General features: G+C 60.8%; 415 protein-coding genes, 10 tRNA genes, 2 rRNA genes and 6 pseudogenes (2 of these 433 running past the window's edge). 201 read left to right on the plus strand and 232 right to left on the minus strand.

The genetic code is table 11. The features are described from left to right. Positions 1-255 carry the 3' portion of a RidA family protein gene (locus tag M1D68_RS15145; RefSeq protein ID WP_420763536.1) on the plus strand. It extends 147 nt beyond the left edge of the window, so the window shows 255 of its 402 coding nt (coding positions 148-402); its start codon lies beyond the left edge, outside the window; its stop codon occupies positions 253-255. Positions 256-436: 181 nt separating this feature from the next. On the opposite strand, the gene M1D68_RS15150 is transcribed toward M1D68_RS15145, so the two are convergent. The 4 genes from M1D68_RS15150 to M1D68_RS15165 all read right to left on the minus strand — a co-directional run bounded on the left by M1D68_RS15150 (position 437) and on the right by M1D68_RS15165 (position 3,449). After that, the gene (locus M1D68_RS15150) at positions 437-916 is read right to left on the minus strand and encodes a VOC family protein (RefSeq protein ID WP_420763535.1); all 480 of its coding nucleotides are present in this window, start codon (positions 914-916) and stop codon (positions 437-439) included. A 67-nt stretch (positions 917-983) separates the two neighbouring features. Further along, positions 984-2,285, minus strand: a complete 1,302-nt coding sequence (locus M1D68_RS15155) for an Nramp family divalent metal transporter (protein ID WP_420763534.1) — start codon at positions 2,283-2,285, stop codon at positions 984-986. Positions 2,286-2,431: 146 nt separating this feature from the next. Continuing rightward, entirely contained in the window at positions 2,432-2,671 is a 240-nt protein-coding gene (locus M1D68_RS15160) for a hypothetical protein (protein ID WP_434606468.1), read from the minus strand. Beyond that, positions 2,664-3,449 (minus strand): MlaA family lipoprotein, encoded by a 786-nt coding sequence (locus tag M1D68_RS15165; protein WP_434648063.1) that lies wholly within the window; start codon positions 3,447-3,449, stop codon positions 2,664-2,666. Before M1D68_RS15165 ends, M1D68_RS15160 begins: the two co-directional genes overlap by 8 nt. Positions 3,450-3,782: 333 nt before the next feature. Here M1D68_RS15165 and M1D68_RS15170 point away from each other — a divergent pair, with 333 nt between their 5' ends. The 4 genes from M1D68_RS15170 (at position 3,783) to kefC (ending at position 8,288) form a co-directional block, all read left to right on the plus strand. Next, entirely contained in the window at positions 3,783-4,493 is a 711-nt protein-coding gene (locus M1D68_RS15170) for a response regulator (RefSeq protein ID WP_420763531.1), read from the plus strand. Beyond that, complete coding sequence (locus tag M1D68_RS15175; RefSeq protein WP_434606474.1) at positions 4,490-5,836, plus strand: sensor histidine kinase; 1,347 nt, start codon at positions 4,490-4,492, stop codon at positions 5,834-5,836. The genes M1D68_RS15170 and M1D68_RS15175 overlap by 4 nt, the downstream gene beginning before the upstream one ends. 102 nt (positions 5,837-5,938) lie before the next feature. Next, positions 5,939-6,460 carry a glutathione-regulated potassium-efflux system oxidoreductase KefF gene (kefF, locus tag M1D68_RS15180; RefSeq protein WP_434559517.1) on the plus strand — a complete coding sequence of 174 codons (522 nt, stop codon included), beginning with the start codon at positions 5,939-5,941 and terminating at the stop codon, positions 6,458-6,460. 1 nt (position 6,461) lies between these two features. Next, positions 6,462-8,288: a glutathione-regulated potassium-efflux system protein KefC gene (gene kefC / locus M1D68_RS15185; protein WP_457967465.1), complete on the plus strand. Its 1,827-nt coding sequence runs from the start codon at positions 6,462-6,464 to the stop codon at positions 8,286-8,288. Positions 8,289-8,300: 12 nt separating this feature from the next. Here kefC and M1D68_RS15190 read toward each other — a convergent pair whose 3' ends face one another. After that, positions 8,301-9,269: a GlxA family transcriptional regulator gene (locus M1D68_RS15190; RefSeq protein WP_457967467.1), complete on the minus strand. Its 969-nt coding sequence runs from the start codon at positions 9,267-9,269 to the stop codon at positions 8,301-8,303. A 92-nt stretch (positions 9,270-9,361) separates the two neighbouring features. On the opposite strand from M1D68_RS15190, the gene M1D68_RS15195 reads away from it, so the two are divergent. After that, positions 9,362-10,147: an MBL fold metallo-hydrolase gene (locus tag M1D68_RS15195; protein WP_434648072.1), complete on the plus strand. Its 786-nt coding sequence runs from the start codon at positions 9,362-9,364 to the stop codon at positions 10,145-10,147. On the opposite strand, the gene M1D68_RS15200 is transcribed toward M1D68_RS15195, so the two are convergent. Next, positions 10,117-11,382: a cytochrome P450 gene (locus M1D68_RS15200; RefSeq protein ID WP_434648075.1), complete on the minus strand. Its 1,266-nt coding sequence runs from the start codon at positions 11,380-11,382 to the stop codon at positions 10,117-10,119. The genes M1D68_RS15195 and M1D68_RS15200 overlap by 31 nt on opposite strands. A 100-nt stretch (positions 11,383-11,482) precedes the next feature. Beyond that, entirely contained in the window at positions 11,483-12,346 is an 864-nt protein-coding gene (locus tag M1D68_RS15205; RefSeq protein ID WP_457967470.1) for an aldo/keto reductase family oxidoreductase, read from the minus strand. A gap of 101 nt (positions 12,347-12,447) precedes the next feature. Between M1D68_RS15205 and M1D68_RS15210 the strand changes: the two genes are divergently transcribed. Then, positions 12,448-13,350 carry a LysR family transcriptional regulator gene (locus tag M1D68_RS15210; RefSeq protein WP_457967472.1) on the plus strand — a complete coding sequence of 301 codons (903 nt, stop codon included), beginning with the start codon at positions 12,448-12,450 and terminating at the stop codon, positions 13,348-13,350. Between the two features lie 1,358 nt (positions 13,351-14,708). On the opposite strand, the gene M1D68_RS15215 is transcribed toward M1D68_RS15210, so the two are convergent. The 4 genes from M1D68_RS15215 to M1D68_RS15230 all read right to left on the minus strand — a co-directional run bounded on the left by M1D68_RS15215 (position 14,709) and on the right by M1D68_RS15230 (position 19,968). Beyond that, on the minus strand, positions 14,709-16,475 hold the full coding sequence (locus M1D68_RS15215; RefSeq protein WP_434559533.1) for an ABC transporter ATP-binding protein: 1,767 nt from the start codon (positions 16,473-16,475) through the stop codon (positions 14,709-14,711). After that, entirely contained in the window at positions 16,472-17,581 is a 1,110-nt protein-coding gene (locus tag M1D68_RS15220; RefSeq protein WP_420765929.1) for a glycoside hydrolase family 1 protein, read from the minus strand. The genes M1D68_RS15215 and M1D68_RS15220 overlap by 4 nt, the downstream gene beginning before the upstream one ends. A 63-nt stretch (positions 17,582-17,644) precedes the next feature. Next, positions 17,645-18,826 carry a UDP-galactopyranose mutase gene (glf, locus tag M1D68_RS15225; RefSeq protein WP_434676269.1) on the minus strand — a complete coding sequence of 394 codons (1,182 nt, stop codon included), beginning with the start codon at positions 18,824-18,826 and terminating at the stop codon, positions 17,645-17,647. After that, the gene (locus tag M1D68_RS15230; protein ID WP_457967475.1) at positions 18,814-19,968 is read right to left on the minus strand and encodes a glycosyltransferase family 1 protein; all 1,155 of its coding nucleotides are present in this window, start codon (positions 19,966-19,968) and stop codon (positions 18,814-18,816) included. The genes glf and M1D68_RS15230 overlap by 13 nt, the downstream gene beginning before the upstream one ends. Before the next feature lie 330 nt (positions 19,969-20,298). Between M1D68_RS15230 and galE the strand changes: the two genes are divergently transcribed. After that, the gene (gene galE / locus M1D68_RS15235) at positions 20,299-21,345 is read left to right on the plus strand and encodes a UDP-glucose 4-epimerase GalE (RefSeq protein ID WP_420765915.1); all 1,047 of its coding nucleotides are present in this window, start codon (positions 20,299-20,301) and stop codon (positions 21,343-21,345) included. Between the two features lie 204 nt (positions 21,346-21,549). Here the strand turns inward: galE and M1D68_RS15240 are convergent, their stop codons facing one another. The 3 genes from M1D68_RS15240 to M1D68_RS15250 form a co-directional block, all read right to left on the minus strand. Then, on the minus strand, positions 21,550-21,816 hold the full coding sequence (locus M1D68_RS15240) for a hypothetical protein (RefSeq protein ID WP_420765914.1): 267 nt from the start codon (positions 21,814-21,816) through the stop codon (positions 21,550-21,552). A gap of 75 nt (positions 21,817-21,891) precedes the next feature. Continuing rightward, positions 21,892-22,617 carry a ferritin-like domain-containing protein gene (locus M1D68_RS15245; protein ID WP_420765913.1) on the minus strand — a complete coding sequence of 242 codons (726 nt, stop codon included), beginning with the start codon at positions 22,615-22,617 and terminating at the stop codon, positions 21,892-21,894. Beyond that, on the minus strand, positions 22,614-23,789 hold the full coding sequence (locus M1D68_RS15250) for a hypothetical protein (RefSeq protein WP_420765912.1): 1,176 nt from the start codon (positions 23,787-23,789) through the stop codon (positions 22,614-22,616). The genes M1D68_RS15245 and M1D68_RS15250 overlap by 4 nt, the downstream gene beginning before the upstream one ends. Positions 23,790-24,084: 295 nt before the next feature. Between M1D68_RS15250 and M1D68_RS15255 the strand changes: the two genes are divergently transcribed. From M1D68_RS15255 to M1D68_RS15270, 4 genes are all read left to right on the plus strand, one after another. After that, positions 24,085-24,768: an SOS response-associated peptidase family protein gene (locus M1D68_RS15255; protein WP_434559543.1), complete on the plus strand. Its 684-nt coding sequence runs from the start codon at positions 24,085-24,087 to the stop codon at positions 24,766-24,768. Positions 24,769-24,882: 114 nt separating this feature from the next. After that, positions 24,883-25,263 (plus strand): RidA family protein, encoded by a 381-nt coding sequence (locus tag M1D68_RS15260; protein ID WP_420765910.1) that lies wholly within the window; start codon positions 24,883-24,885, stop codon positions 25,261-25,263. Positions 25,264-25,681: 418 nt separating this feature from the next. Next, a complete protein-coding gene (locus M1D68_RS15265; RefSeq protein WP_434559545.1) occupies positions 25,682-26,017 on the plus strand; it encodes a DUF6124 family protein in 336 nt (111 codons plus the stop codon). A 219-nt stretch (positions 26,018-26,236) separates the two neighbouring features. Then, positions 26,237-28,000 carry an L-lactate permease gene (locus M1D68_RS15270; protein ID WP_434559547.1) on the plus strand — a complete coding sequence of 588 codons (1,764 nt, stop codon included), beginning with the start codon at positions 26,237-26,239 and terminating at the stop codon, positions 27,998-28,000. An 85-nt stretch (positions 28,001-28,085) separates the two neighbouring features. Here M1D68_RS15270 and M1D68_RS15275 read toward each other — a convergent pair whose 3' ends face one another. Next, entirely contained in the window at positions 28,086-28,421 is a 336-nt protein-coding gene (locus M1D68_RS15275) for a hypothetical protein (RefSeq protein WP_420765907.1), read from the minus strand. Between the two features lie 248 nt (positions 28,422-28,669). On the opposite strand from M1D68_RS15275, the gene M1D68_RS15280 reads away from it, so the two are divergent. Next, positions 28,670-29,326 carry a polysaccharide lyase family 7 protein gene (locus M1D68_RS15280; protein WP_420765906.1) on the plus strand — a complete coding sequence of 219 codons (657 nt, stop codon included), beginning with the start codon at positions 28,670-28,672 and terminating at the stop codon, positions 29,324-29,326. 18 nt (positions 29,327-29,344) lie between these two features. On the opposite strand, the gene M1D68_RS15285 is transcribed toward M1D68_RS15280, so the two are convergent. From M1D68_RS15285 to M1D68_RS15295, 3 genes are all read right to left on the minus strand, one after another. After that, a complete protein-coding gene (locus tag M1D68_RS15285; protein ID WP_445572033.1) occupies positions 29,345-30,577 on the minus strand; it encodes a nucleoside permease in 1,233 nt (410 codons plus the stop codon). 250 nt (positions 30,578-30,827) lie between these two features. Further along, complete coding sequence (locus M1D68_RS15290; RefSeq protein ID WP_457970743.1) at positions 30,828-31,844, minus strand: sugar phosphate isomerase/epimerase family protein; 1,017 nt, start codon at positions 31,842-31,844, stop codon at positions 30,828-30,830. Between the two features lie 59 nt (positions 31,845-31,903). After that, complete coding sequence (locus tag M1D68_RS15295) at positions 31,904-33,079, minus strand: Gfo/Idh/MocA family protein (protein WP_457967481.1); 1,176 nt, start codon at positions 33,077-33,079, stop codon at positions 31,904-31,906. 174 nt (positions 33,080-33,253) lie between these two features. On the opposite strand from M1D68_RS15295, the gene M1D68_RS15300 reads away from it, so the two are divergent. The 4 genes from M1D68_RS15300 (at position 33,254) to M1D68_RS15315 (ending at position 37,799) form a co-directional block, all read left to right on the plus strand. Beyond that, positions 33,254-34,264 carry a LacI family DNA-binding transcriptional regulator gene (locus M1D68_RS15300; RefSeq protein ID WP_434564122.1) on the plus strand — a complete coding sequence of 337 codons (1,011 nt, stop codon included), beginning with the start codon at positions 33,254-33,256 and terminating at the stop codon, positions 34,262-34,264. A gap of 95 nt (positions 34,265-34,359) precedes the next feature. Next, a complete protein-coding gene (locus M1D68_RS15305) occupies positions 34,360-35,313 on the plus strand; it encodes a TAXI family TRAP transporter solute-binding subunit (RefSeq protein ID WP_434559551.1) in 954 nt (317 codons plus the stop codon). Positions 35,314-35,391: 78 nt separating this feature from the next. Beyond that, positions 35,392-37,419 carry a TRAP transporter permease gene (locus M1D68_RS15310; RefSeq protein WP_457967484.1) on the plus strand — a complete coding sequence of 676 codons (2,028 nt, stop codon included), beginning with the start codon at positions 35,392-35,394 and terminating at the stop codon, positions 37,417-37,419. Continuing rightward, positions 37,416-37,799: a DUF1850 domain-containing protein gene (locus M1D68_RS15315; RefSeq protein WP_434648100.1), complete on the plus strand. Its 384-nt coding sequence runs from the start codon at positions 37,416-37,418 to the stop codon at positions 37,797-37,799. Before M1D68_RS15310 ends, M1D68_RS15315 begins: the two co-directional genes overlap by 4 nt. Positions 37,800-37,803: 4 nt before the next feature. On the opposite strand, the gene M1D68_RS15320 is transcribed toward M1D68_RS15315, so the two are convergent. Beyond that, positions 37,804-38,421 carry a TetR/AcrR family transcriptional regulator gene (locus tag M1D68_RS15320; protein WP_434606514.1) on the minus strand — a complete coding sequence of 206 codons (618 nt, stop codon included), beginning with the start codon at positions 38,419-38,421 and terminating at the stop codon, positions 37,804-37,806. Positions 38,422-38,583: 162 nt separating this feature from the next. Between M1D68_RS15320 and M1D68_RS15325 the strand changes: the two genes are divergently transcribed. Then, positions 38,584-39,024, plus strand: coding sequence for a hotdog fold domain-containing protein (locus M1D68_RS15325; RefSeq protein WP_420765898.1), 441 nt, complete (start codon positions 38,584-38,586; stop codon positions 39,022-39,024). A 134-nt stretch (positions 39,025-39,158) separates the two neighbouring features. Here M1D68_RS15325 and M1D68_RS15330 read toward each other — a convergent pair whose 3' ends face one another. Next, the gene (locus M1D68_RS15330; RefSeq protein WP_457967487.1) at positions 39,159-40,247 is read right to left on the minus strand and encodes an SMP-30/gluconolactonase/LRE family protein; all 1,089 of its coding nucleotides are present in this window, start codon (positions 40,245-40,247) and stop codon (positions 39,159-39,161) included. Between the two features lie 361 nt (positions 40,248-40,608). On the opposite strand from M1D68_RS15330, the gene M1D68_RS15335 reads away from it, so the two are divergent. Then, positions 40,609-41,496 carry an EamA family transporter gene (locus tag M1D68_RS15335; protein WP_434564123.1) on the plus strand — a complete coding sequence of 296 codons (888 nt, stop codon included), beginning with the start codon at positions 40,609-40,611 and terminating at the stop codon, positions 41,494-41,496. A gap of 106 nt (positions 41,497-41,602) precedes the next feature. Here the strand turns inward: M1D68_RS15335 and M1D68_RS15340 are convergent, their stop codons facing one another. From M1D68_RS15340 to ggt, 3 genes are all read right to left on the minus strand, one after another. Further along, on the minus strand, positions 41,603-42,241 hold the full coding sequence (locus tag M1D68_RS15340) for a Vgb family protein (protein ID WP_457967489.1): 639 nt from the start codon (positions 42,239-42,241) through the stop codon (positions 41,603-41,605). A gap of 34 nt (positions 42,242-42,275) precedes the next feature. Then, a complete protein-coding gene (locus M1D68_RS15345; RefSeq protein ID WP_457967491.1) occupies positions 42,276-43,496 on the minus strand; it encodes a helix-turn-helix domain-containing protein in 1,221 nt (406 codons plus the stop codon). A 69-nt stretch (positions 43,497-43,565) separates the two neighbouring features. Then, entirely contained in the window at positions 43,566-45,293 is a 1,728-nt protein-coding gene (gene ggt, locus M1D68_RS15350) for a gamma-glutamyltransferase (RefSeq protein WP_434559563.1), read from the minus strand. 129 nt (positions 45,294-45,422) lie between these two features. Between ggt and M1D68_RS15355 the strand changes: the two genes are divergently transcribed. Then, positions 45,423-45,854, plus strand: coding sequence for a GNAT family N-acetyltransferase (locus tag M1D68_RS15355; RefSeq protein ID WP_457967493.1), 432 nt, complete (start codon positions 45,423-45,425; stop codon positions 45,852-45,854). Positions 45,855-45,909: 55 nt separating this feature from the next. Here M1D68_RS15355 and M1D68_RS15360 read toward each other — a convergent pair whose 3' ends face one another. Continuing rightward, on the minus strand, positions 45,910-46,260 hold the full coding sequence (locus M1D68_RS15360) for a hypothetical protein (RefSeq protein WP_420765891.1): 351 nt from the start codon (positions 46,258-46,260) through the stop codon (positions 45,910-45,912). Positions 46,261-46,392: 132 nt separating this feature from the next. On the opposite strand from M1D68_RS15360, the gene M1D68_RS15365 reads away from it, so the two are divergent. The 7 genes from M1D68_RS15365 (at position 46,393) to M1D68_RS15395 (ending at position 50,273) form a co-directional block, all read left to right on the plus strand. Beyond that, positions 46,393-46,722, plus strand: coding sequence for a DUF6388 family protein (locus M1D68_RS15365; RefSeq protein ID WP_434559567.1), 330 nt, complete (start codon positions 46,393-46,395; stop codon positions 46,720-46,722). Between the two features lie 98 nt (positions 46,723-46,820). Further along, positions 46,821-47,213: a sulfurtransferase complex subunit TusD gene (tusD, locus tag M1D68_RS15370; RefSeq protein WP_420765889.1), complete on the plus strand. Its 393-nt coding sequence runs from the start codon at positions 46,821-46,823 to the stop codon at positions 47,211-47,213. Beyond that, on the plus strand, positions 47,213-47,575 hold the full coding sequence (gene tusC, locus M1D68_RS15375) for a sulfurtransferase complex subunit TusC (protein WP_457970745.1): 363 nt from the start codon (positions 47,213-47,215) through the stop codon (positions 47,573-47,575). Before tusD ends, tusC begins: the two co-directional genes overlap by 1 nt. Beyond that, a complete protein-coding gene (tusB, locus tag M1D68_RS15380) occupies positions 47,575-47,868 on the plus strand; it encodes a sulfurtransferase complex subunit TusB (protein WP_434559569.1) in 294 nt (97 codons plus the stop codon). Before tusC ends, tusB begins: the two co-directional genes overlap by 1 nt. Then, positions 47,865-48,200, plus strand: a complete 336-nt coding sequence (locus tag M1D68_RS15385; protein ID WP_457967496.1) for a TusE/DsrC/DsvC family sulfur relay protein — start codon at positions 47,865-47,867, stop codon at positions 48,198-48,200. The genes tusB and M1D68_RS15385 overlap by 4 nt, the downstream gene beginning before the upstream one ends. After that, positions 48,197-49,198, plus strand: a complete 1,002-nt coding sequence (locus tag M1D68_RS15390; RefSeq protein ID WP_457967498.1) for a glycosyl transferase family protein — start codon at positions 48,197-48,199, stop codon at positions 49,196-49,198. The genes M1D68_RS15385 and M1D68_RS15390 overlap by 4 nt, the downstream gene beginning before the upstream one ends. An 88-nt stretch (positions 49,199-49,286) precedes the next feature. Further along, positions 49,287-50,273, plus strand: coding sequence for a glutathione S-transferase family protein (locus M1D68_RS15395; protein ID WP_434559575.1), 987 nt, complete (start codon positions 49,287-49,289; stop codon positions 50,271-50,273). A gap of 153 nt (positions 50,274-50,426) precedes the next feature. Here M1D68_RS15395 and cysG read toward each other — a convergent pair whose 3' ends face one another. The 6 genes from cysG to M1D68_RS15425 form a co-directional block, all read right to left on the minus strand. Continuing rightward, entirely contained in the window at positions 50,427-51,821 is a 1,395-nt protein-coding gene (gene cysG, locus M1D68_RS15400; RefSeq protein WP_457967500.1) for a siroheme synthase CysG, read from the minus strand. Continuing rightward, the gene (gene serS, locus M1D68_RS15405; RefSeq protein WP_457967502.1) at positions 51,822-53,102 is read right to left on the minus strand and encodes a serine--tRNA ligase; all 1,281 of its coding nucleotides are present in this window, start codon (positions 53,100-53,102) and stop codon (positions 51,822-51,824) included. Positions 53,103-53,117: 15 nt separating this feature from the next. After that, positions 53,118-53,492 carry a fluoride efflux transporter CrcB gene (crcB, locus tag M1D68_RS15410; protein ID WP_207961507.1) on the minus strand — a complete coding sequence of 125 codons (375 nt, stop codon included), beginning with the start codon at positions 53,490-53,492 and terminating at the stop codon, positions 53,118-53,120. Continuing rightward, positions 53,489-54,814 (minus strand): replication-associated recombination protein A, encoded by a 1,326-nt coding sequence (locus M1D68_RS15415; RefSeq protein ID WP_434559581.1) that lies wholly within the window; start codon positions 54,812-54,814, stop codon positions 53,489-53,491. Before M1D68_RS15415 ends, crcB begins: the two co-directional genes overlap by 4 nt. A gap of 166 nt (positions 54,815-54,980) precedes the next feature. After that, positions 54,981-55,604, minus strand: a complete 624-nt coding sequence (lolA, locus tag M1D68_RS15420; protein WP_420765880.1) for an outer membrane lipoprotein chaperone LolA — start codon at positions 55,602-55,604, stop codon at positions 54,981-54,983. A gap of 57 nt (positions 55,605-55,661) precedes the next feature. Then, positions 55,662-58,070: a DNA translocase FtsK gene (locus tag M1D68_RS15425; protein ID WP_420765879.1), complete on the minus strand. Its 2,409-nt coding sequence runs from the start codon at positions 58,068-58,070 to the stop codon at positions 55,662-55,664. 319 nt (positions 58,071-58,389) lie between these two features. Here M1D68_RS15425 and trxB point away from each other — a divergent pair, with 319 nt between their 5' ends. The 4 genes from trxB (at position 58,390) to infA (ending at position 61,239) form a co-directional block, all read left to right on the plus strand. After that, a complete protein-coding gene (gene trxB / locus M1D68_RS15430; protein WP_457967506.1) occupies positions 58,390-59,349 on the plus strand; it encodes a thioredoxin-disulfide reductase in 960 nt (319 codons plus the stop codon). Positions 59,350-59,418: 69 nt separating this feature from the next. Further along, entirely contained in the window at positions 59,419-60,099 is a 681-nt protein-coding gene (aat, locus tag M1D68_RS15435) for a leucyl/phenylalanyl-tRNA--protein transferase (RefSeq protein WP_420765877.1), read from the plus strand. Positions 60,100-60,155: 56 nt separating this feature from the next. Continuing rightward, positions 60,156-60,863 carry an arginyltransferase gene (locus M1D68_RS15440; RefSeq protein ID WP_420765876.1) on the plus strand — a complete coding sequence of 236 codons (708 nt, stop codon included), beginning with the start codon at positions 60,156-60,158 and terminating at the stop codon, positions 60,861-60,863. 157 nt (positions 60,864-61,020) lie between these two features. After that, positions 61,021-61,239: a translation initiation factor IF-1 gene (gene infA / locus M1D68_RS15445; RefSeq protein ID WP_002553999.1), complete on the plus strand. Its 219-nt coding sequence runs from the start codon at positions 61,021-61,023 to the stop codon at positions 61,237-61,239. A gap of 237 nt (positions 61,240-61,476) precedes the next feature. On the opposite strand, the gene clpA is transcribed toward infA, so the two are convergent. Then, on the minus strand, positions 61,477-63,747 hold the full coding sequence (gene clpA, locus M1D68_RS15450; RefSeq protein WP_305495539.1) for an ATP-dependent Clp protease ATP-binding subunit ClpA: 2,271 nt from the start codon (positions 63,745-63,747) through the stop codon (positions 61,477-61,479). 29 nt (positions 63,748-63,776) lie between these two features. After that, positions 63,777-64,139: an ATP-dependent Clp protease adapter ClpS gene (gene clpS / locus M1D68_RS15455; RefSeq protein WP_030141336.1), complete on the minus strand. Its 363-nt coding sequence runs from the start codon at positions 64,137-64,139 to the stop codon at positions 63,777-63,779. A gap of 227 nt (positions 64,140-64,366) precedes the next feature. On the opposite strand from clpS, the gene cspD reads away from it, so the two are divergent. Then, complete coding sequence (gene cspD, locus M1D68_RS15460; RefSeq protein ID WP_434676257.1) at positions 64,367-64,681, plus strand: cold shock domain-containing protein CspD; 315 nt, start codon at positions 64,367-64,369, stop codon at positions 64,679-64,681. A 73-nt stretch (positions 64,682-64,754) separates the two neighbouring features. Here cspD and icd read toward each other — a convergent pair whose 3' ends face one another. Then, positions 64,755-66,011, minus strand: coding sequence for an NADP-dependent isocitrate dehydrogenase (gene icd / locus M1D68_RS15465; RefSeq protein ID WP_030141334.1), 1,257 nt, complete (start codon positions 66,009-66,011; stop codon positions 64,755-64,757). A 480-nt stretch (positions 66,012-66,491) separates the two neighbouring features. On the opposite strand from icd, the gene M1D68_RS15470 reads away from it, so the two are divergent. The 24 genes from M1D68_RS15470 (at position 66,492) to M1D68_RS15585 (ending at position 94,766) form a co-directional block, all read left to right on the plus strand. Beyond that, positions 66,492-68,717, plus strand: a complete 2,226-nt coding sequence (locus M1D68_RS15470) for an NADP-dependent isocitrate dehydrogenase (RefSeq protein ID WP_457967510.1) — start codon at positions 66,492-66,494, stop codon at positions 68,715-68,717. A gap of 212 nt (positions 68,718-68,929) precedes the next feature. Then, the gene (locus tag M1D68_RS15475; RefSeq protein WP_434606544.1) at positions 68,930-69,376 is read left to right on the plus strand and encodes an NUDIX hydrolase; all 447 of its coding nucleotides are present in this window, start codon (positions 68,930-68,932) and stop codon (positions 69,374-69,376) included. Between the two features lie 59 nt (positions 69,377-69,435). After that, positions 69,436-70,560: a tRNA 2-thiouridine(34) synthase MnmA gene (gene mnmA / locus M1D68_RS15480; protein WP_420765872.1), complete on the plus strand. Its 1,125-nt coding sequence runs from the start codon at positions 69,436-69,438 to the stop codon at positions 70,558-70,560. Then, a complete protein-coding gene (gene hflD / locus M1D68_RS15485; protein ID WP_039592880.1) occupies positions 70,557-71,180 on the plus strand; it encodes a high frequency lysogenization protein HflD in 624 nt (207 codons plus the stop codon). The genes mnmA and hflD overlap by 4 nt, the downstream gene beginning before the upstream one ends. 124 nt (positions 71,181-71,304) lie before the next feature. Then, positions 71,305-72,675 (plus strand): adenylosuccinate lyase, encoded by a 1,371-nt coding sequence (purB, locus tag M1D68_RS15490; protein WP_420765871.1) that lies wholly within the window; start codon positions 71,305-71,307, stop codon positions 72,673-72,675. A gap of 84 nt (positions 72,676-72,759) precedes the next feature. Next, positions 72,760-73,926: a ribosomal protein uL16 3-hydroxylase gene (locus M1D68_RS15495; protein WP_420765870.1), complete on the plus strand. Its 1,167-nt coding sequence runs from the start codon at positions 72,760-72,762 to the stop codon at positions 73,924-73,926. Next, positions 73,919-74,344 carry a GNAT family N-acetyltransferase gene (locus M1D68_RS15500; protein ID WP_420765869.1) on the plus strand — a complete coding sequence of 142 codons (426 nt, stop codon included), beginning with the start codon at positions 73,919-73,921 and terminating at the stop codon, positions 74,342-74,344. Before M1D68_RS15495 ends, M1D68_RS15500 begins: the two co-directional genes overlap by 8 nt. 240 nt (positions 74,345-74,584) lie before the next feature. Then, positions 74,585-75,346: a secretin N-terminal domain-containing protein gene (locus M1D68_RS15505; RefSeq protein WP_457967514.1), complete on the plus strand. Its 762-nt coding sequence runs from the start codon at positions 74,585-74,587 to the stop codon at positions 75,344-75,346. A gap of 456 nt (positions 75,347-75,802) precedes the next feature. Beyond that, the gene (aceA, locus tag M1D68_RS15510) at positions 75,803-77,128 is read left to right on the plus strand and encodes an isocitrate lyase (protein ID WP_018925513.1); all 1,326 of its coding nucleotides are present in this window, start codon (positions 75,803-75,805) and stop codon (positions 77,126-77,128) included. Positions 77,129-77,790: 662 nt separating this feature from the next. Then, positions 77,791-78,204, plus strand: a complete 414-nt coding sequence (locus M1D68_RS15515; protein WP_030141323.1) for an NADH-quinone oxidoreductase subunit A — start codon at positions 77,791-77,793, stop codon at positions 78,202-78,204. A gap of 10 nt (positions 78,205-78,214) precedes the next feature. Then, positions 78,215-78,889, plus strand: coding sequence for a NuoB/complex I 20 kDa subunit family protein (locus M1D68_RS15520; protein ID WP_039592874.1), 675 nt, complete (start codon positions 78,215-78,217; stop codon positions 78,887-78,889). 72 nt (positions 78,890-78,961) lie between these two features. Next, positions 78,962-80,743, plus strand: a complete 1,782-nt coding sequence (gene nuoC / locus M1D68_RS15525; protein ID WP_434559593.1) for an NADH-quinone oxidoreductase subunit C/D — start codon at positions 78,962-78,964, stop codon at positions 80,741-80,743. A 2-nt stretch (positions 80,744-80,745) separates the two neighbouring features. Next, entirely contained in the window at positions 80,746-81,243 is a 498-nt protein-coding gene (gene nuoE / locus M1D68_RS15530; RefSeq protein WP_092196990.1) for an NADH-quinone oxidoreductase subunit NuoE, read from the plus strand. After that, positions 81,240-82,598 carry an NADH-quinone oxidoreductase subunit NuoF gene (gene nuoF / locus M1D68_RS15535; RefSeq protein WP_457967518.1) on the plus strand — a complete coding sequence of 453 codons (1,359 nt, stop codon included), beginning with the start codon at positions 81,240-81,242 and terminating at the stop codon, positions 82,596-82,598. The genes nuoE and nuoF overlap by 4 nt, the downstream gene beginning before the upstream one ends. A gap of 142 nt (positions 82,599-82,740) precedes the next feature. Next, the gene (gene nuoG, locus M1D68_RS15540) at positions 82,741-85,455 is read left to right on the plus strand and encodes an NADH-quinone oxidoreductase subunit NuoG (RefSeq protein WP_457967520.1); all 2,715 of its coding nucleotides are present in this window, start codon (positions 82,741-82,743) and stop codon (positions 85,453-85,455) included. Then, on the plus strand, positions 85,452-86,459 hold the full coding sequence (nuoH, locus tag M1D68_RS15545; RefSeq protein ID WP_039592869.1) for an NADH-quinone oxidoreductase subunit NuoH: 1,008 nt from the start codon (positions 85,452-85,454) through the stop codon (positions 86,457-86,459). Before nuoG ends, nuoH begins: the two co-directional genes overlap by 4 nt. A gap of 11 nt (positions 86,460-86,470) precedes the next feature. Beyond that, positions 86,471-87,019: an NADH-quinone oxidoreductase subunit NuoI gene (gene nuoI, locus M1D68_RS15550; RefSeq protein ID WP_215005602.1), complete on the plus strand. Its 549-nt coding sequence runs from the start codon at positions 86,471-86,473 to the stop codon at positions 87,017-87,019. Positions 87,020-87,028: 9 nt separating this feature from the next. Further along, positions 87,029-87,529, plus strand: coding sequence for an NADH-quinone oxidoreductase subunit J (gene nuoJ, locus M1D68_RS15555; protein WP_186609331.1), 501 nt, complete (start codon positions 87,029-87,031; stop codon positions 87,527-87,529). Between the two features lie 4 nt (positions 87,530-87,533). Then, positions 87,534-87,842, plus strand: coding sequence for an NADH-quinone oxidoreductase subunit NuoK (gene nuoK / locus M1D68_RS15560; RefSeq protein ID WP_003180046.1), 309 nt, complete (start codon positions 87,534-87,536; stop codon positions 87,840-87,842). Next, a complete protein-coding gene (gene nuoL, locus M1D68_RS15565) occupies positions 87,839-89,692 on the plus strand; it encodes an NADH-quinone oxidoreductase subunit L (protein ID WP_420765863.1) in 1,854 nt (617 codons plus the stop codon). Before nuoK ends, nuoL begins: the two co-directional genes overlap by 4 nt. A gap of 39 nt (positions 89,693-89,731) precedes the next feature. Continuing rightward, positions 89,732-91,264 carry an NADH-quinone oxidoreductase subunit M gene (nuoM, locus tag M1D68_RS15570; protein ID WP_434559597.1) on the plus strand — a complete coding sequence of 511 codons (1,533 nt, stop codon included), beginning with the start codon at positions 89,732-89,734 and terminating at the stop codon, positions 91,262-91,264. Between the two features lie 7 nt (positions 91,265-91,271). After that, positions 91,272-92,735, plus strand: a complete 1,464-nt coding sequence (gene nuoN / locus M1D68_RS15575) for an NADH-quinone oxidoreductase subunit NuoN (RefSeq protein ID WP_186609337.1) — start codon at positions 91,272-91,274, stop codon at positions 92,733-92,735. 242 nt (positions 92,736-92,977) lie between these two features. Then, positions 92,978-94,087: an NAD(P)/FAD-dependent oxidoreductase gene (locus M1D68_RS15580; RefSeq protein WP_457967526.1), complete on the plus strand. Its 1,110-nt coding sequence runs from the start codon at positions 92,978-92,980 to the stop codon at positions 94,085-94,087. A 202-nt stretch (positions 94,088-94,289) separates the two neighbouring features. Continuing rightward, positions 94,290-94,766: a hemerythrin domain-containing protein gene (locus M1D68_RS15585; RefSeq protein WP_457967528.1), complete on the plus strand. Its 477-nt coding sequence runs from the start codon at positions 94,290-94,292 to the stop codon at positions 94,764-94,766. A 51-nt stretch (positions 94,767-94,817) separates the two neighbouring features. Here the strand turns inward: M1D68_RS15585 and M1D68_RS15590 are convergent, their stop codons facing one another. The 7 genes from M1D68_RS15590 to M1D68_RS15620 form a co-directional block, all read right to left on the minus strand. Beyond that, positions 94,818-95,696 carry a LysR family transcriptional regulator gene (locus M1D68_RS15590; protein WP_420765858.1) on the minus strand — a complete coding sequence of 293 codons (879 nt, stop codon included), beginning with the start codon at positions 95,694-95,696 and terminating at the stop codon, positions 94,818-94,820. A gap of 239 nt (positions 95,697-95,935) precedes the next feature. Beyond that, positions 95,936-96,565, minus strand: coding sequence for an isochorismate family cysteine hydrolase YcaC (gene ycaC / locus M1D68_RS15595; protein WP_014337664.1), 630 nt, complete (start codon positions 96,563-96,565; stop codon positions 95,936-95,938). Positions 96,566-96,708: 143 nt separating this feature from the next. After that, the gene (locus M1D68_RS15600) at positions 96,709-98,547 is read right to left on the minus strand and encodes an amidohydrolase (protein ID WP_457970747.1); all 1,839 of its coding nucleotides are present in this window, start codon (positions 98,545-98,547) and stop codon (positions 96,709-96,711) included. A gap of 118 nt (positions 98,548-98,665) precedes the next feature. Next, on the minus strand, positions 98,666-99,304 hold the full coding sequence (locus M1D68_RS15605; RefSeq protein WP_457967531.1) for an antibiotic biosynthesis monooxygenase: 639 nt from the start codon (positions 99,302-99,304) through the stop codon (positions 98,666-98,668). Next, the gene (locus M1D68_RS15610; RefSeq protein WP_434559603.1) at positions 99,297-99,710 is read right to left on the minus strand and encodes a DoxX family protein; all 414 of its coding nucleotides are present in this window, start codon (positions 99,708-99,710) and stop codon (positions 99,297-99,299) included. The genes M1D68_RS15605 and M1D68_RS15610 overlap by 8 nt, the downstream gene beginning before the upstream one ends. Further along, the gene (locus M1D68_RS15615) at positions 99,707-100,654 is read right to left on the minus strand and encodes a LysR family transcriptional regulator (RefSeq protein WP_434559605.1); all 948 of its coding nucleotides are present in this window, start codon (positions 100,652-100,654) and stop codon (positions 99,707-99,709) included. The genes M1D68_RS15610 and M1D68_RS15615 overlap by 4 nt, the downstream gene beginning before the upstream one ends. 129 nt (positions 100,655-100,783) lie before the next feature. After that, complete coding sequence (locus M1D68_RS15620; protein WP_434559607.1) at positions 100,784-101,605, minus strand: alpha/beta fold hydrolase; 822 nt, start codon at positions 101,603-101,605, stop codon at positions 100,784-100,786. Between the two features lie 245 nt (positions 101,606-101,850). Between M1D68_RS15620 and M1D68_RS15625 the strand changes: the two genes are divergently transcribed. After that, positions 101,851-104,661, plus strand: a complete 2,811-nt coding sequence (locus M1D68_RS15625; RefSeq protein WP_457967534.1) for an ATP-binding protein — start codon at positions 101,851-101,853, stop codon at positions 104,659-104,661. Here the strand turns inward: M1D68_RS15625 and M1D68_RS15630 are convergent. Then, positions 104,608-106,092: an ATP-binding protein gene (locus tag M1D68_RS15630; RefSeq protein WP_457967536.1), complete on the minus strand. Its 1,485-nt coding sequence runs from the start codon at positions 106,090-106,092 to the stop codon at positions 104,608-104,610. The two genes, M1D68_RS15625 and M1D68_RS15630, sit on opposite strands and share 54 nt — an antisense overlap. A 183-nt stretch (positions 106,093-106,275) precedes the next feature. Then, positions 106,276-107,226 carry a GlxA family transcriptional regulator gene (locus tag M1D68_RS15635; RefSeq protein ID WP_457967538.1) on the minus strand — a complete coding sequence of 317 codons (951 nt, stop codon included), beginning with the start codon at positions 107,224-107,226 and terminating at the stop codon, positions 106,276-106,278. Between the two features lie 237 nt (positions 107,227-107,463). Here M1D68_RS15635 and M1D68_RS15640 point away from each other — a divergent pair, with 237 nt between their 5' ends. Continuing rightward, on the plus strand, positions 107,464-108,186 hold the full coding sequence (locus M1D68_RS15640; RefSeq protein WP_434559615.1) for a pirin family protein: 723 nt from the start codon (positions 107,464-107,466) through the stop codon (positions 108,184-108,186). A 65-nt stretch (positions 108,187-108,251) separates the two neighbouring features. On the opposite strand, the gene M1D68_RS15645 is transcribed toward M1D68_RS15640, so the two are convergent. Then, positions 108,252-109,127, minus strand: coding sequence for a LysR family transcriptional regulator (locus M1D68_RS15645; RefSeq protein ID WP_457967540.1), 876 nt, complete (start codon positions 109,125-109,127; stop codon positions 108,252-108,254). A 111-nt stretch (positions 109,128-109,238) separates the two neighbouring features. Between M1D68_RS15645 and M1D68_RS15650 the strand changes: the two genes are divergently transcribed. The 3 genes from M1D68_RS15650 (at position 109,239) to M1D68_RS15660 (ending at position 111,368) form a co-directional block, all read left to right on the plus strand. Further along, positions 109,239-110,444, plus strand: a complete 1,206-nt coding sequence (locus M1D68_RS15650; RefSeq protein ID WP_457967542.1) for a YbfB/YjiJ family MFS transporter — start codon at positions 109,239-109,241, stop codon at positions 110,442-110,444. A gap of 138 nt (positions 110,445-110,582) precedes the next feature. Next, positions 110,583-110,984 (plus strand): hypothetical protein, encoded by a 402-nt coding sequence (locus tag M1D68_RS15655; protein ID WP_457967544.1) that lies wholly within the window; start codon positions 110,583-110,585, stop codon positions 110,982-110,984. A 177-nt stretch (positions 110,985-111,161) separates the two neighbouring features. After that, positions 111,162-111,368, plus strand: a complete 207-nt coding sequence (locus M1D68_RS15660; protein WP_420765855.1) for a hypothetical protein — start codon at positions 111,162-111,164, stop codon at positions 111,366-111,368. Between the two features lie 6 nt (positions 111,369-111,374). Here M1D68_RS15660 and M1D68_RS15665 read toward each other — a convergent pair whose 3' ends face one another. Then, on the minus strand, positions 111,375-112,418 hold the full coding sequence (locus M1D68_RS15665) for a GlxA family transcriptional regulator (protein ID WP_420765854.1): 1,044 nt from the start codon (positions 112,416-112,418) through the stop codon (positions 111,375-111,377). 348 nt (positions 112,419-112,766) lie between these two features. Between M1D68_RS15665 and M1D68_RS15670 the strand changes: the two are divergent. Together M1D68_RS15670 and M1D68_RS15675 are read left to right on the plus strand one after the other, a co-directional pair. After that, positions 112,767-113,768, plus strand: a pseudogene (locus M1D68_RS15670) (cache domain-containing protein); the annotation flags it as partial. A gap of 93 nt (positions 113,769-113,861) precedes the next feature. Then, positions 113,862-114,629 (plus strand): methyl-accepting chemotaxis protein, encoded by a 768-nt coding sequence (locus tag M1D68_RS15675; RefSeq protein WP_457970749.1) that lies wholly within the window; start codon positions 113,862-113,864, stop codon positions 114,627-114,629. Positions 114,630-114,767: 138 nt separating this feature from the next. Here M1D68_RS15675 and M1D68_RS15680 read toward each other — a convergent pair whose 3' ends face one another. Both M1D68_RS15680 and M1D68_RS15685 read right to left on the minus strand, forming a co-directional pair. Further along, entirely contained in the window at positions 114,768-115,631 is an 864-nt protein-coding gene (locus M1D68_RS15680) for a DMT family transporter (RefSeq protein ID WP_457967547.1), read from the minus strand. A 182-nt stretch (positions 115,632-115,813) separates the two neighbouring features. Next, a complete protein-coding gene (locus tag M1D68_RS15685) occupies positions 115,814-116,713 on the minus strand; it encodes a glycine betaine ABC transporter substrate-binding protein (RefSeq protein ID WP_457967549.1) in 900 nt (299 codons plus the stop codon). A gap of 481 nt (positions 116,714-117,194) precedes the next feature. Between M1D68_RS15685 and M1D68_RS15690 the strand changes: the two genes are divergently transcribed. Next, the gene (locus tag M1D68_RS15690) at positions 117,195-119,231 is read left to right on the plus strand and encodes an oxidoreductase (RefSeq protein ID WP_457967551.1); all 2,037 of its coding nucleotides are present in this window, start codon (positions 117,195-117,197) and stop codon (positions 119,229-119,231) included. Positions 119,232-119,389: 158 nt separating this feature from the next. Here the strand turns inward: M1D68_RS15690 and M1D68_RS15695 are convergent, their stop codons facing one another. Beyond that, the gene (locus tag M1D68_RS15695) at positions 119,390-120,175 is read right to left on the minus strand and encodes a pyrroline-5-carboxylate reductase family protein (RefSeq protein ID WP_457967553.1); all 786 of its coding nucleotides are present in this window, start codon (positions 120,173-120,175) and stop codon (positions 119,390-119,392) included. Then, positions 120,172-120,873: a TetR/AcrR family transcriptional regulator gene (locus M1D68_RS15700; RefSeq protein ID WP_457967555.1), complete on the minus strand. Its 702-nt coding sequence runs from the start codon at positions 120,871-120,873 to the stop codon at positions 120,172-120,174. Before M1D68_RS15700 ends, M1D68_RS15695 begins: the two co-directional genes overlap by 4 nt. Before the next feature lie 458 nt (positions 120,874-121,331). On the opposite strand from M1D68_RS15700, the gene M1D68_RS15705 reads away from it, so the two are divergent. After that, positions 121,332-121,595: a hypothetical protein gene (locus tag M1D68_RS15705; protein WP_420765848.1), complete on the plus strand. Its 264-nt coding sequence runs from the start codon at positions 121,332-121,334 to the stop codon at positions 121,593-121,595. Positions 121,596-121,697: 102 nt separating this feature from the next. Further along, positions 121,698-121,784: a small membrane protein YohP gene (locus tag M1D68_RS15710; protein WP_442087941.1), complete on the plus strand. Its 87-nt coding sequence runs from the start codon at positions 121,698-121,700 to the stop codon at positions 121,782-121,784. Positions 121,785-121,820: 36 nt separating this feature from the next. On the opposite strand, the gene M1D68_RS15715 is transcribed toward M1D68_RS15710, so the two are convergent. Further along, positions 121,821-122,390, minus strand: a complete 570-nt coding sequence (locus M1D68_RS15715) for a TetR family transcriptional regulator (protein ID WP_457967558.1) — start codon at positions 122,388-122,390, stop codon at positions 121,821-121,823. Positions 122,391-122,593: 203 nt separating this feature from the next. Between M1D68_RS15715 and M1D68_RS15720 the strand changes: the two genes are divergently transcribed. The 5 genes from M1D68_RS15720 to M1D68_RS15740 all read left to right on the plus strand — a co-directional run bounded on the left by M1D68_RS15720 (position 122,594) and on the right by M1D68_RS15740 (position 126,853). Beyond that, positions 122,594-123,376, plus strand: coding sequence for an SDR family NAD(P)-dependent oxidoreductase (locus tag M1D68_RS15720; RefSeq protein ID WP_457967560.1), 783 nt, complete (start codon positions 122,594-122,596; stop codon positions 123,374-123,376). A gap of 136 nt (positions 123,377-123,512) precedes the next feature. Then, a complete protein-coding gene (locus M1D68_RS15725) occupies positions 123,513-124,121 on the plus strand; it encodes a LysE family translocator (RefSeq protein ID WP_457967562.1) in 609 nt (202 codons plus the stop codon). 131 nt (positions 124,122-124,252) lie between these two features. Continuing rightward, entirely contained in the window at positions 124,253-125,158 is a 906-nt protein-coding gene (gene gcvA / locus M1D68_RS15730) for a transcriptional regulator GcvA (RefSeq protein WP_420765844.1), read from the plus strand. Between the two features lie 76 nt (positions 125,159-125,234). Continuing rightward, complete coding sequence (locus M1D68_RS15735; RefSeq protein WP_420765843.1) at positions 125,235-126,062, plus strand: EamA family transporter; 828 nt, start codon at positions 125,235-125,237, stop codon at positions 126,060-126,062. A 29-nt stretch (positions 126,063-126,091) separates the two neighbouring features. Beyond that, the gene (locus M1D68_RS15740; RefSeq protein ID WP_457967565.1) at positions 126,092-126,853 is read left to right on the plus strand and encodes an SDR family oxidoreductase; all 762 of its coding nucleotides are present in this window, start codon (positions 126,092-126,094) and stop codon (positions 126,851-126,853) included. A gap of 81 nt (positions 126,854-126,934) precedes the next feature. Here the strand turns inward: M1D68_RS15740 and dctA are convergent, their stop codons facing one another. Then, positions 126,935-128,242 (minus strand): C4-dicarboxylate transporter DctA, encoded by a 1,308-nt coding sequence (gene dctA, locus M1D68_RS15745; protein WP_457967567.1) that lies wholly within the window; start codon positions 128,240-128,242, stop codon positions 126,935-126,937. Between the two features lie 100 nt (positions 128,243-128,342). Continuing rightward, positions 128,343-129,512, minus strand: coding sequence for a mandelate racemase/muconate lactonizing enzyme family protein (locus M1D68_RS15750; protein ID WP_434676246.1), 1,170 nt, complete (start codon positions 129,510-129,512; stop codon positions 128,343-128,345). 99 nt (positions 129,513-129,611) lie between these two features. Here M1D68_RS15750 and M1D68_RS15755 point away from each other — a divergent pair, with 99 nt between their 5' ends. Beyond that, positions 129,612-130,487, plus strand: a complete 876-nt coding sequence (locus M1D68_RS15755; RefSeq protein ID WP_434648193.1) for a LysR family transcriptional regulator — start codon at positions 129,612-129,614, stop codon at positions 130,485-130,487. Positions 130,488-130,591: 104 nt separating this feature from the next. Continuing rightward, on the plus strand, positions 130,592-131,056 hold the full coding sequence (locus M1D68_RS15760; RefSeq protein ID WP_457967570.1) for a hypothetical protein: 465 nt from the start codon (positions 130,592-130,594) through the stop codon (positions 131,054-131,056). Here the strand turns inward: M1D68_RS15760 and M1D68_RS15765 are convergent. The 3 genes from M1D68_RS15765 to M1D68_RS15775 all read right to left on the minus strand — a co-directional run bounded on the left by M1D68_RS15765 (position 131,013) and on the right by M1D68_RS15775 (position 133,592). Continuing rightward, positions 131,013-131,240 (minus strand): hypothetical protein, encoded by a 228-nt coding sequence (locus M1D68_RS15765; RefSeq protein ID WP_457967572.1) that lies wholly within the window; start codon positions 131,238-131,240, stop codon positions 131,013-131,015. The genes M1D68_RS15760 and M1D68_RS15765 overlap by 44 nt on opposite strands. Before the next feature lie 580 nt (positions 131,241-131,820). Beyond that, positions 131,821-131,961, minus strand: coding sequence for a hypothetical protein (locus M1D68_RS15770; RefSeq protein ID WP_457967574.1), 141 nt, complete (start codon positions 131,959-131,961; stop codon positions 131,821-131,823). Between the two features lie 440 nt (positions 131,962-132,401). Beyond that, positions 132,402-133,592, minus strand: a complete 1,191-nt coding sequence (locus tag M1D68_RS15775; protein ID WP_457967576.1) for an HNH endonuclease — start codon at positions 133,590-133,592, stop codon at positions 132,402-132,404. Between the two features lie 393 nt (positions 133,593-133,985). On the opposite strand from M1D68_RS15775, the gene M1D68_RS15780 reads away from it, so the two are divergent. The 8 genes from M1D68_RS15780 (at position 133,986) to M1D68_RS15815 (ending at position 138,768) form a co-directional block, all read left to right on the plus strand. After that, entirely contained in the window at positions 133,986-134,504 is a 519-nt protein-coding gene (locus tag M1D68_RS15780; protein ID WP_457967578.1) for a DUF4406 domain-containing protein, read from the plus strand. Between the two features lie 44 nt (positions 134,505-134,548). Then, complete coding sequence (locus M1D68_RS15785; protein ID WP_457967580.1) at positions 134,549-134,749, plus strand: hypothetical protein; 201 nt, start codon at positions 134,549-134,551, stop codon at positions 134,747-134,749. Positions 134,750-134,821: 72 nt separating this feature from the next. Beyond that, positions 134,822-135,142, plus strand: coding sequence for a hypothetical protein (locus tag M1D68_RS15790; protein ID WP_457967582.1), 321 nt, complete (start codon positions 134,822-134,824; stop codon positions 135,140-135,142). Next, positions 135,139-135,885, plus strand: coding sequence for a hypothetical protein (locus M1D68_RS15795; protein WP_457967584.1), 747 nt, complete (start codon positions 135,139-135,141; stop codon positions 135,883-135,885). The genes M1D68_RS15790 and M1D68_RS15795 overlap by 4 nt, the downstream gene beginning before the upstream one ends. Before the next feature lie 85 nt (positions 135,886-135,970). After that, complete coding sequence (locus M1D68_RS15800) at positions 135,971-136,183, plus strand: hypothetical protein (protein ID WP_083368497.1); 213 nt, start codon at positions 135,971-135,973, stop codon at positions 136,181-136,183. After that, positions 136,183-137,295 carry a phage integrase Arm DNA-binding domain-containing protein gene (locus M1D68_RS15805; protein WP_457970751.1) on the plus strand — a complete coding sequence of 371 codons (1,113 nt, stop codon included), beginning with the start codon at positions 136,183-136,185 and terminating at the stop codon, positions 137,293-137,295. Before M1D68_RS15800 ends, M1D68_RS15805 begins: the two co-directional genes overlap by 1 nt. A 381-nt stretch (positions 137,296-137,676) precedes the next feature. After that, on the plus strand, positions 137,677-138,045 hold the full coding sequence (locus tag M1D68_RS15810; protein ID WP_434676245.1) for a hypothetical protein: 369 nt from the start codon (positions 137,677-137,679) through the stop codon (positions 138,043-138,045). Between the two features lie 27 nt (positions 138,046-138,072). Then, complete coding sequence (locus M1D68_RS15815; protein ID WP_457967587.1) at positions 138,073-138,768, plus strand: SOS response-associated peptidase family protein; 696 nt, start codon at positions 138,073-138,075, stop codon at positions 138,766-138,768. On the opposite strand, the gene M1D68_RS15820 is transcribed toward M1D68_RS15815, so the two are convergent. Both M1D68_RS15820 and M1D68_RS15825 read right to left on the minus strand, forming a co-directional pair. Further along, positions 138,746-139,261 carry a lysis system i-spanin subunit Rz gene (locus M1D68_RS15820; protein ID WP_457967589.1) on the minus strand — a complete coding sequence of 172 codons (516 nt, stop codon included), beginning with the start codon at positions 139,259-139,261 and terminating at the stop codon, positions 138,746-138,748. The two genes, M1D68_RS15815 and M1D68_RS15820, sit on opposite strands and share 23 nt — an antisense overlap. Further along, positions 139,258-139,791: a glycoside hydrolase family 19 protein gene (locus tag M1D68_RS15825; RefSeq protein ID WP_457967591.1), complete on the minus strand. Its 534-nt coding sequence runs from the start codon at positions 139,789-139,791 to the stop codon at positions 139,258-139,260. The genes M1D68_RS15820 and M1D68_RS15825 overlap by 4 nt, the downstream gene beginning before the upstream one ends. Positions 139,792-139,887: 96 nt before the next feature. On the opposite strand from M1D68_RS15825, the gene M1D68_RS15830 reads away from it, so the two are divergent. Beyond that, positions 139,888-141,003, plus strand: coding sequence for an acyltransferase family protein (locus tag M1D68_RS15830; protein ID WP_457967593.1), 1,116 nt, complete (start codon positions 139,888-139,890; stop codon positions 141,001-141,003). Next, entirely contained in the window at positions 141,000-141,824 is an 825-nt protein-coding gene (locus M1D68_RS15835) for an alpha/beta hydrolase family protein (RefSeq protein ID WP_457967595.1), read from the plus strand. The genes M1D68_RS15830 and M1D68_RS15835 overlap by 4 nt, the downstream gene beginning before the upstream one ends. A 183-nt stretch (positions 141,825-142,007) precedes the next feature. Here the strand turns inward: M1D68_RS15835 and M1D68_RS15840 are convergent, their stop codons facing one another. The 39 genes from M1D68_RS15840 to M1D68_RS16030 all read right to left on the minus strand — a co-directional run bounded on the left by M1D68_RS15840 (position 142,008) and on the right by M1D68_RS16030 (position 168,596). Continuing rightward, positions 142,008-143,138 carry a hypothetical protein gene (locus M1D68_RS15840; RefSeq protein WP_457967597.1) on the minus strand — a complete coding sequence of 377 codons (1,131 nt, stop codon included), beginning with the start codon at positions 143,136-143,138 and terminating at the stop codon, positions 142,008-142,010. Position 143,139: 1 nt separating this feature from the next. Further along, positions 143,140-143,781 (minus strand): DUF2612 domain-containing protein, encoded by a 642-nt coding sequence (locus M1D68_RS15845; RefSeq protein WP_457967599.1) that lies wholly within the window; start codon positions 143,779-143,781, stop codon positions 143,140-143,142. Then, on the minus strand, positions 143,781-144,995 hold the full coding sequence (locus M1D68_RS15850; protein ID WP_457967601.1) for a baseplate J/gp47 family protein: 1,215 nt from the start codon (positions 144,993-144,995) through the stop codon (positions 143,781-143,783). The genes M1D68_RS15845 and M1D68_RS15850 overlap by 1 nt, the downstream gene beginning before the upstream one ends. Next, positions 144,988-145,335, minus strand: a complete 348-nt coding sequence (locus M1D68_RS15855) for a hypothetical protein (protein WP_457967603.1) — start codon at positions 145,333-145,335, stop codon at positions 144,988-144,990. Before M1D68_RS15855 ends, M1D68_RS15850 begins: the two co-directional genes overlap by 8 nt. Then, entirely contained in the window at positions 145,332-146,039 is a 708-nt protein-coding gene (locus M1D68_RS15860; protein WP_457967605.1) for a Gp138 family membrane-puncturing spike protein, read from the minus strand. The genes M1D68_RS15855 and M1D68_RS15860 overlap by 4 nt, the downstream gene beginning before the upstream one ends. A 33-nt stretch (positions 146,040-146,072) precedes the next feature. Then, complete coding sequence (locus tag M1D68_RS15865; protein ID WP_457967607.1) at positions 146,073-146,444, minus strand: hypothetical protein; 372 nt, start codon at positions 146,442-146,444, stop codon at positions 146,073-146,075. A 55-nt stretch (positions 146,445-146,499) separates the two neighbouring features. Next, positions 146,500-147,915, minus strand: coding sequence for a baseplate hub protein (locus tag M1D68_RS15870; RefSeq protein ID WP_457967608.1), 1,416 nt, complete (start codon positions 147,913-147,915; stop codon positions 146,500-146,502). Next, positions 147,912-148,220, minus strand: coding sequence for a phage baseplate plug family protein (locus M1D68_RS15875; protein WP_457967610.1), 309 nt, complete (start codon positions 148,218-148,220; stop codon positions 147,912-147,914). Before M1D68_RS15875 ends, M1D68_RS15870 begins: the two co-directional genes overlap by 4 nt. Continuing rightward, on the minus strand, positions 148,220-148,876 hold the full coding sequence (locus tag M1D68_RS15880) for a phage baseplate protein (RefSeq protein ID WP_457967612.1): 657 nt from the start codon (positions 148,874-148,876) through the stop codon (positions 148,220-148,222). Before M1D68_RS15880 ends, M1D68_RS15875 begins: the two co-directional genes overlap by 1 nt. A 2-nt stretch (positions 148,877-148,878) precedes the next feature. Continuing rightward, the gene (locus M1D68_RS15885) at positions 148,879-150,276 is read right to left on the minus strand and encodes a hypothetical protein (protein WP_457967614.1); all 1,398 of its coding nucleotides are present in this window, start codon (positions 150,274-150,276) and stop codon (positions 148,879-148,881) included. Between the two features lie 156 nt (positions 150,277-150,432). After that, positions 150,433-150,834 (minus strand): hypothetical protein, encoded by a 402-nt coding sequence (locus tag M1D68_RS15890; protein WP_457967616.1) that lies wholly within the window; start codon positions 150,832-150,834, stop codon positions 150,433-150,435. Between the two features lie 3 nt (positions 150,835-150,837). After that, positions 150,838-151,245 (minus strand): hypothetical protein, encoded by a 408-nt coding sequence (locus tag M1D68_RS15895; protein WP_457967618.1) that lies wholly within the window; start codon positions 151,243-151,245, stop codon positions 150,838-150,840. Between the two features lie 10 nt (positions 151,246-151,255). Beyond that, positions 151,256-152,398, minus strand: coding sequence for a DUF3383 family protein (locus M1D68_RS15900; RefSeq protein ID WP_457967620.1), 1,143 nt, complete (start codon positions 152,396-152,398; stop codon positions 151,256-151,258). Between the two features lie 19 nt (positions 152,399-152,417). Beyond that, positions 152,418-152,963 carry a phage neck terminator protein gene (locus M1D68_RS15905; RefSeq protein ID WP_457967622.1) on the minus strand — a complete coding sequence of 182 codons (546 nt, stop codon included), beginning with the start codon at positions 152,961-152,963 and terminating at the stop codon, positions 152,418-152,420. Then, positions 152,953-153,306 (minus strand): hypothetical protein, encoded by a 354-nt coding sequence (locus M1D68_RS15910; protein WP_457967624.1) that lies wholly within the window; start codon positions 153,304-153,306, stop codon positions 152,953-152,955. Before M1D68_RS15910 ends, M1D68_RS15905 begins: the two co-directional genes overlap by 11 nt. Continuing rightward, the gene (locus M1D68_RS15915) at positions 153,303-153,902 is read right to left on the minus strand and encodes a hypothetical protein (protein ID WP_457967626.1); all 600 of its coding nucleotides are present in this window, start codon (positions 153,900-153,902) and stop codon (positions 153,303-153,305) included. Before M1D68_RS15915 ends, M1D68_RS15910 begins: the two co-directional genes overlap by 4 nt. Beyond that, on the minus strand, positions 153,902-154,321 hold the full coding sequence (locus tag M1D68_RS15920) for a DUF4054 domain-containing protein (RefSeq protein ID WP_457967628.1): 420 nt from the start codon (positions 154,319-154,321) through the stop codon (positions 153,902-153,904). The genes M1D68_RS15915 and M1D68_RS15920 overlap by 1 nt, the downstream gene beginning before the upstream one ends. Before the next feature lie 39 nt (positions 154,322-154,360). Beyond that, complete coding sequence (locus M1D68_RS15925) at positions 154,361-154,684, minus strand: hypothetical protein (protein WP_457967630.1); 324 nt, start codon at positions 154,682-154,684, stop codon at positions 154,361-154,363. Between the two features lie 68 nt (positions 154,685-154,752). Then, the gene (locus M1D68_RS15930) at positions 154,753-155,781 is read right to left on the minus strand and encodes a DUF2184 domain-containing protein (RefSeq protein ID WP_457967632.1); all 1,029 of its coding nucleotides are present in this window, start codon (positions 155,779-155,781) and stop codon (positions 154,753-154,755) included. 5 nt (positions 155,782-155,786) lie between these two features. Beyond that, a complete protein-coding gene (locus M1D68_RS15935; RefSeq protein WP_457967634.1) occupies positions 155,787-156,281 on the minus strand; it encodes a structural cement protein Gp24 in 495 nt (164 codons plus the stop codon). Between the two features lie 2 nt (positions 156,282-156,283). Continuing rightward, positions 156,284-157,456 (minus strand): DUF2213 domain-containing protein, encoded by a 1,173-nt coding sequence (locus M1D68_RS15940; protein ID WP_457967636.1) that lies wholly within the window; start codon positions 157,454-157,456, stop codon positions 156,284-156,286. A gap of 25 nt (positions 157,457-157,481) precedes the next feature. After that, a complete protein-coding gene (locus M1D68_RS15945; protein WP_457967638.1) occupies positions 157,482-158,297 on the minus strand; it encodes a phage head morphogenesis protein in 816 nt (271 codons plus the stop codon). 2 nt (positions 158,298-158,299) lie between these two features. Beyond that, positions 158,300-159,658 carry a DUF1073 domain-containing protein gene (locus M1D68_RS15950; RefSeq protein WP_457967640.1) on the minus strand — a complete coding sequence of 453 codons (1,359 nt, stop codon included), beginning with the start codon at positions 159,656-159,658 and terminating at the stop codon, positions 158,300-158,302. A gap of 34 nt (positions 159,659-159,692) precedes the next feature. Continuing rightward, complete coding sequence (locus M1D68_RS15955) at positions 159,693-160,931, minus strand: PBSX family phage terminase large subunit (protein WP_457967642.1); 1,239 nt, start codon at positions 160,929-160,931, stop codon at positions 159,693-159,695. Between the two features lie 91 nt (positions 160,932-161,022). Then, positions 161,023-161,583, minus strand: coding sequence for a terminase small subunit (locus M1D68_RS15960; RefSeq protein ID WP_457967644.1), 561 nt, complete (start codon positions 161,581-161,583; stop codon positions 161,023-161,025). Between the two features lie 55 nt (positions 161,584-161,638). Next, positions 161,639-161,959, minus strand: a complete 321-nt coding sequence (locus M1D68_RS15965) for a hypothetical protein (RefSeq protein ID WP_457967646.1) — start codon at positions 161,957-161,959, stop codon at positions 161,639-161,641. Then, the gene (locus M1D68_RS15970; RefSeq protein WP_445572098.1) at positions 161,956-162,285 is read right to left on the minus strand and encodes an MFS transporter; all 330 of its coding nucleotides are present in this window, start codon (positions 162,283-162,285) and stop codon (positions 161,956-161,958) included. Before M1D68_RS15970 ends, M1D68_RS15965 begins: the two co-directional genes overlap by 4 nt. Positions 162,286-162,780: 495 nt before the next feature. Next, positions 162,781-163,362 (minus strand): hypothetical protein, encoded by a 582-nt coding sequence (locus M1D68_RS15975; RefSeq protein ID WP_457967648.1) that lies wholly within the window; start codon positions 163,360-163,362, stop codon positions 162,781-162,783. Continuing rightward, positions 163,359-163,952 (minus strand): recombination protein NinG, encoded by a 594-nt coding sequence (locus M1D68_RS15980; protein WP_457967650.1) that lies wholly within the window; start codon positions 163,950-163,952, stop codon positions 163,359-163,361. The genes M1D68_RS15975 and M1D68_RS15980 overlap by 4 nt, the downstream gene beginning before the upstream one ends. After that, complete coding sequence (locus tag M1D68_RS15985) at positions 163,949-164,419, minus strand: hypothetical protein (protein WP_457967652.1); 471 nt, start codon at positions 164,417-164,419, stop codon at positions 163,949-163,951. Before M1D68_RS15985 ends, M1D68_RS15980 begins: the two co-directional genes overlap by 4 nt. Beyond that, complete coding sequence (locus M1D68_RS15990) at positions 164,412-164,606, minus strand: hypothetical protein (protein ID WP_457967654.1); 195 nt, start codon at positions 164,604-164,606, stop codon at positions 164,412-164,414. The genes M1D68_RS15985 and M1D68_RS15990 overlap by 8 nt, the downstream gene beginning before the upstream one ends. After that, complete coding sequence (locus tag M1D68_RS15995; RefSeq protein ID WP_457967656.1) at positions 164,603-165,058, minus strand: hypothetical protein; 456 nt, start codon at positions 165,056-165,058, stop codon at positions 164,603-164,605. The genes M1D68_RS15990 and M1D68_RS15995 overlap by 4 nt, the downstream gene beginning before the upstream one ends. Next, positions 165,055-165,309 carry a hypothetical protein gene (locus M1D68_RS16000; RefSeq protein ID WP_457967658.1) on the minus strand — a complete coding sequence of 85 codons (255 nt, stop codon included), beginning with the start codon at positions 165,307-165,309 and terminating at the stop codon, positions 165,055-165,057. Before M1D68_RS16000 ends, M1D68_RS15995 begins: the two co-directional genes overlap by 4 nt. Then, entirely contained in the window at positions 165,306-165,494 is a 189-nt protein-coding gene (locus tag M1D68_RS16005; RefSeq protein WP_457967660.1) for a DUF1382 family protein, read from the minus strand. Before M1D68_RS16005 ends, M1D68_RS16000 begins: the two co-directional genes overlap by 4 nt. Next, positions 165,491-166,276, minus strand: a complete 786-nt coding sequence (locus M1D68_RS16010) for a replication protein P (RefSeq protein ID WP_457967662.1) — start codon at positions 166,274-166,276, stop codon at positions 165,491-165,493. The genes M1D68_RS16005 and M1D68_RS16010 overlap by 4 nt, the downstream gene beginning before the upstream one ends. Further along, complete coding sequence (locus M1D68_RS16015; protein WP_457967664.1) at positions 166,273-167,055, minus strand: DnaT-like ssDNA-binding domain-containing protein; 783 nt, start codon at positions 167,053-167,055, stop codon at positions 166,273-166,275. Before M1D68_RS16015 ends, M1D68_RS16010 begins: the two co-directional genes overlap by 4 nt. After that, the gene (locus tag M1D68_RS16020; RefSeq protein ID WP_457967666.1) at positions 167,055-167,855 is read right to left on the minus strand and encodes a Rha family transcriptional regulator; all 801 of its coding nucleotides are present in this window, start codon (positions 167,853-167,855) and stop codon (positions 167,055-167,057) included. Before M1D68_RS16020 ends, M1D68_RS16015 begins: the two co-directional genes overlap by 1 nt. Before the next feature lie 315 nt (positions 167,856-168,170). Further along, on the minus strand, positions 168,171-168,371 hold the full coding sequence (locus tag M1D68_RS16025) for a hypothetical protein (RefSeq protein WP_039012569.1): 201 nt from the start codon (positions 168,369-168,371) through the stop codon (positions 168,171-168,173). A 30-nt stretch (positions 168,372-168,401) separates the two neighbouring features. Then, on the minus strand, positions 168,402-168,596 hold the full coding sequence (locus tag M1D68_RS16030; RefSeq protein ID WP_039012880.1) for a Cro/CI family transcriptional regulator: 195 nt from the start codon (positions 168,594-168,596) through the stop codon (positions 168,402-168,404). Positions 168,597-168,700: 104 nt separating this feature from the next. Between M1D68_RS16030 and M1D68_RS16035 the strand changes: the two genes are divergently transcribed. Then, the gene (locus M1D68_RS16035) at positions 168,701-169,582 is read left to right on the plus strand and encodes a LexA family transcriptional regulator (RefSeq protein ID WP_457967669.1); all 882 of its coding nucleotides are present in this window, start codon (positions 168,701-168,703) and stop codon (positions 169,580-169,582) included. A gap of 4 nt (positions 169,583-169,586) precedes the next feature. Next, positions 169,587-169,757: a hypothetical protein gene (locus M1D68_RS16040; RefSeq protein ID WP_457970801.1), complete on the plus strand. Its 171-nt coding sequence runs from the start codon at positions 169,587-169,589 to the stop codon at positions 169,755-169,757. A gap of 37 nt (positions 169,758-169,794) precedes the next feature. Here M1D68_RS16040 and M1D68_RS16045 read toward each other — a convergent pair whose 3' ends face one another. Beyond that, a complete protein-coding gene (locus tag M1D68_RS16045) occupies positions 169,795-170,394 on the minus strand; it encodes a hypothetical protein (RefSeq protein ID WP_457967671.1) in 600 nt (199 codons plus the stop codon). A 104-nt stretch (positions 170,395-170,498) separates the two neighbouring features. Between M1D68_RS16045 and M1D68_RS16050 the strand changes: the two genes are divergently transcribed. Then, entirely contained in the window at positions 170,499-170,999 is a 501-nt protein-coding gene (locus M1D68_RS16050) for a hypothetical protein (protein ID WP_457967673.1), read from the plus strand. 50 nt (positions 171,000-171,049) lie between these two features. On the opposite strand, the gene M1D68_RS16055 is transcribed toward M1D68_RS16050, so the two are convergent. Further along, positions 171,050-171,358, minus strand: coding sequence for a DUF1654 domain-containing protein (locus M1D68_RS16055; RefSeq protein ID WP_457967675.1), 309 nt, complete (start codon positions 171,356-171,358; stop codon positions 171,050-171,052). 459 nt (positions 171,359-171,817) lie between these two features. Here M1D68_RS16055 and M1D68_RS16060 point away from each other — a divergent pair, with 459 nt between their 5' ends. The 27 genes from M1D68_RS16060 to M1D68_RS16190 all read left to right on the plus strand — a co-directional run bounded on the left by M1D68_RS16060 (position 171,818) and on the right by M1D68_RS16190 (position 184,030). Next, complete coding sequence (locus M1D68_RS16060; protein ID WP_457970753.1) at positions 171,818-172,021, plus strand: hypothetical protein; 204 nt, start codon at positions 171,818-171,820, stop codon at positions 172,019-172,021. 115 nt (positions 172,022-172,136) lie between these two features. Beyond that, positions 172,137-172,391, plus strand: a complete 255-nt coding sequence (locus M1D68_RS16065; RefSeq protein ID WP_457967677.1) for a hypothetical protein — start codon at positions 172,137-172,139, stop codon at positions 172,389-172,391. Positions 172,392-172,752: 361 nt separating this feature from the next. Beyond that, positions 172,753-173,121, plus strand: coding sequence for a hypothetical protein (locus M1D68_RS16070; RefSeq protein WP_457967679.1), 369 nt, complete (start codon positions 172,753-172,755; stop codon positions 173,119-173,121). Between the two features lie 21 nt (positions 173,122-173,142). Further along, the gene (locus tag M1D68_RS16075; RefSeq protein ID WP_457967681.1) at positions 173,143-173,403 is read left to right on the plus strand and encodes a hypothetical protein; all 261 of its coding nucleotides are present in this window, start codon (positions 173,143-173,145) and stop codon (positions 173,401-173,403) included. Next, on the plus strand, positions 173,400-173,828 hold the full coding sequence (locus M1D68_RS16080) for a hypothetical protein (RefSeq protein ID WP_457967683.1): 429 nt from the start codon (positions 173,400-173,402) through the stop codon (positions 173,826-173,828). Before M1D68_RS16075 ends, M1D68_RS16080 begins: the two co-directional genes overlap by 4 nt. A 44-nt stretch (positions 173,829-173,872) precedes the next feature. Next, entirely contained in the window at positions 173,873-174,040 is a 168-nt protein-coding gene (locus M1D68_RS16085; protein WP_457967685.1) for a hypothetical protein, read from the plus strand. Further along, on the plus strand, positions 174,037-174,237 hold the full coding sequence (locus tag M1D68_RS16090; RefSeq protein ID WP_457967687.1) for a hypothetical protein: 201 nt from the start codon (positions 174,037-174,039) through the stop codon (positions 174,235-174,237). The genes M1D68_RS16085 and M1D68_RS16090 overlap by 4 nt, the downstream gene beginning before the upstream one ends. Positions 174,238-174,509: 272 nt before the next feature. Next, on the plus strand, positions 174,510-174,767 hold the full coding sequence (locus M1D68_RS16095) for a DUF551 domain-containing protein (protein ID WP_445572119.1): 258 nt from the start codon (positions 174,510-174,512) through the stop codon (positions 174,765-174,767). A 42-nt stretch (positions 174,768-174,809) separates the two neighbouring features. Further along, on the plus strand, positions 174,810-175,538 hold the full coding sequence (locus M1D68_RS16100; protein ID WP_457967699.1) for a hypothetical protein: 729 nt from the start codon (positions 174,810-174,812) through the stop codon (positions 175,536-175,538). Continuing rightward, a complete protein-coding gene (locus M1D68_RS16105; protein WP_457967701.1) occupies positions 175,535-176,098 on the plus strand; it encodes a siphovirus Gp157 family protein in 564 nt (187 codons plus the stop codon). The genes M1D68_RS16100 and M1D68_RS16105 overlap by 4 nt, the downstream gene beginning before the upstream one ends. A 7-nt stretch (positions 176,099-176,105) precedes the next feature. Further along, on the plus strand, positions 176,106-176,819 hold the full coding sequence (locus M1D68_RS16110; RefSeq protein WP_457967703.1) for a hypothetical protein: 714 nt from the start codon (positions 176,106-176,108) through the stop codon (positions 176,817-176,819). Then, a complete protein-coding gene (locus tag M1D68_RS16115; RefSeq protein WP_457967705.1) occupies positions 176,816-177,280 on the plus strand; it encodes a hypothetical protein in 465 nt (154 codons plus the stop codon). The genes M1D68_RS16110 and M1D68_RS16115 overlap by 4 nt, the downstream gene beginning before the upstream one ends. A gap of 75 nt (positions 177,281-177,355) precedes the next feature. Continuing rightward, entirely contained in the window at positions 177,356-177,724 is a 369-nt protein-coding gene (locus tag M1D68_RS16120; RefSeq protein WP_457967706.1) for a hypothetical protein, read from the plus strand. Next, complete coding sequence (locus M1D68_RS16125) at positions 177,696-178,217, plus strand: HNH endonuclease (protein ID WP_457967708.1); 522 nt, start codon at positions 177,696-177,698, stop codon at positions 178,215-178,217. Before M1D68_RS16120 ends, M1D68_RS16125 begins: the two co-directional genes overlap by 29 nt. Before the next feature lie 100 nt (positions 178,218-178,317). Next, on the plus strand, positions 178,318-178,950 hold the full coding sequence (locus M1D68_RS16130; protein WP_457967710.1) for a hypothetical protein: 633 nt from the start codon (positions 178,318-178,320) through the stop codon (positions 178,948-178,950). Between the two features lie 70 nt (positions 178,951-179,020). Then, positions 179,021-179,551 (plus strand): hypothetical protein, encoded by a 531-nt coding sequence (locus tag M1D68_RS16135; protein WP_457967712.1) that lies wholly within the window; start codon positions 179,021-179,023, stop codon positions 179,549-179,551. Further along, positions 179,527-179,697 carry a hypothetical protein gene (locus M1D68_RS16140; protein WP_457967714.1) on the plus strand — a complete coding sequence of 57 codons (171 nt, stop codon included), beginning with the start codon at positions 179,527-179,529 and terminating at the stop codon, positions 179,695-179,697. Before M1D68_RS16135 ends, M1D68_RS16140 begins: the two co-directional genes overlap by 25 nt. A 216-nt stretch (positions 179,698-179,913) precedes the next feature. Next, a complete protein-coding gene (locus M1D68_RS16145) occupies positions 179,914-180,105 on the plus strand; it encodes a hypothetical protein (protein ID WP_457967716.1) in 192 nt (63 codons plus the stop codon). A 129-nt stretch (positions 180,106-180,234) separates the two neighbouring features. Next, positions 180,235-180,561, plus strand: a complete 327-nt coding sequence (locus tag M1D68_RS16150; RefSeq protein ID WP_457967718.1) for a hypothetical protein — start codon at positions 180,235-180,237, stop codon at positions 180,559-180,561. Then, positions 180,554-180,718: a hypothetical protein gene (locus tag M1D68_RS16155; protein WP_434676180.1), complete on the plus strand. Its 165-nt coding sequence runs from the start codon at positions 180,554-180,556 to the stop codon at positions 180,716-180,718. Before M1D68_RS16150 ends, M1D68_RS16155 begins: the two co-directional genes overlap by 8 nt. A gap of 3 nt (positions 180,719-180,721) precedes the next feature. Next, complete coding sequence (locus tag M1D68_RS16160) at positions 180,722-181,060, plus strand: hypothetical protein (RefSeq protein ID WP_457967720.1); 339 nt, start codon at positions 180,722-180,724, stop codon at positions 181,058-181,060. A 45-nt stretch (positions 181,061-181,105) separates the two neighbouring features. Continuing rightward, entirely contained in the window at positions 181,106-181,711 is a 606-nt protein-coding gene (locus tag M1D68_RS16165; protein ID WP_457967722.1) for a hypothetical protein, read from the plus strand. 49 nt (positions 181,712-181,760) lie between these two features. Then, complete coding sequence (locus M1D68_RS16170) at positions 181,761-181,979, plus strand: hypothetical protein (protein ID WP_457967724.1); 219 nt, start codon at positions 181,761-181,763, stop codon at positions 181,977-181,979. Positions 181,980-182,028: 49 nt separating this feature from the next. After that, positions 182,029-182,340, plus strand: a complete 312-nt coding sequence (locus M1D68_RS16175) for a hypothetical protein (RefSeq protein WP_434706870.1) — start codon at positions 182,029-182,031, stop codon at positions 182,338-182,340. Between the two features lie 38 nt (positions 182,341-182,378). Continuing rightward, the gene (locus M1D68_RS16180; protein ID WP_457967726.1) at positions 182,379-182,534 is read left to right on the plus strand and encodes a hypothetical protein; all 156 of its coding nucleotides are present in this window, start codon (positions 182,379-182,381) and stop codon (positions 182,532-182,534) included. Positions 182,535-182,567: 33 nt separating this feature from the next. Further along, a complete protein-coding gene (locus M1D68_RS16185; protein ID WP_457967728.1) occupies positions 182,568-182,981 on the plus strand; it encodes a hypothetical protein in 414 nt (137 codons plus the stop codon). Then, the gene (locus M1D68_RS16190; RefSeq protein ID WP_434707021.1) at positions 182,903-184,030 is read left to right on the plus strand and encodes a tyrosine-type recombinase/integrase; all 1,128 of its coding nucleotides are present in this window, start codon (positions 182,903-182,905) and stop codon (positions 184,028-184,030) included. Before M1D68_RS16185 ends, M1D68_RS16190 begins: the two co-directional genes overlap by 79 nt. Positions 184,031-184,099: 69 nt before the next feature. Here the strand turns inward: M1D68_RS16190 and M1D68_RS16195 are convergent. The 9 genes from M1D68_RS16195 to thrS all read right to left on the minus strand — a co-directional run bounded on the left by M1D68_RS16195 (position 184,100) and on the right by thrS (position 191,555). Beyond that, positions 184,100-184,176, minus strand: a tRNA-Pro gene (locus M1D68_RS16195). A gap of 89 nt (positions 184,177-184,265) precedes the next feature. Then, a complete protein-coding gene (locus tag M1D68_RS16200; RefSeq protein WP_003179985.1) occupies positions 184,266-184,622 on the minus strand; it encodes a MerR family transcriptional regulator in 357 nt (118 codons plus the stop codon). Further along, a complete protein-coding gene (gene ihfA / locus M1D68_RS16205) occupies positions 184,603-184,905 on the minus strand; it encodes an integration host factor subunit alpha (protein WP_002553164.1) in 303 nt (100 codons plus the stop codon). Before ihfA ends, M1D68_RS16200 begins: the two co-directional genes overlap by 20 nt. A 3-nt stretch (positions 184,906-184,908) precedes the next feature. Next, the gene (pheT, locus tag M1D68_RS16210; RefSeq protein WP_457967731.1) at positions 184,909-187,287 is read right to left on the minus strand and encodes a phenylalanine--tRNA ligase subunit beta; all 2,379 of its coding nucleotides are present in this window, start codon (positions 187,285-187,287) and stop codon (positions 184,909-184,911) included. A 26-nt stretch (positions 187,288-187,313) separates the two neighbouring features. Then, on the minus strand, positions 187,314-188,330 hold the full coding sequence (gene pheS, locus M1D68_RS16215) for a phenylalanine--tRNA ligase subunit alpha (RefSeq protein ID WP_003203624.1): 1,017 nt from the start codon (positions 188,328-188,330) through the stop codon (positions 187,314-187,316). A 109-nt stretch (positions 188,331-188,439) separates the two neighbouring features. After that, a complete protein-coding gene (rplT, locus tag M1D68_RS16220; RefSeq protein ID WP_039592831.1) occupies positions 188,440-188,796 on the minus strand; it encodes a 50S ribosomal protein L20 in 357 nt (118 codons plus the stop codon). 30 nt (positions 188,797-188,826) lie between these two features. Then, complete coding sequence (rpmI, locus tag M1D68_RS16225) at positions 188,827-189,021, minus strand: 50S ribosomal protein L35 (protein ID WP_002553160.1); 195 nt, start codon at positions 189,019-189,021, stop codon at positions 188,827-188,829. Positions 189,022-189,081: 60 nt separating this feature from the next. Further along, complete coding sequence (gene infC / locus M1D68_RS16230; RefSeq protein ID WP_169432615.1) at positions 189,082-189,633, minus strand: translation initiation factor IF-3; 552 nt, start codon at positions 189,631-189,633, stop codon at positions 189,082-189,084. Continuing rightward, a complete protein-coding gene (thrS, locus tag M1D68_RS16235) occupies positions 189,633-191,555 on the minus strand; it encodes a threonine--tRNA ligase (RefSeq protein WP_420765837.1) in 1,923 nt (640 codons plus the stop codon). Before thrS ends, infC begins: the two co-directional genes overlap by 1 nt. Before the next feature lie 372 nt (positions 191,556-191,927). Here thrS and M1D68_RS16240 point away from each other — a divergent pair, with 372 nt between their 5' ends. Beyond that, positions 191,928-192,230 (plus strand): hypothetical protein, encoded by a 303-nt coding sequence (locus tag M1D68_RS16240; protein WP_420765836.1) that lies wholly within the window; start codon positions 191,928-191,930, stop codon positions 192,228-192,230. 289 nt (positions 192,231-192,519) lie between these two features. Next, positions 192,520-192,732, plus strand: coding sequence for a cold-shock protein (locus M1D68_RS16245; protein ID WP_003179963.1), 213 nt, complete (start codon positions 192,520-192,522; stop codon positions 192,730-192,732). A 65-nt stretch (positions 192,733-192,797) separates the two neighbouring features. Here the strand turns inward: M1D68_RS16245 and M1D68_RS16250 are convergent, their stop codons facing one another. Both M1D68_RS16250 and M1D68_RS16255 read right to left on the minus strand, forming a co-directional pair. After that, positions 192,798-193,112, minus strand: a complete 315-nt coding sequence (locus M1D68_RS16250) for an I78 family peptidase inhibitor (protein ID WP_420765835.1) — start codon at positions 193,110-193,112, stop codon at positions 192,798-192,800. Between the two features lie 163 nt (positions 193,113-193,275). After that, on the minus strand, positions 193,276-193,581 hold the full coding sequence (locus M1D68_RS16255) for a hypothetical protein (protein WP_420765834.1): 306 nt from the start codon (positions 193,579-193,581) through the stop codon (positions 193,276-193,278). A gap of 131 nt (positions 193,582-193,712) precedes the next feature. On the opposite strand from M1D68_RS16255, the gene M1D68_RS16260 reads away from it, so the two are divergent. Then, on the plus strand, positions 193,713-193,910 hold the full coding sequence (locus M1D68_RS16260) for a hypothetical protein (RefSeq protein ID WP_434648199.1): 198 nt from the start codon (positions 193,713-193,715) through the stop codon (positions 193,908-193,910). Between the two features lie 42 nt (positions 193,911-193,952). Here the strand turns inward: M1D68_RS16260 and M1D68_RS16265 are convergent, their stop codons facing one another. The 8 genes from M1D68_RS16265 to M1D68_RS16300 form a co-directional block, all read right to left on the minus strand. After that, a complete protein-coding gene (locus tag M1D68_RS16265; RefSeq protein ID WP_457967746.1) occupies positions 193,953-194,981 on the minus strand; it encodes a nucleoside hydrolase in 1,029 nt (342 codons plus the stop codon). Positions 194,982-195,010: 29 nt separating this feature from the next. Then, positions 195,011-195,415 (minus strand): D-ribose pyranase, encoded by a 405-nt coding sequence (rbsD, locus tag M1D68_RS16270; RefSeq protein ID WP_434559669.1) that lies wholly within the window; start codon positions 195,413-195,415, stop codon positions 195,011-195,013. Continuing rightward, positions 195,412-196,326, minus strand: coding sequence for a ribokinase (gene rbsK, locus M1D68_RS16275; protein WP_434559671.1), 915 nt, complete (start codon positions 196,324-196,326; stop codon positions 195,412-195,414). Before rbsK ends, rbsD begins: the two co-directional genes overlap by 4 nt. 23 nt (positions 196,327-196,349) lie before the next feature. Further along, the gene (locus tag M1D68_RS16280) at positions 196,350-197,369 is read right to left on the minus strand and encodes a LacI family DNA-binding transcriptional regulator (protein WP_420765829.1); all 1,020 of its coding nucleotides are present in this window, start codon (positions 197,367-197,369) and stop codon (positions 196,350-196,352) included. 3 nt (positions 197,370-197,372) lie between these two features. Beyond that, entirely contained in the window at positions 197,373-198,350 is a 978-nt protein-coding gene (locus M1D68_RS16285) for an ABC transporter permease (protein ID WP_039592822.1), read from the minus strand. Continuing rightward, positions 198,347-199,900: a sugar ABC transporter ATP-binding protein gene (locus M1D68_RS16290; RefSeq protein ID WP_434559673.1), complete on the minus strand. Its 1,554-nt coding sequence runs from the start codon at positions 199,898-199,900 to the stop codon at positions 198,347-198,349. The genes M1D68_RS16285 and M1D68_RS16290 overlap by 4 nt, the downstream gene beginning before the upstream one ends. A gap of 55 nt (positions 199,901-199,955) precedes the next feature. Next, the gene (locus M1D68_RS16295; RefSeq protein ID WP_420765827.1) at positions 199,956-200,915 is read right to left on the minus strand and encodes a sugar ABC transporter substrate-binding protein; all 960 of its coding nucleotides are present in this window, start codon (positions 200,913-200,915) and stop codon (positions 199,956-199,958) included. Positions 200,916-201,049: 134 nt separating this feature from the next. Continuing rightward, a complete protein-coding gene (locus tag M1D68_RS16300) occupies positions 201,050-201,496 on the minus strand; it encodes a hypothetical protein (RefSeq protein ID WP_457967749.1) in 447 nt (148 codons plus the stop codon). Positions 201,497-201,810: 314 nt separating this feature from the next. Here M1D68_RS16300 and M1D68_RS16305 point away from each other — a divergent pair, with 314 nt between their 5' ends. The 3 genes from M1D68_RS16305 (at position 201,811) to M1D68_RS16315 (ending at position 204,049) form a co-directional block, all read left to right on the plus strand. Continuing rightward, positions 201,811-202,899 (plus strand): asparaginase, encoded by a 1,089-nt coding sequence (locus M1D68_RS16305; RefSeq protein WP_457967751.1) that lies wholly within the window; start codon positions 201,811-201,813, stop codon positions 202,897-202,899. 155 nt (positions 202,900-203,054) lie between these two features. Further along, the gene (locus M1D68_RS16310) at positions 203,055-203,354 is read left to right on the plus strand and encodes a DUF1654 domain-containing protein (protein WP_457967753.1); all 300 of its coding nucleotides are present in this window, start codon (positions 203,055-203,057) and stop codon (positions 203,352-203,354) included. Positions 203,355-203,359: 5 nt separating this feature from the next. After that, the gene (locus M1D68_RS16315) at positions 203,360-204,049 is read left to right on the plus strand and encodes an endonuclease (protein ID WP_457967755.1); all 690 of its coding nucleotides are present in this window, start codon (positions 203,360-203,362) and stop codon (positions 204,047-204,049) included. 133 nt (positions 204,050-204,182) lie between these two features. Here M1D68_RS16315 and M1D68_RS16320 read toward each other — a convergent pair whose 3' ends face one another. Continuing rightward, the gene (locus M1D68_RS16320; protein WP_420765822.1) at positions 204,183-204,545 is read right to left on the minus strand and encodes an SPOR domain-containing protein; all 363 of its coding nucleotides are present in this window, start codon (positions 204,543-204,545) and stop codon (positions 204,183-204,185) included. Positions 204,546-204,792: 247 nt separating this feature from the next. On the opposite strand from M1D68_RS16320, the gene csrA reads away from it, so the two are divergent. Then, positions 204,793-204,987: a carbon storage regulator CsrA gene (gene csrA, locus M1D68_RS16325; RefSeq protein WP_003179932.1), complete on the plus strand. Its 195-nt coding sequence runs from the start codon at positions 204,793-204,795 to the stop codon at positions 204,985-204,987. 413 nt (positions 204,988-205,400) lie between these two features. Here csrA and cysS read toward each other — a convergent pair whose 3' ends face one another. Continuing rightward, a complete protein-coding gene (gene cysS, locus M1D68_RS16330; RefSeq protein WP_434701773.1) occupies positions 205,401-206,783 on the minus strand; it encodes a cysteine--tRNA ligase in 1,383 nt (460 codons plus the stop codon). A gap of 21 nt (positions 206,784-206,804) precedes the next feature. After that, the gene (locus tag M1D68_RS16335) at positions 206,805-208,502 is read right to left on the minus strand and encodes a glutamine--tRNA ligase/YqeY domain fusion protein (RefSeq protein WP_420765820.1); all 1,698 of its coding nucleotides are present in this window, start codon (positions 208,500-208,502) and stop codon (positions 206,805-206,807) included. Positions 208,503-208,750: 248 nt separating this feature from the next. Here M1D68_RS16335 and M1D68_RS16340 point away from each other — a divergent pair, with 248 nt between their 5' ends. Then, positions 208,751-209,254 carry a peptidylprolyl isomerase gene (locus M1D68_RS16340; protein ID WP_420765819.1) on the plus strand — a complete coding sequence of 168 codons (504 nt, stop codon included), beginning with the start codon at positions 208,751-208,753 and terminating at the stop codon, positions 209,252-209,254. After that, on the plus strand, positions 209,251-210,018 hold the full coding sequence (locus M1D68_RS16345; RefSeq protein WP_457967759.1) for a UDP-2,3-diacylglucosamine diphosphatase: 768 nt from the start codon (positions 209,251-209,253) through the stop codon (positions 210,016-210,018). The genes M1D68_RS16340 and M1D68_RS16345 overlap by 4 nt, the downstream gene beginning before the upstream one ends. A gap of 115 nt (positions 210,019-210,133) precedes the next feature. On the opposite strand, the gene M1D68_RS16350 is transcribed toward M1D68_RS16345, so the two are convergent. The 7 genes from M1D68_RS16350 to M1D68_RS16380 form a co-directional block, all read right to left on the minus strand. Beyond that, a complete protein-coding gene (locus M1D68_RS16350; RefSeq protein ID WP_420765817.1) occupies positions 210,134-211,663 on the minus strand; it encodes a DHA2 family efflux MFS transporter permease subunit in 1,530 nt (509 codons plus the stop codon). A 244-nt stretch (positions 211,664-211,907) separates the two neighbouring features. Beyond that, entirely contained in the window at positions 211,908-213,104 is a 1,197-nt protein-coding gene (locus tag M1D68_RS16355) for an efflux RND transporter periplasmic adaptor subunit (protein ID WP_457967761.1), read from the minus strand. A gap of 15 nt (positions 213,105-213,119) precedes the next feature. Further along, positions 213,120-214,589: an efflux transporter outer membrane subunit gene (locus M1D68_RS16360; protein WP_434559685.1), complete on the minus strand. Its 1,470-nt coding sequence runs from the start codon at positions 214,587-214,589 to the stop codon at positions 213,120-213,122. After that, entirely contained in the window at positions 214,586-215,059 is a 474-nt protein-coding gene (locus tag M1D68_RS16365; protein ID WP_420765814.1) for a MarR family winged helix-turn-helix transcriptional regulator, read from the minus strand. The genes M1D68_RS16360 and M1D68_RS16365 overlap by 4 nt, the downstream gene beginning before the upstream one ends. Positions 215,060-215,298: 239 nt before the next feature. Then, positions 215,299-218,985 (minus strand): translocation/assembly module TamB domain-containing protein, encoded by a 3,687-nt coding sequence (locus M1D68_RS16370; RefSeq protein ID WP_457967763.1) that lies wholly within the window; start codon positions 218,983-218,985, stop codon positions 215,299-215,301. After that, positions 218,982-220,709, minus strand: a complete 1,728-nt coding sequence (locus M1D68_RS16375) for an autotransporter assembly complex protein TamA (RefSeq protein ID WP_420765812.1) — start codon at positions 220,707-220,709, stop codon at positions 218,982-218,984. Before M1D68_RS16375 ends, M1D68_RS16370 begins: the two co-directional genes overlap by 4 nt. Before the next feature lie 65 nt (positions 220,710-220,774). Next, a complete protein-coding gene (locus M1D68_RS16380; protein ID WP_420765811.1) occupies positions 220,775-221,419 on the minus strand; it encodes a GNAT family N-acetyltransferase in 645 nt (214 codons plus the stop codon). 175 nt (positions 221,420-221,594) lie between these two features. Here M1D68_RS16380 and xthA point away from each other — a divergent pair, with 175 nt between their 5' ends. The 5 genes from xthA to M1D68_RS16405 all read left to right on the plus strand — a co-directional run bounded on the left by xthA (position 221,595) and on the right by M1D68_RS16405 (position 227,600). After that, entirely contained in the window at positions 221,595-222,407 is an 813-nt protein-coding gene (gene xthA, locus M1D68_RS16385) for an exodeoxyribonuclease III (RefSeq protein WP_434559689.1), read from the plus strand. Positions 222,408-222,631: 224 nt separating this feature from the next. Beyond that, complete coding sequence (locus M1D68_RS16390; RefSeq protein ID WP_420765809.1) at positions 222,632-223,966, plus strand: substrate-binding domain-containing protein; 1,335 nt, start codon at positions 222,632-222,634, stop codon at positions 223,964-223,966. 377 nt (positions 223,967-224,343) lie between these two features. After that, the gene (locus M1D68_RS16395) at positions 224,344-225,273 is read left to right on the plus strand and encodes an alpha/beta fold hydrolase (RefSeq protein WP_457967766.1); all 930 of its coding nucleotides are present in this window, start codon (positions 224,344-224,346) and stop codon (positions 225,271-225,273) included. Positions 225,274-225,410: 137 nt separating this feature from the next. Continuing rightward, positions 225,411-226,805, plus strand: a complete 1,395-nt coding sequence (gene hglS, locus M1D68_RS16400) for a 2-oxoadipate dioxygenase/decarboxylase HglS (RefSeq protein ID WP_457967768.1) — start codon at positions 225,411-225,413, stop codon at positions 226,803-226,805. Positions 226,806-227,081: 276 nt separating this feature from the next. Further along, positions 227,082-227,600 carry an Hcp family type VI secretion system effector gene (locus tag M1D68_RS16405; protein WP_420765805.1) on the plus strand — a complete coding sequence of 173 codons (519 nt, stop codon included), beginning with the start codon at positions 227,082-227,084 and terminating at the stop codon, positions 227,598-227,600. A 168-nt stretch (positions 227,601-227,768) separates the two neighbouring features. Here M1D68_RS16405 and M1D68_RS16410 read toward each other — a convergent pair whose 3' ends face one another. From M1D68_RS16410 to M1D68_RS16430, 5 genes are all read right to left on the minus strand, one after another. Continuing rightward, complete coding sequence (locus M1D68_RS16410) at positions 227,769-227,942, minus strand: hypothetical protein (RefSeq protein ID WP_420765804.1); 174 nt, start codon at positions 227,940-227,942, stop codon at positions 227,769-227,771. Between the two features lie 30 nt (positions 227,943-227,972). Beyond that, on the minus strand, positions 227,973-228,215 hold the full coding sequence (locus tag M1D68_RS16415) for a hypothetical protein (RefSeq protein WP_420765803.1): 243 nt from the start codon (positions 228,213-228,215) through the stop codon (positions 227,973-227,975). 62 nt (positions 228,216-228,277) lie between these two features. Continuing rightward, positions 228,278-229,348: a lipocalin-like domain-containing protein gene (locus M1D68_RS16420; protein ID WP_457967771.1), complete on the minus strand. Its 1,071-nt coding sequence runs from the start codon at positions 229,346-229,348 to the stop codon at positions 228,278-228,280. After that, complete coding sequence (locus M1D68_RS16425; protein ID WP_457970755.1) at positions 229,338-231,806, minus strand: FtsX-like permease family protein; 2,469 nt, start codon at positions 231,804-231,806, stop codon at positions 229,338-229,340. The genes M1D68_RS16420 and M1D68_RS16425 overlap by 11 nt, the downstream gene beginning before the upstream one ends. Continuing rightward, positions 231,806-232,474 (minus strand): ABC transporter ATP-binding protein, encoded by a 669-nt coding sequence (locus tag M1D68_RS16430; RefSeq protein WP_457967773.1) that lies wholly within the window; start codon positions 232,472-232,474, stop codon positions 231,806-231,808. Before M1D68_RS16430 ends, M1D68_RS16425 begins: the two co-directional genes overlap by 1 nt. 248 nt (positions 232,475-232,722) lie before the next feature. Here M1D68_RS16430 and M1D68_RS16435 point away from each other — a divergent pair, with 248 nt between their 5' ends. After that, entirely contained in the window at positions 232,723-234,642 is a 1,920-nt protein-coding gene (locus M1D68_RS16435; protein ID WP_457967775.1) for an acyltransferase family protein, read from the plus strand. Positions 234,643-234,650: 8 nt separating this feature from the next. Here the strand turns inward: M1D68_RS16435 and M1D68_RS16440 are convergent, their stop codons facing one another. Further along, the gene (locus M1D68_RS16440; protein ID WP_457967777.1) at positions 234,651-236,348 is read right to left on the minus strand and encodes a sulfatase-like hydrolase/transferase; all 1,698 of its coding nucleotides are present in this window, start codon (positions 236,346-236,348) and stop codon (positions 234,651-234,653) included. 376 nt (positions 236,349-236,724) lie between these two features. Here M1D68_RS16440 and M1D68_RS16445 point away from each other — a divergent pair, with 376 nt between their 5' ends. From M1D68_RS16445 to M1D68_RS16520, 16 genes are all read left to right on the plus strand, one after another. Continuing rightward, a complete protein-coding gene (locus M1D68_RS16445; protein WP_434559699.1) occupies positions 236,725-238,083 on the plus strand; it encodes a UDP-glucose dehydrogenase family protein in 1,359 nt (452 codons plus the stop codon). Further along, on the plus strand, positions 238,080-239,138 hold the full coding sequence (locus M1D68_RS16450) for an NAD-dependent epimerase (RefSeq protein ID WP_434559701.1): 1,059 nt from the start codon (positions 238,080-238,082) through the stop codon (positions 239,136-239,138). The genes M1D68_RS16445 and M1D68_RS16450 overlap by 4 nt, the downstream gene beginning before the upstream one ends. Then, positions 239,135-239,881 carry a sugar transferase gene (locus M1D68_RS16455; RefSeq protein ID WP_434559703.1) on the plus strand — a complete coding sequence of 249 codons (747 nt, stop codon included), beginning with the start codon at positions 239,135-239,137 and terminating at the stop codon, positions 239,879-239,881. The genes M1D68_RS16450 and M1D68_RS16455 overlap by 4 nt, the downstream gene beginning before the upstream one ends. Further along, a complete protein-coding gene (locus M1D68_RS16460; RefSeq protein WP_420765795.1) occupies positions 239,882-240,526 on the plus strand; it encodes a CpsD/CapB family tyrosine-protein kinase in 645 nt (214 codons plus the stop codon). A gap of 20 nt (positions 240,527-240,546) precedes the next feature. Further along, positions 240,547-241,569: a polysaccharide biosynthesis/export family protein gene (locus M1D68_RS16465; RefSeq protein WP_420765794.1), complete on the plus strand. Its 1,023-nt coding sequence runs from the start codon at positions 240,547-240,549 to the stop codon at positions 241,567-241,569. 16 nt (positions 241,570-241,585) lie between these two features. Then, the gene (locus M1D68_RS16470) at positions 241,586-243,178 is read left to right on the plus strand and encodes a GumC family protein (RefSeq protein WP_434606689.1); all 1,593 of its coding nucleotides are present in this window, start codon (positions 241,586-241,588) and stop codon (positions 243,176-243,178) included. Then, positions 243,175-244,278 carry a glycosyltransferase family 4 protein gene (locus tag M1D68_RS16475; RefSeq protein ID WP_420765792.1) on the plus strand — a complete coding sequence of 368 codons (1,104 nt, stop codon included), beginning with the start codon at positions 243,175-243,177 and terminating at the stop codon, positions 244,276-244,278. Before M1D68_RS16470 ends, M1D68_RS16475 begins: the two co-directional genes overlap by 4 nt. Beyond that, positions 244,275-245,645 carry an O-antigen ligase family protein gene (locus M1D68_RS16480; protein ID WP_420765791.1) on the plus strand — a complete coding sequence of 457 codons (1,371 nt, stop codon included), beginning with the start codon at positions 244,275-244,277 and terminating at the stop codon, positions 245,643-245,645. Before M1D68_RS16475 ends, M1D68_RS16480 begins: the two co-directional genes overlap by 4 nt. Next, positions 245,642-246,601, plus strand: coding sequence for a glycosyltransferase (locus M1D68_RS16485; protein WP_457967780.1), 960 nt, complete (start codon positions 245,642-245,644; stop codon positions 246,599-246,601). Before M1D68_RS16480 ends, M1D68_RS16485 begins: the two co-directional genes overlap by 4 nt. Then, on the plus strand, positions 246,594-247,730 hold the full coding sequence (locus M1D68_RS16490; protein ID WP_457967782.1) for a glycosyltransferase family 2 protein: 1,137 nt from the start codon (positions 246,594-246,596) through the stop codon (positions 247,728-247,730). Before M1D68_RS16485 ends, M1D68_RS16490 begins: the two co-directional genes overlap by 8 nt. Positions 247,731-247,742: 12 nt before the next feature. Beyond that, positions 247,743-248,747, plus strand: coding sequence for a polysaccharide deacetylase family protein (locus M1D68_RS16495; RefSeq protein ID WP_420765788.1), 1,005 nt, complete (start codon positions 247,743-247,745; stop codon positions 248,745-248,747). Then, entirely contained in the window at positions 248,744-250,048 is a 1,305-nt protein-coding gene (locus M1D68_RS16500) for a lipopolysaccharide biosynthesis protein (protein WP_434559711.1), read from the plus strand. The genes M1D68_RS16495 and M1D68_RS16500 overlap by 4 nt, the downstream gene beginning before the upstream one ends. A 227-nt stretch (positions 250,049-250,275) precedes the next feature. Then, positions 250,276-252,171 carry a hypothetical protein gene (locus M1D68_RS16505; protein ID WP_420765787.1) on the plus strand — a complete coding sequence of 632 codons (1,896 nt, stop codon included), beginning with the start codon at positions 250,276-250,278 and terminating at the stop codon, positions 252,169-252,171. Beyond that, on the plus strand, positions 252,168-252,857 hold the full coding sequence (locus tag M1D68_RS16510) for a GNAT family N-acetyltransferase (protein WP_420765786.1): 690 nt from the start codon (positions 252,168-252,170) through the stop codon (positions 252,855-252,857). The genes M1D68_RS16505 and M1D68_RS16510 overlap by 4 nt, the downstream gene beginning before the upstream one ends. Before the next feature lie 5 nt (positions 252,858-252,862). Beyond that, complete coding sequence (locus M1D68_RS16515) at positions 252,863-254,038, plus strand: GNAT family N-acetyltransferase (protein ID WP_434606705.1); 1,176 nt, start codon at positions 252,863-252,865, stop codon at positions 254,036-254,038. Further along, on the plus strand, positions 254,010-254,804 hold the full coding sequence (locus M1D68_RS16520; protein WP_457967785.1) for a ChbG/HpnK family deacetylase: 795 nt from the start codon (positions 254,010-254,012) through the stop codon (positions 254,802-254,804). The genes M1D68_RS16515 and M1D68_RS16520 overlap by 29 nt, the downstream gene beginning before the upstream one ends. 49 nt (positions 254,805-254,853) lie before the next feature. On the opposite strand, the gene M1D68_RS16525 is transcribed toward M1D68_RS16520, so the two are convergent. Together M1D68_RS16525 and M1D68_RS16530 are read right to left on the minus strand one after the other, a co-directional pair. Continuing rightward, positions 254,854-255,396: a hypothetical protein gene (locus tag M1D68_RS16525; protein WP_434606710.1), complete on the minus strand. Its 543-nt coding sequence runs from the start codon at positions 255,394-255,396 to the stop codon at positions 254,854-254,856. 94 nt (positions 255,397-255,490) lie between these two features. Further along, complete coding sequence (locus M1D68_RS16530; protein WP_420765782.1) at positions 255,491-255,718, minus strand: hypothetical protein; 228 nt, start codon at positions 255,716-255,718, stop codon at positions 255,491-255,493. A 186-nt stretch (positions 255,719-255,904) separates the two neighbouring features. On the opposite strand from M1D68_RS16530, the gene M1D68_RS16535 reads away from it, so the two are divergent. Next, positions 255,905-256,843 (plus strand): alpha/beta hydrolase, encoded by a 939-nt coding sequence (locus M1D68_RS16535; RefSeq protein WP_434559717.1) that lies wholly within the window; start codon positions 255,905-255,907, stop codon positions 256,841-256,843. An 89-nt stretch (positions 256,844-256,932) separates the two neighbouring features. Here the strand turns inward: M1D68_RS16535 and M1D68_RS16540 are convergent, their stop codons facing one another. From M1D68_RS16540 to M1D68_RS16565, 6 genes are read right to left on the minus strand one after another with little or no spacing between them, the layout of a single operon-like run. Then, entirely contained in the window at positions 256,933-258,675 is a 1,743-nt protein-coding gene (locus tag M1D68_RS16540) for an ABC transporter substrate-binding protein (RefSeq protein WP_420765776.1), read from the minus strand. A 42-nt stretch (positions 258,676-258,717) separates the two neighbouring features. Next, positions 258,718-258,990 (minus strand): DUF2160 domain-containing protein, encoded by a 273-nt coding sequence (locus tag M1D68_RS16545; RefSeq protein ID WP_030142071.1) that lies wholly within the window; start codon positions 258,988-258,990, stop codon positions 258,718-258,720. A 10-nt stretch (positions 258,991-259,000) separates the two neighbouring features. Next, positions 259,001-259,801, minus strand: a complete 801-nt coding sequence (locus M1D68_RS16550) for a carbohydrate ABC transporter permease (RefSeq protein WP_420765775.1) — start codon at positions 259,799-259,801, stop codon at positions 259,001-259,003. Positions 259,802-259,811: 10 nt separating this feature from the next. Then, entirely contained in the window at positions 259,812-260,678 is an 867-nt protein-coding gene (locus M1D68_RS16555; RefSeq protein WP_420765774.1) for a carbohydrate ABC transporter permease, read from the minus strand. Next, positions 260,675-261,784: an ABC transporter ATP-binding protein gene (locus tag M1D68_RS16560; RefSeq protein ID WP_420765773.1), complete on the minus strand. Its 1,110-nt coding sequence runs from the start codon at positions 261,782-261,784 to the stop codon at positions 260,675-260,677. The genes M1D68_RS16555 and M1D68_RS16560 overlap by 4 nt, the downstream gene beginning before the upstream one ends. Beyond that, complete coding sequence (locus M1D68_RS16565; protein WP_420765772.1) at positions 261,784-262,878, minus strand: ABC transporter ATP-binding protein; 1,095 nt, start codon at positions 262,876-262,878, stop codon at positions 261,784-261,786. Before M1D68_RS16565 ends, M1D68_RS16560 begins: the two co-directional genes overlap by 1 nt. A 359-nt stretch (positions 262,879-263,237) precedes the next feature. Here M1D68_RS16565 and M1D68_RS16570 point away from each other — a divergent pair. Together M1D68_RS16570 and M1D68_RS16575 are read left to right on the plus strand one after the other, a co-directional pair. After that, positions 263,238-265,085: pseudogene (locus tag M1D68_RS16570) on the plus strand (sigma-54-dependent Fis family transcriptional regulator); the annotation flags it as partial. Between the two features lie 43 nt (positions 265,086-265,128). Continuing rightward, positions 265,129-265,260, plus strand: a pseudogene (locus M1D68_RS16575) (metal ABC transporter ATP-binding protein); the annotation flags it as partial. A gap of 16 nt (positions 265,261-265,276) precedes the next feature. Here M1D68_RS16575 and M1D68_RS16580 read toward each other — a convergent pair. Then, positions 265,277-265,765: an anti-virulence regulator CigR family protein gene (locus M1D68_RS16580; protein WP_457967789.1), complete on the minus strand. Its 489-nt coding sequence runs from the start codon at positions 265,763-265,765 to the stop codon at positions 265,277-265,279. Positions 265,766-265,894: 129 nt separating this feature from the next. Between M1D68_RS16580 and M1D68_RS16585 the strand changes: the two genes are divergently transcribed. Then, positions 265,895-267,106, plus strand: coding sequence for an MFS transporter (locus M1D68_RS16585; protein ID WP_457967791.1), 1,212 nt, complete (start codon positions 265,895-265,897; stop codon positions 267,104-267,106). A 232-nt stretch (positions 267,107-267,338) separates the two neighbouring features. Next, positions 267,339-267,545 (plus strand): hypothetical protein, encoded by a 207-nt coding sequence (locus tag M1D68_RS16590; protein WP_420765768.1) that lies wholly within the window; start codon positions 267,339-267,341, stop codon positions 267,543-267,545. A 48-nt stretch (positions 267,546-267,593) separates the two neighbouring features. On the opposite strand, the gene M1D68_RS16595 is transcribed toward M1D68_RS16590, so the two are convergent. Together M1D68_RS16595 and M1D68_RS16600 are read right to left on the minus strand one after the other, a co-directional pair. Next, positions 267,594-267,902, minus strand: coding sequence for an AzlD family protein (locus M1D68_RS16595; protein ID WP_186707518.1), 309 nt, complete (start codon positions 267,900-267,902; stop codon positions 267,594-267,596). Beyond that, entirely contained in the window at positions 267,899-268,609 is a 711-nt protein-coding gene (locus M1D68_RS16600) for an AzlC family ABC transporter permease (protein ID WP_420765767.1), read from the minus strand. Before M1D68_RS16600 ends, M1D68_RS16595 begins: the two co-directional genes overlap by 4 nt. A 303-nt stretch (positions 268,610-268,912) precedes the next feature. Between M1D68_RS16600 and M1D68_RS16605 the strand changes: the two genes are divergently transcribed. After that, on the plus strand, positions 268,913-269,341 hold the full coding sequence (locus M1D68_RS16605; protein ID WP_457967793.1) for a DUF2628 domain-containing protein: 429 nt from the start codon (positions 268,913-268,915) through the stop codon (positions 269,339-269,341). A 161-nt stretch (positions 269,342-269,502) separates the two neighbouring features. After that, positions 269,503-269,679 (plus strand): DUF3606 domain-containing protein, encoded by a 177-nt coding sequence (locus M1D68_RS16610; RefSeq protein ID WP_434559727.1) that lies wholly within the window; start codon positions 269,503-269,505, stop codon positions 269,677-269,679. A gap of 75 nt (positions 269,680-269,754) precedes the next feature. Here M1D68_RS16610 and M1D68_RS16615 read toward each other — a convergent pair. The 3 genes and pseudogenes from M1D68_RS16615 to M1D68_RS16625 form a co-directional block, all read right to left on the minus strand. Next, positions 269,755-269,883 (minus strand): annotated as a pseudogene (locus M1D68_RS16615) (chlorhexidine efflux transporter); the annotation flags it as partial. 43 nt (positions 269,884-269,926) lie between these two features. Then, complete coding sequence (locus M1D68_RS16620) at positions 269,927-270,724, minus strand: hypothetical protein (protein WP_457967795.1); 798 nt, start codon at positions 270,722-270,724, stop codon at positions 269,927-269,929. Between the two features lie 204 nt (positions 270,725-270,928). Then, positions 270,929-271,489 carry a TetR/AcrR family transcriptional regulator gene (locus M1D68_RS16625; RefSeq protein ID WP_434559731.1) on the minus strand — a complete coding sequence of 187 codons (561 nt, stop codon included), beginning with the start codon at positions 271,487-271,489 and terminating at the stop codon, positions 270,929-270,931. Positions 271,490-271,614: 125 nt separating this feature from the next. Here M1D68_RS16625 and M1D68_RS16630 point away from each other — a divergent pair, with 125 nt between their 5' ends. Then, entirely contained in the window at positions 271,615-272,259 is a 645-nt protein-coding gene (locus tag M1D68_RS16630; protein ID WP_434559733.1) for a DJ-1/PfpI family protein, read from the plus strand. A 24-nt stretch (positions 272,260-272,283) separates the two neighbouring features. Then, positions 272,284-272,808: a DUF2867 domain-containing protein gene (locus M1D68_RS16635; RefSeq protein ID WP_420765762.1), complete on the plus strand. Its 525-nt coding sequence runs from the start codon at positions 272,284-272,286 to the stop codon at positions 272,806-272,808. A 1,010-nt stretch (positions 272,809-273,818) separates the two neighbouring features. On the opposite strand, the pseudogene M1D68_RS16640 reads toward M1D68_RS16635, so the two are convergent. Further along, positions 273,819-274,235: pseudogene (locus tag M1D68_RS16640) on the minus strand (PACE efflux transporter); the annotation flags it as partial. A 107-nt stretch (positions 274,236-274,342) separates the two neighbouring features. Here M1D68_RS16640 and M1D68_RS16645 point away from each other — a divergent pair. Then, complete coding sequence (locus M1D68_RS16645; protein ID WP_457967797.1) at positions 274,343-275,227, plus strand: LysR substrate-binding domain-containing protein; 885 nt, start codon at positions 274,343-274,345, stop codon at positions 275,225-275,227. A gap of 124 nt (positions 275,228-275,351) precedes the next feature. On the opposite strand, the gene M1D68_RS16650 is transcribed toward M1D68_RS16645, so the two are convergent. From M1D68_RS16650 to M1D68_RS16670, 5 genes are all read right to left on the minus strand, one after another. Continuing rightward, entirely contained in the window at positions 275,352-275,555 is a 204-nt protein-coding gene (locus tag M1D68_RS16650; RefSeq protein WP_420765924.1) for a hypothetical protein, read from the minus strand. Between the two features lie 100 nt (positions 275,556-275,655). Beyond that, positions 275,656-275,886 carry a hypothetical protein gene (locus M1D68_RS16655; RefSeq protein WP_420765760.1) on the minus strand — a complete coding sequence of 77 codons (231 nt, stop codon included), beginning with the start codon at positions 275,884-275,886 and terminating at the stop codon, positions 275,656-275,658. A 796-nt stretch (positions 275,887-276,682) separates the two neighbouring features. Further along, positions 276,683-277,288, minus strand: a complete 606-nt coding sequence (locus tag M1D68_RS16660; RefSeq protein WP_457967799.1) for a hypothetical protein — start codon at positions 277,286-277,288, stop codon at positions 276,683-276,685. A gap of 1,024 nt (positions 277,289-278,312) precedes the next feature. Beyond that, positions 278,313-279,563 (minus strand): MFS transporter, encoded by a 1,251-nt coding sequence (locus M1D68_RS16665; protein WP_420765757.1) that lies wholly within the window; start codon positions 279,561-279,563, stop codon positions 278,313-278,315. Further along, positions 279,560-280,846, minus strand: coding sequence for a 3-keto-5-aminohexanoate cleavage protein (locus M1D68_RS16670; RefSeq protein ID WP_457967801.1), 1,287 nt, complete (start codon positions 280,844-280,846; stop codon positions 279,560-279,562). The genes M1D68_RS16665 and M1D68_RS16670 overlap by 4 nt, the downstream gene beginning before the upstream one ends. Positions 280,847-281,085: 239 nt before the next feature. Between M1D68_RS16670 and M1D68_RS16675 the strand changes: the two genes are divergently transcribed. After that, positions 281,086-282,060 (plus strand): LysR family transcriptional regulator, encoded by a 975-nt coding sequence (locus M1D68_RS16675; RefSeq protein ID WP_457967803.1) that lies wholly within the window; start codon positions 281,086-281,088, stop codon positions 282,058-282,060. Between the two features lie 7 nt (positions 282,061-282,067). On the opposite strand, the gene M1D68_RS16680 is transcribed toward M1D68_RS16675, so the two are convergent. Then, the gene (locus tag M1D68_RS16680) at positions 282,068-282,292 is read right to left on the minus strand and encodes a hypothetical protein (RefSeq protein WP_434606740.1); all 225 of its coding nucleotides are present in this window, start codon (positions 282,290-282,292) and stop codon (positions 282,068-282,070) included. Positions 282,293-282,794: 502 nt separating this feature from the next. Next, positions 282,795-283,706, minus strand: coding sequence for a LysR family transcriptional regulator (locus M1D68_RS16685; protein ID WP_434701763.1), 912 nt, complete (start codon positions 283,704-283,706; stop codon positions 282,795-282,797). 256 nt (positions 283,707-283,962) lie between these two features. Between M1D68_RS16685 and M1D68_RS16690 the strand changes: the two genes are divergently transcribed. From M1D68_RS16690 to M1D68_RS16700, 3 genes are all read left to right on the plus strand, one after another. Further along, on the plus strand, positions 283,963-284,373 hold the full coding sequence (locus tag M1D68_RS16690; protein ID WP_434559749.1) for a hypothetical protein: 411 nt from the start codon (positions 283,963-283,965) through the stop codon (positions 284,371-284,373). Between the two features lie 180 nt (positions 284,374-284,553). Further along, the gene (locus M1D68_RS16695) at positions 284,554-285,195 is read left to right on the plus strand and encodes a hydrolase (RefSeq protein ID WP_434559751.1); all 642 of its coding nucleotides are present in this window, start codon (positions 284,554-284,556) and stop codon (positions 285,193-285,195) included. 141 nt (positions 285,196-285,336) lie between these two features. Further along, positions 285,337-285,894, plus strand: coding sequence for a nuclear transport factor 2 family protein (locus M1D68_RS16700; RefSeq protein ID WP_457967806.1), 558 nt, complete (start codon positions 285,337-285,339; stop codon positions 285,892-285,894). A 183-nt stretch (positions 285,895-286,077) separates the two neighbouring features. Here the strand turns inward: M1D68_RS16700 and M1D68_RS16705 are convergent, their stop codons facing one another. Beyond that, entirely contained in the window at positions 286,078-286,722 is a 645-nt protein-coding gene (locus M1D68_RS16705) for a hypothetical protein (protein ID WP_434559755.1), read from the minus strand. 369 nt (positions 286,723-287,091) lie between these two features. On the opposite strand from M1D68_RS16705, the gene M1D68_RS16710 reads away from it, so the two are divergent. Then, entirely contained in the window at positions 287,092-287,301 is a 210-nt protein-coding gene (locus M1D68_RS16710; RefSeq protein ID WP_434606744.1) for a hypothetical protein, read from the plus strand. A 460-nt stretch (positions 287,302-287,761) separates the two neighbouring features. On the opposite strand, the gene M1D68_RS16715 is transcribed toward M1D68_RS16710, so the two are convergent. Both M1D68_RS16715 and M1D68_RS16720 read right to left on the minus strand, forming a co-directional pair. Continuing rightward, entirely contained in the window at positions 287,762-288,148 is a 387-nt protein-coding gene (locus M1D68_RS16715) for a response regulator (protein WP_434559759.1), read from the minus strand. Continuing rightward, positions 288,145-288,435: a hypothetical protein gene (locus M1D68_RS16720; RefSeq protein WP_434559761.1), complete on the minus strand. Its 291-nt coding sequence runs from the start codon at positions 288,433-288,435 to the stop codon at positions 288,145-288,147. Before M1D68_RS16720 ends, M1D68_RS16715 begins: the two co-directional genes overlap by 4 nt. Before the next feature lie 930 nt (positions 288,436-289,365). On the opposite strand from M1D68_RS16720, the gene M1D68_RS16725 reads away from it, so the two are divergent. Together M1D68_RS16725 and M1D68_RS16730 are read left to right on the plus strand one after the other, a co-directional pair. Next, positions 289,366-290,181, plus strand: a complete 816-nt coding sequence (locus M1D68_RS16725) for an alpha/beta fold hydrolase (RefSeq protein ID WP_457967808.1) — start codon at positions 289,366-289,368, stop codon at positions 290,179-290,181. Next, complete coding sequence (locus tag M1D68_RS16730) at positions 290,171-291,337, plus strand: ATP-binding protein (RefSeq protein WP_457967810.1); 1,167 nt, start codon at positions 290,171-290,173, stop codon at positions 291,335-291,337. The genes M1D68_RS16725 and M1D68_RS16730 overlap by 11 nt, the downstream gene beginning before the upstream one ends. Before the next feature lie 351 nt (positions 291,338-291,688). Here M1D68_RS16730 and M1D68_RS16735 read toward each other — a convergent pair whose 3' ends face one another. Continuing rightward, the gene (locus M1D68_RS16735) at positions 291,689-292,615 is read right to left on the minus strand and encodes an AraC family transcriptional regulator N-terminal domain-containing protein (protein ID WP_457967812.1); all 927 of its coding nucleotides are present in this window, start codon (positions 292,613-292,615) and stop codon (positions 291,689-291,691) included. 138 nt (positions 292,616-292,753) lie between these two features. Between M1D68_RS16735 and M1D68_RS16740 the strand changes: the two genes are divergently transcribed. The 3 genes from M1D68_RS16740 to M1D68_RS16750 are packed head-to-tail and all read left to right on the plus strand — an operon-like array spanning position 292,754 to position 294,892. Next, positions 292,754-293,497 carry an SDR family NAD(P)-dependent oxidoreductase gene (locus tag M1D68_RS16740; protein WP_457967814.1) on the plus strand — a complete coding sequence of 248 codons (744 nt, stop codon included), beginning with the start codon at positions 292,754-292,756 and terminating at the stop codon, positions 293,495-293,497. Positions 293,498-293,516: 19 nt separating this feature from the next. Continuing rightward, a complete protein-coding gene (locus M1D68_RS16745) occupies positions 293,517-293,918 on the plus strand; it encodes a VOC family protein (protein ID WP_133337999.1) in 402 nt (133 codons plus the stop codon). Further along, the gene (locus M1D68_RS16750; RefSeq protein WP_420765747.1) at positions 293,915-294,892 is read left to right on the plus strand and encodes a saccharopine dehydrogenase family protein; all 978 of its coding nucleotides are present in this window, start codon (positions 293,915-293,917) and stop codon (positions 294,890-294,892) included. Before M1D68_RS16745 ends, M1D68_RS16750 begins: the two co-directional genes overlap by 4 nt. Positions 294,893-294,923: 31 nt before the next feature. Here M1D68_RS16750 and M1D68_RS16755 read toward each other — a convergent pair whose 3' ends face one another. After that, positions 294,924-295,526: a TetR/AcrR family transcriptional regulator gene (locus M1D68_RS16755; protein WP_133337995.1), complete on the minus strand. Its 603-nt coding sequence runs from the start codon at positions 295,524-295,526 to the stop codon at positions 294,924-294,926. Between the two features lie 155 nt (positions 295,527-295,681). Between M1D68_RS16755 and M1D68_RS16760 the strand changes: the two genes are divergently transcribed. From M1D68_RS16760 to M1D68_RS16775, 4 genes are all read left to right on the plus strand, one after another. After that, positions 295,682-296,422: an SDR family NAD(P)-dependent oxidoreductase gene (locus M1D68_RS16760; RefSeq protein ID WP_420765745.1), complete on the plus strand. Its 741-nt coding sequence runs from the start codon at positions 295,682-295,684 to the stop codon at positions 296,420-296,422. A gap of 153 nt (positions 296,423-296,575) precedes the next feature. Beyond that, positions 296,576-296,986 (plus strand): VOC family protein, encoded by a 411-nt coding sequence (locus M1D68_RS16765; protein WP_457967817.1) that lies wholly within the window; start codon positions 296,576-296,578, stop codon positions 296,984-296,986. 319 nt (positions 296,987-297,305) lie between these two features. Continuing rightward, positions 297,306-298,094 carry a hypothetical protein gene (locus M1D68_RS16770; protein WP_457967819.1) on the plus strand — a complete coding sequence of 263 codons (789 nt, stop codon included), beginning with the start codon at positions 297,306-297,308 and terminating at the stop codon, positions 298,092-298,094. A gap of 1,256 nt (positions 298,095-299,350) precedes the next feature. Further along, positions 299,351-299,566 (plus strand): hypothetical protein, encoded by a 216-nt coding sequence (locus M1D68_RS16775; RefSeq protein WP_434606762.1) that lies wholly within the window; start codon positions 299,351-299,353, stop codon positions 299,564-299,566. 880 nt (positions 299,567-300,446) lie between these two features. On the opposite strand, the gene M1D68_RS16780 is transcribed toward M1D68_RS16775, so the two are convergent. The 11 genes from M1D68_RS16780 to M1D68_RS16830 all read right to left on the minus strand — a co-directional run bounded on the left by M1D68_RS16780 (position 300,447) and on the right by M1D68_RS16830 (position 310,033). Further along, complete coding sequence (locus tag M1D68_RS16780; RefSeq protein ID WP_434559779.1) at positions 300,447-300,704, minus strand: hypothetical protein; 258 nt, start codon at positions 300,702-300,704, stop codon at positions 300,447-300,449. Continuing rightward, positions 300,701-301,075, minus strand: coding sequence for a hypothetical protein (locus M1D68_RS16785; protein WP_420765741.1), 375 nt, complete (start codon positions 301,073-301,075; stop codon positions 300,701-300,703). Before M1D68_RS16785 ends, M1D68_RS16780 begins: the two co-directional genes overlap by 4 nt. Next, entirely contained in the window at positions 301,072-301,497 is a 426-nt protein-coding gene (locus tag M1D68_RS16790) for a cell wall hydrolase (protein ID WP_420765740.1), read from the minus strand. The genes M1D68_RS16785 and M1D68_RS16790 overlap by 4 nt, the downstream gene beginning before the upstream one ends. Before the next feature lie 70 nt (positions 301,498-301,567). Further along, the gene (locus M1D68_RS16795; RefSeq protein ID WP_420765739.1) at positions 301,568-302,230 is read right to left on the minus strand and encodes a hypothetical protein; all 663 of its coding nucleotides are present in this window, start codon (positions 302,228-302,230) and stop codon (positions 301,568-301,570) included. A gap of 314 nt (positions 302,231-302,544) precedes the next feature. Continuing rightward, a complete protein-coding gene (locus tag M1D68_RS16800; protein WP_457967822.1) occupies positions 302,545-305,628 on the minus strand; it encodes a host specificity protein J in 3,084 nt (1,027 codons plus the stop codon). Positions 305,629-305,688: 60 nt separating this feature from the next. Then, positions 305,689-306,264 (minus strand): tail assembly protein, encoded by a 576-nt coding sequence (locus M1D68_RS16805; protein WP_420765737.1) that lies wholly within the window; start codon positions 306,262-306,264, stop codon positions 305,689-305,691. 461 nt (positions 306,265-306,725) lie between these two features. Beyond that, positions 306,726-307,619, minus strand: a complete 894-nt coding sequence (locus tag M1D68_RS16810) for a hypothetical protein (protein WP_434606775.1) — start codon at positions 307,617-307,619, stop codon at positions 306,726-306,728. 242 nt (positions 307,620-307,861) lie between these two features. Beyond that, positions 307,862-308,647: a C40 family peptidase gene (locus M1D68_RS16815; RefSeq protein ID WP_457967824.1), complete on the minus strand. Its 786-nt coding sequence runs from the start codon at positions 308,645-308,647 to the stop codon at positions 307,862-307,864. Positions 308,648-308,650: 3 nt separating this feature from the next. Next, complete coding sequence (locus tag M1D68_RS16820) at positions 308,651-309,334, minus strand: phage minor tail protein L (RefSeq protein ID WP_420765734.1); 684 nt, start codon at positions 309,332-309,334, stop codon at positions 308,651-308,653. 40 nt (positions 309,335-309,374) lie between these two features. Beyond that, the gene (locus M1D68_RS16825; RefSeq protein ID WP_420765733.1) at positions 309,375-309,749 is read right to left on the minus strand and encodes a hypothetical protein; all 375 of its coding nucleotides are present in this window, start codon (positions 309,747-309,749) and stop codon (positions 309,375-309,377) included. Between the two features lie 95 nt (positions 309,750-309,844). Further along, positions 309,845-310,033 carry a hypothetical protein gene (locus M1D68_RS16830; RefSeq protein ID WP_457967827.1) on the minus strand — a complete coding sequence of 63 codons (189 nt, stop codon included), beginning with the start codon at positions 310,031-310,033 and terminating at the stop codon, positions 309,845-309,847. A 533-nt stretch (positions 310,034-310,566) separates the two neighbouring features. Here M1D68_RS16830 and M1D68_RS16835 point away from each other — a divergent pair. Together M1D68_RS16835 and M1D68_RS16840 are read left to right on the plus strand one after the other, a co-directional pair. Continuing rightward, positions 310,567-310,800 (plus strand): hypothetical protein, encoded by a 234-nt coding sequence (locus M1D68_RS16835; RefSeq protein ID WP_030142009.1) that lies wholly within the window; start codon positions 310,567-310,569, stop codon positions 310,798-310,800. Beyond that, positions 310,800-311,936 carry a tyrosine-type recombinase/integrase gene (locus M1D68_RS16840; protein ID WP_457967829.1) on the plus strand — a complete coding sequence of 379 codons (1,137 nt, stop codon included), beginning with the start codon at positions 310,800-310,802 and terminating at the stop codon, positions 311,934-311,936. The genes M1D68_RS16835 and M1D68_RS16840 overlap by 1 nt, the downstream gene beginning before the upstream one ends. A gap of 108 nt (positions 311,937-312,044) precedes the next feature. Here M1D68_RS16840 and M1D68_RS16845 read toward each other — a convergent pair. Then, positions 312,045-312,121 (minus strand) — tRNA-Val (locus tag M1D68_RS16845). Between the two features lie 183 nt (positions 312,122-312,304). Here M1D68_RS16845 and M1D68_RS16850 point away from each other — a divergent pair. After that, entirely contained in the window at positions 312,305-313,588 is a 1,284-nt protein-coding gene (locus M1D68_RS16850) for an NAD(P)/FAD-dependent oxidoreductase (RefSeq protein ID WP_445570683.1), read from the plus strand. A gap of 188 nt (positions 313,589-313,776) precedes the next feature. Here the strand turns inward: M1D68_RS16850 and M1D68_RS16855 are convergent. The 19 genes from M1D68_RS16855 to leuC all read right to left on the minus strand — a co-directional run bounded on the left by M1D68_RS16855 (position 313,777) and on the right by leuC (position 332,869). Beyond that, positions 313,777-313,853: transfer RNA gene (locus M1D68_RS16855), tRNA-Asp, on the minus strand. Between the two features lie 89 nt (positions 313,854-313,942). Next, a tRNA-Asp gene (locus M1D68_RS16860) sits at positions 313,943-314,019 on the minus strand. A 58-nt stretch (positions 314,020-314,077) separates the two neighbouring features. Next, positions 314,078-314,153, minus strand: a tRNA-Val gene (locus M1D68_RS16865). Positions 314,154-314,321: 168 nt separating this feature from the next. After that, positions 314,322-315,095: an SDR family oxidoreductase gene (locus M1D68_RS16870; RefSeq protein ID WP_434648356.1), complete on the minus strand. Its 774-nt coding sequence runs from the start codon at positions 315,093-315,095 to the stop codon at positions 314,322-314,324. Continuing rightward, entirely contained in the window at positions 315,092-316,303 is a 1,212-nt protein-coding gene (locus tag M1D68_RS16875; protein ID WP_457967831.1) for an O-succinylhomoserine sulfhydrylase, read from the minus strand. The genes M1D68_RS16870 and M1D68_RS16875 overlap by 4 nt, the downstream gene beginning before the upstream one ends. 57 nt (positions 316,304-316,360) lie before the next feature. Further along, on the minus strand, positions 316,361-317,866 hold the full coding sequence (gene purF / locus M1D68_RS16880; RefSeq protein WP_305495814.1) for an amidophosphoribosyltransferase: 1,506 nt from the start codon (positions 317,864-317,866) through the stop codon (positions 316,361-316,363). Between the two features lie 41 nt (positions 317,867-317,907). Next, positions 317,908-318,468 carry a CvpA family protein gene (locus M1D68_RS16885; protein ID WP_039593931.1) on the minus strand — a complete coding sequence of 187 codons (561 nt, stop codon included), beginning with the start codon at positions 318,466-318,468 and terminating at the stop codon, positions 317,908-317,910. A gap of 89 nt (positions 318,469-318,557) precedes the next feature. Then, a complete protein-coding gene (locus M1D68_RS16890) occupies positions 318,558-319,247 on the minus strand; it encodes an SPOR domain-containing protein (protein WP_434559811.1) in 690 nt (229 codons plus the stop codon). Continuing rightward, positions 319,231-320,538: a bifunctional tetrahydrofolate synthase/dihydrofolate synthase gene (folC, locus tag M1D68_RS16895; RefSeq protein WP_457967834.1), complete on the minus strand. Its 1,308-nt coding sequence runs from the start codon at positions 320,536-320,538 to the stop codon at positions 319,231-319,233. Before folC ends, M1D68_RS16890 begins: the two co-directional genes overlap by 17 nt. Beyond that, entirely contained in the window at positions 320,535-321,455 is a 921-nt protein-coding gene (gene accD / locus M1D68_RS16900) for an acetyl-CoA carboxylase, carboxyltransferase subunit beta (RefSeq protein ID WP_420765690.1), read from the minus strand. Before accD ends, folC begins: the two co-directional genes overlap by 4 nt. A 256-nt stretch (positions 321,456-321,711) precedes the next feature. Next, the gene (locus M1D68_RS16905; protein ID WP_434648368.1) at positions 321,712-322,344 is read right to left on the minus strand and encodes a phosphoribosylanthranilate isomerase; all 633 of its coding nucleotides are present in this window, start codon (positions 322,342-322,344) and stop codon (positions 321,712-321,714) included. A gap of 63 nt (positions 322,345-322,407) precedes the next feature. Next, positions 322,408-323,232 carry a tRNA pseudouridine(38-40) synthase TruA gene (truA, locus tag M1D68_RS16910; RefSeq protein WP_434564131.1) on the minus strand — a complete coding sequence of 275 codons (825 nt, stop codon included), beginning with the start codon at positions 323,230-323,232 and terminating at the stop codon, positions 322,408-322,410. A 303-nt stretch (positions 323,233-323,535) separates the two neighbouring features. Beyond that, on the minus strand, positions 323,536-326,109 hold the full coding sequence (locus tag M1D68_RS16915) for a FimV/HubP family polar landmark protein (RefSeq protein ID WP_434559819.1): 2,574 nt from the start codon (positions 326,107-326,109) through the stop codon (positions 323,536-323,538). Between the two features lie 208 nt (positions 326,110-326,317). Next, positions 326,318-327,328: an aspartate-semialdehyde dehydrogenase gene (locus tag M1D68_RS16920; protein WP_457967837.1), complete on the minus strand. Its 1,011-nt coding sequence runs from the start codon at positions 327,326-327,328 to the stop codon at positions 326,318-326,320. Positions 327,329-327,581: 253 nt separating this feature from the next. Beyond that, the gene (gene asd / locus M1D68_RS16925) at positions 327,582-328,694 is read right to left on the minus strand and encodes an aspartate-semialdehyde dehydrogenase (RefSeq protein WP_420765686.1); all 1,113 of its coding nucleotides are present in this window, start codon (positions 328,692-328,694) and stop codon (positions 327,582-327,584) included. A gap of 54 nt (positions 328,695-328,748) precedes the next feature. Then, positions 328,749-329,831: a 3-isopropylmalate dehydrogenase gene (gene leuB / locus M1D68_RS16930; protein ID WP_063320312.1), complete on the minus strand. Its 1,083-nt coding sequence runs from the start codon at positions 329,829-329,831 to the stop codon at positions 328,749-328,751. A 56-nt stretch (positions 329,832-329,887) separates the two neighbouring features. After that, positions 329,888-330,652: a class I SAM-dependent methyltransferase gene (locus tag M1D68_RS16935; protein WP_434559821.1), complete on the minus strand. Its 765-nt coding sequence runs from the start codon at positions 330,650-330,652 to the stop codon at positions 329,888-329,890. Positions 330,653-330,794: 142 nt separating this feature from the next. After that, positions 330,795-331,439 carry a 3-isopropylmalate dehydratase small subunit gene (leuD, locus tag M1D68_RS16940; RefSeq protein WP_030142033.1) on the minus strand — a complete coding sequence of 215 codons (645 nt, stop codon included), beginning with the start codon at positions 331,437-331,439 and terminating at the stop codon, positions 330,795-330,797. An 11-nt stretch (positions 331,440-331,450) separates the two neighbouring features. Beyond that, positions 331,451-332,869, minus strand: coding sequence for a 3-isopropylmalate dehydratase large subunit (gene leuC, locus M1D68_RS16945; protein ID WP_420765684.1), 1,419 nt, complete (start codon positions 332,867-332,869; stop codon positions 331,451-331,453). A 157-nt stretch (positions 332,870-333,026) separates the two neighbouring features. Here leuC and M1D68_RS16950 point away from each other — a divergent pair, with 157 nt between their 5' ends. Both M1D68_RS16950 and M1D68_RS16955 read left to right on the plus strand, forming a co-directional pair. Next, positions 333,027-333,917: a LysR family transcriptional regulator gene (locus M1D68_RS16950; protein ID WP_434606885.1), complete on the plus strand. Its 891-nt coding sequence runs from the start codon at positions 333,027-333,029 to the stop codon at positions 333,915-333,917. Positions 333,918-333,984: 67 nt separating this feature from the next. After that, positions 333,985-337,263, plus strand: coding sequence for a PAS domain S-box protein (locus tag M1D68_RS16955; RefSeq protein WP_457967840.1), 3,279 nt, complete (start codon positions 333,985-333,987; stop codon positions 337,261-337,263). Between the two features lie 234 nt (positions 337,264-337,497). Here the strand turns inward: M1D68_RS16955 and M1D68_RS16960 are convergent, their stop codons facing one another. From M1D68_RS16960 to uvrB, 11 genes are all read right to left on the minus strand, one after another. Then, a complete protein-coding gene (locus M1D68_RS16960; RefSeq protein WP_420765681.1) occupies positions 337,498-337,950 on the minus strand; it encodes an Hsp20 family protein in 453 nt (150 codons plus the stop codon). 119 nt (positions 337,951-338,069) lie between these two features. Then, positions 338,070-339,029: a tRNA dihydrouridine synthase gene (locus M1D68_RS16965; protein WP_420765680.1), complete on the minus strand. Its 960-nt coding sequence runs from the start codon at positions 339,027-339,029 to the stop codon at positions 338,070-338,072. A 244-nt stretch (positions 339,030-339,273) separates the two neighbouring features. Then, a complete protein-coding gene (locus tag M1D68_RS16970; protein WP_434559825.1) occupies positions 339,274-339,723 on the minus strand; it encodes an acyl-CoA thioesterase in 450 nt (149 codons plus the stop codon). Between the two features lie 45 nt (positions 339,724-339,768). Further along, on the minus strand, positions 339,769-340,602 hold the full coding sequence (locus tag M1D68_RS16975) for an alpha/beta fold hydrolase (protein ID WP_434606891.1): 834 nt from the start codon (positions 340,600-340,602) through the stop codon (positions 339,769-339,771). A gap of 27 nt (positions 340,603-340,629) precedes the next feature. Further along, complete coding sequence (locus M1D68_RS16980; RefSeq protein WP_457967843.1) at positions 340,630-341,169, minus strand: TetR/AcrR family transcriptional regulator; 540 nt, start codon at positions 341,167-341,169, stop codon at positions 340,630-340,632. Between the two features lie 179 nt (positions 341,170-341,348). After that, a tRNA-Glu gene (locus M1D68_RS16985) sits at positions 341,349-341,424 on the minus strand. Positions 341,425-341,499: 75 nt separating this feature from the next. Then, positions 341,500-341,575, minus strand: a tRNA-Ala gene (locus tag M1D68_RS16990). A 53-nt stretch (positions 341,576-341,628) separates the two neighbouring features. After that, a tRNA-Glu gene (locus tag M1D68_RS16995) sits at positions 341,629-341,704 on the minus strand. 79 nt (positions 341,705-341,783) lie between these two features. Then, positions 341,784-341,859, minus strand: a tRNA-Ala gene (locus tag M1D68_RS17000). A gap of 146 nt (positions 341,860-342,005) precedes the next feature. Further along, positions 342,006-343,487, minus strand: coding sequence for a glutamate--tRNA ligase (gltX, locus tag M1D68_RS17005; RefSeq protein WP_039593947.1), 1,482 nt, complete (start codon positions 343,485-343,487; stop codon positions 342,006-342,008). A gap of 243 nt (positions 343,488-343,730) precedes the next feature. Beyond that, positions 343,731-345,746 carry an excinuclease ABC subunit UvrB gene (uvrB, locus tag M1D68_RS17010; protein WP_434606894.1) on the minus strand — a complete coding sequence of 672 codons (2,016 nt, stop codon included), beginning with the start codon at positions 345,744-345,746 and terminating at the stop codon, positions 343,731-343,733. A 332-nt stretch (positions 345,747-346,078) separates the two neighbouring features. Here uvrB and M1D68_RS17015 point away from each other — a divergent pair, with 332 nt between their 5' ends. The 4 genes from M1D68_RS17015 (at position 346,079) to M1D68_RS17030 (ending at position 348,295) form a co-directional block, all read left to right on the plus strand. Next, entirely contained in the window at positions 346,079-347,275 is a 1,197-nt protein-coding gene (locus M1D68_RS17015) for an amino acid aminotransferase (protein WP_420765675.1), read from the plus strand. Between the two features lie 220 nt (positions 347,276-347,495). Continuing rightward, a tRNA-Asn gene (locus M1D68_RS17020) sits at positions 347,496-347,571 on the plus strand. A gap of 257 nt (positions 347,572-347,828) precedes the next feature. Beyond that, the gene (locus M1D68_RS17025) at positions 347,829-348,023 is read left to right on the plus strand and encodes a hypothetical protein (protein WP_420765674.1); all 195 of its coding nucleotides are present in this window, start codon (positions 347,829-347,831) and stop codon (positions 348,021-348,023) included. Positions 348,024-348,112: 89 nt separating this feature from the next. After that, on the plus strand, positions 348,113-348,295 hold the full coding sequence (locus tag M1D68_RS17030; protein WP_420765673.1) for a hypothetical protein: 183 nt from the start codon (positions 348,113-348,115) through the stop codon (positions 348,293-348,295). On the opposite strand, the gene M1D68_RS17035 is transcribed toward M1D68_RS17030, so the two are convergent. The 8 genes and pseudogenes from M1D68_RS17035 to M1D68_RS17070 all read right to left on the minus strand — a co-directional run bounded on the left by M1D68_RS17035 (position 348,292) and on the right by M1D68_RS17070 (position 355,760). Continuing rightward, positions 348,292-349,353, minus strand: a complete 1,062-nt coding sequence (locus M1D68_RS17035) for an AI-2E family transporter (protein ID WP_420765672.1) — start codon at positions 349,351-349,353, stop codon at positions 348,292-348,294. The two genes, M1D68_RS17030 and M1D68_RS17035, sit on opposite strands and share 4 nt — an antisense overlap. 379 nt (positions 349,354-349,732) lie before the next feature. Then, positions 349,733-350,554, minus strand: coding sequence for a methyl-accepting chemotaxis protein (locus tag M1D68_RS17040; RefSeq protein ID WP_371914218.1), 822 nt, complete (start codon positions 350,552-350,554; stop codon positions 349,733-349,735). Positions 350,555-350,638: 84 nt separating this feature from the next. Beyond that, positions 350,639-351,529: pseudogene (locus M1D68_RS17045) on the minus strand (cache domain-containing protein); the annotation flags it as partial. An 82-nt stretch (positions 351,530-351,611) separates the two neighbouring features. Continuing rightward, positions 351,612-352,928: a Na+/H+ antiporter family protein gene (locus M1D68_RS17050; RefSeq protein ID WP_420765919.1), complete on the minus strand. Its 1,317-nt coding sequence runs from the start codon at positions 352,926-352,928 to the stop codon at positions 351,612-351,614. Positions 352,929-353,162: 234 nt separating this feature from the next. Next, entirely contained in the window at positions 353,163-354,476 is a 1,314-nt protein-coding gene (locus M1D68_RS17055) for an ATP-binding protein (protein ID WP_420765671.1), read from the minus strand. Further along, on the minus strand, positions 354,473-355,141 hold the full coding sequence (locus tag M1D68_RS17060) for a response regulator transcription factor (protein WP_434559831.1): 669 nt from the start codon (positions 355,139-355,141) through the stop codon (positions 354,473-354,475). Before M1D68_RS17060 ends, M1D68_RS17055 begins: the two co-directional genes overlap by 4 nt. Beyond that, a complete protein-coding gene (locus tag M1D68_RS17065) occupies positions 355,141-355,452 on the minus strand; it encodes a PepSY domain-containing protein (protein ID WP_420765669.1) in 312 nt (103 codons plus the stop codon). Before M1D68_RS17065 ends, M1D68_RS17060 begins: the two co-directional genes overlap by 1 nt. Then, positions 355,452-355,760, minus strand: coding sequence for a PepSY domain-containing protein (locus tag M1D68_RS17070; protein ID WP_434559833.1), 309 nt, complete (start codon positions 355,758-355,760; stop codon positions 355,452-355,454). The genes M1D68_RS17065 and M1D68_RS17070 overlap by 1 nt, the downstream gene beginning before the upstream one ends. Positions 355,761-355,985: 225 nt before the next feature. On the opposite strand from M1D68_RS17070, the gene M1D68_RS17075 reads away from it, so the two are divergent. The 5 genes from M1D68_RS17075 (at position 355,986) to codA (ending at position 361,202) form a co-directional block, all read left to right on the plus strand. Continuing rightward, entirely contained in the window at positions 355,986-357,065 is a 1,080-nt protein-coding gene (locus tag M1D68_RS17075) for a patatin-like phospholipase family protein (protein ID WP_457967847.1), read from the plus strand. Positions 357,066-357,148: 83 nt separating this feature from the next. Then, positions 357,149-357,505, plus strand: a complete 357-nt coding sequence (gene queD, locus M1D68_RS17080; RefSeq protein ID WP_025212792.1) for a 6-carboxytetrahydropterin synthase QueD — start codon at positions 357,149-357,151, stop codon at positions 357,503-357,505. Between the two features lie 77 nt (positions 357,506-357,582). Beyond that, on the plus strand, positions 357,583-358,413 hold the full coding sequence (locus M1D68_RS17085) for an alpha/beta fold hydrolase (RefSeq protein ID WP_457967849.1): 831 nt from the start codon (positions 357,583-357,585) through the stop codon (positions 358,411-358,413). A gap of 257 nt (positions 358,414-358,670) precedes the next feature. Next, positions 358,671-359,942 carry a cytosine permease gene (gene codB, locus M1D68_RS17090; RefSeq protein WP_420765665.1) on the plus strand — a complete coding sequence of 424 codons (1,272 nt, stop codon included), beginning with the start codon at positions 358,671-358,673 and terminating at the stop codon, positions 359,940-359,942. Between the two features lie 12 nt (positions 359,943-359,954). Beyond that, positions 359,955-361,202, plus strand: coding sequence for a cytosine deaminase (gene codA, locus M1D68_RS17095; RefSeq protein ID WP_434559839.1), 1,248 nt, complete (start codon positions 359,955-359,957; stop codon positions 361,200-361,202). A gap of 606 nt (positions 361,203-361,808) precedes the next feature. Here the strand turns inward: codA and M1D68_RS17100 are convergent. After that, a complete protein-coding gene (locus tag M1D68_RS17100) occupies positions 361,809-362,828 on the minus strand; it encodes a diaminopimelate epimerase (RefSeq protein WP_457967851.1) in 1,020 nt (339 codons plus the stop codon). Between the two features lie 255 nt (positions 362,829-363,083). Here M1D68_RS17100 and M1D68_RS17105 point away from each other — a divergent pair, with 255 nt between their 5' ends. Together M1D68_RS17105 and M1D68_RS17110 are read left to right on the plus strand one after the other, a co-directional pair. Continuing rightward, complete coding sequence (locus tag M1D68_RS17105) at positions 363,084-363,740, plus strand: carboxymuconolactone decarboxylase family protein (RefSeq protein WP_420767826.1); 657 nt, start codon at positions 363,084-363,086, stop codon at positions 363,738-363,740. A 129-nt stretch (positions 363,741-363,869) separates the two neighbouring features. Next, on the plus strand, positions 363,870-365,021 hold the full coding sequence (locus M1D68_RS17110; RefSeq protein ID WP_434606918.1) for an MFS transporter: 1,152 nt from the start codon (positions 363,870-363,872) through the stop codon (positions 365,019-365,021). A gap of 203 nt (positions 365,022-365,224) precedes the next feature. On the opposite strand, the gene M1D68_RS17115 is transcribed toward M1D68_RS17110, so the two are convergent. The 10 genes from M1D68_RS17115 to M1D68_RS17160 form a co-directional block, all read right to left on the minus strand. Continuing rightward, entirely contained in the window at positions 365,225-366,400 is a 1,176-nt protein-coding gene (locus M1D68_RS17115) for a baeRF3 domain-containing protein (RefSeq protein WP_420767828.1), read from the minus strand. 11 nt (positions 366,401-366,411) lie between these two features. Continuing rightward, complete coding sequence (locus tag M1D68_RS17120; RefSeq protein ID WP_420767829.1) at positions 366,412-366,834, minus strand: HPF/RaiA family ribosome-associated protein; 423 nt, start codon at positions 366,832-366,834, stop codon at positions 366,412-366,414. 107 nt (positions 366,835-366,941) lie between these two features. Further along, complete coding sequence (locus M1D68_RS17125; protein WP_457967854.1) at positions 366,942-367,415, minus strand: carboxymuconolactone decarboxylase family protein; 474 nt, start codon at positions 367,413-367,415, stop codon at positions 366,942-366,944. A gap of 123 nt (positions 367,416-367,538) precedes the next feature. Next, entirely contained in the window at positions 367,539-368,981 is a 1,443-nt protein-coding gene (locus M1D68_RS17130; RefSeq protein WP_457967856.1) for a mechanosensitive ion channel domain-containing protein, read from the minus strand. 93 nt (positions 368,982-369,074) lie between these two features. Then, positions 369,075-369,941 carry a pirin family protein gene (locus M1D68_RS17135; protein WP_457967858.1) on the minus strand — a complete coding sequence of 289 codons (867 nt, stop codon included), beginning with the start codon at positions 369,939-369,941 and terminating at the stop codon, positions 369,075-369,077. A 144-nt stretch (positions 369,942-370,085) separates the two neighbouring features. Next, positions 370,086-370,700 (minus strand): response regulator, encoded by a 615-nt coding sequence (locus M1D68_RS17140; RefSeq protein WP_420767833.1) that lies wholly within the window; start codon positions 370,698-370,700, stop codon positions 370,086-370,088. Positions 370,701-370,813: 113 nt separating this feature from the next. Further along, complete coding sequence (locus M1D68_RS17145; RefSeq protein ID WP_420767834.1) at positions 370,814-371,236, minus strand: ANTAR domain-containing protein; 423 nt, start codon at positions 371,234-371,236, stop codon at positions 370,814-370,816. A 154-nt stretch (positions 371,237-371,390) separates the two neighbouring features. After that, on the minus strand, positions 371,391-374,663 hold the full coding sequence (locus M1D68_RS17150) for a transporter substrate-binding domain-containing protein (RefSeq protein WP_457967860.1): 3,273 nt from the start codon (positions 374,661-374,663) through the stop codon (positions 371,391-371,393). Positions 374,664-374,850: 187 nt separating this feature from the next. Further along, positions 374,851-376,185 (minus strand): lysine N(6)-hydroxylase/L-ornithine N(5)-oxygenase family protein, encoded by a 1,335-nt coding sequence (locus M1D68_RS17155; protein WP_445570693.1) that lies wholly within the window; start codon positions 376,183-376,185, stop codon positions 374,851-374,853. A gap of 145 nt (positions 376,186-376,330) precedes the next feature. Further along, positions 376,331-376,813, minus strand: coding sequence for a sigma-70 family RNA polymerase sigma factor (locus M1D68_RS17160; RefSeq protein WP_420767837.1), 483 nt, complete (start codon positions 376,811-376,813; stop codon positions 376,331-376,333). 435 nt (positions 376,814-377,248) lie between these two features. Between M1D68_RS17160 and M1D68_RS17165 the strand changes: the two genes are divergently transcribed. The 3 genes from M1D68_RS17165 to M1D68_RS17175 are packed head-to-tail and all read left to right on the plus strand — an operon-like array spanning position 377,249 to position 381,770. Continuing rightward, positions 377,249-378,397, plus strand: a complete 1,149-nt coding sequence (locus M1D68_RS17165) for an efflux RND transporter periplasmic adaptor subunit (RefSeq protein ID WP_457967862.1) — start codon at positions 377,249-377,251, stop codon at positions 378,395-378,397. Next, entirely contained in the window at positions 378,398-380,359 is a 1,962-nt protein-coding gene (locus M1D68_RS17170; protein WP_434559862.1) for a MacB family efflux pump subunit, read from the plus strand. 10 nt (positions 380,360-380,369) lie between these two features. Continuing rightward, positions 380,370-381,770 carry an efflux transporter outer membrane subunit gene (locus tag M1D68_RS17175; RefSeq protein ID WP_457967864.1) on the plus strand — a complete coding sequence of 467 codons (1,401 nt, stop codon included), beginning with the start codon at positions 380,370-380,372 and terminating at the stop codon, positions 381,768-381,770. 92 nt (positions 381,771-381,862) lie between these two features. On the opposite strand, the gene pvdP is transcribed toward M1D68_RS17175, so the two are convergent. Then, the gene (gene pvdP, locus M1D68_RS17180; RefSeq protein ID WP_457967866.1) at positions 381,863-383,479 is read right to left on the minus strand and encodes a pyoverdine maturation tyrosinase PvdP; all 1,617 of its coding nucleotides are present in this window, start codon (positions 383,477-383,479) and stop codon (positions 381,863-381,865) included. 256 nt (positions 383,480-383,735) lie between these two features. Between pvdP and pvdM the strand changes: the two genes are divergently transcribed. From pvdM to M1D68_RS17205, 5 genes are all read left to right on the plus strand, one after another. Further along, the gene (gene pvdM / locus M1D68_RS17185) at positions 383,736-385,106 is read left to right on the plus strand and encodes a pyoverdine-tailoring dipeptidase-like protein PvdM (RefSeq protein WP_457967868.1); all 1,371 of its coding nucleotides are present in this window, start codon (positions 383,736-383,738) and stop codon (positions 385,104-385,106) included. Then, positions 385,103-386,383: a pyoverdine-tailoring periplasmic protein PvdN gene (gene pvdN / locus M1D68_RS17190; RefSeq protein ID WP_457967870.1), complete on the plus strand. Its 1,281-nt coding sequence runs from the start codon at positions 385,103-385,105 to the stop codon at positions 386,381-386,383. The genes pvdM and pvdN overlap by 4 nt, the downstream gene beginning before the upstream one ends. A gap of 20 nt (positions 386,384-386,403) precedes the next feature. Continuing rightward, complete coding sequence (gene pvdO / locus M1D68_RS17195) at positions 386,404-387,279, plus strand: dihydropyoverdine dehydrogenase (protein WP_457967872.1); 876 nt, start codon at positions 386,404-386,406, stop codon at positions 387,277-387,279. 276 nt (positions 387,280-387,555) lie between these two features. After that, on the plus strand, positions 387,556-389,214 hold the full coding sequence (locus tag M1D68_RS17200) for a cyclic peptide export ABC transporter (RefSeq protein WP_457967874.1): 1,659 nt from the start codon (positions 387,556-387,558) through the stop codon (positions 389,212-389,214). A 39-nt stretch (positions 389,215-389,253) separates the two neighbouring features. Further along, positions 389,254-393,384: an amino acid adenylation domain-containing protein gene (locus M1D68_RS17205; protein ID WP_457967876.1), complete on the plus strand. Its 4,131-nt coding sequence runs from the start codon at positions 389,254-389,256 to the stop codon at positions 393,382-393,384. A 688-nt stretch (positions 393,385-394,072) separates the two neighbouring features. Here M1D68_RS17205 and M1D68_RS17210 read toward each other — a convergent pair. From M1D68_RS17210 to M1D68_RS17230, 5 genes are all read right to left on the minus strand, one after another. Continuing rightward, a complete protein-coding gene (locus M1D68_RS17210; protein WP_457967878.1) occupies positions 394,073-396,544 on the minus strand; it encodes a TonB-dependent siderophore receptor in 2,472 nt (823 codons plus the stop codon). A 355-nt stretch (positions 396,545-396,899) separates the two neighbouring features. Then, positions 396,900-400,112 (minus strand): non-ribosomal peptide synthetase, encoded by a 3,213-nt coding sequence (locus tag M1D68_RS17215; protein WP_457967880.1) that lies wholly within the window; start codon positions 400,110-400,112, stop codon positions 396,900-396,902. After that, complete coding sequence (locus M1D68_RS17220; protein WP_457967882.1) at positions 400,109-413,584, minus strand: non-ribosomal peptide synthase/polyketide synthase; 13,476 nt, start codon at positions 413,582-413,584, stop codon at positions 400,109-400,111. Before M1D68_RS17220 ends, M1D68_RS17215 begins: the two co-directional genes overlap by 4 nt. Continuing rightward, a complete protein-coding gene (locus M1D68_RS17225) occupies positions 413,584-425,904 on the minus strand; it encodes a non-ribosomal peptide synthase/polyketide synthase (RefSeq protein WP_457967884.1) in 12,321 nt (4,106 codons plus the stop codon). The genes M1D68_RS17220 and M1D68_RS17225 overlap by 1 nt, the downstream gene beginning before the upstream one ends. 264 nt (positions 425,905-426,168) lie before the next feature. Further along, positions 426,169-426,903 carry a thioesterase II family protein gene (locus M1D68_RS17230; protein ID WP_457967886.1) on the minus strand — a complete coding sequence of 245 codons (735 nt, stop codon included), beginning with the start codon at positions 426,901-426,903 and terminating at the stop codon, positions 426,169-426,171. Between the two features lie 131 nt (positions 426,904-427,034). Between M1D68_RS17230 and tam the strand changes: the two genes are divergently transcribed. Together tam and M1D68_RS17240 are read left to right on the plus strand one after the other, a co-directional pair. Beyond that, positions 427,035-427,805, plus strand: a complete 771-nt coding sequence (gene tam, locus M1D68_RS17235) for a trans-aconitate 2-methyltransferase (protein ID WP_457967888.1) — start codon at positions 427,035-427,037, stop codon at positions 427,803-427,805. 82 nt (positions 427,806-427,887) lie between these two features. Next, positions 427,888-429,021 (plus strand): cupin-like domain-containing protein, encoded by a 1,134-nt coding sequence (locus M1D68_RS17240; protein ID WP_434559890.1) that lies wholly within the window; start codon positions 427,888-427,890, stop codon positions 429,019-429,021. Between the two features lie 50 nt (positions 429,022-429,071). On the opposite strand, the gene M1D68_RS17245 is transcribed toward M1D68_RS17240, so the two are convergent. Continuing rightward, a complete protein-coding gene (locus M1D68_RS17245; protein WP_434606966.1) occupies positions 429,072-430,244 on the minus strand; it encodes an MFS transporter in 1,173 nt (390 codons plus the stop codon). A gap of 157 nt (positions 430,245-430,401) precedes the next feature. On the opposite strand from M1D68_RS17245, the gene M1D68_RS17250 reads away from it, so the two are divergent. The 4 genes from M1D68_RS17250 (at position 430,402) to M1D68_RS17265 (ending at position 434,510) form a co-directional block, all read left to right on the plus strand. Beyond that, a complete protein-coding gene (locus M1D68_RS17250) occupies positions 430,402-431,202 on the plus strand; it encodes an SDR family oxidoreductase (RefSeq protein ID WP_434606968.1) in 801 nt (266 codons plus the stop codon). Further along, positions 431,195-433,018 carry a glycoside hydrolase family 15 protein gene (locus M1D68_RS17255; protein WP_445570708.1) on the plus strand — a complete coding sequence of 608 codons (1,824 nt, stop codon included), beginning with the start codon at positions 431,195-431,197 and terminating at the stop codon, positions 433,016-433,018. Before M1D68_RS17250 ends, M1D68_RS17255 begins: the two co-directional genes overlap by 8 nt. Positions 433,019-433,201: 183 nt before the next feature. Beyond that, a complete protein-coding gene (locus M1D68_RS17260; protein ID WP_445570709.1) occupies positions 433,202-433,579 on the plus strand; it encodes a hypothetical protein in 378 nt (125 codons plus the stop codon). Between the two features lie 28 nt (positions 433,580-433,607). Then, positions 433,608-434,510, plus strand: a complete 903-nt coding sequence (locus M1D68_RS17265) for an alpha/beta fold hydrolase (RefSeq protein ID WP_457967891.1) — start codon at positions 433,608-433,610, stop codon at positions 434,508-434,510. On the opposite strand, the gene M1D68_RS17270 is transcribed toward M1D68_RS17265, so the two are convergent. Then, positions 434,479-435,465, minus strand: a complete 987-nt coding sequence (locus tag M1D68_RS17270; RefSeq protein ID WP_457967893.1) for a GlxA family transcriptional regulator — start codon at positions 435,463-435,465, stop codon at positions 434,479-434,481. The two genes, M1D68_RS17265 and M1D68_RS17270, sit on opposite strands and share 32 nt — an antisense overlap. Before the next feature lie 99 nt (positions 435,466-435,564). Between M1D68_RS17270 and inhA the strand changes: the two genes are divergently transcribed. Next, positions 435,565-436,251: an isonitrile hydratase gene (inhA, locus tag M1D68_RS17275; RefSeq protein ID WP_434606975.1), complete on the plus strand. Its 687-nt coding sequence runs from the start codon at positions 435,565-435,567 to the stop codon at positions 436,249-436,251. A 62-nt stretch (positions 436,252-436,313) separates the two neighbouring features. Here the strand turns inward: inhA and M1D68_RS17280 are convergent, their stop codons facing one another. Next, positions 436,314-437,051, minus strand: coding sequence for an SDR family oxidoreductase (locus M1D68_RS17280; RefSeq protein WP_457967895.1), 738 nt, complete (start codon positions 437,049-437,051; stop codon positions 436,314-436,316). A 198-nt stretch (positions 437,052-437,249) separates the two neighbouring features. On the opposite strand from M1D68_RS17280, the gene M1D68_RS17285 reads away from it, so the two are divergent. Next, positions 437,250-438,197: an AraC family transcriptional regulator gene (locus tag M1D68_RS17285; protein ID WP_434606980.1), complete on the plus strand. Its 948-nt coding sequence runs from the start codon at positions 437,250-437,252 to the stop codon at positions 438,195-438,197. A gap of 302 nt (positions 438,198-438,499) precedes the next feature. Here M1D68_RS17285 and M1D68_RS17290 read toward each other — a convergent pair whose 3' ends face one another. Then, positions 438,500-438,958: an SRPBCC family protein gene (locus M1D68_RS17290; protein WP_434559904.1), complete on the minus strand. Its 459-nt coding sequence runs from the start codon at positions 438,956-438,958 to the stop codon at positions 438,500-438,502. Positions 438,959-439,077: 119 nt separating this feature from the next. On the opposite strand from M1D68_RS17290, the gene M1D68_RS17295 reads away from it, so the two are divergent. Next, the gene (locus M1D68_RS17295) at positions 439,078-439,479 is read left to right on the plus strand and encodes a lysozyme inhibitor LprI family protein (protein WP_457967897.1); all 402 of its coding nucleotides are present in this window, start codon (positions 439,078-439,080) and stop codon (positions 439,477-439,479) included. Between the two features lie 98 nt (positions 439,480-439,577). Here M1D68_RS17295 and rrf read toward each other — a convergent pair. Beyond that, positions 439,578-439,693: ribosomal RNA gene (gene rrf, locus M1D68_RS17300) — 5S ribosomal RNA — on the minus strand. A gap of 154 nt (positions 439,694-439,847) precedes the next feature. Continuing rightward, positions 439,848-440,252 (minus strand): 23S ribosomal RNA (locus M1D68_RS17305); it runs 2,487 nt beyond the window's last position.

Raw genomic sequence — 440,252 nt, forward strand, 5'->3', positions numbered from 1 at the left:
GAAGACCAGGTGCGCCGCGCCTTCACCAATCTTGCGGCCATACTCGCCGCCGCCGATTGCAGCTTTGACGACGTGATCGACGTCACGGTCTTCATGGTTGATCCCGAATCGATATTCGAACGGGTCTGGAGCGTGGTGCCCGAATTCTGGGGCCATGCGCCGCACCCAACGCTGACAGCGGTGGGTGTGACATGGCTGTATGGTTTCCAGTTCGAGATCAAGGTGATTGCCAGGTTGCCTGGACCCTCCCTGTAGCATCTGGCGTGTGGAGAGTCAGCGGTGAGTGTGTTGGCAGACCCTCCGCCATCGCGAGCAAGCTCGCTCCCACATTTGATGGGGTAACTTCAATTTTTCTGCCAGCACGGATCCCTGTGGGAGCGAGCTTGCTCGCGATGGCGGAGGGTCAGCTTGCATGGTTTTTACTGCCGACCGCAGGCTACCCCTTCACCGCCGCCTCGATCGCCGCGATGTCGATCTTGGTCATGTTCATCATGGCTTCGAAGGCGCGCTTGGCGGCGGCTTTGTCGGCGCTGGTGATCGCCTCGACCAGAACCCGGGGGCTGATCTGCCACGACACACCCCACTTGTCCTTGCACCAGCCGCAAGCGCTCGCCTGGCCGCCGTTGTCGATGATCGCGTTCCAGAGGCGATCCGTCTCGGCCTGGTCATCGGTTGCGACCTGGAAGGAGAAGGCTTCGTTGTGCTTGAACATCGCGCCGCCATTCAAGCCGATGCAGGGAATGCCGATCACCGTGAAATCCACCGTGATGACATCGCCCTGCTCGCCCGCCGGATAATCGCCCGGCGCATGGTGGATCGCGTTCACCGCACTGTCGGGAAACGTGCTTGCGTAGAACTCAGCTGCGTCCTGCGCGGTGCCGTCGTACCAGAGGCAAATCCTGTTCTTGTTGTTCATTGGGATTCTCCGAAAGGGACTGGACCATGAAGTCTAGCAGCCCCTTCCAGAGATGAATGCCCAAGGCTCAGGCAAACAGATCGACGCCCAGTTGGAACGCCACCCACAACGCCAGGCCGGTCGCGAACACCAGCGCGATGTTCTCGAACAGGTTGTTGCGGTATTCCTTGCCCAGCAGCGACTTCTGGTTGGACATGATCAGCAGGCCCAGGGAGATCACTGGCAGGCCGACGATGTTCAGTGCGTTGACACCGATGGTCAGGGTCACGAAGTCCGGCATGCCCGGCAGCGACCAGATCAGCGGCGTGACGAGGATGAACAGCATGAACCACTTGTGCATCGGGTCGCGGTGGAACTCCTTGCCATAGCGCTCGCGACGCTCAGGACGCACGTGCTGGAAGGCATCGGTGATCAGCATCGGGAATGCCGTGGTCTTGCCGGAAATGCTGGCGAACAGCGTGGCGAACACACCGACGAAGAACACATACCAACCGATCGAGCCGAAGAACATTTCCAGGGCCTTGCCCAGGTCGCCCAGGGTTTTCACCTCGATGCCATTAGGCCGCAGGATCTCGGCGCCGACGATCCAGATCGCCAGGTTGATGACGATCCCGACAAACACCGCAAACAACAGGTCGTTGCGCTGGATGCGCTTGTGCTCAGGGCCAACCCAGCCTTTCTGGCGCATGACATAAGGGTGGACGAAGTTGGCGATGGAACCCGCCACCGCGCCAATCACCGAGACCGCCACCAGCAGCGCACCGTGCACGCCTTCATCGGGTGGAATGCTGAAGCCGATGGTGCCTTTGACGATCCCGGCGACATCCGGGCCGGACATGACCGCCAAGGCGAGGAACGCCAGGGTCATGATCGCCAGCAACACCTTCATCACGCCCTCGATCATCGAGTAGATATTGCGCCCGACGAGCATCCACACTGCCAACACCACCGCCACCGAACACAGCAGCGGGTAGTCGGTCTTGAGCAGCATCGCCAAGGCCTCGCCGGCGCCCTTGATCATGTAGGCGTTCATCAGGTGCCCCATGAGCAGCGCATACACCAGCATGAACCAGGCGAAAAACGGATTGAGCTGGGCGTAACCCTGCAGGATGGTCATGCCCTGGTTATTGCACAGCTGGAAGCGGGCAATGATGTTGACGATCAGGTATCGGAGCAGCAAGGACACCGCCAGCACCCACATCATTGCGTAGCCGTAGTTCGCGCCGGCCACGGAAGATGTGATGAGATCGCCAGCGCCCAGCCATGACAGTACCGCGATGATACCTGGGCCAAGTAGCTTCAAGAGGCGTACGAAGCGGCTCTGCGCGGGGGCCACGGCCTGGCCTTCTGCGGAGGGAATGCTCGACATGGATGGAATCTCCGTTATTTTTTTTGTGAGGAACGGAAACAGTCGACCATATTTCGTACGACATCGTACAACCATAATTAAGCTGGAAGTATGTAAAAATGTTTCAACTCCCCGACATGGTTACACGCCGGGGAGATCGCGCATCGTCACGGCCCGTTGCCCCGCTCGCCATTGTTGATCATCCAGCGAATCATGCTCGCCAACGGCACGCGATAGTGCTGGGCTGCACACAGGCCCGGTTGCTGCGGGTCGTACCATTCGACGTAGCGGCTGAGCAGTACGTGCTGGCCGTCCTCGGCAAGCCGCAGTTCGAGCTCGCGGCAATGCAGCGAGCCTTGGTCAATGGTCTTCACCCGCCGATGCAGGACCAGCGCCTGGCTATTCATCGGCGCCACCGCGTTCCGGGCATTGCGGCTCGTCCTGGACGGCGCCCAGTTTGCCATCCGCGACGAAATCAGCACGTCGTTGCGCGATGGCGTCGCGCAGCGCCACGTAATAGTCCGGTCGCGCCTGCAACTGGTCGGTGAGCGGCAGCGCCTGCGCGCGTCCATCGACGACGCCGCCCACGGTCTTGATCGTACCCAGGGTCTGGACGGTATCGCTGTTGTCGCCGAAAGGGTCCACGACGAAGCTCACCACCTTGCCGGTCGCGTCCCTCAGGTTGGCAGTGCCCAGCAGCGGCAATTCCACGATCGGTCCGGGGGCGATATTCCAGACGCCAAACGTCTGGCCGAAATCCGATTCATGACGCGCGATGCCCATCTTGCCCGACACGTCGATCAGCCCGACGATGCCCACGGTGGTATTGATGACGAAGCGCCCAAGAGTCGTGACCGAACGCTGTCCATTGCCTTGCAGCAAATCGTTGATGAACACCTTGGGCTCACCGAAGTTGGCGACGAAGTTGTGTACGCCAGCCTGGAACATGTCCGGCAGTTTGCGATACCCACGGGCGACGGGGGCCAGGGCGTAATCGTCCACGGTACGGTTGAAGGCGAAGATGCCGCGGTTCACCGGTTCGGCCGGATCGTGCACCGCATAGGGAACACTTTCGCAACTGCCCGGCTTGGCGGTTGGCGTACTGCTGCAGCCGCTGGCGAGTACCGCCAGCGCGACGATGACGGTGGATCGGACAAACAGCGGCGCGGGTTTGAGGATCGACATGCGGGGCTATCTCGGGGAGGAATGGAGGGGTGCCTATGCCGGTTAAAAGCCAAACACCAAACCCGTGGCGAGGGAGCTTGCTCGCGCTGGGGCGCGAAGCGGCCCTAAAAAAGCGGTGAGCGCTTCGCACTCAAGCGCGAGCAAGCTCGCTCGCCACAGGTTCAGAATCGACTCTGGAGAGACCGACATCGACCCCATCCTGCCGCCGTTTTCTTGCCCGCAGATTTCCGGAATATTGCCCGCCGGCAGCTTTGTTTCCGGATTGAAATAAATGACGCAGGCCCGGATTGACCCTAGTATTGCACCCCGTATTCATTGCCCGACGTGACCACCGTGAGCCACTTATTACTGGTGGACGATGACCTCGAAGTCCTCGCCCTGCTGCGCAAATTCCTTGAGCAACATGGCTATAGCGTCGAAGTCGCCGCCGACGGCAACGCCCTGTGGCAAGCGGTGGAACGCCGGCAGCCGGACCTGATCATCCTCGACGTGATGTTGCCGGGCGATAACGGCCTGGTGCTGTGCCAGCGCCTGCGCAACGAGCACCGGGTCGGGATCATCATGCTCACCGCCATGGGTGAATTGAGCGACCGTGTCGTCGGCCTGGAAATGGGCGCCGACGACTACCTCACCAAGCCCTTCGATGCCCGAGAATTGCTGGCCCGGGTGCGCGCCGTCCTGCGGCGCACCGGCGAAGCCAGGGGCAGCCCGGGCGACCTCGCCCGGCCGACCCTGGAGTTCGAAGGCTGGCAACTGGACGTCACCCGTCGCGAATTGCGCTCGCCCGACAAGGTCATGATTCCGCTGTCTACCGGGGAATTCGAATTACTGCTGGTCTTCGCCGAACATCCACGCCGGGTGCTCACCCGCCAGCAACTGCTCGACCTGGCCCGTGGTGAGACCTTCGATGCGTTTGACCGAAGCATCGATGTCCAGGTCAGCCGTTTGCGGCGCAAATTGGAAAGCGACGTCACCGGTCCGTCGATGATCCGCACCGTTCGCAACAGTGGCTACCTGTTCAGTCCCCACGTGGTGAAGCGATGACCACCGGGCCCACGAAGGTCCATCGACCACGGGACACCGTGGCACGCTGGATCGCGCTGACCACAATGGTGGCGATGCTGACGTTGCTGGCGCTCAACGAACTGTTCAGCCTGTTGGCCGGCGCCTGGGCACGCCCTCCCCTGATGGAAACCGGCCTGATGGAAAAGGCCGCTGCGATTACCCGCATCATTGATTCGGTCAAGCCCGCACAACGACCCGACATTGCCGTGGCGGCCAGTGACGAGGCGTTCAGCGTCCAGTGGCTGCGGCGCTATGAAGATGCGCGGTTACCGGTGATCGACGACCCGGAGTTCAGCGAAGGCTCGGCATTCCTGCATCGGCAGTTGGGCAGGCCCGACGCACGGATCGACGCCTACGAACCAGGAGACTGGCCAGCCGATGACCCCGCCAGGCGCTACGCCGTAATCATCGAACTGTCCGACCGCTCCTGGGTAACCGTCTCTGTGACCTCGCGCAGCTGGGGCCTGGGAGAATGGGCCCGCAACCTGATCATCATCGCGCTGATCATGCTGTCGACACTGATCGTCGCCCTGATCGCCACGCGACACCTCGCCACACCGCTGGAGCGCTTTGCCGAGGGCGCCCGACGCTTTGGCGTGGACTTCCGGGCACCGCCGATCCCGGTCGTAGGTCCCTTCGAAATCCGCCAGGCGATCCTGGCGTTCAACGCCATGCAGGCCCAGCTCAAGCACTTCGTCCAGGACCGCACGCAGATGCTCGCCGCCATCTCCCACGACTTGCGAGCCCCCCTGACCCGCATGCGCCTGCGCGGCGAATTCATAGAGGACCCCGAACAGCAATCGAGGTTGTTCCGGGACGTCGACGAGATGCAGGCGATGGTCAACGCCGCCTTGGAATTCTTCCGCGACGAAGCGCGCCTGGAACACGCCACGGCGTTCGACCTGGCGGAACTGCTGCACACCGTCGTCGACGATTTCCGGGACGCTGGCACCGAAGTGTCCTTCGAAGGCGCCCAGCGGTTCGTGTATGTCGGCCGGCCCATCGGGATCAAGCGCGCGCTGAGCAACCTGATCGACAACGCGGCGAAATACGGCAGCGAACCGGGCGTGCGGTTGAAGTCCTTCGCCGACTGCGTCGAGATCCGCATCGTCGATCGCGGGCCGGGCATCGCGCTCCAATATCAGGAGCAAGTGTTCGCGCCGTTCTTTCGCATCGAAGGCTCGCGCAACAAGAACACCGGTGGCGTCGGGCTGGGCCTGTCGGCGGCACGGGCGACGGTACTGGAGCATGGCGGAACGCTGATGCTCAGGAACCGCAGGGACGGTGGTCTCGAGGTCAGGGTCTCGCTGCCGCTCAATTGACCTCGGCACGGCATTGCGGCGAACAATGTCCTAAACAACACGTGCCTTACTCGGTAGGATGTCCGGCCTTTTGACCTGGCCCTGTCGCGCGGAACCGCCCCGATGATCCTGATCGTTTACGCCCATCCCTACCCCGACCAATCGCGGGTCAACCAACAGATGCTCAAGCGCGCGTCCGACAACCCAGACGTGGTCATACGGTCTCTCTACGAGCTTTACCCAGACTTCAACATCGACGTCGAGGCCGAACAGCGCGCTGCCGAGCAGGCTGACCTGATTGTCCTCCAGCACCCGATGTACTGGTACGGCATGCCGCCTCTCTTGAAATTGTGGATCGATAAAGTGTTCACCCATGGCTGGGCCTATGGCAAAGGCGCCACGGCCCTCAACGGTAAGCGCCTGTTGTGGGCCGTGAGCACGGGTGGCGAACGGGAGCATTTCCAGATCGGCGCGTACCCGGACTTTTCCGCGCTGGCCCAGCCGCTCCATGCCACGGCGCTCTACTGCCACATGCGCTGGCTCGAGCCGGTCGCCGTGCACGGCGCCTACGCCGCCGAGTCCGACACTCAACGGGCACAAATCGAACACTACGGCGCACGCCTGGCCGCTTGGAAGGAAGATTGAAATGCAGACGCACAGCCTGATCGAGATGCTCATCTACCTGGCCTCGGCGACGCTGATCGTGCCGATTGCCGTGCGCTTCGGCCTGGGCCCGGTGCTGGGTTACCTGCTGGCCGGTTGCGTGATCGGCCCGTGGGGCCTCAAGCTCATCACCGATGTAAAAGCTATTTTGGAGTTCGCCGAAATCGGCGTCGTCCTGATGCTGTTCATCATTGGTCTTGAGCTCGACCCCAAGCGGTTATGGGCGCTGCGCAGGATGGTGTTCGGCGGCGGCGCCCTGCAGATGCTGGCCTGCGGCGGTGCAATCGCCGCGTTCTGCGCGGCCCTGGGGCTGAATTGGACGGCGGCGCTGCTGGTCGGCCTGACGTTGAGCCTGTCCTCAACCGCCATCGCCATGCAGGCGATGAGCGAACGCAACCTGACCGCTACCGCCGTCGGGCGCAGCAGCTTTGCGGTGCTGTTGTTCCAGGACATCGCGGCCATTCCCCTGGTCGCCATGATCCCGTTGTTGTCGGCCCACGGCCAAACCCCGTCAGGCATGGCCTTGGCGCTGTCGATCGTCAAAATTGTCGCCGCCATCAGCGTCGTCGTGCTGCTGGGGCGCTACGTGACGCGACCGCTGCTGCGCTTCGCCGCGCGCTCGGGCCTGCGGGAGATTTTCAGTGCGGTGGCGCTGTTCCTGGTGTTCGGTTTCGGCTTTCTTCTCGAAGAGGCCGGCCTGTCGATGGCCATGGGCGCGTTCCTCGCCGGCGTGCTGTTGGCGAGTTCCGAATACCGCCACGCCCTGGAAAGCGACATCGAGCCGTTCAAGGGCCTGCTGCTGGGGCTGTTCTTTATCGGCGTGGGCATGTCGATCGATTTCGGCACGCTGATCAACGCACCGCTGAAGGTCATCACCCTGACCCTGGGTTTCATCCTGATCAAACTGCTGGTGATCAAGACCGTCAGCCGCTTCCTGAACGTGCCCGCCGGCCAGCGCTCCTGGCAAGCGGTGCTGCTCGGCCAGGGCAGTGAATTCGCGTTCGTGGTGTTCGGCGCTGCAACGTTGGCCGGCATCCTCACCGACCAGTGGGGCAAAAGCCTGACGCTGGCGGTCGCCCTGTCCATGTGCCTGACGCCCTTGCTGATCCTGCTGCTGGACCGCGTGGCATCGGCCACCAAAAAGGACAACCAGCAATCCGATCTCGTCGACCAGCAGAATCCAAGGGTGATCATTGCCGGCTTCGGTCGTTTCGGGCAGATCGCCGGTCGCTTGCTGATGTCCTGCGGCGTTGAGGTGGTGGTTCTCGACCATGACCCCGACAACATCGAGACGCTGCGCAAGTTTGGCGTAAAAGTGTTCTACGGCGACGCCACGCGCCTCGATCTGCTCCACGCCGCCGGCGCGGCCCAGGCGAAGGTGCTGATCAATGCGATAGACGATCAGCAGGACAACCTGACGCTGACCCGAATGGCCCAGGAACACTTCCCCGGATTGAAACTGATCGTGCGGGCGCGGGACATGGCGCACCTGATCACCCTGCGGCAGTTGGGCGTGGAAAGCGCCGAGCGGGAGACCTTTGAAAGCGCGCTGTCATTGGGTCGACGCGCGCTGGTGCAGATGGGTGTCGGCGCATACGAGGCGCGCGAACGCGCCGACCAGTTCCGTCGTCTCAACCTGCAGATGCTCGAAGAAATCGTCGCCCAGCCGGAAGACGACCTCAAGTTCCGGCACGACGCCTACCGCCGCGCCAATGCGCTGCTCACGGAAATGTTCAACGAGGACCGCGCGCACCCGGTCGACAGCTGGCCGGACCATCACCGAAACGAGAAGGAGCAGGCGCGCAGCTGACGCGCCCCAGCTTCACACCCGCCCGAACTGGCGCCGATACTGCACCGGCGTCAGCCCTGTCAGCGTTTTGAACATCCGCTGCAGGTTGGAGCTGCTGCTGAAACCCAGCTCGGCGCCGATGCTGGCCAGGGGCAGCGACGTCAATGTCAGGCGTTCGCCCACCTGATTCAACTTGATGCACCGGGCATACGCGGCGACGGTCTGGCCGGTTGCGTCGCCAACCTTGCGCGCCAGCGTGCGCTCGGACATGGCAAGCCGACTCGCCAGCGCCTTGACCGTGATCTGCTCCGCCGGCATCTGCTCGATCAAGCCATGCAACCGGCGCAGCAATCCGTCGGGCTGCTGTATCAGCGCAATCCCCTGAAACGCCACGTGAGGGACGGCCGGGCGCGGCAACACCATCAGCCGGGTAATATCGCGCAGTGCATCGTGACTGACGTTACGTTCGATCAGGTGCTCGGCGATGGGCAGGTAACCGTTCACCCCCGACGCGGTGGCGGTTCGCTCGTTGAACACGCAGTTCTGTTCGCTCTGCCAGCGCACGTTGCCGTACTGCTCCTGCATCGACTGCGCCAACCACCAGGTGACTGTCGCGCCCTGCCCGTCCAATCGGCCACAGGCGGCCAGCAGACAGACCCCGGTGCAGTAGGCCCAGAGTTGCAAGCGCCGGGGGCGGTTTGACAGCGCTTTCAACAGCGGAGCCTGGCCGGCAAGCACACCCTTGACCTGTTCGGCCGATTCGGCCCAGAAACCAGGCACCATGAGCGCATCCAGGTCGGCCTCGCCCAACGACTTCTCAGCCTGAAGACCGATGCCATGGGCGCAGGTCACCGGGCCGGCTTGCAGCGCGACATAGGTCGCCTCGAACAGCACCCGACCACTGCGGCGGTTGGCCGCGTGCAGCAGATCGGCAAAGGCAAACAGGCCGGCAGGCATGCAACCGGGAAACAGCAACAAACCGACGCGGAGTTTTTTCGGCATGGCTCAAATTGAATCAAGGATGTCAGATCCAGCCATTATGCCCATCGCCCGGGATCGGCACCATGAAACGCTCGCCCAACAAGGAACGCTCCATGAAAATCCAACAGATCCGCAACGCCACGATCATCCTTGAGTTCGGCCCGTACCGCGTGCTCGTCGACCCCATGCTGGCCGGCAAAGGCGCCCTGCCGCCGCTTCGCCTGTTCGGCGCGACCCAGCGCAATCCGCTGGTGGAGCTGCCGGCGTCCACGGCAAGCGCTCTTGAAACCGTGACTCATTGTCTGATCACGCACTGCCAGAAAGGCCACTTCGATCATCTCGATCGGGCGGCGAAACACTGGCTGCGAGAACGCCAGATCCCGGTCATCTGCACGCCCCGCGACGCCGGGTACCTCGCCAGGCGAGGCTTGAACGTCCAACCGCTCGCCAACGATCACGAGCAACCCGGCGCGTTCCTGGGTGGCAGCATTCGGTCCGTCAAATGCACCCACGGACGGGGCCTGGTGGGCAAGCTGATGGAGCACGGCGTCGGCTACCTGATCGAGTTGCCCGACGAGCCCAGCGTCTACCTCACCGGCGACACCGTGCTCACCCCCACTGTGTGCGATTTCGTATTGCGCCATCAGCCGCAGGTCAGCGTCGTACCGGCAGGCGGGGCACGTTTCGATATCGGCGACGACATCATCATGGGCATGGAAGAAACCCTGGAATTCACCCGTCTGTCTCGTGGGACCGTGGTGGCCAATCACCTGGAAGCCATCAGCCATTGCCCGACGACACGAGAGGCACTGCGCGCTGCCGCCGAGCGGGCGGGGGTTGCGGAACGGCTGCTCATCCCGGACGACGGTCAGGCACTGGTCTTTTCGTCCCCCCAATGACCCGTCACGGTCATCGGCACGGCCTCTCGGGGCAACATGGGCAGGCGTTGGAAATCGACGGCCTTCACGTCCAAACGCCATTGTAGGTGCCGGCACAAATATTCAAACGTTGCCTGCATCAACGACAAGGTCAACGGCTCGCCAGGACAACGGTGGTAGGTGTACTCGCCGCCGCCCTGGCTGATGACCGATGTTTTCATCGGGCATTGGCCGAAACGTTCGGGCGAAAAACTGTCCGGCGCCTTCCAATGCGCCGCATCGCGGTTGCTGCCGAAAAGGTCCAGCAGCACCCGGGTGCCTTTGTCGAAACGATAGCCGCGCCATTCGAAGCTCTCGCGCACGAACGCGGCCACCATCGGAAAGAACGCATAGAAGCGCCGCGTTTCCTCGGCGAAGGCCCACGCCGCGCCTTCGTTGCGGGCGATGGAGGTGCGCCATCGCGGCTGTCGCTCCAGCTCGATCAGCCCGAACAACAGGAAGCGCCCCACCGCGACCACCGGGCGCAGAATGTTGAGCAGTTCGACGGCCGCTACCCGTGGCGCCAACAATTGCCCTTGCTCATCGCGATGCTGGGCAAGCTTGTGCAGAGGGGACTCCGGCAACGCAGGGTGGGCGCCTCGCCGGCAGTTTTCGATCCAGCGCGCGGCCTCGGCTTCGCAGGCCTTGCGCCTCCACCACGCGGCCGGCATGCGCCAATCCAGGCGACCGCTGCCGTCGATCAGCGAGGCCAACCGCCGGGTCAGCCGGTGCATTTGTTGGTCGCTCATCGTCGCAACGCCGGCCCATTCGCAGACCGACCGACACAACAGGGCCTCGATCCAAGGCAGGCATTCGAACGCCTCGCCCACTGGAAGTCTTGCCGTGGCCTCGCTCAAGCGAGCTTCATAAACCTGGGTCAAACGCTGGACGTTTTCCTTGTCCAGCAGTTCGAGGAACAATTGCTTGCGTCGCGCATGAGGGGCTCCGTCGAGCCCCTGGACCCCACCGGCCCCCAGCAGAATATTGCGCAGCGGCGCCGGCGTGGACGTGGGCGTTCGGACAAAGCGCCGCGCGTCGTAAAACAGCTCCGCCGCCTCCAGCCCGCTGAGGCAAAGCGTGCGCCGACCCAGCAGCCGGGTCTGGAAAACCGGGCTGCCATAGGCGGCGCACCGCTTGCGAATGAACGGGTAGCCCTCGCGTAAAAAAGCCCATGTCGAATCAGCCCAGCGATGGCCGGGAATACCAGGGTCTGCCATGACGAAATCCTTGCCTGACGACGATAAATCTGGGACATCGTCCGGCCGGAGCCTGTTCGATTTTTCAGGCACCAGGCACACCGCCGCGCGGCGCCTGTCGCTACAGCATGGCGTCAAGCTCGGCCAGCATCTGCGCGGGAATTCGCAGCTCACTTGCCGAGAGGTTTTCCTGCAGGTGCGCCACGGATGACGTACCGGGAATCAGCAACATATTCGGCGCACGTTGCAGCAGCCAGGCCAACGCGACGCCCAGCGGTGAAGCGTCCAGGCGCGCGGCGACATCCGACAGGGTTTGCGATTGCAGCGGCGTAAACCCACCCAGTGGGAAGAACGGCACGTAGGCGATGCCTTGCTTGCCCAGCTCTACAATCAGTTGTTCGTCGACGCGATGGGTCAGGTTGTAGTGATTCTGCACGCAGACCACCTTCGCAATGCCCTGGGCCTGCTTGACCTGGGACGCGGTGACGTTGCTCAAGCCCAGATGGCGGATCAGGCCCTGATGCTGCAACTCGGCCAGCGTCGAGAACTGTTCCTCGATGTCGTCATCGGCTGGCGAATGCAAATTGCCCCAGGCGCGCAGGTTGACCACCTCCAACACATCCACGCCAAGGTTGCGCAGGTTGTCATGGACAGCGCGGGTCAGCTCGGCCGGGCTGTGGGCCGGGTTCCATGACGCATCCGTACCCCGGACGGCGCCAACCTTGGTCACGATGACCAGGTCGTCGGCGTAAGGATGCAGCGCTTCACGGATCAGCCGGTTGGTGACATGGGGCCCGTAGAAGTCAGCGGTGTCGATATGGTTGACGCCCGCCGCCACCGCTTTGCGCAGCACGGCGATGGCCGCCGCCGGATCCTTGGGTGGCCCGAAAACCTGGGGGCCCGCCAGTTGCATCGCGCCGTAGCCCATGCGCTTGACCGTACGATCGCCCAGTTGAAAAGTCCCTGCGGTGTCTGCCCTGCTCATCTCGTACCCCTTGGATTAAATGTGCCTGGGCCGACTATAGGCGTTGACCACTCCGCTGATAATCAGGTGCAATCCGAACGGGCTGTACGGTGGAGAGAACAATGGCGACAGATATCCAGGACTTGCTGTCCTTCGTGGCGGTGGTGAACGCGGGCGGCTTTCGTGAAGGCGCGCGGATCAGCGGCAAATCCGCCTCCAGCCTCAGCGATGCCGTGCGACGCATCGAAAGCCGGCTCGGCGTGCGCCTGCTCAACCGCACCACCCGTAGCGTGGTGCCGACCGAGGCCGGCGCGCGGCTGATGGAACGCATCGTGCCGGCCTTGGGCGAGGTGGAATCCGCGCTGGACGTGGTCAACGATTTTCGTGATCGTCCCTCGGGCACCCTCAGGCTGAACGTACCGGTCAGCGCCGCCCGGCTGGTGCTGCCCGCGATCATCGCGCCGTTCCTCAAAAGCTACCCTGACATCCGCCTCGAAGTGGTCACCGAGGAAAGTTTCGTCGACATGCTCGCGGCCGGGTGTGACGCCGGCATTCGCTACGACGAACGCCTTGAGCAGGACATGATCGCCATTCCCATCGGCCCACGCTTGCAGCGCTTCGCCACCGCCGCCTCACCGGCATACCTCGACGCCCGTGGCCGACCCGAGCACCCGCGGGACCTGCTGCGGCACGCCTGCCTGGCCGGCAAGTTTCCCAGCGGGGCCCTGCCGCTCTGGGAGTACGAACGGGACGGGGAAACCATCAGCGTCGAGCCGAACGGCCCGTTGATCGTGCGCATCGGCGGCGCCATGGACCTGGCGGTGCAGGCGGCGGTGGATGGGATGGGCATCGTTCATTTGTTCGAGGACTGGCTGCGGCCACACCTGGACAGCGGCCTGCTCGAACCGGTACTCGAACCCTGGTGGCAGCATTTCACCGGGCCGTTCCTCTACTACCCCGGCCGCCGCTACCTACCCTCGCCGCTGCGGGCGTTCGTGGACTTTGTCAATCAGAACCGCGACTAATCCGCTTTGGGAGCGAGCCTGCTCGCGATGGCCGCAGTACATCCAACATCTCCACAAGCTGAACCACCGCTATCGCGAGCAGGGCTCGCTCCCACAAAAAGCCCTGCGCCGTGCCCGCATCCAACAAACAACACTGCCCTCCTGTGGGAGTGAGCTTGCTCGCGATGGCGGCCGCACATCCAACATCTCCATAAGCTGAACCACCGCTATCGCGAGCAAGCTCGCTCCCACAATAGGTCCTGCGGTGTGGCCAAATTCAACACACAACACTGCCCTCCCTGTGGGAGCGAGCCTGCTCGCGATGGCGGCGGCACATCCAACATCTCCATAAGCTGAACCACCGCTATCGCGAGCAAGCTCGCTCCCACAATAGGTTCTGCGGGATGGCCAAATTCAACAAACAACACTACCCCCCTGTGGGAGCGAGCCTGCTCGCGATGGCGGCGGCACGTCCAACATCTCTGCAAGCTGAACCACCGCTATCGCGAGCAGGGCTCGCTCCCACAATAGGTCCTGCGGTGTGGCCAAATTCAACACACAACACTGCCCCCCTGTGGGAGCGAGCTTGCTCGCGATGGCGGCCGCACATCCAACATCTCCATAAGCTGAACCACCGCTATCGAGAGCAAGCTCGCTCCCACAAAAGGTTCTGCGGGATGGCCAAATTCAACAAACAACACTGCCCCCTGTGGGAGCGAGCTTGCTCGCGATGGCGGCCGCACATCCAACATCTCCATAAGCTGAACCACCGCTATCGCGAGCAAGCTCGCTCCCACAATAGGTCCTGCGGTGTGGCCAGATTCAACACACAACACTGCCCCCCTGTGGGAGCGAGCTTGCTCGCGATGGCGGCGGCACATCCAACATCTCTGCAAGCTGAACCACCGCTATCGCGAGCAGGGCTCGCTCCTACAATAGGTCCTGCGGTGTGGCTAAATTCAACAAACAACACTGCCCCCCTGTGGGAGCGAGCCTGCTCGCGATGGCGGCGGCACATCCAACATCTCTGCAAGCTGAACCACCGCTATCGCGAGCAAGCTCGCTCCCACAAAAGGTTCTGCGGGATGGCCAAATTCAACAAACAACACTGCCCCCCTGTGGGAGCGAGCTTGCTCGCGATGGCGGCCGCACATCCAACATCTCCATAAGCTGAACCACCGCTATCGCGAGCAGGGCTCGCTCCCACAATAGGTTCTTCGGTGTGGCTAAATTCAACACACAACACTGCCCCCCTGTGGGAGCGAGCTTGCTCGCGATGGCGGCGGCACACCCAACATCTCCATAAGCTGAACCACCGCTATCGCGAGTGTGGCTAAATTCAACAAACAACACTGCCTTGCGGTGGCACATTTGAGGCGCTAGCGCTTGCCCAACTCCATTCCCTGGGCCTGCCACAGCGTTTGGAACGGCCCTGCGCGTTGGCGCAGTTCATCGGGCGCGCCGTCCTGGACGATTCTTCCGGCCTGCAGCACCAGGATCCGATCGAACCTTGCGACCGTCGACAACCGATGGGCCACTGCCAGTACGGTGCGGCCGCGCATCAGGTCGTCCAGGGCCATTTGCACCTTGGCTTCCGATTCCGTGTCCAGGGCCGAGGTGGCTTCGTCGAGGATCAGGATCGGCGCGTTTTTCAGGAACGCCCGCGCCAACCCCAGGCGCTGGCGCTGACCGCCCGACAGCATCACGCCGCGCTCACCCACCAGGGTATTGAACCCGTCAGGCAGGCCACGGATGAACTCTTCGCAATAGGCATGGCGGGCCGCGTCGATTACCTGTTCCTCGGTGGCATCGGGCTGACCATAGGCGATGTTCTCGTAGATGGTGCGATTGAACAGCGCCGGTTCCTGGGGCACCACGGCGATCTGTCTGCGCAGGCTGTCCTGGCTGACCGAGCGCACGTCCCGGTCATCGATCAGGATCACCCCGCTGCGCACATCGTCAAGGCGCTGGACCAGACTGACCAGCGTCGACTTGCCCGCCCCCGAAGGGCCGACAATGCCGACTTTCTGTCCGGCGGGAATATCGAGGAACAGGTGCTTGATCGCACCCCGACCGTCGGCGTAGCTGTAGCTGACGTCGATAAAGCGAATGTTGCCGCGCCCCGGCGCCAGTTCTGCCGGGGTGTCGCTGAGGGCGTGCGGCTGGACGATGATGCGCAGGGTCTCGGCGATCACGCCCATTTGCTGCGAAGTATCCACCAAAGCCAGGGCCAGGTCCCGCGAGCCGTGCAGGATGCGAAACGACAATGCACTGACCATCACCACATCGCCCGGGGTGATCTGCCCGTCCTGCCACAACAGGATCGACCAGCCGAGCATGCCGCCGGCCATGATCGACAGGCAGATGTCATGCAGGACCCGGGCTTTTTCAAGGTAGATCCAACTGCGGCGTTGAGCCTTGGCCTCGACACCTATCGCTTGCTCCAGTCGACGCCGTTCCCGATGCCGGGCGGAGAAAGCCTTGATCGTCCAGACGTTGGAAACCTGGTCCACCAGCTCGCCGCCGACGCGCGCGGCCTGGGACGCGAAGTCGATGTGGCGACTGCGGCCTCGCAGGCCCATCACTGTGATCAAGGTTGCCACCACGACCACGGCGCCAATCAACGCGATGCCCATGGAAAGTCGCACGGTGAACAACACCACCACGGCCCCGATGAAATCGACGCAAGGCGGGATGATTTTCCAGGCCAGCCCACCGTAGATGGACCCAGCCGCTGCGCCCGCCGAGGAAATCCGATTGGCCAGGGCCCCGGCAAAATGCTGGGAGAAATAGCGCATGGGATGGCCCGTCAGGTGATTGAACAGGTCGATGCGCAGGTCCGCGCAACTGGCGACCACCGTCCGACAACCCAGGTAGCCACCGGAGCGCCAGAACACGTTTTCAATCACGATTAAGGCAATGAACACTGTGAACGGCAGCCACACATGCCCGGCGGCCTCCCTGCCCTGGGCCATCGCGTCCACCAACAGCTTCATACCGAACTGCACCGCCACGGCGCAGCTCGCGGCGCCGATAATCAGCAAAAACAAGGTCGCGAAATGCCACGGCCTGAGGGTGACGTAGCGCCAGAGAAAAGCGATCGCCGTATTGGGCAACGGCAGCCCATGGGGTTGCTGGCTGTTCATGGCACTTGTGCCGTCGCCACGGGTGAGGCGAAGCGCGCCTGCAACGCGGTGATCGCCACCAGCAGCGGATGGAAGGACGCGCGGCTTCCCTCATTGTCGGCGTAACCGAACACACCGGTGGGACAGTAGCGGTCATCGTCCCAGCCCGGGTAATCGAGAAACGGATACCAACACATTCCCTCCATCGGAATTTTCCGCTCGATGGCCAGCGCCAATTGCTCGCCGATGTAGTTCAACCACGGAACACGGGCGGTGTCTTCGGCACCGGTTTCCGACAGTAGCATCGGCCTGCGGTAGCGCTGGTGGACCTCGCTGAGCATGCCCACCAACGGGCGATATTCGGGGCTGCCCGGCTCGATCCGATTGCCATGGAGGAACCACTGGTTATGGGGATAGAAGTTCACCCCGACGATATCCAGGTACTCCTCTCGTCCGCCCAGCCCCGGCCAGCTTCTGCCGGTCAGCAGGTCCCAGGCCTCGAACTGGGATTGTCGATACGCCTCGGCGGCCTCGATGTCCTCGGCTCGCCGAGTCGAGGACAGTACGTTGATCAGTGGATCGCACTGGACGAACCGCGCACCGGGCGTGACCTCTCGAATCGCTTCGATGGCCGCGATGCTTGCGCGCACCAACTGATGCTTGAGTTCAGTACCCCGACGCTGCGCGCCTGGGTTGAAATAACCGACGTCGCCGCCGGCCCAGCTCCAGAAAGAAATCTCATTGATCGGCGAGTAGAACGGGACCTCGATCCCCTCCTCGCGCATCAACCGCGCCACGGCGGCGCAGAAGCGGGCAAACCGCTCCACGAAAGCGGGGCGCCAGATGTCCAGGTCGTCGGGATAGCCGTAATGACACAAGTCCCATACCACTTGCACATCGCAACGCCGGGCGGCGCGCAGCATCGGCAGGAAGCTGCTCCAGTCGTAACGGCCCGGTTGCTGCTCGATCAGATGCCAGCGCAGGCCATCCCTGGCGCAACGGATGCCCAACCTGGCGAGCTGGCGATAATCCTCGCCTGCCCAGCGGTCGTGGCGAGTCGCCGCGAGCATGTCCAATCGGCGCCCATCGGCGCGGCGCTGGGTGGAGCACTCGTAGCCGGCCATCATGAAACTGCTGAAAATCCTGTCCTGCACGTTGCGGTCTCCTGTACGCGAAGGCGGAGCCAGGCATCAACCTGGCTCGACCTCATGGGCCTTCGCCTGAACACCCTCTTGCTCGGCGATACGCTGGTACAACGCGAGCGCCTGCCCTACCACCTGATCCATGTTGTAGTACTTGTAGGTGCCCAGCCGCCCGAGAAAAGTCACCCCCGGCGTTTCATCGGCCAACGCCTTGTACCGCTTGTACAACTCGGCATTCTCCGGACGCGGAACCGGGTAGTACGGGTCACCGTCGGAGCAGGGAAATTCGTAGGTCACGCTGGTGCGCGGGTGTTGCTGGCCGGTGAGGTGCTTGTACTCGGTGATACGCGTGTAGGGCACGGCCTCGTCCGGGTAATTGACCACCGCCACCGGCTGAAACTGCTCCTGATCCATGGTTTCGTGCTGGAAACGCAACGAGCGGTACGGCAGCCGACCGAAGCAGTGGTCGAAGTACTCATCGATGGGCCCGCAATAGACCAGTTCGCGATGTGGAATGCGCTGGCGCACAGCCCTGAAATCGGTGGACAGCAGCACATCGATGTTCGGATGGTCGAGCATGCGCTCGAACATTCGCGTGTAGCCGTGCAAGGGCATCATCTGGAACTGGTCGGTGAAATACCGATCGTCCGTGTTGGTGCGTGTCGGCACTCGCGAGGTCACCGATTTGTCCAGCTGCGAAGGGTCCAGGCCCCATTGTTTGCGGGTGTAGCCGCGAAAGAATTTCTCGTACAACTCCTGACCGATCTGGTTGATGACCACGTCCTCGGAGGTACGGATCGTCTCGACCGGCTCCGCCCGCTGCGCCAGGAACGCCTCGGCCTGGGCTTCATCCATGGACAAGCCGAACAGCGTGTTGAGGGTGGTCAGGTTGATCGGAATCGGCACCTGGTGGCCGTCGACCTGGGCCAGGACCCGATGTTCATAGGGCCGCCATTCGGTGAACCGCGACAGGTAATCGATAATGCGCTGGGCGTTGGTGTGGAAGATGTGCGGGCCGTAGCGATGGACCAGCACCCCCGCCTCGTCCAGATGGTCGTAGGCGTTGCCGCCAATGTGATCGCGACGATCGATCAGCAGGACGCGCTTGCCCAACCCATCGGCCAGTCGCTCGGCCAGTACGCTGCCGGCAAAACCGGCGCCGACGATCAGGTAGTCGTACGGCGTGGCATCGAGTGAGTTGTCCAGGGTCTCGAGGGTTATCGTTGGCATTCGATCTGCTCCTTCATCATTGCGCACGTCTTGTCCCAGGACATGCCGTCCAGGGCTTTATCGGCGTACTGCGCAATCACGCCTGGCTGGGTGCGCAGGTCCAGCGCGGCCTGGATCGCCTCGATGAATGCCTGGGGTGAATCAGCAATGGCGACGACGCCACTGCCGCCGTAGCCGTTGACGACATCACGGATCGGCGTGGACACCACCGGGCAACCGCCCGCCAGGTATTCGGGCGTCTTGGTGGGGCTGATGAAGCGCGTGGATTCGTTCAGGGCGAACGGCATCAACGCCACGTCCCAACCCGCCAGGTAAGCGGGCAACTCCTCATATTGCTTGGCGCCCAGATAATGAATATTAGGCGAGCGTGGCAATGTAGCCGGATCGATCTTGACCACTGGCCCGATCAGCACGATCTGCCACTCGGGGCGTTGGGCAGCCAGTTCCCCCACCAGGTCGATATCGAAACGCTCGTCGATGACCCCGAAGAACCCCAGCCGCGGATGAGCAATCGCGGCCTGGTCCGCCGGGTCCGGAATCGGCTGTCGGGCCGCGGCAAAGTGCGCGACATCAACGCTGCTGGGCATGGCGTGGACGTTGTCATGGTGCTGGCGTTTGGCCTCCCACAGGCTGTAGCCGCCGGTGAACACCACGTTGGCCTTTGCCATCAACCGCCGCTCCATTTCCACCAGCGCGGGCGGGGCGAACTTGAAGGCCGAGAGCTCGTCCATGCAATCGAAAATCACCACGTTGGCCTCCAGGTGATCGGTGAAGACCTGGCTCATGGGCGTGAGGTACCAGAGCATCAGCTCACTCGGCCAGTGTTGCGCCAGCCAGGCGTCCAGCAGCTCGCGCTGGGCATCGATCACCTGGGCTTCATCCAGCCCTTCCGGAAGCCTGGGCACCAGCACCGTCACGCCCTCGGCCACCCCATAGTGTTCCAGGTGCGCGGTCTGCCGCCCTTCGAAAATCGGCTCCTCGAAGAACAGAACGTCGTAGTCCCTGGCCAATCGCGACATCACGTGCTGGGGCCGTTGGTAGACGAAACCCCAGCGCAAATGTGACAGGCACAACAGCGTGGGTCGCAGGCTCGTGGTGGAAGCGGCGCTCTGCTTGGGGTGAAGTTGTTCTTGTTGATTCATGTGACGTTCCTTTTCTAGAGATCGATGCTGGGCCCACCGGAATCTGGCGCTGGCCGTCTGGCAAACAAGACCTGAAGACTCCCCTCGCGCTTGGCCTTGTGGACGTTGGAGAAAACCGGTTCCAAAGCCGTTCCAAAACTTGTTGAAGCCAGCCGACAAACTGCACGCACCGATCAGTCAACTGCTCTGAACTCCTGACGCACACCACCACACTCAACAGAACAGGCTGATGTCTCCCACGCGCACCACTGCCGAAGCGAGACCGCCGATCAACGCCGAGTGTCTCGCCCATGAGACATCAGGACAGGGACAACCGAGAGGGATTGAGTGATGATTCTGGTAACAGGTGGTGCGGGCTACATAGGTGCCCATGTGGCGGTCGAGTTGATGAACCAGGGCAACGGGGTGCTGATCCTGGACAATCTCTGCAACAGCTCCCGGGGGACACTGCAGCGCATTGCGGACGTGACAGGACGCGAGCCCGGTTTTGTCTATGCCGACGTGCGCAACCGACGGGCGCTGGATAACGTGTTCAAGGAATACCCCATCGAAGCCGTCGTTCACTGCGCCGGGCTCAAGGCCGTGGGTGAAAGCGTGCGCGAGCCGCTGCGGTATTTCGATACCAACGTCAGTGGCAGCGTGACGCTGTGCCAGGCCATGGCCGAAGCCGGGGTGTTCAACCTGGTGTTCAGTTCATCGGCGACGGTCTATGGCGATTGCCCACAGATGCCCATCGCCGAGACCTGCCCAACGGGACAGCCGACCAACCCTTATGGCCAGTCGAAGCTGATGGCCGAGCATGTCATGCGTTGCACCGCGAATTCGGACTCTCGTTGGTCCATCGGCCTGCTGCGCTATTTCAATCCCATCGGCGCCCATTGCTCCGGCCTACTGGGAGAGACGCCGACGCAGACGCCCAACAACCTTTTGCCGTACCTGTTGCAGGTAGCCAACGGTGAGCGGGAGGTGCTGCGGATATTCGGTTCCGACTACCCGACGCCGGACGGCACGGGGATCAGGGATTATGTCCATGTGGTAGACCTGGCCGAGGGACATCTGCGGGCGCTGGAGTTTTTGCGTGGGCAGACCGGTGTACACATCTGGAACCTGGGCACTGGGCGTGGTTATTCGGTGCTGGAGGTGGTCAGCGCGTTCGAGCGCGTGACCGGTGAGACGGTGCCGCTGGCCTTTGAGGCGCGTCGCCCGGGCGATATCGCCCGGTGCTGGGCCGACCCTGGCAAGGCCGCCGAACAACTGGGCTGGAGCGCCCGTCATGGGCTTGAGCGGATGCTGGAGGATGCCTGGCGCTGGCAGTGCCTGAACTTCCCCCGGGCCGAGCGCAAGGAGGTGGTCTGGCCGAGTGTTGAACAGGGATGAATCCAAATGGGGAGATCCAATGTGGGAGCGAGCCTGCTCCGTGCGGCGATCCGACGATGGCGGGGTTTCAGTGAAGGAATATGCTGGATGTACCGGCCTCATCGCGAGCAGGCTCGCTCCCACAGGGGGCAGTGTTGACGTCGGTTGCGCTGCTGCTGAAGGACGAGTGTGGGAGCGAGCCTGCTCGCGACGAGGCCCTCGCATTCAGCCACCAGGCAACCGCATCCCCTTCACATTCAAACAATCGCGCTGGTTCCTCGAAAGCATCTCCACGGTCTGCTGATACGCCTGATCGGCCGCATCTTTGAGCAGTTGCCAGTCCTCCAGGCTGATAAATTGATGCAACACCAATTCATCGGCGCGCCGAATCAGCGTGTCGCGATAATCCTCGGGAAAGTCCAGGCGATACGCGTCGTCTTCGAGCAAAAGCCGCCAGGCTTTCAATTCCATCTCAAGGTCGGTTTCACTCACGGGCGGTTGTCCTTTTGAAGTTCGAACCAGCGGCCCACCCCGGGTCAACCAGGGTGGAGCCAGTTACAAGCAAGCTCAGCTCACTTGCGCAAGCAGGTCTTGCTTGATGAAGTTGCGCACCGTGGCCAAGTGCGTTTCCTCCTGTTCCAGCGCATGGCCGAAGCGCTTGGCGATCAGCGGATGACCACCCTTGTGCGCCAGCTCGATCAGCAGTTCCCAAGCCGCGTTGTCTTCCAGTTCGATGGTCAGGATCGCGCTCATCGATTGCGAGACGGTTGTGCGTGGGTCAGTCAATACTTGCAGCACGCCCATGGCCTTGACGCCCGCCACGTCCGCGCAAGGCGTCATGGCCGTCGGGTCGCCGCCGAGGGTTTCGATGGCTTCGCGCACAATGTTCATGTGCTCCAGTTCCTCGGCCTGGATCTGACGCAAGGTTTCCACCAATGCTGGGTCGGCACCGGGCGCGGACGTGGCCTTGGCGACCATCGCCTCATACAGCCTCACGCCGGTGCGCTCGAAGGCCAGGCGTTCGCCGAGCTTGTCCAGCAACACTTCCGGCGCCTTGCCGATGGTCTTGTCCAACGCGGTCTTGACCATGCCTTTGACCGAGCCTGGCGCCGGCACCGAGCCTATCAGGTCGGCCTCGCGAATGGCGCGCTCGCGTTCGGCGGTGTAGTCGCTGATGTCGCCGGGCACGTCCGCCGGGAACAGTCGGGTGGCTTCCAGTTGGCGAGCCGTGTCCTCGGGAGACATCTGGGTGCCGGTACGATTCATGCCGATGGTGACTTGGCGTTCGCTCATTGCTGTTCTCCCACTGGGTTGAGTTCGGAGCCGGGCTTGAAGGTGTAGCCGGCCGAGGCGATGTTGGCGGGCACGCCTTCGCTGTTGAGCTGGGCGCGGTAGTCGAGGGACGCATGGCCTTCGCGCTCCTTGGGCACGTAGTCGATGCCATGGGCGCGCAGGTCGACTTCCCGGGACAACGTCTCGCGGACAAAATCGCGCTGGCTCTTGAAGGCAATCATGCGTGGCAGCGGACCGGCCAGGATTTCGGCGGGATCGCGCCGTTCGTGCTTCTTGAACAACTCGCAGGCCAGGTTCAAGTGGCCCAGTTCGTAGTCGAGGAAGCGTTCCCACATCGCTTTGATGCGCGGGTTTTCTTCCTGCTCGGCGCAACTGGCGTAGGTATAGACCTCCATTGCCTCATGCACCAGCCATTTCTCCATGAAGGATTCGCTAGGGTCCTGCAGCGAGCCGTACTGGGTGACGTGCTGTTCCTCCACCGAGGCAATCTCGGCGTACAACGCCCGTGCCACCGGGTCAGCGAACAGCGGGCCGATGTTCATGTAGTAATCGTGGGTCTGGTATTCCGCGCCGGTAATCAGCGCGGCATGGATTTTGGTGATCAGTGCGGCGCTGTCCTTCTGATAGTTGTCTCGAAGGTCATCGCCGGGGGCGCGGTGGTGCTCGCTGGTGGGCCGGCCGGGCACGATGTCCGTGTAGCCTTGCAGGATGTTATTGGCGTCCTTGCCTTCCAGGCGATCAAGCATCGCGGCGTAACGGTAGAGGTGGTCGAAATCTTCCAGCAAACCGAAGCGGTATGTCTGCGCCTGGTAAGGATCCGGCTCGTTCTGGGCCACCGCGGCGGTGACTTCGATGGCGACCTGTTCGTAGGCCACGGTGGTTTCCAAGGGGGAATGATCCGCCGACAGCAACCAGTTGATGGCCGTCATCTGATGGTGTTCGGCACGCCTGACCTGAGCCAGGGGCAGTTGCAGCTCCTTGTGGAAACGCGCACCGAAATGCTTGAGGCGCAGGGCGTCGGACTCGACGCCGTTCATCAATATCACCCGCACACGGGTGAACGCATCGTCGTCCAGTTTGCTGATCGGTTTGCCGGCCAGCTCACGCCAGGTAAAGGTCTGCTTGTCGAGGGGCGTCCCTTTGTTATCCAGCAGATTATCGATTTTGGTCATGGGTCGATCTCCTTCATCAGAGGCCACGCGAAGCACCGTCGAAGCAACGGCGCTGGGGCACAAAACGAACGACCCTGGAGAAATGCGCAGCTCTCCACGCAGACGATGAGCGGTCGCATAAGTGGATGAAATGCCGCTTGATTTTCCGCTCATCAGGTCGGGACAAGGATTTTCGAACCAAGGGCTGGCGCGCCGGCTCGGAGGTACATAACACCGCCGCAGCCCACCGCAAACGAAGCGGTCCCAGGGCTTTCACGGCGGGAGGTGTCGTACAAATCTGCCTGGAGTTTTCGCGATGTGTGAATGTTTCGTTCAGCCTGTTTCTTCCAAGGATTCCCTGGCGTTCTTTGCCCAGCGCGAGCCCTTCGGCGCCAACCAATCAAGCTTGTCCGCCGACAGCCTTCATGCCGCGGCGGCTCCCGCGCTTCATGACCGACAAAGCGTGATCAAGCCGAACATGCAGGTCAGCGCCATCCGCAACCGTGGCGGGCGCCTGGAAAGCATCAAGGTGCGCTGGGGGTGGTCGCCCGTCTGGTCGATGGGCACGATGCCGCCCTTGACCCACCTGCCCTTGCACCTGGTGATGCGCTCCAAAGTGTTTGACCGGATCAAGCGCGACGGCCGCGTCCTGGTAGCGGTGGACGGCTGGTATGAAGCCGCCTCGGACACCATCGCGCCCGCCCAGGCCAACCGCCTGAGCTATACGACTTCGCGGCAGTCGTCGCCCATCTTTCTCGCCGCCCTGGCCCAGGCCAGTGAAACGCCCAACGGTTGCGACGGGCTGGCCTTGGTGACTTATGGCGACATAGCCAATCAACAGCAGCGACTGCTGGCCTTCACTGGCGAAAACGCCCTCCAGTGGTTGCGCCCTGACCTGGATTGGGAACAGGCACGACACATGGCCGCACACGTGGCCGTCGACGAACCGCAACTGGAGCACGTGCTGACCGCCAAGCGGATGGTCCAGGGTCGCCGGTGACCGTTATCCGCCCCAGTTGCGGAAATCGCTGACAGCTCGATAATCGGCGCTAAACTGGCGGGCCAGTCGCTTTGAAGTGACTGGCCTTTTTTCTTTTACGAGCAAGAGACTTCCATGGCGAACCCAGACATCACGTTCACTCCCGACCCGGACACGGACTCCATCTCTTCGGACGTCGCCGGCTTCGGCGGCCTGCTGGTCTCCACGCAAATCCCCACCCGCGCCGACGGCAGCCTGGAACTGGGCGATATCACGGCGCAGAGCGAATGCACGTTGCAGGCACTCAAGACCGCGTTGGAACGCGCCGGCAGTTCCATGGACCGCGTGTTGCACCTGACCATCTACCTCACCGACATGGCCGACCGCGCGGCCTTCAACGAAGTCTACAAACGCTTTTTTGCCAAGCCCTGGCCCGTGCGCGCGGCTGTCGGCGTGGCGGCGTTGGCGGTTGAAGGGATGCGGGTGGAAGTGACGGCGATGGCGGCGAAGGGCTGAGCGGCACACCTCAAACAAGCGAGGTGCTTTTGTGGCGGGTTCTGTGTTAACCCATCTTTTCAGCCTACAGAGGGCTGTGTTTATTCGGTTGTAGGATCCTTCGGGTTCGGGCTACGTCGCCTTGCGCCCTTACCTACAACTACGCCAGAATCCGCCGGCTTGTGCGCCTTGGGGCCGGGCTTTACTGTTGCTCGGTCGCTGAACATCAGCGATCGGGTTTGGTAGCCCGGCTTCTACATGACGCACAGCTTCACTTTTGGGGTGCCCTTGCGCATCTGTATCAATGGTGGCCATGCGTAGGGCGTCTTCGGGCGCGCCGGTGTTCATGTGGACCGGTCTACCAACCTTCGTATGGCCGCCACCCTTCGTTTGGTAGCGAGGGCGAAAGCTTCTCTAAATTCCACATGAGAACTTCACTATGTTCAAAGTAACCCCCAACCCTCCCGACACCGATCCAGCCGACTCGAAAGACTTAGACGAAGCCGCCGACCGCGCCCTCGACTTCTACCTCAAGCCCAAGTCCAGCCAATCGAAAACTGACCCAGGCCGGCTGTTCACCGTGAATGAAGGCATCGACACCGAAGCCCTGCTCGCCAACCTCAGCGAAACCCTCGCCTCGGCCGATGCCATGATCAACGACCTGGCGTTCGACCTGGACGGCTCGCGACGACACGTTGCCCTGGGCATCCTGCAGTTGATCGAACTGGGCGCGATGCTCGCCAACCGCGCGCTGGAAAACGTCGAAGCGCGATAGCCCCCTCCCCCGAAACCCTGTGGGAGCGAGCCCGCTCGCGATGGCGGTGGCACAGTCAGCATTACTTCCAACTGACCCACCGCCATCGCGAGCAAGCTCGCTCCCACAATGGGTAGGCGGGGCCAACAGGTTCCAATCCCGTCCCCCGATCCCCGCCTATACTTCTCTGCCAATCCCCCCGGGGCCTGCGCTTCCAACAATAAAAAGCAGAGGTGGAACATGGTCTGGCAACAAGTCTACGATCCCTTCGGTAATGCGGTGCTGTCGACGTTCCTGGCGGCGGTCCCGGTGGTGGTGATGCTGGCGTCCCTGGCGTTCTTTCACGTCAAGGCACACCTGGCAGCGCTGTATGCCCTGGCCTCGGCGTTGCTCATCGCGATTTTCGCCTTCGGCATGCCCGCCGACATGGCCGGTTCAGCGGCGCTTTATGGCGCGGCCAACGGGCTGCTGCCCATCGGCTGGATCGTGCTCAACATTATCTTCCTGCACCGACTGACCACCGAGAACGGTTCGTTCAAGGTCCTGCAGGATTCCCTGGCGCGCATCACCGATGACCGCCGCTTGCAGTTGCTGTTGATCGCCTTTTGTTTCGGCGCGTTTTTCGAAGGCGCGGCGGGTTTTGGCACGCCGGTGGCGGTAACCGGGGCGATCCTGATCGGGCTGGGCTTTTCGCCGCTGGCCGCCTCGGGCCTGGCATTGATCGCCAACACCGCGCCAGTGGCCTTCGGCGCGCTGGGCACCCCAATCATTACACTGGCCAAAGTCACCGGGCTGGATGAGATGGAGCTGTCGATGATGGTCGGCCGGCAGCTGCCGTTCTTCTCGGTGATCGTACCGTTCTGGCTGATCTGGGCGTTCGCCGGCTGGCGCAAGATGCTAGAAGTATGGCCCGCAATCCTGGTGGCCGGGGTCAGCTTCGCTATTCCGCAGTTTCTGGTGTCGAACTACCACGGGCCGATGCTGGTGGACGTGATTGCCGCGCTGATATCCATGGCCTGCCTGGCCGGTTTTCTCAAAATCTGGAAACCGGCCACGATTCACACCTCGGCGGCGCTGACCGGCCGGCACGACGACTCGAAGATTGACGCCAGCGAACAACAAACACCAGTGGCCAGCGCCGCGTTTTCCAATGACGCTCGACCCGCCGTGCTGCGCGCCTGGATGCCGTGGATCATCCTCACGGTGTTCGTATTCGCCTGGGGCACCCAGGGCTTCAAGAACATTTTCGACACCCGCCCCGCCATCGACCCGCAGACGCAATCGGCCAGGCTCGACCCCCAAGGCAAGCCGATGCGCGAGGCGAATCCGATCTTCTCGCCGCTGTTGACCTTCGGCACCATCCACCAACAGATCGAAAAAGTCCCGCCCGTAGTGCCCCAGCCTAAAACCGAGGAAGCGGTCTACAAGTTCAACTGGTTCACCGCCACCGGCAGTGGCATCTTCCTGGCGGCAATCGTGGGAGGCTTGCTGATGGGTTATTCCATCCCGCAACTGGTGCGCCAATACCTGCGAACGCTCTGGGTGGTGCGCTATTCGCTGATCACCATCGTGGCGATGCTGGCGTTGGGTTTCCTCACGCGTTATTCGGGCCTGGACGCCACCATGGGCCTCGCGTTCGCCGCGACGGGCATCTTCTATCCGATGTTCGGCACCCTGCTGGGCTGGCTTGGCGTGGCGCTGACCGGTTCGGACACCGCTTCCAACGTGCTGTTCGGCGGTCTGCAGCGGGTCACGGCGGAACAGCTGGGGATCAGCCCGGTGCTGATGGCTGCCGCGAACAGTTCAGGCGGGGTGATGGGCAAGATGGTCGACGCCCAGTCGATCGTGGTCGCTTCCACCGCGACACGGTGGTACGGCCACGAAGGAGAAATCCTGCGCTACGTGTTTTTCCACTCGGTGGTACTGGCGATTCTGGTGGGCGGGTTGGTGACATTGCAGGCGTATGTGGCGCCGTTCAGTCACATGGTGGTGGGAGGACGCTGAAAGAGGAGGCATGATCGGGGGCTGTTGTGGCGAGGGGATTTATCCCCTCGCCATAGGTAAGCTCGCCTACCTTTAACGCTTGGGTTTACTGAACGTTCTTCAGCTTGACCACATCACCGGACACCGAAGTGGTGTAACCGGTCAGGACCCAGGCCCAGAACCAGTTTTCCTGGACTTGGGTGTTGATCATGGCGTCGCCGCCCTTGGCCTGGATCGCTGCGTTCTGGGCGCGCACGAAACGGTTGTTCTGGCGAATCGGGATCACGCCGAACAGCAGCAGGCCGGTGGCCTTGGCTTCGCTGTGACCGACGACGGTGTATTGGCTGCTGTCGTATTGCTGGGTCTTCATCGGGGTGCCGGTGCAACCCGCCAGGACCAGGCCGAACAGTGCGCAGGCGACAACTTTGCTGAGGTGGTTCATTTGACGCTCCATGGGAAAACGCCCGGGATCCATCTCTCGGGCGGCGCGTACTCTACCCGATCAGCAACAAAATGACACAGGATTACCTGCCCGGTTTTTCGGCCTGAGGGGCTTATCACAGAGCCATCCGTCAGGTACGCCTCCAGCGAAACACGCCCTCGTCGATAACATCAAGACTACGCCACGGAAGGCTGTTTTTTGTCTTGACGGCCGCCAGATAGCGGCCGGTCCCGTTGGAGGGTTTCATCATGATTGACGTGACGGTCTGGAGCGTCACCCTGCCGGTGCAAACGCCCGCGCAGGTCGTGGCGACCAAAGCCATGCCGAGTTTGAAAAACAAGTATTTCGACAATAACGGCCAGAGGATTGTCTTCTGGGCCCCCGTCACCGGCTCTCATACCGGTAACAGCGATTACCCGCGCTCAGAACTGCGGGAAACCAGCCGGGACGGGAAACACCGCAACTGGCGCTACAACAGTGGCGTCAACACCCTCAAGGGTGAATTGACGGTCAACCAGGTGCCTTCGGAAGGCCGTGTAGTGGTGGCGCAGATTCACGCCAAGAATGCGCCGACGCCGTTGTTGAAACTGGTTTACCGCTATGCAAAGGGCACCGGCAACATTGACGTGGAATACCGGGTCAAGCCCAAGGACAAGAAAAGCCCGGTGATCTACACCGTGCCCAAGGTGCCGTTGAACAAGTCCTTCTCCTATACGCTGCAGATGGACAAGCAAGGCCAGCTCTCGGTGCTGATCGGCAACAGTGGCAAAAAGGTGAAGCTCGACAAGTCCTGGTACGGCTACGACTTCTATTTCAAGGCCGGCGTCTACACGCTGGACAACAAGGGTTACTCCAACGAAGGCGGGAAAGTGACGTACACCAAGCTGAGCGTCAGTCACAAGTGACTGACGTTCTGCCCTTGCTCATGCCTCGGACGGTGCCACGACCCCTTGCCGACCACTGAAGGTCAGCAGGAAACACACGAATACCACCAGCGCAAAACCGGCCGGGAACAGCCAGATGCTTTTCCAATCGTGCCCGCCTGCCACGACAAAGTGATCGGTCACCTGCCCCGCCACCCAGAAACCGATCAACATCCCCACGCCATAGGTCGCCAGGGTTATCAAGCCCTGGGCCGAGCTGCGCAGGTGTTTGGGCGCCTTGGCGTCGGTGTAGATCTGCCCCGAGACAAAGAAGAAGTCGTAGCAGATGCCGTGCAGGGCGATGCCGATGAACAGCATGAATGCCAGCTCACCGTTATCGCCATAGGCAAACAACACGTAGCGCAACGCCCACGCCAGCATGCCCACCAGCAACGCCAACTTGATGCCGAAGCGCTGGATGAACAGCGGCAACAGCAGCATGAACAGCACCTCGGAGACTTGCCCGATGGCCATTTTCGCCGTCGGGTTGGTCATCCCGGTTTCGGCCAGGAACGGGTTGGCGTTCTGGTAATAAAACGCCAAGGGAATGCAGATCAGGATCGAGGCGATGAAGAACACCAGGTAGCTGCGATCCTTGAGCAGGCCCAACGCATCGAGCCCCAGGGACTGCTTGATGCCGCTGGTGCTCGCCTGCTCCTTGAGCGGTGCCGTGGCGGGCAGCGTGAAGCTGTAGAGCCCGAGGACCAGCGAAGCAACCGCGGCCATCAGGAAAGTATTGCGCAGGCCGCCCGCTGAGATCGACTCGCGCGAATCCCAGGCGAACGCATAGCTGATCACCACGCAGGCGAGGATCCAACCGAGGGTGCCCCAGACTCGAATCCGCGAGAATTCCAGCGCGGGGTCGCGCATCTGCCGGAAGGCCACGGAATTGACCAGGGCCAACGTCGGCATGTAGATCACCATATAAGCCAGCACGAACGGGTAGAACGCGCTGAAGTCCACCGCCGAATACAACCGGTACAACAAGACCGCGCCCACCAGGTGCAACACCGCCAGGATGCGCTCGGCGTTGAAGTAGCGATCGGCGATCAGGCCGATCACGAACGGCGCGATGATCGCGCCCCAGGACTGGGTGGCGAAGGCCCTGCCGACCTGCTCGCCGCTGGCGCCCAGGGTGTTGGACAGGAACGTGCCGAGGGTGACGAACCAGCCACCCCAGATAAAGAATTGCAGGAACATCATCGTGCTGAGGCGTGCGTACATCGTCGTCATGACCGTCACCGTCTTGTTGTTGTTTTTGTTGAAACAAAGTCGTGCGCTGCTGTTGCCGCCTGCTTTTGTGGCCTGCTTTTGTGGCCTGCTTTTGTGGGGAGGGAGCTTGCTCCCGCTCGGCCGGTCCAATGCTTCGGGCGCAGCAGTCGTAAAACCAGGCAACGCGGTCTGCCTGGAACATTGTATTTGGGGCGGCTTCGCCACCCAGCGGGAGCAAGCTCCCTCGTCACAAGGCTTCTGCGATCAGCCGTTACCCAGACAACCCCAACAACCGCCGATTGGATGCCCCATCCGCCGTGACCCCGGCGAAATCATCGAACGCCTTGGCCGTCCTGGTGATCATGTGCCGCTGGATAAACGCCGCGCCTTCGGCCGCCCCCTGTTGCGAATCCTTCAGGCAGCATTCCCATTCCAAAACCGCCCAGCCGTCGAAGCCGTATTGGGTCAGCTTGCTGAAAATCGCCTTGAAGTCGATCTGCCCATCGCCCAGGGAACGGAACCGGCCGGGGCGGTCCACCCAGCCCTGGTAGCCGCCATAGACACCGGAGCGGGCGTCAGGGCGGAATTCGGCGTCCTTGACGTGGAACATCCGGATGCGCCCGTGGTAGCGGTCGATAAAGCCCAGGTAGTCCATCTGTTGCAGCAGCAGGTGGCTGGGGTCGTAGAGAATGGCGGCCCGTGGGTGATGATCGACGGCTTGCAGGAAGCGCTCGAACGAGGCGCCGTCATGCAGGTCTTCGCCAGGGTGGATCTCGTAGCACAGGTCCACGCCGGCCGCGTCGAAGCAGTCGAGGATCGGCAGCCAGCGCCGGGCCAGTTCGGCGAAACCTTGCTCGACCAGTCCTTTGGGCCGCTGCGGCCACGGGTACATGTAGGGCCACAACAAAGCTCCGGAAAACGTCGCGTGGGCCTTCAGGCCCAGGCGCTGGCTGGCGCGAGCCGCCAGTTTCAATTGCTCGATGGCCCACTCGGTGCGCGCCTGGGGCTGGCCGCGCAGGTGGGCCGGGGCGAAGTCATCGAACAGCGCGTCGAACGCCGGATGCACCGCCACCAGTTGCCCTTGCAGGTGCGTCGACAACTCGCTGATCTCGACGCCGGCCGCCGCGCAGGTGGCCGTGAGTTCATCGCAATAATCCTGGCTCTCGGCGGCCCGGGCCAGGTCGATGTAACGCGTGCCCAGGGTCGGCAATTGGATGGCCTTGTAGCCTTGTGAGGCGGCCCATCGGGCGATGTCCGCCAGGGTATCGAACGGCGCTTCATCGGACATGAACTGCGCCAGGAAGATCGCCGGCCCGCGCAGGCCGCCTGGTGTGTGGTCGTGTGTAATCACAGCCGCGATTCTCCGGTTTCCAGCGCGGTCCACTTTGTGTCGCCCCGGTGATTGATGAGGGCCGCCTCGATAAACGCCATGCCGCGCAAACCGGTCTCGATGCCGGGTACGCCAGGAACGTCCGGCCCTTCCACCCGCGCCCGAATGGCCCGGGCAAAATCGCCGTACAGGTTGGCCATCGCCTCCAGATAACCCTCCGGATGCCCCGCCGGCAGACGCATGCGCTGAGTCGCCGCCTCGCACAGCCAAGGCTGGCCGACACCCCCGCGCAGAATGCGCAGCGGTTGGTCGAAGGCGCGGTAGATCAGGCTCGACGGCTCTTCCTGGCGCCATTGCAGCGCGCCCTTGTCGCCATAGACGCGGATCTTCAGCGGGTTTTCTTCGCCGGTGCAGACCTGGCTGGCCAGCAACACGCCGGTGGCGCCGTCCTTCATCTTGAAGAGCATCGCTGCGTCATCGTCCAACTGCCGCCCCGGAACATGGGTGCCCAGGTTGGCGCAGAGTTGCTGGATGGGTTGGTCCGCGACGAACTCCGCCAGGGAAAACGCATGGGTGCCAATGTCGCCGATGCAACCGCCCAACCCGGACTGGGCCGGATCATCGCGCCACTCGGCCTGCTTGTTGCCTTGGGCGGCGACGTCCTGGCTGAGCCAGCCTTGGGGGTACTCGACGAATACTTTGCGCACCTTGCCGATCAGGCCTGAGCGAACCATCTCACGGGCCTGCCAGACCATCGGATAACCCAGGTAGGTGTGGGCCAGGCCGTAGAGGCAACGACTGCCTTGCAACACGTCCTTGAGGGCCAATAACTGCTTGAGGTTCAGCGCGGCGGGTTTCTCGCTGAACACGTGGAAACCGGCTTTCAACGCTTGGCTGGCTATCGGTGCATGGAGGTGATTGGGCGTGACGATCACCAGCAATTCCATGCGTTGGTCCAGCGGCAGCAACGCTTCAGCATCGAGCATCTGCTGCCAGTCGTGGTAACAACGGGACGCGGCGAGCCCCAGGGCCGCACTGGTCTGTCGATTGTTGTGAGGGTCGCGGCTGAACGCGCCGCACACCAGCTCGAAACCGCCGTCCAGGCCCGCCGCCTGGCGATGGGCCTGGCCGATGAACGCGCCCTCCCCACCGCCAACGAAGCCCATTCTTATTCTGGGTGCTACAGGATTCATCGCGACTCTCTTCTGTCCGGATCGTTGATGTAACCGGTTACATCATGACGGGAATCTAGGCTCGGTTTTGCCCCGTGTCAAACCCCTTGCATCGCCGATGAGCGTTTGTCAGCTATCGAACCTGCGGTAAGCTCGCGGTCATGCCTGTTTTCAAGGCGCCGAATCGAGGTGAATTTGTCCAATATCCGTGAAGTGGCCCGGCTGGCCGGCGTGTCGGTGGCAACCGTGTCCAGAGCACTCAAGTCCCCGGAGCGGGTGCTGCCCCAGACGCGGGACAAGGTCAACGCAGCCGTGCTGCAAGCCGGTTATCGACCGAACCTGATGGCGGTGCAGTTTCGCTCCCGACGTACCGGCAACCTGGTGATCCTGGTGCCGAAAATCGCCAACACTTTTTTCGCCCGCGTCATCAGCGGTGCCCAACAAGCGGCGCAAGCGGCCGGTTATCGGCTGCTGCTGTGCGACACCCAGGGCCGCGAAGCCATCGAGCAGGAATTCGCTGCCCTGGTCTACGCCCATCAGGCGGACGGCGTGATCCAATTGCGCGCCGGCGACCCCTTCGTCTCCCTGCCTCCTGGCACCGACGCGCTACCGCTGGTCAACGCCTGCGAAGTGGTGAAGGACGCGCCCTACCCGACCATCAGCCTGGATAACCGCAGCGCGGCGCGCGCCATGACCGAGCACCTGATCGGGCTTGGCCACCGGCGCATCGGCATCATCAAAGGCCCGCGCAGCAGCCCTCTGACCCTGGACCGTGTGGCCGGTTACCAGGACGCCCTGCGCAACGCCGGTATCGCCCTTGCACCTGAACTGATCTGCCACGGGGATTTCACTCTCAAGGCCGGCTACGAAGGAGCCGGGACAATGCTCGCCTTGACCGAACGCCCCAGCGCGCTGTTCTGCGAGAACGACGAAATGGCCATCGGCGCGCTCAAGCGCATCAAGCAGACGGGGTTGCGGGTGCCCGAGGATATTTCCCTGGTGGGTTTTGACGACATTCCGTTTGCCGCGTATTGCGACCCGCCGTTGACGACCATCTCCCAACCGGCCGAAACCTTCGGCCAGAAAGCGGTGGACATGTTGATCGCCTTGATCGAGAACAAGCCCATCACCCAGCGACACGTGCGCCTACCGTTCGAGCTGACCGTGCGCGGCAGCAGCGCGGCCCCAGGCAGCCACTTTGTTTAATCCGACATACCGTTAACTGCCTATTCGCCATCAAGCACGTTTCGACTACAGTGGGGGGACTCTGCATAAAGCCATAACAAGACGGAGAGTTCCCAATGCGAGTCAACAAGCGCTTCACCTTCCTGGCCGCCGCCGCAGCCTTGGCGGTCACCACCGCCGCTCATGCGGCTCCACCGGTGTTCATCAACATCCTGACCGGGGGCACCAGCGGAGTGTATTACCCGATCGGGGTCGGGCTTTCTCAGATCTACAGCAGCGGCATCGAGGGCTCCAAAACGTCGGTCCAGGCCACCAAGGCGTCGGTGGAGAACCTCAACCTGCTGCAAGCCGGGCGCGGGGAGCTGGCGCTGGCCTTGGGCGACTCGGTCGCCGATGCGAAAAACGGCGTGGAGGATGCCGGCTTCAAGGCACCGCTCACCAAACTGCGAGCGATTGCGGGCGCCTACCCCAATTACATCCAGATCGTTGCCAGCGAGGAATCGGGGATCAAGACCCTGGCAGACCTCAAGGGCAAAACCGTCTCCGTGGGCGCGGCTAAATCCGGCACCGAACTCAACGCCCGGGCGATCTTCAAGGCGGCCGGCCTGACCTACAACGACATGAAGGTCCAATACCTGCCCTTCGCCGAGTCGGTCGACCTGATCAAGAACCGCCAACTGGACGCCACCCTGCAATCCTCTGGCCTGGGCATGGCGGCGATTCGTGACCTGGCGTCAACGATGAAGCTGAACTACGTGTCGATTCCCACCGACGTGGTGGAAAAAATCGGCAACCCGGCCTACCAGAGCGCGATGATCCCCGCCAACACCTACGACGGCCAGGCTGAGGCCGTGCCCACCGTGGCCATCACCAATATCCTGGTGACACACAAGGATGTCCCGGATGAGGTGGCCTACCAAATGACCAAGCTGATGTTCGACAACCTCACCCGCCTGAGCACCTCCCATTCAGCGGCCAAGGACATCTCGCTGAAGAACGCCGCGAAAAACCTGCCGATCGCCCTGCACCCCGGTGCCGAGCGCTACTACAAGGAAGTGGGCGCGCTATAGCCCCTGGACTGCAACGGCGCTCGGCGCCGTTGCAGCATTGCGTTTCGCATCCGCAAGTCGACAACAGGCAGGCATCTCATGAGTGAAGACCAGCACGGCATCGCCACGGACCCGCGGGACTGGCCCAAGACGCTGTTCTACGTGGCGTTGCTGTTTTCCATCTTTCAAATCATCACGGCAGCCTTCTCACCGGTTTCCAGCATTGTGTTGCGGGCGGTGCATGTGGGCTTTCTGCTGTGGGTGGTGTTTCTGAGCTACCCGGCCCACGGCAAGCAAAGGCCATGGCAACCCCTGGCCTGGGCGTTGGGGCTGGCGGGGATGGCCACGGCACTCTATCAATGGGTGTTCGAGGCCGACCTGATCCAGCGCTCCGGCGACCTGACGACTGCCGACATGGTCGTCGGCGTCGTCCTGATCGTGCTGGTGTTCGAGGCGGCACGGCGAGTGATGGGCATCGCGCTGCCGATCATCTGCGGCCTGTTCCTGGCCTATGGCCTGTTCGGCGAACACCTGCCAGGCGACCTGGCCCATCGCGGCTATGGCGTCGATCAGCTCGTCAACCAACTGTCCTTCGGCACCGAAGGGCTCTACGGCACGCCGACCTACGTATCGGCCACCTACATTTTCCTGTTCATCCTGTTTGGCGCCTTCCTGGAAAAGGCCGGCATGATCAAGCTGTTCACCGATTTCGCCATGGGCCTGTTCGGTCACAAGCTTGGCGGTCCGGCGAAGGTGTCGGTGGTGTCATCGGCGCTCATGGGCACCATCACCGGCTCGGGTATCGCCAACGTGGTGACGACCGGGCAGTTCACCATTCCGCTGATGAAACGCTTTGGCTACAAGGCGGCGTTCGCCGGCGGCGTGGAAGCGACGTCGAGCATGGGCAGCCAGATCATGCCGCCGGTGATGGGCGCGGTGGCGTTCATCATGGCCGAGACCATCAACGTGCCGTTCGTGGAAATCGCCAAGGCCGCGTTGATCCCGGCGTGCCTGTATTTCGGCTCGGTGTTCTGGATGGTACACCTGGAAGCCAAGCGCTCCGACCTCAAGGGCCTGCCCAAGGATCAATGCCCGAGCGCCTGGGGCGCGGTCAAGGAAAACTGGTTCCTGCTGATCCCGCTGGGGGTGCTGGTGTATCTGCTGTTTTCCGGACGCACGCCGTTGTTTTCCGGCATGGTCGGGCTGGCACTGACGGCCATCGTGATTCTCGGCTCGGCGATCATCCTCAAAGTCTCGAGCTACGCCTTGCGCTGCGCCTTCTGGGTCGCGCTGGGCATTCTGTGCGTCGGATTCTTCCGGATGGGCATCGGCATCGTGTTCGCGGTGATCGGCGTGCTGGTGGTGGCTTGCTGGTTCATGAAAGGCACTCGGGAAACCCTGGTCATCTGCCTGCACGCATTGGTGGATGGCGCTCGGCACGCCGTTCCGGTGGGGATCGCCTGCGCCTTGGTCGGCACCATCATCGCGGTGGTGTCGCTGACAGGCGTGGCGTCCACCTTCGCCGGTTACATCCTGGCGATCGGCAAGGACAACCTGTTCTTGTCGCTGCTGCTGACCATGCTCACTTGCCTGGTGCTGGGCATGGGCATCCCGACCATTCCGAACTACATCATCACCAGTTCGATTGCAGCGCCCGCGCTCCTGGAATTGGGCGTGCCGCTGATCGTGTCGCACATGTTCGTGTTCTATTTCGGCATCCTCGCCGACCTGACCCCGCCCGTGGCCCTGGCCTGCTTCGCCGCCGCGCCCATTGCCCGGGAAAGCGGGCTGAAAATCAGCTTCTGGGCGGTGCGCATCGCCCTCGCCGGCTTCGTCATTCCGTTCATGACGGTGTACAACCCGGCGCTGATGCTCCAGGGCGACAACCTGTGGATGACTGCCTACATGCTGGTCAAGACGTTGCTGGCAATCGGCCTATGGGGCATGGCGTCTACCGGTTACATGCAACAGAAAATGCCCATTTGGGAGCGTCTGATGTGCTTCGCCGCCGGTGCATTGCTGGTGGTTGCCCTGCCGCTGACCGATGAAATCGGCTTCGCCCTGGGTGCGCTGTTGATCGGGCAACACCTCTGGCGCGCCCGGCGTGTCGGGCGGGCCTTGGCGTGATTGGCTTGTGCCTGGGCCTGTCCGGCGTGGTCTGGGCGCAACTTGAACTCAGCGAGTTTACGTTGGCGTGGAATCACACCATCGAGAAGATCCGCTGGGAGGAGGACTACCGGGTCAGCGAACAGGGCCTGATCCTGGGTGAAGCCAGGGTCAAGGGCAATGGCGCCGGCATGGAAATTCCCGAAGGCGCACGCTTGGAGAACGGCAGCTGGCGATACCATCGCTCGCTGCCGCCCCTGCAACCGCTGAGGCTCGGCCGCGCCCCCCAGGCCGGGGATTATCAGCTGTGCGATGACGGCCATTGCCAGCCGATGGCCCATTGGCTGGGGCCGCCCGACGCGCAAAGACCAGCCGTGGAATTATGGAGCTGCCCGCTGTGATCAATCAGTCGCCGCTGATGGAGCGCCACGCCGCTTGCGCCAGTAGCGCCCGGTGAGCCTTCGGGCTGGAGGGCACCCGCCCCGCCAGCCATGCCCGGCAATAACTTTCAGACGCGCCGATGATCAACGAAAACATCAACTCGGCGGGATAGCGCTTGAGCGCCTCGCCCTGCTCTGCCGCGCTCAACCACTGCCAAAGCTGACCGTTGCGTGAGGTGTTGCGGCTGGCGAGTTCGTCCTTGAACGGTCCCTTGGTCACCGCAAAGCGCGCGTGATACTGGAAACGCGCCCATTCGGGTTGGCTGTCCACCCAATCGACGTAGCTATGGATCAACGCCTGCACGCCCTGCTCGGCGGTGGTTGCTTCGGACAGATATTGCTCGCGCAAACGCGCCTGATCGTCCAGGGCGGTGAAGAACAGCGCCGCCACCAAGCCTTCCTTGTTGCCGAAATGATGGTAGATGGCACCGACGCTGGTCTGGCATTCGGTGCGGATCATTTCAATGGTGGTTGCCTCGATGCCCTGCTCGTTGAACAGCGCCAGGGCCTTGCGAAAGATATCGCGCTTGAGTTCAGCCCTTCTGCCGGGGAAGGCGCGTTCGAGTAGATCTGCTGTTTCCATGCTTGGCATAACCGGTTTATTGGATGGGACCGGGCACTGGCTGCCCGTGACGAAGTGGGCACAGCTTGACAGATTCGCCGCCGACAGAATACCGTTCCGTTACAGAATATTATTCTGTATTAGAACACTAATCCGTAACCCCACTTGTCAGCGAGGCTTCACATGAATCAGGTTCTCGGTATGTTCAACAGCGCAGGTCCGGATGCTTTCAGCAAAATGGCCTGTCAGATGGCACCGTACTTTTCCACTATCAACCCGCTGGTCACAGAGTTGCGCCAGGGCGCGGCGACCGTGCAGGTGCCGTTTCGCAAGGAAATCACCAATCACCTGGGCACCGTCCACGCCATCGCCATGTGCAACGCCGCCGAGCTGGCCGCCGGCATGATGACCAACGTTTCCATCCCCGACGGCGCCCGGTGGATTCCTAAAGGCATGACCGTGCAATACCTGGCCAAGGCCAAGAGCGACGTGACGGCGGTCGCGAACGGCGACGAGGTGGACTGGCAGACCGAAGGCGACAAGGTCGTGCCGGTGGACATTCATGATGCGCAGGGCAAGAAAGTATTCACGGCGCAGATCACCATGAACGTGAAGTTGGGTTGAAATCGAGGGCGTCGGGGACGCCCTTTATCGATGAAAGCTAGATGTTCGTGGCGAGGGAGCTTGCTCCCGCTCGATTGCTCAGCAATCGCAATGGCAACTCAAGCCCCCAGCCAGTCATTGGTGGTGCCTGAGGGTCAGGCGAAGGTGGCTCCTCGGGTGTTCACGAACAGCGAGTACAGCGAGTGGCTGCCGGCCATGAACAGCCGGTTGCCTTCTCGCCCGCCGAAGCAGACGTTGGGGCAGCGTTCCGGCAACGAAATGTGCCCGATGGCCTTGCCCTCGGGATTGAATACCCGCACGCCGTCGAGTTTCTCCAGGTCGGCCTTTGGGTCGCCATTCCCGCCCCAACCGCACCAGAGGTTACCGCTCTCGTCGCACTTGATGCCGTCGATGGCCGCATAGTCGAGCCCTTCGATATGCTTGCGTCGCTCGCCCAGGGTGCCGTCGTCCTTGACCGTGATCGCCCAGACCAGACGGTTCGGCTTGGCCCGTCCTTCGACCACATAAAGGATTTTTTCATCCGGGGAAAAGCACAAGCCATTCGGCCCCGCCAAATCGTCGATCACCCGGCTGAGCTTGCCGGTCGCGCCGTCGATCCGGTACACCGCGTGGGGCTGCGCCGGGGTGACTTTATGCCCCTCATAGTTATTGCCGGTCTGGAACGGCGGGTCGGTGAACCAGATCGAGCCATCCCGCTTGCAGACGATGTCATTCGGCGAATTCAATGGCTTGCCGTCGAAACTGTCGGCCAGCACGGTGATGGTGCCGTTGTGTTCGGTACGGGTGATACGCCGCCCTTCGGTGGACGTGGTCGAGCCCTCACAGACTAGCAACCGTCCTTGGCGATCGCGGCACATGCCATTGGAGAAGTTCGAGTTCTCGCGGTACACCGACAAACCTCCGGTGACTTCGTCCCAACGCACGATGCGGTTGTTGGGGATGTCACTGACCAGCAGGTAACGACCGTCACCGATCCACACCGGCCCTTCCGCCCAGCGCAAGCCATCGGCGAGCCTCTCGACGCTGGCATTGAAGATGCGCAAGTCCATGAAGCTGGGGTCGAGGATATTGATCAGAGGGTCTGGATAGCGCTGGCTCAGAGGCGCGGCCTGGGCGAGCCCGGGAAGATTTCCCAGCGTCGCGGCGGCGGCCGAGACCACAAGGGATTTTTTCAGGAAAATCCGGCGCCCCTGATCGGCGGTTGCAGGTTGCGAAGCATCCATCGTACGTCTCCGTTAATTATTATTGGACGGGGAAGATTGTTTTACTCCCTGATAGGACATCGTACAAGGTGTTAAACACGGTGACATCATGGGACTTGCGGCCTGATCCTCGACGATGCGAAACCGCCTTGAACACGCCGGTATTACTGATCTGCACCGAATCAGGGTTTGCGCCAGGCTTGTTCGCTCCTGCCATATGGGGTAAAAATCCGACCCAGGTTGTACGACAACAAAATCAAAAAGCCCTTTGAAGGGCTTAATTCACTCCCCTTTGAGATGTCCTGCCATGACCCGCTCCACCGCCGCATCCAATACCCCTGTTCCCTTTCCCCGCCATATCGCCGTGCTTGTCCTGCTTTGCATGGGGTGCGCCTTTGCCGGCAACCATGTCGCCGCGCGGGCGGCGTTCGATGATGGCGCCGGCGTGCTGCTGGCGATCCTGCTGCGCTCGGGCGGAACGTTGCTGGTATTGGCGGCGATGGTGTTGTGGCAACGGCAAAGCCTTCGCTTGCCCGCCGGCGCCTGGCGCTGGCAGTTGCTGCTGGGCGTGCTGATCGGCGCCCAGAGCCTATGCCTGTATTCCGCCGTGGCCCGGGTTCCGGTGGCGCTGGCGCTATTGGTGGGCAACGTGTTCCCGATCCTCCTGGCCCTGTTGACTTGGGCCCTAGGCGGCCCGCGCCCCACCGCCCGGACGGCGGCACTGATGGGCATGATCCTGGTGGGTCTGGTGTTCGTGCTGGAAGTGCCGACGCGGTTGGCCTCCCAGGCAGACGTCGGCCCGCAGTGGTTGTTGGGGGTTGGCCTGGCCTTCTGCGCCGCGTGCGTCTTCGCTTGTGCGTTGTGGATCACCGATCACAAGTTGTCCCAAGTGCGCGGATCGGTGCGCAGCCTGCTGACGATTTTCATTGTGTTCAGCAGCGTCAACCTCGCCGGCCTGACCGGCGCCCTGCCCGGCGGCCTCGACCTGCCCGCCAGCAGCACCGGTTGGTTCGCGCTCGCCACCCTGGTGGTGCTTTATGGGACGGGGTTCATCGTTTTGTTCATGTGCGTGCCACGCCTGGACATGCCGCGCAACGCCCCGGTGATGAACATCGAGCCGCTGGCGACACTGTTGATCGGCTGGCTGGTACTGGACCAGATGCTCAACCCGGGGCAGATCCTGGGCGGCGCGATCGTGGTGACCGGCATCGTATTGCTGACCTGGCGCAAGGCCGAGCGGGTCAAGGCGCCGGTGGCTGCACACGATTGAACTGATTGACTGGCGCTCTAGTGCGTAGCAGGCCCAAAGAGTTTGGGCCCGCTGCGCGGTCCAGCGGGAGCAAGCTCCCTCGCCACGGGCGGGCTGTGCAGGTCGTTCAATCTCGAGCCGGCCGACGCACCGCCCTTACCTTGCCGCTGCCACCCCCGCCGCAGAAAAATCGGTCCGCGCCGTCGGACTCCAGCCCCGACACGCCGGTCCCCGGCGGCATCGTCACGCTTTCCAGTACTTGCGCCGTTTGCGGATCGATACGCCGCAATTCGCTATCGTCGTTTTCCCAGGTGCCATGCCACAGCTCGCCATCGACCCAAGTCACGCCCGTGACGAAACGGTTGGATTCGATCGTACGCACAATCCTGCCGTCGGCCGGATCGATCTGCAGGATCTTGCGCGCCTTGTACTGACCGACCCAGAGCGAACCTTCGGCCCAGGCCAGCCCGGAGTCATCGCCACTGTTGGGCGCCGGAATCGTCGCCAGTACCTGGCCAGTGCGCGGATCGATCTTGCGGATGCTGTCGCCGGCGATCTGGAACAGATGCTGGCCATCGAACGCGGTGCCGGCGTTCGCCGGGACGTCGAGGGTTTGCACGGTTTGGCCACTGGCGGGATCGTAGGCGTGAAGCTTTTCGCCCGAGGCGAACCAGACGCGCTCGCCGTCATGGCTCACGCCGTGGACGCAATCGACGCCAGGGAACGGGCCGTATTCACGCAGGATTTGTGCCTCTGAACGTTTCATCTCACATCGCCTCATCGGTGGGTGTGCTTGCATCCTAACCATCGAACGGCACTGCAGTGAGTAACAATACGGTCGCGAATCCGGGCATTGACGGTACTATCCAGCGCCGGGCCCGTGCGCGACCGAACGACTGCGCCTTGCCGCAAGCAGCCAGGTTTTCCAAGGCTCTTTGCACGCTGCGCTGGCTGGAGCCCAAGGCCAGCGCCAGGGCCGAACTGGACCAGGCTTCACCGTCCGCCAACAATGCCAGCACCGCCCCGTGGGGTTCCTCAACGACCCGCGCCAGGATCACGACTTCGTGAGCATGGTGTGGCGACAACCTGAAACCGCGCCGGGTTGCGACTACGCCAGCCATTGGGCGCAGCGCCTCTCGCAACCGTCCCATTTCAACCCGCAACCGGGCGCGATGGGTCTCGTCCGTCAATTTCAAACCAAAGGCTTGGGTCATGAGCGCTTCCCTCGACGCATCGCCGGGCCAGGCCTGGGCCAACCCACGGGCCAGGGCAAACAGCACCGGCCGCCGTACAAGCACGACCTGGACGCCCGCGCAGCGGATACCGAACCGGCAGGCATCTACAACCAGCGCCGGGCCGGCCAGCAGCGATTGCACCTCCTCCAGCACCAGCAAACGCTCTTCGCCTCGAGCGATCAGCCGGGCTGCGGGCGTACTCAGCATCCGCCAGGCGTTGTCGATTTCGCCGTTCAACGCGCTGATCCCTGTTTGTTGCGCGGCTTGCCCGGCCCGTTCCAAAGCCTCACGGGCGGTTTGCGCTTGTAGCCGCCGCATGGCAATTCCCGCGGCCACCAACTGGCACACCGCCCAGGACGCCAACGGCAGGCCGGCGGGCTCCAGGTCGATGAGCTTGAGTTGCGCCTCGTCGAGTCGACCGATCAGCAACAGGCGGCGGATCTCGATGATCCGTGCATGACCGGCGTTGGCCCGATCGCCGTGAGCTTCGAGCACCGTACGGGCGGCGTCGAGGCGTTTCGACGGCCAGGACAGGTCACGAGAGGCCAAGGCGATTTCACCTTCGGCCACGACACAGCGCGCCCGTGCCACGGCGTCCGTGGATCCGAAGGCCGTACCTGCCCGGCGCAACAGGCTCCTGGCTTTTTCCAGGTCCCCCAACTGCGCCATGGCGATGCCGCGGAGCGCGAGGGCCGGGGCATCATTGCGCAGGGCGACACGATTGAGCGCCGCCACCGGATCACCAGCCGCCAATGCGCGCGCCGCCGCGCCAATCGCCTCATCCACGGTCAATGACCTTCATGGCAAGGGCGCTCTCTTCCACTGACCCGCGCAGCCTGATCCCTCGTTGAACGGTCAATAGCCCAACGACAACCCCGTGTTGCGACGCGGGTCGTTGGCACCGTAGAAACGGTTCTTGCCCACCGGCTTGCCGCCCAACGACGGCGCGCCCACGAGGATCGCGGCGATGTGGTTGGGGTCCTGCGGCCCAGCAAACTTATGGCCCCAGCTTTCCAGCAACTTGAGGGTATCGGGGCTCGCCGCGAAGGTTTCCAGGTTGGTCTCCTCCGGCATCCACTGTTGATGGAAGCGCGGCGCGTCGACGGCTTCCTGCAAGTTCATGCCGTAGTCGATCACGTTGAGGATGGTCAGCAAAGTCGCCGTGATGATGCGGCTGCCGCCCGGCGTGCCGACAACCATCACGGTCTTGCCGTCCTTGGTGACGATGGTCGGGCTCATGGACGACAGCGGCGCCTTGCCGGGCGCGATGGCATTGGCCTCGCCCTGCACCAGGCCGTACATGTTGGGCACGCCGACCTTGGAGGTGAAGTCATCCATTTCATCGTTGAGGATCACCCCGGTCTTGCTCGCCATCACGCCGGCACCGAACCAGTCGTTGAGGGTGTAGGTGACGGAGACCGCGTTGCCCCATTGATCGACGATCGAATAATGGGTGGTGTTGCTGCCCTCGTGGGGCGCCACGCCGGGCTTGATCTTCTGGGAGTCGCCGGCTTTCTGCGGCTCGATGGCGGCGCGCAGTTTCGCGGCGTAATTCTTGTCCAGCAGATGATCGATGGGGTTCTGCACGAAGTCCGGGTCGCCCAGGTAGCTGTTGCGGTCGACATAGGCGTGACGCATGGCTTCGATCTGGTAGTGCATGCCTTGGGCCGAATGGAAACCCAGGTCTTTCATCGGATAGCCATCGAGGATGTTCATGATCTGGCAAAGCACCACGCCACCTGAACTGGGTGGCGGCGCGGAAATGATGTGATAGCCGCGATAGTCGCACTCGACCGGCGCCAGTTCACGGGTCTTGTACTTGTCCAGGTCGGCCTGGGTGATGATGCCTTTGTTGGCCTGGCTGGACGTCACCAGCGCATCGGCGACCCAGCCTTTATAGAAGCCGTCGGCACCCTTGTCGGAAATCTCCCGCAGGGTCCTGGCGAGGTCTTTCTGCACCAGCTTCTGGCCGACCTGCATCGGCTCGCCGTTGTGCAGGAAGATTGCGCCGGAATCGCGCGCATCTTTCTTGAAGACATCCGTGGCGGTTTCCAGCAGATCCACGTCGCCCTGTTCCAGGACAAAACCGTCCTCGGCGAACTTGATCGCCGGCGCGATCAATTCCGCCCGGGGTTTGCTGCCGTATTTTTTCAGCGCCAGTTCCATGCCAGACACGGTGCCGGGTACGCCTACCGCCAAATGGCCGCGCGTGCTGAGCTCGGGGATGACGTTGCCTGCCTTGTCCAGGTACATGTCGGCCGTGGCGGCCAGGGGGGCTTTTTCACGGAAATCCAGGAAGGTCTTGCGGCCGTCGGCCATCTGCAAGGTCATGAAACCGCCACCCCCCAGGTTACCCGCCGCGGGATAAACCACCGCCAGGGCGTAGCCCACCGCCACTGCCGCATCAACGGCATTGCCACCGTTCTTGAGCACATCGACGCCGACATGGGTCGCCAGGTGTTGGGCCGTCACCACCATGCCGTTCTCGGCGGCAACCGGGGCCTGGGACGCGGCGTGGGCAGTCAGACAGTAAAGGGAAAGCGAGGTGGCGACGAGGGTCCGGGCCAGGGATTGGAACTTCATGAGTCGGTCTCTTCTTGTTTTAGGGTCGGGATCGCTTCAAAAGCACACAGGAGTATGGCTCGGTTTAAACAATATGCTCGTTTCCTGTAGGCTCGCGTGCTTGATCATCCCCGCACAAGGACATCGCCGATGACGCTGCGAATCGACCGCACGGACGCTCCAACCGATGAAGAACGCCAGGCCATCCTCGCGCCGCTACGCGCCTATAACACCGCCCAGACCGGTGGAAGCGCACCGGAAGCGGTCGCCTGGCTGGTGCGCGACGAGCACGATGAAATCGTCGGCGGCCTGTATGGCCGGGTATTTTTTCGTTGGCTCTATATCGAATTACTGGTGGTGCCCGAACAGGCGCGCGGCGAGGGCACGGGCTCGGAATTGATGCGCATGGCCGAACAACTGGCCAGGGAAAAGGATTGCGTGGGCATCTGGCTCGACACCTTCGACTTCCAGGCTCCGGATTTCTATCGCAGACAGGGTTTCACCCAGTGCGGCCAGATCGATGACTATCCGCCGGGTCACCGGCGCTACTTTTTCCAGAAGCGCCTGGATCTCGAGAATTAAGCTCAACCTATGGGAGCGAGCCTGCTCGCGAAGGCAAACACCTCGGTTTATCGGCTTAGAGACACGTCGCCAACGCCGCCAACCGGCGCTTGGCGACAAAATCATCATGCTTGGCGTAATAATTCAGCGCCGTGCCCGTGGCGCTGGCTTGCAGATCCACAAACGACTCGGCCGATCGGGTGTACACCGTCGAGCCGCCTTGCTTGCCGGGCTGCAGATAGGCGCCGGCATCGACCCCGAACGCCGCTTCGTCTTCCCAGGCAAACTTCACGCATTGGGCGACGTTCTGTTCCGGCTTGTCCGAGGACAGGGTCTTGTAGGGGGCTTGGGTCCGGGCCTGCTCCATCGCCGAACCCGCGCAGCCGGCCAGCAGGGTTGCGGCCACGGCCACCATCAGCATTCGCATTGCATTCACTCTTCTGGAAAAAAACCGACTGTAGCACTGCGCCCCTCGTTGCCGTGCGCCATGATTGAAATTTGCGCGCGACAACGGCTATCTATTCACGCAACCTGTCAGATCATTGACCCAGGAGCGACCATGGCGACAACCGAACAGCAACACGAACGAGCCCTGCAGATTTTTCTCGAGCAACGCCCCGAGCTGCGCGACGAACTGGACAACCTCAACCCGCTGCTGGCCCAGGCCAAGGGCGAAACCGCCGCGCAGTACCGCGCCGAGCGGTTGCATGAAGCCTTCGAAGCCGAGGCCGAGAGCGCCGGATTGTTCGCCTGGGAACTGACGCTGCTGCTGACGACCGATTCAGCCGAGGACTACCAGGCCCAACGCATGGAAGTTCACAAGGAAGTGGCGGAGATGGCAGGAATGGAATGGCCGGAGTATTGCGAGCTGTATGGCCTCGAACTCTGAGGTTGAGGCTGTGGGCCAGGTGCTCACACATGCTCTGAGAATCGCCCCACCGCCCATAAAGCATTATCATGGCCGCAGTTTCGCTGATCGGGTCTGTCATGAAGTTCGCCATCGCGCTGTTTTCCGCCGCCCACGCGCCCTCCTCGCGCCGCGCCTTGCTGTTTGCCCAGGCAGCTTTGGCCGGTGGGCATGAGATCGTGCGGCTGTTTTTCTACCAGGACGGCGTCTACAACGCCGCCAACAGCGTCGTCACGCCCCAGGACGAGCAAGACCTGCCCCAGCAATGGCGCGCCTTCGTCAGCGAGCACCAGCTCGACGGCGTGGTGTGCATTGCGGCGGCGTTGCGCCGTGGCGTGCTTAACGAGGAAGAAGCCCAGCGTTACCAGCGTTCGGCGGCCAGTGTCCAAGCGCCGTGGGCGTTGTCCGGGCTGGGCCAGTTGCACGATGCGATCCAGGACGCCGACCGCTTGATCTGTTTTGGAGGCACATGATGGCCAAGTCTTTGTTGCTCATCAGCCGCCAGGCCCCCTGGTCCGGCCCCTGTGCACGGGAAGCGCTGGACATCGTGTTGGCCGGCGGCGCCTTCGACCTGCCCATCGGTCTGCTGTTTCTCGATGACGGCGTGTTCCAGCTCGCCGCCGGTCAGGATGCCAAGGCCGTCCGGCAAAAAGACTTGAGCGCCAACTTGCAGGCGTTGCCGATGTTTGGCGTCGAAGACCTGTTCGTCTGCGCCGACAGCGCCGCACAGCGCGGTCTCGCCGTCGATGCCCTGGCGCTGGACGACCTCAAAGCGCTGGGCGCTGCGGACATCGCCGCGCTCATTGACCGTTACGACCAGGTGATTACCCTCTGATGTCGACTTTGCATGTGTTGTCTCATTCCCCTTTCGGCGACAGCCGCCTCGCCAGTTGCCTGCGGATCCTGGGAAGCCAAGACGCGCTGCTGCTGTGCGGCGACGCAACGTATGCGCTGCGAACCGGTACCGTGCCGTTCGACACGCTGCGGGCCGGCGGCGCCAAGGTGTTCATCCTGGCCGAAGATGCACAGGCCCGCGCCCTGCCCATTCCGGACTGGGCCGAGGCCATCGATTATGCGGCCTTCGTCGAGCTCTCGATCCAGCACGACAAGGTCAACAGCTGGCTATGAAGACCCTGAACGTGGGCGAGCGCAGCATTGCGCTGGACAAGGATGGCTACCTGGCTGATCTCAATGAGTGGTCCGCCGACGTGGCCACGGCCCTGGCCACCGCCGAAGACATCAAGCTGAGCCCCGAACACTGGGAAATCCTCGAACTGCTGCGCGCGTTCTACGCTGAGTTCCAGTTGTCTCCGGCCACCCGCCCGCTGATCAAGTACACCGCGCTGAAACTGGGGGCGGACAAGGGCAACAGCCTGCACCTGAACCGATTGTTCAAAGGCACTCCCGCCAAACTCGCCGCCAAGCTGGCGGGCCTGCCCAAACCGACGAATTGCCTATGACCGACTTTCCAGCATTGACCCTCCAAACCCCTGCCGAACACCCGTTCGCCCAGTTCGTGCGCATCCTTGGCAAGGGCAAGCGCGGCGCCCGTAACCTCACCCGTGACGAAGCGCGGGAGGCCATGGGCATGGTGCTGGATGAGCGGGTCGAAGAAACCCAACTGGGCGCGTTCCTCATGCTGTTGCGGCACAAGGAGGAAAGCGCTGAGGAAATGGCGGGGTTTACCGACGCCCTGCGTCAGCGCCTGGTTATCCCGGCCATGGCGGTAGACCTCGACTGGCCAACCTACGCCGGAAAGAAGCGTCATCTGCCCTGGTATCTGTTGGCCGCCAAATGCCTCGGGCAAAACGGTATGCGAATCTTCATGCACGGCGGCGGCGCCCACACGGCGGGCCGGCTCTACACGGAACAGCTGCTGGATTTGCTGGCCATGCCCTTGTGCCGCGACTGGCAGCAGGTCGGCGCGGCGCTGGACAACGGCGGCCTGGCCTTCATGCCGCTGGTGGACTGGGCGCCGCAAATGCAGCGCATGATCGACCTGCGCAACACGCTGGGCTTGCGCTCGCCGATTCATTCCCTGGCGCGCATTCTCAACCCGTTGGGTGCGCGTTGCGGCCTGCAAAGCATCTTCCATCCCGGCTACCAGGCCGTGCATCGCGAGGCCAGCGGACTGCTGGGCGACACCAGCATCGTGATCAAGGGCGACGGCGGCGAGATCGAGATCAACCCCGACGCCGACAGCCATTTGTACGGCACCACCGGCGGCGCCAGTTGGGATGAAGAATGGCCGCGACTGTCCGAACAGCGCCACGTCAAGCCGGAGCGCCTCGACCCCGAGCATTTGAAAGCGGTATGGCGCGGTGACCTCGAGGACAGTTATCCGCAGCTGGCGCTGATCGCCACCATGGCCCTGGCCTTGCGCGGCTTGGGCCTTACCCGAGAAGCAGCGTTCGACAAGGCCCGGCAGTATTGGGATGCGCGCGATAGATCGATTTAGTCGATCATCGACGCCCAACCTTTGCGCTATTAGTTCGAACCTATCGGAATAGACTCGTCTCCAATGATTATTGAGAGAGGACGTTCAGATGGGTTTGTTGGTCGAGGGTCGCTGGCAGGACCAGTGGTATGAAAGCAAGGACGGCAGTTTCCAGCGTGAGCAGGCGCAACGCCGCGACTGGATCACCGCCGACGGCAAAAGCAGTTTCCCCGCCGAGGCCGGGCGCTACCACTTGTATGTCTCCCTGGCCTGCCCCTGGGCGCACCGCACGCTGATCTTTCGCAAGCTCAAGGGCCTGGAAGCGCTGATCGACGTTTCAGTGGTCAGCTATCTGATGCTGGAAAACGGCTGGACGTTCGACAAGACCCACGGCTCGACCGGCGACAAACTGGACAACCTGAGCTTCCTGCACCAGCGCTACACCGCCGACACGCCGGATTATACCGGCCGGGTGACCGTTCCGGCCTTGTGGGACAAACAGCAACGGCGCATCGTCAACAACGAATCGGCGGAAATCATCCGCATGTTCAACAGCGCGTTCGATGGCCTGACCGGCAACGACCTGGACCTGTATCCCGAGCACCTGCGCCACGAGATCGATGGGTTGAACGAGCGCATCTACCCAGCGGTGAACAACGGCGTATACCGTGCTGGGTTCGCGACGACCCAGGCCGCTTATGAAGAAGCCTTCGATCAACTGTTTGTCGAACTGGACCGAGTGGAAGCCTTGCTGCAAACCCGTCGCTACCTGGCGGGTGAATACCTGACCGAAGCGGATATCCGCTTGTTCACTACGATGATTCGTTTCGACGCGGTGTATTTCGGCCACTTCAAATGCAACCTACGCCGCATCGCCGATTACCCGAACCTGTCGAACTGGCTGCGCGAGCTGTATCAGTGGCCGGGCGTTGCCGAGACCGTAGACTTCACCCATATCCAGCGGCACTACTACGGCAGCCACAAGACCATCAACCCGAATGGGATCGTGCCCAAGGGGCCGGGGCAGGATTTCACGGTGGCCCACGATCGAGAGAGGTTGAGCGGGAAAGGGATTTGGCTTCGGGCTGAAAGCTGATCCGCAATCTTTATTGCCTCTGAAGGCCAATCGCGAGCAGGCTCGTTCCCATATTTGATTCGTGTTGAACCACAATCTGTGGCTGCACACAGCCCCCCTGTGGGAGCGAGCCTGCTCCGGGCGGCGTTCCGACGAAAGGGGGCGACGCGGTCCTCAGCCCTGCCCCTGAGCCCCTTCAAACCAAGCCAGCTTCTCGCGTAACTGCACCACTTCGCCAACAATCACCAACGTCGGCGCATGGACTTCATGCTCCGCCACCAGCCGTGGCAAGTCCGCCAACGTGCCGGTGAAAACGCGCTGGTTTGAAGTCGTGCCTTGCTGGATCAACGCCGCCGGCGTGTCCGCCGCGCGACCGTGCTTGATCAGCTCGTTGCAAATCACCGGCAGCCCCACCAAGCCCATGTAGAACACCAGCGTCTGTGCTGGCGAGACAAGATCGGCCCATGGCAAGTCGCTGGTGCCGTCCTTTAGATGACCGGTAATGAAGCGCACCGACTGGGCATAATCGCGATGGGTCAGCGGAATCCCGGCGTAGGCCGCGCAGCCACTGGCGGCAGTGATGCCTGGGACCACCTGGAACGGGATGCCATGGGCCGCCAGCTCTTCGATCTCTTCGCCACCACGACCGAAGATAAAAGGATCGCCGCCCTTCAACCGCACCACACGTTTACCTTGCCGGGCCAGGTCCACCAGTTGCTGGTTGATCTGGTCCTGGGGCACGGCGTGCTCGGAGCGGCGCTTGCCGACGTAGACCCGTTCGGCGTCGCGGCGGCACAGTTCGAGGATGGCCGGCGCCACCAGACGGTCGTACAGCACCACGTCCGCCTGTTGCATCAGGCGCAGGGCGCGGAACGTCAGCAGGTCGGGATCACCCGGCCCGGCGCCCACCAGATAGACCTCACCCGGCGCATTCGGCGCCTGGCCGTCGATCTTTTCCCGCAACAGCCGCTCGGCTTCGGCGCCCTGCCCGGCCAATTGGCGGTCGGCGATGGGGCCTTGGAACACTTCTTCCCAGAAGGCCCGCCGTTGCTGGACATCGGGAAACAAGCCTTTGACCTGATTGCGAAAGCGCGCCGCCAAACCGGCCAACTGCCCGTAGGTCGACGGAATCCAGGTTTCCAGCTTGGCGCGGATCAGCCGCGCCAGCACCGGCGCGTCGCCGCCGCTGGACACCGCGATCACCAGGGGCGAGCGATCGACGATCGCCGGGAAAATCACGCTGCACAGCGCCGGCGCGTCCACCACGTTGACCGGCACGCAGCGCTTGTGGGCGTCCGCCGAGACCTGGGCATTGAGCGGTTCGTCATCCGTGGCGGCGATGACCAGGCCACAACCGTCCAGGTCCGCTTCCACGTAGCCCCGCAGGACACATTCGCCGCCGCTGCCACCGACCAGTTCCCGCAACTGCGGTTCGATCTCGGGTGCGACCACCCGCAACAATGCGCCGGCATCGGCCAGCAGGCGAGACTTGCGCAAGGCAATCTCCCCGCCGCCAACCACCAGCACGCGGCTGCCGCGCAGGTTGTGGAACAGTGGCAAATAGTCCATTTAGCCGATGACCTCGATGCCGCCCATGTACGGTTTCAGCACCTCGGGCACACGGATCGAGCCGTCAGCCTGCTGGTAGTTCTCCAGCACCGCCACCAGCGTACGACCCACCGCCAGGCCGGAGCCGTTGAGGGTGTGGACCAGTTCCGGCTTGCCGGTTTCCGGGTTGCGGAAACGCGCCTGCATGCGGCGGGCCTGGAAGTCGCCACAGTTGGAGCACGACGAAATCTCGCGGTACTTGTCCTGGCTCGGGATCCAGACTTCCAAGTCATAGGTCTTGACCGCGCTGAAGCCCATGTCGCCGGTGCACAGCGCCAGGGTGCGATACGGCAACTCCAGCAGTTGCAGAATCTTTTCGGCGTTGGCGGTCAGGCTTTCCAGGGCTTCCATGGATTTGGACGGCTCGACGATCTGCACCATTTCGACCTTGTCGAATTGGTGCTGGCGAATCATGCCGCGGGTATCACGGCCCGACGCGCCGGCTTCGCTGCGGAAGCACGGCGTATGGGCAACGAACTTGATCGGCAGTTGCTTGGCATCGACGATTTCGCCCGCGACGATGTTGGTCAGCGACACTTCGGCAGTGGGGATCAGGTACAGGTCGGCTTCGCCGTCGCGACCGATCTTGAACAGGTCTTCCTCGAACTTTGGCAACTGGCCGGTGCCTTGCAGGGCCGGGGCCTGGACCAGGTACGGCGTGTAGGCCTCTTCGTAGCCGTGCTCGGTGACGTGCAGATTGATCATGAACTGCGCCAGCGCCCGATGCAGACGGGCGATCGGCCCGCGCAACAGGGCAAAACGCGCGCCCGACAACTTGGCGGCGGTTTCGAAGTCGAGCCAGCCGAATTTCTCGCCCAGGGCCACGTGGTCCTGCACGGGGAAATCGAAGGTTTTCGGCGTGCCCCAGCGGCGTACTTCGACGTTGCCGTCTTCGTCTTCACCGACCGGCACCGACTCGTGAGGCAGGTTCGGAATGCCCAACAGGATCGAATCCAACTCGGTCTGGATCGCGTCCAGCTCGACCTTGCCGGCGCTCAACTCGCCCGCCATGCGCTCGACATCGGCCATCAGCGGCGCGATGTCTTCGCCACGCTGCTTGGCCTGGCCGATGGACTTGGAGCGCGTGTTACGTTCTGCCTGCAGGGCCTCGGTGCGGGTCTGGACGGTCTTGCGCTGTTCTTCCAGCGCTTCGATGCGCGCGACGTCCAGGGCAAAGCCACGGGAAGCCAGGCGGTCCGCTACGTCCTGAAGGTTGCTACGTAACAGTTTGGAATCGAGCATGTCGGTCTCTCGTTATCAAAGTTTGGTCAAGGACAGGCCGGCCCAGGTGGCGAGCAGCCCGCCGAACACGCTGATGGCCGCATAGCCAAGGGCCAGCGGCACCTGCCCGCTTTCCAGCAGGCGCACCGTATCCAGTGAAAAAGATGAAAAAGTCGTCAGGCCGCCAAGAAAGCCGACCATCAACCCCGCGCGCACCTCGATGGGCACCTCGGGACGAATCAAAAACAGGCCGTAAAGAACGCCGATCAGCAGACAGCCCACGATATTAACGGCCAGCGTCGCGGTATAGAAGTGCCGCGGCCAATTTGCGCTGATCCAGTTGCCCGTGGCGAAACGCAACAACGTACCGGCAACGCCCCCAGCGGAGACTGCGAGAATCAAGGGGATCACGGTTTTCTCCGCTGTCGTGGACTCAATCGGTCCAGCTGGGCCAAATGGTTGAGCTTTTCGCCAATCTTCAACTCAAGGCCTCGAGGTACGGGCTGGTAGAAGCGCTGGGGTTCGAGTTCTTCGGGAAAATAGTCTTCGCCGGCGGCATAAGCGTCGGGCTCATCGTGGGCATAGCGGTATTCATCGCCATAACCTAACTGTTTCATGAGCTTGGTCGGTGCGTTGCGCAGGTGCAGCGGTACTTCGAGGGAGCCGTGTTCGGTGGCGCTGCGCATCGCGGCCTTGAAGCCCATGTACACGGCGTTGCTCTTCGGTGCGCAGGCCAGGTAAGTGATGGCCTGGGCCACGGCGAGCTCGCCCTCCGGGCTGCCGAGGCGCTCCTGCACGTCCCAGGCCGCCAGGCACAGGCTCAGGGCCCGAGGGTCGGCGTTGCCGATGTCCTCGCTGGCCATGCGCACCACCCGCCGGGCCAGGTACAGCGGATCGCAACCGCCGTCGATCATCCGCGCAAACCAGTACAGGGCACCGTCGGGATTGGAGCCGCGTACCGATTTGTGCAGGGCCGAGATCTGGTCGTAGAACGCCTCGCCGCCCTTGTCGAAACGTCGGCGGGTATCGCCCAGCAGGCTTTGCAGCAGCTCGACGCCGATCTCGCTGTTGTCTTCGGCCAGGTCCGAGGCGTTTTCCAGCAGGTTAAGCAAGCGCCGGCCATCGCCGTCGGCGGCGCTGAAGAGTATCTGGAAACCTTCATCGCTGAGGCTGAGCTGGCGCTTGCCCAAGCCCCGCTCTTCGGTCAGCGCGCGATGCACCAGCTTGCGCATCGCGGTTTCATCGAGGCTCTTGAGCACATAGACCCGCGCCCGCGACAGCAAGGCGTTGTTGAGTTCGAACGAAGGGTTTTCGGTGGTGGCGCCGATGAATATCAGCGTGCCGTCTTCCACATAGGGCAGGAAAGCGTCCTGCTGGGATTTGTTGAACCGGTGTACTTCGTCGACGAACAGGATGGTGCGCTTACCGTACTGGCCGGCCTGTTGCTTGGCGATTTCCACGGCCTGGCGGATCTCCTTGACCCCGGCCAGCACCGCCGAGACCGTTTCGAAATGCGCGTCAGAAACCTCCGCCAGCAGCCGCGCCAGGGTGGTCTTGCCCACGCCCGGCGGCCCCCAGAAAATCATCGAGTGCAAGGCACCCTGCTCCAGGGCTTCGCGCAGAGGCTTACCGCGAGCGAGCACGTGTTCCTGACCGACATACTCATCCAGGTTGGTCGCGCGCAAGCGGGCGGCCAATGGCTGGGCAATCGGGGCGCTTCGAAACAGGTCCATGATTACTACAAAACCTCCGCAGGGTCCTGTTGCCGATCAGTTAGTTGATTGAACACCACAATCCATTGTGGGAGCGAGCCTGCTCGCGATAGCGGTGGGTCAGTTACATCAATTCCAACTGATCCGCCGCCATCGCGAGCAGGCTCGCTCCCACAGGGCCATTGGGTTATTCCTGGATCACATCCGCACCCTTGGGGATGTCGAACTTGAACTTGGACGCGGCGATCGGCGTATTGGCCTTGACCCCGGTGAACAGGATGTTGGTGCGCTGGCCAACGCTGTCGATCAGCTGCATGTCGTTGACAAGGCCGTTGCGGAACGACAGGCGCAGGCTGTCGAACAGGCTGTCCTTGGTCTTGGGCTTGAGGGTGAAGTCGATCACCCCGCCGGCTTCCTTGGAGGTAATGTCGAAGCTCTGGCTGATCTCCGAGATGTCACCGGACAGCAGCAACGCTGGCGTCTGGGTCAGGCGCTGGTCAAGAGTCTTGATGGTCACCTGCTCCAGGTCCGGGTCCCACAGCGAGACTTTCTTGCCGTCGGAAACCATCAGTTGTTCGGCGGGAGCATCGGTGTGCCAATAGAACAGGCCAGGACGTTGAAGGGCCATTTCACCGGCGGTTTCCTGCAGCTGGGTGCCACTGCCGTCGAGGGTCAACTGGGAAAAACGCGCAGTCAGGGTCTGGGAGCCGCCCAGCAACTGGGTCAGGCGGGCCACGTCCTTTTCGCCGGCGTGGGCCGAAAAAGTAGACAAGGCCAGTACGGGCAACAGCAACATGCGAATCAGGCGCATGGGAGTCCTCATGAATTCGTGGGGTTCGAGCGACGCATCGTCACGTCGCCCGGGTAATCAGTCGCGCATCGGGCCAGGCGCGAGCACTTCGCGTGAACCGTTGGTGTTCATGGCCGTCACGACCCCAGCCATTTCCATGGCCTCGATCATGCGAGCGGCGCGGTTGTAGCCGATCTTCAGCTTGCGCTGCACGGCGGAAATCGAGGCACGGCGGCTTTCGAGCACGAACTGCACCGCTTCGTCATAAAGCGCGTCGGTCTCTGCATCATCATCACCGCCTCCACCGCTGCTGCCTTCAAAACCGCTGCCTGCTTCTTCGACACCGTTGAGGATGTCGTCGTTGTATTCAGGCGCGCCGCGCAATTTCCAGGCTTCCACCACGCGGTGTACTTCATCGTCGGAGACGAACGCGCCGTGGACACGGATCGGCAGGCTCGTGCCGGGCGGCATGTAGAGCATGTCACCGTGACCCAGCAATTGCTCGGCGCCGCCCTGGTCGATGATGGTCCGCGAGTCGATCTTGCTCGACACCTGGAACGCCATGCGGGTCGGGATGTTGGCCTTGATCAGGCCCGTGATCACGTCCACCGATGGTCGCTGCGTGGCGAGGATCAGGTGGATACCGGCCGCACGGGCCTTCTGGGCGATACGGGCGATCAGTTCTTCGACCTTCTTGCCGACGATCATCATCATGTCGGCGAATTCGTCCACCACCACGACGATGGTCGGCAGCTTATGCAGCAGCGGCGCTTCGTCGTGGATGCTTTCGCGGTGATACAGCGGGTCGCTCAGCGGTGTACCGGCTTCCTCGGCTTCCTTGACCTTGGCGTTGAAGCCCGACAGGTTGCGCACGCCCATCTTCGCCATCAGCTTGTAGCGGCGCTCCATCTCGGCAACGCTCCAGCGCAAGGCGTTGGCCGCGTCCTTCATGTCGGTGACCACCGGGCACAGCAGGTGCGGGATGCCTTCGTAGATCGACAATTCGAGCATCTTCGGGTCGATCATGATCAGCTTGGCGTCTTCCGGGCCGGACTTGAACAGGATCGAAAGGATCATCGCGTTCACGCCCACCGACTTACCGGAGCCGGTGGTACCGGCCACCAGCAGGTGGGGCATTTTCGCCAGGTCGGTGATGACCGGCTTGCCGCCGATGTCGTGACCCAAGGCCAAGGTGACCGGCGACTTGTGGTTGTCATATTCCGGCGTCGACAGTACTTCGGAGAAGCGCACAATCTGCCGGTCTTCGTTGGGAATCTCGATGCCCACGGTGGTCTTGCCGGGAATCACCTCCACCACCCGCACGCTGGTCACGGCCAGGGAGCGCGCCAGGTCCTTCGCCAGGTTGGCGATACGGCTGACCTTCACGCCGGCGGCCGGCTGGATTTCGTAACGGGTGATGACCGGGCCCGGGTGGATCGAATCCACCGAGACCTCCACACCGAACTCCTTGAGCTTGATTTCGAGCAAATGCCCGACGGCCGCCAAGGACTCGGGGGAATAGTTGAGCTGTTTCTTCTCGGCCGGGTCGAGGATCGAGATCGGCGGCAAGGTGCCTTCCACCGCGCTGTCGACGAACAGCGGTGCCTGTTTCTCTTTCTGCACGCGCTTGCTTTGCTCCGGCGGCTTGGCCGGGGCCATGGTGATGACCGGCGGCACCTGCTTTTCGCGCTCGGACATGTGCTTGCTCAGGGCCTGCTCGCGTTCGATCAGGCGCTCCTTGACCTTGGCCTGCTCGCGTTTGTCAGTCACCGTCGGCGCCACAACGTCATGGACGCGGTCGTCGACTTCACGCAGTTGCGCCACCAGTTGCTTGCGTTCGTTGCGCGCCGCCCACCAACGGTTCAGCGCGCCCTGGATCAATTCAATGAGGTCAAGGGTGATCTTGCCGGTGACGTCCATCACCTTGAACCACGACAGGTCGGTGAACACCGTCAGGCCAAACAGGAACAAGGCGATGAACAGCAGCGTGCTGCCCTGGATGTTCAGGGCATTGCGGGCCAGGTCGCCGAGGCTTTCACCCAGTGCGCCACCCGCCCCTGCGGGCAGGCCAGTGGGGGCGTGGAAATGAATATGGGCCAGCGCGGCTCCCGACAGCACCAGGAAGACCAGGCCGATCAGGCGCCAGGAGAACAGCCAGCCGCTCCACTGCCAGGGCTCATGGCGCTGGCGGAATATCTGGTACGTCTTGATCGCCAGCAGCAGCGGGAAGATATAGGCGAAATAGCCCAGCACCATGAACAGGATGTCGGCGCTGTAGGAACCGGCCGGACCGCCGAAATTCTGCACGTCTTCGATTTTGCTGTTGTGGCTCCAGCCCGGATCGTCCTTGCCGTAGGTCAGCAAGGCCATCATCAGGAACAGGCACAAGGCACCGATGGCGATCAACGCACCTTCCTTGAGCCGGTAGTGCAATTGTTGGCGCCAGAGCGGAACGACTGTCTTGGGTGCTGCGGTGGATTTCTTCAAAACGCTTCTTTTCCTGCGCCCAAGGCGCGTCCATCTGTTGAATGACTATGAAAAACTGCCCATGACGAGCAGGTAAAAAAAGTGAATGTGCCCAACCGGTACTACTTTTACCACTGTGGCATGCGTCCGGAAAACCACAGGAGTCGCTGAAGATTTGATCTTTCGCTCATCCTGCGTTCAAAACCCAAGCATTGTACGGGTTTGTCATGCCCAAGGCATTGCCCGCACGCTTGGCGACAGCATAGCCATGATCAGGGGGTCTTGGGCGCCAATTTGAGCATGCATTCTCTTTTGTGACAAAGGCTTATGAGGTGTTTTTATGAGCGAAGCGAAGCATTCACGCCTGATTATTCTCGGTTCCGGCCCTGCAGGGTACAGCGCTGCTGTCTATGCGGCCCGTGCCAACCTCAAACCCGTTGTCATCACCGGCATACAGGCCGGTGGCCAGCTCACCACCACGGTCGAAGTCGATAACTGGCCCGGCGACGTCGAAGGCCTGACCGGCCCCGTGCTGATGGAGCGCATGCAACGGCACGCCGAGCGCTTCGACACGCAGATCGTCTACGACCATATTCACACCGCCAAGTTGCAACAACGTCCGTTCGAATTGGTCGGTGACAGCGGCACCTACACCTGCGACGCACTGATCATCGCCACCGGCGCCTCAGCCCAGTACCTCGGCCTGCCGTCGGAGGAAACCTTCGCCGGCAAAGGTGTTTCAGCCTGCGCGACCTGCGATGGTTTTTTCTACCGAAACCAGGTGGTGGCGGTGGTCGGTGGCGGCAACACCGCCGTGGAAGAAGCCCTGTACCTGTCGAATATCGCCAAGGAGGTGCATTTGATTCACCGGCGGGACAAGTTGCGCTCGGAAAAGATCTTGCAAGACAAACTCTTCGAGAAAGCCGCCAATGGCAATATCCGTTTGCACTGGAACCAGAACCTGGACGAGGTCCTGGGCGATGCCAGCGGCGTGACCGGCGCGCGCCTGCGGCACAGCGAGACCGGTGAAACCAGCACGTTGTCCCTGGCCGGCGTCTTCATCGCCATCGGGCACAAACCCAATACCGACCTGTTCCAGGGCCAACTGACGATGCGCGATGGTTACCTGATCGTGCGCGGCGGCAGCGACGGCAATGCCACGGCCACCGACATCGAAGGCGTGTTTGCCGCTGGCGATGTGGCCGATCATGTCTATCGCCAGGCCATTACTTCGGCCGGCGCCGGCTGCATGGCCGCCCTGGACGCAGAGAAGTATCTCGATGACATCCCGGCCGTTTGACGGTTAACCTCTAGGCGGGCTCTGGCTTATCTGGAGTCCCGCCCTCCCCTTCTGCAAGCCCGGACAACGATGCTGACTTGGTTACAACGCAACACTTTCGATTTTCCGCCATTGGAAAAAGCCATGCGCGACCCCAACGGCCTGCTCGCCGCCGGCGGGGACCTGTCCGCCGACCGCTTGATCCAGGCCTATCGCCACGGCTGCTTTCCATGGTTCTCCGAAGGCCAGCCGATCCTGTGGTGGTCGCCGGACCCGCGCACGGTGCTGTTTCCCGACGAGCTGCATGTATCGCGCAGCCTGGGCAAGCTATTGCGCAAGCAGCGCTATGAAGTGACGTTCGACCGGGATTTCGCCGGAGTCATCCAGGCTTGCGCCGCGCCCCGGGATTATGCCGATGGCACCTGGATCACCGACGCCATGCAGACCGCCTATCTGGAACTGCACCGACGCGGCTTCGCCCATTCCGTGGAAGTCTGGGATCAAGGCACGCTGGTCGGCGGCCTGTATGGCTTGGCAATGGGTCAGTTGTTTTTTGGCGAGTCCATGTTCAGTCGCGCCGACAATGCGTCGAAATTCGGCTTCGCAACCCTGGTCCAACACCTCAAGGAGGCGGGTTTCGTCCTGATCGACTGCCAGATGCCCACCGAGCACTTGCATAGCCTGGGCGCGCGGCCGATTCCGCGAACCGAGTTCGCGGCTTACTTGAAGGCCCATCTGGACCAACCCAACCATGCCACCTGGGTTTGCTGAGCGATATTCGCGCTCCTGGCTTACACTTGAATTGAAGTTTATCCCGAGGGTTGATCATGACCGAGTTGGCGCGTTTGAAGTTTTATGCCACTCAACCTCACTCTTGCAGCTACCTGCCAGAGGAGCAGGCCACGACCCTGTTCCTCGATCCCAGCCAGCCCATGGATGTGCATGTCTATGCAGACCTGTCGGAGATGGGGTTTCGTCGCAGCGGCGATCACCTCTACCGGCCCCATTGCCAGCATTGCAATGCGTGCGTGCCGGCGCGCATTCCCGTGGCCCGCTTTACCCCGAACCGGCAGCAGAAGCGTATTTTCAAGCGCAACGCCGATTTGCAGGTGCGCCCGGCCAAACCGCAGTTCAGCGAAGAATATTTCGACCTGTACCAGCGCTACATCGAACAGCGCCACGCCGATGGCGACATGTACCCGCCCAGCCGGGACCAATTCTCGACCTTCCTGGTGCGCGACCTGCCGTTCTCGCGTTTCTATGAGTTCCGCCTCGACGGGCGGCTGGTGGCCATCGCCGTCACCGACCTGCTGCCCAACGGCCTGTCGGCGGTCTACACCTTTTATGAGCCCAACGAGGAAAAGCGCAGCCTGGGACGGTTCGCGATCCTTTGGCAGATCAACGAATGCCGGCGCCTGGGCCTGGAAGCGGTGTACCTGGGCTACTGGATCAAGAACTGCAAAAAAATGAACTACAAGACCCAATATCGGCCCATTGAATTGTTGATCAACCAGCGGTGGGTTGTCCTGAACTAGGGGCCGCTCGTAGTTTGCGCCTTATCCATGCGCCGCATTCATTGAGTTACTCCTAAGAACCCCTTGGCTTGCCCCCCCTTTTTCGGGCACAATGCACGCCGCTTTTGCCTGGCGCAGTTGCACCGGGCCATTCACTGGATACCGAGGGCTTTACTGCATGTCGAAAGAAGACAGCTTCGAAATGGAAGGCACTGTCGTCGACACCCTGCCCAACACCATGTTTCGTGTGGAGTTGGAAAATGGGCACGTCGTAACCGCGCATATCTCCGGCAAGATGCGCAAGAACTACATTCGTATTCTTACCGGTGACAAAGTGCGCGTCGAGCTGACGCCCTATGACTTGAGCAAAGGGCGCATCACTTACCGCGCTCGCTAACAAGTCAATACAAAACGCCCGGCTCATGTCGGGCGTTTTTGTTTGCCTGGGTTTTGCTCCAACCATCCACATTACACAGATCCTGTGGAAGCGAGCCTGCTCGCGATAGCGTCGTCACAGTCGGTATTGATGTTGACCGATCCTCCGCCATCGCGAGCAAGCTCGCTCCCACAAGGATTTGGGCTGGACAGCAAAAAGGCGCCTTTCGGCGCCTTTTTATTTTGCTGCAGCTAACGATCAAGCCATCTCGGCCGTGGTTTCGAAGTCGAAGGTCAGCTCGCCGTCCTTGATGTCGATGTGTACCACACCGCCATGCTCGGCCAGTTCGCCAAACAGGATCTCCTCGGCCAGCGGACGCTTGATCTTGTCCTGAATCAAGCGAGCCATCGGCCTTGCGCCCATCGTCACATCGTAACCACCTTCCGCCAGCCAGCTGCGCGCCGCATCGGTGACCTCCAACAGCACACGCTTGTCTTCGAGCTGCGCCTGGAGTTCGGTAAGGAACTTGTCCACCACGCTTTTGATGACCTCATGACTGAGGCGACCAAACTGGATAATGGTGTCCAGGCGGTTGCGGAATTCAGGCGTGAAGCTCTTCTTGATCACTTCCATCGCATCGGACGAGTGGTCCTGATGGGTGAAACCGATCGAAGCGCGCGCGGCGGTTTCGGCACCGGCGTTCGTGGTCATGATGATGATCACGTTGCGGAAATCCGCCTTGCGCCCGTTGTTATCGGTCAGCGTACCGTGGTCCATGACCTGCAGCAGCAGGTTGAAGACTTCCGGATGCGCCTTCTCGATCTCATCGAGCAACAGCACGCAGTGAGGCTGCTTGGTGATTGCCTCGGTCAAGAGACCACCCTGGTCGAAACCGACATAGCCTGGAGGCGCACCGATCAGACGCGATACGGTATGACGCTCCATGTACTCGGACATGTCGAAGCGCACCAACTCGATCCCCAGCGCCTTGGCCAACTGCCGCGCCGCCTCGGTCTTGCCGACACCGGTAGGCCCGGCGAACAGGAATGAACCGACCGGCTTGTCCGGCGACTTGAGCCCGGCGCGGGACAGTTTGATCGCGGTCGACAGCGAGTCGATGGCCGCATCCTGGCCGAACACCGTCAGCTTCAGGTCACGCTCCAGGTTACGCAGCAATTCCTTGTCGGAGCTGGTGACGTGTTTTGGCGGAATCCGCGCGATTTTCGCGACGATGTCCTCGACTTGCGGTACGTCGATGCGCTTGACTCGATTTTCCACCGGTTGCAGCCGCTGATAGGCGCCCGCCTCGTCGATGACATCGATGGCCTTGTCCGGCATGTGCCGATCGTTGATGTAGCGCGACGCCAGTTCGGCGGCAGCGCGCAATGCCTCGTCACTGTATTCGATGCTGTGGTGCAACTCGAAACGCCCTTTCAGGCCACGCAGGATACCGATGGTGTCTTCCACCGAAGGTTCCGACACGTCGACCTTCTGGAAACGCCGGGCCAATGCACGGTCCTTCTCGAAAATCCCACGGAATTCCTGGAACGTGGTCGAGCCGATGCAACGGATATCGCCCGAGGACAGCAGCGGCTTGAGCAGGTTGGAGGCATCCATCACGCCCCCCGACGCAGCACCGGCACCAATGATGGTGTGGATTTCGTCGATGAACAGGATCGCCTGCGGACGTTTTTTCAGTTCGCCGAGCAACGCCTTGAAGCGCTTCTCGAAATCGCCCCGGTATTTGGTACCGGCCAGCAAGGCACCCAGGTCGAGGGAATACACCACGCTGTTGGCCAGCAGGTCTGGCACCTGGTTATCGACGATGCGCTTGGCCAGGCCTTCGGCGATCGCGGTCTTGCCCACGCCCGCTTCGCCTACAAGCAATGGGTTGTTCTTGCGGCGCCGGGCCAGGATCTGCGCAACGCGCTCGACTTCCGCCTCGCGCCCGACCAGCGGGTCGATACGGCCCTGGCGAGCCAGTTCGTTCAGGTTGCTGGCATACGCGTCCAGCGGATTGCCTGATGAAGAAGACTCGCCGCCCTCGTCATCCTGCATGTCCTGCTCACCTTCGGAATGATCGCCATGCCCCGGCACTTTCGAGATGCCATGGGCGATGTAGTTGACGACATCGATACGCGCAACGCTCTGTTGCTTGAGCAGGAACACCGCTTGGCTTTCCTGCTCGCTGAAAATGGCAACCAGCACGTTGGCGCCGGTGACTTCGCGCTTGCCCGAGCTCTGCACATGAAAGACAGCACGCTGCAGCACACGCTGGAATCCCAGGGTTGGCTGGGTTTCGCGATCCTCGTCGTGGACGGGGATCAGTGGCGTGGTGGAGTCGATGAACTCCTGCAGGTCATGCTTGAGTTTGTCGAGGTTCGCGCCGCAGGCACGCAAAACGGTGGCGGCAGCCTCGTTATCCAATAGGGCCAACAGCAGGTGCTCGACGGTCATGAATTCATGACGCTTCGAACGAGCCTCCTTGAAGGCAAGATTGAGGGTGACTTCGAGCTCGCGGTTTAACATGGCTTCACCTCATACCCAAGTGGTCGGCGTTAACCGTCCTTCTCGATTTCACAGAGTAGCGGATGCTGGCTTTCCCGGGCGTACTGGTTGACCTGCATGGCCTTGGTCTCCGCAATGTCGCGGGTAAACACACCACATACTGCCCGTCCCTCTGTATGAACGGCCAGCATGACCTTGGTCGCCAGCTCGCGATTCAGGTTAAAAAACACCTCGAGCACTTCGACGACGAAATCCATCGGTGTGTAGTCATCGTTGAACAAAACCACCTTGTACATCGGTGGAGCCTGTAAAGCGGGCTTTGATTCCTGAACAGCAATGCCCGCTGAATCGTCATCATGTTGATCCGGGCGATCCTGATTGAATGTTAGTCGAATCTGGCTGATTGCATGCATGGAAAGAAAGGTTCGTTTAGTTGGCAAATACAGTGATGGGGCCGCTTGCGAGCGATTTCAACCGCTACCGCCCGATCACCTTGACTAACGGTGAATCGGTGTTACAACCAATAGAGCCCACCGTGGGTTAAAAAGGTCCGCAAAGTCAATCCGATTTCTTATTTGATCGACAGCGGATGATCAGGATGATACTCCGTTGCAGGGGTGTGTTGCAGAGGGAAAATGGTATGTCAGGTACCACCAGTATGCGAGTCAAGGGAAAGGTCAAGTGGTTCAACAACGCCAAGGGCTATGGTTTTATTATCCAAGACGGGAAGGACGAAGACCTCTTCGCTCACTACTCTGTAATCCAGATGGAAGGTTATAAAACCCTGAAGGCAGGTCAGCCGGTGACGTTCTGCATGATACAAGGGCCAAAGGGTACACATGCCGTTGAGATTTGCCCGGTTGCCGTGGACGTCGACCCCAACAGCACCGAGGCCAGCGTAAAGCCAGAACCGATCAAGGTCCGCCTCAAGCCGCGGGTAACCGAAGACCACTAGAGCCCGGCCCCAACCCATAAAAAATGCCCGGTTTCGATCACTCGAACCGGGCATTTTTGTGTTCAGGCTTCGCTTACATATGGGAAATCAGCGCATCGCCGAAACCGGAAGACGACACCAGCTTGGCACCGTCCATCAGGCGTTCGAAGTCATAGGTCACGGTCTTGGCCGAAATCGCGCCGTTGGTGCCCTTGATGATCAGGTCGGCCGCCTCGGTCCACCCCATGTGGCGCAGCATCATTTCCGCCGAGAGGATCAACGACCCCGGGTTGACCTGGTCCTTGCCCGCATATTTAGGCGCGGTGCCGTGGGTGGCCTCGAACATTGCCACGGTGTCGGACAGGTTGGCGCCCGGCGCGATACCGATACCGCCTACTTCAGCCGCCAGGGCATCGGAGAGGTAGTCGCCGTTGAGGTTCAGGGTCGCGATCACGTCGTATTCGGCCGGGCGCAGCAGGATCTGCTGGAGCATGGCGTCGGCGATGGCGTCCTTGACCACGACATTCTTCCCGGTCTTCGGATTCTTGAACTGCATCCACGGGCCGCCGTCGAGCAGGGTCGCGCCGAACTCTTCGGCCGCCACCTCGTAGGCCCATTCCTTGAAGGCACCTTCGGTGAACTTCATGATGTTGCCTTTGTGCACGATAGTCAGCGAATCGCGGTCATTGTCGACGACATATTGCAAGGCCTTGCGTGCCAGGCGCTTGGTGCCCTGCTTGGAGACCGGCTTGACGCCGATGCCGCAATCTTCGTCGAAACGGATCTTGGTGACGCCCATTTCCTCTTTGAGGAACTTGATCACCTTGGTGGCTTCGGCCGAACCGGCCTTCCACTCGATACCGGCGTAGATGTCCTCGGAGTTCTCGCGGAAGATGGTCATGTCCACATCGCCCGGTTTCTTGACCGGACTCGGGACGCCTTCAAACCAGCGCACCGGGCGAAGGCAGACATACAGGTCAAGCTGCTGGCGCAATGCAACGTTCAGCGAGCGGATACCGCCACCGACCGGCGTGGTCAGCGGGCCCTTGATGGAAACCACGTAATCCTTGACCGCGTCCAGGGTTTCCTGGGGTAGCCAGGTGTCCTGGTCGTAGACCTGGGTCGCTTTTTCGCCCGCATAAACTTCCATCCAGGAAATCTTGCGCTTGCCGCCGTAGGCCTTTTCGACCGCAGCGTCCACCACCTTGATCATGACCGGACTGATATCAACGCCAATGCCGTCGCCTTCAATGAAAGGGATGATCGGATTGTCGGGAACATTAAGAGAATGGTCTGCATTGACGGTGATTTTGTCACCGACGGCCGGAACCTGAATCTTTTGATACCCCATGCTGAACTCCATTGCTTGGATTGAACATCTGGCTGCGTTCGAGCGTACCCCAGTTGTATCGGCACGCAAACCCTACGTTCGGCCCATCCCCGGCAATTTAATCAAGTTCGCCGCGTACAAGCCTGAAAACCAAGGGAAAAGCGCCAAATTCGAGCATAGTCCAACTCCCCGGCCTGCGACGTTTAGACCAATGGACGTGTACGGAAGTCTATGAACCGTCGGCAGATCGCCAGCTACCTATGTATAATGCCGCCGCTGACCACAGGGTCACGACGGCTGACGGCTCTATCACGAGACTTTCCGCCACTTTAAAGCCGGACCGTTACCGCGGCCCGACCGCTTGACGCTCGACTGATGCACCCAACATCACCGCGAAGAAACCTCGACATTCGGCTCACGGATGACTTTGAACGAACGCGCTTACCCGGCGCCCCTCGAGTTTCTGCGCATGCTTTAGCAAAGAAGAGAGTTAATCCGAATATGCCCACCCGCTCGAAGATCATCTATACCTTCACCGACGAAGCGCCTGCCCTCGCCACCTATTCGCTGCTGCCGATCGTCGAAGCCTTCACTGCTTCGGCCGATATCGCCGTGGAGACCCGCGATATCTCCCTCGCAGGACGCATCCTGGCCAGCTTCCCCGAGCAACTGGGTGACCAAGCCGTAGCCGACCACCTCGCCGAATTGGGCGACCTGGCCGTCACGCCTGAAGCCAACATCATCAAGCTGCCGAACATCAGCGCCTCGGTGCCGCAACTGCAGGCCGCGATCAAGGAATTGCAGGCCCAGGGCTACGCACTGCCGGACTACCCGGAAACCGTGACCACCGACGCCGAGAAAGACGCTCGCGCCCGTTACGACAAGGTCAAGGGCAGCGCCGTGAACCCGGTCCTGCGCGAAGGCAACTCCGACCGCCGCGCGCCGCTGTCGGTCAAGAATTATGCTCGCAAGCACCCGCATAAAATGGGCGCCTGGGCTGCCGACTCCAAGTCCCACGTCGCTCACATGAGCGCCGGCGATTTCTATGGCAGCGAAAAAGCCGCCCTGATCGACGCCGCGGGCACCGTGAAGATCGAGCTGATCGCCAAGGACGGCACTGCCACCGTCCTCAAGGAAAAAACCACCGTACAAGCCGGTGAGATCCTCGATTGCGCCGTGATGAGCAAAAACGCCCTGCGCAACTTCATCGCCGCTGAAATCGAAGACGCCAAGCAGAAAGGCGTCCTGCTGTCGGTCCACCTGAAGGCGACCATGATGAAGGTCTCCGACCCGATCATGTTCGGTCAGATCGTCGCCGAGTACTATAAAGACGCGCTGGCCAAGCACGCCGAGGTGCTGGAGCAGATCGGCTTCAACCTGAACAACGGCATCGGCGACCTGTACGCGCGCATCAAGGCCCTGCCTGCCGAGCAGCAGGCCCAGATCGAAGCCGACATCCAGGCGGTCTACGCCGTTCGTCCGGCGCTGGCGATGGTCAACTCCGACAAGGGCATCACCAACCTGCACGTACCGAGCGACGTCATCGTCGACGCCTCGATGCCGGCCATGATCCGTGACTCCGGCAAGATGTGGGGCACCGACGGCCAACTGCACGACACCAAGGCTGTTATCCCGGATCGCTGCTACGCCACCATCTACCAAGCGGTGATCGAAGATTGCAAGCAACACGGCGCCTTCGACCCAACCACCATGGGCAGCGTGCCGAACGTTGGCCTGATGGCCAAGAAAGCCGAAGAGTATGGCTCCCACGACAAGACCTTCCAGATCAAGGCTGACGGTGTGGTTCGTGTTTCGGACAACAACGGTCAAACCCTGCTGGAGCAGACCGTTGAGGCTGGCGATATCTTCCGCATGTGCCAGACCAAGGACGCGCCGATCCAGGATTGGGTCAAGCTGGCCGTCAACCGTGCCCGCGCCAGCGCCACCCCGGCGATCTTCTGGCTCGACCCGATGCGCGCCCACGACGGCGTGATGATCGAGAAGGTCCAGGCCTACCTGAAGGACCACGACACCAGCGGCCTGGACATCCGCATCATGTCGCCTGTCGACGCGATGAAGTTCACCCTGGCTCGCACCCGCGAAGGCAAGGACACCATTTCGGTGACCGGCAACGTACTGCGCGACTACCTGACTGACCTGTTCCCGATCATGGAACTGGGCACCAGCGCCAAAATGCTGTCCATCGTGCCGCTGATGAACGGCGGTGGCCTGTTCGAAACCGGCGCCGGCGGCTCGGCACCCAAGCACGTGCAGCAACTGCTGGAAGAAAACTTCCTGCGCTGGGATTCCCTGGGCGAGTTCCTCGCCCTGGCCGCGTCCCTGGAACACCTGGGCGTGACCTACAACAACCCCAAGGCGCTGGTGCTGGCCAAGACCCTCGACCAGGCGACTGGTGAGTTCCTGGACCGCAACAAGTCGCCTTCGCGCAAGGTCGGCGGCATCGACAACCGCGGCAGCCACTTCTACCTGACCCTGTTCTGGGCCCAGGCACTGGCCGCTCAGGATGACGACGCAGCCCTCAAGGCGCAATTCACCACCCTGGCCAAGACCTTGACCGACAACGAAGAAAAAATCGTTGCCGAACTCAATGCCGTGCAAGGCAAGCCCGTGGACATCGGCGGCTACTACTTCGCCAACCCCGAGCTGACCAGCAAGGCCATGCGTCCAAGCGCCACCTTCAACGCGGCGATTGCTGCGCTGGTGTAAGGTTGTAAGCAAGCACCACAAACCCCGGCCTTGTGCCGGGGTTTGTGTTTCTGGCATATCCTATTTCCCTTGACAATATATTCCCCTGTGGGAGCGAGCTTGCTCGCGATTGCGATGTAGCATTCGACATTGATATTGACTGACCCACCGCTATCGCGAGCAAGCTCGCTCCCACAGAGGCCGGCATTCCAACCTGAAATCGAGGACTCCCCATGGACTGGAACCCCCACATCACCGTCGCCACCATTGTCGAAGACAACGGCCGCTTCTTGATGGTCGAGGAATCCAAGGGCGGGCGCGCCGTGCTCAACCAGCCCGCCGGCCACCTGGATCCGAACGAAACACTGATCGAGGCCGCCGTGCGCGAAACCCTAGAAGAAACCGGCTGGGACGTAGAGCCCACCAGCGTAACAGGCATCTATCTGTACACCGCCCCCAGCAACGGCGTGACCTACCAGCGGGTCTGCTTCGCCGCCAAGGCCCTGAAACTCCACCCCGAGTATCAACTGGACGATGGCATCCTAGGCGCCAAATGGCTGACCCGCGACGAATTGCTCGAGCAGCGCGACCGCTGGCGCAGCGAGCTCATCATCCGTTGCATCGACGATTACCTGGCCGGCCATCGCCATAGCCTGGAGCTTATCCGCCCTTCTCTTTAGCCTTGCGCGCCCGGGCCTGATAGAATCGCGTCCTTTTTCAAGACACTCATTGAATTCCTATGCGTGATCCAGCCTCTTCGAACACCCCAAAGCAACGCGTCATCGTCGGCATGTCCGGTGGCGTGGACTCTTCCGTTTCCGCCCTTCTGCTGATCGAGCAGGGTTATGAGGTGGAAGGCCTGTTCATGAAGAACTGGGAAGAAGACGACGGAACCGAATACTGCACCGCCATGGACGACCTGGCGGACGCCCAGGCCGTGTGCGACAAGATAGGCATCAAGCTGCACACCGCGAATTTCGCCGCCGAGTACTGGGACAACGTGTTCGAGCATTTCCTGGCCGAATACAAGGCCGGTCGCACACCGAACCCGGACATCCTCTGCAACCGCGAAATCAAGTTCAAGGCGTTCCTCGACTACGCCATGATGCTAGGCGCCGACCTGATCGCTACTGGCCACTACGTGCGCCGCCGCGACATCGACGGCCGTACCGAACTGCTCAAGGGCCTGGATCCGAACAAGGACCAGAGCTACTTCCTGCATGCCGTTGGCGGCGAGCAGATCGCCAAGACCCTGTTCCCGGTCGGCGAACTGGAAAAGCCCGAAGTACGCGCGATCGCCGAGAAGCACCAACTCGCCACCGCCAAGAAAAAGGACTCCACCGGGATCTGCTTCATTGGCGAGCGCCGTTTCAGCGACTTCCTCAAGCAATACCTGCCGGCGCAGCCGGGCGAGATCAAGACGACCGAAGGCGAGGTCATCGGCCGCCACCATGGCCTGATGTACCACACCATTGGCCAGCGCCAGGGCCTGGGCATCGGCGGGTTGAAGGACGCCGGCGAAGAGCCGTGGTACGTGCTGGTCAAGGACCTGGAGCACAACGAGCTGATCGTTGGCCAGGGTAACGACCACCCGTGGCTGTTCTCCGGTGCCCTGCTCGCCTCGGACATCTATTGGGTCAACCCGATCGACCTCAGTGAACCGCGCCGCCTGACGGCCAAGGTTCGCTATCGCCAGAGCGACCAGGCCTGCACCCTGGAAAAAACCGCCACAGGCTACCGCGCCACCTTCGATGACCCGCAGCGCGCGGTCACGCCCGGCCAGTCGGTGGTGTTCTACGACGGCGAAATCTGCCTGGGCGGCGGCGTGATCGAAGTCGCCGAGCCATGGAGCAGCAAGGCATGACGCCAATCCAGGAACAACTGACGGCGCTGGGCGGCGTCTTCCTGGCCGCCGTGCTGGTGGACCGGATCGCCAAGACCGGCCAGGCCACCGAGGCCGGCCTGGGCTGCATGCTCGGCAGCCTGCTGGTACGCGACCCCAAGGACACCCTGGAGGTCTACGGTGGCGACGACTTGAACCTGCGCGAAGGCTACCGCGCCTTGATCGGCGCCCTGGAGCGCGACCCCAGCGCCCTGCAACGCGAACCGCTGCGCTACGCCCTGTCGATGCTGGGCCTGGAGCGCCAGTTGGCCAAGCGTGACGACCTGCTGGAAACCATCGGCAATCGTTTGCCGCAGATCCAATCCCAGGTCGAGCATTTCGGCCCGTCCCACGAAAACGTGATCGCCGCATGCGGCGCGCTGTACCAGGACACCTTGAGCACGCTGCGCCAGCGCATCCAGGTGCATGGCGACATGCGCAACCTGCAGCAACCGAGCAACGCCTCGAAGATCCGCGCCCTGCTGCTCGCCGGGATCCGCTCGGCACGGCTGTGGCGGCAGCTGGGCGGCCATCGTTGGCAACTGGTGATCAGCCGACGCAAATTATTGAAAGAGCTTTACCCGTTGATGCGCAACGAATAAGTCGCCTCGACCTGCTTTTGTACCTCTTTACGCGTAACACGCCGGTCAGTTGGCGACGGACCGGCGCTGATTTTCATGTATGATACGCGCCCCATTTCGTTGCCCGACTGTCCGAGAACACCCCATGCAGCTCTCTTCGCTCACTGCGGTTTCCCCTGTAGACGGCCGCTACGCCGGCAAAACCCAGGCCCTGCGCCCTATTTTCAGCGAGTACGGCCTGATCCGTGCCCGTGTCCTGGTTGAAGTGCGCTGGCTCCAGCGCCTGGCCGCCCACCCTGGCATTGGTGAAGTTCCGGCCTTTTCCGCCGAAGCCAACGCAGTGCTGAACGCTCTGGCCGACAATTTCGCCCTGGAGCACGCTGAGCGCGTCAAAGAGATCGAGCGCACCACCAACCACGACGTCAAGGCCATCGAGTACCTGCTCAAGGAGCAGGCGGCCAAGCTGCCGGAACTGGCCAACGTCAGTGAGTTCATCCACTTCGCCTGCACCAGCGAGGACATCAACAACCTGTCCCACGCCCTGATGCTGCGCGAAGGCCGTGACGATGTGCTGCTGCCTCTGATGCGCCAGATCGCCCAGGCCATTCGCGAGCTGGCGATCCGCTTCGCCGACGTGCCGATGCTGTCGCGCACCCATGGTCAACCGGCTTCGCCGACCACCCTGGGCAAGGAGTTGGCAAACGTCGTCTACCGCCTGGAGCGCCAGATCACCCAGGTAGCCGCCGTGCCCCTGCTGGGCAAGATCAACGGCGCCGTGGGCAACTACAACGCCCACCTGTCGGCCTACCCGGACATCGACTGGGAAGCCAACGCCCGCGCCTTCATCGAAGACGAACTGGGTCTGAGCTTCAACCCGTACACCACCCAGATCGAACCGCACGACTACATCGCCGAGCTGTTCGATGCGATCGCACGCTTCAACACCATCCTGATCGACTTCGACCGCGATATCTGGGGCTACATCTCCCTGGGTTACTTCAAGCAGCGCACCATCGCCGGCGAGATCGGTTCCTCGACCATGCCGCACAAGGTCAACCCGATCGATTTCGAAAACTCCGAAGGCAACCTGGGCATCGCCAACGCGCTGTTCCAGCACCTGGCGAGTAAGCTGCCGATTTCCCGCTGGCAGCGCGACCTGACCGACTCCACCGTGCTGCGCAACCTGGGGGTAGGGTTTGCCCACAGCGTCATCGCCTACGAGGCCAGCCTCAAGGGCATCGGCAAGCTGGAACTGAACGAGCAGAAGATCGCCGCCGACCTGGACGCCTGCTGGGAAGTCCTGGCCGAGCCGATCCAGACCGTGATGCGTCGCTACAACATCGAAAACCCGTACGAGAAGCTCAAAGAGCTGACCCGTGGCAAGGGCATCAGCCCTGAAGCGCTGCAGACTTTCATCGATGGCCTGGACATGCCTGCCGAAGCCAAGGCCGAGCTGAAGAAGCTGACCCCGGCCAGCTACATCGGCAACGCGGCGGCACAAGCCAAGCGCATTTGACACATCGCTTTACCTTTGAGACGCCCGGCCGCGCCGGGCGTTTTTATTCGCGTCTGAAAAGTATATTTTTTCAATAGGTTACACATGAATCCTGATATTCCACTGCAACTCCTGGGCGGCATCACGGCACGGGAGTTCCTGCGCGATTACTGGCAGAAGAAACCCCTGCTGATCCGCCAGGCGATTCCTGACTTCGAAAGCCCGATCGATGCCGACGAACTGGCCGGCCTTGCGCTGGAAGAAGAGGTTGAATCGCGCCTGGTGATCGAGCACGGCGAGCGTCCCTGGGAGTTGCGTCGCGGCCCGTTCGCCGAAGATGAATTCAGCAAGCTGCCGGAGCGCGAGTGGACGCTGCTGGTGCAGGCGGTCGACCAGTTCGTCCCCGAAGTCAGCGAGTTGCTGGAGCATTTCCGCTTCCTGCCGAGCTGGCGCATCGACGACGTGATGATCAGCTTCGCCGCCCCGGGTGGCGGTGTCGGTCCGCACTTCGACAACTACGACGTTTTCCTGTTGCAAGGCCATGGCAAGCGCAACTGGAAGATCGGCCAGATGTGCGACTCCGAAAGCCCGCTGCTGCCCCATGCGGACCTGCGCATCCTCGCCGATTTCGAGGCCACCGACGAGTGGACCCTGGAACCCGGCGACATGCTCTACTTGCCACCGCGCCTGGCCCACTGCGGTGTCGCCGTGGATGACTGCATGACCTACTCGGTCGGCTTCCGAGCGCCGAGCGCGGCCGAAGTGCTCACCCACTTCACCGACTTCCTCAGCCAGTTCCTGCCGGACGAAGAGCGTTACACCGACGCCGACGCACGCCCCGTCGCGGACCCGCACCAGATCCAGCACGACGCCCTGGACCGCCTCAAAGGCCTTCTGGCCGAGCACATGAGCGATGAGCGCTTGCTGCTGACCTGGTTCGGCCAGTTCATGACCGAACCCCGCTACCCGGAACTGGTGGTGGGCCCGGAATTGGAAGAAGACGACTTGCTGGCTGGCCTGGAACAAGGCGCCGTGATCATCCGCAACCCGAGCGCGCGCCTGGCCTGGTCGGAAGTCGACGACGACCTGCTGCTGTTCGCCAGCGGCCAGAGCCGCTATCTGCCGGGCAAGCTGCGGGACCTGCTGAAGATGATCTGCGCCGCCGACGCGCTGCACATCGAAAACCTCGGCCCATGGCTGGACGATGAAGAAGGCCGCGGCCTTATCCACGAATTGGTCAAACAAGGCAGCCTGGGGTTCGCCGATGAATAAAATTCACGTTCGTGTCGCAGACTGGCAAAAGGATAACGCCGAGATCCGGCGCATTCGTGAAACGGTGTTCATTGCCGAGCAATCCGTACCCCCAGAGTTGGAGTGGGATTCGGATGACCAAGACGCCGTGCATTTCCTGGCCTTCGAAGGCGACTTCCCCATCGGTACCGCGCGGCTGCTGACTGACGGCCATATCGGTCGCGTCTCGGTCCTCAAGGACTGGCGCGGCCTGAAGGTCGGCGATGCGTTGATGCATGCAGTGATCGCCGAGGCCGAGAGACGCGGATTGCAACAGCAGATGCTCAGCGCCCAGGTCCATGCCACGCCGTTCTATGAGCGACTGGGGTTTGCGGTGGTCAGCGAGGAATTCCTCGAGGCCGGCATTCCCCATGTGGACATGGTGCGGCGCTCGGCCTGAAACCCCGGCGCGGCCATCGCGAGCAAGCTCACTCCCACAGGGCCAGCGGTGAACCTGTGAATCGCGTACACCCGCGGCCCCATGTGGGAGCGAGCTTGCTCGCGATGAGGCCCTAAAGCCATCCACAAAACGCCCCGCCATCCACCGATGCCGGGGCGTTTTGCCGTCTACCATTCAACTTGCCCCACCCGGGGCCGACAAACTGGCAATATCTAGCCTTTGTCTCGCGGAGAAATGGACATGTCCCTACGCACCTTGCTGACCACCCTGCTGCTCGGCTGCAGCCTGTCAGTCATGGCCGCTACCGAAATCGTACCGCTGAACTACCGCACCAGCGCGGATCTACTGCCGGTGGCACAGAATTTCCTCGGCAAGGATGGCCAGGTCAGCGCCTACGGCAACCAACTGATCGTGAATGCCGAACCGGGCAAGATCGAAGAACTCCGGCAATTCCTGGCGCAACTGGACACCGCTCCCAAGCGATTGCTGATCACCGTCGACACCAACGAGAACAACCTGCAAGGCGACCAGGGCTACTCGATCAACGGCGCCGCGCCCAGCCAGACGCGCATCATCAACCGCAGCACCGCCAGCCGTGAGGGCGGCGTGCAGCAGATCCAGGCCAGCGAAGGCCAGCCGGCGCTCATCCAGGTCGGTCAGAGCGTGCCATTCACCAGCAACCAGACCGACGGCTACGGTCGCATGCAAAGCCAGACCGAATACCGCAACGTCACCCAAGGTTTTTATGTCACCGCCAGTGTCACTGGCGAGACCGTTCACCTGAGTATCAGCACCAACCGTGACCGCATGAGCCAGGAACGTCCAGATGTAGTGAACGTGCAAAGCACCGACACAACCGTCAGCGGGCGCCTCGGCGAATGGATCACCCTCGCTGGGGTGAACCGCCAGACTCAAGCCGACAAACGAGGCCTGACCCGCAGCTACTCGACCCAAGGCCGGGATGACATGATTCTGCGGGTGAAGGTCGACACCCTGAACTGAAGCACCAAAAACTGACTGATGAGTCGTATTAGACCAAAGATGTAGTGCCTGAAAAAAAGCACTACAAAACGTTTGACGAGCCAAAAAACCGAAGGCATGATGGCCTCGCTCCCGCTAATCAGGGGCCCTGGCAAGGGCCTTCGGGTCGATGCTTGCAACCACCCTGCGAGCCGATTCGTGTCTGTACCGCCCACAAGGTGTGTTTGACGAGGTTGCGACTGGAACGAAGTTGTCCCGAGGGACGGAAGCGTAACTAGGTAACCCGGCATCACTCTGAGTTCGTATAAAGGCCCACGACGCCCGAATGCGCCCGCAGTTCGCCTCTACCTGCTCACTTTCCCCTCGAGCCCATCGTTCATCCCGTCGCCTCCCCGCCTGAACCGACTTGTACGCCAACCCCTGGTCGGCAGGAGCAGGAATTTTCCACCCCAGACCTATGCGACGAGGTTTATCTCCATGGCACTGACACGCGAACAGCAAATTGCAGCCCTTGAAAAAGACTGGGCTGAAAACCCGCGCTGGAAAGGCGTGAAGCGCAATTATTCCGCTGCTGACGTCGTCCGTCTGCGTGGTTCGGTTCAACCTGAACACACCTTTGCGAAAATGGGCGCCGAGAAGCTGTGGAACCTGGTCACCCAGGGCGCCAAGCCTTCCTTCCGCCCCGAGAAAGACTTCGTCAACTGCATGGGCGCCCTGACTGGCGGCCAGGCTGTGCAGCAAGTCAAGGCCGGTATCCAGGCGATCTACCTGTCGGGCTGGCAAGTGGCTGCGGACAACAACTCCGCCGAATCCATGTACCCTGACCAGTCGCTGTACCCAGTGGACTCGGTTCCAACCGTGGTCAAGCGCATCAACAACTCGTTCCGTCGCGCCGACCAGATCCAGTGGAAAGCCGGCAAGAACCCGGGCGACGAAGGCTACATCGACTACTTCGCACCTATCGTGGCTGATGCCGAAGCCGGTTTCGGCGGCGTACTGAACGCCTACGAACTGATGAAGAGCATGATCGAGGCAGGTGCCGCCGGCGTTCACTTCGAAGACCAATTGGCCTCGGTGAAGAAATGCGGCCACATGGGCGGCAAGGTACTGGTTCCTACCCAGGAAGCCGTACAGAAGCTGACCGCCGCTCGCCTGGCGGCCGACGTTGCTGGCGTACCGACCATCATCCTGGCCCGTACCGACGCGAACGCCGCTGACCTGCTGACCTCGGACTGCGACCCGTACGACCAGCCGTTCGTCACCGGCACCCGTACCCAGGAAGGCTTTTACAAAGTACGCGCTGGCCTCGACCAGGCCATCGCCCGCGGGCTGGCCTACGCCCCGTACGCCGACCTGATCTGGTGCGAAACCGCCAAGCCGGACCTGGACGAAGCCCGTCGCTTCGCCGAAGCGATCAAGAAGGAATACCCGGACCAACTGCTGTCGTACAACTGCTCGCCTTCCTTCAACTGGAAGAAGAACCTGGACGACGCGACCATCGCCAAGTTCCAGCGCGAACTGTCCGCGATGGGCTACAAGCACCAGTTCATCACCCTGGCCGGCATCCACAACATGTGGCACAGCATGTTCAACCTGGCGCACGACTACGCCCGCAACGACATGACCGCCTACGTGAAGCTGCAAGAGCAGGAATTCGCTGACGCCGCCAAAGGCTACACCTTTGTGGCCCACCAGCAGGAAGTCGGCACCGGCTACTTCGACGACATGACCACCGTGATCCAGGGCGGCACCTCGTCCGTAACCGCGCTGACCGGCTCGACCGAAGAAGAACAATTCCACTGATCCATCGAGCAAACGGCCCTTGCGGACCGAATAAAAGCTAACCGCAAAGCCGACGATCTGAAGCCCCGACTGGTTCGGGGCTTTTTTTTGCCTATGCTTTGGCAGCAATGTCGTCACATGAAAGGATTTTGTGGCGAGGGAGCTTGCTCCCGCTGGCTGCGCAGCAGCCTTTTTGTGAGCGCTTCGCACTCAAGCGGGAGCAAGCTCCCTCGCCACAGGGATCCAGACAAGCCTTAAGGAAGCGCCCCACAGGAAAAGCAAAAAAATTGATCGAACGCAGTATCGGGCAGTCAGAAAAAGAGTAAAACGGCCAGCGCTGACAACTGCCATCACGGCTATATAAGACAAGTTCTCAGTTGTTGCATCGACTACCTGCGGTGCCGCGCAGCCAAACAGTAATAATTATCATTTGAAGGCGCTTTCATTGTTACATATGAAACGAAATTCTTTTGAGGTATCAACAGCCAATCCCCATGGGGCCGGGGCTGCGGGACCGTGGAGACGTACTATGTCCTTATCCCAATAAATAATTTCGCCATTGGAATTTTACTTGCCCGGTGTTTAGCCATAAAATCACCGCGATTGATTGCTGCGACATATCGTCACTGCGTTATTTCTTTTTGAAGCTCAGAGACCTTTGCTCTCTGTTAAGGATTTCCAGCATGCCCGAAGCGACAGGACTCATGGCCCACAATTGGGGCTTTGCCATTTTCCTTCTGGGCGTCGTCGGCCTGTGTGCCTTCATGCTCGGCGTGTCGAGCCTGCTCGGGTCAAAAGCCTGGGGCCGCAGCAAGAATGAACCGTTCGAGTCCGGCATGCTGCCTACCGGTGGCGCCCGCTTGCGGCTCTCAGCCAAATTCTATCTGGTCGCGATGCTCTTCGTGATCTTCGATATCGAAGCCCTTTTTCTCTTTGCCTGGTCTGTGTCCGTCCGCGAAAGCGGCTGGACCGGATTCGTCGAAGCTCTCGTTTTCATAGCAATTCTGTTGGCAGGTCTTGTCTACCTTTACCGGGTGGGAGCTCTTGATTGGGCTCCGGAAGCTCGGCGCAAGCGGCAAGCGAAGCTGAAACAATGAGGCTTTGGCAATGCAATACAATCTCACCAGGATCGACCCCGATGCTCCTAACGAGCAATATCCGATCGGCAAGCGGGAAACCGTCGCCGATCCGTTAGAAGATCAAGTCCACAAGAACATCTTCATGGGCAAGCTCGAAGACGTGCTGAACAGCACGGTCAACTGGGGTCGCAAGAACTCCCTTTGGCCGTACAACTTCGGCCTTTCGTGCTGCTACGTGGAAATGACCACCGCCTTCACGGCGCCCCACGACATCGCGCGCTTTGGCGCCGAAGTGATCCGGGCATCGCCGCGCCAGGCGGATTTCATGGTTATCGCCGGTACGCCGTTCCTGAAAATGGCCCCCATCATCCAGCGCCTGTACGAACAGATGCTGGAACCCAAGTGGGTCATTTCCATGGGCGCCTGTGCCAACTCCGGCGGCATGTATGACATTTACTCCGTGGTCCAGGGGGTCGACAAATTCCTCCCCGTGGATGTCTACGTGCCCGGCTGCCCGCCCCGCCCCGAAGCGTTCCTGCAAGGCTTGATGCTGCTGCAGGAATCCATCGGCCAGGAGCGTCGCCCACTGTCCTGGGTCGTCGGTGATCAAGGCGTCTATCGCGCCGACATGCCGTCGCAAAAGGAACAGCGCCGCGAACAGCGAATCGCAGTCACGAATCTGCGCAGCCCCGACGAAGTCTGATCCAGCTCTGCTCTGTAGAAGAAACGAGAACCTGGCTTCATTCTTTACGTTGACCGAAAGCGATAAATAACCATGACTACAGGCAGTGCTCTGTACATCCCGCCTTACAAGGCAGACGACCAGGATGTGGTCGTCGAACTGAACAACCGTTTTGGCGCAGAGGCGTTCACGCTCCAGTCGACCCGCACCGGCATGCCGGTGCTTTGGGTTGCCCGCGCCAAGCTGATCGAAGTCCTGACCTTCCTGCGCAACCTGCCCAAGCCGTACGTCATGCTCTATGACCTGCATGGTGTGGACGAGCGTCTGCGCACCAAGCGCCAGGGCTTGCCTGGTGCCGACTTCACCGTGTTCTACCACCTGTTGTCGGTGGAGCGTAATAGTGACGTAATGATCAAGGTCGCCTTGTCCGAAAGCGACCTCAGCGTGCCGACCGTGACCGGCATCTGGCCGAACGCCAACTGGTACGAGCGTGAAGTCTGGGACATGTTCGGCATCGATTTCCCCGGCCACCCGCACCTGACGCGCATCATGATGCCGCCGACCTGGGAAGGTCACCCGCTGCGCAAGGACTTCCCGGCCCGTGCCACGGAGTTCGACCCGTACAGCCTGACCCTGGCCAAGCAGCAACTCGAAGAAGAGTCCGCGCGCTTCAAGCCTGAAGACTGGGGGATGAAGCGTTCCGGTGCCAACGAGGACTACATGTTCCTCAACCTGGGCCCGAACCACCCCTCGGCCCACGGTGCGTTCCGCATCATCCTGCAGCTGGACGGCGAAGAGATCGTCGATTGCGTTCCGGACATCGGCTACCACCACCGTGGCGCCGAGAAGATGGGTGAGCGCCAGTCCTGGCACAGCTACATCCCCTACACCGATCGCATCGACTACCTTGGCGGGGTAATGAACAACCTGCCGTACGTCCTGTCGGTGGAAAAACTGGCGGGCATCACGGTGCCGGACCGTGTCAACGTGATTCGCATCATGATGGCCGAGTTCTTCCGTATCACCAGCCACCTGCTGTTCTTGGGCACCTACATCCAGGACGTGGGCGCGATGACGCCGGTGTTCTTCACGTTCACCGACCGCCAGAAAGCCTACACCGTGATCGAAGCCGTCACCGGTTTCCGCCTGCACCCGGCCTGGTACCGCATCGGCGGCGTGGCCCACGACTTGCCGCGCGGCTGGGAAAAGCTGGTCAAGGATTTCGTCGAGTGGATGCCCAAGCGCCTGGACGAATACACCAAGGCCGCCCTGAAGAACAGCATCCTGCGCGGCCGAACCGAAGGCGTGGCCGCCTACAACACCAAGGAAGCGCTGGAATGGGGCGTTACCGGCCCGAACCTGCGCGCCACCGGCCTGGACTTCGACCTGCGCAAGGCGCGCCCGTATTCCGGCTACGAGAACTTCGAGTTCGAAGTCCCGCTGGCGACTCACGGTGACGCCTATGACCGCTGCATGGTTCGCGTCGAGGAAATGCGCCAGAGCGTCAAGATCATCGAGCAGTGCATGCGCAACATGCCGGAAGGCCCGTACAAGGCGGACCACCCGCTGACCACGCCGCCACCGAAAGAACGCACGCTGCAACACATCGAGACCCTGATCACCCACTTCCTGCAAGTTTCGTGGGGCCCGGTCATGCCGGCCAACGAATCCTTCCAGATGATCGAAGCGACCAAGGGCATCAACAGTTATTACCTGACGAGCGACGGCGGCACCATGAGCTACCGCACCCGGATTCGCACCCCAAGCTACCCGCACCTGCAGCAGATCCCTTCGGTGATCAAAGGCAGCATGGTCGCGGACTTGATCGCGTACCTGGGTAGTATCGATTTCGTTATGGCCGACGTGGACCGCTAAGCATGAACAGCACGCTTATCCAGACTGACCGTTTCGCCCTGAGCGAAACCGAGCGCTCGGCCATCGAGCACGAGCTGCATCACTACGAAGACCCGCGCGCGGCGTCGATCGAAGCCTTGAAGATCGTCCAGAAGGAACGTGGCTGGGTGCCTGACGGCGCACTCTACGCCATCGGCGAGATCCTCGGCATCCCGGCCAGCGACGTCGAAGGCGTCGCTACCTTCTACAGCCAGATTTTCCGCCAGCCCGTAGGCCGCCACATCATTCGCGTCTGCGACAGCATGGTCTGCTACATCGGCGGCCACGAATCGGTGGTCGGCGAGCTCCAGAGCAAGCTGGGCATCGGCCTGGGCCAGACCACCGCCGACGGCCGCTTCACCCTGCTGCCCGTGTGCTGCCTGGGCAACTGCGACAAGGCGCCGGCGCTGATGATCGATGACGACACCTTTGGTGACGTCAAGCCGGACGGCGTCGCCAAACTGCTGGAGGGCTACGTATGACCCTGACTTCCTTCGGGCCCGCCAACCGCATCCAGCGTTCGGCCGAAACCCATCCCCTGACGTGGCGTCTGCGTGACGACGGCGAAGCGGTATGGCTGGACGAATACCAGGCGAAGAACGGCTATGCCGCCGCGCGCAAGGCATTCGCCGACATGGCCGCCGATGACATCGTCCAGACCGTGAAGGACGCCGGCCTCAAGGGCCGTGGCGGCGCGGGCTTCCCCACCGGCGTGAAATGGGGCCTGATGCCAAAGGACGAGTCCATCAACATCCGCTACCTGCTGTGCAACGCGGACGAGATGGAACCCAACACCTGGAAAGACCGCATGCTGATGGAGCAACTGCCCCATCTGCTGATCGAAGGCATGCTGATCAGTGCCCGCGCGCTGAAGACCTACCGTGGCTACATCTTCCTGCGTGGCGAATACACCACCGCCGCCAAGCACCTGAACCGTGCCGTGGAAGAAGCCAAGGCCGCTGGCCTGCTGGGCAAGAACATCCTGGGCTCAGGCTTCGATTTCGAGCTGTTCGTCCACACCGGCGCCGGGCGTTACATCTGCGGTGAAGAAACCGCGCTGATCAACTCCCTGGAAGGCCGCCGCGCCAACCCACGCTCCAAGCCGCCCTTCCCCGCCGCCGTCGGCGTGTGGGGCAAGCCGACCTGCGTGAACAACGTCGAGACCCTGTGCAACGTGCCGGCGATCATCGCCGACGGCGTCGACTGGTACAAATCCCTGGCCCGTGACGGCAGTGAAGACATGGGCACCAAGCTCATGGGCTTCTCCGGCAAGGTCAAGAACCCTGGCCTGTGGGAACTGCCGTTCGGCGTCACCGCGCGCGAGCTGTTCGAGGATTACGCCGGCGGCATGCGCGACGGCTACAAGCTCAAGTGCTGGCAGCCCGGCGGCGCCGGCACCGGTTTCCTGTTGCCGGAACACCTGGACGCACAAATGTATGCCGGTGGCATCGCCAAGGTGGGCACCCGGATGGGTACCGGCCTGGCGATGGCGGTGGACGACAGCGTCAACATGGTTTCGCTTCTGCGCAACATGGAGCAGTTTTTCTCGCGCGAATCCTGCGGTTTCTGCACCCCTTGCCGCGACGGCCTGCCCTGGAGCGTCAAGCTCTTGATGGCCATCGAGAAAGGCCAAGGCCAACCCGGCGACATCGAGACCCTGCTGGGCCTGGTGGGTTTCCTCGGCCCAGGCAAGACCTTCTGTGCTCACGCACCGGGTGCCGTGGAGCCGTTGGGCAGCGCCATCAAATACTTCCGCCCTGAATTCGAGGCCGGCATCGTGCCAACCCGCGCGGACGATCTCAATCAGGTGGTCTCGCCGACCATGGTCGGCGCGTAACGACGCTTAAAAAGGCGAAGGGTCCGTGCCCTTCGCCTTTCGTTCGATGACGCCTCTTTACCGAGGCTGTTTGGATTCGGACGAACGACAAGATTCCATTAGCCACGCCCGCTGACACCGGGCCAACGAAGAACTTTGAACCATGGCCACTATCCACGTAGACGGCAAAGAGCTCGAAGTCGATGGCGCAGACAACCTGTTACAGGCATGTCTGTCGCTGGGCCTCGACATTCCTTATTTCTGCTGGCACCCCGCCCTTGGCAGCGTTGGCGCCTGTCGCCAGTGCGCGGTCAAGCAGTACACCGACGAGAACGACAAGCGTGGTCGGATCGTCATGTCCTGCATGACCCCCGCCACCGACGGCAGCTGGATCTCCATCGACGACGAAGAAGCGAAAGTGTTTCGCGCCAGCGTCGTCGAATGGTTGATGACCAACCACCCTCACGACTGCCCGGTCTGTGAGGAAGGCGGCCATTGCCACCTGCAAGACATGACCGTGATGACCGGCCACAACGAGCGCCGTTATCGCTTCACCAAGCGTACCCACCAGAACCAGGATCTCGGCCCGTTCATTTCCCACGAGATGAACCGCTGCATCGCCTGCTACCGTTGCGTGCGTTTCTACAAGGACTACGCCGGCGGCACCGACCTGGGCGTGTTCGGCGCCCACGACAACGTCTACTTCGGTCGCGTTGAAGACGGCACCCTCGAAAGCGAATTCTCCGGCAACCTCACCGAGGTCTGCCCGACCGGTGTGTTCACCGACAAGACCCACTCCGAGCGCTACAACCGCAAGTGGGACATGCAGTTCGCGCCAAGCATCTGCCACGGCTGCTCCAGCGGTTGCAACATCAGCCCGGGCGAGCGTTACGGCGAACTGCGCCGTATCGAAAACCGCTACAACGGTTCGGTGAACCAGTACTTCCTGTGCGACCGTGGCCGTTTCGGCTATGGCTACGTCAACCGCAAGGATCGCCCGCGCCAGCCGCTGCTCGCAAACGGCGCCAAGCTGAGCCTGGACGAAGCCCTGGACAAGGCCGCCGAGCTGCTGCGCGGACGCAACATCGTCGGCATCGGTTCGCCTCGCGCCAGCCTGGAAAGCAACTACGCCCTGCGTGAGCTGGTCGGCGCCGAGCACTTCTACAGTGGCATCGAGGCCGGCGAGCTGGAACGCATCCGCCTGGTGCTGCAAGTGCTCAAGGACAGCCCACTGCCCGTGCCGACGATGCGCGACATCGAAGACCACGACGCAGTGTTCGTCCTCGGCGAAGACCTGACCCAGACCGCCGCCCGCATGGCCCTCGCCCTGCGCCAGTCGGTCAAGGGCAAGGCCGAGGACATGGCCGACGCCATGCGCGTCCAGCCATGGCTCGACGCCGCCGTGAAGAACATCGGCCAGCACGCGCTGAACCCGCTGTTCATCGCCAGCCTCGCTGAAACCAAGCTCGACGACGTGGCCGAAGAATGCGTCCACGCCGCTCCGGACGATCTGGCGCGCATCGGTTTTGCCGTGGCCCACGCCCTGGATGCCAGCGCCCCGGCCGTCGACGGCCTGGACAGTGAAGCAGCCGCCCTCGCCCAGCGCATCGCCGACGCCCTGCTGGCCGCCAAGCGTCCGCTGATCATCGCCGGCACCTCCCTGGGTTCCAAGGCGCTGATCCAAGCCGCGGCCAACATCGCCAAGGCACTGAAGCTGCGCGAGAAAAATGGCTCCATCAGCCTGGTTGTACCTGAGGCCAACAGCCTCGGCCTGGCCATGCTTGGTGGCGAATCGGTCGACGCGGCGCTGCAAGCGGTGATCGACGGCAACGCCGACGCCATCGTCGTGCTGGAGAACGACCTGTTCACCCGCACCGACAATGCCAAGGTCGATGCCGCCCTGAGCGCCGCCAAGGTCGTGATCGTCGCCGACCATCAGAAAACAGCCACCACCGACCGCGCCGACCTGGTGCTGCCGGCGGCAAGCTTCGCCGAAGGCGACGGTACGCTGGTCAGCCAGGAAGGCCGCGCCCAGCGCTTCTTCCAGGTTTTCGACCCGCAATACCTGGACGCCAGCATTCTGGTCCACGAAGGCTGGCGCTGGCTGCACGCCCTGCGCGCCACCCTGCTGAACCAGCCGATCGACTGGACGCAACTGGACCACGTCACGGCCGCCGTTGCCTCGAGCACTGCGCAACTGGCCGGTGTGGTCGACGCCGCGCCGTCCGCCGCGTTCCGCATCAAGGGTTTGAAACTGGCTCGCGAACCGCTGCGCTACTCCGGTCGCACCGCGATGCGCGCCAATATCAGTGTCCACGAACCGCGTACTCCGCAGGACAAGGACACCGCGTTCGCCTTCTCCATGGAAGGTTACTCGGGCTCCGCCGAACCGCGCTCGCAAGTGCCGTTCGCCTGGTCGCCGGGCTGGAACTCGCCGCAGGCCTGGAACAAGTTCCAGGACGAAGTCGGCGGCCACCTGCGCGCCGGTGATCCGGGCACTCGCCTGATCGAAAGCCAGGGCGATGGCCTGGGCTGGTTCGCCAGCGTCCCACGTGCCTTCAACCCGGCACCGGGCACCTGGCAGGTCGTGCCGTTCCATCACCTGTTCGGTAGCGAAGAGAACTCTTCCAAGGCCGAGCCTGTGCAGGAGCGCATCCCGGCCGCCTACGTGTCGCTGGCCAAGTCCGAAGCCGATCGCCTGGGCGTCAACGACGGTGCCCTGCTGAGCCTGAACGTGGCTGGCCAGACCTTGCGTCTGCCGCTGCGCATCAATGAAGAACTGGGCGCCGGCCTGGTGGCCCTGCCGGCTGGCCTGGCGGGTATTCCACCGGCGATTTTCGGCAAAACCGTCGACGGTCTGCAGGAGGCAGCGCAATGAGCTGGTTCACCCCTGAAGTGATCGCCGTGATCCTGACGGTCCTCAAGGCCATCGTGGTCTTGCTGGCCGTGGTGGTCTGCGGCGCGTTGCTGAGCTTCGTCGAACGTCGCCTGCTGGGCTGGTGGCAGGACCGCTACGGTCCGAACCGCGTCGGCCCGTTCGGCATGTTCCAGATCGCCGCCGACATGGTGAAGATGTTCTTCAAGGAAGACTGGACGCCACCGTTCGCCGACAAGGTGATCTTCACCCTGGCACCGGTCGTGGCCATGAGCGCCTTGCTGATCGCCTTCGCGGTCATCCCGATCACCCCGACCTGGGGCGTGGCGGACCTGAACATCGGCCTGCTGTTCTTCTTCGCCATGGCCGGCCTGTCGGTGTACGCGGTGTTGTTCGCCGGTTGGTCGAGTAACAACAAGTTCGCCCTGCTCGGCAGCCTGCGGGCCTCGGCCCAGACCGTGTCCTATGAAGTGTTCATGGGCCTGTCGCTGATGGGCATCGTGATTCAGGCCGGCTCGTTCAACATGCGCGACATCGTCGAGTACCAGGCCCAGAACCTGTGGTTCATCATTCCGCAGTTCTTCGGCTTCTGTACGTTCTTCATCGCTGGCGTGGCCGTGACTCACCGTCACCCCTTCGACCAGCCGGAAGCGGAACAGGAACTGGCCGACGGTTACCACATTGAATATGCCGGCATGAAATGGGGCATGTTCTTCGTTGGCGAGTACATCGGCATCATCCTGATCTCGGCACTGCTGGTGACGCTGTTCTTCGGTGGCTGGCACGGTCCGTTCGGCATCCTGCCGCAACTGTCCTTCGTCTGGTTCGCCCTGAAGACCGCGTTTTTCATCATGCTGTTCGTTCTGTTGCGCGCCTCGATCCCGCGCCCACGCTACGACCAGGTGATGGATTTCAGCTGGAAATTCTGCCTGCCGCTGACCCTGATCAACATGCTGGTGACCGCTGCGATCGTTTTGATGAACGCGCCCGCGGCCGCGGTTCAGTGAGGATTTGACCCATGTTCAAATATATTGGCGACATCGTTAAGGGTACCGGTACCCAACTGCGAAGCCTGGTCATGATCTTCGGCCATGGCTTTCGCAAGCGCGACACCCTGCAATACCCGGAAGAACAGGTCTACCTGGCGCCGCGTTATCGCGGGCGCATCGTCCTGACCCGCGACCCTGACGGCGAAGAGCGCTGCGTGGCCTGCAACCTGTGCGCCGTGGCGTGCCCGGTAGGCTGCATCTCGCTGCAGAAAGCCGAGACCGAAGACGGTCGCTGGTACCCGGACTTCTTCCGCATCAACTTCTCGCGCTGCATCTTCTGCGGCTTGTGCGAGGAAGCGTGCCCGACCACCGCGATCCAGCTCACGCCGGATTTCGAAATGGCTGACTTCAAGCGTCAGGACCTGGTGTACGAGAAAGAAGACCTGCTGATTTCCGGTCCCGGTAAAAACCCTGATTACAACTTCTATCGTGTTGCAGGTATGGCCATTGCCGGTAAGCCGAAAGGCGCCGCGCAGAACGAAGCCGAACCGATCAACGTGAAGAGCTTGCTGCCTTAAGGAAGAAAGATGGAATTCGCTTTCTATTTCGCATCGGGTATCGCGGTGGTGTCCACGCTTCGTGTGGTCACCAACACCAACCCCGTGCACGCCCTGCTCTACCTGATCATTTCGCTGATCGCCGTGGCCATGACCTTCTTCGCCCTCGGCGCGCCGTTCGCCGGTGCCTTGGAAGTGATCGCTTACGCCGGCGCCATCATGGTGCTGTTCGTGTTCGTGGTAATGATGCTCAACCTCGGCCCAGCGGCGATCCAACAGGAACGCGCCTGGCTCAAGCCTGGCATCTGGGCGGGGCCGGTGATTCTCGCCGCCCTGCTGCTGGGAGAACTGCTGTATGTGCTGTTCGCCCACCAGAGCGGCCAGGCCATCGGCCACACCACCGTAGACGCCAAGGCCGTGGGCATCAGCCTGTTCGGCCCGTATCTGCTGGTGGTCGAACTCGCCTCGATGCTGCTGCTTGCCGCAGTCGTCACGGCGTTCCATTTGGGCCGTAATGAGGCGAAGGAGTAATCACATGCCTGCTATCCCTCTCGAGCATGGTCTGGCGGTTGCCGGCATCCTGTTCTGTCTCGGTCTGGTCGGCCTGATGGTCCGCCGCAACATTCTGTTCGTGCTGATGAGCCTGGAGGTGATGATGAATGCCTCCGCCCTGGCCTTCATCGTTGCGGGCGCTCGCTGGGCGCAACCGGATGGACAGATCATGTTCATCCTGGTGATCAGCCTGGCAGCCGCCGAGGCCAGTATTGGCCTGGCGATCCTGTTGCAGCTGTATCGCCGCTTCCACACTCTCGATATTGACGCTGCCAGCGAGATGCGCGGATGAACCTTCTTTTCCTGACTTTCATATTTCCCCTCATCGGTTTCCTGCTGCTGTCGTTCTCCCGTGGACGCTGGTCGGAAAACCTTTCGGCGCTGGTTGGCGTGGGCTCCATCGGCCTGTCTGCCATCGTTACCGCGTATGTGATCTGGCAATTCAACGTCGCCCCGCCGGAAGGTGGCGCGTACGTGCAGGTGCTGTGGCAGTGGATGGCGGTGGAAGGCTTCACGCCGAACTTCGCCCTTTACCTGGACGGCCTGTCGGTGACCATGCTCGGCGTGGTGGTCGGCGTGGGTTTCCTGATCCACCTGTTCGCCTCGTGGTACATGCGCGGTGAAGCCGGTTACTCGCGCTTCTTCGCCTACACCAACCTGTTCATCGCCAGCATGCTGTTCCTGGTGCTCGGCGATAACCTGTTGTTCCTGTACTTCGGCTGGGAAGGCGTGGGCCTGTGCTCGTACCTGTTGATCGGTTTCTACTACAGCAACCGCAACAACGGTAACGCCGCGCTCAAGGCCTTCATCGTGACCCGCATCGGCGACGTGTTCATGGCCATCGGCCTGTTCATCCTGTTCCAGCAGCTGGGCACGCTGAATATCCAGGAATTGCTGGTCAAGGCGCCCGAGCACTTCAAGGCCGGCGACTTCTGGATCGTCCTGGCGACCCTGATGCTGCTGGGCGGCGCTGTCGGCAAATCGGCGCAACTGCCGCTGCAGACCTGGTTGGCGGACGCGATGGCGGGCCCGACGCCGGTTTCGGCACTGATCCACGCCGCGACCATGGTGACCGCCGGTGTCTACCTGATCGCCCGTACCCACGGCCTGTTCGCCCTGGCGCCGGACATCCTGCACCTGGTCGGCCTGGTTGGCGGCGTGACCCTGGTGCTGGCCGGTTTTGCCGCGCTGGTACAGACCGACATCAAGCGCATCCTCGCCTACTCGACCATGAGCCAGATCGGCTACATGTTCCTGGCCCTGGGCGTCGGTGCCTGGGAAGGCGCGATCTTCCACCTGATGACCCACGCCTTCTTCAAGGCCCTGCTGTTCCTTGCCTCCGGTGCGGTGATCGTTGCCTGCCACCACGAGCAGAACATCTTCAAGATGGGCGGCCTGTGGAAGAAACTGCCGTTGGCCTATGCCAGCTTCATCGTGGGTGGCGCGGCCCTGGCGGCCCTGCCATTGGTCACCGCCGGCTTCTACTCCAAGGACGAGATCCTCTGGGAAGCGTTCGCCAGCGGTAACCAGGGTCTGCTTTATGCCGGCCTGGTGGGTGCGTTCATGACCTCGCTGTACACCTTCCGCCTGATCTTCATCGCATTCCACGGTGAAGCCAAGACCGAAGCCCACGCCGGCCACGGCATTGCCCACTGGCTGCCGCTGTCGGTGCTGATCGTGCTGTCGACCTTCGTCGGCGCCATGATCACCCCACCGCTGGCCGATGTGCTGCCGCAAAGCGTCGGCCATGCCGGCGGCGAAGCCAAGCACAGCCTTGAGATTGCCTCGGGCGCCATCGCCCTGGCGGGTATCCTGCTGGCTGCCCTGCTGTTCCTCGGCAAGCGTCGCTTCGTCACGGCCATCGCCAACAGCGGCATCGGGCGTTTCCTCTCGGCCTGGTGGTTCGCCGCCTGGGGCTTCGATTGGATCTACGACAAACTGTTCGTCAAGCCATACCTTGCGATCAGCCACATTCTGCGCAAAGACCCGCTCGACCAGACCATTGGCCTGATCCCGCGCATGGCAAAGGGTGGCCACACTGCCCTGAGCCGTACCGAGACCGGTCAACTGCGTTGGTATGCGGCTTCCATGGCGGCTGGCGCCGTGCTGGTTATCGGCGCCATCGTGCTGGTAGCGGTCTGATATGAACCTTGCGAACTTGCGAAAGGAAACGAGCCCGTCATGATTCTGCCCTGGCTAATCCTGATCCCCTTCATCGGCGGCCTGCTGTGCTGGATGGCGGAGCGTTCCAGCTCTACCCTCCCGCGCTGGATTGCGCTGCTGACCATGTCCCTGGAACTCGCGCTCGGCCTCTGGCTGTGGGCGACCGGCGACTATTCATTCGCACCGGCCCCTGGCGCCGATCCGACCTGGGCACTTGAATTCAAGCACGCCTGGATCGAGCGCTTCGGCATCAGCGTGCACCTGGCCCTCGACGGCCTGTCGCTGCTGATGATCCTGCTGACCGGCTTGCTGGGTATTCTCTCGGTGCTCTGCTCCTGGAAAGAGATCCAGCGTCACGTCGGTTTCTTCCACCTGAACCTGATGTGGATCCTGGGCGGTGTCGTCGGCGTGTTCCTGGCGCTGGACCTGTTCATGTTCTTTTTCTTCTGGGAAATGATGCTGGTGCCGATGTACTTCCTCATCGCGCTCTGGGGTCACAGTTCTTCGGACGGCAAGAAGACGCGGATCTACGCAGCGACCAAGTTCTTCATCTTCACCCAGGCTTCCGGCCTGATCATGTTGGTGGCGATCCTTGGCCTGGTCCTGGTGAACTTCAACAACACCGGCGTGATTACCTTCAACTACGCCGACCTGTTGAAAGTAGAGCTGTCGCGTACCACCGAGTACGTGCTGATGCTGGGCTTCTTCATCGCCTTCGCGGTGAAGCTGCCGGTGGTGCCATTCCACTCCTGGCTGCCCGACGCCCACGCCCAGGCGCCGACGGCCGGTTCCGTGGACCTGGCCGGTATCTTGTTGAAGACAGCGGCCTACGGCCTGCTGCGCTTTGCCTTGCCGCTGTTCCCGAACGCCTCGGCCGAGTTTGCGCCGATCGCCATGACCCTTGGCCTGATCGGTATTTTCTACGGTGCGTTCCTGGCCTTCGCTCAGACCGACATCAAGCGCCTGATCGCGTTCTCCAGCGTTTCGCACATGGGCTTCGTGCTGATCGGGATCTACTCCGGTAGCCAGTTGGCCCTGCAAGGCGCGGTGATCCAGATGCTGGCCCACGGCCTGTCGGCTGCGGCGCTGTTTATCCTCAGCGGCCAGTTGTACGAGCGCCTGCATACCCGGGACATGCGTGAAATGGGCGGCATCTGGTCGCGCATCGCCTACCTGCCGGCCATCAGCCTGTTCTTCGCAGCCGCTTCCCTGGGCCTGCCAGGCACCGGCAACTTCGTCGGCGAGTTCCTGATCCTGATCGGCTCGTTCGTCAGCGCGCCATGGATCACCGCGATTGCCACGTCCGGCCTGGTGTTCGGTTCGGTCTACTCGCTGATCATGATCCACCGCGCCTACTTCGGTCCGGCCAAGTCCGATGAAGTGCTGCGCGGCATGGACGGTCGCGAACTGATCATGGTGCTTGGCCTTGCGGTGCTGCTGGTTTACCTCGGCGTCTATCCGCAGCCATTCCTCGACACTTCCGCCGCCACGATGCATGGCGTGCAGCAGTGGCTCGGCACCGCCTTCTCTCAACTCGCTTCGGCCCGGTAAGAGCGCTATGGAATTCACGATTCAACACTTTATCGCGCTTGCGCCGCTGTTGATCACCAGCGCCACGATCATCGTGGTGATGCTGGCGATCGCCTGGCGCCGCAATCACGCACAAACCTTCCTGCTGTCGGTGGCGGGGCTGAACCTGGCCCTGCTGTCGATCCTGCCGGCCCTGAAAGTCGCGCCCCTGGCGGTCACGCCACTGATACAGATCGACAGCTTCGCCTGCCTGTATATGGCGCTGATCCTGGTCGCCACCCTCGCCTGCGTCACCCTCGCCCACGCCTATCTGGGTGATGGGGGTTCGGGTTACCCGGGCAACCGCGAAGAACTGTACCTGCTGATCCTGATGGCCGCCGCCGGTGGCCTGGTCCTGGTCAGCGCACAGCACCTGGCGAGCCTGTTCATCGGCCTGGAACTGCTGTCGGTGCCGGTCTATGGCCTGGTGGCCTACGCCTTCTTCAACAAGCGCTCCCTGGAAGCCGGCATCAAGTACATGGTGTTGTCGGCCGCCGGTTCCGCGTTCCTGTTGTTCGGCATGGCCCTGCTTTACGCTGAAGCCGGCACCCTGAGCTTCGTCGGTATCGGCCAGGCCCTGGCGGCCACCGGCCTGCCTAGCCCGATCGCTCAACTGGGCCTGGGCATGATGCTGATCGGCCTGGCGTTCAAGCTGTCGCTGGTTCCGTTCCACCTCTGGACCCCGGACGTCTACGAAGGCGCCCCGGCGCCCGTGGCGGCGTTCCTCGCCACCGCATCGAAGGTGGCGGTGTTCGCGGTCATGGTGCGTCTGTTCCAGATCTCGCCAGTGGCCAGCAGCGGCGTGTTGAGTAACGTGCTGACCATCATCGCCATCGCGTCGATCCTGTTCGGTAACCTGCTGGCGCTGACCCAGAGCAACCTCAAGCGTCTGCTGGGTTACTCGTCCATCGCCCACTTCGGCTACCTGCTGATCGCTCTGATCGCCAGCAAGGGCCTGGCCGTGGAAGCCATTGGCGTGTACCTGGTCACCTACGTGATCACCAGCCTCGGCGCTTTCGGCGTGATCACCCTGATGTCCTCGCCGTACAACGGCCGCGACGCCGATGCCCTGTACGAATACCGTGGCCTGTTCTGGCGCCGTCCGTACCTGACCGCCGTGCTGACCGTGATGATGCTGTCCCTGGCCGGCATCCCGCTGACCGCCGGCTTCATCGGCAAATTCTACATCATTGCCACCGGCGTCGAGGCTCACCAATGGTGGCTGGTCGGCTCCCTGGTGCTGGGCAGTGCCATCGGCGTGTTCTACTACCTGCGCGTCATGGTCACGCTGTACCTGATGGAACCGAACCTGCGTCGCCACGATGCCGAGTTGCACTGGGAACAAAAGGCAGGCGGCGTCATGCTGCTGGCCATCGCCGTATTGGCGTTCTTCCTGGGTGTATACCCGCAGCCGTTGCTGACCCTGGTTCAGCAGGCTGGTCTGACCGGCTGATAGCTGAAGCGTCATCGATGACAAAATGCCCGTATCGTGAGATGCGGGCATTTTTTTTGGGATGCAAGTTTGAATTTGGGAGAACCGTGGCGGGGAGCTTGCTCCCGCTCGATTCTGTAGGAGCTGGCTCCTACACAGCTTCTACCGGCGCAGCCCAGCGGGAGCAAGTTCTCTGTCACAGATGCCCTCCTGCAGAAGGGACTATGCTCAAGCGCTATTGTGCCTTTGAAGGAGATCCAGCGTTGAATGTGGATATTGATTGCATGGTCGTCGGCGCAGGCGTCGTCGGCCTGGCCGTGGCGCGGGAGATGGCGCAGGCCGGGCATGAAGTGCTGGTGATCGAAGCAGGCGATGCCATCGGCGCGGGTATCAGTTCGCGCAATTCGGAAGTGATCCATGCTGGGCTGTATTACCCGCCCGGCAGCCTCAAGGCGCAGCTGTGTGTCGAAGGCCGGCGACGACTGTATGACTACTGCGCCAGCCACGGCGTCCAGACTCGCCGGCTCGGCAAACTGATCGTGGCGAAGGATCAGGCACAACTGACCGAGCTTGAAAAGCTTCTGGCGCGCGGCCTGCTCAACGGCGTGGACGACCTGCGCCTGCTCGATAAAAAGCAGGCACAGGCGCTGGAGCCGGAGCTGGCCTGTGTTGGCGCGCTGTACTCGCCCTCTACCGGTATCGTCGACGCCCACGCCTTGATGTTGGCATTGCAGGGGGATGCCGAGGCGGCGGGCGCCAACGTGGTGTTTCGCACGCCCTTGCTAGAGGCTCGTGTTGTCGACGAGGGCTTCAGCCTGACATTGGGCGGCACCGCGCAGATGACGTTGTCGTGCCGCCGCCTGATCAACGCCGCCGGCCTCCAGACCCCTGCCCTCGCCCGCCGGATCGAGGGTCTGGCCCGGCAGTGGATTCCCGATGGTTACCTGTGCAAGGGCAACTACTTCCAACTGGCCGGGCGGGCACCATTCCGCCATTTGGTCTATCCGGCGCCAGAAGCCGCTGGCCTGGGCATTCATATGACGCTCGATCTGGCGGGCCAGGCGCGTTTCGGTCCTGACACCGAATGGGTCGAAGCAGAAGACTACCGAGTGGATCCGGCCCGGGCCGAAGCGTTCTACCAGGCCATTCGAAACTACTGGCCGGGCTTGCCCGACCGGAGCCTGCAACCCGCCTACAGCGGCATTCGCCCGAAAATCTCCGCCCCGGGGGAACCGGCCCGGGACTTTCTTATCAGCGCTGAAACCGAGCACAAGGTGCCGGGGCTGATCAACCTGTTCGGTATCGAATCCCCGGGGCTGACGTCCTGCCTGGCACTGGCGGAACGGGTCAGGCAATCGATCGACTACCGCTGACGGCCTTGGCAGCGCAAAGTGCAACGCGTTTTGATGGTGACTCTTGCAGCCTGCACGATAGCGAAACTGGCAAAAAACATAAGCCACTGATTTTTAAGTAGTTAATAAAGCGGCTCGGCTGGCACGACGGATGCACCTGTCATGTTACGTGGCGTCGGCGCTCGAAGCCGGCCCGCATCCGTGAATGACCGAGGAGCAGCACATGAACGCCATCGACCTGTTGAAAGCCGACCATGAACGCGTCAAAGCCATTCTCACTCAACTGAGTGAGTCCACTGATCGCGCGGTCAAGAAACGCACCGAGCTACTGGCGAAGCTGGAAATGGAAGTCACCATCCACACCCGCCTGGAAGAAGAAATCCTGTACCCGGCCTTCAAGCAGGAAGGCGGCAAGGAAGAAGCCGAGATGTATTACGAAGCCAAGGAAGAGCACCGCACCGTCGATTCGCTGGTGCTGCCCGACCTGAAAGCCACCGACCCTTCCCAGCCTGAATTCGCGGGCCGCGTCAAAGTGGTGAAAGAGCTGCTGGAGCACCACATCGAGGAAGAAGAGAAAGAAATGTTCCCTCAAGCCAAGAAGGTGCTGGGCAAGGCCAAGCTGGACGCCTTGGGCGAGCAGATGGAAACCATGAAAGCGCAGTACAAGAAAGAAATGAGCAGCGCCAACCTCGCCGCTTGATCCATGGCCGCGAACGCTTCAACCACCGATCGGGTTGAGGCGTCGCGGCCTTCATATCATCTGCTCGCGCAAGAATTCCACCAACGCCTGCACCGGTCGCGAAGCCTGGCGGTGTTGTGGATAGACCGCCGACAGCGTCAACGGCTCGGTTTCGAACCCCTCCAGCACCTTGACCAGGCGACCATCCTTTAGCGCATCGCCGACGATGAAGGTTGGCAGATACGTGATCCCCATCCCGGCAATTGCCGCGTCCCTGAGCAGGTCGCCGTTATTGGCCCGCATCCGTCCCACCACTTCCAGGACCAGCGGTTTGCCATGCCCCTCGAAACGCCACTGCACCTGACGGCTGTGTCCATAAGGCAAACAGTCGTGATTGCGCAGGTCTTCGGGTCGTATGGGTGTGCCTTTGTCTGACAGATAAGCCGGGCTGGCGCAGTACACGCGTTCGATGCTCGCGATGCGCCGGGCGATCAGCGTTGAATCCTCCAGCACGCCGATTCTCAGTGCCAGGTCATAGCCTTCCCCCAAAAGGTCAACCGAGCGGTCGCTCAGGTCCACCTCGACGCTGACATCCCGGTAGCGTTGCAAGAACAGCGGCAGCAGGCTACCCAGGTGCGCCACGGCGAATGACAACGGCGCGCTGAGCCGGATGGTCCCACGCGGCTCGCTGGTCTGGCCGCTGATACCCTGCTCCACTTGCTCGACTTCGCTGAGCAGGCGCAACGCCGCTTCGTAGTAGCGCTGGCCGAGCGGCGTGACATCCAGCCGACGGGTCGAGCGATTGAGCAGGCGCACCCCCAGGCGTTGCTCCAGCTCCATGAGCTTGCGGCTGACGAATTGCTTGGACAGCCCGAGCTTGTCCGCTGCGGCGGTGAAACTGCCCGACTCCATGACCTGGGCAAAGATGCGCATCTCTTCGAAGGGGTTCATTGTCATTCCGTGGGTGGACAGTCAGGGGGATGAGTTGGGCATTGTGGTCTTGGTGAGTCTGATTGCCTAGCTGTTGAATGTGCCGCCGCCATCGCGAGCAAGCTCGCTCCCACAATGTTCGAGTCGTCACAAAACCTGTGGGAGCGAGCTTGCTCGCGATGGCGGTGGGTCAGCTGCAAGGCTCTGATGCCGGGCACAAAAACGCCCGCACAGAGCGGGCGTCGTCAAGCATGGACTGCTTACTTGGCCGTCAGCGCCGAGTAGCTGTTCATCAGGTTGCGGTAGTTAGGAATGCGCTGGGACAACAGGTTGCCCAGGCCTTCGATGTCGTTGCGCCAGTCACGGTGCAGCTCACAGGCCACCGAGAACCAGTTCATCATCTGCGCACCGGCAGCGGTCATGCGTACCCAGGCGGCTTGTTGCACGGTTTCGTTGAAGGTACCCGAAGCGTCGGTGACGACGAACACGTCGAAACCTTCCGCCAAGGCCGACAAGGTCGGGAATGCCACGCAGACATCGGTCACCACGCCAGCGATGATCAATTGCTTGCGGCCAGTGGCCTTGATCGCCTTGACGAAGTCTTCGTTGTCCCAGGCGTTGATCTGGCCTGGACGCGGGATGTACGGCGCGTCCGGGAACATTTCCTTGAGCTCCGGCACGATCGGACCGTTGGGGCCTTGTTCGAAGCTGGTGGTCAGGATGGTCGGCAGTTCAAAGAACTTCGCCAGGTCGGCCAAGGCCAACACGTTGTTCTTGAACTCGTTGGGCGAGAAGTCCTGGACCAGGGAAATCAGACCGGTCTGGTGATCGACCAGCAGGACGACCGCGTCGTCTTTGTTCAGACGGTTGTAGGCGGGAACGTTGCTCATGGGGTGACTCCTTTGGGATGGATGTTGCGAAACCTTGTGGGAGCGAGCTTGCTCGCGATGGCGGAGTGTCAGGCGGCGGCGATGGTGAATGTTGCGACGCCATCGCGAGCAAGCTCGCTCCCACAGGAGAAAAGTGTTGTTACTTAGAAGGCAAAGCACGAACAGCCAAACGCGCCCCAGAAACCCTGGAAGTCGCTGACCGGGACGTTCGACAGGCGCGCCCGCTCGTGGCTATGGGAATGCACCGTGCAAGGACCGCTGCACTGGTGGACTTGCGCCTGCAAGGGCGATGTCGGGCGCCAGTGGCCCGGGACCTTGACCACCGGCGACCAGTCCGGCAACACCGGGACGCTCGCTGGGCCAAGTTTCTCGAAATCGCCAGCCGCGTAGACCACCTTGCCGTCCACCACCGTCAGCACCGATTCGATCCACTTGATGGCTTCTTCCTCGACGCTGAAGAAATCCGCGCTCAGGGCCGCCAGGTCCGCCAGTTGGCCGACCTTGATCTGGCCTTTCTTGCCCTGCTCCGACGAGAACCAGGCACTGCCGTGGGTAAACAGCTCCAGCGCGGTCAGGCGCGGCAGCCCTTCTTCATGCAATGACAGGCCGCCGACGGTGCGGCCGCTGACCATCCAGTACAACGAGGTCCACGGGTTGTAGCTGGAGACGCGAGTGGCGTCGGTGCCAGCGCCCACCGGCACGCCTTCGGCGAGCATCCGCTTGATCGGCGGTGTGGCTTCGGCGGCTTTGGCGCCGTAGCGATCGACAAAATATTCACCCTGGAAAGCCATGCGGTCCTGGATTGCGATACCGCCGCCCAGCGCCCGCACGCGTTCGATGTTTTTCGGCGTGATGGTCTCGGCGTGGTCGAAGAACCACGGCAGGCCGTTGAACGGAATGTCGCGGTTGACCTTCTCGAACACGTCGAGCATGCGGCTGATGGATTCGTCGTAGGTCGCGTGCAGGCGGAATGGCCAGCGCTGTTCCACCAGGTGACGCACCACTGGCTCCAGGTCCTGTTCCATGCCCGGCGGCAGGTCCGGGCGCGGTTCGAGGAAGTCTTCGAAGTCTGCCGCAGAGAACACCAGCATTTCGCCGGCGCCGTTGTGCCGCAAAAAGTCATCGCCCTGGTGCAGCTTGACGCTGCCGGTCCAGTTCTTGAAGTCGGTGAGTTCTTCCTTGGGCTTCTGGGTGAACAGGTTGTAGGCGATGCGCACCGTCAACTGTTGCTCGCGGGCCAACTGCTCGATGACTTCGTAGTCGTCCGGGTAGTTCTGGTAGCCGCCGCCGGCGTCGATGGCGCTGGTCAGGCCCAGGCGATTGAGCTCGCGCATGAACTGGCGCGTGGAGTTGACTTGGTACTCCAGCGGCAGTTTTGGCCCTTTCGCCAGCGTCGAATAAAGGATCATCGCGTTGGGGCGCGCCACCAGCATACCGGTGGGTTCCCCCCTGCTGTCACGCACGATTTCGCCACCCGGTGGGTTCGGCGTGTCACGGGTGTAGCCGGCCACGCGCAGCGCGGCGCGGTTGAGCAAGGCACGATCGTAGAGGTGCAACACGAACACGGGCGTATCGGGAGCGGCCTGGTTGAGTTCTTCCAGGGTCGGCATGCGTTTTTCGGCGAACTGGAATTCGTTCCAGCCGCCCACCACTCGGACCCATTGCGGGGTCGGCGTGCGATCAGCCTGGTCCTTGAGCATGCGCAAGGCATCGGCCAACGAGGGCACACCTTCCCAGCGCAGCTCCAGGTTGTAGTTCAAGCCACCACGGATCAGGTGCAGGTGCGAATCGTTGAGGCCGGGGATGACGGTGCGGCCCTTGAGGTCGATGACCTGGGTGCCGCTGCCACGCAGGGCCATGGCCTCGGCGTCGGTGCCCACGGCGACGAAGCGGCCCTGGCTGATGGCAACCGCGCTGGCGCGAGGCTTCTCACGGTCGACGGTGTGGAATTGGCCATTGAACAGAATCAGATCGGCGTTCATCGGGTTTCCTTGTGAATGGGAAGAAGCAAGGGACAGGCGCGGCCAGAAAGCGGCGGCGGCGCTGAGCAAGGATCCGGCGGCAAGCAACTGGCGGCGCAGTGGATCGGTTGGGTCGTCGTTATTGGCCATGGCCGGGCTCCAGGTGTTCGTGGGTTTTGGAGGATTCCAACCAGGGCGCGAACAACCGGGTCGCCAACGGCATGCACACGTACACCACCGAGAGCACGATGGTCACGGTGATAAGGAGCGTGGCGACCACGTAGTTGGACAGAAATGCGTTGAGCTGCAGCAGCGGGCCCCAGAGCAACGGCACCAGCAAGGTGTGCGGCAGGATGACCAGCAGCGTCACCACCGATTGCTTCCAGCGCGGTGGCGGCGTGGCGGCATCGGCCAGCGGGGCGAACCAGAATTCCTTATGGGAACCGACCTCGATCTTGTCGCCGTCGGCCAAGAGTGGCGCTGCCTCGGCCACCAATTCACGACGCTCGGAGGAATCCAGCCAGCGTTGCATGGCCTCGGTGGAGCGAAAACGCAGCACGCAGGTAAACAACGACAGTCCGTCCTGCTTGCCCCGCACAACGTCGACGCCCAAATGGCCCGGCCACTGGCCGGCCACGGTGACGATGCGCCGCAACCAGGCCTCATAGGCATCGTTCTGCCCGGCTTTGATCCGGTGCTTGACCACCAGGGTGACGATTTCATCGAAACCGGGTACCGCCGGGCTCGCGGTGGATCCGAGGGTTTGGGACTCAGGCATGACGCAGCACTCCAGCAAAGCGCGCGTTCATCGCCAAACGTCCAGGGCCGGCAATGAACACGCTGGTAAATATGATCAACAGCAACCAGCCGAACTGGCCTTCTTCCAGGCTCCACTGCGGATGCACGACCAGCAGCGCCACGGCCAGCAGGAACAGGATGGGCAGGCACGCCAACCGCACCAGCACGCCGGCCATGATCAGCAAGGGACACAGCACCTCGGCAAAAATCGCCAAGACCAGCGTGGTCGCCGCGCCGAGGTGGAACGGGTCTTCGATGCGGGTCAGCTCGGCGCTGTAATTCAGCAATTTCGGCAAGCCATGCACCCATAACAGGAACAGCGCGCCGCTCAGGCGCAGCAACAGCAGGCCAACGTCCTGCAAGCGGCTTTCGTCAGTGGTATTCATCGGTGGGCTCCGGCCGGGTCCGTCGAAGCGGCGGCCGGCAGCGGTTGGGACATGTGGGCCGCAATGCGCGAGCGCAGCCAGCGCTCGGCGGGGTCGTTGTCATGCACGCCGCTCCAGACCATCGACAACTCGGCGGCATTGATTTCGAACGGCGGATCTTCGGCGCGTAACGCGCACCCTTCCACCAGTGCGCAGGCGGCATAGTCCGGCACGGTGGCGATCAGCTCGGTGCCGGCCAGCAAGGCGCGCAGCCCGCTGAATTGCGGCACCGCCAGCACGACCTTGCGCGCCCGGCCGATGCGGGCCAGGTCCAGGTCGATGTTGCCGCTCAGGTCGCCGGAGAACGAAACCATCGCATGGGGCCGCGAGCAATATTCGTCCAGGGTCAACGGACCCGGGCGCTTGTCGCCACGCAAGACCTTGCAAGGAATGTCCCGCAGTTTCTTGCGCTTGGCGTTAGCAGGGAGATCGGTGGTGTAGCTGACGCCGACGCTGATCTCACCGCTGGCCAGCAGCGACGACATCAGCAGGAAATTGGCCCGGCGCACCACCACGATGATGCCCGGTGCTTCCTCGCGCAGTTGGCTCAGCAAGGGTGGAAACAGGCCGAATTCGGCATCGTCGGACAGACCGATGCGAAACACATCGCAACTGGTGGACGGGTCGAACGCCTTGGCCCGGCTGACCGCACCGGAAATCGTGTCCATGGCCGGCTGCAATTCCTGCAGGATCGCCAGGGCCCGAGGCGTCGGTTCCATGCCCCGGCCATGACGGATCAGCAGCGGGTCATCGAACAGATCCCGCAGCCGCCCAAGCGCCGCGCTCACCGCCGGCTGGCCCATGAACAGTTTTTCGGCAACGCGGGTCAGGTTCTTCTCGAACATCAGCGCCTCGAAGATCACCAGCAGGTTCATGTCGAGACGGCGTAGATCATTGCGGTTCATGGGTGTTGTTCCTGTTTTAACTGTGGGAGCGAGCCTGCTCGCGAAGAGGCCGGCACGGCAAATATCGATGCAAGCTGAGCCACCGCCTTCGCGAGCAGGCTCGCTCCCACAGGTCTTAGCTTGCTTGCGTCAGCCCTGGATGAACGCCAACAGGTCCGCGTTCAAGCGGTCCTTATGGGTATCGGTCAGGCCATGGGGCGCGCCTGGGTAAACCAGCAGCTGCGAGTTCTTGAGCAATTTGGCGGCCGCGATGCCGGCGGTTTCGATCGGCACGACTTGGTCGTCATCGCCATGGACCACCAGGGTCGGCACGTCGATGTTGCGCAGGTCGTCGGAAAGATCGGTCTCCGAGAACGCCTTGATGCAGTCGTAGGTGTTCTTGTGGCCGGCGAGCATGCCTTGCATCCAGAACCAGTCGATCATGCCTTGGGAGACCTTGGCGCCCGGACGGTTGGCGCCGAAAAACGCGCTGGCTACATCCTTGTATAGCTGAGAACGGTCGGCCAGGGAGGCCTGGCGGAAACCGTCGAAGACTTCGACAGGCAAGCCACCGGGGTTGGCCGCGGTCCTGAGCATCAGCGGCGTGACAGCCGAGATCAGGCCGAGCTTGGCGACGCGGGCGGCGCCGTGACGGCCGATGTAGCGGGCCACTTCGCCACCGCCGGTGGAGAAGCCGAGCAACACGGCGTTCTTCAGGTCCAGGCGTTCGATCAGCTCCGCCAGGTCGTCGGCGTAAGTGTCCATGTCATTGCCGTCCCACGGCTGGCTGGAACGCCCATGACCGCGACGGTCGTGGGCAATCACCCGGTAGCCATTGGACGCCAGGAACATCATCTGCGCCTCCCAACTGTCGGAGTTCAACGGCCAGCCGTGGCTGAAGACCACCGGTTGACCAGTACCCCAATCCTTGTAGTAGATCTCTGTGCCGTCGCGGGTGATGAATGTGCTCATGACATGACTCCTTGAGGTGGGTGGATTGCTCCATGGTCCGGTCAGGGGGTGTATGTGCGTGAGTTAAACGTTGTTAATTTTTTCGGGACGGTGGTGTTAAAAGCCCCAATGAAGATTGCTTTTGTAGGGGGGATTTGTATCTGCCGATGGCTCTGGATAAGGCTGTCCACCGTTGCGCTTGTCACAAAACCTGACGAATATGCTCAGGTACAGCCATCTCCAGGGAACAGAACAATGAGCGCGCCATGAGCCAGTACCTCAGCCTGCCCGTCGAAAAGACGCTGCATTTCGGCCCTTACCGGGTTCATCCCCGCCAGCGCCTGGTGCTGGAGGGCGGGCAGCCGTTGCGCCTGGGTCGGCGCGCGGTGGAGATTCTGTTGGTGCTGCTCGAACACGCAGGCCAAGTGGTGAGCAAGCAGCAACTGATCGCCCGTGTCTGGCCCAAGAGCGTGGTGGAAGACACCAACCTTCGGGTTCACGTGGCGGCGCTGCGCAAGGCGTTGGGCGATGGACAGGCAGGCCAGCGCTACATCGTCACCGTGGCGCAGCGCGGCTACAGCTTCGTCGCGCCGGTGACTTTCGAGTCGCCCGAGCCACTGGCACGTATCCCCCACCCTGCCCTGGCGCGCAACCTGCCGCCGCGCCGAACCCGGGTGATCGGGCGCCAGGGGCTGGTGGAAAGCCTGGTCGCCCAGCTGCCGCGAAAACGCTTCATCACCCTGGTCGGCAGCGGCGGCATCGGCAAGACCACCGTCGCGTTGCGGGTCGCCGAGCGGCTGATCGGCCATTACCGCGACGGCACGTATCTGCTGGACCTCGGCTCGCTCAATGACCCGGCCATGATCGCGCCCAACCTCTGCGCCCTGTTGGAGCTGTCGCCACAAGACGGCGAGCCCTTGGAAGCCGTCGTCCGGCCCTTGAAGGAACGGCATCTGCTGCTGGTGATCGATACTTGCGAACATCTGGTCGACGCCGTGGCCCTGCTCTGCGAGACGCTGCTGCGCGCCGCACCGCACTTGCATATCCTGGCCACCAGCCGCGAAGGCCTGCGCGCCGAAGGCGAACATGTGCAGCGCCTCGATTCACTGGCGATCCCACCCCGGGGGATGGTCATCGAAGGTTATCCGGCCCTGGAATATCCAGCGCTGCAACTGTTTGCTGAACGGGCGATGGCCAGCCAGGACGACTTCGAGCTGACCGACCATGAGGTGCCGCTGATCGTCGACATCTGCCAGCGCCTGGACGGCATTCCCCTTGCCATCGAACTGGCCGCTGCCCAGGTCGGGCACTTTGGGCTGGAGCAGTTGTGCCGGCAACTGCGAGACAGCGTCGCACTGCTCGACCATGACAAGCGTGCCAGCGCACCGCGACAACAGACCCTGCGCGCCACGCTGGACTGGAGCTTCGCGCTGCTCACTGCCTGCGAGCAGACCTGCCTGCGGCGCCTGGCGGTGTTCATGGGCAGTTTCAACCTCGCCTCGGCGGCGGCCGTCATCGTCGGCCAGCATGTCGCGCCCGACCAGGTGCTGGTATCGGTCAGCCAGTTGGTCGCCAAGTCGCTGCTCAACGTGGAGATCGGTGACGACGAGGTGCGCTACCGCCTGCTGGACACCACGCGCAGCTACGCGTTGGAAAAACTGCTGGAGACAGGCGAACTGGCCGCGAGCCAGGCGCGACACGCTGAACGTTGCCTGACGTTGATGGAACAGGCTGAAAAAGATTGGGAAACCACCCCGACGCAGCTTTGGATCGCGCGCTACGCGTCCTACCGAGACGACATCCGCGCGGCGTTGGACCGGGGGCTGGCTGCCCACGGCTCCCACGCCGTGGCGATCCGCTTGACGGCCCGTAGCCTGCCCCTCTGGCAGGAGCTGTCGCTGCTCAAGGAACATGGCCTTTACGTGAGCAAAGCCCGGGCCCTGCTGCACGGCACCGCCTCGCCATGCCCCAGGTTGACCCTTGCGCTGGAACTGGCCCATGCCAGTCTCAACTACCACACCGAGGGCGGCACGCCGGCCACGGTCGAGGCGTTCGTCACGGCCCGGCGCCTGGCCCGGCAGTGCCACGACCTGGCCGGTGAGCTGCGGGCCGTGTCCGGCCACATGGCCGTCAACCTCAGTTGCGGCCGCTACCAACAGGCGCTGGAACAATGCCAGGACTTCGACCGGCTGGGCCCCCCGGGCGACCCGGTGCTGTCCTTGAGCACCCAGCGCCTGCGGGTGCTGGCGTTGCATTTCATTGGCGACCAGGGCGCGGCGCGGCGCGATGCCGAACAGGTCATCCAGCGCCTGGCCCAGAACGGCCACCTGGGCCGCTTCACCTACGGTTTTGGCGTGCAGTACGAACAGAGCGTGGCGGCGCTGACGATCCTGGCGCGCATCCTCTGGCTGCAAGGGTTCGCCGATAAAGCCCGGCGCACCGCCAATCTCGCGCTGCAGATTGCCCTGCAGATCAATCACGGTCTTTCGATTTGTTACACGCTGGTGATCAGCGGTTGCTTGATCGCCCATTACACCGGCGAACATTCAATCGCACGGGAACGGCTCGGTATGTTGAAACACCAGGCCCGGAAGCATTCGGTGATGTTGTTCCATGAGTGGGCCTGCCAGTACGAGAACGCGTTCGATGGAGCGTCCCTGGAGGCCTGCCCGACCAAGAGCGGCTTGATGCAGGACATCGCCGTGACGCTGCGGGCGGATGCCGTGGGACCGGGTCAGATCGAACGCGCCCATAGCGGCGCCGCAGGCTGGTGCTGCGCCGAGATCCTGCGAGCCAGCGCCGAAGCCCTGTTGGCGCAGGATGACCCATCGGCCGACAAACAAGCCGAAGAGCAACTGCTCGCCGCCCTGGCCGTCGCCCGGCAGCAAGGCGCGCTGGCGTGGGAATTGCGCAGCGCCTTTTCCCTGGCGCGGCTGTGGCAACGGCGTGGCCAGGATAAGGCCGCCGCGGATCTGCTGCGCCCCGTCTATCGGCGTTTCAATGAGGGCTTCGACACGCCCGACCTAAAGCAAGCCGACGCGCTGCTTCGTACGCTGGATGGGCGCCTCGGGTCTTGACCGGGTTTGCCACGCCTGTTGCAGTGCGTAACGCCGATGCCAAAGCGGCAACTGCCCACTGTGATGCAGTTTCTCCAAAGCATAGGCGCGGGTGGTGCGCAGCAGATGGAAACGCGTCCCTTCGGCGCGTTGCTCAACCATCACCAATGATTGGATGACCAACCGCGACAACAACCAGGGCAATCGTCCCGCTTCCACTTCAGGGCAGCTGATCACCGCCAGGGCGGTCTTGAGGCTGAACCGTTCTTCGAACACCGCCAGGCGTTGGAACACCGTTCGCTCATCGTGGCTCAAGCGCTCGAAGCTCCAATCCAGGGCAGCTTCCAGGCTGCGGTGGCGAGGCACGGCGGTTCGACGTCCGTGGCTCAGCAGCGACAGACCATGGTCCAACTGCTCCAGGACCCCGGCCACGCCCAGCACATCGACTTGGGCCGCTGCCAGTTCCAGGGCAAGCGGCAACCCGTCGAGGCGCCGACAGATCTGCGCAAGGGCCGCCAGGTCGCGTTCTGCCGGCTGGAAACCCTGCTGGCGGGCGCCGACCCGCTCGACCAGCAACTGCACCGCCGGGCACCCCAGTACATAATCGGACTCATCGGCCGACGCCATCCCCAGACCGGACAGTTGCACGACATTTTCGTCGGCCAGGTTGAGGATTTCCCGACTGCTCACCAACAGCGATACGCCAGGCGCCCCTGCGCGCAACGTCAAGGCCAATTCCCGGCAGGTATCGATCAGTTGTTCACAACCGTCGAGCACCAGCAGTATCCGACGGGCTTGCAGCTGCTGGGCCAGGCAACCGTCCGCCAGGCCCAGGGCATGCTTAATCCGCAGCGCAACCTGCGCCGGGTCGCCGATGCCGGCCAGGTCGATAAACCAGGCGCCATCGGCAAAGTGCTCCAGCAACAGTTCCGCCACCCGCAACGCCACGGTGGTCTTGCCGATGCCACCCGGGCCGGTGACGGTGGTGAGGGATTGGCGCGGCACTTCCACCAACAGCCGGCCCAGGATCTTGTCGCGACCGATCACCGGGCTCAGCCGGGCGGGCAGATTGTGCCGTTCGGAGGGCTCCGCGCTCGATGACTCGCCCACGGATTCCAGGGTCAGGGGCACCGCAAAGCAGTAGCCCTGGCGAGGATGATTGAGGATGTAGCGATTGCCTTCGCGCGTCTCGCCGAAGGCCCGTCGCAGCGCGGCGATGTGCACCCGCAGATTGATGTCTTCGACCACGCTGTCGGGCCAGACCTGGTCGATCAGCGCTTGCTTGCTGACGAAAGCGCCGGCGTGCGCGACCAGTATCTGCAGGATGTCGAGGGCGCGACCGCCCAATGCCAGAGGTTGACCTTCGCGAGAGACCAGCCGCTGCTGTCGGTGAAAGACGAACGGGCCAAAGCACACCGTTGGCCCGGTGCAGGGTTTGACGAAACTGTTCATGAGCGATCCAGCGCCAGATGACCGGTCCAGGCATGTCGTTGCGAAGCGCCGCACGCGTCTGCCCTGGCTCTCGCGCATCCTTTCCAGAGGGTTCGCGGTAATCTTGGCAGCCCTGAGCCCGATAACAATGCTGGCACAGGCCCCATCACGGACATCACGGTGCCCTGGACGGACACCCGAGGCTCAACTGAACTGCTGGCGGTACTGGATCGGCGTCAGGCCAAGCTTTTCGCTGAACAGCTGACGCATGTGCCGCACGCTGCCAAAGCCACTGCGAAACGCCACGGTCTTGAGCGGCAAGTCGGTGGATTCGAGCAACTGACGCGCCCGATCGATGCGCGCCCCTTGAAGGAATTCCATGGGCGTCATCTTCACTTCGCGGACAAACAGCCGGGCAAAATGCCGGGTGCTCATGGCCGCGACCGCCGCCATGCGTTCCACGGTGAAGGGCTCCTCCAGATGCTCCATCACGTGGTTCTGCACCCGCGTGACCGCCGACTCCTGGGCCGCCACGGTCGCCACCAGCGGGCTGAACTGCGCTTGCCCGCCCTGGCGCTTCATCAGCACCAGCAGCACTTTGGCGACGTCCAGCGCGACTTTGCGGCCGTGGTCCTGGGCGACGATGGCCAAGGCCATGTCGATGCCGGCCGTGACACCGCCGGAGGTGATCAGCCGTCGGTCGCGCAAGAAGATTTTGTCGGTCTCGATCAATGCCTTGGGAAAACGCTGGATCAAGCGCTCGGTGTAGTGCCAGTGGGTGGTAACCCGGTGTCCATCGAGCAACCCCGCTTCGCCGAGCACAAACGCGCCGGTACAAATCGAGCCATAGCAGGTGGCCCTTGGCGCCGCCGCCCGCAACCATGTGTGCAAGCCCGGGTGCCGGTCGTTATAGGCACCGGGACCACCCGGCACGAGCAGTACGTCGTAGGCGGCCCAGGCCTGGTCGATATGGATATCGGCATGGACAGTCACACCGTTGGACGCCCGCAACGGGCCTCGCTCGGTGCCCAGGGTCAGCAACTGATAGTGCTGGTCGAGTGCAAGAAAACGGTTGGCGATGGAAAACACTTCAAGCGGCCCGGCCATGTCGAGCAGCAGGAAATCGGGGAACAGCACCATTGCTACGGTTTTCATGGGAAGACGCCAAGATCGAGAAGAACATGCCGGACCCTGTGGGAGCGAGCTTGTTCGCTTGCACAAGGATCATCGGTTGGCATTATGACCAAGCGAAGCGCCCGCTGCGAGATTGTCCACTCACAACGGACAGTATTTCCCTATTCACCTGCTTATTGAACAATCCGATAACCATTAACCTTCTTCTGAACCCGGCGAACGGCCACGGCCACCGCCCACTGAACCAGGAGAATTTCCATGCTGACCCTTCGCAAAGCTTCTGATCGCGGTATTGCCCGTCACGGCTGGCTGACGTCGTTCCACACCTTTTCGTTCGCCAGCTACCGCGACCTCAATCAACAGGGTTTTTCCGACCTGCTGGTGATCAACGACGACCGGGTCGCCGCCGCCAAAGGTTTCGGCCAGCACCCACACCGCGACATGGAGATTTTCTCCTACGTGCTCGAAGGGGCGCTGGAGCACAAGGACACCTTGGGCACCGGTTCGGTCATTCGCCCCGGTGATGTGCAATTGATGAGTGCTGGCAGTGGCGTAGCGCACAGTGAATTCAATCACAGCGCCGACGAGCCGGTGCATTTCCTGCAGATCTGGATCGTGCCCAACGTGGTGGGCGCCACGCCGCGCTACCAGCAGGAACATTTCAGTACCGAGCAGAAACGTGGCCGCCTGCAATTGATCATTTCGCCGGACGGGGCCCAGGGATCGCTCCACGTTCGCCAGGACGCGCGGGTTTATGCCGGGCTGTTCGATGGCCAGGAAAGCGCCACGCTGACGTTGGCTGCCGATCGCTATGCCTATGTCCACGTGGCCCGGGGCAGCGTAGAGCTCAATGGCGTGCCGTTGCACGAAGGCGATGGCGTGCGGGTGCGCCAGGAACAGGTACTGACGCTGGGCAATGGCCAGGATGCCGAAGTGCTGGTATTTGACCTGCGGCCGCAGGAACTGCCGCAAATGCCGTGAGGCCAGTGTGCGGGACATCCTGTGGGAGCGAGCTTGCTCGCTTCCACAGGTTCTCTTATCCAGCGTTATTCGTTTTCCTGGGAAAACGCCGCGACAATCTCATCGATCACCGCCCGCACCCGCGCCGTGTGGCGCAAGTCCGCGTGGGTCACCAGCCAGACCTCGTACGGCAGCGGTCGCGTGCGCTCAGGCCATAGGCGCACCAACCCGTCGCGTTCGCCCATGTACACCGGGATTTCCCCCACTCCGATACCCGCCGCAATCGAGCGACGCACCAACAGGCTCGAACTCAGGCTGGCAACGATCCGCCCGCGACTGACCGGCTCGGCAACCAGGGTAAAATCTTTTTGCGCCTGCAAATACGGCTGGTAGACAACCAGGTCATGGCCCTCGAACGCGCTGCCCGCCGTCGGCTCCCCATGGACATCGACATACTCGCGCGCCGCGAACAACCCCACCGGCCAGCGCGCGATCCGCCGCGCGATCAGGTCAGGGTTTTCTGGCCGGGTGTTGCGCACGGCAACGTCCGCTTCGCGCTTGACCAGGCTGATGATCTGCGTGGAGGCGTCCAACTGCACGCGCACGTCCGGGTGACGTTGATGCAGGCGGGCAATGGCCGGGATCAGGAAGTCGATCGCCAATGAATCAGTCGTGGCGACGCGCACGTTGCCCACCAGTCGATCGTCCAGTCCTTGTATCCGACGCTCCAGTTCCAGGGCCGACTGCTCCATTTTTTCCACGGACCTGAGCGCGGCCTCGCCCATTGACGTCAGGGCATAACCGTCGGGTGTGCGCAGAAACAGCGCGGCGCTCAGGGATTTCTCCAACGCGGCGATACGCCGGCCCACAGTCGCCTGGTCCACCCCCAGCACACGCGCCGCCCCTCGCAGGGTCGACTCCCGACACACCGCCAGGAATACCCGCGCATCGTCCCAATTCATCCGTCCTCCTATCGATGCATAATTGCATCGCTGCGCCGCGTAATCGCTGCATAAACGCAACAACGATAGCCGATATGCTGGGCGCCATAAACCTTCTATGGGATCGCTTCCATGCGTACATCATCCGCGGCGCTCGCTTCATCTTCCACGGGCATCTGGCTACCGATTTTCGCTGGCCTCTGTGCCAGCCTCGTCAGCATTGGCCTGGCGCGCTTCGCCTATACCCCCTTGATTCCGCCGCTGATCCAAGCGCATTGGTTCAGCCCCGGCGACGTGGTCTACCTCGGGGCCGCCAACCTTGTCGGATACCTGATCGGCGCCCTGCTCGGCCGGCCGATGGCCCGTCGACTGTCCCATAAAAACGCCTTGCGGCTGATGATGCTGGCCGTGACGGCGGCGTTTTTTGCCTGTGCCTTTCCTGTGTCCGTGGCTTGGTATTTCGCTTGGCGATTGCTGTCGGGCATCGCCGGCGGCGCGATCATGGTGCTGGTGGCGGCCACCGTGCTGCCCCATGTACCTGCCGCCCGCAGGGGGCTGGCCAGTGGCGCGATTTTCCTGGGCATCGGGCTGGGCATCGCCGGCTCCGGAACCCTTGTGCCGCCGCTGTTGAGCCTGGGCCTCGAAGCCACCTGGCTCGGGCTCGGCGTGCTGTCCCTGGTCCTGACCGGGCTGAGCTGGTTCGGCTGGCCGCAGGATCTGCCCCAGGCAGCCGTGAGCGTGAAACATGACACGCAAAAAGCACCCATGCCCCGCGCCGTCCATCAATTGTTTGCACAGTACGCATTCATGGCGGCGGGGTTGGTCCCGGCGATGGTGTTTTTGGTGGACTATGTCGCCCGCGGCCTCAAGGCCGGCGCCCATGTCGGTGCGCTGGTATGGGTGATGTACGGCTTGGGGGCGATTATCGGCCCGGTGACCTATGGCTTCCTGGCGGACCACCTGGGCGCGCGCAAAAGCATCCGATGGGTGCTGGCCGTGCAGGCGACAGCCCTTGTCTTGCTGGCGACCGCCCATTCATTCCTGGCGTTGGCGCTGCTGGCTGTGGTCATCGGTTCGTTCCCACCGGGTATCGTGCCGCTGGCCCTGGCCCGGGTGCATGAACTGGTACCGAACCATCATGGCCAGCAAGTCGCCTGGAGCCGGGCGACCGTTTCATTCGCCACATTTCAGGCGGTGGCGGGTTTTGCGTATTCGGCGCTGTTCAACGCCAGCGGCGGGCATCATGGGCTGCTGTTTTTGATTTCCGCAGGCGCAATTGTCGTCGCGTTGCTGGTGGACTATGTTCCTTCCATTGCGAGTTATGAATCAAAAGATTAAAGTTCCGCACGATCGTCGCCGCCCGACCAACGGTCAACTTTGTCATCATCTTGCAATGTTGACTCGGGCCGACAAGCCAAGCAGAATGATCTCACTTGGCCATCATTCTTTGTTGCAGGCCAATCACGGAAGAAAGAAATGAAAAGGATTGTTTCACTGGTCGCCGTCCTGACCGCTTACCCAGCCGCAGCGGACGTACATAAAATTCAGTACAGCTACGATGATTCGAATGCCGAATACGCCATCGTCTCGTTCGTTGAAAGTGGTTCGGCTGTACAGGCCACGGTAAAAAGAACCGGTGCCTATTTCACCAATTACACAAAGCTTGAACTTGATTGCGCCAGTCGCAATGTCCGTCACATGGGCATGTATAACAGCGTCGAGGGATTGGAAAAGGCTGATTTCGACCAGATGCAGGGCCGCATCGTCGAGGGCTCGATCGCTGACGAAGTGAGCAAGGTGCTCTGCAAAGGCACTACCCTGACCGCCTCGCAAATGGAAGAAGTGCCAATCGAAAATCTGCTGGACGACCAGGGCTGAACCAAAGCCGTTTCCTGGAAGCTTTCTGACATGGAATGTCTGCGCAGTTGATCGACGAGGCTCGCAACCGCTCGCCATCCGCCGCCTTAAGACTCTTTTATTTCTGCCCAGACAGAAAAAAAGCCAACCTGACCGATAGCTTGAACACCCGTCTTTCACGACGGGCGGGGAATTGCAATGCACGCAAGAAAGATCTTCGAACTCCTGATGTCGTCCCTGGCCTATGTGCTCATCTCCTTGCTTTGGTTCGCCTACGCCGTGCCGGGGATGGTCGAGCTCGACTCTGACTTCTCCCTAATAACGGCCGCCTGCGGCTCGATTATCTGGCTGTGCGCCACGGGTTGTATCGCCTTGTACTTCGTTCAGAAAATGCGTACCGCCTGACAAGGCTCACGGCGATATCTGCTTGCGTCCAAACGTCGAGCGATAGCTGCCAGGCGGTACGCCGAAAAAATCCCGGAAGCGTCGCTGGAAATGCGGTGAGCTGACGAAACCCGTCGCGACGGCGATCTCGGTGACGGAGCGGTTGGTCTGTTGGATCAGCTGGCGTGCACGGGTCAGGCGCAGCTCCAGGTAATAACGCGTCGGGGTCGCGCCGAGAAACCGGCAGAACCGCCGTTCAAGCTGGCGTTTGGAAACCTTGACGCACGCCGCCAGCTCATCGATCGTCAACGGCTCCTCGACGTTCTGCCACATCAGTTCCAGCGCCAGCTTGAGGCTTTCCGGCAGCGTCGGGTCCGTCTCGACGAAGATTGGCGGCAGGTCCGAGGCGTCATCCCCTGACTCATCGCAGCGAAGGATCTCTTCGATGGCTCCCACCAGCGTCTCCCCGCCCGTGCGGCGGATCAGTTGGAGCATCATGCGCAGCGAACTGTTGGCGCCCGCGCAACTGACCCGCTCACGGTCCACGACATAAGCGCGACTGGACACTTTCACGCCAGGGAACATCTCAGCCATCGTTGCGCGACTTTCCGGGTGGACCGCGCATTCGAAACCGTCGAGCAGGTTCGCCTCGGCCACGAAAAACACGCCATTCCACAACCCGCCCAACAACGCCCCGCAAGCCGCATTGGCGCGCAGCTTGCGCCGCAGTAATGGCGTACCCGCAAGCTTCACGCGAAAGCCGCCGGCGACAATCAGCACGTCCAGGTTGTCCGGCAACTGCGCCAGCTCAAGATCGGTTGAGATGACGATTCCCAGGTCGCTCGTCACCTGCCCGCCCGAAGCGCCTACGGTCAGCACTTCATACAGTGGCGTGTCGTTCATCAGGTTGGCGGTGACCAGTGCGTCCACCGCTCCGGTGAAGGACATCATCGAGAAGTTGTCCATCAGCACAAACGCGACGCGCACCGGCGCCTGGCTGACCGACGCAGTCCCTTGGGGCCGATAAGCCATGTTCTTGTTCTTGAGTACGCTTTCGAATGCGCTTGGCATGGGGCCTCGGATGCAGGAAGGCGATCTGGTGGGGAGCCGGCGCAAAGCCCGGAGCATGCCATCTTGCGGATTAACCGCAGCAACGGCTTGCGTTCCCGCGACATAACCATCGGCATTAACGACGTCCGACAAATGGTGCTCTCAAGGGAATACGACCTTGGTCGATAGCGTGGATGTAGGCATGGGCGCTTTCCGTTTCAGAGTTCGCAATGCTCACCGCTAATGTTTCCGCCGTTCCAATACCGATAAATACCCGCGGGAGAAGTCATGAATATCAAACAGAAGCTGACCTGGGCGTTCGCAACCATTGCCTGCCTCCCGGTTATCCTGGTGGCGGTGCTCGTGGTGATGAACCTGCGCGATGCGGCACAAGCCAACTTCCTGGACAGCAGCAGCCGCGAAATCCGCCAGATCGACAACGGCATGAAGCAGTTCTTCGACGGCATCATGCAGAACGTTGAATTCTTCGCCAAGGACCCGCGGATCGTCGCGGCCAAGGACCTGAAGAACTACTCCGGCGCTGATGCTGCGCAAATTCCTCTTACCGAGAACAACAAACAACTGCTGGATATCTTCGATCGGTTCGCCAAGAGCCACCCGACCACCGCCTACCTATCCCTGGGCCTGGCGGACGGTGGCTACGCCAGTTGGCCGGATGATCCGAAAATCTCCAACTACGACCCGCGCCAGCGCCCCTGGTACAAGGCTGCCGTTGCCGCGCCGGGCACCACCGTGAAGACCGATGCCTACTACTGGGCCCCCGACGACGTGTCGCTGATCGGCATCGTGCACACCGTCGCCGATGCCAGCGGCAAGCTGGTTGGCGTGGTGGGCCTGGACGTGTCGCTCAAGCAACTGACCGAACTGGTGAAGAACATCAAGCTGGGCGACAGTGGCTACCTGATGCTGGTGGAAGGCAGCGGCAACGTCTTGGTGGACCCCGCCGACGCCAAGCACAACTTCAAACCCTTGGCCGACCTCGGTCCCAACTACGCAGCATTGGCCAAGAGCAGCGATGGCGCTACCCAGATCGAGATCGACGGCGTGCCGTACATGGCCAACATCGTCACCTCTAAAAGCCTGGGCTGGCGGTTCATCGGCCTGATCAAGCGTGACGAGGTGATGGCCGAAGCCGCGAGCCTGACCTGGTTGATCGCTATCATCGCCGCCGCGCTGGCCGTGGTCTTCGCAATCGTCGGCGCCAGCTTCGCCAGCGTTATCGTCCGGCCGATCCGCGGCGTTGCCAACGGCCTGCAGGAAATCGCTGAAGGTGAAGGCGACCTCACCCGCCAACTCGCTGTACAGGGCAAGGATGAAACCGCCACCCTGGCAAGCTGGTTCAACCAGTTCCTGGGCATGATTGCGCAACTGGTTCAACGCATCGGCAGCGCCTCCTCCGACCTGCAAACCGCAGCGGCGGACACCCGCGACGTCGCACAGAACATGAACGAAGCCGCCGGGCGCCAGCGCCAGGCCGTGGAGCTGGTGAGCACCGCGTTCAATGAAATGGTCGCCACCGCCAACGAAGTGGCCCGCTCGTGCAGCCAGGCCGCCGTCAGCGCGGACACCGGTTATCGGGATGTACACGACGGCCAGCACCACATCGGCGAAGCCACGGGCAGCGTGTTGAGGCTCAGTGAAGAATTGCAGCAGTCGACCCAGACCATGCAGGCGCTGGAACAGGACAGCAAGAACATCAACACGATCCTGGACACCATTCGCTCGATCGCCGAACAGACCAACCTGCTGGCCCTCAACGCGGCGATTGAAGCCGCACGCGCCGGCGACCAAGGCCGCGGCTTTGCCGTGGTGGCCGACGAAGTACGCGCCCTGGCGCGGCGCACCGCTGACTCCACCGGCGAGATCGACAGCTTGCTCGGCAATCTCGCCCGGCGCACCCAGGAAGTGACGCAACAGATGCAGAACAGCCTGCACGTGTCGCAAACCAGCGTCGAGCGTATCCAGCAGGCCCGCGACAGCTTCGACAAGATCCGCACCTCGGTGGACTCGATCCGCGACCAGAACACGCAGATCGCCACCGCCGCGGAACAACAGCATCAAGTGGCCGAAGACATCAACCGGCACATCGCGCAGATCCACTCCGATGCGCAGCTGGTTGAAGAGTTTGCTCACACCGCACAAACCGGTTCGGGGCGTTTGACGGATATCTCCGGACAGCTCAAGGGCTTGGTGGGACGCTTCAAGTTCTAAACTGGGCTTAAGAGCACTGAAGATCAAATGTGGGAAGCCTGCTCGCGAAAGCGTCGTCACAATCAGCGAAGGAGCTGAACGTGCCGACCTCTTCGCGAGCAGGCTCGCTCCCACAGGATTATGGGTTTGATGGAATCACTACCCTTTTGCCTTGATCGCATACATCCCGCCGGCAATTACCAGACAGGCCCCTACGACTGTCCATGTGTCGGGCAGCTCGCCGAATACCAATAGGCCAATCAGCGTAGCGAATACCAGAAGAGAATAATTGAACGGTTGAAGTGTAGCTGCCGTTGCAACCTTCAGCGCCTGAAGCAATAACAGCTGGGCCACCACACCGGTCATGGAGAGCACGGCTATCAGGCCCCATTGCGCCGGGTTCGGTGCTACCCAACTTGGAAGACCCAACAAGGTAATCGCTATCGCGCCGAAAAAACCCATGTGAAGCATGTTCGTGGCGAACGAGTCTCCCCGGCTGATTCGACGGGTCAGCACGCTGAAGATGGCGAAACCCAGGGCAGACAACAGCGGAATCAGCGCCGCCAGTTCGAAAACACTGGAGCCGGGACGAAGGATAACCAGCGTCCCCGTGAAGCCAATGGCGGCGGCAACCCATCGACGCACGCCAATGAACTCCCCCAGGAACGCCCCCGCCAACGCCAGTGTCATCAAGGGGAATACCGCGTACAGGGCATGCATTTCAGCGAGTCCCAAATAGCGCAGCCCCAATCCGAACAAGGCGCTCTCACCCACGCCAATGAGCGCACGGATGATCTGCTGGTAGGGATGGCGGCTTCGGCACGCGGTCCACAGGCTGCCCTGATAGGCGCTATAACCGACAGCAAAAGCCAGGAACACCCAATAACGCACCATCACCAATTGTGCGATCGGAAGCTCCTTGACCAGCACTTTGGTGACCCCATCCTGAGCTGCAAAGATCAGCATGGACAGAAGGCAAAGGACGATACCTAAGCGCGGTCGCGGGGCGTCATGATCATGCACCGCGCGCACCTGCCTCGGTCGAGGCCGACTTCAACCTGACGGGCGGTTCCTCATCCGGTTTGATATCCCATGTCGTGACCGTCATCGCTCAGCCTCTGAATAGAACAAGGACTCATCCAGCAGCGCCCTTGGCTCTCGACCAAGGGCACCGGACTGCAACAGCTATCGGACAGCAACGGCCATCACTGGGCTGGTGTCGCGGACGCCGTCTGGCTGCCGAACATCGCTTCGAAACGCGGTTTGTTGGCTGCGTAATATTCTGCCACCACCTTGTCCGCCGAGCTGTCACGGGCGTCCGCCATCAACTTCTCAAGGTCCGCTTTCGGAATCTTGAAGTTGGCGAAGAATCGGGCCACATCAGGGTGCTCCGCGCTGAAACCTTTGCGTGCGACGGCGTGGATCTGCTCAGCGCCACCGAAAATCTGCTTCGGATCATCCAGGTAGCGCAGCGGCCATTTGGCGAACATCCAGTGCGGGCTCCAGGCGTTGACCAATGACCATTTGTCACGCTTGAGGTTGCGATCCAATTCACTCAGCATCCCGGACTCTGAAGAAGCGACCATCTTGTAGCCGTCGAGCTTGTATTGCTCGATGGCTTTTTCCGTCAGCTTGTACTGACCATTGCCCACTTCCGAAGTGAGGATCTTGCCGCCGAGTTTTTCCCGCACTTCAGGCTTGTTGAGGTCTTCGACGCTGGCGATCTCGCTGGTTGGAATGGAGGTGGGCACCGCCATGCCGATCCGGCCTTCGTACAGCACGCCGAGGTCTTCGAGCCTGTCCTTGTACTTGTCATAGAACGATTTGTGGGTGCTGGGCAGCCAGACCATCGGGATCAGGTCGATATTGCCGTTGGCCAGGGCCTGGAACTGGATGCCGATATCGGCGAGCACCAACTTGACCGGTTGCTTGAGGTGATCCTGCAACGCGGTGTTCGCCAGTTTCACCGCGATCTCCGTATCCGACCAGTTCACCCAGCCGATGCGGATGGGCGCGGGTTCATCGGCCTGAGCGATCAGACTGCCGCAGGCAAATGCAAGGCCTGCAAACCAGCCGATAAAATTTTTACTGGATAACGTCATCATGTGCATCTCCGCAGACTGTATTAATAGTTATTGGCAGGGCAGCAGAAGCATTCATTTTTCATCACGACCGCACGCGGCCATCCGGTGAGTTCTAGTTATCAAAATACAGGGACTTGTGTTTTCGGCCCTCCTCCGCCCTTTGGCGTTTCCAACCGCAATGACCGGCTGATTCACAGCGCTTTCTCGCGTGCCGGCAAAGCCTCGAACAAATCCGCCCTCAGCAGGTAATCCGCCCAGCCTCCAGACCGTTGGGGGCAAACCCTGAATCCACCGCTGCGCGGGAGGCACCCATCGCGCCACCACGCTGATGCAGGCGAGCGGCCGCACGTGCCGAATCCCCCTGTTTCGACTGGATGGTAATCCTGGTTTTCCTGCCACGCAAGAAAAATGTACACCTGTGTCTCACTCGTTGACACACATGAACATTCAACATACCGTTATGTCAAAACCCAGCCTGATGTTCTGTTCCCGGAGCAACACCATGTCCAGCGATCCTCTGCTGCAGCCCTACAAAATCAAGCATCTGACGCTCAAGAATCGGATCATGACCACCTCGCATGAGCCCGCGTATCCCGTCGATGGCATGCCGAAGGATCTGTACCGTGCCTATCATGTCGAGCGGGCGAAGGCCGGCGTGGCGCTGACCATGACTGCCGGCTCCGCTGCCGTTTCTCGGGATAGCCCGCCGGTATTCAACAACGTGCTGGCGTACAAGGACGAAGTGGTCAAATGGATGAAAGACCTGACCGATGAGTGCCACGAACACGGCGCGGCGGTGATGATCCAGCTCACCCACCTGGGACGCCGCACGCGCTGGGACAAGGCCGACTGGCTGCCGGTTGTCTCGCCGTCCCATCGCCGCGAAGCGTCCCACCGGGCGTTTCCGAAAAAGCTGGAAGACTGGGACATCGACCGCATCATCAAGGATTACGTCGATGCCGCCGAGCGCATGAAAGCCGCGGGGCTCGATGGCCTGGAGTTGCAGGCCTACGGGCACCTCATGGATCAATTCTGGTCGCCACTGACCAATGATCTTGATGGGCCCTACGGCGGTTCCCTGGAAAACCGAATGCGCTTTACCTTCGATGTGTTGCGCGGTATCCGCCAGCGTTGCGGCGAGGACTTCCTCCTTGGTGTGCGCTACACCGGCGACGAGGATCTTCCCGGCGGTTTCGGTTTCAGCGACGGCATCCAGATTTCCCACATGCTCAAGGACAGCGGCCTGGTGGATTTCCTAAACGTCGTGCGCGGTCATATCGATACCGATGCGGGCCTCACCGACGTGATACCGATCCAGGGCATGCGCAACTCGCCGCACCTGGATTTTGCCGGGGAAATCCGCTCGGCAACCGGTTTCCCGACCTTCCATGCGGCCAAGATTCCGGACGTCGCCACGGCGCGACACGCCATCGCCTCTGGCAAGGTGGACATGATCGGCATGACCCGCGCCCACATGACCGACCCGCACATCGTGCGCAAGATCATCGAAAAACGTGAAGAAGAAATCCGTCCTTGCGTTGGCGCCAACTACTGCCTGGACCGTATCTATCAGGGCGGCGCGGCGTACTGCATCCACAACGCCGCCACCGGCCGCGAAACCACCATGCCCCACGAGATTCCCAAGGCATCGGTCAAGCGCAAGGTGGTGGTGATTGGCACCGGCCCGGCGGGCCTGGAAGCAGCACGGGTGGCCGGCGAACGCGGCCATGACGTCACGGTGTTCGAAGTGGCGGATCAGCCCGGGGGGCAGATCCGCTTGACCGCGCAAAGCGAACGGCGGCGCGAGATGATCAGCATCATCGATTGGCGCATGACGCAGTGCGAACGGCTGGGCGTAAGGTTCCACTTCAACACCTGGGCCGAAGCCGAGACGGTCCTGGCCGAAGAACCGGATGTGGTGATCGTTGCCACAGGCGGCTTGCCCCATACCGAGGTGCTCAAGCTAGGCAATGAGCTGGTGGTGTCGACCTGGGACATCATCTGCGGCGATGTCAAGCCTGGTCAGAACGTGCTGATCTTCGATGACGCCGGCGACCACGCGGCGCTCCAGGCCGCCGAGGTCATCGCCAACAGCGGCGCGAAACTGGAGATCGTCACGCCGGACCGGTCGTTTTCGCCGGAGGTGATGGCGATGAACCTGGTGCCGTACATGCGCAGCCTGCAAGACCTGAACGTCACGTTCACGGTCACGTATCGGGTCGACTCGGTGGAGCGACGCGACGGGCAGCTGGTTGCCCACTTCGGTAGCGATTACGGCCAGGTGCACAAGCAGCGCGTGGTCGATCAGGTGGTGGTCAACCATGGCACCCTGCCGCTGGACGATCTGTACTTCGAACTGCGCCCATATTCGAGCAACAACGGCGCGGTCGAACAGCACAACCTGATCGCAGGGAACCCCCAGAACATCGTGACCAACCCCGAGGGCCGCTTCCAGTTGTTCCGGATCGGCGACGCGGTGTCGGCGCGTAATACCCACGCGGCCATCTATGATGCGCTGCGGCTGGTCAAGGACATCTGAAGTCGTGCCCAACATGATCTTTTCAATTGCTGAAAACTGAAGTGGGAGCGAGCTTGCTCCCGATAGCGGTGCCTCAGTCACAGGGATGTAGGACCGGCTGCCGTCATCGCGAGCAAGCTCGCTCCCATAAGGGTTCTGCGGATGCGGGACTCCTGGGGTCAGGCTTGAAGCCCTTTGCGCGCCACGGCGGCGCCCGCTTGCAATGCCCTTCCCACCTGCGCCTCGAAATGCCCCTGGGTCATCGATTGCAAGGCGGCGGCTGTCACGCCGCGGTAGGCAACCAGAGTATCGATCATTTGCTGGGCGTCGCGGGTGGCCAGCAACTGGCTGCTGTTGATCACGACATTGCTTGCGGCAAGCTGCGCAATCTCGCCGGGGATACCGGCTGCCATCGCCTGATTCACCAACGCTGTCATCAACAAGGCAGGAAAGGCCGGGCCGGTGCCCGAAAGCGCGGAGAGATAATCGATAAAGTCTTCCTGCTGGACCTCTGCAGCAGTGCCCACGCATTCGAACAACTGCTGAATGAGGGTCTTCGTCATCGGTTCCACCGCGCCAGCGCAATACCAAGGCGTAAAGGACTGCCCGATTTCCACCGCCGCGTTGGGCATCGCCCGTACGACCCTTGAGGCCAAGGTCCGTGCGGCGATTGCCTGCGCCGTGATCCCGGCCATCAATGAAATCACCGTCTTGCCCGATGCGTCGAGGGTCAGGCTGGCGAATTGCTCGGGTCTTACTGCGATGATGATGACGTCGCTGCGATCCGCCAGTGCCTGGTTATCGGTGACCAGGCAAACGCCTTGCTTCGCCAATGGATGGGCACCTGAGCGATTGGAAATAATCAGATTACCCGCCGGCAACCAGGCCTTCGCCAACACGGCCTTGGCAATCGCCGCGCCCAACCACCCCGTTCCGCCGACGATTCCCAGCGTCACTTCATTCATTTTTCAGCCGTTTCTTCAAAGGTTTCCATCAGCGGCACGAACACCCCTGGCTCTTTTTCGGCATAGCCGAATTTGCCATAAAACCGATCCAGCTCACGCTGCTTGGGCACCTTGCCGGTGAAAATGCTCACGTAATGCGGGATGCGCTGGAAGCGCACGGTGATCAGCTCGCCGGTGTTCATGGTGATGTAGCCGATCTGCGTCAGATAAATCGTCCGAGCCCGTGCGTCGGCCCCCTGGCTGTCGTAGCCGAAGCGCTTGAACATGCTCGCCAGGGCGCCCATACGTTGCTCGTCGACAATGGCGACCTGTTGCGCGACGTCTGCGGACTGGAGCGCCCAACTGCGCACCGCAAATTCAAACTGAGAATCGAACAATTGCGGATTGAGCCAACATTCAAAAACATTCAGGATCGCCTCGGAGATGCTCTCGGCGTAGCTTTCGCTTTGCCGGATCAAACCCCCGGTGTTGGTTTCGCGCCAGCGCGACAGCAAGGCCGCCAGCAACTGTTCGCGATCCTCGAAAAACCAATAGAAGCTGGTGCGTGACAAACCCAGGCGCTTGGCCAACGGCATGACCCGGACCGCATCGATGCCGGACTCCTTCAAAGCCTCATAGGCCGCTTCCAGCCACCCTTCGGGCGACCCTCGCCAACCCGCGTCTTGGGCCTTGCCACGCGCCTTTCCCACCTGGGGCATCTTGCATCCACCTTATTGAACATACGTAACGCGAATGTACTCGGATGCCCGCTAAATGTACACCTAAGTACATTTGATTGACGAGCCGCGCCCTCCTCTCCCCGAGGTCGCGAAAGGACCAATGAGCGCAAGTCATGGGTCGCCCAAAGTGTCGCCCTGGCCTGGTCGCGGTTGCTCGGCGATCACTTGCAGACGAGCAACCTGGTCCGTCCCACCCCAACCCTCTTACGCACCGATGCCAAGCTCTGCCTCCTGGGCCCGTTGGGCCGGACGTCTGAGCGGCAAAGTGTCAGGCGTTTTCGCGAACGGCTGATGACACATCTGGCCCAAACGAAGGATGTTTGATCGGTGGCGCCTCGACCCGTTTTTTATCAATCTGCTTAAAAAACCGGGCCTGCGGCCGATACCCATGACAAGAGCCCAGCGACTGGGTAGCTGGATGGCGGCGGGAACCGGTAATGACAGACATATATCTGCTGATAGCGAGCGGTACGGACCAGAGCGATGCGTACGTCCTGGGTTGGTTCGATGACCGAACCAAGGCCCGGGAAGTGGCCGAGCAGAAGGAATGGGAAGCTTATCGAGCCAGTCTGAAGGCGGAACACCCTTGGTCAAGCCATAAACCACTGGCACCGGACAAGACCGAATACCGGCGCTACTGGATCAAGACCGTTTCGAAATTCGAACACGTTTCCATCCCGAGGTCCCTCGCGGTGCACTGACAGCCCTGCCCCTCATAGCATCGATTCAGTGCGAAAATTTAACGAACCGCGCGCGCTCGCCAAGGGTCTAGAAAACTAAGCCCATCCGATGAGAGCGTTCCTATGTTGAAATTTCTTGGTGGTACCGTTGGGATCATTTTCCTGATCGGCCTGATCGTGGTCATTGCCTTGTTCAAGTTCATTTTCTGATCCGGCCAGCGGTAGCGCATTGCGCTACCGCTGGCTTTACACGGGTTCGGACGCGGGCAATAACGCCAGGATCCGATCACGGCAGACTTGCAGTATCTCATCCGCCAACGGAGCATCATCCGGACAGGCCCGCGACAGCATGACCGCGCCGACGGCCTGGGCGAACAGGTTGATCATCGCTGCCCGGCCCCCTTCTTCTGTCGACCCGAGCTTTTCTTCCAGTGCAGCCAGGGTGCCCTCCAATCCAGCGGCAAACGTGGTTTTCACCTCATCGTCCTGACGCGCCGCGTCGCCGCACAATGCCGCCATCGTGCAGCCGTTGCCCCGCGCATCGCGGTGCTCGCGCGAGACATACATGGCGAAAAAACCCGCGACATCCAGTTTGCTTGCGCTGGTCAATGAGCGCGAAAGACTGTCTGCGGCGGCTTCCGCCATCAGGTCGGCTTTCGAACCGAAATGCTTGTAGAAACCACCGTGGGTGAAGCCGGCGGCGGCCATCAGGTCCGCCACACCGATGCCGTCAAAGCCACGTTCACGAAACAGAACAGACGCCGTCTCGACGATATGTTGCCGGTTTGCCTGTGCCTGAGCCTTAGTCACTCTCATTTTTCATCACCTCGTACCGCTCGAATCATGCCTCGCATCATACATAGATGCCGACCATAATCAAATTCATTGACATCTTAGATTTCGGTCATCATCCTAACAACCAGCCCACACGCCCCCCCCTAAGCTCGATGTGGACCGCCAACGGCGGCGAAAAACCCCGCCGTTGATCGCACGTCTTAATCCCTGAAGAGATCGACACCATGACCACTCGCAAAACCGTCCTCATCACTGGCGCTTCCACCGGTATCGGCGCTGTCTATGCCAAGCGCTTTGCCCAACGCGGCCACGATCTCGTGCTGGTGGCCCGTGACAACGCCCGGCTGGAAGCATTGGCAACCGAGCTGCGCAACGAACACCATATTACCGTCGATGTGCTCCAGGCCGACCTCACCCAATCCGCTGACTTGAACCAGGTCGAAGCGCGCCTGCGAGATGACGACCGTATCGGCATCCTGATCAACAACGCGGGCGTGGCCCAATCCGGCAGTTTTATCGAACAGACCACCGACAGCGTCGCGCACCTGGTTTCGCTCAACACCACCGCGTTGGTACGGCTCGCCAGCGCCGTCGCTCCACGCCTGGCAAAGGCCGGCGACGGCGCGATCATCAATATTGGCTCGGTGGTCGGCTTGGCGCCGGAATTCGGCATGTCGGTATATGGCGCGACCAAGGCATTCGTGTTGTTCCTCTCCCAGGGGCTCAGCCTCGAACTCAACCCCAAGGGCGTCTACGTCCAAGCCGTCCTGCCGGCGGCTACCCGGACCGAAATCTGGGAACGCGCTGGCATCGACGTCAATACGCTGAGTGAAATCATGGAAGTGGGCGATCTGGTCGACGCGGCGCTGATCGGCTTCGATCGTCGCGAACCGGTGACCATTCCGCCACTGCAGGACGGCGCTCGCTGGGATGCGTTGCAGGCCGCGCGCCAAGGGTTGCTGGGGCAGATCAAGCAATCGGCGGTGGCTGAGCGGTACAAGGCCTGACGGTTCCAAGGTCACCGCTACGCCGCCGCGGTTCCCTCTATTGGTTAGCCAAATGGCGGTGAAGTGGATTAAGCGCTTTCCATGATCGCTGTTCACCCGCAGGATGTGCTCGGGCTCACCACACCTGGACTGGATCATGCCATTTGAGACTTGGTTGCTCTATCTGCTCACCTGCTGCGGCATTGCGGTAGCGCCAGGCCCCAATGCGTTGTTGGCGCTTACCCATGGGGCAATCCATGGAACCCGCAAGACGTTGTTCACTATCGCAGGCGGCGTACTCGGCTTTTCAGTCGTGCTTTCGCTTTGCGCATTGGGGCTGGGTGCGCTTATCCAGGCATCCGCCACTTGGTTCACAGCACTGAAGATCGTTGGCGGGCTCTACCTGATCTGGTTGGGCTTCGGTCTGTGGCGATCCCCACCCGTCAGTCTCGACGCGACGAGTATCGAAGGCTTTCGACGGTGGTCGCTGTTCCGCCAAGGCTTGGTATCGGCCATCTCCAATCCCAAGGCGCTGCTGCTGTTCACCGCGTTCATCCCGCCCTTCCTTGATCCGCACCGCAATATCATTGCGCAGACACTCACTATTGCGCTGACTTACGCCGTGGTCGAATTCATCGTTGAATACTTTGTCGCCAGCGCAGCTCACCGGGTCAGGCCTTGGCTGGCTCGAACCGGGCGCCGGTTCAACAAAGTCTGCGGTGGCTTTTTTGTGGCTTTTGGGGTGAGCTTGCCCATTCATAGCTGAATACCTGAACCGCAATCATTGCCTACCCATCGGACCATCGCGTAGAAAGCGCCCCCGACTCCAGGCCCTGGCTCTATCATGAGCTAACGTTCATGATTTGCTTTTGCGCCGAATCGCCGGGATACCTATACATGAGAGACCTGCCGCCGACCGCCACATTGCGTGCCTTTGAAGTCGCCACCCGACACCCCACGTTCACCGCGGCCGCGCAGGAGCTGCACGTGACGCAGAGCGCAGTCAGTCACCAGCTCAAGCACCTGGAGGCGCTTTGGGGGTTGCAGTTGTTCGAGCGCGGCAAGTCACTGACCCTCACGGCAGCGGGGGCTACGCTGGCGCCCATCGTGCGGGAATTTTTCATGAGCCTGGAAGCGACCCTGGGCGATCTGCGCGAGCAGAAAGGCAGGGTCAGGCTCGAAGTCAGCACCACGTATTCCTTCGCGCTGAAATGGCTGCTGCCGCGCTTGCCGGGGCTTTCCCGCCATTATCCGGAACTGTTGGTCGCGCTGGACACCACCGATAAGATCATCCATTTCTCCAACGCCCAAGCCGATGTTGCGATCCGGCTTGGCAAAGGCAACTATCCCGGCCTGTATTCGGAATTCCTGTTCGGCGAGCAGGTGTTTCCAGTGGCGAGCCCCGATCTGCTGCAGCGCTTGGGCATGCCACACAGCCCCGCCGAACTGCTGCATTACCCGCTGCTGACCCGTGACGGCGCCGAGCTGGTACCAAAATGGGAGGACTGGTTTCAGAAGGTTGGGTTGGAATTGTCGCCGCTCAAGGAGAGCGTCAGGTTCGGCGACACCAACATGACAGTGGAGGCCGCGTTGCTCGGCCAAGGTGTTGCCTTGGTGCGTAGCGGCCATGTTGAAACCGAGATCAGCGACGGCCGCCTGGTGCGGCTGTTCGATGTGCCGTTTGCATCACCGCTTGCCTATTATTTTGTCTGTCCCAAGGGCATCGAATCGCAACCGCACATCGTCAGCTTCCGCCAATGGCTGGCCAGCGAGGCGTTGAAGGTTCAACACGTCTACGACTGATACATGAGAATTTGCTCATGAACCAATGAGGAGACTTCTCTGTCGCCCGGCCGTCGCGCTGCCTAGAATGGCGACCATGCCTACCCATATCGTCCTGCTGGTCCTGTTCGCCGCGCTCCTGCATGCCAGCTGGAATGCCTTGCTGCGTGGCGGCGCCGATCGACTCTGGTCAATGACGGTCATGTGTATCGTCATCGCCATCGTCTGTGCCATCGCCGCGATATTCATGGTGCCACCGGCACCGGCCAGCTGGGGCTATGGGTTGCTTTCGGCGTTGCTGCACGTTGGCTACAACTTGTTTCTGGTGCGCAGCTACCGGGTCGGCGACCTGGGGCAGATCTATCCGATTTCCCGCGGATCGTCACCGGCGTTGATCACCCTGGGGGCGGCGATCTTTGCCGGAGAAAACATTACCCCCGGCGAGTTGCTCGGTATCGGCCTGGTGTCCGGCGGCATCATTTCCCTGGCCTTCCGTGGACGCAGCCTGTCGGTTCCCAGCCTGCCCTATGCGCTGGGAACGGGTTGCTTCATCGCGGCCTATAGCGTCGTTGACGGCATGGGCGCCAGGCTTTCGGGCGCGCCGCTCGCCTACACAGTGTGGATGTGCGCCGCGTGGGGTGTGCTGATGCCTCTCGTGTACATCGGCCTGCGCGACGCCCGCAGCTTATTCTCCGTCCGGCCCGGGATACTCGCCGCGTCGGTCGGCGGGCTGGTCTCGCTGATCGCCTATGCAATTGTCATCTACGCCATGAACGAAGCGCCTCTGGGCGCGGTATCGGCATTGCGCGAGACCAGCGTGTTGTTCGCGGTATTGATCGGCTACCTGTTTCTTGGCGAGACGCTCACCGCCCGCCGGGTCTTGGCGTGCACCGTGATCGCCAGCGGCACCTTCATCATCGGCTGACCCATCAACTGCCCAGGAGAATATTCCCAATGGCTGACATCCCGCAGGCGCCCTTGATCCTGATAACCGGTGGAAGCCGCGGCGTGGGTGCCGCCACCGCGCGGCTGGCCGCCGCACAAGGCTACAACGTCGCCATCAGCTATATCGCCAACGAGACCGCGGCACTGACCGTGGTGGCGGACGTGGAGGCATTGGGACGGCGCGCGCTGGCCATGCGCGCCGACAGCTCGGACCCCAAGCAGGTCGCCGATCTATTCGCAGCCATCGACTGCTCGTTCGGACGCATCGACGTCCTGGTCAATAACGCCGGGATGCTGTCGGCTCAGTCACGCCTGGAGGACCTCAGCTTCGAACGCATGCAGCGCATCTTCGCAGTCAATTCCATCGGCCCGATTCTCTGCGCCCAGCAGGCAGTGAAACGCATGTCCCACCGGCACAACGGCCCCGGCGGAGTCGTGATCAATATCTCCTCGGCATCGGCGCGCCTCGGCAGCCCCAATGAATACGTCGACTATGCGGCATCAAAGGGAGCATTGGAGACGTTCACTATCGGGTTCGCCAAAGAGGTGGCCCGAGAAGGCATACGCGTCAACTGCATCCGCCCCGGGCATATCTACACCGAAATGCATGCCAGCGGCGGCGAGCCGGGACGGGTCGATCGGGTCAAGGATTCCATCCCCATGGGGCGTGGCGGTCAGCCGGAGGAAGTGGCGCGGGCCATTCTATGGCTGGCCAGCGCGGAGGCGTCGTTTGTGACCGGGACATTTCTTGATGTGACGGGGGGCAAATGACGTGGATGGCCTCATTGGAACGAAGCCTGGAGGCCAGAGCCGGTCATGCCGCTGAAGCGGAATGACCGGAGGCCTTATCGATTATTTTTGCGCCAACAATGCCTTTCTCGCAGCCTTGTCTTGCTTCATTGCGGCGATTTCACGCTCGCAGGCCTCGACGTCGAAAGAGTTGTCCCACTTGGCAATGGCGATGGTGCCGATGCCGTTGCCAATGAGGTTGGTCACAGCCCGCGCTTCGTTCAGGAACCGGTCAATCCCCAAGAGCAAAACGAGGCCTACCAACGGGATGGAGTGGATGGTCGTGAGCGTTGCCGCCAATGTCACAAACCCAGCGCCCGCCACGCCAGCCGAGCCTTTGGACGTCAGCAGGAACACGCCAAGCAGGATCATTTGGTCCACGAAAGTCAGCGGCGTATTGGTGGCTTGGGCAATAAAAATGGCGGCCATGGTGAGATAGATACAAGTGCCGTCAGCGTTGAAGGTATATCCCGTAGGCAGCACCATCCCCACTACTGATTTTTTGCAGCCAAGCTTTTCAAGCTTCACCATCATTCGCGGCAACACAGCCTCGGTTGAACAGGTGCCCAGCGTGATGAGGATTTCATCCTTGAAATAACGCAAAAACTGCATCAGCGGCATGCCCGACCATCTCGCCACCGTACCCAGCACGACCATGATGAATATCAACGTCGTGACATAGAGCGCGACAAGCAGTTGTCCGAGTGAGAACAAGGTCCCAATTCCGTATTTGCCGATAGTGAATGCCATACCGGCCCCAGCACCAATCGGCGCCAAGCGCATGACCATCGCAACTATCTTGAAGAGGCCTTGCAAGAACAGGTCAATGGTGTTGATCAACGGCTTGCTGGTTTCGCCCATTTGAACCAGGGCAACTCCCATCAATACCGAAAGCAGGATGACCTGAAGCATGACGCCATTGGAGAACGCACCAATGAAAGTCTGCGGGATGATATTGAGGAAGAACTCAACGGTGCCGCCCTGTTCATTCGCAACTTGGCTGTATTTGCCAATAGCACTTGCATCAAGCGCGCTGGCATTGATGTTCATACCCACGCCAGGCTTCACGATGTTGACGACGATAAGACCGACAACCAGAGCAATGGTGGACAGGATTTCGAAGTAGATCAATGCCTTCACACCGATCCGACCGACTTCCTTGATGTTGCCCATCTTCGCTATGCCGACCACGACAGTGCCGAAAATAATGGGTGCCAATAGCATCTTTATCAGTTTGATGAAGCCATCGGCAAAGGGTTGGAGCTTGGCTCCAATATCAGGAACGAAGTAACCGATTGCTGCGCCGATCACGATACCGATCAGCACTTGCACGTACAGCTGGCTATACCAGCGGGACTTGGAATTTTCCACGGAAGCACCTCATTTTATTTTTGTGATGGGCTGTGGGCTGGCGCCGGTGGTCGGCGCCTGGTTCTGCGGCCTGCTCCCGCAGGCCGCAGCTTGAGGGTGATCAGCCTTCGCCCAGCTCACGCATGACTGCATACAAGGCAGACTTGGCTTCGAATCCCACACCCGGAATATCCGGCAGACCGACGTAGCCGTTTTCCACCTTGATCCCATCGGCGAACCCACCGAATGGCTGGAACACGTCTGGGTATGATTCGTTACCGCCCAGGTGCAGGCCGGCTGCGATGTTCAGGGACATCTGGTGACCGCCATGGGGCACTACGCGACGGGAAGACCAGCCCAGCTCTTCCATGACTTCAAGGGTGCGCAGGTATTCCACGAGGCCATAAGACAGTGCGCAGTCGAATTGGAGGAAGTCGCGATCGGGCCGCATGCCACCGTGGCGCAACAAGTTGCGAGCATCCTGGTGGGAGAACAGGTTTTCACCGGTGGCCATGGGCAATTCATAGTGGTTGGCCAGCTCAGCCTGCAATGCGTAGTCAAGCGGATCACCGACCTCTTCGTACCAGAAGAGGTTGTACTTTTTGATGGCTTCCGCGTAAGCGATACCCGTCTGAAGATCGAAGCGACCATTGGCGTCGACCGCCAATCGACGACCGTCCCCCACCACTTCAAGTACCGCTTCGATGCGACGGATGTCTTCGTCCAGTGGCACCGCACCGATCTTCATCTTGACCACATCGTAGCCACGATCCAGATAGCTCTGCATTTCCGCCTTGAGCTTTGTCTGATCCTTGCCAGGGTAGTAGTAGCCACCCGCTGCATAGACCCAGACCTTGTCATCCGCCACGCCATTGCGGTAGCGGTCAGCCAGCAGGCGATAGAGCGGTTTGCCTTCAATCTTGGCGACGGCATCCCATACGGCCATGTCGATGGTGCCAACTGCGACCGAGCGCTCTCCGTGTCCGCCTGGCTTCTCGTTAGTCATCAGGGTCTTCCAGATCGCGAACGGATCCAGGTTGTTGTTTGCATGATCGACAAGGGTGTCGGGCTCAGCTTCGGTGACACGCGCCAGGAAACGATCACGCATCAGGGCACCCTGGCCGTAGCGGCCATTGGAGTTGAAACCGTATCCGATCACGGGTTTGCCATCGCGAATCACATCCGTGACCACAGCGACGACCGAGCAGGTCATTTTGGAGAAGTCGATGTAGGCGTTGGCGATTGGGGACGCAATGGAAACGGTTTTTTCACGAATATCGACGATGCGCATGAGGGGTTCCTCTTGTTGTTTGTAGCCCCACGTTAGGCTTTGCGATCTTTCCCGCCCAATGCTATTAATGCCGCACCCTATGCACAGGAGGCATGGCCCTTGGAACTCGTTTGGCTCGAAGACCTTTCAGCACTCGCGGAATATGGGAGCTTTGTTCGGGCGGCTGAAGCGCGGCACGTCACTCAACCAGCGTTCAGTCGCAGAGTGCGCTCGTTGGAAAATTGGATGGGCGTACAGCTGTTCATCCGCACGCCCCATGGCGCGACGCTGACCGAAGCGGGGAGGCAAATATTGCCGAGCGCCCAGGAAGCCGCGCGGCGCTTGTACCGAATGCGCAACGAGGCTCAGGAAGTGGCGGGAATGGCCGCCAGATCATTGCAGTTCGCTGCAACCCATTCCCTGTCGTTTACCTTTTTCCCAAGATGGCTCCGCGGCGCAGAACACGGCGCCCCCATCGAGGCCGTGCAGTTGCATTCAGGTAGCATGGCCGTCTGTGAGCAAATGCTGATACACGGACAGGTTCAGTTTCTGCTCTGTCACCGCCATCCCGACGTTCCCCCGTTGCTGGCGCCTGACCAGTTCACGGGTAAGAAAGTTGGCGAAGACGTCCTGGTTCCCCTGGCGAGTGCTTCTGCCAACTTTGGCACCACCCCAGCGGCATTGCCCTACCTCGCCTACACCCATGAATCAGGATTGGGGCGCATCGTTGCTCATCGATTGCAGGGCAAGGAAGACTACCTCCACCTCAAGCCCCTCTTCAGCAGCCACCTCGCGGCGGTGCTGATGTCGATGGCACTGGAAAGCAAAGGAGTCGCATGGCTACCCAAAAGCCTCACCGAGCAGGAGATCCTGGACGGGCGCTTAGTCAGGGCATTGGACGAGAGTTGGGATATCCCACTGGAAATTCACCTGACCCGCCCGACGGCGCCACTTAGCCAATCCGCAGAAGAGTTCTGGTCCAGGGTGGGCGTCTAGGCTTATCACGCGTGGCCTGAGATTCATCTGAAGGCAATGGACACGGACCTGAAGCGCGCCAAGCTGATAGCCAGCGAAAACGGGATCAAATTCCCAGGGCCGCAATGAGGCGAGTCAACAACCAGGTGCGCCAGCGCCGAAGGCAAACATGGCTGGACATCCCAGCCAGCGGAATCGAGGGAGCAGGCCATGGCCGAAACACAGCAGCCGACGGCGGAAGCGCTCAAGCAGCGGCGAAGCGCGAGAAGGCAGCAGACACAGCTGCAAAGCTGGGCATCGAGAAGTTCACAGTTGAAGTGGCCGGCGTGTTCAAGGCCGACCTCAAGCAGGTGATGAAGGCCCACGGCATTGACAACCAGCAGGATATTCACCAGCGGCTGATGAAGAATTTGATCGGCGCGGACTTCGAAACGCAGGCTTGGATGCTGCAGAATGTCACGACACCCTATGAGATTCCAGAAAAGGCGTCGCGATCATTTTACGAAAAGAGCATGGCGGAGATTGCGGCCAATCCCGGCGATGGAATTATTTCGCCTTTGCCGACTTTGAAACCTCAATGTAGCGGTTGAATGGCGGATAAATCGAAGTGCTGTCTTCTACCTCGTACGAGGCGACAACTTCCCCGTCGGCGCTCAATTCATCGTATTGATAGATGTCTATGTCGTGGCCACGACGTGAACCTTTGGCCTCCATGCCCGTAGCTACCAGCCGATGCCCATCCGGGATTGGCATTTTTTCGAAGTGCGCTTCCATAGTTTCTCCTTGTCCCGGCCCCACGCCGGTCACCCCTAATACCCCAACCCAAACCAAAATGCCACTGGGCGCAGCATCAGGGCGGTTAGCGGCGCGGAACGTGCCGATCCACTCGCTCCCCGGTGCTCGTGTCGACAATGATCATGTCCCACCAGGTGTCACTGGGGGCGGTTGTAAGCTTGTATAAGCGACCAGCGACAAGATCAACGTCACGGAGCTTACGATTCAAAGAACTGGCAGTGCCTACCCAATACCTGAGTTCCAGTCGATGCCTACCCGCAGTGAGTCGATATTCTGTCTGGGTAGCGAGTGCAAAATTGGTTTTCCTGCCGTCAACACTGGCAATGAACAGTGATTTGTTGGTTAGGCCGATACGCGCAACGTCAGAATCCGGTAATCCTTCAGCTGCTTTTTCGGTGTATGAGATACAGCCACTGGTGGCAGTAATTACCAGGGCGATTGCTAAGGCTCGTAGCGCGCGCGCTTTCGACATATCTGCATCCAATCCATGTGGAATATTCGCAGCATTCAATCCTAATCAAAACCAAATTGCCACCACCGGTCACGGAGGGCGGCAATGCTACCAGGTGATCGCAACCAGGGTGCCTTGAGCAATGGCTGCTACGGAAGCAAAACCTGCGGCCACCTTGTTCCATTTAGTCTGCGCCTGCGCGGTAGCTACGAGATCAGTTTCAAAACCGCTTTCGTCGATCCATACCAAGTGACTCCCTGGAATTTTCGCAGGTATTTTTGCAATAGCGGACTTCGCCCAGCAGAAACAGGAAATTATCGAGCACGCGCAAAGCAATACGGTAAGACACAACTTAAGACTGTTCATTGAATACCTTAGTTTTCGAGTCTATTTACCCCACTTCAACGAATCACGCCAGCCGGCGTGGATCAGTCGCAGTCCAACTGCTCCGCAATCAGCCCCGCCGACTCCGTGTAGGCAGCAAGGTCAATGACCTGGCGAAGGAAAACAACCATCGCAAGCTTCTGGGTGCTGTCGGGTAACCCTACCCATTCAAGCATCGCCCTCGCGTCTTCCTATTGCCGCGAGCGCATCTACGTCGCTTTGCAGTCTCATGCCGACCTCCGGTCAGTGTGAGCTCTACAAGTCATAGCCATTAATTACGAATCACGCCAACCGATGAGGCCTGTCTATGCGCCTTTGAAGATTTTCTCGCGGTGGTATTTTAGAAAGGTCCGCTGGAGAGGATCAAAAGCACCAACATTTGGGGTCCCGGCCAATCCCCATGCCTGCGCGACGGAGCTTGCCTGTGCTGAAATCAGGACCCGCCCATCATCTGAAAAGGATATCCAACCCCTATCGAACAATTTATCTACGTGAGGGGATAGCAAGAGACCGTTACTGCCACTGAGGCGCTCCTCGTTATCAGAGTCTCTCCAAGGTTTGATATGACTTGCCACCAGAAACGCTAGGTTATCGACACCCGTGAGCCGGCATCGTTTTTCCTGTTGAGCTACCCGCATCCTGAAAATCCCTTGCCCTATCCTAGAGCGGACTAACTGCTGCTTTTCAGTTTCGGGGATATCAGAAGACCGGAGAACCTGTTCCTGGAGCGCGTTTTCTCCCTCAATCTCGACTTCATTAACGGTCTGGACTGCGGTCGGGTCGACTTCGCAGACCAAGCTGAGAATTAAATTGCCAAGCTCCTGCGATATACTCGCGAGATAGATTCCTTGGTTGCCATCCCCGTTTTTCTGAATTGGAGAATATTTCTCAGGGAGCAACGGCGCTATCCGATCAAGATAGTGTTTGGGACGTAGGGGTGTCTTCAGCGGCATCCATTCCACCGAAACCTGCCATCCGGAATGTCCCCAATACTCAGCTGCTTCCCAATGAGTTTTCGGAATGGGTGCATCGACATGGCCATGAGTCACGACACCAATAGACTTGATGACGCCGTTTGCATAGGAAATGATCCGGTCGCCGACTTTCGCCTTCGTAAGGTTCAAGTACCCCTCATTGGAGTCGCCATTCTTTTTTGTCTTGGGTGCCCAAATGTACCCGCCAGAGTATTCATCAAGGTGGGTTTGCTTATGGTTGACCCACCAATAACGATGCGCTGGCCTGGAAGGACTTTGGGAAGCACGACGAAATACCGCGATTTCATTTTCCCTATCAACCGAGCATTCCCACCCAGCAGAAATCCAAAGGTGGGCCCAAGTATGGCTGTCTTCGGTACGTGAGTTCGCCCACCAAGCGTCATGGTTCCTTGCGCTGGGTGGCAGGCCACTTACTAAGGAGTCGATGTGCGTAAATGTCAGCTCGACGGAGTCCTCTAACTGGGCTTTCAGATGATTTGCTAATGGCGCGTATTTGCTCATGCTCACCTCCTTGTCTGTAGTAGGAGCATATTGACATCACGTCGCGACCGCAACAGCGTCAGCCCGCCGCCAATGGCAGCTCTTGCAGGAGCCAACGACCCGTGGCGCGTTGAGGAACGGCAGGCAGTAGCGGCATAACTCAGGACCATGGAACGGCTGAAATATAGTCGGACAGCCAGGCGAAGGCGCGAAAAATCAGATCGACCAGGATCTGGTACATCAGCTCTTCAAGTGCTCGTTTCATGCAGTAGCGCTCCGGTGCAGGTATGAGTCGATGATGCCGTCACGACTCTTCGGTATGCGCACTTTGAAGCGACCGCCTTCACTGATCCTCTTGGGCTTTTTCCAACCTCCCACTCTACCGCCCGGGCATGCCCCGGCAAGGACATAGCCATGCCCGCAGAAAACCGAAACCACCCAGAAGACCACGCCGCCATTGAGCGCCTGCACCAGCAGCACGCCGAGCGATTCTCGGATCAGCTCATCGCTTTCCAGGACCAGGCCTATGCGATGGGTATGAATCGCGGCATGCAGCTGGCCAAGGGCGGCGTCACGCTCGCTGCCGCCCGCTCCAACCGCCTGTACCTGGCCGGGCCCATGACTGGCTTCGAAGACTTCAACTTCTCGGCCTTCAACGCGATGGACGCCGAGCTGCGCGCCCGGGGCTACGTCGTTGAGAACCCAGCAGAGCATGGCGTCGTCGAGGAAGCCGACTGGGCCGACTACATGGCCTATGACTTGACCCGCCTCGGCCTCTGCGGTCAGATCGCGGTGTTGCCCGGCTGGGAGAACTCTAAAGGCGCCCGGCTCGAAGTGCACATTGCCCGCGAGCTCGGCATGCGGGTTGTGAATGCCCTTGATCTGGTATCGAAGGTGAATGCCGCAGTACCAACATTTTCCGAGCTGATGTAAAAAGTACAGCTGTTATTTCAGACATTGTCTGGATCCCGACCAACATGCAGATCATTCGTACTGGAACAATTTTGACTGGCGAATACGCCGGTTGGACGATAGAAATTCAGGATGACCGCGCAGGTGAAACCGGAGGTTATTACCTGTTCCTGGTCCAGAACGAATCCAATGGTTTCGATTCTTGGTTTGAACTCATAGAGCAGCTGCAGCAACAGATTTCAGAACTCGACGTTCGCTGGAATTAGCGCCTCACTCTTTCGTTTCACCCCTCCCATCCCCCCTTCAAAGTCAGCCGCTATAGCGGCAAGGACGAAGTCATGTCTGAAGAAAATGTTTTGATCCAGTCGATGCCAGTTGAGCGTGACTCTACAGGGTGCTGGACACACCCGGCCTGGCCATCAACCGAAGACGACCTGATTCCGTACGCATGGTTTGACGCGCGCGGCCTGGAAGCTCGCGAACTGGCCTTCGAATACGACGCGCCAGAAGAGGTTCAGGCGTCTTGGCTCTCGGAGGGTATCGCCGACTGCGCGGCCTGGGACTCGACCGTTCCAGTCGGTGAAGGGTGGTTCATCTTCTCAATCCACGATACCGAGGACGGCCCGATCTGCGTGTGGGTAAGGCCGGTGACGCCATGACCGCTATCAAGGAACGGCCGATCCTGTTCTCGGCGCCGATGGTGCGCGCCATCCTGCAAGACCGGAAGACGGTGACGCGGCGGGTAATCAAGCCGCAACCGAACTGGGACGGAAAATGGTTCCAGTGGGACGGCCATGCGCCAAACAGTAAGGATGGCGCAGTTGGCGGGAATACCATCGAAGCCGCCGACCTCATGTGCTGGGGCTCACCTTATGGCAAGCCCGGCGACCGGCTGTGGGTGCGCGAAACCACCGAGGCGGACTACGCCAACGGCGCCGTCCTCTCGCGATATGCCGCCGACGGGGAGCCGGTCCTGTACGCCGGCTGCGGAGATCCCGAGTACAACGGTTCTGTTGCCCACTGGAATTATCCGCGAAAGTCCCGTCCGAGCATCCACATGCAGCGCTGGACAAGCCGCATCCTGCTGGAGATCACCGACGTGCGCGTCGAGCGTTTGCAGGACATCACCAATGAGCAGGCCCAGGCCGAGGGCTGTTTCTTCACCGACTACGGCCAGGCCTGCTTCCACGGCGGGCGGGGCATCCGTGACGCAACCGAGTGCGAATACCCGGCCAGCAAACACCAGCAGCGCCCAGGCTGGATGTGGGACAAGACGAACAGCCACGAACAGTGCCTCGACTCGGCGCGCAACGCCTTCGGCAACCTGTGGCAAAGCGTCGGCGGGGACTGGAATGCCAACCCCTGGGTCTGGGTCGTCGAGTTCAAGCGGGTGACGCCATGATCCTCCCCCTGCTCTACATGGCCCACCTGATATCAGCCTAACCCCTCACCACCTTCTGCCGCCACGCGCGGCATGGAGCACACCAATGAAGAAAGAGCTGATCAAGATCAGTGAATTCCAGCGCCGGCGCTGGGGTGAAAACGGCACACCACCCTGCCCCCAGGCGATCCGCAACTACATCCGCAACGGCCAGGTGCCCGGCGAGCAAATCGGCAAACTCTGGTACGTTGATTGGACAGCATTCAGCCGGTCGGACGGTAATGACTTGGTCGCAATGGTATTGAAAGGAGCTGCATGATGGTGCCACGGCCGCGCAACAAGGCGAACAAGAACCTCCCGCAGAACCTTTACTTCGATGCGCGGCGCTCGACTTATCGATATCGCCGCCCTACTGATGGCAAGTGGTTCCCGTTCGGCTCGGACCGGGTCAAAGCGATCGATGCAGCAAAGCAACTGAATTTGGAGTTCATGCGCGGCGCAGACCTAGTGGGCGCCGTGCTAGGCAGTTCATCCGCAACCTTTTCCGGATTTCTGGACCATTACGAAGCCAAGGTGCTTCCGCCGCGCGAGCTTGCCAAGGGCACCCTGGGCCTGTACGCAGTCCACTTCCGCCGCTTTCGAAAACACTTCGAAGGCAAGGCCGTGGATCTAATCACGATCCGCATGATCGCCGAAATGCTGGATGTGCTAACTCCGCGCACGGCAAATCAGTGCCGGGCGCTGCTGATCGACATCTTCAACCACGCAGCGGTCAAGGGCTTATGCCCGGATAACCCAGCGGCCAGCACCATCAACCGGATCGAGAAGAAGCAGCGCAAGCGGCACACCGTCGAGGTTCTGAAGGCCATTCGAGAAAAGTCGCCGGCCTGGCTGCAGAACGCAATCGATCAAGCGCTGATCACCGCGCAGCGGCGTACCGACATTCTGAACATGCGATTTGATGGGGTTCGGGAGGGTTATCTGTACGTGGTACAGCAGAAGACGGCCAAGGCCAGCGATGCTGCTTGGATTCGGTTCAAGGTGACCGAAGAACTTCAAGCCGTCATCAGCCGGTGCCGGGATGATATTGCTTCCCCGTACCTGGTCCACCGGCGCCCGGATCGCCTGAAACAGAAGCAAGCGCAGACGAAGGATCATTGGACACAGGTCGAAGAGCGGTATTTAACGCGAGCCTTCAAAGAGGCTCGGGAACTGGCAGGGTGTTACAAGGGGTGGAGGGAAGAAGAAATGCCGGGCTTCCACGAAGTGCGAGCGTTGTCGCTGCACCTGTACCAAAAAGCCGGCAAGGATGGCCAGACAATCGCCGGTCACGCCAGCGAGAGCATGACCAGGAACTACCAGAAGGATCACGCAGATATCGTGTGGTCGGAGGCAATCCCCGACCTGAATATCAGCGAAATCACGGGTTAGTTTTGCGCGAGTTTTGCGCAGGTTTTGCGCAGACACAAAAAAGCCGATCTATCTGATCGGCTTAAGTGTCTGATTTTTATCAGATAATATGGTCGGGACGGAGTGATTCGAACACTCGACCCCTAGCACCCCATGCTTGAAAACGGGTCAAAAGCCCAGCATTTATTGGCTCTCCTCACGGCGCTCGCTGCAAACAGTGCCCTACTGAGCCAAACAGGAATCAGCGAATCCCCGAAAAAGTCCCATCGCCTTTTTTGCACCGTCCTCCGGCGTCCTGCCGACCGAACACAATCCAAACCCTACAGCTCGTCGCCTCGCCCTCGCCCAGATCATCGCGCCTCGATTACTGTATATCCAAACAGTATCAAGCAAGGCATGGTCATGGACCCGTATGAAATCGAAGACACCAGCGACTGGCTGGGTACCCCCACCCCCCTGGAAATGTACAAGCACTCTTGCCTCATGCTAGAGAACGAGGTGCAGGAGCTCACGACCCAGTTGCGCAAAGCGCGCCAGGACATTTTCGGTTTGATCGAAATGCACGCCGCTGAAGCCAAAGAATGCGCGAAGCTTCGAGCTAAGCTGAAGGCGGTGGAGAAGACTCTGAGCGACCATTATCTGGAGCACACGACCTTAACGAACGCGGCGAGGTCGAAGATAGCAGGCCAGAGCGCCTTGATTGCCGAGCTATACAATCGACTGAAAGTATATGAGGGCGACAGCCTTCCTGATGTGATACTCGGGCAATGAGTGAATCGGATCACCTGAGGGGTTTATATGTGCGGACGACTCTCCCAATACACCGGCATCCACGACTTCGTGGCTGTACTGAGCCTCATGCCCGACGCCCTGGTCAGCACAATTGGTGATCAGCCCCTGGGTCGGTACAACGGCGCGCCGTCGCAACAGCTTGCCCTACTCCACCAGGAAGACGAAACACTGCATGCTGACCTGGTGCGATGGGGCTGGCGCCCAGCTTGGGCCAAAGACCGCGCTGCACCTATCAACGCCCGGGTGGAGAAAGTGGCCCATGGCCCGTTCTACCGGCCGATCTGGCCGAACCGTGCCATAACGCCGATCAACAACTGGTTTGAATGGGTCGATGAGGGTGGCCCCAAGAAGCAGCCCTATCTGATCCGCCGAAGAGACCAGGCACCGGTCCTTTGCGCCTCCATCGGCCAGTTCCCCACCGGCGGCCGGGAGCCGGGCGAGCACGACGGCTTCGTCATCATCACCGCCGACAGCGCGGGCGGCATGGTCGACATCCACGACCGCCGCCCCGTGGTGCTGACGCCAGAGCTTGCCCGGGAATGGCTTGACCCGGTCACACCGAAGGAACGCGCAGAGCAAATAGCTCTGCACCAGGGCGAACCGGCTGAGGCTTTCGAGTGGTTTAAGGTGGATCGCGCTATCGGCAATGTTCGCAACCAGGGCCCGGAGCTGATCAGGCCTATCGCCGACTCACTTCTTTAGCGTAGGCCTGGCACGCCCGCAGCGCGATCAGCCCCCGGTCGCCGGCGTCGGTGATGGCGATAATTCGTTGAGCATGCGCTGGGTCAAGTTGGGCTCTTGCTCTTCCATGAACCACGCCGCTGGCGCTGGGGGTGGCAGGCATTGGGCTGCAACTGGCTGGATCCTCGGTAAGGAGGACTGACAGCCGGACATCAGCAGTGGCAAGGCGATCGCGCAGACGATCTTGATCACGCCGGGCATTGCTCAGCTCCTTATAGTGGGTTTGTTCGCTAGCCGACAGCTGCTGCTCCAGGGCCAGGCGCTTGACTTGCTCTGCCTGGGCCTGGGCGGCGGCCGCGCTGCTGATCTTGTCCAGGTCGGACTGGTGCAGTCCCGCCTGCTCAGCCAGCCGACCGCCATACCGCCAATCCTGGATCTTCCATGTCGCGCTCATAGCCAGGATCAACGCCAAGGCCACGGCCGCAATCATCAGCTTCAGCGAGGTCGTACTCATGCCAGCACCGCCTGAGCCTTTTTCCAAAGAGCCAGTCGATCGGCCAGCCCGTTGAGCCCACCATTAATTCGGCGGGTGATTCTTTCGAACTCGCCGGCATCCGCAAGGGTGTTCAGCCCGCGAGTTGACCAGAACCACGCAGCCGACATAGCCGCATGCTCGGGCTGCTCTAGCAGCTCAGGTTGATTGATCAGGTCAAGGGCCAGCGCTTCACCGCACTCCGCGTAATTGGCTCGGCCGGTGACTTGGATCAGGCCTCGCCCCCGATACTTCGACCCATCGCCCTTTTCCGTATTGCCAAGATCGGAACGCCCTTCGTACCTGGCCTGTTGCGCGGTCGGGCCCCATATCTCACGCACCCACAGCAACTGACCAGACTCGTGGCCGACCTGGGCGATAAAGGCGGCCACACGCTGGCGGCCAATAATCTGGTACCGGCCCATAGCTGTGTTGAGGGCAGGCGCAAAAACGCCGGCTTTGGCGCCGGCGTTCGGGAGGATCTGCAGCAACTGCTGCGCGGTAACTGGCATGGCTTTCTCCGGGCCAAAAAACCCGCGCTAGGCGGGCATAGTGCCACCCCGTATGATGTACCGGGTCCGACACAATCAATGGAATGGAAACTCACTTTGTCTCGTATCACTCCTGACCAATCGCAGCAGCTGGATTCCATCCGGGCGCTGTCTGCACTGGTGGTGCTGCTCGGCCACACAAACCAAACGATCCTGTTGCCGACGCTAAAAGCAGGCTCGGTTTTCGTTGGCTTCTTCACTCAACTTTCAGTGATGGTGTTCTTCGTGCTCAGCGGCTTCCTCATCGGGAAGTCGGTCTGCAACAACATCGCAAAGAATCAAGGCTTCAGCATCAAGCAGTACGCGAGAGACAGAGCACTTAGGCTTTATCCGCCCCTGGTTGCGGCAATGATCCTGATTGCTCTGTTGGCTGCCCTCGCCCCGTTATTTTTCCCTTCCGGAACTCAACAACTGTTGACGATACCTGGCGCGAAATTCGTGAGAACCGAGTTCACAGCAGTCGCTAAACAGTTGTTCGGCGCATTGGCGTTTCTCAACGAGTTCAAAACCACAACACCAACCGCAAACGGCCCTTTATGGAGTTTGTCGATTGAGGCTTGGTATTACGTAGTTGCTGCCGCCTTATTTTTGTGGCCTTCGCGGAAGGCAGCGGCAATCGCTCTTTTGGTAATCACGATCATTATCACGCGTAAGAACCAGCTGTTTTATATGTTGGCTCCCATATGGTTCTCTGGGTTCGCCCTGGCGTTCCTGCACCAGCGCACACCGCAAATGAACAACAGGCTATTCGGTTGGTTGTTTGTGTTGCTTACCGCCGCCGTTGCCCTGGCAGTCGCTCTTGTTCTGTTCGCGGAGCCTCTCGGCAACGGCATATGGTTGGATCGAATGAATCACTTCCGGTTGATTTCTGGCCTGTGGTTCGCTTCCTTCATGGCCCTTATCATGGGTGGCGGCGCGCGATTCCCTGTACTATTCCACAAGCAAGCCGGGTACTCCTACACTCTTTACGTTATCCACTTCCCCATAATGCTGTTCATCCTCGGCGCTACTCAGCAATATATTTATGGATCAGTGACGAACTCTGTAATCGTCGGCGCGCTAACCATTGTCTTCTCAATCGCAGCTGCCAAATTAATCGCCCACTACGCTGAGAACAAAAAGCTTCTCCGTTCGCTTGCCCTGAACACCAAGAGACTGGTTACCTCAAAATGATTGATTTAAAAAGCATCACTTTTGCCTTAACAATACTGCTGCCTGCTATCGCATCAGCAGATGATTACACTATTGACAAAACAAAATCAGGCGTCGAGTACGGATATCACCAAGGCGAACCGAACGGTCCGCTTCTGATAGTTATTACGACCGACATAAAGGAATCAATGACCAATACTTACAGCCCTATTGGAAAGATTTTGGCCGCCAAGGGCTATAGCGTAGCGGCTGTTGATGTTCCATGCCACGGCAAGGACACAAGCAAAAAAGAAGGAACTGGTTTGGAATGTTGGCGAGCCAGAGCAGACAAAACCAGCGGCAACATTTTCGAGAGCTATATAAACAATCTAAACTCTGTGCTCGGCGATGTAGCAAACAAACATAAAGCTCGCCTAGCGAACGTCACCGTCCTCGGCGTATCTCGTGGCGGATACATCGCAATGAAGGCGGCTGCCGAAATACCGGGTATCGATACCGTAATCGCCATGGCTCCCGTAACCGATGTATTCCGCTTGCGAGAGTTCGATAATTCCAAAGCCAATAAATCGGTATACAGCCTGACACCTTATTACCAGGCCCTTTCGAAGAAACACCTATTTATCCAGATCAACAATGATGACGACAGGGTTGGAACTACGGAAACCTTGTCCTTGGTTTCCGGAATAACGAAGGCGGGGAACCCAGACGCCGTGGATCTGACTGCAATCGTGACACCAAAGAAAGGGCACTCAACGAGCGAGCATGACATAGCCGCTGCGTGGGCCCTGGCACAGCAACAGCGGGCGACCACAACGGACAAGCAAATGTCTGCCCCTAAGTAGCAACGGTGCCTTCCGGAGGCAACCATATCTTCTGCGAAAAGTCCCATCGGCAAGACATGCTATCGGGAGCCGATCCAACCTCCACTCCCGCGGGGTAAGGATGCGGTGACTCTGGCAACAACTCCCCTCCCATGGCACCTAGATAGGTGCCTTGGTCATTTACAAAGAATTTCAGTTCTCCACTCATCCGATCACCCTCGCAGTAAACCGCCAGTTTGAAGCCGTGGCACCAAACCGAAAGCCAGTGGTTTTGGTTGGCAACAGCATTGCTACAGAACCGATTCCAAAAGTAACTTGAGTGGTCGTTTCTCCGTACCAGAATATTCCGACCGAGATGTCTGTTCCTGAAGAATTCTGATACCAGTTCCCACGATGAATCACGTCTCCGGGCGACCAGCCACCTTCGGCAGTAAGGCAAACAAAGCTGAACTCAACCATGAACGGAATTACGCCGAGGTTGTGGTTGAAAACTGCTTGAGCACCTGGAGTAATAGGATATGGTCCTGAGACAACTCCGGATATTTTTGTCTGCAAACCGCTGGGAACTACTGCACGTATGGTATCGGTACCCGCTGTAGTTTCTGCACTTGTCGCAAGCTCGACAACACCCTGAGCAGTGGTACTTGCCTGGCCTGGCGTGATGGTAGACCAAGCACGCCAAGCGCCAGTGCCAAACACTGTGGTCCTGTTCCACAGTACCCCAGAAGAGTCAGCAAGAATCTGCGCACGACCTAGGGAACTGTTGCGCTCCAAATGCAGCAATGTTCCTAGCAATCCAGTCGACGGCAGGGTTCCGCCAGTCCCTGACGAAACGGTATACACGCCTGATGCGGTGATGGTGTCTGCATTTTCAGCATTCGGCCCAATTCCGCCGAGACCAAAGTCGCCAATCCGAGCAAGTCTCCCAGCCGTGGCGTCAAGCGTTGAGGCGGTCGCAGCCGACGCTAGCCCAGCTGGAGTCACGGCGCGAACAGCATCGGCCCCCGCTTGCGTCTCGGCAGATGTTGCCAGCTCGACGATGCCCTTTACGGTTGTCGATGCATCCGGAGGGTTTGGCGCAAGGCTGCCGATAATAGTCGTCAGGGCGCTGTAATACTGAGACGCACCTACCGAGTCAACGGCGCCATTCGCAACAAGACCGGCAGCACTCAAGAGCGATTGAAAGAAGCCTTCCTTGTCGTTCGCCCAGTCTTTTTCGAGATACGATCCGTCCTTTGCGTCAGGAGTTGTTCTGTTTTTAAACGACCCTTGAGGGTAGCCGGCGGTTGGGTTGCTGAATCGACCCGGGTAGCGCTCGTTAAGCTTCAACGACATGTTAAGCCCCTATATATCCTGCAAATTCTGCGTCTTCGTCACCGAACTCAGCATCTACATCGCCGAACTCGACCATTTCGAATCCCTCAAGGAACCCGTTGAATCTCACTGCCTGCGGCTTCGGGACCAGCCCTGCGTTGAGTAGCGCAAACCGCTCCAGATTGGTGATCTGCCCGTAAAACTCGATGCTGAACGACATATCTTCGCCGTCGGTTACGCGCAGAACTTCGGCGTTCGGAACCAGAAAATTCATCCCGTCCAGGATGTTCTCTATGGTGGCGTCGCCGTTGTTCTTGATGATCTTGGCCTTGATGACCAGGCGGTAAAGTTCGTCCGATAGCTGTCCGTCTTGATCAATCGTCAGGGCGCTGAACATGGCCTCGTCATCACCAAACTCATCGCCGTCAGTCAGGTCGAACAGCCCAGGGTCCATCGGTATCGAGCCGACAAAACTGCGAGCAACAACGACGATGCGACCAAGCACGCTCAGCTGTTCACCGCTTGCGTTGTCGATGTCGTAGCTTTTTCGGACCGCCTCCGCCGCGTCCTCGATACTCCCGCCCAGCGTCCTTGCGATCTGGTACCAGTCCACCGCCTTGGGCTTGTCTCTGTACTGCGCGTAGATGCGGTCTGGGATGTTCATCAGGTGATCACCACGGTGATGTTGCTCTCGGTCCACCGGGACATCTGGTTGTAGGCAATCGTCACGTTGGCCGAGCCGCCGTTGAGCAGGAGGAGTGTCACGTAGCTGTTGCCATAGGCGCCGATGACTTTGTTGATTGGGGTGAACATGCTGCTGTACGGCACGCTTTCCCCGATATCGAACCCGCTGATCTTGAAGCCGATGTCAGCCGGGATCAGGTCGCCGGCGGCGTATTCCATCACCGCCTCCTTGATGAGCTGGTCCGCGTTCGGTGGCAGGGTCCCGTCATTTGCTACGTTGATGACAGTGATCATGTCCACGTAAATAGGACGGCTCGCCCGGATCAGCTTCTGGTTGGTCGGATATTTCGGCGACGTGACCAGCACCTCGAACGGCGTACCAGCCTGATAAAGCAATGCTCCGGGGTTTTTCTTGAGATAAATCGCCATGGCGACATCGTCGTCGGTTCCGCCATCGATCACAGGGGCGATCGAATGGGCGGGAAGCCCATGCGGGTTGTCGGCAGTGACGGCCGCGCTATTGGTGTCGTTCTCGTAGACCTTGACGCGCCGAACCCCGGAGACCCCGAACAGCTCGCCAATCATCGAGTCGATCTGGTTGTTGCCAGGCCGGCCGACTGCCGTTGCGCGCGTAACGCGGAGCTGTTCATCCCGTTGGGCGTCAGTGCCGGGGGTGGCTGGGTCGGCGTTGTTCACCGACGCCAGGCCGGCCACCACGTCCACGATGCGAGTGATGGTGTCTGCGTCTGCCTGGGTTGGACCTGCGACGGTGCAGGTTGCATTGACCGTGGCCGACCCCGAGCCATCTGCCGTGACGGTTTGATCTGTCGACCAGCGACTGCCAGTGACGACCGACTCGAACCGGTTCCCCTTCAAAATCACGGTGCCTGGGGTAGCCGTAAGCGTCAGCTCTACACTCGAGCGCGACCCGCTGGAGCGGATGGTGCCGGTCAGTGAGCAAATAATGTCGAGGTCGTTGCCCTTGGCCTTGTTCGGGTCTTTCGAGTTGTACGCACGCTGCAGCGTTTCATCCAGGGCGTAGAAGATCTCGGCGTCATGCGCCATCTTCAGGCCGTCGGGCGTGGATGGATCGAGGTTCCAGAGCGGATCAATGTCCACGTAGAACTGACGTTCCTGGGCGAACCACTCGTTCTGCGTCTGTAGCACGTAGCCGGTCGAAGTCAGGCTAGCCATTCAGTGTTACCTCGTCCGTGCCGAACTCAGTGAGTATTCCAGCGGTCACGCTGTAGCGGCGGGTGGTGATGTCGAAATCGGCGGAGAAGCTGGTGAGGCGGATCACGCCGGGCGTGTTGGCGATGCGCGCCCTCAATGCGGCCTCGGCGGCAGACAAGTTGGTGAACTTGCCGAGGATCTGCTCGTACCACGGCGTGCCGTCGGTGATGTCGCGGAAGTACTCGCCCAGGAACAGGCGGAGCCTGGTCATTACCGTCTGGGCGATCTCTTCTTTGCCGCTGATGAACTGTTGGCCGCGCGTCACGATGTCGCCGTTTTCGTCCAGTCTGCGAACGGTCATGTCACTGGTGCTCCACTTGTTCCGGATCCAGGCGTAACGCCGGACGTCCTGTGATTTTTCAGGGAAATACCGGTGGCCGTAATCACGTCGCCGTCCGGTGTGATCTTCAGCCCGTTGATCAGGAACGACCCGTCAGCCAGCAGTTGAAACATGCCGGCGCCGTTCTGCATAAGGGTTGTGCCGTCGGCCAGAACATCGAACTTGGCTACCCCGTTATCCATGGAGATGCTGTTGTCGTTCTTCAGCCAAACGAATTGAGTGCCAGCCCGGTTTCTAAGGCGCACGCCGTTGTTCTGGAAGGCCGGCAACGCGTTTGGGCGTGACCTGAACCCTGGCAGGAACATGGCGTCCTGCAGGTTGTGGAAGCGACCAATGGGATTGGCCGCCACCCCGCCGCTTTGCACCCAGCCGTCAATGCAGCGCTGGGAGAACAGAATGTCACCCTCGCACCCAGGATCAATTTGATACTCGACGCAGTAATCGCCGCCTGGGAAATAAACTGGCGTCTCGATTATTGGCTTGAGCATGAACTCGGCATCATTGATGTCTACCCTGACGATACCGACCTGGACCTGGGCAAGCTGGGTAACCGGGTCAAAGGTCAGGATGTGCCCGGGAATTGAGGTGTGCACCCCTTTCATCAGCTCACGGAAAGCGTCGCGGATCAGCCTCGCCTGCTTTGCGCGGCCTTCTGGTTCCATCATTCAGCCACCCCCGCCGCGCCGGAGGCGGCGGCATCATTCAATAATTAGGTTTTCCGCTCGCCACACATCACCATTGAGGTCGCCCTTCATGATTGCTGTGTAGTAATGGCGGAGGATTTGACCGGATTCGCCTTGCACCTCGACGTAGCTGTCGATAGCGTACTGGCACGGCCCGAGCTCGCGAATGTTGACGCCGGCGGTCTTGTATGGCGGGAACTTCGCCGTGGCTGGGTTTGCGACCTTAGCGCGGACAAACCTTCCCGACATCACGTAGGCCGTGGCGCTGTAGCACTTCGTCGCCGCTGGCGCTTCCTGGTTGGCATCCGCTCCGAGCGCGCTCGCACTGGCAGAAAACACCAGGACGATAGCTGCCCCGCCGAACAACAAACCTCTTCCTCTTTTCATGATCACCACACCTTGATTGATGACCTGACATTTATCAGGTCAACGGCATCGGGGTCTAGCGGACAAACTGCTGACCACGCATATAGGAGGTGTTCACGGAGGCCACGGCCTCGCCACGGGTGATGAATCCGTTGTGGTTCACGTCAAGACCTGAGTTCGCCGCATACTCACGCTGATACGGGCCTGAATCACGCTCCCACATCACATACGAGTCCGGACGCCCAACAGCCACAGGCCATAGGACAGCCAGGTAAGCATCACCCAGGTTGCGGATGCGTCCAGAATACGGCTGAAAGTAGGACTCGACGAAATCAAGCTGGCGAACCGCTGTCATCCGCGCAAGCTGCGCAGTAGACGTGCCCAGGCCTCGCGCTGTGGACTCGATGAACTGGATCAGGCCCGTTGCCGTGCTTCCCGGGTTGCGGGCCGCAGGGCTGAAGGTGTAGCCAGTTTCGAACCCCATCACAGCCATGAGCCAATTCGGGTCCATGGACAGTCGGTCGGCAATCTCCCGCACCTTGACGCGGAACGCCTGGTCAACCCTGGCGCCCCAAATCAGCTTCCCGTTTTCTTTGGTGGCCGTCTCCGTTGCCATTGGCGTGGTGCCCGCGCGGAGCCCGTCGATTTCGGTACGCCACAGGTCACTATGCGAATCGCCTGCGTGCTTCATGGCGAAGATGTTGTATTCGCCATTAGCCGTGGCATCGCCGCTCAGCTCGGAAACGAACAGGTTGCCAGTGTTAAAGGTGGCGAACTCGCTCTGTACGTTTATCCTCCCATTGGCTCGGAGCGATGGGTTCAGCTGGACGGCAACGAACACGCCGAGACCGTCGGGCCCGCGCGAAACCTCTGGGATACCGATCATTCCGCTGAACTGATCTACCTGGACCAATGAGGTGGTGCGCGGCATGTTTGGTTTCGTGACGATGATACGACCCCGATCTTGCATCCATTCGAATTTGTAGGCGTAAGCCAGAGTGTTCATTGCTGCGGGAATGTCGCCATCTACAACCAGGCCCGACGATAGAGGCTTGGCGTCGGCGAATTGCGTGTTATCCATCTCGATCGGCAGGGGCCACGCAGCAGCCAGGGCGCGGATAACCTCTTCTACTCTTGTCCCTACGCCGAACGACAGCTGAGAGGAAGATCGGTCAACAGCAGGCTGTCCCGATTTGCATATCAAGCGGGTGATTATCTCCGGCGCTCCAGGCTCACGCTCACGCAACACGTTCGTCACAAACCCGGTAAACACCGCATCGACGTTGTCGTCATAGCCAGCGCGCAACACGATGCTGGATCGTTGAGCGATCTGTGAGCCCTTGTTCATGTTGTAAAGTCGGATATCTGCAAAAGAAATTGCATTCTGCGGCGCGATATCGATATTGAACTGGACGCGGAACTGGCGGCGCCCCGACTGCGGGCTGATATAGGGCTGGCCGTTGATATCAATCGACCAAACACGCTCTCTCATATTTCCACCAGTGGGGGAATCCAAACGAGGAAGTTCTCTACGCCGAGGTTGTCCAGCGTGACGTCGTTACCGGTGAAGACCATCTGACCGATGCCGGTGCGATAGCTCTGGATGATGTCGCTGCCAGGCTCAAGCATTGCGCCGGGCACAATCCGGCTGCCATCGCGCAGAAGGTTCATCGACCAGGCCGGCTCGTCGAGGTACGACACATAGTCGACCTCAAAGGCGATCAGGTTGTCACCGAGCTGGACCGAAAATCGCTGGTGGGCATTCGCGGCGCCTGGGAGGAGCGGGATCACAAGCATTAAACCACCCCATCAATTATGTTGTTCACAGCACTCGAAACAGCCTCGTTCGCCTCCTTGGCGATTGCTTGGCCCTTTTCAATTGCCCGAGCCAGCGCGCTCTTAGATGGATCTCCATCCCGCAATTGAGGCAGTGAGCACTCGGTATCACGGACTATCCGGTCAAGACTGATTACTTCTTGAAGCTCGGCGACGAATTCCAGGCCTCCCTCGTTGCGCGGCTCCTTGGTCCTCGACAGGCGGGTGATAGCCATGTTCTTGAGCAAGATGTCCCCGGCGTCAATGTCGAAGGGATCGTATGACCTCATGAGCCACAGCAGGAAGTCGAGCGTCGTGCTCGCTCTGGTCTCGTCGCTACCGGCCAGGAAGCCAGCCGACAGGCCGGCCACGGTCGAAACAATTGGGTTGTCCGTCAGGTTGGATAGCGCGCCGCCCAAGAAGTCCGTCAGCTGAACCTTCACCGGGTTGTTGCTGATTGCTCCGGTCATCACCCACTTGAATGGATTCAAGATGCGGTGGTCCGCAATCCTGACGCCCGACTCAATCGGAACAGAGGTGATAGTCACCGTAGCCTCGAACGTATCCTCCAGCACCGCGTCGAACGAGTAGCCGGCAATGGTCGGCGCCTGGCGCGTGAAGATATTGATGATGCTCAAGGCTATCGCTCCGTGGTGGTCTTCAGGTCGCTCAGGGTTTCGTAGTTCTGCCGCTCGTTGACCTGCATGATTTTTGTCTCCAGCGCCTGGCCGTCGAGCTGAAGCGTCACGCCAAGCTGGTTCTCAACCTTGATCGGCGCGCGACTCAGTGCTCCGGCCAGGGCCTCAGCGGTAGCCTGGCGGTCCTCTTCTGGAGTTGACGAGGCTTCCGGCGGCAGGCTGTCCGACGCAGACCGGTCGCGGTGGTTGAGGTAGTCGATATCGTCCTGGGAGCGAATAACCTGGCCGCTGTATGTTTGCGGCTCTTCCTCCGCTGGTGGCGGGGTGTATGTCGGACTTTCACCTCCGAACAGCAGCTCCATAGGCCCCTTGATCCGATCAAGACCGGTTGCGCTCTTCAGCAGCTCATCGAAGCCGCGAGAGGCCTCGCCGTACCCGGGCACGTATTCGTCGAGCGTCCTGTTGAGCACGTTCGCACCGATTGCGCTGCCCGTTATCGCGACACCCGCCGTCCCTGCCTTGCTTACTGCCCCGCCAACCGTCCCGAGACCAAGCTTTGCGGCTGCCGCCCCCGTGAGGGCCGCCGTCGCCGAACCGCCCAGCGCCGCAGTGGCTCCGGCATTGTCGGCCGCATAATCAACGGCTTTGCTGATTTCTGGCCGGTACTCTTTGAGAAAGTTATTAACTGCGTCTCCAGCACCGACCAGGCTCGGCAGAAACTTATCTGCCAGCTCATTCTTGATGCCCTCGATGATCAGGCCAAACTCGCTGGAGTTCTCGGCCAGCTTCCTTGCGTCATCGGTCAGTTGGTCGACGCTGCCAGTCAGCCCGCTGGCGCGCTTCATGGTGTCGTCGAGCTTTTCCACGCCACCGGCCAGCGAGCGAAACGCCGCATCCGAGAGGCCCAGGGAGCTCTGAACGACCGAGCGCTGGCCCTCATCCAGGTTCGGAATCATGGCCGACAGCGCGCGCATGAACTCTTCGCCGGTCTGCGTCTCGTAAAGCGTGCTCACGTCCAGGCCGGCCATTGCCAGATCATTGATCGGCCCGGCATCGCCCTTGAGGCGCAAGTTGTTCTGGATCTCCTCGAAGCGCTGCAGGGTATCCAGCGCGTCAGCCGCATCACCCCCCATCAGCTTGATGGCGTTGCCGTAGTTGTACACGGCGGCCTGGGATGTGCGCAGGTTCTGCGTAGACATCGCCAGCTTATCCACGCGCCCGGCCACGCCGACAATCGAGCCGGCGGCCGCACCGAAGGCGCCAACCAGTGCCGCCGAAATACTCAGCGCTCCGGACTTGATACCGTTGAGGCTGGCGTTGATCTTCTTGTCGCCCGCCTCAAGGGCCTTTGTGTCATAGCCGATGCCGATCAGGAACGACTTCAGGACTTTGCTAGCCATTCTTCACAGCCTCGTATTGATCCCACAGTTCGTCCATGGCTTGGTTGAAGCGCTCGACGTCCGCTATGGAGAGTGTTCCGTCAGCGAGTTGCGACCAGGTGCAGAGCGGCGGGCAGATGCCCACGACCCCAACACATGGCCGCATGAGGAACCAATTTACTGAACTGCGCTTGCCGCCTCGTCCTGCCGAGCGTCTTTTGCGGCGCTTGGCAGCCAGTCGAAAAAATCGGAGAGATTCCAGCGCAGCAGCTCGGCGAGGAGCTGGTTGTAGTGGACCATCCGACCGCCGAAGTCGACGACGGTGACCGGGCGCTCCGTGCCGTTGATGAAGACGCGAGTCATGAGCACCTGCGCGACCTGAGCCTTCACGTCCTGACGCATCGACATGAACATCATGGAGAGGACGTTGCTGTCCACCTCCACGCTGGCCTGGGCCGCAGTGGCGAATCGCTCCAGCACGGCGGCGGACAGCAGGGACATCAGGCGGTCCTGATCGACAGCGCTTGCCATGGCGGCGTTGTACAGCGCGCCGCCGACGGTGAATTGTTTCACGCTCATCTATCAGCCCCTTGTCGCTTCCCAGATGTTGAACTGCATCGTGAACTGGTCGTCCGTGATGGTTGAACCGGCCCGGCCGCGCTGGCCATCGTTCACGATCACCCCTTCCGAGCCCAGGGCTGTTTCCAGCGTGCCGATCTGGGTAAAGGTCAGCGTGACGTTGGCGTTGGAGTTGAGCAGGCCCTGCACGTAAGCAGAGTCTGCCGAGCCGGGATTGAGGAAGATATTCACCTCCCGGCCCGGGTTGATGCGGTCGAGGCGGATTGCGTTGCCGCCCTGCCCTCGGCGCAACTGGCTTCGGGCATCGATCGGCGCGTCCGTGAATGGGGTTGCGGTGTCACCCCAGTCCTGGATCTGCCGGCCATTGATGGTGACAACGCAAAGGTCTGTCGAAAAATTACTCAGGCTCATGGGTCACCTATTAATAAACGTCGAGATCGACGTCGACAATGTGGATAGCGCCGGCACGGAACAGGCGTATTCGCAGCGGGGCCGACTTGCGGGCGTTGCGATCAGCTTCCGACAAGTCGAGGATGTCTTCCGGCTGAGTCAGGATCTCGAAGCCAGCGGTGTACTTCTCGAGACCGTCGTCCGGGTCGATGTAGTTGCGCGGGCCCAGGTAGCCGTTGTTGATGAACTGCTGCATGGTCGCCCGGGCAGCGCCGATCAAAACAGCCTGGCCGACCGGGGTCTGGGCAAGCTTGGTGGTCTGGTTGGCGACAGCGTTGTAGAGCGCCGTGGTCAGGAAGTTCACGCACGCGTCGAGGTTCACTACGTCGTCGATGAATTCGCCGTAGGTGCTGTGCGTGGTGGTGTTCAGCCAGCGCCCAGAATCGATCGAGCCCTGGTTGTCCACGACGGTGTAGAACGTCGCTTTCTTCGTGGCGCTCTGCATCGCGGTATAGGCGGTGCCGTCCAGCGACTCCGCAGGTACGCCCGGCGATTTCTTGAATTCGCCGGTGATGGTCGACCGGTCAGCGCTGTAGTTCACCGCGGCGAAGTGCTTGGCCAGCGCCGAGCCGGAATAGGCGTCAGTCGCGTGCGCAGCGGTGTAGACGTGGCGGAAGCCGGCCGTGGTCAGCTGGGTGGCGATGTCGTCAACGTCGCTCGGGTCGCGGATCTCAACGACCGACGCGCCGGCCTGGTTGTCGATGAACATGCTGGTGCTGTCTTCGCACCATTGGGCGATCGCCAGAACGTCCGCCTTCACGGCCAGAATCGGCGCGGTCCACATGGTCCAGTACCACCAGAGCATGTTGCGGGCCTTGTTCAGGGTCGCGACGCGCGTTGCGTCGGCGGTCGCTGCGCCCCAGACCTTCAGCTCGCGGGTGGCGGGAATGCCGCCGAGCCAGCGTTGAGCGGCCTTGTAAGTCTCGGTGGTGTCGGCGAAGTCTTCCGCCAGCGCAGGCAGCGAGAAGTACGTCCGGTACGTGTCAGCGACGAAGCCAGCCGGCAGTTCGGTTTCAGGGGCGAACAGCATGGCGCTGGCAAAGTTCGCATTGCCCAGGCCTGCCGGGCTGATCCGGGCATTAATCCGGATGATGTTGGTAGCTGGATAGCTCACTGTGCTAGCTCCAATGGGTTTATGTAGGGTCGACTTCGACGGTGAAGGTCTGGAGGACCTCGGCTTTCTCGTTCTCCAGCGCAACGGTGGCGCTGAGAATGTTGTTGACGACCGGCAGGCTGCTGGTCTCGTACATCAGGCGCAGGGTGATCTGCGCCCGCTGCTCGAAGTTGGCCGATTGCAGGCTGGTGAGGTTGTTCACGCCGTCGGCGCTGTTCCAGCCGATCTTGGCCTTGAACAGCATGATGCTGATGTCGGGTCGCTTGTTGGCCTGCTTGAGGCGCTCGGCGTACATCAGGGCCTCGCCGCGGTAGAAGTTCACGCTGCACGAACACATGATCTGCGCCCGCACTTCGAACTCAACCAGGTCGCCCGGGATATCGCGCGAGGTTACGTTTGCCTGGCCGCGCTCGCCAACATACTGCCTCGGCGTGATCGTTGCGTACGCGCCCTCTGGCGCTGGCATGCTGCCCGGTCCGGCTTGGTCGGCCAGGATGCACTCAGGCACCCCGGTCGCCAGCATCACGATGGGCCGCAGCTTCGCGAAAAATTCTTCATTGGTCATCGATGCGCACCACGACTACCTTGCAGTAGTTCCGCCAGTACCGGTTGTCACACATGGTTGCCTTCCATTGCTGACCGATGAATTCCCATGTCCCGGTCTGATCGATGCCCTGCATATCGCCCTGGTTGATGTAGATCCGCCGGACGTCGGTGATGCGCTCCCCGGCTTGCCGGATGAAATCCACCTCCCGGTCGCTGGCAGGCTGGATGTTCACGATGTAGGGGGTCGTCACCGCTGCGCCAGGAACCCAAATACCATCGACGAAGCCGCCGCCGGATGTTGTTCGCGAGGCGGCGACACTGACAAACACGTCATCAATGTGGCCCTGCATGTTCAGGCTCATTCAAGACCCTCCGTTACCGGCCCGACCGATACCTTGTGCGTGACTGATTGGCGCATGGCGCCGGAGTCAATGAGCGGGTTGCTGCTACCTTTCTTGCGGATGGTCGAAGCGGCGTTGGGCGGGGTTTTCAGTTCGGTCATGTAGACCTTCGCCGCGGCCGCAGCCACTACGCCGACCGTGTCGAGGATTTGATCCATCGACTGCCCCGCCTCCATGCCGTCTTGAATGGTCAGCAGCACCTCGGGCGTAGCGCTTGCAACTCCGGGCTCAAGCCAGGGCCGAGCCGGGATGTCGATCGTATGCGCCTGGGTCACGCCAAGCTCCATGTAACCGGCGCCCTTCTTCAGGAACCGGACCTCATCGCGGTCGGCTGCGGCCTTGCTGGCGTATCCGTAGGAGGTGCCACCCGGGTGCTTGATCTCGGCGCCGAACTCATGAGTCGCGCCCAAGCCGGCCATGGTGATATCGCCCGATTCAACGTTGCCGGCCTCCTCATGGATGCCGACCGTGACGACCTTGTCCGACTTCAGGGCATTCAGCTCTTTCGTGAGCTCGTCTTGCAGCTCTTGGAAGCCTTGGATGTCGAGGGTGATCATCAGACCGCCTTGGCGCCCATCCCGGCGCGCTTCTTGAGCCGATAGAACTGCTGGCCGTAGTTGGTGTAGGTGAGCCAGTCGGTACCGGCGTCCATCATCGCGGGCACGCGATAGCCTATTGACTCATCGCCGACCGACTTCTGGGCCACGTTGAGGCGGGCTTCCGAGTTCGGCGTGCCGTCGGCGCCGAGCGCCCCGAAGTTCGTCGACAGCCAGTGCGCGGCGTAGTACTTCATGCCGCGCCATTTGAAGTTACAGCAGGTAAGCTCAAGCGCCCCCCAGCGGGAGGAGCCAGTTTCGGTATCCGCCTCGCAAAGCGCTTCGGCGAGCATGGCGTCAGGCCATTTGGTCGCATCGACGAACGCCTTCATCAGCGGATCGGCGCGAAAGGCCGCGATCATTTCCGGAGTGATTTGCATGCGTTCACCTTGAATGAGTGGGCGCCACGCGCCCGGGTGTTACTCGGCCTTGGCGGCCTTTGCGATTTCTTCAAGCAGTCGCGCTTTGCCCCAGGTCTTGTTGACCTTCACGCCGGCGCGGCCGGCCTGCTCGCGCAAAGCCTCGATGTCGTCGCCTCCGTCGTCTTCAGCATCCAGCTCGTCATCGCCAACGCGGCGCAGGTCGCCGTTTTGCAGCAGGGCTTTGACGAAATCGATCTTCGCCACGGCGTCAGGCACTTCCACCGCTGGGTTTTCGCCTGGCAGGATCTTGTAGGAGGCTTTCTCGCCATCAACCAGGTGGTGGATGGTGATCAGTCGTGCTGCTTCGTTCTTCAGGAACATGTCGAATCCTCGCCCGGAGTCATTGGCCGCCGCCCCGGGCATAGCGGAGGCGGCCATGGATCAGGTGGTTAGAACTGGTCGCGGTACGCGCCCGAGAACGGGTAGCGGAATTCAACGCCGCTGATCTTGTACTCGCACGGCACCTTGACCGACAGGTTGTGCATCTGCGGGGCCAGGGAGCGCCACGGGATCGGAACCTGCATTGCCAGGTTTTCGTCGTTCAGCTCGTAGGCCATCATCCGGTCCTTGTTGCCATTGGATACGCCTGCGGCGGCGAGCTGGGCAGCAGACAGCTGAAGCCGCTGAAACACGCGCAGCGGCTGGCCGGTCAGACCGGTGTAGACGTTGTTTTCCTTCAGATACTGCAGAACGGTGGTGTTCGGCAGCTCTTTCGACATCGGCATGCTGTTGATCTTCCTCCAGCGAGCCGAGTCCAGCACCAGCACGTTCGGCACGTGCACGGTAGCCGAGTTGGTCCAGATGTCGCCCAGGAAGTCATCGACATCCTCGACGATCTGCATGCCGGTGGTGGCAGCGTCAAACCAGTTCAGAGTCGAGTTCGACAGGGCCAGGTTCGGGTTGTTGAACGCGCCGGTCATGCCGCGGGCTTCATCGCCGAAGTACGCAATGCGTTGGGTGTGCTCCTGGGCACCACGGAAGGCTGCGCGCGCCTTGGTGGTGTCCAGAGGGATGCGCAGCTGCTGGGACTTGCGCAGCTCGTCCAGGCTGTAGTCGTACATGTTGCCCGCGTAGCCGATGGGCACGGACGACTTGTTGGCCGACAGCGCCACGTTCGGCAGGTCGTCGGCACTGGAGCCGATGAATTTACCGATGGTGACGGCGTCATAGCTGATGTAATCCCAGCTATCAGCCCACTCCGGCAGATCGGTTTGTACCGGGATCAGTTCGTCATAGTTGATCGCGGCATACTTGGCTTCGTATACGCGCGACTCCAGGCTGGCCAACTGGCTGATGTAGAACGCCAGGCCGTCATCGACGGTCGGCAGACCATCATTGAACGCCACTTGCTCAACATCGCGACCGATCTGGTACGCAATCGCTGCGTCGATGGCCACGACAATTTTCTTAAGCTTCATATCGATCAGCCCCCGATCTTCAGAGAAATTTTCGCCAGGACACCGGCACCGGCGGTGCTGACCCACTTGGCGTTCGGAATCAGCACGGCCAAGGTTGCGGCAGCGCCAACCTCATTGGAGAACTGGCCCTGGTTGGTGCCGGTACCATCGCCGACGACCAGATAGACCGGGTCATCCTTGGTAACAGCCACGCGAGCGTGGACCCAGATAGGTGCTACGGTCTCGACCGACATGTCGCGCTTGGCTACGGCTCCGAACACTTCGTTCGTGGCGTAAGCGCGGTTCAGCTCACGCTTGACGACGCCGATGAACTGATCAGCGGTCGATGCGGCATCCGGCAACTTGGCGCCGTCGTCACCATCGCTCACCACGCCGAGTCCGAAACGGATGTTGGAGGTGCCCTTGTTGACTTTGGAAACGGCGTTCGACAGCTCGCCGTCGGCGACCATGCCCGCGTATGCGACGCCGTGGTTGATTGCGTTACCACCGAGAACTGGCATGGTTAAGCTCCTTTCTGGGTTTGTTTGTGAGCGTTGCCCAGCTTCTGCTTGTGCAGCTGGTATGGAGTCGGCTGGGCGTCGGTGGTCGCGGTGGTGGTCGCGGTGGTGGTCGCGCCATCCTTCGCCAACTGGGTCAGCTGGGCCAGGAGAGTCGCGGCGTCGCTGGAAGGCTTCATCTTCGGTTTGCCTTCTTCGTCCCTGTCGTCTTCGTCGTCGTCCTTCTCAGACTCAGCATCGAAGGCGGCCTCAACGTAGCCGGCGGACTTGTCCGACCAGTCACGCTTCGGCAGGGCCACGGCCAGGGCGGCGCGCTTGATCTCGATAACGTCCAGGCTGTCGCAGGTGAAGCCGTCGCCGGCGACCTTGCGGGCCAGTGCATGAGTGCTGGAAATCGCGGTGACGCGAGCCTGGATAGCCTCGTCGCTCGAAGCTTTCACGGCCTCGGCCAGCTTTTCAGTGGCAGAGTCAGCGGCAGCCTGGGCCTTATCAGCCTTGGTTTCCGCATCAGTGGCACGCTTCAACAGTCGGTCGAACGAGTCGGCGACCACTTGGGCGTTCGCAGGATCAGCAACATCAACGCTGCGCCCGCTATCGGTGGTGATAAGTACAGGCATTGTGTTGCCTCCTGGGTTGTGGTCAAAAACGCGGGCATTGGCGCCCGCCCTTGCTCTGTCAACGATTGCAACGTGGTTGATTCGGATTTCACGCTGGATGAAGTCGTACGCCTGGCCGTCTTCGGTGACGCCCGGCGTTTCGTCATAGATCGCGGTGTACCCGGCAGATATTTCGCACTTGCCGGCATTGATGTCGGTGATGGTCTTCTGGTCTTTCACAATCAGGTCGGCAGCGACAAACTCACCGTCTGGTCGTCCAGGCCCGCGCACAACGCCGACGGCGACGCCTTTGTAGGTCAGAGCCGTGACCAGCTCTTTCGGGTGGTCGTTGGTGATGTCGCTGGCGTCGTAGGTGCTCAGCGACTCCGGCGCGAAAACCTCTTCTGGCGGCCGATACACACGAACGATTCGATTGGGGTCGCCATCGAGGCCAAGCTCGCGCGCCAGGTACTCCTGAATCCCGGTGCGGGCTACCCGGCCCGGGACCTTAAGGAAGCCCTCGTCGGTGTACTCTCGCTGGGTGATGCGATACCCAGCCCGGTCGAAAACCGTGCACTTCATGTTGCGGCCTCGCGGAGTGGATGAATCAGTTGAAAACGCCAGGCGCTGTCTTGCCTGCGTCTTGGTTGGCCTTGACCTCGCGGGCGCTCACTGGGCGCGCGATGCATCGGCACTGGTAGTCAGAGCCGGGTTTGATCGGCTTGCCGTCAGAACTCAGCGGCAAGTTGTCCCAGCGGTAGATCCCTTTGCCGTAGGCGGTGACCTTGTTGGCGATCTCCGAATGGCGGTGCCGGACGCGGCTGTCGTCGGAGTCGATCCACTGGAAGTACTCGAAGCCGGCGTTCTTCTGCTGCTTCTCGGCAAGCTCGCCTTGAATCTTCGATGTCTGGTCGCGGGCGATCATCTTGGCGCGGCGCCGGGTGACGCCGAACTGCTCCTGCAACGCCTTCTCGATGAAGCCGGGCCGCATGCCGGAGCGCATGTTCGCCATCACCAGCGTCTGCACCTCTTCCAGGTACTTGGTCGGAATGGACTTGATGAGCTGGGCGTTCTGCTGAGCTGATGCCTTGAGGTAGTCCTGCATGACGCTGGAGCCGCTGAACACGTCGATACCGGCTGACTTGCCCAAGTCTCGTTCGGACTTCTTGAGCGACGACTGGACGAAATCGGCAGCTAACCGATTAGCACCAGAGCCGACCCGCTCCGACTGCCACTTCTGCATCAGGCGGGACATGGCGCTCAGGATCAGGTCCGACCAAGCGTCAGCGGTTGCTACGGCGTCCTGCGTGTACTCCGGCGCAAGCTGGCGAATCAGCGGCATCACCTCCTTGGCAATGTCCGCTTTGACCTGCTTCACAAGCCGCTGCAGCTTGGCGTTGTACTGGATGCCGATCATGTCCATGGTCATTCAACCTTGTCGTCGTCATCCACCGGATCGTTGAACATGGTCAGGTCCTCATCAGCCTCCAGCGCTTCGATCTTCTCGTCGTCGAACTGGTAGAGCTCCTCGGCCTGCAACCGGCGCATGATCTGGCTTGGCAGCACGATCCCGGCGTCCTTGTACAGGATGTCGGTCTCGGCTTTAGCCTTGTTCGCGGTAGCGATCTCGACCAGGTCAGGCTGTTGGAATGGGTTCCAGACGTAGTTGAAGTCATCGAGCCAGCGGCCGGTCGCCGAGCGCACCAGCACTTCGTCGAGCTGGCGCAGGCCCGGGTCGATCTGCGTCAACCGCTTCGAGGACAGCGAGTTGAAGTAGTTGTCCATGTCCCCCTCGCCAGTGGCGTTGAGGCCTTTGGCGGAGGTGCCGAACAGGCGGGTGAGCGGGATGTCCGCCGCACCGCTGATCCAGGTCATGAGCAGGTCGAGCACCGGAGCAACCCCGGATAGGTCCAAGGTCTTGCGGTCGTAGGTCTCTTCACCATCCAGCAGCGCCAGATTGATAGAGGACTTCATCATGCTGAACAGGGCGTAACGCGCCGTGATGGCGTCGTCCTGATCGCTTGCCAGCTCATCCGAGAGGCCTTCGCGCTTGATGATGTCGACGTTCGCTTCCTGCATCAGCTCGGCAATGCCGTCCTTGCTGGCGACGATGTCCATCACGTCATCCATGCACTTGCGCAGCTCTGAGTCGCCCCAGCCCTGTGTCTGTGCGCGCTGGCGGCGTGGCAACTTGGCACCGGCGAACCGGGCGAAGTGCGTCCAGTGGATCTGTTGAGCGCCGGCGGCGATGGTGTAGAACTCCGGCTGCAAGTAGTTCGCAGCCAGGATGTTGGTTTGGTTCAGGTCCATCGCCGTCATGTCGAAGCGGTCGATGACCAGCAGGCGGTAAAGGTCGCCCTTCTTGATCTTCTCCGGCTTGAGCGGCTTGGTCAGGTCCTGATTGGTCAGCATGAGGATGCCAGCGCCACCGTACAGGCGCGCCCAGCTTGTTGCCTCGCTGACCATGGCCGGCAGGTTCAACCGGTCTTCCTCGGCCCGGATCACGTCCGCGTCATCGCACTTGAGGGTGCGCCACTCGCGGGTCATGTCCTCGGCGGGGTAGTCCACGATCGCCCGGGCAAGCCAACTGGTCTGATATGCCGCGTCGAGCTGCTGGAAATCGTTGAGGAACCCGTACTGGAACTGGTTGTGTGAGCGCTTGGCCTTTTCAGTACCCAGCCCCGACACGACGTTCACCAGGCCGTCGGCGGTGTTCTTCGTGCCGGTGTTGTACTCAACCAGGGCCCGAGTGAGGGCCTTGCCCAGCTTTTTGTTGGCTGGCACTAAGCCCTTCTTGCTCATGGAGTCACCGATTTGTTTAGAGGAGGTCGCGAATAGGTCTTCCGTTTGCCACCAGGTGCGGACATGCACCCATCACGAACGCATCAGCCAAGTTTGGGGACGCGACACTGCGCCGAGCCAGCTCGTCCTTGGTCTCGACCATATCCAGGCCGCGCTTGCTGTAGCGCTTGCGTGGCGTGGACAGTTCGAGCTTGAGTTGCTCGATCTTCCGCAGGTCACCGGAAATACTGATCAGATCGGACGCCTTGAACTTGTGCCCCTTGGTGACCGCGTTGAACGTGTTGCGCATGCGGTCGGCCACATCCTGCCAGGCCTGAGCCTTCAGGTTCTCGAACTTGTCCTTGTTCTTGATCTTCGGCGCGTATTCCTTTTCGGGATTGACGATGGCGCCGGCGGCGTTGAACTTGAAGTACCCGCCATGGATGCGTGCAGCCTTCAGGGTCGAGCCAACGTGCGCACCGTTACCGATGCTGTCGTAGATCAGCCTGCCACCCTTGACGTGAGACCAGGCACGCATGGCTGATTCGTTCAGCTCATCCTCGCCAGCCTTCCAGTCATCCATGTCGTAGCAGATGGCCCCATCAAACAGGGCGCATGCATTGCTATCGTCGCCACTGTCCGCCACGTCGTACCCAACAGCCTTGGCGCCGGACAAGCTCATGCCCAGCTTCAGGTGCGCGTTAACGCAAGCTTCGATCCAGGAGAACTTGATGACAGCCGCATCATCGTTGGTGCGTGGCTGGCCGAGGTAGATGTGGTTATACGACTCCTCATCCGCCTCTTTCAGCCGCTCGGCCTTGGCGCGCGCGGTGTCGGATAGGAACGGGTTGTCGGCGTAGTTGATGTGCTTGATGACGCAATCGTCACCCAGCAGCCTTGGCAGCTTCGCCTGAACGAAGTCCGTCATCAGGTCCGGGTTCCACAGGATCCAGATTTCGGAACCTTGCTTCCGGATGGTCGGGTCGATGACTGACCACTGGTCCTCGGTCAGGCCTTCGCCCTCCTCAATCCAGCAGATATCGACGCCTTCAGTACCCTTGATGTCGTTCAGGTTCCGGGCGATGCCGTAGAACAGGAACTCCGAGCCGGTCTTGCGGTGTTTGATCGACGAAACGCCGATATCAAACTCGTCCGTCCAGCCGGCCTGCTCAATCTTTTCCTTGATGACCGTGTATACCGAGTCGGCGATACGGTTCTGGAACTGGCGAATGCAAAGAAACTTCACCGTGTAGTTGCGAGCCAGGAAGGCAGCCATGCCGCCCGCGTCTTGGGTCTTTGATGAGAACCGCCCACCCTTCAGAAGCTTGTACGGCTTCCTGATCCGCCAAAACTCACGAAGGTTCGGGTTAAGCTGGTACATCGCCAGTGTAGAAGTCGTCGAGCGACTTCCCTTTGGGGCTCATGCTGCCGTCGCTGCTGGTGTGGTCGTGCTTCTGTGCCGACTCCCAGCCCTGCATGCGGGCGAGCTGCTGAATCGCGCTCAGGCGGTCGTACATTTCGATCTTCGGCCCGAACTTGGTCATAGTCACGGACTTGATGGTCGCCGCCGCCACTTCCGGGATCTCGACACTGTCCTTCATGCGCCAGATGGTTTCGCTGACCGGACCCTCAGGGCCATCGATCTCGCGCTGATCGAACTCAAGGATGTCCGTTATGGATGTCTCGGCAATCAAGCTGAGGCGTTCCAGGGCGCGCTGACGGGTCATCACTGAGTCAGTGACAGCCGATTGGTTGAGTTCTGCAAGCCTTGCCGCAATCTTGCCGTTATCTAACACATCCTTGGCCTTGCGGTTGATCGTGGCCGGCTTCATATCGTTTGCTGTGTATGCCTGCCTGTAAGCCTCACTGGCGTTACCCGTCTTCAGGTAGGCCAAGCAGAAGGCCTCCTGCTTTGGGGTCAATGCCATTTGGCTATCTCCAGTGTCGCGACACATTTTGTTGATGCGCGAAACGTGTCGCGCCCTACCTCTTCTTCTCGCAGCCCATGCAGTGCTCGCAGTTCAAGTGCCGACAGATCCAGGCCTTGACCCGTTGCCAGTAGGTGACCATGAACAGATGACGGATGCCGGCCAGCGCCAGGGCGATGTGAAGGGTCAGCCCAGCAGTGGTCGGGCCGAATAGGAAGCTGTTGTGCCCAGTGGCGACCACGTAGGCGCTGATGGCGATCGTCGAATAGATCAGCTTCCCAAGGATGCCGTCCTTCACTTTCCCGCTCACCACGCACCAGGACGCCCACAAGGCAATCATGCCGCAGGCGATGGAGTTGATCAGTTCAAGATTCATGGTGGATTGCCTCCCCCGAACCGCTGGCGGATGAACGCCCAGAGGTCAGCGGCTTTGATGGCCCGGGTGATGGCGGCGATAAGCGATCCGCCGAAGGTCCCCAGGAGGAAGCCCACACCGGCAACACTGCGCGGCTCGACCACTCCGAAATAGGAACTGATCAGGCCTGTCAGGTAATGGGCGCAGACAGCACCCGAGAAAATGAAGATGGCCCAGGCCTTTCGGTCTACCAGGTCGTCTCGGTGCCAGAAGCTGGCGGCGATCGCACCAATCAATCCAGCAAATGCCCAGTCGAGCTTTTCGAACAGGCGATGAAGTAATTCCATGCGCTCGACTCCGACTGTGCATGTATGGAAGAAAAAAGGCCGGTGTGATCGGCCAAGCGCTGGGGAGCAGCGGCGAAGTTGAATCAGCTCCAGCAGCACTCCCAGCTCGGAGCTATGGGTGTGGGGAGCCGAAAACGAAAAAGCCCCTGCAAGTGCAGAGGCCCTGAATAGGTGCGCAGTCTTTCCCGCTGTCTGCCGAAGGCCTTCGCAGCGTCGACGCCCTATTGCATCGATCTCGCCGCTCAAGTCTCGCGCCACCCGGAAAGCATGTGAGGTCAAGGTGCGCGGGCTGCCGGTGTTATTTCCGTACGCCGTACTGTCCGGCTAATCGGCGTCCAGGTTATCCGTGAGGCCGCCCTGGCAGCGGTAAATCGCGAACAATAAAAAACCCGGCACAATGGCCGGGTTTCTTTAGTGATTTGAGTAAGTTGCCATAGGCAAAACTCTAACAGTGGCGTTACGGTATCACCAGCCGCACGGGAACGCAATAGGCCCTCAAGCGGCCTCGCGCATTTCGTAAATTACCGCCGCAATCGGACTCAACGCTCTCCGGTCCAGATCCTCGCAGCACTCGAAGATCAACTGCAGCACGCCGCCCCAATCCCGCTCCCAGTTGCACGACTCCAGGCGCACTTCGTAGACCTGCCACATCCAGGCCCGGAACTTCTCGGCGTTGGCGAGCGGGTCCTCATTGGCAGACTGGCCGCCCTGGTGCATGTGGCGGTACCGGCGTAGCACCCCCTTCACCACGTACTCCAGCTTCTCGCGCTTGGCCGCGGTCATCCGTGGTGACCGGCTTTGCACCAGCAGAAACACCACCTCTTCCGCTGCTTCCCGGATGTCGTCGCACTGGGCGGCGGCGTACATGTAATCCCCGAACACGCGGATCTGCGGGTGAAGCCGGGCGATTGCGGACTGGATGTGACCGGCCAGGGCGCCATGGACGGCATGGTTGGCCGTTGGCCCGCGCTCCGTGTTCTGCACCACCACGCCGAGCTGGACGACATCGGAGGCCTGACCCGGGGCCGGGTTGTAATTGCAGTCATGCCAAGCCTGGCGCGCTGAGTTGATTTTCATGCTGCGTGGCCCCTCTTCAGTTCGCGGGTCTTGGCCCGGTATTCGGCGGTCATCGCCTTCAGCTGTTCGATGGTGTACTTCTTGGCCTCATGAGGCCCTTCAAGCCACTCGACTGCCTCGGCGCCGATGCGCTTCACCAGCTCAATGCGGTAGTTCACGATGTCGCCGGACTTGTGGTTGTTGCACGGGGCACATTGGCGCCATACGTTGAGCGGTTCGAACCTGAGTTCTGGGTTGCCGCCGACGGTCCGGTAGTGCCCGGCGTGCCATTGGCCGTTGTGATGCCTTCCGCAGCTCACACACGGCAGCCCGACGTCCCTCTCGCGGATCCAGGCGTTGAAAGCGGTCTGGGCGTCCTTCAGATGCTGGGCGCGCGACTTGATCTTCTCCTTGCGTACCTTGATCTCTCGGCGCTCGACCTGGGCCAGGGACTTGCGGGCCTTCTCCTGGTTCGCCTGGTTGGTGGCAGCATCGGCAATTGCGCAGGTTGGGCTGCATACGGCCTGGCCCAGGCGCTGCGGGACGAATGCGGCCCTGCATTCGGCGACTCGGCATCTTTTGGCGCGCGGCTGCTTTGCAGTGAGGCTCATGCCGCCACCTCGCTCAGCAGATCGGAGAACACCACGCCCTGGCCGGTGAAGTACGCAGCCATGCGGTCTGTGTATTGGATGCCCTGGGCGCGATTGAACAGGCTGGTCACCGGGAATCCGTCCGGGCCGAACAGCTTGTGCTCGCCCATCAAGGCCAGCTTCTCCTCGTAAGGGAGGTGGCGCATGACCCGGTACCACGCCGCCTGGAACCCTGAATCCTCGTTGAGCAGGATCTGCACACCGAAGTGCAGCTTGCAGTAGCGGCGGGCGTCGGCCGGATCGCCGATTGGCGTCATTTCGGAGATCCGCTTGTACATCGCGAACCACAGCGCGTTCTGGTCGAGCGTGCGGTCCTTGCCCGGGCGCAGGGAGACCACCACGAACTTCTTGTCGCGGAACATAGCACTGAGCCGGGTGATGGCCTCGGAGAGCTTGGCCTGGCAGTTGACGGAGATTTTGTCAGTCATGGCGAGCCCTCCCCTCAGCCAGGAAATCACGGAGGTCTTTCTCAATGCCCAAGTGATCCAGGTAGGTGGCGGCGAGCACGGCCGGAACCGCGGCGAACATAAAGTTATCGACCACCAGCATCACAAGACCAATGAGGATCAGGCTGACCGCGGCGAGAATCACACTGAGAATGCTGAATACGTTCATGACTGCTCTCCCTGGCCCATGGCGGCGCGGGCGGCGTCGACATTGAGCGATTCACCAGGTCGCACGTCGTCCCAATGGGCAAGCAATGGCCGCAACGCATTGCGCAACGCCTCCACCTCAGCCTTCAGCTCAGCATTCACCTGCTCGTAGGCTTGGTAGCCGGTTTTTAGGCCGGCGACTTCGGCCTTGAGCTGAGTCTCCATGTCGTGTGCGAGCCTGAGCATTTCGCTTTGTCGATCGCACTGGCCGCGCCACATATCGCGGTTGTTGGTGAGTTGCTGGTTCTCGGCGATCAGGGCCAGGAAGACCTTGGGGCCTACCTCTTCCTCAAACTTAATTTCTGCCGCATGCCATGCGTCGTAATCTTCGTTGCTACAGTCCTCACGGATTTGCAGCTCGCGCTTTGCAACAAGATCCTCGGCAAGACGCTTCGGTTCGTCGTACTGGCTCATGGCTTTCTCCCCGCGCAGTCGTTACACCCTGGGCGGCATATCCACTCTGGCTGTGGATCACCTTCGAAACGCTCGACGCGCTCAACGGTGTCGCCGCGCTTGATGTATGCAGCTACGCACTTGGCGGTGTCCTTCTCCTGGCCTTTGTCATCCCAGCAGGATGCAGAGACCTTTCCGCACGCCCGGCGGGCCAGATACATGAAGCCCAGCGACTTGCGTTCAGCAGTCTTCACCTCTACGAATTCGCTCATACCCGCTTCTCCTGCGCTTTATCGACGTACATCAACCGCTCCAACCGCTGAGCTGCCTGGCCGGCAAGGTTCATGGCGTCCGCCTCGTCAATGACTGGGATGCACACGAAGTGGATGCCGTGCTTGACCAGGGTGTTGGCTACCTCAAGGGCTTGGCGTAGCTGTACTGGGGATGCTCGTTTCATGTCCGTTGCTCCCGCGATTTCCTTCCAAATTTCGCCATCAACTGAGCCCGCGCTGCTGCGCCGCTGCATGGGATGGCCTGGACTTCCAGCAGGCGCGCCTGGCGGTGGCTGGCGTATTCCTCGGCGCGCTCCAGCTCGGTCTTCTGGCTGTCGTGGCCGATGCCAACGGCGATGTCTTCCAGCGGCTTCCCTTGCATCAGCATGCGGATGGTGATGTCGTAGGCCCTGTCGAACACCTTGCTGGCCTTCTCGGGGATCAGGTCGCCCAGGTTGTGCATCTCGCATTGCAGCGCGGCGTGACGCACGGCTGGGTGCGACCAGGTGCGATTCCCGAACCGACTCGGGTGGGCGTTTACCAGCGCCTCGCGGAACGCCTTGTCGTGCGGCGGAATCCCGAGCATCTCCGGTGTCGGCTGACAGAGCTTGATGAACTTGCCAACGCTCGGCGCGAAGTCCGTGCCCAGCGAGCGGCAGCGCTCGATGCCGAAGCGGATCTGCTCCAGGGTATTGATCTCGGCGACGATGAACGCCTTGATCCAGCTGCGCTTGGCAGTGCTCAACGCGGCATCGGTCGGCCATGCCTGCTTCCAGGCCGGGAAGATGGCCTGCAGCTCCTTGAACAAGGCATTGACGACGTCCACCGTGCCCGGCGGCAGAGTCTTTGGCATGACTGGCAGCGCTGGAGGCTTGTACCCTGCCATTGCGCTGGGAAGGTCCTCGGTCGCGCCTGCGGCCTTCATGAGCTGCGCAGCGCTTCGCGGCGGCTTTGGCTTGTTGCTCATAGCGCGTCCTCGAGATTGTCAGCCCAGGTCTGATCGTCGAAGTCGGGGCCATTGGCCTGTCGACGCCCAGGGAACGGGTGGACGTTGTTGGCCGTGGCCGTGTCGCGCTTCACCCACTTGACCAGCAGGCTGACCCAGGACGCTTGCGTCTCGATGCGGCCGGATGCCGAGTAGTGGCAGACGAAGGCGGCGGTGGCGTCGGCGGTGAATGCGGCCACCGGGATTGCCATTCGGAACGCGTATGCCTTCAGCAGCTTCTCGTCGGGCACCCAGTCAAGGGTCATCTCGGTTGGCGCTTTTGGGTCGGCGGGATTTTCCTGCTCCTCGCGTAGAGTGTTGTGTTGATCTTCTCCTATTCCCTTCCCTTCCCTTACGGGGTCGATTGGTCGGCGACTGGTCGACGACTCCTCGGCGAATTGTCGACGACCGCTCTCCGACTGTTCGTCGAATTCAGAAGGAGGGGCCGGGTATTTGAAGTTCTTTTTCTCGATCTTCTGGTGCTTCCAGCCACGGACATGCAGGTAGTTTTTGCCATCGATCCAGTAGCTTAGGGTTAGGTTGGCGCCTTCTAACTCACCCAGCAGGCCACTGACCTCCTCGACGGTGATGTCGTCGCCAGGGAAGACCAGAGCCTTGATGGTCCTGGCCGACAGCGGGTGGTTTCCGCCGTCGTCGCAGAAGTTCCAGATACCTATGAACAACAGCCGAGCCAGCGGGCGGCAGGACATGACCTGCTCGCTCGACCAGAACTCGGGTTTGACGGTGCGTATGCGAGCCATCACGCGGCCCCCTTGAATGCTTTGTCGTGAGTGAACAGGCCGTCCCAGGTCTTCTTCATGGGCAACTCGCCGGCCAGGTACAGGTCGTACAGCCGGGCGGCACCCTTCTTCAGCAGAACGGGCGTGTAGGAGATGAAGGCGTCCTTACCGTGCGGGGTGACTTCGTGCTGGTGCTCGGTCATGTACTTGTCGCGGGCATAGGAAGCCACGCGCAGGCGCAGGCCGGTCTTGCTCTCGTTGTAGAGCCAGTTCCGGGTCTCCAGGTACTTGCCAACCTGCATGACGTTGACCCCATTCAGACCCTTGCAGAACTGGGTATGGGTCATGCCTTCCTTGAACAGGTTTTCCATGGAGTGGATTTTCACGGCCTGCTGATGATTCTCGACGCGCAGTACTGCTGTCTGTTCGATCTGGTCGGCGTAAAGCCTCAGCGCTTCGGCGTAGGACGGCATGGCAACAGGTTGGACGGCCTGCGCCTCCAGTTCATGCCAGCGGCGAATCACAGTCATCCGCATAGCGGCGCTGTAGCCGGTAAGCAGGCAATCGGTATGTTCGCGGTCAAGCAGGTATTCGGTCTGCTCGCGGTTCAGTGGGTCGAGATAGATGCATCCAAAGTTGGATGCATCCTCGCCAAGATCTTTCAGCATGGTGAGAACGTCGCGCTTCACATGGAAGTGAGCCTTCCCGGTCAGCTCGGCTATCTCTCGCGATGACATGGTTTTTCGCGACACGTTTTCAGATCCGGCTAAACGTGTCGCGACATTGGCCGGGGTATTGATCGTTTGGTTGGATTGGTGCATGATTTGCTCCACAACGCGTTTTAAGAGAGCCGGGTCACTACCCCGGCTTTTTTTCGTCCTGAATTTGGCAGAGGCCCTCTGGATTACCCCGAAGAGTCCCTGCCCGAGGCCCTCATTGGGGTCACCAGCTGAAGGACAGGCGCCTTCTTCCGTCCAACTTCGGAAAGCGCGCCACAGGCAATGGCGGTTTCCGTCATTTCGTTGATCGCACGGCTGAAGCTCCAGCCGTTCACGCGCATCAGTTCCTCCACTCGCTGTCGAGTCCGCGGAGGCAGCCTTTCAAGCTCTACGGTCATTTGGCCCTCCAAAGGGGCTTCAGCCCGCGATATCTTCTTGTTTGTCCTGCATCAGTTCCTCGATCACGCCGTTGGCTACGGCCCACTCGATGATTTCGTACAGGTAGGTCGCGTGCTGCATGCGGGTCTTGGTTGCGGCTTTACGCAGAATCCGATCAAGCACCGGTTCGAATCGAACCTTCACCGGAATGGCGCGCTTTTGATTGGGGTCCATGTACATGCTGGGTTTTCTCCTAGTGGATGAATGGGTTTAAGCGGCGGATTTCTGAGACGGAAACGGACGCTGCTCCTGGGCCTGAAAGCTGCCGTCGGGCAATTCCAGGACGCGGATGTCCCGTTTCGCGATTAGCGCTTTGTGAATTGCCGGGGCAGTGACACGAAGAAGCCTTGCGGCTTCGGACTGCCCTTTTTCAGCAACAAACTTGTCGAGGGGGGTCTCGTTCATGATCAAGCCTCGGTTGTAGATGAGGCTGATATTAACCATCTGTTAATTTTTAATCAATACCGATGGTTTCTTCTTATTTTTAACCGTTGGTATACATTCGCGCGATGACGAAGAAACGAATCCTGCCCCCTGACCGCCTGGCCGAGTGCGAAGCCGCGCACGCCCTGTTCCTCTCGAAGAAGAACGAGCTGAAGCTAAGTCAGAAGAAAATCGCCGATGCGGCCGGCATGACGCCTGCTGCGGTGAACCTTTATTTCAAGGGGATCAACCCGCTGAACGCCCAGTTCGCGGCAGTTCTGGCTCGCATGATTCAAGAGCCAGTGGAAGCGTTCAGTCCGCGCCTGGCGAAAGAGATTCGAAATATGACCAGCGCTCCGGTTGCAAAGTCGGACGTCGCCACCGACTCGATCGGCGGGACGGCTGCCGATGCTGTTCGGGAAATGCTGAGTCGGAGCGGGAAAAATATTTCCGAGGACGCGCGCAGGCGGTTGCTTGCTGTGGCTCAGGCTGAAGATGGCGGTGGGGTAATCGAGCTGGACTTCTACAGCCCAGGCGCTGTCGGTGATGAGGTATGGATCGCCCACTACGACGTCCGTGCCGCCATGGGCGGAGGACAGATTCCGCACGACTATCCCGAGATGCTCCAGGACGTCCGGGTTAGCCCGCAGCATCTACGCGAGATGGGTGTCGAGTTCAAAGAGCACTTTCACCTCAAGATGGTGACGGGGTGGGGCCAGTCCATGGCGCCAACCATCAAGCACCGTGACCCGCTGCTCGTCGACATCAGCATTCGGGAGTTCGTTGGGGATGGAATTTACATGTTCACCTGGGACGACCACCTGTACATCAAGCGGCTCCAGTGGGTCGGTGATGATCAGCTCAGCATGATCTCGGACAACGGTCTTCACCCGCCCCGGACGATCCGTGCGGACGAAACCTACATCCAGGCGCGGGTGCTGCTGGTATGGAATGCCAACCTGGTATAGAGCCATGACCCTCACCAAACCCAATCAAGACCTGCGTCGCGACCTCGAGGGCATCGCCTCCGACCTCAAGTGGTCAGCCGTCGAGCTGATGCGAATCGCTGAGCGATTGAGCCTGGCCGGCAACGAGGCTGACGGCCAGGCCATACGAGATAAAATACTCGACCGCGTATCCTGATCAAAGCTCGGCCCAGCGCCGGGCTTCTCGCTTCTGGTCAACCGAGAGGGATATAGCTGTCAACGGAAAAGCTGCCCATCACTCGATAAATATTCCAGCATGCCCATCCATAGAGCCCATAGGAAATAGCCACCAGAGTCAGCGACGTATAACGCAATGCATTGCCTGCACGATCTTCCCAGCAGTTATGCGGTTTACCCATCCCGTCGTGATAGAGCCCCTGAGAAAGATACGTGGACCCGCTGGCGATAACAGCCAAGACCACGCCGCAAGCCAACACAAACACTGTCAAGCCCAACAGTTCAAGGCCAGCTGTATTGAGAGCCTTCCACGCTGAACTGGCGAACGCCAATAACGCCGCCGCAGCGCCTCCCCCGACAAGAATGCTCGATTTCAGTGCGGCCTGACCTGAATCTATAACCGTCCTGAACATTGCCTGTCGATCTTGGAACGCATGCTCAGTGGCCTGTCTCTGGAATTCGTTGTTTGCCTCGGTCAGCGGAGATAGCTTTTCAACGTGCGCGCGTAAAGCAGCCATGTACATCTCCAGGCTTTCGATGGATACCTCTTTAAGGTCTCTGCTTTTTGCGTCTTTGACTTGCTCGGCGAGCGCGTCAATTACCTCGTTAGCTTCCATTTCTCACACTCTGGATAAAAAGCCATTCTACCCTTCCCCACCCAGCCAATGGTGGCTGTACACTGCGAATGGTAAAGTGCTCGCTCAATTACGGGAGGGACACCATGCTCTTGAAAACCAGCACTCTGCTTGCTGCATTGACGATTGCCTTGACCGGATGCGTAGCACCACAGCAAAAGTCGCCAGCCGCCGCCCCCGCTAAAGCGCCGCACGCTTTCAAACCTATCAAGTTTGAGCATGACATCAAGGCGCCTGAGGCAACCAATTTTGCGCGGCAGCTAGATATCCCAATCTTCCAGTGCGAGCTCGAAGCCGTAACCGGAAGCTACGCTGTCAGGTATGGAAACCGCCAGGGCATCGCAGAATACAGTCAGTCACTGCTCGACTGTAATAAGCATGCGAGGGCTGAGAGCGATGCGGCCGTTGCCAGACTGAGATCTGCAAAAGTTCCGGCTAAGCAGGCCGAACTCGCCAAGGAGCTATACGCCAAATGGTCGGCCTATCTTACGACCATGAGCCCGTACAGTCCGCCCGACGTCCGAGCCAAGTCAGAGTATCGGTCGGCTAAGGAAGCGCTAGCGACGGAAGTCAAATTCTCCCAGTGATTATCTAGCAGGCTCCGAAGCCCGCCGCTGAGCGGGCTTTTTGCTGCTTGTCAGAAAGGCGCTACCTCATCTTCCTCCTCGATAACTTCAACTGCACGCTCCTCATCGGCGCACGCCTCCCACCTCAGGGTCACCGTTTCATCGTCGTTGAACGTCATGTCTATGCCGTCCGTTTCGGATAACACGCCCATTACCTCCTCCCATTCCCGGTCTCCGTCCGTGTCCAGGCGATGAATCGTCACCCGACGCTGTAGCTGCGCGATTGGGCTATTGATCATCTCTGAAACCCTTAGGCCGAGCCGCCCGATACCGGTTTTCTCGTACCGTCCCTGCCCTTCCTGTTTTTTTTGTGTCCTCATAATCACCCACCTGTTAACTGTACATCCATCCAGTATTAAGCGAAGCATATCGCACGCCTTCGAAAAATAAATTAACCATCGGTATTGACGTAAAAATATACCGATGGTTAACTACATCCATCGAGACGCCACAGCGACTCGCCAGGGCCTCAACAGACCCGCCGCTCTTTAACAACCAGCGCCATGAACGACTACCCGGCCAGTCCGGTTAGGTCACTCCCGGCTCCATCGGTGGGAGGTCAGTAAACCGATGAACAAAACCGCACTTGCCTCTACCGGCGACCGGCGATCCGACAGGCCCGAAAGCCTGCCAACGCGCAGCCCACTGCGACGGCGGACGAGGTGTTGACCGAACTGAGTGAATGACCTGGTAAGCGGGTGCGGAGAAACACGGAATTTTTCACTGATGCACCTGGGCGATCGGGTGCATTGGGAAAACAACCGGAGGATGCCGAAGTGATGAAGTTGAGCGGATGCGAGATCGAAGAGCGTGACCTTATCCGGAGCGCCATTCGAAACCTCAAGGGCCCCAGCAAATACCGAACCAAGCATGGGCAATATCGCTGGGCGCTTGTGCGTGATGCGTTCGGTGTTGGTTCTGGCGTTGCCGCCGCGCTTTGCCGTGAGTTCGGATTTGATCCCGAGGAAATGATCCGCTCATGAGGTTCCGAGCAACAAACAGATGGCCCCCTGCTGTTTCAGGTCGGCCATCTGGCTTTACAAATGCCTCTCACACCCCCGGGAGGTATTTGAAAGCCAACAACCTGGAGGGCGCGACATGCCCAAGTACATGCTCGACTACATCCGGCTCTGCCGGGAGTGCAGCCTTGATCTGCGCACCATCGGCAACATGCGCAGCATCGTGATCCCAGCCCTGCAGCGTGAAGCGACAGCGATTCGCGGTGCGGTGAGCGAGTTCGCCGGGGCCTTCCCTGAGCTTGAGCAAGACGCCGAGCTTCTGGAGTCAGCCATACGTGCCGGTATCCAGCGCTGCGCCCCACAGCCAACACAGCAAGAGCTTTTCGCAGCATGAAGCATCACCTCTGCCCATTCACTGAGTGGGCAGACGGATGCGGACGAAACTGCGGCCTATAACCGCCCACCTGCATCACCGCAACAAACGGCAGGGGCCCGAATCCTTACCCTACCTGCCGGGGATAAATTGGATTCTGCCCGCACATGCGGACCCACTTCGCTCCCACAAAGCCCACCACAATGAAAACGTTCTAAACCGGGTGTTACAGGACGGAATCAGCTCAAAAACGGCGATTCCCCCACCACCTCGCTCCCACAGCCCGACCAATCCCGCATGCACATGACACCGCGCCCCACGGCAACCAGCGGAAGGATCGTGTGCAGCCGGAATTTGTTGGATCAACCAGATGGAGAGAGTCATGGAATCAAAGCACACGCCGGGGCCATGGTTCGTCCAGGACGATCATGGCAGGCGCTATATCGAGACTTACGGCAATGACGACACCATTGCGGAGATCCATCGGCGCAGGAACAAAGGCAGCGTCTACAGCTGCGCAGAGGCTGGCGCCAATGCGAGCCTGATTATCGCTGCTCCGGATCTGCTTGCCGCGCTTAAGTATGTTACTGAAAACGAGGAGCAGCGCGTTTTCGAGGCCTGGTTGCAACGCACGACGCCGAGCGGCGATTGCGATTCAGTCCATTCGCAGTGGCTTGAAAGCAGTGACTACGAGGACTTCTGTTCGGCGTGGGAAAAGCAGATCTCCGCCATCGCCAAAGCCACCGCCTAACCCCAAACACTGGAGGTCGCCATGACCGTCACGACTGAACAGGCTGAAGTGTTCCGTGGCGGTGGCCGCCGGTGGTTCAGCCTCCGGGCCGCATGCCGCGCCGAAGCCGCCGCCCTACTCCGCAAGCATTGTGATTGCGACTACTGCGACCACGAAGGCTGGGGCCGCGAGCATTTGCCCTGCCGCCTGCACCACCCCGACCGCTACCCCCGAATCATCAAGCGCCTCACCGACGGCTATGTGCGCCGCTACCGAGCGCTTAACCAGAGGACAAAGCCATGAACGCCGCACTGAAGATTTGTCAGGCCATGCACGACGCGCAGTTGCCTCCGATGGTGAGCGAGAGCCCTCGGGAGGTTGCTCGGGCTGAGTGGCTGTGCAACGCGGTCGAGCAGCTTGTCCGGTTCGGCGGTGACGTTTCGTTCCAGCGCCGGATGCGCAAGCCGCAGGGCGTGACCCAGGTGCAGCTCGCGCTGGCTATCGATGAGTTCGCAAACGGCAGACTTGCCGACGGCGAAGTTGGCACGCCGGCGCTCGGGTTCCTGCTCATGGCGGTCGAGCGCGGCCAGGTCGACAAGACGGCTGCCGCCGAGCTCAAGGGCCCCAGCGAACACCCCTTCGGCAAGCTCGGCGAAATCGCACAGGCCCTACTTGAGCCCTTGGCCGATGACGCACTGATCGCCCAGGCAGAGGACGACGAACTGTGAAAAATCCACTCGCAACATCCCGCCTGGATCTGGAGATCGCAAAAATGGCCCGGTCCTGTACGCCAATCCCTGACCGCACCTACCTGATGGGGATGATCGAAATGGCCGAGTTCGCCGAGTTGATCCCGCGCCATGAAGCAAACACATACCGCGACAAGCTGGACTTGAAGTTCTGCGAGCGCAACGACCACCTCAAGAGGGTTTCGGCATGACCACTCCAATATATAAGTCCCTGGTTGACGAACAGGTCGACGACCTGGATGGAATTTTGAAGCGCCCGCGTGAAACCCTCGTCTGCCAACTGGAGTGCCCGGTAAAGGGCGATTGGCGCCCAACTTGTCGCGATAACGCAGCCTTCATGGAAGGCGATTGGGCTGTCGATCCTCGCGGCAGGCTGGTGGAGCAATGAAAGCCCTCGCCTGGATCTTCGCCTCCGCCCTACTCATCACCATGCTGGCCTACACCGTAGTACAGGAGCGCTCCAAGGCTTGCTCGGTCACTCAGATATCGCAGGTGCTGCGGTGACAGCCCGTCAGCGCGCCAGGCGCTTCCTGATCTGACGCGGGTCGTTCTCGGCCATCACCTTCTGGACTTTCATGATGCTGCTAAGCGCCCTCGCCGATCGCATCACCTCCTGACTCACACCTTCAAGCGCTGCGCGCGTCGCGGCAAGGATTCCCCGTGGACAACTGGATCAAAGTTAGCGACAGGCTGCCCGAGCTGAAAGATGACTCCGTACTGGCCTACGCCGACGGAACCTCGCCGCACGCTGAACGCCATGCATGGCCGAAAGGCGGCATAGATATGGTTCACATCCAAGACTACTTCGGTGATGTGACCTGTGGCCTGGACGAGGCAGGAACCCAGCTCTACACGAAAATGTACCTGAGCCGGGGCGTGACGCACTGGCAGCCACTCCCAGCCCCTCCAGCCGAATAACCCTTCCACAGCGCCCCTCTCCGGTGGCGCGGAGAAATAGTCATGTCCGATAAAAACATGAAGATCTGGGAGAAGGTCGAAAAGACCGATACCCGATACACCAAAGACGCCAAGGTCGGCGGCCAGCAAATCACCAGCCTGAACGGCACGGCCATGATCATGAAGGCCACCGAGGTTTTCGGTCCTGTTGGCATCGGTTTCGGCTGGAAAGTGACAGAGGAGCGATTCGACAAGGGCGCCGAGATGTTCGTCGGCGAAGGCGACAAGCGCGCCAGCCTGGGCTTCGAGCTGAACCACACGGTGAAAATCCTGTTCTGGTTCAAGATCGACGGCGAACGCGGCGAGCTGGAGCAGTACGGCTGCACGCCCTACCTCTACAAATCGAAGTTCGGCACCACCACGGACGGCGAGGCGCCGAAAAAGTCCCTCACCGACGCAATCAAAAAGTCCCTTTCGATGCTCGGTTTCAGCGCTGACGTGTTCCTGGGCATGTTCGACGATCGCGATTACGTCCAGCAGCGCCAGGAAGAGGAAGCGATCGAGCAGGCGGTCGACAAGGACGCCGAAATCGCCAAGCAGCAGCAGGATCGCCTCGACTACATCAAGTCAGTCATCGACACCATGCAAGGCGCTCAGACCCCGCACGAATTGAAGAAGATCCACGACGTAGCCGTCCGCCAGCTCACGCTGCGCAAGGACGAGAAAGGCGCCGCCCGGATTTCCCTTGAGTGGAAAAAACTCTCTGAGCCGAAACAGGAGACAGCAGCATGACCCAACTCTACGCACTCACCGGCAAGCTGGCCGAGCTTCAAGGCATGGCTGACACCGACGACGAGGGCCTGAAAGAGGCCCTGCAATACGCCATGGATGAGATTCAGGGCGAATTCGAGGTGAAGGCCGACAACATCGTCATGCTGCGCCGGAACATCGAAAGCGACGTGACGGCTATCGACAACGAGATCGAGCGCCTGGCCGAGCTCAAGCGCGTGAAGACCAACAGCGTGGCGCAGATCAGCGATTACCTGCGCCGGAATATGGAGGCCGCCGGCCTCAAGTCCATCAAGCGCCCGCTGTTCACCATCACCCTGGCTCAGGGCAAGGAGAAGGTCATTGTCGACAACGAGGATGCAGTGCCGGACGAGCTGACCGCTGTGAAAACCAGTATCGCGCCAGACAAGAATGCGATCGCCGCCAAGCTCAAAGAGATCCGCGATCACAACGAGGCAGTTCGCAAGCGCATGGCCGCCGGCGAAGACGCCGAGCATGAGCTACTGCCCGAACCCACCTGGGCCCACCTTGAGCGCGGTGATAGCGCGATTCGCATTAAGTGAGGGCGTCATGATCAGCCTTGAACTGAGCAGCATCCAACAGAAAGACAATGACCGCGCCTGGCTGGCCCAGGCCATGGACGGATATCTGGCCCAGGGCCGGGTCATCGACGTGATCCCCACAAGCCGGAGCCTGTTCAATCCCGGCCCGTTCAACAGCGAGGTGATTGCGCCGTCGGCGGCCAGCGAGAAATCCCCAGCCCAGCGAAACTTCGCGATCCGCGCAGCCCGGGAGGCCAAGAAGAAGGCTTACGAGGCCGGGATTGCCAAGAAGCTTGCCGGCTGCTACGAAAAAGGCGTGGTGGCGGCAGCCAAGGAACTGCACATCACTACACGGCGGGCCAACATGATCGCGGAAGCCTACGGCATCACGTTTGCCAGTCGCGGGTCGGCGGCATCGCTTAAGGCGGAGCTGGTTCTTGTCCCTGAGATTCGAAGGATGATGCTTGAGGGCCTAACCCAGGACCAAATGAGCGCCAAGTTGGGTATCAGCCGGATGACGCTGAGGCGCATTGCCCGGCAGAACGGCTTGAGGTTCCGCTGCGCGTCTGCCCGGGCAAAGGACCTCGCCCTCGTCGAGCGCATCAAGGCCATCCGGGATATCGGCTGCACCCGGGCGGCCTGCGCCAGGAAGCTGGAGATCAACGCAAAGGTTCTGCTGCGACTGATCGCCGAGTACAAAATTGACTTTCCCGTCCAAAGGGAAGCGCGGGAGGCAGCATGAGCAAGGTCCGCAAGCCCAACAACATCAAGGCCAGGGTTGAGCGCTCCTGCCGCTCTCTGGTGCGCACCAACCACGTCGCCGTGGTCAACATCGACCCCAGCGGCCGGCAGGGAATGATCAACTACAAGTCGCTCAAGAACATCGCGCCCGGGAAAATCGGCCAGGCCGTGTGCGAGATCCCTCACCGCTGGACGATTTACCTCAGCGCCTTGTGCGACGACCACGCCGGCAAGCGTTACCTTAAGTCCGTCGAGGTAGCGCCTGACGGCATGTATCTCTCCGACCACCTGGAGGAAGTCATCGAGCACTGCTACCGCGAGATCCGAGACAGCGCCAACCCGATGCACCTGGTGGCGTCAGGATGGATTGCGATTCCGGACGTAGTGTCGCTCGAAGAGGCACAGGCCTACCGGATATTCGAAGCGGTCGGCGCCTGGCACCAGGTGAAGGTCGCAGCGTGAGACGTTTCCGCACCCAACAACGCAAACGACAGACCTGGTTGGCACTGCCGACCAGTGGAATAACGGAGGTCTGCCATGGCTGCAGCTCAGAAAGACCGGTCAGCAAAGACCGCGGCGAAGCGAAAGAGCCGCGGCGAAGAGGAGTTGCGGATGCACACGCTGGCCGGCACCCGCCAAGCACTTGCCGATCTGATGGACTGGCACGGTATTGAGGAACAGGGCGAGGCCATGACGCTGATGATTCACCATCTGCATGGCCTGGGCCCGGCTGGATCTGCGCAGTTCCTTTCGGCTCCGCGACACGAAACCTGCTTGAGCAAGTATGTGTTGAAAGATTTTCGGCTGCAAAGCCTGCTGATGATTCGCAAAGACGGCGGCGACGAAATAATCGACCCAGAACAGCTGGAGCATCGCAATGAGCGGAAAATTTCGAGAATCTGTTGATCTTGTGACTCAGAATAGCTTGAAGGAGCGAATGGAATATGACCCTGAAACCGGCATATTCAAGTGGCTGATTCCGCCGCTTCGCTCATCTGCGGGGGATGTCGCCGGTAGACCGAACACCAATGGATATCTTGAGGCCTGGCTGTTCGGTAAGCGCTATTTACTCCACCGCCTTGCATTTCTGTACATGGATGGCGACCACCCAGCCTCTGAAATAGACCATATAGACGGCTGCCGCACAAATAACGCGTGGTCAAATCTAAGAAGGGTTTCTAACGCTGAAAATTCCAGAAATCTGAAGATATTTTCCAACAATAAAAGCGGTGCTTCTGGCGTTCATTACGACAGGAGTACTGGCGAGTGGGTTGCATCTATCCGATCCGGCGGAAAGCTAATCCGCATCGGCAGCTACGGACTGAAGTTCTTTGCTAAGCAGGCAAGGCTGGCGGCTGAGAAGAAGTACGGCTACCACGAAAATCACGGAAAAAGATAAATCACCAACCGCGAATCCCTTCGCATCTGCCACGACGAATAACCCCTACCCCACGCTGCGCATCCGGTCACGGAGGGCGGCGCCTGACTGGAGATAATCCATGGACGATCAGTTCTACCTTCAAGACAGCCGCAGTCACGCGTACGTGGGCGATGGCCTGTCGTTCTGGGGATTCGGCGGCTCCGGATACGTCACCGACCTGGATAAGGCTCAGGTCTTCACCAAGGACGGCGCCTGCGATCACCGCGACACCGACATCCCGTGGCCTAAGGCCTATGTCGATGCCAGGGCGCGCGTCGGTGTTGACTGCCAGCATGTGACGTTGAGCGAAGCCCTGGACCAGTTCCCGGGCGCGCCTGAGTTCTACATCCAAAAGCCGCAGTGCTGGAACGGTAACAACCTCATCTGGTTGAAGCCTGACGGACAGTTCTCCAGCGACCTTCGCAAGGCTGCTGTTGTGCCGGCCAGCGAAACAATTCAGATGATCGGCCGACTCGGCCAGTCAGGCGCCGTCGTGTGGCCCAAGCCATACATCGACAAGTTCGCGCGCCGCCTGGTCGAGCGCGACGACGTCAACATCAAGGAGGCTCTGCGCGGCACCGGTATCAAGCTGGTCAAGCCTAAGCTGCCACGCATGATGATGTTCAACTGCGACGGTTGTGGTCGCTTCATAAGTGACGCGCAGCGCTACCGGGAAGACTGCCAGAACTGCGGAACAAGCAACATGCCCTGATCCGGCCTCATGCCGGGCCATCAACCAATAGCCCACAAACTCGAATCACGCCAACCGGCGAGGCGAAGCCATGCACTCAAATAAAATAGCGATCTTCCTCTGCGACCTTACCGGCGTGATGGCCGCGCCATGGGTTGAGGCTGGTTACGAAGTCATATTGATTGACCCACAACACCCTGCTGGTGTGCATCGTGATGGGAGGATAACCAAGGTCGGCCACATCATTGACCATCCTGAAGCGTGGCGCGTTCTGAGGGCGGCGATCACTACTGGGCGCGTTGCCTTTGTTGCAGGATTCCCGCCGTGCACCGACCTGGCTGTCAGCGGTGCTCGCTGGTTTGAGGCAAAGCGCAAGGCCGACCCCGCGGTTCAGTTCAAGGCAATGCATGTCGTTTGGCAATGCCAGATCATCGGCGAGCTATCAGGCGCTCCGTGGTTTGCCGAGAATCCAGTAAGCCAGATCAGCAGCTTCTGGCGAAAGCCGGACCATACGTTCAGCCCTGAGCACTTCACTGGTTTCTGCCCGAACGACAACTACACAAAGAAGACCTGCCTCTGGACTGGGGGGGGTTCTCGATGCCTGAGCAGTTCAAGGACATGAGCCTTGGCCCGCCGGACGACCGCATCCATAAATGCCCTCCCAGTGCCGAGCGCGCCAACATCCGCAGCGCTACGCCAGAGGGTTTTGCCCGAGCGGTATTCATCGCTAACAGCCCGCACCAAGTTGCCAGCGTACAAGCTGCCTGACCGGAGATAACCGTATGCCTACCCCCCCCTCCGCATCAAGCGGACTGATCTATCGGGCGCACGCATCCGCCGACGCGTCCTGCGGGCGTTTAAATCAAGCTTCCGCCTAAAAGGCGGCCCCATCGAATCAGCCTGGCTGTGCACGCCCGGCACGCTGGTTTTCAAGCTTGGCGAATGGCGAGGCCACTACAACGCCAAGAACGAATGGGTGGCTCTATGACCCCTCATGAATTCATCGAAAAGAACGTGCATGACGAGTTGCGCAAGCTGAAGTTTCCCGAGGGGATCTGCTTCAGCGTTGCCCGCGATTCGGTCGACTACTACCGCCAGCGCAGCATGTTCAGCAAGAGCGTTGTGCTGGATGTCTTGGCTTGGTCGAAGAAGCGCGCCAAAGAACTCTCACGCTAACCCACTCCACCGCCCGGGCATGCCCCGGCAAAGAGCCCCAATGATCTGGTTCTTGATAGGCGTGCTCGCCCTCAACGCGGCTGTTCCCTATGCCGCCTACAGATTCAGCGTTAAGCCCCAGGAGGGTGTATGGAAAGCGTGAAGCGTTACTCAGTAGCCGGAAAGTCGGCCCTGCACGAAACAACGGACGGCGAATGGATATATGGGGAAGACTTCGACCGCGTGTCCGCCGAGAACCTGGCCCTACAGCAGCGCCTCACAGTGCAGGATCAGCGGGTTGATGAGCTGGAAACTGAGCGCAACAAATATCGTGACGCCACGCTCCGGTCTTGCCACCTGGTTGCTGTCCGTACCGTGCTTTTGCGCTCAGCTCTTGAGTACGTGAATGACGACGACCTGGCGGATGAAATACGCGCCGCCCTCAAACCAACGGCCGAGGCTGAAAGCCATGAGTAAATTCTTCTGGATACTGCGCGCCTATTTCCACATGCAGAACCGCGCCGGCTTTGCGCGCTGGGATATGTGTGAGTCGCTATACGAAACCTACGCCATCGAATGGGAGATGTCTCCCTCAGATGCCGTTGATGAAGACATGAGCTATTGGGGAGATTGAGCCATGAGCAACAACATACCCTTGTGGCCGTGCCCCTTCTGCGGCTGCACCGTGCAAGCCATAACAGGCTTTGATTATGTTCGGATCAAAGGAGACCATGCCGGTAGCTGCGTATTTGTTGATGACGATCCCATCATCGCTGATGCTGCTGAGTGGAATACCCGCGCCGCCCTGGCTGAAGTGGCTGAAGTGACTCAGGGGCAGCGCGAGCCGGTGGCGGTGGCTCTGCCTCCAAAGCGCGAAACTCAGCCATTCAGGACTATTGATCGCGGCAGTGACAACTACACCGCCGGCTGGAACGCATACGCAAACGAGCTGAAACGCCTCAACCCCTCTCTGTAACCCCTCCCCCTTCAAAGTCAGCCGCTATAGCGGCAAGGACGAGCCATGAGTCAAATAAAGGAACGACCGATCCTGTTCTCGGCACCGATGGTGCGCGCCATCCTGGAAGATCGGAAGACGGTCACGCGGCGGCCGGTGAAAGGCACTGCGCTGAAATGGCTGGAAGAATTCGTTCCGGAGTTCGTTGTGCACTCAGCGAACGGACTTTGCCCGTACGGCAATACCGGCGACCGGCTGTGGGTGCGCGAGACCACGGAGGTGGACGAGAAAACCAGCGCAGCGGTCAGACTGGCTCGCTACTCCGCGGACGGTCAGCCAGTAATTTATCGCCACCCCGAAGGCGACGAATACGACGGCTCGGTCGCTCACTGGGACTACCCGCGCCGCTCTCGGCCCTCCATTCACATGCCGCGCTGGGCCAGCCGCATCCTGCTGGAGATCACCGCCGTCCGCGTCGAGCGGTTGCAGTGCATCACAGCAGACCAGGCCAAGGCCGAAGGCGTGCAAGGGTTGCCGCGTTGCCGGAGTTTGTATCCAGACGATGATTATCTGTTCCCGTTCAAGGATCTATGGCTATCCATCAACGGCGCCGAGTCGTGGAACGCCAACCCATGGGTTTGGTGCGTTTCTTTTCGGAGGGTCGAGCCATGATCCTCCCCCTGCTCTACATGGCCCACCTGATATACAGGGGGACGAGGCCATGACGTGCATTCGGATCGAGCATGGTTTCATCTGCATGTCGCCGCTGCACAAGCTGCGGTTATCCGATGGAAGCCGAGTGTTCATGGTCTGGCACAACTACCTCGGCCCAACCTTTTACCGTGATCGCGAAGAGTGCCGCGAGATAGAGGATTGGTTCGACAATCCACTGATCTGCAATGCGCTCGACTGGTTCTGTAAACGAGGTCACCGCTCCTAACCCCCAATCCACCTACAGCCTGCCGGTGAACGGCGGGCGGAGCTATGTCATGAACAAAGCGGACGCAAAACGCATTGCGGAAACTATCACCATCGACCAGTTGGAAACCATGTTTGAGCGTGCCAAGACCGGGATCACCAACTGGGAGCAAGTCAGCGCCGTGAATCCCGGAATGACCAAGGGTACGGCATGGAACATTTTGAGCGCCGGGCTCAAGTCAGTCGGCGGCCCTCGCACAAGAGCTCTCGCCATCACCAACATGATTTGGGAGTTTGGCGACTTTCTGGATGATTCGCTAAAACCGGCCAAAAAGAAACGCCAGCCAGCAGCCGCGCCGTATCACCAGCAGCCGAATTTCTGAAACCACCTTCTGCCGCCACGCGCGGCATGGAGCACACCGTGACCATCACGAAGATCATCAAAGGCCCACACCGCTTTGCGGGCATGTGGTGGGTGGTCGCCGACTGCGGCGGCATCAAGCAGCACATGTCCTTCCGCACCGAACAACAGGCACGCCAGATTTCCGTGGGCCAGGACAGCGTGACCATTCATTAAACGTCTGCCGCCGAGCGCGGCGCGGAGCAAGACATGGCAAATGCCACAGTGGCAAAAGCAACCAGCATTCCGCCGCGGTTCATCCGGTTTATGGATGCGCCCGGCTACCTCGGCATGTGCCGGGACGAATTCAACAAAACGGTCAGGCCCAACGTCCGCGAATTCCCTATAGGGAAACAAGGCGTGGCGTTCGACCGAATCGAGCTTGACCAGTGGGCTGACGCCTACGTCGAGAGCAAGTCGATTGAAAAGGCAGCGAATCAGGACAACAATCGCCCCCGCAGCGAGTGCCGTGGCGAGCCAACAGGAGGTAAACCATGGCGAGAAAAGCGATCTCCGGCCTCTACCAGAAAGGTGGAGTCTGGCAAATCGACAAAGTTTTCCGAGGCGAGCGACTTCGAGAAAGCACTGGCACTAGTGACCGGCAAGAAGCCGAGCAGTACCTGATTCACCGCCTGGAGCAGCTTCGGCAGCAAAAGGTATATGGCGTGCGCCGGGTGCGCACATGGGACGAGGCCGCAACAAAGTTCCTGATCGACCACAAGGATCAGCCTTCGATCAAGCTGACTGCGCACCACCTGAAGCAGCTGCACCCTTATCTCAAGGATCTGCCATTGACGCACATCGATGACCAGGCGCTTGAGCCGTTCGTGAGAGATCGCTTGAAAGGGATGGTCCTGCCGTGCGGCAAGCAATTGAAGCCGGTAGCGCCCAGGACGATCAATATCTCGATCGAGCGAGTGATACGTGTGCTTTCGCTTTGCGTGAGGAAATGGAGGGATGAGGAGCGCAGGCCCTGGCTGGACTCGGTTCCGATGCTGACCAGGTTGGACCTGAAGAAAAAGGTTCGCGAGCCCTACCCAATGACATGGGGAGAACAATCGATACTCTTCGGGGAGTTGCCGGCTCACCTGCAGACGATGGCCCTGTTCAAAGTGAACACGGGTTGCCGCGAGCAAGAGGTCTGCAAGTTGAGGTGGGATTGGGAGATTCCGGTGCCAGAGCTTGGCACCAGCGTGTTCCTTATACCGTCCGACTTCGGGGGCAGGAACGAGCGGTCAGGCGTGAAAAATGGTGATGAGCGGCTGGTCGTGCTCAACAACGTGGCGAAGTCGATCATTGATAAGCAGCGGGGCCTGAGCAAGGAATGGGTTTTCCCTTACAACGGAACTGCAATGCATCGCATGAACGACTCGGCCTGGAAGAAGGCGCGGGTGAGAGCGGCGAAACTCTGGCAGGAGGAAAACCTTCGCCCCGCTCACCCTGGGTATGCATCCATAAGGGTGCATGACTTGAAGCACACATTTGGCCGTCGCCTTCGGGCGGCAGGTGTCACGCAGGAAGACCGTAAGGCTTTGCTGGGGCACAAGAACGGCAGCATCACCAGTCACTACTCGGGGGCCGAGCTAGGACATCTGATTGAGGCTGCGAATATGGTATCAGCTACCGACTCTCGAGGACCGGTGCTGACAATCTTGAAGAGGAAAACTGGATGAAGTCCCGAAAAACTCCCCACCAATGAAAAAGCCCAACTGGCTAGAGTTGGGCTAAGTCATTGAATAATATGGTCGGGACGGAGTGATTCGAACACTCGACCCCTAGCACCCCATGCTAGTGCGCTACCGGACTGCGCTACGCCCCGACTAGGCGTGAATCTTGTTCCGCTCTCAACGGAACGCTCAGGAATATATCGCAAGCTTTTGAAAACTGGAAGTATTTAAAAGCAGAAATTTATTTCTTGAGCACCACCAGTACATCTTCGAGCTCGGCGATCATCTGGCGGATCATCTGTTTGTACTGGGTTGTATCGTCCTTGGCCTCGTCACCGGAGAGGCGCAGGCGCGCTCCGCCGATGGTGAACCCCTGGTCGTACAGCAGCGCGCGAATCTGCCGGATCATCAGCACGTCCTGGCGCTGATAATACCGTCGGTTTCCGCGGCGCTTGACCGGATTGAGTTGAGGAAACTCCTGCTCCCAATAGCGCAGCACGTGCGGTTTAACCGCACACAGCTCGCTGACTTCACCAATGGTGAAGTAGCGTTTGCCCGGGATGACGGGTAGTTCGTCGTTATGACTTGGTTCCAGCATAAGCCTCAACTCGGGCCTTCAACTTCTGCCCTGGACGAAAGGTGACCACACGGCGAGCCGTGATCGGGATTTCTTCTCCCGTTTTCGGATTGCGGCCAGGCCGCTGGCGTTTGTCCCGAAGGTCGAAATTGCCGAATCCGGACAATTTGACCTGCTCGTTGTCTTCGAGAGCGTGCCTGATTTCTTCGAAAAACAGTTCGACCAATTCTTTGGCCTCCCGTTTATTCAGGCCCAACTCCTCATACAGACGTTCCGCCATCTCAGCTTTCGTCAGAGCCCCCATACGTCACTTCCTTAACGTGGCGTTCAACCTGTGTTCGAGCGAGGTGAGGATATTCTGCGTTGCGGTATTCACCTCATCGTCATTAAGAGTGCGCGATGGATGCTGCCAGGTCAAGCCGACTGCAAGGCTTTTTCTATGCGGATCAATGCCTTTACCTTGATACACGTCAAATAGCCTGAGGTCCGTCAGCCATTCGCCTGCATTTTCACGGATTACTGCCAGTACGGCACTGGATGCAACGCCGACATCGGCTATCAAGGCAAGGTCGCGACGCACTTCAGGAAAGCGCGATAACTCCTGGAATTTCGGCATTTTTCCTTGGGCGACTTCAGCCAGGACCAGCTCGAAAACGTAGACTGGACGATCAAGACCCAGCGTCTTCGACAACTCAGGGTGGATCGCGCCGACATAACCGACTTCACGACCGTCTCGCTCGATGCGCGCGGTCTGACCCGGGTGCAGCGCCGGATGCTTGCCAGGCACGAAGGTGAACGCGCCGAGCGCACCGGCAAAGCCCAGCACCGCTTCCACGTCGGCCTTGACGTCGAAGAAATCCACGCCATCACGACCTTGGGCCCAGCCTTCCGGCAGGCGGCTGCCGCAAACGACACCGGCCAGCATTGGCTCTTGCTTCAGGCCGTCCAACTGACCGACAAAACGCAGGCCGCTTTCGAACAGGCGTACGCGGTCCTGCTGGCGATTCAGGTTGTGCTGGAGCGACTTGATCAGGCCCGGCCACAGGGACGAGCGCATCGCGGCCATGTCATTGGAGATCGGGTTGGCCAACAGCAGTGGCTCAACACCTGGGCTGAACAATTCGAACTGACGCGGATCGATGAAACTGTAGGTGATCGCTTCCTGATACCCACGAGCCACCAGCAGGCGACGCAGCTCCGGCAGGTCACTGCGGGCCTCTGCCTTGGCTTGCGGGGCCAGGCGAGCCTGGGGATAGCGGACCGGCAGGCGATTGTAGCCGTACAAGCGGGCCAGCTCTTCGATCAGGTCGACTTCCAGGCTGATATCGAAGCGATGGCTCGGCACTTCGACCTGCCACTGCCCTTCCCCCTCGGCCCGGACGGTCAGGCCCAAGGCGTTGAGCAGACGCTCGACTTCGGCCGAGTCCATTTCCATGCCGAGCATCTGGGTGATGCGCTGGGCACGCAGCGTCACTGGCGCGATCTTCGGCAGGTGCTGTTCGCTCACGGTTTCGATGATCGGGCCGGCTTCGCCACCGGTGATTTCCAGCAGCAGGCCAGTGGCGCGCTCCATGGCTTCACGGGCCAGTTGCCAATCCACGCCACGCTCATAGCGGTGCGAGGCGTCAGTGTGCAGGCCGTAGGAACGAGCCTTGCCGGCGACGGCGATCTGGTCGAAGAAGGCGCTTTCAAGGAATACATCACGGGTGGTGGCGGAGACGCCACTGTGCTCGCCGCCCATCACGCCTGCAATCGCCAGGGCGCGGGTATGGTCGGCAATCACCAGCGTATCGCTGCGCAAGGCCACTTCCTGACCATCGAGCAGCACCAGCTTTTCACCTTCTTCAGCCATGCGCACGCGGATGCCGCCGTTGATTTCGGCGAGATCGAATGCGTGCAGCGGCTGACCCAGCTCAAGCATTACATAGTTGGTAATGTCGACAGCCGCGTCGATGCTGCGCACGTCGGAGCGTCGCAGGCGCTCGACCATCCACAGCGGAGTCGGCTTGGACAGGTCGACATTGCGGATCACGCGGCCCAGGTAACGCGGGCATGCGCTCGGCGCCAAGACTTCGATCGGACGGACTTCGTCATGCACGGCCGGGACACTCGCAACCACCGGGCGAGTGACCGGGGTGGCGTACAACGCGCCGACTTCACGGGCCAGGCCAGCCACTGACAGGCAGTCGCCACGGTTCGGCGTCAGGTCGACTTCGATGCTCGCATCGTCCAGGCCCAGGTATTCACGAAAATCCTTGCCGACCGGCGCATCCGCCGGCAATTCCATCAGGCCGTCGTTGCCTTCGCCAACCTGCAATTCGGCTTGGGAGCACAACATGCCGTTGGACTCGACACCGCGCAGCTTGGCTTTCTTGATCTTGAAGTCACCCGGCAGTTCTGCGCCGATCATGGCAAACGGGATCTTCAGGCCGGGACGCACGTTTGGTGCACCGCACACGACCTGGAACGTTTCCCCGCCACTGCTGACCTGGCAAACCCGCAGCTTGTCCGCGTCAGGGTGTTGTTCGGTGCTCAGCACCTCCCCCACCACCACGCCACTGAATGCGCCGGCGGCCGGCGTCACGCTATCGACCTCAAGACCGGCCATCGACAGGCGAGCAACCAGCTCGTCCTGGCTTACCTGCGGGCTAACCCAGCCGCGCAGCCATTGTTCACTGAATTTCATCCTGCTCTCCTAAAGGTTCGTTACGACTAGCGAAATTGCGCGAGGAACCGCAAGTCGTTGTCGAAGAACAGACGCAAGTCGTTCACGCCGTAACGCAGCATGGCCAAGCGTTCCACGCCCATGCCGAAGGCAAAGCCCGAGAATTCTTCCGGATCGATCCCGGACATGCGCAGCACGTTCGGGTGAACCATGCCGCAACCCATGACTTCCAGCCAGCCCGTCTGCTTGCAGACGCGGCAGCCCTTGCCGCTGCACATCACGCATTCCATGTCGACTTCGGCCGATGGCTCAGTGAACGGGAAATACGAAGGGCGGAAGCGCACGGCCAGTTCTTTTTCGAAGAACACCCGCAGGAACTCTTCGATAGTCCCTTTCAGGTCAGCGAAATTGATGTCGCGATCCACCAGCAGGCCTTCGACCTGATGGAACATCGGCGAATGGGTGATATCGGAGTCGCTACGGTACACACGGCCTGGGCAGACGATGCGGATCGGCGGCTGCTGCGATTCCATGGTGCGGACCTGTACCGGAGAGGTATGGGTGCGCAACAACATGTTCGCATTGAAATAGAAGGTGTCATGCATCGACCGGGCCGGGTGGTGGCCTGGGATGTTGAGCGCCTCGAAGTTGTGGTAGTCGTCTTCGACCTCAGGACCCTCGGCAATGCCGTAGCCGATATGGGTGAAGAACTGCTCGATGCGTTCCAGCGTCCGGGTCACCGGATGCAGGCCACCGGAAGTCTGGCCACGGCCAGGCAGGGTCACGTCGATGGATTCGGCCGCGAGCTTGGCCGCCAGGTCCGCCTCCTCGAACAGCGCCTTGCGCGCATTGAGGACTTCTGTGACACGTTCCTTGGCGACGTTGATCAGCGCACCAACCTGCGGACGCTCTTCGGCCGGCAGGTTCCCCAGGGTCTTCATCACCTGAGTCAACTCGCCTTTCTTGCCAAGGTAGTGAACCCGGATTTGCTCCAGGGCATTGATATCTTCAGCGCTTTGCACAGCCTCTAGTGCTTGAGCGACCAGCGCGTCCAGGTTTTCCATGTACAGACTCCAGATACAAAATAGGGGAAGAGCTTTAAGGCTCTTCCCCTATTTATGACGTTTGGCACCCGGGCCCACAGAGGTGAGCCCCGGTGACTGCCGGGGGTACTTAAGCCAAGGTGGCTTTAGCTTTCTCGACAATCGCAGCAAACGCCGCTTTTTCGTTCACTGCCAGATCAGCCAGAACCTTACGGTCGATCTCGATGGACGCTTTTTTCAGGCCGGCGATGAAACGGCTGTAGGACAGACCGTAGGTACGAGCACCAGCGTTGATACGAGCGATCCACAGAGCGCGGAACTGACGTTTTTTCTGACGACGGTCACGGTAGGCGTATTGGCCTGCCTTGATTACGGCTTGCTTGGCAACACGGAATACGCGGGAACGCGCACCGTAGTAGCCTTTAGCAAGTTTCATAATTTTCTTGTGACGCTTACGGGCAATGACGCCACGCTTTACACGAGCCATGAGTTACTTCCTCTATTCTTGATCCAAAAATTAACGAAGGCGCAGCATGCGCTCGACTTTTGCCACGTCAGACGGATGCAGCAAGCTGCTACCGCGCAGTTGACGCTTACGCTTGGTCGACATTTTGGTCAGGATGTGGCTCTTGAAAGCGTGCTTGTGCTTGATGCCGTTAGCAGTTTTCAGAAACCGCTTAGCAGCACCACTTTTAGTTTTCATCTTTGGCATGTTCGGATACTCCGCATTCAGTTGATAAACATAATCGCAAGGCCTGCCGTGCCCTGGTGATTACTTCTTCTTTTTCGGGGCGATGACCATGATCAGCTGGCGTCCTTCCATCTTAGGATGCTGTTCGACCGAACCGTACTCGAGCAGGTCTTGTTCAACCCGCTTGAGGAGTTCCATCCCCAGCTCCTGGTGGGCCATCTCACGGCCGCGGAATCGCAAGGATACCTTGGCCCTGTCCCCGTCACTCAGGAAACGTACCAGGTTGCGCAGTTTTACCTGGTAATCCCCTTCCTCCGTCCCTGGACGAAACTTGATTTCTTTTACCTGAATCTGCTTCTGGTTTTTCTTCGCCGCGGCAATCTGCTTCTTCTTCTCGAAGATCGACTTGCCGTAGTCCATCACCCGGCAAACGGGTGGGACTGCGTCCGCGGAAATTTCCACCAGATCAAGCTTGGCTTCTTCAGCAATACGAAGCGCTTCATCAATCGAGACGATGCCAATCTGCTCGCCATCAGCGCCAATTAACCGAACCTCGCGTGCCGAGATATTCTCGTTGATCGGGGCTTTCGGTGCAGCTCGTTTATCTTGTCTCATTTCACGCTTAATAATAATTACTCCGAATCTGGGCGACCACGCCGGGAAACCGCTTGCGCGAGAAACTCGGCGAATTCGGCGACGGGCATCGAGCCCAGGTCAGCACCTTCACGAGTACGCACAGCGACAGTCTGCATCTCGACCTCCCGATCTCCAATAACCAAGAGAAAGGGAACCTTGAGCAAAGTATGCTCGCGGATTTTAAAGCCGATCTTTTCATTTCTCAAGTCGGACTTGGCACGAAATCCGCTTTGATTGAGAGTTTTTTCGACTTCGGCGGCAAAATCTGCCTGTTTATCAGTGATATTCATGATCACTGCCTGGGTCGGCGCCAGCCACGCGGGGAACGCACCCTCGTAATGCTCGATCAGGATCCCGACGAAACGCTCGAAGGAACCGAGGATCGCGCGGTGAAGCATGACCGGGTGCTTGCGGCTGTTGTCTTCGGACACATATTCAGCGCCCAGACGGATCGGCAGGTTGAAATCGAGCTGCAAGGTACCACATTGCCAGACGCGGCCAAGGCAATCTTTCAACGAGAATTCAATCTTCGGACCGTAGAATGCGCCCTCGCCCGGCTGCAGCTCGTACGCAAGCCCCGCGCTGTCGAGGGCGGCGGCCAGGGCGGCCTCGGCGCGATCCCACAGCTCGTCGGAACCGACGCGTTTTTCCGGACGAGTGGACAGCTTCATTTCAACTTCGGTGAAGCCGAAGTCCCGGTAGACGTCCATGGTCAGCTTGATGAACGCGGCGGATTCAGCCTGCATCTGCTCTTCAGTGCAGAAAATGTGCGCGTCGTCCTGAGTGAATGCCCGCACGCGCATGATGCCGTGCAGCGCACCCGATGGCTCGTTACGGTGGCAAGCACCGAACTCGGCCAGGCGCATCGGCAGCTCGCGATAGCTCTTCAGGCCCTGGTTGAATACCTGCACGTGGCACGGGCAGTTCATTGGCTTGATGGCGTAGTCGCGGTTTTCCGACTGGGTGGTGAACATGTTGTCGGCGTAGTTGGCCCAATGCCCGGATTTCTCCCAGAGGCTGCGGTCGACCACTTGCGGCGTCTTGATTTCGAGGTAACCGTTCTCACGCTGGACCTGGCGCATGTACTGTTCTAGCACCTGGTACAGAGTCCAGCCGTTCGGGTGCCAGAACACCATGCCCGGGGATTCTTCCTGGGTATGGAAGAGGCCCAGGCGCTTGCCGATCTTGCGGTGATCGCGCTTCTCAGCCTCTTCGATACGCTGGATGTAGGCCGCCAGCTGCTTCTTGTCCGCCCAGGCCGTGCCGTAGACGCGCTGCAACTGTTCGTTCTTCGCGTCGCCACGCCAGTAGGCGCCGGACAGCTTGGTCAGCTTGAAGGATTTCAGGAAACGCGTGTTCGGCACGTGCGGGCCGCGGCACATGTCGACGTATTCTTCGTGGTAGTACAGGCCCATGGCCTGCTCGTCCGGCATGTCTTCCACCAGACGCAGCTTGTAGTCCTCGCCACGGGCCTTGAAGACTTCGATGACTTCGGCGCGCGGGGTGACTTTCTTGATGACGTCGTAATCTTTCTCGATCAGCTGCTGCATGCGCTGCTCGATCGCGGCCATGTCGTCCGGGGTAAAAGGACGCTCGAAGGCGATGTCGTAATAGAAGCCTTCGTCGATGACCGGCCCGATGACCATCTTCGCGCTCGGATACAGCTGCTTGACCGCATGACCGACCAGGTGCGCGCAGGAGTGACGAATGATCTCCAGCCCCTCTTCATCCTTGGGCGTGATGATTTGCAGCGTGGCATCGCTGTCGATGACATCGCTGGCGTCGACCAGTTTGCCGTTGACCTTGCCGGCCAGGGTGGCCTTGGCCAGGCCCGCGCCAATGGATGCGGCGACCTCGGCTACGGAAACCGGGTGGTCGAATGAACGTTGACTGCCGTCGGGAAGAGTAATAGTTGGCATGGCGCCTCCTCTCCTAGTGGTGACCCCTACCAAAGGTCACGTGGGTTGGGATGAGCCAGTACAAGATCCAGTCCAGGCCATTCAATGACGAACGCCTGCCTTACAGCGGCAGGAGCCTTGCGGCCAACCGGGAAAACCGAACCAGAGTGACTGGGATTCAAATCAGGGTTAATCGAACATTTGCCGCCGCCGGGACCTGTCGTCACCGGAGCCTGAAAATACCCGAGCCCGGCATGCTAACACAGATGAACGGTCATCGCCGCGCTCGCGTTGAAGCGAACGTAAAAGCGGGGCTTTTATGCCAAAGTGCTGAACTGAAGCGCCCGCAACCCCTCAGATACCAAGACATCGACCCGAAAGGAGCATCTCAGCATGCGTCTGAATACGTTATTCGCAGTAGTCGCCCCCCTCGCCCTGCTGCTCCCGATTGCCGCCCATGCCGACTGGCCAAAGGGCGAGCGCGAAAAATACATGGCCCAGTGCACCCAGGCGGCAACGCCACAGATCGGCGCGGCAGCGGCCAAGTCACACTGCGCCTGTGGCGCCGACGCCATCAAATCCTATCCGGCCAGTGATATACAGGCTCTGATGGACAACAAGGCCACCCCTGAACTGCAACAGAAAGCCCTCGGCCAGATCGCCAAATGCAAGGCGAATCCGCCTGCGAAAAAATGACGGTTTGGGCGTCAGGAAGGCGCCCGACAGGGGTAAAAAGGCTTGAATAAGCGCTTTTTCCTACGATTTTTGCAGGTTTTTCAGCTTTTTTTATCGTCTTTACGTTCGGCTGAAAGCCTTTGAAACCGGGGCTTCCAGCCCGTTCAGACGGTAAAGAAAACACGACTGATTGGCAAACAGCTCGTCCGGGGGGCTCCCAAATCGAACATTTCGACTATGATACCCGGGTGTGCCCAGTTGGCCTGAGCAGCACAGTACACTGAAAATATATGTTTCTTGGAGATACACCATGTCTAATCGCCAAACCGGCACCGTTAAATGGTTCAACGATGAAAAAGGCTTCGGCTTCATCACTCCTCAAGGTGGCGGTGACGACCTGTTCGTACACTTCAAAGCTATCGAAAGCGACGGTTTCAAAAGCCTGAAAGAAGGCCAGACTGTTTCCTTCGTGGCTGAGAAAGGCCAAAAGGGTATGCAAGCTGCACAAGTTCGCCCAGAGTAATTTCCCGGCGCGCTAAAAAAACCCCGTCCATGTGACGGGGTTTTTTATGGTCAGCTTAAAACCAATCAGCCGCAATTGACCCGGTTGACCACCAGGTTGGCATCGGTATTGAGGTTCAAGCGATCGGAGCGGTACTCAAGCGTCACCATGTCGTTGGGCTTGAGAATACGGGCGTTTTGCGCGCCGGAACGGCTCCGCGCCTGCTCCAGCAACTGGGGCGAGGCCTGCTTGCCGATCGCGAACTCGGCAGCCTTCGCCTCGCAGCGACTATGCCCGGTTTCGGCCGTCACGGGATCAGGGGTCGATTCAGAGGTGCTGCTGCAACCGCTCAAGAGCGCAGCGGCCAGCAAAGTACTCAGTGACGCGAGCTTCCAAGGCATGAAGCCTCCTTTTTCAGTGAAATAGCAGAGAGCGTGCGACAACCCAAACGAAACTTGGTTTCAACGCCAAGGCCATCATGGTGCCCTCATCTGGAAAAACGGCAGTTTGCCTGAGCCCTGCCCAGCTGTTCACCGCTCAATCGTGACTGAATATGAATGGCGCTCAGTAGATGTCGATGTAATCGAAGGGCGGGTTCGGCCAGTTGTCTTTCAATGCATTGTAGATTTGCATCACCCAGACCTCATCGCTCGCCGCAACGTTTCCGACATACCCCGAACCCTTCGCCCAGGTTTCAAGCCGAAACAACAAACCTGCGATGTCGGCACCGCCTACGACACCCGAGGAAAGATAGGCAATGCCAGCCTTGGTCACACGCAACTGGGTATGTTCGTCATCACTGGCGGACGCGAGCAAATCACGCACGGCCTCAAGGGTGAACGCCTCAGGATCCTTCAAATCGATCTGCACGTAGGAGCCCCCGGGAAAAATAAAAAACCGAGTGTCGCACAGTGCTCGCCTGATGCCTAAGTCGCACTGCCAAACCCACTCCAAAAATGCTTAACTCAGCCTACAGATTTCCCAACCTGCGAGCCCCCGACATGAGCACCGTCAGCATCGAAGCCACCATCAATGCAAAATGGGCGCAGGGCCACAGCTCGTACAGCCCAGGCAGCCCGGAAGAACTGGCGATCCTCAGCATCGAGTTGCTGGTGAAAGAACTCGGGACGCAGGCCGCGCAGAACTTCGTCAAGCAAGCGTTCGAGCGCTATCCGAGCATCATCGAGACAACTGTATAAGGTTCCCGCAGGCAAACGCCTGCGGGGTTGCCTTGAGATGCGTTACTTGAGCCGCGCCAATCGCTCGGTCAGCAGATCGAAGAACCCCTGGGCATCGCCATCCTTCACCCAAAAAGCGTTTTTTGGCGCTTTCAGGCCGTCGTACCAATCGACGACGGTCTGGCCGAAAGTCGGGCCTTCACGGCTGTCCACCACAAGGTTGACCGCACGCCCGCTAAACAGCTGCGGCTTGAGAAGGTAGGCGACCACGGTTGCATCGTGCACCGGCCCGCCCGTCATGCCGTAGTGCTCCATGTCGCCCTTGACGTATTCGTTGAGAATACCGCCGACCAACTTGCTCGCGTTGTTGTTCAGCGCAGCGATCTGCTTCAGGCGCGCATCGCTGGTGAGGATTTTGTGGGTCACGTCCAAGGGCAGGTAGGTCAGCTTCACACCGCTTTTGGCGACGATCTCCGCCGCCTGAGGATCGGCATACAAATTGAATTCGGCCACCGGCGTGATATTGCCGCCGTTGAAGTGCGCGCCACCCATGATCACCACCTCCTTGATCCCCTGAACGATCCCGGGCTCCTGGACCAGCGCCAAGGCCAGGTTCGTCTGCGGGCCGAGCATGGCAATGGTGATGCTGTGGGGCTTGGCCGCCTTAAGCGTGTCGATCAGGTAATTGACGGCATTGCCCTCAGCCAAGCCTTTCTTCGGCTCGTGCACCGTGACACCCGACAAACCCTCCTTGCCGTGGATGTTTTCCGCGTAGATGGGCGTGCGCATCAACGGTTTCGGCGCGCCGGCATAGACCGGCACCTCTTCGCGACCCGCCCACTCACGGGCCAGGCGCGCATTGCGGGAAGTCTTGTCCAGGCGCACGTTCCCCGCCACGGTGGTCAACGCGCGAACCTGCAACTCCTCGGGGGATGCCAGCGCGAACAACAGCGCAACCACATCATCGGCGCCCGGATCGGTGTCGATGATCAAGTCGATCTTCTCTGCCGCCTGGGCGCTTGTAGCCGTGATGAATGACAAAAGCAGCAGACTCCGCAACAGTTGATGCATTTTTTGAGCATAGCGGTGCATGGCGCACTCCTTGTGCAGGTTGTGAATATCTAGAACGTGACGCCTGCGATCAGCACCACGTTGCAGTACGGTGAGCATTCTCCGGTGCGAATGACCGCCCTCGCCTCGCGAGTAAGCACCTTGAACTGCTCATGGCTGACCAACGCCCGCGCGCCTAAGACGCCTTCGGCGTGCAGCGCCTCTAACGTCGCCAGGGCTGACGGTTGCTTGTCGATAATTTCCTGCGCCAATACATGGCTTTCGACCTGCATCTCGCTGAGCAGCACGTTCAAGGTACTGACAAAATCGGGGACGCCATGGGTCAACGCAAGGTCGATCAGTTCGACGTGTGACGGCACCGGCAGCCCGGCATCACCGATCACCACCTTGTCGCCATGCCCAAGGGAAGCGACCAGGCGTGACAGGGCGATGTTCAACAAAGGAGTCTTTTTCATGATTCGAACGCCTGAACTTCCGACAATGCAGGAATAGAGGGCTGGGCGCCCGCGCGAGTGACCGACAGCGCAGCGGCGACCTGCCCGAAACGAATGGCCTCGACTTCGTCCTTACCGTTCGCCAGGGCCGCCGCGAAACCGCCGACGAACGTATCGCCTGCCGCGGTGGTGTCAACCGCCTTGACCCGCGGCGCGGGGAAGTGTTCGAAGCTCGCTCCGTTGGCGAACAGCAACCCTTGGGCACCCAGCGTTACGATGACCTTGCCGGCACCCGCCGCGAGCAACTGCGTCGCGGCGGCTTCGGCGGTCTCCAGGGAATCCACGGCCAGGCCACTGAGGACCATCGCTTCGCTTTCGTTGGGGATCAGGTAGTCGACGTAGGCGTACCAGTCGCCCGGCAGGGCATGGGAGGCCGGCGCCGGATTGAGAATGACGATCTTGCCAAGCTCATGGCCGCGCTTGAGCGCATGCCCTACGGTGGCGTCCGGCACTTCCAGTTGGCAGATAATGACATCGGCGCCCTGCAGCACCGCATCAAAACTATCGAGGACGCCGGGCGTCAGCTCACCATTGGCGCCGGCAACGATGACGATCGCGTTCTGGCTGTTGTCATCGACCACGATCAGCGCCACGCCACTGGAGCCCTCCACCACGCTGACCGCCTGGCAATCGATGCCCTCGGCGAGCAGCGCGCCACGCAACTGCTGTCCATAGGCGTCATTGCCGACGCAACCGACCATGGACACTTGCGCACCCAGGCGCGCGGCGGCCACCGCCTGGTTGGCGCCCTTGCCCCCCGGGATGGTGGAAAACGACTCGCCAATCAGGGTTTCCCCACCACGAGGCAGACGCGGCGCACGCGTCACCAGGTCCATGTTCAGGCTGCCTATCACCACTACTTTTGCTGGCATACATCATTACTCATCAATTCGGTTCAGCGGTATTGGGCGAATGTACCGGGCACCGGTGCAGTCGATTCTCGCAAGACAATGCTGGGCGTCACGATCCGCTGGTCAGTGGCAAGCCCCGGCGTTGCGATGCGCCGCAGCAGCACCTCGGCCGCCATCTCGCCCAGGTCCAGGATCGACTGCCCCACAGTGGTCAGCGCCGGGTAGACATAACGGCTCATCTGAATATCGTCGAAACCGATGATCGACAGCTCACTGGGCACGCGCACATTGCGTTCGGCGGCGGCGCGCAATGCACCGATGCCGATCATGTCGTTGGCCGCGAAAATCGCGCTGGGCGGCCGTTGCCCAAGCAATTGGGCCGCCGCTCGGTAACCGCCGATGCTGGTGAAATCGCTCTCGAGCATGCGCTCGACGGGCAGCTCGATCCCCGCTTCCTTCAGCGCACGGCAATAACCCGCCAGGCGCATCTGTGCCACGCTGGTGTCCGCCGGCCCGCCAATGAAGGCAATGTCGCGATGGCCCAGGTCCAGCAGATGCCGGGTGGCCAGGTACGCGCCGTATTCATGGTCGATACGGACCAGGTCCGCATCGACGCCATCGAGGCCACGGTCAACGATCACCATGGGCGTGCGCACGTTGGTCAGGCCCTCAGCCAGGCCGACATCGCCCCCGGCCGACGCCACGATCAATCCATCGATACGTTTTTCCAGCAGCACCCGCAGATAACTGCGCTGCTTGTCCGGGTTGTCGTCGGAATTGCATAGGATCACGCAGTAGCCATTGCGCTCGCAGTAATCCTCGATCCCCCGAGCCAGCTCGGCAAAGTACGGGTTGAGGCTGTTGGGCACCAGCAGGCCAATGGTGGCCGTGGTCTTGGCCTTGAGCGAGCGCGCCACGGCGCTGGGCACATAGTCCAACCGTTCGATGGCGGCCTCGACCTTGCGCCGCACCTCGTCACTGACCGGCCGCGTCTTGTTCACCACATGGGACACGGTTGTGTAGGAAATCCCGGCAAGCGCCGCCACATCCTTGATCGTCGCCATGGTTCAAGCCCGCCGACTGGCGCGCTGGCTGCGGTACGTATCGAGCACCACTGCAATCACGATCACCGCGCCGGTGATGATGCGTTTGGTCGGCTCGGTCGCGCCGATCTGGGCCAGGCCTGCCGCCAGCACCGAAATGATCAGCACGCCGAAAAAGGTGCTGATGACCGAGCCGCGCCCGCCCATCAGGCTGGTGCCGCCGATGACCACGGCGGCGATGACTTGCAGCTCGAGCCCCGAGCCTGCGTTGGGGTCCGCCGCTTCCAGGCGAGAAATCTGGAACAGCGCCGCAACACCGGCCAACAAGCCCATCAGGCTGAACACCAGGATCTTGTAGGGCTTGGGGTTGATGCCGGCCAAGCGCACGGCTTCTTCATTGGTGCCGATGCCAATCAGGTAGCGCCCGAACACCGTGCGGGTCAACACCGCTTGGGCAACGAAGATCACCAGTAAGGCGATGATGAACGAAGGCGAAATACCGAAGGCAATCGGATTGGACAGCCAGGCGAAGGAGTCGCCGATATAGGCGGTCCGCGAGCCGGTCATCTGGTACGCCAGGCCCCTGGCCATTTCCAGCACACCCAGCGAAACGATGAACGACGGGATACGCCATGCCACGGTAATCGAACCGGTGACCGTGCCCGCCAATGCCGCCACGGCCATGCCAAGCAAGGCCGATGGCCAGACGCTCCAGCCCCAGCCCAGCACCGCCACGCTGACCGTCGAAGCCGCCAACGCCAGCACCGAGCCCACCGATAAATCGATGCCGCCGATGATCAGGATAAAGGTCATGCCGACCGCCAGCACCATGAGATCGGGGATCTGGTTGGCGAGGGTGCTGAAAGTGTCGTAGGAAAGAAAGTGGCTGCTCAGGACCGAGAACAGCGCGACCATGGCGAGCAAGGCGCCAGCCAGGCCCAGGTAAGTGCCCAGACCATAAAAGTTGCCATTGGATTTGCCGACGGCAGGTGCGGTTTTCATGAGAGATCCCTAGGCGCCGCTTCGTTGAGCAGCGCATCACGTTTCTGGTAGCCGGCGAACGCGGCGGCAAGCAAGTCATCCTGGGTCCAGCTGTCGCGCTCGAATGTGTCGATCAGGCGCCCGGCGGAAAGCACACCGATCCGGTCACAAATCAACATCAGTTCCCGCAGGTCACTGGAGACCACGACCAGCGCCTTGCCCTGGCGAGTCAGTTCACCCAGCAACGCATAAATATCGAACTTGGCGCCGACGTCGATGCCACGGGTCGGCTCGTCGAACAGCAGTACTGAGCAATCGCGTTCGAGCCAACGGCCGATCACCACTTTCTGTTGGTTGCCGCCAGACAATTCGGACACCAGCTGCGTCGGGCTGGAACTGCGGATGCGCATGGCGTCGATCTGCCGCTGCGCCAAGGCCTGCTCCGCGCTGCCATTGACCAGGCCCGCACTGGATATCTCCGGCATGTTGCCCAGCGCGATGTTGGCGGCGATGGATTGGCTCAACAGTAAGCCCTCGCCCTTGCGATCCTCGGTGATCAAGGCAATGCCGTGGGCCACCGCATCGGCCGGGGAACGGATGCTGACCACATTGGCTGGCGAGCCCAGTGCCACCGTACCGCTGTCGGCTACATCCGCGCCGAAGATCAACCGCAACAGCTCCGTGCGCCCTGCCCCGATCAGCCCGGAGATACCGAAGATTTCACCGCTGCGAACTTCGAACGACACATCGCGGACCTTGTCGGAACGGGTCAGGCCCTTCACGGTCAGCGCGGGGGCGCCGATCTGGCGCGGGCCCAGGTCGATATGCTCGCCCAGCTCCCGACCGACCATCAGCGTCACCAACTGCTCACTGTTGTAGTTGGCCATCGGCTCGACGCAGACCAGGTTGCCGTCGCGCAGCACCGCAATGCGCTGGGCCACCCGCGCCAGTTCCTCAAGGCGATGGGAGATATAAATGATCGAGACGCCGCGGGCCTGCAAGCGGGTGATCTGCTCGAAGAGCATTTCGACTTCGCGGGCCGTTAGCATCGCGGTCGGCTCATCGAGAATCAGCACATGGCAATCGCCGATCAGGTTGCGGGCGATCTCGACCATCTGCTGATGACCGATGCCCAGTTCACCGACCAGCGTGTCGGGATCGATTGCATCGAGCCCCACCTGGGCCATGGCGTCGATCGCCGCTTTGCGTAATTGCTTGCGACTGATCCAGCCGCCGTGGCTGGGCAGGTTGTCGAGGAACAGGTTCTCGGCCACGGAAAGAGTCGGCAGCAGGTTGAGTTCCTGCATCACCATGCGCACGCCCAGCTCTTCCGCCTGGGTCCGGCTGCCGGGACGGTAATCCTGCCCGTGGAACTGCATCTGCCCCGTCGTCGGCGTGACCAGCCCACCGATGATCTTGGACAAGGTACTTTTGCCGGCGCCATTTTCACCGGTCAACGCCAGCACTTCACCGCGCATCAACGTCAGGTTGATATCGCTCAGTACCGGCTGGGCATAGGTCTTGCCGATACCGCTGACGCACAGGACAGCGTTCGGGTCGCGAACGGACATAACAAACTCTCCAATGCGCCCACCCGGACGGGCGAGCGCCGTTGTGTCGCCAGGATTACTGCTTGGTCACCAGCTCGACCGGAGTTTCGATAACGCCGTTGGCGCCGCTGTCGACTTTTTCGCCCTTGAGCATTTTCAATGCGGTCTCGATGCCGAACACCGCCTGCTTGGCAGCGAACTGGTCGGCGGTGGCCAGGACACGGCCGTCCTTGAGCATCGGCTTGATGGCGTTGATGTTGTCGTAGCCGACCACTTGCACCTTGCCCGCCTTGCCAGCCGCGCGCACGGCCGAGACCGCACCTACCGCCATGCTGTCGTTGCCGGCCAGCAGCGCCTTGATGTTCGGGTATTCGCTGAGCATCGACGAGGCAACCTGGTTGCCCTTGTTGATCTCCCAATCGCCCGATTGCAGGGAAACGACCTTGATCTGCGCGGCCTCCATCGCATCCTTGAAGCCCGCAGTACGCGCCTGGGCGTTGGTGGTGGTTGACACGCCTTCGATGATACCCACCTCGTCACCAGCCTTGAGCTCCTTGGCCAGGTATTCGCCCACCAGGCGAGCGCCCTTGCGGTTGTCAGGGCCTACGAAAGGCACCGTAATGTTCTTGCTCTTGACCACCGCTGGATCGAGTTGATTGTCGATGTTGATCACAGTGATGCCGGCATCGACGGCTTTCTTGATCACCGGAACCATGGCCTTGGAATCGGCAGGCGCGATGATCAGCGCGTCGACCTTGGACACGATCATCTGCTCGACGATGCGGATCTGGTTGGCGGTGTCGGTTTCATCCTTGATCCCGTTGGAGATCAGGTCGAAGTCGGCGGAGTGTTCTTTCTGATAAGCCTTGGCGCCATCCTCCATCGTCAGGAAGAATTCGTTGGCCAGGGATTTCATGACCAGGGCAACCTTGGGTTTTTCGGGAGTCTGGGCGAGCGCCGAGGAGAAAGGCAGCGCAGCGGATGCGGTCGCGAGCATGGCAACGGCGAGCAGGCGACCAGCGAATGGCAGCTTCATGGGTTCACTCCGATTTTATGATTATTGTGAGCAAAAATCGTCATACGACGACTGCGCAAACGTTTGCGTGGAATGAACTATGGTAAAGCATCGGCGTTTTGTCAACGCTCCGATTTTATCCGGAACATTGTGGATCAAGCCGTGGTGTTGACCAGCGTCCCAGAACTGGAATCCTTCGCCAATTCCTTGATCAAGCTGCCCGTGACTTCCTGCAGCGCACCGGTGGTATCGGCGATCTGTCCCTGGATGGCCATGACCGCGGCAGTCTTGGCTTCAGGCGTGGAATAAGGACGCGCCTGCGCAGCGGCGAGCTGCTGCTGTTGCTCACGCAGTTGCTGCTGTAGCTCTTGCATGCGCTTGAGCAGGACTTTCATGGCAATGCTTTGGGTGCTGTCGCTTTTTTTGGTCTTGCTCTCGGCGTCGGTATGCAGGTTCGCGCGCACCTTACCGGGCGCTTGCGTTTCGCCAAGGGCTTGGTCGGCAGCATCGGCGGTTGCCTCGCTCAAGGCATTCAACGTCGCTGCGGATTTACCGCCGATGGTGACGGCGGCGGCATTTGGAAAGCCGATTGAAAAGCTCATGTCTCGCTCCATGAATGAATTCCTACAAGGTAGATCGTCCATTGGCGCGTTTTCTTTAGCCTCACAACCCAACCTTCCTTCAGACCGTTCTGCTCCGGTTAACCGAACAGCAAACAGCTTGATGTTCGGAAATCCGGCCATGCATCCACCGAAGGGGCATCTCCTCAAATACACATCGTTTTGATTTTCAAGGCGTTAGAAGGTAGACCCACGCTTGCGCAGCAGTGGTACGGATCGTGCTCTGAGAGGAGTGCTCTCGGCATTCAGGTCTGCCAGAGCATCTAGATGAATCCTCATGACTAGAGAGAAAAATAATGACATCTGCCTTAAAGACTCTTGTTCCGGGCGCTTTGGCCCTCTTGCTGCTCCTGCCCAGCGCCCTTCAGGCGAAAGAAAACCCGGTTGAGCAAAAGCTCTCCAACGTCGTCATCCTCGCCACGGGCGGCACCATCGCCGGCGCCGGCGCGAGCTCCGCCAACAGCGCCACCTACCAGGCAGCCAAGGTCGGTATCGAACAACTGATCGCCGGCGTACCGGAGCTCAGCCGGTTGGCCAACGTGCGTGGCGAACAGGTGATGCAGATCGCATCGGAGAGCATCACCAACGAAAACCTTTTGCAACTGGGACGCCGTGTCGCCGAGCTGGCCGACAGCGAGGATGTCGACGGCATCGTCATCACCCACGGCACCGACACGCTGGAGGAGACCGCTTATTTCCTGAATCTTGTCGAGAAAACCGACAAACCGATCATAGTCGTCGGCTCGATGCGGCCCGGCACCGCAATGTCTGCCGATGGCATGCTCAATCTCTACAACGCCGTGGCGGTCGCCAGCAGCAAGCAAGCGCGCGGTAAGGGCGTACTGGTGACCATGAACGATGAAATCCAATCGGGCCGTGATGTGAGCAAGATGATCAACATCAAGACCGAGGCATTCAAAAGCCCGTGGGGCCCGCTGGGCATGGTGGTGGAAGGCAAATCCTACTGGTTCCGCCTGCCGGCCAAGCGTCACACCTCCGGCTCGGAGTTCGACATCAAGACCATCAAGAGCCTGCCGGACGTGGAAATTGCCTACTCCTACGGCAACGTCAGCGACACCGCGTACAAGGCCCTGGCCCAATCCGGCGCCAAGGCGATCATCCACGCCGGCACCGGCAACGGTTCGGTGTCTTCGCGCGTCGTTCCTTCGTTGCAGGCCTTGCGCAAGGAAGGCGTGCAGATCATTCGTTCGTCACACGCCAACGCAGGTGGTTTCGTACTGCGAAACGCCGAACAGCCTGACGACAAATACGACTGGGTCGTAGCCCACGACTTGAATCCTCAAAAGGCCCGTATCCTGGCAATGGTTGCCCTGACCAAGACCCAGGACAGCAAGGAGTTGCAGCGAATTTTCTGGGAATATTGATTTCCCCCGCCCGACCGAGACCGGTCGGGCACCGCTTTTTTCATCATCCGCCCCACGGGCCCATTACCAGGTCCGGTAAAAAATCACCTTCGTCCTACATCAAAATGAAAAAAGCGCTGTCAGACGATTTTCTTGAAATTTAAGCAGTTGCGTAAATGCCTACGGTTAAATACTGTATGCACGTACAGCTTAATAAGGATAATCCTGTGGCCATGCCCTCCGCTGCAACTACCCCCTTAGATTCCTATACACGACTCGGTCTACGGGTCTCGAAGATCATCAACGCGCCCACCGCACAAAATGCCAAGGCCGCTCTGATCTTTCGCCTGCCCGATGAGCCGGTGGAGGAATGGGAACGCCTGTTGGCAGAAATCGACGAGAACGACAACGTCACCCTCGCCTATCGCGACGATGGCGGCGTGCAGGTTTTCTGGGTTGTGCCGAAGGAAGATTGAGCTTGATGAATTTCCGCTGTCTGGTTTTATTGCTCGCCTTCGTTGCCATGGGCGCACAGGCTGGAGCGCCCCGTACCTTCAACGAAGCCAAGAAAGTCGCCTGGAAGCTCTATGCCCCCCAATCCACCGAGTTCTACTGCGGCTGCAAATACACCGGCAACCGCGTGAACCTCGCCGCCTGCGGTTATGTACCCCGCAAAAACGCCAGTCGCGCCGCCCGCATCGAGTGGGAACATATCGTTCCGGCCTGGCATATCGGTCATCAGCGTCAATGCTGGCAACAAGGTGGGCGCAAGAACTGCACTCGCTACGACCCGGTCTACCAACGGGCCGAGGCCGACCTTCACAACCTGGTGCCCAGCATTGGCGAGGTCAATGGCGATCGCAGCAACTTCAGCTTCGGCTGGTTGCCGGTGCAGAAGGGCCAATACGGCTCGTGCCTGACCCAGGTGGACTTCAAGGCCAAAAAAGTCATGCCCCGCCCTTCCATCCGCGGGATGATCGCCAGGACCTATTTTTACATGAGCAAACAATATGGCCTGCGGCTCTCCAAACAGGACCGGCGCCTGTACGAAGCCTGGGACAAGACCTACCCGGTGCAAGCGTGGGAGCGCCAGCGCAACCAGAGCGTGGCATGCGTGATGGGGCGTGGAAACGAATTCGTCGGACCGGTGGACCTGAAGGCCTGCGGCTGACCTGGCCTATACGAACGGCACAGCTCAACTGTGGGAGCGAGCTCGCGACGGCGGTGGACCCGCAACTTTGGCGCTGACTGGCAATGGGCTCTATCGCGAGCAAGCTCGCTCCCACAGGTTTGGTTTTGTCTGATTATCGTGCTGGCGGAAAGTCCACGACCAAGGTCTCGATGTTGCGCTTCTTGGCTCGTACCAGCGCAGCATTGATCTGCTCCTGTTTCGCCTGAGCTTCAGCCTCGGAACCCAACGGCCCGACCAGGACCCGATCCTTGCCATTTTCCCTGACGACACTGGACATGAAGCTGTGCTCGATCAGCCAGCCCGTCAGGTCGCTGACGGCCTGGGGCGTCTGGCCTCGCACCTCGACAGCCCACTGCGGCGCCGCGACTGCCGGCGTGGAGGTCGCCGCCGGCTTCGGCTTGGGTGCTTCGACGTCGCGCCCTTCCCCACATCCCGCCAGCGCCAGTACCGCAATTACCCAAGCCAATTTACGCACAACGATTCCCCCGCAAGACATGAAGCGAGGATTTTAGCATCCAGTTTCGCCGGAAACGCCCTAAACAGTGCGCAAAACACGAGAATCCTCTCCAACGTCTCTGTATAGTCGCACCCTGGGAATTAATGCAGCATCTGCACGTCAGAAAGAGGCACCCACATTGTGACACTTAGCACTAATCTATAAGCAGTACCGACATCTGCACTGTCTGAATCAGGTGCCCTATAAAGCAATCAAGGAGAACACCATGCTGATACTCACCCGCAAAGTCGGTGAAAGCATAAACATTGGTGACGACATCACGATCACCATTCTGGGCGTTAGCGGCCAACAGGTCCGGATCGGCATCAACGCCCCGAAAAACGTTGCGGTGCATCGCGAAGAAATTTATCAGCGCATCCAGGCCGGCCTCACTGCCCCTGACAAACCGCAAACGCCCTGAGCCCTGCCGCAGTCCGCAGCCAGCCCGTTTGCATCGCCGCAATGGCTGGCTAAAGATGCATGCCGACCGAGCCGCACCCTGTCCAATCCCGCCTTGTAAATCCAATCAACCCGGAACCGATACTACTGGCATGCCCCACACCATGGCTGTCAGACGTTTCGTTTTAAGGGCGATGAAGCAGGCGCTAGCGCCGGTCAGCCCAAGCGCACGCCACGGGTCATGCCGAAGGTCAGCACCGCCCAGAACTCGAAGGCAAACGCCAGCAGATGGGTGGCCGCGAGAGATCAGCGGAAAAGCATGGGAAGGCTCCCGTCAGGGATGTCGAGCGATCGGTCAGAATCAATTGAAATGCAAAAAACTGTGGGAGCGAGCTTGCTCGCTCCCACAGTGGGTATTGCGCGTTCTAAGAGATGTTAGTCCGCCAAACGCCAGGTCGTCCCGCCCTTCCCGTCTTCCAGCACCACGCCCATGGCAGTGAGCTGGTCGCGGATGCGGTCGGATTCGGCCCAGTCCTTGTTGGCCCGCGCCGCGAGCCGTGCTTGAATCAGCGCGTCGACCTCGGCAGCGTCGACGCGGCCTTCGGCTCCGGCCTGCAGGAAGTCATCGGCTTCGAGCTGCAACACACCCAGAACGCTGGCCAGTTCCTTCAAGCGCGCCGCCAAGCCGGCCGCCGCATCGAGATCGCTCTCGCGCAGGCGGTTGATCTCACGCACCATCTCGAACAGCACCGCGCACGCTTCCGGCGTGCCGAAGTCATCGTTCATCACTTCGGTAAACCGTGCCACGAACGCTTCACCACCGGCGGGTGGCACGCTCGGCAGGCCTTTCAACGCATGGTAGAAACGCTCCAGGGCGCCCTTGGCATCCTTGAGGTTATCTTCCGAATAGTTGATGGCGCTGCGGTAGTGGCTCGACACCAGCAGGTAACGCACGACTTCCGGATGGTACTTATCGAGCACGTCGCGGATGGTGAAGAAGTTGTTCAAGGATTTGGACATCTTCTCGCCATTGATGCGAATCATGCCGCAATGCATCCAGGCATTGGCGTAGGTCTTGCCGGTGGCCGCTTCACTCTGGGCGATTTCGTTTTCGTGGTGCGGAAATTCCAGGTCGCTGCCGCCGCCATGAATGTCGAAAGTCTCGCCCAGGCAGCAGGTGGACATCACCGAGCATTCGATGTGCCAGCCCGGACGCCCGGCGCCCCATGGCGACTCCCAGCTCGGCTCGCCCGGCTTGGCGCCTTTCCACAGCACGAAGTCCAGCGGGTCTTCCTTCGACTCGTCGACTTCGATGCGTGCGCCGATGCGCAAATCTTCGATCTTCTTGCGCGAAAGCTTCCCGTAGCCCATGAACTTGGCGACGCGGTAGTACACGTCGCCATTGCCCGGTGCGTAGGCATAGCCCTTGTCGATCAAGGTCTGGATCATCGCCAGCATGCCCGGGATGTGATCGGTGGCACGGGGCTCCAGGTCCGGCTTCTGGATATTGAGGCGTGCCTCGTCCTCGTGCATGGCCTTGATCATGCGCTCGGTCAGCGCATCGAACGCTTCACCATTCTCGTTGGCGCGATTGATGATCTTGTCGTCGATGTCGGTGATGTTGCGCACGTAGGTCAGGTCGTAGCCGCTGAAACGCAACCAGCGGGTCACCAGGTCAAAGGCGACCATGCTGCGGCCGTGACCCAGGTGGCAATAGTCGTACACGGTCATGCCGCAGACGTACATGCGCACCTTGTTGCCATCCAGCGGCTTGAAGACTTCTTTGCTCTTGGTGAGCGTGTTGTAGATCGTAAGCACAGGGTTTCCCTTAAGACTTGATCACTGACCCCAGGAGTCGCGCAAGGTCACGGTACGGTTGAACACCGGAGCACCGGGTTTCGAGTCCTTGATATCCGCGCAGAAGTAACCTTCGCGCTCGAACTGGAAACGGTCTTCCGGCTGTGCGTTGCCCAGCGAAGGCTCGGCACGACAACCAGTGAGTACTTGCAAGGAGTCAGGGTTGATGTTGTCCAGGAAGCTGGCGCTGTCTTCGGCCTTCTCCGGGTTCGGCGAACGGAACAGGCGATCGTACAGGCGCACTTCGCACTCGACGCTCGCGGCGGCCGGCACCCAGTGGATCACGCCCTTGACCTTGCGACCTTCCGGGTTCTTGCCCAGGGTGTCGGGATCATAGGAGCAACGCAGCTCGACGATATTGCCGTCGGCGTCCTTGATGGCCTCATCGGCGCGGATCACGTAGCTGCCACGCAGGCGCACTTCGCCGGCAGGTTCCAGGCGCTTGTAGCCTTTGGGCGGCTCTTCCATGAAGTCTTCACGGTCGATGTAGATTTCCCGGGCGAACGGCAGGACGCGTACGCCCATGTCTTCCTTCGGGTGGCACGGCAGTTCGAGGTTCTCGACCTGGCCTTCCGGGTAATTGGTGATGACGACTTTCAGCGGACGCAACACGCACATGGCGCGCGGCGCGCTGTGGTCGAGGTCGTCACGGATGCTGAATTCCAGCATGCCGAAGTCCACCACGCCGTCGGAACGGTTGGTGCCGATCATCTCGCAGAAATTGCGGATCGACTTCGGCGTGTAGCCACGACGGCGGAAGCCCGACAACGTCGACATGCGTGGGTCATCCCAACCGTTGACGTGCTTTTCGTCCACCAGTTGCTTGAGCTTGCGCTTGCTGGTGATGGTGTAGTTCAGGTTCAGGCGGCTGAATTCGTACTGGCGCGGGTTGGCCGGCACCGGCAGGTGCTCCAGGAACCATTCGTACAGCGGACGGTGGCTTTCGAATTCCAGCGTGCAGATCGAGTGCGTGATGCCTTCGATGGCGTCCGACTGGCCGTGGGTGAAGTCATAGTTCGGATAGATGCACCATTTGTCGCCCGTCTGGTGGTGATGGGCATGACGGATGCGGTACATGATCGGGTCGCGCAGGTTCATGTTCGGCGAGGCCATGTCGATCTTGGCGCGCAGCACGCGGGCGCCGTCCGGGAACTCACCGGCGCGCATGCGGGCGAACAGGTCCAGGTTCTCTTCCACGCTGCGGTCGCGGAACGGGCTGTTCTTACCCGGTTCGGTCAGGCTGCCACGGTATTCCTTGGCCTGCTCCGGGGTCAGGTCGCACACGTAGGCGTTGCCGGACTTGATCAGCTCGACCGCCCAGTCATGCAACTGGTCGAAATACTGCGAGGCATAGCGCACTTCGCCCGCCCATTCGAAACCCAGCCACTTGACGTCGCTCTTGATCGCGTCGATGTATTCCTGGTCTTCCTTGGCCGGGTTGGTGTCATCGAAACGCAAGTGCGTGACGCCACCGAACTCCTCGGCGAGGCCGAAGTTCACGCAGATGGATTTGGCGTGACCGATGTGCAGGTAGCCGTTGGGCTCCGGCGGGAAGCGGGTGACGATCTGCGTATGCTTACCCGAATCCAGGTCCGCCTGGATGATCGGGCGCAGGAAATTGACCGGCACGGCCGGGCCGGTCTTGGAATTCGAGGTAGGGTCGACAGTGGGCTTGCTCATAGGATCCTTGAACATACAAGTGCGCGGCCAGGTGCGGCCTGATAAATCAAAGCCCGTATCATAGCCGATGCTGTCAAGCACCTGACAGGCCGAGCCGGCAAACGATTGAATTTAATCGATGACCCGATGAAAAACAGCCTCGAAATTCGTGCATGGCACGCTAAACTGCCCAACCTGGCGATTGCGGCCAGACCGGTTGCGGGCGCCCGCGCCCCCCAAACCCACGAATTCCTTGAAGAGTAGTAATCATGACCCAAGTCAAACTGACCACCAACCATGGCGACATCGTCCTGGAACTGAACGCCGAGAAGGCACCGATCACCGTTGCCAACTTCGTCGAATACGTCAAGGCCGGCCACTACGAAAACACCGTTTTCCACCGTGTCATCGGCAACTTCATGATCCAGGGCGGTGGTTTCGAACCGGGCATGAAGGAAAAGAAAGACAAGCGCCCAAGCATCCAGAACGAAGCCGACAACGGTCTTTCCAACGACAAATACACCGTCGCCATGGCCCGCACCATGGAGCCGCATTCGGCCTCCGCGCAGTTCTTCATCAACGTGGCCGACAACAGCTTCCTGAACCACAGCGGCAAGAACGTCCAGGGCTGGGGCTATGCGGTATTCGGTAAAGTCACCGCTGGCACCGATGTGGTCGACAAGATCAAAGGCGTGTCCACCACCTCCAAGGCCGGTCATCAGGACGTCCCGGCAGAAGACGTGATCATCGAGAAAGCCGAGATCATTGAGTGATATTGCTGATTTCAGACTTGCATCTGGAAGAGGAGCGCCCGGACATCACCCGGGCGTTTCTGGATCTGCTCGCCACACGCGCCCGTGCGGCGCAAGCGTTGTACATCCTGGGCGACTTTTTCGAAGCCTGGATCGGCGACGATGCCATGACGCCGTTCCAGCGTTCCATCTGCCAGGCCCTGCGCAAATTGAGCGACAGCGGCACGGCCATTTTCCTCATGCACGGCAATCGCGACTTCATGCTCGGGCAGGCGTTCTGCAAAGCGGCTGGCTGCACCTTGCTCAAGGATCCGAGCGTCGTGCAGTTCAACGGTGAACCTGTATTGCTGATGCACGGCGACAGCCTCTGCACGCGGGATATCGGCTATATGAAGCTGCGCCGCTGGCTGCGCAACCCGGTCACGCTGTTCATCCTGCGCCACCTGCCACTGGGCAGCCGCCAGAAACTGGCGCGCAAACTACGCAGCGAAAGCCGCACGCAGACGCGGATGAAAGCCAACGACATCGTCGACGTCACGCCCGAAGAGATTCCGCTGATCATGCAGCAGTACGGCGTGAAGACCCTGGTCCACGGCCACACCCACCGCCCCGCCATACATAAGCTGCAACTGGGCGAACACGCAGCGAGACGCATCGTGCTGGGGGATTGGGACAAGCAAGGGTGGGCGTTGCAGGTAGATGAACAAGGGTTTGCGTTGGCGCCGTTCGGGTTTGCCCCGCCGCCACAACTGCCGGCACCCGACGCAATCCCCGATCCAATATAAATCCCCTGTGGGAGCGAGCTTGCTCGCGATAGCGGTGTATCAGCCAACGAAAATGTTGGATATGAGTCCGCAATCGCGAGCAAGCTCGCTCCCACATTGAAACTGCATTACCCAGTCAATGCCCTGCCGAAGCAGGCCCCGCCTTCGCCGTGAACGGCGGTTTCGCCAGCCACACCAGCAGGATCAACCCCATGAATGCCCAGCCCAGCAACGTGAAGTAATCCACGGTGGAGAGCATGTACGCCTGGCTGGTGAGGATCTGGTCGAGCTGGGCATAGACCGGCGTGCTCGCCCCGCCGAGCTGGTTGATTGTCTCGCGCGTGGCCGGCTCGAAGGTGCTGATGCTTTCGCTCAGGTACGCGTGGTGCTGGTCGGCCCGACGGATCCAGATCCATGTGGTCAAGGATGCGGCGAAGCTGCCGCCCAGGGTCCGCAGGAACGTCGCCAGCCCCGCGCCATCGGCGATCTGGTGAGGCGGCAGGTCGGACATGAGGATGCTCAAGGTCGGCATGAAAAACAGCGCCACTCCGATGCCCATGAACAACTGCACCAGGGCGATGTGCTGGAAATCCACTTCGTTGGTGAACCCGGCGCGCATGAAGCAACTCAGGCCAATCGCCAGGAAGGCCAGCCCGGCCAACAGGCGCAGGTCGAACTTGTGGGCGTATTTGCCGACGAAGGGCGACATCAACACCGGCAGGATACCGATCGGCGCTACCGCCAGGCCGGCCCATGTGGCCGTATAGCCCATCTGGGTCTGCAGCCATTGCGGCAGGATCAGGTTGATGCCGAAGAAACCGGCGTAACCGCCCACCAGCACAATGGTGCCGATGCGAAAGTTGCGATAGGCGAACAGCCGCAGGTTGACCACCGGGTGGCCGTCAGTCATTTCCCAGATCACGAACACCGCGAGGGCGATCACCGAAATCAGTGCGCCAATGATGATGAAGTTCGACTCGAACCAATCCAGGTCATTGCCCTTGTCGAGAATCACCTGCAACGCGCCGACACCAATGATCAGCGTGATCAAGCCGACATAGTCCATCGGCTGGCGGCTGGTGACCACCGGCCGCGCCTTGAGCTGCTGGCGCACGACCATCACCGCGAAGATGCCGATGGGCACGTTGATGAAGAAAATCCAAGGCCAGCTATAGCTGTCGGTGATCCAGCCGCCGAGGATCGGCCCGGCGATCGGCGCCACCACCGTGACCATCGCCAGCAACGCCAGGGCCATGCCACGCCTGGCCGGTGGGTACACGGCGATCAGCAAGGTCTGGGTCATCGGATACAACGGCCCGGCCACCAGCCCTTGAAGCACACGAAAGCCGATCAGCTCAGGCATCGATGTCGAGATTCCGCACAGGAACGAGGCCAGGACGAACAACATCGTTGCCCACAGAAACAGCTTCACCTCGCCAAACCGCCGGCTCAACCAGCCAGTCAATGGCAGCGCGATGGCGTTGCTCACCGCGAACGAAGTGATCACCCAAGTGCCCTGTTCCGAGCTCACGCCCAGGTTGCCGGAAATGGTCGGCAAGGCGACGTTGGCGATGGTGGTGTCGAGCACCTGCATGAACGTCGCCAGCGACAACCCGATGGTGCTGAGCAACAGGCTGGGCGGCGTGAAGGACGCGTTATTGCTCATTGCGAGAATCCTATGAAGCGGTGGTGGTGAAATCGAAGCAAAAACCCGCCAGGACCGTGATGCTGTCACTGTCACTTAAGGCCTTTGACAGACACGTGGCGAGGGAGCTTGCTCCCGCTGGGCCGCGAAGCGGCCCCAAAACCTGTCGAGCACGCAACATCAGACACACCGCTTCCACCGGTTTACGACTGCTTCGCAGCCGAGCGGGAGCAAGCTCCCTCGCCACAGGGTTGGCGGCGCTGCTTCAGCGCTGCGCGGTCTTGCCCGCCGCCGCGCTGTTTTCATGAATCAGGCGCGTGATCATCGCGTCGGCGTCGGCCAGCTGGCGGTCGTAGACCTGGGTGCTGAACGTGGCTTTTTGCGGTGGCTGCTGGGCCAGAACCGGCCCGCTCTGGTCATGCAGGTTGACGTCGACCTGGGTCGACAGCCCCACCCGCAGCGGATGCTTGGCCAACTCTTGGGCATTGATATGAATGCGCACCGGCACCCGCTGGACGATCTTGATCCAGTTGCCGGTGGCGTTCTGTGCCGGCAGCAAGGCGAATGCGCTGCCGGTCCCGGCGCCCAGGCTGTCGACCGTGCCGCTGTACTTCACATCGCTGCCATACAGATCGGTCTCGATGTCCACCGGTTGGCCGATGCGCATGTCGCGCAGTTGGGTTTCCTTGAAGTTGGCGTCGATCCACAATTGGTCCAGCGGGATCACGGCCATCAACGCGGTGCCCGGTTGCACCCGTTGGCCGAGCTGAACGGTGCGTTTGGCGACGTAACCGGTCACTGGCGCGATCAAGGTGCTGCGAGCATTGGTCAAGAACGCCTGGCGCAGTTGCGCGGCGGCCGCTTGCACGTCGGGATGGGACGACACCACGGTGTCATCCACCAAGGCGCTGGTGGTCTTGAGCTGCTGCCGGGCATTGGCCAGGGCGTTCTGCGCCGAGGTCAGGTCATCCCGGGCATGGGACAGTTCTTCCTGGGAAATCGCCCCGCCCGCCGCCAGGTTCTTGCGTCGGTTGTAGTTCTCCTGGGCCTTCTGCACTTCGGCTTCTTGCGCATGGACTTGCGCCTTCATGCCATCGACATTGCTGTACAAGCCGCGCACCTGGCGCACGGTACGGGCCAGGTTGGCCTGGGCACTTTGCAGCGCAACTTCGGCATCGTTCGGGTCGAACTGCACCAGCACCTGGCCTTCGCGCACCAGGTCGCCGTCATCGGCGCCGATGCTTATCACGGTCCCGGTGACCTGCGGGGTGATTTCCACGACGTTGCCGTTGACGTAGGCATCGTCGGTGCTTTCGCTCCAGCGCCCATACAGTTCGTGCCAGGCCCAGACGCCCAGGCCACCGAGAATGACGATCACGGCCAGGGCGAGCAGCATGACCTTGCGTTTGCGTGGGTTGCCGGTGTCCTGTGGCGTTTGTTGCGTTGTTTCGGCAGTTGCCATGACAAATACCTCGAATCAGTGAGCCGGCGCGGTGGCGGCCGGTGCGGCCGAAGCCACGGTTTGGGTGTCGAAGCCGCCGCCCAGGGCCTGCATCAGTTGGATCGACAAATCAATCTGCTCGGCATTGAGCGTTGCCAGTTGGCGCTGGGCCTGGAGCAACTGCTGCTCGATGCTCAACACGTCCAGGTAATTGCCGATGCCGGAGCCGTAGCGCTGGACCACGGTGTCATAGGAGTTCTGTGCGATATCCACGGCGTGCTGCTGGGCGCCGATCTGCCGGCCGATGTCACGCAACTGATTGATGGTGTCGCTGACATCGCCAAGTGCCGCGACCAGGCTCTTGTTGTATTGCGCCACCGCCAGGTCGTAGTCGGCGTCCCGGGCGTCCAGGTCCGCCCGCAAACGTCCACCGTCGAAAATCGGCAGCGACACCGTCGGCGCCACGTTGAAGAAGCGACTCGCTGAACCAAACATCGCGTCACCCAGCAGCGATTGCACCCCGGCCGCCGCGCTCAGGTTGAGGTTGGGGTAGAAGTTCGTCTTGCCGGCCTCAATGTTCTTGCTAGCCGCCTCCACCCGCCACCGCGCGGCGACCAGGTCCGGACGACGGCCCAGCAACTCGGCAGGCAGGTTCGACGGCAAGGCGACCGCGCTGGCCTGCAACACGTGGGGCCGGGCGATTTCGTTGCCACGATCCGGCCCTTTGCCCAGCAGCACCGCCAAGGCGATCTTGGCGCTTTGCAAACGTTTCTCCGCGTCGATCAATGTGGCATCGGCGCTGGCCTCCAGGCTTTCGGTCTGCTGGAACTGATATTCGCTGTCGATCCCGGCGCTGAGTCGGCGCTTGCCCAGGTCGAGCATTTGCCGCGTGCGCTTGAGGTCTTCGTTGGCCAGGTCATAAATGATATGGGCCTGGCCCAAGTCGCTGTAGGCCCGGGCCACGTCAGCGGCCAGGGTCAGCTGTGCGGCCTGGCGGTCAATCTCGGCGGCGCGGGCCTGGCCGAGGGCAGCTTCCCAGGCAGCGCGCTGGCCACCCCACAAATCGAAGTCGTAGTTGAAATCCACGCTCAGCGAACGCAAGGTGCTGTAGGCGCCGCCCTGCCCTTGCGGGTCCTGGTCGCGAGCCAGGCGCGAACGGCTCACGCTGCCGCTGGCGTCCAGGGATGGCAGACGCGCGGCATTGGCGGCGTAGGCAGCGGCGCTGGCCTGGTGAACACGGGCGCTGGCGATCTGCATGTCAGGGCTGTCACGCAGCGCTTCGCGGATCAGGCTATCGAGTTGCGGATCGCCGAGGCTCTTCCACCAATCGCTTTTGGGCCACGAGGCCGGCGACAACGTGACGCCAGTCAGCGATTGTCCCGCCTGGAGGCTTTTGGCCTCGAGGCTGACACCTTCGGTATTCAGGCCACTGTAGCTGGCACAACCGGCCAGGCTCATGGCCAACAGCACCAGGCTCAGGCCGGTACGCAAGGTTTGACGCTTCATTTTTCCCCCAATCGCAGGACGGTGAAGGGATCACCGGCGGCGAGCAGTATTTTCTTGAGGATGTTCTCGAGGGTTTGCAGCTCCTCGCGGCTGATGGCACCGGCCAGTTGATTCATGGCGTCGGCCCCGATGAATGGCAGGCGGTCAGCCAGCGCTTGGCCGGCCTCGGTCAACACCAGGCGGACCTGACGTCGGTCCTGGGCCGAGCGTTGGCGAACCAGGAAGCTCTTCTGCTCCAGGCGGTCGAGCATTCGTGTCATCGAGCCGCTGTCCAGCGACAGGTAACGACACAGCTCCACCGGCGTGTCGATGCCGTGCTGGGCCATGATGATCAGCACCTTGAACTGCGCGGCAGTGATGCCGACGGGCTCCATGTGCGTGTCGATGATCCGATCCTTGAGCATCGCGGCACGGCCGAGCAGCATGCCGAGATGGCAATTGTGGAATTCGTCTGGGGTGAAATGCTTCATCTGACCACCTTTTGCTGCCTAGGCAGTGAATGTATGACGAGATGTTACTGCCTAGGCAGCAAATGTCAAACAAATAGTTAGTTAGCTACGCATGAACACGCAAGGTGTAGGAAGGTGACCCTATGTGGGAGCGAGCTTGCTCGCGATAGCGGTGTATCAGTCAACGAACATGCTGAATCTGATGGCGCTATCGCGAGCAAGCTCGCTCCCACAAGGGGATTCTGTTTTTTGGGAAGGAATCAGAAATCGCGCTTGTAGAAGATATCCAGCGAACTGGCGACGCCGCTCGCGGCTTCGAGGTAGACCTTTTTGCTCAGCTTGTAGCGCAACGCGATGGTATTGGCCGGTTCGAACACACCCACGCCGTAGCGCAGGCTGAGTTTTTCCGACAGGTTGCCGCTGGCGACCACGCTGGTGTCGTTGCCACTGCCTTGGGTGTCGAGCTGGAAATCTTCGATCCCCAGATTGTTGGCCAGGCTGGTGGTCACTCCGGAGCTGCCCATCAAGCCCAGGCCCAGCGCTGCCTGGGCGAGCATGTTGTTGTCCTCCCCCGTGGTGCTCAACGGCCGGCCCAGCACCAGGTAGGACAACGCCTGCTCCTGGCTCATGGCCGGCTCCGAGAAAATCTGCGTGGCTGGCTGTTCGGCGCTGCCGCTCAGGCGGATGCCGGCGATCACATCGTCGGTCTGGCGGATCGCCTCGATGTCCAGGTAGGGCTGGTCAATCGGCCCGGCGAACAACAATCGCGCCCGACGCACCGTCAGCCGTTGCCCATAGGCTCGGTATTTGCCGTCGTTGAGCCACAGCTCGCCGCGTGTGTCCATGTTGTCGCCGATGTGGACCTGCCCTTGCACATTGGCCGTCAGGCCGAAACCTGAGAAGGCGAGTTTTTCCTGGCCGACGATCACGTCGATGTCCATCGCCATGGCCATCGGCACCTCGCCCTGTTCGGTCTGGTGGCCGACGATCACCGTGTCATCCGAGACCTTGACCGTAGACGGCGGCAGCTCGCGTATGGTGATCTCGCCCTTGGGCACCAGGACCTTGCCCGCAATCGAAAGCCGTTCCCCTTGCATCGTGATGTTCAGGTCTGGCGCGACATCCAGCACCGCGTAAGGCTCGACGGTGACCGGCAGCTGCGAGCCCTTGAGCGCCAGGTCCAGGGTCAGGGCCTCGCCCCAGCCGATGTTCCCCGTCAGTCGGCCTTGCCCGCTCTTGCCACTTTTCCAATCACCATCGAGCCGTACGGTTTCGCCAGCGATCATCGCTCGCATTTGCAGGGCTTCGAGGCTGACCGGCAGCTCCGGGCCGGACACTTCGCCGTCACTGAGCACGAGGTTGCCGTTGACCTGGGGCGCGAGCAAGCCACCGGACAGCGTGCCGCTGCCGTTCAAACGACCGGTCAGGGTTTCCACCATCGGCACGAACGGCCGGGCTACCGACAGGTCCAGACCGCTCAGCCGGAAGGTGCCGCTCAACGGTTTGCTGGCTGGCAACGGATTGATTCGCGCCTGAAGCGTCAGTTCACCCAGCCTCTCGCCGACGAAATTGACGTCCGTATCGATGCGCGTGGGCGTCAGGCGGCTGTTGAGCGTCAGGGTCTGATAGGGGAAATCCAACCATTGCCCCTTGCCCTGCTCTTTGTCTCGAATCCGTAACGTACCGCCGCTGGCATCCACTAACACTCGACCGCTTGGGCCGCTGGCCGGCAAGTCCAATTGCAGGTCGGCATTGAGCCGGCCCTGCCAGCCGAAGTCCTTGGGCATCCACTGGGCCAGGCTTTCGATGGGGAATTGCTTGAGGTGATAGCGCAGCTTCGGCTCCGGCATCAGGCGCTGATCCTCGCCGCAGAGGCTGGCCGGGCCGGATCGCCAACAGTGAGCACCGAAGTTCAGCGTGCCGTTGGCCAGGCGCTCCAATTTGGCCGACGCCTGCAAGCGCCAGGTTTGCCCGCCGACTTGTACATCGCCCTTGGCAAGGCGTCCGCGCCAGTTGCCTTGGTCGAGCGAACCATCAAGAGCCAAGTTGGTTTCCAACTGGGGCCCTTGCAGGTCGAGATTGAGCCTCTGTTGCTTGATGTCGCCCTGTCCGCTGACCGTCAACACGCCCAGCGATGTTTCGCCGGCCCGGATGCCGCTTGCCTTCAGGTCGACCTTGCCCCGCTGCGCACTGTCGAGCGTCGCGTCCAGGTTCAGGCTTTGCAGGCGGTTGTCCTGAAAAGCCAACTGCGTGCCTTGCACACCGAGCTTGCCTTGGGGCGCCTTGAGCGTTCCGGCCAGGTCGACGCGTCCGGAGACTTGGCCACGCAATTGCGGCCAGAGTTGGGCCAGCCGTGACAGTTTGATGTCGATCTGACCGCTGAGCTTCTGTTGCAGGCTTGCGGTGCCGTTGATGCGATTGTCGCCCAGACGAATGTCCAGGGCGCCGAGGTTCCATTGCTCGCCTGCACCGTTGGCCTTGGCCTGGAACAGCGCCGGTTGGCCGCGCAGCTTGCCCTTGAGGTCCAGGTCCGCGTCGAGTTCGAGGCGGTCGTTTTTCATCGCGCCTTTACTGCGCAACGGCCCGGCCAGCGTGCCGGGAAGCTCGCCAAGCCAATACGCCGGGTTGATGGCCGACAATTGCAGCGCCGTATCCCAAGCGATGCCGTCGGCAAATTGCAGGCTCAAGTGCCCCTCGGCCTTGCCCTCCCCGGCGGCGACCTTGAGCTGCGGCAGGTGGATTTGCGTCAGGTCGCCACTGAACGGGCTGTCGAGGCTGAACGCCCCGGCCGGACCGTCCAACGCTGCCTGGAAGTTGCCGAGGTATTGGCCATCGGTGTACGAGACCTCGCCATTGAAACTGCGCAGCGTGACTTGCGGTTCTTCGATCAGCGGATAGAGGCGATGCCAGGGGAAATCCAGCCAAGCCACTTCCGCTTCGGCGCTCAGGCCCTCGCGCCAATCCAAGCGTCCGGTGAGCTTGAGGCTTTGCTGGTCGCCGGCCTCAAGATCAAGGCCGGCGATCTGCGCACCGTTGGCGTCCACCTTGCCCTGCAACAGCAACGCCACCGGTTTTTTTTCGGCGCGAAGGCTCGCCTTGCCATGCAACTGGTAACCCTTTTTCAGGTCGCCTTCGCCGGTCAATTCCACCTGGTCGAGCAGCAGCGTGTCCGGTAAATCGGCGCTGGCCTTGAAGCCATCGGCAGTGATGCGCACCTTGGCCGGCAGGTTATCCGCCAGGGGTTGCAGCTCCCCGGTCAGGCGGCCTTGCAGATAGCCGCTGCTGTCGGCGGCCAGATTGAGGGTCTTGAGCAACTCGCCATCGACTTTCAGATCCAGCGCCCAAGGCGTCGCACCCGGTGCCGGCAACGTCAGCTGGCCCGCGGCACTCAGCGGCCAATCACCATGCGGCTGCAACAGGCCGGAGAGTTTCAGGCTCAGTTCGTCGCGTTGCAGTTGCACCGAGTCGATCTGCAAACCCTCGGCGGTCCAGTGCGCCGCCAGTTGCAGGCCTTTGAGTTGCTCGCTGCCGTTGAACGACAGGCTGCCCACCTGGACGTCGCCCAGCTCGATCGCCAGGGGCAAGTCCAGGTCCGGCAGGCTGATCGGACCGCTGCTCGGCTCGTCGGAAGAGGCCGGCAGTTGCACCGCAACGTTGTTGGCCTTGAGCTGATCGATGCACAGGGTCATGCGCAGCAGGCACGACGGCGACCAGGCGAAGATCGGCTGATGAAGCTCCACCCGGCTGGCGTCCTGCTGCCACAGCACCCGGTCGGCACTCCACTGCCCGCCCAACCGTCCCTGGAAATTCTCCACGGTCAGGCCCGGCACCAGGCCGAGTGCCCAGCGGCTTCCGAACGCTGTGCCCAACACGATGCTCGACACGAGCACGAGCGTCGCCAGCAACCCGCCGAGGGCCAGCAACGTTATCTTCAAACCGCGATTCACAACTCTGGCCCCATGGAAAAGTGCAATCGAATGCCGCCGTCGTCGTCCAGCGCGTGGGCCAGGTCGAGGCGGATCGGGCCGACCGGCGACACCCAGCGCACGCCGACGCCGACGCCGGTCTTCAGGCTCGGCAGCTCGAGACTGTTGAAAGAGTTGCCCTGATCAACAAAGGTTGCGACCCGCCATTTTTCCGCGACTGAATACTGATACTCGAGGCTGCCGGCCACCATGTAGCGGCCGCCGATACGGTCGCCCTCGGAGTTCTCCGGCGACAGGCTCTGGTAGTCGTAGCCGCGCACGCTCTGGTCGCCGCCGGCAAAGAACCGTAGGGACGGCGGAATCGATTTGTAGCCATTGGTGGCGCTGCCGCCAATCTGGGCGCGCGCCAGCAGGCGATGCTTGTCGAACACGGTGGTCAGGCCCTTGACCATGGCGGTGCCGTACAAAAGGTTATTGTCCGACCCCAACCCCTCCTTGGCGACCTTGGTGTCAAATTGCAGCCGATAGCCATTGTGCGGGTCGATACGGTTATCGCTGCGCAGGTACGAATAGCTCACACCCGGCATCAGCAACGTGCTCAGGCCCGAATCGTCACCGAGACGGTACTCCTCGCGCTGCCATTTGAGCGACACCACCCGCTGCCAGCCGCTGGGCAACTTGCTGTGCCATTCCGGCCCGACGGTCAGCAGTTTGCTGAGGGTGTCGGTGCCGGCCAGTTCTTCATATTGATAGCCGCCGGCGTAGCGCAGCTTGTCGGTCAGCGGCGGGTCCAGCGGCACGTCATACCAGAGGCCGACGTTCTGCCGGGGCGCCGAGACTTCCGCTTCCCAGCCGTAGCTGTGCCCCTGCGGGTTGACCCAGTGACGCGTCCAGTTGGCCTTGGCCCGTGGCCCGACGTCAGTGGAGAAACCCAGGCCCAGGCCCATGGTGCGCGGCTTGCGAGTATCGAGTTTGACCGCCACCGGGATCACGTTGTCAGTGGCCGCGGTGGGTGCTGCATCGACGCGAACACCTTCGAAATAGCCGCTCGATTGCAAAGCCTGGTTGAGTTCGGCAATGAGCTCGGAGTCGTAGGGCGCGCCCGCCTTGAACGGCACCATGCGTTGCAGCAGGTCTTCGTCGAAGGGCGTGTCGCCTTCGAAACTGACCGGCCCCAGGGCGTAGCGCTGGCCGCTGTCGTAGATCAACTCGATGTCGGCAATACCGGCCTGCGGATCCACGCGCAACGTCTGGCTGACGAAGCGTCCGCTGAAAAAACCATAGCGCGAGGCCTGGTTCTGGATCGTCCGCTTGGCGTCTTCATATCGACCGTGATTGAGCACAGCGCCTGGCTTGAGGCCCGCGCCGCCGGGCACGCGAAACCCCTCGAGCGATGACGCTGGGCCGTCGATGCGGATCGTGACATGACGCAAGTGCACCGGCTCGCCGGGGTCGATGGTCAGGATCAGGCGCGGCGCCTTGCCCGCCTTGACCTCGCTGTCGATCTGCGGCTGGTAGTAGCCCAGCGCCTGGGCCGCTTTGCGCGCCTGCTCTTCGGCGCCGCGACTGAAGCGCAGCAACGCTTCCTCATCACGGTCGCCCACACCACCGATGTAGCCTTCTATGTTGGCCTTGAGTTCATCATTGGACGGTTTGACCCGCACATCCAATTCACTTTGTGCCAGCGCCACGCAGCTGAGAGACAGCAAGAGCGCGCCACCGGTCATTCGTCCTGGGAAGTTCATGGCGCGGATGCTATCACGAGGTTGGGAGCCTGATAGAGCCAGACGACTCCCAAAAGTTCGTCTGATTAAGCCGTCGCGCTCCGCAGAACCTGCGGGTTCGCATGAAAGAACACATGCTCGCGGATCGGTCCTACGGCGACTTCGCCAATTTCCTCGTAACCCTGGCGTTTATAAAATTCGAGGTAACGGGAATTACCCGTGTCCAGCACCACGCCTTGGGAATGCTCGTCCACGGCGCACCAGTTATGCACTGCTTCGAGTAACTGCTCACCGTAGTGTTTGCCCTGGAATTGCGGATGAACCCCCAACAACGGCAATACGTGCACCGCCTCCGACGGCAGGCAGGCCAGCACCGCGGCGTGGTACTCCAAGTACCGCCGGGTACAGCGAAATCCGGTGCTCAAGACCATGCGCAGGCGCCAGGCCCAGCTTTCGGTAATGCCCAGGCGGCGCTGCGGTGGGGCAATCAGCGCGATGCCGATCAAGCGATCGTCCACCAACAGACCGATCGCCGGCAGATCCTGGAAGAAATGCTGTTTGACCAGCTCTCGCACGGTCGCCCGCACCCGCTGCTCGTAACCGGGACGCTCGGACTCGAACAGGTAGCTGAAGGTCGGCTCGTGGCGATAAGCCTGATACAGCAATGAACGCGCTTCGCGGGAATAACCGCTGTCGAGCATGTGGATATCAGCAGTGGCGGTTTCGGGCATGGCGTTGCGTCTCCTGGGCGGGCTCGGTGAGGCCCTGCTCTTATTGACTACGAACCCGGCAGGGTTGCGATCGTTCCTACATGCCAAGGACATTAGCAGTGCATTTGTCCTACTGCCACGCTGGCTCCGCTCCCACATGTCAGCTAGCATCGCAGTTTTGCCAGGACAGCCGACCATGAAGATCGTCTCCTTCAACATCAACGGCCTGCGAGCCCGTCCCCATCAGTTGGCGGCACTGATCGACAAGCACCAGCCGGACGTGATCGGGTTGCAGGAAACCAAGGTCCACGATGAACAGTTCCCACTGGCCGAGGTGCAAGCCCTCGGTTATCACGTGCACTACCACGGGCAAAAAGGCCATTACGGTGTCGCCCTGCTCTCTCGCCAGCCTCCGCTGAGCTTGCACAAAGGCTTCGAGACCGACGACGAAGACGCCCAGCGGCGCTTCATCTGGGGCACGTTTGCCGATGCCAACGGTGTGCCGGTGACCATCATGAACGGCTATTTCCCACAAGGTGAAAGCCGCGATCACCCCACCAAATTCCCGGCCAAGGAGCGCTTCTACAGCGACTTGCAACAACTGCTGGAAGCCCGCTTCAGCAACGACCAACCGGTCGTGGTGATGGGCGACGTGAACATTTCCCCCGAGGATTGCGACATCGGCATCGGCCCGGACAACATGAAGCGCTGGTTGAAGACCGGCAAATGCAGCTTCCTGCCGGAAGAGCGCGAATGGATGGCTCGCCTGAAGAACTGGGGCCTGGTGGACAGCTTCCGCCACTTGAACCCGGACGTCACCGACCGCTTCAGTTGGTTTGACTATCGCAGCCGTGGTTTCGAAGACGAACCCAAGCGCGGCCTGCGCATCGACCTGATCCTGGCGTCCCAGGGCCTGCTGCCACGGGTCAAGGACGCCGGCGTGGACTATGAACTGCGGGGCATGGAAAAGCCGTCGGACCATGCGCCGATCTGGTTGGAATTGAACTGAATCCCAGCCTTCGGAATCCCTCCAAAGGCTGCCCTGTGGGAGCGAGCTTGCTCGCGATAGCGGTTTATCTGCCACATCAATACTGACTGTGCTGCCGTCATCGCGAGCAGGCTCGCTGCCACAGTTGCTGCGCCGGTTATTGGCCGGCGTCGCACCGCTGTCATCTTTCAGTAACCCGACTGACTTAATCTTCCGGCATTTCCCAAGGTCAGAAGGTGGCCGGCATGCGGCTGTGCGTTGTGTTTTTCCTGGGCCTCTGGCTGCCGTGCGTGGCATGGGCCGGCCGTTTGCCCATTCCTGAACACGGCCCCGCCCTGCGCCTGCAGGGCTCCAACACCATTGGCGCGGCGTTGGGGCCGGCCCTGGTCCGAGGCCTGATGGAAGACCAGGGATTGCTCAAGGTCAGCACTGAAATTACCGGCCGCGACAACGAGCAACGCATCGTCGGACAAACCGCCGAAGGCCAGCGAGTCTCAGTCGAGATCGCCGCCCACGGCTCCAGCACCGGATTCACCGCCCTCAAGCAAGCCAACGCCGACCTGGCCGCCTCTTCCCGGCCGGTCAAGGACAGCGAACTGCACGACCTGGCGGCCCTTGGAGACCTGAAAAGTCCTACCGCCGAGCAAGTCATCGCCATCGACGGCCTGGCGATCATTCTTCATCCACAAAACCCGTTGCGACAGCTCGACACCCGGCAACTGGCGCGCATTTTCAGTGGCGAGGCGAAAACCTGGGAAGCCGTGGGCAGTGTCGGCGGGGCAATCCACCTGTATGCGCGGGACGAGCAGTCCGGGACCTACGATACCTTCAAGGAACTGGTACTCAACCGACAAGGGAAAAAGCTGGATCCTACAGCTCGGCGCTTCGAATCCAGTGAGCAGTTGTCGGACGCTGTCAGCCAGGACCCGCAGGGTATCGGTTTTATCGGTTTGCCCTACGTAAGGCAGGCCAAGCCCCTGGCAATTGTCGACGGCGATTCCCAGCCGATGTTGCCGCTGAACAACCTGATTGCCACCGAGGACTATCCCCTGTCGCGACGATTGTTCTTTTACCTACCCCCTCTGCAGAGCAATCCCTGGGCCGAGGCTCTGGTCGATTTCACCCAAAGCGAACAGGGCCAGGCCATCGTTGCAGCGAACGGGTTCATTGCACAGACCGTACAAGCGATGTCCGTCACCCCCAACGCGCTGATGCCAGAGGGTTATCAGGCCCTGAGCCGCCATGCCCAGCGCTTGACGGTGAATTTTCGTTTCGAAGAAGGCAGTGCCAGCCTGGACAACAAGGCCCAACAAGACCTGGGCCGCGTACTCGATTACATCAAGCAGCACGGCAAGGCCGACCGGCGCGTGACCCTGGTAGGTTTCGGCGATCTCAAGGACGACCCGGCGCGAGCCGACCTGCTGTCCAGGCTTCGGGCCATGGCGGTGCGGCGCGAACTGGTCAAATACGGCGTGACCTTGCGCGAGGTACGCGGATTCGGCGCGTTGATGCCGGTGGCGGCCAACAGCGAAGACGAAGGAAGGGTCCGGAATCGGCGGGTGGAGGTTTGGGTATATTAAACGCCACAATCAAAAAGCGAACTCGGTTTTGTGGCGAGGAGCTTGCTCCCGTTCGGCTGCGCAGCAGTCGTTGAACGGCCGACGTGGTGTTCCTGATCACCACGCCAGCCCCTTTTGGGGCCGCTGCGCAGCGGGAGCAAGCTCCCTTGCCGCAAAAGCCAGTGCGCTACCGCCGGCCGACTCGACCACTGACGCTTTCAACGTTCTCCATGAATCTTGGCTATACATGAAAAAGGAGATTCGCTGGCCGACATCGCGTGTTTCACAGCAAACCCGCCCCGTCGTCGCGGTATCCCCAGGTTTGAGCTTCACTTACGTAATGACGCCGCCGACTCAGGAGGCGGGTCGAATCCACCATGACCCATGGAGGTAAAGACATGCGGGTGTTGTGGGTGGTCCTCGCCGTGTTCATCGTCTGGAGCTGGCTGACGTATCCAGGCATCGGACATGTGTTGTACGACCTGGGTATGGCCTTGGAAGCGCGCCTTTATCGGCTGCACAAAATCACCGTGCCCATCAGCGAAATGACCGTGTCGACCTGGCAAGGCGGGCCTTACGAAGCCTCCGGCAGCATCCTGATGTTGCATGGCTATAGCGCCGACAAGAACCTGTGGCTGCGCTTCGCCCGGCACTTCGTCAACCAGTACCGGGTAGTCATACCAGACTTGGCCGGCCATGGCGAAACCGGCTTCAAGGCCGGCGGCGGCTACGACATCCCGACCCAGGCCCGGCGAGTCATCGAACTGCTCGATGCCTGCGGCCTGGACAAGGTCCACGTGATCGGCAACTCCATGGGCGGCCACCTTGCGGCGTGGCTGGCGGCGACTTCGCCTGAACGAGTGCTGACCCTCGCGCTGATCGACCCGGCCGGCGTCACTGCTCCCGAGCCCAGCGACATGGAGCGTCACCTGGCCGCCGGCCACAACCCGTTTCTGGTCCATTCCCGGGATGATTTTGCGCCCTTCTATGCCATGACCATGGCATCCCCGCCGTGGCTGCCCAGCGTTGTACTCGCGGCGTTGGCCCAGCGTTACGAGCAGCGCCGGGAGGAATTGGCGGAGATTTTCGTCGACTTGCGCGCCAGCCCGGCGATGGAGCCTCGCCTGGACGATATCCGCGCACCGTCATTACTGCTATGGGGACGCAAGGACCGGCTGATCGACGTCAGCAGTGTGCCGGTGTGGAGCAAGGGCATCGCCGACCTGCGAGTGGAAATCTGGGAAGGCGTGGGGCACATGCCCATGGTTGAAAAACCCGGCAAGACCGCGGCGCTGTATCGGGACTTTCTTGAGGGATTAGGGCAGTGAGGAAGATGCAGGGCTGAAATGAGCCACCAATCAGTCCTTGGCAGAATGAAGTCCTGAAGATTCTTCGTTTGCCGGCACTGGCGAAGGCTGCGATCTTTCGTCCAACTTTCCCACAGCCCTCGCCAGGAATCCTTACGATGAGCTTCGTCAGCCCCGACTTGATCCGCCAACGCTTCTCCAAGGCGATGTCCGACATGTACCGCGACGAGGTCCCGTTGTATGGGGCATTGATGAACCTCGTGGAGCAAACCAACGCCCAGGCACTGGCCAACGACCCATCACTGGCCGAGCACCTGAGCAGCACCGGCGAACTTCAACGCCTGGACATGGAACGCCATGGCGCGATCCGCGTCGGCACCGCCTCGGAACTGGCGATGCTGGGCCGGCTGTTCGCGGTCATGGGCATGCAGCCGGTGGGTTACTACGACCTGACGCCGGCTGGGGTGCCGGTGCACTCAACGGCCTTCCGCGCCGTTCATGAAAAGTCGCTGCAAATAAGCCCGTTCCGAGTATTTACGTCGCTGTTGCGCCTGGAATTGATCGAAAACAGCGAACTGCGGACCTTTGCCGAGTCGGTGCTGGCCAGACGGAAAATCTTCACCCCGGGCGCCCTTGAACTGATCGATCTGGCCGAACGCCAGGGCGGCCTGACGCAACCCCAGGCTGACGATTTTGTCCTGCAAGCGCTGGAGACTTTTCGCTGGCACCACAGCGCCACCGTTACTGCCGATCAATACCGACAACTCAGCGCCCAGCATCGCCTGATCGCCGATGTCGTGGCGTTCAAGGGGCCGCACATCAACCACCTCACACCGCGGACGCTGGACATCGACGTCGTCCAGGCCCAGATGCCGCTGCATGGCATCACGCCCAAAGCGGTGGTCGAGGGGCCACCGCGTCGTCGGTGCCCGATCCTGCTGCGCCAGACCAGCTTCAAGGCGCTCGATGAGCCCGTCGCGTTCACTGATCAACCCCAATCCCAGGGCAGCCACAGCGCCCGTTTCGGGGAAATCGAACAACGTGGCGCGGCTCTTACGCCAAAAGGACGGGCGCTCTACGACCAACTGTTGAATGCTGCGCGGGATGCCTTGGGCGAATTTCCCAATGAAGCCAATGCCGAACGCTACAACGCGCTGATGGCCGAACACTTTGCTCAGTTTCCCGATGATCACCAATCATTGCGCCGACAGGCGCTGGCTTACTTCCGCTATTTGGTGACGCCGGCGGGGCTTGCCGCCAAAGGCGCGATGGAACCGAATGTCTCGCTGGAACGCCTGTTGGAACAGGGCTATCTGCGCGCCGAACCGCTGGTCTACGAAGATTTCCTGCCGGTCAGCGCCGCCGGGATATTCCAGTCGAACCTTGGCGACGCCGCCCAGAGTCACTACGCAGGGCAATCCAATCGACAAGCGTTCGAAACTGCACTGGGACGGCCGGCCATCGATGAGTTGGGGTTGTACGCCCAGACACAAAAGCGCTCCCTCGAGGAATGCCTGTTGGCGTTGGGCGCTCAGCAAGCGAGCCACGAATAAAGAGCAGGAAATGGCACAACAGCTCATCGGCCATGCCCTGTCGTTGCTGTTCGTTGCCCGAGGCAGGCGCCCTGCGCTGCGTGGGCAATGGAACGTGGAGCGCGGTGCAACCTTCTGCGTGAATTTCGCGACTTTGCCGCTACACCCAATCGCAGAACACCTACAACCTATTGATTTTTAAACATTTTATAAAGATGGCATAGCTCTTGATAACGGTCAGCCGCCTCGGGACGATTCCCGCCCCGGCATCCCGTTATCCAGGAAGGAGAGCATCCATTGGCTACCCCCGCTTACATGTCCATCGAAGGCACCAAACAAGGTCTGATCACCGCCGGAGCGTTCACCGCCGACTCGGTGGGCAATACCTATCAGGAAGGTCATGAAGACCAGATCATGGTGCAGGGTTTCCAGCACCAGGTGACTATCCCCCGCGACCCTCAGTCCGGGCAGCCAACCGGCCAGCGCATACACAAACCCTTGGTCATCACCAAGGTGTTCGACAAGGCCTCGCCGCTGCTCCAGGCAGCCCTGACCAGCGGCGAACGCCTGACGAAAGTCGAAATCCAGTGGTATCGCACCTCGGCCGCGGGCACCCAGGAACACTACTACACCACCACTCTGGAAGACGCGATCATCGTTGATATGAACGACTACATGCTTAATTGCCAGGACCCTGGCAACAGCCACTTCACCCATCTGGAGGACGTCCATTTCACCTACCGCAAGATCACTTGGACCCACGAGGTGAGCGGCACTTCGGGCTCCGATGACTGGCGCACCCCCGTCACAAGCTAAGCCTCACGGGTGTTCGCCCAGTGCGACGGCCTCGGCATTCCATGCACTGGTAAAGAGCCTGGCACTGGGCGAACGCAAACAATGATAGTGGAGCTTGCGAGGGATGTGCGTGAGCCAGGCTTAAATTATTCTTCATGAGGATGGCAAGGCAGCCTGCTCCCGGCAGCGTTATTTGCGCCTTGCTGTTTTCTGCGCGTCGGTTTCCTGCGCATCGGGGTTGCCCTGCTGCTGTTCGCGCTTGGCCGGGTCGTTGGGCCGCAAAGCGTCGTTGTCACGCTCCACTTCACCGGGCAAGGCCGGGGCGTCGGGGTTCTGCTGGGTTTGATCATGGCTGGACTTCATCACGAACTCCTTGGGTTGGCTTGAAAGGTATCAAGCGTCGGGGTCTGCCATTTCCTCCGCAACGTTGGCATCTGGCGAGCGTTGGTGGAGCTCCTCGGCCTTGGTTTTCAAATCTTGCCACCGGTCCAGGTCAATCTCTCCCAGGCCGAACAGGTCGTCGGCGAGCCGCATCAGCTCGGTGAAATGAGCATCAGGCGACTCCTGCCAATAGGCCTTGTCGTCGAATAGCCGCTGCCAGTTGGCCAGCGACGGTTGTTTGATGTCATCGCTCATGACGGACTCCCGCGAGGCATTCATAGGTATGAGGGGCGATGAACGCAGGGAGTTCCGACGAATCAATACCCCGTCATTTCCAAATAACCGGTGCCACCATGGCTGCCGCTCAGTTGCACCGGCCCCTCCCAATACGGGATGCGAAGGTTCATCCAGGCATTGGGGTTCAGGGCTCGCGTGGTGATATCGAATTGCTTGCCGGGAATCCTGATTGACCAGCTCACTGGCATGGGCCTTCCCGCAACCTCGGCGGTGTCCAGCGGTGTGAGGCTGATTTGGTTGGCGGCCAGTGTCGTCGCCTGGCCTTGGGCGTCAATCCAGGTGCCGGTGAGGTACGGCTCACCGTCCTTGTGGCGCATGCGGTAGAGCATCACGTGCTCGCCTTTGTCCAGGTGCAAGGAAAACCAGTCCCACCCGGTCTGGTTTTCCGTCAGGGGCTGGCTGCTCCATTCCCGGTCGAGCCAGGCCGGGCCACCGACCTGATAGCGCTGGCCATCGATTTCCAAGTGACCACCGGCTCGAAAAAACGGTTGGCTGTAATAGTACGAGGCCTGGCCTTGCTCGGATTTCTGACTGAAGCCTTGGTTGCCCTGCAGCACCAGTGGACGGCTCGACGTCAGCCGCAGGTCGTAGCTGAAGCGCGGCCCGCGCGCCTGCAACTGCATGTCTGCGAGCGGGTCCGGGCCAGCGGCTTGAGTACCGAATCGCCAGTCATCGATCCAGGCCTCGAAGGGCGTGGTACGCACCCCGGCCTGCCCCACTCCACCCCGGGCGTAGCGCTCGGCGGCGTGATGGACGGTGGCGGACGTGACGGCGGCATGGCCGAGCCAGATCGTCTGGTTGCGCCAACCGCTGGCCGGAGGCGCGGCATCCAGGGCGCTGCGGAACAGCGTCCACTGCACACCGAAATCCCGCCCCTCGACGTCCTTGAGATTGGCAGTGACGTACCACCACTCGATGCGAAAGCCTTCATGCGCACCATGATCGGCTGGAAAGCTGAACACGCGCCCAGGTACCACCGGCGTAAAGGCGACAGCCTCGGTACCCAGCCCTGCAAAGCCCTTGTCCGGAGGCGTTGCGTTGTCACAACCGCCGAGCAGCGCCAGCAACACCAGGCCGATTCTAATCCTCATGGGCGAAAGTCCTCAGCAGGTCCGCCGGTCGCGTGCGGTACAACGCATAGAGCGGCCAGGCCGATGCCAGCAGCGTGGCGAACATCGCCAGGCCCAACAACTGCGCCAACTGCATCGGAAAGATGCGCAATGGCAGGCGCCAACCAAAGGCCTGGACATTGATGACCGCGTCCAGGCACCAGGCCAGGGCAATGCCCAGCGGCAGGGCCAGCAGCAGCGTCAGCAACGCCAGCAGCCAGGTCTGCCCGAGGTTGAGCAGCATCAATTGCCGCCGCGTGATTCCCAATGCCCATAACGGCGCCAACTGACTGAGGCGACTCTGGCTCTGGGTCAGCAGGCTGATGAACAGCGCAACGCCAGCCACCGCCAGCGTCAAGCTGTTAAGCGCCGCCGTGGCGGCAAAGGTGCGTTCGAACACTTGGGTAGACCAGCCCTTGAGTCGAGCCTGATCGACAATGCGGTTGTCATCCAGGTTGAAGCGGTCTTGCAACGCCGCCAGCATCGGGGGAATCGCCGACGGCTCGATACGCAGATTGAAGCGATTGGGTGCGAGCTGCGGCCAATGCGCCCGTAAATGTTCGGCGTTGATGAGCACATGGCCCTTGGGGTTGCCGTAGTCGGCATAAATCCCGACAACCCTTGGGGTCCAGGGCCCTTGCGGGGTCGGCAAGTTCAAGCGGTCGCCGATCCGCACCTTCAGGCGCCGAGCCAGTTGTTCGCTGAGCATCAGCGTGTCGGCTGTTGCCAGTTGCTGCCAGGCTTGGTCACCGGCGGACTCCAGCAACGGCCAGTGCTGGCGATAGGAGGAGTGATCGATGATGCCGTAGATGTCCGTCGGCCAACCTTGCAACGGCATCGACACCTGCCAGTTGGGCAACACGGCGGTGATCGTGGGTTGCTGGTTGAGCCAGTCGTGCAGTTCGGCCGCCTGGGCCGGCGTTTGCGGGTTGATGTACAGCTCGGCGGTCAGTCGCTGCTCGAGCCAGTCACTGAACGTCTGGCGAAACCCCGACGTCATGCTGCCAGCGCCGATGTTCGCCGCCAACGCCAGTAGCAGCGCCATCAGCGCCAGGCTCAACGTCGGCAGTTGTTGACGGCAATCGGCGAGGAACCATTGGCCGAGCACCGAACGGCTGCGGCGCAGCAGTCCGTTCAATACGACGTTGAGCAACACCGGCAAGGCCAACGCCGCGCCCAGCAACAATGCGGCCATCAGGACAAAACCGCTCGCCAGGCTGTCGCCCCAGGCAAGCGCCAACGCCGCGACCAGCGCCGCCAACAGCGCCACCCCACCTTGGCGCCGCAACCAACGCGCATGGGCCTGGTGCCAGGCCTGGGGATTGGCCAGGGCCAACAACGGCAGGCGAGCGGCGCGCAACAGGCTCTGGGCGCCGGCCAGTACAGCGCCGAGCAGGCCCAGGCCGATACCGCCCAACCACCACCAGGGACTGAGGTTCAGTTGTCCGGGGACTTCGGCGCCGTACAAACCTCGCAGGCTCGCCGCTACATCAGGCAACAACAGGCTGGCCAGCCAATAACCACTGAGCACGCCGGCGATCCCGCCCAGCAGGGCCAGTGCGCCCAGTTCCAGCGCCAGGCTGGTGATCAGCACCCGCGCGCTGACGCCGCAGGCCCGCAGGGTCCGCAGCAGGCCGCGGCGTTGCTCCAGGGCCAGGCCAATGGCGGCATGGACGATGAACAGGCCCACCACGAAGGACAAAAACCCCAGTGCGTCGAGATTCAAGTGGAAGCTTTCGGTCAGGCGCGACAGGTTGTTTTCGTCCTCGGCGCGCTTGAATTGCAACAGCCCGTTGAAGGCCTCGGGCAAGGCGGCGGTGTAGGTGCTGGGCAGTACCAATCGTGAAAGCTGGTCCGGCATCTGAAGTAGCGCTTGAGCAAAACCGATGTCCATCAGCAGCACGCCCGGGGCCATGTCCGGCTGCACGTGCAAGGGTGGCAGGGCCTGGCCATCAACGGTGCGGGGGCGGTCGCCTTCCTTCAACCCCAGGGCCTGCAATGTCTGCGGTGCAATCCAGGTGTGGCCGGCACCTGTGAAAAATTCCACCACCTCGGCAATCTCCCGCGCCTGCCCCGCCACAGCCGAACCCGGCGGCAGCGACACCGGGTCGATCCCCATCAGTTGCAGGCGTTGGTCTTCGTGCCCCTGGAGCGTCACTCGCGCCTGCAACACCGGCGACACCGGCCAGCCCTGGCGGCGCAGGTCGATGAACCATTGCTGCGCGAACGTGCCACCGCCGGGGGCGCTCAAGCTGGCCTGGGGTTCGCCGCCGATCAACTGACTGGCCCGGGCGTAGCTGTCGCGGGCCTGACTGTTCAACGCCTGCACACCGGTCAGCAGGCTGGTGGCGAGCCAAAGCCCGGTCAATACACTGAAAAACTGCACCGGGTGCCGGCGCCAATGGCTGAGCAGCGCCTTGAGAGTCTGGCGAACGATCATCACCCCTGGGTCGCCTCTGCCAGGCGCCCGCCCTGCAATACCACCCGATGGGCCAGGCGCGCCGCTACCCGCTGGCTATGGGTGACCATCAACAGGCTGGTCGGGCTGCCGTCGAGCAGTTCCAGCAACAGCTTCAGCACTTCGTCGCTGGTGGCTTCGTCCAGATTGCCAGTGGGTTCGTCGGCCAACAGTAACGGCGGACGTGACGCCAGCGCCCTGCCCAGGGCGACCCGTTGTTGCTGCCCGCCGGAAAGCTGCTCGGGATAACGCCGCAGCAGTTGCGACAGCCCGAGCCGCTGCACCAGATGCGTTTGCCAGGCCGCGTCGAAACGCCCACACAGGCGCGCCTGGAACGCCAGGTTGTCTTCCACCTGCAAGCTGCTGATCAGGTTGAACTGCTGGAACACCAGGCCGATTTCCGTGCGCCGCCAATTCGCCAACTCATGTTCACTCATGCCGTCGAGCCGATACCCGCCGCTGCGAATACTGCCGCGATCGACCTTGTCCAGGCCGGCAACCAGGTGCAACAAGGTGCTCTTGCCACTGCCCGATTCGCCCATCAGCGCCAAGCTGCTGCCGGGGGGCAAGGTCAGGTCGATGCCTTGCAACACCGGCAAAAGACCTTGGGGGGTTGGGTAGCTTTTGAATACTTCTCGAACTTCAAGCATTGAAAGGCTCATTGGGTAAAACCATTGGCTCTCAGGATAGCGGAATCGAGGGCCACGGCCATTGGCCGACGTCATCGGCAGTTTCCGTTACCACTGGTCGCCACCCCTGCCTGACGCGCCGGATAATCTTGCGCTTCGTCAACTTTCTGCTATTGATCAATAACTAACGCGCGCCGTTAAAGGCTGTCGGCGCAATCGTCATTAACATGACGCATCAAGGATTTCTCCTTTCACGGACGATCGCCGCCATGCCTCACACCCAATATCGCCCCGATATCGATGGTCTTCGCGCTGTTGCGGTGATCGCCGTGTTTATCCATCACCTCAACGCCAGCCTCTTACCAGGCGGCTTCGTCGGGGTGGACATTTTTTTCGTCATCTCGGGGTTCCTCATCACGTCCCAGGTGTTCAGCGAGATCCAACAAAACACCTTCTCCATGAAGCGTTTTTATCAGCGGCGCATCAACCGCATCGTACCGGCGCTGACGACGGTGGTGGTGGCGAGCGTGATCGCCGGGATCTTCGTCCTGTCTCCGGTCGACCTGACCCGACTGAACATCAGCGCGCTGTCCTCCCTGCTCGGTGTTTCGAATATCTATATCTGGATGAAGTACGGAAATTATTTCGCGGCGGACGCCAGCGAAGCCCCACTTCTGCATACCTGGTCACTGGGCATCGAAGAACAGTTCTACCTACTCTGGCCGCTGCTGATGCTGATGCTGTGTCGATGGGCACCCCGCTACTTGCTGCCGCTGGTGTGCATCGGCGTTGTCGTGACGGTTGGCGTTTCGCAGTACGCCACGACCCTCGTTCCCTCTGCCTCTTACTATCTGCTGCCCACACGTTTTTTCGAACTGCTGCTGGGGGCGACGTTGGCGATTTATCTCGCGCAGCCACGTACGTTCAGTGACGGGGTGGGCCGGATCTGGGCGCTGGCGGGAGCCGGATCGATTGCCTATTCGTTGTTTGCACTGAGTCCGGAAACAACCTTTCCCGGCCTCAATGCGCTTATACCTTGCCTGGGGGCGGCACTGTTGATCCTCGCTGGCAGCGGCGGAACACGCTCGCGCTGGCTGACCAACCGGCCGATGGTATTTGTTGGTCTGATTTCCTACTCGCTTTACCTCTGGCATTGGCCCTTGATTGCGTACCTGAGATATCTGGATATCAACATCACGCTCCCGCTGGGGCTGGGCCTGATGGCAGTGGCGACGCTACTGGCCTGGGGTTCCTGGCATTTTGTCGAAGTCCCCTTTCGACGAACCGGGGCGCTGTTGCCGTTCACCCGCGCATTTGGCCGTCGGTTCATGGTTCCAGCGTTGGGGCTGGCCGTGCTGGCTGTACTGAGCGTGCAATGGCAGGGGTTCCCGCAGCGTTTCGTACCGCAGGTGTCGATCCTTGAAGCGATGAGCCTGACCGAACCGAACAAACTGCGTGAGCGCTGCCACATGCCCAATGCGCGCTACAACGCCGCGCCCGATCCGGCGTGCCACCTCGGGGCACGCAAGGCGCAGATCGACGGCGTGATGGTCGGAGACTCTTTCGCCAACCATTTCACCGGCATGGTCGATGTCCTGGCCGAACCCAACGGCATCGCCTTGATGGATTACACCCTCGACAAGTGCCCACCCATCTTCGGCCACGCCGCCGAGATGTCGGCGGGTTACGGGGCACGCTGCGTGGCGCGCAATGAGCAGGTGTTGCAGTTGATCGAGCGGAACCGGTATCCCTACGTAGTGCTCGCCGGCGCCTGGCCCCGGGACCCGGCAGCAGGAGCCGTCATCGAGGCAAGCATCCGGCAAGTGGCGGACCGGACCGGCCAAGTCATCGTCGTTCTCAGCAATCAGCCAATCGACAACGCCGCGACGTGCCCGGTGCGCCGCTTGATGTTCGCTCCTCTTCGGCAGTGTTCAACGCGGCTGGACGCCGCGGCGCCCTATTGGACGCAGATACGCGCCAGGCTGCCCCAGGTGCGCTTCATCGATCCCAACCAGGTGATTTGCCCGGCCGGCCTGTGCAGCCCGATCATCGACGGACAACTGCTCTACCGGGATGACGCGCACTTGAACGATGTCGGCTCGCGTTTCATTGGCCGCGCGCTCCGCGACCTGGGCTTCACGCTGCTGTACGACCCAGCGCCAACCACGCCGATTGCTACCACCCGATAGGCGCTCGCTCAATGCCCCGCCGCCATCTCGGTCTGGGCCGGTTTCGGTATGACGATGTTGCCCAGATCGATGTGCTTCCAGGCTGGCTTGGCACCCAGCCGCGCGTTGAAGCGGTAGTTGAACGTGAAGTCGTCCTCGGTGGGTTGGCTCAGGGGTTTTCCATAGCGCGCCACGACCGCCGCCGGGTCGTAGCCCATCAATTCAAGCAGCGTCGCAAAGATGTTGTAGTGGCTGGAACGATCCTTGTTTTGCGCCCAGGCGCCGCGCCAGTCCAAGGTGCGCAGCTGGCTGCCCTGGATAACCACCAAAGGCACCAGCCCCTCCTCCTCCACCGGGTCGCCGCCGCAATGCGTATTGAGCCCGGGATTGCCACGCTCGTGCAGATCCTGGCCATGATCGGAGGTATAGATCAGCACCGCATTCTGAAGATTGCCTTGACGCAACAGGCGCCGGAAGAACTCGCCGACGTTCCATAGGAGCGTGTTCTGGTACGCATTGCGATACAGCAACCAGTCATATTGCTGGCCGTTGAAGCCGTCGCGCTGGCCGGTGTCGGCCACGTCCTGGAACCGTCCCCGGGGCAAGGCCGGACGGTGTTTCATGAATTCGTCGGGGTATTTGTCGTGGACCGGAAAATGCGCCCCTACTTTATTCACCACCACCAGTTCGGCCCGGTCATTGCCCAAGAGCTCGATCAACTGCGCCGCGGCTGCCATGTCGCGGTCCAGCACACGGACCTGGTCGAATTGGATGAATTGGTCGATGTCTTGTTTTTCCTGTTCGGTCATCAGGTTCTGCAAGTTGCCGCCGGTGCGCTGGGCATCGATATAGACGGTATGCAAGCCCGCGACATGGGCGTACTGCCAGATTGACGGCTGCGTGCTGTTGATACGCACGTAATCAGCCCGCGTACCGCCATAACGCAGGGTGATATTGGTGTCGGCGCTGCAATTGGCGATGGAAGCGGCATAACCGTAATTGAAGATGTCCACCCCAGGCGGCGGGGTCTTGAGGCCGCTGTTCACACCGAACGGGGTGTTGATATCGAGGTAGTTGCCACCGATGCTTTCGTCGATGATCAACACGATATCGTGCTCGATCGCAGGAGAACGGCGAGCCAAGCTGACAGGCTCGCGGACGCCGACGGTGTCGTGCAGCGCCTCGTAGGCAAACAGGTTCAGATAGGCCAGCGGCGTATACATCACTGGTAGACCACGGGCGCCCTCACCCGCCCTTGCGAACAGCACACCACTGAGCAGCAATACCCCGAGCAACGGCGCGGCGACCGGTACATAACCGGGCAATGGTAAACGCCGCCGAGGCTTCAGCCCGATGCCCAACAGCAGCAACAGGCCGCCCGCCATCGCGCTGAGAATCACCTCTCGATACTGATAAGCCGCCTCCTGGATAAAGCCACCCGAATACACCAGCGACACGAACTGGCTGTAGGTCAGGTAACTGTCGGTGACCCGGGTATACACCTCGAAGAACACCGCCGAGACAAACAGTGCCAAGGCAAACAGATGCCGCACCAACGTCTGGCGGATGTAGGCGCTCATCCACAACGCAAGCACCAGCACAAGGAACATCGCACCGAACAGCACCGTTGCAAAACCAAGACCCAGCGCAGCGAGACGCTCCAGGTAATAGTCATGCCCCCTGAAAAGGTACAGCAACAGCAGCAGTTCCTTGAGGTATCGGGTCATGTTTTTCTCGGCGGTGGCGCGGCGGATGGAAGGTTCGTTTTCTGCACACTAGCAGCGGGATTTCAAAGCGCAAGAAAGAGACTGATCGGTCGCAGCGTCAAAAAAAAGTTACCTCAAAAGTGACACCTTTGACGCATCAAAAACATAAAAATCTATGGATATATACCGTTCATCGGTTACTTAAACGTCTCCAGAGCCCTTTAAAAATGGCGCTTTTCCAAGTCAGTCAATGACTTGATATCAAAAAGCCCTAATCCGTCGAGATTTGCCAACACTGACAACTGTCATTTTGCTGACACGTTTTTTTGAAGCTGCGCTATACCCTCTAAACAGTTTCATCCGAGTTACATCAACCGGTTTGCGAGGCGCGCCTAGAATGGACGTGAGCGTATTTGGCACGGGGTATGTGGGGCTGATTCAGGCAGCGGCATTGGCCGACGTCGGGCACCGCGTCCTGTGCGTCGATATCGACCCGAACAAGATCCGTCAACTGCAACAAGCCGTACCGCCCATCAGTGAGCCTGGGCTGTCCGTATTGCTGGAAGACAACATCAAGGCCGGCCGGCTTTTGTTCAGTTGCCAGGCCAGCGATGCGGTCAACCATGGCGAGTTGATTTTTATTGCCGTCGGCACGCCAGCCGACGAAGACGGCTCGGCGGACCTGAGCCATGTGCTGGCGGTGACCCGCCAGATCGCCGACTTCATGGACAGTGACCGCACCCTGATCATCAAGTCGACCGTACCGGTCGGAACAGCCGATAAAGTCGCGGAGTGCGCCCGCCAGGCGCTGGCTCGTCGGGGCCTTAAACAGCTGAATGTGCGTGTGGTATCCAACCCGGAGTTCCTCAAGGAAGGCAGCGCTCTCGCCGATTGCATGCGCCCGGACCGCATCATCATCGGCGCCAGCGATCAACTGGCGCGGGATCAGATGGGCGAGCTCTACGCGCCGTTCTGCCGCAACCACGAAAAACTGATGTTCATGGACAACCGCAGCGCGGAGCTGACCAAGTACGCCGCCAACGCCATGCTCGCCACCCGCATCAGTTTCATGAACGAACTGGCCAACCTCACCGAACGCCTGGGCGCCGACATCGAAGCCGTGCGCAAAGGCATCGGCTCGGACCCACGCATCGGCTATCACTTCATCTATCCGGGCTGCGGCTTCGGCGGCTCGTGCTTCCCCAAGGACCTGCGCGCCCTGCTGCACACGGCCGAACAGAGCGGCATGCCGCTGCGCCTGCTGCGCAGCGTCACCGATGTGAACGACAGCCAGCGGCACATCCTTTTCGAGAAGCTGGCGCAGCAATTTCCGGACGGCTTGGCCGGCAAGTCGATTGCCATCTGGGGCCTGGCCTTCAAGCCCAACACCGACGACATGCGCGAAGCCCCGAGCCGCTACCTGATGGAAGCCCTCTGGCGCGAAGGCGCGCGCGTGCAGGCCTACGACCCGGAAGCCATGTCCGAATGCCGGCGCCTGTACGGTTATCGCAAAGACCTGAACCTGTGCGCCACCCGCGATGACACGCTTGAGGACACCGATGCCCTGGTGATTTGCACTGAGTGGAAGAATTTTCGCGTGGTGGATTTCGACCTGCTGGCGAGCAAGCTGCGCGCCCGGGTCATCATCGATGGCCGCAACCTCTACAACCCCGAGCACCTGGCTGCCGCCGGGCTGCTGTACCGTGGCATCGGCTTGCGCCACACCGTGCCCAGCGCCCCGGGGCCACAAGCGTGAACGTCCTGGTGACCGGCGCCGCCGGATTCATCGGAGCCCACTGCGTCTTGCGGTTGATGCGCGATGGCCATCACGTGTACGGGCTGGACAACTTCAACGATTACTACGACCCGCAGCTCAAGCACGACCGCGTGGCGTGGGTGCGTGACCAGGTCGGCGCATTTCCCTTGGCGCGTATCGACCTGACCGACGCCTCGGCGATCGACGGACTGTTCCAGAGCCATCGCCCGGAGGTGGTGATCCACCTCGCCGCCCAGGCCGGCGTGCGCTATTCGCTGGACAATCCCCGCGCCTATGTCGACAGCAACCTCGCCGGGTTTCTGAACATTCTCGAAAGTTGCCGCCGTCATCCGGTCAAGCACCTGATCTACGCCTCTTCCAGTTCGGTGTACGGCGCCAACCAGCGCACGCCCTATTCGGTACGGGACGGCGTCGATCATCCGCTGTCGTTGTATGCGGCAACAAAGAAGGCCAACGAATCGATGGCCCACAGCTACAGCCATCTGTTCGGGATCCCGTGCACCGGCCTGCGCTTTTTTACCGTGTACGGCCCGTGGGGCCGGCCAGACATGTCGCCGATCCAGTTCGCCACGGCCATCGCGCAAAACCAAGTGTTGCGGCTGTTCAACCATGGTGAGCACGAACGCGACTTCACCTACATCGACGACATCGTCGAGAGCATCGCCCGGTTGATCGAACGTGCGCCGCAGCCAACGCCCCACTGGGATCGCGAGCAACCGGACCCGGCCACCAGCCTGGCGCCATGGCGCATCTACAACATCGGCGGACAGCACCCGGTGGCGTTGCGAACCTACGTGGCGCTGCTGGAAAAACATCTGGGCCGCACCGCCCGGATCGAGCTGCTGCCCCTGCAACCGGGGGACGTGCTCAACACCTGCGCCGATGCCAGCGACCTGGCCCGGGCCACCGGTTTCCAACCGTGCATTGCACTGGATGACGGCCTGGGTCGCTTCGTCGACTGGTTCCTCGATTACTACGCGCAACCCATCGTTCACACGCCGCTTGCGGCCGTACCTCAGCGGAGGAGTCTATGACCCGACATGAACAAGACATTCCGATCAGCACCTCCGGACGCGACAAACGTGTCGACCCCGAGCATCGCCGACGCCTGGATGCCGCCATCCACCGCCAGGGCCGTGGCTGGCTCACCGGTCGGGACGGTGGTCGGCCCTGGACGGTTTCGCGGACCAATCGGGTCGTGGCTTGCCTCGGCGCGCTGGCGATCCTGGTACTGCTCACCCCGCTGCTGCTGGGTCTGGCATTGCTGATCAAGTTTTCCAGCCCTGGCCCGGTTTTTTTCGTGCAGAAACGCACCGGTTATCGCGGGCGCGTGTTCGGCATGTACAAGTTTCGCACCATGGTCGTCGATGCCGAGGCCCTGAAAGAGTCGCTGCGCCACCTCAACAAGCACGGCGCCGACGCCATCGACTTCAAGATCGACAACGACCCGCGCATTACCCCGATCGGCAGGTTCCTGCGACGCAGCAGCCTCGATGAACTGCCGAACCTGATCAATGTAGTGACCGGCGACATGCGCCTGGTAGGCCCGCGGCCCACCTCGTTCAACGCCTATCGCTACAAGGACAACCATTTGGTGCGCCTGAGCATCTACCCCGGCCTGACCGGCCTGTGGCAGATCTCCGGGCGCAGCAATATCGACTTCGACCAGCGCGTGGAACTGGACCTCAGCTACATCGCCGAGCAGAGCCTGCTGTTGGATCTGAAGATCCTGATGATTACCCCCTTCAAAGTGTTCAGCGGCCACGGAGCGAGTTAAATGGACGGTTCGACGAATATCCTGACCATAGCCAGCCCGAGCGAGACCAACCTGACCTCGACCGTGCTCGACCCGGATCTGCGGATCCTTCTCATGACAGCGGCCAACACCGGCACCGGCACGAGCACCAGCGCCATGGCGCTGTCCGCCCAGCTGGCGCAGATGAGCAATGGCCGGGTGTTGCTGGTGGACGCCAGCCAGTCGCCGCGCAACCTCAGCCAGCAGCTCTCGCTGCAAAAAGAGCGCGGCTTCAGCGACCTGTTGTTCAACAGCCTGTCCCCACCGTTGTTGCAGGACTGCGTAGTACAGGTGTCGAGCCTGCCCTTCGACGTGCTGCCCCACGGCCGCCTCGGCCACAACGCCGAACGCCTGAGCCCCGAGCGATTGCGCCCGCTGTTCCGGCAACTGGCGGCGCAGTACCGCTTCGTGGTGATCGACGCCGACGCGGTGTATTCGGCCACCGACACGCTGGTGATCAGCACCCAGGTGGACGGCGTGGTGCTGGTGGTGCGCGGCGAAGACACCCGCTGGGAAGTGGCCCAGGCCACCCGACAAAGGTTGGCCCAGGCCGGCGCGAAAGTGGTCGGCAGCGTGTTCAACCGCCGCAAGTACTACATGCCCAAATGGCTCTACAACAACCTGTAAGCCTGCAAAAGGATGACGAGATGAACGCTAGAATGCTTGTCCTGCTGTTGCTGCCGCTTGCCGGTTGCTCCAGCAACACCGATACCCGCTCGATGCCGGTGCAGATCCTCACCGCGGCGCCGGCCAATGCCCAGGCCACCGACATGCCCAAGGTCGAGCAGACCTTGCGGCCCCAGGATGTGCTGGACGTGATATTTCACATCGGCACCACCTCTTCCCAGGCTTATCGCGTGCAGCCGGGCGACCAGGTTGCCCTGAACTTCACCGCCGCCAGCCAGCTCAACGGCACGCAACAGGTGATGCCCGACGGCAGTATCGAACTGCCGGGCGCCAACACCTCGGTGAAAGTCGGCGGCCTGACCACCGACGAGGCGCGCCTGGCGGTGCAGCGCGCCTATGACCAGAAGATGTTGTTCCAGCCCAATCGCAACCAATTGACCGTACTGGTGACGAGCCCGCTCTCCGGCGAGACGAAGCTGCGCAACACCCTGACCCACCCTGGCACGGGCATGAGCCGGGAGATCACCGTGGGCAGGGATGGCTACGCCAGCTTCCCGGAAATTGGCGCCGTGCCTTTGCAAGGCATGACCGTCAGCCAGCTGGAGACTTTCCTCAACGAGCGCTACGCCCAACTGCCCGGCCACATGACGGTGGACGTGCTGCTCAAGTCCACCGCCGGCAACGAAATCTATGTCCTCGGCGAAGTGGCCCAGCCCGGCTCCTACCCGATCCGCCGGCCGATCTCGGTACTCGAGGCCCTGACACTGGCCAGGGGCACGAACGTCAAGGCCCGGCTCGACTCCGTGGTGATCATGCGCCGCAACGGCAATCAGGTCGAAGCCCGCCACTACGACGTGGAGAAAGCCTTGAGCGGCGACGCGTCGCAGATCGCCTATCTGCAACCGGAAGACATGCTGTTCGTGCCCAAGACCAAGCTTGCAAGTGCCGGTGAACTGGCCAGGCAATTGGCCGATGTGGTGCTGTTCCAGGGCACGGGGTTGAGCTTCGGCTACCGCGTCGACAACAAAGGCAGCGACAACTGAGACTCAGGTGACCGACATGAACCCCAAGGAAAATTATCTGCACGAGTTTTTCAGGATCTTCTTCGCCAACAAGCAGTGGGTGAAGCGCATCTTCCTGGTTTTCGCCGTGATCGCTCTGGTGTTGCCGTTGATGCTCAAGCAGAGTTTCGACATCACCGCCCAAGTGATCGTCCAGTCGAAAAAACTCTCCCAAGGCGACGCCACTACCTCGTTGAATCAGGAAAACGCGACTTTCATTCCGCCGTCCCTGGCGGACATGGAAACCGAGAGCAACATCCTGCGCTCACCGGCGTTGATTCGCGAAACCATCAAGACCCTGCGCGACCAGGGTGAATACACCCCGAGCCCAGGGGCCCTCAATAAATGGGTGAGCGAACCGCTCAAGCGCTACATCACCCAGCCACTGCGTGAATACGTCATCAATCCGCTGCGCGACGGCCTCGGGCTGGAAGTCGATCCGGTACGCGACACGATGCTCGATACCCTCACCGACGAGGCCATCGCGAACCTGAAAATCGAGACCCTGCCCGGCTCGAACGTCATCTCCATCATCTACAGCTTCGGCGATCCCGCCCAGGGCACCCGGTTCGTCGCGCAGCTGCTGGAAAACTACCTCACCGGCCGCCAGGACCTGCAATCGATCGAATTGCCCCAGACCTTCTACGAGCAGAAAAAAGTCCAATACCAGACGCGCCTAGACGGTCTGGAAGGCACCCGGCTCGGCCTGCTCGAAGGCGTCGGTTCCTCCGATCCCAAGGAAGAAATCACGTTTCGCCTGAACGCCATCAATACCGAAGAACAGGCCCTGAACCTGTACCAGGATCGCCTGCTGCAAAGCCAACGCTGGCTCGATTACCTCAAGACCAGCCTGGCAGCGGCGAACAGCTCGCGGTTCAACGACTACACGTTCCCGTTCACCTTCACCACGACCGTGGACAACATCGCCTTCGAGGACCGGGAAATCAGGCAACTGGGTGAACAGCTGACCAGCCAGGTCAGCCGCTACATGAACGACCTGGCGATCTTCCAGCCCAGCAGCGAACCGATGCTGCTGGCCCGCGAACAGATCATGCGCACACGCCAGCAGTTCCTCAAAGTGGTGAACAACCGCATCCAGGAACGCACCACCGACCTGGCCGTCGTCAGCTCGGTGATCAACCAGAAGGTCGAGCGCATCGCGGCCTTCAAGGAACGCATCCACCAGTTACAGGAAACCCAGAGCAAGCTGCGGCAGATGGACACCGAGATCAACGCACTCCACGCGGCGTTCTCCACCTATGCCCAACGGTTCGCCGAAGCCAGTTCCGCGCGCTCGCTGGACAATGACCTGTCCAACGCCCGTGTCCTGAGCCCCCCGTTCGAACCCACCGCCGCGGTATTCCCCAAGCCGATGCTGATTATCCCGTTCGGCTTGTTCTGCGGCCTGCTGCTGGCGATCGCTCTGGTCTACGTGCGTGAGTTCTTCGACCATCGCTTCAAGCATCCTGCGCAAATCAGCCAGCAACTGGACCTGCCGGTCTTGCTGGTGATCAATGAGCAGTCGCCCGAACAGGTCAATCCGCACCGCAACTGGAGCCTGCCAAGCCTTGTCCATTGGGTGAAAAATTGAACGCGCCGTTCGGCCCGTCCCACCGCAGCAGCCCCCTGTCGATCATTCATCTGCTCGACAGCGGCGGCTTCTATGGGGCCGAGCGGATGCTGCTCGATCATTGCCTGGCGACACCGGGGCAGCACCAAGTGCTGTTCCTGGCGGCGCCGCCGACCTTGATCACGCGGTTTCGCCAGGCCGGGGTGGATTGCCGACACTGCGCCAGCTTGGGCGAATTGTTGCAGCATCTGCGGCAACGTCGCGCGGACCGGCCGCTGATCAACACCCACAACTTCAAAGGCTTGCTGTTCGGCTGGGCCGCGGCCACGCTGTTGCGCCTGCCCCTGGTGATTACCCAGCACGGCTTCACGCCGCGCAGCACCAAGCAGCGTTTCTACACCTGGTTGAGCCTGCAACTGTGCCGCACCGCGCCGGTCAAGCGCGTAGTCTGCGTCGCCGAAAGCATCGCGGCATTGCACCGCAAGGCCAGCGTCAAGGCGGACAAGCTCGACGTCATTCCCAACGGTTTGCCGGCCGTCACGACACCGCTGCCCCATCGCGACGACAGGCAGCGCTGGCGGGTCGGGTACGTGGGTCGCTTGAGCAGCGAGAAAGGCCCTGACCTGTTCCTCGACGCGATGATCCCGCTCTGCCAGCGCCATGGTTCGCTGCATGCGGTCATGCTCGGCGACGGTCCGGAACGCCAGCCGCTGCTCAAGCGCATCGCCGACGCGGGGTTGCCGACGCGCATCGAGTTGCCCGGTTATCAAACCGACATGAATGATTGGTGGAGCCGCCTCGACGCGTTGGTGATCAGCTCACGCACCGAAGGCACGCCGATGATCCTGCTCGAAGCCATGCAAGCCGGGGTGCCGGTGGTGGCGTTTGGCGTCGGCGGCATTCCCGACATCCTGCAGGACCGCCACAACGGCCTGCTGGCCACGCCGGCCGACAGCGACGAATTGGCCCGCCAGATCGAAACGCTGTTCAGCGAACCGCCCCTGGCGCGGATCCTCGCCGACAACGCCCGGCGCACCCAACGCGACCGCTACGATCTGCGCACGCTGGCCGAACGCTGGTCGCAACTTTATATCCGCACGGCACGGGAGGCTCGACCATGATCGTCCCGCTCTCGATCATCAGTTTGCTGGGGCTGGTCTGCCTGGCATTGCTGGCCAGTCCTTATCCGTTCCTGGCGCCCGGCGCGGTGTTCGGCCTGGTCGGCGTCGCCGTGCTGTACCGCAAGCCCGGCTGGGGCCTGCTGGGCATCGCCGCGCTGGTGCCATTCGAAGGGCTGTTCAAGGAAAACGGATTGTCGGGCAGCAAGTTCTTTGGCCTGGCGCTGATCCTGATCCTGGCACTGCAACTGGCCCTGCACCAGATTCCGGCGACGCGCCTGCGCAGCAATATCTGGAAGCCGCTGGTCGGCTTCATGGCGCTGTATGGCCTGAGCCTGCTGCTGTCGGAAAACATGGACCTGTCCCAGACCCATCTGCGGGAACTGACGGTAGGGCTGATTCTGTTCGTGATCACCTTGTTGATCGGACGCGAGCTGAACCTGGACCTGTTTGCCCGCTTGATGACCGTGAGCGTGTCCACCACGTGCGTACTCGCGATGTTCTCGGCCAAATACCAGGACCAGGGCCGCGCGTCCGGACTGCTGGAAGACCCGAACTCCTTTGCGCTGCTGATCGCGTTCACCATACCGCTGGCCTTGTTGCTGGTACTGCGCAGCCCGAACCTGTTGCACCGGCTGTTCTGGGGCGGCGGTTTCATCCTGCTGCTGGGCGGCATGACCAAGACCGAATCGCGTTCCGGGCTGGTGGTGTTGCTGCTCAGCCTGATGATCGGCTTGTACCACTACCGCGCGCAGCTACCGCGGATTCGTCCACGGCACCTGGGCTTCGCCATGCTCGGGCTGGCACTGATGATTCCCCTGGCGATCGCGGTGATGCCCGCCGGCTACGTGGCACGCATCCAATCGTTGAGCATCCTCAGCGCCGGCGCCAGCGCTCACAAGGATGAATCCCTGGGCCGCCGCGCCTCCTACATCCTGGTGGGCAGCCAGATGATCCGCGAGAACCCCATCCTCGGTTCAGGGCCCGGGACGTTTCCCCTGCACTACGCGCCGACCGGTTATGCCAAGGCCTTCTCGGCCAACCGCAAACTGGGCGACCTGTACCGTCGCGCTCACAACACCTACCTGGAAATATTCAGCGAGATCGGCGTACCGGGCGGGTTGATGTTTGTCGGCATGATCGGTCTTGGCCTCTACAACCTGGTGCGCGCGCGCCAACTTTGGCTCCAGCGTCGGGACTGGGCACAGGCCGACCTGCTCACACATTTGGGGATGAGTTTCCTGGCGCTGGCCTTGTTCCTGATGTTTCTCAGCGCGCCGAACCACAAGTTGCTGTGGATCATGCTCGCCTTGACCAGTGTGTTGCGCTACGACGCCGAGCAATCCGCGCCACGGGAGGCCCGCCCATGAGCCGCGTCAGTATCGTCATCCCGATGTTCAACGAGGCCCGCCACATCGGCCGCACCCTGCTGGCCGCGCAGCAAGCTGCTCGCCAGGCGCAACTGGAATGCGAACTGATCGTGGTCGACAACGGCTCGGACGATCATGGGCCGCGCATCGCCAATGAACTGGGCGCCCGGGTGCTGATTGTGCCCGGCGTCCACATCGGCGCCTTGCGCAACCGTGGCGCGGCGGTTGCCAGCGGTGAGTGGCTGGCATTCATCGACGCAGACATGGAAATGCCCGCCGACTGGCTGAAGCTGCTCGTCGAAATGGAGGGCCGTCAGGGCGATGTGTTGGGACTGGACCTGGACACGCCCCGACACGCGCCTTGGTTCGCCCAGGCCTGGCAACGCCGCAGCCAACGTCCGGGCGCCCGTCCGCTGCATCGAGTGCAGTGGCTGCCCAGCGCCAATCTGTTGATGCGCCGCCGTTGGTTCGAACAGGTCGGCGGCTTCGACGAGACCCTGCGTACCGGTGAAGACAAGGATTTTTCTCTGCGCTTGCGCCAAGCCGGTGCGCAGTTGTTGCTGGTGAACGAAAGCCTGGCCCTGCATTGGGGTTACGAAGGCAGCTGGCGCGAATGGATGACCAAGGAGCTGTGGCGCCAGGGCAGCCATTGGCAGTTGCTGCGCAGCCATGGGCCGAGCCTGCGCTTGCTGCGCTTTCCCGCCTTGTCCGTTGGCGCCTGGGGCCTGGATCTGCTGACGCTCACCGCCCTGCTCCAGGGCCAGGTGCGCCTGGGGTTGACGCTACTGCTCATCAGCACATTGCCGGCCTTGTTTCTCAGCCTGCGCCAGAGCCAGCGCGACCCGCGCCTGGGGTTGCAACTGTGGGCCTTGCACGGGGTGCGCCTGCACCTGACCGGCGCCGCGTTGCTGCTCAATCTTTTTCAATGGAACGTCAGGAGACCCGCCCGTGGCTGAATTCATCTATTGGTCTTGCCTGTTGCTGCCGGTGTACGCCTACCTCGGCTACCCCGTGCTGTTGACCTTGCTGACACCGTTGTTTCCGCTACGGCGCTATGGCAAGCCCCTGCCGATGGACGTCAGCATTGTCATCGCCGCCCACAACGAGGCACGGCACATCGAAGCGAAATTGCGCACGCTGTTGGCCCAGGATTATCCGGCACGCTCGCTGCAAATCATCTTGGCCAGCGACGGTTCCACCGACGACACGGTGGCCTGTGCGCGCAAAATCGGCGACTCACGCATCACCGTGCTCGACCTGCCACGCCAGGGCAAGGCCGCCGCCCTCAATACCGGCGTGGCCCATAGCTACGGCGAGATCCTGGTGTTCACCGATGCCGACAACCAATGGGCCCACGACACCCTCGGCCACCTGCTGGCGCCGCTGGGCGATCCCGAAGTGGGCGCCTGTGCCGGGCACATGGTCATCCCCGTGCCCGGCAAGGGCCTGAGCCTCGGCGACAGTCTGTATCGGCACTACGAAGGGTGGCTGCGCCGGGTGGAAAGCCGCACTGGCTGCATGGTCTCGGCCGACGGCGCCTTGCTGGCCTTGCGCAGGGCTTTGTTCCAGCCGATTCCGGCCCAGGTCAACGATGATTTTTTCCTCAGCACCTGCGCGCCGGCAGCCGGCAAATCCATTGTTTATGCACCCAAAGCGAGGGTGACCGACCAGGGCGTGGACGAAGCCGACAAGCAGTTTCGTCGTCGTCAGCGCGTCACTGTCGGCGGATTGCAGAGCCTGGCCCAGCGCCGGGAACTGCTCAACCCGCTGCGCCATGGGCTTTACGCCATTGGCCTGATCAGCCACAAATTGATCCGCCGCCTGGCGCCGGTGCTGCTGTTGCCGTTGCTGCTGAGCAACGCCTGGCTGTGGAATGACCATCCGTTCTATCGCCTGACGCTGGTGGCGCAACTGCTCGGTTATGCCACAGCGCTGATCGGCTTGCTCGACGCAGGCCACCGCTTGCCTCGGCCATTTCGGTTGGCCGCGTTCGTGCTGGTAACACTGGCCGGCATGAGCATCGGGCTCTGGCAATTCCTGCGAGGCCAGCGCTACAGCCAATGGAACCCCGAGCAGAACCGCTAAGGAGTGTGGCCGATGTCGATCAAACATGTTTTCAAGCGCACCGGCGGCTGGCTGTACCTGAACACGTCCATGGGTCGCCATCCATTGCGTGGCGCCGGCGTCATTCTGATGTTGCACCGGGTATTGAACAACGACCGCGCCGCCGAGCTGCCCCACCGCAACGAGCTGTGCGTGGGGCCCGAAGCGTTCGAACACCTGTTGATCTGGTTGCAACGGCATTTTGAATGCGTGCCCTTGATGACCTTGCTGCTGGCCGACCCGGAAAGCGTTCCCGACCGTCCTCGGGTGGCCCTGACGTTCGATGATGGCTGGCGTGACAACGCCATGAACGCCTTTCCCCTGCTGCGTCAGTACCAGGTGCCGGCGAGTATTTTCCTGTCCACCGATTTCGTCGGCAGTCGCCAGCATTTCTGGTGGGAAAGCATCGGCGAAACCCTGTGGGGCAGCCACGGGCAAGTGGCGCGGCATTCGCTGATCGAGCACTTGCAGCACGTCGGCCGGCCATTGCCGGTGCTGCTCGACGACATCGACGACGAGCGCCGCAGCCTGGCGCTGCTGCATTACCTGCAAAGCCTCAAGACGCTCGAACCAAGCACTTTGAGCGACCTCACCGAAGCCTGCCCGCAAGGCTCGCAACCCCAGGCGCTGGATTGGCCCCAGGTGCGTATGCTTGAAGATTCCGGGCTGATTCGCTTCGGCCCCCATGGCGCCAGCCACGCGATTCTGACCGGGCTGGACGATCAGCGCCTGCATGAAGAACTGACCCGCAGTTGGACCGCGCTGGAAAATGGCTGCGCCCAGCCGCTGCCGGTGTATTGCTACCCCAACGGTGACAATGATGTGCGCGTGCGCGAGCAGGTGGCGGCCCACGGTTTTCCGTTCGCCCTGGGCACCGAGGCCGGGCTGTATCGCCACGACGGCGACCCGTTGAACCTGCCGCGTTTCGGCGTCAGCCAGCGCAACGCCCATCACCCTGAATTGCTCGCCTGGCGCATTCGCCGAGGAGCCCGTCCATGAGCCGTGCACACTATCTCAAGCATTTGGCGCTAAGCATGGGCACGCGCCTGGCGATGATCGGCCTGCGGCTGTTGCGCAATGTGTTGCTGGCACGAATCCTGGGGCCCAGCGAACGCGGACTGTTCGCGCTGCTCAGCACCCTGCCCGACCTGATCAGCGCCGCCACCAGTGGAGGCCTCAATTCCGCGGTGGGTTACCAGGCGGCGCAGCAGCGCTCCATGGGTCTGTTGCTTTGCCAGGTGTTGGTTTTCGGGTGTCTGCTGGCCGGGTTGCTGACACTGTTGGTGGTGGCGCTGGCGCGTGAGTTCGGCGCTGAGCTGGACATCACCGCGCAGCTGGGATTGCTGGCTTGGCTGTTGTTGCTGGCCGTCCCCCTGACGGTGCTCAAGAGCGGCCTGCTGACATTGCACAATGCTTCCGGCGGCGTAGGCGCGTTCAATGCGCTGCGACTGATGGAATCCCTGGCGCCGTTGCTGCTGTTTGTAGCGCTGTTCTGGATGTGGCAAGACACGGCGCTGGAGGCGGCGCTGATCAGTTGGCTGGCGGGCCTGAGCCTGGTGGTGCTGGCCGGCTGGATGTGGTTGCGGCGCGATCATGTGGTCACCCTGCGCTGGGATCGCACCGGCCAGAACGAACTGTTGCGTTATGGCGCCCGTAGTCATCCGGACCTGTTGTTCCAGCAAGTGATGCTGCGCTCGGATTTTTTGTTCATTGGCGCATTGCTGGGCAGCACGGCGCTGGGTCACTACGCCATGGCCAGCGCCGCGGCCGAACTGCTGCTGATCGTGCCCGAAGCGGTCACCACGCCGCTGATGAAACGCCTGCTCCAGCAAGACACCGACATGCAGCGCCTGACCCCGCTGGCCTTGCGCCTGACTGCTACGGTGATGCTCGGTGCCTGCCTGGGCATGGCGCTGATTGGCGAATGGCTGATCATCACCCTGTTCGGCGCCGCCTATCAACCGGCGTACCCGGCGCTGTTGGCGTTGCTGCCGGGATTGTTCGGTCTGTGCTACGCCAGCATCTTGCGCCTGGACCTGCTGGGCAAGAACCGTCCCGGCACCGTTTCACTGCTGATGGGCGTGGGCGCGCTGCTGAATCTGGCCCTGAACCTGATCCTGATCCCGCGCTACGGCATCGTCGGCGCTGCCGCCGCTTCCTCGATCGCCTACCTGGGCGTGACCTTGGCGCTGCTGACAATGTACTGCCGTCTCAGCGGTGTGGCGCTGTGGCAGACACTGATCATCCTGCCCAGCGATTTGCTGCCGATGCGCCAGATGTTGTTGGGGAAATCCGCGTGAATATCGTCGCCCGCCAGACCGCCATCGCGAGCAAGCTCGCTCCCACAGGCGCCGGTTGCGTCCAGCCGAGTTCCCCTGTGGGAGCGAGCTTGCTCGCGATGGCGGTGGGTCAGCTTGCTGTGATGATGAAGCTAACCGCCTCTTCGCGAGAAGGCTGGCTCCCACAGAGGAAAATGGCCGCGGGTCTATGTCTTCTGGTATTGGCCACCTCGGCCCATGGCGCGTCCATGCACTGGACCAACATCCGCGACGGCAGCCTGTATCTGCAAACCGATCGCCCGGACCAAGTGACCGTCCGCTGGGTTCCGGCCTGGCAGGCCGAGGCCAATACCGAACACCTGTATCTGCTCAACGGACAAGGCCGGTTAGTGGGTGAGCGCCTGGTCAAGGCTGCCCAAGTGCGCGGCGAGCAGCAATGGCCGCTGTTGCCCGGGGCGGCCAGCTATCGGTTGGAGATCCCCGGCTACAGTTTCCGGCGCTATACGGTCGAACACGATGCCCGCACCCGCGCGCTGTTCGCCCCGGCCAAAGTGCACTTCAGCTCGGAAACACACGATGGTGATGAGCTTTATTTCAAAGTCGCAGCCGGCGAACAGGCTGTGCTGGCCGGCAAATTCCACGGCGGCGTGCGTGCGCTGCAAGCCCGGCGCGTTGCCGATGGCAAGCAGGTGCAACTGAACCTCAAGCCCTACCGGGCCTATTGGCAATTCGACACAGTGGCCCTGCCGGTGGCGGACGCGGACCAGGTCTGGCGCCTGCATCTGCAAGGCAACGGCAAGGCGGCGTTCTGGCTGGACGGCACCGCCAACCTGTTCGCCCAGGACCCGGCGCAACTGCAGCCGCTGCGCCAGGATCCGGGGCGAACCCACCTGACGCTTCACGCCGATGTACTCGGCACGACTCCAAAGCTGGGGATGTCCCTGCCCTACGTACTGCCTCCGCCCTCCAGCTACGCCGTGCTCGATGCGCTCAACCCCCGGGCGGCCAGCTATTACAGCCTCGTCGATGTCACGGCGGCCAAGGCCGATCATGAGGACGCGTTTCGACGTCTGTACCAGGATCGCTTTGGCATCACCCAAGACATCACTCTGCTCGCCGGCAGCCAGCGCAGGGCCGATCTGCAAGCCGACCGGACCAGCGGCAACGGCCTGCAAGCCTGGCTCGAATCGACCCGCGCCCTGGGCGGCAAAGGCATCCACTATCTCAGCTTTGCCGATGAGCCGAACCTCAACTATCCCGACTTCGACAGTTTCCAGCAGGTGTTCCAAAGCCTGTCCGCCCAGGTCCGCGCCAACCCTGCCAACAGCCGCGCCGGCGTCCGCATCGCCATACCGGCCAGTTCGCGGTTCACCAACGGTCCGTTGGCCGAGAACGCCGCAGACAAACGTGGCATCGACTGGGCACGACGGCTGCTGGAAACATCGAGCGCCCAGATCGACGCCCTGGCCTGGCATGAATGGATGATCCGCGACCTGCTGGCGACCCGCGTCTATCGCAACAGTGTTCGTCGGGCCGCCAACCTGGTGGGACTGGACAACCAGGGCCGGCCGCGCAAAGCCTTGCTGCTGGACCAGACCAATATGTCCAGCGGATCAAGCCTCAGCCCTTACGACCAGGAAACCCATTACGCCGCCCTGTGGTGGACGTCGGTGGCCATCAACGCCTCGGCCGACGGCTGGCTGGACATGCTCAACTGGTTCATGTCCGCCGACGAACCGGAGTACCCCAAGGGCATGGTGCGGATACTGGACAACCAACGCTTCGAGCTCAAGCCGGTGGGGTTGGTCCAGCAATTCATCCAACAGCATTGGCTCGGCCAGGTGCTGCGTCTGGACAACGATGCGTTTGAGGTCGATGCACTGGCCATGGCCAACGGCCTGGAGCGCAGCCTGCTTGGCGTGAACAAAAGCGTCCGGGCCCATCAAGTCAGCCTCGACGGCATGACCTGTCCGCAGCCCGGCGCTGCCCTGGTTTATTTCGGCCCGGACAACATCAGCCGCAACGTTCCATTCGAATGCAAAGCCGGCCAACTCGGTTTCCTTTTGCCAGGCGAAACCGTTTTCGCCCTGAGCTGGACGGCCTCTGTTTTTCCTCAACCCGCCACCCGTCAGGAGGCACCATGAAAGCTCTGCAAAAATTGCGCGACCGCATTCAGAAAAAAGGCTTGCGCTCGGTTATCAAACTGCTGGTACGCCGCTTCGTGTTCTTCCATTCGCGACTGGTATGGCTCGAACACGATGTAAGGATCCCGCTCAAACCGCATAACCTGCGGCCCTACCCACCGGTGCGCCGCGAGTTCATCACCGTCAGCAATGCCGATGCCTTCGCCACGCATTTCGGCGACCGTGTCGAAACCATGCGCGAGTTGGCAGCCGAAGGCTATACAGGGTTCATGTACCTGGATGACAAGGGCAACACCGTGGGTTTTGCCTGGGCGAGCACGCGAGACTATTTCGATCGCCATTTCTATCGCTGCTGGTTTCCGGTCAAGCCCGGTGAATACTTTCAGTTCGGTGGAGAGATGACCCGTGCCTACTGGGGTTCGCAGCTGTCGGCGGATGTCCAGGCGGACGTTTGGAAAGTCATGGCTGACCAGGGGTGCAACAAGATGGTCGATGTCTGCGACCTGGAAAACACCCCGGCGATCAAGATGCATATACGCATGGAGTTCGTGGAGCGTGGGCAGATCACCCATGTGTACTGCCTGTTTGGACGCTTTCGGTTTTTCCGCGATACGTTCTACACCGGCTCGGTACTGGACGCCTTCCGTAAACCGGCTCGGCCGGTTGCATCGACTGCGACGGCTTGATGCTCATGGCGATCCGGTTCCAATGGTATGGCTCTCTGAGCGCGGCGGATTTCCCTGTAACGGCTTTTGAACAGCTGCGCGCACAGGTGACCGACGCAACGCCGTTCAACACCTTGGCCTGGCTGCAAGCATCGGAGTTCGCGCTGTTGCCCGACCAGCAGTTGCATGTGCTGCTGGGCTGGCAGGACCAGGACCTGCTGCTGTGCCTGCCATTGATCAGCGGACAGGAGCGTGTCGGCGGCCTGCGGTTCCGGGTCTTGCATCACCTGGGTTACCCCTTGGCCGACCGTATCGCCTTACTGGCGCGCCTGGACGCCGACGGCATGGGCCAGGCGCTGACGCAGATCCGCCAGTATTTACCGCATGCGCTGCTGCAATTGAACGAAGTGGTCGAGCCGGTGGGCGAGCAAAGCGTGCTCAGTGCATGGATGGCGATGAGCTCCACCGGGGAGCGGCGGCTCAGTTGCCGGGTTCCGGTGCACTTGATCAGTGCCAGCGATCACCAGGAAATTTCCGGCGACCCACGCTACAAGTTGCGCCGGGCGCGCAAGCGAATCGCCGCGTGTGGTGCACAAATTCGCCGCATCACGCCGGACGCCATCGGCATGGGGCCGCTGCTGCGGACCCTTGCCGAGGTGGAGGCCGCCAGCTGGAAAGGCGAGGAAGGCGTCGGCATTTTCGCCGACCCCAGGCGTCGGCAATGGATGAACCATGCCTTCACCGCCCTCGCCGCCCAAGGCCTGGTGCGGGTGGTGACGCTGGAGCTGAACGGCGAATGCATCAGCTATCGCCTGGGCCTGCTGGATCAAGGGCGACTATACGACTACAACCTGGCGTTCCTGCCACAGCACGCCGACCTGGGCAGCGGCCGCGTATTACTCGAGGAATGGATTCGCTGGGGGCTGGACGACAACTGGCGGTGGATCGACGCTTCACGGGTCAGCCTGGAAAATTCGAGCCATCAACTGCACGAACGCATGACCGGACAACTGGAACATTGGCGTTGGAGTTTCTATTCCTGGCAGCCCGATGGCCTGCTCATGGGATTCGCCTTGCGGCTATGGAAAAGCCTGAAGCCTTGGCTAGGCAAGCGCCGGGCCAGACCGACCGCGACGACGGCCTCGTCCTCTTCCAAGCGCCAGGAAAACACACATGCCTCGCCAAGTGATCATCAACGCTGACGATTTCGGACTCAGCCTCAGTGAAAACGAACTGATCCTGCGGGCGTTCGAAGCAGGCGTCATCAGCTCCGCCACCGCCATGGCCAACATGCCGGCCTTCGACCAGGCCTGTGAACTGTCCCGACACCCGTTGCTTGAAGGACGCATCGGGTTGCATTTCAATCTCAGCTACGGACCGCCACTAAGCCAGGCAATCAGGGCGCGACGGAGGTTTTGCAATGCCAACGGCGAATTCGACCTCAACCTGTCACGCTACTGCCTGCACTTGGGAGCAGCCGATCTGGCAGCGGTGCAAGCAGAACTTCAGGCGCAATGGCAGCATTGCCTGGACCGCGGCCTGCGCCCCAGCCACCTGGACTCGCATCAACACGTGCATAACATCTGGCCCGTCGGAGAACTGGTGGCACGCTTCGCAGCGCGACAAGGCGTGCCTATGCGCCTGGCACGCAACCTCGGCCCCAACCTGAGCGTGCCCAAGCGCATCTTCAAGACGCTGCTCAACCATCGTCTGCGCCAGCTCTGCGGCGCAACCGCCGATTACGTCTGCACCCCGGCGGACCTGCACCACGCCGCACCGCCGGTCCATGGCTCGCTGGAAGTGATTGTCCATCCACTGGAACTGGACGGGGATTTTGGCGATGCCAGCCTGGCGCCTGGCAATTCATTGACCCAAGTGCTTCAGCGGCGCCTGGCGGGGGTGCCAAAGGTCGGGTATGGCGAGAATGGCCGCAGGTTGGCGCTGGTTGAATTTGGGGATGTGCACTGAAGGGGCACGTGGCGAGGGAGTTTGCTCCCTCGCCACGGAGGGGCGTGTGTCAGTGGTGCAGGCTTGCCCGCGCCAGCGAGGCGCGGCGATCGATGGCTTCGCGCAGTCGACGTTTTTGCTCCTCCCATACGTCGGCGTCGACCCGGGCCGAACGCATCAATGCGAGCATCGCTTGCTTGGCGTTGACGTATTCAGCCCATGCATCCCGAGCCTTGAGCCGGAGTCGTTCTTCATCGCTCATGTCCATGCGCCGCAGGGCCAAGGCGCATTCGTCCTTGATCAAGGGGCCCAGGGTCGTCTGGATCTTGTGCGGTGCCTTGAAACCTGCCGTACCGGCGACGATTTCCCGCGCCCGGCCCAAGCCCCACTCCAACGCCTGGCACAGCGGCTCGCGCATGCTCCGGTCATGGAATTGCTCGACCCAAACGGCGCCGTTCGGACGATAGACACAGACGAAGACCTGCGTGACGGACTGGTGATTGATCCTCGCCTGGACCTCGACATGGGTGCCGTCGTCGAGGATTTCTTCATGGTTGCGGCCCGGCAGCCGACTGTTCACCCAAAGCCAATACTGTGCGCTTCTACGTCGCATCCCGTCGCCCTCCCCTAAGGAACAGGCAGTAAGGCACACGGGTGGAGTAATTTCCAGTTGCGCAAAGGGCCCTCCGGACGAATGACAGGCTTGCCTAGCGGTCGAGCTTTTTCTCCACTTGAGCCACCTCGTCCTGCAGTTTTTCGGCATCCTGCTCGTGGCTTTTGATCGACTTGGGCGTGATGGTCTTATCCACCTTGTCGGTCGCCGGATCGGGGTGGTGAACGTCGCGCTCCACCACTGGCACCGGGGCGCCGGTGGCATCCTTGGCGGGTGCATGATTGTCGGCTTGGGTTTGTCCTTTGGAATGTTCGTTCGTCATGGCGTCGTCCTCGGTAAGGATGGATATTGAGTTTCGAGTGGGACGAAACGGCGAGAGTTCGATCGGCTTGCACTCGCCCTCCCAAGGCAGAGCGAGGCATCCAGTGGCAAGTTGTCCGAAACTCCTGCGCGCCCCTGCGCGAATCTGCTAAAAGGCAACTTCTGTTACCCGTAGCGAATCGCATCGATGCCTTCTTTATTCTCTCGTCTCAAACAGCGCTGGCTGGCCTGGTCGTTCATGGTCGCGATAGTGGCCGGTTTGCCGGTGGGCTGTGCAGTGTTGCAACACAAGGAGCGCGAGCTGGTGTTTCGCATCGAGCCGGGGACGGCGAGCTGGTTCAGTGGCCTTCCCAGCGGTGTGCAGGAATTCGATCTCAAGCCCAAGCAGCTCAGGGCCGGGGAAAACATTCACGGCTGGTGGTGGCCGGCCGAACGCAAGGACGCGCCGGCCATCCTGTACCTGCACGGCGTGCGCTGGAACCTGACGGGCCAGTTGTTTCGCATCCAGCAGCTGAGGGCCTTGGGCTATTCGGTGCTGGCGATCGATTACCGTGGCTTCGGCAAAAGCCAGGGCGACCTGCCATCGGAATCCAGTGTCTACGAGGACGCGCGAATCGCCTGGGAGCGCCTCGAAACGCTGCAACCGGACCCGGCCTTGCGGCTGATCTACGGTCATTCACTGGGCGGTGCCGTCGCGGTTGATCTCGCTGCGGATCTGGCTCAGAAAGCCGCGAGCAGTGGCAGCGCCGTACCGGCCAGGGGCCTGGTGATCGAATCCACGTTTACGTCGTTGGGTGATGTCGCCACCGCGATGGCGGACACATCCTTGCCGGTGCGCTGGTTGCTGTCGCAGAAGTTCGATTCCATCGACAAGATCGGCCAGATCAACATGCCGCTGCTGATTGTCCATGGCGCCGCCGACCGCTACGTACCGCCGCGTTTCAGCGAGCAGTTGTTCAACGCCGCCCGTGAACCCAAGCGTTTGCTGTTGGTGCCAGGAGCCACGCACAACAACAGCATGAGCCTGGCGGGCCGCACGTATCGCCAGGCGCTGGATGCGTTGATGAAACCCCAGCCAACACCGGTGGCCAAACACGCTCAAGCAAGCGCCGCCAAGGCGGGTTGATGCGCAAATCCCACGGGGGATTGGTTTTGAGTTCAAACTCGCGAAAAAAACGGCACCTTTCGGTGCCGTTTTTTCATTGCCGTGCAGCGTTATTTACGCGCCGCTTCCCACGATTTCAGCAGCTCGGTGTAGCTCACGGTTTCACCTTTAGGCTTCTCGTTCGCCAGTTTCGGCTTCGGTGCGCCCGGCTGATCGAACCAGTATTGCGCGTCGCGCTCAGGGTTCATCTTAGGTGCGCAGGTGGCTTGAGCCTTGGAGCGTTCCAGACGCGTCATGATCGCGTCCTGGTCCTTGGCCAAGCCATCGAGGGCTTGTTGTGGAGTTTTCTCGCCGCTGGCCGCTTCGGCGATGTGGCTCCACCACAACTGCGCCAGGCGTGGGTAATCCGGCACGTTGGTCCCGGTCGGCGACCATTGCACGCGGGCCGGGCTGCGGTAGAACTCCACCAGGCCACCGAGCTTCGGCGCCAGGTCGGTCATCGCTTGGGAGTTGATGTCCGATTCGCGAATCGGCGTCAGGCCAACGATCGTCTTTTTCAGCGACACGGTCTTGGAGGTTACGAACTGTGCATAGAGCCAGGCCGCGAGGCGCTGTTTCTCAGGCGTGGACTTCATGAACGTCCAGGAACCCACGTCCTGATAGCCCAGCTTCATGCCCTCTTCCCAATACGGACCGCGTGGCGAAGGCGCCATGCGCCATTTCGGCGTGCCGTCGGCGTTCACCACCGGCAGGCCCGGCTTGGTCATGTCGGCCGTGAAAGCGGTGTACCAGAAAATCTGCTGGGCGATGTTGCCCTGGGACGGCACCGGGCCGGATTCGGAGAAGGTCATGCCCGCCGCTTCCGGTGGCGCGTACTTCTTCATCCAGTCCACGTACTTGGTGGTGGCGAACACGGCCGCGGGGCCGTTGGTGTCCCCGCCACGGGTCACGCTGGAGCCCACTGGATGGCAGTCCTCGACGCGGATACCCCACTCGTCCACTGGCAAACCGTTGGGCAGGCCCTTGTCGCCGCCGCCGGCCATGGAGAACCAGGCATCGGTGAAGCGCCAGCCCAGGGACGGGTCTTTCTTGCCGTAGTCCATGTGGCCGTAGACGCGCTTGCCGTCGATCTCCTTGACGTCCTCGGAGAAGAACTTGGCGATGTCTTCATAAGCCGACCAGTTCACTGGCACACCGAGCTCGTAGCCGTACTTTTCCTTGAACTTGGCCTTCAGGTCCGCACGCTCGAACCAGTCGGCGCGGAACCAGTACAGGTTGGCGAACTGCTGGTCCGGCAGTTGATAGACCTTGCCGTCCGGCGCGGTGGTGAAGGAAATGCCGATGAAGTCCTTCAGGTCCAAGGTTGGCGAAGTGAAATTCTTGCCTTCGTTGGCCATCAGGTCGGTGATCGACTCGGTCTTGCCGTAGCGAAAGTGCGTACCGATCAGGTCCGAGTCGTTGACCCAGCCGTCATAGATATTCTTGTCCGATTGCATCTGGGTCTGCAGCTTCTCCACCACGTCGCCTTCCTGCAGCAGGTCGTGGGTCAGCTGGATCCCGGTGATTTCGTTGAAGGCCTTGGCCAGCACCTTGGATTCATACTCGTGGGTGGCGATGGTTTCCGACACCACGTTGATTTTCATCCCGCGAAACGGCTCGGCCGCCTTGATGAACCACTTCAACTCTTCGAGCTGCTGCTCGGCTGTCAGCGTCGACGGCTTGAATTCACTGCCGATCCATTTTTTAGCGGCGTCTTCATAGGCGTCGGCCCAGGCCGTAGCGCTCAGCCCGCTGAGTGCCAGCGCGGCTGCCAATGAAACGCTATGTCGCAGCTTATTGTTTTTATCGAACATAGAGACCTCCTGTTTGGGTTTAAGAGCCTGATCGTCGAGCGACTAGCCCCACCGCATCACTGCCAACAGCCACACCAAAGACAACGCGAACGCTATCCAGATGCTCCAGTCGGTGGCGCCGATCACCAGCAGATGCAGGTAGGCGCTACCGAGAAGACCGATAAACAACCGATCGCCACGGGTGGTGGCAATCGGCAGGAAACCACGCCGAGGGATACTCGGCGAACGCAGTTCCCATGTGGTCATGCCTATCAACAACAAGGCGATGACACCAAAAAACGCCGCCGTCGGGACGGTCCAGTTCATCCATTCCATCATCGACTCCTCAGACCCGGCCCAGGGCAAAGCCCTTGGCCACATGGTTGCGAACGAACCAGATCACCAGCATGCCCGGCAGGATGGTCAACACCCCCGCCGCCGCCAGCACGCCCCAGTCGATACCCGACGCCGACACCGTGCGCGTCATGACCGCCGCGATCGGCTTGGCATTGACCGAGGTGAGCGTGCGCGCGAGCAACAGTTCGACCCAGGAAAACATGAAGCAGAAAAACGCCGTGACACCGATGCCGGAGCCGATCAACGGGATGAAGATCTTGACGAAGAACTTGGGGAAACTGTAGCCGTCAATGTAGGCGGTCTCGTCAATTTCTTTTGGCACCCCGGACATGAACCCTTCGAGGATCCACACCGCCAGCGGCACGTTGAACAAGCAGTGAGCCAGGGCCACGGCGATATGGGTGTCGAACAGGCCGATGGACGAATACAGCTGGAAGAACGGCAACAGGAACACCGCCGGTGGCGCCATGCGGTTGGTCAGCAGCCAGAAGAACAGGTGCTTGTCCCCCAGGAACCGATAGCGGGAAAACGCATAGGCCGCCGGCAACGCAACGCCCAGGGAAATCACCGTGTTCAGGCTCACGTAGTACAGCGAGTTGAGGTAACCGGTGTACCAGCTCGGATCGGTGAAGATCACCTTGTAGTTCTGGAAGGTGAAATCCTGCGGCCACAGGGACAGGCCGCCGAGGATCTCGGTGTTGCTCTTGAACGACATGTTCAGCAGCCAGTAGATGGGCACCAGCAGGAACAGGATGTAGATCAGCAGTGGAATCAGCTTTCTCTTGCTCATTTCGCGGGCCTCAACGGTTGGCGTCGGCGTGCGTCATGGCGGTATAGAACAGCCAGGACACCAACAGAATGATCAGGAAGTACACCAGGGAAAACGCCGCCGCCGGGCCCAGGTCGAATTGACCGATGGCCATCTGCGTCAGGGTCTGGCTGAGGAACGTGGTAGCGTTGCCCGGCCCGCCGCCGGTGAGGACGAACGGCTCGGTGTAGATCATGAAGCTGTCCATGAAGCGCAGCATCACGGCGATCAGCAGCACGCTTTTCATCTTCGGCAGCTGGATGTGCCGGAACACCGCCCAGTTGGACGCCCGGTCGATCCGTGCCGCCTGATAATAGACGTCGGGAATTGCCCGTAGCCCCGAATAGCACAGCAGCGCCACCAGCGACGTCCAATGCCAGACGTCCATCACCAACACGGTGACCCAGGCATCCATGGTGTTGGCCGCGTAGTTATAGTTAATGCCCAGCCCATTGAGCGTGGAGCCCAGCAAGCCGATGTCGGCGCGGCCGAAAATCTGCCAGATGGTGCCGACCACGTTCCACGGAATCAGCAGCGGAATCGCCAGAATGATCAGCACCAGGGACGACCACTTGCCTTTGGTCGGCATGGTCAGGGCAATGGCGATACCCAGGGGAATTTCAATCAGCAGCACGCACGCCGAGTAGATGAACTGGCGCAACAGCGAATCGTGCAGCCGTGGATCGAGCAGCACCTGCTTGTACCAGTCGGCGCCGACGAAATATCGGCTGGACTGGTCGAAGATGTCCTGCACCGAATAGTTGACCACGGTCATCATCGGGATCACGGCACTGAAGGCCACCAGCAGGAACACCGGCAACACCAGCCACCAGGCCTTGTTGTTCTGCACCTTGTTCATGGCTGCACCTCGCCCACCGGTTCAAGCAAATATTCATCGGCATAGACCATCAGCCATTGGCCCGGAAAACTGATGTACGCCGTGCCTTCCGGCACCGGCTTGTCTTCGGCCAGACGCACTTTCAGCGGAGCGCCATCGAGGTTGAGGGTCAAGATCTTGTAGGTGCCCAGGTCTTCGACGTGGACCACGTCAGCGCGCATCGCGTCGTCGTAAGGGCCATCCCAGACGTGGACGAACTCCGGACGGATGCCGACCTTCAGGCTTTTGCCCTCGGCTTCGGCGACACGCCGTTGCAAGGTTTGCGACAGGGGCAAATGGGTCGACCCGAAGCCAACGCCACCGGGCTGCGCCGTGACCTCTATCAGGTTCATTCCCGGGCTGCCGATGAAGTAGCCGACGAAGGTGTGGCTCGGGCGCTCGAACAAGTCCCGGGGTGTGCCGAACTGCACGATCTGCCCGCCGTACATCACGGCGATCTTGTCGGCAAACGTCGAGGCCTCCAACTGGTCGTGGGTGACGTAGACCATGGTGATGTTGAACTGCTCGTGGATCTGCTTGAGCTTGCGCCGAAGTTTCCATTTCAGGTGCGGGTCGATCACCGTCAGCGGCTCGTCGAACAGAATTGCCGACACATCGTCGCGCACCAACCCACGGCCCATCGAGACTTTCTGTTTCTCGTCGGCGGTGAGGTTGCGGGCCTTTTTATCCAACAGGTTCTGCAGGTCCAGGACCTCGGCGATTTCCTGCACCTTGGTGTGGATCCGCGCCTCGGCCATGCCCTGGTTGCGCAGCGGGAATGCCAGGTTGTCGAACACCGTCATGGTGTCGTAGACCACCGGAAACTGGAACACCTGGGCGATGTTGCGCCGCTCCGGGGACAGTTCGTTGACGACTTTGCTGTCGAACATCACTTGCCCTTCGGAAGGGCTGAGCAAGCCGGAAATGATGTTGAGCAAGGTGGACTTGCCGCAGCCCGAAGGCCCGAGCAGCGCATAGGCACCGCCCTGCTCCCAGATGTGGTTCATCTCGCGGATCGCGTAGTCCTCGGGGCTCGCCGGGGTGCTGGTGTAGCTGTGGGCGAGGTTCTGCAAACGAATTTCGGCCATCAGGCAACCCTCGCAATACGCTGACCCGGGGCTTGGACCAGCTTGCCCTCGGCGTCGAAGACAAACAGTTTGTGGGTCGGAATGTAGATGCGGATCGGCGCGTCCACGTCGTATTCATGCACCCCCGGCAAATGCAGCACCAGCAGGAAATGTTCGTTGCGCACGTGCAGGAATGTCTCCGAGCCGCTGATCTCGGCCACCTCGACGGTCACCGCCAGTTCAAGGTCATCGTCGTTGCTCGGCACCAGGGAAATATGGCTGGGGCGCACGCCGAAACGGAACTCGCCCTCGCCCACCGGGCGCAGGTCGACGTTCAGCGGGAAATGCACGAAATTGGCGAAGCTGACCTCATTGCCGGCGATACGCCCCGGCATGAGGTTGATCGGTGGTTCGGAAAACAGTTCGGCGGCCAGCACGGTTTGTGGCTGGTGATAGACCGAAGAAGACTTGCCGCTCTGGATCACCCGGCCTTCGTGAAGAATGGTGGTGGTGCCGCCCAAGGCCAGCGCTTCGTTAGGCTCGGTGGTGGCGTAGACGGCGATGGTATGACGGGCCTCGAACAGCTCGCGCATTTCCTGGCGCAGCTCTTCGCGCAACTTGTAGTCCAGGTTCACCAGCGGCTCGTCGAACAGGATCAACTCGGCGTCCTTGACCAGGGCCCGCGCCATGGCCGTGCGCTGCTGCTGGCCTCCGGACAATTCCAGAGGATGGCGCTTGAGGAATTTCTCGATCCGCAGCATTTTCGCGGTTTCCAGGACCTTGCCCTGGATGATCTCCTCGGCCACGCCTGCCTGGCGCAACGGCGAGGCGATATTCTCGAAAACGGTCATGGTCGGGTAATTGATGAATTGCTGGTAGACCATCGACACGTTGCGCAACCGCACCGGGCGCTGGGTGACGTCGACGCCGTTCATCAGGATGCGGCCGCTGTCGGGCTTGTCCAGCCCGGCCATCAAGCGCATGAGGCTGGTCTTGCCGGACAGCGTGCGGCCCAGCAAAACGTTGAAGGATCCGGGTTCGAAATTCAGATTGGCATCGTCGATCCAGGTCTGGCCTTCGACGGTGCGACAGATGTGCTCAAGCTTTAATGACATGGCTCGGCCTTTTTATTATTTGGAGTCAAGCGACCCAAGTAAGAAAGCGAAAGCCGTGCCAGAAATCATAAGTCACTGATCAGGCTGGTATTTCGTTTGATCCACTGAAAAAAGACGTTTACTGATGAACACAAGTGAACAACCATGAATGAACAACTGAACAACCAGTCGGTTGACAATGAACAATTTTGAACAACACTCAATGAACGCTTTCGGCTAGCCTGCCATGCCCTTGTGGGAGCGAGCTTGCTCGCTCCCACAAGGGCCGAACACCTATGTGGTGTTTGGGCCTGCCCCAGCACAAGGACTCTGTGCGAGACTTGCCACAACAATAAAAACAGCACCTGCGAGAGTGCCCCATGGCCGCACCTGCTCCTGCCTTGTCCCACGAGGCCATCATCCAGGCTTCCTGGTCCCGTTGCCGTGCCTTTGGCCTGAACCACCAGAGCGTGCCCGCGTTCGACCAACTGCCGGCCGAAGGTATTGCCCAGTTGTTGGAGAGCCAGCATTCACTGGTGCAGACCACTCACCAGGAAGTGCTGCCGTACTACGAGAACATCCTGAGCAACTCCAATTGCCTGATCATGCTGGCCGATAATCAAGGACAGGTCCTGACGTCCTGGGGCACCCAGCGCTTCATCGAACCGAAACTGGCCCATGGCTTCAGCGCCGGGGCGAGCTGGATGGAGCGCTGCACCGGGACCAACGCGATCGGCACAGCATTGGCCTGCGAGCAGGCCGTTCACATTGAACACGATGAACACTTCCTCAAGGCCAACCGGTTCATGACCGGCTCCGCCGCCCCGATCTTCGATGCCGAGCGCAAGGTCATCGCCGTGCTGGACGTCTCCAGCGACAGCTACCTGCCGCCCTCCCATACCCTGGGCATGGTCAAGATGATGAGCCAGACCGTGGAAAATCGGCTGATCCTCAACCTGTTTCGCGGTGAACATTTCCAGCTGACGTTCAACACCGGCCTGAACAACCTCGACAGCCAATGGGCCGGGCTGCTGATCTTCGATGAAAGCGGCCAAGTGCTCTCGGCCAACCGCCGCGCCGACAACTTGTTGGGCCTGAGCCTGTCGCGGGTGAGCATTGAAAGCCTGTTCAAGGTCTCGCTGATGGAATTACTGAACCAGCCCGACGGCCTGCCGTTCGCCTTGCAGGCCTCCGGACGTAATCGGTTCCAGTGTGTGCTCAGGCGACCGAAACAGGTTTCGGTCAAGCCGCGCATCTTCGCCGAACCGGCGCCCTCGCCCACGCCAGCACCGGCCAATACCGGCATCAGCCTCAACTCGCTGCACTTCGGCGACAGCCGCGTGGAAAAAGCCGTGCGGCAGGCCGAGCGTTTGCTGGAAAAAGATATTCCGCTGCTGATCCACGGCGAGACCGGTGTCGGCAAGGAAGTGTTCGTCAAGGCTCTGCACCAGGCCAGCTCGCGCTGCCAACAGCCGTTCATTGCGGTCAACTGCGCGGCCATTCCAGCGGAGCTGGTGGAATCGGAACTGTTCGGGTATGAAAAAGGCGCCTTCACCGGCGCCAATCAAAAAGGCAGCATCGGCCTGATCCGCAAAGCGGATCGCGGCACGTTGTTCCTCGACGAGATCGGTGACATGCCCCTGCCGACCCAGGCCAGGCTGTTGCGGGTCCTGCAGGAACGTTGCGTGCAACCGGTGGGCAGCGCCGAGCTGTTCCCGGTGGACATTCGCATCATCTCCGCCACCAACCGTTCGTTGCGTGAACAGGTGCAACTGGGCCGTTTTCGTGAGGACCTGTACTACCGCATCGGCGGCCTGACCCTCGAACTGCCGCCCCTGCGCGAACGCAGCGACAAGCAGGCGCTGTTCAAACGCCTTTGGGAACATCACCGCGAACCGACCCAATGGGCCGGCCTGAGCCGTGAAGTGACGGATTTATTCGAGCGGCATCCTTGGCCCGGCAACCTGCGGCAAGTCAGCAGCGTGCTGCAAGTCGCCTTGGCGATGGCCGAGGAACAACCGATCCGCCCAGAGCACCTGCCCGACGATTTTTTTGTCGACCTGGACATGGAGCCGGTGGAAACGCCCGAACCACTGACGGTGGACCTCAACGATGCTGAAGACTTGAACCGCCAGTTGCAGGCCGTGGGCGGGAATATTTCGCATCTGGCGAGACGGCTGGGAGTCAGCCGCAATACCTTGTACAAACGCCTGCGGCAGCTGGAAAGCCGATACAAATCCTGTGGGAGCAAGCTCACTCCCGCAGGGGGAAATGCGCTACCCGAGAACACCTGGAAAAAATGTGGGAGCGAGCCTGCTCGCGAAGGCGTCGGGTCAGCCAACCTCAATGCTGAATGACACACCGCTTTCGCGAGCAGGCTCGCTCCCACAGGTTTCATTTCCTAACTGGAAGCTCCGGCTCAGTCGAACGCACCGTTGAGCACTTCATAAATGATGCCAGTGGCAATCGCCACCAGGATCAGGTCCGAGCCGACCTGCTGCCATTCATAACCGTCATAGTGCGGCAAGCGTCCCAACAGCCGGCCATCGAGCTTCTTCGCAATGCCGGGAGGCACCGGCTTGCCTCGGGCCAGGTTTTTCTGAATGCCCGGCGGCAATGCCGGGCTGGGGCTCCAATAATCGCGATAACCGCCAATCACACCCAGGATGCCGCCACGATCGATGCTGGGGCCGTTATGCCAATCGCCACCACCTTGGTTGCCCTTGTTCCCAGGATTCCCTTGCCGCCCCTTGTTGCCTTGCCCGCCCTTGCCTCCTTGCCCTTGACCGGGACCTTGATCAAATTGAGCGTTTCCCTTGCCGTTTCCCGGGTCCGCGACAACAATGCCAGGGCTGGCCGCCAGGGCGAAACAGGTCACTGCGGCAATCAACGAGCGCGATTTGAACATGGCAGTTCTCTCGAAGAAGGGACATCCCCTGTAAAGATATAGAGACTGACGGTGATATTAGTTCCATATCACGCTGCGCGTCGCTTGCCTGGACCGGACAACCCCTGAACACCGCAATCAAGGAGCTTCATGCGCAAGGATTACCTGGCTTTTTTCGTCTCGATGTTCCTCTCGCGGTTGGCCGATCAGATCTTGCTGTTCATCGTCCCGCTGATTGTCTTCCAGACCACCAACAGCGTCTCCTGGGCGGGCCTGGCGTTCTTTGTCGAATCCTTGCCACGCTACCTGGCGTTCCCGATCTGCGGCGCGCTGTGCGACAAGTTTCCGCCGATTCGCATCCTGCACATCAGCCAGGTCTATCGCGCCGCAGCCTGCGGCGTCGCAGTCGTGCTCTATGGCGTCTTTGGCGGTGTCTACTGGATCGTGGCCCTGTCGGCCCTCTGTGGCGTGTTGACTACCCAAGGCATTATGGCCCGCGAAGTGGTCATGCCTTACATCTTCAAGCACTACACCTACACCAAGACGCTGTCCTATTCGCAAATCGCCGACCAGACCGGGTTGGTACTGGGCCCGCTGGTCGCAGCGCTGCTGCTTGAAGTGTGGGCGTGGCACTGGGTGCTGCTGGCGATCGCCGGACTGTTCCTGCTGGCAGACCTGGCCATGTTGTACTGGCAACGCACCAGCTCGGTCACCCTTGAGTCCTTCGAGCAACACCACGACCTCTGGTTGAACCCACTGCGCATTGCCCTGGGTCACATCCGCAACTTGGCGGAACTGAAAAAAGTCATCAGCCTGGCGGTGGGCGTCAACCTGATCATCGGCGTCACCCTCGCCACGTCGGCGGCCATGGTCATCGGCCACTATGGCGCCGGAAAAGATGATTACGCCGGGTTGCAGGCGGCCGGTGCCGTGACCACCATCGTCATCCTGTTTCTCCTGGCCCGGGTCACCTTGCCTTTGAAACTTCTCGGCGCCCTCTCCTACACGCTGATTGCCGTCGGCGCTTTCATCACCGCGCTCAGCCCGAACATCTGGGGCTACGTCGTCGGTTTCCTGCTGATCGTCGGTTTCGACAAGATGTTCAACGTCTACATGCGCAGCATCCGTCAGCAGGTCATTCCCCCACAGGACTTTGGCAAGACCGTCGGCGTGATTACGCTGCTCAACAACCTGTCGCAACCGTTCGCGGGCTTGCTCGTCGCGGTGTTGGCGGCACCGGTTGGGACGCAGGAGGTGATTGTGCTGCTGGCGGTGGTCACCAGCCTGATCGGCGTCGGTGTGGTCGTGATGAATAGGCAATCAGCACAGGGGACAAGCGTCTACCGCACCGATTCAGATTAACCCCGCCGGAGCCTCGGCTTGTATTATCAGTGACTTATTCTTGAGGCATGGTTGCATCGTTGCCAGCGTCGATGCGCGTCTACCCACCATTCGTCACCTGTTAAATGTTGGAATCTACAGGCGGCCATGTCTGGCTCAGGGTTTGCACTGGCCTGTCTCAGCAGCCAAGAACGACATGATTCTGACGCGGCAGCACATTTATCAATGCTTGGTCAGCAAACGGAGATGTACCGTGTCAACTCTCAACGAAATCGCAGCGAACCACGCGAGAATGGCAAAGTTAAAGGAAGAAGAGTCGATGCGGTTGAGTGCGCTTCAGGGACAGGTGGTGGGAAGTTTTGAAATTCCGCCCATCGAGGCGCCACAGGAGATGTCGCTGCACTTCATGACGGGTATACAGGATCACTCGTTCGGGGAAGCGGCTGCGCTGAGTTTTTGACTGTTGACAGGGCGGAGTCGCCCGTTTGTAAGCGGGCGACTCGGCCGTTCAAAACTGTCTGGCTAAAGCCGCTGCAAGTATGCCGGCTGCAATTGCCGGCAGCGGTTTTTTCAGTGTCAGCATGACGATTGCCGTGGCCAGCAAAGCCAGGCGTGCGCCGTTGTCACCTTTAACCGCCAGCGGAGCCAGCACCGCCACCAACACCGAGCCGGACATGGCCGTGATGAACTGCTGCACCCGATAGTTGATCGGCACGAACGACATCACGAAAACACCGCCCCACCGAGTGGCCAAGGTTACTGCGGCCATGATCAAGATGACAAGCAAGGTGCCATAACCCGCCGTTTCAATGTTCATTGTTGTTTCTCCATCCACACTGCGCCCAGAACGCCCCCCGCCAGAGCACCCACCACGACATGGCTGTTAGCCGGCAAATACCAGTAGGCCAATAGCGATGAGCATGCCGCCACGGTCCAGATGATGAACATGCGCAGGTTCTTCTTCCCACCCACGACCATCGCCAACAAGAAACAGCCCATCACCATATCGAGCCCGAAACTGACCGGGTTCTCGATGACGCTGCCAAAATGAAGTCCCAGCCAACTTCCCAGGATCCAAGTGATCCAGAGTGCAATGCCGCCACCGAATAAAATCCCCAGTCCCGGCTTGCCCCGGTTGAACGCCTGCATCGCCATGGCCCAGTTGGCGTCCGAAACAACCAACATGACACCGTATCGTTTGGCAACGGGTAGCTCCCGTAACCACGGATAAAGCGTCGCGCCCATCAACAAATGCCGGGCGTTGATGGCGAAAACAGTGATCATCAGCGGAACGACCGGCACTTGCTGGCCCCACAGATCCAGCGCGGCAAATTGAGAAGCGCCGGCAAAAACCAGCGTGCTCATGAGCACGGCTGACGTGTCACTCAGGCCCGTTTGTGCGGCCGCCAGGCCGAAAGCAACACCGAACACGACGACAAAAAGAGAGATGGGGATCAGTTGCTTGAAACCGTCGTAAACTTGCTTCAGCGTCAGCTCATACAGATGGGATTGATCGTTCGACAAAACATCGCCTCTTCTGGTTTTCCACGGTGTAAAACCGGGAGTATGAGGCTGATTCTGTATGCCGAGAACTTTTTAGCGGGCAATCCAGCAAATCAATAGAGTGAAGCCCGTCACAGACCAGGCGACCGCACAAGCGGCCAGTGCGGAATGTTCCACACCTCCAGCCTTAAAGCGGCAAAATGGGCGCCTCTGAAGTTTCACGTGCGTTTTCGACAAATAGACCAAAGCAGCCAATGTTCTAAACCAGAGCACAGGATTTCTTGGAAGAAAGAAAAATTAATTATGGAAACAGGAACCTTGAAAATGAGCACGACTGAACAAGTACAAAGCACTGGTAAATACAGCACCAAGTGGCAGGAACGCTTCGACTTCTTTAACACCTACGGTGCGCCAAGCGACTCGCGCTACAAGGAAGCCTTCAAGGCGCTGCCTGGCTTCAAGAAAAAAATACTGATCAATGCAAACGTGATCGCATTTTTCTTCGGCCCTATCTACCTGTTCGTCCTGGGCCTCTGGAAGAAGAACCTGGCCCTGCTGGGTATTTTCCTGGCGATTAACATCGCCTTGAGCGTCATTTTCTCCATCATTGGGATGGAGTTTCCGCGGCCGTTGAGCACGGGTCTGAGCATCGCCATGTCGATGATGTATGCGCTGATGACCAACTACGCGTACTACCTCAAGGAAGTGAAAGGCGAGCAAGGCTGGAACCCGTTCAAAGGCATGCGTCTCTGAATGCAGGCTTGGGTCTCAAGAGCCCGCACCTCGTTATGAGTGTGCGGGCTCTTTGTTTCCGAGTCGTGGAAATTTGGGCAATTTTATTGCGCAGATAGCGCCTCCCAATTGTCTACCCCATGTCGCCTGGCGATACCAGGCCTTACATAGGGAACTCGACAATGGCAGATGACCTGAGCAACCGCGGGCCGCAGGACAGGAACCGCATCAACATTACCGAAGCTTGGGAGTTGAAGTACTGGGCGAATGAGTTCGACGTGACTGAAGAAGTACTCAAGGCAGCGGTGAAGGCTGCTGGGCCGATGGTGGCCGATGTTCGCGAACAACTTAAAAAATGATGCATTGGCCCTACGGTGCTCCGTAGGGCATGCGTTGGCTACATATTGAGTCTGGTTAACACGAGTCACTTTAAACCACAGGCTGATGCCCAACCATGCGCCAATCACCGGCGTGAGGATCAGCGTCAAGCCGCCTTCAAATCCAAGGAAATGCAGCAACCGCCGCTGCCAGTTGCGATGGCGGCTGGGTTGGCGGCGCTCCCACTCCGGACTACCTCTCCTACAGAAAACCGAGACCGAACGAAACTCAATCGGTGGCCTTATCAACGGCCAAAGCAACCAGCGCAAACGGCAACAGGGCGATGACGAACACAGTCATCCCGACGGCCCCGTAGGCATCGTGGATCTTATCGCCCAGGCTTCGTTTCGAGGGAGCGGCGACGGTGTCCACGGACACGATCAGGGCATAACGATAGGTTTGGGATTGATCATACCGGTCAACATTGCATGGCGTGGTGCTCAAGCTGACATAACGATCACCCGTCACTGGCGTACGGTCTTCGTGACTGGCAAGGAGCTGCTTCAACTGGGCGACCTGCACCTCAAATTCAGCCTCACATTCAGGCTGACTGACAAAAGCACGACTCGCCTTCGTAATGAGATCTGGGCGAATCTGATGATCGAGGAAGACCTCGTAGGTATCGCCTTGCTCATCGACGCGCTTGTAAATCTTGGAGCCCGTGAGCGACTCGCCTCCGGTCCCGGAAAGCGCCTTGAACTCATCGCTGGAAAGCGGTTGACCCAAGGTATAACCGTAAATCTGGGGCGCTTTAAACGGTTCCTTTACAGCTTGTGAGGCGCACCCGGCAGATGACGCAATAATCGAAAGACTCAGTGCGGTACAGAGCGTCCTGTTCATGTCTCTTCCTTGAGTTGCGTGGGTGATCCGGGTTCCGGCGTGAAAGATTATCGGAAATAGACAGCGACCGCCGCTATTGAAGGCTTTTTCATACGCGCTGGCGTAGAAAGCAGAAACCGCAAGAACGATCAAATGTTCTCCCCATGCATTTGATAACGTCGCTTCAGCATTCATCGAGATCGTCATGCTGAGTATCGAGAGGGCCCGGAGGTACATCGGATTGGAGCTGGGATCCCAAAGACCAGGTAGCGGCAATTCGTGTAGTTGTACGGCATTAACGGTCCTCATTCCGAATAGACATCGGAACACATGGTTTGCCCATTCAAACGGCCCATTCATGGCCCTTTTACACGACGCTATCAGATCACGGACGTCCCTTGTTTATGCTTCTCACGACCTGGATCGCCACGGTGGGAGAGCCCCTTCGAAAAGTGAAAAAGCTCGATGCACGAAACGGTTGAAACGAGCGGCATCACGCCGCAGCCCCGCCTGTTGCCCCCCGATCAGGCACAGGTGGGCTACCTGCCCCATCACTTCTGCTTCGCCTGGCCTATGGGCCAAGCGACGACATGTCCGTATCGCGAAGTCCAATCGTCGTGTGTCTACACGCTGCTGAAACTCGGCCACCAACGGATCGTGCAGCGACCAGGCTCGGATGGAGACTTCCCGCCCAGGTTGTTTCTCAGCGGCAATATTCAAATAGCGTTTCAAGATTTCGCCCGCGCTACGACCCTGGGCCGCAAAAGCGAGCATGCGCTCCGTGTAGTCTTCTTCCCAAGCGGCCAGCAAGGTGCGGACAAAATCATCGCGATTGCGGAAATGGTGATAGAACGATCCGCGGGTCACATTCAAACGGCGCGATAGACTCTCGGCTGACACGCCAATATGCCCTGTCTGATCGAGGGCCTCGAAACCTGCCGCGATCCAATGGTGACGCGTTAGTTTTTCCATTCGTTATTTCACTCCCTATTTAGCACCATACAGACCTGTATGGCGCGCAACCGATAGATACCCTGCGAACACCAGCAAAGATGGCCGTTGCGTTTTGCACGCCAGCACTTTTCATGGAGCTCGCCTTGAAGAAAATCGTCCTGGTTGCTTTCGACCAATTCACCGATATCGACCTATTCCTGATGTGGGACATCTTAGGCCGCAACACCGAGGACTGGCACGTCCGAATATTGGGTTCCAGCCCTGTCGTACGATCGGCGCATGGCCTGCCTGTTTCGGTGCACGGTCCGCTTTCCGAGGCCAATAATGCCGACGCGGTATTGTTCGCCAGCGGCAAGGAAGGAATACCCGCCGCACTGGCCTCCCCGGATTTCCTACCGTCGTTTGAACTTGACCCGAAACGCCAGCGAATCGGCTCCATCTGCGCCGGCGCTTTCATTCTCCAACGGCTTGGGCTGCTCAGCGGCCGAGCAACGACACACCCGGATGCACGATCGGGCTTGCAAGCCCTGGGACTTGAGCCCGTGGACCAGCCTCTTGTATGCCAGGGCAACGTCGCAACCGCTGGCGGATGCCTTTCGGCGCTCTATCTGGTGGGATGGTTGGTTGAGTCCTGGTTCGATGCCGACAAGCGCCGCGCGACGCTGCTCCCTGTCCTGCCCGCCGGGCAGCAGGCGCTGTATGATGCGCTGATCGGGCTCAGTATCCGACAAGGAGAAGTGGCCACCTCCCAACAAGAAACGCGACAAGGCATGTCATCTAATTGGTAGTTAGCACTCAGGAAGAGATCTCCGATGCCCCGAGAATTTGAGCTCATTATGTCCGTGCCCGTCCCCTCGAGGTCCGGCGTCACCCACCTTTACAAGTCGACGAACCTGGCGGACGCTTTTGCGATTCGCCTCCCTGCGGGCACATCCAGCGATCCAGAGGTGCTCGCCCGATTCATCCTTTCCCACCAGCCATCCTGGATCGGATGGCTCATGAAAGTCCGAGACACTGTCGTTGCCCGTTTTGGGCTCAAGACAGCGAGGCATTTGGCAACACTTGCTCATCGGATTCAAATCTTCAAGGTCTACAGCACCGACCAGACTGAAATCGTGCTGGGAGAGGACGACAAGCACCTCGACTTCCGCATATCGATCCTGTGCTCTGGAGAGGTAGAGCAGGAAGGTAGTCGCCAACTGGTTTTCTCAACCGTGGTCCAGTGTCACAACCGTCTGGGCCGGGCCTATATCTTCGTGATTGCGCCATTTCATCGCTTGGTTGTTAAGGCGAGCCTGCGCCGTGCAGCGCGCATTGGTTGGCCTTTGGCTGCCTGAGCCGCGACACCACAAACCCCGTGGCGAGGGAGCTTGCTCCCGCTGGGTGGCGAAGCCGCCCCAAAAAGGGATGGCGAAAGACTAGGAACAGACCAGGGTTTTGAGCTAAGAAATTGGCAAAGGGGATTCATACGGCGCGAATGCCAGGATCATGTATCGGTCTTCGTAAAGCTCGCCCTGTACGTAGACTAAAGCGGCATCCAACTGCGGCCGCTTCATGTCGCATTTTCTTTAGGCTTGCCGATCGGAAGCCCTGAACTTTTGGGGTGGTAGAGCGATATGAATATGGCGAAGTTGGCCGGATCGAGCCGCTGCCGGCTCGTGATATCGCTGATCACACCCCATGTAACTGGGAAGTGTCTGACCTTTGCTAATCATGCAGACGGTAAAAACTTTAATTATCCGGTCTTAGTGCAAAAGGATGGGCTGCGAGTACCAACTCGATATCAGCCCGCAATTCAGGATGGATTTCGACTCGAATAACCACTATCCGACTTGATCGATCAGACGCTGTGTGTTGCGGGTCGCCAGGGTGGGCCTGATTAGCGCGCTTGAGGACATTTTCAGAAATCCTACGTCGCAGTTTTACAGCAGCGGCAAAAAAATCCGTCCCCTTTTCCCTTCCTCGTCGGCCATTGGTGTGCCCTCTCGCTCATTGATATGGGGTTGGGCAGACCATGGCGCTGGCACTTCAATCAGAACGCGGTTCGTCCCCCTGCACATCCCCCAATCTCACCTCGCGTATACCGCCGTCTGCAATGAACCGAACCACGACACCCTCTCCCCGCGTCAAGGCAAGAACATGATCGATCAACTCGCCTTGGCTGTCCGCTTGGCGGATCGGTTTGTAGCCATGGGATTTATAAAGTGTCCAACGGTCGTTCTCGAACTCGATCCTGTACACATCCACTGCCGAGCACTCCGATTGTGCGTTTTTCGGTAGATGCGCGACAGTGCTGGGGTGTTCCGGCCATGTGCTGAGCGGACTGCGCCGTAGATCCCTGATCTGACTGCGCCGAAAGTGGCACATCGAACACTCGATCAAATATCAACTGAAAACCCAGCGAATAAAAAAAGAAAAACACAAATAATCCAAGATTCGTCACCAGCGCCAACCACAGGCCGATACCCAACCAGGCTCCAATTACCGGCGTCAGAATCAGGGTCAAGCCGCCCTCGAACCCAAGGGAATGAAGCAGTCGGCGCCGCCAGTTGCGATGGCGGTTGGGTTGACGACGCTCCCACCATTCGAACAGGCCGTTGAAAAGCATGTTCCAGCCCAGCGCAACGGCGGAAATCACCAAGGACAGCAGGGTTGAATAGCCCATTCCCTGCTCATAGATAAGCGCGAGGGATGGCGCGACAAAAAGCACACCACCGGCCTCATAGAGCACGGCCTGAAGAATTTTGCGAGAGGCGCCTTGCATCGATTGTCTCCACGAATGGCGGAAGGGAACCACAGCCTGGCAAGTTGAGCGCCGGCCCACAATTGAGCTAAATTGAGCCTCGCTCAACCTGAGTAACTTCCCCGCCCATGTTCGCCAAACTGCCCCTTACCGCCTTGCGCGGCTTCGAATCCGCCGCACGGCTGGGCAGCTTCAAGGCGGCGGCCCAGGAACTGAACGTCAGCCCGGCGGCGATCTCCCATCAGGTCAAAAGCCTTGAAGCGTTTCTCGGCGTGCGACTGTTCGAGCGTTCCAGTCAAAATGTGCGGCTGAGCGCGGACGGCGAACGCCTCCAGCCCTACATGCACCGCGCGCTGCTCGATATCCAACATGGCCTGCAAACGCTATCGCCATCATGTACCGCACAATCGCTGGTGGTGAGCACAACGCCAGCGTTCGCCAGCCTGTGGCTGATACCTCGGCTCGGAGATTTTCATCGAAGACATCCTGAGATCGACCTCAGGCTGCACAGCAGCAACGACGTGATCGACCTGCGACGTGACGCCGGCATCGACCTGGCGATCCGCGCCCTCTTCACCTCGGATCCTCAACTGCTCGAGCAACCTCTACTGGAAGAATATTTCGGCGCGTATTGCCACCCCGACTGGCAACCACCCGCAGCGGGCTCGCCCATCGAACTGATTGACGTCCCCTGGCTGAGCAGCACAAACGTCACGGTGGACTGGGCTGCATGGTGCGCCAAGTCCGGCACCCTGGGTTGGCTGCAAAACGCGCGCCTGCGCCGCTATGACGAGGAACAGCACGCTCTGCAGGCAGCGGTCGCCGGGCATGGGCTGGTGCTTGCCAGTAATGTGCTGGTTGCGGAAGCGGTTGCACGCGGGCAACTGGTTGGTTATCAGCCCGAGATTCGCTTGGCGGGTGCGCGATATACGGTGGTGTGCGTACCGGGGCGGGAGCGGCAGGTTGAGGTGAGGGCTTTCAGTGAGTGGGTGTTGGGGCAGAATGTTGGTTGAGTCGGAACGCACGATGAAAGGAGCTATTGGCGGGTAAAGCCTGAACCAATGGGCGGACGAGGTGTTTGAACGAGCGACTCACGCCTGACGATAAAACAAAGTAGCCCGGCATCACATCAGGCCTTCAATGGAGCACTCTACGGCTTTCCCCAATTCTTATACGATCAAGGGCGCGGTTTAACGCATCCAGAGCCTTTAACAGCGCCTGTGCTTCAGCTTCCCGGCCATCTCCCCACAGGCGCTCAGCCATCTTGTTGAGCGCCTGGATAGATCGCTCGATTTCGGCAGCGCTTGCTGTCGTTTTGTTATCCGGCTGTTTCTTTGGCATGTTCATGGACGCTTCTTTCAGGGTGGTTCGAGGCCTTTTGCGTTGCGGCCTATACCACCTGCTAGCCGAAAGCGCGCATAAGCCTCGAAGAGCGCGCCACTCAAGCCCAGATGGCCGTCTCTGTGTTGATCTCGGCGACAGAAGTAGCATTAAACTGCCGCTGACGGTGAAGGTCATCGCGCATTTTAGAATAATCGAACTTCTTGTTCTCCAACTCTTTGAGCACAAGACTTGAAATTTTGTAGGTGCCGCAGTCACCGCAGTCGACAAGCTCTCCACTTTGATCCGCTTCGGACCGCTTCGCTTCCATCGCGCACAGATAGCACTTCATGACTGATCTCCTGTTCAATGATGTTTAGGAGATCGTCTCGTAATGGCGGAAGTTTCAACTGGCTGACCTTCGCTCAGTGACTACGCCAAATCAATCGTCCACCCGTCAGATGATAAAAACCCGGCTCCGTGGCCGGGTTCCATGGAATCATCAGCATCCGCTGTAGCTTACTTCGCACCGCCGTTGCCACGATTCGTCTGGGCATCCTGGTCGGATCCGGGGTTCCCAGGCGGGGGATTCCAATCCTCTGGCCTCTCGCCAGTGCCCTGCTTTGGCTCAGACTCAGCCTGATCAAGACCAGAACCATGTCCTTTGCCTGTATCAGGCGCTTCCTCACTTGGCCCTGGGTATGGCGCTTCCGGACCGTTATTGTCAATCACCATAATCTCTCTCCTGTCTGCGGCGCAGTTCTGCGCATACATTTGAGAGGGCTTGCTTGGGCAGGAAGTGCTATGTCTGCGACGAGCGGATGAGCGATCAGGCCAGGACACCTCCGCTCAACTTCTTTCTGTTGCTCGCCAAGCGGCATGCCTTGGGCCCGCATCCTGGAAGAGGTCGTTCGGAAAAGGGGAAGGCTCGATATAGGAGACTGTTGAGGCAAGCGGCATTACGCCGCAGCCCTGCCTGCTGTCCTAATAAACGCTCTATGATGCCTTGACCGGGCTCAGTATCCGCCAAGGACAACCCATCCCCGTGGCGAGGGAGCCTGTTTCCGCTGGGGCGTATTCATACTCTTCCTTGAACTAGCCAAAAACGGCTTCAGCGCAGCTAAATAAATCGGCCCACGTTCCCGTATTCAGCACGTGAAAAATACATTACACCGGCTACACCACCCTTCAGCTGCGCTCCGGTTCATTGGAAAACGCAAGAGAGGATGACTCGTATCGGCAACCGTCAGGATTAGCGAGAACTTTATGTATCTGCGCCGAATTTCGTCGGCTGGAACGCTCATGCCTGCCCCATCGACTATTTGAAGAACTCCGCCTGTCACCCTGCTGTCGATCCGTTGCCACTCAAAATGCCAGCCCGTCACCCACATGAAGTCTCGAATTTGATAATCGCCGGCGGTGCTTTGGCATTGAGCGAGTTTTTTGTTAGAGACGTCAAAGACGAAAAACAGGGGGCTGGGATAGCCGAGCAGCTGAGTATCGTCCAGGCTCAAGCCTTCTTTTAAATTGATGGATGCTACAAGTGCTTTTGCTCGTCTCTTGCGCCGTATCAGATACCCTGTGGCGAGGAAAAAAATAGAAAAAGAAGCCAGCAAGAGCTGACGGCCTTCGACTGTAAGCTTATCGGGCGAAAACCGTATCATGCCCCACAAGAGTCCTATCGTCGTAAGCCCGGACACCCAAGTGGCGGGGATCACTATCCTGCGGAATATGGCTATTTGCCGTCTGCTCATTCGTTAGTCGCCGGAAAAATACATCCACCCCTACGCAATAGCGTCTTCACCTCTTCGATCGCCTGTACGGGATTTAGGCTCAACTGTTCAAAAAGCCTGGAGCCCGGGCGCACGTACGATTGCGAATAGTGCTTGGCGCTCCACATGACGATGTTGAGCAGATTCCCTCCTCCGATTTTAGGAATTGGCCGTAGGTCTTTTTCCCAGTGAAGACGATGTCGCGGATGATCCCCGGCCAACTCACATGTCGTCAAGGCGTTCAATACCCTGTCCGGCCACGTCCTTGCGAAGAATGAACGTCTGGACGCGTTTATCGCGACGGACGATGCGAACCCCAAGGCGCTCGTTTCAGCCCTTCTCACGAGCCTCGGCCTGCGTCCGTTGGATGTCGGTGGCTTGCAAGTGGCCCAGTCGCTGGAGTGGCTTGGACTGATGATGATCGGCTTGGCAAAGAACGGTGCTGGAAGCTGGGATATCGCTATGAATGTGGATATTGGGGTCAGGTCGGCATCGGAACCAGCGGTTACATGGCGGCCATTCGCGCCATCAAGGCTCATGTCATAGATGATGAAGAAGCCTCAACTACCTGAGGTAGAGGAGCACTAATGATTAAGGAGGGGTCCAGGCTACGAATCCTGTTCTCGATATGGTAGGCCCCCCTCTCGGTGTAGCGTAAGAAACAGCGACCGCAAATAGAGCACTCAGAAATCTTGCATAGATTGTAGGGAAAGTAGAGCGGTGCAATCGGAGCATCCAACGACCAGTAATTAGTATTGCTCGGATGATACTCGATGAGTGTCATTTCTTCCTCCACGTCATACATGAGCGTACCAATATCGACTAATAACGTCTCCGGCAGGGAAATCAGAGGACTTTCCCACCCTACCAGTGCCTTTTTCGTGCAAATGCAGACGTCACGAACGGAATGGGAGCGTTCTGCTAGTGCATAAAGCTCTGAATGACTTAGATATTTGAGAGTATTCAAGCTCGACCCTTTCCTAGCAATGGTTCAAAAAGCCAACGGCTACTTATTACTCAGCGACGGTGATTTCGAGAGGCCAAATGTGCTCCAGGCTGTGCAAACCAGTGCGGTTAGAGTCATGATTATTAATACGCTCCACCCTGGCAGATAACTATGAGACAAGTCCTTCAGGAAACCCAATGCGGGTGGCATTATGACAATCGCAACTTGATTTATCGCCATGGCTAAACCTAATGCGAATCCAGTCTTATCCGGTGGTGCAGAATCAGCAACGTAGGCTACCCAAGGACCATACCAGCCAAAACCGAAGAATCCGAGCCAGCCGACTAATACGCTCAACATCCAGAAAGAACGCATAGGAGCCCAAGCGAGAATGATCAAGCCAAAAATAACTGCGAGCATACAGATCAACACAGGGAAATAGCGGCCCGATCTACAGCGATCACTCCATGCAGCCAAGATGATACGCCCCGCTATGCCCGCTCCCTGGGCAATCAACAGCAATGTGGCAGCGGCAGTGATGCTCAAATCGAGCAAATCATAAAGATAAAGTGCGGTGAATATCAAAATCCCATACTGGACCGAAATAAGGCTAACCCCCGAGAACATAATATTCTTCATCGCAGGATCGTTTAGCATGGATAATCTCGAAGCCAAAACTGCTTTTAATTGCTTTCCTTCAGCTTTCACCGGCGGGGGCTTGTTAGCATTGGCAGACCGATAAAAACTTAAAAAAGTCAGAGCTCCAAACAGCGCAACAAGTCCCCCCGCTAAAAAGGAGTACTGCCACCCCCAATGGGTGGCAATGTAGGGGAGTATCGCCGCTGAAAGCGCACCACCCAAAGGCAAGCCAGCCTGGCGGATACCCATAGCAAATCCTAACTGGCTTTTTGGAAACCAGCTAGAAACGGATTTGCTGCCGCCAGGTTGCGCGGTGCTGTAGCCAGCACCGACCACAATCAAAAACATAAGCAATGACAGGTAACTGCTAGCAAGCGTTGATGCGCAAAGTGCAACCGCAACGATTAACGTTCCCACACCTACAACTTTGCGCTCTTCAAATCTGTCCAACAACTCCCCAGCAACTAGCAAGCCGAGAATGGGGACTAACTGTGCAGCTGAGACCAATAATCCTATTTGCATCGTGGACAGGTTCCAATCCTGCTGGATGAAAATAGCAATAGCACCGATACCTTGTACAAAGAAACAGGCGCTCGCTTGGGCCACCGTGGCGATCAGAAGAATAACCCAGCGATAACTGGCTTTTGGGTGCACACCGTTTACATCAGTCATTGAAAAGCTCCGGCATTTTCTGGTACGCCGAGAGGCCTTTGACGTTGTGCTGTGAGATGTTCATCCCTGACAATATCGAGCCCCATACGGTTGATGATAACTTCTGGATTAAGCTCTGGCGCCACACCATTATAGCTCATCTCTTCAAGCACATACTCCATAAGCTGTCGGTTATCACACATATGCACCTCTCCCTCCGTGCCTACACCATAGGGTGTATCTTCCATGCCTACACGCAAGATATCTACGCCACTTCCGGGTTGGCAGGCGTACGTGGCAAGCCGTCTTAAAGCGCACATCTTGGTTCCTTTCCGCAGGCCAATATCCATCTCTTGGTAATGCAAATGAGCTTGCTGGGGAATAATCGCAGCGCCGACGGTGATAGTTATCTTACGCTTCTTAATATCCGGATTGGAAATATCAGACTCCAGACTCTTGGCCACCTCTATTATGTTGCAAAACTCTTCATATGATGACGGAAACGGAAGGCGGCTGGAAAAACCAAATAACAGAATTATATTTAGCTGACCAGAACTGCCCAGCTGAAGAGATGGGTGTTCAATGGCAAACCGAGTCATGCCGTAGCTCCGGGCAAGTTGTACCCATTCGACTTCATGGAACAGCCCTAGTTGCCGGCGAGCCGAAATCGCATTCTTATATACTTGGAATTGTATTGACGGTGAAGTACTACCGTAGTCAGCCCCCTTACTCGTGGAGTTTGTTTCCATGGTCGCCTGTACAACACGGGCAGACGGCACGTATTTTTTTATATCGTCAAGAAAAGCAGAGCTGTACATATATTCAAAGTCGAGTTTTTGCGTTTTCTTTTCCAACTCACATATGATCTGCAGTTCTATCGCGGCTTGGATGGTGACGAAATGAGCTCCGCCGAAATGTAAAGGCAAAGCACATTGGCTAACCCGTTCCCATTCCCCTAAAGCCCTGATGTTTTCTTGAACCTCTTTACCGTTGCGACTAGCCCCGAAGCTCAATAGAATGTCTTTGCAGGAGCGCTGTACATTTCGGCTCACCGCCTGATAGATATCATTATCGGTGGTTTGCTCCTGCGTGATTGGGTTTCGAGCATGATAGTGATAGTAACGGCACCCGAGATCATGAAGTTCGATCGCTTCGTTAACGATGGCGTCTTGGCCTCCCTTAATAGTCATGCCTGTACAAATAGAGTCGAGAAGCTGATCCCCAGTAAGATAATGGTTGCGAGGCGTAAATTTTGCGCCCGTGGATGCGCACCCTAAGATAAGAGTGTTCTGTGGATTATTCATATTACTTCCCTGTCAAATGGCCAGATACCCTCTAATCGACTGTGCCGGTAGGCTGACTAGTACCTTGTCAGTATCGGCGTCGGCTGGGCCTTGACGTTTTATCAGTTTGCCACTTTCGCACGTTGCGGATTAAGCAAGGTTTTTTGATAAAACCTCATGCCAGAGGGTTTTTTTTGACTTTCAGACCCTGGGTTGCGCATGTCATGATACGACCACCAAAAAATTGCGAGATCAGCAACATGACGGATTTTCGGACCTTAAAGGATTTTATTGTGCTGGCCCGCGTTCGAAGCTTTTCCCAAGCCTCGATACATTGCAATGTAACAACCTCTGGCTTGAGCCGTAGGATCACCGCTTTAGAGGAATGGTTAGGTGCTTCGTTGTTTGATCGTGCACGTCACCAGCTAGAGCTTACCGATGCGGGTGCCGAGTTCCATATCGCTGCTGTCGAAATTGTAGAGCTGTTAGAAAAAACGAGAAACTCGGTTATCCGTACCCAAGAGAAGTTCAAGCGGCAAATTTCTATTGTTGCGCCACATATCATGTCGAGAGCGTTTTTTCCGGCTTGGTTGCCGAGGGCGAGCAAGCAGTTAGAGGCCACTCGTTTTTCCATAGACTTCGCCAATCTTCCTGAATGTTTCAAGCAACTAACCAATCGCTCAGTGGATTTTGTCGTCGCTTTTGATGACAAACATAATGGCATTAACGAACATCTTAATAAAACATTACCACTAGGGGAACTCGAATGCTTGAAAATTGGCCGCGAGTGGCTAGTTCCTGTGAGCGCACCTAATTTGCTAGGAGAACCTCTAAATAGCCTTGGTTCACCTAGAGGTGAAATCTCATATCTTCATTACCGCCAGGATTGCTCTTTAAGTTGGGCGCTTGAAAAAATGTTAAAAGTCGCTCCAAACTTACCAGCACTTCGTAAAATTCATGATAGCTCTCTGGCCGATGGTCTTCGTTCTATGGCGATAACCGGATTAGGCGTTGCATGGCTTCCTTTGGAGATCGTTCGGAACGATCTGGAAAGGAAAGATTTGGTTCGGGCGGGCACTGCCGATTTTGATATAGCGTTAGAAATTAATATTTATCGTCGCAAAGAAAAGCTTGGCGCGAATGCTGAGATCTTATGGGACAATCTAAGTAGCATGACAAATGATTCCAGATTTACCGTAGCGAGCCCCGGCACCTCGTACACTTCACTAAGCTAGCCAATTCCTATACGCCATTTATAAGATCAATCATCGCGCCATAAAAACGAAAAGCTGATCCACAGGTCATTAGCTGTGTCAGCACCAAGCCTATATGCGAAATGATTGCCCAGGCAAAAGCTACCGTCCCTGAAGAGCCGTTTTGAGCTTGAAGCGGCTCTTTGGTAGCTTCAGCTGCCGGCCCACCAGGGCGAGCGCCATCAGAGGTGCCAAAAACGAGTTCATAGGTCAAACCTGACTCGAGAAATGATGCTCGCCCATCCAAGAACCCTCAGCGTCTCTCGTCGACTTGCCAGTGCTAACCTCAGCCTAATTAGATTAAAGACTCCAGCATTGATCTCAACCGCGCGAGCGCCGGCATTCATCGATTTTCTTGTCGATACGTTTGGCGGTGAGCCGTTCTGGGGGATTTCGGCAGCCGGCTGAGCTCGTCAGTTTTTGCAAACCACCTGCGGAGGCGCTGCAGGCTCTAACTTTCGGGGGATCACAATTGAAGTACCAGGCAAAGTGGTAACTTCGAGAACCGCTAACACGCAGAGAAGCGCTTGCTCGCCATCTTTGTTTGGCCTGGTGCCCACCCCGACAAAAGGGGTCGGATTTATTTTCTAGCCGTGCAGCCGTTGATCCAAGCTAATCGATTAATAGCGACTCGTAATGCAGCGAAGCTAAAATAAATCTGTAGTCTTTTCTGTCGTCCCCTTTCTGCCTTTTTCTGTGTCCCTTTTTCTCCAAACCTAACTGTCAAGCAGATCCCGATCCCAGAATGGCTCACCGCCAAACGTATCGACAAGAAAGTCGATGAATGCCCGCGCTCGCGCGGTTTGATTACGCATTGACGGATGCACCGCATACATTGCGATTGGTGGTCGCATATATTGCGCGAGCACAATAGAAAGCGCTCCGCGCCGTACCGCGTCATGGGCGATGAAGGTTGGAAGTACCGCTACGCCAAGCCCTGCGATGGCCGCTTCGCGAATGGCATCGCCGTTGGCGAAGTCGAGCCGGCTGGTCACTGATGGCACGACGTTGCCGGTGAATTTCCAATAGTGAGCGTCCTCGACATTAGAATAAGTCACGCCCGGAAAGCGCGACAATTCAACGGGACTTTGCGGTGTCCCGAGGCGCTCTAGAAGTGCCGGACTGGCGACGCACACGTGCCGGATGGTAACGAGCCGCCGAGCCACGAGAGATGAGTCTGGAAGCCGCGCGATGCGGATCGCGAGATCGAAGCCGTTGCGTATCAGATCGACCGTTCGATCATCGGTGTCGATGGAGACCGAGACTGCGGGATGGCGGTTCAGAAACTGGCCTATTGCCGGTGCCAGGCAGTGCGCTGTGAATGAGACCGGAGCGGCGATACGGATACGCCCCCTCAACGCCTTGCTTGCGCTCGAAGCGGCTTCCTCGGCCTCTTCAAGCCCCGCAAGCAACTCGACGGCGCGATCATGAAAATCACGGCCCGCTTCCGTGAGCTGGACACGGCGCGTCGTCCGGTCAAATAGCCGCGCCCCAAGCCTGTCCTCGAGGTCCCGAACTCGGCGACTCACCGCCGACTTGACGATGCCGAGGCGTTCCGCGCCCGCAGCAAACCCGCCGGCTGAGACGACAGCAACAAACGCCCGCATATCTTCGAATCGGTCAGCCATTGGCGGATTGTGCGGGCCGCAGCATCAGGAATCAACTGACAGCCCGTTTATTGAATACTTCCCGATTGTGCTCCAAACGAGAACAGTCAATCCTTGGATTGGTAGTTTTTCGAGAACTGGAACTGGCGTACTTTTGCCGCAGTTCGATTTCTGCCGTCGCAAGGCACGTCGGGCAATTCACGATTCAGGGGGCTTCGTTGTTTGCCCTCGGTCAGACCGTTACGTCCACTGCTAGCGCCATATTCCTAGGACTCTCATGCCACATCCGAACGTCGCCGCGAACACCACTTCTCGACTCGCCCAAGCGGGCGCTTTGGCGTACATCATCTGGGCTCTGCTACACGTCAATGCCGCTTGGTCCATCTATCAGCTCGGCCAATCCATGGCTGAAGGCATGCCTCGGGGGCGCGTGCTGCAGGACGCCTGGAATCTCTTCTGGCTTTCAATTATCGCGCTCATCGTCGCAGTCGTCTTGAACTGGCGTAACGACGTTCGCGGGTGGTGGATCAACCTCTTGGTCATCAGCGTGGTCGATCTCGGTTTCATCTTTTACATGCTCTTTCCCGGCTATGTTTCGATGTGGCCCGGCCTGTCGGGCCCACTGTTCTGGGTTCTGGGGCTCGCACTGTCGAGCCTGGGGCTATACCGCCCGATGCGCCCCGCATAAAGCCTCGCTTTACCTGATCGCTACACCCTGAGCCGCACGGATCCAAACCGCGACCCGCCCCTTAAAAAAGCTAAAGCACTCCAAGGCATTCGACATATGTATGTCGAGTTTGGACCGGCTTCGCCTAAAGAAAACAGGCATGAGCTGATCTTCCATTTCACCCAACAAGGATAGCTATCCATGACAAGCGAAACGATGCGTAATCCACATACCGACCATCTCATCACGCCTCAGAACTCAGCACTTCTGATCATTGATTATCAGCCGATTCAGGTCTCCTCCATCCGCTCGATGCCGCGCGAGGAATTGGTCTTTAACATCACCAGCCTTGCAAAAGCGGCGGTGAGTTATGGCGTTCCAGTCGTTCATACGACGGTGAATGTCTCGTCCGGCCTCAACAAACCACCGATTGAGCAATTGCAGGACGTCCTCGGTCACCTTCCGATCTACGACCGCACCACCGTGAATGCTTGGGAAGATGTCGAATTCAAACAGGCTGTTAAAGCGCTCGGACGTCGCAAACTTATCGTGACCGCGCTGTGGACAGAGGTGTGCTTGGCGTTCCCTGCGCTTGATGCGCTTCTGGAAGGCTACGAAGTATATGTCCCCGTGGACGCAGTGGGCGGTACCTCGGTGGCGGCCCACGAGGCTGGGCTCCGTCGTATTGAGCAAGCCGGCGGCAAGATGACCAGCCGCGTCCAGTTGTACTGCGAGTTCCAGCGCGATTGGGCTCGTAAGGAAACCGTCCCGGGCTTCATGGAAGTTTTCCAAAGTTATGACGGGTTCAACCCGGAGAAACCCGTCGCAAAAGGCGCCAACTAAGAACGGCCTCACCTTCGGGTGGACAGTAGCGGCGGCTCGAGCAGCCGCCGCTACCCTGTGTCGAGGAAATCCAAGAGCCAGTCCTCCATCGCCCCGTCCCCCCAACGTACTGCAAACAATAGTTAAAAACGGAGAACGCACATGACCATGTCTGAGACCAATTTGTCACCTGACGCTTCGACTGCTAACGCTGTGGCGGCACCGTCCACTAGCGAAGCGAAGGCTGCTGCTGCGCTATCGGTAGTCATGGAATTTCTGGCCAATACCGCGCCCGATAAGGTTGAAGCCGCTGCAGCGAAGCTGGCAGCTCCGGACGCAACTTACGTTTCTCTCAACTTCGACAATCCAGAATTAAAAAAAATCATGCCCTGGACCGGAACTAACAAGGGCCCGAAAGCCTTTAGTTCCTTATTCATGCAGGTATCGGATTATTGGAAGATTGAAGACTTCACCATCAGCACTAAAATGGCATCCGGTGAGGATGTTGCAGTTTTCGGCAAGTTCACCTACCGATCCGTGGCAGTGGGACACGTATTCACATCGCCGTTTTCCATCCATGCCAAGGTACGTGACGGCAAGATGATTTATTTCCAGTTTATGGAAGATACCTATGCATCGGCGAGTTCGTTCAGACAGTCGGGTTCGTGGATGGTAAAGACATCAGCGGATTCAGCCCCTTTTTCGGTGAAGGCAGATTAATCATCCGCGAGCACGCGAAAACCATATGATAGGAAAAGCGGGACATGGGCCGAGTTTATCTTCTAGCCGGCTCCTGATCCAACCAAGCGAATCCATTTGACGGAACTCACAGCGCAGCGAAAGTAAATCTGTCCCCTTTTTCGTCTTTTTTCCTAGGGGGATTTCGGCAGCCGGCTGAGCTCGTCAGTTTTTGCAAACCACCTGCGGAGGCGATGCAGGCTCCAACTTTCGGGGAATCACAATTGAAGTACCAGGCAAAGTGGTAACTTCGAGAACCGCTAACACGCAGAGAAGCGCTTGCTCGCCATCTTTGTTTGGCCTGGTGCCCACCCCAACCAAAGCCTCGTAATCCTTCCCTGGCTCCAGCTTATAAACGAGTGCCTGGCCACCGCAGGACCAGTAAGTGCTGCCATTGCCACCTATGGTCGCGCCCAGGGTCGCAAGTTGAAATGGAAGGTCAGTCCTGACGCGATACTCGGCTACGACCTCTTTGTATGCCCCTTCGCCCATCCGAATGGCAGGGATGTACTGGGCAAGAGTAGGCGAAACTCGTTTCGGCATGCCAATGCTTGCCGAATTAAGAGGGTACTGCGGATAGTTGATGTTCGCCGTCCCGTCACGCCCGAAACGTCCGGCTTGAGCCATCTTGTGCCGGGTAGCAGGAGCACAACTGCCAACGATGCTATCGCCGTACACATCGGAGTTGGTGATGACACGAACACGCGCAATTGCCTCGGATTGAGCAGGCTCTTCGTATGGAACTGAAGGAATTCCAGAACAACCCGCAAGTACGACACCAAAAAGCGTTACGAGAGTGACAACTCGCATGACCATATCCCTATGTATTCGAAGTTCGCTGATTGGAAAGGGAACAAACCCAGCCGTAAAGAGCGGCAACAAAAAAGGGCCCACCTTTCGGTGAGCCCTTCTAGACCGCCCAGCAGAGCGGATTTTGTTTGGTAGGCGCGATTGGACTCGAACCAACGACCCCCACCATGTCAAGGTGACCGTACCTCCATACTAACCTATTGATTTGAAAAGAAAAACTTTCGTCTAATGCACTGCGAAAAATGGCTATAGACCCCTTTTAAAATCAATAAGTTAGCGTTGTATATTCCTACAGTATTTTCCTCCCTCGGTCCAACTGGCCCCCATCCCCATGCGCTGCTAATCTGACCCATGAGCCAGGAGCTGCCGATGCCAAATCACGACCTAATCCCTTCGCTGCTACACAAAATCAATGAAAATCAGCTTGCCCTGGAGGCAGCCATTCTTGAACTGTCCAACTGGGTGGAGGCGCGCGGCTCAGTTGAAGTTGCCGACAACGTACGGGGGGCTCTAGACACGATCGAAATGAATGAAGAGTTCATCAAGATGGCGCTCGCGGTTCTAATGACGCCTGAATGATCGCTTTCGGCCGATTTTGTTGGAAAAGTCGGTCTGCCCAAACTGCTGCTTAGGGGAAAAAAGCCTTTTTTCGCTGCTGCGTGAAATCCGAGTCCTGGAGCGTCTGCCAAAAATAAAAAATCAATCTCGGAAGCGTACTTTCCTGATGCGCAAACCATAGGCGACTTTTTCAACACAATCGGCCAATCGAGGCCGTTCCGCACGAAGATTGCCTCCTGTCACATTGCGCTCGCTAGCGGCTACCAGATATCGCCTGCATGCGTTCAGACCTATGACCAGAATTCCTGGCTCAAGGCAATACGCCTCCAGCCATAAGCAGCTGAGGAACAGCAGCTTTGATTCAACGAAGATATGCGCCAGAGCTGGTTTTTTTGTCAAGCAGATGCTCTGCGGCCAGCTTCATGAAACAGGCAGCATTGAGGAAAAGGAGAAGTAATTGGACTATCGAGGCTCAGCGCAACTAGCTCTCATAGATTTTCCCTGTGTCAAATGCCAGCGCAACAGCAATTCTTTCCTTCAGTTCTTCTTGCGAAAACGGCTTTTGCAATACGGGCCGCAAGGCAAACTCGCCCTGGAGTGCGGCGCGACCGTATCCCGAACTAAAGAGGAAGGGAATTTCGCGGTCGCGTAAAATCTCGGCGACGGGGAAGACTAACTGGCCGGCCAGGTTTACATCCAGCATCGCCAAATCCACCTCAATCGAGCGAGCGACGTCGCACGCCTTCCCGAGTTGGGCAACGGACGCAACGACCACGCATCCGAAGTCCTCCAACATATCCTCGATCAACATGGCGACTGCGCCCTCATCCTCGACAACGAGCACCCTGATTCCATTTAAAGCGTTCACAGGTAGTTCGCTCCGATAGGGAATGAGATGCGGCTAAACATCCCTGCAGCAAGAAACGGGAACTCAATCCTTTTGTCCTGACGACGCTCTATACAACGCGTCATCAAACGCAACCCCAAACCATGCCGCGTTAATTCAAAAACTTCACCCAGAATTACACCGTCACAGCTGAAGCCGTGCAGGCATACCGTACCGTTGTTGAAGGAATCTTTCGAATCGGTGTCTTTACACACCAGCTCCTGCGTCACGGCATGAAGCGCGGAGGCGTCCTGCAAATAATCGATCACTTCTTATTTTGCCATGCCTATCTTCGAATGCGCGCATATTAACCATAGCCACCAGCCGCGTGTCGTCTGGACCTCTAAATTTACTGCCAACATGCCTAGATTCAACGCAGTTTAGAGCACCGTTGCCACCGGGTCTTCGTCAGCCGGGAGCGGCGCCCCTTCCGGCAAGAGCAGCTATACGAGCCGCGGTCACGATCTCCATTACGCCTGAGTCCGAGCACACTGCGCCACAGCCGAGGCACCTCCGTGATGTATCTGAGGATCCAGCCGTCGCTGTCGCACGAATAGACGGCGCGAGGAAACGTATCGAGCGTGTGCTAATCAAGATTAGCATGTCGTACTCCTGAGCGCTTCGGGAAACTCTTGGAAACCGAAAGCGCATGACATCAGCTCTTCAAGCAAGTTATCAACGTTGACGCCTAGTCACACATGGTGTGCTCCGGATCCCCAGCCTGCGAGCTGCGGGTCTCATTCTAGATTTTAGTAGGAGACTGGTCGCAGGGAAACAATAGGAGTGAGTCGTGTTGACTATTCATTCCTGGTATCGGTTTCATACGCTGGTTTCCGGGGCGCCCCTACAAGCTAAACATCCTTGTGTCTGGGCCACTCCCGCGAGCGAATCTGACGCTATCGGGCTACGGTGCGAGCGTCCTGCTGGTACAACCGCCCAAACAGGTTATCTGCCAGCGCCTTTGATCGTGTTGGAGGAACAAGCTATCGGTGCGGTAGAAAATTACCCAGGTCGCTGGGGTACGTACAGCCGCCGCGATAATCTACACCCGACCCCGTGGCCAAACCCGTACCACAAAGGCCAGCGTCTATATCAATAGCCCCTCGCGGACGAGTGCTCGATGAACTTAATAAATGACCTATCGACCCTGCCTATATACACTCCGAGGGACTTGGTCATTACCTTGTCTGGAAATGCACATGGATCTTAAACATCGCAACAACCTGAACGTGATGGGCGAAGGTCCAGCCACGCTGATTTTTTCCCATGGTTTCGGCTGCGACCAAACCATGTGGCGTTATCTCATAGGCCATTTCGTAGACCATTTCAGGATCGTCGTGTACGACCTCGTCGGCGCCGGCCGGTCAGACATCAGCGCGTATGACCGGACAAAGTACAACTCGCTGGACGGATACGCCTTAGACCTTAACGAAATCATTGACCAGTTCGCCATCGGGCCAGTGATTCTGGTAGGCCATTCAGTAAGCGCGATGATTGACGTCTTAGCTGACCGGCAAGTACCCGGTCGCATCGCTGCTCATATCATGGTGGGCCCATCTCCATGCTATATCGACTCCGACAATTATGTGGGTGGGTTCACGCTCGAAGACATCCAATCACTCCTCGACACTCTAGATGACAACTACCTCGGCTGGTCTAGCAATATGGCACCGGTCATCATGGGTGCGCCTGGGCAGCCCGAGTTAGGCGCTGAGCTAACTAATAGCTTCTGCCGTACCGACCCTGAGATCGCCAAGCACTTCGCAAGAGTGACCTTCATGTCGGACAACAGAGGAGACGTTGCTGGCTTGGCTACGCCGACCCTGATCCTTCAGTCTACCGACGACCTGATCGCTCCCATTGCCGTCGGCGATTATTTACGCGACACCATGCCCAACAGCACGCTCGTCCTAGTGGATAATGTGGGTCATTGCCCTCACATGAGCGCGCCGGGCGCCTGCGCTGATGCCATAGGAAGCTTTGTACAGCCTTGGAAAGGGTTAAATGCACGGTAAGCCTCCACTGCTCGACCCGCAAAGACTCTATGAAGAGGCGCCATGCGGGCTGGTAGTGACGACAGAGGACGGGGCCATACTGCGCTCCAACCTTACGTTCAGGCACTGTATCGGTTTCAGCGCACAAGAGCTTCGGAACAAGCGCTTTCAAGATCTGCTCACAATGGGCGGGCGCATCTTTCATCAGACGCACTGGGCGCCACTGATGAAGTTGCAAGGCTCTGTCGCCGAGGTGAAACTCGACCTGCTGCATCGTGATCGGAGCAAAGTCACGATGCTCGTGAACGGGATCAGGCGCGACGGGACCAACGGTGTAGAGCACGAACTTGCACTCTTCACATTGTATGATCGAGACAAGTATGAAAGGGAGTTAATTAAAGCCCGGAGGCTCGCCGAAGAGCTACTGCAGCAGAAAACGGCTGCCGAAACGGAGCTCCGTCTGGCTCAAGCGGAACTGAGCAGGGCTTTCGAGAAAGCCCAGCAACGTGCATCATTTGCCGAGCAAATGGTCGCAATAGTAAGCCACGACCTGAAAAATCCACTGACGGCAATCAAAATGGGCACCGACGCGCTCGCACGCGGCGAGAGCCTCCCTAAGAAAATCAAGATACTCGGCTACGTAATGCAGTCAGCTAACCGTGCAGAACGCTTGATCGCGGACCTGTTGGATTTGGCCCTGGCCAGGGTCGGACAAGGAATCATCGTCTCTCCTCGTGCCGTGGATTTTCATGATCTTATCCGCCGAAGCGTCGAGGAACTGCGCGTTGCGTTTCCCAACGCCAAACTTGTTCACCACGCAAATGGGACAGGCTCTGCGCAGCTTGACGCGGACCGAGTACACCAACTCCTCGGTAACCTTATTGGGAACAGCGTGACCTATGGTGACCTGGAGCGGCCGATCACGATTACTTCAACTGTGGATGATGACACTGCCCATGTATCGGTAAAAAACTATGGTGTTCCAATTGCGCCATCACTGATGACCCGATTATTCGAGCCGATGATCCGAGGCGCGGACCCCGAAGATGGCGTACGCAGCGTCGGTCTTGGGTTGTTTATAGTCCGTGAAATCGCCAAGGCACATGGCGGCCGGGTATCGGTCAGCTCCGATGATAAGGACGGCACTTCATTCACTGTCGCCTTTCCGCTCAATTAAGCTGCACCCTCCCGCAACTTGACCGCCTCCTAGCCCTGCTTGGTTTACCTCCGCGCTGTCCTGCTGTACTGCAGCTTAGCTGTCCACGTTCAAGGACGATAGGACAATGGTGCCATGGCATTGGCTGCTTTCCCGAAAGTAATGCAGGAACAGACTGGTCTGGTTGGAGGGGATTGTATCGTTAAATTCAAGGCCGCAGCCCTGCCCCTACAGAGTCGCTCATTGATCGCGGAGGCGACAGGCAGCTCCTGGCCAAAAGCGGACCTTTAAGACTTGTGGATTCTGGGCGAATCCAGTCATCCGCATACGCCTGAAATTGGTCGATTAAACTCTTTCCCAGTTGCTTGCTATCTAAATCTTGAAGGGGGCCAAATTCCTGCGCCTGTTAGATTCTGGAACCTTCGTTTTTCCGAGAATTCTTCCTGCATCCTTCGCAGGTGAAAGCCCAAATACCTTCGTATAGTCTCGACTAAACTGCGTTGGGCTTTCGTAGCCCACCTCGAAAGCTGCCGCCATGACGCTCTTGCCGCTGGCTACCATGAGCATCCGCGCCTGAAGTAAGCGCACTCGTTTTTGATACTGCAATGGACTCAACGTCGTCACCGCTTTGAAGTGGCGATGGAAGGCCGAGACGCTCATTGCCGCTTTCTGAGCCAAGCTTTCCACCCTGATCGGCTCCGCAAAATCTCGACGGATCCATTGAATGGCTGTGTTCACTCTGGCCATGGCGGTATCGGGCGCTGCGATCTCTCGCAGCATCCAGCCGTGGGGGCCTTGCAGCACGCGAAACAGTATCTCGCGTTCATAAGCAGGCGCCAGGGCTGCGATAGCTTCCGGGTTGCCCATCAATCGCAACATGCGCCCCCATGCGTCCATTAATTCGGTCGTAACGGCCGCCACCGAAAAGCCCGGGTCGCTTTCATGGCGGCTGACAGGTTTGGGCAGGTCAGCCAGCAAGGTTGATAACACGGTGGGATCAAGCGTGAGGCTTATGGCCAGATAGGGTTCGCCCGTTGCCGCAGGGTGCACTGCGCCCACCGCAGGCAACTGAATCGACATGACGAAATAGGTCGCAGGGTCGTATCGCAGCGTGCGGTCGCCCACGGTCATGGTTTTGCTGCCCTGCAGAATCAAGTTGATCATCGGGTCATAGACTGCCGCCAACATATGCTCGGGGATTTTGCCTTGGACCATAGCGACGCGGGGAATGCCAGTCTCTGTGCGGCGGTTTTCGGCCTTGGCGGCGAGGATGCGGAGTTCGTTAAGTTGTTCGTTCATGCTGGCCATGCTGAATGTCACAGCAGGAGCAACGCAAGCAAAAAGTAGAAACAGGCAGATTTCGAGTAGGAACGGCTGCGTCCGCAGTGACCAGCGCCCTTAATGTGGAGGCTCATTCAATCAATCAAGGAGTACGTCATGGGCGTTATCGTCATTACCGGAGGCAGTCGAGGGATCGGTGCGAGTGCAGCAGAACACGCCGCCCGGTGCGGTATGGGTGTCATTCTTACGTACAACCAGCATCCGGACGATGCGGATGATGTGGTGCGACGCATTGAACGAGCGGGCGGCAAGGGCGTTGCGCTTAATCTCGACGTGGCGGATGTAGAAAGTTTCAAAAGGTTCCGCGATGCCATCCTGTTAGTGCTCCGGGAGACATGGAGCACAAGCACCCTCTCAGGTTTAGTTAATAACGCCGGCTACGGCCTGTTCAACCCGCTGGCGTCGGTCAGCGAGGCTCAGTTTGATGGTCTTTTCAAAGTCCATCTGAAAGGCCCTTTCTTCCTGACGCAGACCTTGCTGCCATTACTGGAGGAGAACGCCAGCATCGTCAATCTGACCAGCGCTACTACACGCGTGGCCACCACCGGGGTGGCGCCGTATGCGGCGTTCAAAGGTGGACTGGAAGTGCTCACGCGCTACATGGCCAAAGAGTTCGGTGATCGGCGCATACGTGTCAATGCGGTTTCACCTGGGGCGATTCGAACCGAGTTAGGTGGCGGGCTCAATGATGAGTTTGAGGCGATGCTGGCTGAGCAAACGGCGCTAGGCAGAGTCGGTGAGCCCGAAGATGTGGCCCGCGTCATTGCCATGTTGCTGTCCCAAGACGGGGCCTGGATCAATGCCCAGACCATCGAAGTCGCGGGCGGCTACATCATCTGAACGATCGGGAGACGTTGCCATGCTGGATCATATTTTTCTGTCTGTGAGTGACATTGAGCGCTCTATCCGTTTCTACGAAGCTACGTTGGCGCCGCTGGGTATCACCGCGCGCTTGGACTACGATGGCAAGGACGGTCCGCCTGGGCATCCGGACCTGAAAGGTTTCGGCGCCAAGGGCCGGATGTTTTTCTGGCTGCGTCAGGGTGAAGTCGAAGGCCGAGCGGTACATGTCGGTTTCGTCGCAGACAGTAAAGCTCAGGTTGCGGCGGCCTATGCGGCAGCGTTGGCTCAGGGCGCCGTCGATCAAGGCGCACCGGGGGCGCGTCTGCACTACGACCCCAACTACTACGCGGCCAATGTTCTGGATCCTGACGGATACAGCCTGGAATTCGTTTACAAGAACTGGCAGCACGCCCAATGAAGAAATTGATGATTTATGGCGCAACCGGCTATGTCGGGCGTATGGCGACCGACTATGCAGTGGCGCAGGGACTGGACGTTGTCATCGCCGGGCGCAGCCACGACAAGCTGCGCGCTCTGGCCGTGCAGCTGGACGTTCCTTATCGCGTGTTTACCCCTGATGCCCCGACGACAGGATCCCTGGAAGGCATTGGCGTGCTGGTGAACTTTGCAGGACCCTTCGCGCGGACAGCCGACGCCTTAATGCGGCTCTGCATCAACGCTGGAGTCGACTATTTGGATATCACGGCCGAGATCAATGTATATCGGTTGGCCGAGCAATTGGGTGATGAGGCGGCTGGGTCAGGGGTCATGCTTCTGCCTGGCGTCGGCTGGGACGTAGTGCCGACCGACTGTCTGGCGGTGCATGTCGCTCGCCGGTCTAAAAATCCGCAGTCGTTAAATATTGCACTACAGGTCGCGGGCTCCATGTCACGTGGGTCAGCACTGAGTGTTAGCGAAATTGTTGGAGCGGGGCTGCTGGCCCGGATTGATGGAGCGCTTCTTTCAACTCCCGATGCGCAACCGCGACACTTCGATTTTGGCGACGGCCAGGAGCTGTGCGTACCTTTGTCGTTCGGTGATTTGGTCACCGGCTGGCACTCCACCGGCATTCCCAATATTGCAATATTTGTACATTTTTCCGGTGATCCATTACCTGACGGAGATCTTTCAAAAATTCCCGAGGGGCCGAACGCGCAACAGCGCGAAGCTCATCGCGCTCGGGCAGTGGCCGAGGTGACTGGCGCTGACGGCACTGTGGCACGTTCAGTGATCGAAACCGCCAACGGTTACACCTATACGCCGATTGCTGCCATGGAGGCGGCACGCCAAGTATTGAACGGCGTGCGACGACCGGGTTTTGAGACGCCGGCAAAGCTGCTGGGGGGCTCATTCGCCGAGAGCATCGGCGGTACGACCATCACTGATTACTGATTGATCGGACGATAGTGCAGATGTTGTTTACTCAGGATTCCACTGCGCTGTCGTCTGCCTCGAACTCATGGGCAAGCAACCTGCCGGCAATCCGTGCGACGTTCACCAAGCGCTCGCTGGACATCCCACTGCATGCCGCTGCAGACAGCCCCCGCAGGGTGACCAGGATGTAGTCAGCCCGGGTCTGCGCAGCGTCCGGGCAGACTTGGTCCAGATACCGGCGGATCGCCTGGATTCCAGCGTCGCCGAATTTCTCCGCCATGTTTCGAGCGACCGGATCGTCCGCACGCAGGCCTTCGGTGATCAGGCAACCACGCAAAGCGCTATCTCGCCCGTACTGCTGCGCAGCGGCAATCAGCAGCGAGGTTAGCGCTTCGGCAGGAGGTCGATCCGGTGCCAGCAGTCTGTCCATTGGCAGCGCGTTTTCTGCGGCATAGCGATGCATTGCTCGTTCGAACAGTTCGGCCTTGCTTCCATAGGCGGCGTAAAAGCTCGGCGGCTTGATATTCATTGCCTCGGTCAGGTCGGTCAGGCTGACAGCGTCGTATCCACGCTGGTGAAATAGTGCTTGTGCGATGGCTATCCCTTGCTCCCGGTCAAAGGCGGAACGGCGCTGTCTGGGTTTTTCGTTCATGGCTATTTCTCTAGGTGACACGCCACTGTAGTGATCGCTACATGCAAGTTCAACCGCTTCGGTTGTACCTTTTATTTAGTAGTCACTAAATAACTTGCAGAGGACGTCCTCTCTATGTAGTGTTCACTACATATTCGACAGTTGAGGTTCAACACATGCAATTCAAAAACAAGGTTGTGCTGGTTACTGGCGGTTCTTCGGGCCTCGGCTTCGCAATCGCCGAAGCATTCGTCAGCCAGGGTGCGGATCTGATCATTACCGGGCGCCGCCAGCCTCAGCTAGACGAAGCAGCAAGTCGCCTCGGTGGGAATGTTTCTGCGGTGCGGACTGATATCTCGGACCCAGCCTCCCTAGGGGAACTGTTCAAGCATATCGGTGCGGTCCACGGTCGTATCGATGTATTGATCGCTAATGCCGGGATGGGTGAAATCGAGCCTCTAGGTGCAATCACCGAAGCGGGCTTCGATCGGGTGTTCGCGACCAATGTCAAAGGCACCACCTTTACGGTTCAGGGGGCGTTACCGCTGATGAGCGAGGGGAGCAGCGTTGTCATTATCGGCTCGACTTCTTCGATCAACCCTGGACCTGGTATGAGCGTGTACGGAGCAACCAAGGCCGCACTACGCGCGTTGGTGAGGAGCTGGATTCTCGACATTAAAGGATCGGGTGTACGCATTAACTTACTCAGCCCCGGGCCGGTGGACACCCCGTCCCTACGGGCCGTGCTTGGTGAAAATGCGCCACAGGTAATCGACTTGCTAAATGAGAAGAGCACCCTCGGCCGGATCGGCCAGGCACACGAGATCGGCCAAGCTGCGCTCTTTCTGGCGAGCGAGGCGTCGAGCTATGTCAATGGTGCCGAGCTGTTCGCCGACGGTGGAGCTTCTCAGGTTTGAACGTACATGGATCGGTCGACTCGCCAAATGCTGACCTTCCGCTGAACGACGACAATGCCTTAACTGACAATCCGCAACGGGAAATATCATTCGCTTATAGATGACGAGCGCAACCATCCCGCCGAGTGAATCGGGGGATGCAAGGAGTACCAAATGAGAAAGTTTGCTGGATCAGTAATCGATCATGTGGGCATTAATGTCTCGGACATTTTGCATGCTCGCGCCTTTTACGAACGGTCGCTCGAGCCGTTAGGGATCACATTGCTAATGAGCATCGAGACGGACCATCCGCATTCGACGCCTCGCAGACTGGGGTTCGGCTCCGCAGGCAAGCCATTCCTGTGGCTGCACGATGCTCCAGTTCCCAGCTACGGGGCTCATATCGCGCTGATGGCGCAGAGTCATGGGGCCGTCGACGCATTCCATGCGGCTGCCATCGCCGTTGGCGGACAGGACAATGGCGCACCAGGGATCAGGCCTCAGTACCACTCCGATTATTACGCGGCCTATGTACTGGGCCCTGACGGAGTGAATCTGGAGTGTGTTTGCCAACGGACGCCTTAGTTACCTGGGCTTTCATCAGGACCTGTCGGGTGGCATTCTTCGCCAGCTTTTCAACCACATCGAGCGGTTAGCCATGGACGTTTTCACAGGATTGAATGCGTTCCTCTTTAGCCGTGGAGCAATTCTTATAACAGATAGCAGCGCCAACTCAAGATGTCTCGTCGCACGGCTGCAATCCTGAGGCTGCTCCTCTAGCCTGGTGCTAAATGGCTGCTCCTGGCCCGAAAGCTGCCGTCGACGCGCTCGTCGCCTAGCCCTCGTAAGTATTGCCTTGCCTTGGATACTGTATGCACATACAGAACCGAGCAAGCGACCTCCCATGAATTTTGAACAAGCCAAAGCGCTGGGAATCAAGCAATGGCGCGATACGCTCGATGATCACGACTTCCGGTCACAGAAGCCCGAGGCGTATCGGTCCAGCCTGCTTTCGGCAAGCGCAAGGCTGGCCGAGGAGCGGTTGATTGATCGAGACGAACAGTTTGGCATGGATGAACTAGCGAACTTCGCATACTGGCTCGCAGTAGAAGAGCTGCAATCGACGACGGTCCTGTATCACAGCGCGTCTCAATACGACGTCGTCGCGCGAGACGGCTCCTCAAACCTTGGCACGATTCATCAATCAACCTTTTTGGAAAAAAGCGAGGGCGGCTGCATCCGCCCCTACGACGGAAATGTGTATCGCCAAGGTGGAGAGTTGAAGCTGATTTATAGCGCGGCGCCAACCACGGGCGTGATTGAGAGGTTTGTCCTTACCTTGGATGATGGTCGCCAGTTTGACTTGGTTGAGACAGCCAGAATGATCTTGGGAGTTGTCTATACGCCCGTTGAAGATCCAGACGTCTACCGGTGGCTTGTCGATGCCCTGCAAATCGCGCGCGAAAATCGAAATTTAGTGCTAATGGAAACGCTTAGGCCGTTTGCGGAACTGGCAAGGTTCGTCCTGTGTTCATCGTGCTTGGATCGGTTTGGCGAGCGCGACAATTGCCTATCTTGCAACGGCTTAGGGTTCGTCGAAAGACCGAAATGCCCAGGTAAACTTCCCTTGGAGCGTCGAGGTCCACTGGAAATAACCAGCGAACCCGGGGTGCAAGATGTGCGGCGGAGTTGAGGCAGCGGACAAAAATAGAGCGTATGAACGGGTCAGGGTGTATTTCCCGAACCCCAAGGCAGCAATTCCCGTGGTACTGCAGGACGGGACGGATCTTGGCTGGGTGCGATGGGGGCGCCGTCGAGAGGAGAAAGGCACAGGCCCATCAGGTGGGTGGGCAAAACTAGAGACGGTGGAACGAGGGGGATGGGAAAAGTATCACCCGCAGCGAGCGCTGGGACTTGTGCAGCGATACATGGAGAAAGATGCGAATCGCGTGTCGCACTGGTTCGATATGAACGAGGGCTTTGGGCTTGAATGCCTAATATTAGGTGAAGGCGATGCTCGGCGCGTGTACATAGTCACCACTTCCCCTCCTCCGGAATATGCATTCATACACGACCGCTGGCCGATGATCGGGCGGATTCCCGGCGGCACCGGCTGACCCCAGAGAGAAACGGCGCCACCATATTACTAACGGTTTTTCTGGCTTATCCTCTGGTCCCTACGAACCCGAGGCTGCGCCATGGATAGACTAAGTAGGGCTGAAATAGAGGATGCCTTGGGACGCTTGCTACCAGGTAGCATGGTCAAATGTGTTTTATGGGGTGACGGTACTGCCTCTCTTACGGTAACAGGTGAAACCGGAGAATCATTTGCAGTGGTGGGTCTGGTGAGAAGTGACTATCGAGGGGAAGCCGGATTGAAAAACCTCGCTACGCATATCTTTGGGGACATTCAGCTAGCCCGACAGGGCTTGAAAACCCACAGAGCACAACCACTGGGAAATATTGGCAATCAATTGAGCATCACCACCCCACCGCAATACAAAGCCCGCCACTAGGCGGGTTTCTGTTTTTGGTTGCTAACACTCGTTCGATTAATCCTTGATGGACCGGGCGTACAACGCTAGAGCTTTCTCAACAAGCCTGCGCCATTCTGCGTAATCGATTATCCCCTTCTGCCTATATTCGTTCAGCAATTCGGAGGAGAAGATCGTACTGTTTTTCAGCATCGGGACGGCTATCCGGCCGCCTGAGGAGCCCTCTCCATGCACTCAACGCCTGCTCCTTATCCAGCTCAGCCATCGTCCTTACCTCCCAAACATCATCACGTTGTTGAGCCTAGCGTCACGGCAACGTTCCAATTTATGGGATAGGCTATGGGAATTCGGCCTTAGCTCCGGTAGGGCAGCAAGCTGTAGGCTACCGTCCGTCGGTAACCAAAGCGTGGATCCCATTACCGGTCCATCGAGGGGGACCTAAAAGGAGATAACCTTGAAGACTGAACAGCGTTTGCAACAAAAAGTCCTGCGATATGCGGAGGCGGAAATCCACAGCATTTTGATCGGTCACGGATCCGCGCTGTTCCACTATCACCAGTTGATCATGATGCTCAACGGTTACGTTCACTGCGACATCATCAGTCAGCGCGAGGCAGATGCAATCACAGCTGATGCCAAAATGGCACTGGATAATTCTCTGCGTCATTGATCATATTGCGTGAGCTCTTTCAAATATGCCTGGCAAGCAGCAAGCTTCATTATTGCTCCGTCTCCATCGTCGGTAATGGAGATAATTCGTTGAGCATGCGCTCGGTCAAGTTGGGCTCTTGTTCCTCCATGAATCCTGCCGACGGCGCCGCGGCATGTCGACATTCATGACCGGCACCCCGTCGTGATCCACGCAGAAACCGCCCGTGGTGGCTTGACTCAGCTACGCCGCAGGAGGGCGCGGAGCAGATTGTGCTGCACAAGGGCGAACCGGCCGAAGCCTTCGAGTGGCTCAAGGTTAGCCACGTTATCGGCAACGCGCGCAACCAAGGGGGCCGAGCTAGCTCGCCCTGTCGCCGGTTTACCCATCTGACACTCGTCCCCAAAACACCCAATCGATCAACCTTGGCTCTAGCAGCGACTACGCTACAAAAGGCTTGATGGCCTGCAGCCTATTTCAAGGAAGATCAAAATGAGAGTCGCCACCTTTTTTCTAACTTCTTGCCTATCGTTCCCTTCAGCTGCAGGTATGCAGCTGGATTACAAATGGTCGTATGATGATGATTCAGAGTACTCCATCATTTCCTCTGTTGAGACCGGGCCTACCGTCCAGGCAGTTATTCGCCGCGTAGGCTCTTACTTTACCTCCTACACCATGATCGAGATCGACTGCACTACTAGGTACGTACGCCAAATGGGATACCACAGCAGCGTTGTAGGTGCTCAAGCTGCTAAGTACGACCTTCACAGCCGCTTTATCGAGGGGATGCTTGCCCACAAAGTACACGCGGTGCTGTGCAGAAGCTCACCTATGACGGAGGAACACTTAACAAACCTACCTGCCGAATAGGTCCCACCTAGTCGTCAGTGATATTAACCTGTTACCGACATGCTAAAACTGCTGCGACAAGCTCCCGCTCATAGCCCATGCGCTGCCGGCGCTCAGCCAGCAGCGCCCGGACTTTCACCTCGAGCGAGTCGGACTTCTTAAGCCCATCAGTTGCCCAGAGCGGTGCCGCCACCTCCTCGGTCTTGCATGGCACCTGCACGGGAATCTCCACCCGGACCGTTCGAATCTCAGGCTCACGACCGGCGCATCCCGCCAGCGCCAGCACACCAATCAGCAGCATCGCCTTCATAAGCCAAGCTCCCGATCGATGATGGATTCAGCCGCGGTGCACTGGGCGCCGCCGGTTCGCTCCTGCAGGAGGCGATTGGCTACCGCGTAGTCTGGCTGGGCCTCTTCCCTGGCCTTATCCTGCGCCAATGCGGCATTTCGCTCCCGCAACTCACCCGCCAGAACAAGCTCGCCCAGCTTCCGGCCTTGCTCGCCGGCCAACGACTCTAGGTTGTCACGGGCCAGAGTGGCCCGGGATAGGTCTTTGTTCGATGCGTCCAGCAGTGGCCTATAGTGGGCAGCAGCCAGCCACCCACCGAACCCCGCTCCTACGGAGAACAGCAGCAACGCCAGCGCGCCCAGGACCAACAACTTCAGCGTGGCGGGACTCATGGCACATCCTTGAAAAAGATGTGGTGCCGGAGGCGGAAAGTCTGGGTGGCGTCCTTGGCCCAGATCGGAGGATTCGGCAACGTGGTCGCGTAATAGTGGGTCGCGCCATTGGTGATATCAGGCTCCGCGCCGGAGATCACCAGATCCGCCGCCCGCTGTGCCTGGGCGAACTGCTTCGGCGGGATTGGCTTGGCTCCGCTCAAATAGGGATAGTTCGGGTCGTTCTTGTTCCAGCAACTGAACTGGTAGGGTTTCAGGCAAACCCCTGCATAGCCCTCTCCCCACCAGGAGCGGTCCTTGCGATCATTCACGCGATTGCGGATTACGCAGCCCACGGCAACCTGGCCGGCCAGCCCCTCCCCGCGGGCTTCGGCCCACAGCGTGCGCGCGAGGATGTCGCGATCCTTTTCTGTTGTAGTCATTTACATTTCTCCAGGCAAAAAAAATCCCGCTCTCGGCGGGCTTGGAATTGGGTTGAGCGAGATGAACGAGTTAGAAGCCGGTAACGTCTGCGACCATAATCACGGGCATTGGCCCAATCGGTGAATTGGCAGGCGGGCTGGTTGTCGGCGGCCCTTGATTCGCTAGAAGCCCCGACGTGACAGTTCCACCTGACACCCTGACCGACCGAATCATCACCATGAACGCGAGATTTTGTCCTACCTGATTCTGGCGATATCGCGTGTCATAGTTGCTGATCCCACAGGCGTAGGTACGGCCAATCACGACCGGCAATGAGAACGACTGCGTGTCCGAACTGGTTTCATACACTGCGGAAATCCTGAGGATTTTGTTGTTCGAGTCGAAGGTGAGGTTTCCTGCCGAGTCAAAAAGCTGCAAGCCACAACGCGACGGGACAACAGGAGCATCGCCAAAGCAGTAGCACACGACGCTGTCGGCAGTATTCGACCAGAACTCGTAATCAGCGCTGCTGGCAGTAAGAACAACGCTCCTAACTGCAATGGACGATGAAGCCGCCGTCTCACCGAAGAGGACAAACTTGGTTGCCTTGGGCAGGCTTAAAGCAGCCCTATAAATGGTCGAGCCACGGGTCCAACCATATATAGTGAATTTGCCCAAAAACGAAACCGTCAGGACATCTGAATCGATCTGAAGGGTGTTGGTGTCCCTGAATACCTGAAGCCCTATTGGCATCTACCTAACTCCATAGAAAACCTGGCACCCGACCCTAGGGACATTCGCAGTGGTGCCCTGCCCCCTGAAGTCGGAAAAGCTCCACGAAATGGTGGTCCCATTAATGGTGATGAATGGCACGCAAACAACCGTGGTGTCACCTCCACCTACCCCTTTTGCAGAGAAAAACCATGGGCTTCCCCCTGCAAACCCAGGCACAAAAACAGAACCATTTGCCGTTCCGGTGAAAAACGATCCTAGGTATCGCCCCGTGATCGTGTCGGTTGTGAAGGACACCGAGCCGTCAGCATTGTAAACCTCTAATCCTGCTGGCATCACCAGATCCCCAGACGCACTCGAAGCTGCCCTGCCTGATCGAAGACCTGAACAACTTGGTTATTGATCGTGAGCTTGCCTCCACCCGAGACCGCTCCATTGAACTCAATTCCCCCCGTCTTGCTGAGCCTCCAACCCGACACCCCAGGGACATAGTTGGTTGATTGAATGGTGTCGCCGATCTTCGCATTGGTGATTGATCCGTCTTGAATAAACGCCGCCTTGATGTAAGCGGTGTTGTTCTGCACCACGAACGGATAGAAGACCTCCGAAGCGTTGGGATCGACTATCGCGAAGCGGCTGGCTGCGATGAGGACTTGGCTGGTGATGATTCCTTCGTCGTTTTCTACTCCAACCCCGATCCCGGCAAGGTAGGGTTTCCCATCAACAGTAAGCTGGGTCTTGATGCTGTACATCGCGGCAAGCTCGCTCTTGAGAGCGTCGATCTCTATCTGGGCGCCGCCGGAATCGATTTTCTCGAGCAAGTGCTTGCTGAGCTGGGTTTCCGTGATCTTATCGTTCAGGTAGTCCAGGATTGGCCCTGCGTCAGCCGACGACTGTCCAAAGACTGGGCCGAAGAAAGCGCCCATATTTCCGACCCGATCAACCAGGCGTGCCCAGAAGAAATAGGTTTTTCCGGGAGCGAGTCCCATGATGGTCAAGTCAGTTTGTGGGTAGGTGTAGTCACCGAATTTGGTGGCATCTACGATCTGGTTGGTTTCGCTATACCAGATCTCCGTCCGTTGCAGATCCGCAGTGCTTACGCCCTGAGGAATCTCCCACTTCAGTTTGATACCGAACACGATCGACTCGGCAATGAACGAGGAGACTTCAGGCGGAGGCGTAGTTTTTCCGTTCAGCACCGTCTCCGCAGAGGTTGCGAAAACAGAGCCGATATCGAGCGAGTTGATCGCTCGCACCTTCGCCGTGTACCTCCCGGCATAGATCCCGCTGACGTCAATTGATGTCGTCCCGGTACGGCCTGCAAAGATCCAATCACCTTCATCCTTGCGCCAATACACCTCATAAGCGATTGCCGCTTCTGGCCTCTCCCAGGTAATTGTCATGACGCTGATCGCGCTACCCTGATCGACGAAATGGTCGTTACTGAGTGTCACGTTCGTTGGCGGCTTCTGAACGCTTGGGGGAACGACGCTGATTGGTGGACGCTCGATACGGCTGCCGTTGTCGATTGCACCGTATTTGCTCGAGTTGTGCCGTACAGCATTGATGGTGAACTTGATTTCCGTGTCCGAAAAATCTTCCGCTACGGACATCACCCGAAACTGTTGCACCGCCAAGGCAGGTGAGTCGATTGCCCACATGGAGTGAAGCGGTGGCAACGCCTCGAGGCTTTCCGACAGCACAACTTGTTGTACCTCAGCCGGAAAACCCGTGGTATCAAAAGTGATGTTGCCGTTGTCCCACGTGATGCCGGAGCTGTCCCAAGTCAGGGGATAGCCAACGGACTTGATGGCTCGAGAGACAGCCTTACCGTTGGGCATAATCAGGGTGATGGTGTCGCCCGGAAAGGCGGTTACATCCGCGTCGAGCACGAGAGTGTCGAGCGTTGAAGAACGTAGCCGGCCACCGATTCGGCGTCCAGCCCTGTCGTTATCCGCGATGCGGATAATCTGACCAGGCCGCGCCAAGGTGCCATCCAAGCCAACGGAGAAGCTGACGCTCTCCGTCTCCAGGCGGTTAGTAAGCAATGCCCATTTACCAACGCGCTGCGCCTGAGCCTGAGACGTGCATCCGGTAGCTGTGATTTCGGTTTGTTGGATGCCGTAACGAGCGATTCCGGGCTGGTCGTCTACGTACTCAACCTTCTGCCGATAAAAATCCGAAGGATCGTTCCAGCTCACCAGCGCAACGGTATAGCGCGTCTTCTTGGCAGATCCGGCGTAGTTGAATTTCCCGTCGATGACGTTGGCATTCGAGTAGGTATAAACAGGATCCTCTGGTATATCGGCCACGGCCATGACGGAACCAGCAGCCCAGTACGCCATCCCACGGAACGCTGTCGCCAGATCCTGGAGCACGCGCAGCGCATCAGCGCGAACCGAAAGGTACAGATTGCAGGTGAAACGCGGCTCGGTGCCGCCCTTCCCGTCGGGGATTGGCTGATCGCAATACTGACCGATCCGATACAGCTCCCATTTATCCACCTGCCCCGCGTTCAGCAGATGGCCGAGCCCATAGCGGAAATGCAGCAGTAAGTCGTAAAAAATCCAGGCAGGATTATCTGTCCAGGCGCTTTTAAAGGTGCCATCCCAGACTCCCGTGTAGGTGCGCGTCTCTGGGTCATAGTTGCTTGGAACCTTGATGATGCGGCCATACAAATCGAACGAGCGAGTCGGAATCGATTGAAACTGCGACGCATCGAATTGCAGGCCGACGATGGCCGAACCTGGGTATCTCAGCTTCGCGTCGATGATCTCTGTAATTGCCTCAACGTTGGTGGTGTCTGATATCGCGGAGCTGGTGGCATTGGCCGTCAGACGGATCACGCGCACGGTCCAGCCGCTGGTCGCGCTAGGAAGATCGACGCGGTGTGATCGTTCGTATTTTGTCGATGTCTTTCCGCTGAAAGCCGCGTCTAGCACGGACACAAAGGGACCGCCGTCGGTGGACAGCTCAATCCTGTATCGGACCGTGTATCCGTTGGTGTCGCCATTTGTGGTGTTTGTCCGTGCAAGACGTGGAGTGGAAAGTCTGATCCGGACTGCCGAGAGTTGAAGATTGGTTACCGCGCGCACCCAAGGCTGGTCGGAGCGGAGCTCAACACCGACGGCAATTTCGCTCTCCACCGCGGGGAAGCCCGAGATGTGTAGTTGATCTTGACTGCCGGTTCGCACCTCTTGGCTGACGCCGCTGAAGTTCAGCGTTCCATCCGGGTTTGCCAGCGGTGTTTCATCAAGAAAAATGGACTGCATGCCGTTCACCAAGCCTCGAATCTCACCTTCACTCACCAGGTCGAGAATTCGCGCGAAAGCGGTGCTTTGCAGGTTGTCCGGAGCCTCAACGGAAGGACGCGGCTTCGACTCACCACCCTTGCGTCCGGCTATGGCTAGCTGGGTCATGACTTTCCTTTGGGCGAAAAAAAGCCCGCTCAATGGCGGGCCTCGTGATGGATGCTTCGGTTACATCTGGTCTTCGGAGTAAATACCCGCGCTGATCACGGCGCTGCCGACAATCATGCGGCCATACAGCAGCGGGACAGGGTTGCCTTGGACGCTGGTATTAACCGGGCCGTTGAAGCTATAACTGGGTCGGTTGTTTGGGCTGTCTTGGGTGCCCAGACCTTTTGCCTGGGGACTGAGCATTTGCATCACCCCACCGGCAACCATGGCAATGCCGACCGGCAGAAGCGGGCTGTAGACGAGGCCAACCACGATAAGTACGGCACCGATTATGGTTTGTAGCGCCCCGGCACGCTTTGAACCCTCAATAACTGGAACGATTCGGATGACATCCCTCCCCGTAGGCTTTCCGAGGTCGTCCTCTCCAATGTTCCTATTGCCATTAAAAATGGCAAAACGAAGGCCCTTATCCTTGCTCTCAAGCATAAATTTTTCGAAACCAGCAAACTGCTTGAAATAACCGATGATGTCGCGCCAGCCTGCTCCGGTCGTAATACGGTGCTCGCGCTTGCCAGTGATTTCAGCTAACTGCTTGGACACAATCACCGTTTGCATCTTCTCAAGCAACTGCGACATTTTTCCTCCGAACGAAAAAAACAGCCCAAGGCGGCTTTTATTATTGCGTGGTGAGTGATACATCCATGCTCATCATTTAGTCTTTGAATATCCTGAACTGCCGCTCCTTATGGTGGAGTCAAGTTCATTCAGGCCGCTTCCGCAGGACGATGCCGAGACAATATATGGTCACCTAGAGCCACACGGAATTACGCGGTCTCGCCTGAGCCGGTTTCTGCAGCTCGGCGTCCGTTGATGTTCACAGGAGTCTTACAGCCAGTGCTAACGCAGCCCTCACCGTGCGTCACTACCAACACAGATTTACCACCAAAGGGCGTCCTGAAATGCGAAAAAGCTTAGACGGCGGCACCGGATCGGCTTCGGTTGATCGGAGTCTGCCTGCTAGCGCAGGCAGACAAGACGACCTAACGGAGCATTAGGGCTAATTTCATTTCTCCTTCATAGAAAGACACGCCCTAGCACTATGGCACGAGCGGAGAAACAATCTCATCGGTGATTACTAGAGGGTCGTAATAGGAATTCGGACTGAACGTGAAATAAGCTGCACGCTTAGTATTTTTATTTAAGAGATTGTCACCTTTGTTAGGCCAAGAAGGATAGAGGGCCTCAGGGTCAGGTTTTCCGAAAATTTTGGTCAGATATTTTTCTCCAGAAACATAACTAGCCTTAGTTCCGGGAATGATGACCGCACTGTAGAAAACGCCATTAAAGAAACAGAGGGTTGCCTTATTTACCGGTTCCGCGCTGAATAAGCCAGTAAGGCCCTCTCCTTCGTAGCATACGTCTAGACCGTTCGCCTTAACTTTTTTCAGCGGCGATGGAACGTCAGAATATTTGCGGCCCAACTCGTACCCTAGCAGCTTTACCGAAGGAGTTCGATCTACGGGGATATCAAGATCGCCGACAATGAATTTGTATTGACGAGTCCCAACTCCCTGCAACTCCACTTCTATAAACAATTTTTTTGCGATCGAAACTGACCCGGCGAACGCCACTACCTGTGATGGGATCAGTTGTTTGCCATCTGTCGTCGCGAAAAGCTCCTCGGTGATTTTTCCCTCGTCAAATTTGACATTCACGTTACAAAAGGAGTTGTCGGCGGCGGGGCACCCCTCAGTTCGACCACTATTCAAGTTAAACACTACACCCGGCTTTCCATCTTTATCATCTAAAACCATTAAAGTAACGCTAGGTCCGTCGCCAGCCAGAGGGGATGATGTTTGGCTGAAGACTATAGTGCTTGTGCCACGCATTTCGTCTTTGATTTCTGACTTCATCCATTCCGCATGGGCAAGAGATGCAATCATCGACCCCAACCCCAAAATAACCGACAGCAACGTTGCGCCTCTGTTCATCAATACCACTCCTGTGAAAGATGGCACCAAGATATCACCGGTTGGCCGGTGTACGAATCCCAGCACCGCAACGAATCGCGATGTAGTAACGCGATGCTTCGCTCACATGATTGGAAGATGAAGCGAAATGCCAAGCTATTTGACAGCTCACGAAAAATTTGCAATCAACCCGGGCAGGTGGGTCGATGACCTTTAACCATGTCCTGCCATGGCCCACCATAAACGATGACCTCGTTAGGATTTCAGGGCTGTTTTAGCAAAGGTTTTGCGTCCCGGTGACGCCAGTAACCAACGGTGACTTCAGACCAGTACCCGCCGTACACATCCCGCTTGCTGTCGCGGTTGTAGAGGTGATGAAGAATCGATCCGGGCGCCGGGTAGTGCTCTGGCTCACTCCTCAGCACACCGTCGGCCAGGTATATCCCCGCATGGTTGGGCACCGGTGAACGGATCTGCATCAACACGATGTCGCCATGTTGCGGTACGGGTATTTTTTCGAAGCCCGCCGCGGGCAAATTTTCGAGGTAGAGATTGCCGCCCTTATCCCACCAACCGTCTTCCCGCTCATAGCTGCCAAGATCGATACCCATCTCACGACGGTAAAAATCCAGGATGATGCTGAGACAATCATGCACACCGTGCACAAACTTGCGGCCAATCAGAGGTGCCTGATACCCAACCGGCGCGAAGCTCATCAAATTCCCAGCTCGCACTACACCGTCATCGCCTTTTCGCACTTCGAGAATGTGCCAGGGCAAGCCCGACGCTTCGCAGCAGACGCGATCAGCCTCACTCGGTGTGGCAGGATAATCGGGATGGCTGTGTACCACCGCGAAAATGTCGCCCCTGTCTTCAGCGGCTGCGTAATCCTCAGGCGCCAAGCGGAAATGCTCGTTCGGCGTCGAGGCGATGTTGCGGCATGGAACGTAGATCTCTTTCCGACCTACCCTCACCAACAGCCCACACGCCTCGCGCGGATACTCGTCGATGGCGTGTGCCTCGATTGCCGCTCTGTTTGCTTTGTTCATAGATCATGTCCGGAGCAGCCCCGCAGCGGGGAAAGAGCCATATGGGAGGGGGTTATTTTCGCCGAAACGTAGCTTGCAGCTAGTCAAGCGACCGCCGCACTTATCCTTGGCTGCGTCAGTGACGATGACATCGTTCTCGTCGGCAACGGGTGACCCGTTGTAGCCGCAATACGGACCTCGGTAGCCGCCACAGGAAAGCCACCAGCACACGTTGGCTACGATCTGTCTCCGAGGTAGTTGGACTCCAGCGAAATCCAGGGCCGTCGCCAGTTCGAACTGGACAACTTCGTTGTCCTCGGCAGCCTTGCGCTCGACATACCAAATATCTGGTGGAAGTTCTTCCTCTGGGTCCGCTTCGGGCTGCCCATCGAGATACTTGCCCAGGGTTCGATGGCGAATCAGTTTCGCGCCGACGAGATCTTCGAAATACAAAACCAGCGCAGTGATAAAGCCGTCAACGTTGCCCACGGAAAGAGTCGGCGTCGGTTGCGTCCCCTGCCCCGTCATTTCGAAGCCTTCAGCTTTAATCGGCCAAGGCGAATACTCTTTGCCCTGCCAAAATATTGAGGATTGCTGTGGGTAACCATGGAAGCGGTACAGCTCGGCGCCCAGCATCGTTGCATCGAGCTCAAAAAGCTCCACCCAAGCGCCAGGCTCCAGCGTCTGGATATCAGCCGTAATCGGCATGGAGTGTCCTCAGAAAAAATTAAAATCAGGCGAGTGGAGATCAGATGGGCCGTTTTGGGCGCTTTGCTTCGTCTGGGAAATCAGGGTGCCCTTCCTTCCAGGCTCTGAGCGCGATTCGATAGTCCCGCCATTGCCGATCTGTCCCAGGCAAGGCGGCAGGGTCAGAGTCTTCAAGCATCACGAGCTGTTCGGCCACGACGACCATCTCAGAGGATGCCCAATCCGCTTCCCTTTTCATCTGGATTTCCAGCAACGTTCTATCGGAGATTACCCACTCGCCTTTCTCCGATGCGGTGTAAAGCAGGGTCTTCTCATCATCGGGACGCTGACCATTCATTTGAATCCAACCATTAGGGCAGTCCCCACCCACCTGTTGAAAATTGCTGCCAATCTCAGCGTAAACGCACAAGGTCATGCATGGACTCTCCAGACTTTTAAGCGACAAGTTGCGGACGTTGCAAAGCGCCATCACAGAGCCATCACAGAGCCATTACCACGGAGCGCTCTGGATCAGTCAGGTTCAAGCCCATCGCTTAAGAAATTCATAGAATCGGTGTAGGTTGCCAGATCGATGATCTCCCGGAGAAAGACGACAAGCGCGAGCTTCTGACCGTCATCTGGCAATCCTAACCATTCCAGCATCGCTCTTGCATCCTCCTCGATAGCCGCGAGCGCATCTACGTCGCTTTGCAGTCTCATGTCGGCCTCCGGCCAGTGTGAGCTCGGATACGTAATTGCTTTTATTTACGAACCACGCCAGCCAGATCGCAACCACCTTGAACATGTCGATCAAGCGCGTCCGGTCGTACGTAGTACTAACCTGCCTGATCTCTTAGCTGCGATAGCCGGCCGGATATTTCCAGCATGCGTCCGCATGTCATCGCGAGGGCTTGATCAAGGATTCGTTGCCTTTCCCGCTCGACGCACTTTGGGCAGCGCTTGGGAGCGCTGACTGGAGCTTTAAACCACCGTTCATCCGGTAGCGCGATATACACGCAGCTGCAGCTTGCACACGTTTCCAGCTCTTGAGGCGTGGACATGGTCTGCTCCCTAAGATGATTCATCCCTTCATGAAATGCCTAAGGCGGTTCCAGAACTATGGGTACACGTTCCCTCAATTCTCCGCCAAGGTGAACCACCGCTCATCCGAACCGCGGTGATTCAGACAATCACAGCGCCCCATTAATCATCAATAAACACGTCTGCCGCTAGGCGCGGCATGGAGCATCATCATGGCAAAAATCATTGCCCAAATGACAGTAAAGCTCCCTCGCCTCATGGAGGTGAGCGAGTACAGAAAACTACGGTACGCAGGCGGCAAACCCAGCGTGCAGCAACTCAAAAGGTGGATTGAAGAAGGGGAAGTGATCGGGGAGATCAAGGGCGGGATGTACTTTGTAGACCTGCAAGCAGCAGTCATGGGAGCAAACGACCCGCTGCTCGCGCAGATGACGGAGATTGGTTGATGGCTGCTCGGCCACGCATATTGAAAAACAGGAAGTTGCCGCCGAATCTCTACCCCAACGGAAAATATTGGCGGTACCGCAATCCCATCACCGGCCTGGTAACAAGCATCAACCGCCCTCTGGAGGAAGCAATAAAACTAGCGCGTGCGGCGAATCTGAAGCTGTCGGCGCTGGTTGTAGACGACGGCGCGCTACTCACCGTCTTGACTGGCGAGCGTCTGCCGACGATCAACATCCTATTGCAGCGTTTCCAGGACGAATGGCTTAAGGAAAAAGGCTACGCAGCTCGCACACTGGAGGAGATCAAGTTCAAGCTTCAGCGGTATCAGCGAGACCTTGGCGAACGCCTGATTGGACAATTGGACGTGCTTGCCATGGCTGAATACCTGGACCAGTTCAGCAACAACGCCTACACGAAGCACCGCGGTCTCTGGGTACAGATATTCGCTTTTGCCGTGGCGAAAGGCCTTGCAGAGCGAAATGTGGCCGAGCTAACCCTGGTGAAAAAGGAGGCGGAGAAGAAGCGACAACGTCACACCCTCGACGGGCTGAAAACCATAATCAACGCCGCAACTACACCTCCATGGTTAAAGCGCGCCATCCGCCTAGCGCTGACTAGCCTCCAGCGGCGCGAGGACATCGTGACCTGGCAGAAATCAGCCGCCAACATAGATGAAAACACGCTGACCGTTTCGCCCGGAAAAACTCAGGGTTACAGCAATCCGGTTCACCTCAAAATCAAGATGGGGGCCGCCCTACGCGAGGTTGTAGGAGAGTGCCTACGCTCACCCGTAGCTTCCCCCTACCTGATCCATTACAAGCCCAAGGCGAGGCGCAGGGAGCAGATCAATGCGAAGGATCACTGGACCTCTGTGACGCCGGATTACCTGACCAAGGAATTCAGCAAGGCCAGGGACGAGGCGCACGCCTATGACTATATGCCAGCAGGAGAGCGCCCTACTTTTCACGAGATTCGCGCTTTAGGCGCGTGGCTCTATGAGCAGCAGAACTTCCCCCAGGAATACATCCAGGCGCTGCTTGGTCATGCAGACGAAAAGATGACGAAGCACTACCAAAAGGGACACGGCGAGCAGACGATTGAATACGTCGAGGTGGGTGCCGAATTGGCGTTGTGAGGTGGGGTTTTGCAAAAGTTTTGAAAAAGTTTTGAAAATCGCGCTCAACAAAAAAGGGCCCACCTTTCGGTGAGCCCTTCTAGACCGCCCAGCAGAGCGGATTTTGTTTGGTAGGCGCGATTGGACTCGAACCAACGACCCCCACCATGTCAAGGTGGTGCTCTAACCAACTGAGCTACGTGCCTGCTGTGAGGCGGCATTCTACGGAATTCCAAAGGGGTGTCAACACCTTTTTTTCACCTAAGCCTATGAATATGCAAAATATTTAATTGCGCCGAGGCGACAAGGATTTTGTGGTGGCTGGCGGCGGATTTTTATCTCGGGTAGGATCGCTGCATTCGTAAAAAATATAAAACAGAGGTTCCAGAATGGCGAACACATCCTACCCAGCGTCCTATTACGCCGCATCGGCCAATGCGACGCCGTCGCGCCCTGCCCTGCAGGATGATGTCGAAACCGATGTCTGCGTGATCGGTGCGGGTTACACGGGGTTGTCTTCCGCGCTGTTTCTGCTGGAGCACGGTTTTAAAGTGACGATCGTCGAGGCGGCGAAGGTCGGCTTCGGCGCTTCGGGTCGCAACGGTGGGCAGATCGTCAACAGCTACAGCCGCGACATTGATGTGATCGAGCGCAGCGTCGGTCCACAGCAAGCGCAGTTGCTCGGCAACATGGCGTTCGAGGGTGGGCGGATCATTCGTGAACGGGTGGCGAAATATCAAATTCAGTGCGATCTGAAGGAAGGCGGTGTATTCGCGGCCCTCACCGCTAAACAGATGGGTCATCTGGAGTCGCAGAAGCGTTTATGGGAGCGTTTCGGTCATACACAGCTGGAGTTGCTGGATCAGCGGCGTATTCGCGAGGTAGTGGCTTGTGAGGAGTATGTCGGCGGCATGTTGGATATGAGCGGTGGGCATATCCACCCGCTCAATCTGGCGTTGGGCGAAGCGGCAGCGGTGGAGTCACTGGGTGGTGTGATCTACGAGCAGTCGCCGGCGGTGCGCATCGAGCGCGGTGCCAGTCCGGTCGTGCATACGCCGCAGGGCAAGGTCAGGGCCAAATTCATTATCGTGGCGGGCAATGCTTACCTGGGCAATCTGGTGCCGGAGTTGGCGGCCAAGTCGATGCCTTGCGGTACGCAGGTGATCGCCACTGAGCCGCTGGGGGACGAGTTGGCCCATCGCCTGCTGCCTCAGGATTACTGCGTCGAAGATTGCAACTACCTGCTCGACTACTACCGGCTGACGGGTGACAAGCGCCTGATTTTCGGTGGTGGCGTGGTGTATGGCGCAAGGGATCCGGCCAACATTGAAGCGATCATTCGGCCGAAGATGCTCAAAGCGTTCCCGCAGCTCAAGGATGTGAAGATCGATTACGCCTGGACCGGAAATTTCCTACTGACTCTGTCGCGTCTTCCGCAAGTCGGGCGGCTGGGGGATAACATTTATTATTCCCAAGGCTGCAGTGGTCATGGCGTGACGTATACGCATTTGGCGGGCAAGGTACTGGCAGAGGCATTGCGAGGGCAAGCAGAGCGTTTTGACGCGTTTGCGGACCTGCCGCACTACCCCTTCCCCGGCGGTCAATTGCTGCGCACCCCGTTTGCAGCGATGGGGGCTTGGTATTACGGGTTGCGGGATCGGTTGGGGTTCTGAAGCGGCCGACACAGGGCTGCTTTGCAGCCCAGCGGGAGCAAGCTCCCTCGCCACGGTTGTAGGCCCAATACTGTTCAGCCAGACACAAAAAACCCCGGTCTTTCGACCAGGGTCTTTGCTATCGATTGGAAGAAGCTCTTCAGCTTTCTTCTTAGCTTCAAGGCGTTCAGTGGGCCTCGAAGCAGATATGGCGCAGCGGACGGGACTCGAACCCGCGACCCCCGGCGTGACAGGCCGGTATTCTAACCGACTGAACTACCGCTGCGTATCGCTGTGGACTTGCGTCCATTTAACTCGTTTGATCCAAACCCGCGGGCTTGGATCTCGAACCAGGCGAACCTGCTTCGGAAAATATGGCGCAGCGGACGGGACTCGAACCCGCGACCCCCGGCGTGACAGGCCGGTATTCTAACCGACTGAACTACCGCTGCGCGTCGGTGGATGCTTTTGACAGCTTCCATCTTGCTTTCGCAAGACTCTCAAGAAACATGGTGGGTGATGACGGGATCGAACCGCCGACATTCTGCTTGTAAGGCAGACGCTCTCCCGGCTGAGCTAATCACCCTTTGCTGCGTTGAGGCCGCGAAATTTACGCAGGTACCGAAGCTAAGTCAATAGCAGGGTTGGATTTTTTTCAGAAACAGTTTCAAGCGACAAGTGCCAAGCTACAAGTAAAGCACCGGACCCGCACCACGCTGCTTGCAGCTTGAAACTTGCCGCTTGCAGCTGCTCCTTACTCATAAATCATTTTCTTGGTCATGCCGCCATCCACCACGAACTCCTGCCCCGTGACAAAACCGGCGTTGCGCGAAAGCAGCCATGCCACCATCGCCGCCACGTCCTCCACCGTACCCACCCTGCCCGCCGGATGCTGGGCGTGATCGGCATCGGTGAGCGGCTGCGCTCGACGTTGCGATGGGTCTCGCGCGTCGATCCAACCAGGGCTGACGGCGTTGACCCGAATCTCCGGCCCTAGACTGATCGCCAGGGCATGAGTCAGGGCCAGCAAGCCTCCTTTGCTGGCCGCATAGGCCTCGGTGTCCGGTTCCGACTGCGCGGCGCGGGTCGAGGCCAGGTTGACAATGGCCCCGTTGTGGGCACGCAGGTAAGGCGCGCAGTGCTTGGCCAGCAGCATCGGCCCACCCAGGTTCACCGCCAAGACCCGGTTCCAATGCGCCAGGTCCAGGCTTTCCAGGGTGATGTTGTGCGGGTCGGCGATGGCGGCGTTGCACACCAGCGCGTCGAGCCGCCCGAACTGGCCGAGCACTTCAGCGATAGCGGTGGCAACCTGGGCCTCGTCCGACACATCCATGGCGATGAACCAGGCATTGTCACCCAAGGTCTTCGCCACCTTGGAACCGCGCTCGCGGTCCAGGTCGGTGAGAACCACCTGCCAACCTTCACAGATCAGCCAGGCGGCAATCCCAAGGCCGATACCCCGCGCGGCGCCCGTCACCAGGGCTACCCGGCCATGAGTACCGCTCGGCGGCGTAGCCAGCTCGATCACAAGGCCGCCAACCCGCGGGCCAGGTCGGCTTGCAGGTCCGCCACGTCTTCCAGGCCGACCGCCACGCGGATCAGGCTGTCACGGATATCCGCCGACTCACGCTCCTGGGGCGACAGGCGACCGTGGGAGGTGGTGCTCGGGTGGGTAATGGTGGTTTTGCTGTCACCGAGGTTGGCGGTGATGGAGATCAACCGGGTCGCGTCGATGAAACGCCAGGCGCCCTCCTTGCCGCCCTTGACCTCGAAGCTCACCACCGCGCCGAAACCGCGCTGCTGACGCAAGGCCAGTTCGTGTTGCGGATGGCTCTTGAGGCCGGCGTAATGCACTTTCTCGATACCGTCCTGCTGCTCCAGCCACTCGGCCAGGGCCTGGGCATTGGCGCAATGAGCCTTCATCCGTAGGCCGAGGGTTTCCAGGCCTTTGAGGAAGATCCAAGCATTGAACGGGCTGAGGGTCGGCCCAGCGGTGCGCAAGAAGCCCACGACCTCTTTCATTTGCTCGCCACGACCAGCAACGACACCGCCCATGCAACGACCTTGGCCGTCAATGAACTTGGTGGCCGAATGCACCACCACGTCCGCGCCCAGCTTGAGCGGCTGTTGCAGCGCCGGTGTGCAGAAGCAGTTGTCGACCACCAACATGGCGCCCTTGGCATGGGCGATTTCCGCCAGCGCGGCGATGTCCACCAGCTCAGCAAGCGGATTGGACGGCGACTCGACGAAAAGCAGCTTGGTATTGGCCTTGATCGCGGCATCCCAACCGGACAGGTCCGCCAGGGGCACGTAATCGACTTCCACGCCGAAACGCTTGAAGTACTTTTCGAACAGGCTGATGGTCGAGCCGAAAACGCTGCGCGACACCAGTACATGGTCGCCAGCGCTGCAGAAGCTCATCACCACCGCCATGATCGCGGCCATGCCGGTAGCGGTCGCCACGGCCTGCTCGGCGCCTTCCAGGGCGGCGATACGCTCCTCGAAAGCCCGCACGGTCGGGTTGGTGTAACGCGAGTAGACGTTGCCCGGCACTTCCCCGGCAAAGCGCGCCGCGGCATCGGCGGCCGTGCGGAACACGTAGCTGGAGGTGAAGAACATCGGATCGCCATGTTCGGCTTCCGGTGTACGGTGCTGGCCCGCGCGAACCGCCAGGGTATCGAACGCTACGCCTTCAAGGTCGCTGTCCAGCCGACCGGCATCCCAATCCTGACTCATGCTGCCACTCCTGTAATCGGTTAAACGCAAACCGGCCCCTCGGGGCCGGTTCGTGACTCAGTTGTTGTACAGATCGATGATCGCGCTGACCGCCTGCGTCTTGGCCTTGGACGCGTCGTTACGCGCATTCTCGATCCGATTCAGGTAGGCCTCGTCGATGTCGCCGGTGACGTACTTGCCGTCGAATACCGCACAATCGAACTGCTCGATCTTGATCTTGCCGCCACCCACCGCTTCGATGAGGTCCGGCAAGTCCTGGTAGATCAGCCAGTCGGCGCCAATCAGGTCGGCCACTTCCTGGGTCGTGCGGTTATGAGCGATCAGCTCATGGGCACTCGGCATATCGATGCCGTAGACGTTCGGGTAGCGCACGGCCGGGGCCGCCGAGCAGAAGTAGACATTCTTGGCGCCGGCTTCGCGGGCCATCTGGATGATCTGCTTGCAGGTGGTACCGCGTACGATGGAATCGTCCACCAGCATCACGTTCTTGCCGCGGAATTCCAGTTCAATGGCGTTGAGCTTCTGGCGTACGGATTTTTTCCGTGCAGCCTGGCCCGGCATGATGAAGGTGCGGCCAATGTAGCGGTTCTTCACGAAGCCTTCGCGGAACTTCACGCCCAAATGGTTCGCCAGCTCCAGGGCCGCGGTGCGGCTGGTGTCCGGGATCGGGATGACCACGTCGATGTCATGGTCCGGACGCTCGCGCAAGATCTTGTCGGCGAGCTTCTCGCCCATGCGCAGGCGCGCCTTGTAGACCGAGATACCGTCAATGATCGAGTCCGGACGGGCCAGGTAGACGTGCTCGAAGATACACGGCGTCAGGCTCGGGTTGGTCGCGCACTGGCGGGTGAACAACTTGCCGTCTTCAGTGATGTAGACCGCTTCGCCCGGGGCCAGGTCGCGAATCAGGGTGAAACCAAGCACGTCCAGGGACACGCTCTCGGAGGCGATCATGTACTCGACGCCTTCGTCGGTGTGACGCTGGCCGAACACGATCGGACGAATACCGTGCGGGTCGCGGAAACCGACGATGCCGTAGCCGGTGATCATCGCCACCACCGAGTAGCCACCCACGCAACGGTTGTGCACGTCGGTCACGGCGGCGAACACGTCTTCTTCGGTCGGCTGCAGCTTGCCGCGCTGGGCCAGCTCGTGAGCGAAGACGTTGAGCATCACTTCCGAGTCGGAACTGGTGTTGACGTGGCGCAAGTCAGATTCGTAGATCTCCTTGGCCAGTTGCTCGACATTGGTCAGGTTGCCGTTGTGCGCCAACGTGATGCCGTACGGCGAGTTGACATAGAACGGCTGGGCTTCGGCCGAAGTCGAGCTACCCGCTGTCGGGTAACGCACATGGCCGATACCCATATGCCCGACGAGGCGCTGCATGTGACGCTGATGGAACACGTCGCGCACCAGGCCATTGTCCTTGCGCAGGAATAACCGGCCGTCATGGCTGGTCACGATACCGGCAGCGTCCTGGCCGCGGTGCTGGAGCACGGTTAGCGCGTCATACAGCGCCTGATTGACGTTCGACTTACCGACGATACCGACGATGCCACACATGCGACGCAACCCCTACTTAATGGATCTGAACTGAACAACACTCACTGCGGCGTTTTGGCCATCGGCAAGAGCTGTTCCTTGAACGGTATTTCAGCGGGTACGCTGATACCGCTGGCAAGCCACTGACTGCTCCAACCCAGGATCAGGTTCTTGGACCAGTCTGCGACCAATAGAAATTGTGGCACGAGCCGGGACTCCTGCCACCACGTATCCTGCTGTACCGGACCCAGGCTCAACAGCCCGACGGCCACGACCACCAGCAAGGCGCCACGCGCCGCGCCGAAAGCCATGCCCAGGAACCGGTCCGTCCCGGAAAGCCCGGTGACGCGAATCAGTTCGCCGATCAGATAATTGATCATTGCGCCCACCAGCAAGGTGGCGATAAACAAGATGGCACAGCCCGCGATCACGCGGGCCGAGGGTGTTTCGATGTATCCGGCGAGGTACTGGGACAGCGAGCCACCAAACATCCAGGCCACGACTCCCGCGATGATCCAGGTCAGCAGCGAGAGCGCTTCCTTGACGAAGCCGCGACTCAGACTGATCAATGCGGAGATGGCGACGATCGCAACGATCGCCCAGTCAACCCAGGTAAATGGCACGGTGCAGCCTACAGACGGATAAGGCGGCGCATTTTAGCAGAGCGCAGGGCTGTCGGTAAGCTGCGTGATTCAAATCGGCTAAATGGCTGTCAACCGCGCTCTGGCTGGAAGCGAACCACAAAACCCTTGAGGTTCTGCTGGCGATTGAGCAAGTCGCGCAGGCGGTCGGCCTCGGCACGCTCGATCAACGGACCGACAAAGACCCGATTCTTGCCATCGGCGGAACGGATATAGGCGTTGTAGCCCTGGCTGCGCAGGCTTTTCTGCAGTTTTTCCGCGCTCTCGCGACTGGTCAGGCTGGCCAGTTGCACCGACCAGCTCACCGACAGGCCGTTGGCATCGACGCGGCTCTGGGTGGTGTCTGGCTTGGGGGCAGCGGTGATCGGCTGGCTTGGCGCCGGTTTGATCGCCGGCGTCGCCGGGATGGGCGTTGGTGCTACAGCAGGCTTGGCGGGTGCCGCCGGGGCAGGCGCGGCAGCGGCAGATGCGGGCGCTGTCGGCGTGGACCCGACCGGCGCGGTAGGCGCGGCGGATTGTTCAGCCAATTCCGCGTCGCTCGGCACCGGCTCCTGGGGCAGTGCCTGCGGCTCGGGCACTGGCACGGGCTCGACTTGCACGGGTGGCACCGCAGGCGCTTGGGGCGCGGCCGGCGCATCAACCGTGACCTGGCGCTGCTCGTCCTGCCGGGAAAACAGCATCGGCAGGAAAATCACCGCCAGGGCCACCAACACCAGGGCCCCGACCATGCGCTGCTTGTAAGCCTTATCCAGCAATGCCATCTGCAGCTTCCTCCGTGGAGCGCCGGGCCAACCATTGAAGGGCCTCGGCAACGCAATAAAATGATCCGAACAACAGAATCTCGTCGTCTGCCGTCGCCAGGGCGCACTGCCCTTCCAGCGCGTCGGCCACGCTGCCATAAGCTTCCACCGAAGCGCCACGATGCTGCAACACCGCCTGCAACTCGCTGACCGGACGCGAACGCGGCGAATCCAGTGGCGTCACGGCCCAGTGCTGGACACTAGCACCCAACGCATCGACAACGCCATCCAGGTCCTTGTCCGACAGCAGGCCAAACACCGCCAGCCGCTTGCCCACCACGGGTCGACGCGCCAGGCGTTCAGCCAGGTACTGCGCCGCGTGGGGGTTGTGACCGACATCCAAGAGCACGTTGAGGCGCTTGCCTTGCCAATCGATCGAGCGGCGATCAAGACGACCGACAACGCGAGTCGCCTGCAGTGCCTGGATAATCCGTCCGGTGTCCCACGGCAGCCCGAGCAGCAGGTAGGCCTGCAGTGCCAGCGCGGCATTCTCCATTGGCAAGTCCAGCTGCGGCAGGTCACGCAGCTCCACCGGGTTGCCCCGAGCATCGCTGCCATGCCATTGCCAGTGCCGCTCCGTCATGGCCAGGTCGAAGTCCCGCCCGCGTAGGAAGAACGGGCAGCCCAGCTCGCGCACTTTATCCAGCAACGGTTGCGGCGGATCGAGGTCGCCGCAGAGTGCCGGCGCGCCCTGGCGAAAAATGCCGGCCTTCTCGAAAGCCACGGACTCGCGGGTATCGCCCAGGTAATCGGCGTGATCCACGCCAATACTGGTGACCAGCGCGATGTCCGCGTCCACGAGATTGACGGTATCCAGGCGACCACCCAGGCCGACTTCCAGCACGACCGCATCCAGGCCGGCACGGGCGAACAGCCAGAACGCCGCGAGCGTGCCCATCTCGAAATAGGTCAGGGAAGTCTCGCCCCGCCCGGCTTCCACCGCCGCGAAGGCTTCACACAGATCGGCGTCGGAAGCTTCGACACCGTTGACCTGCACCCGCTCGTTGTAGTGCAGCAGGTGCGGCGAACTGTAGACGCCGACACTTAATCCCTGGGCCCGCAGCAGCGAGGCCAGAAAGGCGCAGGTCGACCCCTTGCCGTTGGTGCCGGTAACCGTGATGACCCGAGGCGCCGGCTTGGCCAGTCCCATGCGGGACGCTACCGCTTGCGAGCGCTCCAGCCCCATGTCGATGGCCGATGGATGCAACTGCTCGAGGTAGGCAAGCCAGTCGCCCAGGGTACGTTCGGTCATAGGCCAGCAGGCGCCGGCGGAACCACGATCGGCTCGATTGGCGTGGCGACGAAGGTCGGCGTCGGCAGGCCCATCAGTTGCGCCAGCAGATTACCCAGGCGCGGACGCAGCTCCTGGCGGTGAATGATCATGTCGATCGCGCCATGTTCCAGCAGGAATTCGCTGCGCTGGAAACCTTCCGGCAGCTTTTCACGCACGGTCTGCTCGATCACACGCGGACCGGCGAAGCCGATCAGGGCTTTCGGCTCGCCGACGATGACGTCGCCCAGCATCGCCAGACTGGCGGAAACACCGCCGTAGACCGGATCGGTCAGCACCGAGATGAACGGAATGCCTTCTTCACGCAAGCGCGCCAGTACCGCGGAGGTCTTGGCCATTTGCATCAGCGAGATCAGGGCCTCCTGCATCCGCGCGCCACCGGAGGCGGCGAAGCAGATCATCGGGCACCGGTTTTCCAGGGCGTAGTTGGCGGCGCGAACGAAGCGCTCGCCGACGATGGCGCCCATGGAACCGCCCATGAACGAGAATTCAAAGGCCGACACCACCACCGGCATGCCCAACAGGGTGCCGCTCATGGAAACCAGGGCGTCTTTTTCACCGGTCTGCTTCTGGGCAGCGGTCAGGCGATCCTTGTATTTCTTGCCGTCGCGGAATTTAAGGCGGTCCACGGGCTCCAGGTCGGCACCCAGCTCAACACGGCCTTCGGCGTCCAGGAAGATATCGATACGGGCACGCGCGCCGATGCGCATGTGGTGGTTGCACTTGGGGCAAACGTCCAGGGTCTTTTCCAGCTCGGGACGGTACAGCACCGCTTCGCAGGATGGACATTTGTGCCACAGACCTTCAGGCACCGAGCTTTTCTTCACCTCGGAACGCATGATCGAAGGGATCAGTTTGTCTACCAACCAGTTGCTCATGCTTCTTTCTCCAGTACCGGCGGCCCGAACGCTCTGGTTCGCGGCCCCGCGTATGCCCTTGAGCTCAAATTCATTGTGCGGCGAGGAACGAGGATCGTCGCGGTCAGTGCGAAACATGACCTGCGCCCAGCCCAACCATCCCCCGCCATCCCGGCAACCGCTGCACTGCGATTGCCACTACGCTATCGGCCCACCCGTAGGCGGCGCCTGCCTGCTTTGAACAGTGCAGGTATGGACGGCGGCAGTCTGCCAGCCGTCACATTGACGACTGGCCGCTGCGCACAGCCGCCATGAATGCCCGGATCTTCGCCGGGTCCTTGATGCCCCTGGCCTGCTCCACCCCGCCACTGACGTCCACCGCGTAGGGTCGAACCTGGGCGATGGCGTCAGCCACGTTGTCCGCCGTCAGGCCACCGGCGAGGATGATCGGCTTGTCCAGGCCCTGCGGCACCAACGTCCAGTCGAACGCTTCACCGGTCCCTCCCGGAACGCCCTCCACGTAGGTGTCCAGCAAGATACCGCTGGCCCCGGAAAAGGCTTTGCAACTGGCGGCGATGTCGTCGCCGGCCTTGACCCGCAACGCCTTGATGTACGGTCGATGCCAACCCTCGCAATCGGCGGGTGTCTCGTCGCCATGGAACTGCAGGAAGGCCAGCGGCACCGCATCGAGGATTTCGCCCAGCTCGCAACGACTCGCATTGACGAACAGGCCGACCGGCGTGACGAAGGGTGGCAACGCCTGAATGATCGCTCGTGCCTGCTGCACCGTCACCGCCCGTGGGCTCTTGGCGTAGAACACGAGGCCGATGGCGTCCGCACCGGCGTCGACCGCCGCCAAGGCGTCTTCGACTCGGGTGATTCCGCATATCTTGCTGCGAACGACCGACATGGTGGATAAAACCTCAGGCAAATCCGTGGAAGTCCCGGATGGTAACAAATGCAGCGGAGGGCGTCAGCCGTCGAGTTCCGAGAAACCCGTGAGGAAATGTGGCCCGATGTAACGCTCAGGCAACTCGAATTCGTCGTGATATTCAACCTGGACCAGGTACAGGCCAAACGGGTGCGCGGTCACGCCTCCCGAGCGGCGAATGCGGCTTTCGAGCACTTCCTTGACCCATTCCACCGGCCGCTCACCCGCGCCGATGGTCATCAGCACACCGGCGATGTTGCGCACCATGTGGTGCAGAAAGGCGCTGGCGCGGATATCAAGCACGATCATCTTGCCGTGACGGGTCACGCGCAGATGATGCAGTTCCTTGATCGGCGACTTGGCCTGGCACTGCCCCGCGCGAAAAGCGCTGAAATCATGAACGCCGACCAGGTATTGCGCGGCCTCGGCCATACGCTCGACATCCAGCGGACGGTGGTTCCAGGTGATTTCTTCATTCAGGTGCGCTGGGCGGATCTGATCGTTGTAGATCACGTAGCGATAGCGCCGGGCGATGGCCTTGAAGCGCGCATGGAAATGCGCGGGCATCGCCTTTGCCCAACTGACGCTGACATCGTGCGGCAGGTTGATATTGGCCCCCATCACCCAAGCCTTCATCGAGCGCTCGACTTGGGTGTCAAAATGCACCACCTGGCCGCAGGCATGCACGCCGGCGTCGGTTCGTCCGGCGCAATGCAGCGACACGGGGGAATCGGCGACTTTGGACAGCGCGTCTTCAAGGGTTTCCTGCACCGTTAATACGCCGGAGGCCTGACGCTGCCAGCCGCGATAGCGCGAGCCTTTGTATTCAACGCCCAAGGCGATTCGGAAAAAGCCGTCGGCCGCCATTTCGGCGGCCGGGTTGTCTATGTTTGCCAAGGAATTACAGCCTGCTGAGGTACGCAAAGGCGGGCATTATAAAGCCGGCTGGGCGGGATGCTAGTGCAACAGGTGGGCACTGTGGGGAATGGACTGGCGCCATCGCGAGCAAGCTCGCTCCCACAGGGTTCTCGGGTGCTCATGGATTCTGCGCTCACCGCGAATCCTTGTGGGAGCGAGCTTGCTCGCGATGGCGCCAGCCCAGACGTTACAAAAGGCCTGCAAACAAAAACGGCAGCCCTCCCCGGCTGCCGTTTTTGTTTAACCGCTGACTCACGCCAGGCGCGACAACATCTCCTTCGCTTCGCTCTTCTGCGTGGCATCGCCTTCACTGAGCACTTCGCCGAGGATATCCCGGGCGCCGTCATTGTCGCCCATGTCGATGTAGGCCTGGGCCAGATCGAGCTTGGTTGCCACTTCGTCGGTGCCGCTGAGGAAATCGAAGTCCGGCTCGTCGTCGGCAGTCGCCAGGGCGTCTTCAGCAGTGAAGGTTGGCTGGCCTATGCTGTCGGACAGGCGATCCAGCTCGGCGTTGACATCGTCCAGCTCGGACTCGAAAGCATCCTTAGGCTGATCGTGGGCGTCCATCTCGTCGGCCAGGGACAGATCGAAATCCGCCGGCAGTTCAAGATCGTCGGCCGGCGTGTCATCCAACGCGGGCGTTTCGGCCGCTGGAATATCCAACCCCTTGAGATCGTCGTCCAGGTCCAGCAGGAAGTCTTCATCCGCCAAGGCGGGTGCCGGAGAGTCCGCGCCCAGGTCCAGATCGAACTCCGACAGATCGTCGAGGCTTTCGTTGGCCTCGGTCTGTTGCTTGAGCACCGATTCAAAACTCAGGTCATCGTCTTGCGGAAACGCATCCAGTTCGGCAAGCGGCTCGGGGGCTGGCGCGACCGGAGAGGTGTCCATGTCCTCCAGGCTCAGATCAAAAGCGCTGTCGAGCTCGTCGTCGGTCGGCGATTTGTCTTCCAACAGCTCCTTGACGTACTGGGCATCCAACTCAGCGGCGACGGCTGCCGCAGCCAGGCCTGCACCGGCGGCGACCGCCATGGCCGGGAAACGGCTCTTGAGCTGTTCGACCTGGGCGTAATTGTCGCCATTGGCGACCAACTGCCGCTCCTGGGCGACAAAGGCGTCGCGGTCGCCCTGCTGGCCGTAGACTTCCATCAGCTTCAAGCGCAGGTCGCTGCGCTGGGGCTCGGCCTTGATGCCTTGTTCAAGCAGGTCGGCGGCCTGATTCAAGCGACCACGATCGATGTGCGACTGAGCCTGGGGCAGCACGTCGTCCGAACGCTCCGCGGCCGGTGCTACCAGCGGTGCGGCTATGGGGGGCGTGACGACCACGGGCGCAACCACCGGGGCAGGCCTAGGGGCTGGCGCGGGGGCTGGCTTGGGTTCGAGCTTTACGCTGGGTGGTGGTACTTCAATGCCCTCGAAGCTGCTCGGGGGCAGATCGAGCTCCGGGGAGAAGTCGGCCTCCTCCTCGAGGGCTCGGGCCATGCGCAGATGTTTCTCGGCTTCCTGCTGGGCCTTGCGGCGGCGAGCGAGCAGCAGGAGCAGCAGCAAGAGGAGCAACGCACCGCCGCCAATCAGGCCCAGCAGGATCGGATTGGTCAGCAGGTCGTTGTATTTTTTCTCGTCGGCTGCGGCCGGCGCCGGTTCAACCGGCGGGGTCGCTTCCGGGGTGGCCTGGGGTGCCGGGGCGGCGGACGGTGCTTGTGCCGCTGGCGCGGGGGTCAGTTCCGCCGACATCGCCGGGGTGGCTTCGCCAGTGGGCGGGACCGCGACGCCTTCGGCCTGCATTTTCGCCAGTTGGTTGTTCTTCAGCTCGATCAGGCGCTGCAGTTTGTCCAGCTGGCTCTGAAGATCGGCCATGCGGCTCTTCAGTTCTTCATTGTCGCGACGAGCCGAATCGAGGCTTTCCTGAGTCACGGCAAGTTGGTTACTCAGGGCCTGGGCATCACCGGCTGCGCCTTTGCCTTTGGCACCCGCTTTCGCCGACTCGGCGGAAACCAGGCTCAGGTTATCGCGAGCCGCGCCCTGGGCCGGTGCGTTATCGCCACCGCCACGCCGGGTGGCGTCCACCTGCTGGCGTCCGTTACCCGCCCCGCTCCGACGCCCCTGGCGCCAGGCGGCGTTTTGAGCGGCCACTTCGGCAATGGCCTGGGGCTGCGGCAATGCCGTGCTTTGCACCGGATCGGGCAGGCGCAACACCTGGCCGGTCTTGAGCAGGTTGATGTTGCCGTCGATGAATGCGTTCGGGTTCAACGCCTGGATCGCCAGCATCGTTTGCTGCACCGAACCACCGTTGCGCACCTTGGCGGCGATTTCCCATAGGGTATCGCGCGGCGTCGTGGTGTATTGGGACGGCTTGGTAGCCCCGGTGACCGGCGAAGACACCACCTGGGACGGCTTCGCCCGAGCGGCGTCGGCGGCCTGCGGCGAGAACTTAGACGGATCGAGCAGTACGCTGTAGTCGCGCAGCAAGCGGCCGTTGGGCCACATCACCTGCACGAGGAACTTGACCATCGGTTCGGTCAGCGGCCGGCTGGAAGTCACCCGCAGGACACTCTTGCCGTTGGCGTTGATCACCGGTGTGAAGCTCAATTCATTGAGAAAGGCTTGGCGGTCAATGCCCGCCTTGGCGAATTCTTCAGGTGGGGCCAGGCTCGGCACCACCTCGGCGGCGGTCAGTTGCTGGACATCGAGCAGTTCGATCTCGGCCACCAGAGGCTGGTTCGGCGGCGACTTGAGGGTCAATTCCCCCAGCCCGAGCGCTTGCGCCATACCGGAGGACAGCGCCGAGGCGGCCGCTATTGCTAACACCAGTTTGCGAACTTGAACCATAGCCTCTTCCTTTGTTTGAACATTCCTCGGCCAGCGAGAAGGTGTTGATGCCGCTGCCGTAAGGCATTGCGCGCAGCCCCAAGCGACGGTGCGCGCGATCGTTTCACTCATGCCCGAGGCAGTCCCCGGGAGGGAGGTTCGCCTTCAGCACTCTGGCCAAGCATAGCGCCCAGCTAGAACCATTCGACAAATTGTTGCCAAGTATCTTTTACAGCAGGTCTTTTATCAACAACTCAGCCACCTGCACCGCGTTGAGCGCCGCGCCCTTGCGCACGTTATCCGACGTCAGCCACATATTCAGCTCCGACGGATCATCGATGCCGCCGCGCACGCGGCCGATATAGACCACATCCTGCCCCACCGCATCACCCACCGGCGTCGGATAATCACCCGCCTCCACCAGCTCGATGCCGGGGGCCGCTTCCAGGGCGGCGTTGACCTTCGCCAGGTCGACGGGACCGGCAGACTCCACGGTCACGCTAAAGCTATCGCCAAAAAACACCGGGGCTTGAATGCAAGTCGCGGAAATCTTTAACAAAGGTTGCTCCAGCACTTGGCGCAGCTCACTCACCAGTCGCTTTTCCAGTGGGGTATGGCCCTGCGCATCGGGACTACCCACTTGGGCCAACAGGTTGAACGCCATCTGCCGGTCGAAGAACGTCGGTTCGAGCGGACGGGCGTTGAGCAATTCCGCCGTCTGGCGCGCCAGTTCAGTGACCGCAACGCGGCCTTGGGCCGATACGGCGAGGCTGGCAGTCAGGCTCACGCGCTGGATATCCAGGCATTGGCGCAACGGTGCCAAGGCAACGGCCAGGACCGTCGCCGAGGGGCTGGGGCTGCTGACCTGCACGGGCCTGGACAGGTTCGCCAGCAGGTGCGGGTTGGCCTCCGGTACGATCTGCGGCGCCTGTTCGGCCGGCAGCGCACCGGACAGGTCGATCAGCGCGCAGCCGGCCGCCGTGGCGCGCGGAGCGAAGCTCAGAGTGACCGCCGGCCCCGCCGCGAAAAACGCCAGTTGGACTTTGCTGAAATCGAACTCATCGACCTCGCGCACCCGCACGTTTTTACTCCGGAACATCACCGAGCTGCCCGCTGACTCGCTGCTGGCCAACAGGTGCAGGTTGCCGATCGGGAAGTCGCGCTCTTCAAGAATCTGGACGAGGGTTTCGCCGACAGTACCGGTGGCGCCGATCACGGCAATATCAAAGGACTGGCTCATGGGTCTACCTCAGGTAAAACGTGGGGAGCGGCACTTTACCGGGTGGTGGGTGGGCAGGCAATTGGCGGGAAGTTTGTGGTGACCGTGGCGGCCCCTTCGCGAGCAGGCTCGCTCCCACATTGGATCTTCAGTGAACACAAAACCTGTGGAAGCGAGCCTGCTCGTGAAGGGGCCGGTCCAGACACCCAAAAACTGCCCCAATAAAAAACCCGCACCTCTTACAAGGCGCGGGTTCTTTCACAGCGACAATCGATCAACGCTCGAGCAAAATCCGCAGCATGCGGCGCAGCGGTTCGGCCGCGCCCCACAACAGTTGGTCGCCAACGGTGAAGGCACCGACGAACTGCGAGCCCATGTTCAGTTTGCGCAAGCGGCCCACTGGCACGTTCAGGGTGCCGTTGACCTTGGTCGGGCTCAGCTCCTGCATGCTGGTTTCACGGTTGTTCGGCACCAGCTTGACCCACGGGTTGTGCTGGCTGATCAAGCCTTCGATGTCGGCGATCGGCACGTCTTTGTTCAGCTTGATGGTCAGCGCCTGGCTGTGGCAACGCATGGCGCCGATGCGCACGCAGATGCCGTCCACCGGGATCGGGCTCTTGAAGCGGCCCAGGATCTTGTTGGTCTCGGCCTGGGCCTTCCATTCTTCACGGCTCTGGCCGTTCGGCAGTTCCTTGTCGATCCAAGGGATCAGGCTGCCGGCCAGCGGCACGCCGAAATTCTCGGTCGGGTAGGCATCGCTGCGCATCGCTTCGGCGACCTTGCGGTCGATGTCCAGGATGGCACTGGCCGGATTCGCCAGCTCGTCAGCCACGGCGCCGTGAGTCACGCCCATTTGCTTGATCAGCTCGCGCATGTGCTGCGCGCCGCCACCGGAGGCTGCCTGATAGGTCATGGCGCTCATCCACTCCACCAGGCCCGCTTCGAACAGGCCGCCCAGACCCATCAGCATCAGGCTGACGGTGCAGTTGCCGCCGATGTAGTTCTTGGTGCCCGCATCCAGCTGCTGGTCGATGACCTTGCGGTTGACCGGGTCGAGGATGATCACCGCGTCGTCCTGCATGCGCAGGCTGGAAGCGGCATCGATCCAGTAACCCTGCCAGCCGGCTTCACGCAGTTTCGGGAAGACTTCGCTGGTGTAGTCGCCGCCCTGGCAGGTCAAAATCACGTCGAGGGTCTTGAGCTCGTCGATGCTGTAGGCATCCTTGAGCGCACCGGTGTCCTTGCCCACGGACGGGCCCTGGCCACCCACGTTGGAAGTGGTGAAGAACACCGGCTCAATGAGATCGAAATCCTGCTCTTCCAGCATTCGCTGCATGAGCACGGAACCGACCATGCCGCGCCAACCGATCAGACCTACACGTTTCATCGCAACTACACCTATACAAAAGTGGGCCACCGTCGAGGCGGTGGGCCCGAAAGATTACAGATTCCGCAGCGCGGCGACTACTGCATCGCCCATTTGCTGCGTACCGACTTTGGTACAGCCTTGCGACCAGATATCACCGGTGCGCAAGCCTTGGTCCAGGACCACGCTGACGGCTTTTTCGATCGCGTCGGCGGCATCGTTCAAGTTGAAGCTGTAGCGCAGCATCATCGACACCGACAGGATGGTCGCCAACGGGTTGGCAATGCCCTGCCCGGCGATGTCCGGCGCCGAACCGTGGCACGGCTCGTACATGCCCTTGTTGTTGGCGTCCAGGGAGGCCGACGGCAGCATGCCGATGGAACCGGTGAGCATTGACGCTTCGTCGGACAGGATGTCGCCGAACATGTTGTCGGTGACGATCACGTCGAACTGCTTCGGCGCACGCACCAGTTGCATCGCCGCGTTGTCGACGTACATGTGGCTCAGTTCGATGTCCGGGTAATCCTTGGCCACCTGCTCGACCACTTCGCGCCACAGTTGGCTGGAAGCCAGCACGTTGGCCTTGTCCACCGAGCACAGTTTCTTGCCCCGCACGCGAGCCATGTCGAAGCCGACCCGGGCGATACGGCGGATTTCGCTTTCGCTGTATGGTAGGGTGTCGTAGGCCTGGCGCTCGCCATTCTCCAGCTCACGGGTGCCGCGCGGGGCGCCGAAGTAGATACCGCCGGTCAGTTCGCGGACGATGAGGATGTCCAGGCCCGAGACGATTTCCGGCTTCAGGCTCGACGCGTCGGCCAGTTGCGGATAAAGGATCGCCGGACGCAGGTTGCCAAACAGACCCAGTTGCGCACGAATCTTCAGAAGGCCGCGCTCCGGGCGGATGTCGCGTTCGATCTTGTCCCATTTCGGGCCGCCCACGGCGCCCAGCAGCACGGCATCGGCGGCACGGGCACGGTCCAGGGTTTCATCGGCCAGGGGTACGCCGTGCTTGTCGATGGCCGCGCCACCGATGACGTCGTGGCTGAGTTCGAAGCCCAGGCCGTACTTGTCGTTCGCCAACTCCAGGACCTTGACCGCCTCGGCCATGATTTCCGGGCCGATGCCGTCACCTGGGAGAATCAGAATCTGTTTGCTCATGCTTTCCTCGTTTGTTCGGTTTTCGGCACAACCCCTGGGGCCGACCGGTGAAAATCTTATCGCTCGGCCCACAGCACCAGCACATCTGTACTGAACGAACCATCGGCCTCAATCTGAAAATATTCACGCACTTCGTCGCCCATCGAACGCTGCAGCTCAAGAATCGCCGCACGCATCACCTCGGGGGTGCGCATGCGCTCGACCCAGGACTGGTACTCCAGGCGCAGGCGCTGGCGCGACGTGCTGCGAGTGTGCAGCCCCGCTTCGCTGACCTGGCGCAACCATTCGGCGGCCGAATAGTCGCGCACATGGCTGGTGTCGCGCAGCACTTCGATGCTTTGCAGGTAGGTGTCCAGTAACGGCGTGCCAGGCGACAGGATATCGATGAACGCTACCACCCCGCCCGGCTTGAGCACCCGGCGCACTTCCCGCAATGCCAGGCCGAGGTCGCTCCAATGATGCGCCGAATAGCGGCTGAACACGAAGTCGAACTCAGCGTCGGCGAACGGCAACCGCTCGGCGGCGCCACGGACCGTGCTGATATTGCCCAGGCCACGCTCGGCAGCCGCCGCCGTCACCACGTCGAGCATCTGCTGGGACAGATCGTACGCCACCACCTCACCGGCCAGCGGCGCCACGTGGAAACTCACATGGCCGGCGCCGCAACCCAGGTCCAGCACACGGGCATCGCCACGACCGGCCAGCTCGGCCTGTAGCAGGGCGAACTCGGTGCCCTGGGCGTGCACGGCACTGCTCAGGTAGGCCGAGGCCTGTTCACCGAATTGCTTTTGGACGACTTGGCTGTGGGCGGTGCTGGTCATGTGTGGCTTCCTTTTGGGTGTTGTGTTGCCTGGGTGGGCCTCATCGCGAGCAAGCTCGCTCCCACAGGGATTTTGGGTGTTCACAAACACCTGTGGGAGCGAGCTTGCTCGCGATGAGGCCGGTACTGCCTACATCAATCCATCAAGCATCGCGAAACAACCAAGGCTGGCTCGCCCGATGCTTGGCCTCGAACGCGGCAATTGCCTCGCCGTCCTGCAAGGTCAGGCCGATGTCATCCAGGCCATTGAGCAGGCAATGCTTGCGAAACGCATCGATCTCGAAACCCAGCACCTTGCCGTCGGGACGGGTCACCGTCTGCGCGGCCAGGTCGATCTGCAATTGATAACCAGGATTGGCCTCGACCTGCTGGAACAGCTCGTCCACTTCGGCATCGCTGAGGATGATCGGCAGCAGGCCGTTCTTGAAGCTGTTGTTGAAGAAAATGTCGGCGTAACTCGGCGCGATGATGCTGCGGAAACCGTACTCTTCCAGGGCCCACGGCGCGTGCTCGCGGCTCGAGCCGCAGCCGAAGTTCTCACGGGCCAGCAACACGCTTGCGCCTTGGTAGCGCTCGGCGTTGAGCACGAAGTCCTTGTTCAGCGGACGCTTGGAGTTGTCCTGGTACGGCTGGCCGACATCCAGGTAGCGCCATTCGTCGAACAGGTTCGGGCCGAAGCCGGTGCGCTTGATGGATTTCAAGAATTGCTTGGGGATGATCTGGTCGGTGTCGACATTGGCACGATCCAAAGGCGCGACAAGACCGGTGTGCTGGGTAAAAGCTTTCATGCTGCGCTCCTTCAGATCAATTCGCGGACGTCGACGAAACGGCCGTTGACAGCTGCTGCAGCGGCCATCGCCGGGCTAACCAGGTGCGTACGACCACCGGCACCCTGACGGCCTTCGAAATTTCGGTTGGACGTCGAGGCGCAATGCTCGCCCGACTCCAGGCGGTCCGGGTTCATTGCCAGGCACATCGAGCAACCCGGCTCGCGCCATTCGAAACCGGCTTCGAGGAAAATCTTGTCCAGCCCTTCCGCTTCGGCCTGGGCCTTCACCAGGCCCGAGCCCGGCACCACGATGGCCTGTTTGATGGTCGAGGCGACCTTGCGGCCCTTGGCGATGACCGCCGCGGCGCGCAGGTCCTCAATCCGCGAGTTGGTGCAGGAGCCGATGAAAACACGGTCGAGCTGAATGTCGGTGATCGCCTGGTTGGCGCTCAAGCCCATGTACTTCAAGGCACGGACAATGGAGTCGCGCTTGACCAGGTCCGTTTCCTTGGCCGGATCCGGCACGTTCTGGTCCACTGCCAGGACCATTTCCGGCGAAGTGCCCCAGCTGACTTGCGGCTTGATCTGCGTCGCATCGAGCTCGACCACAGTGTCGAATTTGGCGTCCGGGTCAGAGACCAGGTCTTTCCAGGCTTCGACCGCCATGTCCCACTCCGCGCCTTTTGGCGAGAACGGACGGCCCTTGACGTATTCGACGGTTTTTTCATCGGCGGCCACCAACCCGACGCGCGCGCCGGCTTCGATGGACATGTTGCAGATGGTCATGCGGCCCTCGACGGACAAGTCGCGGATCGCGCTGCCGGCGAACTCGATGGCATGGCCGTTACCGCCAGCGGTACCGATCTTGCCGATCACGGCCAGGACGATGTCCTTGGCGGTCACGCCGAACGGCAACTTGCCCTCGACGCGCACCAGCATGTTTTTCATTTTCTTGGCGACCAGGCACTGGGTGGCCAGCACGTGCTCGACCTCGGAAGTGCCGATGCCGTGGGCCAAGGCGCCGAATGCGCCGTGGGTCGAGGTATGGGAGTCACCGCAGACCACGGTCATGCCGGGCAAGGTCGCGCCTTGCTCCGGGCCGATGACGTGGACGATGCCCTGGCGCACGTCGTTCATCTTGAATTCAACGATGCCGTATTCATCACAGTTGTCGTCGAGGGTCTGGACTTGAAGACGCGAGACCTGGTCGGCAATGGCTTCGATGCCGCCCTTGCGCTCCGGGGTGGTCGGTACGTTGTGGTCCGGGGTGGCGATGTTGGCATCGATGCGCCAAGGCTTGCGCCCAGCCAGGCGCAGGCCTTCAAAGGCTTGCGGCGAAGTCACTTCATGGATGATGTGACGGTCGATGTAGATCAGCGCCGAGCCATCGTCGCGCTGCTTGACCAAATGCGAATCCCAGAGCTTGTCGTAGAGCGTTTTGCCGGCCATCACACGGTTTCCTCATCAGCTTGTTTCTATGCCCTGGGTCTTGAGTGAGTAAATGACCCCTTGGCTTGTGAGGCTGATGTTATGAGGCTACATTAAATAACTCAAATTCATATTTTTCATGCTTTGCATAACCAACAGGAATTCGACCGGTACGGCCATGGACTTAGCCAACCTCAACGCCTTTATTGCCATCGCCGAGACCGGCAGTTTCTCCGGAGCCGGCGAGCGCCTGCACCTCACCCAGCCCGCTATCAGCAAGCGTATTGCCGGGCTGGAACAACAGCTCAATGTGCGCCTCTTCGACCGGCTGGGCCGTGAAATCGGCCTGACCGAAGCCGGCCGGGCGCTGCTGCCCCGGGCCTATCAGATTCTCAACGTGCTCGACGACACCCGCCGCGCCCTGACCAATCTGACCGGCGAAGTGACCGGGCGGCTGACCCTCGCCACCAGTCACCACATCGGCTTGCATCGCCTGCCCTCCTTATTAAGGGAATTCACCCGACGCTACCCACAGGTGGCATTGGATATTCAGTTCCTTGATTCGGAAGTGGCCTACGAGGAAATCCTTCACGGTCGCGCGGAACTCGCTGTCATCACCCTCGCCCCCGAGCCCCACGCACTGGTAAGGGCCAAGCCGGTGTGGGATGACCCGCTGGATTTCGTCGTAGCGCCGGAACATGTGCTGCTGGAAAACGGCGCAGTGAGCCTGGCGGACATCGCCTTGCATCCGGCGGTGTTCCCTGGCGGCAATACCTTCACCCATCACATCGTCCAGCGACTGTTCGAAGCCCAAGGCCTGACCCCGAACATCGCCATGAGCACGAATTATCTGGAAACCATAAAGATGATGGTCTCCATCGGCCTGGCCTGGAGCGTCCTGCCGCGCACCATGCTCGACGAACAGGTGGCGCGCATTCCTTTGCCGGGCATACAGCTCAGTCGCCAGCTAGGCTATATCGTGCACACCGAACGGACGCTGTCGAATGCAGCACGGGCTTTCATGGCTCTACTGGACGCACAAATCGATCTGCCAGGGACAAGGGCATAAGTTGTGCTACTCCTATAGGGCCACTACGCCTGTGCATCACACCCACCCGCCCAAGGCCCGCTAGAGAATGCCCAAACCCGCCGACCATCTTCCGCCCCTGCCGCGTATCCAGGCGCTCGACCCGAAGCGGTCCGAGCAAAGCTGGGACAGCGCGCCACAGCTGCTGGCCGCCCTGAACGGAGCGCGGCTGGGGGCCTGGTCGTGGGACATCGATACCGGGCAGATCAGTTGGTCCCGAGGCACCCAGGCACTGTTCGGCTTCGATCCGCGCCAACCGTTACCCGCCGACGTGGACTACCTCGATCTGTTGCTGCCCGAGGACCGGGCCCGGGCCATGCGCGCGTTTCACGCGGCGGTGGCCGGCGCACCGCTCGAGCAGGCCATGCACCACCGAATCGTCTGGCCCGACGGCAGCCTGCATTGGCTGGAAATCAGCGGCAGCGTATTGCCCGACAAACATGGCCGTCCACGCATGATCGGGGTCATTCGCGAGATCACCCACCAGCGCGAACGGGAACAGGCGCTGCGCAGCTCGGAAAAACGCTTCGCCACGCTTTTTCATCTTTGCCCGAACATGGTCTTGCTGACCCGCCAGGAGGACGGCCTGATCAGCGAAGCCAACCAGTATTTCGAAAGCCTGTTCGGCTGGCCGGTTCACGATGTGATTGGCCGCACCACTCTGGAACTGGGCCTGTGGGTCGACCCCAGGCAACGGGCGAAGCTGGTGGAGGCGACCAAGGCCAAAGGCGAACTGGTGAGCATGGAAGTGGAGTTCCGGGCCAGTAATGGCCAGGTCCACAACGGCATCCTCAGCGCGCAGAAAGTCGAACTCGAAGGCCAACCGTACCTGCTGAGCACGTTCCTCGATACCACCGAGCGCAAACTCGCCGAACAGGCCCTCAAGGACAGCCAGGAACGCCTGGACCTGGCCCTCGACTCGGCGCAACTGGGCACCTGGGACTGGCACATTCCCAGCGGCATGCTCTACGGTTCGGCCCGGGCCGCGCAGCTCCATGGCCTGGAGCCCAAAGCCTTTCATGAATCGTTCGACGCATTTTTCGAGGGCGTACCCACCGAAGAACGCAACAACATGCGCAACGCCTACCGCAGCCTGCGCGAAGGCCCGGCGGGCAACTATCAATTGACCTATCGCGTGCAGCTGCCGGACGGCAGCTCACGCTATCTGGAGAGCCGCGCCCGCCTCTACCGCGACGACGACGGCAGCCCCTTGCGCATGGCCGGCACTTTGCTCGACATCACCGATCAGGTGGAGCGCGAACAGAGCCTGGCGGCATCGGAAGAAAAATTCGCCACACTGTTCCAGGTCAGCCCCGACCCGATCTGCGTGACCCACCAGGACGATGGCAGATTCCTGGAAATCAACTCCAGCTTCACCCAGACCTTCGGCTGGGCGGCCAGCGACGTCATCGGCCGCAGCGCCGACGAGATTGGTCTGTGGGACGCGTCCGGCAGCAGCCTGCAACGCATCGAACGGGTGATCCGCGAGCAATCGCTGAGCAATGTCGCCATCGTCGTCCACCACAAGAACGGCCAGCCGCTGACCTGCGTGATTTCCAGCCGGCAGATCCACGTCGGCAACCAGCCCTGCATCGTCACCACCCTGCGGGACATCACCCAGCAGCAGCGTTCCGAGGCGGCGCTCAAGGCCAGCGAGGAAAAATTCGCCAAGGCTTTCCACTCCAGCCCTGACGCCATCACCATCACTGAATGCGAAAGCGGCCGCTACCTTGAGGTCAACGACGGTTTCTGCCGCCTCACTGGCTATCGCGCCGACGAAGTGGTCGGCCACACAGTGTACGAAGTCGGCATCTGGGCCGAGGAAAAACAACGCACGGCGCTGCTGGCAGAGCTACAGCTCAAGGGCCGGGTCGTTCATCAGGAAATGCTCGGGCGCAACAAGCGTGGGGAAATCCTCACGGTGGAAGTGTCGGTGGAACCCATCACGCTCAACGAGACCGCCTGTCTGCTGCTGACAGCCCGGGACGTCAGCCTGCTGCGCAACGCCGAAGCGCAGATCCGCCACCTGGCCTATCACGACCCACTCACCAACCTGCCCAACCGGGCGTTGTTGATGGACCGCTTGAGCCAGCAGATCGCCTTGCTCAAGCGCCACAGCCTTCGCGGAGCCCTGCTGTTCCTCGACCTGGACCACTTCAAGCACATCAATGACTCCCTCGGCCATCCGGTGGGCGATACGGTGCTGAAGATCATCACCGCACGCCTCGAAGCCAGCGTGCGCCTCGAAGACACCGTGGCGCGGCTGGGTGGCGACGAGTTCGTGGTACTGCTCAGCGGCCTCGAAGGCACACGGGCCGCAGTCAGCGAACAGGTACAGAACCTGGCCGACACCCTGCGTGACCTGCTCTCGGAACCGATGTTCCTGGACGGCCAACGGCTTCAAGTTACCCCCAGCATTGGCATGGCGCTGATTCCGGACCACGGCTCCACCCCGACCGACCTGCTCAAGCGCGCCGACATTGCCCTCTACCGCGCCAAGGACTCGGGGCGCAACACGTCGCAGATGTTCCACGCCACCATGCAAAAAGCCGCGAGCGAGCGACTGCGCATGGAAACCGACTTGCGCCAGGCCCTGGCTCGCAACGAGTTCAGTTTGCATTTCCAGCCCCAGATCGATGCCCGGGACAACCGCATCATCGGCGCCGAAGCCCTGGTCCGTTGGAATCATCCGGACCTGGGTGCGCAGTCGCCCAACGAGTTCATCAAGGTGCTGGAAGACAGCGGCTTGATCCTGGAGGTCGGGACCTGGATCCTCGATGAAGCCTGCAACGGCTTCAAGCAGTTGATCGCCAAGGGCAAGGTCGATCCGCAGCGCTTCAAATTGTGCGTCAACATCAGCCCACGGCAGTTTCGCCAGAGTGATTTCGTCGAACGCATCGAAAGCAGCCTCTCCCGTCACGGCCTGCCCTATTGCGTGCTCAAACTGGAAATCACCGAAGGCATCGTAATCCAGAACCTGGACGACACCATCGGCAAGATGCGTCGCCTCAAGAAACTGGGCGTGAGCTTCGCCATGGATGATTTCGGCACGGGATACTCGTCGCTGACGTACCTCAAACGCCTACCGGTCGACACGTTGAAAATCGATCAATCCTTCGTGCGGGACGCCACCAGCGACCCCAACGACGCCGAAATCATCCGCGCCATCGTGGCCATGGCCCGTAGCCTGAACCTGGAAATGATCGCCGAAGGGGTGGAGACGCTGGAACAATTGCAGTTCCTGCAGGGGCTCGATTGTCATTTGTACCAGGGTTACCTGCACAGCCGGCCGTTGCCGCTGGAGGCGTTTGAGCGGTTGTTGCCCTAATTCTGAACCGCAATACAAGACGGGCTTTTGTGGCGAGGGGATTTATCCCCGCTGGGTTGCGAAGCAGCCCCAAAAAAGAACAGACGACGCTGTTTAGCCTGACACGCCGAGGCGACGGCTTTTAGGGCTGCTTCGCAGCCCAGCGGGGATAAATCCCCTCGCCACGATTAATCTTCCACCGATCTCAAAAATGAAGAAGGGCGCCATTCGGCGCCCTTCTTCAATTGCGATGGATCAATTCTCCAGCGCGGGTTTTTGCTGCGCACCGTTGATCGGGATGCGCTTGGCTTTCGCCTCTTCCGGTACCACGCGCAACAGGTCGATGCTCAACAGACCGTTGCTCAGGCCGGCGGCCTTGATCTCGATATGATCCGCCAACCGGAAGGACAGCTTGAACGCCCGCTGGGCGATGCCTTGGTGCAGGTAGGTCACGCTGTCGTTGCTGGCCTCGCGCTTGCCGCCGCTGATGGTCAGCACACCTTTTTCCACTTGCAGGTCCAGGTCTTCTTCCCGGAACCCGGCAGCGGCGACTACGATGCGGTATTCGTCATCGCCGTGTTTTTCCACGTTGTAGGGTGGATAACTGCTGCCCGGTTCGTTGCGCAGTGCGGTTTCGAACAGGTCGTTGAAACGGTCGAAGCCCACCGAGGAACGGAACAGAGGGGCCAGCGAAAATGCAGTACTCATGATTCAAATCTCCTGAAAGTTCAGCAAGGTTTTTTGTCTCCGCGACCCGAATTCGGCATCGCGTACCCCCTATCTAGGGTCCGCCAAAAACTTTTCAAGAGCTTTTCCTGAGATTTTTTTCAGGCCGCTTCGGTGCGCTGCACACCCAATAAATGGCCCACCGCATCCAGTTCCGTTTCTCGCCGTAGCGCGCCGAACAACTCCACGGCTTCGGGGTAATTGCGGGTCAGCATGGCCAGCCATTGCTTCAAGCGACCCGGCGCCTGGCGAGGGGTCAATTGCTCCACCACCTGTACCCAGAAATCCTGGAGCATCGGTTGCAGGTCGGCCCAAGACATCTCGATAACCTCTTCACCCGCCCGGGCGGCGGCGATCTGCCGCGCCAGGTCGGGACGGGAGACCAGTCCACGGCCAAGCATGATGTCTTCGACACCGCTGATTTCCCGGCACCGACGCCAGTCATCGACGCACCAGATATCGCCGTTGGCGAACACCGGCACCTTGACCACTTCCTGGACGCGGGGAATCCACTCCCAGTGGGCCGGTGGCTTATAGCCGTCGACCTTGGTCCGCGCATGCACGACGATGTGCGCCGCGCCGCCCTCGGCCAGCGCCGTGGCGCAGACCAGCGCGCCGTCCGGGCTGTCGAAACCCAGGCGCATCTTCGCCGTAACCGGAATGTGCTTGGGCACCGCACGACGGACATGTTCCACGATTTCGTTGAGCAGCTCTGGCTCCTTGAGCAACACCGCCCCGCCCCGTGACTTGTTCACTGTCTTGGCCGGGCAACCGAAATTCAAGTCGATCACCTCGGAGCCCAGCTCGCAGGCCAGCGCCGCGTTTTCCGCCAGGCATACCGGGTCGGAACCGAGCAACTGCACACGCAGGGGCACACCCGCCGCTGTCTGGGCACCGGTCAACAGTTCAGGGGCAAGCTTATGGAAATAGGCCGGCGTGAGCAGACGGTCGTTGACGCGAATGAACTCGGTGACGCACCAGTCGATACCGCCAACACGGGTCAGGACGTCCCGCAGGATGTTGTCGACCAACCCCTCCATGGGCGCCAAGGCAATTTGCATGGGAAACACACTCAACGAAAAAACGTGCGGCAGTTTAGCGGATTTCCTTCACAAAATCGGAATTCACCACGAATCACTGTGGGAGCGAGCCTGCTCGCAATGGCGGTGTATCAGCTTGGGAAGATGCTGGATGTGCCGCCGCCATCGCGAGCAAGCTCGCTCCCACACCGACTACAAGGCGCCCACAAAACCGGAATCCACCACCAAACCCTGTGGGAGCGAGCCTGCTCGCGATGGCGGTGGGTCAGTCTATAAAGAGGCCAGATGAATTCAGCGCCACGCCATAACCTTCGATGAACTCCGGCGGCATGCGCTTGGGCCGGCCGGTAGACAGTTCGATGCAGACGAAAGTGGTCTGGGCCCGCAGCAATGTGGTGTTATCACTGGGACGGACCAGCTGGAAATGCCGGGTCATTTTCAGGCGCTGGTCCCAGTCGACGATCCAGGTCCCCAACTGCAATTCGTCGCCCTCGTAGGCGGCCGCCAGATAATCGATTTCATGCCGCACCACCGCCATGGCCCGATCCAGTCGCCGGTATTCCACCAGATCCAGGCCCAGGCGCTGGGAATGCCGCCACGCGCAACGCTCCAGCCAGGTGACGTACACCGCGTTGTTGGCGTGGCCTAGCCCATCGATATCTTCTGGATTGACCTGAAGATCAATAATGAACGGCGTTGCCCGATCCCAGCCCATGCCCCTCTCCCGGTCGAATTTGGATCGGGGCAGTGTAACGGAAGCTCAAGCCGATTGCCGCGCTTGCAAGCTGCGCCCCGCCAGCAGTGATAACACGCCATCAATGACACGGGGATCGGCCAGGACTCGCTGGTGTCCACCCTCGGACAACCGCAGCAAGCGACTGTCGAACCAGGCTTCATGGATCAGTTGCGATTCCCTGACCGAAACCGACGTATCGTCCTCGGCATGGACTATCAACCCTGGAATATCCAGCTGGTATTGCGCAACATCCATCTTCGAAGCCTGCATGCCCACATCCTGCTCCACCTGGCGAATGAAAGCCGAGCGGGCCCTGGCGGGCATTCCCATCATCCGGGCGAACCCACGCAGCACGCCGAGGATCCGCGCAGGCGCGGCGATGCTGACCAGCGTCTCGGTCCGCAAGCCCAACTGGACCGCCAGCATGGCACTGGCGCCACCCATGGAGTGACCGATCACCGCTTGCAGCGGTGGCAATTCAGCTGCGGCTTCGAGCATCGCCCGGGCAAACAACAGGACGTTGGCTTCGTGGCCCGGCGAGCGACCATGGGCCGGTCCGTCCAGCGCCACCACGGTATAACCGGCATCCACCAGCGCGGTTATCAAGGCCGCGAACTGCGTCGGCCGTCCTTCCCAGCCATGCATCAGCAGGACCGCCGGGCCTTTGCCCCAGCGCAAGGCAGACAGGCCGAAACGCAAGGTAATGCGCTCGGACGAGGCAAGCAATGGCAATTCCCAGGCCCTCGGTGGCAGGTTGCGTGGACTCATGAAGACCCTGCGCATTTTCTTCGCCACCAGGCGCGGTGCTATCCAACCAAGGGTGCCATTGACGCCACGAATCCAGCTCAACCTGTCCATGCTCATCTCCAGGGCTTGCGCCTTAGCTCAGCGCACCGCCGACTTGGCGGCGCGCAGCAAACGATCCGATAACTCACCCGGGCCCAATGCCCGTGCCAGCGCCAGGCCGCCGACCATCAAGGCAATGTCAGCCAGGGCTTTGTCCGCGTCTTCGGGGCTGGCGGCCAATTGCGCGACCATCAGCTCGACATGCTCATTGAGCACCTCACGAAATGCATCCGGCAGCCGCCCGAGCTCGCCGACCGATGCCGGAATCGGACACGCCTGCTCGGTTGAATCGCGGTGCTTGCGCGACAAGTAGAAGGCCGCGACCAAGGCGCGCCGTTCTTCACCCGTCAGCTCGGCATCCATGTCGGCGATCAAGCCACGGCGGCGGTTCAGCAACTGCTTGAACGCCTCCAGCATCAAGGCGTCCTTGCTTTCGAAATGAGCGTAGAAACCACCCACCGTTAGCCCGGCCGCCCCCATCACCTCGCCCACGCTCGGCTCGGCCGGCCCGCGCTGGATCAGCGCATCGCTGGCGGCCTTGAGAATGCGTTCGCGGGTCTGTGCTTTTTTATCGCTCATCGTTGCCTCCGAATATTACGATTGAAATATTATTCTCATAATAAATTTTCGCAAGCGAAATGTTGACCGCCGGTCAGAAGTATTTTCAGGAGAATAGGAAATTGGCTGAACGCCAGGCAAACAAAAGGGCCATTCAAGAATTGAATGACCCTTATAAAATCCCGCAGAGCGGGTAATCGTGGCGTCCCCTAGGGGACTCGAACCCCTGTTACCGCCGTGAAAGGGCGGTGTCCTAGGCCACTAGACGAAGGGGACACAAACCTTCTTACTTGATCAGCGCTGAGAACTGATCGATTCAAGGCCGGAGTGGCCAGACCTTGAACCTGAGATTGGTGGAGCTAGACGGGATCGAACCGTCGACCTCTTGCATGCCATGCAAGCGCTCTCCCAGCTGAGCTATAGCCCCGGATTTTTCGCCTCGCGGCGGAGCGACATCTTGCAACATCGCTTCTGTAAAACTGGCGTCCCCTAGGGGACTCGAACCCCTGTTACCGCCGTGAAAGGGCGGTGTCCTAGGCCACTAGACGAAGGGGACGCAAACCCTTCTATACAATTGATCAACGCTGAGAGTTGATCGCTTCAAGGCCGGTGTGGCCAGGCCTTGAAGTGTAAATTGGTGGAGCTAGACGGGATCGAACCGTCGACCTCTTGCATGCCATGCAAGCGCTCTCCCAGCTGAGCTATAGCCCCTCATCGCTGAGGACGGGGCGAATCTTAAGGGCGTATCGGAGGGCTGTCAAATTTATTTTCAAAGAATTTGAAAATTTTTTGCCGGGATAACAATCACTTACCGACAAACCCCGGAAAACCGGGGCATGCCCTCCTCCATCAGCCGCTTAAGCGATCGCGCCCAGCAGCTTTTCCCACTCCTTGTTCTCCTTCTTGGACACGCCACCGAGCAGATCGATGGCCTGGCGCAGGCGGAAACGGGTCAGGTCCGGCCCGAGGATTTCCATGGCATCGAGCACCGACACCGAGCTCGCCTGGCCAGTAATGGCGGCAAACATCAGCGGCATTGCGTCGCGCAGTTTCAACTCCAGGGATTCGACCACTGCCTGAATCGTCGCGGTGATGCTGTCCTTTTCCCACTGGCGCAGGCTTTCGAGCTTCCAGAGGATCAATTGCATCAACTGCCGCACCTGGTCGCCCGAAAGCTTCTTGGATTCGAACAGCTTCGCATCGGGGGTCACGCCACCGGCAAAGAAGAACCCGGCCAATGGCGCGATCTGGCTGAACGTCTCGACCCTGCCCTGCACGTGCGGGGCAATCTTCATCATGTATTCAGGGTTGAACGCCCACTTCTGCACGCGCGCGGCGAACTCTTCCACAGGCAGGTCGCGCAGCCATTGGCCGTTGAGCCAGGACAATTTCTCGACGTCGAAGATCGGCCCGCCCAGGGAAACACGCGAAAGGTCGAAGTGTTCGACCATTTCCTGCAGCGAGAACTTCTCGCGCTCATCGGGCATCGACCAGCCCATGCGCCCCAGGTAGTTGAGCATCGCCTCGGGCATGAAGCCCATGCGCTCGTAGAAGGTCACCGAGGTCGGGTTCTTGCGCTTGGACAGCTTGCTCTTGTCCGGATTGCGTAGCAGCGGCATGTAGCACAACTGCGGTTGCTCCCAGCCGAAGTACTCGTAAAGCAGGATCAGTTTCGGCGCCGACGGCAGCCACTCCTCACCGCGCAGGACGTGGGTGATGCCCATCAGGTGGTCGTCGACCACGTTGGCCAGGAAGTACGTCGGCAGGCCGTCGGTCTTCATCAGCACTTGCATGTCCATGCGGTCCCATGGGATCTCGACATCGCCACGCAGCATGTCCGGCACCACGCAGACGCCCTCGGTCGGCACCTTCATGCGGATCACATGGGGCTCGCCAGCGGCCAGGCGACGGGCGACTTCTTCCTTGGACAGCAGCAGCGCGCGACCGTCATAGCGCGGGGTTTCGCCACGGGCGATCTGCTCGGCGCGCATCTGGTCGAGCTCTTCGGCGGTGCAGAAACAAGGGAATGCGTGCCCCATGTCCACCAGTTGCTGACAGTACTGCTTGTAGATCTCGCCGCGCTCGCTCTGGCGATACGGGCCATGCGGGCCGCCAACATCCGGGCCTTCGCTCCAGTCGATGCCGAGCCAGCGAAGGGCGTCGAAAATCTGCTGTTCCGACTCGCGGGTCGAGCGCAACTGATCGGTGTCCTCGATCCGCAGGATGAACTCACCACCGTGCTGCTTGGCAAAGCAATAGTTGAACAAGGCGATGTAAGCGGTGCCGACATGGGGATCGCCAGTGGGCGAAGGCGCGATGCGGGTACGGACGGTGGTCATGGCATGTCTCGGAAAGAAGATAAAAGCGAAGATCAAACAGGGGGCGAATGGTAACAGGCGATGGTGGGCGGGCTCCAGTGAGAGGCCGATTTGAGTAAAGCCTGCCAGACCGAGTCGCCCTCATCGCGAGCAGGCTCGCTCCCACAGGAAACCGAGTTGTCTGGACTGGATGCGGTCCACTGAGGGAGCGAGCCTGCTCCGGGCGGCGTTCCGACGATGAGGCCTTCGAAGCCACTGCAAGAGTCAGACAGTCAGCAACCGCTCGCGCAACTTGCCTATCTCATCGCGCAACTGCGCCGCGGCCTCGAACTCCAGGTCGCGGGCCAGTTGGTACATCTTCTCTTCCAATTGCCGGATACGCTTGGTGATTTCGCTCGGCGAGCGCAGTTCGGCTTCGTAGCGAGCGCTTTCCTCGGCGGCTTTGGCCATGCCCTTGCGTTTCTTGCTGCGCGAGCCAGGCACCGTGGCGCCTTCCATGATATCGGCGACGTCCTTGAACACGCCTTTAGGCGTAATGCCATTGGCCAGGTTGAAGGCGATCTGCTTGTCGCGGCGGCGCTCGGTCTCGCCGATAGCCCGCTCCATGGACCCGGTGATGCGATCGGCGTACAAAATCGCACGGCCGTTGAGGTTTCGCGCCGCGCGACCGATGGTCTGGATCAACGAGCGCTCGGAGCGCAGGAAACCTTCCTTGTCAGCGTCGAGGATCGCCACCAGCGACACCTCCGGCATGTCCAGACCCTCGCGCAGCAGGTTGATGCCCACCAACACGTCGAAAGTGCCCAGGCGCAGGTCGCGGATGATCTCGACCCGCTCCACCGTGTCGATGTCCGAGTGCAGGTAACGCACCCGCACGCCATGGTCGGCCAGGTAATCTGTGAGGTCTTCGGCCATGCGCTTGGTGAGCGTGGTGACCAGCACCCGCTCTTCCAAGGCCACGCGTTTCGTGATTTCCGACAGCAAATCATCGACCTGGGTCAGTGCCGGGCGCACCTCGACCTGCGGGTCCACCAGCCCCGTCGGCCGCACCACTTGCTCGACCACGCGACCGGCATGCTCGGCCTCGTAATTGCCAGGAGTGGCCGAGACGAAAATCGTCTGCGGGCTGACGCTTTCCCATTCGTCGAAACGCATCGGCCGGTTATCCAGGGCCGAGGGCAGGCGGAAACCATATTCCACCAGGGTTTCCTTGCGCGAACGGTCGCCTTTGTACATGGCGCCAACTTGCGGCACGCTGACGTGGGACTCGTCGATCACCAGCAGGGCGTCAGGCGGCAGGTAGTCGTACAAAGTGGGTGGCGGTGCGCCCGCCGGACGGCCCGAGAGGTAGCGCGAGTAGTTCTCGATGCCGTTGCAGTAACCCAATTCCAGGATCATTTCCAGGTCGAAGCGGGTCCGCTGCTCCAGGCGTTGGGCCTCCACCAGCTTGTTGTTCGAACGCAGGTATTCCAGGCGTTCTTGCAGCTCGGCCTTGATCCCCTCGATGGCGCCCAGCAAGGTTTCCCGTGGCGTTACGTAGTGGCTCTTGGGATAGAAGGTGAAGCGCGGCATCTTGCGGATCACTTCGCCGGTCAGCGGATCGAAGGCCGAGATGCTTTCCACTTCGTCGTCGAACAGCTCGATGCGGATCGCTTCCAGGTCCGACTCTGCCGGGTAGATGTCGATCACATCACCCCGCACCCGGAACGTCGCCCGGGCAAAATCCATGTCGTTGCGGGTGTACTGCAAATCCGCCAGGCGCCGGAGCAAGGCGCGCTGGTCGAGCTTATCGCCCCGATCCACGTGCAGCACCATCTTCAAGTACGTTTCCGGGCTGCCCAAGCCATAGATGCACGACACCGTGGTGACGATGATCGCGTCCTTGCGCTCGAGCAACGCCTTGGTCGCCGACAGCCGCATCTGCTCGATGTGGTCGTTGATCGAGGCGTCCTTTTCGATGAAGGTGTCCGACGACGGCACATACGCTTCGGGCTGGTAGTAGTCGTAGTAGGAAACGAAGTATTCCACCGCGTTGTTCGGAAAAAATGCCTTGAACTCGCCGTACAACTGCGCCGCCAGCGTCTTGTTCGGCGCCAGCACCAGCGTCGGGCGCTGCACCTGGGCGATCACGTTGGCGATGCTGAAAGTCTTGCCCGAGCCGGTCACACCCAGCAACGTCTGGTGCGCCAGCCCGGCCTCGATGCCTTCGACCATCAGGCGGATGGCTTCCGGCTGATCGCCGGCGGGCTGGAAGCGGGTGACTAGCTGGAATTCAGACATAACATAACCCCTGGGTTCACTCCTGTCGGCCAGCCGACGGGAACGAGGAAGACCGAATTGACTGACGTCGGCCGATGAAAAAGCTGGAATTCACACAATGTGGAGGTGAATGCCTTCGCTTTCAAGACGAGCGTCCTACACGCCTTGCAGACTTTGACGCGGCGAAGGGACTAACGGTCGAAAAAAAACGAAAATACTTACGGTAAAGACCGATTAGCCTGTCGCCCTGCCCGGTGATGGCCTCTATACTAGCTCCCCGTTTGTGCACCGCTCTAGTGCATCCGGCTGGAGCGCGACACGTCCCCTCATTCTCCATTCAGAGCCGCGCACTAATGAGCCTGTTTTCCGCTGTCGAATTGGCACCACGCGACCCCATCCTGGGCCTCAACGAAGCTTTCAACGCCGACACCCGTACCAACAAGGTCAACCTGGGCGTAGGTGTTTACTGCAACGAGGAAGGGCGCATTCCATTGCTGCGCGCCGTGGTTGAAGCCGAGACGATTCGCGTGGCTCAGCACGTGTCCCGTGGCTACCTGCCGATCGACGGCATCGCCGCCTATGACCAGGCGGTCCAGACCCTGCTGTTCGGCAAGGACTCCCCGCTGATCGCTTCGGGCCGCGTCATCACCACCCAGGCCGTGGGCGGCACTGGCGCGCTGAAGATCGGCGCCGACTTCCTCAAGCAACTGCTGCCAGACGCGGTCGTGGCCATTAGCGACCCAAGCTGGGAAAACCACCGCGCCCTGTTCGAAACCGCCGGTTTCCCAGTACAGAACTATCGCTACTACGACGCCGCCACCCACGACGTGAACCGCAGCGGCCTGCTGGAAGACCTCAACGCCCTGCCCGACCGCTCGATCGTTGTGCTGCACGCCTGCTGCCACAACCCGACCGGCGTGGACCTGAGCCCCGAGGACTGGAAAAACGTGCTGGCCGTGGTCAAGGCCAAGAACCACGTGCCGTTCCTGGACATGGCCTACCAGGGCTTTGGCAAGGGTATTGATGAAGACGCCGCGGCGGTGCGCCTGTTCGCCGAGTCGGGCCTGACCTTCTTCGCCTCCAGTTCGTTCTCCAAGTCGTTCTCGCTGTATGGCGAGCGCGTCGGCGCCTTGTCGATCGTCAGCGAGTCGAAGGAAGAAAGTGCCCGCGTCCTGTCCCAGGTCAAGCGCGTGATCCGCACCAACTACTCCAACCCGCCAACCCACGGCGCCAGCATCGTCGCCGCCGTGCTCAACAGCCCTGAGTTGCGGGCCCAGTGGGAAGAAGAACTGGCCGAGATGCGCCTGCGCATCCGCGGCATGCGCGACCAGATGGTGGACATGCTGGCCAAGGCCGCGCCGCACCACGACTTCAGCTTCGTCGCCCGCCAGAGCGGGATGTTCTCCTACTCCGGCCTGACCGTTGAACAAGTGACGCGCCTGCGCAACGAGTTCGGCATCTATGCCCTGGACACCGGCCGCATCTGCGTGGCCGCGCTGAACCAGAACAACATCGATGCGGTAACCAAGGCCATCGTCCAGGTGATCTGACACCCCGGCGCTGGATGAAAAGCGGGAAGCCATCGAGCTTCCCGTTTTTTTGGGTGCCCCCTGTGGCCAGGGATTTATCCCCTCGCCACAATGGTCAGCGTCCGGCCGGTAATGTGTGGAGCAGTAACATTTGCTACCTGAACACCTCAACCACGAAAATCCCGCCCAATCATCAACCCAAGCTTGACTTCTCTTTTCCAATCAGTAACATACGCGTCATTCCGCGATAGCTCAGTTGGTAGAGCAAGTGACTGTTAATCACTGGGTCCCTGGTTCGAGTCCAGGTCGTGGAGCCAGACAGCAAAAATCAAAGCCCTTGAATCGAAAGATTCAGGGGCTTTTTTATGGGCGCCTTTCGGCGGTCAGAGCCCGCTGATGGCCGTAGCGCGCCTGTCTGAGGTCGCTACCAGAACAATAATTTGGCGCCAATGCGGCATCATGGTCTGAATCCTGCTTTGTTTTTCCCAATCCCAAGCTGTCACCTGAGCGTCATGGCCGTGCCGCAAACTGTCCCGGTCCGCCATTGCAGCTTCATAACAACAAGGACGAAGCCATGCCAACACAAAACCCTCACCGCATCGTGGGACTGTGCACCTCGAGCAAGGTGTACAACGCACTGACCGAGCTCAAGCACCTGGAAGGCCACCGCAGCGCCAAGTTCCTCTCGCTGCTCGCGGAGAGCCTGGTCCGCAAGGGCCTGCTCAACGAGCAGGAAGTGGTGCACATGCTGGACCTGGTGGTCGATTGAGCGGCATCGATTCCTACTATTGAAGCCGTTGATTTTTCCCCATCCTTCATGAGACGTAAGGTAGCCCCATCGATTGATGGAGGTTTCCCATGCCCAAGGTTCAAATCATGTCTGTCGTTGGCAGCGCCGTCCCCGCCCCGCTCAGGGAACGAGGCCTGCTGGCTTGCTGGTATCTGGTGCAGGACGGTGTGACCATCAGCGGCCCGCTGACTTCACTGCCCGCTGCCCAGGCCATGTCGCAACGCATCGGTCCCTATCTGCTGCGCGCCTAAGGCAATTGCACCCGAGGCGTATTTTCGACGAACAACGCCCAGCACGACAGGAACAGTGCCGCGATCAACGGGCCGATGACAAAGCCATTCAGGCCAAACACCGCCAGCCCGCCCAGTGTCGAGACCAGGACCATGTAGTCGGGCATCTTGGTGTCCTTGCCCACCAGGATCGGCCGCAGGAAGTTATCCACCAGGCCGATCACGAATACACCGAACAGGGTCAGCACGACGCCCTGCCAGATCGCCCCCGACAGCAGGAAATACACCGCCACCGGCGCCCAGACGATGCCCGCTCCCACGGCTGGCAGCAGCGACAGGAACGCCATCAGCACCGCCCAGGGCAGCACTGTCGGAATGCCAAGCACCCAAAAGATCAAGCCGCCCAGTGCGCCCTGGGTAATCGCTACCAACAGGTTGCCTTTCACCGTCGCCCGCACCACCCGGTTGAATTTCAACTGCAGGCGGCGCTTCTGGTGCTCCGCCAATGGCACGGCAAAGCGAACCTTGCGCACCAGTTCCGGACCGTCGCGCAGGAAAAAGAACAGCAGGTAGAGCATCACGAAAAAGCTCACCAGGAATTGGAACGTCCCCTGGCCGAAACTGAACGCCTGGGTGGCGAAGAATTCGCTGCCCTGCATCGCGCTCTTGACGATCTTGTCCCGCAACCCGCTCAGGTTGCCCAGGCCAAAACGGTCCAGCAGGTGCTGGAAGTACGGGGGCAATGCTTCCTTGAAGCGGGCCAGGTAATCGGCAACGTCCAGCTCGCCACTTTCCAGGCTCTTGTAGAGTGCCGCGCCTTCCTGGACCAGCAAGGTGCTGATGACGATGACCGGCAAGACAGCGATCAGCATGCAACTGGTCAGGGTCAGCAGCGTCGTGAGGTTGCGCGGCCAGTTGAGTTTCAATTGCAGCCGCCGCTGCAGCGGCGCGAAGACGATGCCCAGGATGACGGCCCAGAACACCGCTCCGTAGAACGGCAGCAGGATCCAGACGAAGGCGATGCTGACCAGGATCAGCAGCAACATCTGTGATTTGTTTTGGAGGTTCTTGCGGTTCATTTGCTTTCCATGTCCTTGGCAGATACACATTAGTCCGCCAGGACTCGCCGGAGTGCCGTCGCGTCTGCTGCGCGCCATGAACCCAAATCAACACCGCCTGGCCGGACGTGGCCTACCCCGCCGCTTTTCGACCGACATTGCGGTGGATGTGCCGTTCGGCGTGTTGATACAGGGTGCGCGAGCCATAGCCCAGGCACTGATCCGGCTATGCAGGCGGCGAAGAACAACTGTGGGAGCTCGCTTGCTCGCTCCCACAGGATGACCGACAGAAACTGCCGAAGGCTGCGATCCTCCGCTTCCGATAGGGCCTGGCAAGCCAGGCGGCACATCTGGATCGAAAGCGAAAGATCGCAGCCTTCGGCAGCTCCTGCTGCCCGGATCAGATCCGGAACTGCCCCACCAGCTTGCCCAGGCGCTGGCCCAGGTCGGCCAGGCTGCGGGAGGTCTGGGCGCCGAGTTGGGTTTCGTCGGCAACGCTGTCCACGGCCACGGCGATCTGGTGAACGCTGCGGTTGATTTCTTCGGCTACCGCGGTCTGTTCTTCGGCGGCACTGGCGATCTGGGCGTTCATCGAGTTGATGGTGCCGATCAGCTGCGCCATGGTGTCCAGTGAAGCCCCAGCCTCATTGGCCCGTTCCGACGTGCCATCGCCGGCCTCACTGGAACGGCGCATCGCTTCCACCGCCGCATGGGTGCCGGACTGCAACCGGTCGATCATCCCCTGAATTTCCTGGGTGCTTTGCTGGGTCCGGCTGGCCAGGGCGCGGACCTCATCGGCGACCACCGCAAAACCGCGTCCCGCTTCGCCGGCCCGCGCGGCCTCGATGGCGGCGTTAAGGGCCAGCAGGTTTGTCTGCTCGGCGATCGAACGAATCACTCCCAGGACACTGACGATCGAGGCCACGTCCTGTTGCAGGCTGTCCAAGGACACGCCGCTGCTGCGGATATCGTTCACCAACGCATGGATCTGCTGGATACTGCCGGCCACCACGCGCTTGGCCGACTGGCCTTCTTCGTCGGTCTGCTGGGCCGCGACGGCGGCGCCCTGGGCACTGCGGGCGACTTCCTGGGCGGCGGAGGACATCTCGTTGATCGCGGTGGCGACCTGGTCGGTTTCGTGGCGCTGGCGTTCCATGGCCTGCTCTGAACGCTGGGCTTGCTCGGAGACTTGCGTCACCAGCCCGGTCAGCTGCGAGGTCATGTCGGTGATCTGCCGCACCAGGCCGTGGATCTTGTCGACGAAACGGTTGAACGAACCGGCCAGTTGGCCCAGTTCATCCTGGCTGGTAATCGCCAGGCGCCGGGTCAGGTCGCCCTCTCCCGCCGCGATGTCGTCGAGGTTGTCCTTCATCAGGTGCAACGGACGCAGGATGGTGTTGGCGAGCACCAGGCCCACCACCGCGATCACCAGCAACACCACGGCGGCAATCCCGATGATGCTGAGGATCACGCCTTGCAGCCGATCGTGGACCTTGGCTTCCACCAACGCCACCTGACCTTCGATGCCATCCAGATTCACCGAGCTGCCCACCGCCAGGTCCCACTTGGACAAGTATTCGGTGTAGCCGAGCTTCGGCACCAGGTCTTTGCTGCCCGGCAGCGGCGAGCTGTATTCGAGGTAATGCGTGCCGTCCTTGGCGACTTTCACCAGGTCACGGTTGACGTAGACACCGTTCGGATCGCGGTTGTCCTTGAAACTCTTGCCCACACCATCAGGGCTGTTGGCCTTGAACAGACGAATGGTCTCGGAGTCGTAGCCGAAGAAATAGCCGTCCTTGCCGTAGCTGATATTGGACAGCAACTTGATCGCCTGGGCACGCGCCTCGTTATCGCCGGGCGCGGCGGCATCGTAGAGCGGCTTGATGGCCGTCAGCCCGACCGCGACATAATTCTGTAGGGTGGCCTTGGCCTCGCTGAGCAGGCGCTCGCGGGTTTGCTGGACTTCTTTGCTGGCCTGTTCCTTCAAGATGAACGCAGTGGTCAGGCTGATGATCACGGCGGACAGCAATACCGGCAGTATTGCCAGGGACAGGACTTTAGCCTTCAAGCTCAGGCGCATGCTGTTCACTCTTGTAGGTTTTATGGTGTGGTTAGCTGGGTTAACGGCAGCCCACGGCAAAACTGTAGGACAAGGTGAACAGTCAGTTGGCAGGGTCGCTGAATTCAAGGGCCCCATCGCGAGCAAGCTCGCTTCCACAGGAAAATGCGATCCATTGTGGGAGCGAGCCTGCTCGCGATGAAGGCAACGCGGTCTTGGCCTACAACACCATCGCCGCCACCCAACCAAACACCAGCAACGGCAGGTTGTAATGGATGAAGGTCGGAACCACGGTGTCCCAGATGTGGTGATGCTGGCCGTCGATGTTCAGGCCGGAGGTCGGGCCCAGCGTCGAGTCCGAGGCAGGCGAGCCGGCATCGCCCAAGGCGCCGGCGGTGCCGACGATGCAGACGATCGCCAGCGGGCTGAAACCCAGTTGCAGGCACAGCGGCACAAAGATAGTCGCCAGGATCGGCACCGTGGAGAACGACGAGCCGATGCCCATGGTCACCAACAATCCCACCAGCAACATCAGCAATGCGCCGACGCCCTTGTTGTGGCCGATCCAGGCCGCCGAGGTTTCAACCAGGCTCTGGACTTCACCGGTGGCCTTCATCACCTCGGCGAACCCCGACGCGGCGATCATGATGAAGCCGATCATCGCCATCATCTTCATGCCTTCGGTGAACAGGTCATCGGTCTCGCGCCAACGCACCACACCCGAGACAGAAAAGATCAGGAAGCCGGCCAGGGCGCCGATGATCATCGAGTCGAGCAGCAGCTGGATGGCAAAGGCCGCCGCGATCGCCAACCCCGCCACCAACAGGCTGAGCGGGTTATAGCGCACCGCCACCTGCTCGGCGCGAGCGATTTTCTTCAGGTCATAGACGCGTTTCTTGCGATAGGTGATAAACGACAGCGCCAGGCCAAACACCATGCCCAGCGCCGGGATGCCCATGGCGTGGGTGATGTTGATGCCGCTGACGTCCACGCCACTTCTCGCGACGTTGGCCAACAGGATTTCGTTAAGGAAAATATTGCCGAAGCCCACCGGCAGGAACATATAGGGCGTGATCAGGCCGAAGGTCATGACGCAGGCGATCAACCGGCGGTCCATCTGCAACTTGGTCAGTACATATAAAAGTGGCGGCACCAGCAGCGGGATGAAGGCGATGTGGATCGGCAGGATATTCTGTGAAGCGACCGCGACGGTACCCAGCAGGCCGATCAGCACCCACTTGACGCCCGTGCCGCCGGCGGCGTCCTGGCGGTCGACCATGGCCAGGGCTTTGTCGGCCAAGGCGTGAGCCATGCCGGACTTGGCGATCGCCACGGCGAAAGCACCCAGCAATGCGTAGGACAGCGCCACCGTAGCGCCGCCACCCAGGCCTGCATTGAACGCCTTGAGCGTCGCCTCGATCCCCAGGCCGCCCGTCAGGCCGCCCACCAATGCGCCGACGATCAGCGCGATCACCACATGCACGCGGGACAGGCTGAGCACCAGCATGACGCCAACCGCCGCAATTACTGCATTTATCATCGTTACCTCAAAGCACAGCGATGGAAAGCCACCGGACAAAAAGGTCGCGACTTTGCAGGAAGCGGCGGCAAGCTGCAAGGGTCATGCGGCGGGTTTCGCATTCACTGCCGATCCAGTGTGGGAGCGAGCTTGCTCGCGATGGCGGTGGGTCAGTTGATATTCATTTGGCTGAACTGACGCTATCGCAAGCAAGCTCGCTCCCCCAGGGCTCAGCGGCACCATTAGCGTGTTTCAGCGCTTGGGCAAGTCGATCACGACCTTCAAGCCGCCCCACTCGCTGTCACCCAGCGCCAGCGTCCCGCCCCAGGTGTCGACGATGTCGCGCACGATGCCCAGCCCCAGGCCGTGGCCGTCGGTTTGCTCATCCAACCGCGTGCCTCGGCTGAATACCTGGTCGCGGCGCTCCGCGGGGATGCCCGGCCCATCGTCTTCCACCACTAGGCTGAAGCCCTCGACCGTCTCGCTCACGCTCAGGCGCACTTCGGCGTCAGCCCATTTGCACGCGTTGTCCAGCAGGTTGCCCAGCAGTTCCAGCAGGTCTTCACGATCCCAAGGCAGGTGCAAGCCGGGCGGCCCGACGTAGGCCAGATGCAGATGCTCGCCATGGATCATGTTCAGCGTCGCCAGCAATCCCGGCAGTTCGGCGTCGCAGTCCAGGTGCGCCCCGGGCAACGCATCACCGGACAACCGGGCGCGATTGAGTTCGCGGTTCAAGCGCTGGCGAACCTGCTCCAGTTGTTCGAGCAGCAACTTGCGCAGTTCCGGATAAGGGTCGAGCTTTTCGTTCGACGCCAGGCTTTGCAGCACCGCCAGCGGGGTCTTCAAGGCATGGCCCAGGTTGCCCAGGGCGTTGCGTGAGCGCTTGAGGCTGTCTTCGGTGTGGGCCAGCAGATGGTTGATCTGCGCCACCAGTGGCTCCAGCTCCCTGGGCACTTGCTCATCGAGCTGCGAGCGCTGCCCGCGTTGCAACTGGGCAATCTGCTCCCGAGCCTTTTCCAACGGACGCAACGCGCGATGTACCGTGAGGCGCTGGAGTAACAGGATCAGCAGCAACCCGGCCAGGCCGAGCCCCAAGCCGACCTGCTGCATCCTCAGGAAGCTGTCGCGCACGGGCGTGTAGTCCTGGGCCACGCTGATGGAAATTGCCTGGCCCAAGCGCCGATAGTCGGTGCGCAGTACCAGCAGCCTCTGGCCTTCGGGGCCCAGTTGCAGATTGCTGTGCAGGCCCGGATGGTCGAGCCGGGGCAGTTCCTGGTCCCACAGGGAGCGGGAGCGCCAATGCTCGTTGGCGAAATCGATGCGGAAATAGTGCCCGGAAAACGGCCGCAGATACGCCGGTGACAAGCGCCGCTCGTCCAACTGCAAACCTTGCGGGCCACGGACCAAAGCTACCAACAGGTTCTCGCTGTCGTTACGCAGCCCCGCTTCCAGATAACGCTGCAAGCCTAGTTCGAACAGCCACAGGCTGGTCTGCGCCAGGACGAGGCCGACCACGACCATCACACCGATCAGCCCAAGGCTCAGGCGCCGTTGGATGGATCTCACTGCGTCTGCCCGCCGAACAGGTATCCCTGGCCGCGACGGGTTTCGATCACGCTGCGCCCCAGCTTGCGCCGCAAGTGGTTGACGTGGACTTCCAGCACATTGGAATCGCGCTCGGTTTCTCCGTCATACAGGTGCTCGGCGAGATGACTCTTGGAGAGGATTTGCTCGGGGTGCAACATGAAATAGCGCAACAAGCGGAACTCGGCGGCGGTCAGCTGGATCTCCGCTCCGTCACGAATCACGCACTGGCGCCCTTCATCCAGGTGCAACCCGGCCGCCTGGAGCGTCGGTTGATTGGCCTGGCCGTGGGAACGACGCAGCAGCGCCTGGATGCGCAAGTGCAGTTCTTCGGGGTGAAAGGGCTTGGTCAGGTAATCATCGGCCCCGGCCTTGAGCCCTTCGATGCGCTCGGCCCAGGAGCCGCGGGCGGTGAGGATCAACACCGGCGTGGCCAGGCCACCGGCTCGCCATTGCGTCAGCACCTCAAGCCCAGGAACGCCCGGCAGGCCCAGGTCCAGAATGATCAGGTCGTAGGGCTCGCTGCTGCCCTGATAGATCGCATCACGACCATCGGCCAGCCAATCCACCGCATAACCCTGCCGCGCAAGCCCGGCCATCAGCTCATCGGCCAGGGGAACGTGGTCTTCCACCAGGAGCAGGCGCATCAGTCTTCCTTATCTTTGAGTAAACGGCCGGTAGCGGCCTCCAGGTCCAGTTCGCGCACTACGCCGTCGGTATCCAGCAGCTCGACTTCATAAATATAGACGCCGTGCTTTTCCTCCAGCTCGGCCTCCAGCAACTTGGCGCCAGGATGGCGGTCCAGCGCTTGTTGGAGCAATTGCTCCAGCGGCAGGATCACGCCCTGTTGGCGCAGTTGCAGGGCCTCGTCCTGGTCCAGGTCCCGGGCCATGGCGAGTGAACAGAACGCCAGCAGCGCCAGCGCCCAGCGGCTGCGGGCGCGTAAACTAAGCTTCATTACGTATCCTGATGATTCTTGAGCACCTTGCCGCTGACGGCGTCGAGTTCCAGTTCCCATTCGATGCCATCCGCATCGCGCAGGTCCACCTTGTAACGGTACTTGCCGTATTCATCTTCCAGCTCTGAATCAATCACGGTGCCGTCAGGGTGTTCGGCCAGGGCCGCTTCGTTGAGCTTGTCAAAAGGCAGGATGGTACCAGCGTCCACCAGCTTTTTGATCTCATGGCGATGGAGATCTCGTGCTTGAGCCAGGCCAGCGCCAAAGGCCATGAGCGTCACGAGAATAAAGGCAGTCAGGCGGTTCACGGATTATCTCCTTCTTATAATCTTCACCGGGAAACTTTATCGGGGTGAACTTAACTGAAACTGAATTGCCATCATTGGACACACATCAATTGAGAGCGAGCTTGCTGGCAGCAGCGGTCTTTGCGTTGCCATCGATGCAACTGGGCTGACGCTATCGTGAGCAAGCTCGTTCCTACGGGGTTTTGTGTCGTTATAATTCATCGCTTGCCAGTATCAGAGACCGGTATGACCGCCATCCATATCAAATTCCCAGCCCTCACCGTCAAGGCCGGCTCCCGCGCCTTCAAGCGTATCCGCGAGGCGGGCCTCAAGGCCGCCGATGTTGGCATCCTGCCGGGTGCCGCCGGTGGCCCGAAAGCCTTGGGCATCCAGGGATTGGACCTGGCCCTGTTCGGCGAATGGCTCCCCGCCGCGCCGCGAGAGCGGTCGTTGATCGGGGCTTCGGTTGGCTCCTGGCGCTTTGCCAGCGCCTGTCTGCCGAACGCCGCCGAGGGTATCCGGCGCCTGGGCACTTTGTATAACGAACAGAGCTTCGCCAAAGGCGTGACCATGGCCGGCGTCAGCCAAAGCTCCCAGCGCATGCTCGACGACCTGCTGGAAGGCCGGGACCTGACGATCCTCGATAACCCGCTCTACCGGCTCAATATCATGGTGGTCAAGAGCCACGGCTTGCTGGCACTGGACCACCGTGGCCGGCTGGGCCTGGGCTTGTCGTCGGTGATTGCCGACAACTTGCGGGGCCGCGCACGCTTGTCGCGGCATTTTGAGCGGCTGATCGTACACGATCCTCGGTTGGCGCCTCCGCTGAATCCGCTGACAGACTTCCCGTCGCGCTTCGTGCCGCTGACCGCCGATAACCTGCGCCAGGCGTTGCTGGCGTCGGGCTCGATCCCGATGGTAATGGAAGGCGTGCGCGACCTCCCCGGCGCCGGCGCCGGCACCTACCGCGACGGCGGTCTGCTGGACTATCACCTCGACCTGCCCTACAGCGGCGACGACATAGTCCTCTATCCACACTTCACCGATCGGGTCATTCCCGGCTGGTTCGACAAGGGCCTGCCATGGCGCAGGGGCAACGCCGAACGCCTCCAGAACGTGCTGTTGCTCGCGCCATCGCGCGAATACCTGGCTCGCCTGCCCTACGGCAAACTGCCGGATCGCAACGACTTCAAGCGCTTCATGGGCGATGACCCGAGCCGCCGTAAATACTGGCGCACGGCGATGGACGAAAGCCGCCGGCTCGGCGATGAGTTCCTTGAACTGACGGCCAACGGTGGATGGGGCGAGCGTTTGCTGACCCTTTAGTCAGCATGCTCGCGCATCACACGGATCAACCTGATAAACTCCGCCGCCTGCCTCGCGACCGCTACCTTAAAGAGCCTGAACCTGTGGAAATCTTCAAAGAATTCACCTTCGAATCCGCCCACCGCCTACCCCACGTACCCGAAGGCCACAAGTGCGGCCGTCTTCACGGTCACTCGTTCAAGGTGGCTATCCACCTCAGCGGTGACATCGACCCGCACACGGGCTGGATTCGCGACTTCTCGGAAATCAAGGCGATCTTCAAGCCGCTCTACGAGCGCCTGGACCACAACTACCTCAACGACATTCCTGGCTTGGAAAACCCGACCAGCGAAGTCCTGGCCAAGTGGATCTGGAATGAGTTGAAGCCGCTGCTGCCGGAACTCAGCGCCATTCGCATCCACGAGACCTGCACCAGCGGCTGCATCTATCACGGGGAGTAACCAAACCTGCTGTGGCGAGGGAGCTGCAGCTTTTGTGTCTATGCTCTCTGGCTTAAACATGCCAAGAGGATACGATCATGACTCACTGGCCGCTGGATCAGGTCTACCAGTTCAACGGACACCCCGTCCGCTACGCCATCCACGGCGACGGCCCGCCGCTGGTGTTTGTCCACGGCACGCCCTTTTCTTCCCATGTGTGGCACCGCATCGCCCCGCTCTTCTTCGCCACGCACAAAGTGCATTACTTCGACCTGCTGGGTTATGGCCAATCTGCGCAACCGGACGCCGACGTGTCCCTGGGCGTGCAGAACACACTGCTTGCCCAATTGCTGGAACACTGGAACCTGGAACGTCCAGACGTAGTGGCCCATGACTTTGGCGGCGCCACCGCGCTGCGTACACATCTGCTCGATGGCAAGGATTACCGAAGCCTGACCCTGATCGACCCGGTGGCCCTGTCGCCCTGGGGTTCGCCTTTCGTCCAGCATGTGCGCCAGCATGAAGCGGCGTTCAGCGGCCTGCCCGATTACATTCAGCGCGCCATCGTGCCGACCTATGTCCGCGGCGCGATGAAACGAGACATCTCCGACGCAGAACTGGCGCCCTACGTGAAGCCGTGGCTTGGCGATCCGGGCCAGGCGGCCTTCTACCGGCAGATTGCGCAGATGGACGAGCGCTACACCCGTGAGGTCGAAGGGCTGTACCCCAGCGTACGCTGCCCGACCCAGATATTGTGGGGTGAAGATGACCAGTGGATCCCCATCGAGCGTGGCCGCGCGCTGCACAAGATGATTCCGGGGGCGCTGTTTCAGGCCGTGCCGAACGCTGGACATCTGGTTCAGGAGGATGCGCCGGAAGCCATCGTCGCGGCGGTGTTGCGGTTCTTAGGGCCGCTTTCCCCTACCTGAAATCTTTATGGTGTGGGAGCGAGCTTGCTCGCGATAGCGATTCGTCAGTTGATGGGAATGTGGCTGACCTGACGCTATCGCGAGCAAGCTCGCTCCCACACGGCCCCTCCGTGTTCCAACGTGAACCATCCCTGCACCACTTTTGTTCCTCGAAACCCACCCAACCCAACGGGATTGTCTATAAATAACCGGCGATCGCTCGCTTGGCACGGCCGCTGCACGCTTGCGCTTTTTCTCTCTCCGCAAGGACCCGCCACATGACCCAGAACGATCCCGGTAATGACTACCCCTTGAGTGAAGTCCCGATGAGCGCACGCAAGGGCCTGGCTTCCACGGCCATGGTGCTGCTGGGCTTTACGTTTTTCACCGCCACCATGTTTGCCGGTGGCAAGCTGGGCGTGGCGTTCGGTTTCGCGGACATGCTCGGCGTCATCGTCATCGGCAATCTGTTGCTGGGCCTTTATGCCGCAGGCCTGGGTTACATCGCGTTCAAGAGCGGGCTCAATTCAGTGTTGATGGGCCGCCTCTGTTTTGGCGAAGTAGGCAGCAAGCTCAGCGATCTGATCCTGGGCTTTACCCAGATCGGTTGGTACGCCTGGGGCACGGCCACCGCTGCGGTGGTGCTGGGCAAGTATTTCGAGTTGGGCCAGGGCACGGTGCTGGGGCTGATGGTGCTGTTCGGCCTGGGATTCTGCGCCACGGCTTATATCGGCTATCGCGGGCTGGAGATCCTGTCGTACATCGCCGTGCCGGCCATGCTGTTGTTGCTGATGCTCTCGATGTGGGTCGCGACGCAGAAGGTCGGCGGCCTCGATGGCCTGCTGGCGGTTGTGCCAACGGGTAATCTGGATTGGTCTACGGCAATCACCCTGGTTTTCGGCACGTTCGTCAGCGGCGCCACGCAGGCGACCAACTGGACACGTTTTTCCCGCTCGGCGAAGGTCGCGGTGCTGGCGAGCCTGATCGGCTTTTTCCTGGGCAATGGCCTGATGGTGTTGATCGGCGCATACGGTGCCATCGTCTACCAGCAGCCCGACGTCGTCGAAGTTCTGTTGTTGCAGGGCTTCGCCATGGCGGCGATGGCGATGCTGCTGCTCAATATCTGGAGCACCCAGGACAACACCATCTACAACTTCGCCGTGGCCGGTTGCAACCTGCTGCGCACTCGCCGACGCAGGGCGGTCACGCTGGTCGGCGCCGCGATCGGCACCCTGTTGGCGTTGCTGGGCATGTACGATTTGCTGGTGCCTTACCTGATCCTGCTCGGCACCGTGATTCCACCGATTGGCGGGGTCATCATGGCCGACTTCTTCTTCCGCTGGCGTGGGCGCTATCCTCGCTTGGCGCAGGCGCAACTGCCTGCGTTCAATTGGCCTGGGCTGGGTGCCTATGCCGTCGGCACCGTTGCGGCGTTCAACTCGCCATGGATCGCACCGCTGGTAGGAATCGCCACCGGCGCGCTAACGTATGTGCTATTGATCGGCGTAACAGGCACTCGCACCGCTGACGCGCCCCTACAAGACCTCTAAAGGATTCGCCTGATGCACATCATCAACGCCCGCCTGCGCAACCGCGAAGGCTTGCATGAATTGCACCTGGAAAACGGCCTGATCGCCAGCATCGCCCGCCAGACCGAAGCCCCCAGCCTGGGCCCCGAAGACATTGATGCCGGAGGCAACCTGGTGGTGCCGCCTTTCGTCGAGCCGCACATACACCTGGACGCCACACTGACCGCCGGTGAACCGCGCTGGAACATGAGCGGCACGCTGTTCGAGGGCATCGAATGCTGGGGCGAACGCAAGGCCACCATCACCCAAGAAGACACCAAGACCCGCGCCAAGAAGACTCTCCAGGCCCTGGCCGCCCATGGCATCCAACACGTGCGCACCCACGTCGACGTGACCGATCCGGCGCTCACGGCGCTCAAGGCAATGCTCGAAGTGCGCGAGGAAAGCCGCCATCTGGTCGACATGCAAATCGTCGCGTTCCCCCAGGAGGGCATCGAGTCCTACCGCAACGGCCGCGAGCTGATGGAAGAAGCGATCCGCATGGGCGCCGACGTGGTGGGGGGCATTCCGCATTTCGAATACACCCGCGACCAGGGTGTCAGTTCGGTGAAGTTCCTGATGGACCTGGCCGAGCGCACCGGCTGCCTGGTGGACGTGCATTGTGATGAAACCGACGACCCGCACTCGCGCTTCCTCGAAGTGCTCGCCGAAGAAGCGCGCAGTCGCGACATGGGCGCGCGGGTGACCGCCAGCCATACCACGGCGATGGGCTCCTACGACAACGCTTACTGCGCCAAGCTGTTCCGCCTGCTCGGCCACTCTGGAATCAGCTTCGTATCGTGCCCGACTGAAAGCATCCATTTGCAAGGACGCTTCGACAACTTCCCCAAGCGTCGCGGCGTCACCCGGGTCAATGAACTGCTCGAAGCCGGAATGAATGTGTGTTTCGGCCAGGATTCGATCGTCGATCCATGGTACCCGCTGGGCAATGGCAACATCTTGCGCGTGCTCGAAGCCGGGCTACACATCTGCCATATGCTCGGCTATCGCAACCTGCAAAGCGCCCTGGACCTGGTCACCGACAACAGTGCCAAGGCCATGGCCCTGGGCGAGCGCTACGGGCTGGAGCCTGGGCGTCCGGCGAACCTGCTGGTCCTTTCTGCCGACAGCGACTACGAAGTGATCCGCAGCCAGGGCCTGCCGCTTTACTCGATTCGCAAAGGCGAAGTGCTGATGAAGCGGCAGATGCCGGTGGTAGAGTTCGGGCCGCAGTTGACCTGAAATCCCCTATACCTGTGGAAGCGAGCCTGCTCGCGATAGGGGGCTGTCGGTTGATATCTATGCGGCTGAGCTGACGCCATCGCGAGCAGGCTCGCTCCCACAGTGGCTTGGTGTGATACCTGAAATCTGCGCCCGCTGGAGATCTACTGTGGGAGCGAGCTTGCTCGCGATAGGGGGCTGTCGGTTGATATCTATGCGGCTGAGTTGACGCCATCGCGAGCAGGCTCGCTCCCACAGGGGATTGGTGTGATACCTGAAATCTGCGCCCGCTGGAGATCTACTGTGGGAGCGAGCCTGCTCGCGATAGGGGGCTGTCAGTTGATATCTATGCGGCTGAGCTGACGCCATCGCGAGCAAGCTCGCTCCCACAGGGGATTGGTGTGATACCTGAAATCTGCGCCCGCTGGAGATCTACTGTGGGAGCGAGCCTGCTCGCGATTGGGGCCTGTCAGTTGATGTCTATGTGACTGAGCTGACGCCATCGCGAGCCTGCTCGCGATAGGGGTCTGTCAGTTGATATCTATGTGACTGAGCTGACGCCATCGCGAGCAGGCTCGCTCCCACAGGGGATTGGTGTGATACCTGAAATCCGCGCCCGCTGGAGATCTACTGTGGGAGCGAGCTTGCTCGCGAAGACGTCATCGACCGCGCCGCGCCAAACAACCTGACCCGCACCAGCTCGCCTGCCTCTTCCTCCAGCAGGATCGGCGCCGTACCGCCGGGCATCACCACCCTCACCACCCCCGCCCTCACCCACCCCAACCGCCAGGCGGCACTGGCCACGGCGCTGGCGCTGGTGCCTGATGACGCGGTAGGGCCTTCGCCCCGCTCGAACACCCGCGCCGCGACTTGCCCTTCGCCCGCGCGCCACGCCCATTGCAGATTGATCCCCGCCGGACAAGGATCGCCCGCCCCGCCGGGGGTGGCATAGGCAATGGCGGTCAGGCTCTGCGACAGCATCGGCGCGCGCATCTGTGAAAGACTCGGCAATGCCTCCACGTCATCGACCAACGTCACGCAGTGGGGGTTGCCGATACGCACGAACTGGCTATTGCCCCACGCCGGATCCAACGCATGAAGCGCAGGCACCCGGCTTGTTTCGCACCGGCCGGACGTCACTTTTTCCACCCCTTGGGCAGCGACGGCACGGGGTCCGAACAGCGGTTTGCCCAGATCCAGCCAGAACCCTTGCACGCCTTCGAACTCGGCGGCGCGAACCGTCGTTTGCAACGGTGAGACACCTTCGGGTTTGTCGTGATGGACCCTTAGCAAAAAGTCCATGTCCTCCGGCAGCAGACCTCGCTCTTGCAGGGCCAGGGAAAAAATCGTCAAGCCATTGCCGCTGCGCTCGGCCAGCGTTCCATCGGTATTAACGATCAACACATCGAATGGCGGCTCGTCCTGGAACGGGCCAATCAGCAGGCCATCACTGCGATGGGCCTTGGCGTCCGGCGGCGCTTCGCCTGGCGCCCATGCGCAAAAAGCCTGCACCGCGGCACAACTCCAGGCTTGGCGCGTTCGCGCTGCCTGGACGGCAGACGGCGGAAGATCGATCCCCTCGGCACGGATTTGCTGCGGGGAAACGACTCCATAAACATTGCCGCGTGCGTCGTAGAACTGTGCCATGCGTCGGTCCGGAATAAGCCTGGGGAAGTCGCTACTCTAGGCCAATCCACCGACCGAGCACACACGGATATAGCATCAATAACCCTGTCATCGGTTCTGCACATCCTCCAGCGCCAATCGGATCTGCCGATGGAAATGCTGCAATGCCGGTTCGGTACACGCAAAACACCGGGGCGTCACCTGTAAGGTCCGACAGGTGCGACTTGGCTGGCTAGCTCGTAACGTAGGCAAGTCACGCCCGGACAAGGACTCATCATGAAAGACAAGCGCACCTCAACGCCCATGGCAGAGCTCTACAGCGAAGGCCGAAAACACTTCATCGAACTGGTACCCGACGGCGGCGCGCGACTCGACGCGTTGTTCCACACTGCTCCGGCGCTTGGCGAACTCGCCGTCGGTGTGGTGTACGGTCATTTGCAGAGTCGTCCCGGCCTCGACCCGCGCCTGCGAGAAGGCGCAACGCTGGCCGCCATCGTGGCGGCCGGAATGGTCGGTCCTCCCCTTAGCGTGCATTTGAAAACCGGGCTCGCATCAGGGTTGGCGCCGGGAGAGATGATTGAGCTGGTGGTACAGGCCTCGGCGTTCGCGGGTTTTCCGCGAGCCGTCTCCGCGGCCGATCAGCTCAATCGGTTGTTTGCAGAAGCGGGCCTCGCCTCGCCACCGCCGCCCACGCCCCGGGAAGTGACGCTGGACTTTTGCGAGCGGGTGCGCAAGGGCCGTCCGCCCATCCCGGTCCAACCTCAGATCAAGCGGTTGCTGCGCAAAGCCCTACGCTTGTCGGTTCATGGAACGTCGGCCCGGAATGTGGTCGTCGAATGCTTCGATGCAGAATCCGACTTCCCCACCGCCCTGGTGTATTTCGAGGTGGAGGCTGACCATGTGATCAGCCTCAGGTTGTATCACGCGCGATGACTCGCGCGGGTTCCGACAGGACACGTCCAGTGCCTTGGCACGTTGGGGTCGCGGTGCGGTCAGTGGATATGCAAGCATAGGCGCCTCCCTGCCCGCTTGACCGCACCGCACGAACGCCAAGGACGATTCATGACCGCTATCACCCCTCCACCTACCTTTGTTCCAGGGCGCCTGGAGCAGATGTCCACCCGTGTCGCCTACCTCATCGCCGGAATCGGCATCGCCGCGTGGGCACCGCTGGTGCCTTATGCCAAGGTGCGGGCGAACCTCGACGAAGGCACCCTCGGGTTGCTGCTGCTATGCCTTGGAGTCGGATCGATCCTGGCGATGCCGATTTCCGGCGCGCTGGCGACACGGTTCGGTTGCCGTCGAGTACTCAGTGGCGGCACGCTTCTGGTCTGCCTGGCGCTGCCATTGCTGGCGACCATGAGTTCCTTGCCGTGGCTGGTGGCGGCGTTGTTCCTGTTTGGCGCCGGGCTCGGCACCGTGGACTCGACGGTGAACCTGCAAGCGGTCATCGTCGAGCGCGCCAGCGGCAAGACCATGATGTCGGGTTTCCACGGCATGTTCAGCCTCGGCGGGATCATTGGCGCCGCCGGTGTGAGCGCCCTGCTCGGCCTGGGACTTTCGCCGCTGGCGGCGACGCTTGTCGTCAATGGCGTGCTGTTGGTGGCGCTGTTCAAGGCAGCGCCGCACCTGCTGCCCTATGGCAGTGAAAGTGCTGGGCCGGCGTTTGCCATTCCCCACGGCGTGGTGCTGTTTATCGGCATCCTGTGCTTTATCGTGTTCCTGGCCGAAGGCGCGGTGCTGGATTGGAGCGCCGTGTTCCTGACCGCTGAACGCGCAGTGGATACCGCCTATGCCGGGCTGGGTTACGCCGCGTTTGCCTTGACCATGACCATTGGCCGGCTGACGGGCGATTCGGTGGTGCATCGACTGGGGGCCAAGCGGGTGATCATTTACGGCGCAACGATGGCCGCCGCGGGATTTCTGATGGCGACCGTCGCGCCCATGTGGCAAGCCGCGCTGCTGGGTTATGCATTGGTCGGTGCCGGGTGTTCCAACATCGTGCCGGTGCTGTACACCGCCGTTGGTAAACAGACGCTGATGCCCGAAGCCATCGCCGTGCCGGCCATTACCACCATCGGTTATGCCGGCATTCTCGCAGGGCCGGCATTGATCGGCTTCGTCGCCCATGGCAGCAGCCTGGGCATCGCGTTCGGCTTGATTGCGCTATCGCTGGTGGCGGTGGCGTTTAGCGGTAAGGTGTTGAAAGTCTGAAGCCTTGAGACGTCCCCGTGGCGAGGGAGCTTGCTCCCGCTCGGCTGCGAAGCAGTCGTAAACCGGTGAATGCGCTGTGCCAGAGGCTTCGCATTCGAACGAGCCTGCTCGCGATGGCGTCGGGTCAGTCGACATCGAGGGATGACTGACAATCTGCCATCGCGACCAAGCTCTCACAGGGCGCGGCTTACGTCACGTATCGGTCAGAACCGGCACACCGCGGCTGCCCCGGTGTCGGTCGGCATGACATGCTCGGGCGGCACCACGACCACTTCACCGCCTTGACGCGTCACCGCGAGGATCAGTTCGTCCAGCACATCCGGAGCCTGTTCATCGCCCGTCTCGTCGATGATCAACCGGCCTTTGTCCGGGTCCAGCTGGCCGGGAACCTGGCGCTCCGCCTCCACCAGCAACATCGCGACACGGCCCTCCCAAGCGGCCTTGGCGATGTCGGCCAGCTTGTCCAGGGCGCGTCCCTGGCCGACCGCGACGCCATAGCGATTCAGGCTATCGACCACTTGGTCGGCGTGACTGTGGGCCATGAGCTTGGCGCATTGGACCCGCAACTCTTCGACGCTCAACCGCGAAGGATCGCCCTCGATACCCTGCGTCAGCAGGTGCTGGTTATGACTGACGGCACGGAACACTGCCTGGTTTTCCGGCAAGGCCACCAGGATCATCGGCAGGCCCGAAGGCTGCGAGTGATGTTGCAGGATGGCTTTGTCCACCGCGCGGAAAAACCGTTCGCGATCCAGGTTGATCTCGTCCTGCTTACCGCCACCGGCGGACTCATGCATCATCGCATCGCCACGCTCGCCGCTGCGGCTGAAACCATTGGGGAAGCCCTGCTGGTCACCCGACGTCAGCTCATCGCCCAACGCCTCGTTCTGGTTGCGCGGGACCGGTTCGGCCAGCTCGATTTTCTCCAACTGCTCGCTGGAACCTTCATACAACCAGATCTCGTTGCGGGTCAGGCACAACGCCTGGTAACGCTCGGTGGACTGCACCAGGCGCAACAACGGCTTGAGATAAGGATGGCTGTTGGCGAACGCGCATTCCGGCAAGCGCTGGCTCACCGAAACGACTTTGAAATAGTCACGGGCACCGAACACCGCGATGCCGTCGCGGTTGGAATTCCAGAAACCCTGGTCCTCCACCAAGGCCAGGAACGGAGCCAGCAACGGCGCGCAGTCCATGCCAGGGTGCTGTTGTTCAAGTTGGGTTTGCAGGTCACGCACCAGGTTCTTGTAGCGGATCGGGTCCTGGCTACGCTCGGGGAATGTGCGATGGGTGGGCATGTACAACGAAAGGCTCGGCTGTTCGTCGAACGCCAGGAGCTCGGCCAGCACCTGCCGGCTGAAGGGTTGATGAGCGGTCATGATCGTCTCCTTTATTCTTTACCACGAGCCTCTTGGTTTTCGAGGAAGTCCTCCTCCAGCATGGCGTCCACCATCTCCGGCGGCGCCTCATCGACGGGTGCGGTCACGCGGCCCATCGATTCGACGGCGGGGTTGAGCTTGCCGATCTGATGATCGAGCGCGTGCAGCATTTTCTCGGCAGCGCCCTCCACGGCCAGCTCCAGGCTCTCGGCTTTGTGACTGACCGACAACGATGAATGGCCCTGTACGCGTGCCTCGATCTGGCAACGCTTGTCGGCGGCACCGCCCTTCTGGGCATTTTCATCACTGACGTGAATCTCGACGCGGGCCAACTGATCTTCGAAACGCTGCAACGCGTCCACCACCGTACTGCCAACCCATTCCTGCAAACGGGCACTGCCTTCAATATGGTTGCTGTTGACTTGAACTTGCATGATCGACTCCTTTGCAAAAGACGGCTGACGCCGCCTGTTGTAGGTAGAAGAAGATCAAACGGGCGAAGTTCCCGGCGCGGGATGACTGGAGCCTGAGAGGCTGTTGATTACCCTTTGTGGGAGCCGGTATTACCTCGCCTTTCAGACCTCCGGCATTTTCGGAAGCCCACCGCCAAGCGGTTCCAACCGTTGATGGCGTTGATCGCCACGGTCAGGTCGACCATTTCCTTGGGCGTAAAGTGCTCGTTCAGCAGCTCGTAGTCGGCGTCGGGCGCATGGGTCTCGCTCAGGCGCGTCAGGGCTTCGGTCCAAGCCAGCGCGGCGCGTTCACGGCCGGTGAAAAACGGCGCCTCGCGCCAGGCGGTCACGGCATACAGGCGCCGCTCGGTCTCGCCGTCCTTGCGCGCATCGGCGGTGTGCATATCGATGCAGAACGCGCAGCCATTGATTTGCGAAGCGCGCAGCTTCACCAGCTCGATCAGGGACTTTTCAAGGCCCAATCTGGAGACCGCGTTCTCCAGGGCCAGCATGGCTTTGTAGGCATCAGGGGAAGCGGCATAAAAATCGATACGCGGTTGCATGGGGGAACTCCTGAACAATTGGGTGTGGCGCTACGTTAGCCCTGCACTGGCGCAGGACAAATAGCCAATTGTGGGGAAGTTCGAGTGACCAATGAAGCGTCGTTGCCTGCCGGTGGAGATAGGTCAGGCCCGGCTGCGCAACCATTGCAGAAAGCGCTTCTTGGCGACCGGCTTGGGTATGTCACGGGTCAGGTTCTGAGCCAGGTGGATGCGTACGTCCAACAGGTTTTTCTTGGCGTCGCCGATGTCACGACGGGCCTCGAGACAGGGTTTGAGGTAACTGTTCTCGATGCGATACAGGGTGCAGAACGTCTTCGCGGTGAAACTCGCCAACGCCGCTTGCTCGGCGACGACCCCGGCTTCGCCGATAACTTCACCCGGCCCCATGCGCCCGCCCTCGATGGGCTGGCCATTACGCATGAGGCTCGCGCTGACCACGCCGGACTCGATGATGAACAGGTGGTCGCTGACCTCTCCGGCCGCCAGGATCACGTCGCCGGCGCGGAACGTCTGCAGGGTCATGTTCTGGCTGAACGTGTCTTTCTCGTCCGGGCGCAGCGTGGAAAAGATGCTGGAGCTTTCCAGCAATGCCCGAGGACGCGACACCGCCACGGCCGCCGCGCTTTCGCCAGTGGACAGCAGACTCACGCCCGATGCATGCAGATGCCGGAACGCCAGATCGAACAGTTGATTGCGGACTTCGCGTTTTTGCCCCATCGAGGCCACAAAACCGCTGATCTCGTATTCCGCTCCGGCGCTGCCGGCGCTCTTGAGCGTGACGCTGGGCGCCGGGCTGGCGAGCAGCGCCCGGCAGCCGATCATTGCCCGCTCCAGCGCTTCGATCACTTTTTGTGGGCGCGCATGCGGGCTGATCTGGAGGCTGATGGACAAGCCATGCATGTCGCTGGGACGGCTGAAGTTGACGATCTTGGCTTTCGCCGCCAAGGAATTGGGAATCACCGCCATGCTGCCCTGGGAGGTCTGCAATCGCGTGGCCCGCCAGTCGATGTCGGTGACCCGGCCCTCGGTGCCGTCGATGGAAATCCAGTCATCGACTTGATAGGGCTTGGTGGTGTTGAGCACGATGCCGGAAAACACATCGCTGAGGGTGCTCTGCAAGGCCAGGCCGACGATGATCGCCATTGCGCCGGACGTCGCGAGCACGCCCTTTACCGGCAGATCCAACACATAAGCCAGCGCCGCGATGACAGCGACCAGGAAAATCACCGCCCCCAGTAGATCCTGCAACAGCCGTCCCGTATGGCCGACCCGTTGCATCATGACCGCGCCGATCATCACCGTCAGGGTTCGCGCGGCGAACAACCACCACGCAATCTGCAGGCCGGTCGCCGCCAGGTGCCGAGGTACGTCGTCGACCCACTGTGCGGTCTGCATGGGGTTGAGGCCTTCGTTGAACAGCAGCATGCTGAACAACATGAAAATCGCCAGTCGCACGCCGATTTTCCAGTAGGTCCGTTCGGCACTGACCAGCCGCCACGCCAGCAAATCGAGCACGAGCAATGCCAGGGCACACAGCAGCGGATGGTCGGTGATCGGGGCGAGCATCGGGACAGCTCCAGGAAGGCGATTGGCGAAGATTGGCACAGATTCAAGCGGCTGTAGAGATCACCCCCACAATGGATTCGCGTTGCTGCTTGACTAGCCATCCATCCGGCCGAAGCGCCCGGAATGGAAATCCTCGAAGGCCCGGTGGATTTCCTGCTCACTGTTCATCACGAACGGACCATGGCCGACGATGGGCTCATCGATCGGCTCGCCACTGAGCAACAGCAGTACCGCGTCGTTGTTGGCTTGCACGCTCAACTGGTCGCCTACCCGATCAAACAGTGCCAGTTGCCCGGCTTCGACCCGTTCGCGGCCGTTGGCCTGGATCGAACCTCGCAGCACGACCAACGCGCTGCTGTGGCCGTCATGCAGGTCCAGGGTCAGCTCTTTTCCGGCGTTCAGGCGGATATCCCAGACGTCGATGGGTGTAAAGGTTTTCGCCGGGCCTTGGTGCCCCTCGAAGCGCCCGGCGATTACCCGCACGCTGCCGGCCGCGTCTTCTAGCGTGATGTTCGGAATGTCCTGCTTGAGAAGGGTCTGGTAGCCGGCCGGCGCCATCTTGTCCTTGGCTGGCAGGTTGACCCATAACTGGACCATCTCCATGAAGCCACCCTGCCGGGCGAACGCTTCGGAGTGAAATTCCTCATGGATGATTCCTGAGGCAGCGGTCATCCACTGCACGTCGCCGGGGCCGATCTTGCCGCCACTGCCGGTAGAGTCGCGGTGCTCCAGTTCGCCCTGGTAGACGATGGTCACGGTTTCGAAACCCCGATGAGGATGCTGGCCGACGCCACGCCGCTCGGTGGTGGGCGTGAATTCGCTGGGGCCGGCGTGGTCCAGCAGCAGGAACGGGCTGATGTGCTTGCCCAGGTTGTCGTAGGAAAACAGCGTACGGACCGGGAAGCCGTCGCCAACCCAATGCGGCCTTGGACTGGTATAGAGGCCTATGATCTTTTTCAAGCTGCGTCTCCAAATCAAAGGTTGAGATTCGATGGACACAGCTTAAAACCCATACCAATAACGCACCAGACTGCAAAAACCGGCCTTAGCGTTCTACCTATGGAACGACGATCGACACTGCAAGGGCGAACTCGGTTCTGACGCTCAAAGCTGATTGCGCTTGGCAAATTCCGACAGGCCCACCAGGGAACTCAAGCCGAGCTTTTCCAGCAAACGGGTCTTGTAGGTGCTGACTGTCTTCGGGCTGAGGAACAAAGTCTCGGCGATGTCCTTGCCACGCATGCCCATCGCCAGCATCCGCAGGATGGACAGCTCCCGGGTGGAAAGACTCTCGAGTGCTTTCTGCTCAGAACGTTGTTGAAAGTCCAGCCTGACGGACATCTGCGGAAAATAGGAATAGCCGGACTTCAAGGCGTGGATGGCCTTTATCAGCTCCTTCAGGTCACTTTTCTTGGTCACGAACCCCCTGGCCCCGGCAGAAATGCAGCGGTTGCAGAAATGCTGGGCATCCTGGGAGGTGAACACCAGCACAGCGCAACCGGGAAATTGGCCGGTGATCCAGACAAGCAGGTCCAGGCCATCGAAACCATTCATGACCAGGTCCAGGATCACCACGTCCGGGATATCCTGCTTGATACATGCCCGCGCATCGGCCACGCCGCTGACATCAGTGACCTGGCTGAATCCCTCGTTCTGGCATACAAGCCGCAGCGCCCCCCGGATGACGGGGTGATCGTCCACAATCAATACGTTTTTCAAGGCAACTCCCCGGGGACAATGCAAACGGCGCCGACGCCATGACCGCATCGACGGTGACACAAATGGCTGACCCAGCCACCTGTAAGATCTGACAGTGCGGACTAACGGTGCCGTCAGGTTCCGTGACGCTGTCCGACGGTGCGAGCCCAGGACGGAACCGGCTCGTTGGCCGCTGGATCGACGCTTTTCATCAAGCGCTGCACGGAAATCGCATCGGGCAGTCGGGCGTTGCTTACCTGGAGAAAAGGCTGGCGAGTCGCCGGGGTGCCCTGCTGGGCGTTGTAGATCAAAGCATGACGAACCAGAGGGTTGTCGAGGAAGAATCCGGGCAGGTCCAAGGCGTCATCCGCCACGCTGGCATTGACGATGACCAGGTCGAACGGCTCACAGCCGCAGTCCACCAACGTCAGGAGTTCATGCACGTCGCTCACCGGAGCGATGCGGAAATAGCCTTGGTGATTAAACAGGCGTTCTAGTTGCAGTCGATGATAATGCTCAGGATCGGCAATCATGATGCGTAGAGCTTTATTTGGCATGGCAGGCATTCCAATGGCAACGCGGCAGGTACGAACCGGCTCGGGAACGTTAAGTCGCGTCAGGCTAGAGGAAGGTCTTTAGGCACGCTGTAGGACAAATCTCAAAAACAGGAAGAAAAATCGCCTGTCGACCTGCGGCAGTGTGCGTTTTCTATCAATGCCGGTCGCGCGTAGGGTCGATGGCGCCGGCGTTGCCTTGCGCAACGGGCTTGCTTGTCATGTAAGCCTGGAGCCGCCCAGTCAGGTGCTCCATCGCCTCGTGCAACTCATCCGCCGCAGCAGCGAGCGATGACGTTTCGCCCGCGCGGCAGGCGTTTTCCAGTATTTCGCAAGCGGCAATCAAGCGCTGTGCCTGGATCAACCTGGCCCCGCCCTTGATCCGATGCGCCAGATCGGACAGCCCGGACACGTCATGGCGCGAAAACAATGTCTGCAACCGCGCCTTGTCCTGTCCATTGCTGTCGATCAGTTCCAGCAACAGGCCCTGGGTGGAAACCCAGTCGCCGCCAGTCAGTTGTTCCAGGCTGGTCAGGTCGAAGTCTGCGTCAGCAACACGCGGTTCCACCGCACCGTTGGGCACGACCGATGCCAGACGCGCGTTCAATTGGTTCAAGCCGATGGGTTTGAACAGACAATCGTCCATTCCCGCCGCAAGGCAACGGGCCTTTTCCTCGGGCTGGGCATTGGCCGTGAAGCCGAGAATCGTGGTCGGCGCCAGGCCTCGGTCCCGCTCGTCGTCGCGAATGGCGCGGGCCAATTCATAACCGCTCATCCGCGGCATGTTGCAATCGGTGATGACGGCGTCGAACTGCCCGGCGCGCCACGCCCGCAACCCCTCGGCACCGTCTTCGGCCTCCCGCAGCCGGTGGCCCAGGTAGTTGATTTGCTGGACCAGCAACAACCGGTTGGCCGGGTAATCATCGACCACCAGGATGTTCAACGGCCGTGCGGGCATCACCGCCTCGGTCTGCACCACCGGCGCTTCGCCCACCGTTTCAAGCAATGGCAACTCCAGGCGGATCTCGACCTGCGTACCCTGTCCCGGCACGCTATCGAGCAGCAATGTGCCGCCCATCATGCCGCATAAGGTGCGGCTGATGACCAGCCCCAACCCCGAACCGCTGCGCGCCGCCTGGGTGCTGTCGCCGACTTGAGCGAAGGGGCTGAACAAGCGTTGCTGGTCGTGGACTGAAATTCCGCGGCCGGTGTCTTCAACCCGCAGACGGATGGCCAGGCGCTGCCCTCCCTTTCCCGGTTCGGCTCGCAGCACCAGGCGCACGTGGCCCTGCTCGGTGAACTTGATGGCATTGCTCAGCAAGTTCGAGAGCACCTGCTTGAAGCGCATCGGGTCGATCAATACGTCCTGATTGCTCGCCGCGTCCACATCCAGTCGCAGGTTCAATTGTTTTTGCCGGGCCAGGCCCTCGAACATCCTCGCCACGGCCTCGACCATCGTACGCAGGTTGGCGCGCTCAGGTGTCAGCGACAGCCGCCCCGACTCAATACGGGAGATGTCGAGAATGTCGCCGATCAAATCCAACAAGCCTTGGGCGGCGCTCGACGCGACTTCAAGGGCGGCCCGGTCCATGACGCCTTGCTCGGCTTTTTTCAGCGCCATTTCCAGCATGCCGATCACGGCGTTCATCGGCGTGCGGATTTCGTGGCTCATGGTCGCCAGGAACGTGGTCTTGGCCCGGTTGGCATCATCGGCGCTGGCCTTGGCCACGCGCAATTGCTCGAGCAGGCGCCGCAGGTAGACAACCCAGCCCAATGCCAGCAGCAACAGCAGCGCGGCGATGGCGAAACCCTGGACAATCGCGGTGCGATGGCGCAGCCAGTAGCTATCATCGATTACCACTTCACTGCGCCAACGGTTGGTCAGCTCATCCATTTCCTCGGGGGAAATACTCAGCAGCGCCTTGTCCAGGATCGAATAGAGCTGCGCTGCGTCATGACTGGTCGCCAGCGCGACGCGGGCGGGCACCGTGCCGACGGTGCTGGTGACTTGCAGCTTCTCGCGGTACTGGCGAGAGATCATGTAGCGAGCGCTGATCAGCGAACTGATCGCGCCGTCCGCCGCGCCTGTGGCGACCATGGACATGGCCTCGGCCAGGTTCTGCGCCGGCACCAACTGCACCGTGGGAAACTGCTCCAGCAGGTATTCGCGCAGCATGTTCCCGCGCACCAGCGCCAGCCGTTTGCCGGCCATCCGATCCATCGTCAGCGAGTCATTCGCCTTGACCGGCACCACCAGCACGAAGGGGTTCGTCAGGTACGGACGGGTAAAGCGCAACTCATCTTCGAGTTCCGCGCTGGGAATCGCGGTTGCCAGAACGTCGGCCTTGCCGCTGGTGATCCTGCCGACCAGGTCATCCACCGAATCGCCATGCTGGATGTCGAATTTCAGGCCGGTGCGCAAGCTGATCCTGGCCAGCACATCGGCCCCGATGCCGCGGAGTTGGCCGTGCTCATCGAAAAACGTCAACGGCAGGAAATTTTCGCTGACAGCCACCTTGATTCGCGGATGGGCATCGAGCCAGCGCTGTTCATTCACACTGAAATGCAACGCCTGCTGGCCCGGCACGCTTGCCCCGCCGGCATTCCAACGCCGCAGGATGCCCATGCGTTCGCCGATGGGGATGGCCTGTAACGCGGCATTGACGATGCGCAACAGCTGCTTGTTGCCACGACTGACCGCGAAGGCGAACGGTTGCACTTCCATGCGGGAAAGATCCACCAGCTGGACATTGTTCAGGTAGTTCTTGCTGATCAGGTAGTGGGCGCTGATCGAATCCCCCAGGTAGACGTCGGCCTGGCCGAACGCCACGGCGCCGATGGCGCTCAAGGTCGAGGGAAACAACTGCAAAGTGGCGTCGGGATAAAAAGCCTCGACCTTGTCCGGGGGCAAGTAGTGATACAGCATCGCCACCCGTTTGCCCGCCAGGTCCGCGGGCAGTTCCTCGCCGGCATCGACCCTGGCCACCAGCGTAGGAATGTCATCGGCATAGGCCTGGGACATCGCCAGCCCCGGATCGCTGGCCTCGAAGCCATTGGCGGTGCCAAGCACATCGATTTCCCCGCTGCGCAGGGCCTGGAGCGATGCATCCCGCGAGGCGTACCGCTGCACCCGCACCTCGACGTGCAACAACTGCCCCATCAACCGGGCGTAGTCAGCGGTCAAGCCTTCGTAATCGTTGCCATTGCCGGTGATGCTGAACGGCGGATAATCCGGTGCCGAGGTGCCCAGCAGCAACGTGCCCTTGCGCCGCAGCCAGGCCCAGTCGGCTTCGTCCAGGCTCACCGAATAATCGCTCACAGTGGATCGTCCGAGCACCTGCAGCGACTCGGGTTTAGCGCCCACCTGTGGCGCCATACAGGATAGACCCAGCCATATCGCCGCCAGGCCCGTGCGCAGCAACGGCATCATTCGATCAGGTTTCGCTTGGCGAAATCGGCCCGGAACGCTACTTCAGCGACCGGCTGATCGGTTCGGACTGCCAATGCGAGGGAACAGCGAACCGTTTACGTTCCTCCCAGGGCTACCGAGAGGGACGTAAGATGAGTGTAGGAAGTTTCTCAAGAATTTCCTGAGGAATGTGCAAGCTCGGTGAGACTTAAGCCGTGGCCAGCTTCAGGTCTCGCACCGAATGCCCCTGGCCACGATGCCTTGCGTGCTCATAGAGCGAGCCGGCGATCTCATCGGCGCGCACCGGCAGGATCGAAAGCAATGTGTCGCTCAGGCCATGGCTGGCCTGGCAGAAGCCCTGCATATAGATCGCGGCCTTGCAGCGCTCATCGGTGATCAGCTTGTAGTTGCGATCCACCTCGAAATCCCCCAGGTATTGCGCCAGCGGCTCCAGCAAGGTGCGATGCATCTGGCGTTCGTAGCCGGTGGCGAGCACCACCGCGTCATAGCAGCGCACCGTCAGCTCGCCGGTGGCGTTGTTACGCACCGCCAGCTCCACGCCCGCGTCGGTGGCCGTGGCTTTCTCAATGGTGGTGAGGGTGCGGAACGCATGACGGGCGATGCCAGAGACTTTCTGGCGGTAAAAAATCCCGTAGATGCGTTCGATCAAATCGATGTCCACCACCGAATAGTTGGTGTTGTGGTACTCGTTGACCAGGCGCTCGCGCTCGCTGTGGGGTTGCTGGAACACCAAGTCGGTGAACTCCGGCGAGAACACTTCGTTGACGAACGGGCTGTCATCCGCCGGCTTGAGGGCCGAGCCCCGCAGAATCATGTCGACCTGCACCGACGGGAAGCTGTCGTTGAGGTCGATGAAAGCCTCCGCCGCGCTCTGTCCGCCGCCGATGATGGCGACCTTCATCGGCTGACCGCTCACGCAGGCCTGGTTCGCCATGCGCGCCAGGTACTGCGAATGATGGAATACCCGGGCGTCGTTCTTGAACGACTTGAACGCATCGGGGATGCGCGGCGTGCCACCGGCGCTGACCACCAAAGAGCGCGTGGCGCGGACCAGCTCTTCGCCCTGGGCACCGCGGGAAATTACCCGCAGTGCTTCGACCTGCTGGTCACGCAGCACCGGCTCGATGCGCAGCACTTCTTCGCCATAGCGGCTCTGCTCGGTGAAGTGCCCGGCCACCCAGCGCAGGTAGTCGTTGAACTCCATGCGGCACGGATAGAAGGTGCCGAGGTTGATAAAATCCACCAGGCGGCCGTGGTGCTTGAGGTAGTTGACGAACGAGTACGGGCTGGTGGGATTGCGCAGGGTCACCAGGTCCTTGAGGAAGGAAATCTGCAGTTCGCTCTGGGTCACCAGGGTGTTGCCGTGCCAACGATAATCGGCCTGTTTGTCGAGGAACAGCACGTCCAGTTCACCCTGGACCGGCCCTCGTTCCTGTAGCGCGATGGCCAGCGCCAGGTTCGAAGGGCCGAAGCCAATGCCGATCAAGTCGTGAACGATGGGCGATGCAATTGCCTGTGTCATGTCCAGTGTCCTCTGGAAAAGTCCCTCAACAGGGCGCGGAAAGCCTGGGGAACCGGCCGGCATTTCAAGCGCCGGCGAGTCGTCTGTTGAGTGGAACGAGGACAATGAAAAAAAATTTACCGCCGTGCGACCGGCGAGGGACGAATCAGGTCGCGTCCCACTGCCGCACACGAACGCGGCAATGCTTCATGGCGTTGACGATGTGTTTCTCCACCAACGCCCTGGAAATGCCCAGGCGCTCGGCGATTTGCGGGTGGGACAGGCCTTCGAGCTTGCGCAGCAGAAAGCTCTCGCGGCACATCGGTGGCAGCTCGGCCAGGGCGCGTTGCAGCATGTCCAGGCGCTGGCCATGGTCGAGGCTGGTGTGGGGCGATGGCGTGAAGAAGCGTTCTTCACTGTCCAGGACATCGAGGGACTCGACCTGGCGCAAGGTGTTGCGCCGATGCCCGTCGATCACCAGGTTCAACGCGGTGCGATAAAGGAACGCACGGGGTTGCTCGATGGGCGTATCGCTGGCGCGCTCCAGCACCCGCACATAAGCGTCATGCACCACGTCTTCGGCCGCCTGGCGGTTGCCTAGCCTGGCGTTCAGGAAACACACCAGTTCGCGATAGTAGTTTTCCAACATGACTCCCGTGCGCAATGACTGCGACAGCTATCCCTGTGCCCCCCCGGCATGCCTGAAACGGACATGGCACGATGGTGGCAGATTCAATTGCGTAATTTATAGTAATTCTCATATAGATTTAAAGCTTTGGTTTGTATCAGGGCTCAATCGTTCAGGTCATCGGGCATCGGAACCCGCATTTGTGGCGAGGGAGCTTGCTCCCGCTGGCCTGAGCAGCAGGCCCAGGGCAGACGACACATTTCAGGAGAGAACTCAGGTTTTGGGGCCGCTTCGCGGCCCAGCGGGAGCAAGCTCCCTCGCCACGGGGTGGGTGCCGTTCAAGCGCTACCATGGGTTCCCCTCGTTAAATTCCCGCCCACAACGCTCGTTTACCAGAACAGCCACCCGTCCCGGCCTTCCGTGCGATGGGCCCGATATCACCGGCCGGAACCCTGCATGAAACGTCCCCGCCCTACCCGACGCGCCTGGCTTCTCACCTTCGCCCTGCTTCCGGCCGTGGCTTTCGCTGCGTGGCAAGTGGTTGTGCCGGACCGCGTGCCGCTCGACACCGTCCCGGTCACCCGTGGCGACATCGAAAACAGCGTAACGGCCCTGGGCACCTTGCAGCCCCGGCGCTACGTGGACGTCGGCGCCCAGGCGTCCGGGCAGATCCAGAAGATCCACGTCGAAGCCGGCGACGAAGTGACTGAAGGCCAGCTACTGGTGGAAATCGACCCCTCCACGCAAAAAGCCAGGCTCGACGCCGGGCGGTTTTCCATCGAGAACCTCAAGGCCCAGCTTCAGGAACAGCGCGCCCAGCACGACCTGGCGCAGCAGAAATTCCGTCGCCAGCAACAGCTCAAGGCCGGCGGCGCCACCCGCGAAGAAGATGTGCAGACCGCCCAGGCCGAGGTGCGCGCGACCCAGGCGCGCATCGACATGTTTCAGGCCCAGATCCGCCAGGCCCAGGCCAGCCTGCGCAGCGACGAGGCGGAACTGGGCTATACGCGCATTTATGCGCCGATGGGCGGCACCGTGGTCGCGGTCGGCGCCCGGGAAGGTCAGACCCTCAACGCCCAGCAGCAGACGCCGTTGATCCTGCGCATCGCCCGGTTGTCGCCGATGACGGTCTGGGCCGAAGTCTCGGAAGCCGACATCGGCCACGTCAAGCCGGGCATGACCGCTTACTTCACCACCCTGGCCGGCGGCAGTCGCCGCTGGAGCAGCACCGTTCGCCAGATCCTCCCCGTGCCGCCGCGCCCATTGGAAGCCAGCCAGGGCGGCAGCCCCACTGGCGGCCGCAGCGGCAGCGAGCGGGTGGTGCTTTATACCGTGCTACTCGACGTGGACAACGCCGACCGCGCCTTGATGGCCGACATGACCGCACAAGTGTTTTTTGTCGCCGCCCAGGCCAAGGACGTGCTGACCGTGCCCATCGCCGCCTTGCAAGAGGCCGACCAGGTACGCGTGCTCGCCGACAATGGTGATGTCCAGCCGCGCACCGTCCGTACGGGCGTCAGCGATCGCCTGCGCACCCAGGTCCTCGACGGCTTGAGCGAAGGCGAGCGCGTGCTGATCGGCCCATCCAGCGCAAGCGGAGGCTGAGTGGACACGCCCCTGATCGAACTGCGGGACATTCGCAAGGCCTATGGCGGCGGCGACAGCCCCCGGGTGGAAGTGCTGCGCGGCATCGACCTGTCCATTCATGCCGGTGAGTTCCTGGCGATTGTCGGGGCGTCCGGCTCCGGCAAATCGACCTTGATGAACATCCTAGGCTGCCTCGACCGTCCTACCAGTGGCGAGTACCGCTTTGCCGGCGAAGACGTCGCCGGCCTGGGCAGCGACGAACTGGCCTGGCTGCGGCGCGAAGCATTTGGCTTCGTGTTCCAGGGCTACCATTTGATTGCTTCCGGCACCGCCCAGGAAAACGTCGAGATGCCGGCAATCTATGCCGGCACCTCCGCCGCCGAGCGCCACGCCCGGGCCAGCGCCCTGCTCGACCGCCTCGGCCTGGCCAGCCGCACCGGCAACCGCCCCCATCAACTCTCCGGCGGGCAGCAGCAACGAGTGTCGATTGCCCGGGCCTTGATGAATGGCGGCCACATCATCCTCGCCGACGAGCCCACCGGCGCCCTCGACAGCCAGAGCGGGATTGAGGTGATGGCGTTGCTCGACGAACTGGCGAGCCAGGGGCACGTGGTGATCCTGATCACCCACGACCGTGAAGTGGCGGCCCGGGCCAAGCGCATCATCGAGATCCGCGACGGTTTGATCATCAGCGACAGCGCTACCGCCGCACCGCAGGCCAATCCGAACGCCTTGCACGCCGTGGACCTGCGCCAACGCCTGAGTGCCGGCAGCGAACACAACGGCGCCTGGAAAGGCGAGCTGGTGGACGCGGTGCAGGCCGCATGGCGGGTAATGTGGATCAATCGCTTTCGCACCGCCCTGACCCTACTCGGCATCGTCATCGGCGTGGCCTCGGTGGTGGTCATGCTGGCCGTGGGCGAAGGCAGCAAGCGCCAGGTCATGGCCCAGATGGGCGCCTTCGGCTCGAACATCATCTACCTCAACGGCACGGCCCCCAACCCGCGCGCCGCCAAGGGCATCATCAGCGAACAGGACATTGCCGCCCTCGCTGCCCTGCCCGAAGTGCAACGCATCATGCCGGTCAACGGCAAGAACGCCAGCGTGCGGTTCGGCAACCTCGACCACACCAGCTACGTGGGCGGCAACGACACCCACTTCCCGATCATCTTCAATTGGCCAGTGGCCGAGGGCGCCTACTTTAGCGACGCCGATGAACGAGGCGCCGCGGCAGTGGCGGTGATCGGCCACAAGGTCCGGCAAAAACTGCTCAAGGACGTCGCCGACCCCATCGGCCGTTACATCCTGATCGAGAACGTGCCGTTCCAGGTGGTCGGCGTACTCGCGGAAAAAGGCGCCAGCTCCGGGGATTCGGATGCCGACAATCGCATCGCCATCCCTTATTCCGCCGCCAGCGTTCGGCTGTTCGGCACCCGTCATCCCGAGTACGTGGTGATCGCCGCCCGGGATGCGGGCAAGGTCAAGGAGGCCGAGCAGGCGGTCTCCCGTACCCTGTCGCGCCTGCACGACGGCAAGCGGGATTTCGAGCTGACCAACAACGCCGCGATGATCCAGGCCGAAGCTCGCACCCAAGGCACGCTGTCTTTGATGCTCGGGGCCATTGCGGCGATCTCTCTGCTGGTGGGTGGCATTGGCGTGATGAACATCATGCTCATGACCGTGCGCGAACGGACCCGGGAGATCGGCATCCGCATGGCCACTGGCGCCCGCCAGCGGGACATCCTGCGCCAGTTTCTCACCGAAGCGGTGATGCTCTCGGTGGTCGGCGGGCTGGCCGGTATCGGCCTGGCCCTGCTGGTGGGCGGCGGCCTGCTGCTGGGCAAGATCGCCGTGGCCTTCGAATGGCTGGCGGTGTTCGGCGCCTTCGGCTGCGCCCTGGTCACCGGCGTCGTCTTCGGTTTCATGCCCGCCCGCAAGGCCGCCCGCCTCGACCCGGTCGCGGCCCTCACCAGTGAATGAACCCCTCCTTATGAAAGCGCACCTGACTCTCCTGGCCGCCAGCCTGATGCTGGTGGCCTGCGCCACGCCGGTGTCGGCACCGGACAGCGGCATCCAACCGCCCGAAGCCTGGCAGAGCCTCGATACGCCCGGTGTCCGAGCGGATAACCAACAATGGTGGACGCAGTTCGGCAGCCCGTCATTGAACCGCTTGATCGAACAGGCGCGCCGGGACAGCCACGACCTGGCCGCCGCGATGGCTCGGGTTCGCCAGGCCCAGGCCAGCGCGGTGATCGCCGGCGCGCCGTTGCTGCCGGAAATCACCGCCGGGCTCAACGGCAATCGCCAGGAATTGCTGCGGGGCCAGGGCTATAGCCAGCTGGACGTGGATCGGGACAACCGCACCATCGATTACTACGACGCCAACCTCAGCGCCACTTATGAGCTGGATTTCTGGGGCGGTAAACGGGCGGCCCGGGACAGTGCGCTGAGCACGTTGTCGGCCAGCCAATCCGACCGCGCGACCGTGGAGCTGACCCTGCTCAGCGGCGTCGCCAACAGCTACACCCAGGCGTTGTCCCTGCGCGAGCAACAGCGCATCGCCGAGTTGAACCTGGGCAACGCCCGCAATGTGCTGGACCTGGTGCAGACTCGCTACGACGCGGGCAGCGCCACGGCCCTGGAACTGTCTCAACAAAAGAGCCTGGTGGCGGCCCAGGAACGCCGCCTGCCGCAAGTGCAGCAACAGGCCCGCGAGGCATTGATCACCCTCGCGGCATTGTTGGGCGAACCGGTGCAATCGCTGCAACTCGACGATGAACCATTCGACGCATTGCGCTGGCCCGCCATCGATGCCGGCGTGCCCAGCGACCTGCTGCTGCGCCGCCCCGACATCGCCGCCGCCGAAGCGCGCCTTGCCGCCGCCCAGGCCGACATCACTGTCGCCCGCGCCGCCATGCTGCCCTCCGCCACCCTCGGCCTGAGCCTGGCCACCGGCGCCGACATCGCCGACCAGTTGCTGCGCAACAACGTCTACAACCTCGGCGCCGGGCTGGCCGCGCCAATCTTCAACAATGGTCGCCTGAAGGCTGAGCGAGCCCGGGCTACCGCGCGCCAGGAAGAACTGTTGGAGGCCTACCGCGCCGCCATCATCAACGGCTTCGCCGACGTCGAAAAAGCCCTGAACGGCATCCATGGCCTGGACCGCCAACGGCAATGGCAAAGCGAAGAACTGCACCAGGCCCAGACTGCCTTCGACATTGCCCAACGCCGCTACCAGGCCGGCGCTGAAGATTTACTCACGGTACTGGAAACCCAACGTACCCTCTTCGCCGCCCAGGACATGAACGTGCAGTTGCGACTGGCGCGGGTGCAGGCGAGCGTGACGTTGTACAAGGCGTTGGGTGGGGGTTGGCGGGTGAAGCAGATCTGAAGAGGAGTACCATCGTGGCGAGGGAGCTTGCTCCCTCGCCACAAAAGCAGTCATTGCACACGGCCCCAGGTTCGGTCGGTTCGAGCCTGGGCTCACACCACCTTGGCCTTGAGATTGCGCGCATACCAAGGCCTGCGCGGCACGCGGCGAAACAGTTGAGCCAGCTTGTCGTCATCACTGCCAAACGTAATACGCAACGCCAACTTCATGGTTTCCGGATCCATCTCCACCGAACGCCCAACCTGCAAACCCGGCGTGGTGCTGCAGCCATGGGTGTCCGGGCCGAGCCAGGGGTCGGCGATTTCGACCCAGCGGCCCGGGGCGAACCAGGGCACGCCGTTGACTTCGAGCCGGCTCACTTCTCCCGGATGAAAACGTTCGTGGGCGCGAAACCAGTCTTCGAGGCGATCGTCGATCCAGCCGTGAAAGGCCCAGAACACCGGGTTTACGTGGGAGGAAAACGGATCGCCGAGAAAGTCGTTTTCCGGTTCGAACCAGCGTTGGGCGAAGTCGGCCTGGTCACGGGCGAATGGCACCGGATGGCCGTTAGACGGATCTCGCGGCACCGAGGCCCAGCGCATATGCAGCCAGTCATGCAGCCCCAATTCCACTTCCGAACCGAACTGGCCCAGGGTCAGTTTGGATAAATAGCGCGGGTCGCGGTAACGGGATTCCCAGACCTGGAAATTGCTGTGATAGGTCTCGGCGGTCTTGATGTCGCTGACCCATCGGGCGTATTGCTCGTCACCACGGGCGAGCCACGTTGGTGGCAGTGCCGTCCCGTCGACGTTGTCGAAATACCGGGCAAAGCCCAGGCGATCACGCTCCAACTCGGGTTGCGGCAATGGAAAACGTGGCCATGACGGCAACGGCTGGAAAGAACGCGCCGTGCCGAGCATATGCCGGTGCATGAAGAAGAAATCCACGCCCGAGCCGTTGCGATCTTTGCGCGGCCCGCGAGCATCACGTTCGTTGTCCCGCGGCCCGGGTTGCCAGCCGATGCCACGCAGGGCGTCGCGCTTGTCTTCGTCGAGGGTGTGCCATTTGTCTCGCGTGGCATGCCAGAGTTGATGGAACAGCCGGTGCTCGGGCGACACCAGCCAGTCCAGCAACTTCGGGCTCAGCGGCATACGTTCCCGGGCTTCGGGGAACCGCTGTTTGACGGCGACGAACTGATTGTCGAGCTCCGGCAACGCCAACGGGCGATCCAACCGCAACACCCGGCCGCTGAGGGTGGCCGTGCCGGCGTTGCCGAAACCGGCCCAGACTTCGTCCAGGGTCATGATGAATTCGTAGTCTGGCGTGCCATGCCCGGCACCGATCAATCGCCAGCTCAATTGCTTCGGGTCGCTGCCGGCCAAGTCGCCCAGCACCCGATAACGCGGTTCATCTCCACCGCGCAGGCGTTCGGCGATGTCGAGGTAACCCACCAGGCCACGGCCCTTGTGGGCGATGTCGAGAAACATCTCCAGATTGTCGCCCGGCAAGCCGTCGAGGCCGGCATCGCGCCCGCTGAAACGGATCGTCCAGATTCCCCGCAACGTGTTCGCCCGCCGCTGTCCGGCGACGTCCGCCACATCGAAGGAAGCTTCGCCGGGTGTGATGGTCGGGTCCGGCCGGGTCAGTTCGCGATGCCCGTAGTACACCGCAGGCACGGCGGCACCGGTCAGCGCCAGGCCTGCCATGAACCATCGTCGAGAAATCGTCATTGCCTTACCTGTGTTCGCCCTGGTGGGCTTTATCCAAGCTAGAACGATGGGCGGCCTGACAAATTTATAGAGGCTGTAAGGGCCTCATCGCGAGCAAGCTCGCTCCCACAGGGGATCGCATTCCAAATGTGGGAGCCAGCCTGCTCGCGATGGCGGCGCTGAGAACACCTAAATTTCCTGCCCGATCACTCGTTCCCCCCAGATAGCAAAGGCCCCCGCGCCTGTCCTTCCAAGGCGAACCAGACTGAGATCGGCAATGACAACACCACGTTCGAAAAAGGCTCTTTTCACCGGCGTGCCCCTGGCCCTGGCGCTGGTCGTCGGGGCTGGCGTCGCGGCCTGGGACCATTGGTGGCGGGACAACCCCGGCTACTCGGTCAAGGTGATGAAAGAAGCGCGCGAGCTGCACGAACGCCTGCTGTCCTTCGACAGCCACATCACCGTGCCGCTGGATTTCGGCACCGCCGGCAACGAAGCGGACAAGGACGGCGAGGGCCAGTTCGACCTGGTGAAAGCCAATCGCGGCCGCCTCTCCGGCGCCGCGCTGACGATCTTCGGCTGGCCCGAACTGTGGAACGGGCCCAACGCGCCACACAAGCCCACCGCCGGGTTCGTCGAGGAAGCGCGCAACCAGCAAGAGGTGCGCTACAAGATCATCACCGGCATGGTCCGGGACTTCCCCAACCAGGTCGCCATCGCCTACACCCCGGACGATTTCCGGCGCCTGCATGGCGAAGGCAAGTTCGCGATTTTCATCAGCATGCTCAACGCGTATCCCCTGGGCCACGACCTGAACCTGCTGGACCTGTGGACGGCGCGGGGCATGCGTATGTTCGGCTTCAGCTACATTGGCAACAACGACTGGGCCGACTCCTCGCGCCCGCTGCCGTTCTTCAACGACTCGCCCGACGCCCTCGGCGGCCTGTCGGACATCGGCAAGCAAGCAGTGACACGTCTGAACGACCTGGGCGTGATCATCGATGTGTCGCAGATGTCGACCCAGGCTTTGGAGCAAGTCGCGCAACTGAGCCGCACGCCGTTGGTGGCGTCCCACTCCGCGCCACGGGCGATGGTGGACATCCCGCGTAACCTCAGCGACAAGGAAATGCAGCTGATCAAGGCCAGCGGCGGCGTCGTGCAGATCGTTGGTTTTTCCCAGTACCTGCGCCCGCTGACGCAAAAAACCCAGGGCAAACTTAATGCCCTGCGCGAGCGCTTCGACCTGCCACCGCTGCCCAACCTGGCGATGGCCTTGATGCCCGGCGACCCGATCATCGCCGCATGGCCGGAACAGAAGTTCGGCGAATACGCCGGCCAGCTCTACGGCATTCTCGAAGAGGAACCCAAGGCCAGCCTCAAGGATTTGGGCGATGCCATCGACTATGCCGTGCGCAAGATCGGCATCGACCACGTCGGCATCAGTTCGGACTTCAACGAAGGTGGCGGCGTGAAAGGCTGGGAGAACGTCAGCGACATCCGCAACGTCACCGCCGAACTGCTGACCCGCGGTTACTCCGAAGCCGACATCGCCAAGCTGTGGGGCGGCAATTTCCTGCGGGTCTGGGATCAGGTGCAGAAAGCCGCCCGCCCTGCCATCGCCTCGGCGAAGAAGGCCCCTCAGCCATGATCGAGCGTCGCGCCTTCCTCAAGCACGCCGGGATTGTCGCCGCCGGCCTGCCATTGGCCGCAAACCTGCCTTCGAGTGCCGTAGCCGACTCACCGCCGCCGCTGTCCCGGGACAAATGGGCGCAGCTGCGCTCGCTGTTCAACCAGGACCCGAACTACCTACACTTCTCCAATTTCCTGGTCACCACCCACCCGCGCCCGGTGCGCGAGGCCATCGAGCGGCACCGCGCCGCCCTGGATAAAAACCCCGGGCTGCTGATGGACTGGGACTTGGGCGTCACCGAAGCGCGCGAGGAAAACGTGCGGACCTGGGCCGGTCGCTACCTGCAAGCGAACCCGAAGCAGATCGCCCTCACCGGCAGCACCACCGAAGGCCTGGCGATGATTTACGGCGGGGTCCATGTCCGGCCCGACCAGGAAATCCTCACCACCGCCCACGAACACTACGCCACCCACACCATTCTCGATCTGCGCAAGCAACGGGACGGAACACGGGTGCGCAAGATCAAGCTGTTCGAGAACGCCCATGGCGTCAGCGAGGCGCAAATCCTCACGGCCATCGACCGCAACATCCGTCCCGAAACCCGCGTGCTGGGCATGACGTGGGTGCACTCAGGCAGCGGCGTCAAGCTGCCCATCGGCAAGATCGGCGCCCTGGTGGACAAGCACAACCAGGGCCGCAGCGATGAACAGCGCATCGTGTACGTGGTGGACGGCGTGCACGGTTTCGGCGTCGAGGATTTGAGTTTCCCGGCGATGAATTGCGACTTTTTCATCGCCGGCACCCACAAGTGGATGTTCGGCCCACGGGGCACCGGCGTGGTGTGCAGCCGCAGCGAAGAGGTCAGGTACGTCACGCCGATCATCCCGACCTTCTCCGAAGCCACGGCGTTTTCCACCACCATGACCCCGGGCGGCTACCACGCCTTCGAGCATCGCTGGGCGGCGGACGAAGCGTTCAAGCTGCACCTGCAACTGGGCAAGGCCGAGGTGCAGGCGCGTATCCGCGCGCTCAACACTTACCTGAAAAAACACCTGCTCGCGTTGCCGCGGATCGAGCTGGTGACGCCGCTGAGCCCAGAACTGTCCGCCGGCTTCACTTTCTTCCGGGTCAAGGATCGCAAGAGCGACGAGATCGCCGCCTACCTGATGCAAAACCGCGTGGTCGCCGATGCCGTGCACCGCGATGCCGGACCGGTGATCCGCACCGCGCCGGGGCTGCTCAATACCGAAGCCGAGATTGATCGCTTCCTGGCGCTGTTGGGCAAAACACTCTGATGACTGATCGAGAGCAATCGATGAACCGCTTTTTATTGAAGACACTCCCGGCGTTGGCCCTCGCCGCCCTGCTGCCCTCCGATGCCCAGGCCTCGCAACCGGGCCAGGTGTTTCGCGACTGCAAGGACTGCCCGGAAATGGTCGTGCTGCCCAACGGCACCTTCCAGATGGGCACCCCGGAAGACGAAGTGGGCCGCGAGCCCGACGAAGGCCCGCTGCACCCGGTGACGTTCGCCAGGCCCGTTGCGATCAGCCGTTTCCAGGTGCTCAAGGGTGAATGGTTCGCCTACCTGCGCGATACCGGCTACGTGATGCCCGACGGCGACAACCGCCCCGGCCGCGCGTGCCAGGCCGGCGTGCCGGACTACCAGGGCAGCGACCCGCGCAAGCAATACACCGACCGGCACCCGGCGGTGTGCATGAACTTCCAAGAGGCTACTGCCTACGTGGCGTGGCTTTCGAAGAAGACCGGCAAGCCGTACCGACTCGTCAGTGAATCCCTGCGCGAATACGCCGCACGTGGTGGCAGCACCGGCCCATTCCCCTTCCCGTTCGACGAAGGCAAGGACTACAGCATCGCCCAGCACGCCAATACCTATGGCGCCGCCGACGGCTTCAACTTCACAGCGCCGGCCGGCAGCTTCGCGCCCAACGCCTTTGGCGTGTACGACATGCACGGTAACGTCTACGAATGGACCGCCGATTGTTTCAACGAAAACTACACCGATGCGCCGAGCGACGGCAGCGCCGCGCTGATGGGCAACTGCAAGGTGCGACGCATCCGCGGTAACGACTGGGGCGAAGCGCCGGTTTTTTCCCGTTCGGGCAATCGCAATGCGGTGTTTTCCGATGCCCGCGGTGACTGGCTGGGGTTTCGGGTCGCCCGGGATATGTAGCTCAACCGGACCATCTGAAGATCCGCTTTTTGTGGCGAGGGAGCTTGCTCCCGCTGGGCTGCGAAGCGGCCCCTAGATTTTGCGGTCGCTGCGCAACCGAGCGGGAGCAAGCTCCCTCGCCACAATAATGTGTGTCAGGAGACTCTGGTTAAATCCCCTTCCCCTCCAATCGTTCCATAGGTGGGCGCGCCCCAACCGGCGTGCCGCTGTCCTCCAGCCCTTGCGGTGAAAGCCCGCGATGGCCTTTGCCTTTTTTTCATCTAGCAGGGAAACCTCATGAGCCAACCAAAACGCGGGGTGATCGCTGAGCTGTTCATTCTGCTCAAACCCTTCCGGCTGATTGTCGCAGGCTCCATTCTCCTGGGCATGCTGGGTGGCTTGAGCATCACGGCCCTGCTGGCAACCATCAACGGGGCCTTGAACGCCGAAACGGGGCCCACCCCCCAAGTGTTGGCGACCTTCGCCGGCCTGTGCGTGGCAGCGCTGCTGACCTCGATCCTGTCGGACATCGGCACCAACCACGTCGGCCAGAACATCATCGCCAGCCTGCGCAAATCCCTCGGCCAGAAAGTCCTGCTGGCGCCCATCGAGCAGATCGAGCGGTTCCGCAGTCATCGGCTGATCCCGATCCTGACCCACGACGTCAACATGGTCAGCAACTTCGCGTTTTCCTTCGCACCGCTGGCGATTGCCTTTACCGTCACCCTCGGTTGCCTGGGCTACCTGGCCTACCTGTCGTTGCCGATGTTTGCGCTGCTGTTGGTGGCGCTGGTGATCGGCACGGTCACCCAGTACGTGGCGCGCGCTCGTGGCATTCGTGGTTTCGAAGCCGCCCGCGAGGCCGAAGACGCCCTGCAAAAGCACTACAGCGCCATCGTCGCGGGCGCCAAGGAGCTGCGCATCCACCGCCCGCGCCGCCAGCGCATGTTCAGCCAGCGCATCGAAGCCACCGCCGAGCAGATCTGCGACACCAACATCCGCGCGGTCAATACCTTCGTGGTCGCCAAGACCTTCGGCTCGATGCTTTTTTTCGTGGTCATCGGCCTGGTCCTGGCGCTGCAATCGCTGTGGCTGGGCACCGACAAAGCGGTGCTCAGCGGTTTCGTGCTGGTGTTGCTGTACATGAAGGGGCCGTTGGAATACCTGGTGATGACGTTGCCGGTGATCAGCCGCGCCAACATCGCCTTCAAGCGCATTGCCGAATTGGCCGAGCAGTTTTCCTCGCCGGAACCGCACCTGCTGCTCAACGACAAAAGCGTCCCCAAGCCGACAATTCAGCGGCTCGAATTGCGTGACGTGCATTATGCCTTCCCCGCGGTCGACGGCACCCAGCCCTTCGCCCTTGGACCGGTCAACCTGACCATCGCCCAGGGCGACATTGTGTTTATCGTCGGTGAGAACGGCGGCGGCAAGACCACGCTGATCAAATTGCTGCTGGGCCTTTATGCGCCCCAGGGCGGCGAAATTCTCCTGGATGGCGAGCCGGTATCGGCGGCGCGACGTGACGATTATCGCCAGCTTTTCACCACCATCTTCGCCGACTATTACTTGTTCGATGAACTGGTGCAGGGCGATCAAAACGTACCCGGGGATGCCAACCGCTACCTGGATCGCCTGGAGATCGCCCATAAAGTCAGCATTCGCGACGGCGCTTTCAGCACCACCGATCTTTCCACCGGGCAGCGCAAGCGCCTGGCCCTGCTCAATGCCTGGCTGGAAGAACGTCCCGTGCTGGTCTTCGACGAATGGGCCGCCGACCAGGACCCGGTGTTCCGGCGCGTGTTCTACACCGAACTGCTGCCGGAGCTGAAGGCCCTGGGCAAAACCATCATCGTCATTTCCCACGACGATCGTTACTTCGACATCGCCGATCAACTGGTGCGAATGCAGGCCGGCCGGGTGGTGAGTGAAAAGGTCCCGGCAGCCTTCGCCTGAGCCTGCCCGACGCCAATGCTGTTTTACCGCGAGAACACCATGAACGAACTGCTAGATGATGATCTGTTGGCGCTGTTGCTCGATGAGGTCGCCGATGACAGGCACGCCCTGGCCAGCCGCGGCAGGCTGGATCGCGCGCCCCTGTCTTTCGCCCAGCAACGCTTGTGGCTGGAGCAGCAGCGGGACCCGACCCGTTCGGCCTACAACCTGCCACGGGCCTTGCGCCTGAGCGGCGAACTGAACGCCGATGCCTTGGAAGACGCCCTGAACCGCGTCATTGATCGACACGACATCCTGCGCACCGCGTTCATTGAAATCGACGGCGCCGCCATTCAGGTAATCGAGCGCAGCGCCTGCCTGACCCTGCATCGCGAAGACCTTGCCGGGCTCGACCAGCCGGCACTTTCGCAGCGCATCGAGCAACACGCCCGGCAACCGTTCGATCTCACCCAGGCGCCGCTGATACGGGCCACGTTGCTGAGATTGAGCCGTACCGAACATGTGCTGCTGCTCAACATGCATCACATCGTTTCCGATGCGTGGTCCAATACTATCCTCATGCAGGACATGACCCAGGCGTACGGCCGGGCGGTGCTGGGTGATTCGTCTGCGCTGCCACCGTTACCGATGCAATACGCCGATTACGCGATCCACCAGCGCGGCGACTATCTGCAAAGCGCTGCCCGCCTGCGCAGTGGCGAATACTGGAGCGAGTACCTGGGCCGCGACTTGCCCACCCTGGAGTTGCCCCAGGACTTTCCACGCAACACAAGCCAACAACACAGGGCCGGTCGCGTGCACGTATCGCTGGCGCCGTCGTCGGCGCGAGCACTGGACGCTTTTTGCCAACGCCAGGGGCTCACGCCGTTCGTGGTGGCGCTGGGTGCGTGGCAATTGCTGCTGGCCCGCTACAGCCGCCAGGACGATTTTGCCGTCGGTGTCCCCAACGCCAATCGCAACAGCCATGAAAGCCAGGCGTTGGTGGGATTTTTCGTCAGCAGCCAGGTGTACCGGGCGCGGATCGACTCGAGCCGCAGCGCATTGGATTACCTACGAGCGCTGCGCGGCCAATCCCTCGCCGCGCTGGAGCATGCCGATTACCCGCTGGAACTGATCCAGGATCAATTGGGCGCCAACCCGTTGTTCAAGGTCCTGTTCAACTGGCGCACCGGGTCACGGACGGCATCACTGCCAAGCCTGGATCTACTGACGCTGGAGTTCCTCGACACCGGTGAAGGCCAGGCCAAGTTCGATGTGTCACTGGATGTCGACTATTCACAGCAGCAGATACTCGCGACGTTCGAGTACAGCCGTGACCTGTACCGCGCGGACACCATCGAGCGCATGGCCGAGCATTGGCAGAATCTATTGCGGGGGCTGATCGAGACGCCCGAACGCGCCCTCGGCGAATTGCAATTATTGAGCGCCGAAGAACGGCGGCTGACCCTGGACGACTGGAACCGCCAACCCACCCGGCTGCATAGCGAAGAATGCCTGCATCGCATGATCGAAACCCATGCCGCCAACACAGGTGAGGCGATAGCGCTAACGTTCGACGGGCAGCACATGAGCTATGCCGAGCTTAACCGCCACGCTAACCGATTGGCCCATCGATTGATCGAGCAAGGCGTCGGCCCCGATGTGCTGGTGGGCATCGCCGTCGAGCGGACACCGCAAATGATCATCGGCCTGCTGGCGATTCTCAAGGCCGGTGGCGCCTACGTGCCGCTGGACCCGGCCTACCCGGCCGACCGACTGGCCTACATGATCCAGGACAGCGGCGTCGGGCAGATCCTGACTCAGGCCCATCTGCTTGAATCGCTGGCGTTGCCGGCCGACATCGACTGCCTGCTGCTGAACACGAGCGATGCCGACAACGCCTGGCCTGAGCACAATCCCGATGTGCCAATGGATCCGCACAACCTGGCGTATGTGATCTACACCTCCGGTTCGACCGGCAAGCCCAAAGGCGCGCTGCTCGCGCACCACAACGTCAACCGCCTGTTCCAGGCCACTGAACAGTGGTTCGGTTTCGACCACCGGGACGTGTGGTGCCTGTTTCATTCCTATGCCTTCGATTTTTCCGTGTGGGAGATTTTTGGCGCGCTGCTGCACGGGGGGCGGCTGGTCATCGTGTCCCACGCCGTGAGCCGGTCGCCCGAGGATTTCTACGCCCTGCTCTGCCAGGAAAAAGTCACGGTGCTCAACCAGACGCCTTCGGCGTTCAAGTCGTTGCTGCGAGTTGCATGTGAGCCTGGACAGCCCCTCAGCCACCGGTTGCGGCAGGTGATTTTCGGCGGCGAAGCAGTTGATGTGCACAGTCTGCGTCCTTGGTTCGAACGTTTCGGCGATCAGGCGCCACAATTGATCAACATGTATGGCATCACCGAAACCACCGTCCATGTCACCTGGCGACCACTGTCGATGGCGGACTTGCACGGCGAAGCCGCGAGCCCCATCGGCGAGCCCATCGTCGACCTGTCCTGGTATCTGCTCGATGCGCACCTGAACCCGGTGCCCAAGGGGTGCAGCGGTGAGCTGTATATTGGGCGCGCCGGCCTGGCCCGTGGTTATCACCAGCGTGCCGACCTCACCGCCAGCCGTTTCATTCCCGACCCGTTCGACCCATCGCCAGGTGGACGCCTGTACCGCACCGGGGACCTGGCCCGCTACCTCAGCGACGGCAGCATTGAATACATCGGGCGCCTGGATCACCAGGTCAAGATCCGCGGCTTCCGCATTGAACTGGGCGAGATCCAGGCGCGCCTGCAAGTACTGCCGGGCGTGCGCGAGGGCGTGGTGCTGACCCACGACGGCCCGGGCGGCCTGCAACTGATCGCCTACGTCATCCCGACACAACCGGCCACGGCCGAACTGCGGAATAACCTGCTGATCGCGCTCAAGGCGCATCTGCCGGATTACATGGTGCCCAGCCATCTGTTGTTCATCGATCACCTGCCGCTCAACGCCAACGGCAAGCTCGACCGCAAGGCCTTGCCCGAACCCGACGCCACGCTTCGCCATTCGAACCACGTGGCGCCCCGCACGCAGTTGGAGCAAGCGTTGGCGCAACTCTGGCAGCAGTCCCTCAAAGCCGAGCGCGTGGGTATCAGCGACAGTTTCTTTGAACTGGGCGGGCATTCGATCCTGGCGATCGAGCTGATCGCCAAGCTCAAGGCGAACCTGAACATCACCGTGCGTCTGCAAGAGTTGCTGGCCAACCCGACCATCGCCGAGTTGGCCCTGTTCATCTCACAGAAACACCGTGAACAGACGCAATGCCTCGTTGCCCTGAATAACGCGCCCGCCAGCGCACCGCAGCTGTTTTGCCTGCACCCCAGCGGCGGCATCGTGTTCTGCTACCAACCGCTGGCGCGCAAACTGCAAAACCGGGCGCGCACTGTCGGCGTCATGCACCGCGGCTTCAGCGAACCCCATGCAGGCCCCGAGGCCTGGCAGGAGATGATTGCCGACTACAGCAAGGAAATCGTCAGGGCCCAACCTGAAGGTCCGTATTACTTGATGGGCTGGTCCCTCGGCGGCGCGATCGCGTTCGACATCGCGGCGATGCTGGAAAGCCAGGGGCACACGGTTGATTTCCTCGGGTTGGTGGACAGCACGATTCCAGAACACCTGTATCCCTCAGGGCTGCCGCGTCATCGGCATCTGGCGGGTAATGAAAAAGACGATGCGGCCTCCCAGGATCTACTTGAAGCAATTCAATACTTCGACTTGCTGTTCCCTTCGCTGACGGAGCGCACGGCGGCTTATCGACGGGAGCGACCGGACAGTTCGGTCACGGCGTTCCATGAGTGGGCAGCCGGACAGATCGAGCCTGAGCGAGGCGACCTGTTGTCGATCGTGCAGAGCGTCAAGGAAGAGGTCATGAATGCCCAGGCGTTCTCGGTGCATGATCGGTTGCTGGAGGCATTTGCGGGATTCACTTTCAAGCCTGTGAGGGTTCGACCGAGCTGCTGGTGGACACAGGCGGAGAAAACCCCGCAAGAGACGGCTTTTTGCGAGGCACTGGTTCGAGAGCATAGCTTGACGGGGGCGTTGCGGTGTTCGGTGCAGTCTCCGCTGGGTCATCGCAGCATGATTTTTGATGAGGGGTTGCTTGGGGAGCTGGTCGAGGTTTTTCTGGCCAGTACGGTAGAGAAGCTTTCTTGAGCAAAAAATGACCCTGTGGCGAGGGAGCTTGCTCCCGCTCGGCTGCGCAGCAGACGCCGCTTTTCAGTTCAGGAACTCTGGGGTCGCTTCGCGGCCCAGCGGGAGCAAGCTCCCTCGCCACGGGGGGCTGCGGTGCTGCGGCTAGCGTGGAGGCTGGGGCAGCTCGATGTCATCCAGTGCCCGATTGGCCAGTCGTGCAACTCCATTCAGAAGTGGAGTTCACCATTTCTGCGACCAAGCAGAGGGTGGCGAACTGTACGCAGGTTGGTCGACCAGGGAATCGAACCCGGCAGGGCCGAAGCCCTCCCACGCACAGTCAGCCATAAGGCAGACAGCCGCTCGCGCGGCTGAAAGTGCGCCATTCTAACCCCGGGCGACCAAACCCGGTCGCTGATTTTGCAGCGACGGACAAAGCCTATCCCCATCGCTTCCGAACCACCAACCGACACGATCGTCAGAAATGTCCGGCTCGCCACATTTTTTGTAGGACACAGGTTCCTGTGGCGAGGGAGCTTGCTCCCGCTCGGCTGCGCAGCAGACGCCGTTTTTCAGTTCAGGAACTCTGGGATCGCTTCGCAACCCAGCGGGAGCAAGCTCCTTCGCCACGGGGGTTTGCGTTTTCAGCGAAATTAATCCCATAAAAAAACCGACCCGCGTAAGTGGGTCGGTTTTTTTTCTTTGCAGGCAATCAGAACTGCGGCGTGTACTTCACTGTGAACATCAGATTACGCGGATCGCCAAAGTTGTTGTTGCCATTGAGTTGGTTGTAAGCCGGCGTTATGTAGGTCTTGTCGAACAGGTTGTTGGCATTGACCGCCAGATCGATCTCAGACGTCAACTTGTAGCCGACACGGGCGTTCCATACGGTGTAGCCCGGGATTTCACGGTCATAGTCGTAAACCAGCGTGTGGCTTTGGGTGGTGAAGCCCAGGCCGGTGCTGACACGGCTCCAATCGCCGGTGAACTGGTAGTTGCCCCACACGCGCAACATGTGTTTTGGCGTCCAGGTGCTGAAAACCTTGCCTTCCTTACTGTCGATACCGTCCGTGTCTTCCAGGTACTTCGTCGTGTTATAGGTGTAGCCCGCGAACAACTGCAAGTTGTCTACCACTTCACCGCTGATTTCGGCCTCGATGCCTTGGCTGCGCACTTTCCCGGAGGCAGAAGAGCAGTTCACCCCAGTGCAGCTAGGGATGTTGACGGCGCGGTTTTCGTGGTCGTAGCGGAACACAGCCAAGGAGGTATTGACCCGTCCATCCATCAACTCGCCCTTGAGGCCGACTTCGTAGTTTTTGCCAACAATGGGCTTGAGTACCGAACCACTGGGATCGACGTTGGTCTGCGGTTGGAACACGTCGGTATAGCTGGCGTAAACCGCCCACTCACGGCTCAGGTCATAGACGACACCGGCATAGGGCGTGACCACGCCGGTTTCGGTTGAGTAGCTTGGCGTGTTGCGTGTAATTCCGGCTGCGAGTTCATTTTTCGACTTGTAGCTGAAGTCGTACCAGCTGACCCGGGAACCCAGGATCAGTGTCAGGTCATCCACCGGCTTGACGCGCCAGGTGCCGTATATGCCTTTCTGGCGCACGTCGTACTTGCTGAGGACGCCCATGCCACCCGCAGCGATCAAACTGTCGTAGCTGATGTCCGGGCGGTCATTGTCAAGGTCGAAGATCGAGTCGCTGGTGCTGTTGAAGGTACGGGCATATTTATCATCCGTCTCCAATTGGGAGAAGTTGCCACCCAGCATGACCTCCTGTTCCATCGACAAGGCTTCGAACTTGCCGGTCAGGTTCATGTCGAGACCGGCCTTGGTAGACTGGAAGTCGGTCAGGAAGTCGGCATATTGCACGCCACTGCCATCGGGCAAGAGACCACCGTTTCTTTGGACGCGCTGGTTCTTCGCCTGGTTGTCCTCAGTCATGTACACGCCCCCCACCTTGAACGCCCAATCCTCATTGAAGCGATGCTCCAGATCGGCATAGTAGGTGGTGACATCGATTTCCGACCGGTTCCAACGCGCGCCGGTGTAGGTGGAGCGCGACACGTCCGGCATCGAGCCATCGGCGTAGCGCGGCAAACCACGAATGTTGCCGCGCGATTCGCCATTGGATTGGCTGACCGCCAAGCCCAGGGTGGTGTCTTCGCTCAGGTCGATGTCCAACGAGCCGTACAGCGAGTGGGTTTTGGTCCACGCGTGGTCGATGAATGAGTTGCTCTGGTCTTCGTCGGCAACGATACGGCCGCGGATGTTGCCAGCGTCGTTCAGCGGACCGCCAGCGTCCAGCTGCAAGCCGTAGTGGTCCCAGGAACCGGCCTTGCCCGTCAGGGTCACGGTCGGTGTGCTCTGGCCACGCTTGCGCACCAGGTTGACAGCGCCGCCGGGGCTGCCGGTACCTTGCAGCAAGCCGGACGCGCCACGAAGGATCTCCAGGCGGTCGTAGAAAATCAGGTCCTGGGTCGCCCAGTTGCCCAGCGAGTAGGTATTACGCGGGATCGGCACACCGTCGTACTGCCAATCGTCGATCTGGAAACCGCGCGACGACAGGATCATGCCCTGCCCCACGCCCTGCAGGCCGACAATGCCGGTGGTCTGGTTGACGGCGTCCTTGAGGTTGACCAGGTTCTGGTCATCCATCTGCTTGCGCGTCATCACGGTGATCGACTGGGGAATTTCCTTGAGGGTGTGGGTGCCCTTGCCGATCGTCACGGCGTTGCTGGTGTACGAGTTGCTGCCTTCGGTCGTTGCAGCCAACTGTTCGGCGTTGATGGTCGTTGCGCCCAGTTCCAGGCCCGCGGGGGAGCCCTTCACCAATATCAGGGTGTTGCCCTCGAGGCTGTAGCGCACGCCGGTGCCCTTGAGCAATTCGGTGATGGCCGCCTGCGGGCTCATCTTGCCGCTGACGCGGTTGCTTTTCAGGCCGGCCAACTCGTCGACGTTGTAGATCATTTGTTGGTTGGTTTGCTGGCCGAACGCTTGCAGCGCCTGCGGCAGCGGTTGCGCTGGGATGTTGACACTGACGTCTTCGGCCATCACCTGGGTGCTCAACGGCAACACACAGACCAGACCCAAGCCCGTCAACACCCGCCGCGAACGCAGGCAGCGGGACATGACAAGTGCCTTGAACAGCGGTTTCAACTCATGAATTGCCGACATCGTGCTCTCTTATTGATAGAAGTGAAAAGCCCATGGGGCCGAAGGGCCTGCCGTTCGCCAGCGCGGATTACCTGCTGACCGACCCCTCCCCGGGCACGGTCATCCGGCTGAACGACAGCGACATGTTTTCTGGACACAACCGGCGCCTGGGCTGCCTTGCCCGAGCCGATTCGCCCGCATTCCTTAGTAAGACGAAGCACCTTGGAAAAACCGGAATGAGTTTATTTATCATTTGCACGAAAGTTACAAAAAAGGCCGACGCGTGCTGGCGTCGGCCTTTTGTTGGTTGAGCATCGTTCCCAGGGTTTCGCGTGGGAACGCCGCCAGGGACCCTCTGCATTGCGTTTCTCTCAGATCAACGACCCTGCGCCGCTTTGGCCGCCTGCTGTTGCCGAGCCTGTTCGGTCAGTCGAGCCTTTTCTTCGGGACTCATCGCCTCCAAGCGCAGGCGGGCCTGGGCGATTTTCTCCAGTTGTCCCGGGCTGTTCTCCTCCGCCCGCAAGGCCGTCGCCAGCGACGCCACGGTCGGATGATCGAAGACCAGTCCCGGATGGATGTCGCACTGCAACAGCTTGCGAATACCGGCCACCAACTTGATCACCAGCAGCGAGTGACCGCCGGCCGCGAAGAAGTCGCGATCGATGCCCAACCGTTCGAGCCCAAGCAATTGGGCCATGCGCGCAGCGAGCAATTGTTCGAGTCCATCACGGGGTGCGACGCCCTCTTCATCGCTCGTCGCGACGGCCAAGTGCTGCAACGCCTGGCGATCGATCTTACCGTTGGCCAGCCGTGGAAAGCGTTCGATCAGGTGCCAATGCTGCGGCACCATCACGCCGGGCAAGCGTGCGCTCAGCTCGGCGCGCACGGTGTCCAGCACATCCGTAGGCAAGCCTTGCGCTGCCACGATAAATGCCAGCAAACCTTGCTCGGCCGAGGTGGCTGGCACCACCAGCGCCTCGGTTACTTGTGGCAGGCGCAGCAGCTGGGCTTCGATTTCCGCCAGTTCGATACGAAAGCCCCGCACCTTGACCTGCTGATCGCGCCGCCCCTGCAGTTGAATGCCGCCGTCCGGGCGATAACGCGCCAGGTCACCCGTGCGGTAGAGGCGCTGCGCCGGATCGAACGGGCTCTGGATGAACGTTTGTCCATCGGCCCCGGCGTTCAGATAACCCCGGCACAGTTGCGCCCCGCCCAAGTACAACTCACCCGGCACGCCCACCGGTGCCAGGCGTAAATCAGCATCCAGGATATAAACCTGATTGTTGCCCAGCACCTGGGTCAGCGCCGAACAATCCTCAGCGGCACCCTCCAGCGACACCGGATGGATCATTACCCCGACCGTGGCTTCCGTCGGCCCGTAGTGGTTGAACACTCGGCAATCGCTACGCAACCGAGCGATGCGCTCGATCAATGTCGGCGCAATCGGCTCACCGCCGAGCACCAGGGTACGCGGCAATGTCGCCTGCTCGCTGTCGAGCAATGCCGCGAGGTGCGATGGCACGATTTTCAGGCAATCGATCTGTTGCCGCCGCATGAACGTGGCAAACAACGCGCCGTCCTGCATCTGCTCGTCACTGGCAACGTGCAGCGTCGCGCCATTGAACAGCGCGCCAAACAGCGCCGTGTTGCCCAGGTCCGCCGCCACGGTGGAGCTGAAGGCGACATGTGTGCACTGATCCAGCGCCAACGCCTGGCTGGCCTGGGCGGTGTAGTTGAGCAATTGCCGATGCTCGATCACCACGCCTTTGGGCACACCGGTGGAGCCGGACGTAAACAACACATAGGCGATGTCGTTGCCCTTGGTCGCCAGCGCCGGCAAGGGCTCGCTCGACGGACTCAGCCCGGCCAACGTCAGCACGTTACATGGCGGGTCCTGCCACGCCGGCAGGTGCGCCGCATCGGTGACCACCACTGCGGCGCCCGCCTGCTCCAACATCAACGCCTGACGGGCCTGGGGCCATTGGATATCCAGCGGCAGATAGACCGCACCGATGCGCCATGCCGCCAGCATCGCGATCACCAGATCCGCCGAGCGCGGCAAGGCCAGGGCGACGATCGAGCCCTTACTCAGGCCTTGCTCTTGGAGGCCGAGGGCCACGCGTTCGACCTGCTCATTCAACTGGCCGTAGCTCAAGGACTGGTGGGCGTCGGTCAGCGCGATGGCCTCCGGCGTCCGTAGCGCCAGGTCCGCGATGCGTTGCGGCAGATAGCGGTTATCGCTCAATACTTGCATCGGCGGGTTGATCGCGCGCAAGCGCTGTTCCTCGCTGCGGCCCAGCAGGTTGAGCTGCGCGAGCGGCGTTTGCGCATCCGCCAGGATAGAGGCCAGCAGCACGTCGTATTGTTCCAACACGGTGCTGGCGGTGGCTTTCGAATAACGAGCGTCGGCGTATTGCAGGTCGATCGCGGCAAGCTGCTGGGCATCCTCCAATCGAACCTGCAGCAGTAGCTCAAGCGGATCGGTCCGGACAGGCAAAGACTCCTGCCACTTCAAACCGGCGTCGCTGTGGACGAAACTTGCTCGACCGATCGCGAAACCATAGGCCGGATACGCCGCGTAAGGTGCCAGTTCCGGCACCCAATATTCCTGCCAGGTGCGATGCGCCTCAAGGCCCGCCGCCAACTGCATCAGCCACTCACTGAACGGCGCGTTGGGGGGCAACGGCACGCAAAGCGGCAGGGTCTTCTCGAACACGCCAATGGCGCTGGCGAAGTAGTCATAATCGCTGCGGCTGTCGTGACGCACGCCCACCAGTGCCTGGTCGGAACCGCTCAGGCGTCCCAGCAGCACCCACCATGCGCCCTGTAATAACGTCTCCAACGGTTGCCCGAGCTCATCGGCCAAGCGCTGCAAAGCATCGCGCCGGACCGGTTCCAGCTCCAATGAAACACGGGCATCGACGGTCCCGCTGCCGGCGCGGCGTGCCGCCAGCCATGGCGTGTCGATCTGCGCCTGCAATCCTTGCAGATGTTGCTGCCAATAGGTTCGCGCGGTGGCGGCATCTTCATCCAGGACCACTTCGCTGCGCCATTCCAGGTACTGGGCGAACTCTCCCGGCGCTTCGTCTTCCGAGCACTGGCCCGCATACGCTTGCCGTACCTGTCCAAGCAGCAGGTTCATCGATGGCGCATCGGCACTGTAGCGGGCGATGCCCAGCAGCAGTTGCCATTGCCGTGGCGCCAAACGATAAAGCACCGCCTGGACGCCAGCCGATTCGCCGACCACGAACGCCCGGCCGAGGGTTTCGTTGACCTGTGCCTGGACCTCTGCAACGGGCTGTTCGCTTGCGTTTATCGTCAGCGGGAAGCGCCCGGCCTGGGCAACCTGACGCAAGCCGTGGAAACCTGCGACCTTGACCAACCGCGCCAGCAGCATCGGCTGCTGCGTCGCCAGCCTGTCGAAAGCGCCCTGCAATCGCTGCGGGTCAAGGTCGCCGTCGATAGCCACGCTTACCCAACGCAAGGCCTCGCCAGTGGTCACCGTGCCCGACAATTGCTCAAGGACCCGTTGCTGCTCGGGCGCCAGGGCGAAACCCGCGTCCTGCACGTCCATCATCACCTCGTTCATGCTCCGGTTTCCTCGGTACTGAATACGCCCCGGGCGGATTGCCCGACGGTCGCGGGCCGTTGCAGGCTGGCGTGGTCGTACATATCACCCATGGCGACCACGATCTTGCGTGGCCCTTCGAACGGGTCGCGGGCATGGGCCACCAGCATGTTGTCCAGCAGGATCACATCGCCTTTGCGCCAGTCGAAACGCACCGCGCAGGCTTCGTACAACTCACCGATACGCGCCATCACCTCGTCTTCGATCGGTGTGCCGTCGCCGTAGTAGACATGCCGGGGCATGCGGTCCAGGCCGTACATCGACAACAGGTCCTGGCGCACGTCCGGCTCCAGCCAATGGATGTGATGCAACTGCACTTGGTTGAAGAAAGATTTTTCCCCGGTGATCGGGTGCGTGATGATTGCCGGCCCTGGCGTACGGGTTTGCAATTCATCGTTATCGAGCCAACGCCACTGGATGCCGCCGGCCCGGCAACGGGCCTCCACTTCGCGGCGATCCTCGGTCTTGAAGAAGTGCTGCCACGACACGTCGAGTTTGTCGGTGAAGGTGCGTACGTAGAGCAGCCCCTTGTCCTCGAATTTTTCGCGCAGGTCCGCCGGCAGTTTTTCGTACATCAGGCGGCAGTCCACCACCGGGGTCGCGCCGCCCACGGGCGCCGCTTGCTCGCAATAGAACATCTGCTTGCGCGGCCAGCGATCCTGGTGGGAGCTCTCGTTGTGGAACAGGATCATCTTGCGTTCCGGGTATGGCGTGGAACGGTAGGTGTTCTTGCCGCCTTCCTTTTTCGGCAAATCGCCGTACTGGCCGTACAACCCCGGTTGAATCGCTTCGGCGAACGCTTCGAAACCCTGGATGCCGTCCAGCTCGAAACCACGGAAGAGGATGCCAGCGTGTTCGGCCAGCTTTCGCTCGATCAATGGCCGGTTCTGCCGGATCCACTCGATAACGTCGAGGTGCGGGTCGCCGGGCTCCAGCATCAATGGGAACCGCTGTGGCGCCGCCACCAGGGATTCACGCACCAGCGCCGGACGCGGCCGCGCGGCCGGTGTCGCCGATCGCTTGAGGAACTTGCCCAGTTTGTCGGCCTTGGGCCCCGGGACGTTGGCAGGCGTGGCGGCTGTCGCCACGTTGTCGACTGGCATGCTGATAGCTCCCAATTGAATATCCTGATCAGCGACGATCTGTTCCAACAGGGTCGTCCAGGCCCCGATCAGGTACCGGACGCGCCCATGTCCGAACAAGCGTGTGGCGAACTGCCAATTACCGCGCAATTGCCCTTCTTCTTCGTCAACGAACAATGCCATGTCGAATTTAGAATGGTTCTGCAGCGCTGGCAGGAACTCCACGCTCAAGCCCGCCATGGAGCGCGTGCGCACCGGCACGTTGTTCATCACGAACAGCACCTGGAGCAACGGGTTCATGCCTTTGTGACGAGGCACGCCCGAGGCATCGACGATCTGGTCGAGCGGCAAGTCCTGATGCTCCAGCGCGCCGAGCAAGTCGTCCTGGGTCTGGGCCAGGAACCGCGTGAACGTCATGCCCGCATCGAAGCGCGAGCGCAGCGGCAATACGTTGACGAAGAAGCCGATCAAGCGCTCCAGCTCCGGTTGCTCGCGCCCCGCCACGTCAGCGCCCACCACCAGATCCTGCGCGGCGCAGAGGCGATGCAACAACACTTGGAACGAGGCCAGCAGCGTGCTGTACAGCGTGACGCCGGCTTCGCTCGATAACTGCCGCAATGCCGCGCTGAGTCCGGCAGACAGTTCGAACTGCAACGCATCGCCCTCATACGACGAGGTCTGCCCGCGAGGGTTGTCCAGCGGCAGGTCGAGACGCCCGTTGTAGCCATCGAGCCGTTGCTTCCAATAGTCGGCCTGGCGCGCCAGAACGCCTTGCTCTTCCAACGCCTGTTGCCAGAGGGCGAAGTCATGGTATTGGACCTCCAGCGGCGCCAGCGGCATCGGTTCATGGCGCGAAGCGGCTTCGTAGATCTGCACCAGTTCGTTGATCAACAGCCCCATCGACCAGCCATCGGAAATGATGTGGTGCATGGCGTACAACAACACGTGTTCGGTGGGGTTCAGGCGCAGGATTCGCCCACGCAGCAGCGGCGCCTGCTCCAAGTCGATCGGCGTGCGAGCATTGTCCAGCGTCGCCTGGGCCACCTGTTCCAGCTGGGCACCGGGCGATAGATCGCAGAGATCGACCAGCGGGAAATCCAACCGGACTTCGTCGGCAATCAGCGCCAGCGGATCGCCTTCGTCGTCCTGGACGTACGCGGTGCGCAGTACAGCGTGACGGCGCGTCACTTCGGCAAAACTGCTCATCAGGCGTTCGACCGATAACTCGCCGCACAAGCGCAGGGCCATGGGCATGCCATACGCGGAAGTGCCACCGGACAGCTGCTCGGCGATCCACAACCGCCGTTGCACCAGCGACAGCGGAGCCGATTGCCTTGGCCCGTGGGCCTTGAGCCGGACCTTGCTGGAGTCGCCGGCGCGCACGCTTGCATCACCGGTCCCGCTCATCAGCGCCGCCAATGCGCTGAGGCGTGGATGATCGAACAGATCACGCAAGCTCAGCGGATAGCCCGTGAGTTTGCGCAGCCGAGAGATGGCCTGGGTCGCCAGCAATGAGTGACCGCCGCGCTCGAAGAAATGATCGTTGCGACCGACCTGGTCCACTTCCAGGACTTCGCGCCAGACGTCGGCGATCTGTTGCTCCAGTTCGCTTGCGGGTGGCGCGTAACCGTTTTGCGTCGCCCCGGTTTCCACACCCGGCAACGCCTTGCGGTCAAGCTTGCCGTTGGGGGTCAACGGCAGGTGATCGAGGAACAGCCAGTGCGCCGGGATCATGTAGTCGGGCAGATGCTCCTTGAGGCGGGCCTTGAGTGGATCGCGCAGGGTGTCGGCGTCCAGCAAGGCCACCACGTAGGCGACGAGTTGCTGCCCTCCCGGCCCTTCCTGGGCCAGCACCGCCACCTCCTTGACCTCGGGCTGTTGCAGCAGTCGCGCCTCGATTTCCCCCAGCTCGATACGGAAACCACGGATCTTCACCTGATGGTCGATGCGGCCCTGGTATTCGAGCGCACCGTCGTCGCGATAACGGCACAGGTCGCCGGTGCGGTACAGGCGTTCGCCGGTGGTGGAGAACGGGTTGGGCACGTATTTTTCGGCGGTCATCGCCGCGCGGCCAAGGTAACCCCGGGTGATGCCCGCGCCGCTCAGGTACAGCTCAGCCGACACGCCCTGGGGGACCGGTTGCAGGTTGGCGTCCAGCAGGTAGCTGGCGGTGTGCTTGAGTGGGCGACCGATGTTGGCCGTGCCACCTTGGGTGCGGCGGGTCCAGGTTGAGTAAGTGGTGTCTTCCGATGGGCCGTACAAATCGTAGACATGCTCAACACCTCCACCAACCTGGTAGAGGGCATCCACCAGGCTCTGCTTTAGCGGCTCACCGGCCAGGTTGATGATGCGCACGCTCTGCGGGATATCCCCACTGCGCTGCAACGCCGCGATGGCCGAGGGCACGGTGTTGATCAGGCGCACCTGGTCGCGGGCCGGCAGGTGCGGCAGTTCCAGGGCATTGCGAGCGATGATCAGCGAACCGCCGTTGGCCAGGGTCACGAACAGCTCCCACACCGACAGGTCGAAGCACACCGAGGTGGAGGCGAGTACGCCTTGGATGTCGTCGCGGCTGTAGACGGTTTTCGACCAGTCGATCAGCGCCAGAACGTTGCGGTGGGCGATGGCCACGCCTTTGGGTTTACCGGTGGAACCGGAGGTGTAGATGACGTAGGCGAGGTTATCTGGTGTGAGCGCTGTGTCCGGTGTTTTTAAGGGATATGAGGTCAATTCAACCCGATCCAGCATCAGCACTTCGGTTCCAGCCGGAACGGTCAACGTCTGCGCCACAGCCTGCTCGGTCAACAGCACCTTCGCCCGGCTGTCGTCGAGCATGTAGGCCACGCGTTCGGCCGGGTAATCCGGGTCAAGCGGCACGTACGCGCCGCCAGCCTTGAGCACCGCCAGCAAGGCGATCAGCAGTTGCTCGGAGCGCGGCATCGCCACGCCCACGCGCACTTCCGGGCCGACGCCCAGCTCGATCAGTTTATGGGCCAGACGATTGGCGCGGCCGTCGAGTTCGCTGTAGCTCAGGCGAATATCATTGAACGTCACCGCCAAGGCGTCCGGGGTGTTTTCCGCTTGGCGGGCAATCAATTGATGGATGCATAGGTCTTGCTCGAACGGCGCATCCACCGGATTCCAGTCATGAATCAGGCGCTGGTGTTCATCGAATTCCAGCATCGACAGCTCACCCAACGGGCGCTCGCCATTAGCCGTCATCTGTCCGAGCAACTGAGCCAAATGCCCCGCCAACCGCTCCACGGTAACCGCCGAGAAACTCGCCTGCTGATAACTCATGTGCACCGATAACTGCCGCTCCAGCCCCACCAACAGCGTCAACGGATAGTTGGTCTGCTCCTGAGTGATCGGCGAACCAAAGCGCAAACCGTCCGGTGCGCCCTGCTCCAAGGCCTCGGCGATCGGGTAGTTCTCGAACACCAACAAACTGTCGAACAACGCGTCGCCGCCCTGCCCGGCCCAGCGCTGGATGTCCAGCAACGCGGTGTGCTCGAACTCGCGCAAGGCGAGGTTCTGCGCTTGCACCGCTTGCAGCCAGCTGTCCAAAGACTGCTCGGCCCGAGGGCTGGCGATCACCGGCAAGGTGTTGATGAACAAACCGATCTGCTGCTCGATGCCAGGCAGGTCCGCCGGACGACCGGCCACCGTCGCACCGAAGGCAACCGTTTCCCGACCGGTGTAGCGTTGCAACAGCAGCAACCACGCCGCCTGCACAAGCGTGTTCACCGTGACTTTCGAGGCACGCGCGAAGGCTTCCAGGCGACGGGTCAGGGCTTCGTCCAGCACCTGCACATGATCGCCATAACCAACACCAGCGTCCGTGGGTTTGGCCACCGCGTCAGCCAGCCGCGTCGGCGCCTCCAGGCGTTTCAGCAAAGGTTTCCAGAACGCTTCGCTGACCGCCGCGTCCTGGCGTTGCAGCCAGGCGATGTAGTCCCGATAACGACCGCCCGATACGGCGACGGACTGCCCGCTGTAGCGTTGCAGCACTTCGCCAAGCAGTTGCGAATTGCTCCAGCCGTCCATGAGGATGTGATGGCAGGTGTAGATCAGGTGATAACGATCGTCCGCCACGCGCACGACCACCAACCGCAACAACGGCGCCGCGTCCAGGGCAAACCCTTGTTGGCGCTGGGCCGTTGCGAGGTTTTCCAGATAGTGAGCCAGGTCCGCATTTGCGCGCCCGTCCTCAAGCTGCAACACAACGTCGACGCGCTTGTACACCACCTGCAATGCATGCTTGAAATCGCCGTCCCAGACAAACCCGCTGCGCAGCACGTCATGGGTATCCGTGGCCGCCTGCCAGGCCAGGCGGAAGCGTTCGACGTCCAGCCCTTGGACCTCCACGCGCATCTGGTTGATGTAGTGGCCGGCCTGTTGCTCGTACAGCGTGTGAAACAGCATGCCCTGCTGCATCGGCGACAGCGGATAAAGGTCCTCCACCTCTCGCGCCACCAGCGGCAACGCGTCCAATTGCTCCTGGTTCAGCCCGGCGAGGGGGAAGTCCGACGGCGTGAAGCCGTGGCGTTCGGTCTGGCAACAGTGGTCGATCAGCGCCCGCAATTCCCGAGCGTAATCCTCTGCCAGCGCCTGGATCGTCGCTTCGTCGAACATCTGCGTGCTGAAGCTCCAATCGATGCTCAACTCGCCGGCATAGACGCTGCCATTGAGTGTCAACCAGTTATCCAGCGGTGCCAATGGACTCTGCGCCGCGCCCGCCGATTCGCTGGCCGGGACAAACAGCCCATTGGCCGCTTCGTTGAAGCCGCTGTCGAACTGCCCCAAGTAATTGAAGGTGATGCGCGGCACCGGCAGTGCCGCGAGGGCACGACGCGTCGGTTCATCGCCCAGATAACGCAGCACGCCGAAGCCAAGCCCTTTGTCGGGGATCGCCCGCAGTTGCTCCTTGATCGCCTTGATCGAGCCTTCGGCGGTCGCCGTCGGGGTCAGACGCACCGGGAACAGGCTGGTGAGCCAACCCACGCTGCGGCTCAGGTCCACATCATCGAAGAGGGCCTCGCGGCCATGGCCTTCCAACTGGATCAAGGTCGACGCCTGGGAAGTCCAGCGGCCGATCACCCGGGCCAGCGCCGTCAATAGCAGGTCGTTGACCTGGGTGCGATAGACCGCCGGGGCTTGCTGCAACAATCGTTGTGTCAGTGCTTTGTCCAGCCGCGTCTGGACTTGCGCCCCATGACACCTACGCAAATCACCGTGGGGGTAGTCGCAAGGCAGGTCGGGGCGAGCGCCGTCCAGTTGCGCCTGCCAGTAAGCGACTTGGCCTTGCAACGCCGCACTGCTGGCATGGGCATGCAACCGTTGCGCCCAAGTCTGTGCAGACGTGGTCTTGGCCGGTAACGTCGGCATCTGGCCGGCCTGCAATTGGTCGTATGCCTGTTGCAAATCTTCCAGCAGCACCCGCCAGGACACGCCGTCCACCACCAGGTGATGAATCACCAACAACAACCGCTGGCTGCCATCAGCCAAGGTCGCCAGGACACCGCGCAGCAGCGCGCCACTGCCCGGTTCAAGACTGCGCTGGGCGTGTTCGGCCAGGCGTTCGAGGGCCGGCGCGTCGGGAACCTCGGCGGCCCACAACAGCGGCGAGCGTTGCCACAACGCACGGTGATCGGCCAGGGTGTTATGGCGAGCGATCCAGGCGCCATCCTCATGGGCGAAGGCCAGGCGCAACGCATCGTGATGTTCGGCCACGGCCTGCAACGCCTGCTCCAGATGCCCGGCGTGCACCGGCCGCACGCTTTTGAGCAGTACCGACTGGTTCCAGTGATGGGGCTCGGCCATGGCCTGCTCGAAAAACAACTGCTGGAACGGCAGCAGCAGCGCCTCGCCCGTCACCGGGCCCTGGTCGATGACCGGCCCGCCGTCTCCCGTTGTCGCCACGCCGGCCAAACCCTGGATGGTCTGGTGCAGGAACAGGTCCTTGGGGCTCAAATGAAGGCCGGCCTGCCGGGCCCGGCTCACCACCTGAATGGAGATGATCGAATCGCCGCCCAGTTCGAAGAAATTGTCGGTCACACCCACGCGCTCGCGTCCAAGCACGCTTTGCCAGATATCGACCAGCGTCTGCTGCTGCGCCGTCATGGCTGCGATGTAGGCCTGGGGATGGGCGCTCGGCTCGGCCTTGGGCAGTGCCTTGCGCTCGAGCTTGCCGTTGGGGCTGACCGGCATTTTTTCCAGCCACACCCAGTGTTGCGGCACCATGTAGTCGGGCAAGGATTGGCTCAGATGTTCCCTGAGGCGTGCTTGCAGCGCCTGGCGAACGGCGCCATCGGCGGCGAGCAGCTCGGCGCGCGCCGGCACCAGATAAGCCACCAGCAGCGTGCCGTCCTGGGCCAGGACCACGGTTTCGCGCACGGCATCGTGTTCGGCCAGGCGCGCTTCGATTTCACCCAACTCGATGCGCAGGCCACGGATCTTCACTTGATGGTCGATCCGCCCGGCGTATTCGATCACGCCGTCGGGGCGATAGCGCGCCAGATCGCCGGTCCGATACAAGCGCTGACCATGGCCGAACGGCCCGGTGACGAAGCGCTCGGCGGTCAACGCCGCGCGTCGGTGGTAACCCCGCGCCAGCCCTTCGCCCGCCAGATACAACTCGCCGATCACCCCCACCGGAACCGGCGACAATTCATCGTCGAGGATGTAGGTGCCGAGGTTGGCGATCGGTTGGCCGATGGGCACGCTGTCGCGGCCCTCCTCGACACAGGTCCAGTGAGTGACGTCGATGGCCGCCTCGGTCGGGCCGTAGAGGTTGTACAGGTTGGCGTTCGGCAATTTGGCGAACACCTGCTGCTGGGCATCCACCGGCAGCGCTTCGCCGCTGCAGACGATCCGCTTCAAACCGGTGCATTCGGCCACGCGCGGGTCCTGCATAAACGCCTGGAGCATTGACGGCACGAAGTGCAGCGTGGTGATGCCCTGGGCCGTGATCAAGTCGATCAACTGCGCCGGGTCACGGTGGGCGCCCGGCGCGGCCACCACCAGCGTCGAACCGGTCAGCAGCGGCCAGAAGAACTCCCACACCGACACGTCGAAACTGAACGGTGTCTTTTGCAGCACGCTGTCCGAGGCATCGAGGCCATACGCCTGTTGCATCCAGCACAGCCGGTTGACCAGGGCGCGATGGCGATTGCCCGCACCCTTGGGCTTGCCGGTGGAGCCGGAGGTGTAGATCACGTAAGCCAGGTTTTCGCCGTGGACTTCGACGCCTGGATTGCCGACGCGGTTGGCATACAAGCCGTCATCGGGCAGGTCCAGCACCAGGCTGCGCAGCCCTACCGGAATCGGTAAGGAATCGATTAAATGTCGCTGAGTCAGCAGCAAGCCGATGCCGCTGTCGTCGAACATGTAGGCCAGGCGATCGCGCGGATATTCGGGGTCCAGGGGCACGTAGGCGCCGCCGGCCTTGAGGATCGCCAACAGCCCCAGCACCATCTCCACGGAACGCTCCACGGCGATGCCCACCAGCACGTCGGGGCCGACGCCCTGGTCGATCAACCGATGGGCCAAACGGTTGGCCCGGGCGTTGAGTTCACGGTAGCTCAGGCGCTGCTCGCCGAAGACCAGCGCAGGCGCGTCCGGGGTCCGGCGCACTTGCTCCTCGATCAGGCTTTGCACGCTGCGGTCGAGCGGGTAATGCTGCGCCGTCGCGTTCCAGTCGCTGAGCATGTGCCGGCGCTCGTCCTCATCCAACAGCGCCCACTGCACCACCGGGCGATGCAGGTCTTGCACCAGCTCGTGCAACAGGTTGAGCCAATGCCGGGCCATGCGCTCGATGGTCGCCGGCTCGAACAGATCCGTCGCATAGGTCAGGGCCGCGTGCAAGCCCTGCGGGCCCTCGACCGTGTCCAGGCTCAGGTCGAATTGCGCGGTACGCTGCGTCCAGCCCAGGGGCTCGACGCAAAGGTCCGGCAAGGCATTGGCGAACGCCGAATCGGTTTCGTTGCGGTGGTTGAACATTGCCTGGAACAACGGGCTGTGGCTGAGGTTGCGCTGCGGCTGCAAAGCATCCACCAGTTGCTCGAAAGGCAGGTCCTGGTGCATCTGCGCGGCCAGGGCCGTCTGCTTGAGCTGCTGCAACAGAGCGGCGCCGGTCAGCCCATTGTGAAACTCGCTGCGCAGGACCTGAGTGTTGACGAAGAAACCAATCAGTCGCTCGGTTTCCAGTCGTTGACGGTTGGCGATCGGCACGCCGACGCGGATGTCGGCCTGGCCGCTGTAGCGGTGCAGCAGCGCCTGGAAAGAGCCGAGCAACAGCACGAACAGCGTGACGTTTTCCCGTCGGGCCAGGGCCTTGAGGTTCGCGCTCAAGGCAGCGTCCAGCCTGATCGGCAGGCGTGCGCCGCGCAGGCTTTGCTGCGCCGGGCGTGGACGGTCGGTGGGCAGTTCCAGCAGCGGTTGCTCACCGCCCAGTTGCCCGGACCAATAGGCCAATTGGCGATCCCGCTCACCGGCCGCCATCCATTGCCGCTGCCAGACGGCGTAGTCGGCGTATTGCACCGCCAATGGCGGCAGATGCGCTTGCTGGCCTTGGGCGAAGGCCGAATACAGGCTCATCAGGTCATCGACCATCACCTGCAAGGACCAGCCATCGGAGACGATGTGATGCAGCGTCAGCACCAGGATGTGATCCTGCTCATCCACCTCCAGCAGTGCCACGCGCAGCAATGAATCAGTCAACAGATCGAAGGGGCGCTGTGTCTGCTGTTCGACAAAGGCCTGGATCTCATCCTCTTTCAGGCGCTGCTCGACGAAGTCGACCTCACCCTGCTCGCGAATGACTTGGCAGGTGCGCCCACCCTCTTCGACGAATACAGTGCGCAAACTTTCGTGACGCGCCACCAGCGCGGCGAAACTCTCGCGCAGCGCATCCTTGTCCAGCGTGCCGCGCATCCGCAGGGCCGTGGGGATGTTGTAGGCGGCGCTGTCCGGGTCCATTTTCCACAGGAACCATTGGCGTTCCTGGGCAAACGACAGCGGCAGTGGCGCATCGCGAGGCACCGGCACCATTGCCGGAGCCTGTTCGCCTGGCGTGGCCTCGAAGGCTGCGACAAACGCCTGCAAGGTGCTGTGTTCGAACAGGCTGCGCAGCGGCACCTCGATGCCCAGCACCCGACGGATTCGCGAGACCACTTGGGTCACTAGCAGCGAATGCCCGCCCAATTCGAAGAAGTTGTCCTCCAGGCCCACGCGCTCAAGCTTGAGCACGTCCTGCCAGATCGCCGCGACTTGTTGCTCGACCTCACTGCGAGGCGCCACGTAGGCCTGTTGCAGATCGCTGGCGTCGGGCGCCGGCAAGGCCTTGCGATCGATCTTGCCATTGGGTGTCAGTGGCAATCGGGCCAGGAACAACAGGTGCGCCGGGACCATGTAGTCCGGCAACTGCGCCTTGAGGGCTGCCTTGAGCGCGACGCGCAACGGCGCATCGGGCTCCGGCACCGCGCCGCTGGCAGGCACGACGTAGCCCACCAGTTGCGCACCGGTCGGGCCCTCGTGGGCGACCACCACGGTTTCGCGCACGCTGTCCTGGGCCAGCAGCGCGGCTTCGATTTCCCCGAGTTCGATGCGCAGGCCGCGGATCTTCACCTGATGGTCGATGCGGCCGAGGTATTCGACCACGCCTTCGGGGCGATAGCGGGTCAGGTCGCCGGTGCGGTACAGCCGTTCGCCGGCGGTGGAAAACGGGTCCGGTACGAAGCGTTCGGCGGTCAGCCCCGGGCGCTGGAAATAACCACGGGCAAGGCCGGCGCCGCCGATCAGCAGCTCACCCGGCGCGCCGGGCGGATTGAGGGTCAGGTCGCCGCCGACGACGTACAGCGCGGTATTGTCCAGCGGCTGGCCAAGGAACGGCCGGTCGCGCTCGGGGCTCAATGGATGCGCGGCCGACCAGATGGTGGTTTCGGTAGGGCCATAGAGGTTCCAGAGCTTTGGCGAAAGCGCCAGCAGTCGCTGCGCCAGTTCCTGGGGCAAGGCTTCGCCGCCGCACAGGAATGTCCGGCCGGCGAGCACCGATGCCCGCTCATGGTCGAGCAGCATGCGCCAGCTCGACGGCGTGGCTTGCAGCACGCTGATGTCGTGATGCTCGACCAGCGCCAGCACCGCTTGCGGATCCTGATGCACGTTCTGCCCGGTCAGGACGATGCTGGCCCCGGCGCAGAGCGGCCCGTAGATTTCCAGGCCGAAAATATCGAAGGAAAAGGTCGTCAGCGACAACATGCGATCGCTGGCCGCGAGCCCCGGCTGGGCGATCATGCTGGTGATGAAATTGCTCAGCGCACCATGGCGCACCATCACGCCCTTGGGCTTGCCGGTGGAGCCGGAGGTGTAGATGACGTAGGCCAGGTGCTCGCCGGTCGGCGATACGGCCGGGCAGGTTTTCGGAGCCTCTTGCAGCGCGGCGTCCCGCTGATCGAGCAGCAGGGTCCGGAGCGTCGACGGGATCGGCAATCGCGCCTGCAAACGGGCCTGGGTCAGCAGCAACCCGATGCCGCTGTCTTCGATCATGTAGGCCAGGCGATCCTCGGGATACGCCGGGTCCAGCGGTACGTAGGCGCCGCCGGCCTTGAGGATCGCCAGCAGGCCGACAATCATCTCAATGCTGCGCTCCACCGCGATGCCCACCAGCTCGCCGGGGGACACGCCCAGATCAATCAAGCGGTGGGCCAGTTGATTGGCGCGGGCGTCCAATTGCCGGTAGCTCAGGGATTGTCCGTCCACGGTCAGTGCCAGTGCGTCGGGGTTCTGCTGCGCCTGTTCAGCGATGCGCTGGTGCACGCACACGGCTCCGGCGCCGTGGTCGGCGACGCGCAGCCATTGCTGTTGCGTGAATCGCTGTTGCGCCGGGTCGAGCAGCGGCAGTTCGCCGACCCGCTGGCGGGGTGCATCGACAATGCCTTGCACCAGGTTTTGCCAATGCGCGGCCAGGCGCTCGATGGTCTGCGGTTCGAAGAGGTCGGTGGCGTAGGTCAGCTCCGCGGCGATGCCCTGCTCGGTTTCGTAGGTACCAAGGGTCAAGTCGAACTGGGCGGTGCGCCCTTCCCACGTCAGGTCCTCGACGCGCAGTTGCGGCAGGTGCGTCTGCCGGCGACCCGTAGCATCGGCGTTCTGGTGGTTGAACATCACCTGGAAGATCGGGCTGTGGCTGAGGCTGCGCTCTGGTTGCAGGGCTTCGATCAGTTGCTCGAACGGCAGGTCCTGATGGGCCTGGGCCGCCATGGCCGCTTGCTTGACCTGGGCGAGCAAGCCATCGAATGGCTGCTGCCCATCGACGTGGGCGTTAAGCACCTGGGTATTGACGAAAAAGCCGATCAGCCCTTCGGTCTCGACCCGGTTGCGGTTCGCCGTCGGCACGCCGACGCGGATCTGCGGCTGGCCGCTGTAGCGGTGCAGCAACGCCTGGAACGAGGTGAGCAAAACCATGAACAGGCTGGCGCCTTCTCGCTGGGCCAGTTGTTTCAGCGAGGCAGCCAGCTCCGGCGCCAGTGTCAAATCCAGCCGCGCGCCACGAAGGCTTTGCACCGGGGGACGCGGATGATCGAACGGCAGCTCCAGCACCGGTTGCTCGTCGCCCAGGGTCTGCACCCAATAGGCCAACTGGCGCTCACGTTCGCCGGCTTCCAGCCAATGGCGCTGCCAGATGGCGTAGTCGGCGTATTGCACCGGCAGCTCCGGCAATACAAGCGGCTGGCCGTCTGTGTCGGCGGCGTAACAGCGCACCAGTTCGTCTACCAACACGCGCATCGACCAGCCATCGGCAATGATGTGGTGCTGGATCAGCACCAGCACGTGGTCGTCCTCGGCGACTTTCAACAGCGAAACCCGCAGCAACGGCCCCTGGCGCAAATCGAACGGACGCGAGGTTTCGCCTTCGACGTATGCCTTGATGCGCGCGTCCTCGCTGATCGGTGAACCAGCAGGCAGCGCCTCGACAGCGATGCTCAGGGGCATCTGCCGGTGGATAACCTGAACGGCTTGCTCGCCGTGCTCGCTGAACGTGGTGCGCAAGCTTTCGTGGCGCTCGACCAAAGCGTTGAAGCTGCGTTCCAGCGCCGGCACGTCCAATCGTCCTTTGAGACGCAGGGCGCTGGGGATGTGATAGGCCGAACTGTGCGGCTCCATTTGCCAGAGGAACCACTGACGCTCCTGGGCGTAGGACAGCGGGATATGCTCGAACCCGGAACGCACCTTGGGGATCGGCAGGTTGGCCGGCGAGACGCCCTCTTCCAGCATCTTCTCAAGGTACAGCCTGCGTTTGTCCAGCGGCAGAGTGATAAAGCGCTTGGCGACCCTCAAAGCAACACTCTTGTCCATCAGACTTCCTCCATTTCATCAAGCAGGGCGTCCAGCTTGTTCAGTTTCTCTTCATTGATTGGCCCGTCCGTGCTGTCGAGTCGGGCGACGAAATCCTGCAGGACGGGGTGCTGGAACAGCAGTTGCGGGGTCAGGCTCAACCCCAGTTCGAGGGTCATGCGCGAGACGGCGGTGACCGCCAGCAGCGAGTGGCCGCCCAACTCGAAGAAGTGATCGTTCAGGCCCACGCGCTCGACGGTGAGCACCTGGGCCCAGATCGCCGCAACTTGCTGTTCCAGTTCGCTGATCGGTGCTTGGTATGCGTTTTGCGATCGCCCGGCCTCGATGCCCGGCAACGCCTTGCGGTCAAGCTTGCCGTTGGGGGTCAGCGGCAGGTGATCGAGGAACAGCCAGTGCGCCGGGATCATGTAGTCGGGCAGATGCTCCTTGAGGCGGGCCTTGAGTGGATCGCGCAGGGTGTCGGCGTCCAGCGAGGCCACCACGTAGGCGACGAGTTGCTGCCCGCCCGGCCCTTCCTGGGCCAGCACCGCCACCTCCTTGACCTCGGGCTGTTGCAGCAGTCGTGCCTCGATTTCCCCCAGCTCGATACGGAAGCCGCGGATCTTCACCTGATGGTCGATGCGGCCCTGGTATTCGAGCGCACCGTCGTCGCGATAACGGCACAGGTCGCCGGTGCGGTACAGGCGTTCGCCGGTGGTGGAGAACGGGTTGGGCACGTATTTTTCGGCGGTCATCGCCGCGCGGCCAAGGTAACCCCGGGTGATGCCCGCGCCGCTCAGGTACAGCTCAGCCGACACGCCTTGGGGGACCGGTTGCAGGTTGGCGTCCAACAGGTAGCTGGCGGTGTGCTTGAGTGGGCGACCGATATTGGCCGTGCCACCTTGGGTGCGGCGGGTCCAGGTTGAGTAAGTCGTGTCTTCCGATGGGCCGTACAAATCGTAGACATGCTCAACACCTCCACCAACCTGGTAGAGGGCATCCACCAGGCTTTGCTTCAGCGGCTCACCGGCCAGATTGATGATGCGCACGCTCTGCGGGATATCCCCACTGCGCTGCAACGCCGCGATGGCCGAGGGCACGGTGTTGATCAGGCGCACCTGGTCGCGGGCCGGCAGGTGCGGCAGTTCCAGGGCATTGCGAGCGATGATCAGCGAACCGCCGTTGGCCAGGGTCACGAACAGCTCCCACACCGACAGGTCGAAACACACCGAGGTCGAGGCCAGCACGCCTTGGATGTCGTCGCGGCTGTAGACGGTTTTCGACCAGTCGATCAGCGCCAGAACGTTGCGGTGGGCGATGGCCACGCCTTTAGGTTTGCCGGTGGAACCGGAGGTGTAGATGACGTAGGCGAGGTTGTCCGGTGTGACCGCTGTGTCCGGCGCTTTCAAGGGATATGAGGTCAACTCAACCCGATCCAGCATCAGCACTTCGGTTCCAGCCGGAACGGTCAACGTCTGCGCCACAGCCTGCTCGGTCAACAGCACCTTCGCCCGGCTGTCGTCGAGCATGTAGGCCACGCGTTCGGCCGGGTAATCCGGGTCAAGCGGCACGTACGCGCCGCCAGCCTTGAGCACCGCCAGCAAGGCGATCAGCAGTTGCTCGGAGCGCGGCATCGCCACGCCCACGCGCACTTCCGGGCCGACGCCCAGCTCGATCAGTTTATGGGCCAGACGATTGGCGCGGCCGTCGAGTTCGCTGTAGCTCAGGCGAATATCATTGAACGTCACCGCCAAGGCGTCCGGGGTGTTTTCCGCTTGGCGGGCAATCAATTGATGGATGCATAGGTCTTGCTCGAACGGCGCATCCACCGGATTCCAGTCATGGGTCAGGCGCTGGTGTTCATCGAATTCCAGCATCGACAGTTCACCCAAGCACAGCTCGCCATTAGCCGTCATCTGTCCGAGCAACTGAGCCAGATGCGCCGCCAACCGCTCCACGGTAACCGCCGAGAAACTCGCCCGCTGATAACTCATGTGCACCGACAACTGCCGCTCCAACCCCACCAACAGCGTCAACGGATAGTTGGTCTGCTCCTGGGTGATCGGCGAACCAAAACGCAAACCATCCGGTGCGCCCTGCTCCAAGGCCTCGGCGATCGGGTAGTTCTCGAACACCAACAAACTGTCGAACAGCGCGTCGCCGCCCTGCCCGGCCCAGCGCTGGATGTCCAGCAACGCGGTGTGCTCGAACTCGCGCAAGGCGAGGTTCTGCGCTTGCACCGCTTGCAGCCAGCTGTCCAAAGACTGCTCGGCCCGAGGGCTGGCGATCACCGGCAAGGTGTTGATGAACAAACCGATCTGCTGCTCGATGCCAGGCAGGTCCGCCGGACGACCGGCCACCGTCGCACCGAAGGCAACCGTTTCCCGACCGGTGTAGCGCTGCAACAGCAGCAACCACGCCGCCTGCACAAGCGTGTTCACCGTGACTTTCGAGGCACGCGCGAAGGCTTCCAGGCGACGGGTCAGGGCTTCGTCCAGCACCTGCACATGATCGCCATAACCAACACCAGCGTCCGTTGGTTTGGCCACCGCGTCAGCCAGCCGCGTCGGCGCCTCCAGGCGTTGCAGCAAAGGTTTCCAGAACGCTTCGCTGAGCGCCGCGTCCTGGCGTTGCAGCCAGGCGATGTAGTCCCGATAACGACCGCCCGATACGGCAACGGACTGCCCGCTGTAGCATTGCAGCACTTCGCCGAGCAACTGCGAATTGCTCCAGCCGTCCATGAGGATGTGATGGTGGCTGTAGATCAGGTGATAACGCTGCTCGTCGAGACGCACGATCATCAGCCGCATCAGGGCCGGCGCACTCAAGTGAAGTTGCTGGCGTTCGGCATCGGCCAGGGCCCGCAGGGTCTGGTCAGGCGATAACTCACCGCGCAGATCCTGCACGTTGTAAGGCAGTTGCAGGTACTTGCTGACCACTTGCACCGGCGCCGGCAAATCACCCTGCCAGACAAACCGCGTGCGCAGGATGTCATGGGCATCCACCGCCGCTTGCCAGGCCTGGCGGAAGCGTTCCGGGTCCAGCCCTTCGACGTCCAGGCGCAGTTGGTTGATGTAGTCGCCGCTCGCGTCGCCATACACACCATGGAACAGCATGCCTTGTTGCATCGGTGACAACGGATACAGGTCGACGATCTGCGCTGGAGGCAGCGCCAGTCCGTCCAGTTGCTGCTGGTTCAGGCTCGCCAGCGGGAAGTCCGACGGCGTCACGCCGCTGTGCTCGCCCCGGCAGCAATGCTCGATCAGCCGCTGCAGTTCCATCCCATAATCGTCGGCCAGCGCCTGGATGGTGGACTCGTTGAACTGCTCGCGGCTGAAGGTCCAGCCCAGGTCCAGTTCGCCGCCGAACACCTGGCCGTTCAAGGCCAGCGCATTGGACAGCGGTGCTTCGGCGTCCAGCTCATCGCCGGCGGCTTCGTGGGCCGGCACGAACAAAGCGCCGTCGGCTTCGTTGAAGCTGGCGTCGAACTGGCCCAGGTAGTTGAAGGTCAGGCTGGGCGTCGGCAGCCCGGCCAGGATCGCCCGCGTCGCGTCATCCGCCAGATGGGCCAGGGCGCCGAAACCGAGGCCCTTGTCGGGCATCGCCCGCAGTTGCTCCTTGATCTGCTTGAGGCAATCGCCCAAGTCCGCCCGAGGCGTGAGCCGCGCCGGGTACAGGCTGGTGAACCAGCCGACGGTGCGAGTCAGATCGACGTCGTCGAACAAGGCTTCGCGGCCATGGCCTTCAAGCTGGATCAGCGCACTGTCGCTGCCGGTCCAGCGCACCATCACCCGCGCCAGCGCGGTGAGCAGCAGGTCGTTGACCTGGGTGCGATAAGCCTTGGGCGCGTCTTGCAGCAGTTGCCGGGTCAGCGTGGCGTCGAGTCGTGTGCGCACCGTCACGGCCAGGCGGTTCTGCTGGCCGCCTGCCGGGTTATCCATCGGCAACGAGGCATCGACGTCTTCGAGCTGGGCTTGCCAGAACGCCAGTTCCTGCGCCAGCCGGTTGCTGCCGGCATGCGCTTGCAGGCGCTCGGCCCAGGCCTGCGCGGAGGTGGTCTTCAGCGGCAGTCGCAGCGCCGCACCGCTGGACAACTGACGATAGGCGCTTTGCAGGTCCTCGAACAGGATTCGCCACGACACGCCGTCGATCACCAAGTGGTGCACCGCCAGCAACAACCGCTGGGTACCATCGCCCAGCGTCGCCAGGACTGCCCGCAGCAACGGCCCATCTTGCAGGTCCAGGCTGCGTTGGGCCTCATTGGCGATGCCTTGCAAGGCCTGCGCATCAGGTGCGTCCATAGTCCAGAGCAGGTCTTGGCATTGAATGTCGGCGAGACGGTAAACCGCCCTCCAGCCTTCGGCCTGCTCGGTGAAGCTCAAGCGCAGGCCATCATGATGCTCTAACAACGCATTCAAAGCCTGGTTCAAAACCGATGCATCCAGGCGTTCGGTCGCCTTGAGCATCACCGCCTGGTTCCAGTGATGACGCTGCGGTATCGCCTGTTCGAAGAACACCCGCTGCACCGGCAACAGCGCCAGTTCACCGGTCACCGGACCCTGATCGATGACTTGGGCGGCGTCACCCTGGCGAACCACGGTCGCGAGTGTTTCCAGGGTCTGGTGCTGGAACAGGTCCTTGGGCGTGAAGTGCATACCGGCCTGGCGGGCGCGGCTGACCAACTGGATCGAGACGATGGAATCGCCGCCCAGTTCGAAGAAATTATCCCGCAGGCCCACGCGTTCAAGCTTGAGCACGTCCTGCCAGATCGCCGCCAGTTGCTGTTCCAGCGCAGTGCGCGGCGCCAGGTAGGCGTGTTGCGATTGGCTGGCGTCGGGCTTGGGCAGGTTCTTGCGGTCGAGCTTGCCGTTGGGGGTCAGTGGCAGGCATTCGAGCAGCAGCAGATAGGCCGGAATCATGTGCGCCGGCAACGTCGCCTTGAGCTGCTCACGCAAGTGCTCGGCGAAGTCTTCACGGGCAGGTTCTGCCGCCACCACATAGGCGACCAGACGCTTGCCGCTGCCGGCGGTGCCTTCCTGGGCCACGACCACCGCTTCGCGCACGCCATCGAGGGCTTGCAGACGGGCTTCGATTTCACCGAGTTCGATGCGGAAACCACGGATCTTCACTTGGTTGTCGATGCGGTCCAGGTAATCGAAAGTGCCGTCGGCGCGCTGGCGCACCAGGTCTCCGGTGCGATACAGCAAGCCGCCGGCGCTGAACGGGTCGGCGACAAAACGCTCGGCGGTCAGCCCCGGTCGGTTCAGGTAACCGCGAGCCAATCCCGTGCCGCCCAGATACAGCTCACCGGCCATGCCTTGGGGCAACAGGTTAAGGTCGGCATCGAGCACGTAGGCACTGCGGTCGCCGATGCGGCTGCCGATGGGCGCGTAGGCAGCGCCACAACACGCCTCGCGACCGGCCTTCCAGATCAGCGGCGTGACCACCGTTTCGGTCGGACCGTAACCGTTGATGATGTACTCAGGACGCAAGGCGCGCTTGACCCGCTCGAAACTGGCGTTGGGCACCGCGTCGCCGCCGAAGCAATAGATGCGCACCTTCGGCGGGTTGCCTTCACGCTCGGCGTGCTCGGCCAGTTGTTGCAGGTACACCGGCGGGAACGCCACCACCGTCACACCGTGCTCGTGCATGGCGTTGTAGGTTTGCTCCGGGGTCCAAAGGCTGTCGTCGCGAATCAGCAGCGACGCACCGTGGGTCAGGCTGGTGAGCCAGCGCTCGTGGGCGCCGTCGAACGCGAACGACATGAAATGGAATTCGCAATCGCTGTCGCGCATTTCATAACGCTCGCCAATGGCCTGGCAGTGCATCGCCAGCGGACCGTGGGCCACGCTGACACCCTTGGGGTTGCCAGTGGAACCGGAGGTGTAGATCACGTAGGCCAGGTTGTGCGGGTCGGGTTGGACGTTGGGCGCGCTGGTCGGCAGTTCGCGCAGATCGATACGGTCCAGCTCCAGCAACGGCAACGACTCATCCACGGGCAACTGGGCCGATACCGAGGAATCGCTGACCAGCAGCGCCAACCCGGCGTCCTTCATCAAATAAGCCAGGCGTTCGCGGGGATAGCTGACGTCCAACGGCACGTAGGCAGCGCCGGCCTTGAGCACCGCCAACAGCGTGACGATCACCTCTTCGCTGCGCGGCAGGGCCACGCCGACTCGGGTTTCCGGGCCGACGCCGCGGCTGATCAAGGCGTAGGCCAGTTGGTTCGCGCGCCGATCGATCTCGCCGTAGCTGACGTGTCGGTCGTTGAAAATCACCGCCGTGCGTTGCGGGCGCTCGGCGGCCAGCGCGGCGATGCGCTGGTGCACGGGGATGTTTACCGGGTACGGCTGCGGGTGGTTGTCGGCCTGTTGGCGCGTGTGTTCGGCGCCGTTGGCCAGGGCGATTTCACCCAGATTGCGTCCGGCGTCCTGGCTGAATTGCTCAAGCAGATGCAGCAGATGAGTGCCGATGTGATCAATCATCTCGTCGGCGAACTGCCGACGCTCGTAACTGAAGTGCAGCGCCAATTGTTCGCCGAGGGTAACCGCCACGCTCAGTGCGTAATGCGTCTGCTCACGGTTGGCAACGTCGCCGAATGTGACATCGCTGGCAGTGCCTTGCTGCAAAGCCTGGGCAATCGGATAGTTTTCGAATACCAAGAGGTTGTCGAACAGCGCCTCGCCGCCCTGCCCGGCCCAACGCTGGATGTCCGCCAGCGGCGTGTGTTCGAACTCCCGCAGGCTCAGGTTCTGGTCCTGCACCGTTTGCAGCCACTGGCCGACCGTCTGGTCCGGACGCGGGCTGCCGATGACCGGCAAGGTGTTGATGAACAGGCCGACCTGCTGCTCGATCCCCGGCAGATCCGCCGGGCGACCGGCAACCGTCGCGCCAAACGTCACGGTCGGGTGCCCGGTATAGCGTTGCAGCAACAGCAGCCAAGCCGCTTGCACCAGCGTGTTGAGGGTGATTTTCTGCTGGCGGGCAAACGACTCCAGTGCCTGGGTGCGCGGCATGTCGAGGGTCAGGAAATGATCGCCGTGACCGCTCTCGCCGCTGTCCGAGGCCGCGCGGGCGAGTCGGGTCGGCTCTTGCAACGGGGCCAGCTGTGCGCTCCAGAAATCCTGGCTGAGCTGGCCGTCCTGGCGTTGCAGCCAAGCGATGTAGTCGCGATAACGCCCAACAGTGCTGGCCGGGGCGCGGCCGTTGTAGCGCTGCATCACCTCGCCGAGCAACTGCGAGTTGCTCCAGCCATCCATCAGGATGTGGTGATGGGTGTAGATCAAATGCCATTGCGCCGCTCCGGTCTGCACCAGCACCAGGCGCAACAGCGGCGCCTGGCTCAAGTCGAAACCTTGGGCACGCTCGGCCTCGGCCAACGCGGCGAGGGCGTGGGCCGGGTCGGCATGCTCGCGCCAGTCCAGCACCGTGAACGGCAACTGCACCTGCTTGTGAACGATCTGCAGCGGTTGCGGCCATTCACCTTCCCAGACGAAGCCGCTGCGCAAAACATCCTGCGCCGCGACAGTGGCCTGCCACGCCGCACGGAAGCGCTCGGCATCCAGGCCTTGCACGTCCACCCGCAATTGATTGACGTATTCGCCGGCCGCCTGCTCGTACAACGTGTGGAACAACAAGCCCTGCTGCATCGGCGACAGCGGATAGACATCATCCAACTGACCGGCCGCCACTGGCAGATGATCGAGTTGCGATTGGGTGATCCGCGCCAGCGGAAAGTCCGACGGCGTGGCTTGCGGTTCCGCCAGGTTGACGCAATGGTCGATCAGCGCCTTGAGCTCGACGGCGTATTGATCGGCCAGTTGCTGCACGGTCGTGCTGTCGAACATGTCACGGCTGAAGCCCCAGCTCATCGCCAGCTCGCCGCCATGCACCTGCCCTTCCACCGTCAGCCAGTTGGCCAGCGGTGCCGTCGGGTCCTGGGCGACGCCACTGCCTTCGCCGGACGGCAGGAACAGCGCCGCCTCATCGAACTGGCGGTCGAACTGGCCGAGGTAATTGAAAGTGATGCGCGCAGGCGCCAGATCCGTCCATTGAGCTTGCACCGACGGCGCTGCCAGATGACGCAGCACGCCGTAGCCCAGGCCCTTGTCCGGGACGCTGCGCAGTTGCTCCTTGATGGTCTTGATCGAGTCGCCGATGTCCTCGGTGGCTGTCAGCTTGACCGGGAACAGACTGGTCAGCCAACCCACCGTGCGGGTCAGGTCGATGTCATCGAAAAGGTCTTCGCGGCCATGACCTTCGAGCTCGATCAATGTGCTTGGCTGCCCGCTCCAACGGCTGATGGTGCGAGTCAGCGCGGTGAGTAGCAGGTCGTTGACCTGGGTGCGATAGGCAGCGGGCGCCTGTTGCAGCAGTTGCCGGGTCAGTTCGGCCTCCAGGCGCCATTGGATTTTCTCGCCGTGGATGTTTTGCAAGCTGCCCTGCGGGCGTTCGCATGGCAGGTCCCACGCGGCCTCGTGCTGGTTTTTCCAATAGGCCGACTGGTCATCGAAGCGCGATGCTTCGGCCCTCAGACGCGCCGTCCAACTCTGGAAGGCGCTGGTCTTGGCCGGCAACGTAACGCCGCCACCCGCCGCCAGTTGTTCGTAGGCCTGCTGCAAATCTTCCAGCAGCACGCGCCATGACACGCCGTCCACCACCAAGTGATGGATGACCAGCGCCAGGCGCTGGCTGCCGTCGGCCAGGTTCACCAGCATGGCGCGCACCAGTGGCCCGTCTTGCAGGTCCAGGCTGCGCTGCGCCTCGTCGCACAGCGCATTCAGGTGCTCGATGGATCGGGCATCGCGTTGCCACAGGTCGGCGCTTTGCAAAAGCGCGGCATGGCTCTGCCGCCAACCGTCGGAGTCTTCGACGAAGCGCAGGCGCAAGGCGTCGTGGTGGTTGATGACGCAGGTCAGCGCCGCGTCGAGCCATTGTGCATTCAGCGGTTCGCGTGGGGTCAGTAACAGCGATTGGTTCCAGTGTTCGCGGGCCTGCATCGCCTGGGCGAAAAACTGCTGCTGGATCGGCCCGAGCATGGCATCGCCAGTGACCGGACCTTGGTCCAGAGCGCTGTGGTTGTCGTGGCGGGCGACCAGCGCCAGGCTGCGCACGGTCTGGTACTGGAACAGGTCGCGGGGATGAATATGCACCCCGACCTGTCGTGCGCGGCTCACCACTTGGATGGAAATGATCGAATCGCCGCCCAGTTCGAAGAAGTTGTCTTCGAGACCGACGCGCTCAACGCCAAGCACGCTCTGCCAGATTTCAGCCAAGACGGTTTGCAGTGCATCTTGCGGGGCGATGAATGTTTGCCGGGGCGCGGCGTCGGGTTGTGGCAAGGCCTTGCGATCGAGCTTACCGTTGGCGGTCACGGGCAGGCCGGCCAATGGCATCAGGTAGGTCGGCACCATGTATTCCGGCAGGCCGGCGAGCAGCCAGGCCTTGAGGTCCTGTTGCCACTGCTCGTGCGGGTCGCCGTTTTCCAGCACCAGGTAGCCCACCAGATGCTTGCCGTCCTGCACCAGTACCACGGCCTCGCGCACCAGTGGATGTTGCACGAGACGGGCTTCGATTTCCCCCAGTTCGATGCGCAGGCCGCGCAGCTTGACCTGATGATCGAGACGGCCAAGGTATTCGATCACACCGTCGGCGCGCTGGCGTACGCGGTCGCCGGTGCGGTACAGGCGCGCGCCGTCATGGAACGGGCACGGCACGAAACGCTCGGCGGTCAGCGTCGGACGCTGGTGATAACTGCGCGCCAGCCCCGCCCCGCCCAGGTACAACTCGCCCGCCACGCCCCACGGAACCGGCGACAGATCGGCGTCGAGCACATGGGTACGCAGGTTGGCGATGGGCTGGCCGATCGGTACGCAATCGGCGCCCTCATCTACGCAAGTCCAATGGGTCACGTCGATGGCCGCTTCGGTCGGGCCGTACAGGTTGTAGAGCGCTGCGTCCGGTAGTTTGGCGAAGACCTGCTGCTGCGCATCCAGCGGCAAGGCTTCACCACTGCAGACGATACGCTTCAAGCTTTCGCAGGATTCCACGCCAGGTTCATGGATGAAGGCCTGCAGCATCGACGGCACGAAGTGCAGCGTGCTGATGCGATGACGGTTGATGCTATCGATCAGTTGCCGCGGATCACGATGGGCACCGGGCGCGGCAATCACCAAGCGTGCTCCGGTCATCAGCGGCCAGAAGAACTCCCACACCGACACGTCGAAACTGAACGGGGTTTTCTGCAACACCGCATCGCTGCCATCCAGGCGATACGCCTGTTGCATCCAGCACAAGCGATTGACCAGTGCCGCGTGGCTGTTGCCCGCGCCCTTGGGTTTGCCGGTGGAACCAGAGGTGTAGATCACGTAAGCCAAGTTCAGCGGGTCGACCGCGACGTCGGGTCGACTGTCGCTGTAACCGTCGAGCCAACCGTCCGGTTGGTCGAGCGCGATGACCTCGATCCCCTCGGTCGGCAGCCCCGCCGACAGCACGCGCTGGGTCAGCAGCAAGCCGATGCCGCTGTCCTCGATCATGTAGGCCAGGCGATCCTGCGGATATTCCGGATCCAGCGGCACGTAGGCACCGCCGGCCTTGTGGATCGCCAGCAGGCCAAGCACCATCTCAACCGAACGCTCGATGCAGATGCCCACCAAGCTGTCCGCTCGTACACCGCGTCCGCGCAGCAGATGGGCCAGACGGTTGGTGCGGGCATCGAGCTGGGCATAGGTCAGGCTCTGGTCGCCAAACATCAGCGCCTGAGCGTGCGGAGTGCACGCCACCTGGGCTTCGATCAACTGATGCATGCACAGCTCGGTCGGGTAGCGTTGGGCCGTGGCGTTCCAGTCATAAACCAGAGTGGCGTGCTCGTCGGCATCAAGCAGCGCCAGCTCCCCGACACGCCGGGACGGATCGGCAATCATCGCCGTGAGCAATCTCAGCCAATGCCGCGCCATGCGCGCGACGGTCAGCGCCTCGAACAGGTCCTCGGAATAAGTCAGCGCGGCGCGCAACGTGCCTGCTTTTTCGTAAGTGTCCAGGGTCAAGTCGAATTGGGTGGTGCGGGTCTGCCACTCGATCATGTCCAGTTCCAGCCCGGACGCCGTTCGGATCGTGGTGACATCCGCCACTTGGGGCTGATGGTTGTACATCACCTGGAACAGCGGCGTATGGCTGAGGCTGCGCTCCAGTTTCAATGCCTCGACCAGGCGCTCGAAAGGCAGGTCCTGGTGGGCCTGGGCACCGAGCGCGGTCTCCTTGACCCGGCGCAGCAACTCGTCGACCCGGGTCTGGCCTTCCAATTCGGTGCGCAGCACCTGGGTGTTGACGAAGAAACCGATCAGGCCTTCGATTTCATCGCGGTTGCGGTTGGCAATCGGCACGCCCACGCGGATGTCGGACTGGCCGCTGTAGCGATGCAACAGCACGTTGAACGCGCCGAGCAGCAGCATGAACAGCGTGACGCCCTGCTGCTGGGCCGTGCTGCGCAGTTGCTCCGCCAACCCCGGCTCGATGGCGAATTCATAACGGCTGCCGCGATAGCTTGGCATGGCCGGGCGCGAATGGTCGGTGGGCAATTCCAGCACCGGATGCTCATCACCCAACTGGGCCTGCCAGTACGCCAGTTGTCGGCCCTGCTCACCGGCCTCCAGCCAACGGCGCTGCCACAGCGCGTAGTCGCTGTACTGGATCGGCAAATCGGCCAGTTGCGGCGGCACGCCGGCTTCGTGGGCGTCGTAGCAGCGGATGAACTCTTCGATCAGCACGTTCATCGACCAGCCATCGGAGACGATGTGGTGCAGGGTCAACAGCAGTACGTGCTCCTGCGCATCGAGCTTGAGCAACTCGACCCGCAGCAAGGGGCCGCTGGACAGGTCGAAGGGCCGCATCGATTGTGCTTGCGCAGCCTGGCGCACCGCTTGCTCGCGATTGCCTGCCGGCAAGCCGCAGAGGTCCTGATGCTCGATCAGCAGCGGCGCATCGGTCGCCACTTGCAAGAGGCTGTCGTCGGCCTGGCGCCGGAACACCGTGCGCAGGGTTTCATGACGCGCCACCAAACTGGCAAAAGCCTGCTCCAGCGACGACAGGCTCAACGCGCCCTTGAGCCGCACCGCCCCGGGCAGGTTGTAGGCGCCGCTTTCGGGATCCAACTGCCAGAGAAACCACATGCGCTGCTGGGCATAGGACAGGGCCTGGCGATCCTCGGCTTCGACGCCTTGGGGAATGGGAAAGCTGCTGAAATCCACGCCCTCCTTGTCCAGCGCCGCCAGGAACATCTGGCGCTTGTCCAAAGGCAACCCGATAAACCGGCGAGCAAGTTTCAAGGCGTTTTCAGCATTCATTTCTGGGTATCCGGGATCAGTGGGCACAAGGCACAAAGGCATGTCGTCCCTATGAAACGAATGCAAACCGGAAAAATTAGCGATTGGGAACAAGTGTCAGGAAGGAAGAAAACCGTGGCGAGGGAGCTTGCTCCCGCTCGGCTGCGCAGCAGTCGTAAACCGGCTGATGCAGTCTGCCTGGGTTAATGCGCCATTCTTTTTGAGGCGGCCCGGCCGCCCAGCGGGAGCAAGCTCCCTAGGTCACGAAAGCGGGTCTTTAACGGGTTATGCGCTGATCGCCAACCCATGCCGCCGATGATGCACGCTCAACTGATCCTTGATCAGCCGCAGCACCTTGGCCTCGTGCTCGTGGATGAAGAAATGCCCGCCGGCCAGCATGTCTACCGAAAAGCTGCCCGTGGTTTCCTGGCGCCAGCCCATCAGTTGCGCCGTGGTGGCCTTGTCGGCGGTGCCGCCGAGCACGTGCACCGGGCATTTGAGCAACGGTCGCTGCCGCGGCTGAAAACGTCCGCACAGCAAAAAATCGGCCCGCAGGATCGGCAGGGTCAGGGCCATCAGTTCTTCATTGGCCAGGATCTCCTCGCTCGTGCCGTTGAGGGTGCGCAGTTGCACGATCAACTCAGCGTCGGTCTTTGCCGTGGCAAAATCGCGATCGTAGTCGGCTCGCATCGTCGGCGCGGCGGTGCCGGATGCAAACAGCGCCACCGGTTCCGGGCTGCCGAGTTCACGCAGGGCATGGGCGATTTCACAGGCCAACAGCGCACCCAGGCTGTGACCGAACAAGGCGTACGGCGCCTGGAGCGTCGGGTAAAGCTCCCGCGCCAGTTGCATCGCCAACGGGCCCATCTCGGTGTGCAGCGGCTCGTCGAAGCGCGCCCCGCGTCCCGGCAACTCCACTGGTTGCACGTGCAGCCATTGCGGCAATTTGCGCCGCCACCGGCTGTACACCATTGCGCTGGCGCCGGAATAAGGCAGGCACAGCAGGGTCAGTTGGGTCACTGCGGTTTTCTCCGATCGTTCGAGTCAAAAGGATAACGAGGCCGGGCCGTAAAAAATTAGTCGCCGGCCTCTCCCCTGGATGCGTCTTATACTGCAAACCCCATGGTTCTGGTCTGCCCAAGGAGAACACAATGAGCTGGTCCGCCCAACAATATGTCGCTTTCGAACAGGAACGCACCCGCCCGTCCCGCGATCTGCTGGCGGCGATCCCGCCGGTACAGGCGCGCCAGGTGATCGACCTGGGCTGCGGCCCCGGAAACTCCACCGAACTGTTGGTGGACCACTTCCCCGGCGCGACGGTGCGTGGCCTGGACAGTTCCGCCGACATGGTCGAAGCCGCCCGCAAGCGCTTGCCCGGCGTGACATTCGACACGGCAGACATCGGCCACTGGAATGAAAGCGGCCCCTTCGAGGTGATCTTCGCCAACGCCGTGCTGCAATGGCTGCCGGACCACGCCACCCTACTGCCGTCACTGGTGGACAAACTCGCGCCAGGTGGCAGCCTGGCGATCCAGATGCCCGACACGCTGCATCAGCCGTCCCACCGCTTGATGCGGGAGATTGCGGCCAACGGCCCCTGGGCCAGCCAACTGGCCGGGGCCGCTGATTCTCGGACCGAGGTGGAGGACGCCAGCACCTATTATTCGATCCTCAAGCCCCATTGCAGCCGGGTCGATGTGTGGCGCACCACCTATCATCATCCACTGGCCGGTGGCGCTTCGGGCATCGTGGAATGGTTCAAGGGCAGCGGCTTGCGCCCGTTTCTCGAACCGTTGGACGAGACGCAACGCGAGCTATACCTGACGCAATACCTCAAGGCTGTCGAACAGGCCTACCCGACCCTGGACGATGGTTCGGTCCTGCTGCCGTTTCCACGGGTCTTCATCGTCGCGACACGCTAGGGCGGCGATTGGCGTCACAGGCTAAATTTTCGGTCACGGCCCTCGTTACCTGCTAGACCGAAAACCCGCAAGAGTGACCGCCGTGGACCTGCAAACCATCCTGGGCAAGCTGTTCGCCAATGCCGGCGCCGTTGGTATCGAAGGCGTCTTCCAGTTCGTGTTCGGCCCGCACCAGGCGTACTGGTCCGAGGTCAAGGCCACCAGCCGCACCCAGGCCGGGCGCCACGCCAGCCCCGACGTCACCATCGAAGTGGCGGAAAAGGACTTCCTCGGGATCATGGCCGGCCTGGCCAATGTCGAGGAACTGTTCGCCAGCGGCCGCCTGAAAATCGGCGGCAACATGGGCCTGGCGACGTTGCTGCCACAGATCATCGACCATGCGCGCCATGGCAGCCGCCCGGTGGAAAAGGTCGACATGAACAAGCGCTACCCCACCCCGTCGCGCTTCAGCGAAAAGCTCACCGCCAGCCTGCCAACCCAACACAGCGTGGAACGTCGGCCGTGCAGCGGGTTGTCAGTCCAGGAATTCAAGGCGCGCTATCTGCCCCATGGCATCCCGGTGGTCATCAGCGATGCGCTGCAGGACTGGCCCTTGTTCAAGCTCAGCCGGGAAGAAACCCTGGTGCATTTTGCCGAGCTGCAAGGCATCACCCGCCACGGCGACTACGTCAAGAAAACCTTTTCAACGGAGCGGGATTTTCGCTCCACCTCCATGGCCGATTTCATCGCCTCCCTCGACAACCCGGTGACCACGGCCGCCAACGGCGAGCCGCCGGCGTACATGGGCAACAACATTCTGCCGGCGCAGTTGATGGAGTTGATCAAATACCCGCCCTACTTCGACGCTTCGCTGTTCATCCCGCCACGTATCTGGATCGGTCCCAAGGGCACCCTCACCCCACTGCACCGCGACGACACCGATAACCTGTTCGCGCAGGTCTGGGGCCAGAAAACCTTCACCCTCGCCGCGCCCCACCACCGCGAAGCCCTGGGCACCTGGTCGACCGCGCCCCAAGGCGGGCTGGACGGCTGCGACTTCAATCCCGACGCGCCGGACTATGCACGTTTCCCCAGCGCCCGGGACGTGACGTTCCTGCGGGCCACACTGGAGGCCGGTGACCTGCTGTTCTTGCCGGAAGGCTGGTTTCATCAAGTGGAATCGGTGTCCACATCGCTGTCAGTCAATTTCTGGGTGAATTCGGGACGGGGTTGGTAGCGGTCGAACTTGCACTCGTGGCGAGGGAATGTGTACGGCAAACCTGTCGCTTACCTCTGCTGGCGATAACTTTGCACCGCCGCCCCCAGCACCACCGCCCCGGCCGCAATCGCCAGCCAGAACCCACTGCGCGCGCCGAACGTATCCACCAGCCACCCCGAACCGGCCGCGCCGATCGCCACGCCGATGCTCAGGCCAGTCACCAGCCAGGTCAGGCCTTCGGTCAGCCGGGCTGGCGGCACGATGCGCTCCACCAAGGCCATGGCGACGATCAGCGTCGGCGCAAAAAATAAACCGGCAACGAACACCGCCAGGGACAATCCGAGGATATTGCTCGCCAACAACAGCGGCAGCGTGGTGACCGCGGTCGCCACGCCGCCATACAGGAACAACCGCGGCAGAGGCAGCTTGGAGCGCAGCGCGCCGAACGCCAGCCCGGCCAGGCACGAGCCGATGGCGTAGACCGACAGCACGATGCTCGCCGCCGCCGGTTGCCCCTGCTGCTGGGCGAACGCCACGCTGACCACATCCACCACCCCGACAATGACGCCCATGGCGACCATCAACAACAGCAGCAAAAGCACATCCCCTGAACCAATGATCGAGCCCTGATGATGGGCCTGGTGCGGATGCACCGGCGGCTCGGTCCCACGTTGCAGCACAAACGCGGTCACGCCGATCGCCAGCAGCAGCACCGAGGCCAGGGGCCCCGCTTCCGGGAACGCCACCACGCACAACCCCACCGACAGCGGCGGCCCAACAATAAAACAGACCTCGTCGAGCACCGACTCCAGCGCATAAGCGGTGCGCAGTTGCGGCTGGCCGCGATACACCTCGGTCCAGCGCGCTCGGACCATCGCCGACATACTGGGCATACAACCGGCCAGGGCAGCGAACAGGAACAGCGTCCAATGGGGCGCCTGCAATCGCGTACACAGCAGTAGCATCAACAGCGCCCCGCCCCCCAGCAACGCCGCCGCCGGCAAGACCCGTCCCTGGCCGAAACGGTCCACCAGCCGCGACACCTGAGGCGCGCAGAACGCGGTCGCCAAGGCAAACGTCGCCGCCACCGCGCCGGCCAGACCATAGCCGCCCTTGAGCTGCGAAAGCATGGTGATCACGCCGATGCCGGTCATGGATATCGGCATGCGCGCGATCATCCCCGCCAGCACGAAGCCGCGGCTGCCAGGGGCAGTGAATAATTCACGATAGGGGTTTGCCATGGGACACGGTCTCAACAAGGGTCTGCAACTTGCCATAAACGACCGGGACGGGCAAAGCGTAAAACTGTGGGTGAAATGTGAAGACTGTTTCCTGCAAATGAACTCTCGGCACCTGGCGCCAGTCAGCAAGTAAGGCCCTCAGTTCAAGGTGCTACCCATGCAGATTTCCCTCGCCCGACAAGTTGCCCTGGTCACTGGCGCCAGCTCTGGCATCGGCGCCGGCTCCGCCCGGGCATTGGCGGCGGCCGGTGCCGCCGTGGTGCTCAACTACCATTCCAGTGCAGGCCCGGCCGAAGACCTGGCCCGCGAGATTAACGACAGCGGCGGCCGCGCCATCGCCCTCGGCGCCGATGTATCGAAGGAGCAGGATGTCGAACGCTTGTTCGCCCAGACCCTCGACGCCTTCGGCACGCTGGACATCCTGGTCGCCAACTCCGGCCTGCAAAAGGACGCCGCCGCCGTGGACCTGACCCTGGACGACTGGAACACCGTCATCAACGTCAATCTCACCGGCCAATTCCTCTGCGCCCGCGCCGCCCTGCGAATCTTCAACCGCCAGGGCATTCGCCAGGGCGTGTCCCGGGCCGCCGGCAAGATTATCCACATGAGCTCGGTGCATCAGCGCATCCCCTGGGCCGGTCATGTCAACTATGCGGCATCCAAGGGCGGCATCGACCAGCTCATGCAGACCCTGGCCCAGGAAACCAGCCACCAGCGCATCCGCATCAACAGCATCGCCCCCGGCGCCATCCGCACGGCCATCAATCGGGAGGCCATGGCAGGCGACAATGAGGACAAAATCCTCGAGCTCATCCCCTACGGTCGGGTCGGCGATGTGGAGGATGTCGCCAATGCGGTGGTCTGGCTGGCATCGGACTTGTCCGATTATGTCGTGGGCACCACGCTGTTCATCGACGGTGGAATGAGCCTCTATCCGGGGTTCCGCGGCAATGGTTGATCATGACGAACCGCAAAGCCCCATCGAGAACCACGGCATCATTGGCGACATGCGCACCGCCGCGCTGGTCAACGATCGAGGCAGCGTGGATTTTTTCTGCTGGCCGGAATTCGACAGCCCGTCGATCTTCTGCTCGCTGTTGGACACTCCCGAGGCCGGCATCTTTCAACTCGCGCCGATCTTGCCGGACGCCCGTCGCCAGCAGATCTACCTGCCCGACACCAACGTCCTGCAGACCCGCTGGCTGAGCGACGGCGTGGTGGTGGAAATCACCGATTTGCTGCCCATCGGCGACAGCGAGGATGACCTGCCGGTGCTGATGCGTCGGGTGCGCATGACCGTCGGCAGCGCGACGTTTCGCATGCGTTGCGCGGTGCGCCATGATTATTCCCGCGCCGCGACCACGGCGCGCCAGGAGGGCGATCACGTCATTTTCGAGGCAACGCAACAACCGAGCCTGCGCCTGTGCGCCGACCAGCCCCTGACGCTGGACGGCCAGGCGGCAGTGACGGAGTTCACCCTGGAGCAAGGCCAGACCGCTGAGTTCCTGCTGGGCAGCATCGACGACCCTCGGCTGGTGGACGATACCAGTGCCCTTTGCCTGGAACGAACCCTGGCGTTCTGGCGCGGCTGGATCAGCCAATCGAACTACCGCGGCCGCTGGCGGGAAATGGTCAACCGTTCCGCCCTGGCGCTGAAACTCCTGACATCGCGCAAACAGGGCGCCATCCTCGCCGCCGCCACCTTCGGCCTGCCGGAATCACGTGGCGGCGAGCGCAACTGGGATTATCGCTACACCTGGATCCGCGACGCCTCGTTTACCGTCTACGCCTTCATGCGCCTGGGCTTTGTCGACGAAGCCAACGCTTACATGCGCTGGCTGCGTGGCCGAGTCAGCGATTGTCGCGACCAACCGACCAAACTCAACATCCTCTACGGCCTGGACGGTCGGCTTGAATTGCCCGAAACCGAACTGACGCACCTGAGCGGCTACGGCAACGCGCAGCCGGTGCGTATCGGCAACCTGGCCTACCAGCAGGTGCAGCTGGACATCTTCGGCGAGCTGATGGACGCGGTGTACCTGGTCAACAAATACGGCGAAGCCATCTCCCACCAGGGCTGGAAACACACTGTCGATGTGGTGGATCAGGTATGCACGATCTGGCGGGACGCGGATGTCGGCATCTGGGAAATGCGCGGCGACAAGCAACATTTCCTGCACTCGCGCTTGATGTGCTGGGTGGCCGTGGACCGCGCCATCCGCCTGGCGAGCAAACGCTCCCTGCCCGCCCCGTTCGCCCGTTGGGATGAAACCCGCCAGGCCATCTACGAAGACATCTGGACGAACTTCTGGAGCGACGAACATCAGCACTTCGTCCAGTGCCTGGGCAGCACCGCCCTGGACGGCTCGATGCTGCTGATGCCGCTGGTGCGCTTCGTCAGCGCCCGCGACCCGCGCTGGTTGTCGACGCTGGACGCCATCGAAAAAGACCTGGTGCGAGACGGCATGGTCTATCGCTACCGCACCGACGACAACCCCATTGATGGCCTCAGCGGCACCGAAGGTTCGTTCGTGGCCTGCTCATTCTGGTACGTCGAATGCCTGGCCCGCGCCGGCCGGGTTGAAAAAGCCCAACTGGAATTCGAACAGCTGCTGCGCTACGCCAATCCGCTGGGCCTGTATGCCGAGGAGTTCGACAGCCACGGTTATCATCTCGGCAACCTGCCCCAGGCCTTGAGCCATTTGGCGCTGATCAGCGCGGCGAGCTTTTTGGATCGCAAGTTGAGCGGGGAGAAAAATCACTGGCAGCCGTGAGCTGCGGTTATGACCAATGACGATTCCGTGGCGAGGGAGCTTGCTCCCTCGCCACGTTGGATTCCAACAAAGCTGAACGCATTTCGCTGGCTGCAGGTTGCCAGTCCTCCAACCCTCTCCTAAGATCGATGCACTCACGGGTGCAGCGGAGCTGCCCGATAAAACCCGATTCAAGGACCTGACATGACGCACATCAAACGCTCCATTACCACCGAGCCCCGAACAGGGCTGACCCGGGAAGAACTCTGGGACGACCACGACAAAGGCTTGATCAAATGCTGGGAAATCGGCCGCGACCGGGCGGCGAGGTTTCCGGAACTGGCTCAACGCTGCCGGGACGGTGAACTGCCGGTGCTGGGCTGGAAAGGCGGGGTCAGCCGCAGTCTGAAGAAAACCGCCAAATTCGGTTGTCTCAAGTACCTGGCCCAATGGCAGGGCCTGCGCGGGGAGGACCTGGACATCGACCTGGCCCAGGAACGAACCCTGACCTGCTCCAGCACGAACATGATCGTGACGTTCACACCGGAGCGGGCCAAATACGTGAACCAGGAGCCCGCCTGACAACAATCGAGCGATGCCGGAGGCAGATATGACAACTGCGCCCAAGGTCAATTTCGCGGTGACGCCACTGCTGCGCATCGCCTATGAAGAACATGGACCCGCCAGCGGCGAGCCAATCATCCTGCTCCACGGTTTCCCCTACGACCCGCGCGCCTTCGACGAGGTGGCCCCGGTCCTGGCCCAACGCGGCTATCGGGTCATCGTGCCCTACCTGCGCGGCTATGGCCCGACCCGGTTCAACAATCCCGCCATCGCCCGCTCCGGCCAACAGGCGGCACTGGCCCAGGACCTGCTGGACCTGATGGACGCGCTCGACATTCCCCGAGCCGCGCTGTGCGGTTATGACTGGGGTGGCCGCGCCGCGTGCATCGTCGCTGCCTTGTGGCCCGAGCGCGCCCGTTGCCTGGTAACGGGCGATGGCTACAATCTGCAGGACATTCCCCATTCAACCCAGCCGCTGAGCCCCGAAGATGAATACCGTCTGTGGTACCAGTATTACTTCCACACCGCCCGGGGCGTCGAAGGCCTGACGCAGAATCGGCGTGAATTGTGCCGATTGCTCTGGCGCCTCTGGTCGCCAACCTGGAAACGCGGCGCCGAGCTGTACCCTCTTAGCGCACCGTCATTCGACAATCCGGACTTCGTCGAAGTGACGATCCACTCCTACCGCCATCGTTTCATGTACGCGCCGGGGGATCCGACGCTCGAGTGGATGGAGGAAAAACTGACAGAGCAACCTGTCATCAGCGTGCCGAGTATTTCCCTGTGCGGCGGCGATGACGGTGTGGGGCCTGCGACGGAGGACGATGAAGATACAGGCCACTTCAGCGGGTTCTATGAACGCCGCGTACTGCCCGGCGTCGGCCACAACATTCCTCAGGAAGCACCCGAGGCCACGGTCAAGGCGTTGCTTGATCTGCTTGGGCACTGAACCGCTCCCGATAAGCCTGGGGTGTCACGCCCACAGCTCGCAAAAAGCTGCGGCGAAGGGTTTCTTCGCTGCCGAAGCCACATTGCAGGGCGACGCGCTTGACCGGCACCGCACTGTCGGCAAGCAGACGGCGAGCGGTCTCCACGCGGATCAGTTCCACGGCGCGGGCCGGGGTCTGGCCGGTCTCGGCGCGGTAATGGCGGACAAAACTGCGCTCACTCATGCCCGCCTCGGCAGCCAGGCTCGACAGGCCCAGGTCCCGCGTCAGGTTCTCGGCGATCCAGGCGTGCAATTTGTCGAAGCGACCGCCCTGCTTTTGTAGCGCCAGGGTGGCGCTGAACTGCGATTGCCCGCCGGGGCGCTTGAGGAAAACCACCAGATGCCGAGCCACCTCCAAGGCCATCGCCCGGCCCAAGTCCTCTTCGACCAACGCCAATGCCAGGTCAATCCCGGCCGTGACCCCGGCCGACGTCCAGACAGGACCATCCTTGATGAAAATCGGATTGGGTTCGACCCGCAGTTGCGGATGTTGCTGGGCCAACTGTTCACAGCGGGTCCAGTGAGTCGCCACCCGGCGCCCATCCAGCCAGCCACTGGCCGCCAACAGGAATGCTCCGGTACACACTGACGCGACCCGTCGCGAGCGCATTCCTTGATGTTTGACCCAGGCCACCAGGGCTGGATCCTCGGCGGCTTCGTACACGCCCCAACCGCCCGCGATCAACAAGGTGTCGCTGACGGCGTTGGGAAGCGGCTCGGCCATCAGCGCCAACCCCGCCGACGACATCACTGCCCCGCCACCGGCAGCGACCACGGTCGGCGCGTACGGCGCCGGCAGACCCTGCCCACGAACAAGATCGTTGGCCGATGCAAATACTTGCAGGGGGCCGGTGACATCGAGCACCTGCACATTGGCGAAGGCCAGCACATGAATGGATTTCGGTGTATTTGGCATATTGGCGTGATTCGTGGGCTTATTGGCGAATACGCCAGATCCTACGAGCCTACAGTAAAACCGTCTACCCCTCGGCCATCATCCAAAGGAGCAAGCCACATGACGTTGCAGATCGGTTTTCTGTTGTTCCCTCAGGTCCAGCAACTGGACCTCACCGGCCCTTACGATGTACTGGCCTCGTTGCCGGATGTAAAAGTGCACCTGATCTGGAAAGACCTGGCGCCAGTCAATTCCAGCACCGGGCTGGTCTTGCTGCCGACCACCACATTTGAGGACTGCCCGAGGCTCGACGTGATCTGCGTCCCCGGCGGCAGTGGCGTCGGTCCACTGATGGAAGACGAGCAGACCCTGTCCTTCATCAAACGCCAGGCGGCCCATGCCAAATATGTCACCTCGGTGTGCACAGGTTCGCTGGTGCTTGGTGCGGCGGGATTGTTGCGTGGCAAGCGCGCCACCACCCACTGGGCCTTCCACAGTTTGCTGCAGCCCCTGGGCGCGACGCCGGTCAAGGACCGCGTAGTACGAGACGGTAACCTGCTCACCGGGGGCGGCATCACGGCAGGCATCGATTTTGCCCTGACCTTGGCGGCGGAGCTGTTCGATCGAGACACCGCGGAACTGGTCCAGCTGCAACTCGAATACGCTCCCGCACCGCCGTTCGCCTCAGGGTGTCCGGACACGGCGCCGACGAAAGTATTGGAAGAAGCCAACCGGCGTTCGGCAGAGTCTTTGCGGGTACGTTCGCAGATCACTCACCGGGCTGCGGCGCGGTTGGAAAAGGTGTAGCGGGAGGTTGAGCCAGGTAAGCGAGCGTTACCTGGCTGGAGCCGATGCTGGATCGATTCGCCTCAGTAAGGGCTTGCCGTCGGCCGCACCACCAGTTCGCTGACGTCGACGTCCGCCGGTTGTTCGATGGCGTAGGCAATCGCCCGGGCGATGGCCTCGGCGGGTATGGCGATCCGACGGAACTCACGCATCTCGGCGCGTCCGCCTTCATCGGAAATGCTTTCGGCCAACTCCGACTCGGTGACGCCGGGGGAAATCACGGTCACGCGAACATCCCCACCGACTTCCTGACGCAAGCCTTCGGAAATCGCCCGCACGGCATACTTCGTGGCGCAGTACACCGCGGCAGTCGGGCTGACTGCGTAGGCACCGATGGAAGCAATGTTGATGAATTGGCCGCTGCGCTGACGCTGCATCAGTGGCAGGCGGGCAGCGATACCGTGGAGCACCCCGCGGATGTTGACGTCGATCATGCGATCCCACTCATCGACTTTCAATGCCTCGAGTTTGGAGAGGGGCATGACCCCGGCGTTATTGACGATCACATCGAGTCGGCCGAATTTTTCGACGGCGAAATCGATCAGGCTCTGCACGTCATCGCGACGGCTCACATCCACGGCTTTGCAAGCAGCCCGTTGGCCGGCGGCCTCAAGCTCCTGCACGAGTGCCTGCAAACGTTCCTCGCGCCGGGCGCCCAATACGACGCAAGCCCCCCGGGCAGCCAGCAAGCGTGCCGCCGCCTCACCAATCCCGCTGCTGGCGCCAGTAATGACCACGACTTTGTTTTGAATACCGGACATGATGAATCCCTCGTCTGGATGTGTTGGCTCCCGGTGGAGCGTTTTGACAGGTCCAGATTAGGGATTCGTTCTGCGCTTCGTTTAGCCGGATTCTCCTGCGCATTTGCACGATCCTGTAACGATAGCGCCTCTGGTCGTCGCAGTTGCAATCGGCTTTACTAGCGCGATCCATTCAATTGGCCAGGGAGATTGATCGGCATGTCGGTATCCACGTCCATCACCATCACGCCTGATAACCGCATAGACGTGCGTCGCGCCGAACTGGCGAACCTGATGAAGCGCTTCGCACCGGAATTTGGTGTCCACGCCACGGCTATTGAAGCGTTGCACCTGATCCGCTGCGACCAACCCACAGAAGCCCTGCACGTCGTGCACAAGCCGGGGCTCTGTGTGATTGTGCAGGGTCGCAAAGAAGTCACGCTGGCCCACGAGCGCTATGTCTACGACCCTCTCAATTACCTGGTGGTCTCGGTAACGCTGCCGCTGGCCGGCCAAGTGATCGTGGCCAGTCCAGAGCAACCGTACCTGTGCATTCGCCTGGACATTGAGCCGGCCCAGATCTGTCGGCTGATTGCCGATGCCAACCCCATCGGTTTGCCGGCTGAAAGAACTGACCGCGGATTATTCCTGGACCGAATTGACGAACCCCTGCTCGACGCTATGCTGCGTTTGCTGCGGCTGCTCGACAGTCCGGACGACATCGCGACACTTGCGCCCTTGGCCCAGCAGGAGATTTTCTATCGACTGTTGCGCGGTGCCCAAGGCCGGCGCCTGCATGAAATCGCAATTCCTGACACCCAGACCCACCGCATCAGCCGAGCCATCGAGTGGCTCAATAGCCATTACGCCGAGCCATTGAGCATCGAGAGTCTGGCGCAAATGATCAATCTCAGCCCTTCGGCGCTGCATCATCGCTTCAAAGCCGTGACCGCCATGAGCCCGCTGCAATATCAGAAACAGCTGCGCCTGCAGGAAGCCCGACGATTGTTGTTGGCCGAGAACTGCGACGTTTCGTCAATTGGCTACAAGATGGGCTATGAAAGCCCTTCTCAATTCAGTCGGGAATACAGCCGCCTATTCGGCGCCTCGCCGAGCAAGGACATCGCTCGTCTGCGGGCGATGGCATTACAGGCCAGCAGCGCCTGATCCGGCATGCAAAACCCGACGCCAGGCCTGACGGAATATCTTTCTCGCAGACGAAAAAAAACCCGCCTAAGCGGGTTTTTCCAAGACCATTACGACTCCCTGTCGATAGCTATCCTTGCAAGGTCGATCATCCCTGATCCTGAGCACTCCCTGTGCTTCAGTGGATGAGCAAAGATTACGCGTCGGATCCAAAGTGAAATAGAGGATATAACTACCAAGCCGTGTAAGACATTCGCTATACCCTTCCTTCCGAAAACCCTTAGTCAATCGGGCATCGGATCGATAAAGGCTCTGAAGCCATATCATGCCTTGCTCAGGAATTCCTCGATGTTGGCCATTTGCTCATCCCAACCCCGACTATCCATTCGAAAGGCCTTGAGTCGACGTGCTTCAGGAATACCGTTGAATCCCGACTCCACCACTTTCAACAACGTCCCCCCCTTAAAGTCTTCGAGTTCGAACTCCACCTGAGTCTCGGACTCTTGGGAGTAATCCGTCTGTGGCTCGATAGCGTAGGGATGCCAGCGAAACGAAAACACCCGCTCGGGCTCGACACGCTCCACCATCACATCCCAAACGAGGTGTTCGTAGCCCGGATAAGTAATCTGCCCTTGGGTGCGCTCTCCGGCGACAAACCGTTTCCCGTCGAGATTCACACCAAACCATTGACCGAAGGTCTCAGCATCGGCCAGTGCGCGCCAAACCTGCGAACGGGGCGCCTTCAATAAGATCTTTCTTTCGATACGGTCAGGTAAATGCATGGGTCACCTCCTTGTTCAACACTAGGCTTGTAAGACCACGAGGCCAACCGGAAAGTTGTGTCAGCGCATTGTTTGGGTACACTCCCTCCGGCAGTTTTACCCGTCAAGAGAGATTGATAATGTCCAAACGCTTGCTGCTGCCCCTTATTCCGCTGCTGTTCGTCAGCCCCGTCCAAGCTGGTGATTGCGCAAACGCCACGACCCAGGGCGAGTTGAACCAGTGCGCAGCCCAGGAAAACAGGGCCGCCGATAAAGAGTTGAACCGCTTGTACCAAAAAATCACAGCGCGCCTGAAGGATAACGCTGCGGCCAAACAATTGTTGGTCAAGGCACAGCGCGCCTGGATTGACTTCCGTGACGCTGAATGTAGCTTTTCGGCGTCCGGTGTCGAAGGCGGAAGCGTCCATCCCATGATCCACAATGAGTGCATCACGACGCTGACCAAGGCGCGGATTGACGCGTTCAACACCTATCTCAGCTGCAAAGAAGGGGACCTGAGCTGTCCGGTGCCTGAAGCTTGATTGAGGACAATGAGAGGGATGACAAGCCATCCGGTTTTTATCCAAGCGCAAAAACAAAACCCCTACCTGCATCAGCAGATAGGGGTTTCGGAATTTAATCTTGACGATGACCTACTCTCACATGGGGAAACCCCACACTACCATCGGCGATGCATCGTTTCACTTCTGAGTTCGGGATGGGATCAGGTGGTTCCAATGCTCTATGGTCGTCAAGAAATTCGGTAGCCAGCGCGTGCCTTACGGTCACGTTCCAGCGAATGGGTATGTGATAGCGTGTTGCTTGTGAGTATCTCGAACTTTCGGTTCGTTTCGTCTTCACAACACCGCAATCTGGCCTCTTTCGAGTCTACAAATTGCTTGGGTGTTATATGGTCAAGCCTCACGGGCAATTAGTACAGGTTAGCTCAACGCCTCACAGCGCTTACACACCCTGCCTATCAACGTCGTAGTCTTCGACGGCCCTTCAGGGAGCTCAAGGCTCCAGTGAGATCTCATCTTGAGGCAAGTTTCCCGCTTAGATGCTTTCAGCGGTTATCTTTTCCGAACATAGCTACCCGGCAATGCCACTGGCGTGACAACCGGAACACCAGAGGTTCGTCCACTCCGGTCCTCTCGTACTAGGAGCAGCCCCTCTCAAATCTCAAACGTCCACGGCAGATAGGGACCGAACTGTCTCACGACGTTCTAAACCCAGCTCGCGTACCACTTTAAATGGCGAACAGCCATACCCTTGGGACCGGCTTCAGCCCCAGGATGTGATGAGCCGACATCGA

The organism is Pseudomonas sp. R4-84 (assembly GCF_054130985.1).

Bases quoted from the DNA above. Each gene is read 5' to 3' on its own strand.
- truA (WP_434564131.1), bottom strand. From the start codon at position 323,232: ATGGCGGCCGACGGCTTTTTCCGAATCGCCTTGGGCGTTGAATACAAA.
- M1D68_RS16560 (WP_420765773.1), bottom strand. From the start codon at position 261,784: ATGGCCGAAATTCGTTTGCAGAACCTCGCCCACAGCTACACCAGCACC.
- M1D68_RS16265 (WP_457967746.1), bottom strand. From the start codon at position 194,981: ATGCACCGCTATGCTCAAAAAATGCATCAACTGTTGCGGAGTCTGCTG.
- M1D68_RS16965 (WP_420765680.1), bottom strand. From the start codon at position 339,029: ATGCAAATTGCCTTGGCGCCCATGGAGGGGTTGGTCGACAACATCCTG.
- lolA (WP_420765880.1), bottom strand. From the start codon at position 55,604: ATGCGCCTGATTCGCATGTTGCTGTTGCCCGTACTGGCCTTGTCTACT.
- M1D68_RS17105 (WP_420767826.1), top strand. From the start codon at position 363,084: ATGAAAGACAAGCGCACCTCAACGCCCATGGCAGAGCTCTACAGCGAA.
- leuD (WP_030142033.1), bottom strand. From the start codon at position 331,439: ATGAAAGCTTTTACCCAGCACACCGGTCTTGTCGCGCCTTTGGATCGT.
- M1D68_RS16460 (WP_420765795.1), top strand. From the start codon at position 239,882: ATGGACGGTTCGACGAATATCCTGACCATAGCCAGCCCGAGCGAGACC.
- M1D68_RS15605 (WP_457967531.1), bottom strand. From the start codon at position 99,304: ATGCCTGAGTCCCAAACCCTCGGATCCACCGCGAGCCCGGCGGTACCC.
- M1D68_RS15635 (WP_457967538.1), bottom strand. From the start codon at position 107,226: ATGAAAACCGTAGCAATGGTGCTGTTCCCCGATTTCCTGCTGCTCGAC.
- M1D68_RS15625 (WP_457967534.1), top strand. From the start codon at position 101,851: ATGAGCCAGTACCTCAGCCTGCCCGTCGAAAAGACGCTGCATTTCGGC.
- M1D68_RS15960 (WP_457967644.1), bottom strand. From the start codon at position 161,583: ATGGCATTGACCCCAAAGCAGGAGGCCTTCTGCTTGGCCTACCTGAAG.
- leuC (WP_420765684.1), bottom strand. From the start codon at position 332,869: ATGGCCGGCAAAACGCTCTACGACAAGCTCTGGGATTCGCATTTGGTC.
- M1D68_RS16175 (WP_434706870.1), top strand. From the start codon at position 182,029: ATGAACAAAGCGGACGCAAAACGCATTGCGGAAACTATCACCATCGAC.
- M1D68_RS16395 (WP_457967766.1), top strand. From the start codon at position 224,344: ATGCGGGTGTTGTGGGTGGTCCTCGCCGTGTTCATCGTCTGGAGCTGG.
- M1D68_RS16935 (WP_434559821.1), bottom strand. From the start codon at position 330,652: ATGACCAGCACCGCCCACAGCCAAGTCGTCCAAAAGCAATTCGGTGAA.
- M1D68_RS17250 (WP_434606968.1), top strand. From the start codon at position 430,402: ATGCAGATTTCCCTCGCCCGACAAGTTGCCCTGGTCACTGGCGCCAGC.
- M1D68_RS15165 (WP_434648063.1), bottom strand. From the start codon at position 3,449: ATGTCGATCCTCAAACCCGCGCCGCTGTTTGTCCGATCCACCGTCATC.
- M1D68_RS16595 (WP_186707518.1), bottom strand. From the start codon at position 267,902: ATGAACATTGAAACGGCGGGTTATGGCACCTTGCTTGTCATCTTGATC.
- infA (WP_002553999.1), top strand. From the start codon at position 61,021: ATGTCGAAAGAAGACAGCTTCGAAATGGAAGGCACTGTCGTCGACACC.
- M1D68_RS15330 (WP_457967487.1), bottom strand. From the start codon at position 40,247: ATGGATGCTTCGCAACCTGCAACCGCCGATCAGGGGCGCCGGATTTTC.
- M1D68_RS15220 (WP_420765929.1), bottom strand. From the start codon at position 17,581: ATGATGGCCGGCTACGAGTGCTCCACCCAGCGCCGCGCCGATGGGCGC.
- M1D68_RS15840 (WP_457967597.1), bottom strand. From the start codon at position 143,138: ATGTCGTTGAAGCTTAACGAGCGCTACCCGGGTCGATTCAGCAACCCA.
- nuoM (WP_434559597.1), top strand. From the start codon at position 89,732: ATGATTCTGCCCTGGCTAATCCTGATCCCCTTCATCGGCGGCCTGCTG.
- M1D68_RS16090 (WP_457967687.1), top strand. From the start codon at position 174,037: ATGACCACTCCAATATATAAGTCCCTGGTTGACGAACAGGTCGACGAC.
- M1D68_RS15515 (WP_030141323.1), top strand. From the start codon at position 77,791: ATGCCCGAAGCGACAGGACTCATGGCCCACAATTGGGGCTTTGCCATT.
- M1D68_RS16435 (WP_457967775.1), top strand. From the start codon at position 232,723: ATGCCTCACACCCAATATCGCCCCGATATCGATGGTCTTCGCGCTGTT.
- nuoL (WP_420765863.1), top strand. From the start codon at position 87,839: ATGAACCTTCTTTTCCTGACTTTCATATTTCCCCTCATCGGTTTCCTG.
- M1D68_RS15800 (WP_083368497.1), top strand. From the start codon at position 135,971: ATGAAGAAAGAGCTGATCAAGATCAGTGAATTCCAGCGCCGGCGCTGG.
- M1D68_RS16585 (WP_457967791.1), top strand. From the start codon at position 265,895: ATGCGCAAGGATTACCTGGCTTTTTTCGTCTCGATGTTCCTCTCGCGG.
- M1D68_RS15785 (WP_457967580.1), top strand. From the start codon at position 134,549: ATGCAGATCATTCGTACTGGAACAATTTTGACTGGCGAATACGCCGGT.
- aceA (WP_018925513.1), top strand. From the start codon at position 75,803: ATGGCACTGACACGCGAACAGCAAATTGCAGCCCTTGAAAAAGACTGG.
- M1D68_RS16120 (WP_457967706.1), top strand. From the start codon at position 177,356: ATGGCTGCAGCTCAGAAAGACCGGTCAGCAAAGACCGCGGCGAAGCGA.
- M1D68_RS16415 (WP_420765803.1), bottom strand. From the start codon at position 228,215: ATGAGCGATGACATCAAACAACCGTCGCTGGCCAACTGGCAGCGGCTA.
- cysG (WP_457967500.1), bottom strand. From the start codon at position 51,821: ATGGACTATTTGCCACTGTTCCACAACCTGCGCGGCAGCCGCGTGCTG.
- M1D68_RS15850 (WP_457967601.1), bottom strand. From the start codon at position 144,995: ATGGCTAGCCTGACTTCGACCGGCTACGTGCTACAGACGCAGAACGAG.
- M1D68_RS15820 (WP_457967589.1), bottom strand. From the start codon at position 139,261: ATGAGTACGACCTCGCTGAAGCTGATGATTGCGGCCGTGGCCTTGGCG.
- M1D68_RS16875 (WP_457967831.1), bottom strand. From the start codon at position 316,303: ATGAGTCAGGATTGGGATGCCGGTCGGCTGGACAGCGACCTTGAAGGC.
- M1D68_RS15310 (WP_457967484.1), top strand. From the start codon at position 35,392: ATGAGTGAAGACCAGCACGGCATCGCCACGGACCCGCGGGACTGGCCC.
- M1D68_RS16825 (WP_420765733.1), bottom strand. From the start codon at position 309,749: ATGACCTTGTGCGTTTACGCTGAGATTGGCAGCAATTTTCAACAGGTG.
- M1D68_RS16810 (WP_434606775.1), bottom strand. From the start codon at position 307,619: ATGAACAGAGGCGCAACGTTGCTGTCGGTTATTTTGGGGTTGGGGTCG.
- M1D68_RS15975 (WP_457967648.1), bottom strand. From the start codon at position 163,362: ATGAAAATCAACTCAGCGCGCCAGGCTTGGCATGACTGCAATTACAAC.
- asd (WP_420765686.1), bottom strand. From the start codon at position 328,694: ATGAAACGTGTAGGTCTGATCGGTTGGCGCGGCATGGTCGGTTCCGTG.
- M1D68_RS15860 (WP_457967605.1), bottom strand. From the start codon at position 146,039: ATGATGGAACCAGAAGGCCGCGCAAAGCAGGCGAGGCTGATCCGCGAC.
- M1D68_RS17245 (WP_434606966.1), bottom strand. From the start codon at position 430,244: ATGGCAAACCCCTATCGTGAATTATTCACTGCCCCTGGCAGCCGCGGC.
- M1D68_RS16695 (WP_434559751.1), top strand. From the start codon at position 284,554: ATGACAAGCGAAACGATGCGTAATCCACATACCGACCATCTCATCACG.
- M1D68_RS16310 (WP_457967753.1), top strand. From the start codon at position 203,055: ATGCCTACGGTTAAATACTGTATGCACGTACAGCTTAATAAGGATAAT.
- M1D68_RS15260 (WP_420765910.1), top strand. From the start codon at position 24,883: ATGGCGAACCCAGACATCACGTTCACTCCCGACCCGGACACGGACTCC.
- M1D68_RS15955 (WP_457967642.1), bottom strand. From the start codon at position 160,931: ATGGCTGCCTTCCTGGCTCGCAACTACACGGTGAAGTTTCTTTGCATT.
- M1D68_RS16160 (WP_457967720.1), top strand. From the start codon at position 180,722: ATGAGCAACAACATACCCTTGTGGCCGTGCCCCTTCTGCGGCTGCACC.
- M1D68_RS15325 (WP_420765898.1), top strand. From the start codon at position 38,584: ATGAATCAGGTTCTCGGTATGTTCAACAGCGCAGGTCCGGATGCTTTC.
- M1D68_RS16060 (WP_457970753.1), top strand. From the start codon at position 171,818: ATGAAGTTGAGCGGATGCGAGATCGAAGAGCGTGACCTTATCCGGAGC.
- M1D68_RS16065 (WP_457967677.1), top strand. From the start codon at position 172,137: ATGCCCAAGTACATGCTCGACTACATCCGGCTCTGCCGGGAGTGCAGC.
- clpA (WP_305495539.1), bottom strand. From the start codon at position 63,747: ATGTTAAACCGCGAGCTCGAAGTCACCCTCAATCTTGCCTTCAAGGAG.
- trxB (WP_457967506.1), top strand. From the start codon at position 58,390: ATGAGCGAAGCGAAGCATTCACGCCTGATTATTCTCGGTTCCGGCCCT.
- M1D68_RS15705 (WP_420765848.1), top strand. From the start codon at position 121,332: ATGACAGACATATATCTGCTGATAGCGAGCGGTACGGACCAGAGCGAT.
- ycaC (WP_014337664.1), bottom strand. From the start codon at position 96,565: ATGAGCAACGTTCCCGCCTACAACCGTCTGAACAAAGACGACGCGGTC.
- M1D68_RS16260 (WP_434648199.1), top strand. From the start codon at position 193,713: ATGAGCACCGTCAGCATCGAAGCCACCATCAATGCAAAATGGGCGCAG.
- M1D68_RS16515 (WP_434606705.1), top strand. From the start codon at position 252,863: ATGGCGATCCGGTTCCAATGGTATGGCTCTCTGAGCGCGGCGGATTTC.
- M1D68_RS17025 (WP_420765674.1), top strand. From the start codon at position 347,829: ATGCCAACACAAAACCCTCACCGCATCGTGGGACTGTGCACCTCGAGC.
- M1D68_RS16030 (WP_039012880.1), bottom strand. From the start codon at position 168,596: ATGAACGAGACCCCCCTCGACAAGTTTGTTGCTGAAAAAGGGCAGTCC.
- M1D68_RS15365 (WP_434559567.1), top strand. From the start codon at position 46,393: ATGGCGACAACCGAACAGCAACACGAACGAGCCCTGCAGATTTTTCTC.
- M1D68_RS16140 (WP_457967714.1), top strand. From the start codon at position 179,527: ATGCCTGAGCAGTTCAAGGACATGAGCCTTGGCCCGCCGGACGACCGC.
- kefC (WP_457967465.1), top strand. From the start codon at position 6,462: ATGCAGACGCACAGCCTGATCGAGATGCTCATCTACCTGGCCTCGGCG.
- M1D68_RS15600 (WP_457970747.1), bottom strand. From the start codon at position 98,547: ATGAACGCCGATCTGATTCTGTTCAATGGCCAATTCCACACCGTCGAC.
- M1D68_RS16170 (WP_457967724.1), top strand. From the start codon at position 181,761: ATGACGTGCATTCGGATCGAGCATGGTTTCATCTGCATGTCGCCGCTG.
- gcvA (WP_420765844.1), top strand. From the start codon at position 124,253: ATGAGAGACCTGCCGCCGACCGCCACATTGCGTGCCTTTGAAGTCGCC.
- M1D68_RS16200 (WP_003179985.1), bottom strand. From the start codon at position 184,622: ATGCTGGAACCAAGTCATAACGACGAACTACCCGTCATCCCGGGCAAA.
- mnmA (WP_420765872.1), top strand. From the start codon at position 69,436: ATGCGTGATCCAGCCTCTTCGAACACCCCAAAGCAACGCGTCATCGTC.
- M1D68_RS15805 (WP_457970751.1), top strand. From the start codon at position 136,183: ATGGTGCCACGGCCGCGCAACAAGGCGAACAAGAACCTCCCGCAGAAC.
- M1D68_RS17270 (WP_457967893.1), bottom strand. From the start codon at position 435,465: ATGCCAAATACACCGAAATCCATTCATGTGCTGGCCTTCGCCAATGTG.
- nuoE (WP_092196990.1), top strand. From the start codon at position 80,746: ATGAACAGCACGCTTATCCAGACTGACCGTTTCGCCCTGAGCGAAACC.
- M1D68_RS17130 (WP_457967856.1), bottom strand. From the start codon at position 368,981: ATGCTCGCCCCGATCACCGACCATCCGCTGCTGTGTGCCCTGGCATTG.
- M1D68_RS16125 (WP_457967708.1), top strand. From the start codon at position 177,696: ATGAGCGGAAAATTTCGAGAATCTGTTGATCTTGTGACTCAGAATAGC.
- M1D68_RS15980 (WP_457967650.1), bottom strand. From the start codon at position 163,952: ATGAGCCTCACTGCAAAGCAGCCGCGCGCCAAAAGATGCCGAGTCGCC.
- M1D68_RS17225 (WP_457967884.1), bottom strand. From the start codon at position 425,904: ATGAATGCTGAAAACGCCTTGAAACTTGCTCGCCGGTTTATCGGGTTG.
- M1D68_RS15760 (WP_457967570.1), top strand. From the start codon at position 130,592: ATGAGGCGAGTCAACAACCAGGTGCGCCAGCGCCGAAGGCAAACATGG.
- M1D68_RS16835 (WP_030142009.1), top strand. From the start codon at position 310,567: ATGGCAAAAATCATTGCCCAAATGACAGTAAAGCTCCCTCGCCTCATG.
- M1D68_RS15215 (WP_434559533.1), bottom strand. From the start codon at position 16,475: ATGAACAGCCAGCAACCCCATGGGCTGCCGTTGCCCAATACGGCGATC.
- M1D68_RS16420 (WP_457967771.1), bottom strand. From the start codon at position 229,348: ATGAGGATTAGAATCGGCCTGGTGTTGCTGGCGCTGCTCGGCGGTTGT.
- M1D68_RS15320 (WP_434606514.1), bottom strand. From the start codon at position 38,421: ATGGAAACAGCAGATCTACTCGAACGCGCCTTCCCCGGCAGAAGGGCT.
- M1D68_RS15685 (WP_457967549.1), bottom strand. From the start codon at position 116,713: ATGATGACGTTATCCAGTAAAAATTTTATCGGCTGGTTTGCAGGCCTT.
- accD (WP_420765690.1), bottom strand. From the start codon at position 321,455: ATGAGCAACTGGTTGGTAGACAAACTGATCCCTTCGATCATGCGTTCC.
- M1D68_RS16100 (WP_457967699.1), top strand. From the start codon at position 174,810: ATGTCCGATAAAAACATGAAGATCTGGGAGAAGGTCGAAAAGACCGAT.
- M1D68_RS15815 (WP_457967587.1), top strand. From the start codon at position 138,073: ATGTGCGGACGACTCTCCCAATACACCGGCATCCACGACTTCGTGGCT.
- gltX (WP_039593947.1), bottom strand. From the start codon at position 343,487: ATGACCACCGTCCGTACCCGCATCGCGCCTTCGCCCACTGGCGATCCC.
- M1D68_RS16250 (WP_420765835.1), bottom strand. From the start codon at position 193,112: ATGCCTTGGAAGCTCGCGTCACTGAGTACTTTGCTGGCCGCTGCGCTC.
- M1D68_RS16960 (WP_420765681.1), bottom strand. From the start codon at position 337,950: ATGAGTACTGCATTTTCGCTGGCCCCTCTGTTCCGTTCCTCGGTGGGC.
- nuoH (WP_039592869.1), top strand. From the start codon at position 85,452: ATGAGCTGGTTCACCCCTGAAGTGATCGCCGTGATCCTGACGGTCCTC.
- M1D68_RS17150 (WP_457967860.1), bottom strand. From the start codon at position 374,663: ATGATGCCGTTGCTGCGCACGGGCCTGGCGGCGATATGGCTGGGTCTA.
- M1D68_RS15995 (WP_457967656.1), bottom strand. From the start codon at position 165,058: ATGAGCCAGTACGACGAACCGAAGCGTCTTGCCGAGGATCTTGTTGCA.
- M1D68_RS16760 (WP_420765745.1), top strand. From the start codon at position 295,682: ATGCAATTCAAAAACAAGGTTGTGCTGGTTACTGGCGGTTCTTCGGGC.
- nuoN (WP_186609337.1), top strand. From the start codon at position 91,272: ATGGAATTCACGATTCAACACTTTATCGCGCTTGCGCCGCTGTTGATC.
- M1D68_RS16110 (WP_457967703.1), top strand. From the start codon at position 176,106: ATGATCAGCCTTGAACTGAGCAGCATCCAACAGAAAGACAATGACCGC.
- M1D68_RS16565 (WP_420765772.1), bottom strand. From the start codon at position 262,878: ATGTCATTAAAGCTTGAGCACATCTGTCGCACCGTCGAAGGCCAGACC.
- M1D68_RS16025 (WP_039012569.1), bottom strand. From the start codon at position 168,371: ATGTACATGGACCCCAATCAAAAGCGCGCCATTCCGGTGAAGGTTCGA.
- M1D68_RS15930 (WP_457967632.1), bottom strand. From the start codon at position 155,781: ATGAAGCTTAAGAAAATTGTCGTGGCCATCGACGCAGCGATTGCGTAC.
- glf (WP_434676269.1), bottom strand. From the start codon at position 18,826: ATGCCAACGATAACCCTCGAGACCCTGGACAACTCACTCGATGCCACG.
- M1D68_RS15280 (WP_420765906.1), top strand. From the start codon at position 28,670: ATGATTGACGTGACGGTCTGGAGCGTCACCCTGCCGGTGCAAACGCCC.
- aat (WP_420765877.1), top strand. From the start codon at position 59,419: ATGCTGACTTGGTTACAACGCAACACTTTCGATTTTCCGCCATTGGAA.
- pvdN (WP_457967870.1), top strand. From the start codon at position 385,103: ATGATCGAGCGTCGCGCCTTCCTCAAGCACGCCGGGATTGTCGCCGCC.
- M1D68_RS16950 (WP_434606885.1), top strand. From the start codon at position 333,027: ATGGACTTAGCCAACCTCAACGCCTTTATTGCCATCGCCGAGACCGGC.
- ggt (WP_434559563.1), bottom strand. From the start codon at position 45,293: ATGAAGTTCCAATCCCTGGCCCGGACCCTCGTCGCCACCTCGCTTTCC.
- ihfA (WP_002553164.1), bottom strand. From the start codon at position 184,905: ATGGGGGCTCTGACGAAAGCTGAGATGGCGGAACGTCTGTATGAGGAG.
- M1D68_RS16915 (WP_434559819.1), bottom strand. From the start codon at position 326,109: ATGGTTCAAGTTCGCAAACTGGTGTTAGCAATAGCGGCCGCCTCGGCG.
- M1D68_RS15500 (WP_420765869.1), top strand. From the start codon at position 73,919: ATGAATAAAATTCACGTTCGTGTCGCAGACTGGCAAAAGGATAACGCC.
- M1D68_RS16920 (WP_457967837.1), bottom strand. From the start codon at position 327,328: ATGAGCCAGTCCTTTGATATTGCCGTGATCGGCGCCACCGGTACTGTC.
- M1D68_RS16240 (WP_420765836.1), top strand. From the start codon at position 191,928: ATGCGTCTGAATACGTTATTCGCAGTAGTCGCCCCCCTCGCCCTGCTG.
- M1D68_RS16650 (WP_420765924.1), bottom strand. From the start codon at position 275,555: ATGCCAAAGAAACAGCCGGATAACAAAACGACAGCAAGCGCTGCCGAA.
- M1D68_RS16735 (WP_457967812.1), bottom strand. From the start codon at position 292,615: ATGAACGAACAACTTAACGAACTCCGCATCCTCGCCGCCAAGGCCGAA.
- M1D68_RS15590 (WP_420765858.1), bottom strand. From the start codon at position 95,696: ATGAACCCCTTCGAAGAGATGCGCATCTTTGCCCAGGTCATGGAGTCG.
- M1D68_RS16105 (WP_457967701.1), top strand. From the start codon at position 175,535: ATGACCCAACTCTACGCACTCACCGGCAAGCTGGCCGAGCTTCAAGGC.
- M1D68_RS15195 (WP_434648072.1), top strand. From the start codon at position 9,362: ATGAAAATCCAACAGATCCGCAACGCCACGATCATCCTTGAGTTCGGC.
- M1D68_RS15715 (WP_457967558.1), bottom strand. From the start codon at position 122,390: ATGAGAGTGACTAAGGCTCAGGCACAGGCAAACCGGCAACATATCGTC.
- M1D68_RS15475 (WP_434606544.1), top strand. From the start codon at position 68,930: ATGGACTGGAACCCCCACATCACCGTCGCCACCATTGTCGAAGACAAC.
- M1D68_RS17285 (WP_434606980.1), top strand. From the start codon at position 437,250: ATGTCGGTATCCACGTCCATCACCATCACGCCTGATAACCGCATAGAC.
- M1D68_RS17110 (WP_434606918.1), top strand. From the start codon at position 363,870: ATGACCGCTATCACCCCTCCACCTACCTTTGTTCCAGGGCGCCTGGAG.
- M1D68_RS15520 (WP_039592874.1), top strand. From the start codon at position 78,215: ATGCAATACAATCTCACCAGGATCGACCCCGATGCTCCTAACGAGCAA.
- folC (WP_457967834.1), bottom strand. From the start codon at position 320,538: ATGACCGAACGTACCCTGGGCGACTGGCTTGCCTACCTCGAGCAGTTG.
- M1D68_RS16440 (WP_457967777.1), bottom strand. From the start codon at position 236,348: ATGACCCGATACCTCAAGGAACTGCTGCTGTTGCTGTACCTTTTCAGG.
- M1D68_RS15750 (WP_434676246.1), bottom strand. From the start codon at position 129,512: ATGCGCATCGTCGATATTCGTGAAAAAACCGTTTCCATTGCGTCCCCA.
- M1D68_RS15725 (WP_457967562.1), top strand. From the start codon at position 123,513: ATGCCATTTGAGACTTGGTTGCTCTATCTGCTCACCTGCTGCGGCATT.
- M1D68_RS16840 (WP_457967829.1), top strand. From the start codon at position 310,800: ATGGCTGCTCGGCCACGCATATTGAAAAACAGGAAGTTGCCGCCGAAT.
- M1D68_RS17120 (WP_420767829.1), bottom strand. From the start codon at position 366,834: ATGCAAGTTCAAGTCAACAGCAACCATATTGAAGGCAGTGCCCGTTTG.
- codB (WP_420765665.1), top strand. From the start codon at position 358,671: ATGACCCAGAACGATCCCGGTAATGACTACCCCTTGAGTGAAGTCCCG.
- M1D68_RS17255 (WP_445570708.1), top strand. From the start codon at position 431,195: ATGGTTGATCATGACGAACCGCAAAGCCCCATCGAGAACCACGGCATC.
- nuoC (WP_434559593.1), top strand. From the start codon at position 78,962: ATGACTACAGGCAGTGCTCTGTACATCCCGCCTTACAAGGCAGACGAC.
- nuoI (WP_215005602.1), top strand. From the start codon at position 86,471: ATGTTCAAATATATTGGCGACATCGTTAAGGGTACCGGTACCCAACTG.
- M1D68_RS15610 (WP_434559603.1), bottom strand. From the start codon at position 99,710: ATGAATACCACTGACGAAAGCCGCTTGCAGGACGTTGGCCTGCTGTTG.
- M1D68_RS16635 (WP_420765762.1), top strand. From the start codon at position 272,284: ATGCCCCGAGAATTTGAGCTCATTATGTCCGTGCCCGTCCCCTCGAGG.
- M1D68_RS15440 (WP_420765876.1), top strand. From the start codon at position 60,156: ATGACCGAGTTGGCGCGTTTGAAGTTTTATGCCACTCAACCTCACTCT.
- M1D68_RS15255 (WP_434559543.1), top strand. From the start codon at position 24,085: ATGTGTGAATGTTTCGTTCAGCCTGTTTCTTCCAAGGATTCCCTGGCG.
- M1D68_RS16130 (WP_457967710.1), top strand. From the start codon at position 178,318: ATGGACGATCAGTTCTACCTTCAAGACAGCCGCAGTCACGCGTACGTG.
- M1D68_RS15175 (WP_434606474.1), top strand. From the start codon at position 4,490: ATGACCACCGGGCCCACGAAGGTCCATCGACCACGGGACACCGTGGCA.
- nuoG (WP_457967520.1), top strand. From the start codon at position 82,741: ATGGCCACTATCCACGTAGACGGCAAAGAGCTCGAAGTCGATGGCGCA.
- M1D68_RS16815 (WP_457967824.1), bottom strand. From the start codon at position 308,647: ATGAACAAAGCAAACAGAGCGGCAATCGAGGCACACGCCATCGACGAG.
- M1D68_RS17265 (WP_457967891.1), top strand. From the start codon at position 433,608: ATGACAACTGCGCCCAAGGTCAATTTCGCGGTGACGCCACTGCTGCGC.
- M1D68_RS16955 (WP_457967840.1), top strand. From the start codon at position 333,985: ATGCCCAAACCCGCCGACCATCTTCCGCCCCTGCCGCGTATCCAGGCG.
- M1D68_RS15205 (WP_457967470.1), bottom strand. From the start codon at position 12,346: ATGAGCAGGGCAGACACCGCAGGGACTTTTCAACTGGGCGATCGTACG.
- M1D68_RS16135 (WP_457967712.1), top strand. From the start codon at position 179,021: ATGCACTCAAATAAAATAGCGATCTTCCTCTGCGACCTTACCGGCGTG.
- M1D68_RS15765 (WP_457967572.1), bottom strand. From the start codon at position 131,240: ATGGAAGCGCACTTCGAAAAAATGCCAATCCCGGATGGGCATCGGCTG.
- tusB (WP_434559569.1), top strand. From the start codon at position 47,575: ATGTCGACTTTGCATGTGTTGTCTCATTCCCCTTTCGGCGACAGCCGC.
- M1D68_RS15780 (WP_457967578.1), top strand. From the start codon at position 133,986: ATGCCCGCAGAAAACCGAAACCACCCAGAAGACCACGCCGCCATTGAG.
- M1D68_RS15335 (WP_434564123.1), top strand. From the start codon at position 40,609: ATGGGGTGCGCCTTTGCCGGCAACCATGTCGCCGCGCGGGCGGCGTTC.
- M1D68_RS16685 (WP_434701763.1), bottom strand. From the start codon at position 283,706: ATGGCTGACCGATTCGAAGATATGCGGGCGTTTGTTGCTGTCGTCTCA.
- M1D68_RS15870 (WP_457967608.1), bottom strand. From the start codon at position 147,915: ATGAGAGAGCGTGTTTGGTCGATTGATATCAACGGCCAGCCCTATATC.
- M1D68_RS16445 (WP_434559699.1), top strand. From the start codon at position 236,725: ATGGACGTGAGCGTATTTGGCACGGGGTATGTGGGGCTGATTCAGGCA.
- M1D68_RS16555 (WP_420765774.1), bottom strand. From the start codon at position 260,678: ATGAACAAGGTGCAGAACAACAAGGCCTGGTGGCTGGTGTTGCCGGTG.
- M1D68_RS16520 (WP_457967785.1), top strand. From the start codon at position 254,010: ATGCCTCGCCAAGTGATCATCAACGCTGACGATTTCGGACTCAGCCTC.
- hflD (WP_039592880.1), top strand. From the start codon at position 70,557: ATGACGCCAATCCAGGAACAACTGACGGCGCTGGGCGGCGTCTTCCTG.
- M1D68_RS16300 (WP_457967749.1), bottom strand. From the start codon at position 201,496: ATGAGCTTTTCAATCGGCTTTCCAAATGCCGCCGCCGTCACCATCGGC.
- M1D68_RS16480 (WP_420765791.1), top strand. From the start codon at position 244,275: ATGATCGTCCCGCTCTCGATCATCAGTTTGCTGGGGCTGGTCTGCCTG.
- M1D68_RS17280 (WP_457967895.1), bottom strand. From the start codon at position 437,051: ATGTCCGGTATTCAAAACAAAGTCGTGGTCATTACTGGCGCCAGCAGC.
- M1D68_RS16525 (WP_434606710.1), bottom strand. From the start codon at position 255,396: ATGCGACGTAGAAGCGCACAGTATTGGCTTTGGGTGAACAGTCGGCTG.
- M1D68_RS15660 (WP_420765855.1), top strand. From the start codon at position 111,162: ATGCACGCAAGAAAGATCTTCGAACTCCTGATGTCGTCCCTGGCCTAT.
- M1D68_RS16045 (WP_457967671.1), bottom strand. From the start codon at position 170,394: ATGGAAGCTAACGAGGTAATTGACGCGCTCGCCGAGCAAGTCAAAGAC.
- M1D68_RS16645 (WP_457967797.1), top strand. From the start codon at position 274,343: ATGTTCGCCAAACTGCCCCTTACCGCCTTGCGCGGCTTCGAATCCGCC.
- M1D68_RS16165 (WP_457967722.1), top strand. From the start codon at position 181,106: ATGAGTCAAATAAAGGAACGACCGATCCTGTTCTCGGCACCGATGGTG.
- M1D68_RS15865 (WP_457967607.1), bottom strand. From the start codon at position 146,444: ATGAAAAGAGGAAGAGGTTTGTTGTTCGGCGGGGCAGCTATCGTCCTG.
- purF (WP_305495814.1), bottom strand. From the start codon at position 317,866: ATGTGTGGCATCGTCGGTATCGTCGGTAAGTCGAACGTCAATCAGGCG.
- M1D68_RS17290 (WP_434559904.1), bottom strand. From the start codon at position 438,958: ATGCATTTACCTGACCGTATCGAAAGAAAGATCTTATTGAAGGCGCCC.
- M1D68_RS17085 (WP_457967849.1), top strand. From the start codon at position 357,583: ATGACTCACTGGCCGCTGGATCAGGTCTACCAGTTCAACGGACACCCC.
- M1D68_RS16020 (WP_457967666.1), bottom strand. From the start codon at position 167,855: ATGCACCAATCCAACCAAACGATCAATACCCCGGCCAATGTCGCGACA.
- M1D68_RS16705 (WP_434559755.1), bottom strand. From the start codon at position 286,722: ATGCGAGTTGTCACTCTCGTAACGCTTTTTGGTGTCGTACTTGCGGGT.
- M1D68_RS16015 (WP_457967664.1), bottom strand. From the start codon at position 167,055: ATGGCTCGCATACGCACCGTCAAACCCGAGTTCTGGTCGAGCGAGCAG.
- rbsD (WP_434559669.1), bottom strand. From the start codon at position 195,415: ATGAAAAAGACTCCTTTGTTGAACATCGCCCTGTCACGCCTGGTCGCT.
- M1D68_RS16035 (WP_457967669.1), top strand. From the start codon at position 168,701: ATGACGAAGAAACGAATCCTGCCCCCTGACCGCCTGGCCGAGTGCGAA.
- M1D68_RS15990 (WP_457967654.1), bottom strand. From the start codon at position 164,606: ATGAACGTATTCAGCATTCTCAGTGTGATTCTCGCCGCGGTCAGCCTG.
- M1D68_RS17125 (WP_457967854.1), bottom strand. From the start codon at position 367,415: ATGCAACCGCGTATCGATTTTTATGCCGCTTCCCCTGATGCCTACAAA.
- M1D68_RS16905 (WP_434648368.1), bottom strand. From the start codon at position 322,344: ATGTCGGTCGTTCGCAGCAAGATATGCGGAATCACCCGAGTCGAAGAC.
- M1D68_RS16290 (WP_434559673.1), bottom strand. From the start codon at position 199,900: ATGTCCGTTCGCGACCCGAACGCTGTCCTGTGCGTCAGCGGTATCGGC.
- M1D68_RS15655 (WP_457967544.1), top strand. From the start codon at position 110,583: ATGAAAAGGATTGTTTCACTGGTCGCCGTCCTGACCGCTTACCCAGCC.
- M1D68_RS16335 (WP_420765820.1), bottom strand. From the start codon at position 208,502: ATGAGCAAGCCCACTGTCGACCCTACCTCGAATTCCAAGACCGGCCCG.
- M1D68_RS15775 (WP_457967576.1), bottom strand. From the start codon at position 133,592: ATGAGCAAATACGCGCCATTAGCAAATCATCTGAAAGCCCAGTTAGAG.
- M1D68_RS16425 (WP_457970755.1), bottom strand. From the start codon at position 231,806: ATGATCGTTCGCCAGACTCTCAAGGCGCTGCTCAGCCATTGGCGCCGG.
- pvdM (WP_457967868.1), top strand. From the start codon at position 383,736: ATGACAACACCACGTTCGAAAAAGGCTCTTTTCACCGGCGTGCCCCTG.
- nuoJ (WP_186609331.1), top strand. From the start codon at position 87,029: ATGGAATTCGCTTTCTATTTCGCATCGGGTATCGCGGTGGTGTCCACG.
- rpmI (WP_002553160.1), bottom strand. From the start codon at position 189,021: ATGCCAAAGATGAAAACTAAAAGTGGTGCTGCTAAGCGGTTTCTGAAA.
- thrS (WP_420765837.1), bottom strand. From the start codon at position 191,555: ATGCCAACTATTACTCTTCCCGACGGCAGTCAACGTTCATTCGACCAC.
- M1D68_RS15885 (WP_457967614.1), bottom strand. From the start codon at position 150,276: ATGGCTAGCAAAGTCCTGAAGTCGTTCCTGATCGGCATCGGCTATGAC.
- M1D68_RS16765 (WP_457967817.1), top strand. From the start codon at position 296,576: ATGAGAAAGTTTGCTGGATCAGTAATCGATCATGTGGGCATTAATGTC.
- M1D68_RS17075 (WP_457967847.1), top strand. From the start codon at position 355,986: ATGACCGCCATCCATATCAAATTCCCAGCCCTCACCGTCAAGGCCGGC.
- M1D68_RS16430 (WP_457967773.1), bottom strand. From the start codon at position 232,474: ATGCTTGAAGTTCGAGAAGTATTCAAAAGCTACCCAACCCCCCAAGGT.
- M1D68_RS15890 (WP_457967616.1), bottom strand. From the start codon at position 150,834: ATGAGCGTGAAACAATTCACCGTCGGCGGCGCGCTGTACAACGCCGCC.
- nuoK (WP_003180046.1), top strand. From the start codon at position 87,534: ATGCCTGCTATCCCTCTCGAGCATGGTCTGGCGGTTGCCGGCATCCTG.
- codA (WP_434559839.1), top strand. From the start codon at position 359,955: ATGCACATCATCAACGCCCGCCTGCGCAACCGCGAAGGCTTGCATGAA.
- kefF (WP_434559517.1), top strand. From the start codon at position 5,939: ATGATCCTGATCGTTTACGCCCATCCCTACCCCGACCAATCGCGGGTC.
- M1D68_RS16700 (WP_457967806.1), top strand. From the start codon at position 285,337: ATGACCATGTCTGAGACCAATTTGTCACCTGACGCTTCGACTGCTAAC.
- M1D68_RS16550 (WP_420765775.1), bottom strand. From the start codon at position 259,801: ATGAGCAAGAGAAAGCTGATTCCACTGCTGATCTACATCCTGTTCCTG.
- M1D68_RS15965 (WP_457967646.1), bottom strand. From the start codon at position 161,959: ATGAATCTTGAACTGATCAACTCCATCGCCTGCGGCATGATTGCCTTG.
- M1D68_RS15985 (WP_457967652.1), bottom strand. From the start codon at position 164,419: ATGACTGACAAAATCTCCGTCAACTGCCAGGCCAAGCTCTCCGAGGCC.
- M1D68_RS16470 (WP_434606689.1), top strand. From the start codon at position 241,586: ATGAACCCCAAGGAAAATTATCTGCACGAGTTTTTCAGGATCTTCTTC.
- M1D68_RS15935 (WP_457967634.1), bottom strand. From the start codon at position 156,281: ATGCCAGTTCTCGGTGGTAACGCAATCAACCACGGCGTCGCATACGCG.
- M1D68_RS16145 (WP_457967716.1), top strand. From the start codon at position 179,914: ATGACCCCTCATGAATTCATCGAAAAGAACGTGCATGACGAGTTGCGC.
- M1D68_RS16000 (WP_457967658.1), bottom strand. From the start codon at position 165,309: ATGAGCGAATTCGTAGAGGTGAAGACTGCTGAACGCAAGTCGCTGGGC.
- M1D68_RS15895 (WP_457967618.1), bottom strand. From the start codon at position 151,245: ATGAGCCTGAGTAATTTTTCGACAGACCTTTGCGTTGTCACCATCAAT.
- M1D68_RS16410 (WP_420765804.1), bottom strand. From the start codon at position 227,942: ATGAAGTCCAGCCATGATCAAACCCAGCAGAACCCCGACGCCCCGGCC.
- M1D68_RS15875 (WP_457967610.1), bottom strand. From the start codon at position 148,220: ATGCTTGTGATCCCGCTCCTCCCAGGCGCCGCGAATGCCCACCAGCGA.
- M1D68_RS15795 (WP_457967584.1), top strand. From the start codon at position 135,139: ATGACCGCTATCAAGGAACGGCCGATCCTGTTCTCGGCGCCGATGGTG.
- M1D68_RS15905 (WP_457967622.1), bottom strand. From the start codon at position 152,963: ATGACCAATGAAGAATTTTTCGCGAAGCTGCGGCCCATCGTGATGCTG.
- rplT (WP_039592831.1), bottom strand. From the start codon at position 188,796: ATGGCTCGTGTAAAGCGTGGCGTCATTGCCCGTAAGCGTCACAAGAAA.
- M1D68_RS17065 (WP_420765669.1), bottom strand. From the start codon at position 355,452: ATGAAGCTTAGTTTACGCGCCCGCAGCCGCTGGGCGCTGGCGCTGCTG.
- M1D68_RS16530 (WP_420765782.1), bottom strand. From the start codon at position 255,718: ATGACGAACGAACATTCCAAAGGACAAACCCAAGCCGACAATCATGCA.
- M1D68_RS16655 (WP_420765760.1), bottom strand. From the start codon at position 275,886: ATGAAGTGCTATCTGTGCGCGATGGAAGCGAAGCGGTCCGAAGCGGAT.
- M1D68_RS16010 (WP_457967662.1), bottom strand. From the start codon at position 166,276: ATGAGCAACAAGCCAAAGCCGCCGCGAAGCGCTGCGCAGCTCATGAAG.
- M1D68_RS16970 (WP_434559825.1), bottom strand. From the start codon at position 339,723: ATGGGCTGGGATCGGGCAACGCCGTTCATTATTGATCTTCAGGTCAAT.
- M1D68_RS16620 (WP_457967795.1), bottom strand. From the start codon at position 270,724: ATGACGATCTCGATGAATGCTGAAGCGACGTTATCAAATGCATGGGGA.
- M1D68_RS17205 (WP_457967876.1), top strand. From the start codon at position 389,254: ATGAACGAACTGCTAGATGATGATCTGTTGGCGCTGTTGCTCGATGAG.
- M1D68_RS15925 (WP_457967630.1), bottom strand. From the start codon at position 154,684: ATGTTCCTGAAGAACGAAGCAGCACGACTGATCACCATCCACCACCTG.
- pvdO (WP_457967872.1), top strand. From the start codon at position 386,404: ATGAACCGCTTTTTATTGAAGACACTCCCGGCGTTGGCCCTCGCCGCC.
- M1D68_RS15710 (WP_442087941.1), top strand. From the start codon at position 121,698: ATGTTGAAATTTCTTGGTGGTACCGTTGGGATCATTTTCCTGATCGGC.
- M1D68_RS15285 (WP_445572033.1), bottom strand. From the start codon at position 30,577: ATGACGACGATGTACGCACGCCTCAGCACGATGATGTTCCTGCAATTC.
- M1D68_RS16610 (WP_434559727.1), top strand. From the start codon at position 269,503: ATGGCAGATGACCTGAGCAACCGCGGGCCGCAGGACAGGAACCGCATC.
- M1D68_RS16540 (WP_420765776.1), bottom strand. From the start codon at position 258,675: ATGTTCGATAAAAACAATAAGCTGCGACATAGCGTTTCATTGGCAGCC.
- tusC (WP_457970745.1), top strand. From the start codon at position 47,213: ATGGCCAAGTCTTTGTTGCTCATCAGCCGCCAGGCCCCCTGGTCCGGC.
- clpS (WP_030141336.1), bottom strand. From the start codon at position 64,139: ATGCATGCAATCAGCCAGATTCGACTAACATTCAATCAGGATCGCCCG.
- M1D68_RS16355 (WP_457967761.1), bottom strand. From the start codon at position 213,104: ATGGCAACTGCCGAAACAACGCAACAAACGCCACAGGACACCGGCAAC.
- rbsK (WP_434559671.1), bottom strand. From the start codon at position 196,326: ATGCCAGCAAAAGTAGTGGTGATAGGCAGCCTGAACATGGACCTGGTG.
- M1D68_RS17210 (WP_457967878.1), bottom strand. From the start codon at position 396,544: ATGTCGGCAATTCATGAGTTGAAACCGCTGTTCAAGGCACTTGTCATG.
- M1D68_RS16675 (WP_457967803.1), top strand. From the start codon at position 281,086: ATGACGGATTTTCGGACCTTAAAGGATTTTATTGTGCTGGCCCGCGTT.
- M1D68_RS16360 (WP_434559685.1), bottom strand. From the start codon at position 214,589: ATGAAGCGTCAAACCTTGCGTACCGGCCTGAGCCTGGTGCTGTTGGCC.
- M1D68_RS16545 (WP_030142071.1), bottom strand. From the start codon at position 258,990: ATGGAATGGATGAACTGGACCGTCCCGACGGCGGCGTTTTTTGGTGTC.
- M1D68_RS17160 (WP_420767837.1), bottom strand. From the start codon at position 376,813: ATGTTGGAAAACTACTATCGCGAACTGGTGTGTTTCCTGAACGCCAGG.
- M1D68_RS15585 (WP_457967528.1), top strand. From the start codon at position 94,290: ATGAACGCCATCGACCTGTTGAAAGCCGACCATGAACGCGTCAAAGCC.
- M1D68_RS16670 (WP_457967801.1), bottom strand. From the start codon at position 280,846: ATGAATAATCCACAGAACACTCTTATCTTAGGGTGCGCATCCACGGGC.
- M1D68_RS15910 (WP_457967624.1), bottom strand. From the start codon at position 153,306: ATGAGCCTGAACATGCAGGGCCACATTGATGACGTGTTTGTCAGTGTC.
- M1D68_RS15855 (WP_457967603.1), bottom strand. From the start codon at position 145,335: ATGACCGTTCGCAGACTGGACGAAAACGGCGACATCGTGACGCGCGGC.
- M1D68_RS15470 (WP_457967510.1), top strand. From the start codon at position 66,492: ATGCCCACCCGCTCGAAGATCATCTATACCTTCACCGACGAAGCGCCT.
- M1D68_RS15210 (WP_457967472.1), top strand. From the start codon at position 12,448: ATGGCGACAGATATCCAGGACTTGCTGTCCTTCGTGGCGGTGGTGAAC.
- M1D68_RS17155 (WP_445570693.1), bottom strand. From the start codon at position 376,185: ATGACACAGGCAATTGCATCGCCCATCGTTCACGACTTGATCGGCATT.
- M1D68_RS15810 (WP_434676245.1), top strand. From the start codon at position 137,677: ATGGACCCGTATGAAATCGAAGACACCAGCGACTGGCTGGGTACCCCC.
- M1D68_RS16315 (WP_457967755.1), top strand. From the start codon at position 203,360: ATGAATTTCCGCTGTCTGGTTTTATTGCTCGCCTTCGTTGCCATGGGC.
- M1D68_RS17295 (WP_457967897.1), top strand. From the start codon at position 439,078: ATGTCCAAACGCTTGCTGCTGCCCCTTATTCCGCTGCTGTTCGTCAGC.
- M1D68_RS16080 (WP_457967683.1), top strand. From the start codon at position 173,400: ATGAACGCCGCACTGAAGATTTGTCAGGCCATGCACGACGCGCAGTTG.
- M1D68_RS16040 (WP_457970801.1), top strand. From the start codon at position 169,587: ATGACCCTCACCAAACCCAATCAAGACCTGCGTCGCGACCTCGAGGGC.
- M1D68_RS16150 (WP_457967718.1), top strand. From the start codon at position 180,235: ATGGAAAGCGTGAAGCGTTACTCAGTAGCCGGAAAGTCGGCCCTGCAC.
- M1D68_RS16750 (WP_420765747.1), top strand. From the start codon at position 293,915: ATGAAGAAATTGATGATTTATGGCGCAACCGGCTATGTCGGGCGTATG.
- M1D68_RS15200 (WP_434648075.1), bottom strand. From the start codon at position 11,382: ATGGCAGACCCTGGTATTCCCGGCCATCGCTGGGCTGATTCGACATGG.
- M1D68_RS16380 (WP_420765811.1), bottom strand. From the start codon at position 221,419: ATGCCCGAAACCGCCACTGCTGATATCCACATGCTCGACAGCGGTTAT.
- M1D68_RS15835 (WP_457967595.1), top strand. From the start codon at position 141,000: ATGATTGATTTAAAAAGCATCACTTTTGCCTTAACAATACTGCTGCCT.
- M1D68_RS16295 (WP_420765827.1), bottom strand. From the start codon at position 200,915: ATGAAGCTGCCATTCGCTGGTCGCCTGCTCGCCGTTGCCATGCTCGCG.
- M1D68_RS16850 (WP_445570683.1), top strand. From the start codon at position 312,305: ATGGCGAACACATCCTACCCAGCGTCCTATTACGCCGCATCGGCCAAT.
- M1D68_RS17165 (WP_457967862.1), top strand. From the start codon at position 377,249: ATGAAACGTCCCCGCCCTACCCGACGCGCCTGGCTTCTCACCTTCGCC.
- M1D68_RS16365 (WP_420765814.1), bottom strand. From the start codon at position 215,059: ATGAAGCATTTCACCCCAGACGAATTCCACAATTGCCATCTCGGCATG.
- M1D68_RS17015 (WP_420765675.1), top strand. From the start codon at position 346,079: ATGAGCCTGTTTTCCGCTGTCGAATTGGCACCACGCGACCCCATCCTG.
- M1D68_RS15645 (WP_457967540.1), bottom strand. From the start codon at position 109,127: ATGAATTGGGACGATGCGCGGGTATTCCTGGCGGTGTGTCGGGAGTCG.
- pvdP (WP_457967866.1), bottom strand. From the start codon at position 383,479: ATGACGATTTCTCGACGATGGTTCATGGCAGGCCTGGCGCTGACCGGT.
- M1D68_RS16980 (WP_457967843.1), bottom strand. From the start codon at position 341,169: ATGAGCGATAAAAAAGCACAGACCCGCGAACGCATTCTCAAGGCCGCC.
- M1D68_RS16155 (WP_434676180.1), top strand. From the start codon at position 180,554: ATGAGTAAATTCTTCTGGATACTGCGCGCCTATTTCCACATGCAGAAC.
- M1D68_RS17040 (WP_371914218.1), bottom strand. From the start codon at position 350,554: ATGACCTCGCAGCTGACCGGGCTGGTGACGCAAGTCTCCGAGCAAGCC.
- M1D68_RS17200 (WP_457967874.1), top strand. From the start codon at position 387,556: ATGAGCCAACCAAAACGCGGGGTGATCGCTGAGCTGTTCATTCTGCTC.
- M1D68_RS16785 (WP_420765741.1), bottom strand. From the start codon at position 301,075: ATGAGTCCCGCCACGCTGAAGTTGTTGGTCCTGGGCGCGCTGGCGTTG.
- pheS (WP_003203624.1), bottom strand. From the start codon at position 188,330: ATGGAAAACCTGGACGCGCTGGTCGCTCAAGCACTAGAGGCTGTGCAA.
- M1D68_RS16510 (WP_420765786.1), top strand. From the start codon at position 252,168: ATGAAAGCTCTGCAAAAATTGCGCGACCGCATTCAGAAAAAAGGCTTG.
- M1D68_RS16740 (WP_457967814.1), top strand. From the start codon at position 292,754: ATGGGCGTTATCGTCATTACCGGAGGCAGTCGAGGGATCGGTGCGAGT.
- M1D68_RS16830 (WP_457967827.1), bottom strand. From the start codon at position 310,033: ATGAGACTGCAAAGCGACGTAGATGCGCTCGCGGCTATCGAGGAGGAT.
- M1D68_RS16505 (WP_420765787.1), top strand. From the start codon at position 250,276: ATGCACTGGACCAACATCCGCGACGGCAGCCTGTATCTGCAAACCGAT.
- inhA (WP_434606975.1), top strand. From the start codon at position 435,565: ATGACGTTGCAGATCGGTTTTCTGTTGTTCCCTCAGGTCCAGCAACTG.
- M1D68_RS16500 (WP_434559711.1), top strand. From the start codon at position 248,744: ATGAGCCGTGCACACTATCTCAAGCATTTGGCGCTAAGCATGGGCACG.
- M1D68_RS16780 (WP_434559779.1), bottom strand. From the start codon at position 300,704: ATGAAGGCGATGCTGCTGATTGGTGTGCTGGCGCTGGCGGGATGCGCC.
- M1D68_RS15695 (WP_457967553.1), bottom strand. From the start codon at position 120,175: ATGAATGAAGTGACGCTGGGAATCGTCGGCGGAACGGGGTGGTTGGGC.
- M1D68_RS16280 (WP_420765829.1), bottom strand. From the start codon at position 197,369: ATGGCGACGATCAAGGATGTGGCGGCGCTTGCCGGGATTTCCTACACA.
- nuoF (WP_457967518.1), top strand. From the start codon at position 81,240: ATGACCCTGACTTCCTTCGGGCCCGCCAACCGCATCCAGCGTTCGGCC.
- M1D68_RS15920 (WP_457967628.1), bottom strand. From the start codon at position 154,321: ATGCAAATCACTCCGGAAATGATCGCGGCCTTTCGCGCCGATCCGCTG.
- csrA (WP_003179932.1), top strand. From the start codon at position 204,793: ATGCTGATACTCACCCGCAAAGTCGGTGAAAGCATAAACATTGGTGAC.
- M1D68_RS16800 (WP_457967822.1), bottom strand. From the start codon at position 305,628: ATGACCCAGCTAGCCATAGCCGGACGCAAGGGTGGTGAGTCGAAGCCG.
- M1D68_RS15265 (WP_434559545.1), top strand. From the start codon at position 25,682: ATGTTCAAAGTAACCCCCAACCCTCCCGACACCGATCCAGCCGACTCG.
- M1D68_RS16485 (WP_457967780.1), top strand. From the start codon at position 245,642: ATGAGCCGCGTCAGTATCGTCATCCCGATGTTCAACGAGGCCCGCCAC.
- M1D68_RS17115 (WP_420767828.1), bottom strand. From the start codon at position 366,400: ATGACCGCTCATCAACCCTTCAGCCGGCAGGTGCTGGCCGAGCTCCTG.
- M1D68_RS15825 (WP_457967591.1), bottom strand. From the start codon at position 139,791: ATGCCAGTTACCGCGCAGCAGTTGCTGCAGATCCTCCCGAACGCCGGC.
- M1D68_RS16350 (WP_420765817.1), bottom strand. From the start codon at position 211,663: ATGAGCAATAACGCGTCCTTCACGCCGCCCAGCCTGTTGCTCAGCACC.
- M1D68_RS15390 (WP_457967498.1), top strand. From the start codon at position 48,197: ATGACCGACTTTCCAGCATTGACCCTCCAAACCCCTGCCGAACACCCG.
- M1D68_RS15665 (WP_420765854.1), bottom strand. From the start codon at position 112,418: ATGCCAAGCGCATTCGAAAGCGTACTCAAGAACAAGAACATGGCTTAT.
- M1D68_RS16755 (WP_133337995.1), bottom strand. From the start codon at position 295,526: ATGAACGAAAAACCCAGACAGCGCCGTTCCGCCTTTGACCGGGAGCAA.
- M1D68_RS16185 (WP_457967728.1), top strand. From the start codon at position 182,568: ATGGCAAATGCCACAGTGGCAAAAGCAACCAGCATTCCGCCGCGGTTC.
- M1D68_RS15385 (WP_457967496.1), top strand. From the start codon at position 47,865: ATGAAGACCCTGAACGTGGGCGAGCGCAGCATTGCGCTGGACAAGGAT.
- M1D68_RS15505 (WP_457967514.1), top strand. From the start codon at position 74,585: ATGTCCCTACGCACCTTGCTGACCACCCTGCTGCTCGGCTGCAGCCTG.
- M1D68_RS16495 (WP_420765788.1), top strand. From the start codon at position 247,743: ATGTCGATCAAACATGTTTTCAAGCGCACCGGCGGCTGGCTGTACCTG.
- M1D68_RS15720 (WP_457967560.1), top strand. From the start codon at position 122,594: ATGACCACTCGCAAAACCGTCCTCATCACTGGCGCTTCCACCGGTATC.
- M1D68_RS15740 (WP_457967565.1), top strand. From the start codon at position 126,092: ATGGCTGACATCCCGCAGGCGCCCTTGATCCTGATAACCGGTGGAAGC.
- M1D68_RS16790 (WP_420765740.1), bottom strand. From the start codon at position 301,497: ATGACTACAACAGAAAAGGATCGCGACATCCTCGCGCGCACGCTGTGG.
- M1D68_RS16625 (WP_434559731.1), bottom strand. From the start codon at position 271,489: ATGGAAAAACTAACGCGTCACCATTGGATCGCGGCAGGTTTCGAGGCC.
- M1D68_RS16075 (WP_457967681.1), top strand. From the start codon at position 173,143: ATGACCGTCACGACTGAACAGGCTGAAGTGTTCCGTGGCGGTGGCCGC.
- M1D68_RS15620 (WP_434559607.1), bottom strand. From the start codon at position 101,605: ATGAGCACATTCATCACCCGCGACGGCACAGAGATCTACTACAAGGAT.
- M1D68_RS16770 (WP_457967819.1), top strand. From the start codon at position 297,306: ATGAATTTTGAACAAGCCAAAGCGCTGGGAATCAAGCAATGGCGCGAT.
- M1D68_RS15150 (WP_420763535.1), bottom strand. From the start codon at position 916: ATGAACAACAAGAACAGGATTTGCCTCTGGTACGACGGCACCGCGCAG.
- M1D68_RS15355 (WP_457967493.1), top strand. From the start codon at position 45,423: ATGACGCTGCGAATCGACCGCACGGACGCTCCAACCGATGAAGAACGC.
- M1D68_RS15735 (WP_420765843.1), top strand. From the start codon at position 125,235: ATGCCTACCCATATCGTCCTGCTGGTCCTGTTCGCCGCGCTCCTGCAT.
- M1D68_RS16725 (WP_457967808.1), top strand. From the start codon at position 289,366: ATGGATCTTAAACATCGCAACAACCTGAACGTGATGGGCGAAGGTCCA.
- pheT (WP_457967731.1), bottom strand. From the start codon at position 187,287: ATGAAATTCAGTGAACAATGGCTGCGCGGCTGGGTTAGCCCGCAGGTA.
- M1D68_RS15340 (WP_457967489.1), bottom strand. From the start codon at position 42,241: ATGAAACGTTCAGAGGCACAAATCCTGCGTGAATACGGCCCGTTCCCT.
- M1D68_RS16455 (WP_434559703.1), top strand. From the start codon at position 239,135: ATGACCCGACATGAACAAGACATTCCGATCAGCACCTCCGGACGCGAC.
- M1D68_RS16795 (WP_420765739.1), bottom strand. From the start codon at position 302,230: ATGCCAATAGGGCTTCAGGTATTCAGGGACACCAACACCCTTCAGATC.
- M1D68_RS15845 (WP_457967599.1), bottom strand. From the start codon at position 143,781: ATGAACATCCCAGACCGCATCTACGCGCAGTACAGAGACAAGCCCAAG.
- M1D68_RS16605 (WP_457967793.1), top strand. From the start codon at position 268,913: ATGAGCACGACTGAACAAGTACAAAGCACTGGTAAATACAGCACCAAG.
- M1D68_RS15275 (WP_420765907.1), bottom strand. From the start codon at position 28,421: ATGAACCACCTCAGCAAAGTTGTCGCCTGCGCACTGTTCGGCCTGGTC.
- M1D68_RS15160 (WP_434606468.1), bottom strand. From the start codon at position 2,671: ATGAATAGCCAGGCGCTGGTCCTGCATCGGCGGGTGAAGACCATTGAC.
- M1D68_RS16710 (WP_434606744.1), top strand. From the start codon at position 287,092: ATGCCAAATCACGACCTAATCCCTTCGCTGCTACACAAAATCAATGAA.
- M1D68_RS15970 (WP_445572098.1), bottom strand. From the start codon at position 162,285: ATGGAATTACTTCATCGCCTGTTCGAAAAGCTCGACTGGGCATTTGCT.
- M1D68_RS16305 (WP_457967751.1), top strand. From the start codon at position 201,811: ATGACATCTGCCTTAAAGACTCTTGTTCCGGGCGCTTTGGCCCTCTTG.
- M1D68_RS15940 (WP_457967636.1), bottom strand. From the start codon at position 157,456: ATGAAGTGCACGGTTTTCGACCGGGCTGGGTATCGCATCACCCAGCGA.
- tusD (WP_420765889.1), top strand. From the start codon at position 46,821: ATGAAGTTCGCCATCGCGCTGTTTTCCGCCGCCCACGCGCCCTCCTCG.
- M1D68_RS16050 (WP_457967673.1), top strand. From the start codon at position 170,499: ATGCTCTTGAAAACCAGCACTCTGCTTGCTGCATTGACGATTGCCTTG.
- icd (WP_030141334.1), bottom strand. From the start codon at position 66,011: ATGGGGTATCAAAAGATTCAGGTTCCGGCCGTCGGTGACAAAATCACC.
- M1D68_RS17060 (WP_434559831.1), bottom strand. From the start codon at position 355,141: ATGCGCCTGCTCCTGGTGGAAGACCACGTTCCCCTGGCCGATGAGCTG.
- cspD (WP_434676257.1), top strand. From the start codon at position 64,367: ATGTCAGGTACCACCAGTATGCGAGTCAAGGGAAAGGTCAAGTGGTTC.
- M1D68_RS16340 (WP_420765819.1), top strand. From the start codon at position 208,751: ATGACCCAAGTCAAACTGACCACCAACCATGGCGACATCGTCCTGGAA.
- M1D68_RS17035 (WP_420765672.1), bottom strand. From the start codon at position 349,353: ATGAACCGCAAGAACCTCCAAAACAAATCACAGATGTTGCTGCTGATC.
- M1D68_RS16805 (WP_420765737.1), bottom strand. From the start codon at position 306,264: ATGTCGCAGTTGCTTGAGAAGATGCAAACGGTGATTGTGTCCAAGCAG.
- M1D68_RS15650 (WP_457967542.1), top strand. From the start codon at position 109,239: ATGCGTACATCATCCGCGGCGCTCGCTTCATCTTCCACGGGCATCTGG.
- M1D68_RS15295 (WP_457967481.1), bottom strand. From the start codon at position 33,079: ATGAATCCTGTAGCACCCAGAATAAGAATGGGCTTCGTTGGCGGTGGG.
- M1D68_RS17145 (WP_420767834.1), bottom strand. From the start codon at position 371,236: ATGCCAAATAAAGCTCTACGCATCATGATTGCCGATCCTGAGCATTAT.
- purB (WP_420765871.1), top strand. From the start codon at position 71,305: ATGCAGCTCTCTTCGCTCACTGCGGTTTCCCCTGTAGACGGCCGCTAC.
- M1D68_RS16745 (WP_133337999.1), top strand. From the start codon at position 293,517: ATGCTGGATCATATTTTTCTGTCTGTGAGTGACATTGAGCGCTCTATC.
- serS (WP_457967502.1), bottom strand. From the start codon at position 53,102: ATGCTCGATTCCAAACTGTTACGTAGCAACCTTCAGGACGTAGCGGAC.
- M1D68_RS15640 (WP_434559615.1), top strand. From the start codon at position 107,464: ATGCTGACCCTTCGCAAAGCTTCTGATCGCGGTATTGCCCGTCACGGC.
- M1D68_RS16390 (WP_420765809.1), top strand. From the start codon at position 222,632: ATGCGGCTGTGCGTTGTGTTTTTCCTGGGCCTCTGGCTGCCGTGCGTG.
- M1D68_RS16115 (WP_457967705.1), top strand. From the start codon at position 176,816: ATGAGCAAGGTCCGCAAGCCCAACAACATCAAGGCCAGGGTTGAGCGC.
- xthA (WP_434559689.1), top strand. From the start codon at position 221,595: ATGAAGATCGTCTCCTTCAACATCAACGGCCTGCGAGCCCGTCCCCAT.
- M1D68_RS15700 (WP_457967555.1), bottom strand. From the start codon at position 120,873: ATGCCCCAGGTGGGAAAGGCGCGTGGCAAGGCCCAAGACGCGGGTTGG.
- M1D68_RS15245 (WP_420765913.1), bottom strand. From the start codon at position 22,617: ATGAGCGAACGCCAAGTCACCATCGGCATGAATCGTACCGGCACCCAG.
- M1D68_RS16055 (WP_457967675.1), bottom strand. From the start codon at position 171,358: ATGAGGACACAAAAAAAACAGGAAGGGCAGGGACGGTACGAGAAAACC.
- M1D68_RS15395 (WP_434559575.1), top strand. From the start codon at position 49,287: ATGGGTTTGTTGGTCGAGGGTCGCTGGCAGGACCAGTGGTATGAAAGC.
- M1D68_RS17260 (WP_445570709.1), top strand. From the start codon at position 433,202: ATGACGCACATCAAACGCTCCATTACCACCGAGCCCCGAACAGGGCTG.
- M1D68_RS16690 (WP_434559749.1), top strand. From the start codon at position 283,963: ATGCCACATCCGAACGTCGCCGCGAACACCACTTCTCGACTCGCCCAA.
- M1D68_RS17215 (WP_457967880.1), bottom strand. From the start codon at position 400,112: ATGAACGAGGTGATGATGGACGTGCAGGACGCGGGTTTCGCCCTGGCG.
- M1D68_RS16070 (WP_457967679.1), top strand. From the start codon at position 172,753: ATGGAATCAAAGCACACGCCGGGGCCATGGTTCGTCCAGGACGATCAT.
- M1D68_RS16890 (WP_434559811.1), bottom strand. From the start codon at position 319,247: ATGGCATTGCTGGATAAGGCTTACAAGCAGCGCATGGTCGGGGCCCTG.
- M1D68_RS15360 (WP_420765891.1), bottom strand. From the start codon at position 46,260: ATGCGAATGCTGATGGTGGCCGTGGCCGCAACCCTGCTGGCCGGCTGC.
- M1D68_RS15495 (WP_420765870.1), top strand. From the start codon at position 72,760: ATGAATCCTGATATTCCACTGCAACTCCTGGGCGGCATCACGGCACGG.
- M1D68_RS15230 (WP_457967475.1), bottom strand. From the start codon at position 19,968: ATGAATCAACAAGAACAACTTCACCCCAAGCAGAGCGCCGCTTCCACC.
- tam (WP_457967888.1), top strand. From the start codon at position 427,035: ATGAGCTGGTCCGCCCAACAATATGTCGCTTTCGAACAGGAACGCACC.
- hglS (WP_457967768.1), top strand. From the start codon at position 225,411: ATGAGCTTCGTCAGCCCCGACTTGATCCGCCAACGCTTCTCCAAGGCG.
- M1D68_RS16085 (WP_457967685.1), top strand. From the start codon at position 173,873: ATGGCCCGGTCCTGTACGCCAATCCCTGACCGCACCTACCTGATGGGG.
- M1D68_RS16245 (WP_003179963.1), top strand. From the start codon at position 192,520: ATGTCTAATCGCCAAACCGGCACCGTTAAATGGTTCAACGATGAAAAA.
- leuB (WP_063320312.1), bottom strand. From the start codon at position 329,831: ATGAGCAAACAGATTCTGATTCTCCCAGGTGACGGCATCGGCCCGGAA.
- M1D68_RS16465 (WP_420765794.1), top strand. From the start codon at position 240,547: ATGAACGCTAGAATGCTTGTCCTGCTGTTGCTGCCGCTTGCCGGTTGC.
- M1D68_RS15630 (WP_457967536.1), bottom strand. From the start codon at position 106,092: ATGAACAGTTTCGTCAAACCCTGCACCGGGCCAACGGTGTGCTTTGGC.
- M1D68_RS16580 (WP_457967789.1), bottom strand. From the start codon at position 265,765: ATGTTCAAATCGCGCTCGTTGATTGCCGCAGTGACCTGTTTCGCCCTG.
- M1D68_RS15790 (WP_457967582.1), top strand. From the start codon at position 134,822: ATGTCTGAAGAAAATGTTTTGATCCAGTCGATGCCAGTTGAGCGTGAC.
- M1D68_RS15155 (WP_420763534.1), bottom strand. From the start codon at position 2,285: ATGTCGAGCATTCCCTCCGCAGAAGGCCAGGCCGTGGCCCCCGCGCAG.
- M1D68_RS15675 (WP_457970749.1), top strand. From the start codon at position 113,862: ATGAACGAAGCCGCCGGGCGCCAGCGCCAGGCCGTGGAGCTGGTGAGC.
- M1D68_RS15915 (WP_457967626.1), bottom strand. From the start codon at position 153,902: ATGATCACCCTCGACATCCAAGGCTTCCAAGAGCTGCAAGACGAGCTC.
- M1D68_RS15415 (WP_434559581.1), bottom strand. From the start codon at position 54,814: ATGGACCTGTTTCGAAGCGCCCCGATTGCCCAGCCATTGGCCGCCCGC.
- M1D68_RS16535 (WP_434559717.1), top strand. From the start codon at position 255,905: ATGCCTTCTTTATTCTCTCGTCTCAAACAGCGCTGGCTGGCCTGGTCG.
- M1D68_RS16820 (WP_420765734.1), bottom strand. From the start codon at position 309,334: ATGCCGATTACGGCTGATATCCAGACGCTGGAGCCTGGCGCTTGGGTG.
- galE (WP_420765915.1), top strand. From the start codon at position 20,299: ATGATTCTGGTAACAGGTGGTGCGGGCTACATAGGTGCCCATGTGGCG.
- M1D68_RS15250 (WP_420765912.1), bottom strand. From the start codon at position 23,789: ATGACCAAAATCGATAATCTGCTGGATAACAAAGGGACGCCCCTCGAC.
- M1D68_RS15290 (WP_457970743.1), bottom strand. From the start codon at position 31,844: ATGTCCGATGAAGCGCCGTTCGATACCCTGGCGGACATCGCCCGATGG.
- M1D68_RS16665 (WP_420765757.1), bottom strand. From the start codon at position 279,563: ATGACTGATGTAAACGGTGTGCACCCAAAAGCCAGTTATCGCTGGGTT.
- M1D68_RS16975 (WP_434606891.1), bottom strand. From the start codon at position 340,602: ATGGACAGGTTGAGCTGGATTCGTGGCGTCAATGGCACCCTTGGTTGG.
- M1D68_RS15945 (WP_457967638.1), bottom strand. From the start codon at position 158,297: ATGGACATGATCGGCATCCAGTACAACGCCAAGCTGCAGCGGCTTGTG.
- M1D68_RS16375 (WP_420765812.1), bottom strand. From the start codon at position 220,709: ATGAACTTCCCAGGACGAATGACCGGTGGCGCGCTCTTGCTGTCTCTC.
- M1D68_RS15190 (WP_457967467.1), bottom strand. From the start codon at position 9,269: ATGCCGAAAAAACTCCGCGTCGGTTTGTTGCTGTTTCCCGGTTGCATG.
- M1D68_RS16660 (WP_457967799.1), bottom strand. From the start codon at position 277,288: ATGAGCAGACGGCAAATAGCCATATTCCGCAGGATAGTGATCCCCGCC.
- M1D68_RS16005 (WP_457967660.1), bottom strand. From the start codon at position 165,494: ATGAAACGAGCATCCCCAGTACAGCTACGCCAAGCCCTTGAGGTAGCC.
- M1D68_RS15270 (WP_434559547.1), top strand. From the start codon at position 26,237: ATGGTCTGGCAACAAGTCTACGATCCCTTCGGTAATGCGGTGCTGTCG.
- M1D68_RS15305 (WP_434559551.1), top strand. From the start codon at position 34,360: ATGCGAGTCAACAAGCGCTTCACCTTCCTGGCCGCCGCCGCAGCCTTG.
- uvrB (WP_434606894.1), bottom strand. From the start codon at position 345,746: ATGTCTGAATTCCAGCTAGTCACCCGCTTCCAGCCCGCCGGCGATCAG.
- M1D68_RS17030 (WP_420765673.1), top strand. From the start codon at position 348,113: ATGCCCAAGGTTCAAATCATGTCTGTCGTTGGCAGCGCCGTCCCCGCC.
- M1D68_RS15690 (WP_457967551.1), top strand. From the start codon at position 117,195: ATGTCCAGCGATCCTCTGCTGCAGCCCTACAAAATCAAGCATCTGACG.
- M1D68_RS16730 (WP_457967810.1), top strand. From the start codon at position 290,171: ATGCACGGTAAGCCTCCACTGCTCGACCCGCAAAGACTCTATGAAGAG.
- M1D68_RS17220 (WP_457967882.1), bottom strand. From the start codon at position 413,584: ATGGACAAGAGTGTTGCTTTGAGGGTCGCCAAGCGCTTTATCACTCTG.
- M1D68_RS15615 (WP_434559605.1), bottom strand. From the start codon at position 100,654: ATGAACCGCAATGATCTACGCCGTCTCGACATGAACCTGCTGGTGATC.
- M1D68_RS16285 (WP_039592822.1), bottom strand. From the start codon at position 198,350: ATGAAAACCGCACCTGCCGTCGGCAAATCCAATGGCAACTTTTATGGT.
- M1D68_RS17100 (WP_457967851.1), bottom strand. From the start codon at position 362,828: ATGGCACAGTTCTACGACGCACGCGGCAATGTTTATGGAGTCGTTTCC.
- M1D68_RS17175 (WP_457967864.1), top strand. From the start codon at position 380,370: ATGAAAGCGCACCTGACTCTCCTGGCCGCCAGCCTGATGCTGGTGGCC.